We start from the raw sequence: 461,373 nt of genomic DNA, 5'->3' as shown, positions 1-461,373 counted from the left end.
GGTTCATAAACGGACGATCAAAACGTCACATTTTGCGTAACGCGTAATGCTTTCAGAGACACTACCGATGAAGAAACGCTCAACAGCGTTTAAACCAGTTGCGCCACAGATGATTAAATCGGCATCGTGATTAGGGGCAAGCTTTTTGGCGATCGTTACTTTCGGTGAGCCGTATTCAATCGCTACTTCGACTTCCTGTACACCGCGATCTTGAGCGGTCTTGACGTATTCGTCTAGCAATTCCTTCGCGTAAGATTCGGCACGCTCCGTGATGGTGCGGTCATATGCTTCTACCGTTGCGAATGTCCGTGTATCAATGACGTGTGCGATGATCAATTTTGCATCATTTCGCAATGAAACATCGATTGCCGTCTCGAAGGCACGTTCTGCCTCTTTTGAGCCATCTACTGCTACAAGTACATTATGATAGACGATTGCCATGATGAATCCATCCCTTCGTAATCGATATGATGAGTACACCCTAATTATACCATTCTCTTACTGGGAGCGGATGAAACATTCAGTGAGTTCTAAAAATTGTCCTTCCTTTCCGTTCCGTCGTAAGATGGAGTCAGTGAAAGGGGGCGATGCCAAGATGAGGCACGCGTTAATTACAGCAGGTACAAAAGGACTGGGAGAACGAGTAACGCGCCAGTTACTGGAAGAAGGTTGGAAAGTGACAGCGTTCCATCGTTCCGAACCCGAATTTACACATCCGAACCTCATGACGATTCAAGCGGATGTGACGAATCAAGAAGAATTGGAACGCGCAACCCAACAAGCAATCAACGAGCAAGGTCGGATTGATGCGTTGATACTTAATGCAGGACCTTATATATTTGAACGAAAAGCGTTAGTAGATTACACCGATCAGGAATGGAATGAAGTGATCACCGGGAATCTGACGGCTAGTTTTTGGCTGTTACGTCAAGTGTTACCCGTCATGCGTAAGCAATCTTATGGTCGAATCATTACGTATGGCTTTCCAGAGAGTGCAACAGCGCCGGGATGGGTATGCCGGGCGGCGTTCGCTGCTGCTAAAAGCGGGATGGTGAGTTTGACGAAGAGTGTAGCGCTTGAAGAAGCGGAACATGGCATCACGGTCAACATGGTCAACCCAGGAAACATCGTCGGAGACAATAAGACGAAACAGATTTCAGAAGCGGAGCATGATGAGGCGACGCCTGTCGGAAGAACGGGTGTCGGAGAAGACATCGCTCGCGCGATCTCCTTCTTGCTGGCAGAAGAATCGAGTATGATCACGGGAGCAATTCTCGATGTAACAGGTGGCGTCAATGTCGTCCATCAATCCCGTAAGTAAGCAAAAACACCTAATCCAAGCGATGGATTAGGTGTTTTTCTTGAGTTAAGATGAAGGAATGGATTGAAGGTGTTTTGGTGTGCGAGTTAACGCAACTGGACCTTCCGCAGTGAGATGAATATCATCCTCGATGCGGACGCCACCGACACCTGGAACATAAATGCCTGGTTCGAGTGTGTAGACGAAACCAGCTTCAGCCGTCAGTAGGTTGTTTGACGCGAGAGACGGGAATTCATGAACCTCGATTCCGAGTCCGTGACCGACACGGTGCGTGAAGTACTGCCCGTAACCAGCTTCTGTGATGACGTCACGAGCTGCCTTATCTAACGAACCGAGTGTCGTGCCGATCTGGCTTGCTTCTGTCGCGGCTTCAAGTGCTTGGCGAACCGTTTCATAGATTTTTTTCTGTTCTTCGTTCGCTTCGCCGTAAACGAAGGTCCGTGTAATATCGGAACAGTAGCCTTTCCAAACGACGCCGAGGTCAAATAAGACGAAGTCGCCTTCTTGGATGACACGGTCGCCGGGTACACCGTGCGGATCAGCACTGTTTGCACCAAATAAAACAAGCGTATCAAATGACATCTCGCGGACGCCTTTTTTCTTCATTTCATATTCGATTTCCGCAATGACTTCGATTTCCGTGATCCCCGGGCGAATCGCTTGTTTACCGATTTTGATTGCTTCGTCCGCAAGTTGTGCTGCTTCTTGAAGAATAGCGATTTCGTCCGGTGTTTTTTTCAAGCGCAGTCCTTGTAGCGACGCACCGATATCGAGAATCGCTGCGTTCTCAAGACGTGAACTTAACTCCTGATAGCGGCTGAACGTCATATGTTCCCCTTCGATACCAATCCGGTTATTCGAGTGTTCGAATGTCGCGAATAATTCTGCTAATCGATCAAACGGGTTTTCGTGATCCTCATACGTCACGACGTCTCCTTCCCAAGGGCTCGCTGCAACGATACTTGCTTCGAGTGCCGGACAGAATAATACATGTTTACCGGTTACATCGACGAGGACCGCCATGACACGTTCGTGTGGTTCAGCGTAGACTCCTGAGAAATAAAAGACGTTTGCCTTCGAAGTGACGACGGCTAAGTCGATTCCTTGTTCTTTCAAGAATTCACTGATTTGGTTCGTACGTTCGCGCATATATGATTCCACCTCTCTACTCATTTTCTACATAAGTATATCATCGTCCGGTTCGAAAAACATTTATCGTAAATCAGACTAGTACACGTTTTCATCTTTAGAGTAGTACAGTATAATGACAGGAGAGTAGAAAAAAGGAAAAGAAGGGATACAGTATGCCTACGAAACACGAACAGATCATTCGACACATCGAAGATCTTGATGTCGGAACAAAGATTTCCGTCCGACAAATCGCGAAGGATTTGACCGTATCCGAGGGGACGGCTTATCGCGCCATCAAGGAAGCAGAAAATTTAGGGTTCGTCTCGACGATCGAGCGAGTCGGAACGATTCGGATTAAAAAGAAACAAAAAGAAAATATCGAGAAGCTGACATTCGCGGAAGTCGTGAACATCGTCGATGGTCAAGTGCTCGGTGGTCGAAATGGATTACACAAGACGTTGACGAAATTCGTCATTGGCGCAATGAAGCTCGAAGCCATGATGCGCTACATCGATGTCGATAGTCTCGTCATCATCGGAAACCGCGAAAAAGCACATGAGCTCGTGCTTGAAGCAGGGGCTGCTGTATTGATTACCGGTGGCTTCGATACGACAGAAGATGCGAAGCGATTGGCGGATGAGATGGAGTTACCGATCATTTCGACGTCATATGATACGTTCACGGTTGCGACGATGATCAACCGTGCGATTTATGATCGATTGATCAAAAAGGAGATTTTACTCGTCTCGGATATTTTAATTCCGTTGCATGACACGTTCTATTTACAGACGACGGATCCCATTTCACGCTGGCATGAGTTAAATGAGCAGACGAAACACAATCGTTATCCTGTCATCGATGAACAAATGAAGGTCGTCGGTGTCGTGACAGCGAAGGACATCATTGACCGTCCACATGACTGGGCTGTTGAAAAAGTCATGACCCGTCACCCGATCACGGTCGGTATTCGAACGAGTGTCACGAATTCCGCGCATCAGATGGTCTGGGAAGGAATCGAGATGCTACCGGTCATCGACCAATACGGTCGATTGCTCGGGATCATTAGTCGGCAAGACGTCCTCAAGGCACTGCAACTCGCGAATCGTCAACCACAAGTCGGAGAGACGTTCGACGATCTAATCACGGGGCAAATCAAGGCGGCGGAGGACGAACGGGGACCGTACTTATCGCTTGAGGTCTCGCCGCAAATGACGAACTTCATGGGGACTGCTTCGAGTGGGGTGTTGACGACGCTTCTAGTCGAAGGAGCGACGCGAATGTTACGCCATATGAAAAAAGGTGACCTTGTCATTGAAAATGTCAGCATCTACTTCATTAAACCTGTTCAAATCGAGAGCACGGTAACGATCCGGGCGAATGTCTTTGACGTCGGTCGAAAATTCGGGAAAGTCGATGTCGAAATGTATCAAGGGACACAAATTGTTGCGAAGGCACTCGTGACATCCCAACTCATCGATCGTTAAATGAATCAAAAAGAACCGAAGTCAACTGACTTCGGTTCCTCTGAATCTAGCTCAGGATTGCTCCATCTCGCGGACGACATACGGATAAATCTTTTTGTAACGGATGAATCCGGCGATGAATGAAGCAACACCGACGATGATTAAAATGGAACAAACGATTTTCCCAACGAGTGTCGTTAATCCGTTCCCGGAAACGAACTGGTTGACGGCAAATAGGATGACGAACAAGCTCAACCAAATGCTCGCTTGCGTATTGAACAAGTATTTTCGGTTCGTGCTTTTCGTATGGAACGCGCGGCGTTTTGCTAACAAATACCCACCAAGCGAGAAAACGATGAGGGCGATGAGGATGAATTGCATGTTAAAAGGACCTCCTTTTTGTCTTCATCTAGTATCATATCAAGATTAGAGGAGCTGTGCACAGTGAAAGAGCAAATCAAACAAATGATTGAAGCGGCAGATACGATCATTATTCATCGTCATGAACGGCCAGATCCCGATGCACTCGGTAGTCAATTCGGTTTACAATTAACATTACAACATCAGTTTCCTGAAAAAACAGTTTTGTCAGCAGGTGAGATGGCGGCATCACTGTCATTCATGGGGGAGCTCGATCAAATCGATGACGTGTTGTATAAAAAGGCGTTAGTCGTGATTCTGGATACGGCGAACCAAGCGCGGATCGATGGAAAAGTTGCGATGACAGGAAAAGATGTCATTAAAATCGACCATCATCCGGATGAAGATCCATACGCGCCCGTGCAGCTCGTCGATACGACGATGAGTTCGACATCGGAACTGCTCGTTCATTTATTGAATGAATGGGGATATGAGATTCCAGCATCAGCTGCCATTCAATTCTACGCTGGGATCGTCGGTGACACGGGACGTTTCCAATTCCGTGGTACGACGAAACGAACATTTGAAGTCGCAGCGCAATTGATTGATGCAGGAATCGATACGGACTGGTTGTATCGCAATATGTACGAAACAGAACTTGCGGCGCTTCACTTACAAGGATACGTCCTACAACATATTCAATTGACGGATCAAGGTGTCGGTTATGTCGTTTTGACACAAGATACATTGAAGCAGTTTGGGGCGACGGTTGAGCAAGCATCGTTACTCGTCAATAGTTTTGCTGGTTTAAAAGGAATGAAGTGTTGGGCGTTATTCCTTGAAACGGACAAGGAAGTCCGTGTCCGGATTCGTTCGAAGGGTCCTGTCATCAATGAAGTAGCAAAAGAATTCAATGGTGGTGGACATCCGATGGCGTCCGGAGCGACGATTGGACAGTTGAGTGAAGTCGAACGTGTCATCCGTCGTCTGGACGAGGTCGCTGCTAACTTCCAGTTTTAAACGGAAAAAGGCTGCTCGGTCTCACTCCTCTCATAGAGGAAGCGAAGCGAACAGCCTTTTTACGCTTATTGCGTCTTTGTTTCGTCTTGCGGAATGAACCAAACGCCACGATCTGTGTGGTCTTCAATGACATTCAGTTGAAGTTCAGCGACAGATTTGCGAATCTTCTCAGCGATTTCTTCCGTTTCAGTAAAAGCGGTAACACCGAGCTTTAGTTGTTCGACTTTTTCACGTGCGATTTGACTGCGATTCAAAATCATGAGAAACGCTCCTTCCGTACCCGTCATGATATTTCTATACTTATTGTAGCGAATAATAAATCAGATGGCGAGTACTTGAGTCAGTTAGATATGAATGTTCTGAAAACTTTTAAAAACCTCCATCAGAAGAGAAAGGAGAATGGAAGATGCATATAAATGTTCGGACGCAGTTTAGTCCATTGCAGAGTTTAGTTCGAATCGAGCCTTATCTTGATGAACTAGTCCGTCGACACATCGGACGAGCGGTCATCTGTGAAACGACATTAACAGGAGTTCCCGCATTCATCGATGCATGTCAACGTCGAAATATGCAGCCGATCGTCGGATGGGAGCAACGAATCGAAGAAGAAGAATTTTGTATCTTATGGTTTGCTTTTTCTTCTGATGGACTGCGTCAACTGTATCGACTAGCCAGTCGACAGGGGGAGACTGAAGTTTCATCACTGATCGCGGTCCTCGTTCCACTGCGTCAAGCATCTGAAGATGCGACGCGTCTACGTCGTTCCTTCGTTCAATGGATGGGACACGTTCAAGGAGCGCGTACATATATGGGAGTAACCTCTAGTCGTTCAACGGTCGAACGAGAGAGTCGCACGCGTTACCGCGAAGTAGCAGCAGCACTTGGTGTTGAGACTGTACCAGTCGATCCTGTTCGTTATCTTCGTCGAGATGAAGCGCCAGCGTATCAAGCAATACGTGCGATTGGTGAAGCGACGACGTTCCAAGACCAAAAGACAGATCGTCTGATGCATTTAAAGACCCGGGAAGAGTTACTCGAAGACTTTACCGAGCGAGAAATTACGATGGCGGAGCAGTTTGCGACGACATCTGAACGCTTAGAATTACCTTATCAACAACGTCCACTTCCACGTATTGCGGAAGACTCGAATGCGTTGTTACGGAAACGTGCTGAGGAAGGTTTACTGGCACATGGTCATGAAAGTGAAGCGGCACGGGAACGTCTCGCTTATGAACTATCAGTCATCGATAAGACGGGATTTGCCGATTACTTCTTAATCGTTGAAGAACTCGTACGTAGCGCAAAAGCGAAAGGTATCTTCGTTGGACCTGGTCGAGGCTCAGCAGCTGGATCACTTGTCAGTTATGCGCTTGGAATTACGACGGTGGATCCATTGAAATATGGATTACTATTCGAACGATTCTTGAACCCCGAGCGGATTTCGATGCCTGATATCGATATCGATATCGAAGACGAACGACGCGAAGAAGTATTAGAGGATCTCGTGATGCGTTACGGAAAAGATCACGTTGCTCAAATCGGTACATTGTCGACGCTCGGTGCCAAAGCCGCTCTTCGAGACGTCGGACGGACGCTAGAGTTTTCGAAAGATGAGTTAGATGCTGCAGTCAAACAGCTTGGAAAATCAACGACATTACAAGGGATCGAACAAAATAAACAGACATATCGTTGGTTCTCTGGAAGCGAAAAGCGCCGGCAACTGTTGCAATTGGCACAAGCGGTCGAGAGTCTCCCGCGACAACGTTCGGTTCACGCGGCTGGTGTCGTCATTGGATCTGAACTGCTCGTCGAGACGACACCTGTTGAAACGGGACCAAATGAACGGTATGTGACGCAGTTCCTGATGCAGGCGTTGGAGCGTCAAGGATTGTTAAAAATTGACTTGTTAGGATTACGAAATCTCAGTCGTTTGCGTCGGATGGAAGAATTGATTCGTCGAGAACAGCCATCCTTTACGCTCACGCAAATTCCAGAGGAAGATCGTGCAACATTCCAAGTCTTTGCCCGCGCTGAGACGGATGATATTTTCCAATTCGAGTCGACAGGTATGAAACAGACGTTACGCGAAGTCAAACCAAATCGGTTCGAGGATTTGGTAGCAACGATGTCACTCTATCGTCCAGGACCAATGAAATTCATTGATCTGTACGCGAAACGAAAAGCCGGTCAACCTTATCAAATGTTGCATCCCGTTTTAGAAGACGTCCTTTCACCAACGTATGGCATCATCGTCTATCAAGAGCAAGTCATGGAAATCACCCGTCGAGTGGCTGGATTTACACTGGCACAAGCAGATTTATTACGGCGTGCAATTTCTAAGAAAAGTACGGATTCGCTCGAACGGGAACGGATTCGTTTTCTCGAAGGAGCAAAGTCGAATGGATTCGATGATGCAATCGCACAATCACTCTATGAACAAATCGAGCGATTTGCTGGGTATGGATTCAACCGAAGCCATGCGGTCGCCTATTCAAAAATTAGTTATGCCCTTGGATATATCAAAGCGCATTTTCCGCACATTTTCTTGCTTGTCTCGGTCGAACAACCGGAGCGTCTCGTCCGATTGATGCGTGAACGACGTCTTCCTGTCCACTCGCCGGATGTCTGGATTTCAGATTACCGTTCTTCGTTAGAGGGCAAAGGAATTCGTCTCGGTATCCATGTGATTAAAGGTATTTCTGAGCGAGAATTCGAGCGTGTAAAGGACGCGTCGAAGCATACGGCGACGATTGCTGATCTGTTAACCCACGTCGGATGGGGCAAGAAGGAGCGCGCAAAAATTGAATTGTTACTCTACAGTGGTGCGCTAGATCGAGCGACGCACGGCGATCGCGGGCTCGCCGAACAAGAGGTACTTGAGTATTTCACCGAGTCGTCGAATACATTACTTCCAGACGAATTAGCAATTCTCGGGAAACGCCGGACACAGAAGTCATCGAAACGAAGTGATTCCGACTGGGCACGATTAGAACGGGAAGCGCTTGGATTCTGGTTGACGTATTCGCCATTAACGACAGCAATGAAAGCACCGGTTGAATCTGCTTATTTCCATGATCTTGGCGTCGGCTCGGAAACACATTATTTAGTCTGTTATATTGATCAGATTCGAGAGTTCAAGACGAAACGTGGTCAAACGATGGCAGTTATTCAGGCAGTCGACGGGTATTCTAATGAAGAGGTCGTCGTCTTCCCGAATCAATATGAACGATTCCGTCGATCGCTTTATTTAGGGAACGTCTTACTGATTGAACTAAAGGTGCAAGATCGCGAAGGGGAGCGTCAGTTCATTTTGGAACGGCTCCGTCCACTTGGACAAGATGTGCTGTTCGTCAAGTTAACATCAAAAAATGAGTTGGCCGCACTCGAACAGTTGCTAGAAGCAGCACCAGGCGATATTCCAGTCGTCGTTCGCTACGCGGATTCACGCGAGACGAAATCGTTACCGCCGCTTTATGCAGTGCAGCATGATGAGGAATTACTAGCTCGGCTACGTATTCGGTTTGGCGAGGATCATGTCGTCCTGAAAAATGTCCCCCGCTCAAACTAGTACTAGGTAATAAGATTTGTTATAATAAGGGGTAATTGGTCTGACCAATGCCACCGATTAAAGCAACCGACTGAAGGGTCAGAAAGGTGGTGCCGTATCGATATGGAGAAGAAACGAAATGCGTTTGAAGCCAATATCGCGGCGATTAAATTGATGATCGAACAAGATGGATTAGTTCCAGGAGACCGTATTCCATCAGAACGGGAACTGGCAGAACGACTATCCATCAGTCGACCGTCCGTACGAGAAGCATTACGGACGCTCGCTTATTTAGGGATCGTCGAGACACGACATGGAGGCGGAAGCTTTCTATTGAATCGTGACGATCATACCTATATTCAAATCATCGCTCAATTCTTAGTGACTGGCGATTCGAAGTTCGAAGACTTGGCAGGAACGCTTCGCTTGCTTGAGCAAGCAGCGCTCGCGCAGCTGGATGACCTTTCGGTGCTTGCACCAGTCGTTTCATCCGATGTTGCGTTTCGTGAAACGTTGATTCAGACAGTCGATAACGATTTGTTTGAACGAATCTGGCGACAAGTCAATGCCTTCCATAAAAGCTTCGGTCAAGGGGAACTCTATACGCAGGCGGAACGGGAACAACTCTTGAACCGCCCATAGGATGACAAGGGGGAACTGAACGTGCAAGCATTTTTTCGAAAACCTAAAAAGTTCGTCACGCTGACTTCGAAGGAGCAGCGTGTCGATGTGCCGGTTGGCCTAATGACGAAATGTCCGAAATGTAAATTAATCCAATATACGAAACAACTGGAGGCGAACTTACGTGTCTGTTCATGTGGGTATCATCACCCGTTGACCGCGCAAGAACGTTTTACACAATTATTCGATGAAGGTTCGGTGACGTATTTTGACTTACCGGCAGTTCAAGCGGATCCTCTCGGATTTCAAGATTACCCGGAAAAATTAAAGGGCGACCAAGTCAGAACGGGTCTTGAGGAAGCGATCGTCTGTGGCGTCGGGAATGTGAATGGTCACCCACTCGTCGCTTGTGTCATGGATGCACGATTCCGGATGGGCTCGATGGGGGCAGCGGTTGGTGCTGCGATTTCCGAAGCGGTTCGTTACGCAACGAAACATCGTCTACCTGTCACGATTTTCTCCGCTTCAGGTGGAGCACGGATGCAAGAGGGAATGGTTAGTCTCATGCAGATGGCGAAATCGAGTCTCTTCTTAAAACAGCATTCAGATGCTGGATTACTTTATATTTCTTGTATGACTCATCCGACGACCGGCGGTGTATCAGCAAGTTTTGCGATGCTCGGTGATTTCAACATCGCTGAACCGGGGGCGTTGATCGGGTTTGCAGGTCGACGGATCATCGAACAGACGATACGTGAAAAACTACCGGAAGATTTCCAAACAGCAGAATTCTTATTACAAGCAGGTCAACTGGACGATGTCGTATCACGACATGATCTGAAAACGTACTATACGCGAATCTTAAAGCTACATGCGGAGGGAACGAACCATGCAACCATTTGACCAACCAGTCATCGCGTTACGCGAAAAAATTCTTGAGCTCCATGATATGGCGGAAACACAAGGATTAGACTTCAAGGAAGAACTCCAACTTCTTGAAGAACGCCTTCATCGATTAGAACTCGATATTTACGGGAATATGAAAGCGTGGAATCGTGTTCAATTGGCACGTCATCCAGAACGTCCAACGACACTCGATTACATTGAATCCATTTGTGAAGATTTCATCGAGCTGCATGGCGATCGTCATGGGTATGATGATGCGGCAATCGTTGGTGGAATTGGAACATTGAATGGTCGTCCGGTGACGATCATCGGTCATCAACGCGGAAAAGATACAAAAGAAAACATTCGTCGTAATTTTGGGATGCCACATCCGGAAGGGTACCGAAAAGCACTACGTCTCATGCAACAAGCGGAGAAATTCAACCGACCAATCATCACGTTCATCGACACGAAAGGGGCTTATCCAGGACGTGCGGCAGAAGAACGTGGTCAGAGTGAGGCCATCGCGAAAAATCTGTTTGAGATGGCTGGCATGACAGTTCCAATCATCTCAATCGTCATCGGTGAAGGTGGATCAGGTGGTGCTTTAGGAATCGGAGTGTGTGATCAACTCTTGATGCTCGAGAATTCAACGTATTCCGTTATCTCTCCTGAAGGTGCTGCAGCATTGTTATGGAAAGATGCAAGTCTTGCGGAGAAAGCGGCAGAATCGATGAAGATCACAGCACCTGATTTATTACGACTCGGGATCGCAGATGCCATCATTCCAGAAGTCGTCGGAGGCGCACATCTCGATGTGTCATTACAGGCGGATAAATTAAAAACTGTATTGGTACAGAAACTCGAATCATTGGTTCATTTGACCAAGGAAGAGCTCATCGATCAGCGGACCGAAAAATATCACCAAATTGGCACATAAGCACCATGTAATCGCTATCATGATTGATATTCCTCATTTCCGGAATCGGTGATGAAAAACCAAGTGAAAGTTTATGCAATCTGCCCTGTTGTAAAACAAGAAAACAACGTGCTATTTTAGATTCAGATTAATGGAGAGGTGATTAACGTGAGTTTAAAACGGATTGCTGTCTTAACGAGTGGCGGCGATGCACCAGGTATGAATGCCGCGGTGCGTGCTGTCACGCGTAAAGCGATTTTTCATGGCTTAGAAGTATTTGGTGTCTATAACGGCTATCAAGGATTAATCAACGGGGACATCGTCCAGTTGAACCTTGGATCAGTTGGTGACATTATTCAACGAGGCGGAACGTTCCTACGTTCAGCACGTTGCCCTGAGTTCCGCACAGAAGAAGGACGAGCAAAAGCGGTCGTCAATCTTAAGAAATTTGAAATTGATGCACTCGTCGTCGTAGGCGGAGACGGATCGTATCGTGGTGCCCAAAAATTGACAGGACTTGGCTTCCCGACAATTGGACTTCCAGGTACGATTGATAACGATATCCCTGGAACGGACTATACGATCGGCTTTGATACAGCGCTCAACACGGCGCTTGAAGCGATCGATAAAATCCGTGATACGGCATCGTCGCATGAGCGGACGTATGTCATTGAAGTCATGGGGCGCGATGCAGGTGATATCGCATTATATGCAGGACTTGCTGGTGGAGCAGAATCGATTCTTGTTCCCGAGCGTCCTGAAGATTTAAAAGAAGTCCTTGATCGCATTCAAAGTGGTGTCAATCGCGGTAAAAAACACTCGATCGTCATCGTCGCTGAAGGGGCAGGTCGTGCTCAGGACGTGGGAGACGCGATCGCAAAAGAAACAGGTCTTGATACACGCGTCACGGTTCTTGGTCACGTTCAACGTGGTGGAGCACCAACGGCAGCGGACCGTGTACTTGCAAGTCGGATGGGGGCGCATGCTATCGAAATCCTACTTCAAGGAAAGCAAGGACGTGTCGTAGGTGTACGTGGTGGTAAGATGATCGATCTCGATATCGATGAGGCACTCGACGAAAATAAACACGAGCTGGATCTTGATATTCTCGAGCTTTCAAAACAGCTTTCGATTTAACGAACGTCGATAGGATTGGAATGGACAAGAGAACTTGGCCAAACACCGTAGGAGGTTTATGGAATATGCGTAGAACTAAAATTGTATGTACGATTGGACCGGCGTCAGAAAAACGTCTTCCAGAAATGATTGAAGCAGGTATGAACGTCGCTCGTTTGAACTTCTCACACGGCGATTATGAAGAACATGGTGCACGTATCACGGATATCCGTCGTGCAGCAGAAGAAGCAAACAAAATCGTTACGATTCTTCTCGATACGAAAGGTCCGGAAATCCGTACACATTCGTTTGAAGAAGGAAAAGCGCTTCTCGAACGTGGACAAGAAGTCATCATCGTCAGTGGTGATGCAAATGAAATCGTCGGAACGAAAGATAAATTTTCTGTCACATACGAAGGACTTTACGATGATGTTGAAGTCGGTTCGATGATCATGCTTGATGACGGTCTCATCGGTCTTCGTGTCACTGAAAAACTTCCGAACCGTGAGCTTCGTTGTTCAATCGAAAACGAAGGCGTCATCAAGACGAAAAAAGGCGTTAACTTGCCAAACGTGAAGGTTAACCTTCCTGCTTTGACAGAAAAAGATATCGCTGATATCGAGTTCGGTATCAAGAGCGATATCGATTTGATCGCGGCATCTTTCGTACGCCGTGCGTCAGACGTCGTTGCGATTCGTCAATTGCTTGAGAAAAACAACGCGAGCCACATCAAGATCTTCCCAAAAATCGAGAACCAAGAAGGTGTCGATAACATCGAAGAAATCCTTGCGATTTCGGACGGTTTGATGGTAGCGCGTGGTGACCTCGGTATCGAGATCCCAACGGAAGAAGTCACGCCAACTCAAAAAGACTTGATCAAGCTTTGTAACGACTTCGGTAAACCAGTCATTACAGCAACACAAATGCTTGACTCGATGCAACGTTTCCCACGTCCAACACGTGCTGAAGCATCAGACGTCGCGAACGCAATTCTTGATGGTACAGATGCAATCATGCTTTCAGGTGAGACAGCAGCAGGGGACTACCCAATCGAATCTGTCCAAATGATGCACTCGATCGCAAAACGTACAGAAAAAATGCTCGACTACAAGCTCTTGTTGAAAGATCGTCAGACGCGTAGTGAGTACACAGTAACGGATGCAATCGCTCAAGTGGTTACGCACACTGCGATCAACTTAGATGCAAAAGCAATCTTGACTCCGACACAATCGGGTTACACGGCTGCACGTATCTCGAAATACCGTCCGGAGCCGAACATCGTTGCGGTTACACCAAGCGCGCGTGTCGCACGTCAGTTGAACATCGTATGGGGCGTGTACCCAATCGTCGTTGATCATCTTTCAGACAACACGGATGATATGTTGACACTTGCTGCAGACACAGCAAAAGACGCTGGTTTCGTCACAGATGGTGATCTTGTCGTCATCTCAGCTGGTATCCCTGCTTTGACTGCTGGTACAACGAACATGTTGAAAATCCACATCGTCGGTAAAGAGATCGCAAACGGTCGTGGGATCGGTGAGCGTGGAGTCGTTGGCGAAGTCGTCATCGCAAACAACGCTGAAGAAGCGAACGCGAAAGCAAAGCCAGGCATGATTCTCGTTACGAACTCAACTGATCGTGACATGATGCCTGCAATCGAGATGGCTGCAGCGATGATCACAGTTGATGGCGGATTGACAAGCCACGCTGGAATCGTTGGACCATCACTCGGTAAACCAGTCATCGTTGGTGTCGAAGATGCATTGACAGTCTTCAAAGACGGTCAAATGATCTCAATCGATCCATTGACAGGTAAACTATATAACGCATAATCCATTCATGACGGACGTGACTTAGGTCATGTCCGTCTTTTTTTTGTATGAGGAGGACGTATGGAAGCTTATCTTTTTTTGATTGCCCTCGTCTTCATCGGGGTCATCGCACAAAATAAATCATTGATCATCGCTGCAGCCTTCCTATTGATCATTAAGGCAATCGGGCTGGATGGTAGACTGTTTCCTTCCTTACAGGCAAAAGGAATCACGTGGGGCGTCACATTGATCACAGCAGCAATTCTTGTACCGATTGCAGCAGGGGATATAGGCTTTAAGGAGTTGCTCCAAAGCATTCGGGGACATATCGGCATCATCTCATTTCTATCAGGAATCTTTGTTGCAATCGTCGCAGCACACGGTGTTGGACTGATGAAAGAAGATCCACTCGTGACGACAGCCTTGCTAGCTGGAACGATTCTCGCCGTCGGGCTCTTCCGGGGAGTACCTGTTGGTCCACTGATTGGTGCTGGAATCGCGGCGCTCGTCATCGGAATGTGGGATGTCATCGCAAAAGCGTTCACAGGATGAGCCGAATCAGCAAAGTAACTGAATTAATTTTTTGATAATAGTATGCAAGTTCATTCACTTTTTGGGTAATTTTGTTTATACTAAGAGCAGAAACAAGATGGTCTATTCAAGAGTACAGCGCTACAAGCATGGGGAACGACTCTTGAGTGGACGTCTTTTTTTCAATACGGAAATGAAAGCGTTTTAAATTTCTGGGGAAAAAAAGGGGGATTATTGTCATGACGCAAACTAAAGGTTTAGAAGGAATCGTCGCGACTTCATCGAAAATCAGTTCGATCATCGATGGTCAATTGACGTATGGCGGTTATACGATTGATGATTTGGCGGAGCACGCCTCATTTGAGGAAGTCGTCTTCTTATTGTGGAACGACCGTCTACCAAAAGAAGAGGAATTGAAGCAACTATCGGAAGCACTCATTTCCGAAGCAACGGTTGCGACTGCCGTTCTTGAAACGATGAAGGCAGCACCGAAGTCGGCGAATGCGATGGCGACGATTCGAACAGCGCTTTCTCAACTCGCGCTTTACGATGAGACATCAGAAGATATGTCGACTGAGGCGAATTACGCTAAAGCCATCAAATTACAGGCACAAATCGCAACACTCGTCACAGCTTACGCCCGTATCAAAAAAGGAAAAGAGCCGATTGCACCTAAAGCAGGTCTATCATACGCAGGAAACTTCTTGTTCATGTTGACGGGTGAGGAGCCAACGGAAGTTGCAGAAAAAGCCTTCAACCAAGCGCTCGTTCTTCACGCTGATCACGAGTTGAACGCTTCGACGTTCACGGCACGCGTTTGTGTCGCGACACTCTCTGACGTCTACTCAGGTGTGACGGCAGCGATGGGCGCGTTAAAAGGACCACTTCACGGTGGCGCGAACGAAGCTGTCATGAAGATGTTGTTAGAAATTGATTCGGTTGAAAAGGTTGACGAGTATGTTCATAATAAACTTGAGAACAAGCAAAAAATCATGGGCTTCGGTCACCGTGTCTACAAGGACGGCGACCCACGTGCGAAGCATCTTCAAGAAATGAGCCGTCAGCTGACTGCTCAAATCGGGGAGCCGAAATGGTATGAGATGTCAGTTAAGATCGACGAAATCGTCCAATCGGAAAAAGGATTGAAACCAAATGTTGATTTCTATTCCGCTTCTACGTACCATGCACTTGGACTTGATACAGAACTATTCACTCCAATCTTTGCAGTAAGTCGGATGTCAGGTTGGTTGGCGCACATTTTAGAGCAGTATAGCGATAACCGTCTGATTCGCCCGCGTGCAGACTACACGGGTGAAACGCACCGGACATACGTGTCCATCGAAGAACGTTAAAAGGACGGGGAGGAGCAATCCTCTCCTGATTTTTGATGTAGATTACAATTACTTAAGGGGGATTTTAGACATGGCTACACTTCAAGGCGAAAACATCACAGTAACTAACGGTACACTTCAAGTTCCAAACGCTCCAATCATTCCGTTCATCATTGGTGACGGAACAGGACCGGACATCTGGAACGCAGCTGTACGTGTGTTTGATGCAGCAGTTGAAAAAGCATACAACGGTGAGAAGAAAATCGAATGGAAAGAAGTCTACGCTGGTGAAAAAGCATTCAATAAAACAGGCAACTGGTTACCAGAAGAGACACTCGATCTCATCCGTGAGCACATCATCGCAATCAAAGGACCACTTACGACACCAGTCGGCGGCGGAATCCGTTCGTTGAACGTTGCTCTACGTCAAGAGCTTGATTTGTACACATGTCTTCGTCCAGTTCGTTACTTCACAGGTGTTCCTTCACCGGTTAAACGCCCAGAAGATACAGACATGGTCATCTTCCGTGAAAATACTGAAGACATCTACGCAGGAATCGAATACGCAGAAGGCAGCGAAGGCGCTGCAAAACTACTTGAGTTCCTTCAAAACGAAATGGGTGTCAATAAAATCCGCTTCCCTGAGACATCTGGTCTTGGAATCAAACCGATTTCAAAAGAGGGAACAGAACGCCTTGTTCGTGCAGCAATCGAATACGCACTCGAAAACAAACGTGCTTCATTGACGCTCGTTCATAAAGGAAACATCATGAAGTTCACTGAGGGTGCTTTCAAAAACTGGGGCTATGAACTTGCTGAGCGTGAATACGCAGAGCACGTCTTCACTTGGAACCAGTACGATCGCATCAAGGAAGAAGAAGGAACAGATGCTGCCAACAAAGCACAAGCAGACGCAGAAGCTGCTGGTAAGTTGATCGTAAAAGATTCAATCGCTGATATCTTCTTACAACAAATCTTGACTCGTCCAAAAGAGTTTGATGTCGTTGCAACAATGAACTTGAACGGTGACTACATTTCGGATGCACTTGCTGCACAAGTCGGTGGTATCGGAATCGCACCTGGAGCAAACATCAACTACATGACAGGTCACGCAATCTTTGAAGCAACTCACGGTACAGCACCGAAATACGCTGGACTTGATAAAGTAAACCCATCATCTGTCATCTTGTCAGGCGAAATGATGTTCCGTCACCTCGGCTGGAACGAAGCGGCAGATCTCATCATCAAATCGATGGAAACATCGATTGAAACGAAAGTCGTCACATACGACTTCGCGCGTCTCATGGACGGTGCGACTGAAGTGAAGTGTTCTGAATTCGCGGACGAACTCATCAAAAACATGTAATCCGATCAGGAGGAATGAGTCGATGAACAGACGGAAGAAGATCGCAGTCATAGGAAGTGGTTTTACAGGAGCGACGACGGCACTCTATCTTGCCCAGCAAGAGCTAGGTGATGTCGTCCTCGTCGACCGACCAGAGCAAGAGAATCCGACGAAAGGAAAGGCGCTCGATATGCAAGAAGCAGCGCCGATCCTCGGGTTTGATGCTTCGGTAAAAGGGACATCGGATTATGCAGACATTAAAGGTGCAGATATCGTCGTCATCACTGCCGGTATCGCTCGGAAGCCAGGCATGAGCCGCGAAGATCTCGTAAGTACGAATGCTGCCGTCATGACAGCTGTGACGAAGGAAGTCGTCGCGCATGCGCCGGAATCGATCATCATCGTTCTGACGAACCCTGTCGATGCGATGACGTATACGGTCTATCGAGCATCTGGTTTTCCAAAAGAGCGTGTCATCGGTCAATCCGGTGTCCTCGACACGGCACGCTTCCGGACTTTCTTAGCAGAGGAACTGAACGTTTCTGTAAAGGATGTATCGGGATTCGTACTCGGAGGACACGGGGATGACATGGTGCCGCTACTGCGCTATTCTCAGGCGGGAGGAATCCCAATCGAGAAGCTCGTATCGAAAGAACGACTGGATGCGATTGTAAATCGAACCCGTAAAGGGGGCGGTGAAATCGTTCAGTTACTCGGAAACGGCTCTGCTTATTATGCGCCAGCAGCAGCAATCGCTGAGATGGTCGAAGCGATCTTGAAGGACCAGCGACGTATTCTTCCGGCAATCGCTTACCTCGAAGGTGAATACGGATATGACGATATGTATTTCGGTGTACCTGTCATTCTCGGCGGAAACGGTGTCGAGCATATCTATGAACTCGAACTGACGACTGAAGAGCAAGAGGCTTTGAATCGCTCTGCATCTACTGTCCGCTCTGTACTCGACTTATTAAAATCCTGAATTTAAAAAAGACGAACTTGTCACTTTCGACAAGTTCGTCTTTTTTGTCTCGTCATAACCGATGAGGAGAAGCATAGTGCGATAACTTAGCATACCAAGGACAGACTAGTATAAGAAGGAACGTCAGCCAAGGAACCAAATAACCAATCCGGAGGAAGTGACCTTGATGCTCCATATGTAGGTGCTGCGGATTCTGACAGTGTGGACAAGTTAATCCATGAGCAGACCAGATTAATCGATAGATTGTTCAAGCAGACCAATTTTGACGACAAACAGTACAGCGTGTCACGCGAGTGCCTCCTTTCATTCCTGTGCTAATTGCGTAGAATGTCTTATTTCATAGCATACGATACACATAGGAGAAAAGTTCCAATTTCAATAAACATGTAGAGAAAATGCTGATATTAGGGTAAGGACAAAGGTACGTCATTCTATTCCACTAAGGGGGATTTTACATGCGCGCCGTAACGTACCAAGGAACAAAAGATGTCCAAGTCAAGCAAGTAAAGGATCCATCGATTGAAAAAAACGATGACATCATCGTAAAAATCACATCGACTGCCATTTGTGGTTCGGATCTACACATCTATCAGGGGAATATGCCGGCTCACAAAGACTATGTCATTGGTCATGAACCGATGGGCATCGTTGAAGAAGTGGGACCAGGCGTGACGAAAGTCAAGCGAGGAGACCGCGTCGTGTTACCGTTTAACGTTGCTTGTGGTCACTGTTTCTTTTGTGAACATGATATGGAGAGCCAATGTGATAACTCGAACGGAAATCCCCATGTTGATACAGGTGGGTACTTCGGTTTTACAGAAGAGTTTGGTGGACATCCCGGTGGTCAGGCGGAATATTTAAAAGTTCCGTTCGGAAATTTCATGCCACTTGTGATTCCTGAATCGTGTGAACTGGAAGATGAGGCATTATTGTTCTTATCTGACGTTTTACCTACGGCGTATTGGAGCGTCTTGCATGCGGGTGTGAAAAAAGGAGATACGGTCGTCGTACTCGGATCAGGACCAGTTGGACTAATGACACAAAAATTTGCATGGTTGCAAGGTGCAAAGCGAGTTATTGCGGTGGATGATCAAGTGTATCGATTAAATTATGCCAAAGTCACGAATAAAGTCGAGACAGTGAATTTCTCAGATCACGCAGAAAGTGGTGCGTATATTAAAGAGCTGACACAGGGTGGGGCAGACGTCGTCATTGATTGTGTCGGTTTTGATGGGAAGATGTCACCTGTAGAAAAAATTGAACAAAAGATTGGTCTGCAAGGTGGAACGTTGAGTGCCATTGATATTGCAAAGGATGCTGTCCGGAAATTTGGTACTGTACAGTTGACGGGCGTCTATGCTAAGAAATATAATCAGTTCCCGCTTGGCGATTTCTTTACCCGAAATATTACGCTGAAAATGGGACAAGCACCAGTCGTCCATTTAATGCCGGAACTGTTCCAGAAAATCATCAACAAGGAATTTGATCCGACGGATATCGTAACACACCGAGTCGCACTTGATGATGCTGCGTCTGCCTATCAGACATTCAATGATCGGACAGATGGATGTATCAAGGTCGTCTTAAAACCATAAGCTATCTGATACGCAAACAGCCCATCCGATTTTTGGATGGGCTGTTGTACATCAATTAAAAGAACAAGACGGGCCATAGAAGACCGACGGCTAGCCCGAGCAGGAGACCAACGAACACTTGAAACTCGGTATGACCAACGAGCTCATTCAGGAGAGGAGTCTCATGGCGAATCCCTTTAAAATAATCATTGAGTAGTTTTGCCTGAACACCGACAGCTTGCCGGACACCTGTCGCATCATACATGATGATCGTCGCAAAGATGACGGCCAGTGCGAAAATCGATGATGAGAACCCCTCCTGAAAACCGATGACAACGGCTAGAGCGACGACAGTCGAACTATGTGAACTAGGCATACCACCAGAAGCAAACATGATTTCCAGGTCGAACTTTCGTGTCCGTACCAAACTTGTGACAAGCTTCGCTGCTTGAGCGATAAACCATGCCGTAATGGCTGCAAAAAGGGGATGATTCCATTCCATACATTCTACCTCCTACAATTAACGATATGTATTGATTCCCCGTTTTATTAGCTTTTACACGAACGATCTAGTTGGATTCGGCATCTCCTTTAAAGATTATGTAAAGAAACAGCAGAAAGATTTGTGATTTTCCTGTGAAAGTCGGTAAGATGAAGACAGACGAAGCGGATTCCACGGAATTCCTCATTCGAAAGAACGAAACTTGAGGGGGATGCAAGGTTTGAAAGATAAAATTATCGTGGTAGATGATGAATTGTCGATCGCAACACTATTGAAGTTTAATCTAGAACAGGCTGGTTTCGTCGTCGAAACGGCACATGATGGGATGTCAGGTTTAAAATTAGCGGAAAAGCAAGATGCCGCATTGATTGTACTAGATCTCATGTTGCCGGAACTCGATGGTCTGGAAGTATGTAAACGGCTACGCCAACAGAAAATCAATACGCCGATCCTGATGCTGACAGCAAAGGATGATGAGTTCGATAAAGTCCTTGGTCTTGAACTCGGTGCGGACGATTATCTGACAAAACCATTTAGCCCACGTGAAGTCGTCGCCCGTGTGAAAGCAATTTTACGACGAATGAGTCATCAGACAACCCCTTCGGAAGAAGTGACGGATGGGACGATTCTGATTGGTGATGTCAAAATCGTTCCAGATAACTATGAAGCTTTCAAAGCAGAAGAGCGTCTTGAACTAACACCTAAAGAATTCGAACTGCTCGTATACCTTGCTAAAAATAAGGGACGTGTCCTGACACGAGATCAACTGTTATCCGCAATCTGGAACTATGATTTCGTCGGCGATACACGAATCGTGGATGTGCATATTAGTCATGTCCGTGAAAAAATCGAGCCGAATACGAAAAAACCGATTTACATCAAAACAATTCGTGGTCTCGGGTATAAGATGGAGGAGCCGAAATCGGAATGAGTAAGTATCGCAAGCGATTTATCTTTAAAATGTTTTCGTTCATCAGTCTCGTGCTGATTGCACTCGGTTTCTTACTTGGACAATCCTTCAAGGAGTTCTATGTCCAAAATGAAAAAGAAAAATTGATGGATGAGACTTCTCTTGTTGAGACGATCTTACAAGGACGTGATCTTTCTGAGATGGCCCAGTACGTGAATCAATTGTACGCTGAATCGAACTTCGACATGATTTTATTCAATGGTCGGGGTGAGATCATTGCCGGTACACCGGTTGATGTGACGAAACTGAAAGTCGCGACCCTCAATTTTTCAGCGATTCCTGATGAAGGGACGTTTGAATCGAAAACAGATGATAGTGTCGTTCAATTTACGAAGCCTGTTCCGACAGCGGACGGCGGTGAGGTGTATGTCAGTTTCATTCGTTATGCAAAAGACTTGAACGTCATTTATTCACGGATTTGGACGGTCATCATCCTTTCTCTCGTTGCGTCGTTATTGGTTATCTTCTTGACGATTTACCGTTCGACGAAACGATTCCTTCGACCAATCGCGGAGGCAACCGATGTCCTGCACGAACTATCGCATGGAAATTACAAGTCCCGTGTCTATGAATTATCGGCACCCGATGAATCACGCGATTTAGGGCGCTCCATCAATCTATTAGCGCGCAATCTCGAGAACGCATCGTCTGGTGAAGCGATGCAACGGGCACGTCTCGAATCCTTGATCGAGTACATGGGAGCTGGTCTCATGCTGATTGATGAGAAGGGCTACGTCCTACTCGTCAACCGAACGTACCGAGAAATGTTCAACATTCATGAACCGTCTAGCGGGAAGCTGTACTATCGTGTACTTCCAAACGAAAAGATGAGCCAGGTGATTGAAGATGTCTATCTGACGGAAAAACCGAACCGGAAACAATCGAGTGTCCGATTTGGCATCAACAGTCGGACGTTCATGGTCAGTGCTGCTCCGATTTTTGATAAGAACGGTCGAGTGCAGGGAACGACTGTAGTCTTTAACGACATCACGGAAATCAAAAAGCTGGAACAGATGCGTAAAGATTTCGTTGCGAATGTCAGCCACGAATTAAAGACACCATTGACGTCCATTAAAGGATTTGCGGAAACGTTACTCGATGGTGCACAAGATGTTCCGGAAATCCGAGAGCAGTTCTTACGGATCATCCACGATGAATCGGAACGGATGCAAACATTGGTGGAAGACTTGCTCGAGCTTTCTCGTTTAGAACAAGATAACTATCAGCTCGAGACCGCAATCGTTGATGTGACGAGTCTCGTTCGGGAAACTGCAGCACTCCTGCACCGACGAGCAACAGAACAAGAGATGACGATTCATATCGAAACGGAAGAAGAAGTCTTCATTCGGGCAGATCTGAATCGATTAAAACAGGTCGTCGTCAACTTGGTTGCGAATGCGCTGAATTATACGCCGAACGGTGGCAACGTCTGGATTCAGCTTGAGGATGGAGAAGAGTCTGTCCAGCTCATCATCAAAGATGACGGAATTGGCATTCATCCGAAAGAAACCCAACGGATCTTCGAACGTTTCTATCGCGTCGATAAGGCACGAAGCCGTAATTCCGGGGGAACGGGTCTCGGACTAGCCATCGTCAAACATATCGTCGACCTACACCACGGTGAAATCGAAGTCGCTTCAGAAGAACAGAAAGGAACGACGTTTACGATTCGTTTACCAAAACATGGCTGAATTTCACAGTGGATTCACATTTCCTTAATAGACGTATCTTATGATGAAAGTACCTTCTTCATCATCTGTATGGCGACTGGATCAGCTCCCATGTCGTCATGCCCTTGGCGGTTGACTCTCCGTGAGTCAATCGTCTTTTTTTGGTCATTTTTAGCGAACAAATGTGTGTAGAGTGATACAATAGGAACAGAAAATCGATTAAAGGGGCGTAGATGATGGAAAATAAATTGCTATTGATTGATGGGAACTCGTTGACCTATCGGGCGTTTTTCGCCTTACCACCAATGACGGATGCGCAAGGACGAAATACGAACGCAGCTTATGGCTTTACGATGATGTTATTGAAGTTGCTCGAGGAAGAACAACCGACCCATATGCTCGTTGCCTTTGATGCTTCGAGTGAAACGTTCCGTCATGATGTCTATCAGGAGTATAAGGGAAGTCGGGAAAAGACACCGTCCGAACTACGTGAGCAATTCCCGATCGTCCGGGATATCTGTGAAGCGCTCGGTATTCAAATGATGGAACTCCATCGCTATGAGGCAGATGATTTGATTGGTACGCTCGCACGAACGATGCCGACGGATCGGACGCGGATCGTCACTGGAGATAAAGATTTACTTCAACTTGTCACGGATAAGATCGAAGTCTTGATCACGAAGCGTGGGATTACGGACGTCCAGTGCATGACTGAGGAACTGTTCGCTGAGACGTATGGTGGTCTAAAGCCGATTCAAATGATTGACCTGAAGGGGTTAATGGGGGATAAGTCGGATAATATTCCAGGGATTCCTGGAATTGGTGAAAAGACGGCGGTTAAACTGATTTCGGCATATGGTTCTGTCGAAGGACTGTATGAGCACGTCGAGGACTTAAAAGGGAAGCAAAAGGAAAAAGTCATCGCGAACGAAGAGCTAGCACGACTATCGAAAGAACTCGCGACAATTAAAGTCGATGTCCCGCTTGAGACGACGCTAGAGGATTTGCAAATTCGGGACGTTGATACCCAAGTTCCTTATTCGTTGTTCCAGTCGCTCGGCTTCAAGTCGTTGACGAATCGATTCGCCCCTGTCGTCAAAGAAGAGGATAAAGAGCAGTTGAACGTCGTGACGATTACGTCACTTCCTGAAGACGTCACCGATGCGGTATTGCTCGCTGAACAGCTTCGAGAGGATTACATGGAAGAAGACATCATCGGGTTTGCGATTGCGACGCCTGACACGATCTATGTTGCTGCTCCAACGCTCGTTGAGGATCCGGCATTCCGCCAATGGATCGAGTCAGAACATCGGAAGATTTGTCTCGATGCCAAACAAGTCGCATTCGCATTGCGTAAGCATGCCTTAACCTTAAACGGTTATGAGGATTTGTTATTAGCTGGTTACTTATTGAATTTAAGTGGCGGCACGACGCTCGCTTCAATTGCTGGTCATTATGCATTGATGGCACCGAACGAAGAAGCGGTCCTCGGCAAGGGAGCAAAACGTCTAGCCCCAGCGGATGACGTATTACACCCTTATCTTGCAGAGAAGGCACGGATGATCGAATTATTGTTCCCGAAAGTCCGGGAAGAGTTGAAGGCGAATCAGCAATATGAGCTGTATGAAACACTGGAACGTCCGCTATCAGGTGTCCTTGCTGAGATGGAGTGGACTGGGATTCGTGTCGACGTCGCGACGCTCCAATCGATGCAAGCGGATCTTGCCGGGCGTCTTACAGAACTTGAAACGTTGGTCTTTGAAGCTGCAGGTGAGTCGTTCAATATCAATTCACCGAAACAACTCGGTGTGATTCTGTTTGAAAAACTCGAACTACCAGCCTTCAAAAAAACAAAGACCGGCTATTCGACTGCCGCAGACGTTCTTGAAAAACTGCGTCCGTTGCATCCGGTCATTGATCACATCATGTTATATCGGGAGCTCCAAAAATTACAGTCGACGTATGTCGAAGGCTTACAAAAAGTCATCAAGGAAGACGGAAAGATTCATACCCGTTTTGCTCAGACGATTGCCCAGACAGGCCGTTTAAGTTCGGTCAATCCGAACCTTCAGAATATCCCGATTCGGATTGAAGAAGGACGGAAGATTCGAAAAGCCTTCGTTCCAAGTGAAGCAGGCTGGTCACTGTACGCTGCCGATTATTCACAAATCGAATTACGTGTCATGGCCGATATGTCGCAGGATCAGACGCTTGTCGATGCGTTCTTACATGATGAGGACATCCATACCCAAACGGCAAGTAGTGTCTTTGGTGTCGAACCGGAGGATGTCACAGGAAACATGCGTCGTCAGGCGAAAGCCGTCAACTTCGGCATCATTTACGGAATCAGCGATTATGGACTGTCACAAAACTTGAACATCACGCGGAAGGAAGCACAATCGTTCATCGATCGTTATTTCGAGCTGTTCCCGCAAATCAAACAGTTCATGGATACGGCGATCGAGACGGCACGAGCGAATGGATTCGTAGAAACGTTGATGAACCGCCGCCGTAATATTCCGGATATCAATTCGAAAAACTTCAACTTACGCGGTTTTGCGGAACGTACGGCGATCAATACGCCGATTCAAGGTTCGGCTGCGGATATCATTAAAAAAGCGATGCTTGATGTGCATGCTGCCTTACAAGCATCGGATCTAAAAGCACGTTTGTTACTACAAGTACACGATGAATTGATTTTTGAAGCACCGGACGAAGAACTTGAAGCCTTACAAGCGCTTGTCAAACAAGCGATGGAGCAGACCGTCGAACTATCCGTACCGTTACGCGTCGATGGGGGCGCAGGACATACGTGGTACGAAACGAAGTAAGCAAGGAGGAATAGACGTGCCTGAATTACCTGAAGTCGAGACCGTTCGCCGCAGTTTAGAACGTTCGGTCTCTGGAAAAACAGTCTCTTCCGTCAAAGTCTACCACCCGAAAATGATTCGGGGGATGGAAGTGGCACCATTTGCAGATGCCTTACATCAAGAACGGATCGAACGCGTCGAACGTCGCGGTAAGTTCCTACTCTTTGATTTTGATCGTTTTTATCTCGTCAGCCATTTGCGGATGGAAGGGAAGTACTTCCCGTATCCACAACCGGTCGAGCGGGATAAACATACCCATGTCGTCTTCCGATTCACGGATGGTTCGGAGCTGCATTACAATGATGTCCGGAAGTTCGGAACGATGGAATTGCGTGATAAGGAAACAGCGATGCAGACTGCTCCACTGGCACAGCTGGAGCGTGAACCGTTTGATCCGGAGTTCACAGCAGAAGTGTTAGCAGAGAATTTAATTCGTAAAAAAAGAAGTCCAATCAAAACGGCATTGCTGGATCAGTCCATCTTCCTTGGTCTCGGTAACATCTATGTCGATGAGACCCTTCATGCGGCACGCGTCCATCCATTGACGAAGGCTGGTGCCTTGACGCTTGATGATATCTCACGTATTCATCAAGCCGGTGTCGACGTCTTACGACAAGCGGTAGAAGCAGGGGGAAGTACGATCCGAAGTTATGTCTCACCTTCCGGAAAAGGTGAGTTTCAGCTTCAACTCGCGGTATACGGTCAAAAGGGCGAACCGTGTTCCCGTTGCGGTACTGCCATTGAAAAAATTAAAGTCGGCGGACGAGGAACGCACTTCTGTCCGACATGCCAACAGGTCGCCTTATGAGGGTTGGTCTGACGGGCAGTATCGCTACCGGTAAAAGTACGGTTTCTAGCTATCTGAAGCAAAAAGGAATAGCGGTCATCGATGCGGATCTCGTTGCGCGAGAAGTCGTTGAGCCAGGAGGGCGAGCATATGAGGCGGTCAAGTTGGCTTTCCCGGAAGCATTCGAGGAGGAACGTCTCGTCCGTCCGAAACTCGGACAAATCATTTTTCAGGATAGCGAAAAACGACAACAGCTGAATCAGTTGATGCATCCGAGTATTCGACGACAGATGCTTAATGAAGCAGATGCCTATGAACGTTCAGGACATTCGCTCGTCGTATTTGATATTCCGTTATTACTTGAAGGCGATTGGCGGACGCTGTTCGACCGTGTCGTAGTCGTTTATTGCCCAGAAGATATGCAGTTAAGACGATTGATGCAACGTAATGATCTATCGGAAGCAGAAGCATATGCACGTATTCATTCGCAACTTAGCATTGAACAGAAAAAAGAGCTCGCGGATGATGTGTTCTTCAATGATGGGAGTCTTGATTCGTTATATCAGCAAATCGATAAATGGTTAGCGTTATATGACACCGGCAATCATGAGAGTGACACATAAAAAGTGTGAAGTGAGAGAAGTTTCCATCTTCTCTCACTTTTTTTAGAGAACATAATGAAATCGCTTACATTTCATGATATAGTTCTATCTGTAAACGGAGCTACATCCGTCACATTGAAGGGGGATCCGCACATGGGAGTCAAGGTGGCAGTCAATGGTTTTGGTCGAATTGGTCGAATGGTCTTTCGACGTCTGATCGCTGAGGGGAAAAGCGAAGTCGTAGCAATCAATGCAAGTTATCCAGTTGAAACACTCGCACATTTAATTAAATACGACACGGTACATGGGAAATTCAATTATCCGGTCGACATCATCGATGGGGCGTTGATGGTTGACGGAAGACAAATTCAAATCGTCAGTGAACGCAATCCTGAGCTATTGCCGTGGGGGGAACTCGGCATCGATATCGTCGTCGAAGCGACAGGAAAGTTCAACTCAGATACGGGTGCTGCGAAGCATTTAGTGGCAGGCGCAAAAAAGGTCGTCATCACGGCACCTGCTAAAGGGGATGTCCGAACGATCGTCATGGGTGTCAATGACGACATGTATGATCATGAAACAGATGCTATCGTCTCGAACGCATCGTGTACGACGAACTGTCTCGCACCTGTCGTGCAAGTCATCGACCGGGCATTCGGAATCGAATCCGGTCTCGTGACGACGGTTCATGCGTTTACGAACGATCAAAATAATATTGACAATCCGCATAAGGATTTACGACGCGCCCGCGCATGTGGATCATCCATCATTCCAACATCGACAGGTGCAGCAAAGGCAATCGCACTCGTCTTGCCACACTTGGAAGGGAAATTGAATGGACTCGCGCTTCGTGTTCCGACACCGAACGTCTCACTCGTCGATCTCGTCGTCGAAGTTAGTCGCGATACGACGGTTGCTGAAGTGAACGAAGCGTTCACGAAAGCAGCGGACGGTGCGCTTGACGGTATTCTCGGAATGACGATGGAACCGCTCGTCTCGATCGACTTCAACGGAGAAGAGCGTTCGACGGTCGTCGATGGACTCTCGACGATGGTCATGGGTGGTCGTCAAGTGAAGGTCCTCGCTTGGTACGATAATGAGTGGGGTTACTCTTGCCGCGTCGTCGACCTCGTACACCTTGTTTCGGCGCACTTAGAGGCGATGGGAACGGTTGAAAAAGAACTTGAATTGAATTAATGACAACGGGCAGATCCCAGTAACGACGGGACCTGTCCCGTTTTTTTCTAGAAATGTATTAATTTTTGAAATTTATCCTTGTGTATCTTTTTGATACTCGCTATAATTCAAATCGTGAACTTCAATCGGTCTGGCAATCGCAGCTTAAAGGGTTAGGACCTCTCTGGACTAACTTTCCCCCGTGGGTGCGAACGACTCAGGCGCAAAGTAAGTGATCAACTACTTTGAAGACCATTGAATGTAGGGGGGATCCACAAATGGATACTATGGGAAGACACATTATTGCAGAACTTTGGGATTGTAATCCTGAAAAATTGAACGACATGGAATTCGTTGAACGACTTTTCGTTGACGCAGCACTTCAAGCAGGTGCAGAAGTACGAGAAGTAGCATTCCACAAGTTTGCACCACACGGCGTCAGTGGCGTCGTCATTATCTCTGAATCGCACTTGACGATTCACAGTTTTCCAGAGCACGGGTATGCATCGGTTGATGTCTTTACTTGTGGGGATCGGATCGATCCAGCCATCGCAGCGAACTACATTGCTGAAAAGCTCGATGCGAAAATCCGTGAAAATGTCGAAATTCCACGTGGTATGGGACCAGTTCAAGTTCCAGCGGCTACTGTCCAGCACGTCAACTGACAACACACACGAATTCGTCAAGCCCTCGTCGTTCAGACGAGGGCTTTTTAATATGTCTGACGTCTGTTATTCTTAATAGTAGAAGAAACAAAGAAAAGAGGATGACCATGGGACTGAAGGGACGCTTACAAAAACAGCTAGAGACATCCGATACACATAAAAACGAAAATCTACGCACACACTATTACGCAGCAACGGTCGAGATGTTGTTTGCTGGTTTAAAAAATATCTTAAAGCAAGAGGGTGGGACGGTGCGTCGTGTTGACGCGGAACGTGGAGAACTCGCTTTTACATTAAAAGAAGTCGACGGACTCGCGACCGTCATCATGGTGGCGGGCGGACGTACGGCCGTCGATCTATTCTTACATCGTGAGAGTCTTCTCGGACCTGATCTCGAAAAACACATCGAGCGAATCTATGCCTCACTTGATGCGGGATACCGATTAAAAATGATTGGAACAAAAGAAATCACGTGAACGGAGGTACGGCATGCGCTGTCCAGCCTGTAATTTTAACGGAACAAAAGTACTGGACTCAAGACCGGTCCAGGATTTCGGTTCGATTCGGAGGAGACGTGAATGTGAGTCTTGCGGCTATCGCTTTACGACTTTCGAAATGGTCGAACAGACCCCTTTAATCATCGTAAAGAAAGACGGAACGCGCGACGAGTTCAATCGTGATAAAATTTTGCGGGGACTAGTGCGTGCCTGTGAAAAACGACCGATTTCAATTGAACAGTTAGAAACAGTCGTCAGTCGAGTCGAAAAGGCATTACGAGCGACAGCTCAGCATGAGATTCCAAGTGAGCAGGTCGGGCGTCTCGTGTTAAATGAACTAGCTTCCGTCGATGAAGTGGCATACGTTCGCTTTGCGAGTGTCTATAAACAATTCAAGGACATCAATGTCTTCTTCCAAGAGCTTTCTGAGCTGATGGAGCGACATCAAGAAAATGACCGTGAAAATTGAACGTGATATAAGAGAGGTCGTCTGTCCGGTCAGCGTACCTCTCTTTTTCTCCCTAAGGAAAGGACGAGTCAGATGGTAGAACGTGAACTTTCCGGTACCGATCTTTGCTTAGTGATGAGCAATGGTGTCGTCGACCGTGAAGCCTATCAATCTTTATATTATTTGTACCAGCCGATCATCGGCGTCAAAGCACTTGGACTTTATCAAACGTTTTGGAGCGAGATGATTCCGGGAAAAACAAAATCCCAATACATCTCCCATGCGGAACTCGGAACACTACTCGGTTTTTCTGTCGATGAATTCAAGGAAGAGTTGTTCAAGCTAGAAGGCATCGGTTTGATCCGGACGTTCGAAGCGCGCCAAGCCGCGTATCGTTACATCTACCAAATCCGGGTGCCGCTCGCTCCAAACACTTTTTTGAATGACGGGGTGTTATCGAGTCTGCTATTCTACCGCGTCGGTGAAATTCGTTTCCGCTCCCTCCAACATCGATTCCGGACGGAGCCGCTTCCGAAGAACATCGTTGATCGGACGGTTCGATTTGACCAAGTGTTCGATGTGAAAGCTGGTCTTGCTTCCGCGCATCAGCCGAAAGCCTATGCCAAACAGGAACGAGCAGTATATGAATTTGATTATTCATTTGATCTAGAAGAGATGAAACGTCAGACCGACCGTTTTCTACCACGGACATTTTATTCAAAGGCGATTGATCATCTGCTCATAAAACTTGCCTATGTCACGCAGTCGAACGAAGCGCTGATGGCGGAATTGTTGAATGCCCGTTTCCGTCACGAAGCATACTTGCCGATGACCGATGCTGAGAAACAGGAACGTTGCAAACAAATGATGTTATCAGCGAAACAAAAACTCAGCCGCGAGAAAAAAGCGAAGGTCGCCTCACTCGACACGATTGAGGTCGGAGACGTTGAAGCGACGGAAACGATGGAAAGTACCCATCCGAAGCATTATGTCGCGAAGTTGCGAAAAGTCAAAGCATTGTCTGAACGGGATGAAGAATTGATCCAGCAATTGATCATCGATTATGAAATGTCATCCGGGATTGTCAATGCCGCCTACTACTATGCGCTTGTCGTCAAAAAAGACAATCGCTTCAGTAAGAACTTCCTCTTATCAATTGTTGATGATTGGAAACAGAAGGGATACGTGACAGCATCCGAGGCGCTGGCGAAGACACAGGAGCAGGATGACTTAATTGCGAAGAAGCAGGAGCAAAAACAAGAACGTGCGCGTCAGACTGTCGGTGGACGTCGGGGACGGACGAGCAATACGAACGGCGGTCCGAATCCGAAGTGGTTGCAAGAAGAGAAGGCGAAGCAGCAACAGTATGAAGCCTCTAAAAAAGCGAGTTTCGAAGCAGATGTTCCAGACGATGAAGAGATGGAACGAATCTTACGAGAACTGAAGGGGAACTAAAGGAGTCGGGACATGGAACATATCCAATCATCTATCGAAAAAATATTAAGTCGACCGGACGTCGCAGAATCGGTTCGAGCGATTCAACAACGGGTGTTGTCTCATCCGGGGGTCGTCATGTTCTTACGGACCCATCCGGAGATTGATCAACGGATGATCGAGCGGGGAATGCTCAAACTGAACGAATACGCGGAACAGATGGATGGGAATCGATTGATCGAAAGCAAAGCCGTCATCGAAGGCTATCAGCCGATCCTGCACGTCGAAAAAGGACAGATCGTCGTCTCGTATGAGAAGTCGCAAGCACTCAAAGACCGAGAAGATGAACGTGCACTTGAGAAAAAGTTCAAGAGTCTGTTCCTGCCGGATGAAGTGCGCGATGCGAACTTCAGCGATTTCGACTTGTCGACGACGGACCGCAAGCTCGCCTTGCGCGCGGCTTCGCAGTTCCTCAATCACTTGCGCTCAAAAGAGCATGTAAAGGGGCTGTACCTGCACGGTAGCTTTGGTGTCGGAAAAACGTATCTCTTGGCTGCGATCGGGAATGCACTGAAGAAAGAACGGATTGCAACGATTCTCGTCCATGCCCCGGGGTTCGTCGCTGAAGCAAAACGGCGGATCCGGTCGGACTCGTTCGATACGTTCCTCGAAGGATTCCAAACGATTCCAGTCTTATTAATTGATGATATCGGTGCAGAATCGATCAGTCCGTGGGTACGGGATGAGTTGTTCGGGATCATTTTGCAATATCGCATGATGCATCGTCTGCCGACATTGTTCAGCTCGAACTTATCTTATGATGAACTCGAGCTCCATTTCGGGATTACGAACGATCAAGGCGATAAGTTAAAGGCCGCACGATTGATGGAGCGGATCCGGACGACGACGCAACCGATTGAGTTCCTTGGTGAAAATCGACGTCGCTACTAATTTTCCTTGTCAAGGAAGCGATCGATTCGTTATACTAATGACACGTCAATAGACGATGCAACGATTGAGGATATGAAGTATGAAATGAACCAAACTAGCGAGAGAAGAATGGTGGAAGCTTCTCATGGAATCATTCATGTCTTTACTCCCTCATAGCACGAACGGGGCTAATCCGTTTGCGCCTCACGCCCGTTAACGCGTGTTCGAGCCGAACCTGCATTGGTCCGGGAACGAGGGTGGTACCACGAGATTAAGACTCGTCCCTTTTTAGGGATGAGTCTTTTTTATTTTGTTAAAGGGGGAAACAGTCATGTCAAACATCGCACTTACATTTCCAGATGGCGCCGTAAAGGAATTTGCAGTCGGTACGACAGCAGAAGAAGTCGCTGCTTCAATCAGCCCAGGACTTCGTAAAAAAGCATTTGCTGCAAAACTAAACGGGCACGCAATCGATTATCGTCGTCCAATCGAAGAGGATGGCACAATCGAATTGATCATGCCGGATTCAGAAGAAGGGCTCGATTTGATTCGTCACTCTTCAGCTCACTTGATGGCACAAGCCATCAAACGTCTGTATCCGGATGAAACGATTCATCTCGGAATCGGACCGACGATCGAGAATGGTTTCTACTATGACATCGATATGGAACGTCGTCTGACAGAAGAAGACTTACCAGAAATCGAGAAAATGATGAATAAAATCGCCGGTGAGAATTTGCCAATCGAACGGGAAGTCGTCTCGCGTGACGAAGCACTCGCGATTTATAAAGAACTCAATGATCCGTTGAAAGTCGAATTGATCGAATCGATTCCTGCTGATCAGGATTTGACGATTTACCGTCAAGGCGAATTCTTCGATCTCTGCCGTGGACCACACGTTCCAGCGACAGCGAAGCTACAAGTCTTCAAATTGATGAGCATTGCTGGTGCTTACTGGCGTGGCGATTCAAAAAACAAGATGTTACAACGGATTTACGGTACAGCATGGGCGACAAAAGATCAGTTGAAACAACATCTCCACTTCCTTGCTGAAGCGAAAGAGCGGGATCACCGTAAACTCGGGAAGGAACTTGGCTTGTTCTTCACTTCCCAAGAAGTCGGTCAAGGACTCCCGATGTGGCTACCAAAAGGAGCAGCGATTCGTCGAACAGTCGAGCGTTATATCGTCGATAAAGAACTCGAACTTGGATATGAGCACGTCTACACACCGGTCCTCGGTTCAGTCGATCTATACAAGACATCGGGTCACTGGGATCACTATCAAGATGACATGTTCCCGAAAATGGAGATGGACAATGAAGAACTCGTTCTTCGTCCGATGAACTGTCCACACCACATGATGGTCTACAAAAACGAACCGCGTTCGTACCGTGATTTACCGCTTCGTGTTGCGGAGCTTGGTGGTATGCACCGTTACGAGATGTCTGGTGCCTTGACTGGTCTTCAGCGCGTTCGTTACATGGTCCTTAACGATGGGCATACGTTCGTCCGCCCTGACCAAATGAAAGATGAGTTCAAAGCCATCGTTCACCTCATTCAAGAAGTCTATGCTGACTTCGGGATCACAGATTACAAATTCCGTCTTTCGTACCGTGACCCAGCGGATAAAGAGAAGTACTTCGATAACGATGCGATTTGGGAAATGGCGCAACGTGAGTTGAAAGAAACGATGGATGAGCTCGAACTCGAATACTTCGAAGCAGAAGGCGAAGCTGCATTCTACGGACCGAAGCTTGACGTTCAAGTTCGGACAGCGCTTGGTAAAGATGAGACGCTTTCGACAGTCCAACTCGACTTCCTCTTACCAGAGCGATTCGAATTGACATACAAAGGAAATGACGGACAAGATCATCGTCCGGTCGTCTTACACCGAGGTGTCGTTTCGACGATGGAACGATTCGTCGCATATCTGATTGAAGAATACAAAGGCGCGTTCCCAACATGGCTCGCACCGGTTCAGGTGAAATTGATTCCGGTTTCTAAAGTTCATGAAGACTATGCCCGTGAAATCAAAGCGATCCTACTGAAGAAGGGAATTCGTGTTGAAACAGATTTCCGTGACGAAAAACTCGGATACCGGATTCGTGAAGCACAAGTCAACAAAGTACCAGTCATGCTTGTTTTAGGTGACAAAGAAGTCGAATCACGCGAAGTCAATATTCGTCGCTACGGTTCAAAAGATTCAAGTAATGCATCACTTGAACAATTCGTCGCCGACTTAGAACAAGAAATCGCGAATCGTTCAAAATAATGATAGTCTCACGAAAGAGTTCGTCCTGCTGATGTAGGGCGGACTTTTTTTGTGATGTGATAATCAAAAGAAAGAAGCAGCATGCCGATGAAAAAGAGAGATCATTCAGCTAAATCTATCCAATATAACCGAAAAAATTTTTTCCTTTAATTGGATAAATGCTATAATAAACCTTTAGTAGATGTAATGTTTTGATATAAGGGGAAGGAAGTTACAAAAAATGAAGCAGACGACTCTTGCTGTGTTCATCGCATCTTCACTTTTGATTGGTATTCATCCGGGTGAAGTGAGTGCGGCGACGACAAAAAAGACGTACCGGATCACACCAAAAACAGAAGCAATTGACCCGACGATCCGTAAATATACGACCTATAACGCAAAGACGCGTAATCACTATACGATGCGCTCCTATTTGGAGCGTCTTGAAAAAGAGGGTGGCGGGACACTCGTCTTGACGAAAGGAACGTACCTGTCTCCACTACGTGTCGGTATTCCGTCCAATACGACGGTGATCTTGGAAGATGGCGTCATCATCAAGAAGACGACGGAAACGGGAACGACGAAGATTAGTTCGACGACTAGTGTATTTGATCTTGTTGCTCCATCCGTGTTGCGTTTGAACAAAAAGGTCGGAAAGTATGATGGCTCACAGAACGTTAAAATCATCGGGAAAGGGAATGCGCAAATCGACTTGAAGCGATATACGCGTGGTTCAGCATTCGCCATTGCCCATAATCAAAACTTGTATATCGGCGGCATCACAGTACGGAATCAAAAAGGTTCACATGCGATGGAACTTGATGCGACGAAGAAGGCAGTCATCGAAAACATGAAATTCGTCGACGCCGTCATGATCCCGAATACCGGTCCGAATGAATCGATTAATCTCGATACACCAGACCCGATCACAAAGGGCTTCAACTGGAAGTGGTCGAAACAAGACGGAACGCCGAACGCAGATATCATGATTCGCAATAACCTGTTCCGTAATATCAACGTGGCAATTGGCACACATCAATACACAGAAAATAGATTACACACGAATGTCCGGATCGAAAAAAATACGATTGACGGAACAAAGGATTACGCGATTTCGATGATGAACTGGAAGAATCCGACGGTTCGTTACAATACGATTCGAAATGTGCACCGGGCGGATGGAAAAGCGATGACGATTCTCGGTAGAGGAGTTGTCGGAGGGACGATTCGCTACAATCGATTTGAAGATGCGGATCGGGCGATTCAAATGCAACCGTTCCAAAGCAATGGTTATGCTCCCATCTATAATACGTTTACGTCAGAACAAAAACGTTACATGCAACAAAATACGGTCAAGCAGGTCGGTCTCGATCAAATCGTCTTATTCAAGAAACTCAATGAGTTCACGTACAAGACGGCAGAACGCTACGATTTCATTCCATACTAAGACATAAAAAAAGCACCCAAGACGTAAGTCAAGGGTGCTTGTGTCATATTACGAACGCATTTGTTGCAAGAACGGTTCGATATCGACTTGAAGCGCTTCTGATAGTTTCTGACCGAGTGAAGCATCAGCACGGTAGAAGTTACAGATTGCGAGCAAGACTGTGTTCTCATGACGTACTTGTTCGAGATCATTGACTAGGTTCTTCAGAAGAGCTGCTTGCTCGTCTTCTGTCAAACGACGGTATACTTCGCCGGCTTGACCGAAGTTGTTCGTCTTCTCGATTTCGAGACGACCATGTTTATCATCAAGTAACGGCTGGTTTTCTTCCGTATACTCTGGTGTTTCTTTTGGTTCTTCTTGATAACGGTTCGGTTCGTAGTTCACCGGACTCGTTTGCTGACCAACTGGCATTGCACCATCACGTTGGTAGTTATTCACTTGTGCGAACGGACAGTTAATCGGAAGTTGTTGATAGTTCGTTCCGATACGGTAGCGTTGTGTGTCCGAGTAAGAGAACAGACGACCTTGTAACAACTTATCTTCAGATGGCAACATCCCTGGAATCAAGACACCTGGGTTGAACCCGACAGATTCCGTTTCAGCGAAATAGTTGTCGACGTTTTTGTTCAGCGTCATCGTACCGACGTGTTGGAACGGGATGACATCTTCAAACCAATCTTTTGTTGCGTCGAGCGGGTCGAAATCGAACTGATCGACGTCAGCCGGATCGAGCACCTGTACGAACAGATCCCATTCCGGATAATCTCCGTCTTCAATCGCTTGGAACGTATCGTTTGAAGCATGGTTGAAATCTTTTCCTTGAATCTCTGTTGCTTCTTCAGCTGAGAGATTATGAACGCCAGCTTTTGGTACCCAGCGAAGTTTAACATAGACCGTGTTGCCGTGAGCATTCACCCATTTAAATGAGTGGACGGAAGAACCACGCATTTTACGGTAGCTTGCAGGAATACCTTCATCCGTGAAAAGGTGCATGAGCATGTTCGTCGATTCTGGACGAAGTGTCATGAAGTCCCAGTAACGATCGGGATCTTGAATATTCGTGCGTGGATCTGGTTTAAGTGAATGGACCATATCCGGGAACTTCATAGCGTCGCGAATGAAGAAGACAGGAAGGTTGTTCCCGACGAAATCCCAGTTTCCTTCTTCTGTATAGAACTTGACAGAGAATCCACGTGGATCGCGGAGTGTCTCTGGAGAATGCGTGCCGTGAATAACAGTCGAGAAACGGGCGAAGACAGGAACTTCTGTCCCTTCTTCTTGTAAAAACGCAGCTTTCGTGTACTTTTTCATCGAGTTTTTCACAGTGAAGACACCGTGAGCACCGAATCCACGAGCATGTACAACACGCTCAGGTACACGTTCCCGGTCGAAATGGGCCATCTTTTCGATTAATTGATAGTCTTCTAATAATGTAGGTCCACGACGTCCAGCCGTGCGTGAATTTTGATTGTCTCCGATTGGTACACCTTGATTGGTCGTTAATCGTTTTTCAGTCATCTGTTATTCTCCCCTTTATGTAAGATTACATTGATTATAAAACAATAATCATTCTAAATAAACAATTTTGCTTGCGAATGTTCTGAATCTTTTTGACATGTAGTGAATGTACCCGTGAAAATCAGGTTAGAAACTTCTTGCTTATCCGCTAAAGGATTGCTATTATAATCAAGTATGTGAGCAACGTTCTGTAAGAACATAGAAAGCGGCTTGACATCACGGGAAAACAAGTGCTATGATAGCAAAGTGAAATGACAACAAAGCAGAAGCATCCCGCTTCTCACCATGTATGACGACTCGTACTGGTTCATCATGAAGATACGCAATGTATAGCGATTGCTATGCTTTGACGTTCCTTATGAGTGTGGGCGGGAAGAACTGCCGACGCTTTTTTTATAGCGTTTTCTATCATTCATTTTTCGTGCATTGCACGATGGAGGTGCTAACCATTAGCAAAGATCTGTTAATCAATGAAAGCATCCGTGCCCGGGAAGTTCGTCTTATCGGAGCGGATGGTGCTCAACTAGGTGTCCAATCACGCAACGAAGCGCTACGTCTCGCAGAGGAAGCGGAACTTGACCTCGTCATGGTCGCTCCACAAGCGACGCCGCCAGTTTGTAAGATCATGGACTACGGTAAATACCGTTTCGAGATGCAAAAGAAGGACAAAGAAACTCGGAAGAATCAGAAAGTGATTCAGATGAAAGAAGTTCGTCTTAGCCCGACGATCGAGGAGAACGACTTCCAAACGAAATTCCGTAATGCGAAGAAATTCTTGGAGAATGGTAACAAAGTGAAAGCGAGTATTCGTTTCCGCGGTCGTGCCATCACTCACTCGGAAATCGGTAAACGCGTTCTCGAACGCCTCGCAACGGATTTAAGTGAGTTCGGTGTTGTGGAACAGAGACCGAAGATGGAAGGACGCAGCATGTTCCTCGTGCTTGCTCCTAAGAAAGAAGACTAATCGAATCGAAGTAGGAGGGAATCTCTCATGCCTAAAATGAAATCGCACCGCGGTGCTTCTAAACGTTTCAAACGTACTGCTTCTGGCAAATTGAAACGTGGTCGTGCTTACACAAGCCACTTGTTCGGTAACAAATCAACAAAAGCGAAACGTAAATTACGTAAAGCTAGCATGGTATCTACGGGTGACTTCAAACGCATCCGTCACATGATCGCGAAGTAATTTATCCAATCGTATACAGATTTAGGAGGGAATTTATATGCCACGCGTAAAAGGCGGATATACGACTCGTCAACGTCGTAAAAAACAACTCAAATTAGCTAAGGGCTACTACGGCTCGAAACATACACTCTTCAAGGTTGCGAAACAGCAAGTCATGAAATCTCTCATGTACGCTTACCGTGACCGTCGTCAAAAGAAACGTGACTTCCGTCGCCTCTGGATCACTCGGATCAATGCGGCAGCACGTATCAACGGTCTTTCTTACAGCCGCATGATGCATGGTCTTAAATTAGCAGGTATCGACGTTAACCGTAAGATGCTCGCTGACCTCGCAGTTACAGATGCAACTGCATTTGCTTCACTTGCTGACACAGCAAAAGCAAAATTGAACGCTTAAGTTCTACAATTCGTCGGGGAATTTAATTCTCCGACGTTTTTTTCGATTTAATGATAAAATAAGAAGGCACGTCGATGAGACGGTCATATGATTTTTTTAGATAGAAGGAGAATTAAAGATGGATTGGTTGACACTTTTTGAGATGCAAGAACAGTTGGATAAACGGATTCAGTCAGAACATCAATTGACAGGCAATCAATTCGACGAGCGTTTACTCGCCTTATTGGTCGAACTCGGTGAACTTGCGAACGAGACACGTTGCTTTAAGTTCTGGTCGAAGAAGGGACCATCCGCTCAAGTCACAATTCTTGAGGAATATGTCGATGGCGTCCATTTTCTACTCTCACTAGGTCTAGCGCTTGAGTACAAGAAAAGTCATTTTACAGAAGGTGACTTCTATTTGACAGCAACGGATGCTTTTTTAGATGTCTATAACAAAACGAACGTCTTTGCGATTTCGCGGACGGAACAAAGTTATGACGTTCTGATTGGTGCATACCTTGCATTAGGTGCTACACTAGGCTTTACACAGGATATGATTTTCAAGGCTTACATTTCTAAAAATGAAGCAAACCATGTGCGACAAGACAACGGTTACTTAAGGAGGAAATCAGATGAACGAACAATTACATATGCTAAAACGTCTCACGGACGCAACAGGTGTACCGGGAAACGAAAAAGAAGTCCGGAGCCTCATGCGTGAATATTTAGAACCTCATGCAGAAGCATTCCACCAAGATGGTCTCGGTAGTCTGTTTGCTGAACATAAAGGCGCAGGCGAAGATGCACCACGTGTATTGATTGCTGGTCACATGGATGAAGTCGGATTCATGGTCACGAAGATCGATGAAAAAGGATTCCTTCGTTTCCAACCACTCGGCGGTTGGTGGGGTCAAGTCCTCTTGGCACAGCGTATGAACATTGTAACGTCATCTGGTGAAGTCATTCCAGGTGTAATCGGTGCAAAACCACCTCATGTTTTACCACCGGAAGCGCGCAATAAGCCGGTCGACATTAAAGATATGTTCATCGATATCGGTGCTTCATCAAAAGAAGAAGTCGACGGTTGGGGAATTCGTCCGGGTGATACGGTCGTTCCACATTGCGAATTTACTGTGATGAAAAATGAGAACTTCTTGATGGCAAAAGCGTGGGACAACCGGATTGGTTGTGCCATCGCAATCGAAGCAATCAAACGCTTAAAAGCAGACGGTCATCCGAACACGATTTTCGCAGGAGCGACTGTTCAGGAAGAAGTCGGGTTACGTGGGGCTCAAACTGTCGCACACTTGCTCAAACCATCAATCGCCTTTGCTGTCGATACAGGTATCCCGGGTGACACGCCAGGGATGACCGATCGTGAAGCATTGTCGAAATTAGGTGAAGGCGTTCAAGTCATCATGTTCGATGCAACGATGATCGCACATCGCGGATTGATTGATTTCGTGACGAAAGTTGCAACAGAAGAAAATATCAAGTATCAACTGGACTTAACACCAGGTGGCGGAACGGATGCAGCGAAGTTCCACTTATCGAATACAGGTGTTCCATCACTTGCATTGACTGTACCGATCCGTTACCTGCACACGAACGTCTCAATCATGCATAAAGCCGATTTCGAAGCAGCCGTCGATTTAGTCGTTGCTGTGACAAAACGTTTAGATGCGGAGACTGTCCAAGCGATCTACGAGGGGTAATAAAACAATGAAGCACATCGCATCAGCAAAGAACGAAATCGTTAAACAATGGAAAAAACTCTTAACGAAAAAAGGACGTCTGCAGACGAATCGCTTTTTGATTGAGGGAGAACATCTGATTGAAGAAGCTGTTCGCGCCGGAATCGTCAAGGAATTGATCGTGCGTGAATCGTACCAAGTACCCGGTTCTTGGAAACGAAATGCCGATGTCTTTACGATCGATGATGCCGTCATCAAAGTATTGGCTGAGACGGAAACGTCGCAAGGCATTTTCGCTGTCTGTGAGATGAAACAAGCTTCGGCACAATTAGAGCGAGGACGCTATCTGCTCCTCGATCGTCTGCAAGATCCAGGGAACGTCGGAACGATGATTCGGACAGCTGACGCAGCTGGATTCGATGGTGTCGTCGTCGGACCGGGAACAGTTGACGTCTATAACGGAAAAGTCATCCGTGCGACGCAAGGATCGCTATTCCACCTACCTGTTATCTCCATGCCGCTCGAAGAGGCAGTCAATGCCTTGCACGAGCAAGGAATTGCGGTAATCGGAACGGCGTTAGAAGGGGCGACGTCTTATCAAGGGATCGCACCGATGGACGCACTCGGTTTAATCATCGGGAATGAAGCACAAGGCGTTGCGCCAGAGTTGCTCTCGTACTGTGATGAGCGTGCCTACATTCCGATTCGTGGTAAAGCAGAGTCGCTGAATGCAGCAGTAGCGGCTGGTATTTTGCTCTATCATTTTGCAAGCGTGGATTGAAACCGACAGGCGTTCATGCTAAAGTGAACATCAGGAATATATCATGGACGTTGATGGAACAGAGTACGTTAGGGAACGATTCAATCAGGGAGAAGCGGTCGTAGACTGAAAACTGCTTCGTGAATCTGCTAACCGAATTCACTCCGGAGTCGCACGAGAGATCGTGACGGGATGCGCCCGTTATCGCGCGATTGGAGGACTTTTCGATTGAAAAGTCAAACAAGGGTGGTACCACGGTGTTTACATCGTCCCTTCGGCATTTGCCGGAGGGACGTTTTTTTATATCTTCAACTAAAGGAGTGGGAAAGATGCGCGAGCAATTAGAAGCATTACGCGATGAAGCGTTGACATTAGTCGATCAGGCAACGACACAAAAAGAACTCAATGATGTCCGAGTCAAGTATCTCGGAAAAAAGGGGCCAATCACAGAAGTATTACGAGGAATGGGAAAGTTATCAGCGGAAGAACGACCAGTCGTCGGTGAGATCGCAAATACGGTCCGTCAAGCGATCCAAGAGCAATTGGAACAACGTCTGACAGCTGTCAAACAACAAGAAATGGATGCGAAACTGGCAGCGGAAGCAATTGACGTCACGTTACCAGGACGACCGAAAAAGGTCGGTCATGCGCACCTCTTGCAACAAGTGACGGATGAGATCGAAGACATCTTCGTCGGACTCGGTTACACGATTGCCGAAGGACCAGAAGTCGAGCAAGATCTCTTCAACTTCGAGATGTTGAATTTACCGAAGGATCACCCAGCACGCGATATGCAAGATTCATTCTACATCACGGAAGAAATTTTGATGCGAACGCATACGTCACCGGTCCAAGCACGGACGATGCTCGCTTCTAAAGGTGAACCGATCCGCATTCTCTGCCCAGGTAAAGTCTATCGTCGAGACGAAGATGATGCGACGCACTCGCACCAATTCATGCAAGTCGAAGGACTCGTCGTCGGAGAATCGATTTCGATGGCAGACTTAAAAGGAACGCTTGAAGCCTTCGCGAAGCAGATGTTCGGTGAAGCACGTGAAGTCCGCTTACGCCCAAGTTTCTTCCCATTCACAGAGCCGTCCGTCGAAGTCGACGTCTCGTGTTTCAAATGTGGCGGTAAAGGATGCAATATCTGTAAACAGACGGGTTGGATTGAAATTCTGGGTGCGGGAATGGTCCATCCTCACGTTCTTGAAATGGCTGAATATGATAGCACGAAAATGTCAGGATTCGCATTCGGAATGGGTATCGAACGGATTGCCATGTTGAAATACGGTGTCGATGATATTCGCCACTTCTATACGAATGACGTTCGCTTCAGCGAACAGTTTTAAGGGGGAACGCAGATGTTAGTCTCAAAACAATGGTTGAACGAATATGTGGATGTCAGTCACACGTCAGGACAAGATTTGGCTGATTTGATTACAAAGAGCGGGATCGAAGTCGAAGGCGTCGATGTCCGGGATGAAGCGTTGAACAATATCGTCGTCGGACGTGTGTTAACGAAAGAAAAACATCCAGAAGCAGATAAATTGAACGTCACGACGGTCGACATCGGACAAGACGAACCGGTTCAAATCGTGTGTGGTGCACCGAACGTCGAAGCTGGACAAGATGTCATCGTCGCACGTGTCGGAGCTCGCTTACCAGGTATTAAAATTAAACGTGCCAAATTGCGCGGTGTCGTCTCAGAAGGGATGATCTGTTCACTCGAAGAACTCGGATTCGAAAAGAAATATATCCGAGAAGATGAGCAGGACGGGATTCATACGTTCCGTGAACCAGTCACACCAGGACAAGACGTCTTGGAGTTACTCGGTCTACGCGATGAAATCCTCGAACTTGGGTTAACGCCGAACCGTTCGGACTGCCTCAGTATGTATGGTGTCGCACACGAAGTGGCGGCGCTTTATGATACGACACCGACTTTCCCGGTCGTTGAAGTCAAAGAAGCAGAAACTGCGACGGCAGTCGACGTGACGCTTGATTCAGAGGACTGCCCGTTCTACGCGGCACGAGAAATTCAAGGCGTGACGATTCAAGAATCACCGACTTGGTTAAAAAACCGTTTGATCGCGAACGGCATTCGTCCGATCAACAACGTCGTCGACGTTACGAACTTCGTTTTACTCGAGACAGGTCAACCGCTTCATTCATTTGATGCCGAAAAACTCGGAAAACGGATCGTCGTGCGTCAAGCGCGCGCAGGGGAGTCGTTCACGACGCTAGATGAAGTCGAACGGACGCTCGATTCTTCGATGCTCGTCATCACAGACGGGGAACGCCCGGTCGCACTTGCTGGTGTCATGGGTGGAGCGAATACCGAAGTTGACGGGAACACGACATCGATCATTTTAGAATCAGCTTACTTCGCACCGATTTCCGTTCGGAAGACGAGCCGTGTTCTTGGACTTCGTTCTGACTCAAGTGCCCGTTTCGAAAAAGGTGTTGATCCACGTCGTGTCTTGTTAGCACTCGATCGGGCAGCAGCTTTGATTGCTGAACTCTCGGGTGGAACGGTTCAAGCGGGTGTCGCTCAAGCCGGAACGCTCGAGCTTGACGATCATTTGATTGAAGCAAGTGTCTCATACATCAATCATCGTCTTGGTATGGAAATCGAAGGAACGGTCATGCAAACGTTACTCGAACGTCTTGGTCTCGGTGTTGAATTGTCGGGTGATGCCTTGACGGTCAGCGTACCGACTCGCCGCCAAGACTTGAAAATCCCAGCTGATTTAGCAGAAGAAGTGGCACGTCTCTATGGATATGATGCCCTGACTTCAAGCTTACCGTCTGAAGCGAGCCGTGGTTTTTTACCGAAACGGAACATACACCGTCGTCATTTACGCCGGACATTGCAGGGAGCGGGTCTTTCACAAGCGATCACGTATTCATTGACGAGCGAACAACGCGCGATGCAATTTAATGAACGGGAAGATTTGCATCCGGTCAAACTGGCGATGCCAATCAGTGAAGCCCGTTCGACACTGCGGACGTCACTCATTCCGGGACTCCTTGAAGTCGCGCAGCATAACGTCGCACGACAGCATGCCGACGTTGCGTTTTATGAACTCGGCAGTGTTTATCTGCAACGGGATGCGTCACTTGAAACACTCCCGATCGAACAAGAAATGATCGGTGGTGTCGCAGTCGGTGTGTCAGAACAACACCGGGCGCACGGAACACTTGTCAAAACGGATTTCTTCGTCATGAAAGGAATCGTCGAGACACTCGGATCTGCAGCCGGTGTCACGTTGACGTTCGAGGCAGCGAACATTCCATCGATGCACCCAGGACGGACGGCACGCATTCTGCTTGACGGAGAAGCGATCGGATTCGTCGGTCAAGTCCATCCTGGTCTGTCAAAAGAACAGTATGGTCTAAAAGAAGTGTACGTCTTTGAATTAGAGGCGATGGTACTGCGTTCGAAGGAAGAGCAGGTCTATTCGGAAATTTCACGTTTCCCATCGATGACACGAGACTTAGCAATCGTCGTCGAACGTTCAGTGCCAGCACAAGCAATCGTTGATGTCATGACGGAAGCAGCCGGTCCACTTCTACAGACGATCGAATTGTTCGATGTCTATACGGGTGAGAACGTCGGAGAGAATGAAAAATCATTTGCTTTCTCCCTCCGTTATCAAAACAAAGAACGGACGTTAGTCGATGAAGAAATCACGACAGCGCAACAGCGAGTCGTTGATGCAGTGAAAGAAACGTTTAATGCGGAACTTCGCGCATAATCAGGATAAACAAACAGCCGCTTTCCTTTCAAAGGAAGGCGGCTGTTTTCGTTTAATGGGATAGATTTAAGAAGCAAGTTCTTCTGTTTCAGATGACGCAGCTTTTCGTTTCGTAAAGGTGAAATACAGTAGACCACTTACGAGAACGATCAGACTACAGGATAAGAACATATTAGAATAGCCGATGCCGCTTGCGACTGTGGCGAGAATCAAGGCACCGATTCCAAAGCCTGTGTCGTAAGCAAGGAAAAAGGTCGAGATGGCTTTTCCTTTCTGTGCGGGCGGCGCGAAGTTCAAGAGGACAGTTTGAAGTCCCGGGAAGATGGAAGCAGAACCGATACCAATGATGATGGCAGCAGTCAATAAACCAGCAAACGAAGGATACATGCCGAGAATGACAAAGCCAATCATATAAAGGGCATAAGACGGCAACAGCACGAATGCAGCCCCTCGCTGATCAAACAATTTTCCGGCAATTGGTCGAATCCCGACCATTCCGAGAGCGACTAACGCATAAAAATAAGAAGCATATGCGATATGTCCAATCGAGTCCGTATACAGTGAGATGAAGGCGGATGTACTAGAAATCGCAACGCCTGCCAAAAGAGTCGCGACCAACAAAAGCGGACGTGATAAGAAGAGAGATTGGCTTAGACGAAACGCGGAAGTACTTGGAACATGTTGGCTCGTCAGCGGTAGACGCATCATGAACAACAAGGCGATGACTGCTAGGGCAGCAACTGTCACGAAGTACAGAACGAATGCTTTTTCTTGAATAAAGGCAAGACCGATGACAGGACCAAGGACGGATGCCAAGTTCATCGACAGGACGAAATACCCCATCCCTTCGCCTTGACGTGTTTTTGGAATCAGTGTCGTGACGGCGAGGCTGATCGAAGAAGATAACATCCCGAAACTAAATCCGTGGATGATACGGATGATGATTAGATAGAAAAATGATTCCAAAGGTAGGACAAGCATATAGCAGATACTCATGACTGTAAAGAGACTTGCAGAGATCATCAAGATGCGCTTTAAGTCGTAACGATCCAACCAGTGACCAATCAATGGACGAGAACAGACGGTTGCTAGAATGAAGCTCGTCACGATCCACCCGAGTGCTGAAGCGGAGACTGGAAACTGTTTAGCAGCGAGTAAAGGAAGTGACGCATTTAATAAATAAAACGTGATGAAGAGCAATAGATTAATGATCAGCGTCATGACGTAATGACGCGAGAATAACCGAGCAGTCATAAGGATTCCTCCTGTCGATGTAGAGTAAGTAAGTGCGTCATCCACTCACCGAGCTGTTGCTGATCGGTAAGGGAGAAGGAGGTAAGTAATCGTTGGTGTGTTTCTTGAACCGCAGCGTCGATTTGGTCGAACCGTTCGATGGCTAAAGGTGTCAATGAGACAAAGTGTGTTCGTCCTTCTTTTATCCGAGTGATGAAACCAAGCGTCTCAAGACGTGAGACGGTTTTTGTCACAGCTGGTTTTTCAATGATTAGATAATCTGCCAATTGGACTTGTGAAACAGGTTGTAGTAATGCAACTGCTTTTATTAGTGCCCATTGACCCGTGTGTAAAGAGTATGGAAGCAAAGTAGCATCAATCTCTCGTTTGACGAGACGTGAGACTTTTGATAATTGTCCGAGAACATCTTCTTGTGTGTAGAGCATTTTATTTCTCCTTTTAGTTAACTAGTTAACTTTAAGAGTGTATCAAAGCTGATTAAGAGGTGCAAGGGAAGAAACGCTCATTTCATGCATTGAAGTGAATTATTTTCTAGCACGATAAAAGATTAAGCAGGTATTAAAGCGGGTATGTTCCGTAAAAGAGTATTTGATTTACTTGAAACCATGGATACGACTGCTTATGTGATCGGTTGACTAAATCATCTTGACATAGAGAAGAGACAAGAAGGGAAGAGTACATCATGAATCGACTAGCGAAGCTTCTGACTGAACTATTACCAATCACTATAAATGAAGCAATCAATCCACTCATCACGAATATCGCAACAGATTCGAGACAAATCACACCTGGCGGATTATTCATCTGTATCAACGGCTACACTGTTGATGGTCACGATTATATCAATCAGGCAATCAAAAACGGAGCTGCGGCGATTTTAGCTGAACGATCGTTTCCGGATTGTCCGGTTCCCGTCATTACTGTGCCGGATACGAAACGACTTGCAGGTCAAGTCGCGAATCGCTTTTACGATCAACCGAGTCAAAAGATGCGTGTCTACGGTGTAACCGGAACGAATGGAAAAACGACGACGACGAAATTGGCGTATGATCTCTTTCGAGCAGCAGGTATAAAAGCCGGCATGATCAGCACGGTCGGTGCACGAATTGATGAGGAACTCATTGAGACGCCGAATACGACGCCTGAAGCCATCATCTTACATCGACTGTTGTATGAAATGGTTGAACAAGGCATGACGGATTGCATCATTGAAGTGTCTTCTCATGCATTAGCTGAAGGTCGAGTCGAGGGAGTCTCCTTCCACTCGGCAGCATTTACGAACCTGACACATGATCATTTGGATTACCATCATTCAATGGAGGATTACGCCAAGACGAAAGCCTTATTGTTTCAACAAGTCGCTGCGTCAAATGGTCGGACCATCGTCTTAAATCGAGAAGATGGTTGGAGTCGCGTCATGCGAGAAGCTGCGCCTTTGCAACCCGTCATCTGGTATACGACGCAACCGCACCGAACATCACAAATCGCAGTCGAATGGCTGACGGATACTGTTAACGTGCGCATCGATGAGACGACGACGCGTGTGCCGACAGCTTTACTAGGTGAATTCAATGCAGCGAATTTAGCGGCGGCGATGGGATTATTGCGGGCAGGCGATGCCAATCTCTATACGTTGATTCGTCATATTCCAGAACTGGAATTGCCGAAAGGACGACTTGAACGATTGGACTGGGCACCTTGTGAGATTTATATCGATTATGCCCATACACCGGATGGTCTAGAAAAATGTTTACAGGCACTCACTTCTTCCGGAGAGTCGCTATCGGTCGTTTTAAGCGCAGCTGGAGAGCGTGATCGAACGAAACGAGCAGAGATGGGGCGAATCGCAAGCAAATATTGTGAACACATCATCGCAACGGTCCATGATGCGAGGACAGAGAATCCGGATCAAATCATCGAAGAGCTAATCGTCGATATTCCACGTGAACATTTAGTAGGGTGCCATACATCCCGTCACGAAGCGCTCGTACAAGCAGCGCATCTGGCGCACGAAGGAAAACGCATCGTCATCGTCGGGAAAGGTCATGATGAGGTAGAACGAATCGGTACAAAAACGATTCCTTTTAATGAAAAACACATACTTCTTGCGGAATTAGAACGACTGTCTGAAGGGGAGTCCGTCGTTTAAAAAAACCGACCATTCCGTTAAGGTCATGGTCGGTTTCGTTTCGCAGCTAGTTGTTGTGCCTTTTTCGTATTCGCAAAATGGGCTTTCGTCCAGTCACGAAGTTGATCAGCTCCATAACGTAAGATCAGTGAAGCAGCGACTTGATCCACTTTAGCACCAGCACCTTTGGGAATGACGACACCTGTTGTTTCACTCAATTTGTCCATCTCCTTCAAAAAGATGGCGCGAGCGATGATCGAGGAAGCAGCGACGGCGACATGGAGTTGTTCCGCCTTGGTCGAGAAGTAGACATTTTCTCGAACAGGATTGACGACACCAGACAAATGTTTGTAGTAAACAGTCTTTTCAGCGAACTGATCAATCAATATCGCTTCTGGTTTCGTCTCCAGTTGGTCAAGAAGTCGCTCGAGTACATCATTATGCATCAGGGCAGTCATCTTTCCTTGTGTCATCGTCCGTTGCATCTGATTGTATTCTGGATTGTGTAGGATACGATATGTGTACGGAATGACCGCATGGAGATCGCGAGCAATCCGACGAATCTCGGTATCGTTCAGATGTTTGGAGTCCCGAACACCGAGTTCCTGAAGAAGTGCAATCTGCTTTCGATCAACGAAGGAAGCGACGACGACGAGTGGACCGAAGAAATCGCCTTTTCCGACTTCGTCACTTCCAGCGACGGACCATTCTGCAAAACCAGCTGGTAACGTGGATACAAGTGGTTCCTTCGATTTAGTTGGTGTAGCCGTGCCAAAGCGTGAAGCGATGGTTTCAGCTTCGGTTCCTTGAAACATCACTTTTCCAGAATTGTAAATTGTGATGACACATCCAGGTACTTTAGCGGCGAAGCGGGCATACGGTGGACTCTTCGTCTGTCCTTGCTTAAACTCTTGTATGACGAGGTCTTGCTTTTCTTTAGATAAGCGTAAAACGGTAGTTCCCACGAGATAACCTCCCTTTCCGGGATTAAGCATACCATCCTTAAGACCGATGGGGGACTTCTTTTCCTAAAACGAAAATGATGGTACTATATGAAAGAAGCAAAGTATGAGGAGGACAGAAAAATGGCTGATTCAGAAGGGTTGAACCGGACGACGATTCATATCGCAGGCAATGATTATACGATTGTCGGAACGGAGTCGCCAGAACACGTACGCGAAGTGGGTCTCCTCGTGGATACGAAAATTCGAGAAATCCGAGAACAAGCACCACAACTCGACGTTCGTCAAATCGCCGTCCTAGCGGCGCTTAATATTGGTAGTGATTACGTAAAAATAAAAAAGAATTTGGGTGAACTATAAACTATGATTTCTCTCGTTATCTTATTACTTCTCGCCTTAGGCGTCATGACGGGTGTCCGACGGGGAGTCGTATTGCAGGCCGGGCATTTGCTCAGCCTGATCATTTCCTTCATCGTCGCCTTGTCGTTCTATGAGGAACTGGCGACGAAATTCCGTTTGTGGGTTCCATATCCGTCTACACTGGATGATGCGGGAATCGACTTGACGATGTTCGCAATTCCAAGTTCAGCACGACTTGATGAGGTATTCTACAAAGCCTTTTGGTTCGTCGTCCTGTTCTTCGGTACAAAGATCATCTTAGCAATTTTGTTGTCGATGTTTGATTCGTTGACGAACATTCCGATTTTAAAACAAGTCAAAGGATTATTAGGTGGTGTCTTCGGCTTCATCGAGATGTACATCTTCATTTTCTTACTCTTGTTCCTCGCAGCATTCGTTCCGATCCAGTCGATACAGGATGCGATCGCAGACTCGAGTTTGGCAAGTTTCATCATCCAACATACACCGCTCCTTGCGAATTGGCTGATGGATCAAGTTGGATTGATAAAATAAACATGCTCCCGTTAAATGGGAGCTTTTTTTGAGGGGAGAATTGCACATGCGTACGATTCAAGATGCAATGCGTCACTTGGAACGAATCTCAGTTTACCTAGAGGTTAAAGGGGAAAATCCGTTTAAGATCAATGCTTTTCGAAAAGCAGCAAGTATCCTCGAGGCATCGGATGCTGACTTCATGGCAATCGACGATTTTACGGCGATGAAGGGGATTGGTAAAGGAACGGCTGCTGTTCTTGAAGAGTACCGGGAAACAGGAACGAGTACGGCACTGACGGAACTCGAACAAGAAGTACCGGAAGGACTGATCGCTTTACTAAAGATTCCAGGTCTTGGTGGGAAGAAACTTGCTAAATTACATGAAGTCGGCGTTATTGATGCGGATTCCTTTGCAGAGAAATTAGCGGATGGTACAGTCGAAGCGATGCCTGGATTCGGTAAGAAGACGGTCGAAAAGTACGTCAAAGCGCTCGAAACGTTTGAAACACGACCGGAACGATTACCGTATGGTGTCATGCGAAAGGTCGTTGCGGAATTAAATCAGACCCTTGCGTCGTTCGATGAAATCATTCGCTTCGAAGTTGGTGGAAGCTTCCGCCGAGCAGAAGAGACGTGCAAGGACCTTGATTTCATCCTCTCGACGAACGAACCGGAACGGATCAAGGAGCAACTCTTGGAACTGTCGCTGATCGATGAAGTCATCGCTGCCGGCAGCACGAAAGTATCACTCGTCTTAAAACGAGACGTTCATTATATCGCGGTTGATTTCCGAATCGTCGATGACGCGGCGTACGCATCCACATTACATCACTTCACGGGTTCGAAGGATCACAATGTTCGGATGCGTCAACTCGCGAAAGAACGAGGAGAGAGCATTTCTGAATATGGCGTTGAGACCGAACAAGGATTAGTCCAACCGAAGACGGAAGAAGAATTGTTTGCGCGGTACGACTTACCGTTCATCGCACCTGAATTACGAGCAGGGCGGCACGAGTTTGAACAGGATTTGTCACGCCTTTTGACGGAACAGGACATCCAAGCGGATGTACACATGCATACGACATGGTCAGATGGAACATTATCCGTTGAAGAACTAGTCGATGCGTGTGCTGCACGAGGGTATACATGGATGGCGATCACCGACCATAGTAAGTATATGAAGTTCGTCAATGGATTGACGGAAGAACGCTTACGTGCGCAACGTGTCGAAATTGAAGCAGCACGTAAGAAACATCCCGAGATGACGATTTTATGTGGCGTCGAGATGGATATCTTGCCTGATGGATCGCTCGATTATGAAGATGATTTCTTAAAAGAGATGGATTACGTCATTGCTTCGATTCACTCGAAATTCGATCAGACGGAAGAAGAGATCATGCAACGGCTTGAGAATGCGTGTCGTAATCCTTACGTTTCTCTGATTGCCCATCCGACAGGACGGATCATCGGTAGACGAGAGGGTTATGCCGTCAACGTCGATCGCTTGATCGAACTGGCAGCCGAGACAGGAACAGCGCTTGAGATGAATGCAAACCCGGCACGATTCGATTTGACGGCGAGTTCCCTAGCAAAAGCAAAGGCTGCTGGTGTGAAAATTTTGATCAATACGGATACACACCGACCAGAAATGTTAGAAGATATGAAACTTGGAGTCCTCCATGCACGTAAAGCCTATTTGGAGGCGTCTGATGTCATCAATACGTGGGGTGCCGAAGAGGCACTTGCCTTCTTCGGTCGAAAACGTTTAGGAGTGGATTAAATGAATGCCAACGCATTACGCGTCTTAGAATATGAGAAGTTAAAAGAAAACATGTTATCGTTCACGGCAAGCTCACTGGGTGCACAGTTCGTTCGAGCGATGCGTCCAGCGGAAGAGTTTGAGCAGGTCAAGGAATTATTGGCTGTCACGACGGAAGCAACGACGGTCTATCGGTTGCGTGACCGTTATCCGTTCGGTGGATTGACAGATGTCCGCAGTGAAGTCAAACGAGCAGAGATTGGTTCGGTCCTCTCGACGAGTGAACTCTTATCCGTCGCAGACGTCGTTTATTCAGGACGTCAAGTAAAGGCGTTCCAGGAACGATTGCATGAGGATCACGCGGATCTACGATTACCACGACTCGATAGTCGCATCGAACAGATCACGAAGCTTGTTGAGATCGAACAAGGGATCCGTCATGCCATCGACGATCAGGGAACTGTCCAAGATTCGGCAAGTGATAAACTACGAGCGTTACGTAGTCAGTTACGCTCGCTCGAAGGACAAGTTCGTTCAAAAATCGATAGTGTCTTACGCAGTAAAGCGAAGATGCTGTCTGACGCCATCGTGACGATGCGAAATGATCGCTATTGTGTTCCGGTCAAACAAGAATACCGTCAAGCGTTCGGCGGAATCGTCCACGATCAGTCGGCGTCCGGTGCGACGTTGTTCATCGAACCACAAGCTGTCGTCTCTGCAAACAACGAGATCCAAGAAGCGCGTTTGAAAGAACGAGCTGAAATCGAACGAATCCTTGCCCAACTGTCGGCACTTGTCGGGAGTGTCGGTGATTCGCTGCGCATCAATCTCGATGTACTAGCAGAACTCGATTTCATCATGGCGAAAGCATTATACGGTCATCAGATTGGTGCTGTCGAACCACGCTTGAATGAAAATCGCCATATCATTCTGAAGGAAGCACGACATCCCTTCATTCCAAAAGAAGAGGTCGTACCGATCACTGTCTCGCTGGGTGGCGATTTTACATCCCTCGTCATCACTGGTCCGAACACCGGTGGTAAGACGGTTACCTTAAAGACGATCGGTCTTCTGCAATTGATGGTGCAATCAGGTCTATACGTACCGGCCGCAGATGAGACGGAGCTCAGTGTCTTCGATGCGATTTATGCTGATATCGGGGATGAACAGTCGATTGAACAAAACTTATCGACGTTTAGTTCGCACATGACGAACATCGTCTCGATGATGGAAAAAATCGATTTCATGAGTTTAGTGCTGTTTGATGAATTAGGGGCAGGAACGGATCCGACAGAAGGAGCTGCCTTGGCGATCGCGATTCTTGATGAAGTAAAACGCCGCGGAGCGCGCGTTGCAGCGACGACACACTATTCGGAATTAAAAGCATATGGCTATAACCGAGAAGGGGTCGTCAATGCATCGATGGAATTCGATGTCGAATCACTCAGTCCGACGTATCGCTTACTCATCGGTGTACCCGGACGCTCGAACGCATTCGAGATTTCAAAACGTCTTGGACTCGAAGATCGGATCATCGATGCGGCACGTGGTCAAATCGGTAGCGACGCACAGTCCGTCGAAACGATGATTGAACGACTGGAAGAAGCAAAACAACGTGCTGAAACGTTAGAAGCGCAGTTGCTTGAAGAGAAGAAGCGACTTGTTGCGGAGCGTGAGCAATTCGAGCAAGAACAAGCCGAGATTCAAGAAGAGAAAAACGAGATTTTGGCAAAAGCAGAAGAAAAAGCAGCACGTGCAGTCGAACGTGCTCAAAAAGAAGCAGAAGGCGTCATTAAACGTTTGAAAGAATTACGTGATGCTGGTGCCGTCAAAGAGCACGAACTGATCGAAGCACGTAAAAAACTTGAAGATGCGAAGCCAAGTCTGCAAGAAAAGCGGATCGCTAAAGTGAAAGCAAAATACGATCAAACGCCACGTTTTGATAAAGGCGAAGAAGTCAAAGTCACAACCTTCAATCAAAAAGGCTATATCATCAACCAACAGGCGAACGGCGAGTACACCGTTCAAGTCGGCATCATGAAGGTGAACGTCAAACCGGAAGATCTTGCGAAGATCGGCAGTACTCCAAAACGTCCGCAAACAAAAGGGCGTTCTGGTGGCACGAGTGTGACGAAACAATCGGCGCCTTCAGCTGAACTGGATTTACGTGGCGTCCGTGTTGAAGAAGGATTATCGAAGCTCGAACGCTTCATGGACCAAGCTTTGTTATCGAACTACGACCATATTCGCGTCATTCATGGTCTAGGCACGGGAGCGATGCGTCAAGGTGTCCAAGAATTCTTAAAAGGTCATCGTCACGTCAAAGGTCACCGCTTAGGTGGCCAAGGTGAAGGCGGACACGGTGTGACGATCATCGAACTGAAATGAGGAAAGTAAGATGAACATTTTTGAGAACGTCTATGTCTATACGACAGCGCTCTATTCGGTCGCGGGATTACTGATCATTTTAGGACTTGCACTTTTTGAGTTGACAACCCGGTATAAAAACTGGGAACATATCAAGAGTGGCAACATCGCCGTTGCGTTAGCAACAGGTGGAAAAATCATCGGACTCGCCAATATCGTTCATTTCGCTGTTCAAGGGGAAGAACGGGTCGGGTCGATATTTCTTGAAAGTGCTTTTGGCTTCTTACTGTTAATATCGACATACTGGATCTTTGAATTCCTGACACCGAATTTGCCGGTAGACCGTGAAATCGAGAATGGCAACATTGCTGTCGGTATCATTTCATGTGCCTTATCGATCGGCATGTCCTACGTCATCGGATCAGCGTTAGTGGGGTGAATTCGTGTTAGAACGTTTAGCGAAAATCATGTTCGGGGTTTCGATCGCCTTTTTGGTCGTCGGTATCCTTTGGATTGTATTTAATTAAAAGAACCGGTCTTACCGTGTGATCATTCCGTACTGACATCGTTTCAGTACGGAATTTTTATTGAGCCACGCCTAATCAAAAAAGGAGGAACGCATATGAACGTACGAAAAACATCAACAACGACAGAAACGAGACGCCGTGCTTTTGAGGCGATGCAATTGATTTCTTGGAAGGACATCTTTTGGGTCATCATCGGGTCGGCGATTCTCGCCTTTGGAATCAACTACTTTACGATTCCGAACGATCTTTCAGAAGGCGGATTAATCGGGATCACGGTCATCTTCTACTATCTCTATGGCTGGGATACGGGACTTGTTTCCCTGATTGCGAACGCCTTGCTGTTCATCGTCGGTTATCGATTCCTCAGTCGGAAGACGATGCTTTACTCCGTCATCTCGGTCGCCGTCACATCATTTGTCCTCTCCTCGACTGCTAGTCTTGCGACATCATCTGACAGCCGTTTAATCGGTACGGTCTATGCGGGAATTCTGATTGGCGTCGGAATCGGACTTGTCATTCGTGCTGGAGGAACTACGGGCGGCGGAGTGATCATCGCTCGACTGATGAATAAGTACTTGAATCTCAGTATCGCGGTCTCGATGTTCATCATCGATGTCGCGGTCGTCGGTGCATCAGGATTTCTGTTCGGAGAAGAAACGATGCTGTACACGTTGATTGCGATCATCATCGGCTCGTATTTGATTGATCTCGTCAGCGAAGGATTGAATGTCCGCGAAGCGGTCACGATCATCAGTCATCGCCAAGAGGAAATCGCGACGATCTTGACAGAGACGCTCGGTCGTAGCGCGACGGTCATCCACAGTCACGGTCATTTCACGAAACAAAAGAATGATATGTTGTATATGATCGTCGATAAACGACAACTGGCACCGTTGAAACAGATCGTCGAAGCAGCGGATCCCCGCGCCTTCGTCGTCATTCATAAAGTGCGCGAAGTCATTGGTGAAGGATTCACGTATCCATCTCGGTAATGCCTATTAAAAAGCAGTACTTCTTCTTTTTCGGAAACGAGAAAGGGAGGTGCTGCTTTTTTGTATGATGATTCCGATTGAAAGAATCGAAAAAAACAAGCAGATTCGATTTCTTTTTTTGGATTTTACTGGCATGTCGAATTCGATTCAACGTATAATAAAAATGAATAGTAATTCATTATCAGGGAGGGAAATGTATGGAATCCGTTTGGTTATCTGATTATCCCGAGCAAGTACCCGCATCGATTGATTATCGAGAATTACCTCTTTATCAGGCACTCGATGAGGCAGCGACCGATTTTCCAGAACAACGTGCCTTGAGTTTCTTAGGAAAACGTATGACGTTTCTTGAAGTACGTGACGAAGCTCGCGCACTTGGGAGCCTATTACAAGAGCACGGACTAAAAAAAGGGGATCGCGTCGGACTGATGTTACCGAACTGTCCCCAGTATATGATCAGTTATTATGCTGTCCTCTATGCAGGTGGTATCGTCGTCCAAGTGAACCCACTCTATACAGACCGTGAACTTGAACAGATTCTCGTCGATTCAGGAGCACACATGCTCGTGACGCTCGATCTACTTTATCCAAAAGCGTCTCGTGTCAAGGCGGCGACGACACTCAAGACGGTTGTGACGACAAGTATCGCGGATTACCTTCCCTTCCCTAAAAATAAACTGTACCCGATTAAAGCACGGAAAGATAACAACATCATCATTGATACGACGGGTTCGATTCCGTTTTTATCTTTGCGAGGTTATGAGCCGATTACACCAGTCGCGATTCAACCGAAGGAGGACGTCGCGGTTCTCCAATATACGGGTGGAACGACAGGCGCTCCAAAAGGTGTCATGTTGACACACTTCAACTTGAGTGCAAACGTCGAACAGATCGACAACTGGTTCTATAAATACAATCGAGGAGATGGACGGAAGCTGTTAGCGGTCGTTCCTTATTTCCATGTCTATGGCATGACATGTAACCTCAATTTCGGCATATTTAATGCCTATGAACAAATCATCGTTCCGAAATTCGATATCGAACAGGTTCTCAAGACGATTCATAAGGAAAAACCGAATCTGTTCCCAGGTGCTCCGACGATGTATGTCGGTCTATTGAATCATCCGAAACTGAAGAAGTATGATCTCTCTTCGATTGAAGCCTGTATTTCTGGTTCTGCTCCACTACCAGTCGAAGTGCAGGAAAAATTCGAAGCGCTGACGGGTGGGCGGATTGTTGAAGGATACGGTCTGTCTGAAACGAGCCCGGTGACGCATACGAACTGTATCTGGGATCGTCGCATTCCTGGAACGGTCGGTATTCCGGTACCCGATACGCAAGCGAAAATCGTCCAAGCGGACGGAGAGACACCAGCTGCTCCGGGTGAGATTGGCGAGATTATCGTCACAGGTCCGCAAGTCATGAAAGGATACTGGAAACGACCAGAAGATACGCAAGCGGTACTTCGAAACGGTTGGTTGCATACAGGAGACCTTGGATATATCGGTGAGGATCATTACTTCCGAATCGTCGATCGGAAAAAAGATTTAATCATTGCTTCCGGATTCAACATTTATCCACGTGAAGTCGAAGAAATCCTATATGAACACCCAGCTGTCAAAGAAGCGGTCGTCATCGGTGTTCCAGATGTCTACCGAGGCGAGACCGTCAAGGCGTTCATCGTCGTCAAGGATGAGATGACGGTCACGGAAGAAGAGCTCGATCAATTCTGTCGTAAACAGTTAGCATCGTTCAAAGTGCCAAAGCAGTATGAATTCCGGCAAGAGTTACCGAAGACGTTCGTTGGTAAGATCCTCCGCCGTGTTCTCGTTGAAGAAGAACGTGCTAAACAACTCGAAGAAAGCAGTTGACAGGATAAAATGACATGATAGAATAAATATGAATGAACCATCATTCATTTTATGCGTTAGGAGATAGTGGAATGAAACGAACAATGTCAAAGAGTGACCGCATCATTGATGCCGCCGTAAAAGTCATCGCCAAGAACGGCTACCATGGAGCGAAAGTGACTGCCATCGCAAAGGAAGCCGGGGTTGCGGATGGAACAATCTATCTGTACTTCAAGAATAAAGAACATCTCTTGATTTCGCTATTCCAAGCGAAAATGGGAAGCTTCATCGAATATTCCGAAGGACAAATCGCGAGCCATACATCAGCGACGGAACAATTGGCAGCATTGATCGAGGCACACCTCGAGCAATTATCCGTCGACTATGATTTAGCGGTCGTCACGCAGATCGAGTTGCGTCAATCGAACCAAGACATGCGTCAAAACATCGCTGCTGTCTTGAAACCGTACTTGCATCTGATTGACCGGGTCGTCAAGCACGGGATGACGACAGGTGAGTTTTCAAACGAACTCGATTATCGATTGGCACGTCAGATGATTTTCGGAACGATCGATGAGGTCGTGACGAGCTGGATGGCAAGTGGATTCAAATATGAGTTGCTTGAGACACGCGACGGGATTCATCGGATGTTGATCAAAGGGCTGAGTTAAGCCCTTTTCATGACAACAATCATGTAAGCGGATACAAAGAATGATGGTGAATAGACGACAAGGGGGAGCATGAGATGGAAATCTATGTACTGTTGAAACGCACATTCGATACGGAAGAAGCAATCCAACTCGAGAATGGTCAAATCGATGAGGATGGCGCTGAGTTCATCATTAACCCATACGATGAGTATGCGGTAGAAGAAGCGATTCGTGTCCGTGATGCACAAGGGGGAACGGTGACGGTCGTGACGGTCGGACCGGAAGATGCGGATAAGGAATTACGAACAGCACTCGCAATGGGAGCGGATCAAGCCGTTCGTATCTCGATTGAAGATGACATCGAAGAGGCAGATCATTTCACGATTTCTGAAGTGCTCGCTGGTTATTTGAAGGAACAGACAGTCGATCTCGTCATCGCTGGGAACGTCGCAGTCGATGGCGGAAGTGGTCAAGTGGCACCGCGCGTCGCAGAATTACTCGATATTCCTTACGTGACGACGATCACGAAACTAGAGCTCGACGGTACGAAAGCTATCGTGACACGCGACGCTGAAGGGGATACAGAGACGATTGAAACGACGCTTCCGTTACTTGTAACTGCGCAACAAGGATTGAACGAGCCACGTTATCCAAGTCTTCCGGGGATCATGAAAGCGAAGAAGAAGCCGCTAGAAGAACTCGAACTCGATGATCTCGAACTTGATGAAGACGAACTCGCACCACGTCTAGAAACGATTGAGCGTTTCTTACCACCGAACAAAGCAGCCGGTAAGATCCTTGAAGGTGAACTAAACGAGCAAGTCGCGCAACTCGCATCATTATTACGCAACGAAGCAAAAGTGGTCTAAGGGGGAGAAACGAATGACAAAAGCATTAGTACTCGCAGAATCACGAGATGGCAGTTTACGGAATGTGTCGTTTGAGGCAATCGCAGCAGCACGACGTGTCGCTGACGAAGTTATCGCAGTCCTGATTGGGCACGATGTCGCAAAGGATGCTGATGCTTTAGCATCGCGCGGAGCGGACCAGGTGCTCGTCGTCGAGGATGAGCGTCTTCTACACTGCACGCCAGATGGTTACGGACAAGTCTTCCTCGAGTTGATGAACCGGACGTCACCAGACGTGCTCGTCTTCGGACATACGTCGCTCGGTAAAGATTTATCACCGAAGATCGCGGCAAAACTACAAGCTGGTTTGATCAGTGATGTGACGGCGATTGAAGGGGAAGGCGCGGATGCGTCATTCATTCGCCCGATCTACTCGGGGAAAGCATTTGAAAAAGTCAAAGTCTCAGAGGGCAAGACGCTCTTTACGGTCCGTCCGAACAACATCGATCCGCTTGAAGCAGGTAGTTCACAAGGAACTGTCGAGTCGGTCACGGTCGAACTGAAGGATTTACGAACGATCGTCGCAGACATCGTACGCAAAGCAACTGGCGGCGTTGATTTATCAGAGGCAAAAGTTATCGTCGCAGGTGGACGCGGTGTCAAGAGCTCGGATGGCTTCGCACCGTTACAAGAACTAGCAGATGTCCTCGGAGGAGCAGTGGGTGCTTCACGTGGTGCTTGTGATGCGGATTACTGCGACTATGCCCTTCAAATCGGTCAGACTGGGAAAGTCGTTACACCGGACCTTTATATTGCATGCGGGATCTCAGGTGCGATCCAACACTTAGCAGGGATGTCGAATGCCAAAGTGATCGTTGCAATCAACAAGGACCCGGAAGCGAACATCTTCTCTGTCGCGGACTATGGTATCGTCGGAGATTTGTTCGACGTCGTGCCACTATTGACAGCTGAATTCAAAAAAATGCTCGTTCACGGATAAGTTTGAAGACCGGTACCATTATCATGGTGCCGGTTATTTTTGCGGATTTTTCGCGTGAGCAGTTTCGTTTGTTGGAAGAGACTGCTATGATATACTCGAATCAATAAAGAGATCACCTATTTTTTACCGGGTCGATCTACTCATTAGGAGGTTATGATCAATGGCAATCGTACACGCAACTAGCCAATCATTTAAAGAAGAAACACAAGAAGGACTCGTCCTTGTTGATTTTTGGGCAACATGGTGCGGACCATGTCGTATGCTTGCACCAGTTCTTGAAGAACTTGATGCTGACATGCAAGATGTAAAAATCGTCAAAGTTGACGTAGATGCAAACCCAGAAGTAGCTGGAGCATTCCAAGTTCAAAGTATCCCGACACTCGTTCTCTTCAAAGATGGACAACCTGTCAACAAAACAATGGGCTTCATGCCAAAAGACGCACTTAAAGAATTCGTTGAAACATCTAACTAATTCTTTCCTGCATATCAAAACAGACCGTTCTGCACAGGCAGAACGGTCTGTTTTTTTAATTACATTGGCGTGCAAAGTTCAATCAGGTGACCATCGGGGTCGAGGACATAGGCGACGACTTGCCCCCATGGTTTTTGACTAGGAGCGAGGACGGTCTCATATCCTGCCTCTACTACTTTCTGAAATAGAGTCGGGACGTCATCCGTGATGAAACCAATCTCTAACGTCTGTTGTGTTTTTCCGCTTGGTATCGTGTAATCCGGAATCAACTGTTGCACGTCTTCACGCGTATTGAAGGCGAGTGTCGTCTGACCGGTCTCGAACTCGATGTAGCTCCCGTGCTCCGCCTTGACGGATAGTCCGAGAACATCTCGATAGAATGTCAGCGTCCGTGCAGTGTCTTCAACGTATAAAATCGTATAGCCGTATTGAATCATCAAAAAGCCTCCTGTCAATCCTCGAATAACGAGGCGATGTCTGAAGCAGGTGTCGGGTAAGCGAATCCAGTTTGTTGCATCGAAGTACTTGGAATCCGGTGTTGCATCGCAAACGAGAAATAGTTTGCTAGTTCCGCTGCATTGACACCGATGAAGTGTGCGCCGAGGACTTGATTATCTTCCCCAACGAGTACTTTCGCCCGAGCAAAACTGTCTTTGATCCGTGCGTTCGTTTGCCAAGAAGACGTATCAATCAAGCGACCACGGTATGAAATACCTGCTTTTTTTAAAGCGGCTTCTGTCTCGCCGACGAGGGCAAGGTTCGGGGCAGTGAATACGACGCTTGGGACAGGGAGCAGTTCCAGTTTCCGGTTGTTTCCTTCGAGCATGTTATCGGCAGCAAGTCGTCCTTCGGTTCCAGCAAACGGCGTCAACGCTGGATTCCCACTGACAGCAACATCTCCTGCGGCATAGATATGTTCGACGGAAGACTGAAGGTACGCATTGACATGAATTCCTTTTTCATTATGCGCAACCCCGATTTCTTCGAGACCAAGCTGGTCGATACTCGCGACACGTCCAGTCGCATTCAATACGACATCCGTCTTTAATACATCGCCGTTCGATAAATGCAGAGAGTCTTCTTCGTAAGCGACGACCTCTGCTTCTTTGATGATTGAGATACCAAGTGCCCGTGTGGCTTCCAACAACACATCGACCAGTTCACTCTCGAATTGTTTTAAAGGACTAGAACGTAAAACGATTGTGACGTCTGCCCCAGCAATACGAGCGAGATGAGCGAACTCGAACGAGATATAACCGCCGCCGATGCAGACGAGTCGTCGTGGAAGTTCTTTCAGTTCAAGAAACTCATTACTTGTTACGAAACGCTCACTACCGGGTACAGATAATTCGCGAGGTCTTAGACCGGTTGCGATTAAAAACTGTTTCCCTTCGATTTCTTCTTCACCAATTCGAAGGCGATGTGAAGACACGAAATGCGGTTCTCCATGGAAATAGTCGATGTCCGTTTCCGCGTACCGCTTTCGAGTTTGCTCCGGGATGGCACGTGTGTATTCATTTTTTCGCTCCATCAATTGGCGCCAATCAATCGAAATCAGCCCCTTTACACCGTATCCGAGCAATCGCTCGACAGCGTCTTTCGTCTCACTACCCGTCAGTAAGATTTTTTTTGCGTCACACCCACGTTGGGCGCATGTGCCGCCTGGAGTGAAGTTCTCCACGATGGCAACACGTAGCCCTTTTTCAGCGAATTTATAAGCCGCTTGATTTCCAGCGGAACCTGTTCCAATCACAATGCAATCATATGTACGCATTTTTCATCCTCCGTATGTCATAATCAATGTATGGTATTTACCCGAACGAATAAAACTAGAAACGGTGAAAGGAGACATTTATTTGGGACATCAAGAACATATCAAAGCGAAACTATCCCTTTTGCCTGATGAGCCAGGATGTTATCTGCACAAAAATGAATTCGGCGAAATCATCTATGTCGGAAAAGCAAAAAATCTCAAGAACCGAGTCCGCTCCTATTTCACGGGAGCACATGATATTAAAACGGAACGCCTCGTCGCGGAAGTCCGTGACTTCGAATACATCATCACAGCCAGTGAACTAGAAGCGTTGTTGCTTGAGATGACACTTATTAAGAAACATGACCCGAAGTACAATATCATGTTGAAGGACGATAAGTCATATCCGTACTTGAAAATTACGAATGAGACCTATCCCCGCCTGATCACGACGCGTAAGTTAAAAAAAGATGGTGGTCACTATTTTGGTCCTTATCCGAATGCGTATGCGGCAAACGAGACGAAACGTTTGTTAGATCGTTTATATCCGCTACGTAAATGCCAGCCAATGCCGAAAAAACTTTGTCTGTATTACCACATCGGTCAATGTCTCGGTCCATGCGAAATCCCGAATCTCGAGTCGGAACAAAAGACGCTCGTTTCAGAAATCCGACGTTTCTTGTCGGGCGATACGAAAGAGCTTGTCGAAGACTTGAAACAGAAGATGGCGGACGCGGCCGAAACGATGGAATTTGAACGTGCGGGAGAATTGCGCGATCAAGTCCGGGCGATCGAGTCGATCATGAACAAACAAAACATGATCACAGCGGATCTGACGTCACGCGACGTATTCGGAATCCATGTCGATAAAGGTTGGATGTGTGTCCAAGTCTTCTTCCTTCGTGGCGGAAAGATGATTGAACGTGATGTCTCGCTTTTCCCGATCTATGGTACGCCGGCAGAAGAGCTCGAGAGTTTCATCGTCCAGTTCTACGAAAAGAACATCAAACCGAGTGAAGTCTATGTACCGCCTCTCGTCAATCAGCTTCTGCTCAAAGAAGCGCTATCGATTAAAATTCACGTTCCGGTCCGAGGATCAAAACGGAAATTACTTGATCTAGCGACAAAGAATGCTGAAAATGCGATCTCGGAACGCTTCGAGTTGTTAGCGAAAGATGAGAAACGGACCGTTCAAGCAGTCGAAGAACTCGCCGATGCGATCGATGTTCATCCATTATCACGGATCGAGATCATCGATAATGCGAACATTCAAGGAGCAGACGCCGTTTCGGCACTCGTCGTCTTTGAAGACGGTAAACCACTGAAAAAAGAATACCGGAAGTTTAAGATTCGGACGGTTCAAGGACCGGACGACTATGAATCGATGCGGGAAATCGTGCGTCGGCGTTATCGACGGTTGTTACTCGAAGGAGCGCGCCTTCCGGACCTCGTTTTGATTGACGGAGGAGTCGGACAGTTGAATGCTGCTTTAGAAGTCATTCAAGATGAACTCGGCTTATCCCTGCCGGTCGGCTCATTAAAAAAAGATGACAAACACCGGACGAGTCAGTTGTTGTTTGGAGAAGATGCCCGCCTCGTCGAACTAAGTCCTCGTTCAAGTGCGTTTTATTTACTTCAACGGATGCAAGATGAAGTGCATCGGTTCGCGATCACGTTCCACCGCTCGCTGCGCTCGAAAGGGATGACCCGTTCCTTGCTCGACGAGATTCCAGGAGTCGGACCGAAAAGACGTCAGCAGTTGATTCGTCATTTCGGATCGATGCGTAGCTTGCGACGCGCAACGATCGAACAGTTGGCGGAAGCAGGATTACCTGTGAAGTTAGCGGAAACCGTCGCTGAATATTTAAGTCAAGCGAATGAAGAATGAAAAAATGCCGTCCTCTTGAAGAGGGCGGCATTTTAAAGTGATTAGTTGTTGATGTACTTCTCGTAGTATGAACCGAAGTCACGCTGGTTCCACTGATAGTAGTGACCTTGTAGCCACTCGAAGGATTGTTCAGACAACTCCTTGAATGTTTGCGGCACATTCATGTCACCTTGACGAAGTCCGCCGAGAATCGTGACCGAATGATTCAATGAGCTGTTTGCGAACTCGAGCATCTTTTGTCCTTCATACTGTTTTTCAGCGATAGCAAGAAGTGTTTTATAAAGATCCTTCACATGTTCGAGTTGTTTTTTATCGACGTCGATCGAATAATGTTTGCCACCGATCTCGAATTTAATCTCGACATCAAGATCGACCGTTCCCGCCGTTTCGAACATGACGTGGCGAATCGGATAGTGTGCGTACGGATAGCGATACAAGACGCGTTTTGAACTGACGGCACTTTCACCATCTAGGTGAACTAAAGCCAAGTTCGTAAAGCAATACTCATCAGATTTGGATTTGATCAAGAAGTAGATTTTCTCGCCGTCTTCATGTAAGACATAATCGTCAGCGGCTGCCTTGTCGAAATCATCAGGATGAATGACTTGTCCGATATCACTGAATCCCGTTAAATCTGCTGCTAGTTTTTTGAACATGTGAAGTTCCTCCTCGCGATTTGTGTACGAATGATTTTACGAGCACTTACTGCAAAAGGTTTCATGAATCTATTTCGATGTTGAAAATTAAGATTCCTGTCACGTTCTATGTAAATTTCACTTGAGTGGTTCAAGTGGATCTTTAGGGTCGATTTGGACCGTGATTTGAACGAGCTCTTTAGTTAACTCGGCATATCCTTCCGCGACACACCCATTAAAACGGGAGAACTGTTCAGCGAGGAAACCGGCTTCGAGTTGGAAGTAGCCTTGTGGTCGTTCATCTCTCGTTGTATCAGGAGGAGACAGCACGAATGAGATAGCAGTTCCTTTGCGTTTCTTGATTTCGAGCGTTCCCCAACCTGCTTGTTCAAAAAATGAGGCTAATTCAGATTCATCTACGACAGGGAATTGACGCGCTAGACGTTTACCTGCCCAGTAGATGACTTGCCGATAATCCGATCCAAGAAGATCGGTCAGCACATAATCTCGGATCAATTCGATACCGAAAAGTGGTGTTTGATTTGGTGTAGCATCCATCATGATTCACTCCTATCTGTGAACCATTATACCGAGATGATTCTTGTCGGTCATTGTTTTCCTAAAAAAATTTGCAGTTAAATGCAACGGCTCGGGTTGTCTTCTAAAAAGGACAGGAGTAGAATAAGTGATGAAAAGACGAATTTCCTTATGAAAGCGCTTTTCTACCAAAATGCGCCAACGGTTGATTGGCAAACAAAAGGGGGGATTTGGATGGCGAATCATCGTGATTTCGTGAGTCGTAAAATACACTCACTGCTCGGCGTCATTCCAATCGGGTTATTTTTACTTTCGCACTTAACGACGAACTACTTCATCGTACGTGGTGAGGAAGACTTCAATAAGGCCGCGGAATTCGTGGGGAACGTTCCGTATCGATTGTTCTTAGAGATCTTTGTCATCTTCATTCCGATCATCTTGCATGGCGTCTACGGTGTGTACATCGCATTCACTGGTTCTGCGAACACAGGACGTTATACATACTTCCGGAACTGGATGTATGTACTGCAACGGTTTAGCGGTGTATTCCTTGTCGTGTTCATCACGTGGCACGTTTGGGAAACACGGATTGCCGCTGCGATGGGAACTCCAGTCGATGCAAGCATGATGCAGAACATCGTCGATAACGGATTCATGCTCGCGTTCTATATCGTCGGGATCTTGGCGACGACATTCCACCTTGCGAACGGACTTTGGACGTTCTGCATCACATGGGGAATCACACAGTCACCAGCATCTCAACGGGCGATGTCTTACGTGGCAGCACTCGTATTCATCGGTTTATCGTTTGTAGGCGTACGCTCGATCTTAACGTTTGCAGGCGTGTTGTAAGGAAAGGGGAACTGACAACATGGCGAACAAGAATCTTGTCATCATCGGCGGAGGGCTTGCCGGTCTGATGGCTACGATAAAAGCAGCGGAGCAAGGCGTACCAGTTAAGTTATTCTCACTCGTACCCGTCAAACGCTCACACTCTGTTTGTGCACAAGGTGGTATCAACGGAGCGGTCAATACAAAAGGGGAAGGGGATTCACCATACCAGCATTTCGATGACACGGTATACGGTGGGGACTTCCTCGCAAATCAACCACCTGTTCAAAAAATGGCGGAAGCAGCGCCGAAGATCATTCATATGTTCGACCGGATGGGTGTTATGTTCAACCGGACACCGGAAGGCTTACTCGACTTCCGACGTTTCGGAGGAACGTTGCATCACCGGACGGCATATGCTGGGGCAACGACAGGGCAACAACTGTTGTACGCATTAGATGAACAGGTTCGTAAGTTCGAAGCGCAAGGTTTGGTAGAAAAATATGAAGGATGGGAATTCCTTCGTGCCATTATCGATGACAATGGCATCTGTCGTGGAGCGGTTTGTCAAAACCTCCGGACGATGGAAATCGAGGCATTTGCCGCGGATTCTGTCATCCTCGCGACAGGTGGTCCTGGTGTCATCTTTGGAAAATCGACGAACTCGGTCATCAACACAGGACAAGCAGCAGCAGCTGTCTATCGTCAAGGTGCGATCTATGCGAACGGTGAGTTCATCCAGATTCACCCGACAGCGATTCCTGGAGACGATAAGTTACGTCTTATGAGTGAATCAGCACGAGGTGAAGGTGGTCGCGTCTGGACGTATAAAGACGGTAAGCCTTGGTACTTCCTCGAAGAGAAGTATCCGGCATACGGAAACCTTGTTCCACGAGATATCGCAACACGTGAGATCTTCGACGTCTGTGTCAATCAAAAACTCGGCGTCAACGGGGAGAACATGGTCTATCTGGATCTATCGCATAAAGACGCAAAAGAACTCGACGTCAAACTCGGTGGGATCCTTGAAATCTACGAGAAGTTCGTCGGTGATGATCCACGAAAAGTACCGATGAAGATCTTCCCGGCCGTTCACTATTCAATGGGTGGACTATGGGTCGACTATGATCAGATGACGAACATCCCTGGATTGTTCGCAGCTGGTGAATGTGATTATTCGATGCACGGTGGTAACCGTCTCGGAGCGAACTCCCTTCTCTCTGCGGTATACGGCGGAATGGTCGCTGGACCATCAGCAATCGCGTATATGAACGAACTCGAGACATCAGTTCATGAGATGAGTGAAGACGTCGTCGAAGCGCATAAAATCGAAGAGATCAACCGCTTCAACGATATCCTATCGATGGAAGGTACGGAAAACGCGTATCAAATCCACCGTGAGCTTGGAGAAATCATGACGGACAACGTCACGGTCGTCCGTTATAACGATAAGCTCGAAGAGACACTGACGAAAATCAAGGAACTTCGCGATCGGTTCACGCGCATCTCGGCAACGGATACAGCACGTTGGAGTAACCAAGGGGCATCGTTCATCCGTCAGCTCGATCACATGCTCGATCTAGCCGAAGCAATCACGCTCGGTGCCTTAAAACGTGACGAGAGTCGCGGAGCACACTATAAACCGGACTTCCCGGAACGTAATGATGAACAGTTCTTGAAGACGACGATGGCACGTTATACGAATGGTCATCCGGAAATCTTCTATGAAGACGTCGACACGTCGTTGATTCCACCACGGAAACGCGACTACAGCAAGAAGTCGAAGAAAGAGGTGAAAGCATAATGGCGACACCACTCGAATCATCTACTACGCAAAAATCGGTTCAATTCATCGTTCAACGTCAAGATGGACCAGATGGTAAACCGTATGATGAAGCGTTTGAAATTCCGTACCGTCCGAACATGAACGTCATCTCTGCTTTAATGGAGATTCGCCGAAACCCTGTGAATGCAGCCGGTGAAAAAACGACACCAATCAACTGGGACATGGGTTGCCTAGAAGAAGTATGTGGCGCTTGTTCGATGGTCATCAACGGTACACCACGTCAGTCGTGTACAGCACTCGTTGATAAACTCGAACAGCCAATCCGCCTGCAACCGATGCAGACGTTCCCGATCGTTCGTGACCTTCAAGTTGACCGTCAACGCATGTTCGATGCGTTGAAAAAAGTCAAAGCATGGGTTCCAATCGATGGAACGTACGACTTAGGTCCAGGACCACGGATGCCAGAGAACAAACGTCAATGGGCATATGAGTTATCGAAATGTATGACGTGTGGCGTGTGTCTCGAGGCATGTCCGAACGTCAACGATCGTTCGACATTCATCGGACCAGCATCGATTTCACAAGTTCGTCTATTCAACTCGCATCCGACAGGTGCTTTCCACAAGGAAGAACGCCTTGAAGCGTTGATGGAAGATGGCGGGATCATGCAGTGCGGTAACGCTCAAAACTGTGTCGAGGTTTGTCCGAAAGGGATTCCGCTGACAACTTCGATCGCAGCGATGAACCGTCAGACGACACTTCATTCATTCAAGAAGTTCTTTGGTAGTGACGAAGGACGGACAGGTGAAGCAGTTAGTTCATGACTTATCAAAGAAGGAGCTTGCTCCTTCTTTTTTCATTCAGACAGGAGGAACTCATTGTGCGCGTACCAGCTTATATTCCAGAACTTGAAACATGGCTTGAACAGATGAAACATGGCACACGACTCGACGTCGCGGTTCGTTTTGCGGAGACGGATGCCTATGGTCATATGAATAACCGGGTACCGTTCGTCTATTTTGAGGACGTTCGGACATTGATGTTAGAGGAAACAGGATATTCGCTTGCAGAAGACGGCATTATCGTCGTTGCGGATGCCCAGTGTAATTACATTCGCCAAGTTTATCCACGTACGCGTCTTGCCGTCTATGCCTATCCCGTACATGTCGGAAGTGCGTCGTGTGACGTCCATTATGCGGCATTTGATGAGCAAGGTGAACTGATGTTCACAGGACGGACATCGATGGTACAAATTGATCGTGCCGGGAAAGCATTCCCGTGGAGTGAAGCGTATAAAAATTCCTTGCAGAATCGATTCGAATCCGTTATCATTTGATAATGAGTTCACATATTCGAAAACGACTCACTAGTACGTTATTAGTGAAGGGAGATTTCTTAATCATGGAAAAAACATTCAAAGTCATCGCGGATTCAGGCATTCACGCTCGTCCGGCTACTCAGCTCGTCAACACAGCTTCTAAATTCCAATCAGACATCAACTTGGAATACAACGGGAAGACTGTCAACTTGAAGTCAATCATGGGTGTTCTTTCACTCGGAATCGCGAAAGATTCAGATATCAAAATCGTTGCAAACGGTGACGATGCTTCTGAAGCAATCACGACTCTTTCAGATATGCTGACTAGCGAAGGTCTTGCTCAGTAATCCTGTAATCGTACATTCTCGGACGCCGGTCTTGCACCGTCGTCCTTTTTTGTTACCATAGGAAAGAGAGAAAGAGGTGGAGAAGAGTGAATCGAGCGATTGGAGTACTAGATTCCGGAGTCGGTGGGTTGACGGTCGCACGTGAATTGATGCGACAGTTGCCCCATGAGCGAATCATTTATGTCGGGGATACATTGCGGTGTCCGTACGGTCCTCGTCCAGAAGAGGAGATTCGTGAGTTTACGTGGGAGATGATTGATTATCTCGTACAACAAGATGTGAAATTGATCGTAATCGCCTGTAACACAGCAACGGCTGTTGTTTTAAAAGAAGCGCGAGAACGTTTAAATATACCTGTCATTGGTGTCATTGATCCTGGAGCCCGTGCGGCAGTCAAAGTGACGCGGACGAAACGAATCGGTGTCATCGGAACGAAGATGACGATTACAAGTAATTCCTACGAGAAGGCGTTACGACATGTCGAAGGACAAGTCGTCGTCGAATCGTTAGCCTGCCCACCGTTCGTTCCGCTCGTCGAGTCGATGCAGACGGACGGTACTTATGTCGAACGTGTCGTTGCGAATACATTACGACCTTTAATGAATTATGATATGGACACATTGATCCTCGGGTGCACCCATTACCCGCTCCTAGCAGATGTGATTGGACGGGTCATCGGACCAGGCGTCCAACTCATCTCTTCAGGGGACGAGACAGCACTTGAGGTAGCAGCACTACTTGACTACAATACGATTTCAGCAGATGTGACACAAATACCGGAACATCGTTATTATGCGACAGGCGATATTCGCTCATTTGATCAGATTGCAACGGATTGGCTCGATCAGCCAATCCACGCAGAACGCATCGTGCTTGGAACGGAGGAAGACTAAATGCGAATAGACCAACGAACAGCGGAGAATCTCCGTCCCATTCACTTATCGGTTGATATCAATAAACATGCAGAAGGTTCGGTTTTAATTGAACTGGGCGATACGAAAGTCCTCTGTACGGCGACCGTCGAGGAGAAAGTACCACCATTCCTTCGTGGTAAACGCCAGGGCTGGATCAATGCTGAATATTCGATGTTACCACGAGCGACGGCTCAGCGGACGGCACGAGAAGCTGTCCGCGGCAAGCAGACGGGACGGACGATGGAAATCCAACGTCTCATCAGTCGCTCGCTTCGGGCAGTCGTTGATTTAGAGAAGCTTGGGGAACGAACAATCTGGATCGACTGTGACGTCATTCAAGCAGACGGCGGTACACGAACAGCATCGATCACCGGTGGATTTCTAGCGCTCGTCCGTGCAATCGATCAATTGATTCAAGCGGGAAAACTGACGGATACACCAATCAAAGAGGGTATCGCAGCTATTTCGGTTGGAATCGTCGAGTCGAATGTCTTGCTCGATTTATGCTACGAAGAGGATGCTGCGGCGGAAGTCGACTTCAATCTCGTCATGACCTCATCGGGTAAAATCGTCGAGATGCAAGCAACAGGAGAAGAGTCGACATTTTCCCGTCAAGAGATGCTCGAAATGCTCGAACTTGGGGAAAAAGGAATTAAGGAACTGATTAATGCTGGCCGTGAGGCACTCGGTGTCTCTTGGTGGTATGTAGGAGAAGAAGTGGGGGAACATAGATGAAGGTCATCGTCGCAACACACAATGCAGGTAAAGTGAAGGAACTTGAAAGCATGCTGGGTCGTCTCGGTTATACGGTCGAATCGTTACTCGATCACGCCGATGCTCCGGAAACGGATGAAACAGGTGAAACATTCGAGGAAAATGCACTCTTGAAAGCAACAGAGGCAGCAGCCTACTTTGGTCACGCGGTACTTGCTGATGATTCAGGACTTGAAGTTGACGCTTTAGATGGCGCTCCCGGCGTCTACTCAGCACGTTTCGCGGGTCTTGAAAAGTCGGATGCGGCGAACAATGCTCTACTACTTGAAAAGTTAGAAGGTATTCCGGAAGAGGAGCGGACGGCGCGCTTCGTTTGTGTACTCGCGCTAGCAAAACCAACTGGCGAGACATTGACGGTTCGTGGAACGATGGAAGGGCGAATCGGTTTTGAAGCGGCGGGTTCGAACGGTTTCGGTTATGATCCATTGTTCGTCACGGCAAGTGGACAAACGGCTGCTGAGTTGACGAAAGAAGAAAAAGCGATGATTAGTCATCGTGGCAATGCATTGCGTAAGCTTGAACAGGACTTAACTACTTTCTTAGGAGTGTGATGAAGATGAGAGCGTTGATCGTTAGTGATAGCCATGGACTAGAACAAGAACTGCTTACGATATTCGAACGTCACCAAGACGTGGATTTGGCATTTCATTGTGGGGACTCCCAATTGACGCGCGACATCGAATCATTATATCCATATCGTGTTGTGCGAGGGAATTGCGATTACGGACACGATTTTCCGGAAGAAGTCATGTCGGAAATGGATGGTCATACCATCCTTTGTGTCCACGGACATCGTCAGGACGTCAAATACAGTCTAGATGTCTTGCAACATCATGCGAAGGAAAAGCAAGCGGACATCGTCTTATATGGTCATTCCCATGTTGCGAAGGCTGAATATCGGGACGGCGTATTATTCATCAATCCAGGTTCAATCCGGATGCCACGCCATCGACCAGACAAGACGTATGCGATTCTTGAAGTGGATCAAAACCGTTATTCTATCGATTTTCTCGATGTGAACGGCGATCGAGTGAATGCCCTGCATCTGGACGGAACATTTTTGTAATAAAATAAATGCAATGTTTGTAATGTGATTGACACGAAAGAATTGTTCTAGTATAGTTTATTCGTGTTGACACGTCCCAATAGCTCAGCAGGATAGAGCAACGGCCTTCTAAGCCGTCGGTCGGGGGTTCGAATCCCTCTTGGGACGCTATAATTAAAATAGAGACTGCCCTTACGAGGGTGGTCTCTTTTTTTTATTCCGATTTTCGATTATAATTAAGGTATCATGAACTCGAAAGGGATGAATGCAATGTGGAAGAAAGTTGGAGCAGTCCTCGTGCTAAGTACGTTTCTTGCTGGATGTAGTGAGATTTCAAATACAGTCGACGATGCAAAACAACAAGTCAACGATGTAAAAAATAGTGTCGATTACGCTGGAGAACTTCAAGGCATTGCGAAAGATACGGCACAAGTCACGTCAGATTTGTCGGCTTCCTTGAATGAGGCTGCTACGACAGCGCGTGAATCCGCGACCCCTGAACAAGCACTTGATCAACAAATCGAAAAGTTGAAGGAAAACGGAACGATTGATCAGTTCAATCAAGAACTGGATCAAATCGATCAACGATTAGCGGGACTTGAAAATCCGCCGCAAGAATTGCAGAATTTAAGTGCAAAACTCGAGCAGTACGTGAATCAGTCGGAAGACATCGCTCGATTACTTGAAGCTGACGTCTCATTAGATACGTTGAATCGATTAGGAATCGAGCAGGCGGGACAACTTCAAGAAGCGATCACGAACTGGACGTCTTTACTCGATCCATTTACGAAATAAGAAGTTGAACATGAAGGAGTGCCGGAATATGGGGACATCGCGCTGGATGGAACATGAACTAGAAGTAGAACGAGCACGGATTCTTCGTTTGCCCGCTTCTAAACAAGAACAATTGATTATGGAATTAGAGACTGACCAATTGACAGGAGAAGATGTATTACACCGGCTCTATGTCATTCAACCACTCTTAATGCATGACCGTGAACGATTTGAAACAGTGGCAGAACGATTTCTTGAAGTCGAGGGTGTCGAGCAAGTGCTCGCACTCTTTCTTTATGAACTCGGAGAACGGTATCCGATGAAACTCGCTTTGCGCTCAGCGTCACCGTATCTGCCTTATGGGCTCGCGCTTCGATTAGATGAAGTCAAACAACAGATGCGTGTTCGAGAACAAAAGCCGGCAGTTCAAAACAACCCTGTTGCACAGCGTGAAGTAACATCAGCAACGGAATTGATGCATGTGTTGCGACATGGCAGTTGGGTCGAACAAATGCGTCATTTGACCGGTATGGAATTTGAACGGACAACTGAGCTCATTGCATACATCACGCAGAAATATCTTCAGGCGCAAGAGACAGAACATCAAAGTCTACTCGTCATTGATCAGTTATTAGGAAATGTGCTTCATCACGTGTCATATCCGATAAGCATTCATGTGCCACACTTAGGTGTAGACTGGACGATTTCGTCACGCGAAGATTTAGAAGAAATCCTGGTGGTACATCAACAGGAGCAACAAGCGTTACTCGCATCGATGCATACGTTAGAGCGAATGGATCCGTTCCGAGCATTGCTCGTCTTGCGATCGGATCAACTGATTCATTTTGAAGAACGAGAACGAATCGGATCAGACATGGAGAAGTGGCTCACAGCATGCGAAGAACTCGCAGGTCTAACATTTGAACGTGAAGAACCGGAACGTATCCTCAGTCCGCTGGCGAAGCGGTTATATCGAGCGGCACATATCCTTTATCCAGAAGTCATCGCATTCGAGCAAATTTACTTCGATTGAGACATCTGGAAACGATTCGTTCAACAGTGGTAATCGTCAGAACGATTGTGCTATAATGTGACTTGTTGTACACACATGTACGCTAATTGACAATTTTGGAGGGACTCAGCATGACTGCAAAATGGGAAAAACAATCAGGTAGCCTCGGCGTCCTCACGTATGAAGCGCCTGCTGAAGCATTTGATAAAGCGGTAGACCAAGCGTTCAAGAAAGTCGTTAAGACTTTGAACACACCTGGTTTCCGTAAAGGAAAAATGCCACGCGCAATGTTCAACAAAATGTACGGTGAAGAAGCACTGTACCAAGATGCACTCGATATCCTTTATAAGGACACAATCGAAGGTGCAGTCGTCGAATCAGGAATCGAGCCAATCGCGCTTGAGAACATCGACGTTGAAACACTCGAAAAAGGCAAGCCAGTCGAATTCAAAATCACGTTCGTCATCGAGCCAGAAGCTACACTCGGTGAGTACAAAGGTCTTGAGTACACAGCAGTTGAAACGAACGTTACTGACGAAGACGTCGACGCTGAACTCAAAACATTGCAAGAACGCGGTGCAGAACTCGTCGTTAAAGAAGATGGCGTCATCGAGAATGGCGATACAGTCGTATTCGACTTCGCAGGTTTCGATGGGGAAAACCAATTCGACGGCGGAACTGCTGAGAACTACTCACTCGTCATCGGTTCAGGGAACTTCATTCCTGGATTCGAAGAGCAAATGGTCGGTTTAAAAACTGGCGAGCAAAAAGATCTTGAAGTGACATTCCCAGAGGAATACCACGAAGCATCACTCGCTGGAAAACCAGTTACATTCAAAGTAACAATCCATGAAGTTAAAGCACAAGAGCTCCCTGAATTGACAGATGAGTTCGCAAAAGAAATGGATGAAGAAGTTTCTTCACTCGACGAGTTGAAAACAAAAATCCGTACGCGTCTCGAAAACACACGCAAACAAGAAGCTGATGCTTCAATGCGCGATGAGTTAGTCGAAGCGGCTACGAAAAACGCGACAGTTGATCTTCCAGAAGTCATGGTCGAAAACGAAGTCGAGCGTATGGTTCAAGAGTTCACACAACGTATTCAATCACAAGGCATCGACCTCAACATGTACTTCCAGTTGACTGGAACGACAGAAGAGGCAATGCGTTCTGAAATGAAAGAGCAAGCGGAAGAGCGCGTTAAAGCACGTCTCGTCCTCAAGCAAATCGTTGCTGACGAAAAAATCGAAGTAACAGATGAGGAAACTCAAGCTGAACTTCAATCAATGTCAGAACTCTACAACATCCCTGCAGATCAACTTGAAACGATGCTTGCACCACAAGGTGGTCTTGAAACGCTTAAAGGCGATCTTCAATTCCGTAAAGCTATCGATGTTCTCGTCGACAACGCAAAAGCAAAATAAGCCATTTCATGGTTTTCGATCGACTTCAAGCTCAATTTCTGGTCTTGGAGTCGATTTTTTTGTACGATAGGTCAAACAAGGACAAACAATCCTTGGTTCAGAACATCAAACTGTAAATCGTTCGTCCAGGATTTGAAAGACTTTCCTTGTTCATGCTACAATCATAAATAGTAAAACGTGAGACGGGATGCTACAGGCATCCATACAATTTCCACGTTAAAGGGGCGGACCTTTATGTTTAAATTTAACGAAGAAAAAGGTCAGCTAAAATGTTCTTTCTGTGGAAAGACACAAGAACAAGTACGCAAACTTGTTGCTGGACCTGGCGTTTACATTTGCGACGAGTGTATCGAACTCTGCAATGAAATCGTAGAGGAAGAACTCGGTACTGAAGAAGAAGTCGAGCTGAAGAATGTTCCAAAACCGCATGAAATTCGTACGACACTTGATGATTACGTCATCGGTCAAGAGAAAGCGAAGAAATCGTTGTCTGTAGCGATGTACAATCACTACAAACGAATCAATGCTGGTGGTCGTGCAGATGATGTCGAGCTCTCAAAATCGAACATCGTCATGATTGGACCAACAGGTAGCGGTAAGACACTTCTTGCCCAAACGATGGCACGGATCTTGAACGTACCGTTTGCGATTGCCGATGCAACAAGTTTGACGGAAGCCGGTTATGTCGGTGAAGACGTCGAGAACATCCTGTTGAAACTCATCCAAGCAGCGGATTACGATGTCGAGAAGGCTGAAAAAGGCATCATCTACATTGATGAAATCGATAAGATCGCTCGTAAATCAGAAAATCCGTCGATTACACGTGACGTTTCTGGTGAAGGTGTCCAACAAGCCTTGCTTAAAATTTTGGAAGGAACTGTTGCGAGTGTACCGCCACAAGGTGGACGGAAACACCCACATCAAGAATTCATCCAAATCGATACGACGAACATCTTATTCATCGTCGGTGGCGCATTCGATGGTATCGATCAGTCGATCAAACGTCGTCTTGGTAAAAAAGTCATCGGATTCGGAAACGATTCAGAGAACCGTAACCTTACGCAAAAAGAAATTCTCGCAGCTGCATTGCCAGAAGATCTTCAAAAGTTCGGTTTGATTCCAGAGTTCATCGGTCGTTTGCCGGTCATGGCGACGCTCGAGCCACTTGATGAAGAGGCACTCGTTCAAATCTTGACGAAACCGAAAAACGCCCTCGTGAAACAATATAAGAAAATGCTTCAACTTGATGATGTCGAACTCGACTTCACGGAAGATGCACTTCTTGAGATTGCAAAACTTGCAATCGAACGTAAAACAGGTGCGCGTGGTCTTCGTTCAATCATCGAAGAAACTATGCTTGATATCATGTTCGAAATCCCATCGCGTGAAGACATCGCGAAAGTCATCATTACAGCAGAAACGTTGACTGGTAAACGCGGTCCAACGCTCGAGTTGAAAGATGGTACAATTGAACATGGGAAAGAAAAAGAAACGGCGTAACACCGTGACAAATCGGCTCGGAGGCTACTTGTACGCCTTTCCGAGTCTTTTTGTTTAGGAGGAATTCGAATGAAGAAAAAACAATATCCACTTTTACCGTTACGCGGTGTCGTCGCATATCCGTTGATCGGATTGACGATTGATGTTGGGCGTCCGGTATCCTTAAAAGCCTTACTTGCATCAAAGGAACACGAGATCGATCTCGTCGTCGTCACGCAACGTGACCCAGAAGCGGAGCCGTCTGTCGACGGGCTGCATCAGGTTGGGACACTTGTTCAAATCGCGAAGATGAGTGAACTCGGGAATGATACGGTCCGTGTCCGCGTCATCGGGAAGGAACGCGTCCGGATTGAAAACGTCGAGGAGACGGACGAGGGCTATCAAGCCGTCATCGAACCAATCGAGAAGATGGACATCAAAGGAGCGAAACAAGAAGCGCTCGTTCGTCTCATCAAAGAACAGTTTGGTCAACTCGTCTCTCGGATCAAAGGAATCGGAACGGATGAACGTCGCCGGTTCGAGACATACGAACGCCTCGATTCATTGACGGACTATATCACGTCGAAGCTACCAATCGATATCTCGAAGAAACAGGAGTTTCTCGAACAACAGGATCCGGTCGAACGAGGATTGATGTTGCTAGACGTCATGAAACACGAATATGAAGTCGTCGAACTCGAACGTGAGATGCGTGAACGGACGAAGAAGACGATTGAACAATCGCAACGCGAGTATTACTTGCGGGAACAATTGAAGACGATTCAACAAGAACTCGGTGGCGAATCAGCTTCTGTTGAAAGCGATGCGACGAAATACCGGGAGCAGCTTGCGATGCTTGATTTACCAGAAACGACGGTTGCGAACGTCGAGAAGGAAATCAGTCGTTTAGCGGTCGTACCGGCGACGAGTCCCGAACATGGGGTCATTCGCAACTATCTCGAATGGTTCTTCTCGTTGCCATGGAATGAAGCAACGGACGATTTTTTGAACGTCTCTGCTGCTTCAGAACAGCTTGAAAAGGACCATTACGGTCTAGAGAAGGTCAAAGAACGAATCCTTGAGTATCTTGCCGTTCGTCAATTGACGGACTCATTACGTGGACCGATTCTCTGTCTTTCTGGTCCTCCAGGAGTCGGGAAAACGTCGCTTGCCCGTTCGATTGCCACAGCACTTGAGCGGAAGTTCGTCCGTGTCTCACTTGGTGGCGTGCGCGACGAAGCGGAGATCCGTGGACATCGCCGGACGTATATCGGTGCGATGCCAGGACGGATCATTCGTGGTTTAAAACAAGCAGGAACGAACAACCCGGTCTTCCTGCTCGATGAGATCGATAAGATGTCAAATGACTTCCGTGGTGACCCGTCGTCCGCGATGCTCGAAGTTCTTGATCCGGAACAAAACAACAGCTTTTCTGATCACTATATCGAAGAACCATTTGATTTATCGAATGTCCTGTTCATCGCGACAGCGAACGATGTCTCGAACATTCCCGGACCGTTGCTCGATCGGATGGAACTGATTCAAATCGGTGGCTATACGGAACAAGAGAAGACGGAAATTGCTGTTCGTCATCTCTTATCGAAGCAACTGGCTGAACACGGTCTGAAAAAGAGTCAATTGACAGTCAAAGCAGACGCGCTGGAAGAAGTCGTCCGTCGTTATACACGAGAAGCCGGTGTCCGGAATCTCGAACGTGTCCTCGGCTCTCTTTGCCGGAAAGCAGCGAAACAAATTGCGATGGGTGAGAAGAAGCGCGTGACGGTGACAAAACGTAATCTGGATGATTTCTTAGGTAAACCGATCTACCGCTATGGTCAAGGCGAACTGGAAGATATGATTGGCGCGGTGACTGGTTTAGCGTATACTGCTTTTGGGGGCGATACGTTGACGATCGAAGTCAGCCTTGCTCCGGGTAAAGGGAAATTACAATTAACCGGGAAACTCGGTGACGTCATGCAAGAGTCGGCTCAGACCGCGTACAGCTTCGTCCGAGCGAACGCGACGTCCCTTGGCATCGAACCGAACTTCTGCGAAACGCAAGACATCCACATCCACGTTCCTGAAGGTGCCGTACCAAAAGACGGACCATCTGCTGGGATTACACTCGCGACAGCACTGATTTCTGCCTTGACGAAGCGTCCGGTGCGCCGGGACGTCGGGATGACGGGTGAAATTACGTTGCGTGGACGTGTCTTACCAATTGGTGGATTAAAAGAGAAGTCGCTCGCAGCGCATCGTGCGGGTTTGACGACCGTTCTTTTACCGCAAGATAATACGCGGGACATCGATGATATCCCGGAAAGCGTCCGCGCAGGAATGGAATTCATTCCAGTCGCGACGATGGAGCAAGTGCTCGAACATGCATTAAAAGGAGAGTAACATGAAAATTTATAAAGCTGATTTTATTACGAGTGGCGTCAATCCGGAACATTATCCGGAGCCATTATTGCCAGAAGTGGCACTCGCAGGGCGATCGAATGTCGGAAAGTCCTCATTCATCAACAAATTGGTCCAGCGTAAAGCACTCGCGCGGACGTCTTCAAAACCAGGTAAAACGCAAACCTTGAACTTCTTCAACATCAATGATGAAGTCATGTTCGTCGATGTACCCGGTTACGGCTATGCAAAAGTCTCGAAGACGGAACGCGAAGCGTGGGGCAAGATGATGGAAAAGTATTTCACACAACGTGAAATCCTCAAAGGTGTCGTACAGCTCGTCGACATCCGACACGATCCGTCTGCGGATGATGTGACGATGTATGATTTCTTGAAGTATTATGATCTACCAGTCATCGTCGTTGCGACAAAACTCGATAAAATCAAAAAGAGTCAACGTGATAAACATATCGCGGCAATCAAACGTAAATTGCAATTTGACGGTCAAGATACCTTGATTCCTTTCTCATCTGAGACAGGAGAAGGCGTCGATGCGGCATGGGAAGCGATTTATCGTCTTCTGTAAAAAACGAAACGTTCTGTTCTCCGACAAAAGAGAACGGAACGTTTTTTTTGTTAGGGGTAAAGTAATCTAAAATTAGCATCTTATCATTTCCTTCCATCAATTTTGATTTCCATTATATGAACATCATTTGATTCACGTTACAATGATAGGAACAAATTGTTCTAGTGGGAGGCTATGCCAATATGAGGCGTTATAAATGGACGTTCGCAATCGTCGTCTTACTCATTCTGACACCATTTGCCATTTGGTTCTTGAAACAGGAAAAGACATTAAACATTGCGCTATTTGACTACACGAACGGAACGGAGGAGCGAGAGCATGCCGGAACGACGTGGTTATTGAATCACTTAAAGATCCGAAATGCGCAAGGGCAGGATTATGCGTATTCGGACTACATCAACCGTTATGACGGAACACAAGGTGAAAAAATGTTACAACAAGCCTCTAAAGCAGATGTGCTGTTGTTTACGGATACGTATGGAAAGTCATATGACGTCAACGGAAAAAAAGAACATCGTGGTGGCTTGACGACGGAAGACGTCGAGCTTGCGACCGAAGCGATTTCGCAAGGGAAAACGGTCGTGGCGGAGTTTAATACGGCGGCAAGTCCGACGTCAGTCGAACGGTCCAATGCGTTCCGCCAATTATTCGGAACGGCTTGGACAGGATGGATTGGTCGGTTTTTCCCGGATTTAACAAAACTGCAAGGTCTTGAGAAGAACGTCGTAGCTCAATTAAAAGCGCAGGCGAAAGAAAAAGAATTCAAACTATCTGGTCCAGGTTATGTCTTTATCAATGACTCAACAGAAAAAGCATTCTTTGTTAATGATGACACGCCGCTTCTCTATAAATGGGATAAAAACAAGGGCAATGCAAAAGATGAGGTCCGTTATAACTACTGGTTTGAGATTTTAGAGCTAGACGGTGGCGAGCAACAAGCGCATTTTTCTTGGAAACCGTCAAAACAAACCCAAGCGATGCTTCGGAAATATCAGTTGCCGCTTGAATTCCCAGCGTATGTCACGCAAGGAAGTGGACACTATTTTGCTGGGGACTACACTGATGTCGCGGATATCCCGCGCTACTATCGATATAGTGGGCTCGATTGGTTCCGCAAACAGTTCATTCTCGATAGTGCAGAGAGTGAATCAGCATTCTTTTGGAAGATTTATGCCCCGACACTGACACGAATTCTAGAAGATACAAAACGTGTCTCGACGCAGGCTGCGAAAGTTAAGCCACTCTCTCAAACGAAAGTCGGTAATCAAGAACTACGAACTCGAGCACGTGAAGGACAAGACACACTTGAAATGTATCAAGATGGCGAATGGAAGCCGTATTTCGTCAAAGGCGTCAACGTCGGACTCGGTCGACCCGGTGCATTTCCCGGGGAACATGCGATCAGTCGTAATGAATACGATCGTTGGCTAAAGGAAATTGGTGAGTTGGGCGTCAATACAATTCGAATATATACGCTTCATCCACCGGCTTTCTATGATGCACTAAAAGCCTATAATGAACGTGCAAAACAACCGATTTATCTGATGCAAGGTATGTGGGTCGAGGAAAAACCATTCGAAGAGTTGAAGAACGCTTTTGAGCCAGACTTCTTGAAGATGACCGATACGGAAGCAAAACGAATGGTCGATGTCATTCATGGCAACGCCGTCGTCAAGGAAGTCGTTGGTCATGCTTCTGGAACATATACATCGGACGTTTCGCAATACGTTTCAGCATTCGTCTTTGGAATCGAATGGTTACCGGAAGCCGTCGTTGAGACGAATAAAAAGAACAAAGGCACACGATTTGAAGGGAAGTACGTGACGACGACAAAAGAGGCGTCACCGTTTGAATCGTGGCTTGCCGGTCGGATGGATACAGCGACAGCACATGAAATTAAAGAGTACGGAACGACTCGACCAATTGGTTCGACGAACTGGCCGACGACGGATCCGTTGAAACACCCGAAAGAAGTTGAAGAAGAGCAAGATCTCGTCTCGATCGACTTCAATCATTTGAAAGCAACGAAGGATTTCCCTGGTGGCTTGTTTGCGTCTTATCACATCTATCCGTATTATCCTTCGTTCATCAAGGAAGAATACAGCCAAAAAGCAGACAAGGGCTCTGAATCATATGCTCGTTATTTGAAAGAAATGAAAGACTATCATGAGATGCCGTTACTCGTATCAGAATTCGGCATTCCAAGCTCACGCGGTAAGACACACCTTGGACCGAATGGTTTTGATCAAGGACATGTCAGTGAAAAGAAACAAGGTGAACTCGTCGCGCAGCTCTATCAGGACATCAAGGACGTCAAGACGGCCGGTGGACTTGTCTTCATCTGGCAAGATGAATGGTTCAAACGGACGTGGAACACGATGGATTATGATGATGCGGATACTCGTCCACGCTGGTCGAATGTCCAGACGAGTGAACAACATTTCGGGATGCTTGGTTTCCTTCGTTCGGACATCGTCATTGACGGAAAACTGGATGACTGGAAAGGGTATGCTCCAGTTGCTGAAAATAAGGATCAAGCGATTTACATGACTTCTGACGAGGCATATCTCTACTTGCGCATCGATCGGAAGAAAGCAGAGCCGACGACACTTGCACTATCGACGAAACCGAATGATGGGAATACGAAAGTCGGTCCGTTGACGCTTGACGAAGGAGCCGAATATCGCCTGACGATTGATCAGACGGCGCGTATCGATGTCGATGCTCGCTATGACATCTTCCGTTATCATTACGGTTTGAAGATGCCGTTTGAGATGGTGAAACCGCCATCTGATCAAAAAGATAGCGGTAAGTTCGTTCCAATCTATCAAATGCTCGATTATGCAAGACGAGATCCGGTGACGAAAAAAATCGTCAAACCAGCCGTTAAATGGGACACAGGTGTTTTACACGAAGGAGAACCGGATGACATCTTGACGGATATCTCAGATGTGACGAAACCAACCGTCGAACTCCGTATTCCATGGATGGTCTTGAATATGCGTGACCCTAGTAAACACGAAATCATCGGCGACTTCTGGAAAGATGGGCTCGAAGCGAAGATGATCACAGAAGGAATCGAAGTCACAGGTCAAGTCGGTGAGACACGCATTCCAGAGAAGGATCGTGGTTTCTACAACTGGGCGGAATGGACGAATCCGCAGCAACGTGAAGAATTGAAGCCGGTCTATCATACGATGAAAAAAGCATTCACTGAGGGAGGGAACTAAATGCGGCGTGAAGAGATGTGGAAGTTAATCAATCAGTCGTTTGAGTCAACAAGTCAAGATCGTGAGGTCAGTTCAACGATTGAATGGACGGAAGAGGTTGTCCGACAATCGTCGACGAATACCTTGTTCGTGCACACGGTCGGACAAATGCCGGAGACGGTCAATGGTCTGATCGAGGAAGGATGGTGCGTGCGGACAGACATCTCGTATGCCGATGTCGTCCTCGCGAGTGAACCCGTCATCGAGGAACGAATCCCCGTCGTGTATTTTAATACGGAATCCTCTTTCTATGGGTTAGAAAATGCACGCGAAATTTTACCGGCGACGCTGTCGCGCGAGCTTGTTCTCGATCGCCTTGCACGCTATAAAAAAATCCAGCATATCGCGGAGGTCGTCGTCGTAACGGAAGATCCACATATCCGCCGGATGATGGAACGGGAACTGATGGAACGATTCGAACGGTTCGTAACGTTTGAACGAGCAGAGACGTTCCTTGATGAGTATGTGGCCTCCCGTCCGTACTTGCTCGTGTTCACGTCCGCATTACCGCGAGCAGATGGACTGGAATTGTTGTTGCGGGCAAAACAACAAAGTATCGCGCCATTCCAATCGATGATGATCTCGATGTATAATCGCGAACGAGATCACGTCCTAGCGGTTGATCGTGGTGTTGATTACATCATGACGCTCCCGCTGAAAATCGAAGAGTTCCGCGCATGGATCCGAAAAGTCGAGGACGGCCGATGATGCAGGCGATTCTAGTATTCATCGTCGTACTCGTTCTCTTACAAGGTGGGGCACTGATCTATCTCGTCGTCCAAAAACGACAACGTGCCAACCGCGAGCATGCACGGCGCGATTGGCAACTCGCCTTTCGAGATGACATCTATGACTATGCGACAGGGGAACGACAGGACATGCCGACGATTCAAAAAGGAAACGAGGATTTAGCGGAGCTTGAACTGTTCGCCCTGTCCAATTTAACGGCAACACCGGCACATCTCGAACGAGTGCAAGCATTCGTCGCTGCCAATATGCAAGCGTATTATGAACAACAATTGAAGCATCGCCGGATTGACCGCCGCTTGAACGCCTATGAAGCGGTGTCTCAATTCCGTTTGGTCGCAGTCGCACCAATGATTCATGCGCGTTGGGGAAAGGCAATTGAAAAAGAGGAGAGCGATGTCATCGTCCGCACACTCGTGTCACTATCCGAACAAGATGCAATCGCGATCGCTAAACAAGAAAATGACATTAGCTTCTTTGGTGCGATTCTTGCGGTCGGGCGTAGCCAAGACTTGGCGGAATGGGTGACTGCGTTTGAAGAATTAACGTTGTCCTTTAGGTTAGCGATTCTTCAGCTGATCTTTGACCGCGATGAAACACGTTATATCGCGCTCGTTCGTGACAAGACAACAGATGAAAATCCAGAAATTCGAAAACGTGCCCTTCGTGCACTCACGCGAATCGGACTTGAGGAAGACTGGAAATTGTATGTCCCATACTTGGAAGAAGAATCGAGTTGGGTCGAGCAAATGCTTGCCCTTCGTTTCTTAGAACATGTCGTTCCAGACGATGCGATACCAGCGATCTTGCCGTTTGTCGGTAGTCGATCGTGGTGGGTTCGGACGGCAGCCTTCGATGCGTTACTTTCTTGTGGTGGGATCGAACAGTTGGCGAAGGTATCAAGTACACACCCCGACCGCTATGCGCGTCAAAAAGCAACAGAACGGTTGGCAAAGGAGATGAAACATCATGTCGTCTGAGACAATCCAAGCCATTATTGAAGTCCTTTCCTGGACAGTATTGATTTATATGCTACTCGTCATCGTGTTCTATTCGACGCTGTACCTGATTTCAGCTCAGATGGTGCGACGACAACGTTTCCGCCGGAAAGAGAGCTCCTACTTGCCGCTGATGCGGTCACTCTATACACGACCGGTCAGTATCCTTGTTCCAGCCTATAATGAAGAATATACGATCGTGTCAAGTGTTCAAGCATTACTAGCGCTTGACTACCCGGAGCATGAAGTCATCGTCATCAACGATGGTTCAAAGGACGGAACGATGGATGAACTATTCCGTTCGTATGAGTTAGAGAAGGAAATCCGCTATCCGCGAATCCTGATCGGTTCGAAGCCAGTTAAACAAGTCTATCGTTCGCGGATTGATAGTCGCTTGATCGTCATCGATAAAGAGAATGGTGGAAAGGCAGATGCCTTGAATGCCGGTATCGATCACTCGAGTTATCCGTATTTCTGTTCGCTTGACGCGGATTCGATTTTAGAGCGTGATGCGTTATTGAAAGTCATGAAGCCGATCGTTGAGTCAGATGAAGAAGTCGTCGCGACATGTGGTTCGATCTTCCTCGTTAACGGTTGTACGATCGAAGGCGGCGAAATCGTCGAGATTCGGACACCAAAACAACGGATCGTCCTGATGCAGATGATCGAATATTTCCGAGCGTTCCTGTTTGGTCGCCTTGGTCTTAGCCGTTTCAATATCTTATTGATCGTCTCCGGTGCCTTCGGATTGTTCCAAAAGAACATCGTCGTACAGGCAGGTGGGTATAAGGAAGGGCTTGTCGGTGAGGACATGGAGCTTGTCGTTCGTTTGCACCGGTACATGAAGGAAAATAAGCTCGATAAACGCATCGAGTACGTTCCGGCACCGGTTTGTTGGACACAAGCTCCTGAGTCGATGGAAGTGTTACGTTCACAGCGAACACGTTGGCATCGTGGTCTTGCTGAGACGTTGTGGACACATAAACGGATGATTGGCAATCCCAAATATGGCTCTGTTGGTAGTGTCTCGATGTTATATTTCTTTTTGATTGAACTGCTCGGACCCATCGTCGAACTGATTGGTTATTTCATCATTCCGCTCAATCTACTCGTCGGTACACTCAACTTTGAATTTGGGATCGTCTTATTAGTCGTCGCTTTACTCTACGGTTCCTTATTATCAGCAGGTGCCGTATTATTGGAAGAGTGGACGATGCACCGATTCAAGAACGTCAAGGAATTGATTCGGTTGTATCTATGGTCTTTGACCGAGTCGTTCTGGTACCGTCCGATTCTCGTTTTCTTCAAATTAGGAGGATTGATTCAATTCTTGACGGGTCGAGGAAACTGGGGACAGATGGAACGCCAACGTCTCGAAGACGTCACCGAGGAAAAAGTCGGCTGACGAATAGGTATGAGGGGGATAAGTTAGGTGGAGTTGTTACGAAACAAATGGTTCAAAGCATTAATCTGGGTATTGATGATTTTTCTCGTCATCTGGGTTGGAACGAAGATTTCATTCTTATTCCAGCCAATTCGAGTCATGTTGGCCTTGATTTTCCCGCCATTGATCATCGCAGGGATCTTCTATTACTTTACGCTCGGTATCGTGGATGCGTTGCAGAAGCGGGTCAAGAAGCGTGGTCTTGCCGTGCTGATCGTCTTGCTTGGTTTCATTACAATCCTGACGATTGCGGTTGCATCCATCGGACCAATCTTAGTCGAGCAGGTGACGGATTTTGCGACGAGCATCCCGACGCTTGTCGTTGAATTGCGCGATCAGACGTTAAATTTACGCGATCAATTGATGAACAACCGATTCATCTCGACATGGGTTCATGAGAATACGGACTTATTTGACAAATGGACGAATGAAGCAACGTCGTATATCGGCACAGTCTTTAAGTCTGTCTCGACGTCTGTCGGAACGATTTTCGGTGTCATCTCTTCGACGGTCTTAATCATCGTCTTAGTACCGTTCATCTTAGTCTACATGTTGCTTGACGGCTATAAGTTTCCGGATTCTGTCGTGAAGCTGTTGCCGAAAAGCTATGAAACAGAAACGCGTAAAATCTTGCACGACATGCACGTGACAGTGAAGCATTACGTCAATGGACAGGTCATCGTCTCGATTTGTGTCGGTCTGATGTCATTGATTGGCTTCTTCATCGCTGATATTCAATATGCGTTACTGCTTGCTTTATTCTGTACGGTCACAAATATCATTCCGTATCTTGGTCCCTACATCGGTGCCGTACCGGCGGTAATCGTCGGGTTCATCGATGATCCGATCAAAGCCGTCTATGCGATCATCACGATCGTCGTCGCGCAGCAAATCGAGTCGAACTTGATTTCGCCTTATGTCCAAGGAAAGACACTCAAGGTTCACCCGTTGACGATTATCATCGTCTTGCTCGTTGCCGGGAAAATCGGTGGAATCATTGGTGTCATCCTAGCGGTTCCGACCTATGCGGTTACAAAAGTCGTCGTTCAAAATATCGCTCGGATCTATCGTTTACGTCAGCAACGTCTCGACGTACCGGACGTGACAGTATCACCCGAATCCTTGAAGTGAAGTGTAGCCCTCTGCTCTTTTTAGGAGCAGAGGGTTTGTGATTTTCATGAGAGAGGGATAAGGTAGAAGAAGAGAAAAAAATGAAGAAGATTTCACAACTTCGACTCATTTTAGTTTATAAATTGATTGGAATCTTTTTTATAATGGTTATAATGTAGGATAGAGAACGAAAAGATAGATCGGAACGAAATCTTTGGACGTAAGGGGTAGAGCGCATGCATATCGTAGTGGTCGGCTTGAATAACAAAACAGCGCCTGTATCAATACGCGAACAAGTCTCATTTGGGGAGCATGAGATGAAGGGAGCGGTCGTCGCATTGCGCGATGAAAAAAGTATTTTTGAAAGTGTCATCGTCTCGACATGTAACCGGACGGAACTTTACGTCGTGACGGATCAGCCACATACAGGACGGTATTATACAAAACGTTTCCTTGCAAACTGGTTCGGTTTGACGATGGAGGAACTGGAGCCGTATCTCTTCATTCATGAAGGATTCGATGCGATGAAGCATCTGTTCCGCGTGACAAGTGGACTTGATTCGATGATCGTCGGTGAAACGCAGATCCTTGGTCAAGTCAAGACAAGCTTCTTCATGGCGCAGAAGCTTGAAACGACAGGAACGGTCTTCAATAAACTCTTTAAAGAAGCGGTCACGCTCGCCAAACGGGCTCACGCAGAAACTGGAATCGGTGAAAATGCCGTTTCTGTCAGTGCTGCTGCTGTCACGCTTGCCGAACAGTTACTCGGATCGCTTGAAGATAAATCAATCGTTGTCATCGGTGCGGGAGAAACCGGCGAATTGACGACGCTTAACTTATATGAAGCAGGGGCACGCGATATCACGGTCTTTAACCGGACATTAGCTAAAGCAGAAGAGGTCGCGAATCGGTTCGAAGGATCGGCACATTCGATTAACGAGATGCAGTGCGGTTTGCTTCGGGCAGACATCGTCATCTCTTCAACCGGTGCAAAACGTGCCATCATCAAACGCGAAGACATCGCGGCAGCACAGCTGTTCCGGCACGATCGTCCATTCCTCTTGATCGATATCGCCGTACCACGCGACATCGAACCGACCGTCGGTGACTTGCCAGGTGTTCATTTGTACGATGTCGATGATCTGACATCGATCGTCCAACAAAACATGGCGGAACGGATGAAGGAAGCAGCGAAGATCGAACAACGGATTGAAGCGGCGATTGCTGAGTTCGAAGGTTGGATGACGACACTGGGTGTCGTACCAATCATCACGGAATTACGAGACCAGGCGTTACGCATTCAACAAGAAACGATGCAAAGCTTGGAACGGAAATTACCGGAGATGTCGAAACGTGAAAAAACCGTCATTGGCAAACATATGAAATCAATCATCAACCAGTTGTTACGTGAACCGTTGTCTTATATTAAAGATGCGGCAGCGAAACCAGATGCCGATGAGCGGATTGCGCAGTTCATGGATACGTTTGCATTAAACGAAGACTTGTTCGAAGGGCTCGAAGATGACGTCATGACATCAGAAGAGACGACACCTTCTGCAAAAGCTGTGAACCGGTGAACAAAGCACGATTTGTGTTACAATAGAAAATGCATGGGGCGGACTTGTGCCGCCCCTTTATCATTGTACAGGGGGATTTTAGCATGCGAAAAATCATTGTTGGATCGCGAAGCTCGAAGCTTGCGATGACACAGACGAAATGGGTCATTGACCAGTTGAAACAAGCCGGCGCGCCGTATGAGTTCGAAATCAAGAACATCATCACAAAAGGGGACCGCATTTTGGATGTGACGCTCTCGAAAGTCGGCGGTAAAGGATTATTCGTAAAAGAGATCGAGCAGCAGATGATTGACGAAGAAATCGATTTTGCCGTTCACAGCATGAAGGATCTACCTTCTGAATTACCGGACGGTCTCATCATCGGTGCAACACCAGCGCGTGTCGATGCGCGTGATGCTTTGATCACGAAAACAGGCGAAGGTCTTGCTTCCTTGCCAGAAGGCGCAGTTGTCGGCACGAGCAGTTTACGTCGTGGGTCGCAATTGCTAAAACTCCGCCCTGATTTAAAAATCGAATCGATTCGCGGAAACATCGACACACGACTCGATAAATTAAAGAACGGTTCGTTTGACGGGATTTTGCTTGCAGCAGCTGGTCTACAACGGATGGGTTGGTCTGAAGACGTCGTTTCGGAATATCTCTCGACAGACGACATGATTCCAGCCGTTGGTCAAGGAATCCTCGGCATCGAATGTCGCGCACATGACCAAGAAGTACGTGACCTCCTTCATCTGATCCATGATCAGATGACAGAAAAAGTAGCTTATGCCGAGCGCGCTTTCCTAGCAGCGATCGAAGGTAGCTGTCACGTTCCGGTCGGTGGATTTGCAACGATCAACGAAGATCTGTCAACGACACTCGTCGGATTCATTGGATCCGTCGATGGAGAGCAAATCCTACTCGAGCGCGAATCAGGTCTTGACCCGATGCAACTCGGTCAAGATGTTGCCGAACGTCTGCTTGCTTCGGGCGGTCGTGAGATTCTCGCGACACTTCCGGATGACTTGTAAGCAGGTACTCTTCACGGGCAGCCGACCACCGACGACCGAGCAGATGGCGCGACTGCGCGCCGTCGCGATCGAGTCAGTGCATTATCCTGTCATTGAAACGCGACCGGTTTCGTTTACGTTACCGAAGGGAATTGATTGGCTCATCGTGACGAGTCCGAATGGTGTCCACCGGATTGCTGATGCGTTGCCTGAATTAGCAGCAACGCGTATCGCGGTCGTCGGACGAAAGACGGCAGATGCACTTGCGAAGTACGGTCGAACAGCCGACTTCTGTCCGTCGACCTTTACAGGAGACGCACTCGTCGCAGAACTGGGACCACACTTGTCTAACGGCGATCATATCGTTTTTGCGCGAGGGAACCGATCGCGGAAAGCGCCGGTCGATCAGTTACGAAAACTGAATCGATATACGATCGAAGATATCATCACGTATGAAACTGTCACCCGTCGGCTACCTGAAGCACTTGTCAGAACTGCCACCTATATTGGACTGCAGAGTCCTTCCGCTGTCGAAGCGATTGCTCCACTATTCCCGCAGACGACGTTCATCGTCATTGGGACAATCACGGAGCAAGCAGCAAAAGCAGCCGGACTTCAACCGATCCATGTCGCCCGTGAATTCACGGTAGACGGCATGATTGATCGTATCATTGAGGAGGAATCAGCATGAACACATTAGAATACGCACGTCACCGTCGTTTGCGCCATACCGCATCACTCCGGTCACTCGTCCGCGAGAACCAGTTGCATAAATCAGATTTGATTTATCCGATTTTCGTCGCTGAAGGCGAAGATATTAAACGCGAAGTCAGCTCGATGCCTGGCGTCTTCAACTTATCACTTGATCATCTGACGGCTGAGATTGAAGAAGTCGTCGCACTCGGAATCGAATCTGTTATCTTATTCGGTGTTCCGCATGACCACTTGAAAGACGAGCAAGGATCAGGTGCGTTTCACGATCACGGGATCGTTCAAGAAGCGACACGTCTCGTCAAGAAGGTTGCCCCGCAGCTAACGGTCATCGCTGACACATGCTTATGTGAATATACGTCGACAGGTCACTGTGGGATTGTCGCCGACGGTACGGTCGATAATGATGCGTCATTACCGCTTCACGTCAAGACAGCGATCTCACAAGCTCGAGCGGGTGCCGACGTCATCGCGCCATCATCGATGATGGACGGATTCGTCGCAGCGATTCGTCAAGGATTAGACGAGAATGGCTTCAGCCATATTCCGGTCATGAGCTATGGTGTTAAATATGCGTCTGCTTATTACGGTCCATTCCGTGATGCAGCGAATTCGGCACCGGGAGAAGGCGACCGGAAAGGTTATCAAATGGATCCAGCAAACCGTCGCGAAGCGTTCCGCGAAGCAACAGCGGACGTCGATCAAGGAGCTGACTTCATGATCGTCAAACCTGCACTTGCGTTCATGGATATCATTCGTGATGTGCGCGAGCGAATCGATCTACCAATTGTCGCGTATAACGTATCAGGTGAGTATGCAATGGTCAAAGCCGCTGCCTTGAACGGCTGGATCGACGAAGAACGAATCGTCCTTGAGACGATGCTTGGCTTTAAACGAGCAGGTGCTGATTTAATCATCACCTATTTCGCAAAAGACATTTGTCGTTACCTGGAGGGGTCGAAATGAGCTTAATTAACCAGAACTCAAAATCAAAAGAAGCATTCGAGCGGGCACTCCCGCTCATGCCGGGTGGTGTCAACAGTCCGGTCCGTGCTTATAAATCGGTCGGGATGACACCGATTTTCGCAGATCATGCGAAAGGATCAAAGCTCTATGATATCGACGGAAAAGAGTATATCGATTACGTCTTGTCATGGGGACCAATGATTCTCGGTCATGCCGATCCAATCGTCACGTCAGCGATCCAAGAACAAGCAACACGTGGCTGGAGCTACGGGACACCAACGGAAATCGAATCAGCGATGGCGGAAGTCGTCATCAGTCGGGTACCGTCAGTCGAAGTCGTTCGGATGGTCAACTCAGGGACAGAAGCGACGATGGCTGCCCTTCGTCTCGCACGCGGCTATACAGGTCGGACGAAAATCCTCAAGTTCGAAGGCTGTTACCATGGTCACGGTGACTCGCTCTTGATCAAAGCGGGTTCAGGTGTCGCGACACTCGGACTACCAGATTCACCAGGAGTTCCTGCGCAAATCGCGAGCATGACGCTGACGGTTCCGTACAACGATTTGGACGCTGTCCGGATCGCGTTTGAAAAACACGGCGACGATATCGCTGGTGTCATCGTCGAACCGGCTGCTGGGAACATGGGCTTCGTACCACCAGAGCCAGGATTCCTCGAAGGCTTACGGGAGATCACGGCGGAAAACGGTGCCTTATTGATCTTTGACGAAGTCATGACCGGTTTCCGAGTTGGATTCCACTGTGCACAAGGGCACTTCGGTGTTACACCAGACATCACGTGTCTCGGTAAAGTCATCGGCGGCGGAATGCCAGTCGGTGCTTACGGCGGACGTCGGGACATCATGGAACAGATCGCACCACAAGGTCCAATCTATCAAGCAGGTACGTTATCCGGGAACCCACTCGCGATGGCAGCGGGTCTAGCAACATTGACACAATTGAAACCAGAACACTATGCAGAGTTCGACCGGAAAGCGAGCCGTTTGTCAGAAGGCTACCTGAACGCTGCATCGAAATACAACATTCCGCTGACGACGAACCGTGCAGGCGCGATGTTCGGTGTCTTCTTCACGGATGAACGTGTTACGAACTTCGAAAAAGCGAAAACGTCGAACCTTGAGATGTTCCGTTCGTATTATCAAAAGATGGCGGCGCGTGGTGTCTTCTTACCACCGTCACAATTCGAAGGTCTCTTCCTGTCGATCGCCCATACGGACGAAGACATCGAGCAGACGATCGAAGCCGTCGAATTGACATTCCAAGAACTCCAAGTTGAATTTGGTCGTTAAGCAGTTCTTGACGATTACTTGAACTCTCGGCTAAAATGAGTAAAGAAGAAAATGGCAACAGCGATGACGGGAAGAGTAGTCCTGTATTCGTACCGGTGTAGAGAACACATCCTTGGCTGAAAGATGTGACGGGCGAACAGGAGGAAGGTCACCCCACGAGCTGATATCGTGAGTCTTACGAGCGATATCCGTCCTCCACACGTTACGTGGCTCGAGGGCATCCGATTTTGGATGAACTAAGGTGGTACCGCGGAAAAAAGCAACGGCTTTCTTTCGTCCTTAGCATAGGACGAGAGAAGCCGTTTTTATTATGGACAAAAAGGGAGCGATCAGGATGCAGGAATTATCAATGCCAACGAAGTATGATCCACAGGCAACGGAAGAAAAATGGTACGACTTTTGGGTGAAAGGTGACTATTTCAAAGCCGATCAGGATCCAGAAAAAGAGCCGTACACGATCGTCATTCCACCACCGAACGTCACAGGTAAATTGCACCTTGGTCACGCGTGGGACACGACGTTACAAGACATGCTAACACGGATGAAGCGGATGCAAGGGTTTGACGTCCTTTACTTACCGGGAATGGACCATGCCGGTATCGCAACACAAGCAAAAGTCGAACAAAAACTGCGGGCAGAAGGACAATCACGTCTTGAAATGGGGCGCGAGAAATTCCTCGAGCAATCATGGGCATGGAAAGAAGAGTACGCATCAACGATTCGTGCACAATGGGCAAAACTCGGTCTTGGACTCGATTACTCACGTGAGCGTTTCACGCTTGACGAAGGATTGTCGGAAGCGGTTCAAGAAGTCTTCGTGAAACTTTACGAAAAAGGCTTGATCTACCGCGGCGAATACATCGTTAACTGGGATCCAGCGACGAAAACAGCGATCTCGGATATCGAAGTCATCTACAAGGATATCGAAGGTGCGTTCTATCACTTCAGCTATCCACTAACGGACGGTTCAGGTCACGTTGAACTAGCGACGACACGTCCGGAGACGATGCTCGGTGATACAGCGATTGCCGTGAACCCGAAGGATGAGCGTTATGCTCACCTCGTCGGAAAAACGATCACGTTACCAATCGTTGGTCGCGAGATTCCGATCGTTGCCGATGACTATGTCGATATGGAGTTCGGTACAGGTGTCGTTAAGATTACACCAGCCCACGACCCGAACGACTTTGAAGTCGGTAACCGTCACGAGTTACCACGTGTCCTCGTCATGAACGAAGATGGAACGATGAACGAGAACGCCGGTAAATACGAAGGCATGGATCGTTTCGAATGCCGGAAACAAATCGTTGAAGATTTAAAAGCAGCAGGTGTTCTGATCAAAATCGAGCCACATTTACACTCTGTCGGTCATTCGGAACGTTCAGATGCGATCGTTGAGCCGTATCTTTCACTCCAATGGTTCGTCAAGATGGAACCACTTGCGCAAAAAGCACTCGAGGAGCAACAAGGACCAGACAAGGTCAATTTCGTTCCACAACGCTTTGAAAACACGTACGTGCGCTGGATGGAAAACATCCGTGACTGGTGTGTCAGCCGTCAACTCTGGTGGGGACACCGGATTCCAGCTTGGTACCATAAAGAAACAGGAGAAGTTTATGTTGGTAAGGAAGCACCAGCCGATATCGAGAACTGGGAGCAAGACAACGATGTTCTCGATACATGGTTCTCGTCAGCGCTTTGGCCGTTCTCAACAATGGGCTGGCCGAACACGGACGCAGCGGATTATCAAAAATACTTCCCTACGTCGACACTCGTTACGGGTTATGACATCATCGCTTTCTGGGTATCACGGATGATCTTCCAATCGTACGAATTCACAGGACAACGTCCATTCCAAGACGTCTTGATCCACGGATTGATTCGTGATTCGGAAGGACGCAAGATGTCGAAATCCCTCGGGAACGGAATCGACCCGATGGATGTCATTGAGAAGTATGGTGCCGATTCACTTCGTTGGTTCCTAACGACAGGATCGACGCCAGGGAACGACCTCCGCTTCTACTGGGAAAAAATCGAAGCAACATGGAACTTCTCGAACAAACTGTGGAACGCAAGCCGTTTTGCCTTGATGAACATGGATGGTCTAACGTTTGATCAGATCGATTTGACAGGCGAGAAGTCACTCGCAGATAAGTGGATTCTGACACGCTTACAGACGACGATCGACGATGTGACACGTCTGTCGGATAAATATGAGTTTGGTGAAGCAGGACGCATTCTCTATCACTTCATCTGGGAAGACTTCTGTAACTGGTACATCGAGATGGCGAAATTACCGCTCAACGGGGAAGATGAAGCAGCGAAGCAGACGACGCGTTCGTTTCTTGCCTATACGCTCGACCGGATCATGCGTCTGATGCATCCATTCATGCCGTTCATCACGGAAGAGATCTGGCAACACTTACCGCATGAAGGCGAGACGATCACACGTGCTGCATGGCCAACACGCGAGGCATCACTCGACTTCCCGGAAGCTGTTCCAGCATTCGAAGCAGTTCAGAACGTCATCCGTTCGGTTCGTAACATCCGCGCGGAAGTGAACGCACCGATGTCGAAACAGATCCAACTGTTTATCTCGACGAATGACGCACGTGTTCAAGACGACTTGTCGTCAAACAGCTCGTACTTGCAAAAGTTCACGAACGCGTCTGAACTCCGGATCGAAGAACAGATGCCGGCGCCAGAAAAAGCGATGAGTGCGATCGTAACGGGAGCAGAATTGTTCATCCCACTCGCGGACTTGATCAACATCGAGGAAGAAATCGCGCGCTTGAATAAAGAACTCGTCAAGTATACGAAAGAAGTCGAACGGGTCGAGAAAAAACTCAACAACCCTGGCTTCGTCGGCAAAGCACCAGCACATGTCATTGATGAAGAAAAAGCGAAGGCACTTGATTATACGGAAAAACGTCAAGCTGTCGAAGCGCGCATCAACGAACTCTCACACTAATTACAGCAGTGGCTCAAGTCTCCTTGAGCCACTTTTTTTAAAGGAGCGAACAGCATGAGGACGCGAGAAGATGTATTGGATTGGTTATCGAGCTTACTAGCATTCGGCGTCAAACCAGGTCTTGAACGGATGCAGGCGATGTTACTGGAATTACAGATTGACCCGGATGCGATTCCAACGATTCATGTCGCCGGTACGAACGGAAAAGGATCGACGGTCGCGTTCTTACGTGAGATGGGGATTGCAGAAGGGTTACGAATCGGAACGTTCACGTCGCCATATATCATTCAGTTCGAGGAGCGGATCATGTTGAACGGAGTCCCGATTGCAGAAGATGATCTCGTCACAGCTGCGATTGCCGTTCAAGCGGCCATCGGGCACATCGATCCAGCACTTGGTACAGTCACTGAGTTCGAGGCATTGACGGGACTTGCCTTCTATTATTTTGATCAGATTCGTCCCGATTTCGTCATCTATGAAGTCGGACTCGGTGGGTTGTATGATTCGACGAACGTCTTCAAGAAGCCGGTCGCAGCGATCATCACGTCGATCGGGCACGATCACCAAGCGATTCTCGGAGATACGCTCCAAGAGATCGCTTTACAGAAGTTCGGCATCATCAAACAAGGGACGCCGGTCATTGCCGGGAAACTGCAGGAAGAGTTGACGGTGCCGTTAATGGCGTATTGCGGGGATCGAAATGCGACGTTGAAATGGAGTCAGGAAGCGATCATTCGTTACCGCTTAAAAGAGACGGGGACCTGGGCGACATATGATGGGATTCCGGAGACCCGCTTAGGTCTCGAAGGTCATCATCAAGTCCATAATGCGGCAAATGCCGTCATCTGTGCGCGACGACTCGGATGGTCGAAAGCGGCGATCCGAAAAGGATTACGGGAAGCAAAACATCCGGGACGGTTTGAGATCATCTCGCGCAAACCACGAATCATTCTCGATGGTGCACATAATCCGGAAGGCATCACGGCACTTGTTGAACGGTTAAAGGAAGAATCAAAACCCGTGACGTTGCTCTGTTCGATTTTGCGTGACAAAGACCGGACGGCGATGCTTACGCAGTTACGTAGCATTACACCGGATATTTATGAAACGACATTTGATTTTCCACGAGCGCGGACACTCGATGAGTTAAAGCAAGAAGGCGCCAATGTAACGACGGTCGAAGCGTTCTTCGATCAATTAGAGATAGACCGGACATACGTCGTGACGGGATCACTCTATTTCATTAGTGAAGTACGTCATTATTACGCTTCTATTTTTACAAAATAGGGAAAATTCGCATTCTCTCGTTATAATGAAATGGGGGAGTATAGTCCCATATTTCAATGATACGATGAGGAGACGATAAATGATGAAACAGTGGGTCCGTCTAGCCTTAGCCATCTTACTGATTTTTTCGAGTTTTACGTATATACATGAGCCACATTCCAAAGCGGCAACCGGTGAAAAGTTTAAGGTTTTAGAGATTCGTGATGAATGGTCGACAATAAATCGAATTAATCCGAAAACGAATATCACTTCGCTATTGACTGGACTTGATTCAGTGCGTTTTGACGTTAAAAAGATGACAGTCAAGGAACTTAACGCCTCGCGTTTCCCGTTAGATGGAGCGTTTGATGCGATTGTTTTTGATCCATCAATCAATAGTAATGATCAAGAGAAATATTCAATTAAATTATCTGAGTTTGATAAAAAAATCATAATACAAGTAAAATCGAAAATGATATTACACGACTAAAAAGTAATGAAATCCTAAATGCGTATGTCCGAAAAGGGTTACCAGTGTATTTGCATAAAGATGTTTTCACGCATGACCAAAGTAATTTCTCGAAGGTCTTGAAAAACTACGTATCGACGCAAGCAACTGTTTCTTACGAAAATATTAATGATGTCATTAACTCATTGAAGCAAAAAATTAATATCCGCCCCCGTATTTCGAGTGTGACAGTAAAACAAGATGGAAGCACATTGGCGACCATCAGCTCAATCGCTGTACCGAATCGACCAATTGAGTTTAGTTATGTACTTGATCAGTCTACGATTGATACAACAGCAACGCTTTATATCGATTTTGACAGTAACGATCAGTTTGATGAATCAGAAAAAGTCGATGAATTATCAGCAGTAGCTAATGGAAAACTTACCTATACATTTGACGTTCCGAGTTACACTGGACCAAGACAATGGATGGTTCGAGTCACCAAAAGTAATGGATTGACGGATTACAAGACAGGTAGCTTTTTAATGAAAGACCAGTTAGCTGAAGCGAAAGTACTACAAGTTCTTGGAACGAGTTTGAAAGGTTCTCTTTTGACGGATTTAACTGGAGAGAATCTAAGTAAAAGTGATTTTTATAATTTCAAATTAGATGTTATAGATTCAGCAAAATTTTCGAGCGAAGCGATTTTGAAAGATTTAAATACTTCATATGACATGTTGATCTTTGGATTTCAAGATACGTATGGCACAGCTAGTCTTACTAGTTCGGCTTTCGATAAAATTAAATCATTTACGAATACTGGCCAAGGTTTAATGTTGACACACGATACTATCTTTAGATCGAAAGTAACGAATTCTCCAACACGTTGGGAATCAGACTATGCTGCAACGTCAGGTCAAACCTACTATACGAACATGGGATTTGGCGCACCTAAAAGATCCACAAAAGCTATTCGTCAAAATGAAGGACAAATGACATCGTATCCATTTGCTTTAGACAATGAGATTTCGATTGCACAAACACATAATCAGTACTTTGCTCTTGACTTAGAGCAACCAGATCTAATCCCTTGGTATAACATTAAAGAAACAGAAACAAGTACAGATACTGGTAGAACGGTAGGAGATGCTCGAAATCACTACTACATGTACACTAAAGGAAATATAACTTATTCAGGTGCTGGACATACTTCTTCTTTTCCTGATGTAGGGGAGCGGAACTTATTTACGAATACAATGTATCGTGCCTTCACCGGTGCTAATCATAAACCTTTAATCAAAAACGTTCTACCATCTGATAAATCAAGTTATCTTGAAAATGAGCCTCTGGCAATCTCATATCAAGTAAACGACTATGATCTTCAAGATCGTGAGCTGAAAACAAGAATCTATATCGATGATGAAAAAGTCTTTGAAAACAATAAGTTGAAAAATAATTCTTTTGTCAGCCAATCTTTTGAATCGAAGCTCACAGGAAAAACGAGCGTAACGATTCGAATTGAAGCAGAAGATCAACGTGGTGCGAAGACGATTGAGACTAGGACTGTTCAAGTCGTTCGTCCAGCTGCCTCCGCCCCATTCGTCTTGTCACGCTCGATTGATCCGGCAACAATTCCGAAAGGGGAAACAGCGGACATCACGTATACGGTTAAGACTTCTCCAATGATGCAAAAAGATGCAATCGGGAATAATGGATATATCATGGGACAATTTTCAGTGACGATGGAAAACATCCTGTTCAATGAACAATTTCCTAGTAACCTTGAGATACTCTCAACGACGGGGCTGACAGGAACGAATATAACTGGTCAGACGATAAAAGGGAGACTACCGGATATCGAATACGATGAGGCGATCTCAGGTGTTCATAAGGGGGAATGGATTGCGAATCAATCGGAAGTCACGTTTACTGTCAAAGTACGTGCGAAAGATGCCGCAGGAGTCCATTTACTCGATAAAAAAGACAACACGTTGACATCAATAAAAAATATTTATCGTGATAAAAAGAATGGGAAAGATAAATCGACAACCGTCACAAATGATCCACAAGCTTTTCCGACGATTGGTTATGCACTGACACCATCCTTTGCGACCAGTGCGAAGATTCCGTCCGTTAAGATGGATATCACGACACCATCTTATAAAGTCTTGCCAGAAATTAATCCTTCAGGCAGTCAATATGGCACGTTAAAATGGTCGATTGTGGATTCGGAAATCGCATCGATTGATGAGGCTGGTGTCATCAAACCGAAAAAAGTCGGAACGACACAGATTAAACTCGTTGTTCCAGTCGGAAACGGTAAAGAGTTGACAGCGACTTCAGAACTCGTCATCAATGATGTATTTGGAGGACTAACCGTTCAAAATATACCGGAGACATTATATGTTGGAGAGACAAAATCAATGTTAGGAATTGCTTCGATGGTATCAGGACGAAACACACCGATTCAATGGATTATAACGAACGATTCTCGTGTGACGACGAATGGCTTAACTAAAAATACGTTGGAGCTGACAGGAAAGACGCCAGGAACGGTCACGGTCAAAGCGGTCGTCCCTGCGACAGCTGGAAGCTCTACTTATCTTGCACAGTCGCCAGAGTACACGATTCAAGTCAAGTTGCCAGAATTATCCGTCTCGCCAAGTAATCTTGAACTGTGGGTCGGATCGAACCAAGATGTGACAGCGATATTTAAACCGAACTATCCATTACCATTTACGACTTCGACTGTTAGTAATGCAATTGAATTGAAACAGACGGCATCGGGTTATACGATCACAGGTAAATCCGGCACACCAAACGGACCGGTCGAAGCGCTACTTACATTGACAGATTTCCCAGATACAGTAGCGAAGACGCTCGTACGGGTACGTGAGAATCCACTTAATCTGACAGCCGATGATATCGCGATGACGATGAAAGATGATAAGAAATCACCGATTCTGCGCTGGTTCCCAGTGACGACGACGGAACGCTTCTATCGGTTGGAAGTGCTTCAGGGTAAGGAATACGTCAAAATTGATCCAACAGGACAAGCGCTACAACCACTTCGTCCAGGTGTGGCACGTATCAAGGTAACGGCATTAAAAGAAAACAAAGATGTGCTCGAAGTCATGAAAGACAATCAAAAAACACCACTAACGACGACATTCAAGGTGACGATCGGTTCTGAATCAGGTACGTCAGACTTGGATGGAGATGTTTATTAAGAAGTGGGGACGCTATATATGAAACGCAGACGAATCATTGTCGTACTCTTGATTTTAATCATTATTGGAATCGGGGGAGCGGCGTACGTTATAAAAGCGAATCAACAAGCAGCATTGGAACAAGGACTGCGTTCAGAAAAACCAGGACGACTTGCGAACGCATTAAAAGACGCTTCTTTATCAACAAAGGAGAAAAATCGTTACATTCGTCAATTCCAGGAAACACTCGCTTTTGACAAAGCAAAACTCCTTCTTGATGAGCAGACCGTAAAAAATAAAGCGAACTGGTTTTATGCGGCGCAATTTGCGCCGCGGAGTACAGTCTCAGCATGGTTGGCGAAAGGTGCAAAAATTAGTCGACTGAATGCACAAGGTCAGTCAGTTCTTCATGTTGCGACGAGTGTAAATCGATCGATTGATGCGTATGCTCTTTTGATAAAAGAAGCGTCTAAAAAAGAGCTCAATCGGATGGATGACTTTGGGCATACACCACTCTTTTATGCGACACTGGATCAAAATGAGGCAGCGATTGAACTGTTGTTAGAAGCAGGAGCTGATTCGAATCGTGGGAAAGAGAAACCGGTCTATGAAACGGTCAAACAAAATCGAAAAGATTTGTACGCCATGTTAGAACAGAGCGGAGCAACGGTAGAAAGCAAAAAGGTGAAAAAGCTCGCTAAGGAATACCGAGCAACAAAATTCTAGAAAAAAGAGTCATTCGCCTGAGACGAATGACTCTTTTTTATGTGTGTTACGGTTGAACGCGCTTTGGTGTTTCGACATACAATTGAACTGCTCGATTGAGTGGAAGTAATGCGGTTGGATTTTTTAATACCGTCGCATCATACGCCATGCGTAGACGGGATGCTTCAAAGTCAGATGATTTGTTAGCGACCATCAGTTTTTCGAGTTCTCTTACGTTTGCAGGAAACGCATTTTCTGGTAAATCCAATTTTCCACGATAGGCGTTGACTTCTAGATTACCCTTCGTAAAAATGCCACCGCGTACATTCATCGTCGAACCTACAGAGTAAATCGTATTTTTTTGATTGTCATCACTATATAGAAAGGCATTTAAATCAGGTGTAGTCGTTTGAGGCGTCGAAAATTTATTGACGCGGTTAATAACGAGATTTCCTTTACTGAGTAAAATCAATGTATTTTGTTTAGCTGTTGAAGTCAGCCCTTGAATGTTTGCGTCATCCAGGCGACTCGTCCCGGTCGCATAAATCGTCGTTGCAAACCCAACATTTCCTCGAATCAGTAAGTTGCCAAGAACGATGAGAGGACGCTTGATTTCAAGCGGTTGGGTCAAAGGGTTCAAAGAAGAAATCGTTAAATTCCCGTTAATGATTAAAGGTTCGAGTGTTTCCTGAACAAGATCATCTGTCAACGTCACGGTATTACCTGTGTTTAATGCTGGACTAATCATTTGTCGCTTCGTATCAAGTTCTGTTAAAAAAGGTCCTGTTAGTATAGACTGCGGAATCGAGGAATTTTTTAATGTAGACGCGACTTGTGTAAGAGGCGTATTCACCGGTAGTTTCAGAAAATCGTTCAACGCATAATCGAAATCGAACGGAACGAGTGTTTCTTTCGTTGATACTAATTCTGTCTCACCTTTAGGATCAAAAATCGTTTTATCACACACAAGGTAATCTCCGCACTTCAGTAATGGCTGATTCTTCTCTTGAAAAACGCGTACCTGACCTGCGATATAAGGAAGTGCTTTTGTATTAGTGAAGATTCCATCCTCGTCGTTGTATTTAAATATCGGGGTCGCAGTTGCTTGCAGAGCGTTGCGGGAAAAAATATTACCTTCGATCAAGGGAGCGCCATTTAAGATGACTTGATCATCTGAACCTAACGTATAGTACAAAAAACTAGGAATCGCAGACAAATAAACACGTTGTCGATACGTTTTTTTGATTGCCGGCTGATCGCCTTTTTGTTTTGAAACTGTCGCTGTTAAATCAAGCGCTTTGACACGAACGTTCGATGCGGCTTCATTTAGCTTGACGGTCACGTTCGGAACGATTGTTTTTAAAGGTAAGACGATAGAACTGTCGAGATTCTCAAACAATGCTTGAGAAGAAGTCGTTGGTGAAGTCCCGGTCGTCTTTGAAACAATGTTTTGGAGGGAGGCGACTGCTAAATCAAGATCATTTTGTGTCGTCGTCTCGACATCGATATCCGTCTCGCGGATTTCGGTTAGGCGAGTTGACTGTAAACTGATGCCAATCGTCGCAACAGCGAGAACGGACAGGACGGTTAAAGTCACAAGAACGAAAAGTAATGTATAGCCTTGTTCGGATTTACGCATACCGTGTTCCTTTCTGAGTTAAAATCCAATCGTACTCGTGAAGGTCTGGACTTCTTCTTGATCTGTCGATTGAATCGTAGTTGTAATCGTTAAAATCCCGTGAATGACATAGCGCCCCGGATATGTTCCTGATGTAATGGTTTGATACTCGGGACTCGATAACTTAAAAGTTTGAAGTAATTCCGTTTGGTCGTCGATCGACTGTGGTGTCGATTCGTACGTTAGTTCGGTGCTGTCTAAAGTTTGTTCTGCGAACGTATAACGAACTGGTGTCACTTCCTTCTCTGAAGAAGATGCTTCTTCTGTTGCGTTAAAAGGTTCAAATCCACTGGCGCGTTCAAGTAGACCGGTGTCGGCGTTTAAGACAGGAAGTGTTCTTTTATAAAACGATAGCTGTTTTGCTTCATCGATTCGGATTGCATCAAATCCACCGATTTCATTTAATATGATACCGACGCGGCTATCAGCTTCACTACGCAGTTCACTGATGATTCCTGTTGCCCGAAAGCTTTTCGTACCAGAGATGAATACCGTCAGGATGACAGCACTGAAAATCGAGGCGATGACGATGGCGACGAGTAGTTCGACGAGCGAGAAGCCGTCATTTTGTTGTCGGAAAACTTTGATTGAGCGTCGCATTCGTAATCGATCCTTTCAATGATGTAATCGGTTCAGTTGTTCCTTCTATGTAAACGAATACATGGAGGTCCAGAAGATTCGGATTAACGACTCCTTCGAGTTTCCGAGGAGTCACACTGTATTTGACTTCAAAGGCAATATTATTGATTTCAGGATTAGTAAAGATTGATGAGCAAATAGCCGATAGTTCACAAGAAGGAGACGTAGGCTCTGGAATGACATATTTTCCATTCAGATAAGTAGCTTTGTCTGCCTGTGTAGATAGAGAACTGAAGGCGAAGGGTTCATCACTTGTCGCTTCTAAAGCTTCTCGCTTGATATAAGAGGTTGCGTTTTTTGCCAAATAATTCGCAAACGTCAACTCTGTACTGTCGCGTGAGGCAGCTAGTGACTGAGAAAAAATGCTGATCAGAGAGACCGATATGATAGATAAGATCGTAATACTGACTAATACTTCGATTAGCGAAAAACCGCCTTGCTCGCGTTGCATGGATTCACCTCTACTTCATGATAGATGAGGATGAAAGATCCTAAATGATTTTCTAGAAAATCAAAAACAGCACCTATTCACAGATCATGAAAGGATTTGTCAGGATAGGACTTATGTTTCATCATAATATTCATTATAATGGAAATACTAGGCACCTGAAATGATTAAATTCATACAGAAAGGAAACAGATGATGATTAATCCGAAGCGTTTTGTTATACATACACTTTTACTCCTTGTACTAATAGCTCTGATTTACGTACCATCGTTTGCCTTGATTTCCTTTGCCGGTAAAGCAACGGCACCGACGACGTTTTCTGAGACGGCACGGATTGGATCGGTTCCAGTCAGTGGCATGGATCGAAAGGAAGCACAATCGAAAGTTGAGAAAGCGATTACGGAGTGGACGAAGAAAGCGCCGCTGACGACTGGAACGGGAGAAGAGACGACACCGATTCCAACAGAAGTCGTGACGATCAACGCCGCTGATTCTGTCAAAAAAGCTTCTTTGAAAAAAGGCGGAGACTTGATGGTGACGGTAGATGAAGCGTCGCTTGAGAATTTTCTAGCGACGCAGCCAATCAGTTACTCGGATGAGCAACTCGTTACCTTTAAGACATGGTTAATCGATACGAGCAAAACGTTACAGGAAGGAAACTTTGATCCTGCTCAATCGGATGCTGCAGTCGATCCAACAGGTGAGGTCGTTTCAACGGTTTCGTTCTCGACGCGTTCTGCTGCTGAAGAACAGATGATCACAGCAATGATGAATGTGGAAATCAAGCCGGGACAATTGATGAATGTCAAGACGTACGGTATGGATGCAGTCGCGGGATCGTATGTCGGTAGCAAGTTATACGAATTGTTTGCAAAAACGCCATTTGAAATCGTCGAACGGATGCCGCATGCGGCATTACCAGACGGCGTCACACTGGGATACGATGTCAAAATTGACGAAAAAACAGATTTTGCCGTTCGTAATACACAAGCATCCATCTATCGTGTCATTGCGACCCAAAACGGAAGCGATGTCACGCTTGAATTGCGAGGCACACCGTTCAAAGAAACGGTCACGACCGTCCTTGAAGGCGAAAAAATGATTCCATTCCGGACGATCACACGTTATTCTGCAACGCTCACGGCAGGAACGACGAGTGATACACAAGCGGGAGAAGAAGGGAAATCGATTGAAGTCTATCGCGTGACGAAGACGGCTCAAGGGGAGAAGAAGCAGTTATTGTCTCTTGATTTCTACAGCGCCATCCCGGCAATCGTCACAAAGAGTAGTCAAGAAGAACAAGCACCTGTCGTCGTACCTGAACCGGAAGACGACACGAACTCCGATGATTCGACAGATACGAATGATTCCAATGATTCAACGGATACAAATAATGACCAAACAACGGATGAGCCGCAGACAGATGGCGTCGAGACGCCAGATACACCAACGTCTCCGACAAGTCCGACGACACCCGACACACCAGATAGTAATGAAACGGGTGATCCTGCTTCACCAGTAGAAGGTGAAACAACAGGGGAACCTGTTGGATAAGAAGGAGGAAAAAAGATGAACTGGACGACGATAGCAATTGAACTCGGTATCATTATCGGTCTAGCGACGATCATCTGTGGTCTGATGTTTGCGGTGACGATTCCTTACGTGACGACCGTGACGACGAAAGCGATTTTATCCGTTGCGGCAATTTTGATCGTAACGTTGATCTACTTCAGCATCCAGCTCGACTGGATTACGAACCCACTCGTCCTCGTCGGAATTGTCGTCCTATGTCTGTTGACGGCAGCAGTGACGAGTGTAATGGATGAAAAACATCAAAAACCGGATGTGTTAGAGGAAGAAGAAACATGGCACGCGGAAGGATGACACGTTAAATGGCAATGAAACGAAAACGTTTAGGGGAAATGTTGATCGAAGAAAGCCTCGTGACGGAGCAACAAGTCGAAGAGGCGTTGACGGTTAAACGATCGACCGAAAAACTCGGGGATGCACTCCTTCGACTTGGTCACTTGACGGAACAACAATTACTAGAGGCGCTACATCACCAATTGAAGATTCCGATCATCCAGCTGTACAACTATCCAGTTGACGTCGCTGTCACGAAACTGATTTCAAAAGACCTCGCACAGCGACATACGCTCGTCCCGGTCTACCGGGAAGGAAATCGTCTATTCATCGCCATGGCGGATCCGATGGATTTGATCGCGATCGATGATTTGCGGATGCAGACCGGTCTATCAATCGATGTCGGAATCGCGACGCGTGACGAAATCAGACGAACGATTCTGAAATACTACGACATTGATTCGTCGTTACGGGAGCCACTCGAATCCGATGACATGATGGAGTCGGATCAATCCCGTGATGTCGTGACACGCGAAGATGCACCCATCATCCGGCTCGTCAATCAAATTTTAGAGAACGCGATTGCCCAGCGTGCATCAGATATTCATATGGATCCACAGGAAACGTCGATGACGATCCGAATCCGGATTGATGGAGAATTACGAACGGAGAACAACTATCCGAAACAGATCCAAAGCATTCTGACGACCCGGATCAAGGTCATGAGTGAACTAGATATCACCGAGTCACGCTTGCCACAGGATGGACGGATTAAATATGTCTTTAACGGATTACCATATGATTTCCGTGTCTCGACCTTGCCGACCGTTTACGGTGAAAAGGTCGTTATCCGGATTCTTGACAGCTCGAACTCGAACATCTCGATTTCAAAAATCGGTTTTAGTTCGCGGAATGAAGCACAGTTCCGGGAGATGTTGAAGCGTCCGAACGGGATTATCTTGATTACTGGTCCGACCGGTTCCGGGAAATCGTCGACGTTGTATGCCGCCTTAAATGAGTTGAATGACGAGTCGCGCAACATCATCACTGTCGAAGATCCAGTCGAGTACCAGGTCGATGGGATCAACCAGGTTCAAGTCAATGCGAAGATTGGTTTGACGTTTGCGAGTGGTCTTCGCTCGATCCTTCGTCAGGATCCGAACGTCGTCATGGTCGGGGAGATTCGAGATATTGAGACGGCTGAGATTTCGATTCGTGCCTCGCTGACAGGACACTTGGTTCTTTCGACTTTGCACACGAACTCTGCCGTTAGTTCGATTACGCGATTGATCGACATGGGAGTGGAACCGTTCCTCGTAGCTGCTTCTGTCAGTGGATTGATTGCACAACGACTCGTTCGCCGTGTTTGTCGTGATTGTGGCGAAGTCCATCCGATTTCAAAACGAGAGCAAGAGTTATTTGATCAAGAGAGAATTGAAGCGACAACGGTCATGCGTGGACGTGGTTGCTCGTCTTGTAATATGACGGGGTACCGCGGACGGGTTGCGATTCAAGAGGTCATCATGGTCGACGAAGTGTTACGTCGGATGATCATGAACCAATCGACGGAAAGTGATATCACAGCGTATGTCAAGGAACAAGGTCAACGGTTCCTGCTTGCAGATGGTCTAACCAAAGTCGCAGATGGGATTACGACGACAGAAGAGATTTTACGGACGGTGATTTCAGAATGAACAGTACGATCGAACGGGCACAAATCGAAGATATTTTACGTTCGTCGAAAGAGCGAGGCGCATCCGATGTTCACTTGACGGCGGGATCACCGCCCGTCTTTCGGATCAACGGAACGTTGACACCGTTTGGAACAGAAAAGATGAAACCGATCATCATTGATGGATTTGTTCAGTCGTTGATCACGGAAGAAATGTATCAACAGCTGAAGCAGGACCGGGATATCGATTTTTCGTTCGGTGTGACCGGTGTCGCCCGGTACCGGGTCAACTGTTTTTACCAACGGGGCGCTTTGTCGATGGCGTTTCGAACGATTCCTACCGAGGTGCCAACGCTTGAGCAATTAGCGTTGCCGCCTGTCTTAAAGCGATTCTTAACGAAACCACACGGCTTGATTCTCGTGACGGGTCCGACGGGTTCCGGAAAATCGACGACGCTTGCAGCGATGATCAATGAAATTAATCAGACGATGTATAAACGGATCATTACGCTGGAGGATCCGATTGAGTACTTACATAGTCATCATAAAAGTCTTATTGATCAGCGGGAAATCGGGATTGATGCGCCGCGCTTTGCGACTGGATTACGGTCAGCGCTCCGTCAAGATCCGGATGTCATTTTGCTTGGAGAGATGCGAGACCTTGAAACGATCGCGACCGCCGTGACAGCAGCAGAAACTGGTCACCTCGTCTTTGCAACGGTCCATACGTCGACGGCTGCCTCGACAGTCAGCCGGATCATCGATGTTTTCCCGTCAGAGCAACAAGATCAGATTCGGGCTCAACTCGCAAACGTTCTTGCGGGTGTCGTCTCGCAACGCCTGATGCCGCGTTCGGATGGAACTGGACGCGTCGCAGCCCTTGAAATCATGGTCGATACACCAGCTGTCTCGAACTTGATTCGGACCGGTAAGGAATATCAGATTCAATCCGTCCTGCAGACGGGTAAACAATACGGCATGCAGACGATGCAGATGGCATTGCAGGATCTCGTCAGTCGGGGATTGATTCCGGCTTCTGCTGCATCACCGTACATATCGGGGTGAACACATGGCAGTATTCATTTATGAAGGTCGGACGATTGCCGGCAAACGAAAGAAAGGCAAGATTACAGCACTGACGAAACGAGAAGCTGCAGAACGGTTGCGGACGGATCAGATTGCTGTGACCTCGCTTGAAAAACAAGAATCGAAAGGCTTGAACACCGAGATTACGTTTCTCAGTGCCAAACCGAAAATCGAACATCTCGTCATGTATGCGCGGCAGTTCGCGACCCTCGTGCGGTCCGGTGTCTCAATCGTCAAGGCGACGGAAATTCTACGCAAGCAGACGGAGTCGAAACCACTTGAACGGGCACTCGTTGAGGTCGAGGACGATTTGCGAAGTGGGATCCAGTTTTCGCAAGCAATCGAAAAGCATCCACGTGTCTTTGATACGTTCTTCGTCAGTATGGCGATGGCGGGAGAGGCGAGTGGTAATCTCGAGGAAGCACTCGATAACATCGTCACTCAACTTGAAAAGCAGTACGAAATTAAACGGAAGGTCATCTCGGCGTTGATTTATCCTGCGGTCGTTTCACTCGTTGCCGTTGGAGTCGTCGTTTTCTTGATGATGAACGTCGTGCCGACCTTTGCATCGATCTTCGATCAGCTCGGTAGTGAACTACCATTGATCACGAAGCTCGTCGTCGCAGTATCCGACTTCTTCGTCGCTTATTGGTGGGTACTATTACTGATTGCCTTCGGATTGATTGGCTTACTGTATTTCAATTTAAAAAACGAACGGCAACGTTTATTCTTTGATCGATTCTTATTGATGGTTCCAGTCTTTGGTCCATTGATCCAAAAATCGCAAATTGCCTTGATGACGCGTGGACTATCAGTATTGTTGAACGCTTCGGTCCCGATCCTGGCATCGCTCGACATCACGGAACGGATCGTCACGAATCGGATCATCCGGAAGGGGATTGCGAGTGCCAATGAAGCGATGTCACGCGGAATTCCGATGCACGAGCCGCTTGAGAAAAACAAATATTTTCCACCGCTCGTCACGCAGATGATTGCGATTGGCGAAGAATCAGGGCGTCTTGATACGATGTTGACGGAAGTCGCAAACTTCTATGAGACAGAAGTCGAGACGACGACGGACCGATTAAAGTCGATTATTGAGCCGTTGCTGATTGTTGTCCTCGCTGCCATCGTTGGGGTCATCGTCATTGCCGTCGTCGTACCGATGTTTAAAATTTACTCGGATATCCAAGCAAGTTGACAATTGTAAAAACATTTACCTGTTGTGAAAAAAAGACATAATCTACAAAAAATATGGTGCTACTATAATAGTATTCGTCTGGATAGTATTACCTACTAGCCAAAAACAGTAAAAAAGTACTAGGGAGGCATAATGTAATGGTAGAACGTTTAAAAGAAATCTGGTTAGATGCAAAACAAATGCGTGATGAGCGCGGGTTGACGTTGATCGAGTTACTCGTCGTCGTCGTTATCTTAGGAATCATTGCAGCAATCGCTGTCGTCGCAATCGGTGGATTGATTGAGAACTCACGTAAGGATGCAGTTGTTTCGGATGCGAAGCAATTAGTAGCTGCAGCAAAACTTTATACATCTTCGAATCCTGTTCAGCCTGGTGAAACAGTAAAAGTTGGGGTTAATGACAATAACGACGCTATCGTGGCTAACGATGTTACTAAAGGTACTGCAGCAGCACCACGCACAGACTCTTTGAAAAAGTATATTGATGATATGAAGGATGCATTGAACTCTGATGCAGACTATAAAGATTCATATGTAGTTGTCACTGAGAAAAATGGTTCATACACATATGCAGTCACGTTAACTAGTAAATCAACAGATTATACTTATTTTAGTGCTTCAGCTCCTTCAGCATTAAAGCGCAGTGGAGTAAAAGAAAAGTAATAATTACCACCCCCTCCTCGGGGGTTTTTTTCTGAACTTTTTTGAAAGGGAGGTCGTGTCATGACGATCGTCTTCACGGTATATTTTTTCTTATTAGGCTTACTCATCACGTCGTTTACGAACGTCGTCGGTCTGCGCGTTCCGGTCGGGGAGTCGATCGTTCATCCGCGCTCTCATTGTCCGACGTGTGGACATGTCTTAGGACCGCTCGAACTGACGCCAGTACTCGGCTATGCACTGCTTGGCGGCAAATGCCGCTCTTGCGGACAACCGATCTCAATCAAGTATCCAGCGCTTGAATTACTCGGAGGAATCCTCTATGCCTATGCCTTCTGGCAGTTCGGCTGGTCGATGGAACTCGCATTGACGCTCGTCCTGACAAGCCTACTGTTCATCCTGACGATGTCGGACTTAGCCTACATGCTGATCCCGAATAAAATTTTGCTGATCTTTTTGCCGATTGCCTTGATTGTGCGCTACCTTTCTCCACTCGAAAACTGGTATAATCCAATTATTGGTGGAATCGTCGGGTTCGTTCTATTGTTTGTCATCTTTCTTGCTTCCCGGCGTGGTATGGGAGCAGGGGATGTCAAGCTGTTCGGACTGCTCGGAATCTTCCTTGGACCGCTTCACGTCGTCATTGCCTTGTTCGTCTCGGCATTCGTCGGTTCCGTTCTTGGTTTAACGTTACTTGGACTCGGACGCGTGAAACGGAAACAACCAATTCCCTTCGTCCCGTCGATTGCCGTCGGGACCTTACTGACATATTATTTTGCGGATGATTGGGTATCGTGGTACCTCGATTTACTGCTTTAAGAAAGGAAGAACGTACATATGGCGCAACGGCGTAAAGGTACATATATCTACTTTAATTTCACCGATGTCGCAATTTTCGGTGCAGTCGTCAAAAAAGGCGTCATCAAGCGCCAGGCAGTCGTCGCGCTGCCGCCGGGAACACTGCAAGGAGGCTGGTTGCAACCCGAAGCCTCGCTTGATTTCATCTTTGACGGGTTACTGACGAAGCTGAAAGTACCACGTGGCTCGCAAGCGGTGCTGGCACTCGATGGTTCACTCGTTCTCGCTCGGAAACTTGATATCCCGGAGACGATCGAGACGAATCAAATCCGCGGTTACTTATTCATGGAAATTGGACATAGTATCGTCTTGCCGTTTGAAGAACCGTATTTTGATTACACGGTTCTGGAAGAAGACGGCAAGCGAGAAATCATGCTCTATGCCGCGCCAAACGAGGCGCTGAAGCAATATACGCAACTGTTCAAACAAAAGCATTTACGACTGGTCGCAGCTGAACCTCAACCACTCGCGACCTATTTCGGGATCGAAGCCCATCATCCGGTCACGACAGAAGCCGATACATTATTGATCTGGAATGCGAATGCAACGAACCACCAGTTGATCATCATCGAAGATCACGTGCCGCGTCTGATTCGCTCCGTTGATACGTTTGCGGCTGACGCGTGGGATGTTAATGTCATCGATGATCAATTGCATTATCGTTACCGTTCGGATGATCCGACGGTTGAACTCGTCTTAGACGAGATGTTGCTCGAGTTCTCACGAGTGCTCGATTTCTATCGCTTTTCGCTCGCGCGCGAAGGACGGGAAATCACGAACGTCGTCCTTGCCGGCGACTTCCCGTTCCGAGATGAACTGGCGACGCGTTTCCGGTCGAACTTCGATTTAAACCTTGATGAGATTCCTGACATGATGACGATCGACGGACAGTCGATTCCACGAGCCTACTTACCGCTTGCTGGTCTTGCTTCACCGCGAAAAGACCGCATCAACTTGTTACCCGAAAACGATGAAGCACCGAAGTACCCACTCGTCGCTTCATTGATCCTCTTATTGTTCGGGGGACTCGCCGGTGGCTATCTCTACTGGCAAACCGATCAATTCGCGGATCGCGTCGAATCGACGAATGATCAAATCCAGATCGTTCGTCAGCTGCAGTCGGAATCGGATCAATCGGCGAAACAAGAAGTTGCACAACTTAAACAGACGGTCGAAGGACTTGAGACGACGCCTCGTCCTGCTGTACCAACACTTGAGCGGATTACCCGTTATCTCCCGGAACGCGGTTACATTCTTCAATTTGCGTACGGTGCAGATCATGCCGTGACGATGACGACCCAGTTCGAGACACTTGATGAACTGAACGATTTTTATCGCGAGTTACTGACGGATAAAGTCTTCTCAGGAACGAATCTTACGAGTGTGACGACACGGACGATGAATGAAAAGGCCGACGTCGTCACGACAACGACGGTTGATCCGACGACCGGACAAGAAGTCCCGACGACGGAAATTACACCGTCTGAAGATGCCAAATCAGAAGAACCCCGTTATATCGGACAATTCTCGTTAAACGTCAACCCGACGGAAGTCGTCAAAGGTGAGACGAACGAGGCTGATCCGGAAGTACCAAAAGAAGATCAGCCGTCTGAATCGGAAACGGATGGCTCGGCGGAAGCGACTCCTGAGACCGATACGACGGAGACGACTGATCCGAATGTAACGACTGAAATCGAGGAGGTGACGGACAATTGAAACGTTATAGTAGCTTCATCCTCCTCGGTCTAACGATCTTGATCGTCCTCGGTGCGGTTGGTTACTTCGGTTATACGACCTATACGACACACCAAACGTTGCAAGAAAAAGAAGCGACGCTGAAGCGGGAACAGATGGTACTCGAACAAGCGAAAGCGAACGAGCAGAAAGTCGACGTCGCTGAGTCGAGTTTTCTCCAACAAAAAGTCCCGGTGACGGCATCGAACGATGATGTCATCGATGCGATCAACGCATCGAGTCAGATTGCTGGTGTCAAAGTCCAGTCGATCACGTTTGGTCAGGCGACAGAGACAGCACCACAGTCACCGGTGACCTCAACACCTGCTGTTGACGGAGCGATGGCGACGGAGTCTGATCAGGCAGCTGCAGCTTCATCTGCAACGACGGGAACGACCACAGCGAATGCAACACCGCTTCCGGCATCACTAACAGTCGAAGCCCCGTCGTATGTTGAATTAATGGCATTCCTGAAGCAAATCGAGCGGACGGATCGAATCACGGTCTTACGCCAAATCCAGTTGTCGGGACCGGAAGAGCCGGGTCCAGGCAGTGGAACAGTCTTACTTGAGGATGAGATGCTCTCATTCACAGTCGAGATCGAGTCGTATTATCGTCCGGATTTGACGAAGTTGACGCCGGATAAACAAACGCCACTCGAGGAGAAGACACCGAAGTCGGATCCATTTGTCGATGTGACAGGAAATTAAGGTTCATTTGGCGGTTCCTACTCTGTTAGGGACCGCTTGTTTTTTGTTAGACTAAACGATGACTCGAATTATCCGATTCGAAATTAACGGGAAAGAACGTGATACTGATGATAACGCAACCACACTTGATTCTCGCGTCGGCTTCACCACGCCGGACGGAGCTCCTGCAACAAATCGGGATTCCTCATGAAGTCGTACCAGCGAATGTCGTCGAAGAAGCACCATACCCGATGTCACCGCATGAATACGTTCGCCATCTATCACAAAAGAAAGCGCGAGCGATTGTAACAGATGGTGTCATTCTGGCTGCCGATACGGTCGTCGCAATCGATGACATGATTCTTGAGAAGCCGGCGGATATTTCTGAAGCGCGGGCGATGCTTGCGCGTCTGTCAGGACGCGCTCATGAAGTCGTGACTGGCGTGACGATTCGCTTCGGAGAGAAGGAAGAGACGTTCGACGTGACGACGCACGTCCGTTTTGGTGCATTACCAGACGAGTGGATGGAAGGCTATATCGCGACGAACGAGCCCTATGATAAAGCGGGCGGCTATGGCATCCAAGCGATGGGTGGTCTGTTCGTCGAGGTAATCGAGGGTGACTATTATAATGTCGTCGGACTGCCGATCCATGAGATCACAAAACGTCTCGCGTCCTTTGAAATCAAGCCGATGTTTGCGTAATCCTGAAATAGAGAGGTCGGATGCTGTGATTGAATGGCCGAAGGATATGGTTCAGTTGAAAGGCTTGGCACAAGCGACGACAGTCGAGTTGCTGGCGTGTCTCGTCCGAAGTGGGACGCGCGACCGGACACCGCTTGAAATCGCGGAAGAATTACTGCACATCTATCCTTCATTGATCGAACTTGAGGCGGCTGGAGTCGGTGGACTCGAAAAAGCACCTGGGGTCGGGAAGGCGAAGGCACTACAAATCATGGCTGGACTGGAACTCGGTCGTCGGCTCGTCACGGAACCGAAGTGGGTACGACCGACGATCCGCTCACCGGAAGACGCGGCGGAACTGTTGTTAGAAGAGATGCGTCTCTATCAGCAGGAACACTTCATCTGCCTGTATTTGAATACGAAAAATGAGGTCGTCTCGAAAAAGACGTTATTCATTGGAGGATTGAACACGTCAATCGTCCACCCGCGAGACGTCTTCCGGGAAGCGATTCGCTGCTCGGCTGCGAACTTCATTGCCGTCCACAATCATCCGTCCGGTGACCCGACGCCAAGTCGCGAAGATATCGAGGTATCCGAGCGACTTGTTGAGGCGGGACGACTCATTGGAATCAGTTGTCTTGACCACATCATCATCGGGCATGGACAATTTATTAGTATGAAACAGCGCGGATTTATGTAAGAATAACGTCTGAAGGGAAAGGTTCGATTCTTTCCGTCAGACGTTTTTTTGTGTGTTTTCTAAGGCGAACTGTAAACAAGCTGTAACGTTTTAACGCTTTCCAATGAAGGCTTTTCCGTTATAATTAGTGAAGTGTATTCTCAGAGAGGGGTTTTTTGAATAATGTTTGGATCATTCAGCCGTGAAATCGGCATTGACTTAGGTACGGCTAACACGCTTGTGTATGTAAAGGGGCAGGGAATCGTCGTTCGTGAACCGTCCGTCGTCGCCTTCCGTACGGATACAGGGAAAATTGAAGCTGTCGGTAACGCAGCGAAAAACATGATCGGTCGTACGCCGGGTAACGTGACTGCACGACGCCCGATGAAAGACGGGGTTATCGCGGATTATGAAACAACCGCTACGATGATCAAATATTTCATGGATCAAGCTTCGAAGAAGAAAGGCTTGTTCTCTTCTAAGACGAACGTCATGATCTGTGTACCAAGTGGTATCACATCAGTTGAAAAACGTGCGGTCGAAGATGCAGCGAAACTCGCAGGTGCGCGTGAAGCGTACACGATCGAAGAACCATTCGCAGCAGCAATCGGAGCGGGTCTTCCGGTTTCAGAACCAACAGGCTCGATGGTCGTTGATATCGGTGGTGGTACGACAGAAGTTGCTGTCATCTCACTCGGTGGTATCGTTACGAGCCAATCGATCCGTGTCGGTGGTGATGAGATGGATGAGTCGATCATTCGTTACATCAAATCGAAATACAACTTGATGATCGGGGAGCGGACAGCTGAGACGTTGAAAATGACGATCGGTTACGCTCGCATCGATGAAGAGTCAGAAAACGAAACGATGGAAATCCGTGGACGTGATCTCGTCACAGGTCTTCCGAAACAGATTGAAGTCACAAGTGCTGAAATTTGTGACGCACTCTCGGATACAGTCGAAGCGATTCTTGCAGGTGTCAAACATACGCTTGAGCAGACGCCTCCTGAATTATCAGCAGACGTCATGGACCGTGGAATCGTCTTGACAGGCGGTGGGGCACTCTTGAAGAACCTCGACGCTGTCATCGAAGACGAAACACGCATTTTGACACTCGTTGCGGAAAACGCACTCGATTGTGTCGCAATCGGTACAGGAAAATCACTCGAGATGATGAATGTCCTTCGTTCGAAATCAGGCATCTCGCAAAAAAGATAAGGACGGGATGAGCGATGAAGCGATTTTTAAATAATCGAAAACTGCTCATCACACTCCTTAGTTTTCTCCTTTTGGTGATCTTAATCGGGATTTCGCTACAAGGGCGTAACCAATCCCACTGGTATCAAAGCTTCGTGCGGGATACCGTGGGCGTCGGTCAACGCCTTTTCGCGACACCGATTGGCTGGATTGATGATACGGTCACTTCGATTAAAGAAGTGCGTGACGTGTACAAAGAGAACGAACACTTGAAATCACGTTTAAGTGACTATGCCGGTAATGCCGTCAAAGTCCGTGATCTAGAACGTGAGAATAAAGAATTGAAAGATATGCTCGACCTGAACGGATCGATTCGCGACTATAAATTGTTACCAGCAGAGATGATCGGTCGGACATCGTCCGAATGGCAACGGTTCGTTACGATTAACATCGGCGAACAAAAAGGAGTCAAGCCGAACATGGCCGTCGTAACAGCAGATGGACTGATCGGTCGCGTCATCCAGGCGAGTGCGTATACATCCCTCGTGCAGTTGATGTCAGATACGAGTCGGACGAATAATGTCTCGGCAACGGCAGACGACACGAAAGGAAAAGGAGTCTTCGGTACAATCGAAGGCTTTGATGAGGAGACGAAATTACTCAAGTTCACGAAAATTCCGAATGACGCGAAGCTGAAAAAAGGGCAGACCGTCACGACGTCCGGTCTTGGTGGAAAGTATCCGAGCGGAATCGTCATCGGAAAAATCGAGGAAGTGAAATCCGATCAGTATGGGGCTTCGAAAATCGCATACGTCAAACCGGCAGCAGACTTCGAACAGTTCGGTCATGTCTTCGTGATTGAGCGCGAAGCGAAGGAACCTTTCGCTGAGACCGATAAGGGAGGGGACACTCGTGAATAACGTTAAGTTGTTTTTCGCCGTGTTCCTTCTTTTTATCTTAGAAGGAACGCTGTTCGCAGGACCACTCGGAGACGGTTCACCGTACGTCATCCATGCGACATTGATTGGTCTAATGTTCCTCGGTCGGTATGGAAAACTTGAACAGGCACTCGGATTCGGACTCGTCTTTGGATTGCTGTATGATTTCGTGTACTCGGATATCATCGGCATTTACTTATTTGCGTTATCCGCCATTCCGCTTTTTAGTAGCTTCGTGCTAAAATATGTAAAGGAGAACGTATTGACGATTCTTGTCACGTTCACGTTCAGTGCCATTTTGTATGAGCTCGATATATATTTCTTCACGGCTTCGGTCGTAGGTGTCGGAGTCTCCTTCCAGGAACTCGCGACACAGATCATTCCAAGGAGTCTGGTTGCCCAGCTGATCGGGATCATCATCCTGTATTATCCGATGACCCGACTCGTGCAGTCGACCCTTGACGAGAAAAGAGGATGAGTCATGATTGAGCGTAAACGTTATGTAACGATGAAAGGTCATCGTGGTGGCCTCGCCGTCTATGTGAATGAAAGGTGCAGTGTGGATGAATTTCTTGACGATCTAGAGTTGACGCTTGCGGACAAATCCGTCGAGAACGGACGCGCCGTACCGATTACCTTCTTCTTCGGTCGACGTTATGTCGATGAAGGAGTGTTGACGGCCGTCGAATCTATCGTCGCGCGACATGATTCCTTCTCTTTCAAAGGCTATGACAGTGAGTGCATCACGAAGGACGAGGCAAAAGCCTTGTACGGAGAGCGAACGTTTCATTACTTCGGTGGAACGGCACGCAGTGGGCACGTATTAGACGTCGAAGGTTCGATCGTCATCATCGGAGATATCAATCCAGGTGCGGTCGTCCATGCGACAGGAAGTATCTATTGTCTCGGTGCTTTACGTGGTACCGTTCATGCAGGAAAAGGTGGCAATGCGGAAGCCGTCATTGCGGCGAGTGTATTGCAGCCGAAGTGGGTCGCAGTCGCTGGCACCGTCCACGAAGAACCGGACGACGCACCGATTCCAGCTCTCGATATGGGTTGTGCATTTTTAGGCGAAGACGGGGTCGAATTCTCCCGCCTTCAAACCGTTCCGCTCGCGCGGATGGATCAGTTTGCGATTGATAGTGAAAGAGGGTGACGGATATGGAACAAGTGAAAGAACAGGTACATATGGAGGCGAAGACGAACATGGGACGCGCCATCGTCGTCACATCCGGTAAAGGTGGCGTCGGAAAGACAACGACGACTGCAAACATCGGAACAGCACTTGCATTGATGGGACATTCCGTTTGCCTCGTTGATACGGATATCGGGTTACGTAATCTGGATATCGTGCTTGGTCTCGATAACCGGAGTATCTATAACATCGTTGACGTCGTGACAGGGCAATGTAAGTTGCACCAAGCACTCGTCCGCGATAAACGTTTTGAAGAGATGTATCTGTTGCCTGCTGCTCAATCAAAGGATAAGTCCTCCGTCACACCCGAACAGGTGAAGGCAATCATCGATACACTGAAACTCGAATACGACTTCGTCTTGATCGATTGCCCTGCAGGAATCGAGCAAGGCTTCATGAATGCAATCGCTGGAGCCGATGAAGCCGTCGTCGTGACGACACCGGAAAAAGCAGCCGTTCAGGATGCGGACCGGATCATCGGGATGCTCGAACGCTCAGAACGTAACATCGTTCCGAAACTCGTCATCAACCGTGTGCGTTCACACATGATGGCATCAGGTGACATGCTCGACATCGATGAGATCATGCGTATCCTTTCGATCGATTTGCTTGGTCTGATCATCGATGATGAAGAAGTCATCGCTGCTTCACACCGCGGTGTACCTGTGACGATGAATCCGGATAACCGGGCTGGACTCGGCTACCGGAACATTGCCCGCCGGATTCTCGGAGAATCTGTACCACTGCTTGATTTAAATGAACAACCACAAAAAGGATTCTTCGTTAAATTGAAGAAGATGCTTGGGATGAAATAAGAATGGGAAATTAGACTAGGACGACATCGTCGCGCCTAGTCTAATTTTTTTGGAGGGATCAGTATGCGATGGATTAGTGAACAGACCGCTTCACTCGAACGATTGGCATTGGTCGAAGGCGGTCGATTGATTGAATACCATGAACGGATGCGCGACGAAATTCGCGTCGGTACATTCGTGTATGCGAAAGTTGACCGATTGCATCCGACGCTCGGAGCAGCCTTTTTGATCGCGACCGACGGCACGCCGCTTTACTTACCGCTGAATGAAACGGTGGAAGCACTGCGTCGCTATCCGGACGTACCGACGATCGGGCAAGCGGTCCAGGTCGGACAGACGTTACTTGTCCAAGTCGTCAAGGAAGGAGTCGCACCGAAGCAACACAAAGTGACGCAGAACATCACCTATGGTGGACGTTATCTCGTCTATTTCCCATACGGTCGACGTATCCGTTTCAGTCGAAAGCTAGATCTCGTCGTCCAGCGTCAACTGGCGGAGCAACTGACGACGACGGAAGAAGAGGGGATTCTCTACCGGACAGAGGCAGCAAAAGCATCAATTGACGAATTGAAGCAAGAGCTTCAGTCATTACGGACACGACATCAAGAACTCATGCAGGCACCGCGTCTTGAACAAGACGAGGCACTGATCGTTCAGGAAGCAAAACGACTTCCCCATGTCACCGATGCGCTCGTCATGACGCGTCAGGAAAAGGAACGCCTGGAATTGCTTGGTCTGTCCGTCGAACGGTCGCTACGAAAAGGACGCTTACCTGAGATGGAAGCGATCGATGGCGCAATCGAGAAGGCGATGCAACGAGTCGTCTGGCTTGACGGGGGAGCGTATCTCTTGATTGAAGAGGTCGAGACGATGACTGTCATCGACGTCAACAGTGGGAAGACGATCTCCGTCAAGGAACAAAAGCGGACGTTTGATCAAATCAATGAAGCGGCTGCCGTCGAAGTCATGCGCCAATTACGGTTGCGCAACATTAGCGGTATGATTGCGATCGATTTTTTACGTGGCTCTAGTAAAGGTCAGACACGGGTGACCCAACTCCTCAAAGAACGAGCGGCGCTCGAGACGAAACAAATCGAAGTCTATGGCTTTACGAAGATGGGCTTATGCGAACTGACACGACAACGTCACGGGAAATCGCTACAGGAACGCTCACAGGAATCCGGGCAGTGGACGCGATTGAGTGTCTATCGCTTGATTGAACCGAAGTTACTTGAGATTGCGACCTATGCGGAAGCGGTCGTGATTCGCGCACCACGGCATCTGTTGCAAGACGAATTCATCTCTCGTCAACCGCTCGAAGTCCATGTGCTCGAAGGCGATCCAGCGGTCCTGTTCACGGGGGCGTCACAGGACTGTCTCGATTTCATCAAGCGATCGGAATAATCCTTCAGAACAGCATTGACAAGGTGGAAGAACGTTTGGTATTCTGAATAACGTTAGTTCGTTTGGAAGCACCCAAATGACTACAACCGCACAGATCGGGTTTTAAAGCATCCGCTGCCCGTGATGGCGAGTCTGAGTTCCTAAGAGGAGGTGCACGTAATGTACGCAATTATCAAAACTGGTGGTAAACAAGTCAAAGTTGAAGCTGGCCAAGAAATCTACGTTGAGAAATTAAACGCAGACGTCGACAGCACAGTTGAATTTGGTGAAGTATTGATCCTTGGTGGTGACGATGTTAAAGTCGGCGCTCCACTCGTAGAAGGTGCGAAGGTCGTAGCAACGGTCATCAAACACGCTCGCGCGAAAAAGATCACTGTCTTCAAAATGAAAGCGAAAAAGAACTACCGTCGTAAGCAAGGTCACCGTCAACCTTACACGAAGGTCCGCATCGAGAAAATCGAAGCGTAAGCCATGATACGTGTCAAGATTCGACGAGATGAAGCGGAACTCGTCCGCTCCATCGAAGTGACAGGACATGCCGAGTTCGCAGAACCAGGTCTCGACCTTGTCTGTGCCGGCGTCTCGTCGGTGATCTTCGGGGCATACAATGCCATAGAAGCATTACTCGGGCAGGTCCTGCTCCTTGAAATGGCAGAACAACAAGAGGGTGGCTACTTTTATGTAGAACCGTACGCTGACTTAGCACCGGATGTCAGTGAGCGCACCCAATTGTTACTGGAAGCGACTTTGGTCCAACTTGGTACCATCGCTGAAAGTTACGGTGAGTTTATCCAACTTGAACAAGTATAGGAGGTGGATTCCACATGTTGAAACTTAATCTTCAGTTCTTCGCATCGAAAAAAGGGGTAGGTTCGACAAAGAACGGTCGTGACTCGCAATCGAAACGCCTTGGGGCGAAACGTGCAGACGGTCAAACTGTTTCTGCTGGTTCAATCCTCTACCGTCAACGCGGTACGAAGATTCACCCAGGTATGAACGTCGGACGTGGTGGCGATGATACACTTTTCGCAACTGCAACTGGTGTCGTTCGTTTCGAACGTCTCGGACGCGACAAGAAACAAGTCAGCGTTTACCCAGCATAAGGATCGACGAAGCAGACTCTAGCCACTTTCGAGGGTTAGGGTCTGTTTTTTTAGGAGGGAACGACCGATGGAGGAACAGCAGGTACTTGATCTTTTGAAGACTCTTCGTCACGAGTGGTTGAACCGGATACAACTCGTCCGTTCGTATGGCGCGATCGGAGACGAACAAGCAGTCGAGTCGATCTGTTCGGCGTACCGGGAGCAAGCATCTCGGGAAGGACGTTTAGCGCGAATCGGATTGCCGAAAACCGCACTGGCGTTACTGCAAGCTGAATGGTCAGGCAAAACTGTGACGTATGATGTCATCGGAGCACCCCACATGGAAGATGAGCGGCTGAAGCAACTCGTCGAAGCAGCCATCGCCATGATTGATGTAGGAGTAGGAGAAGTATCCGTGACCTTCCACGAGGGCGTGACCATCGAGATCTATCGGGATCTACTAGATATGTCGCGCCTTGAGGATCTAGTGACGCCGATGGAAATCGAGTCGCAGACGGAAAATGAGTGTGTGATTGAGATTGAAAGTCTTCCGTTTGAGGAAGAGAAGTAAGAGGAGGGATCCGACATGTTTGTCGATCAGGTAAATATTTATGTAAAAGCAGGTGACGGAGGACGTGGGCAAGTAGCGTTCCGTCGCGAGAAATACGTTCCGGACGGCGGTCCTGCCGGCGGTGACGGTGGTCACGGGGCTCACGTCGTCCTTGAAGTCGACGAAGGGCTTCGGACATTGATGGACTTCCGTTACAAACGTCACTTTAAAGCAGTTCAAGGTGAAAACGGTATGTCAAAAGGCATGCACGGTCGTAAAGCCGAGCATTTAATCGTCAAGGTCCCACCGGGTACGGTCGTCTATGATGACGATACGAATGCAGTCATCGCTGACCTCGTCCATCACGGGCAACAAGCGATCGTCGCAAAAGGTGGACGTGGCGGACGTGGGAATACACGTTTTGCAACACCTGCCAACCCAGCACCTGAGCACGCTGAAAACGGTGAGCCAGGAGAAGAGAAGTACTTGAAACTTGAGCTGAAGATGCTAGCAGACGTTGGTCTCGTTGGTTTCCCGAGTGTCGGAAAATCAACGATGTTATCAGTCGTTTCAGCAGCACGTCCGAAAATCGGCGCGTATCACTTCACGACGATCACACCGAACATCGGTGTCGTCGAAACGGAAGATAGCCGTAGCTTCGTCATGGCTGACTTGCCAGGATTGATTGAAGGCGCAAGTGAAGGTGTCGGACTCGGTCACCAGTTCCTACGCCACGTCGAGCGGACGAAAGTCATCGTCCACGTCATCGACATGAGTGGGATGGAAGGCCGCGATCCAATCGAAGACTACAACATCATCAATAAAGAACTTGCAGACTATAACCTGCGCTTAACAGAGCGTCCGCAAGTCGTCGTCGCGAACAAGATGGACATGCCGGATGCGGCAGAACATCTTGAAGCCTTCAAGGAAGCTTTCCCAGAGCTTGAAGTATTCGAGATTTCAGCAGCAACACGTCAAGGATTACGCGATCTGTTATTCCGAATCGCGGACCTCGTCGATGCAACACCAGAATTTGGTCTTGAGGAACTCGAAGAGAAAACAGCGACACCACGTGTCGTCTACGGTTACGAAGCACCTGAAGCCGGCTTTACGATTTCGAAAGATGAAGACGATTGCTTCGTCATCAAAGGACCACGGATCGAAAAACTCTTCACGATGACAAACTTCATGCGTGAAGAATCGATTAAACGTTTCGCTCGGACACTGCGTCAAATGGGTGTCGACGAAGAGTTACGTCGTCTTGGTGCGATCGACGGCGATGTCGTTCGTATCCGTGATTTCGAGTTCGAATTCGTCGAGTCATCCTTCTAAGCGGTTCATTCCATTAGGAAACGGAGTGTGAAAGCATCGTGGACCCATTGCCCATGATTTCATTCGTTTGGTTAATTCCGATTCTCGTCTTATCCGCATTCTTTTCCTCAGCCGAGACGGCACTCGCGAGTGTCAATCGGTTGCGATTGTTGCATCAGTCGGAAGCAGGGGACGCGCGTGCGTCCCGTGTATTTCGTTTACTTCAACGCTATGAAGAGACACTGACGTCGATTTTGATTGGGAATACGATCGTCAACGTCGCTTTTATCTTATTTGGTGGCTGGTGGATCATCCAGTTCGTCGAGACGATCGCGACACAAACCATTGCCTTTCTTGCGCTGTTTTTCCTGTTGCTGTTGTTCGGGGAATTGATACCGAAGTCGTATGCCCGTGAACATACGGAACGTTACGTGTTGTTGATCGGACATCCACTGCGCTTCTTCTTACTGTGCTTTCGACCACTTGTCTTCCTGTTACTCCGCTTACGCCAGTTAGCGCTAAGGTTGATTGGAGCAGATCCAAAAGGACCGCTCGTGACTGAACAGGAACTCAAAGCACTCGTTGATATCAGTCAAGAAGAGGGGATCATGGGGCTTGCAGAGGCTGAACTCGTTCATCAAGCGGTTGATTTTCAACATGCGACGGTCGAGGATGCGTTGACGCCTCGCATGGACATTCAAGCGATCGATATTGATGCGCGGCTTGAAGATATCCTTGCAGAGGTCCAGAAGGGTGGCTATTCTCGTCTACCGGTCTATAAGGATTCGATTGATCACGTCATCGGTGTATTATCGGAGCGGGACTTTCTGCGTGCGTATGTGAAGAACGGCTCTGTCGATATCCGAGAATGGATTCGACCGGTATCGTTCGTCGTACCACAGACACGATTGATGGATTTATTACCGGAACTCAAAGTCAAGCAGTCCCATATGGCAGTCGTCCTTGATGAATTCGGAGGGACGGCAGGTCTGATCACCCTTGAGGATATTTTAGAAGAAATCGTCGGGGAGATTTGGGATGAACACGATGAATCATTGGAATATACGAAACGGATTGGTCCAGAGCAATACGAATGTCTAGCAGAGTATGACATTGAAGACTTCTGTCAGCAATTTCAATTGACGATGCCAGACACCGATGCCCAGTCACTCGGGGGATGGATCATGGAGGAGAGCGGACAATTGCCGGACGTTGGAACGGCGATGCGTTATGAACGTGTCACGTTGACGGTCTTGCATATCGAAAACCGACGCGTCCGCAAAGTCTTAGCAGCGTTTGATCCGCCATCTACGATGCCGGAGACACGACTTGAACCGATTGAACGATAAAAAACCGCTTATTCCTTGGGAATAGGCGGTTTTTATTGTTCAGACATCGAGCTCCGAAACGAGAATTCCGAGACGATCGAGTTTTGCGATAGCTGCTTCTAGTGCTTCTTCATGATCCGCTTCCAGCGTATGAATATGGACTCCGTCCGTCAAGCTCGACAGCGGAGTGGCTTGGGTCTCCTTTAGCTGTTCTAGCAATACGCGGACATCTCGGCGGCTTTTTAGCATCAATTCTCCAGTGATGAAGCCGTAGACGGGATGTTCGATGATGACATCGCGGACGACGACCCCTTCGTCAACGATGGCGTCACACTCATCCTTTAACTGATCGATGCCGTGACGGCAAACGATCTTTCGGCGTAATTTTGAGCCGTCGACTTCCGGATCATTGATCAAATAGCCACGAGCTGTCGCGATGACAGGATATCCTTTTGCCTTTAACAATGATAAATCCTGCACGATCACTTGGCGACTGACACCTGCTTGTTTCGCCAGTGCCGTTCCTGTGACAGGTTGCTCACTTTCCTCAATCATACGAAGTAATGATTTCCGGCGTTCTTCTCCGGAGATGCGTTTCCCCATCCTGTCTCCTACCTTTCTCCAGTGTCATGAAATTGTGTTCAACACATCAATGCACTGTTCGATTTCTTCGTTCGTCGTGTGTCTTCCAAAACTGAGTCGAATCAACCCATGAGCCGCCGATTCGTCATAGCCGATGGCACGTAATGTCGCATTCGGACCATTTTCTCCAGCCCGACAGGCACTACCAGCAGAAACCGCGATTCCAGCACGATTCAAGGCGAGCAACGCGTATTGACCGTCCCGTTGTTTCGTATGGATGGCACAGATGGAAGCCAGTTGCGTCGGAGACTCGATGATCACGTAACGAGACGAAGACAATGTTTTTTTAGCATACCACGAAATCGACGGCTTGAATCCTGGATTCCTGGATTTTCTAGTCGCGTGGCTTCACAGGCAGCGATGAAGGCTGCAATTCCCGGAACATCGACTGTACCAGGACGGATCCCGAATTCGTGATGACCTTCGTAGTAAGGACTGAAGAGTGATCGTCGCAGATACAGGGCGCCCAACCCTTTAGGTCCATAGACCTTGTGACTACTCATCGTGTACGCATCAAAGGCGTCAATATGGATGTCGTCTTTTAAGAATCCTTGGACCCCGTCGCAATGAAATAGAATCCCGCGCGATTGACAGTAAGCTGCAATTCGTTCGACGGGAAAGCGAAAACCCGTATCCGAATTGACGTGTTGAATCGAGACGACACCAATATCGTCCGTACAAGTCGCGACGAATTGTTCCCAATCGAACGTTCCGTCCGGTAATAAAGACAGGTGCCGTGTTTCTTGTGCCCAGCGTGCAAGCGGAAGCAAGACCGAATCGTGTTCACATCGAAGTGTCAAGACAACTGATTTGTTACTCTGTCGCATCAAGTGTGTCAAAGCGATGTAATTCGCTTCTGATCCGCTCCCTGTAAAGATAACGGTTCCTTCTTGTTGAGCCAATTGTTGCATCAGATAGTGACGGGCTCGTTCGAGTAAACGTTCAGCATCCCCACCGATGTCGTGAAGAGAAGAACTGTTGCCGTAGAACGACTGAGCGGCTTGTTGATAATGATCGAGTGCTTGTGGATGCAGCGGAGTCGTCGCTGCGTAATCGAGATAGATCATGAAAAAATCCTGTCCTTTCGTCTTGTCACTCAGCTAAAAGTATGCCAAACTTATTGTCAAGTCAATAGTAAACATTTAGATATAGAGGTGTAAATCATATGTCTTTACATAAAAGGCTTGAGACGGATGTGTTGATCATTGGAACAGGGCTTGCCGCGATTTCAGTCGCCCTGCATCTTCCTTCAGGAATGAACGCATTACTTGTCTCGAAAGGTACGCGGTTTGAGACAAATTCAGTCCGAGCACAAGGTGGGATTGCTTCCGCTTATGCAGAAATCGATCATCGTGGTCACTTTGAAGATACGTGCCAAGCAGCAAAAGGGCGTATCAATCGGTCCGTCGTCGATTACGTCACCCGATCGGGAACCGAGGCGATGGAATTCTTATTACGACAAGGCGTTTTATTCGATCAGTCCGAGGGAGAGTTTTTACTCGGTCGTGAAGGAGCACATCGTTTGCCGCGGATTTATCACTGTGGCGGGGACGAGACTGGTAAACGGATCATGGAGACGTTGATGCCGCAAGTACCATTTCCGATTCTTGAGCAGACGCATATCACAGAGTTGATTCAAGTCAATGGACAGGTAGTAGGTGCAGTCGGATATAGCGAGGGAGAGCCGATCGAGATTGTGGCGCGCGCAACGATTCTCGCGACCGGTGGAGTGGGTGGATTATTCGCAGCGTCGACGAATGACCCTTTGATTCAAGGGGACGGGATTGCACTCGCCTTTGAAGCGGGGGCGACGATTCGTGATCTCGGTTATATCCAGCATCATCCGACGGTACTCGTTCATGCAGGTCGTTCGGAAGGTTTAATCACGGAAGCATTACGAGGTGCAGGAGCGACGCTTGTAACGAAAAATGGCGACCGGATCATGGCGGATCATCCGATGCAAGATTTAGCGGCGCGAGATGAAGTCGCAAAACGAATCCATGAGGTGCGAAAACGTGAACCGGTCTATCTCGATACGTCGAACGTCGTCGACCGAACGAAACGGTTTCCAACGTTTGTAGAAAAATGTGAAAAACTGAACATAAATCCGGATCTCGTTGAAATTGCACCAGGCATTCATTTCTTAATGGGTGGGATCGAGACGGACCTTTTAGGGCGGACGCAGGTCGAAGGACTATACGCGGTCGGCGAGACAGCATCGATTGGACTACACGGTCGAAATCGTCTGGCGTCGAACTCGCTCCTTGAATGTGTCGTCATGGGAAAAGCGGTAGCAGAACAGCTCAAGCTGTTACCGGAACGTTCAGTCAAACAAATAAAACGACGTCCGGGAACACTTCGTTCCGTAACAGACCGTCTATCGCAGGTCATTGGTGTCGAAATGGATGTTAGGCAGATACAAGAAAGTCTGGATGCATTAAAAGACTGGACATTAGACGAATCCGGACAGGAAGCGGAAGAAAATCGATTACGTCACGTAACGGCATGTTTGTTGCTTGAAGGAGCACGGAGTCGATTGACAGGAGAGGATGAGAGCGTTGAACAAGTGGCAGTTACGGCAACAACTGGAGGCATTTTTAATCGAGGATATCGGACAGTGGGACATCACGAGTGAAGGATGTCTGACGGGACAAGAACGCGGGACCGGTCGTTTTTTAGCAAAGGAAGACGGAGTTTTTTGCGGAGCAGACATCATTCGGGAGATGGCGCATCTGTTACAAGTCGACGTGACGATTCATGTAGCGGAAGGGGCGGTCGTCACGCGAGGCACACTCCTTGCCGAGTGGTCTGGTTCGTTACAGGATATTTTAAGTGGAGAACGGGTCGCCTTGAACTTGGTGCAACGTTTATCCGGGATTGCGACGAAGACACGTCAAGCCGTTGAAATGGCAGCAGGACGAATCCGAATCACGGATACACGAAAGACGACCCCTGGATTACGAATGCTCGAAAAACATGCCGTTCGCGTCGGGGGTGGTTATAGTCATCGCGGACGTCTCGATGACGCCGTCATGATCAAGGACAACCACATCACAGTAGCGGGATCGATTACGGAAGCGGTGACGCGAGCAAAACGTGTCGCGGGTCATACGACACCAATTGAAGTCGAAGTCGAGACGGAAGCGGAAGTGCTGGAGGCAGTGGCTGCAAGAGTCGATATCATCATGCTCGATAACCGGACACCAGCAGAAATCAAACAGCTCCGGCAATTGATTCCACCGCACATCACGGTCGAACTATCCGGTGGGATTACGCTAGACACGTTATCAGACTTTGCAGATAGCGGAGCAGACGTCATCTCACTCGGGGCACTCACCCATTCAGCAACAGCACTTGATATCAGCATGAAAATCGAAGGAGGAAAAAAAGATGTCATTTGATTTATTACGTCATGAGGGAATTCCGGCGTCGTACTTACAACAATCAGAAGCAGACTTAATCGCGATCATCGAAGGGGTCAAAGCACGGATGGGCAGTCGCTTGTTCTTACCTGCCCACCACTATCAAAAGGATGAAGTCGTCCAGTTCGCGGATGCGACGGGAGATTCGCTCCAGCTCGCGCAAGTCGCGAAGCAGATGACAGAAGCGGAATTTACAGTCTTTTGTGGTGTCCACTTCATGGCAGAGACGGCAGACATGCTGACGGATGCGTCACATACGGTCGTTTTGCCTGACATGCGTGCTGGTTGTTCGATGGCGGATATGGCGAACGATACGCAAACGGAGCGGGCCTTTACGATCTTGACGGAACGGTTCGGGGAGTCGATTTTACCGTTGACGTATGTCAATTCGACAGCAGCAATCAAAGCGTTCGTTGGTCGTCACGGGGGGCGACAGTGACGTCATCAAACGCTGTCCAGATGGTCAAGTGGGCGCTTGCTGAACGCGACATCTTATTCTTCCTGCCCGATCAACACCTCGGTCGCAATACGGCGCACGCACTCGGAATTCCGTTAGAACAGATGGCGATTTGGGATCCGATCAAGGACGAACTCGTTTTTGACGGGGAAGACCAGGACGTCCGCGTCATCTTATGGAAAGGACATTGTTCGGTCCACGAGAAATTCACGATCGGTCAGATTGAACAGTTCCGCAAGACGGATCCGGAGCGAAAGATTCTCGTCCATCCGGAATGTTCGCACGAAGTCGTAGCAGCGTCTGATCTCAACGGATCAACGGCGTACATCATTCAACAAATCGAACAGGCTGCTCCTGGAACAAAGTGGGCGATCGGAACAGAGATGAACCTCGTCAATCGACTTGCGACGACTCATCCGGAACTTGATATCGTGTCGCTCAATCCATTCATGTGTCCGTGTCTGACGATGAACCGGATCGACTTACCGCACTTGGCGTGGGCGCTCGAACAAGTCGAAGCCGGTGACCCGGTCAACATCATCACGGTAGACGCAGAGACGACGCGGCATGCCGTGTTGGCGCTCGAACGGATGCTTGAGCGTTCATAAAATAAAGGGTGAGAGCGTGGTCGTGCGAACGATCACGCTTTTTTGTATTCGCATTGAGAGAGCGAACATATGTATTGATTTTTGCTGAAGAACGCTTTGAAGCCAAACGAAGATGTATGCTACAATAACACGAGAGTTTGTTTAAGGATGGGAGCGTTCCACATTGATAGAATTCGTACGCGGCGAAGTCGCTTATGTCTGTGCGGAATTCGTGACGGTAGAAGTTGGCGGGATTGGCTACAAAATCGTAGCACCGAACCCGTTTTTTTATCGGACCGGAGACGAACAGATCATCGTATATACGTATCATTATGTCCGTGAGGACCAAGAAGTCTTATTTGGATTCCGTTCCCGTCGTGAGCGTGCCTTGTTCACGAAGTTGCTCGGTGTAACTGGGATTGGACCAAAAGGAGCGCTTGCGATCGTCGCATCAGGGAATGTCGATGCGCTCGTTGAAGCGATTGAACAAGAGAAAGAAAGTTATCTCGTCAAATTCCCAGGTGTCGGCAAGAAAACAGCGAAGCAAATGACGCTCGACCTAAAAGGAAAGTTAGCTGAGCTCGCACCGGATTACGTACCGAGCGAAGGCTTGTTCGCGCAAGGCAATACTGAGCTGAATGAAGCTTGTGAAGCCTTAACGGCGCTTGGTTACAGTGACCGAGAAGTCGAGAAAGTCAAAAAAGCGTTGCAGGCAGAAGTCCTGTCGACGGATCAATATGTCAAACGGGCACTCCAGTTGTTATTGAATGTGAGGTGAGGACATGGAAGAGCGCATTTTGTCAGAATCCGCCCATGCGGAAGATCAAGAAGAGTGGAGTCTGCGTCCTCAAACGCTCGAGCAATATATCGGGCAGGAGAAAGCAAAAGGAAATTTAAGTGTCTTCATCGAGGCGGCAAAAATTCGTCAGGAAACACTCGATCACGTTCTTCTCTACGGTCCTCCGGGGCTCGGGAAGACGACGCTTGCAACGATCATCGCGAACGAGATGGGAGTCGGCATCAAGACGACAGCCGGTCCTGCGATCGAACGACCGGGTGATTTGGCAGCAATCCTATCATCACTGGAACCGGGTGATGTCCTGTTCATCGACGAGATTCATCGATTGAGTCGATCGATCGAAGAGATCCTTTATCCGGCGATGGAGGATTATTGTCTCGATATCGTCATCGGCCAAGGTGAACTTGCCCGCAGTGTTCGGATTGACTTGCCACCGTTTACGCTCGTCGGTGCAACGACACGTGCGGGGATGTTATCAGCACCGCTACGTGATCGTTTTGGCGTGACGCTGAAGCTTGAATATTATACGATGTCAGAGTTGTCTGCCATCGTGACCCGGACGTCACGATTGTTCGGATTCGAAGCGGATCGTCTGGCAGCAGAAGCCATCGCGCTCCGTTCACGCGGAACACCACGTGTCGCGAACCGGTTATTACGGCGTGTCCGTGATTTTGCTCAAGTCGCCCATCAAACCGAGATCGATGCCACGCTTGCGACAAGTGCGCTTGATCGCTTGCATGTCGATGCGCTCGGACTCGACGATGTCGACCATCGTTTACTACGATCGCTTGCAGAACGGTTTGCCGGTGGTCCGGTCGGACTCGAGACGATCGCAGCGACGATCGGAGAAGATGCGCAGACGATCGAGGATGTGTATGAACCATATCTACTGCAACAAGGATTTTTACAACGTACCCCGCGCGGACGTGTCTTAACACCGTTCGCCCGCCAACATTTAGGACTGAAAGAAGGAAATTGAACCAATGGATGTAAACTTATTTGATTTTCATTTACCAGAAGAACAAATTGCTCAAGTGCCATTGCTCGACCGGACGAGTTCGAAATTGATGGTTCTCGATCGGGAGACAGGTGCGATTCAGCATCAGCACTTCCATGATATCGTCGACCACTTCCGGGAGGGCGATACACTCGTCATCAATGATACAAAAGTCTTACCGGCACGTCTCTTTGGTGTGAAGGAAGAGACGGGTGGGAAGATCGAACTGTTACTCTTGAAGCAAACGAGTGACGATGTTTGGGAAACACTTGCGAAACCGGCAAAACGCGTCAAACCAGGAACGATTTTGTCGTTTGGTGACGGATTACTCCGTGCTGAGTGTGTCGAAGCACTTGAAGACGGGGGACGAATCCTGAAGTTTTTCTATGACGGCATTTTTTATGAAGTGCTCGACCAACTCGGAACGATGCCACTGCCACCATACATTCATGAACAACTCGAGGATCAAGATCGTTATCAGACGGTCTACGCTCGCGAACGCGGAAGTGCTGCAGCACCAACAGCCGGGCTTCATTTCACGCCGGAATTGCTTGAAGCATTAAAAGCGAAGGGCGTCCGGATCGCACCGTTGACGCTACACGTTGGACTTGGCACGTTCCGTCCTGTCTCGGTCGACGACGTCGATAGTCATAAAATGCACAGTGAGTACTACGAACTGCCGGAAAGTTCAGCTGCCTTGCTACGCGAAACACGGAAACAAGGCGGACGGATCATCGCAGTCGGAACGACATCGACACGGACGCTTGAAACGGTCATTCGTGACCATGGCGACTTCGTCGAAGCAACGGGCTGGACGGACATCTTCATCTTCCCAGGTCAGGAAGTCAAAGGGATTGATGGATTGATTACGAACTTCCACTTACCAAAATCAACATTGATCATGCTCGTGTCCGCGTTATCGACACGAGAACACATTCTGCATGCCTACGAAGAAGCAGTTGCAAACGGCTATCGCTTCTTTAGCTTTGGTGATGCGATGTTCTTAACGAGAGAGGAACGAAACTAATGACAAAACACGCGGTAACATACGAACATATCAAAACATGTAAACAATCCGGAGCGCGGTTAGGAATCGTCCACACGCCGCACGGCAGTTTCGAGACACCGGTCTTCATGCCGGTTGGAACACAAGCAACGGTCAAGACGATGGCACCGGAACAAATCAAGGACATGAACGCGAACATCATCCTCGCGAACACGTACCACCTCTGGGTGCGTCCAGGACATGATGTCATCAAGGAAGCGGGCGGTCTGCATAAATTCATGAACTGGGATGGCGCGATTCTGACGGACTCAGGTGGTTTCCAAGTGTTCTCACTTGCTGACCTCCGGAACATTTCTGAGGAGGGTGTTCATTTCCGTAACCACTTGAACGGGGACAAATTGTTCTTGTCACCGGAAAAAGCGATGGAAATTCAAAATGCACTCGGTTCAGATATCATGATGGCGTTTGATGAGTGCCCACCGTACCCAGCTTCTCACGAGTACATGAAAGCATCTGTCGAACGAACGAGCCGCTGGGCGGAACGTTGTCTTGCTGCGCATGAACGTCCACACGATCAAGCGCTGTTCGGTATCATCCAAGGTGGAGAATACGAAGACTTACGTCGTCAAAGTGCAAAAGACCTCGTTGCCCTTGATTTCCCTGGTTATGCGGTCGGTGGTCTATCGGTCGGAGAGCCAAAAGACGTCATGTACCGTGCGCTCGAATTCACGACACCACTCATGCCGGAAGACAAGCCTCGTTATTTGATGGGCGTCGGTTCACCGGACGCATTGATCGAGGGTGCGATCCGCGGAATCGATATGTTCGACTGTGTCTTACCGACACGGATCGCGCGAAACGGCACATTGATGACATCACAAGGACGTCTCGTCGTCCGGAACGCGAAGTATGCACGTGATTTCCGTCCGCTCGATGAGAAATGTGATTGCTACGCGTGCAAGAACTACTCGCGTTCGTACATCCATCACTTGATCCGTGCGCAAGAAACGTTCGGTCTGCATCTGTGTTCGACACACAATCTTCACTTCCTCGTCAAGTTGATGGAAGGCGTTCGCCAAGCGATTCGTGAGGATCGCCTGCTCGATTTCAAGGAAGAATTCTTCGAAGAATACGGTTACAATTTACCGAACGCAAAGAATTTCTAACAAATCGTCTGACAAATCAATTCTTTCACGGTATAATGAACGTGATTTGAATGATAAAGGAGCTGAATCAGATGGAAGGCTTAATCACATTCCTCCCGATGATCTTGATCTTCGTGGTGTTCTATTTCTTGTTGATCCGTCCACAGAACAAACGCCAGAAGCAAGTGCGTCAGATGCAAAATGAACTCTCACGCGGCGACTCGATCGTTACGATCGGTGGTCTTCACGGGGTTGTCCAAAAAGTTGACGACATGACGGTGACATTGAAGTCAGGTAATGCACAATTGACATTCAACCGAAGTGCTGTCGCAGAAGTGACGAAAAAATCAACGACTGTCATGGACGACGAAACTGTCGAATAAGGCATTGAAAAGGCGCTTTCCGGATTCCGGAGCGTCTTTTCTGTTTATATATGAGAAAAACGTTTGCTAAGATTACCATTTCTTTTGTAAGCTAGGGTAGGAGAACAAAGTTGTCTGAAAATATACTGGGAACTAGAGAAAGGACAATGTAGCATGATCAAGAAAGGGAAACTTGCCACATTCTTCATCGTCGTCATCGCGTTGCTCGTACTGATCGGTACGACATCGTCATGGTTGTTGAAGGATACGAAGCTCGGCCTTGACCTTAAGGGTGGCTTCGAAGTCTTGTATGAAGTACAACCGCTGAAAGAAGGAGACGTCATCGATCAAAATGCGATGAGTGCGACGCTGACGGCAATCGAGAACCGTGTCAACGTCCTCGGTGTCTCTGAACCAGACATCCGGATCGAAGGCGATAACCGGATTCGCGTTCAGCTTGCTGGCGTCAAGGATCAGACGGAAGCGCGTCAAATCCTCTCTTCGACAGCACAATTGTCATTCCGTGACATCAACGATAAGTTGTTGCTCGATGGATCAGACTTAAAAGCCAAAGGGGCAAAAGTCGGGTATGATCCGAACACGAATGAACCACTCGTCGAGTTGACGATGAAATCAAAAGAGAAATTCTATGAAGTGACACAACAAGTCTCACAAATGCAACCACCTGCGAACCGTCTCGTCATCTGGCTCGATTACGAGAAAGGCGATTCGTATGAAAAAGAAATTCAAAAAGCGAACTCGAAAATCGTTTCGGATGCATCGGTCACACAACCGATTAATTCGGATAAAGCGATCATTTCCGGTGGCGATATCGATGCCGAGTACGGGAAACAATTGTCGTCGATCCTAAACGCCGGCGCATTACCGGTCAAACTCGAAGAAATCTACTCGACATCCGTCTCTGCTGCTTTTGGACAGGATGCGCTCGATCAGACGCTCTTCGCGTCAGCAATCGGTGTAGCTGCGGTCTTCTTGTTCATGCTCTTGTTCTACCGGATCTCTGGATTCGTTTCGATCATCACGTTGCTGTTCTACATCTATCTCGTCATGATCTTCTTTAACGGGATCAATGCCGTCCTCACGTTACCGGGGATTGCGGCACTCGTTCTTGGAGTCGGGATGGCGGTCGATGCGAACATCATCACTGCTGAGCGGATCAAGGATGAATTACGAAGTGGTAAATCCGTCTTGTCCGCATTTAAAGCCGGTAACCGTCGTTCGTTCGGTACGATTCTTGATGCCAACTTGACGACGTTGATCTCTGCTGGTGTGTTGTACTACTTTGGTACAAGTACGGTCAAAGGATTCGCCATCATGTTGATGGTTTCGATCGCCGTCACGTTCGTCACGAACGTCTTTGTCTCACGTTACCTGATGCAACTCCTTGTCAGTAGCCGATGGTTCGATAAGAAGAAATCATGGTTCGGTGTAAAGGAGAGTGAAATCCGTGAGCTTTAATCCTACGAAATTCGATTACGTCAAACATCGTAAAATCTATTTCGCAATCACGATTGCGCTTGTCATCGTGTCGGTCCTCTTGTTGTCGTTCCGTGGTCTAAACCTCGGGATCGACTTCACGCAAGGAACGCGTGTCGAGATTTCTTCTGAGAATCAAATCAAGGAAGCGGACGTCCGCTCTGTCATTGAAGATGCCGGGATTGATGCGGAAGAAATCGATGGTATTCAATTCGCTCAAGGCGGAAAGTTAGCGAACGTCACGTTCGTTGGTGAATTCAGCCAAGAACAAATTTCTGAAATCAAACAATCGGTTGAAGCAGAATACAAGAAAGAACCGAGTATCTCAACAGTTTCGGCACAAGTCGGTCGGGAAATCGCGCGTAACGCGATTTATGCAGTCTTACTTGCGTCACTCGGGATTGTCATCTACGTCTCGTTCCGATTCCAACCGCTCTACGGAATTGCGACAGTCCTCGCATTGCTACATGATGCGTTAATGATCATTGCTTTCTTCTCGCTGTTCCAGATCGAAGTCAATCTGTACTTCATCGCAGCCGTCTTGACGATCATCGGCTATTCCGTCAACGATACAATCGTTACCTTTGACAGGGTACGAGAAAATCTCGGACTTGCTGAAAAAGGTGGACGGAAAGTCTCATTCGATGAATTGGCACACATCGTCAATGAATCGATCCAACAAACGATCATCCGCTCGATCAATACGGTCGTCACGGTCATCATGACAGCAGCAGCGCTCTACATCTTCGGTAGCGAAGCGATCCGTGGATTCAGTCTTGCCTTGCTTGTCGGGTTGATCATGGGGATGTATTCTTCGATCTTCATCGCCGCGCAACTCTGGCTCGTCATGAAAGGTCGGACACTTGGTCGGACAAAACGTGCTTCTTAAAAGAGTATCCGCATCAGCTATCGCTGGTGCGGATTTTCAATTATAATGGGGAAGTTGATTGGAGGGTTTGAGATGTACCATGCTAAAAAAACATGGCTTGATAAAGTCATCGATTCAGAACAAATCGAACAATTGACGGCGGATGGCACGATCTCACCGCACGTCGCACAACTACTTGTCCAACGGGGATTCACGACACGTGAAGCTGCCCGTGATTTTTTAGAAACCGATCAAATGGCATTTCATGATCCATTTGCTTTTAAAGACATGCCAAAAGTCGTCGAACGGATTCAACGTGCCGTTGACGAGGGCGAGATGATTTTAATTTACGGTGATTATGACGTTGACGGCGTGAGTTCCGCTGCGATTCTCTGGCACGCCTTAATTGAAATCGGAGGGATGGCAGAGTGTTATATCCCGAACCGATTCACGGAAGGCTATGGACCAAACGAAGCCGCTTTTCGCTGGGCTGCGGAAGAAGGCTTTAGTCTCGTCATTACCGTTGACTGCGGCATTTCCGGCATCCATGAAGCAGATGTCCTGAAAGAACTCGGTGTCGATTTAATCATCACCGATCATCACGAAGCAAAAGAAACGTTACCCGACGCTTTTGCTTTGATTCATCCGGGTGTTGATCCAGCGTATCCGTTCTCGAAGCTTGCTGGAGCGGGTGTGGCCTTTAAGGTCGCACATGCACTGCTTGATCGGGAACCCGTCGAGTTACTCGATCTTGCCGTGCTCGGAACGATTGCCGATCTCGTCCCACTTGTCGGTGAGAACAGGTTGCTAGCGATTCGTGGCATCGAGGCGCTGAATGCGAGTGAACGTCCGGGTATCCTTGCGTTACGTGACGTTTGTAGTTTAACGGAAGAGGAACTGACCGAAGAATCGGTCGGATTTGCGTTCGGTCCGCGGATCAATGCGGCAGGTCGTCTTGATTCGGCGATGCCAGCGCTTGAGATGTTACTAGCGGAAAGTAAGGATGAGGCACTTCACCTCGCGAAGCAACTCGACCAACAAAATAAGCAGCGTCAAGATATCGTCAAGCAGATTGCGGAAGAAGCGACGGCGCTTGTCGAAGAACGGTTTAAAGATGACCGCGTACTCGTCGTCGATGCGGCAGACTGGAATCCAGGTGTCGTTGGGATTGTCGCTTCGCGACTCGTTGAAAAATATCATCGTCCCGTCATCATGCTGTGTCATGATGCTGAAAAAGGAACAGCTAAGGGTTCTGGACGTTCGATTCCAGCCTTTGATTTATTCGCGGAACTGACGAAGTGTGAAGACATCTTGCCGCACTTCGGTGGACATCCAGCTGCTGCTGGAATGACACTCTCTTCCGATGACGTCGAGACGTTACGTCAACGCTTGAATGAACAGGCTAGCACGTTGCCAGACGATGCCTTCATCGCGACGATTGATGTCGACTTACGTTTGCAAGTCAGCGACGTCTCGATCCAGTTAATTGAAGATATTCAGCGACTCGCACCATTCGGGATGGGGAATCCCGCGCCACGGATTGTCATCGAGCAAGCGAAGATCCGGGACATGAAGCGGATCGGTCGTGACTTGACGCATGTCAAAGCACTACTATCAGGCGACGGGAAGGAACTCGATGCGATCGGCTTCGGCTTCGGCGACCTTGTCGATGAAGTCTCGACCCTGTCGGAGATTCACTTGATGGGCAGTCTGAACATTAATGAATGGAATGGGTTCCGTAAACCACAATTGATGATTCAAGATGTCGCCGTCGAAGATGTTCAAGTGTTTGATTATCGTGGGGGTAAACGACCGCTGAGCGAACTATTTGCCTTACCGCACGAGACAACGACATTCGTTGCCTTTACCGATGAGGTGAAAGAAAAGTACGCGGAACGTCCGTTGAACGGTCCGATCCGTCAAAATATCGTTTTCCTTGACCTACCGGAGGAAGAAGTTGCATTCCATCCTTACGTGCAACAGGCAGAGCGGATTTATTGCGCTTTTAAGGATGAAGGATATTATTTCGAGACGATTCCATCGCGGGAGGACTTCAAACAGTACTTCCAGTATTTCGCGAAATGTCCGCGTGACGAGCTCCGAATTGGTCTTGTACGTTTGTCGAAATCGCGAAAATGGACGAAACGATCGATTAACTTTATGCATTCGGTATTCTCGGAACTTGATTTTCTTGTTACAATGGAGGACGGGCTGCCGGGTGTGAACCCAAATGCTGCAAAACGAGATCTGACGGAAGCTCCGACGTACCAGCGTCATGAAGCACGTCAAGAGCTCGAGCAACAATACATTTATTCGTCACTCGCTCAGTTGAAAGAGCGTTTTGATACTTTGGTAGAAGCGGCGAAGCAGGAGGAAAAGACATGGAGTTCAAACAGCATATAAAAGAGGTCGAAAACTGGCCGAAAGAAGGAATCAGTTTCAAAGACATCACATCACTCATGCAGAACGGACCAGTGTACAAACAATCGGTTGATGCACTCGTCGAATATGCACGCAGTAAAGGCGCTGATGTCATCGCGGGTCCGGAAGCACGTGGATTCGTCGTTGGTTGCCCAGCCGCTTACGCGATGGAGATCGGATTTGTACCTGTCCGTAAAGAAGGAAAATTACCACGTGAGACAGTCCGTGTCGAGTATGGTCTTGAGTACGGAAAAGACGTTTTGACGATGCATGAAGATGCGATTCAACCAGGACAACGCGTCGTCATCCTTGACGATTTGCTTGCAACAGGTGGTACGATCGAAGCAACGATTCAAATGATTGAAAAATTAGGCGGAACGGTTGCCGGAATCGGATTCTTGATTGAACTCGATGGTCTTGGTGGACGTGAGAAACTCGAAGGATACGACGTTCTCTCATTGATTCGCTACGAAGACTAAAGCATATATACTCTCTTGGTACGTGATGACCAAGGGGGTATTTCTTTTTATTTTGACATCTTCTCAAGATTTCACGATAATAAGAACTATATATTAGGGATTCCGTTGCAGACGATCCCGGGGACTGGGTGAGGAAAAGGGATGACAAACAAACAAATCGTAAATGTAGAAGACCTTCTCGCTCGATGTGCGGAATACATGACGCAAGCTGAAGTCAAAGACATCGAACGGGCTTACCAATTCGCGAAAGACGAACATGATGGGCAATTCCGCCGTTCAGGGGAACCATACATCATTCATCCGGTACAAGTTGCCGGTATCTTAGTCGATATTGGTTTGGATGCAACGACGATCGTCGCTGCGCTTCTTCATGATGTCGTCGAAGATACGGACATTACACTCGAAGAATTAACGGAACGATTCGGTCCTGACGTCGCGATGCTTGTTGATGGCGTCACGAAACTCGGGAAAATCAAATATAAATCAAAGTGTGAAGAGCTTGCTGAGAACCACCGGAAAATGTTCATCGCCATGGCGGAAGATATTCGCGTCATCTTGATCAAACTGGCTGACCGTCTGCACAACATGCGGACGTTGCAACATATGGTCAAGGAAAAGCAGGTGCAAAAGGCGGAAGAGACGCTTGAAATCTTTGCGCCGCTTGCCCATCGTCTCGGGATTTCGACGATCAAGTGGGAACTTGAAGACATCAGTTTGCGTTATATCAATCCACAACAGTACTACCGGATTGTCTCAATGATGAAGCAAAAACGGACGGAACGCGAAGCGCTCGTCAGTTCGGTCATCGAAGAGGTCAACGAAGTACTCGATGATGTACAGATCGCGGCGGAAGTCGATGGACGTCCGAAGCATATTTATTCCATTTATAACAAGATGCAAAATTCGAAAAAAGAGTTCAGTGAAATTTATGACTTAATGGCTGTGCGTATCATCGTCGATTCAATCAAGGATTGTTACGCCGTTCTCGGAATCATTCATACGCAATATAAACCGATGCCGGGACGTTTCAAGGATTATATCGCGATGCCGAAGCCGAACATGTATCAATCGCTGCATACGACGGTCATCGGACCGAAAGGCGAGCCGCTCGAGGTCCAAATTCGGACACGGGACATGCATTTTATTGCCGAGTACGGGATTGCCGCTCACTGGGCGTATAAAGAAGGTAAGGAACAGGAAGCGAAATCAGGCTTTGAGGATAAGATTGCTCATTTCCGTGAAATTCTTGAATTGCAGAAGGATACAGCGGATGCTGAAGAATTCATGGAATCGGTCAAAGTCGACTTCTTTAGTGACATGTTGTACGTCTTTACACCAAAGGGTGACGTCATTGAACTCCCGAAAGGGTCTGTTCCGATTGATTATGCCTACCGGATTCATACAGAGATCGGTCACCGAACGATCGGAGCGAAAGTCAACGGACGGATGGTACCGATTGATTATAAGCTGAAGACAGGTGACATCATTGAAATCGTCACATCAAAACACAGTTATGGTCCAAGTAAGGACTGGCTCAAGATTTGTGTGTCGAGTCAGGCGAAGAACAAGATCCGTCAATGGTTCAAACGTCAGCAACGGGAAGAGAACGTCTCCAAAGGACGGGAACTGATCGAAGCGGAAGTGAAGAAGCTTGGTTTTGAGCCGAAGGAAGTCATCAATGAGAAGACGCTCGAAGACGTGACGCGGAAGTTCAACTTCGCGCAAGAAGAAGATATGTATGCTGCCGTTGGCTATCATGGTCTGACCGCTGCCCAAGTCGCGCACAAATTGACGGAAAAGTTACGCAAAGACAAAGAGTCCAAAAATCTTGAACTGAACGAAGCCATCAGCGAGATGAAGACGTTCGATCGTCCGAAGAAAGAAAATCCAGAAGGTGTTCGTGTCAAAGGCATCGACAACATGCTCGTTCGCATGAGCCGCTGTTGTAATCCGGTACCAGGGGACGATATCGTCGGGTATATCACACGTGGACGGGGTGTCTCGATTCACCGGACGGATTGTTTGAACGTCATTCACGAACAAAATCCAGAGCGCTTGCTCGAAGTCGAGTGGGAACACGAAGGTAAAGCCGTTAAGAGTTACAACGTCGAAATCGAAATTTCAGGATTCGACCGGGCTGGATTACTGAACGATGTCCTGCAGTCGGTATCTGCGACGAATACGAACATCGTCGCCGTCAGCGGGAAAGGCGACGACAGTAAGCAAGCCAAAATCACGATGACGATCGCGATCAACAACGTCAATCATTTACAGAAAGTCGTCGATCGGATCAAACAAATCTCTGACGTGTATGCTGTACATCGCGTCATGATGACGTAAGGAGCGGATGAGTCATGCGAGTCGTATTACAACGAGTCAAAGAAGCAAGTGTCACAGTCGATCAGGAGGTCATCGGTCAAATCAAGCAAGGTTTTCTCTTGCTTGTCGGTGTCACGCACGAAGACACGATCGATCAGGTGAACTGGTTAGCTGATAAAATCGCAGGACTCCGTGTGTTCGAAGATGAGGAAGAACGGATGAACCGCTCGTTGCAGGATGTCGACGGTCAGATTCTGTCCGTCTCGCAGTTCACGTTGTATGGTGATGTCAAAAAAGGACGTCGTCCAGCGTTCACGGAAGCAGCGAAACCGGATCTTGCCAACGCGTTGTATGAAGCGTTCAATGAACGTCTTCGCGCGCAAGGACTGAAGGTCGAGACTGGTCAGTTTGGCGCGATGATGGATATCGCGCTCGTCAATGATGGACCGGTGACATTGATTCTTGAAAAAGAAGCAAACGCTTGACAGGAACCGAGAGACGAGGCAATATTAGACGTAACCAAATGATTCATACGACCGAAGACGAAGAGGAGTAATCAAGACCTCGTCTGCTTAGAGAGTCGCCCCTTGGCTGGAAGGGCGAACAGACGAACTCGATGAAAGACCCTTCCGAGGTATCTTCCTGAACTGATAGTAGGGAAGGTCGTACGCAGGCGTTAACTGCACCGAGTGGTCAAATGTGATTTGACAACCAGGGTGGTACCACGGGATCTTCAAGTTCTCGTCCCTTTGCGGACGAGGACTTTTTTGTATTCAAAAAAGGAGGAATTTGAGATGAAATTACCACGCGGTACGTTTGATGTCCTTCCAGGAACAGTCGAACGCTGGCAGTACATCGAGCAACAATTACGTGACATCAGTAAGCGTTACAACTATAAGGAAATCCGGACACCGATTTTTGAGGAGACAGAACTCTTCAAACGTGGCGTTGGTGAGACGACGGATATCGTTCAAAAAGAAATGTTCATGCTTGAGAAACGCGGAAAAGACCAGTTGACGTTACGCCCAGAAGGAACGGCTGCTGTCGTTCGTTCATTCGTAACGAACAAACTGTTTGGTTCACCGAACCAACCGACGAAATTGTTCTACATCGGACCGATGTTCCGTTATGAACGTCCGCAAGCAGGTCGTTTCCGTCAGCTCCACCAATACGGAGTCGAAGCACTCGGTAGCGAGCAACCGGCGATCGATGCAGAAGTCATCAGTCTCGCGATGAGCATCTACCGGTCATTCGGCTTGAAGCACCTCAAGCTCGTCATCAACACACTCGGGGATAACGAAAGCCGCGCCGCACACCGGGCAGCACTCGTCGCTCACTTCAAACCAGTCGTTCACGAGTTATGTCAGGACTGTCAGAATCGTCTCGAAACGAATCCACTTCGTGTCCTCGACTGTAAGGTCGACCGCGATCACCCGAGCATGGCGACGGCACCATCGATTCTTGATTACTTGAACCCGGCATCAAAAGCCTACTTCGACGAAGTATTGCTTCACTTAGACGCACTCGGCATCGAGTATGTCGTTGATCCGACGCTCGTCCGTGGAATCGATTATTACAATCACACGGCGTTCGAAATCATGTCAGAAGCAGAAGGCTTCGGAGCGATCACGACATTATGTGGTGGTGGACGATACAACGGTCTCGTCGAACAGATCGGTGGACCGGCAACACCGGGAATCGGATTCGGAATGGGTATTGAACGTTTATTGATGGCGCTTGAGAATGAGAATGTCTTACCGGCAGTCGATGATCAAATCGATGTCTTCATCGTCGCGCAAGGCAGTGACGAAGTCGAAAAGACAGCAACACGTCTCTTACAATTGATGCGTCTCGAAGGACTTGTCGCGGATCGGGATTATCTTGGTCGGAAGTTCAAAGGACAATTCAAAGCGGCAGATCGCTTGAAGGCACGCTACACGGTCATCCTCGGGGATGAAGAAGTCGAGCGTGGCGCAGCGGCGCTGAAGAACATGGCTACAGGGGAACAGACGGACGTCCCGTTATCAGCAGTCGCTGATACGATCGTCGCGAAATTAAAGGAGGAAGCACAATGATCGGACGCACGCATATGAACGGTCAGGTGACGGAAGAAGTCATCGGACAACACGTTCAACTTAAAGGATGGGTTCAAAAACGACGTGACTTAGGAGGATTGATCTTCCTAGATCTCCGCGACCGTAGCGGCATCGTCCAAATCGTCTTCCAACCGGAAAACGAGCAGGCACACCGTCTTGCGGAATCAATTCGTTCGGAGTATGTCCTCGATATCAAAGGGCACGTCATCGCTCGTGAGAATCCGAACCCGAACATTCCGACTGGACAAGTCGAAGTCGTCGCGGATGAAGTCGTCATCTTGAACGCAGCGAAGATGACACCATTCCCAATCAGTGAAGAAGCAGAGCAGACGTCAGAAGATTTACGTCTCAAATACCGTTATCTTGACTTGCGTCGTCCATCGCTCCAAGAGACATTCCGTCTCCGTTCGAAAGCATCGAACATCATGCGGAACTTCCTTGATGAGCAAGACTTCCTAGAAGTCGAGACACCAATCCTAACGAAATCAACACCAGAAGGCGCACGTGACTATCTCGTACCAAGTCGTGTTCACCCAGGTGAGTTCTACGCCTTGCCACAATCGCCACAATTGTTCAAACAATTGCTGATGGTATCTGGTTTTGAGCGGTACTTCCAAATTGCGCGTTGTTTCCGTGACGAAGACTTACGGGCAGACCGTCAACCTGAATTCACGCAAGTCGACATCGAGACGAGCTTCATGGACATCGAAGACTTGTATGCGATGATGGAGTCAATGATGACGCGTGTCATGAAAGAAACGCTTGGCAAAGATATCGTGACACCATTCCCACGGATGCCGTATGCAGAAGCGATGAGCCGGTATGGCTCGGATAAACCGGATACGCGCTTCGGTCTCGAATTGATTGATGTCGCAGAAGCCGTCAAAGGGGCAGGATTCAAAGTATTCGATATGGCATTAGAAGCAGGTGGCGAAGTCAAAGCCTTGAACGTCAAAGGTGCAGCTGAGCGCTTCTCGCGTAAAGACATCGATAAGTTACAAGAATTCACGGCGATCTACGGTGCAAAAGGTCTCGCTTGGGTCAAAGTGACAGCGGAAGGATTGAACGGTCCGATTGCGAAGTTCTTCGACGAAGAAGCAACCGCTCGCTTGACAGCGGCGACAGATGCAGAAGCAGGCGACTTGTTATTGTTCGTCGCAGCAAAAGCATCGATCGTAGCAGACAGCTTAGGTGCGCTCCGTCAGAAGTTAGCGAAGGAACTCGACTTGATCGATGAGTCAGTCTTCAATTTCCTTTGGGTGACAGACTTCCCACTCGTCACGTACGAAGAAGAAGATGGTCGTTTCTACGCGAACCACCACCCGTTCACGATGCCACGTCGTGAAGATCTCGAATTGCTCGAGACGGATCCTGGAAAAGTCCTCGCAGTCGCGTATGACCTCGTCTTGAACGGATACGAGCTCGGCGGTGGATCACAACGGATCTATGAACGGGATATCCAAGAGCGGATGTTCAAATTGCTTGGCTTCACAGAAGAAGAAGCAAACGAGCAATTCGGCTTCTTGATGGAAGCATTCGAATACGGAACACCACCACATGCGGGTATCGCACTCGGTCTAGACCGTCTCGTCATGTTACTTGCAGGACGTTCGAACTTGCGTGATACGATTGCCTTCCCGAAAACAGCATCAGCAAGTGATCTGTTGACGGCAGCACCAAGCCCAGTCTCGGATGCGCAATTAAATGATCTCTCGATTCGAACAGCAGTTAAACAATCTTAAGACACGACAAGCGAATCTTCCGGTAGAGGGAGGTTCGCTTGTTTCATGAAGGAGGACGAACGAATGGAACGACAGTTTTTTGAGCGCTCACCGGTTGAAGTCGGTCCAGATTTCTTAGGAACACAGATCACCGTCGATGAGGTGACGATGCGGATCGTCGAAGTCGAAGCCTATCTTGGTCCTCACGATCAAGCCGCTCATTCGTTTTCCGGGAAACCTACGAAACGGACGGCACCAATGTTCGGTCCACCGGGACATCTCTATGTTTATTTCACATATGGTATGCATCATTGCATGAACATCGTTTGTGGTCACGAAGGGGAAGGATACGGACTGTTGTTACGAGGTGCCGAAATCATCAAGGGTCATGATCGGGTCGCTGAACGTCGTTTTGGTTGTTCCTACGCAGAGTTGACAGCGGTGCAACGACGCAATCTCGTCAATGGACCAGCGAAACTGTGCCAAGGGTTCGGTCTAACGACAGCTGATTCAGGTCAAGATCTTTATCAAGCCCGTTTTCGACTCGTTGCTGACCCGGTCGATGCAATCGTCCAGACGACTCGCATCGGTATCCCGAATGCAGGAGAAGCGACAGCCTATCCATGGCGGTTCTATGTAGAGGCGAGTGAGGGTGTCAGTAAACGTTAAAAAAATGGACGCTCCGGTAAGGAGACGTCCATTTTTTATTTAGGATTGTTAATTGATTTTTTAGACTGCTGTTTTTTATAGAATTTATAGACGATTGGTCCAACCGTCGTTACAAGCGTCATTAAAGTTCTGAGTTTACCGCGTTTTGCTGCCATTGATTCATTCACTCCTCTGGTTTGTTGTACTAATCATATTCCACGAAAACAACGTCTTAAAACCTCATCGGCACATTAAGTGGTTTTCCAAATACTATAGTCGGGTCATAGTATAAAGAGAAGGGAGACGATCAATATGGGAGCAGTTGTTTGGTATCGTCATGATTTACGTGTTGATGATCATGAGGCACTTCGGAGTGCATGTGAAGAACAGGACGTCATTCGTGCCGTATACGTCAAAGATCAAAAGAAACGCGATTTTAAAAGAGGTACACATCAAGAACGGTTCGAACAAGAGACACTTGAGAACTTAGCGGGTCACCTGTCTCAAATCGGGATCACGCTAGATATAGTAGAAGGGAAGACATGTGAGGTACTCGATTCTTATCTGCAAGCGGATGATACCGTCTATTTCCATAAGATGACCGGAACAGAAGAAGCGACAAGTGAGCAGTATATCGAAGACAGATATACCGTCCACTCTTTTGAAACACAGACGTTACATCGTCGGGAAGATATCGGAAGTGATGAATTAAAGAGCGTCTTTACGGCATTTCGAAAACGGGTCGAGGCGAAAGGGACCTTCTACGATCCACTCGATCCACCAACTGATATTCAGCTGATAAAAGAGGAATCAGTTGAAGCGGACCCAGAGACCGCGTTCCCATTTCGGGGAGGAGAATCAGCGGGAAGGGCACGCCTTCAGGAATATCTCGCCAAGCCTGTATTCACCTATAAAGAAACACGGAATGGGTTCTTACGAAATGATTCATCGAAGTTATCTGCCTGGCTAGCGAACGGTTCACTCTCACCGCGCCGCGTCATGGCTGAATTACAGGAAGCCGAGCGAAAAAAAGGGAGCGAATGAATCGACGTACTGGTTGTATTTCGAATTGTTATGGCGTGACTTCTTCCATTTGACGATGCGTGAGACCGGAAGCCGTCTGTTCCGGTCGAGTGGATTACAAGAAGGTCAATACACTTGGAAGACGGACCAGCTAGCTGTCGAACGTTGGATAGAAGGAAAAACCGGTGTGCCATTCGTCGATGCCTTCATGAACGAGATTCGCGAGACAGGGTGGATGTCGAATCGCGGAAGGCAAATCGTTGCCAGTTATCTGATTCATGAATTAAAGCAGGACTGGCGTATCGGAGCGCGGTATTTCGAACAGCAGTTGGTCGACTATGATGTCGCTTCGAACTATGGAAACTGGGCGTTCATCGCGGGTGTCGGGAATGCGACACGCACACCACGATTCGATCCCGCATTCCAACAACAAAGATATGATCCGAATCAACACTTCACGAAACGTTGGACCTGAAAAAAGCATCTTTTTCTGGAGTGGGAAGTAGTTGCATTTCAGAAGGGAGGATGCTATATTAAATGCATCAGATGGGGTTCCTGAATTGTACGAGAGCCGCCTTTTATCTTTGAGCCACTCTTTTTTGATAGGGAGTTTGACGTTCCAACTAGTAGTACATGCCTCGTAACACAGCAGGAGGACGTACGAATAGGAATCGGATAAGACACCCACCTGCACAGCAGGTTCAGAAATAAGGTATCGACACGGCACTTCGGGTCCCATCGTCTTATTATTTTATTGTTTGACACGTCGCATGACGTTTTTTTTTATGATATAATTCCGAGTAAAACAGTATGAGTATTGTGAGGTTATGAGATGTTACATCAATTTTCGCGTAATGAACTAGCAATCGGTAAAACTGGACTTGACGCATTGGCATCCAAGTCTGTCGCTATTCTGGGAATCGGTGGTGTTGGATCGTTCTCAGCAGAAGCACTTGCCCGCAGTGGCGTAGGTCGTTTGATTCTCGTCGATAAGGATGATATCGACATCACAAACGTCAACCGACAAATCCATGCTTTGCTTCCGACGGTTGGTCAACCGAAGGTCGATGCGATGGCAGAGCGTCTTGCGTTAATCAATCCGGATCTTGAAATCGTTCGTTTGAAGATGTTCTACAACGAAGAGACATTCGAGTCGTTCTTCGAACAGCAACCGGATTATGTCATCGATGCATCGGACACGGTCTCGTTCAAAATTCACTTGATTCAGGAATGTAAGAAACGCAACATTCCGATCATCTCAAGCATGGGGATGGCGAACAAGATGGATCCGACACGCATCAAGATCGTTGACATCAAAGATACAAGTTATGATCCATTGGCGAAGGTCATTCGGACGAAACTCCGGAAAGCCGGTATTCATAAGGGTGTTCCTGTCGTCTTCTCCGATGAACCGCCTGTTAAGATCATCGAAGAAGTCCGTCAAGTCGTCGGAAATGATGCGGCTGCAATTCGTAAGGCAAAGATGCCGCCAAGTTCAAATGCGTTCGTTCCATCAGTTGGTGGATTGATCGCAGCGAGCTACGTCATCAACGAGATCGTCCGTGAAGCCGGCGTGACGATCGAACGCGTTCGTTAAAAAAAGCGACCTTATGGTCGCTTTTTCTGATGTGTGGCTGTTTGTTTGTTCCAAAAATCAAGTCGAGCTTGCAGTTGTTTCTCAAAACCGCGTGGGCTAGGACGATAAAAGACCGGTTTTGTCCGGGCAAGATTCTCAGGCCAGTAATTTTGTGGCACATAGGCATGTTCGAAGTCGTGCGGATATTGATAGGTGACGCCATTCCCAAGTGCTGCTGCCCCCGGATGATGAGCATCGCGCAAGTGCGGCGGAACCGGTCCACCGTCCGAACGACGAACGAGTGTCAATGCTTGATCAATCGCTGAGATGACAGCATTCGACTTCGGTGCTGTCGCGAGATATAAGACCGTTTCAGCGAGCGGAATTCGTGCTTCCGGGAAACCGACGTATTCACAAGCACGGGCACACGCATCGACCATCAATAACGCTTGCGGATCAGACAGACCGATGTCTTCTGCCGCATGGACATAGAGACGACGAACGATGAAACGTGGACTTTCGCCCGCTTCAATCATGACGGCGAGCCAGTAAAGCGCGGCGTCAGGATCGGAACCTCGAATCGATTTGATGAAGGCAGAGATGACATCGTAATGCCGATCGCCGTCCTTGTCGTACTTCAATGCTTTTTGCTGAATCGATTCCTCGGCAACAGCGAGGTCGATCGTGATCTGACCATCGATTTCCGGTGTTGTTAAGACGGCGAGTTCAAGTGCATTCAATAATGCTCGGTAATCGCCATCTGACAACTTGACGTAATGATCGATTGCATCATCTGTGATCGTAATCGGATATTTGCCAAGACCACGCTCTTCGTCCTTTAAGGTCCGGTCGAGGACGATTCGTAAATCGTCTGCTGTCGGTGGTTCAAAACGAAAGACCGTTGCCCGCGATAAGAGAGCGGCATTGACCTCAAAACTCGGATTTTCCGTCGTTGCGCCGATCAACGTGATCGTACCCGCTTCAAGCGCCGGGAGTAAGGCGTCTTGTTGCATCTTATTGAATCGATGGATCTCATCGAGAAAGAGAATTGTTTTTTGTTCCTCGAACTGAAGACGGGCTTCGGCTGCTTTTAGAATTTCCCGTAATTGTTCCAGTTTTGCCGTGACCGCGTTTAATTGCTCGAACGCTGATTTCGTATAACTAGAGATGACACGCGCGAGCGTCGTCTTTCCGGTACCCGGTGGGCCGTAAAAAATGACGGTTCCGAGACGGTCAGCTAAGATGGCACGCCGCAGGAGTGTCGTCTCTCCGATCAGATGGCGTTGTCCGACGATTTCATCCAGATTCTGAGGACGCATCCGATTCGCGAGCGGTCCGGCAGGTGACTGGGATTCAAATAAATGTGCCATACACATACACTCCTTCCACTTTTAGCTACTACTATACTAGAAAGGATGATCCTTCGCATGATGAAAATCTCGACGAAAGGGCGATATGGTCTAACGATCATGATCGCACTCGCGAAAGAAGCTGAATCTAAACCATTATCCCTAAAAAAAATTGCGCAGATGTATGACCTATCTGAGCACTACCTTGAACAGTTGATTGCACCCCTTCGTAATGGAGGTCTCGTCAAAAGTGTCCGCGGTGCTTACGGCGGGTATAAGCTCGGTCGTGAAGCGCAAAACATCACAGCAGGTGAAATTATCCGCCTGCTTGAAGGACCACTCGTCGTCGTCGAAGGCGATGCATGTGACGAGGTCACGAAACGCAAACTTTGGGATAAAATCCAGCAAGCAGTCGATCAAGTGCTCGATTCAACGACGCTACAAGATTTAGCGGAAGAAGAAGATACAGGATACATGTTCTATATTTGAGAGGTGAAAATGAATGAATTACTTTGACCATTCGGCGACGACGCCGATGCGTCCGGAAGTCCTTGAGGCAATGACGCCTTATTTGCTCGAACAGTATGGCAACCCATCGAGTGTCCACGCGGCTGGTCGGTCTGCTCGGGCAGCAATTGACAAAGCGCGCCGGCAGATTGCCCAAGAATTGAACGCAAAACCAACCGAACTGATTTTCACGAGTGGTGGGACGGAGTCGGATAACTACGCGATCTTTGGGGCAGCTGAAGCAACGCGTGAAAAAGGGCGTCATCTCATTACGACACGATTTGAGCACCATGCTGTATTGCATGCGTTTGAAGAACTCGAAAAACAAGGTTATGACGTCACGTATCTCGATGTTCCCAATACAGGCGTCGTCTCATTGGCTGCCTTGCAAGAAGCGGTCCGGGAAGATACGACACTCGTCTCGATCATGTTCGGCAACAATGAAGTCGGAACGATTCAGCCGATTGCGGCATTCGGTCAATTTTTACGAGAACGCGGTATTTTGTTTCATACGGACGCGGTGCAAGTGTTCGGAAAACAAGCAATCGATGTCGAAGCGTTACATGTCGATCTCTTATCCGCGTCTGGTCATAAAATCAATGGTCCAAAAGGAATCGGATTGTTGTACATGCGGACTGGCGTGAAGTTAGCCCCTCAAACGTTCGGTGGAGAACAGGAACGCAAGCGTCGTGCTGGTACGGAGAACGTACCGGGAATCGTCGGTTTAGCGAAAGCGCTCGAACTGATGATTGCAGAGCGTGATCAACAACAGGACCACATCAAACAGCTGCGCAGTGTTTTGCTAACACGCTTGAATGAAAGTGGCGTCACTTACGAAGTCAACGGTGTTGAAGGATTACCGAATGTCCTCAATCTTTACTTCCCGCGGATTGAAATCGAACCGTTCCTGATCATGCTTGATATGCGTCAGATGGCCGTATCGAGCGGGAGTGCATGTACGGCAGGATCCGTCGAACCTTCGCATGTCTTATCGGCGATGTATGGCGAAGATGAACGGACACGAGCATCGGTCCGAATCAGTTTTGGTCACGGAAATGAGCTCGCGCAAGTCGAACTACTCGCACAAGCCTTGCAAGATGTCGTAAAATCGTTTCAGAATTAACGAAGAGGTGAAATAAATGAATACACGAGCGAAAGCCCCGAGTGAAACGACAGTCGTCGTTGGGATGTCGGGCGGTGTCGATTCTTCTGTGACCGCTCATTTATTAAAAGAGCAAGGCTATAACGTCATCGGAATCTTCATGAAAAACTGGGATGACACGGATGAGAACGGCTTTTGTACGGCGACGGAAGATTATGAAGACGTCATCGCGGTAGCCAATCAAATCGGCATTCCGTACTATGCAGTCAATTTCGAGAAAGAGTACTGGGATAAGGTCTTCACGTACTTCCTCGATGAATATAAACTCGGTCGGACACCGAATCCGGACGTCATGTGTAACAAGGAAATCAAGTTCAAAGCCTTCCTCGATCACGCGATGCGTCTTGGTGCCGATTTCGTCGCGACAGGGCACTATGCGCGTGCCGTCTATGAGGATGGAGAACATAAATTGCTTCGAGGCGTTGATGCAAACAAGGATCAAACATATTTCTTGAATCAATTGTCGCAAGAGCAGATCGCGAAGGCGATGTTCCCGATCGGACACATGGAAAAATCAGAAGTACGCCGGATCGCAGAAGAAGCGAACCTCGCGACAGCGAAGAAAAAAGACTCGACAGGCATTTGCTTCATCGGCGAGCGGAACTTCAAACAGTTCCTCGGTCAATATCTGCCGGCGCAACCCGGTGAAATGCGGACGCTTGACGGGAACGTCATGGGACGCCACGATGGATTGATGTACTATACGATGGGACAACGTCATGGACTTGGTATCGGTGGCGACGGAGAACCTTGGTTCGTCGTTGGGAAAAACCTAAAAGAGAACATTCTCTATGTCGATCAAGGATTCCATAACGAATTGTTGTATTCGGAAGGATTGCTTGCTTCAGATGTCAGTTGGACGTCTGAGCGTCCGGTCGGTGAGACATTCCGTTGTACAGCGAAATTCCGTTACCGTCAACAAGACACAGCCGTCACGGTTCGTGTCCTCGAAGATGGACTCGATGTCTCGTTTGACGAGCGTCAACGGGCAATCACACCAGGACAAGCGGTCGTGTTCTATGATGGAGACATCTGCCTCGGTGGTGCGACGATCGATGCAGCCTATAAAGCAGGCGAACGCCTCGCTTATCTCGCGTAAGGAGCAAAAGAAGATGAATTATAATGAAGTAGGATTCCGGCATTTAGAAGCTGGAAATTATGAATTAGCAGCGCAGGCTTTCAACGACGCAATCGAAGAAAATCCAAAAGATCCGACAGCATATGTCAATCTCGGAACATTACTCCAATCGATGAACGACGCTGATCGTGCCCTTCGTTTTTATGACCGGGCGCTGATGATCGATAATACGTTCGCGAGTGCCTATTATGCAAAAGGGGCGCTGTTCTTTGCTGCCGACCAACTCGTCGAAGCAGAGGAATCATTGCGGGCAGCGTTATTATATGGACTTGACGACGCGGATCTCCATTTCATGCTTGGGATGACGTATCAAAAACTTGGTGATCCTGTACGTGGCTTACCTCGTCTACAACGTGCGTCAGAATTGAACGGTGTCGATATTGAGATCGCGTTCCAATACGGGCTTGCCTTAGCGCAAAACGAGAAGTTGGAAGAAGCCGTCGAGATGTTCGAGCACGTTTTGATGCTTGACGAAACGCACACGGATGCTCGGTACAACTATGCGATCGCGCTTGCTTTCCTCGGTCAACAGGAAGTGTGTTATGCAGAACTTGAAGCCGTTCTTGCCTACCAGCCGGAACACGCTCTTGCGCGAGATGCAAAAGCGAAGATGGATGCGTTATTAAAACAAGCAGACTGATCCAAAAAAGACGATTCCATCTGGAGTCGTCTTTTTTGTGCTATTTAATTCCCAACTTCACGGATGACACGAAGTGGTGGACCGGAAAAGTCTTCATAGGCTTCATCCATGTTTTTCGTGTACAGTTCGATGACGTTATTTTCCGTATCCTTGAAATAAGCTGAATGCTCTTTTTGATTCGAGGTCTCCTGTTCATCCCACTCTCTGAGCTTCACGGTGATCGAAGCTTCGCGCAGTTGATTCAAGGCTTGTTGGAACTCTTCCTTCTCAACGTAGAAAGCACAGTGGACATGGACACCACCTTCGTCATACAACGTGTCCCATTCGGACACTGGTAAGTGTTTGACCGTTCGTTCTTCCATCGTGAAGTCTCGCTTCAGCCATAGACCGAGTCGGGTGTTACCGCCAATGTAGAGCCACGTTGCCCAAACTCCGTCCTGTTTAGATTGTTCCTTGCTCGGTTCTGCATCCTCAGGTGCCCATTGCTCGACGATCGGAATACCAAGTGTCCCATTCCAAAAGCCAACCGCACGGTCCATATCCTCGACTTCCAGTACTAATTCACACAATCCTGCAATCGGTAAACGTGCCATCCTTGAACTCCTCCTCTTAACGAAATGTTTCAGGGTATCTTTCCCTGATTTAAAATCCGGTAAACGAATGCTATGATGAAAGCAGCGAATGAAAAAGAGAGAAAGAAGGTGGAGTGATGGAGCACCCCCATCAAGTCGTCGGGCGCGTCAAACGTGTGCTCTTTTCTTCTGAAGAAGAAGCACACTCCATTGTATTGGTCGCCGTCAAAGAAAAAAACTTTGAACTGAAAGAAACCGAGCTCGTCATCACGGGTACAGGGGTCGGAATCGAACTCGGAGGAACGTATCAAGCATTTGGTCGTCTCGTTGATCATCCTCGCTTCGGAAAACAACTGAAGGCGGAGCTGATTCGTCGATCGGTTCCGATGACAAAACAGGCAACGATCCGCTTCTTGACGAATGGTTCGTTCACCGGCATTGGTCCGAAGACAGCGAAAAATATCGTCGATGCTCTCGGAGAAGAGGCAGTGGACCTCATTTTGAAGGATGAGCGAGTACTGAATCAGGTGCCTGGGTTAAAACAAAATCAAGCGGATATCATATTGAGTCGACTCGCTACGTTATACGGTGTCGATCAGTTGATGCTATTCTTAGCGCCATTTGATGTCACACCAAAACTAGCGGCGAAAATCTATGCTGCTTACGAAGGGGACGCCATGGCGCGAATTCGAGAGAATCCGTATTCCTTGATGTATGAAGTGAACGGGATTGGTTTTAAGACAGCCGATCATATCGCCTCACATCTCGGACTTGTCGGATTACATCCGGAACGTGTCGCTGCTTCGATCATGCATATATTAGAACAAGAAGCAGGAGAGGGACATGCCTTTGCGACGGTCGACTCACTATTACAACGGGCACCCCGGTTGCTTGGTGAAGACCCAGGAGAACGGCTGGAACAAGCGATTGAACTGTTGCTCGCTGAAGATAAGGTCAAGCTTGAAGAAGGTTGTTTGTATTTACCGACGATCTTTTATGCGGAAGTTCGAGCGGCGAAAGAACTGGCTCGCGTCATGGCGAACGGTGCCGAACAGGAAGTCGATGTCGCGACGATTCTTGAAGCGATTGGGCACCTCGAAGAACAGTTTGGCATGGAATATGCCGCACAGCAGCGGGAAGCGATCGAGTTAGCGGTTAAAGCACCATTGATGGTTCTGACCGGTGGACCAGGGACCGGTAAGACGACCGTCATCAAGGGAATTTTACATGCCTTGCAAGAAATTCATGATTGGCCACTTGAGAAAAGTCGCGTCAAGACGGGAGATGTCTATCCGTATGTCCTTGTTGCACCGACCGGACGCGCCGCTAAACGTTTGTCGGAAGCAACGGACGTTCCAGCGATGACGATTCATCGTCTGTTGAAGTATGACGGAACGAACTTCCAACTGAATGAAGATCAGCCGATCACGGGAAAAGTACTGATCATCGATGAGTCATCAATGATTGATATCTACTTGTTATCGAGTCTGCTCCGTGCTGTTCCGAACGGTATGAAAATTTTGTTCGTCGGTGACCGCGATCAGTTGCCATCCGTAGGTCCTGGGCAGGTACTGGCAGACTTGATGGACACGGAAGGGATTCCCGTCGTTCGTCTGAACGTCGTCCATCGCCAAGCGGAAGATTCTTCGATTTTACGGCTTGCCCACGATTTGAAGAACCGGACGACGTCTGCTGATTTGTTGGCACCACTTGCGGATCGTCGCTTCTATACCGCGTCTCCGCAAGAGACGTTACGCGGTATTTCAGCTTTCGCAGAAAAAGCACTTGCGAAAGGCTATTCGAAATTCGATGTTCAGATTCTTGCACCGACTTACCGTGGTCAAGTCGGAATCGACGAGTTAAATGTCGCCTTGCAACGCGTCTACAACCCGGAAGAACCAAAGAAACGGGAAGTTAAACAAGGCACGCGGATTTACCGGACCGGAGATAAGATTCTCCAGCTCGTCAACAATGCAGAAGAAAACGTTTATAACGGAGATATCGGAGAAATCGTCAACATCTTCTTCGCTAAAGAGAATGTCGACAAGGTGGATAAGATCATCGCACGCTTCGACCAGACGGAAGTCGAGTATAACCGAAGTGACTGGGATCAATTCACGCATGCTTATGCGATCACGATCCATAAGGCGCAAGGATCCGAGTTTCCAATCGTCTTGATGCCGGTCTATTTCACGGGGGCGTTCAAGCATTCCCGAAATTTGATTTATACGGCGGTTACCCGTGCGAAGTCGAGTTTATTGCTGTTCGGCGACCCACGAGCATTCCATAAAGCGTCGCAAGAAGAGGAACCCCGGCGCCGTACACGATTGATTGAACGACTCGGTGGTGTGACAAAGACTTGACGGATGCTGTGCGATAGGTAATAATCACGATAGATGAATGGACGTAACACGTTGATGGAAGATAAGTAAAAGGAAAACTCGAGTCCAGAGAGAAGTGAGTCTGCTGCAATCACTTTCTCGAGTCCCTTTGAAGCTCCTTCCGGAGTCGGGTGTAAACACCTGCGGGTCATCCCCGTTATCAGATGTTCGAGGTAGGCAATGGATTGCTTACGAACGAGGGTGGTACCACGGAAGCGATGCTTTCGTCCCTTTTCAGGGATGAAGACATCGCTTTTTTGCGTCCAAATAAAACCAATGGGGGTAACTGTTCATGAAAGCTCTAAAACCATTAACGGGTGCACAAATCCGTCAGATGTATCTTGATTTCTTCCAAAGCAAAGGACATGCGATCGAACCGAGTGCTTCACTCGTACCGGTCGAAGATCCATCGCTCTTGTGGATCAACTCGGGTGTTGCAACACTCAAGAAATATTTCGATGGTCGTGTCATTCCTGATAATCCACGGATTGTCAACGCACAAAAATCAATCCGGACGAACGATATCGAAAACGTTGGGAAAACAGCGCGTCACCACACATTCTTCGAGATGCTCGGAAACTTCTCCGTCGGTGATTACTTCCGTGAAGATGCAATCAAATGGGGCTGGGAGCTCTTGACGAGTGATGACTGGTACGGTCTTGATCCGGAACGTCTTTCGGTCACGATTCACCCGGAAGATGACGCAGCGCGTCAAATCTGGCTTGAACTCGGCGTGCCGGCTGAGCGGATCATTCCACTTGAAGATAACTTCTGGGAAATCGGTGAAGGTCCATCTGGTCCGAACACGGAAATCTTCTTCGATCGTGGTCCAGCTTTCGGAGACGATCCGAACGATTCAGAACTCTACCCAGGTGGCGAAAACGAACGCTATCTCGAGATCTGGAATATCGTCTTCAGTCAATACAACCACGATGGACACGGCAACTATACGGAACTTCCGCGTAAAAACATCGATACAGGGATGGGACTTGAACGGATGGCGTGTGTCATGCAGGACGTGCCGACGAACTTCGATACGGATCTGTTCATGCCGATCATTCATAAGACAGAAGAAATCAGCGGTAAAATCTACCGTGATGATTCGAAACTTGATGTAGCATTCAAAGTCATCGCAGACCACATCCGTACCGTATCATTCGCAATCGGTGATGGTGCGCTTCCTTCGAATGAAGGACGTGGATATGTCCTTCGTCGTTTACTACGCCGTGCGGTGCGTTATGCGAAGATGCTTGGAATCGAGCGTCCGTTCATGTATGAACTCGTCGATACGGTCGGGAACGTCATGGTCGACTTCTACCCACAAGTTCCGGAAAAAGCGGACTTCATCAAACGCGTCATCAAAAACGAAGAAGAACGTTTCCATGAGACACTTCATGACGGTCTTGCAATCTTGAACACAGTCGCTCAGACGTCTAAGGCGAACGGTGAGCATGTCATCAGCGGCGAAGATGCGTTCCGTCTGTATGACACATATGGTTTCCCACTTGAGTTGACAGTCGAGTATGCAGAAGATCATCAGATGTCTGTCGATGAAGAAGGCTTCAAATTAGCGATGGATGCGCAACGTCAGCGTGCACGTGCGGCACGTGAAGAGAGTGGTTCGATGCAACAGCAATCGGAAGTCCTCTCGACGCTAAAAGATAAAAGTACGTTCGTCGGCTATACCGACCTTAAGGCGGATGCAAAAATCATCGCTTTAGTGCATGATGGAGAACGAGTCACAGAAGTCGCTGCTGGTGAAGAAGCACAAGTCATTCTCGACATCACGCCGTTCTACGCTGAAAGCGGTGGTGAAGTCGCAGATACAGGAACAATCGAAGGCAAAGACTTCGTTCTTGATGTTAAAGATGTTCAAAAAGCACCAAACGGTCAAAACTTGCATACGGTCATCGTTCGTACAGGGATCGCAACGGAAGCGGCAGATGTCGTTGCAACGGTCGAAGCAGCAGAACGTAAAGCCGTCACGAAAAACCATACGGCAACACACTTGCTTCATAAAGCATTGAAAGATACGCTCGGAACACACGTTAACCAAGCGGGATCACTCGTTTCTCCAGAACGTCTTCGCTTCGATTTCTCACACTTCGGTGCAGTGACACAAGAAGAGTTGACGAAGATTGAACAAGACGTCAACCAAGCAATCTGGGCATCGCTACCGGTCGATATCGAAGAGATGAACATCGCTGATGCAAAAGCAAAAGGCGCGATGGCATTGTTCGGTGAGAAGTACGGTGAAACGGTCCGCGTCGTCTCAGCAGGCACATACTCGATCGAGTTGTGTGGCGGAATCCACGTCGGAAACACAGCCGAAATCGGCTTGTTCAAGATTGTTTCGGAGTCTGGTATCGGTGCAGGTACACGCCGAATCGAAGCGGTAACGGGTGCAGGTGCGTATCGTGTCATGAACCAACACTTAGAAACACTCGAACAAGCAGCAGCTGTTCTGAAGACGAAGACGACAGAAGTTCCTGTCCGCATCGAAGCACTGCAACAACAGCTTCGTGAGACGGAACGAGCAAACGAATCGTTGCAAGCAAAACTTGCGAACATTGAAGCTGCTTCGCTCAAGGATGATGTGGAAGAAATCAACGGTGTGCGTGTGCTTGCGAAACGTGTCGACGTCTCAGACATGGACGCTCTTCGCGGCATGATGGATGAGCTGAAGAGCTCACTCGGATCAGCGATCATCGTTCTCGGGAGTGCGCAAGGTGAGAAAGTCAATCTCGTCGCAAGCGTCTCAAAAGATTTAATCGACCAAGGCTATCATGCTGGTAAATTGATCAAGGAAGTCGCAACACGCTGCGGTGGGGGCGGTGGCGGTCGCCCTGACATGGCTCAAGCTGGTGGAAAAGATGCGTCGAAATTAGAAGAAGCACTCGCGTACGCTTCACAATACGTGCAATCACTGGCATAATAGAAACGTAGTGTATATGAAAGAGGTGATGAACGTGAGTCAGATGGATCAAACGATGAAATTCAACTTTCCGGAAGACGATAACAAAGCAGCAACACGTGATGTGTTGTTGACGGTCTATCATGCTTTAGAAGAAAAAGGATATCATCCGATCAACCAAATCGTCGGCTATCTCCTTTCAGGAGATCCTGCTTACATTCCTCGTCATAATGACGCACGTAATTTAATTCGTAAGATTGAACGCGACGAATTGCTCGAAGAACTCGTGAAATCTTATTTGGCGGAGAGTGGAAATTCAAAATGAAACGTGCAATGGGACTAGATGTCGGTTCGAAGACGATCGGGGTAGCGGTCAGTGACTTGATGGGCTGGACGGCGCAAGGCGTTGAGACGGTCAAGTGGACGGAACCGGATTACCCAGAAGCCTTCAAACGGCTCGATGTCATCATGAAGACATACAATGTCGAAATCCTAGTCATTGGTCTTCCGAAAAACATGAACGGTTCCATCGGTCCCCGCGCAGAAGCAAGTGAAGCTTTTGCGAAGGAAATCGAACAGCATACCGGGCTTGAAGTCGTCTTCATGGATGAACGGTTGACGACGATGCAAGCAGAACGGATGCTGATCGATGCCGATGTCAGTCGTAAAAAGCGTAAACAAGTCATCGATAAGATGGCTGCCGTCATGATCCTGCAATCGTACTTGGATCGGACGAACCGATGAAGGGGGAGAAACCGATGGCTGAAGAAAAACGTCAGTATCTCTTTCCAGATGAAGAGGGCGGCGAACATCTTTTCGAAGAATGGTACCGTTACTCGAGTGAACGTACAGGAAAAACCTATCTGTTTCTTGAAATGATCGGTAACCCTGACGAAGGAGCAGATGATCTGATCATCTGTGAGATCGATGAATATGGAGAAGGCGAAGATGATTTTGACTTGAGCCTGATCGATGAAAATGATGAGCAAACTTGGGATGAACTCGAGCTTGCGTTAAAGGAGCGGATCACTGATGCAACAGAATGAACCAACACGTTACGTAATTCCGGACGGCGAAGGAAATGATTTCGAATTCGTAGAACGTCTGCGTTATGAAAGCCCACGTTCGAGCAAGACATACATCTTCCTCGAGCCAATCGGAGCAGACTATGACGAAGCAGAAGAAGTCGATATCTTCGTTTACGAACTCGACGAATACGGTGATGGAGATAACGACTTCAACCTCGTACCAATCGATGAAGACGATACAGCGACTTGGGATGAAATCGAAGAAGTCTTTAACACGCTCGAAGACCAGTTAGACTAACCCGACTCATGACAGGTGACGTCGTAAGAGACTTTCTCTTACGATGTCACCTTGTTTTAAGAGAAGAAGGAGGAACCGATGGAGAACGAATGGAAGCAAAATGCTGAAATCGAAAAAAGGCGACGCCGGACATCACGCCGGATTACGCTAATCATCCTTTCTGTATTGTTGACGATTTTTCTAGTTACCAGTGCGGTCATCTATGTCTTTTTGAAAAATGCGCTTGAACCAGTCGATGAAACAGCGACGAAATCCGTCAAAGTCGAAATTCCTTTAGGAGCAGGGACGAGTTCGATTGCTTCTTTACTAAAGGAAAAAGACTTGATTGCAAACGAGACGATTTTCCGTTACTACGTCCGTTACAAGAATGAATCGTCATTCCAAGCGGGTACGTATACACTGTCACAAGCCATGTCCCCGGATGAAATCATTAATGAATTAAAGACGGGAACGGTCATGAAGGCAGCGGATGTGAAAATCACGTTACCTGAAGGCATCACGATGGATCGTCAAATCGCTTTGATCGCGAAAGCGACGAACTTCAAGGAAGAGACGGTCCGTAAAGAATTGACGGATGCGACATTCATCGACAGCATGATTGAAAAATATCCGATGTTGACGGATGAAGTGAAGAAGAATGGTGTCTTGTATGCACTTGAAGGATATCTCTTCCCAGCAACGTATGAGTTTGATAAAGGAAAAAGCATTGATCAAATCGTCGAGACGATGCTCGATGAAACAGAAAAAGTCTACGATGAGAATGCGGATGCCATTCAAAAATCAGGCATGACCTTCCATGAAGTACTCAGTCTCGGTTCCATGGTCGAGCGTGAAGCGGCGACAGCAGATGATCGTCGTGAAATCGCTGGTGTCTTCAAAAATCGATTGGATGACGGCATGAAGTTACAGTCGGATCCAACGGTTTGGTATGGCACAGGTGAAAACACGGCTTTAACGACACTGAAGGATCTCGAGAATAATTCGAAGTACAATACGTATAAGTACGAAGGAATTCCGATTGGTCCGATTTCGACGGTCAGTAAAGATTCGGTACTTGCCGTGTTAAATCCGAATAAAACAAAATATGTCTATTTCTTTGCTCGTCCACCAAGTGATAAACATCCACGCGGACAGATTCTATACGAAGAGACATATGAAGAACATCAACGAAACGTCGTTAAGTATAAGCCGGAATGGGTGGAATACGAAGCGAGTAAAGAGCAATGAGCAACGGGTTGGGTTGAAGCGGGAAGTTCGCTTCAAGTCAACCTGTTTATGCGGAAGAGGGAGTGAATGGCGTGAATGATTTCACGACCTATGTCGAATCAATGATTCATCCTCGAGATGCTCTGTTAGAAGAAATGGAGCGTTATGCGGAAGAAAATCATATACCAATCATCGAACTGACAGGTTCCGAGGTCTTGTTATCGCTCCTGCGATTACAACAACCGAAGCGCATTCTAGAAGTCGGAACCGCAATCGGATATAGTGCGATTCGGATGGCGCGTGCGCTACCGGATGCGCGTATTACGACGATTGAACGAAATGCAAAGCGGTATGAAGAAGCAAAAACCTTCATCGCCCGGTCAGATGTGGCGGACCGGATTGACATCATTTTTGGTGATGCAGTAGAATTAGCCGAAACGCTTGAAGACCAGTTCGATGCGGTCTTCATTGATGCAGCTAAAGGACAGTATAAAAAATTCTTTGCAGGATATGGGCGACTCATTCCTGAGGGCGGCGTGCTTTATACGGATAATCTCTTCTTACACGGAGATGTCCTCGAGTCCGATCCGAAGACATTCGATCGAAGAAGACGTCGACTCGTGCGTCTCGTCAAGGAATTCACGGTCTGGATGATGGAACAAGAACAATACGATACGACGATTTTTCCGCTCGGTGACGGTGTATCCGTCAGTCGGAAAAAGTCGAAATGATGGAGGAACGAATGACATGCAAAAACCGGTAGTAATTGGCGTAGCGGGCGGAACGGGTTCAGGGAAGACGACGGTGGCACGTTCACTCGTCGATGCGTTCCCAAGTGAATCAATCGTCATGATTGAACAGGACGCGTATTATAAAGATCAAAGTGATTTATCAATGGAGGAGCGGTATCAGGCAAACTATGATCACCCGTTTGCTTTTGATAATGGTCTGTTGATTGAGCACATTCAGTCGCTCCGTGAAAACATTGCCGTTGAAAAACCGGTATATGACTATGTCGCCCACACGCGGGCACAAGAAACGATTCGTCTCGAACCACGCGATGTCATCATCGTAGAAGGAATTTTAGCGCTTGAAGACGAACGGTTACGGGAACTAATGGATATCAAGGTGTTCGTCGATACGGATGCGGACGTTCGCATTCTTCGTCGGATGCAACGTGATATCAACGAACGTGGACGCTCGATCGACTCAGTCGTTGAGCAGTATACGAACGTCGTTCGTCCGATGCATCTGCAGTTCTGTGAACCAACAAAACGATATGCGGACATCATCGTACCGGAAGGCGGCGAGAATCATGTCGCGATCGATTTACTCGTGACGAAGATTCGAGCGATTCTTGATTATCGTTCAGCACTCGATCAAAGAGGATATTGATTCCAAAAAAGATGTGAATATACTATACTAGTGGAATAAAAAGGAGCGTGACAAAAATGGCAGAAAAGCAATACTACATGACGCTTGAAGGTAAAGCGAACATTGAAAATGAATTGAATGAATTGAAGTCAGTCCGCCGGAAAGAAGTCGTCGAGAACATCAAGATCGCCCGTTCGTTCGGTGACCTTTCAGAGAACGCAGAATACGATTCAGCAAAAGAAGAACAAGCGATGGTCGAAGGCCGGATTGCTCAACTTGAAGAGATGCTTCGTAATGTTGCGATCATCTCGGAAGAAGAGAAGGATATCTCGGTCGTCGGTATCGGAACGACAGTCACTTTCTTGAGTGTCGAAGATAACGAAGAAGATACGTACACAATTGTTGGTAGTGCCGAAGCAGATCCGTTTACAGGTAAAATCTCGAACGAATCACCAATCGCGAAAAGTTTAATGGGGCACCAAGTCGGAGATCAAGTCTCTGTACCAGCACCAGGTGGCGAATACGCAGTAAAAATTACATCGATCAAATAAAGAACACAGGAGCCGGAGCAATCCGGCTTTCTGTTTGATGGAGGAATGGACCATGCCAATCGCAATCATCGGCGCAATGGAAGAGGAAGTCAATTTATTGCGTAATGAGTTATCAGAACGTAAAGATACAGTCATCGCAAACTATCATTTTTATGAAGGGCTTTTAAATAGCGTTCCTGTCGTCATCTTGAAGTCAGGAATCGGGAAAGTCAATGCTGCGATCGGGACGACATTATTGCTGGACCACTACAAACCAACTGCTGTCATCAATACGGGATCAGCAGGCGGATTCAAAGAAGGGTTAACAGTCGGGGATGTCGTCGTCTCAACAGAAGTGCGACACCACGACGTCGACGTGACGGCATTTGGATACGAATATGGACAGGTACCTGGAATGCCAGCTGCCTATCAAGCAGATCCGAAGCTTGTTGCAACAGCAGAAGCCGTCATCGAGCGGATGGATGCGATTCGCGTCGTTCATGGATTGATTGCGACAGGCGATTCGTTCATCCACGATTCAGAGCGCTCTGCTCAAATCAAGGCGCACTTCCCAGAAGTCGCAGCCGTCGAAATGGAAGCAGCACCAATCGCACAAGTCTGTCATCAGTTCGGTGTCCCGTTCGTCGTAACGCGGTCGATTTCAGATAGCGCCAATGAAGAAGCGTCACTCTCGTTTGATGAATTCCTCGAGATTGCGTCAATCAATTCCGCTAAAATGGTCATGGAAGTCGTACGGACGTTAGCAGAATGAGGTATGAGGAAGGGCACGGGAGACCATGCTCTTCCTTTTTTCTTTGACAAAAGCAAATTAACGCTTTATATTAGTACCAGATACTAATAACAAAAGGGGATGCCTTATGAAGATCGGGATTGTAGGATTAGGAACGTCTTTGCCGTCACGGCGCGTGACGAATGATGAATTAGCAACGACGCTCGATACGAGCGATGAATGGATTCGGACACGGACAGGAATCGGGGCACGACGGATTGCAGCCGATGATGTGGATGTCACTGACTTAGCGACAGAAGCTGCTCAGAAAGCGCTTGATGATGCTGGATTGACAGTAGAGGACATCGGGTTGATCGTCGTCGGAACGGCAACAGGACGCGCGTTTCCATCTACAGCCTGTATCGTCCAAGAGCGTCTTGGAGCACGCGGAGCGACTGCATTCGATATTAGTGCGGCATGTAGTGGCTTCATCTTTGCATTACAAACAGCTACTAGCATGTTGACGACAGTTGAAGGAAAACATGCGCTCGTCATCGGTGCTGAAAAAATGTCGAGTATCGTCGACTGGTCAGACCGGTCAACTGCCATCTTATTTGGAGATGGTGCAGGGGCAGTCGTCATCGGACCAACTGAGCAAGCGGGTCTTAATGCCTTCGAGCTTGGAACAGATGGACGCGGAGCACATTTATTATTTAAGGACATTGATGGACCAATCGAGATGAACGGTCGGGAAGTCTTTAAGTTTGCGGTTCGTAAATTACCGGAAATCGTTGAGAAAGTCATTCAAAAAGCGGATAGTACGCTCGAAGATATCGATATCTTGATTCCGCATCAAGCAAACCTACGCATCATTGATGCAGCGTGCGAACGACTGCATATTCCGCAAGAAAAGGTCATCGTCACGATCGATGAGCACGCGAATACATCTGCTGCATCAATCCCACTCGCACTTGAGGAAGCGCGTCAACAAGGACGCCTGACACCTGGTACGAAACTCGTACTTGCTGGATTTGGTGCCGGATTGACTTGGGGAGCAGCATACATTACTTGGACTAAAGGAGAGAACACATAAGATGATGAGAAAACGCGTTGTAGTCACAGGAATCGGAGCACTGACACCGATCGGGAACGATGCCAATACATTCTGGGAAGCACTAAAAGAAGGAACAAACGGGATTCGTCCGATGGAGCGTCTCGATATCGATGAGTATCCAACGAAGGTCACTGGCGAATTACAAAACTTCGATGTAACAGAATTCATCGAGGCGAAAGAAGCACGTAAGATGGACCGCTTCGTTCATTACTCACTTGTCGCAAGCATGGAAGCTGTCCAAGATTCTGGAATCGACATTAAAGAAATCGCAGAACGTGCTGGGGTTTGGATTGGATCAGGAATCGGTGGCGTTGAGACAATTGAGAAACAAGCGAAGATCTACTTCGAACGTGGACACCGTCGTGTCAGCCCGTTCTTCATTCCGATGATGATTCCAAACATGGCAAGCGGTCAGGTATCGATCTATACCGGAGCCAAGGGACCGAATAACTGTTCCGTCACTGCATGTGCTTCAGGAACGAATGCCATTGGAGAAGCCCTTCGTGTCATCGAACGGGGCGATGCAGATGTCATGATCGCTGGTGGAGCGGAAGCACCAATCACGAACTTATCATTTGCTGGTTTTTGTGCCAACAAAGCTATGTCAACGAATCACGATCCTGAGACAGCAAGCCGTCCGTTTGACGAAGGACGTGATGGATTCGTCATGGGAGAAGGGGCAGGCATCTTGATTCTTGAAGAGTACGAGCATGCGGTAGCGCGTGGTGCAAAAATCTATGCCGAAGTCAGTGGATATGGATTAACAGCTGACGCCTACCACATCACAGCTCCAGATCCAGATGGAGACGGTGGAGCACGTGCGATGGCAATGGCAATCCAAGATGCAGGTATCGCACCAGAAGCAGTTGGATACATCAATGCACACGGAACGAGCACACCGATGAACGACATTCTTGAAACAAAAGCAATCCATAGTGTCTTCGGTGAACAGGCAAAACAACTCGTCGTCAACTCGACGAAATCAATGATTGGTCACTTGCTTGGTGGCGCTGGTGGCGTCGAGGCGATTGCAACAATTAAATCGTTACAAGAACAAACCGTTCACCCAACGATTCATCTCAAACAGCCGAGTGAAGGTTGTGATCTTGATTACGTGACGGAAGGTGCACGGAGCGTAAAATTGAATTATGCCCTGAGCAACTCGCTCGGGTTCGGTGGACACAACGCATCACTCGTCTTTAAACGTTACGAAGCTTAAGATTAAGCGATTCCCTTAGAAAAACGAGGGGGTCGCTTTTTTGCTGATTTTCTGATTCAATAGAGAAATGCGTGTTTGACGCAGAAAGGAGTCGTTTATGACTAATATCACAAGAAAAACATCAATCATGATACTGATCATATGTTTATTGATTGGTCTCAGTGGTACGCTCATATACCGTCTATCATCATCTCAAAAGACGAAAACAGATCAGGAGACACAAGCAGTGAAGGTTGAATTAATTGAATCATCACTCCCGAAGACATCCGATATTGCGTTAGCAACGGATAGCCGTTCTCAGACACTGTTAGCACAACTGTATGAAGGATTATATGTTTTTACTTCTGGGACATCCGTCCGTAGAGGATTAGCACAGGATATGTCAGTCTCAAAGGATCGTCTGACATATACGATTCAACTCAAACAAACAAAAAATGCGAAGGGTCAGCCGATTACAGCGCAAGACTTTGTCGATAGTTTCCGACGTGTCGCAGCCAATAAAACAAATTCTCCCTATGGTTTCTTATTTGAAGTGTTTGAAAATGGACGTGCCGTCAATGACGGAAAAATGAAGCCAGAACGTCTAGGTGTAAAGGCCAAAGGACGTGACCAACTGATCATCACGCTGAATCAGCCGGTTTCGAATCTAAAAGAATTACTCGCAATGTCCGTTTTTTATCCGCAACCGGCATCTAAAAAATGGCAAGACCTCACCGGGAATGGTGCGTTTACACTAGAACAGATGTCGAAAAACGGATATACGCTTAAAAAAAACAACCAGTATCATCAACAAAATGTTGTCACGGTCGAGGAAGTTAAAAGCCGCATCATCTCTGATCATCAGACGCAATGGAGTACGTATGAGAACAGTAAAGCAGCGATTCTTCCGTTACAAGAGAGTGTTGAGACACAAGAAGATCAAGTCTCTCGACCAACCTATCAAAAAAAGCGGAGCGGTGTCTTTTATATCGCATTTAATCAAAAAAATGAAGCCTTCCGCGAAAAGACACTCCGAAAACGAATTGCTTACGCCTTGATGGAAAAAGAGTCCGTTCAACTTCCTTTAGGATATGCAGGCATTCCGACGAATCGATTCGTCGTCACAGATACGAATGTATTAATGACAGAACCGATACAAGTAAAAAAAGAAAATGGTAAACAACAGAAGAAACAACGAATCGAGATGCTTAATTTTGATGATCCACAGGCAAAACGGATCGGGAAACAACTTGAGACGTATCTTGAGAGACAGTTGCCTGATATTGATATCGTTCTTAAACCAGTTGGGATTGAAGAGAAGATCGATAAAGAACAGTCGGCTCAGTATGCGATGACGTTAACGGGATGGATGCCGGATTATCCAGGTCCACTTGCATATTTGAACCAGTTCGTCTCAGATAATCCGTTGAATTCCGTAAACTATCAATCCGACACGTACGATCAACTGATCGAAAAAGCACGGCAGGTACGAGATATGAAGAAAAAACAAGCATTGTATCATCAAGCTGAAAGGCAGTTGATCAATCAAGATGCCGTCATCGTTCCTTTGTATCAGACGACAGAGAAATTATATGTTTCTGATACGATTCAAGGAATCGAAGTACCGATTTATGGACCGGAATACCTACTTCGTGCAATGAAAATTCTAAAATAATCACTGAGCTGGGACCATTTTTTCGTGAGGTCCCAGTCTTTTTTGAAAAAATATTTAGAAAAATCGGATAAAAGGTTTGCAAAATTATCAGAACATTGTAAACTATTTGTAACGAAGGGTTTGATTCGAATATAGTAATTCTTTTTTTTCGGTCAAAAACCTGACAGTATCACTTTTTAGAAACCTAGGGGGGTCATCGTAACATGAAGAAGAAAAGTTTTGCTTTAGCTACTTCAGTAGCTCTCGTATCAAGTGCGTTCCTCGCAGCTTGTTCGACAACGGATTCAGGCGACAAATCGGGCGACACAGGTTCAGACAAAAAGTCTAGTGATCAAACACTTAACTTGATCGAAGGTTCGGATATCCCGACACTTAACCCGACGACTTCTACAGATGCAGTTTCATTCAACGTGTTGAACAACACGATGGAAGGTCTTTACCGTCTTGATGACAAACAGCAACCAACACCAGGTATCGCTGAGAGTCATGAAGTATCAGAAGACAAAAAGACGTACACGTTCAAATTACGTGATGCGAAATGGTCTGACGGTACTCCAATCACAGCTAAAGACTTTGAATATGCATGGAAAGAAGTTCTTAATCCAGAGAACGCTTCACAGTATGCATACGTCTTCTACAACATCGAAGGTGCAGAAGAGTACAACACGAAAAAAGGCGAGCGTGATGCTGTCGGCGTCAAAGCAATCGACGACAAAACGTTCGAAGTTAAGTTAAAAGCACCTGCAGACTACTTCCTCGGACTTACTGGATTCGGACCATTCATGCCGAAATCAGAAGAACTCTCGAAGAAAATCGGAAAAGACTTCGGTTCGACTGCAGACAAAGCGCTCTATAACGGACCATTCAAATTAACAGAGTGGACACGTGAGCAAGGCTGGAAAATGGTCAAAAACGATAACTACTGGGATAAAGATGCTGTTAAACTTAAAACGATCAACGTTAAGGTCGTTAAAGAAGTTGCAACTGGTGTTAACCTTTACGAAAAAGGTGACATCGATCGCACAGGTTTAACATCTGAGTTCGTTGCCCAGTTCAAAGATAATAAAGAATTCAAAACAAAAGGTGAATCAACAATCTTCTACCTCTACCTCAACACGAAGGTAAAAGCGCTTGATAACGAAAAAATCCGTCGCGCAATCGACATGGGTTACGATAAAAAAGGGATCACGGATGTTATCCTCGCAAACGGATCACTTCCAGCGAACTATCTCGTACCAAAAGATTTCGCGAAAGATGCTGACGGGAAAGATTTCCGTGATAAGTATCCAGCATTCAACGAATATAATGCAGACGAAGCGAAAAAACTCTGGGAAGAGGGACTTAAGGAAATCGGTCAAAAATCGGTTGATCTTGAACTCTTGAACTATGATAGCGACGATGCTAAGAAAATCGGTGAGTTCTTGAAAGGTGAACTTGAGAAAAACCTTCCAGGTATGAAGGTCACAATCAAACAACAACCATTCAAAAACAAACTTGATCTCGAAAACAAAGGGGACTTCCAGTTTTCATTCGCGGGCTGGGGACCTGACTACCAAGATCCGATGACGTTCCTCGATCTCTTCTTGACAGACGGACCATACAACCGTGGTAAGTGGTCAAACGAAGAGTATGATAAACTCATCAAAGATGCTCAAACACAAACAGATGCAGCAAAACGCTGGTCTGAATTGCAAGAAGCTGAGAAAATCCTTCTCGACTCTGCAGCGATCTCACCTGTTTATCAGCGTGGACGTGCATTCCTCGTCAAACCATACGTTAAAGGAGTCGTCGAGCATAACTTCGGCGCAGACTTCTCGTACAAATGGGCTTCGATCGAAGGAAAATAAGCAAAAAAAACTGCTTCCGATTTAATTCGGATGGGCTAACCTAAAATTTTGAGACAATATAAAACACCTTCGGAGTGGTACACTTTTAAAAAGTACTAACATCGGAGGTGTTTTTGCATGGGCAAAAACGTATATTCAAGTGAAGTGAAATGGGCAGTAGTCAAAGATAAGCTGAGTGGTAAGTTAACGACGAGAGAAATCATGGAGAAGTACGGAATCAAAAATGAATCTCAAATCAAAACATGGATGAGATGGTATCGCTCTAACGAACATTATCGATTTGATCAGCCAATCGGTAAACAATATACCTATGGACATGGTCCAGATTCTGCGAGTGAGGATGACAAGAGAGAACGACAAATGTCACATCTGAAGATGGAAAATGAGATCTTAAAAAAGTACATGGAAATCGAAAGAGAGTTGAGAAAGAAGTAGTCATAAAAATTGTAGAGTTTCTTCGGAGAAAGTATACAATCACCGCCATTCTTAGCGCTTTGAATGTACCAAGAGCAAGCTATTACCGTTGGATTAAGGAATCTGTGAAAGCACCTTCGGTGCTCGAAAAAACCGTCATTGAACTAAGTAAACAGACCAAGTATCGGAATGGACATCGAAAAATAAAGGCATTATTACAGCAAATCTATCAGTTAAAAGCCAATCGGAATACCGTACAGAAAATCATGCAAAAACACCATCTCCAATGTCGGATCAAGCCGAAGCGAAGATGGAAGTCTCAAGGTGAGCGCATCATAACGGCACCGGATCTCATCAAGCGCGATTTCACAGCAAGTAAACCGAATCAAAAGTGGGTGACGGATATCACCTATATCCAATACGGCAGCACGACGAAATATCTTTCCATCATCATGGATCTTTTTAATAACGAAATCGTCGCATACAAGTTATACGAGCATCAACAAACGTCTCTTGTGATTGATACGTTGAAGATAGCGCTTGAGAATCGAAACTATCCCGAAGGGGTCATCCTTCATTCGGACCAAGGAAGTGTCTATACGTCATACGCCTTTCAAGAATTCGTTAAAAGGAATCACCTAACAAGCAGTATGTCTCGTAGAGGAAACTGTTGGGACAACGCAGTTATCGAATCGTTCCACTCTAATTTAAAGTCCGAGGAATTCCAGTACGTCAAATTTAATTCACTAAGAGACCATGAGGTCTCTGAACGCGTTACTAATTACTTAAATTACTATAACGAAGAACGAATCCAAGAAAAATTAGGCTACCTGACACCGAAAAAATACGGTGTACAGGCAGCCTAATCAAGGTGTTTTATATGTGTCTCATATTGCTAGGTCAGTCTAGTCTACCGTCCGGTTTTTTCATGTCGTTTCATACTTACGAAATAGTTCTTCTAGTAATACCGCTTCGTCCGTCGTCCGTTGAATCGGTTCATGCGGCAGCGTGATTACACTGGATAACGTCTCAGAAGGATATACATCGATTGAAACTTGTTCCATTTCGATGAGATACTCAAGAATGGAATTAAGTGATGTCTCCTTATTGAATTGACGAAGCCAATTTTCATATCGACGATCCACTTTTCCTTCTTTGAGCAAAATCTTTCCACCGTCAATGATCGCCCACTTAGGTGGCGCATCGATTTGAAAGAGTTCCAACTGCTGGTACTCTTCCATCGTTCGTTTCGTCACCGGAACAACACCGTTAATCGATACTAACCGTTTTAATCTAAGATGCGCTCGCATCGTCATGAAACGAGGTCGCCCAGCGACTCGCTCGACAAGCAACGTCGGCTTGTTGATGGAGCGCATCGTCTCTTCATCAAATAACAAACTGTGATCAACATCTAACAGTAACATCAAGCCACTCCTTTTTTTCTACGGGAGACGATGAATGCATAGGAGCTACATAAAAGAATTCCGGCAAAACAATACCCACCGATGACATCTGAGAAATAGTGAACGTTTAAAATGATTCGAGAAGCTCCCATGGCGAGGAATAATCCAATCGTCACGATCGATACAAGTACTTTCCCACCTGTTTTTAGATGATGAAACGCAACAACGAGAAATCCAGCATAGACAGCAAATGCCATCGCAGAATGACCGCTCGGAAAACTGTATCCTACGCCGCCAACCAGTTCGTTTAATGAAGGTCGCTCTCGAACAAAAGCGAATTTAACGACTTGATTCAACACCCCTACCGATATTGCCATGAGCACATACCAGATGCTTGCGATACGATCTCGCCACAAGACATAACTCAGTATGCCAAGTAACGCTGTCATCGTCATCGCTCCTGGACCTGATCCGAGTTGAGTGAACCAAGAAACGTAATCCCCAGGAACATGTTGCGACATGTATGATGATAATTGGGCATCAAATAAGAAATAGCCTGTCATTCGAATCGAGACAGCGATGATCACGAACAAGACGACAGCAATAGACGCACCTGTCCATGCCGCTCTCGCACCCCGCATTAGTATGTCCCCTTACGTTCTTCTAATTCTTCTGCTGAGTAGTCTTCTTTATCCCGCAAGCGATGCGCTAGTCGTCCGGACGCGTTTGCTGCGATGGCCGCGACGATATCATCCATGAACGTATTGACTTTTCCATCCCCAAGCTTCGTATCGAGTTCTTTGATGATACCGACCTTTGCTTTATCCAAATAGCCGAACGTCGTAACCGCAATCGAACCATACGTGTTGACGGCGCCAATCGCAATCGTCTCATCTACGCCAAATAGCCCTTCATCGCTTTGGATGATGGACAGGAGGGGTTCTGATAATAACCCTTTTTCCGCCAAGATGTCTAGTTCTGCTCCGACGAGAATCGCATGTTGTAATTCACGTTTTTCAAGAACACGTTCTACTGAACTGACACATGTTTCAATTGTCAGATCTACCGTGTATGGGGCCTGCATCTGGTACACGATTTCAGCAATCGCATGAATCGTTACCCCTCGTTCATGTAACTTATCGATAGCTGCCTGTTTGACTTCTTTTGAATGTGTTTTCTTCATGACTATATCCACCTCTCCAACAAAGTACTTCATTAGTATACACGGATTCTGAACCTCCTCTCAAACTTCTTTGACATCGACGCCAGAATCCGTCATGATTATTTTGTAAAGCGTTATCATTTCAGGGGAAAGTAGGGGATTTTCGATGAACATCGGGGTTGTATTGTTTCCATCGAAACGCGTTCAAGATTTTGCAAATTCATACCGAAAGAGATATGACTCGAAGTATGCACTGATCACACCTCATATCACGCTACGGGAGCGGATGGAAGTCGATGAGACAGAATTAGACCACATCGTGACGGAGTTGAATCGAATCGCGTCCGAAACGAAGCCTGTCAATTTGCACATTCAAGGAGCTCGTTCGTTCCATCCGACGAACAATGTCTTGTTCCTTAAAGTAATGCCAACGGATGAGTTAGAACAATTACATCGCGCTTTGCATACAGGGCCACTCGAACATAAGCCGAAATACGATTTCTTGCCACATATCACGATTGGTCAAGAACTGTCGGATGTCGAACTGTTCGACGTGTTAGAACGTCTCAAGATGGAAGATATTCGTTTCCAAGAGGACGTTACGAAAATGGCTTTATTGTATGAACTGGAAAACGGTGCTTGGAGTGTCTATGAGACATTCCGCTTCTCAGGTCAATGAATGATTAAACTTCCCGGTCGAAGCTTCGACCGGGAAGTTTTAGTTCTGGTAATACACCGTATGCATTTGCTTGTTCTTCTAAAAAATCGTCAGTTTCATGTTCACGATAAGCATCGATTGGGCGAATTGGTTGAATCCGAGCGACTGGCTCAGTCTTTAGTTGTGGATCGACACGTACTTGACGGTTCACATATTGCACGACTGTAAAATCGATTGCATTCATCCATTACACTTCCTCTCTCCTTCAACATGTTCATATTTGATACTTCCCCGATCCAGCACAAAAAAACCAAGCCTCCCACTTAGGAAAGCCTGGCTTAATCGATCTTTTATTAAAGAATGTGGAATCCGCTATCAACGTGAAGGATTTCTCCTGTCACCCCACTCGACATTTGTGAAAGCAAGAACAGTCCACTTTGACCAATTTGTTCTGTCGTGACGTTACGATGAAGTGGCGCACGTTCTTCGATGCTATCAAGAATCGAATTGAAGTCGCCGACACCTTTTGCTGATACTGTCCGAATTGGACCAGCTGAGATGGCATTGACACGAACGCCTTGCTGACCATATTCAGCAGCGAGATAACGAACGCTTGCATCTAATGCGGCTTTCGCAACACCCATGACGTTGTAGTTCGGAACCATCTTCTCACCACCAAGGTACGTCAACGTGATGACGGATGCATCTTCCGTAAAGAAATCCTTCGCCGCCTTGACGACTGCTGTTAAGCTGTAGGCTGAGATATCAAGTGCTTGCGCAAACTGTTCACGCGTTACTCCAGAGAATTCACCACGAAGCGCTTCTTTGTCCGCGAATGCGATCGAGTGAGCGATTCCTGAAATCTTACCGTGATCCGCATGGATTGTTTGGAAGACCTGTTCGATTTCTTCATCACTTGTGACATCACACGTATAATAAGAAGCCGGACGTGATAATTCTTGCCCTAATTTTTCAAGTGGTGCTTTAAAACGTTCCCCGACATATGTAAATGCCAGGCTTGCTCCAGCAGCGTCGAGCGCACGTGCGATACCCCATGCAATCGAACGTTGGTTGATGACGCCCATGACGACGTACGTCTTGCCTTCGAGTGAAGGATAAATATTCATGATAGAGTCCCCCTTGAATTAGTACCTGGTAATAAAACCTATCTTCAGGTTACAAAAACGTAACGCTTCTGTCAACCATCGCTCTTGATATTGCGGATTTGATAAATTACGGTAATATAGAAAGTGATAGAAAGTAGGGATGAAATGAATCGATTCAAATCATTTACACAACGTTATGATCATACGTTGCTTTTTTTACTCGCCTGTCTGATGGTCATCAGTATCATCGCCATCTATACAGCACAACCTTCGCTTAAAGGTGCGATCAGTGCCATCAACTTCTCTGCCAAACAAATTCAATGGTATGTCATCGGCTTCATGGCGTTATCCGTCGTCATTTTCATCGATTATGAACAGTTGAAGCGATTCCACTGGTTTTTATATGGAGCAGGTATCGTGTCATTGATCGGTCTTGTCATTTTCCGTGGTACACCAATCGTCACTGAAATCAAAGGGGCATACGGTTGGTATCAATTCCCCGTTATCGGTACGGTCCAACCGGCTGAGTTCATGAAGTTCTTTTTGATCGTGACGCTCGCTGCCGTTATTACCGAGCACAATGCGCGTTATGTTCAACATGAAAGAGATCTCTTGTTACTTATCAAGTTAGTCGCGGTTACAGCCTTGCCGCTCGGTCTCATCATCATTCAGCCCGATTTAGGGATTGGTTTGATTCTCTGCGTCATCTTGGCATGTGCGATGTTATTATCAGGACTAAATTGGAAATGGCTTTTGACAATGTTCGGTCTGTTTGCAGGCGCCGTCATCATCTTCTTTTATCTGTTCTTTTTCCAGAACGATTTACTCGCCACCTTTTTCCCGGGTCACGCGATGAACCGGATCATGGCTTGGTTGCAACCATTCGAATATGCGGATGATCTGTCGTACCAGCTCGTCCAAGCAATCAACGCTACAGGTTCAGGGCAAATGTTCGGCGTTGGATACGGGAAACTGCAAGTGTTTGTTCCAGAATTGCATACAGACTTCATCTTTACGACGATTGCCTCACACTACGGTTTCATTGGAGCTGCCATCGTCTTGATCGTCTTGTTCCTGTTCGTCTATCGCTTGATTCAAATTGCACTTGAAACGGCGGATCCATTTGGCACCTATATCGTGACAGGATACGTCGCGATGTTTACGTTCCAGATTTTCCAAAACATCGGGATGACGATTGGTGTCTTACCGATCACAGGTCTTCCCTTACCGTTCATCAGTTATGGTGGATCAACGATGATCGTAAACCTCGTCGGTCTAGGATTGATCATGGCAATCGCCTCTCAATCTCGGATTTCCATGTTCGATGAGGACTAAACACAAATAAAAGGCAGTGGACCAAGTCCATTGCCTTTTATTTGTGTACTTCATCATTCCAGTCGGAGATCCTCAGGAAGTGGTGCTTCAAAACGAACCCGTTCTCCCGTCGCAGGATGAAGGAACGTTGCTGACGCACTATGGAGCGCCTGACGCGGCAGCAACGGGTTTCCTTGATACATCGTATCGCCAATCAAAGGATGCCCAAGAAAAGCAAGGTGGACACGAATTTGGTGTGTCCGACCCGTCTCTAGTCGGATATCGAGTAATGAGATTTCTTGGTCAAAGGCTCGAACTAGACGGCTATTTAAGATATGCGTAATGGCTCGTTGACCATCTGGTCGTACCATCCGTTCCATGAAAGAATGATCGGTTTGACCAATCGGTTGATCAATCGTTTGTACCGGTACGTTTCCGGGTGCATACGCTAAATAATGTCGTTCTAATTCATTGGATCGTTGCATAAGACTCATCCGGTGATGGGCAAGCCCATGTTTCGCGAACAAGACAAGACCACTCGTATCACGATCGAGCCGATTAACGATATGGATCGCATACGGAATTCCTTGTTTTCGGTAATAACCAAGGACATAGTTCGATAATGAGCGTTCTGGATGCAATCGTGACGGGATCGATGCCATGCCTGGCGGTTTATTGACGACGAGTAACCAATCGTCTTCAAACAAAATATCAAGTTCCCCTTCTGTCGCCACCATATCCGGTGCTGGTGTCTCTTCCGGGAAGAAGATATGGACATGATCACCCGCGTGTAAGACGTCGTGGACGTTAACATGCTGACCATTACGCGTGATATCCCCATGATTTTTAATCGATACTAACATTTTTCGTGAAATTCCTAAGCGGGTCGTACAAAAATGACTGACACGCCAGCCATTCTCGATGTCAGTCACCATCTGTTGTAGCTGAAATCCATTCATGTTTCCATTTCCTTTACTTTAACGTCTTTCGTCTGCCAGGAAAGATTCCCGCACCCGTTGCCAGAACGGGAAAGAACGAAAACGAGCAAATTTCACTTTTTTATCAGAGACCCGGCACCGAATCGATGTCACGTTTTGATGAATGATCGAAGCATAGTGGTCATAGGTCATCTGAAAATCAATCGGATTGACGGGACGAATTTCGACATCATGATGTTTCGGTAGCAACATCGGTGAGCCGATCGTCCGGTAGACACGATTGTTGATGGAAGCCATCTCTGTAATTTGAATTGCTTCGAGCGCCGGGTGAACGATCGCTCCGCCGAGTGCCTTATTGTAAGCTGTCGAACCAGACGGTGTCGATACACACAACCCGTCCCCTCGGAATGTCTCGAAGTAGTCGCCTCGAATCGATAAATCGCAAACGAGCGTCTGATTAAAACTTTTAATCGTACATTCATTCAAGGCAAGCAGTTGGTTGTGTGAACCATCCGCATAATCAATCGAGAGTTCAAGCAATGGGTATTGAACCGTCGCCAAATCCTGCTTCGCGATATGATCAATCAGTTCATCCATTTCTTCAGGGCGCCAATCCGCATAAAAACCAAGATGCCCCGTATGAATCCCAACAAGCGTGATCGTCTCTACTTGATCGAGATACGAATGAAACGCCTGTAACATCGTTCCGTCTCCACCGATCGAGACGACGATTTCCGGCTGGCTGACATCAAGAATACATCCTCGATCCGTCAATGCCTGCTCGAGTTGCTGTTTCAGCGCATGAGATCGCTCATCATCACGAGCCGTGATTGCAAAACGCATGGTCATCCCCCTACTCTTTTAATCGTTCAGACGCCTTAGCGTCGCGTTGAAAGACGAGTTGTGCGTCTTGGATTTCTACTTTCAGCTGGCTCATCTCCGCATCAAGCAAAAATGCTGCCTCTGCCGCACGCCGCAATCGCTCACGCGTCTCTTCCGGAATATTTCCTTGGTACTTATAGTTCAACGAGTGTTCAATCGTTGCCCAGAAGTTCATCGCAAGCGTTCGAATTTGAATTTCGACTAATGTCGGAACTTCACCTTCGATTGTCTGTACCGGATAGGCAATGATGACGTGATACGATCGATAGCCACTATCCTTTTTTTGCGTAATGTAGTTTCGTTCTTCGACGATTTTGAAATCTCCGCGCGAGCGCAAGAGCTCAAGGACATGAATGATATCATCGACGAATTGACACATGATACGTAATCCGGCGATATCCTGCATATCTTGTTCTAATGACTCGCGCGCAATTGCTTTTCGTTCCGCTTTTTGAAGAATGCTCTTTACAGGTTTGACCCGTCCTGTGACAAATTCAATCGGTGAATGTTCTCCCCGTTGCTGAAATTGTTTACGAATCGCTTTTTAGCTTAACTTTCAACTCATCGACCGCGATTTGATACGGCGCAAGAAATAAATCCCAATTTTCTTTTGTCATCTGATTTGTCACCACTTTTAATCGAATAGTATTGGTTCGGTGCCTGTTCCTACCTCATTCATGTTATCATATTTTCAGACATTCAACTAGAAAGGCGTGATTCCGATTAGACAAGAATTGGAAATCGAATTTAAGAACTTATTGTCTGAACAAGAATATCTATCACTATTTACCCATTATGCGTCAACAAAACAACCCATTTGGCAAGCAAATGATTATTTTGATACACCAGATTTTGAACTTCGTAAAAAAGGCGCTGCATTACGGATTCGTGAAAAAAACAGGGACTCGTACTGACTTTAAAACAACCTCATGAAAAGGGGTTGCTTGAGACACATGTCACGTTATCAGCAACTGAAGCAGAAGATTTATTCAAATACGGTCTAATTCATTCCGAAGAGATGAACAATCAGCTAAATTCATTTGATTTACAGGGATCTTTAGAACATTTAGGTCGATTAGAGACAGAACGAATCGAAACCGTTCTTCCAGAAGGATTGCTTGTCCTTGATAAAAGTCGCTATCTCGGACATACCGATTATGAGTTAGAGTTTGAGGTCAGTAACTTCGAACAAGGGCAAAAGGATTTCGAGCGACTTCTTTCAGAACACGACATTCCCAAGCGCAAAACAAAAAACAAAATCGTTCGCTTCATGGAACGTAAAGCGCTTTCTTGATTTTTCGTGTAAGAATGAACAAGCAAAACCTTTGCTCTTTCTTTTTTTTCGTTGCTAAAATAGGGTAACGATAACAACAGGAAGGGGTGAACGGATGGAACACGCACAATGCAACGGATCTTATTGTTCATTGGACGAACCATCGATTCAACAACCGACGAAACCTCTGGAAATCTATCATTTTCTAGATGTGACACAAACGGATGGTTTACGGTTGATACCCGTCCTCAAGAAGCTAGAGCTAGAATATGGTCATCTGTTCCGTCTTCGGACGATTGCAACGATTCCATGTGCTCCATCACGATCTGCATGCGATATGTCACCACTCGTCATTCTAAAAGCAATTGAGCTTCAAGGAAAAACGTTTGGTATGCGATTCATGCGACGCCTTCGAATGCTTCATAACGTCGAAGGAGAAAGTGCTTATAGTCGCCCATCATTGATGCGGCTAGCAGAAGCATTGACGGAGTATGGTTTGGATTTAGAAGAGTTCCATCGTGATGTGTCGTCGGATACGATTCAGCAAATGCTCGAGAAAGAAACTGAACTAGTCACCGAGTGGGATGTTCGGATTCTTCCGACACTTGCTTTCGTCGGAGACGAAGAAGCGATTAAAGCAGAAGGACCTTATGAGTATTTGGTGTATGTCTCGATCTTAAGTGAATTGCTAGATCATACGATCGAAAAACAACCGAAGCCACCACTCGAACAATTCTTGAGACGGTATGAAACAGCAACAACGGCTGAAATCGCCTTTATTTATGACGCTCCTGAATCCCAGATTGAACATGAATTAAAAAAACTAGTCTTGCAACAAAAATGTGCTTCTCTATCGTACTGTGATGGAAAAGTATGGCGTCATTTAAAAGATTCGGCACATGCATGATAAAAACATAAAAAGGACAGTGAAGCGTGCTTCACTGTCCTTTTTATGTTCAATCATAGACAAAAGAAAAAGTCCCTCATGACGAGAAGGACTTTTCTTTTGACCACTGGATGGGGGAAAAAGAGAATCGACTGGGGAATGTGACCCTCTTCACAATATAAGTATATCGTGGACCTCTCCTCTTTTCCACTCTTTGTTCACTTTGTCACAAAGATGTCACTCTGCTAACAAAGATTCAAATTCATCTAGGACACGTTCAAATTGACGAAGTGCTGCTTCCACTGGTGCTTTTGTTGTCATATCAACACCCGCAGCTTTTAACACTTCGATTGGATAATCACTTGATCCCGCTTTTAAGAAATTGTTGATGTATCGCTCTACAGCAGGTTGTCCTTCTTCTAGAATCTGATCCGTCAAGGCAGCAGCAGCAGAAATACCTGTTGCATACTGATAGACATAATAATTGTAGTAGAAGTGTGGAATCCGAGCCCATTCTAGACCAATTTCTTCATCTAATACAATTTCTTCTCCGAAGTATTTTTGATTCAACGCATAATACGTTGACGTTAGGAATTCCGGTGTCAGCGATTGTCCAAGACGAGCCGCATCATGGATTGCATGTTCGAACTCGGCGAACATCGTTTGTCGGAACAATGTTCCGCGGAATGTTTCGAGTTGATTGTTCAATAGATAGAGTTTTTCTTTACGATCCGTCACTTTTTTCAATAGATAGTCGTTCAATAATGCTTCATTCGTCGTTGAGGCGACTTCTGCGACGAAGATTGAATAGTCACCATATGGATATGGTTGAGATTTCCGCGTGTAATAACTATGGACAGAATGTCCGAATTCATGTGCGAGTGTAAAGAGGTTGTTGATGTTGTCTTGCCAGTTCATCAAAATGAACGGCTGTGTATCATAAGCACCAGAAGAGTAAGCTCCACTCCGTTTACCACGCGTCTCCCGGACATCAACCCAACGTTCAGACAATCCTTCTTCGAGGATGTGCTTGTACTCCGCTCCGAGCGGGGCGAGTCCTTCAACCATCAATTGTTTCGCTTCCTCGTAAGAGACTTTCATCTCCACCTCAGAAACGAGTGGTGTGTACATATCATACACGTGTAGTTCATCGAGTCCGAGCACCCGCTTACGCAGGGCGACGTAACGATGGAGCAGTGGTAAATGCTCATGTACCGCTTCAACTAATCCATCATAGACGGACTCAGGAATCGCATTACCGTGTAAAGCTGCTGCGCGTGCCGATGGGAACTTCCGGACATCCGCATAGAAGTTGTCTTTCTTAACTGACCCAGCAAGTGTCGAGGCGAGTGTATTGGTGTATTTCGCATATGTTCCGTACATCGCTTTAAATGCTGCTTCACGGACCGAACGATCAGATGATTCAAGGAATGTGATGAAGCGACCATGTGTCAACTCTGTCTCTTCTCCGTCTTCCCCTTTAATTTTCGGGAATGTCAGATCTGCATTGTTCAACATACCGAACGTCGTACCGGATTGACCGAGTACTTCTCCTGCCTTCGCAAGAATCGCTTCTTCTGCTTCCGTCAGGACGTGTTCACGCTCTTGATTCAATTCATCAAATGCGTGACGATACATCGCAAGATCTGGATTCTCATTAAGATACGTCTCAATCGTTGACTCAGGTACAGCTAATAGTTCTGGTGTCATGAAAGCAAGTGTTGCTCCGATTTGCGACGCGAGCGTCCGAGCACGGTCGTTCATGGCTTGATAGAAGCTGTCTGCTGTATTTTCGTCATAACGCATGTGCGCGTATGTATAAAGCTTATAAAGGCGTCTTGAGACTTCGTCTCGTAACTGTAACCCTTCATAGAGCGTTTCTGCACTCTGTCCAAGACGACCCTTATACTCGACGAGTAATGGAAGCATCGCTTTCACCGATTCGAATTCTTCTTCCCACGCTTCGTTCGTTGCGTAAATCGACTCTAGATTCCATGTTTCTGTAACGTCAACATCTTGACGTGTTAATACTTCTGCCATTTCCCTCACTCCTTTAATTCAGTTATACCTGTTTTCTTTTCGACAAACAATCGAAGTGCTCCTGCTAAAACAGCTTATTCGCCTCCTCAATCCGCTCCATCCATTCCCTGACAAGAGCATCAATCAACTCTCTTTCAATTGATAGATTCAATTGCTGAAGCAGTTGATTTATGGCATGTTCCAGACAGATCGAAGTATATCTTCCTTTTAGCTCTAAAAAGACGACGATTTGAAATTCAAAGGGATGGACGGGTAGAAATAATAAACGTGTGATGGGAAGAAAGACAAAAGAGGGAAGATTTTGTAGATGGAAACCTGCTTGATACAGTGGAACCTTTAGGAGGCGTGGAGGTAATGAAGGATAAAAAGGACGTCGACGATAGCGATGAACGATTCCTTGCCATCGAGCGATTGAAAATTTCCGAGGAAATGATGAAGACTCTATCGAGAGAAAATCAGATAACGAAAGCGATTGAACCGTACAATAGACATGATGTTTCGCAAAAGGAACCGGATGTCGAAATCTCCGGATTTGATTCTCGACGATTAGATCCAAATAATCATTTTGTAAAAATGCTTGTCGCATCCAACCTTGCAATCGCAATGTGACACCCTGTGAAGGATGAAATCCGATCCACCGAACTGTTTGTTCTTGTTTCGCATCAAGTATGGCTCGTCTCATCCATTCCTCTGCCGACATTGGAGAACGTTGAATTTCAATTCCAAGTTCCCTTTCTGGTATCCACAGGTCAAAACGTCTCTCTCCAGTCATCCATTCAAATTCGACTTGGATACCTGCGTTTATTAAAGAATCGGCAATACGCTTTTTCCAGGACATATGCAAACTACTTTCTCCTGAACAAGCTGAGATATGTGCAAAATGTGGTCGTCGTCCTTGCCTGACGCGCAATGGCTTCAGGCAATACGGACAACGTAAGGACATCGCTTTTAATTCATGGATGGGAAATCTGTGAATCATGATGCGTTTACCAGAAGCATTAATGGCTTCAAACATCTGAATCGTCCCCTTTTGCTAGAGTAACGGTGAGAATAAACGTGAAATTGATTCAATCAATCGACGGCGTAATGGACGCCGATGAAACAGATCAGCATCAACTTGTGTTGAATGGCTAAAATCTTCATAAAAATCACGTGTCAGTTCATGAACAGAGTTTGTTCCGTATAAAAAAGCATTCACTTCGAAATTCAAATGAAAACTACGTAAATCCATGTTCGCTGTCCCAATCGTTGCGATGGCGTCATCGACGACGATGACTTTCGAGTGCATGAACCCTTTGTTGTACTCGTAGATTTTCACACCAGCTTGTAGCAAATCATCAAAGTATGAACGGCTCGCATAAAACACGATTTTATGATCTGGGAAACTCGGTAGTAGAATACGGACATCAATCCCTGCCATAGCAGCTGTCTTCAGCGCTGTCATGAGATCTTCGTCCGGTATCAAATACGGGGAAGCAATATAGACCGATTCACGCGCTTCCGTGATGAGCCCGAAGTAAAGTGATTTCATTGCCTCATGTGGCTCATCAGGTCCGCTTGCAATGATTTGAACGCCTCCTGTTGCTTCTTCAACGTACTCAAGTGGCTCCATATAAAACGGGGTAAACAGCCGTTCACCGGTCATGTAATACCAGTCTTGCAAAAAAATCAATTGGAGTTCAGAGACAGCCTCTCCTCTTACAAGAAGGTGAGTATCACGCCAGAAACCAAAATGTTGATCACGACCGATATACTCGTCGCCAATGTTGATTCCGCCTGTAAAAGCAACCGTTCCATCGATGACGACGATTTTCCGATGATTCCGGTAGTTAGATTTACTCGAAATAAACGGTAAGACGACGGGGAAAAACGCACGAACCTCAATACCAGCCGCCTGCATCTTCTTGAAATAATGTTTATCCGTCGAAAAACATCCGACAGCATCATAAAGAAAGCGGACCTCGATTCCTTGCTTGGCCTTTTCAATCAACGCTTCCTGTAACTGAAGCGCAAGTTGATCATCGCGTACGATATAGTACTCCAAATGAATATGATGCTGTGCTTGACGAATCTCTTCTAAAAGAATCGGAAACTTTTCCTGACCATTCGTCAAGATCCTTGTATGTGTATTATACGAAATCGGAAGGCGACTGATTGAATCGATAAGTGTCACAACTTTTCCATAATGTCCTTCTTGGAACACTGATTGGTGTACCCCTGCCTTAAACTGGGTACGATATTTAATGTAAGACTCTTCATCAAGCATTGCCTTCAGTCGAAACATTCGTTTTCGACGGTAATTCTGACCAAATGTGAAATACACGAATACGCCAACGACAGGCAATGCCATCATGACGAGTGCCCAGACGAGCGTTCGTTCTGGGTTCCGATTTTCAAGTAAAATGATGACGAACACGCTCATGACGACCAAGATGATGACGATGGACAGCCAACCTACCATATAGACACTCCAATAGTAGGATAAAAAGGCAATCAAGCCGATGGTCAAGATGAGGGTCATGAGAAGTTGTACACGTCGTAGCATGAATCCCCCTCCTTTTTTATGTAGATCGTACAAATCGTATTTTAACTGATGACAGAAAGGAAGCGTTTAAATGGGTACGTATATCATTACTGGTGCAACAAGTGGAATTGGTGAGGCAACTTCCCTTCAACTCATTCGGGAGGGACATACCGTCCTTGCGATTGGTCGCAATGAAGAAAAGGGATCCTCGCTTGAATCAAACGGAGAAGGACGTTTATATTTCTTCCCTGTCGACTTAGCTGATTCCTCTGCAATCGATGCGTTCTTTGAAGAAACACAAGAAGATTTCCCAGAAATCGATGGTATTTTCAACAATGCAGGTACTTTCGGGAAACCCGTTGCACCTGAACGTGTCTCCGATCAACAAAAAGAAGTGTTCCAAGTGAACTATCACGCGCCCGAACGAATCATCCAGCTTGCGACGAAACGCTTCTCAAAGGGTGCTTCTATCGTCAATAATAGTGCCATCGTAGGTCACGTTAAGTTTCCAGCAATGCTACTGCCTTATGCATCGTCTAAAAGTGCTTTACTGACGCTAACAAAGACATACGCTGCCCGATTCCATGGTAAGTACCGATTTAATGCTATTTGCCCGGGACCAGTCGATACAGCGCTCAGTCATGCGTTATATGGCGGGAAAGATAAATTTGATCTCGCAATGAAACGTCACCTTCGAGGTAAACCTGCACAACCTTCTGAAATCGCTGAGGTCGTTTGTTTCTTACTATCAAACAAAGCGAGTTACATCAACGGTCAAGCGCTCATCGTAGATGGAGGCTACACCCTCACTTAATACCAGAACAAAAGGAGGTATCACGATATGTGATCCTCCTTTTCCTCGCACTTTTTCTGACCTTAGTTCGGAAAATATTTCCGAATGAACGGAAAGACATCTGAAGCAATGATCTGTTTCCCATATTCAGCGACAGGATGTATCGTTTGTTCGCTGAACTGGAGATACTCTGCGATTAAACTCATGACGTTTTCTTGCGCTTCTACGTTCACATCATCTTCGAAATGAACATGCAGTAAATAAAGTCCATCTTTTTGATAAAGCGCTGTTTCAAGTTCTGCGAATACAGGAGCGTTCGCATATTGACTGAGCGCGATGATATGTTCGAAATCGCGAGTTTCAAATAAAACATCTTGGCTTAACTCTGTATCTTTATCTTCTGTCTCAGACATCGCTGATCGTAAAAGTGAATCGAGTTCGTCTTCATCGACTTGCTCACCATCAACTGCATTTTTCGCGATCGTTACAGTGACTTCAAGACCTTTTTCAAATGCTTGCACTTGTATCCACAGTGGACCTTCGAAGGAGATGGACTCTTTTTCATTCGCTTCGTCCATCATCTGCCAGAATAACTGTTCTCCCCGTTCCCGGTTATACCAAATCTCATCTCGGGCAAAACCACGGCGTTCGATGTCGGTGTACGTGATGAAGAACTTGACCGTATTGTCATTGACGCGTTCGATTTTCAAACTGTCCACTCCTTTCTTCTCGTTCCTTATCTAGAATACGAACGAGGACATGACTTGGATTCATAGTTTTGAATCCGAAGGATATATTTCTATTCCTTTGTTATCTTTATTTTAACCTTTTTTATCGGTAACAAAAAGCACACTGCTCACGAAGCAGCGTGCTTTTCAAAATTACTCGTTTACAAGACGCTGTGCTTCCAAAAGTTGGAACGTACGCACCTTGCGCGGTAAGAATCGACGGATTTCATCCTCGTTGTATCCAACTTGAAGGCGTTTTTCATCAATCAAGATTGGACGACGCAATAATCCCGGATATTCTTGAATCAAATCGTATAGGTGCTGCAACGATAAGTTTTCAACGGAAACATCGAGTTTCGAGAAGACTTTTGAACGTGTTGAGATAATCTCGTCCGTTCCATCTTCCGTCATACGAAGAATCTGTTTGATTTCATCGAGCGATAATGGTTCTGAAAAAATATTACGTTCAACGAACGGGATTTCATGTTCTTCAAGCCACGCGCGTGCTTTCCGACAAGAAGTACAACTTGGTGAAGTATAGAGTGTTACCATTGAAAAACATCCTCCCCCTGATTTAACATCATTCGATATCTATGTGAATAAGCAAATATTGATGATGGTTCTATTACTTGACAGTTTACATCTAATAAAGCAGAAAACCTAGCTTTTTTATAAAGATGAAAGAACTTTTCGTAAAAAAGCTTGTTAAAGCCACCACGTGGCTTTAACAAGCTGGCGTGTGATCAAATGGCTGAGAAATCGTCTCTTTTGCTTTAGGAAGTTTCATTTCTTTCAGTTTTTTCTCTAAAATATCCCGCAAAAGGCGCTTCTTCAGCTTTTTCTTCTTGTCACGTTCTTTCATATTCCGACACCCCAATCGGCCCGAAACAGAACTAACAACCTACGAAAGCGAAATAATCATCTTCTACATTAGTAAGTATACCACGTATCTCAAAAATCTATTCCTACTTTAAGCAATTAAATATGTGAGATTGTCGATTGAGAAATGAAAAACAGTTGCAATTTCTTTCAATTTTCTGTAGAGTGTATAGAAATATCAACGCTCAGAAAGGAGTTTTTCATTCATGGCATTAACACTCGTCACGATTCTCGATCATCCGATCGCTCAAAAATATTTATCTCGTTCTGGCTTGAATCATGCGATTTCAGTCGCGGAGCGCGCGCTAACACTTGCTACGAAACGCGGCTTAGATGCTGACACTGCTACGAAGGCAGCACTCTTACATGATATCGGTCATTACGAATGGTATACCGATGGCACTTGGAACTATGATTTATATCGCCAAAATGATATTCATGCCATTAAAGGAGCTGAACGTGCTCACAAACTTCTAATTCGCCTTGGTGAAGAACCAGCACGCGCAAAAGAAATTGCTCTCGCCGTTCTGTTGCATACGGATTCTTATCTTCCACCAGGTGCGATCAATCGAACACCTCTTCAACAACTTGTCCATGATGCGGATACGCTGGAAGAACAGCCGGGCGGACTCCATCATTACGAAAAAATTGACTTTGAAGAAGCCATGCGTCGTCTTGATGCAATCGATGCAGTCGTCCATCGATTTGCTCATCTACCGCGTATCGCATCAGAAAATTAAAAGGCATTTCCACGATCAACGTGGAAATGCCTTTTTGCTTTAACGATTATACGAGTTGCGCTTGATACGCTTCAAGTTCTGCATCCGTCATCGAAACGAAGTGACCTGGCTCGATTTCACGAAGTGGTGGAATGCTCGAATCTTCATCCGATTTACCGACCGGTCCACTCGTCGGACGATCGAAGATGATCCGTTTACGTGTCCGCTCGTGCTCTGGATCCGGAAGCGGAATCGCAGACAAAAGTGACTTCGTATACGCATGAACTGGATTCTCATACAGACGATCCGCATCACACAATTCAACGAGGTGACCCTGATACATAACACCGATCCGGTCTGAGATATACTTGACCATCGATAAATCATGGGCGATGAACAAGTATGTCAAACTGCGATCACGTTGCAGTTTTTTCATCAAGTTGACGACTTGGGCTTGAATCGATACGTCGAGTGCTGAAATCGGCTCATCCGCAATGATGAAGTCCGGCTCTACAGCAAGTGCGCGTGCGATACCAATCCGTTGACGCTGACCACCTGAGAACTCGTGCGGGTAACGACTCGCATGTTCTTTCGTCAAACCAACCGTCTCAAGCAAATCATACACACGGTTATTGCGCTCTTCTTTTGAGTTTGCTAAACCGTGAATATCGATTCCTTCAGCGATGATATCGCCAACCGTCATCCGTGGATTTAACGATGCATACGGATCTTGGAAGATCATTTGCATTGCACGGTTGAATTTCAATTTGTCTTTACGTGACTTCTTACCATGAACGTTTTCACCTTTGAAGATGACTTCGCCGTCTGTCGCTTCGTATAAACCAATAATCGAGCGACCAGTCGTAGACTTACCACAGCCTGACTCTCCAACGAGACCAAGTACTTCGCCTTCGTAGATATCAAATGAAAGTCCATCAACCGCTTTGACGACGCGTCCACGTCCAATATTGAAATGTTGCTTCAAGTTTTTTACTTCAAGTAATTTATTACGGTTTTCCATTATTTCAGACCGCCTTTCAGAAGCGATTTTGAGAACACGCTGTCCGGACGGTATTTTAACGCCAAGTCACGGATTGCAGCGGGTGGTTCGACATATGGAGCTTGTGGATGTAGCAACCACGTCGCCGCTTCATGTGTATCTGAGATTTTGAAGAAAGGTGGTTCTTTCTCGAAATCAATCTTCATCGCGTATTTGTTACGCGGTGCAAACGCATCACCGACTGGTGGATGCATCAAGTTCGGTGGAGTTCCTGGAATCGCAGGAAGATCTTGTGAACGGTCATCCGATGGACGTGGCATTGAACCTAGTAGTCCCCAAGTATATGGATGACGCGGCTCATAGAAGATCTCATCTACTGTACCTTTTTCAATCAATTTACCAGCATACATGACGGCTACACGGTCAGCCATGTTCGCTACGACACCTAAGTCGTGCGTAATAAAGATGATTGCTGTACCCGTTTTTTGCTGAATGTCTTTCAATAACTCAAGGATCTGAGCTTGAATCGTAACATCGAGTGCAGTCGTCGGCTCATCGGCAATCAACACTTTCGGATTACATGCAAGTGCGATTGCGATGACGATCCGTTGACGCATCCCACCCGATAATTGGTGCGGATATTGTTTCAGACGCGCTTCTGGATTCGGAATTCCTACGAGTGTCAAAAGTTCGAGTGTACGCTTTTTCGCTGCGTCGCCTGTTAAGCCTTGGTGACGTTTTAATCCTTCAGCGATTTGTTTATAAATCGTCATTGTCGGGTTAAGTGATGTCATCGGGTCTTGGAAAATCATTGCGATATCACGACCGCGGACTTTTTGCATTTCTTTATCCGAAAGCTTAACGAGGTCACGACCTTCAAATAAGATTTCACCTTGTGTGATTTCACCTGGTGGGTTTGGAATCAAACGCATGATTGCTTTTGAAGTAACCGATTTACCAGAACCAGACTCACCAACGATTGCGAGTGTCTCGCCTTTTTTCAAATCAAACGATACACCGCGGACGGCTTGTACCGTCCCGGCATACGTATGGAAAGCGACATTCAGGTCGCGAACAGATAAAATAGTTTCCATTGTGAATGAGCTCCTCTCTAGTTTCCGTTAGCGTCGTAAACGTGGGTCGAACGCATCACGCAGTCCATCTGCCAACATATTGAAGCTGACCATGAGGAGTACGATGACCGTCGATGGGACAACGAGCAAGAATGGGAACGTTTTGAGTTCTTTGTACCCTTCGTTGATCAATGTACCGAGTGACGGTTGTGGTGGTGCAAGTCCTAAACCGATGAAGCTTAAGAACGCTTCGAAGAAGATCGCACTTGGAATCGTGAACATAAGTGAGATGATGATCGTTCCCAAGGTATTTGGAATCAAGTGTTTAAAGATCAATCGTGCGCTAGAAGCACCAAGTGTCCGTGCTGCAAGAACGAATTCTTGGTTCTTTAGTTTCAGGATTTGACCACGAACAAGTCGGCTCATCCCAATCCAGCCGGTAATCGTCATCGCAAGGATGATCGTCGTGATCCCTGGTTCAAGAATCAAGATGAACAAGATGATCAAGATTAAGTTTGGTACACCTGTTAAAATTTCAGCAATCCGTTGCATGATGTTATCGACACGCCCACCGTAGTAAGCAGAAATCCCGCCGTATGTGACACCAACGAGAACGTCGATGAGTGCTGCCATCAAACCGATGAATAGCGAAATCTTCGTTCCTTCCCAAACACGTGACCAAAGATCACGACCAAGGTGGTCCGTTCCGAACCAGAAGTTCTCCGTCACCTGTTTTTGTTTATAAAAATCAATCGGCGTATCACCAAGTGTCGCCATACCGTCAAAACCAGCCCACTCTAAACCAGTAACTTTAGGTGGAAGTTTAGCTTGCGTGATTGTTTGGGTATAAGGGTCGTTACCAGACAACGCAGGTCCGACCAATGACATGATCGCGATGATGATGATGACAGCAAGTGAGAGAATCGCAGCTTTGTTCTTGCGTAGACGCATCCAAGCATCTTGCCAAAAGTTTAAGCTTTTACCAGCAAGGCGTTCCCCTGCTTGTTCATTGAACTCAACGTGTTGGAACAGCGATGAATCAAACTGTTCTGCTTTTGCATTTGAATTTTGTTCAGCCATTATTTGTTACCCCCCAAACGGATCCGTGGATCAACGACACCGTACAGCAAATCGACGATCAAAATCATGAGAATGAAGACTGCTGAGAAGAACAACGTCGTACCCATGATGACTGTGTAGTCATTTTGTGTGATTGATGATACGAAGAGTTCACCAAGACCAGGTACAGAGAAAATCCGCTCAATGACGAGTGTTCCTGTAATCAATGCAGCTGTCATTGGTCCAAGAATCGTGATCGCCGGAATCAAGGCGTTCCGAACCATGTGTTTCCAAGTAATCGACTGACCATCTAGGCCTTTTGCTTTAGCTAACGTGACATAATCCTGGTTCGTAACTTCTAGCATCTCTGTCCGGACGAATCGAGCAATTGAGGCTGTGACCCCAAGTGATAACGATATGGTCGGCAAGATGGTATGCGCCGGGCTTTCCCAGAACGCGACTGGCAAAACGCCCCATTTCACGCCAACGTAGTATTGAAGGAGTGAGGCGAATACGAATGACGGTACCGAGATTCCGATAACCGATACGAACATCGCACCGTAATCGATCACTGTGTTGTGGCGAAGCGCTGCGACAACACCTAAGACGAGTCCTAATAATACTCCGAGTACTAGTGCTTGAACTCCTAATTGAGCCGATGGTCCAATTCGTTCAGAAATCAAATCCGTTACCGGACGGCTATCATATTTGAATGAAATACCGAGATCTCCTTGGAACAAGTTGACCATATACGCTGCATAGCGTTGTGGCAGTGGATCATTCAAGTTGTACTTATCCCGAAGGATATTCAACTGTTCAGGAGAAAGTTTCTCCTGGTTTTGGAACGGTGAACCTGGTAGCAGATCCATCAGGAAGAAAGTGAACGAAGCGATGAGTAAAAACGTCAGTACGCCGTAAACCAGGCGTTGAGCTAAATAACGGCCCATAAGATGGCACCCCCTATAAAGATTTTCTGTTTTTTTCGAAACATCAATAAAATCAGTATGACCCACAATTGTCGGAACATTCAAGAATTTTGTCATAAAAATTTAAAAATTCTTTTTTTATTGTGCTTTGATTTGATGTTCGCTTGGATGTTTTTCTAATTTCATCCAATAGTCAGAATTTTTCGTTTGATTCCATTATACTTTGCTAACAAAGTAATTAGAACTACTTTTTTACGAAACTTTCACATTTTCGCTAAAAATGAGTTTCCATTCATAAAAAGTAGTATAAAACAGGAGCGTACCCGAACTGATCAGGGGACGCTCCCATTCTCGATTACTTAATATCAACGTATTTGTATTGGAAATCTGCTCCGAATACTTGACGGTTGAAATCTTTGACCGTCGGACGGCTCAAGTATGCAGAACCAGCTTGATAGATTGGCGCGATTGCTTGATCTTTCTCAATCAATTGTGCTTCCGCTTGTTTGAAGAGATCGAGACGTTTGGTTAAATCAGACTCTTCATTCGCTGCGTTCAACAATTTATCATAGGCTGCAGACTTATATTTGACGTCGTTTTGGCTATTTGTTGATTCGAAGATTGACAGGTTAGACATTGGATCTTGATAATCTGGACCCCAAAGTGAGTAAGAAAGTTGGTAGTCGCCTTTTGATTCAAGGTCGAGTTTGTTCTTGAACGGTTGTTGTTTGATTGAAACAGTAACGTTCGGAAGATTTTTCTCGATTTGACCTTTCATGTACTCACTGATCTTCTTCGCATCCTCATTGTCGAATGAAAGAAGTTCAATCGTCGTCTTTTTATCGCCGTTTGCTTTTTTCCAAAGATCTGCTGCTTCTTTTCCATCACGATCGAACCAGTTGATGTCACTTGTGTAGTCTTTACCAGACGCATCTTTGATGAATTCTTTTGGAATGAAGCTTGTTGTTGGAATCGAACCGTTCGCAAGAAGCGTATCCGTAATTCCTTTTGGATCGATTGCACGAGCGATCGCTTTACGTGCATCGACATTTTTCATCGTTGCATCTTCGTTATTGAATTTCAAATAAGCGATCGAAGAACGAAGCGCTGTTTTGAATTCAGGTTTCGATTTGTACGCTTCAACTTGTTCTGAAGTCAGACCTGCGTAATCGATATCGTTTGAATCATAAAGATTTACTACTGTTGAGTTATCTTTAACGACACTGATCGTAACTTCGTCGAGTTTGACAGCATCTTTATCCCAGTAGTTATCGTTTTTCTTCAGAACACGTTTTGAATCCGTTTTCCAAGATTCCCAAACGAAAGGACCGTTATAAAGTAATTTATCTGGTTTAAGCGAGAAGTCTTTTTCATTCTTTTTGTAGAAGTCTTCACTGATCGGTGTGTACGTACCGAATGATGTCAGTGAAAGGAAATACGGAGCTGGACGCTCAAGTTTTACTTCTAACGTTTTGTCGTCAAGTGCTTTAACACCGAGCTCGTCGACAGCTTTTTTACCTTGTGTGACATCAGCGCCGTTTTTTAACGTGTCAAAGATGTACGAGTAACTAGATGCTGTTTTCGGATCAGCAGCACGTTTCCAAGCAAATTCGAAATCTTGTGCTTTGACGGGTGAACCGTCTGACCATTTCGAGTCACGAAGTGTGAACGTATACGTCAAGTTGTCACTTGAGATATCTGTTTTTTCTGCAAGTGCTGGAATCGCTTTTCCGTCTTTATCGAGACGGTAAAGACCTTCCATCGTATTTCCGATCATGTTGAAAGCGACAGAATCCGTAGCTTTCGCTGGATCGACTGTCGTGATGTCAGAAGTGTCCGTTAAACGTAGATTTTTCTTTCCGTCTGTTGAACCTGAATCACTGTCTCCGCCACCTGTCGAACATCCAGCAAGCACTGCGCTTCCTGCAAGCATGACTGATAATGCGAGACCGACTGTTTTTTTCTTCATCGGTAAGTCATCTCCTTTTCAATTTCCAAGTTGCCATAATGCCTATGACATCAATAACGTCCCGTCGAAACTGCAATGTATTCCCCAAAATGCATTGACCTAGTTTCAAAAACTTAAACGAAGTGATAAATTGATTTTATGTGAGAATAGCATTAACGTCAAGTAAATAGTCACACTATTTGCTATTTTGCATCATTCGTTTGTTACCGATTCGTAACAGGATTAAAAATTTCGTATACTAAGATTATCAATGCATTTAAGGGGGATTTTCATGCGCTCGACCTATTTCCGACCGGTCATCATTGCGGTCATTCTAGTCTTACTTTATACGATATGGGCGACTATCACCGATTCGACGCACGGTATTTTGTACCATCTATCTGGTGGATTGTTCATTGGAGGCTTTTTGCTTATGGCAATCGGATTCTTTTCCAACATGTCGGCTAACGGTTTCTTCCGTGGCATGACAGCTGGATTTAAAAAACAACGAGAAGCGAAGCTTCGAGAGATTGATGGCGATTACTACGAAGATGATGACGAAGAGGAAGAAGTCCTCCGTAAAAAGCAAAACCGGGCTTCTGCCCGAACGAAACCCTATGTTTCTAGTGGTATTATCTTCATCATCGTATCGCTGATCATCTCTTACTTTTAATCGAAATCACCGTGACGTGCCTTCTATCGTATGGTAAACTTAAGTGAATTAAACAAGAAAACACGACGACAAAGAGTAGTAACTTAGGTACATCCCTTTCAGAGAGTCCATGGTGCTGGAAATGGACAGGTGATGCCTACGTGAATGGACTTTCGAGTGGCTGATTCGAATCAAGTAGAGTCAGATGGGTGTGCCCATTACAGCAAATTGAGCGGCTATGTAAATAGCAACTTGGGTGGCAACGCGATGAATCGTCCCTTGATTTTCAAGGGGCGTTTTTTATTTTGATTTTATTATTTGGAGGGATTTCATTATGAAAACGATTTTCTCAGGTATCAAACCAACGGGAACAGTAACACTTGGAAATTACTTAGGTGCCATGAAACACTTCGTTAACTTACAGGATGGTCATGATGCATATTATTGTGTCGTCGATTTGCACTCCATCACGGTCGACATTGATCGTGTCGAATTGATGAATAATACACGTGCACTCGCAGCTCTTTATATCGCAAGTGGTCTGAATCCAGAAAAATCAACAATCTTCGTTCAATCAGAAGTTAAAGCGCATGCGCAACTCGGCTGGATGTTGACGTGTCTTTCTGGAATGGGTGAACTAGAGCGTATGACACAGTATAAAGATAAATCGCAAGGGAAAGACCGAATCGGTGCTGGATTGTTTGTCTATCCGACACTCATGGCAGCTGATATCCTACTCTATGATGCGGAACTCGTTCCGGTCGGCGATGACCAAAAACAACATATTGAGTTAACGCGCGACTTGGCTCAACGTTTTAATAGTCGTTACTATGAAACGTTCACATTACCAGAACCAATCATCGCTGAATCAGGAGCTCGAATCATGAGCCTGACGACACCAGACAAAAAGATGTCAAAATCTGATCAGAATCCGAAAGGCTTCATCTCGATGCTTGACGCACCAGATGTCATTCGTAAAAAAGTAAAATCAGCCGTCACGGACTCCGAAGGAATCGTCAAATTCGATCGGGAAAATAAACCAGGTGTGTCGAATTTGCTTGAAATCTACTCCCTACTCGCTGGCATCTCGATTCCAGATCTCGAAACCAAATACGAAGGTTCGAACTACGGAACATTTAAAGCAGATGTCGCGGAAGCAATCATTTCAGAACTCGAACCGATTCAACAACGCTACTATGAGTTGATTGATTCAGAAGAACTCGATCAGATTCTCGACGCTGGGCGTGACCGTGCTGAAGCCGTTGCTGCTAAAAAGCTCGCGAAAATCGAGAAGGCAATGGGCTTACAACGGAAGCGTGCTAAAGTAAAAAAATAAGTTCTACGCAAAAGAGATCGGAATGCTCCGGTCTTTTTTGATATTTCCAAACAAAAAAACTGCTTCCGTAGACTGACCTAGCAATATGAGACACATATAAAACACCTTGATTAGGCTGCCTGTACACCGTATTTTTTCGGTGTCAGGTAGCCTAATTTTTCTTGGATTCGTTCTTCGTTATAGTAATTTAAGTAATTAGTAACGCGTTCAGAGACCTCATGGTCTCTTAGTGAATTAAATTTGACGTACTGGAATTCCTCGGACTTTAAATTAGAGTGGAACGATTCGATAACTGCGTTGTCCCAACAGTTTCCTCTACGAGACATACTGCTTGTTAGGTGATTCCTTTTAACGAATTCTTGAAAGGCGTATGACGTATAGACACTTCCTTGGTCCGAATGAAGGATGACCCCTTCGGGATAGTTTCGATTCTCAAGCGCTATCTTCAACGTATCAATCACAAGAGACGTTTGTTGATGCTCGTATAACTTGTATGCGACGATTTCGTTATTAAAAAGATCCATAATGGTGGAAAGATATTTCGTCGTGCTGCCGTATTGGATATAGGTGATATCCGTCACCCACTTTTGATTCGGTTTACTTGCTGTGAAATCGCGCTTGATGAGATCCGGTGCCGTTATGATGCGCTCACCTTGAGATTTCCATCTTCGCTTCGGCTTGATCCGACATTGGAGATGGTGTTTTTGCATGATTTTCTGTACGGTATTCCGATTGGCTTTTAACTGATAGATTTGCTGTAATAATGCCTTTATTTTTCGATGTCCATTCCGATACTTCGTCTGTTTACTTAGTTCAATGACGGTTTTTTCGAGCACCGAAGGTGCTTTCACAGATTCCTTAATCCAACGGTAATAGCTTGCTCTTGGTACATTCAAAGCGCTAAGAATGGCGGTGATTGTATACTTTCTCCGAAGAAACTCTACAATTTTTATGACTACTTCTTTCTCAACTCTCTTTCGATTTCCATGTACTTTTTTAAGATCTCATTTTCCATCTTCAGATGTGACATTTGTCGTTCTCTCTTGTCATCCTCACTCGCAGAATCTGGACCATGTCCATAGGTATATTGTTTACCGATTGGCTGATCAAATCGATAATGTTTGTTAGAGCGATACCATCTCATCCATGTTTTGATTTGAGATTCATTTTTGATTCCGTACTTCTCCATGATTTCTCTCGTCGTTAACTTACCACTCAACTTATCTTTGACTACTGCCCATTTTACTTCACTTGAATATACGTTTTTGCCCATGCAAAAACACCTCCGATGTTAGTACTTTTTAAAAGTGTACCACTCCGAAGGTGTTTTATATTGTCTCAAAATTTTAGGTTAGCCCACGGTCTGTTTGAGACCGTCCGGTATTTATCGTTTCGTGCAAGATATCAAGTTGTCGGTAAAGGAATCTCATCGAACCAGTATACACCGACCGTCTCAGCGCCAGCATGTGCCAAGATGGAAGGACCAAATTGGGTAATGCGTACTTGAAGCTCCGGATGTTCTGTAGAAATCAAACGCCGTAATTCTTCTGCAGCGGCATGAGCGAGCGTATGACTGACATAAAGCGTCCGATCATATACACCATGAGCGCTGACTTTTGATGAAATTTCACTAACCATTTCTTTAAAAGCTTTTTTGATGGAACGAACTTTTTTAAATGGAACAAGCCGTCCTTCCTCATTAAATTGAGCGATTGGTTTAATATTGAGCATGTTTGCTAATAAAAATTGACTTCCTGAGACACGTCCGCTACGTCGCATCGTCTCCATATTTCCGATAATCAGATAAAAATGCGATTTGTGCTTGAATGTCTCAAGCGTAGACATGACTTCATCTGGACCTTTACCAGCAGCAACGAGTCGTTGTGCGATCCGGACAAGTTCTTGCTGATTCGCAGCACCTGTATACGAATCAATCGCGTATAAGGGGAAACCGACGGCTTCAGCTGCAGCGACGGAACTCGAATATGTGCCGCTCAGTCCACTCGTGATATGAATCGCATACCCATAATCATAGCCATCTTCAAGTAATTGTTCATACAAGGTTACGAAGTCACCGAATGATGGTTGAGAAGTCGTCGGTGAAACGTGGGAATCTTCTCGCATTTTTTGATCAAGTTGTTCAATCGAGATATCGACGTACTCCCGGTAAGACTCTCCGTTTAAGATGAGTAAAGTCGGTATCACATGGACTCCGATTTTTTCAGCCTCTCCTGGCTCAAAAAAAGCCATGCTGTCGGTAATCCAAGCAATCTTATCCATGTATATGACGCCTCCATTAATATAACCATTTTGTCCATCATACCATAGCGATGAAAGCGGAATCACTAGCTAGCGCGTTTTTGTGTGATAGAAGCACTGGAAACGTGTCCAAACCATGAACTGATACCAAAGGCGATGAGTGTCGGGAATAACCATTCTAAACTTTGATCCACTAAAGGTAAGGATTGATAGAACGTTTTAAGATTTCCCGGGAAAAGCGAAAGTTGATTCAACGCACTACAGAATGAGAAGAAAATCGTTACTCCAAGAGTTGATTGATAAACGACCGATTTACGACGGAACAGATGACGTATGAATGTCAATGCGATCAAGACGATGACGATTGGATAAAGGAACATCAATACCGGAACAGCGATGGATAACAATGTCTGCAATCCGACGATGGATACCGTAAGACCAAGAGCAGTCGTGAAGATACTTGCCGCTTTTAAAGATACACGGTTGGAAATCGTCATCATATATTCTGCAAATGCGGTGACGAGACCAACTGATGTCGTCAAACATGCAAGCAAGATCGCAAGACCAAGTACAGCTAAACCGATTGAGCCGAATGCAGTATTTGCATAATGTTGAAGAAGTGCTGGACCATCAACTTTTCCGATGGCGGCAAATGTGTTACGTCCGATCATTCCAAGTCCGACATAGACGAGAGTCAAAGCAGTGGCAGCGATGATTCCGGCACGAGTGACGACTTTAAATTGTGCTTTTCGTTCATGAACGCCTCGGCTTTTTAGTGTATGCAGTACGACGACCCCAAATACTAAGGCACCGAGTGCATCAAGCGTTAAGTATCCTTGAAGGAATCCTTGAATGAATGCCTGTCCAGTCGTCTCATACGCTTCGTTTGGTGAAGCGACGCTCGAGAGTGGTGAAATGATACTACTGATGCTTAATGCAGCAAGAGCGATTAATAACAAAGGTGTGATGAAACGTCCGATGATCTCAAGTAATTTTCCTGGTCGTAGTACAAGATAGAGTGTAGCAAGGAAAAAGAGACTTGATGAGATGACCAACGTCATTTGTGAAGGAGCACCGAGAAACGGAACGACTCCGAGCTCATACGTGACAACCGATGTTCGCGGAATCCCGAAAAAGGGACCAATCGCAACATAGAGTGCAAACGTCAAAGCAGCACCTACAAAACGAGGGAGTGGTGCAGCAAGTGTTTTGATGCCACCTCCGATAGAGGCAACTGCAAGTAAGCCGAGCAAAGGAAGACCGACACCCGTTACGATAAAACCAAGGATGGCAGGAAGGAACTGTGAACCTGCAAGCGCACCGAGTTCCGGTGGGAAGATGAGGTTACCCGCACCGAAAAATAAAGCAAAAATCATAAATCCTAAAGCAAATGTATCTTTTGTCTTAAACATGTGTTGTCCTCCATTCATCCTAATTTCATAAAAAAAGCCTCATCCACTCAATTTGTGGATAGGCGTCGTTTGCTCAGACGCCTTGTCGAAATGACGAAAAGGGCCTGGATCTTCATTTTCTCAAACGAGAAATGAATCTTCAGTCCCTGCTCTTAATCACAATCAGTCGTTCTTGGATGAGCGTTGCGTGTGTCATGTTTAAAACCTCCTGTTTGAATTTTTCTAAGGATAACATGAAGAATTTAATAAAACAATATTTTCTGAAAATTCACCACCGAATTTTTGAAAATAAATAACGCCTCGAGCAGAGATGACGGTCTCTACTCAAGACGTTTCACGTTACATATCAGCTCGTTGCAATCGAGCGCGTTTTTTTTGTGGCGTTTCAATTTATGGAGGAGCCAAGCGTGAACGACCTCACAGGATTGACGTGGTAACGTCAGTTCAACAAGCGATTCCTGCTGTTGCCCTTTAATGATGAAAAGTCCATTTTCTTCATCGACAGGGGCGATGGTCATTGAACTCGCTTCATTCAGCGACAATTTCACTTCACCGAGTGTCGCATCCTTTAATTTCAGGATGTTCCCATTTGTCGCAAATTTCGTGAATGAGCCAATTCCGTTCACTTTTAACTGATCCATATTGAATTCCTCCTTCTGTTGATTCCAGTACTATCCCTATAAAAAACCGGGTCTAACTTCTATCTTTAAAAGGTTATCCTCATTATAGCGAAGTCTTCACAAGATGCTAGTCTTATTTTGTGTGAAAATTCGAAAAATTTTTTAACAATATTGTCATATGGATAGGAATACCTGTTAAGAGGGAATCGTCATGTGAAATTCAAATAGAACAAAAGCATCCTTTTCTAAAAGAAAAAGATGCTAAAGGTCAATCTAACTCAAAACTCCATTTCTTCTTGCGGCAAACAAGCGTTCCTCGTCGAAGAATCGATTCTTTCTCCGCTTCAAAATCTTCATGTAGTACGCTCATGTCTTCATACCGTCCTGCTACATAGACAGGAATCGTAATATTTCTTGAGAAAACAGACCGTTTTGCACTTTCGAAATCAATCAATACTCCTTCTTTGAGGAGATGACGGATATGAATCATGATTTCAGCTGTTAAGGCGATCGAGGCGACGGATCGTGCGTGCTGACGAAATTTCCGTTGTACGAGGTCGGAGATAAGTTGTTCTAACCGTGACCAATCCTTCAAGTAAACCGAAGCATGAAGACCATCGTGTTCGCTAAAATAAACTAGTTCATTCTCAATCGATTCAAGGAAAGGGAGCGGTGTACCTCGTTTCATATGCATTAAAAATAATAACTCCGCGATTTCGACATCCGTTAATACATCGAGCGAATGGGAGGAGCGAATATCAATAGCAGTCAAAGGATGACGCTGGACATCTGTTGATTGTGAAAACTGTTCGATCTCATGCCCTTCGATGTAATGAAGCATCGTGCGAAACGATTGTTTCGTCTGTTTGAAATCACTTCCTGAAATAAGTAAAGGACGTTTCAAATCGACGGCTGCGGCGAAATCAGAGAAATGTACTCCTGACATCGTCAATCGTTGATTTTCCTCGTCCTCGTATAAGTAAAGTAACGCACTCGACATACCACTTCGCTTCCTTTCCATAACTAACTCCTTCATAATTTAATAGTAGCAAAACTTCGAATTGCCTGAAAGGATATTTACTTCTGAAAACGGGCATACTACATAGAGAAGCATAAAGAGAGGTGATGGAGCATGTGGGGCTTGCGAAAGCCATTCCCGGAATTGCGGACCGAGCGCTTCATATTACGGGAGCTCGAAAACCGTGACGCACGCGAATTGTTTAAAATCCTATCGGACGATAAAGTGATGTACTATTACGGATCAGATCCGCTCGTGACGGTCTATGAAGCTAAAAATGTCATCAGTTACTTTAAAGAACAGTTCACGCACGGTAAAGCGATTCGCTGGGCAATTGCTGATGCGCAAACGAATCAATTGATCGGTACGATCGGATTTCATAACTGGCTATCCCAATACCATCGGGCTGAGATTGGTTTTGAAGTTAGTCAAGACTATTGGCAACGTGGTGTCGCTTCGGAAGCGGCAAGAGCTGTTCTGACATATGGCTTTGAAGAATTTGCTCTCCATCGAATCAGCGCCCTCGTCGCACCTGAAAATCTCGCTTCTAATGCATTGGTTCAAAAATTAGGATTCAAAGCAGAAGGATTACTAGAAGATTATGCATACAGTCATGGCCGTTTCATGGATTTGACGATGTACCGTATGCTCGCATCTGAATGGAAGGGATGAGGTAGTCAATGGAAAAACAAACACTTGTACTCCTGCATGGATTTACAGGAGGAACAGATTATTTTAATCGGGTAGAGGCAAATTTACGACATTCCTTTGATGTATTACCACTAAGTTTACCAGGACATGAGGGACTTGATGTTGGTCCGGATACGATTGAAGGCTTTGCAGAATGGGTCATGCATGAACTTGATCGACGTGGTATCGAAAAGCCGATCATCATCGGGCATTCCTTTGGTGGATACATTACAGCTGCAATCGTAGAAGGGTATGCGGATCAAATCAGTGGATACGGTCTCGTGTACTCGACAGCTAAAGCAGATGATGAACAAGCGAAACAAAAACGAAATCAAAATATCACGCGCGTTGAAGAAGTCGGTGTCAGAGAATTCGTCAATGGTCTTGTTCCGTCCTTATTCGCTGAAGGGGCAGATGAGTTCGCTGTCGCTGAAGCACTTGAAATCGGGTACATGATGACGGTCGAAGGAGCCATCCGTGCGCTTTCTGCAATGCGAGATCGGCGAGATATGACGAAGGTCTTAACGAAAGCAAACGTAAAAGGTGTCATCATTCACGGCACGAAAGATCAACTGATTTCAGAGGAAAGCGCATTTGCACCAAAGAATGATCATCTCATACATCGGTCAACAGACAGTGGACACATGGGGATGTTTGAGACACCGGATGCCTTCGTTGCAATCATTGAAGAAGCATTCAAGTAAGTTTTTGCCCTACGGTCACGTCTGTAGGGCATTTGCTTTGCATTTCAGATTAGATATCTGAAATGATAGAAGTGGAGGGGATACACATGAAAATCGTAGCGATTGAACCAACACCAAGTCCAAATAACATGAAAGTCATCGTTGATGAGGTCTTTTCGGAAAAAGGACAGACATTCGAGCATGCCTTTGGCGCACCGGAACACATTCAGCGATTACTTGAAATACCTGGCGTTAAGTTCGTTTATCAGGTCAGTGACTTTTTATCGATCGAGCGTTATCCGAAATATGATTGGCGTTCGCTTGTCATCGATATACGACGTGCGTTCGGTGAAACGTTAAATGATGTTGAACAGCACGAGACAGATGCTGAGTATGAACCTGTCCATCTGTTCGTGCAGTTCATTTTAGGCGTACCAATGCAAATCAAAGGTGTAAAAGGATTAGAAGAAAAACGAGAAGGGCTGTCGGAACGTTTCCGAGAAGCAGCGCTATTCGTCCAACCATTCGTTCAGAATGTCATTAGCGATCGACGCTGGGTGGAACAAGCACCTCGATACGGTGATCTTGACGAAAGTTTGCGTGAAGTAGCGAATGAGATTGAGATTGCATATCCAGTCGAACGTATCGAACGTCTTAAGTCGCTCGCAGCAGGAGAAGATATTACATTTAGCGGTCAAGCGATTCAATCAACCGATTGGAAAGAACGATTCGCGGCGCTCGATGAACTACCTGTTGAGATGGAATGGGTTCCTGCTTATGCTCGCCTGCTACAGGATGAGAAGATGCAAATTCGACGTCAAGCGATCGTAAAGCTTGGGATGTTCGAAGATCACCGTGAAGAACTGTTAGAGTATTTGACGAGTGCACTGCATGATCCGTCAGGGATTGTGCGTCGGACAGCAGGCGATACGATTTCTGATTGGGCGATGCCAGAAGCTGAACCAATGATGATGGAAGCATTAGCGGATAAAAATAAATTAGTACGCTGGCGAGCTGCTCGCTTCTTGTTTGATGTCGGAACGGAACAGTCGATTCCAAGACTGCGTGAAGCAATCCGAGACCGGGAATATGAAGTAGCTCTACAAGCCGAACTCGCATTGACGCGAATCGAGAGTGGGGAAGAAGCACTAGGAACGGTTTGGCAGCAAATGAATCGAATGATAGATGAAAGTTCATGAGAACTTAAAAAATAATTGCTTGAGAGAATCATTCGACAAAATGAGTCACTAATTGTCTAGGTATATTTTCCCTGTTGTCTAAAAATGCTGGTAAAATAATCAAAATTATGTTGTCATCTTTTTGAAATCGAAATGAAATGTGTTGGAAATGCTTATTAAAACGCTTGCATCTAACAACTAAATCAAGCATTCCAAAATATCCCTGATGAAATTGAAATATTGTTTTGAAATGAAATGTCGAATGACAATTTTCTTCTTTTTTCTGCCCTTTGGTACAGTTAATCTACAATAACGAATTCGAATCATGTAGGTCATCTCTTGGCTGGGCATTATGAATGAGAAAAGGGGAGAATCGGGGATATGTTACTTTTCGCTGAAACAGATTTAGCAGTAGGATACAAGGAACGGACAAAAACAGGGGTATATGTAACGATCGAAACAATCGACAGTCGGACGATTACATTAGTCGCACCAGCAAACGCGGCAGAGGATATTTGTGACGAACTGTTTGCGACAGGATTAGAGCAATTGTTTTCATTCAAGATGAATCCATCGACTTTACCTGTGGCATAAGCGGATAAACGTGCGAGAGAGGAGAATCCTCTCTCGCTTTTTTTTGTGATAAAATTAATAAAGATAAAAGGAGGGATGAGATGAAACGTCTCGTTTTCATTCTGCTACTGCTTACTGTTTGTTTAGCAGGTTGCCAAGAAAAGAAACAACAGGCAACAACAACCACGAACGAACCGATTCAGATCGCAGTCAAAACGACCAAGCAGGACGACATGATGCAATTAGACATATCTTTAACGAATCCAAATGATCATAGTGTGAACGTGACGTATCCTTCCTCACAACGTTTTCAGGCTCAATTGATTGATGCGAAACAACACGTAACGTATGATTTTGAGAAAGAACAAGTTTTCACGCAAGCGATTGAAAAGGATACGTTCACGAAACGTGAAACGAAACAGTATACGGTTGAATTACCAATCTCCTCTTTAGGTGATAGCACGGAAGTTCGCGTATCGACAATCCGTCAATTCAAGGGAGCAAGTGCAAAACAAACGACGGATCGACAAATGATTGATTCAAAATGACGATCAACACAATGTGAAGGAGTGAAGTGATTCATGCAACAAGAAATCATCCAAGTAACAGGAGTAAAGCCTGTCATTGATCCAGCACAAGAAGTAAGCGAGCGGGTAGGCTTCTTGAAGGCGTATCTCAAGCATACTGGAGCAAAAGGATTCGTATTGGGCATTTCAGGGGGACAAGATTCTTCGCTCGCAGGTCGTCTATGCCAACTGGCAGTTGAAGAGTTGCGAAAAGAAGAGGGGAAAGATGTCGCATTTTATGCGGTCCGCTTGCCTTACGGGGAACAACAAGATGAAGCAGACGCACAGACAGCCTTGACGTTCATTCAACCGGATCATTCGCTTCGTGTGAACATTAAACCAGCAGTCGAAGCATCGATGCAGGCGTTCAAAGAAGCGACAGGTGCAGAACTCTCCGACTTTAGTAAAGGAAATACGAAAGCGCGGGAGCGAATGAAAAGCCAGTATGATTTAGCCGCTCATTATGGCTGCTTAGTCGTTGGAACGGATCATGCAGCTGAATTCGTGACAGGATTCTACACGAAACATGGTGATGGTGCATGTGATCTGACGCCATTGACGGGACTGAATAAACGGCAAGGGAAACAACTCTTACGTTACTTGAACGCACCAGAAGTCTTGATTGAAAAAGTTCCGACAGCAGATCTTGAAGAAAACCGTCCGGCACTACCAGACGAAGTGGCACTCGGAATGACATACGAAGAAATTGATGATTACTTGGAAGGTAAGACGATTTCAGAAGCAAGTCAAGAAAAGTTAGAGACGCAGTATAAACGTGTTGGGCATAAGCATCATATGCCGGTCTCACCACTCGATGAATGGTGGAGAGCATAATCAAGAATAAGGAGGCGTGATTTCATGATTGAAATCGCGTCTTTTTTCATGTTCTTCGATTCTTCTTCAATCGTTATGGGAAAAGAAAAGAAATGACGATTGAGGAGGCGGGAGTATGACGATTGGTATCATAGGTGGAGGATTATCCGGCTTGACGGCAGCGGCATTATTCGCAAAACAAGGAACACCGGTCACGCTTTGGGATGCTGGATTACTTGGAGGACGTGCCACCTCTCAAACCGTAAAAGGGTTTACGTTTAATTACGGTGCTCATGCGATTTATGGACGCGATCAATCGATTCTTCGCAAATTAACGAAACAGCTCGGTATCGAAGTGACGTGGTTAGATTTCTCAGCGAGTCGTGCGAAATATGAGTTTTCAGGTCATTTGACGGCAGTTCCTGCGAATGCCTGGGGATTACTAAAAACAGAAGTCATCGAAGGAACGAACAAAGTACGTTTCACATGGGAGATCATTAAAACGATTTTACGAGTCGAACGAGGGGATCCGCTACAATCGATCGGACAATGGTTAAAAACAGAACGAGTCGATGAACAAGTGGCACAGTTGATGCTTGATTTGGCATCAACGAACTTTTTTACGGCAGAACCGGAAAAAATCCCGTCAGACGTCTATTTCGAGTATTATCAAAAACTTTTTCGGACGCGAAAGCCTGTCTCATACATCGAAGGTGGGTGGCAAGGGTTAGTACAGGAGTTGGAACGGATCATCCTAGAGAATCGTGGAGAGATCTTGAAAAAAACAAAAATAACAGCAGTCGAATCGACTATGACAGGATTCTTAGTCCGTGATCGAAAGAAACAAGAATGGAACGTCGAACGGATTATCTTTGCCGTACCACCGCGTGAAATTTTAAAAATGGCGACCCCAACTGTCATTCAACGATTTGTTACACCGTATGCGAGTCATGAACCAGTAGAAGTATTCGTGTATGATCTTGGACTTCACCCGTATATTCAAACACCGTATTCATACATCTACGACCGTTCGCATCGAGCGTTCATCACGGATTTATCGCATTATGATACAAGTCTTGCACCGAAGGATGGTCAAGTCCTTCAAGCAATCGCCTATCTTGAACACGATCGACTTGATGATCCCGATTATATTGGACATGTCCGAACGGGAATCGAACAGATGCTTGACGTTCATTTTGCAGATTGGAGACAACGTATCGTCGCAGAACGAACGATCAAACGAGCAGTCGTACAAGAAATCAAATGGAAAATGGGGCAAACGCCACTTGCGACTCACATTCCGGATCATGCAGGTGTCGTTTTCGTCGGGGACTGGTGTGAAGGTACGGGACAACTCTCAGAGCTTGCGTTCTCAAGCGCCGTCAGCGTCTTCAATCGCTGGACGTGATGTACGATACAAATAAGGAGAAGCTCAAATAGCTTCTCCTTATTTGTATCGTGTTGTCTTACGCTTCATTGTTTGAACGTGCTGGATAGAACGCTAGTACTAAGAGTAATGTAAAGGCAATAAGACTCATCATCGGAATCGTCAAGAAGCCAAAATAGTTGACCCATTTAATGAGACAGCCACTCGTACATAACGCTTCGCCATCGGGTAAGCGCTCAAGGATGACGTGGTACAAGGCGACACCAAAGCCGGCAAGCACATACAGGCGGACGAAGAGCGGATCAATCGTTTTCGACCGGAATAGCGAGATGAGCAAATAAAAGGCTGTCGTATACATGAATAGTCGTTGCCACCAACAGAGCGGGCAGGGAATGAATCCGCGAATTTCACTGAAATAGAGACTGCCAAGCGTTGCAATCGTTGAGATGATGAACATAAAATGATAGCGTGTCATATGTATCGTCCTTTCTAACGTGTTAAACTAATGCCATCTTATATCATGAGGAGTCGAATCTCACATTGCAAGTGTCGGAAATGGAAATGTTGATCACCTTATCGGAAGAATTGAATATGAGGCGCGCTGCTGAACGATTATTCGTCTCGCAACCTGCACTTAGTCAACGTCTCGTTGCGATTGAAAGACGCTGGGGAACAAAATTATTCATTCGTTCATCGCGTGGGTTAAGCATCACACCACAAGGAGAAAAAGTAATCGGTCTCGCAAAAGAGATGAATCGGAAGGAACTCGAGTTAAAAAGTGAATTGACAGCAGAAGAAGGTGCCGTTTATGGGACGCTTCGGATTGCCGTCGCTTCCATCATGGGGCAATACTGGCTCCCGCGTGTCTTAAAACGATTCGTTGAGCGTTATCCGCATGTCCGTGTCCAGCTTGTCACGGGTTGGTCGAGTGAGATGATGCGTCATATGTTAGAGGAACATTTTCATATCGGGATCATTCGTGGAAACCCGGACTGGAAAGGTGTCAAAGAACGTCTTTTCTCGGATCCGCTCTATTTAGTCGATAGTGAGCTGACGTCGATTGAACAATTGCGCGTGACGGATCGACCGTTCATCCAGTTCAAGAGTGATTCGACATACTACCAAGAAATTTTAGAGTGGTGGCAAGATCGGTTCGCAAGCCCCCCCTCTCGGACGCTGGTCGTCGATCAAATCGAGACATGCAAGCAGATGGCTCTACATGGAATTGGATTTGCGATTTTACCCGAGTCGACGATCCAGCAATCAAATGAAGTCATGCAGCTTCCGTTAAAAACATCGTCCGGAAAGATATTAAAGCGAGATACATGGATCTTGTCTACGGAATCGATGCTTGAGCTGAAACAAGTTCAAGCATTTTGGGACATCGTAAAAGAAGAAGGAGGAAGTCAGTCAGATGGAATACGCCATTGAAATGCGGCGCGCGCTTCATAAAATACCAGAACCAGGGTTCAAGGAATTTAAGACGCAAGCTTTTATATTGGAACAAATTCGTGCTTATCCACCAGATCGTGTCACGTATGACACGTTTGAAACGGGTGTTTTCGTTCGAGTGAAAGGATTGACTGGGAATCGGACGATTGGGTACCGGGCAGACATTGATGGGTTACCGATCGAAGAAGCGACAGGTCTTCCATTTTGCTCGGAACATCCAGGCTTCATGCATGCCTGTGGTCACGATATGCACACGTCGATTGCGTTAGGATTAATGAAACGAATCATTGAATTGCCGGTCATGGATGATGTCGTCTTTTTATTCCAACCAGCGGAAGAAGGTCCGGGCGGGGCAGAACCGATGATTAAAAGTCCGTTGTTTGAAAAATATCGTCCAAGTGAGATGTATGGTCTTCATGTCGCACCGGAATATCCAGTCGGTACGATTGCGAGCCGTCCTGGCGTCTTGTTCGCGAGTGCTCGAGAAGTCCATATCACGATCTATGGTCAAAGTGGTCACGCGGCATTTCCTCATTTGACGATTGATACAGTCGTTGCGCAAGCAGCCTTGATCATGCAATTGCAAACAATCGTCAGCCGATCCATCAATCCGATGAACTGTAGCGTCATCACGATCGGAAAGGTCGATGCTGGGATTCGGGAAAACGTCATCGCCGGTAGAGCTGTTCTTGACGGAACGATGCGCGCACTCAATGGAGAAGACATGGAAAAACTGGAACGACGCGTTCGTGACATCATCCGGGGAATCGAAGCTTCGTTCGGCGTCAAGATTGATCTACAATTCGGAAATCGTTATTACGAGGTCGTCAATGACCGACACATCGTTGATAAATTCTCATCATTCGTCAAGATGAATGCGAACTACATCGAATGTGATGCAGCAATGACAGGAGAAGACTTTGGATTCATGTTGAAGGAAATTCCAGGAATGATGTTTTGGCTCGGAGTCGATAATCCGACATCTGGACTTCATCAACCAACTTTGAATCCAGATGAATCCGCAATTCCATTTGTGATTGATTTACTCGACCATTATTTCCGAGAATACGTTTAAAAAGTTTTATGAAATAATGAAGGACATACTGCTTTCCCTTTCGAAATCAAGAATGGGAAAGCTTTTTATATATGTAAGAATAGGAGTTTTCGAACATTTTGTGAAAAAAATCACGTGCACATGTGAACAATTTGTTACATCAAACATTATAAACAGACATAAAGGGTTATGTTCTCTATGATACGGTTATAGACCATATAGAGAAGTATGTTTTAGGAAGAGGGGGCTATATACATGTTCAATGATCCCGTATTGCTCAGTCGATTGTTGACAGGGCTCACATTAGCGTTTCACATTATATTCGCGACGATTGGCGTCGGGGTACCGCTCATGGTACTCGCAGCTGAATTCATCGGTCTGAAACGCAAAGATCCGGATTATATTTTATTAGCAAGACGGTGGACGCGTGGATACGTCGTTACCGTCGCAGTCGGTGTCGTGACAGGGACGGCAATTGGATTGCAATTATCACTACTTTGGCCGTCACTCATGCAAGTGGCTGGTCAAACGATCGCATTACCGCTATTCATGGAAACATTCGCATTCTTCTTTGAAGCGATTTTCCTCGGTATTTATCTGTACACGTGGGATCGGTTCAAAAACCCATGGTTACACTGGTTGATCGGGATTCCGGTCGTCATTGGTGCGACAGCATCAGCATTCTTCATTACGACGGTCAACTCTTTCATGAACTCACCAGAAGGGTTTAAGATCGTCAACGGAACGCTAACGCAAATCGAACCATTAAAAGCAATGTTCAATACAGCAACACCTACAAAAGCAACACACGTCATCGTATCGGCTTATTTAACAGTCGCATTCATCTTGGCGGCAATCGCGGCGTTCCACTTACTCCGCAAAAAAACACTCTCAGCAGCGGAGACGGCTTATCATAAAAAAGCTCTTCGTCTCACTGTCATGGCCGGTTTGATTTTTGCCTTCTCGACGGCACTTGTCGGAGATTTCTCAGGGAAATACTTGGCAAAATACCAGCCAGAAAAACTTGCAGCTGCTGAATGGCATTTTGAAACGACAAGTGAAGCCGAGTTGATCTTTGGTGGGATACTTGATCAGCAAGAAGACGGCAGTTATGAAATTAAGGGAGCCGTCAAAATCCCATATGCACTTTCAATTCTTGCAGGTGGAGCTCCAGATACAGAAGTTATTGGTCTAAATGAGTTTGCTAAAGAAGATCAAGCACCGCTGATCGTTCACTATTTCTTCGATATCATGGTCTCGATTGGTATGTATTTGGCTGCCATCTCTGCGTTGTTCATCTTGGCATTCCGTTTGAAAAAATTGAATCCGTATAATAAATGGATTTTAAGAGGTGTCTTCATCGGTGGACCTCTAGCGATGATTTCAATTGAAGCAGGTTGGATGTACGCTGAAATTGGTCGCCAACCTTGGACACTTTACGGCATCATGCGGACTGCAGATGCGGCGACGACGTCAACTGCTGTTGGTCCGATGTTGATTCTATTCAGTGCCTTGTACTTGATGCTTGGTACGATTTGTACAGTCGTATTATTACGGATGTTCAAGAAAAACCCGGTTGGTAAAGAACTTCAAGAACTTGCTGAAAACCACCACGCGCGTGGGGAAGCTATGTTCGTGGATGATAACAAGTAAGGAGGGAACGATTTGGACGTTCAAACACTAGGAATTACGGTCCTTTGGACTTTCCTGTACGGATATCTCATCGTTGCCTCAATTGACTTCGGTGCTGGATTTTATGCCTTTTATTCAAAATATACGAAGCGGGATCATTTAACGAATCGATTGATTCTTCGTTATCTCTCACCAGTGTGGGAGGTAACGAACGTCTTCTTCGTATTCTTCTTCGTCGGACTAGTCGGGTTCTTCCCGGATACCGCTTATTATTTCGGTACGGCACTGCTTGTGCCAGCCTCAATCGTTCTTGTATTGATTGCAATTCGCGGTAGCTTCTATGCATTTGCCAATTATGGATCAAACGACAGCATGTTCTATACGTTCTTATATGGAGCAACTGGTCTATTGATTCCGGCGGCGATGTCAACGACATTGACGATCAGTCAAGGTGGTTTTATTCGTAAAACGAATGAAACAGTCGAGTTTTTAGGAACAAAATTATTTACGAACTTTTACTCTTGGTCGGTCGTAGCACTCGCTATCGTATCCGTCCTCTATATCAGTGCGATGTTCCTTTTGTTCTACGCAGATAAAGCGAAGGATGAAGGGGCTACTCCGCTAATTCGTAAATGGGCACTCTTCTGGAGTGGTCCGACGATTCTTGTCTGTGCACTCGTCTTCTTTGGATTGAAAAATCAAGCGGCATGGCACTATGAGAACATCTTAAACGGGAACTGGTGGTGGTTCGCTGCTAGTTTCATCTTCTTCCTCGTTGCGGTAACACTCGTCTACATGAAGAAGAATTACGGAATTGCCTTCGTCGCGGTCATGTTACAGTATGGAGTGGCATGGTTTGGTTACGGTTATACGCACTTACCATATATCTTGTATCCATATATCGATATCAACAAAGCGGTCGTTAACGAAACAATGGCTTCCGCACTCGTCGTCGTCTTCATCTTCGGACTCTTACTCTTGATTCCGGCGTTGTACTTGATTTTACGACTCTTCTTGTTCGATAACGATTATGTGCGTGGGAAATCCTCAAAATAATGGATGAATAAACGCCTCTGCGAATCGCAGGGGCGTTTATAGTATTTTTAAAATGAATCGGGTACACTACTAAGGAAGAGCGATTGTGAAGGAGAGTTGTGAAAATGAATGGAGAGTTTGCAGTAATTGGACTAGGGCGCTTTGGTGGCTCGATCGTCCGAGAACTATCAAAAAATGGTTATGATGTTTTAGCGATTGACTCCGACGAGGAGCGCGTCAATGAATTCATGGGAATTGCGACGCATTCCGTCATCGCGGACACGACGGATGAGAATGTCTTAAAAAGTCTAGGAATCCGAAACTTCGATCATGTCATCGTTGCCATCGGGGAAAATATTCAAGCATCCATCTTGACGACATTGATTTTAAAAGAGCTCGGGGTACAATCGATCACCGTTAAAGCGACGAACGATTACCACGAAAAAGTATTACGAAAAATCGGAGCAGATTTCATCGTTCACCCAGAACGGGATATGGGCGTCCGAATTGCGAACGGTTTAATGAGTTCAAATATTCTTGACTATCTCGACTTATCTCAAGAATTTTCGATCGTTGAAATTAAAGTTAGTGATCGGATGGCGAAACAAACATTGATTGATCTCGATCTACGGAGCAAATACGGGGCGAACGTCGTCGCCATTAAACGTGGAGAAAACGTTCTGATTTCTTTACAAGCTGATGAAATGATCGAAAAAGGAGATTATCTCGTCGTCATTGGTGAAAATGAGGATCTCGACCGTCTAGAGCGCGCGATTCATAAAGTGAAGAATTAAAAAAAGCTGAGGCATGCCTCAGCTTTACATCTACTTATTAAATCAGTTGGAACTCTTTTAATCCGTGTGCGATCCCGTCTTCGAGAATCGGTTTCGTGACGTAATCAGCAGCAGCTTTCGTTTCTGGAAGTCCGTTGCCCATCGCAATACCGGTTCCAACGTAGCGGAGCATCTCTAGATCGTTTAAAGCATCACCGAATGCAAAGGTATCTTCGCGGCGAATGTTCGTCAATTTCAGGAATTGTTTGATCCCTTCTGCTTTCGAAGAACCGACATTGATGACATCCATTGCGTGTGGGTGCCAACGAATGAAATCGAATGCGTCATACCGTTTAACATAATCCGCTTCTTCTTCGGCCGTACAGTAAACGAGCGTTTGGAAAACATCATGCGATAAGAAAGCTTCTTCATCGTGAATCGGTAATGGCATGTCGAGATCGCCGAGCGAATCTACGACATGCGTGTCATTTGATTTCGTCGTGAAGCCTTTTGTTTCACCAAGATAAACGAGTGTATGCCCGTTTTCTTTCGCTTGCTGCGTTAAATGCGTTAAATCCGTCTTCGGTTGTGGACGTTTGTAGATGATTTCATTTTGATGAACGACGATTTGCCCGTTATAGCCGATAATCGTATCGATGTTGAGTAGTTCACGGATTCCAGACAACATCGCAGGTCCGCGTCCAGTTGCGAGCGCTACATAAACACCATTTTCTTGAAGCTTACGAATTGCCTGTTTTGTTGATTCCGGAACAAAATGACCATCATGCAATAAGGTTCCGTCGATATCGAAAAAGACGACTTTCTGATTTGCCATGGTTTCACCTTCTCTTTTTAATTGGTCGAAATGACCTGTTCATGTGAAAGTATAGCATAACCAAAAGCGTGTTGCCGGAAGGGAACATGCCGAATAAGGATGAAAAATAGTCCATGTATCGTGTATACTGTACTAAGGACAAAAAACAATGTACTGATAAGGAGTTGCTAGGCATGATTTTTAAAGTATTTTACCAACCGCTTCGTTCGGAAGCACCTGTTCGTGAACGGACAGAAACAATGTATGTAGAAGGGGAAAGCATTCGTGACGTGCGATCAACGATTGACCACCTCAAAGAAATCAACATCGAGTTCATCCGCGAAGTCAGTGGAGAATTTTTGACATACGAACAACAACATCCTGATTTCAAGGTTGCGACGTTCGAATGAAGTTCGTCAAAAACCATCAGGCCGCCGTTTTCGCACTCGGTGGACTCGGGGAAATCGGGAAGAACACGTATGTCGTTCAATTCCAAGATGAGATCATCGTCATTGACGCGGGTGTCATGTTCCCAGAAGATGAATTACTCGGAATCGACTATGTCATTCCAGATTACACGTACTTGATCAAGAACAAGGACAAGGTCAAAGGCGTCTTCATCACACACGGTCATGAAGATCACATTGGCGGTCTGCCTTTCTTGCTTAAACAAGTAAACTTACCGATTTACGCAGGAAAGATTGCGATGGGTCTCATCAAGGTGAAACTTGAAGAGCACGGGTTGCTTCGCAACGCGGAACTGCATGAAATCGATGAAGATTCGATCATCAAGTTCCGGAAGACAAGCATCTCGTTCTTCCGTACGACACACTCGATTCCAAACTCGTTCGGCGTCGTCGTCAAAACACCACAAGGGAACATCGTGCATACAGGGGACTTTAAGTTCGATTTCACACCAGTCGGAGAACCAGCTGATCTAGCGAAAATGGCTGAACTCGGTAAGGAAGGCGTTTTGTGTCTTCTATCGGATTCAACGAACGCAGAAGTGGAAGGGTTTACGATGAGTGAACGTGTCGTTGGGGAAACGATCTCAGACATCTTCCGTAAAGCGGAAGGACGGATCATCTTTGCGACGTTTGCGTCGAACATCTATCGTCTGCAACAAGCCGTCAATGCTTCTGTTGAAGCAGGACGGAAAATCGTCGTTTTCGGACGTAGTATGGACAAGGTCATGATGATTGGTCAAGAACTTGATTTCATCAAAGCGCCGAAGGGTACGATTATCGAACCGAACGAGATGAAACGTTATAAATCAAATGAGTTGACGATCCTTTGTACCGGTTCACAAGGAGAACCAATGGCGGCACTTAGCCGTATCGCAAACGGAACACATCGTCAAATCTCGATCATTCCGGATGATCTCGTCATCTTCTCGTCGTCACCAATCCCAGGAAACGTCGTTTCTGTCGGAAAGACGATCAATCAGCTATATAAAGCTGGCGCAGATGTCATGTACGGTAAACTGAATGATATCCATACATCAGGTCACGGTAGTCAACAAGAGCAGTTGCTCATGTTACGTCTATTAAATCCGAAATACTTCATGCCGATTCACGGTGAATATCGGATGCTGAAGAAGCATATGTCGCTTGCGATGGATGCTGGTGTACCGGAAGAAAACTGTTTCGTCATGGATAACGGTGAAGTACTCGCATTAGATGCGAATGCAGCCGCTATCACCGGGAAGATTCAAGCGAATGCGGTATATGTCGACGGAAAAGGGATCGGAGACATCGGAAACATCGTCTTACGCGATCGTCGTATCCTCTCGGAAGAGGGACTCGTCGTCGTCGTCGTCGTGACGCTCGACTCGAAGACGAATCGTCTCGTCTCAGGACCGGACATCATCTCACGTGGTTTCGTCTACATGCGTGAGTCGGGTAATTTGATTAAAGATGCTGAACGTCTACTCAAGCGCTCACTTGATCAATCGCTTGCGAACCGGAATACGAAATGGACGGATATCAAACAAGTCATCAATGATACGCTCACACCGTATTTAACAGAAAAAACACAACGTCATCCGATGGTCATGCCGATCATCATGGAAGTCTGATTCAAAAAATCCTCGTCTCCGAAAACGGAAACGAGGATTTTTGTATTACGTAGCAGGACCGTATTCCTTGAACGGTTCTTTTTTATCAATCCGATCGTAAAACATGACGCCATCTAGATGGTCGTATTCATGTTGGCAGACGATTGCTTTCATCCCTTTTAAACGTAATTTTATAGGATTTCCGTTATGATCGATGCCAGTTAGGGTAATACGCATATAGCGCGGTACATGTCCTTCGACTTCACGGTCGACGGACAAACATCCTTCACCGCCAGTTAAATACGTCTGCTCGACGGAATGACTGATGATTTTTGGATTATAGATACCAAATTCCAATAAATCGTCACCATCCGGTAAGCGGATCGCGAACATGCGCTTGTTGACACCGATCTGTGGTGCTGCAAGTCCAATACCGCTTCGTAAGTCGTATTTCTTCGCAATTTCATCATCTTGACTGTTGGCGAGGAACTCGCGCATGAGTCGCATCGTTTCCTTATCCTCATCGCTGAGAGGGAAGGTCACTTCTACTGACCGTTCGTGAAGAGCAGGAACGTCTTCGCGTACGATTTCATTCATGGTGATCATGAACAACACTCCTTTCGTCTACAAAAAGTATAGCATAGGAAAGTGGGGAATGATGACAACTAACACAGTAGGAAAATATCGAATGATACAGAAGATGGAATATTCTAGTTTTGTGATTGAATTCACAATATGAAACGTGAAAAAAATAAAACATTTCCTTTGATTTTAAGGTGTTACAGATTTATACTTGTAACGTAATGAACAAGACACTATTACGTGTCGATTCATGATAATACAGTTTACTCAACTGAATAGGTACACAGACACATGTTCAAAGGATAGTCACACGGGACTTCGTTTTTTGGACACTATTGTCATGTGAGCAAATCAGTCAGAGGAATATTTCGCTGAACGCAGTGAAAGGATGAGGTGAAAAGATGAACGTAAACATGTTTAAAAACGTGGAAGAAAACTTTGAAACGTTCCGCATTCTTGACGAGAAAGGTGAAGTCGTCAATAAAGACGCTATGCCAGACCTCTCGGATGAAGAGCTTACGGAATTAATGCGCCGTCTCGTATACACACGTATCTGGGACCAACGTGCAATCTCACTTAACCGTCAAGGACGTCTTGGGTTCTACGCACCAGTAGCTGGACAAGAAGCGTCAATGATCGGTACACAATTCGCTTTGGATAAAGATGACTGGATTCTTCCTGGATACCGTGATATTCCACAAATGGTCTTCCATGGCTTCCCACTTTACAAAGCATTCTTGTTCTCACGCGGTCACATCACAGGTGGTAAGATTCCTGAAGGTGTTAACGTCTTAATGCCACAAATCATCATCGGTGCGCAGATCGTTCAAGCGGCTGGTGTTGCTCTCGGTCTTAAGAAAAGCGGTAAAGAACAAGTCGCAATCACTTACACAGGTGATGGTGGTTCTTCACAAGGGGACTTCTATGAAGGTATGAACTTCGCTGGAGCTTTCAAAGCACCTGCAATCTTCGTCGTTCAAAACAACCGTTTCGCAATCTCGACACCTGTCGAAAAACAATCTATGGCGAAAACAATCGCTCAAAAAGCTGTCGCTGCTGGGATCAATGGTATCCAAGTCGACGGTATGGACGTTCTCGCTGTATACGCAGCTACGAAACAAGCTCGTGTTGAAGCACTTAACGGTGTTCCGACATTGATCGAAACATTGACTTACCGTTACGGACCACACACACTCGCTGGTGATGATCCAACACGTTACCGTACAAAAGACATGGATGATGAGTACCGAGCACAAGATCCACTCGTCCGTTTCCGTGCTTTCATGGAAGCAAAAGGTCTTTGGAACGAAGATAAAGAGAACGAAGTCATCGAGCAAGCAAAAGCTGACGTTAAGGAAGCACTTGCACAAGCTGACAAAGAACCAAAACAAAAAGTTACAGATTTCATCAACGTGATGGCTGAAAAGCTTCCACAAAACCTGCAAGAGCAGCTTGATGAGTATACAGCAAAGGAGTCGAAATAACCCATGGCACAAATGACGATGATCCAAGCGATCACTGACGCAATGCGCGTCGAGATGAAACGCGACGAACAAGTTCTCATGTTCGGTGAAGACGTCGGTAAAAACGGTGGGGTATTCCGTGCGACAGAAGGTCTTCAAGATGAGCTCGGTGAAGACCGCGTCTTCGATACACCACTTGCGGAATCAGGTATTGGTGGTCTTGCTGTCGGATTCAGTCTGACAGGATTCCGTCCAATCATGGAAATCCAATTCTTCGGATTCGTATTCGAAGTATTTGATTCAGTCGCAGCACAACTTGCGCGTCTCCGTTACCGTTCAGGTGGTACGTACAGTGCACCTGTAACAATCCGTTCACCATTCGGTGGCGGTGTTAAAACACCGGAACTTCACGCAGATAACCTCGAAGGACTCATGGCTCAGTCACCAGGACTTAAAGTTGTCATTCCTTCAACACCATACGATGCAAAAGGTCTCTTGATCGCGTCAATCCGCGACAATGACCCAGTCGTATTCCTCGAGCACATGAAACTCTACCGTTCATTCCGCGGTGAAGTGCCAGAGGGCGATTACACGATCGAACTCGGAAAAGCTGATGTAAAACGTGAAGGTACAGATGTAACAATCGTCACTTACGGTGCGATGGTACACGCTTCACTTAAAGCAGCTGAAGAGCTCGAAAAAGAAAACATCAGCGTCGAAATCATCGACTTGATGACGATCAGCCCGATTGATATCGATACGATTCTTGCTTCTGTCAAGAAAACAAACCGTGTCGTCGTCGTTCAAGAAGCACAAAAACAAGCGGGTATTGCTGCAATGGTTGCTACTGAAATCCAAGAACGTGCAATCCTTGACCTTGAAGCACCGATCCTTCGTGTTGCTGCACCAGATACAATCTTCCCATTCGCACAAGGTGAAGACGTCTGGATCCCAGACCACAAAGATATCGTTGAGAAAGTCAAAACTGTCTACAATTTCTAAGAGCATTTCGGAAAATAAGGAGAGGGTTCCATTCTCTCCTTGCTTCCGTTTTTACAGATAACAATCGACTAGAAGAGTGAACTAAAAGGAGGCATATTCAAATGGGTTTATTTGAATTCAAATTGCCGGATATCGGTGAGGGTATTCATGAAGGTGAAATCGTAAAGTGGTTCGTAAAAGCGGGCGACACTGTCAAGGAAGACGACGTTCTTCTTGAAGTACAAAACGATAAAGCAGTCGTTGAAATCCCATCACCAGTTGATGGTACTGTTAAAGAAGTAAAAGTTGACGAAGGTGTCGTAGCTGTCGTTGGCGACGTCCTCATCACATTCGAAGTCGAAGGCGAAGGTTCTGCTCCTTCTGAAGAAGCAGAGCAACCAAAAGCTGAAGACAACGCGAAAGACGTTCAAGATACGGATCAAAAAGTGGAAGACAAACCAAACGAGGTTCAAATCCATAAATCAGAACGCGTCATCGCGATGCCATCTGTCCGTAAATATGCACGTGAAAAAGGTGTCGACATCCGTGAAGTCCAAGGTTCTGGCGACAACGGTCGTGTTGTTAAAGAAGACATCGATGCATTCGCAAACGGTGGACAAACTTCTGAAGCACCAGCAACAGAAGAAAAAGCACCAGCTGCAGCTGCTTCTGCACCAAAAACAGAAGTTAAGCCTTACGTTGCTGCTCAACCTGAACTTGAAACACGCGAGAAAATCAAAGGAATCCGTAAAGCGATTTCGAAAGCAATGGTTAACTCGAAACATACAGCTCCACACGTAACACTCATGGACGAAGTTGATGTTACGAACCTCGTAGCACTCCGTAAAAACTTCAAAGAAGTTGCGGCTGCTCAAGGTACGAAATTGACTTACCTTCCGTTCGTCGTAAAAGCATTGACTGCTGCTGCTAAGAAATACCCAGCAATCAACGCATCAATCGACGATGTAAACGAAGAAATCGTCTACAAAAACTACTTCAACATCGGTATCGCTGCAGATACAGACAACGGTCTTGTCGTACCAGTCGTTAAAGATGCAGATCGTAAATCGATCTTCTCACTCGCTGACGACATCAATGACCTTGCTGGTAAAGCACGCGAAGGAAAACTTTCTGGCGACGAGATGAAAGGTGGATCAATCACGATCACTAACATCGGTTCTGCTGGCGGTCAGTGGTTCACACCAGTCATCAACCACCCAGAAGTTGCAATCCTCGGTATCGGTCGTATCGCTGAAAAAGCGGTCGTTAAAAACGGCGAAATCGTTGCTGCACCAGTTCTTGCACTTTCATTCAGCTTCGACCACCGTCTCATCGATGGTGCAACTGCACAAAACGCGCTTAACTTAGTTAAACGTCTATTGAACGACCCACAACTTCTCATCATGGAGGGATAAGCAATGGTAGTAGGTGAATTCGCACAAGAAACAGATTTACTCGTAATCGGGGCTGGCCCTGGTGGTTACGTTGCTGCAATCCGCGGCGCGCAACTCGGTATGAAAGTAACAATCGTTGAACGTGAAAACGTCGGCGGTGTCTGCTTAAACGTTGGATGTATCCCGTCAAAAGCCTTGATCACTGCAGGACACAACTTCCAGCATGCTAAAGGTTCAAGCGATATGGGGATCACTTCTGAGAATGCAACTGTCGATTTCTCGAAAGTTCAATCTTGGAAACAATCTGTCGTCAACAAATTGACTGGCGGCGTTAGTGGTCTTCTTAAAGGGAACAAAGTTGAGACTGTCGTTGGGGAAGCTTACTTCCAATCAGAAGATACAGTTCGTATCATCAACGAAGATTCTTCGACTCCTTACAAATTCAAGAAATGTATCATCGCGACAGGTTCGACTCCAATCGAACTTCCAGCTTTCAAATGGTCAAAACGCGTTCTTTCTTCAACAGGCGCATTGAACCTTCCTGAAATCCCGAAAAAACTCATCGTCATCGGTGGCGGATACATCGGGATGGAGCTTGGTACAGCGTATGCGAACTTCGATACAGAAGTCGTCATTCTTGAAGGAACAAAAGACATCCTTTCTGGTTTCGAGCCTGCTATGACGCAAGTCGTTAAGAAAAAGCTCAAACAAAAAGGTAACATCACAATCCACAACGAAGCACTTGCTCAAAGTGTGGAAGAGTCGGAAGATGGCGTTAAAGTAACATTCGAAGTCAACGGTGAAGCACAAACAGTTGAAGCGGACTACGTCCTCGTTACTGTTGGTCGCCGTCCGAACACTGGTGATCTTGGTCTTGAAATGGCAGAAGTTAAAGTCAGCGACCGTGGTCTTGTCGAAATCGACGATCAGTGCCGTACTTCAAACGAAAACATCTACGCAATCGGTGATATCGTTCCCGGACCACCACTTGCACACAAAGCTTCATTCGAAGCTAAAATCGCTGCTGAAGCAGCTGCAGGACACCCTGCATACCTCGACTACAGCGCGATTCCAGCGGTCGTCTTCACAGACCCAGAACTCGCTACAGTCGGTTACACGGAAGCACAAGCAAAAGAAGAAGGACTCGACTACATCGCGTCTAAATTCCCTTACGCTGCGAATGGTCGTGCACTTGCACTCAACGAGCCAGACGGCTTCTTGAAAATGATCACTCGTAAATCAGATGGTCTCTTGATCGGCGCGCAAATCGCTGGTACAGGCGCTTCTGATATGATCGCTGAAATGGGACTCGCAATCGAGTCTGGTATGACAGCTGAAGATATCGCACTCACAATCCACGCGCACCCATCACTTGGTGAAATCGCAATGGAAACTGCTGAAGTTGCAATCGGCAGCCCAATCCACATCATTAAATAATATTGAAACACCTCATTCGCGGGGAGCCGACCGTGAATGAGGTGTTTTTTGTTTGGGCTTGATTCAAAAAAGGAAAAGGAAAAGTAAAAATTGGAGAGGGTGGACGCACATGGAATCCGTGACTACCTTGGAGGAGCTGTATTACGTATCAGAGATGGATAAGGTTCGTTTTGTCGGCTGGACGACTGCACTCGCCCGCTATGATTTTGCTGTCGTCTGTACAGGACAATTCTTCGGGAAAGTACTCGTCGTCAGTTTAACCGGTGGTCAGTCAGCGTTACTCGATCAACAGGATGTGTTGAATGGAGATGTCTTAGTTCGTACATTTGCGATTGAACGAGAGGATGTCGAAGTAATTGGTGAAGCACTCGCAGCATTCATTCCTTGTTCACCAAATGATGAGTACGCAGAATGAAATGACTAAAAAAGCAGTAATCCTCATTGAATAAGGATTACTGCTTTGTCTTGTTTTTACCGAATCGCATTCGATTGTTGAATGACTTTGATTGTCTCGAGTGAATGGTCCTCAAGGCCTTGAACCGGAAGACCAGCTTCGATGTTTTCTTTAATATAGGCAAGATTGTCTGCCGTAATCATTTCGCCTGGAATGAAGATTGGGATGCCAGGTGGATATACCATCATGAATTCAGCTGAAATCCGCCCGACCGCATCAATCAACGGAATCGTCTCTGTCTCTTCATAGAATGCATCACGAGGACTGAGAGCGAGTGCTGGGATGTCTGGAAGAACAATCGAATGATCAGTCGTTTCAGCGCCATTATTTTGATAACGTGCAACCAGTAATGACATCGCATGGAGAAAGGCATCAATCGTCTCTTCCGAGTCACCAGACGTAATGATGACGAGGATGTTGTTCAAATCTGAAAGTTCAACTTCAATCCGATGTTCTTCACGTAAAAACTCTTCAACAAGGTGACCGGAAATACCAAGTCCTTTAACGGAAACGAGCACTTTCGTAGGATCAAAGGCAAACGTCGCACTCGAATGAAGATCGGATTCGCCGAAAACAGCGAGATAAGGAAGCTTCGCTAATCCAAAACGCATCCGTGTCGCAAGTTCAAGTGCCCGACGATTCATCGCTTCACCATTGATCGCAAGATGACGTCGTGCACAGTCAAGAGATGCGAGCAATAGGTAGGATGTCGATGTCGTCGTCAACATCGAGAGCACCGCTTGAACTTTATCTGGAGAAACAAGTCCGCGACGAACGTTCAGGACAGAGCTTCCAGTGAGTGACCCACCGAGCTTATGCACGCTGGTTGCGGCAAGATCAGCTCCTGCTTGCATCGCAGACAATGGCATATCTTCGTGGAATGCGATATGAACGCCGTGTGCTTCGTCGACGAGTACCGGAATACCTTTACTATGGGAAAGCTTGACGATACTCTCTAAATCGCCAGCAACGCCGAAATAGGTCGGGTTGATGACGAGAACTGCTTTTGTATCGGGATGAAGTGCAAGGGCACGTTCTACCGCGCTTGGTGTGATGCCGTGCGCGATTCCGAATGTCTCATCAAATTCAGGGTGAATGAAAATCGGATGCGCACCAGAAAGAACGATAGCTGACATCACCGATTTATGCACGTTCCGAGGAACGAGAATTTTATCATCAGGTCCGACGACACTCATGATCATTGCCATGATTGCCGTTGAAGTTCCTTGTACGGAAAAGAACGTTTCGTCGGCGTGGAAGGCTTGAGCGGCCAATTGATGAGCTTCCTTAATGATTGCCTTTGGATGATGAAGATCATCAAGGGGAGCGATATTGATTAAATCGATATCGAGCGCATTCTGACCGATGAACGATCGAAAGGCTGGATCCATTCCTTGACCATTTTTATGACCGGGAATATGAAATTGAATTGGTTGACGTTTCGCATGCGCGAGTAGCGCATCGAATAAAGGTGTATCGAGCTGTGTTAAGCTTTTTGTTTGCACCAGATTTCCCCCCTTAAAACCGAATAAAAATACAATCAAACAAGCTAACTATAACAAGTTTTCGGACGGTTGCAACTGTTTTATGCTTCTTTTCCGTGTAAAATAGAAAAGTGCAGAAAGGAAGTGGGAATGATGGCATTGAATTATCCGCTCAATTCCGATTGGTCGACTGAAGAAATCGTGAAAGTCATCGACTTCTTTAATTTAGTCGAACAAGCGTATGAATCAGGCGTTGAACGACAGCGGTTGCTCGAAGCATATCGTGAATTCAAACAGATCGTCACCTCGAAATCCGAGGAGAAGCAATGGGATCAGTTTTATGCGGAAGAGACAGGTTGCTCGAGTTATCGGACGATGCAGCAGGCGAAACGTCAAGAAGAATCAATCGTTCGTATGAAGAAATAATTAGACCATGAAGATAAGACTCCCGTGCGAACGCGTGGGAGTCTTATCTTTTAATCCGACTGGAAATGTGCGGGAAATGATCAACATTTGTTTAAAGTGGAAAGGAAGCGGCTATATACTACATACAAGACGTTGACCTTACAAATATGTGAAACTGTATTTTTTAAAATTAGATGCTTTACATCTAAGTTGAATCGTACTATTATAGATTCAATCCACTAATAAGTCGCAATTGTCTGACAAGTTAAACCTCTGTTTATCCCGCGAAGGAGTGTGGTTACTGTGAAACAAGTGATAGAAGCATACAAGAGAAAAGATGCAGAAAAACGCATTCCTGTATTGCGTCTCGAAATCGATTATGAGCTTGCTACATTACACGATGCGATGGTGGCAAGTGACGCAGAAGCTGTTGGCGCAAGTAAAGAGCGCCTCGAAAAATATCGTCAAGAGATGGTACGTCTTGAAGCTTGATTTCAACGTTCCGATCTCTACCTTATAATAAAATATCAACTCTTCAACCAGCGAACTGTTCGCTGGTTTTCTTTTTTTGTTACTATAGAAGAAGCTGGAAACAACGATGAAGGAGTGAACTCAAATGCAGATTGAGTTGGATGCGATAGATTTGATCAAACGAGCGGGAAAGTACATTCGCGAAAAAATTGATGGTTCGTATCACGTCGAACAAAAAACCGGAAAAAGTGATTTAGTGACGGAGATTGATCAAGCCGTCGAGGATTTATTGATTCAAGGTATTTTAGATCGCTATCCGAATCATCATATTTATGGGGAAGAGGGACGAATCGCTCGACCTGATACACTCGAAGGCACGATCTGGTTCGTTGATCCGATTGATGGAACGATGAACTTCATTCGTCAAAAACGAATGTTTGCCATCTCGATCGCGATCATGATAGATGGTGAGTTACGTTATGGTTTCGTTTACGACGTCATGGCTGACGAGTTGTTCCATGTCATCAAAGGGCATGGTGCTTATCAAAACGGCATACGATTACCACAAATCGAGGAGCGGAGTGTTAAAGAAGCAATCATCTGTATGAATGCGACCTGGGTGACACCAAATCGTCGGATCAATACGGATCGTCTTGCACCACTCGTGCGACATGCCGTCGGAGTGCGAGCGATCGGTGCAGCATCACTTGAACTTGCATGGACAGCTGCAGGACGTGTTGATGGGTATATCACGATGCGTAATATGCCTTGGGATTACGCAGCCGGTCAGTTATTGATTGAAGAGGTCGGTGGGCGTGTCGGAACGATCACAGGTGAATCGATGTCATTTCTCGAACAAACGAGTGTGCTAGCAGGGAGCCAGACGTTCGTTAAAGATGTTTTGACATTCGTACAAACACAAGAAGATTGAAAAAAGGTTTCTTTCGTTTTAAACGAAAGGAACCTTTTCGGTCATGCTTGTTTTCGTAAACGTGCCTTTAAGACGAACCCAGCACCCATCGCAACAATCATCAAGATGACAGAAGCAATCGTCATCGGAACGTTTTGTTCCGCGATGAAGATGCCGATGGCTGCCATGGATCCTACGGCAAGCATAGCGAGTAATAAAAATAGCAGACGCATGTTTTTTCCCCCTCTACCCGTGAGTACGTTAACAGTGTAGCGTGAATGAAGGATAATGAAAAGGCTTTCGGAGTGATGTCGAATCTTAGTCATTGCCAATTAGGACTCTACCTGTGCTATACTCTTAAAGTTGACCGAAAGTATGATAAGATTTATTTAAATGAATAGAAAGAGGTACACACCTATGACAACATTAGTACGAAATGATTTACGCAACGTTGCGATCATCGCCCACGTTGACCATGGTAAAACAACATTAGTCGATGAGCTTTTAAAACAGTCTGGTACGTTCCGTACGAACGAACAAGTCGAAGAACGCGCAATGGACTCAAATGACATCGAGCGGGAACGTGGAATCACGATTCTTGCGAAAAACACTGCAATTGACTACAAGAACACACGCATCAACATCGTTGATACGCCAGGACACGCCGATTTCGGTGGAGAAGTTGAGCGGATCATGCGTATGGTTGATGGCGTCATCCTCGTCGTCGATGCACGTGAAGGCTGTATGCCACAAACACGTTTCGTTTTGAAAAAAGCACTCGAGCAAGGACTTCAACCAATCGTCGTCGTCAACAAAATCGACAAACCGATGGTCCGTCCTCTTGAAGTCGTCGACGAAGTCGTTGATCTCTTGATCGACCTCGGAGCTGACGAAGATCAACTCGAATTCCCAGTCGTTTATGCATCGGCAGTCAACGGCTCAAGTTCATTTGAACCTGAATTAGAAAAACAAGAAGATACAATCACGAACGTTCTTGATTTGATTCTTGAGCACACACCAGCACCTGTCGATAACACAATGGAGCCGCTTCAGTTCCAAGTGACGATGCTTGACTATGATAACTACCTCGGACGGATCGGTGTCGGTCGTGTCTTCCGTGGAGAAATCAAAGTTGGCGATAGCGTTTCGCTTTCGAAACTTGACGGCTCAACGAAGAACTTCCGTGTTACGAAGTTGTTCGGTTACTTCGGTCTAAAACGTGTCGAAATCGAAACAGCAAAAGCTGGAGATTTGATCGCGATCGCTGGTATGGAAGATATCAACGTCGGTGAGACGGTTTGCCCGACTTCACACGTTGATCCACTCCCATTATTACGTATCGATGAGCCAACGCTTCAAATGACATTCATCGTCAACAACTCGCCATTCGCTGGTCGTGAAGGGGATCTCGTTACTTCACGTAAAATCGAAGAGCGTCTTGAAAAAGAACTCGAAACAGACGTTTCACTTCGCATCGAAAACACGGACTCACCGGACCGCTGGATCGTTTCTGGTCGTGGGGAACTTCACCTCGGGATCTTGATCGAAAACATGCGCCGTGAAGGATACGAAATCCAAGTATCAAAACCGCAAGTTATCATCAAAGAAGAAGAAGGCGTCAAAGTCGAGCCATTCGAACGCGTCGTCATCGATACACCAGAAGAGTACACAGGTTCTGTCATGGAATCGATCGGTCTCCGTAAAGGTGAATTGACGAACATGCAAACAATGGACAACGGTCAAACGAAAATGGAATTCATCGTTCCTTCACGTGGTTTGATTGGTTACCGTAACGAATTCCTTTCTGCTACACGCGGATACGGAATCATGAACCACACATTCGAAGAATACCGTCCGTTCATCCAAGCGGATATCGGTGGACGTCGCAGTGGAGTTATGGTCTCAATCGAAACAGGTAAAGCAACTGCTTACGCGATCTCAGCTCTTGAAGACCGCGGAACGATCTTCATCGAGCCTGGTATCGAAGTATACGAAGGTATGATCATCGGCGAATGTAACCGTGATGTCGATCTCGCTGTCAACGTCGTTAAAGCAAAACAATTAACGAACATGCGTGCATCTGCAAAAGATTCAACGAACGTTCTTAAACGTCCACGTGTCTTCTCACTTGAAGAGTCGTTGACATTCTTGAACGAAGATGAGTACTGTGAAATCACACCACAATCGGTTCGTCTCCGTAAACAAGTCTTGAACAAGAACGAACGTGAAAAGCAAGAAAAACGTCGTCGTCTAGGTAAAGATTGAGTCTTGAACGAATAGGGGGACTGGCAATGAATGCACAAGCTGCCGTTGCTTCTGATTTCTCGAAATACGATATTCCGTTCATCGCGAAACTTCTCGGTATCGGAAGTGATCCGAATAACATCGAAGCGGGATTTTATCCTTTAATGATTACCGTTGTCATTTTGACGCTTGTCGTCTTTAAGTTAGGATTTGCTAAGGAACTGGCATGGTGGAAATCACTGATCGTCTATCTCTTGCTCGCCGTCTTCTCGGCAGCATTGACGCTTGTCTTCTGGACATGGCCGATTCCTGAAGTACTTCTTGCGATGGTCTTCGTACTTGGTATTTATCGCTTCCGGATGTGGATGGTCAAGCGTGAACGTGAACGGACAGCTTCTTGACGGAAGCGTGTCATGAATCAAAAGAACGAATCTCTTCGGAGGTTCGTTCTTTTTTTTGAGCCAATTCAGATGCATGATTTAAAGCGGAGCGGGAACAATGATACTAAAAGGGGGAGAAAACAGTGAAAATAAGGTATGTCATACCCCTACTGTTAACGGGTATTCTGATGGGCTGTACGCAAACGTCAGAAGAATCGTCAACAGAGGAAACGAATCAGACGACACAAGAAAACAATCAACAGGATTCAGGTGATCAAGAAGCGACGCAATCATCTCAAGCGCAAGAAGGCGTCGTATTTAAAGAGCTAAACGCTCCGTGGAATATCGTCCGAGAAGGAGAGGTATTTTACATCACGGAACGTGAAGGAACGATTGTCAAAGGAGAACAAGATGATTATGAACGGATGCGCCTTCAGCTGAAAGAGGATATCCTCGCTGAAGGAGAAGGTGGATTGCTTGGGATGGTACTCGATCCTGATTTTAAGGACAATAAGACAGCATACGTCTACCATACGTACGCCAAACAAGGACAAGCGACGAATCGCGTCATCGCGATAAAAGAAGAGGGCGACCAGTGGACGGAAGAACGTGTCTTACTCGATGATATTCCCGGAGCTACGATTCATAACGGGGGACGGCTGGAGTGGGGACCAGAGGGCGCACTCTACGTCACAGCAGGAGACGCAGCGAATCCCGAACTGGCGCAAGACATTGATTCGTTGGCAGGAAAGATTTTACGCATCACATCTGAAGGGAAACCGTTCGAGGGGAATCAAAAAGGATACGTCTACAGTCTCGGTCACCGGAATCCACAAGGACTTGTTTTCGTCGATGATCAACTGTATGCAAGCGAACATGGACAAAGTGGGCACGATGAAATCAACCGAATCGAACAAAAGAATTATGGATGGCCGACGATTGAAGGGAAAGAACAAGCTGAAGGACTGGTGACGCCGTGGTATGAAGTAGGAGAACAATCTGTTGCACCAAGTGGAGTGGCAACAGCAGAGAATACACTGTATTTTGCAACACTTGTCGGACAGCGATTACAAACGATTGATTTAGAGACGAAGCAAGTCAAGACGGTTGTCGAAAACCAAGGTCGGATTCGAGATGTCTGGATTGACGAGACATCGATTTACTATATTACAAATAATACGGACGGAAGAGGGAATCCATCGGCAGATGATGATCGACTCGTTCGAATCAATCGATGAACAATAAAAGGTCTGTCAGGGAATTTTCCCGCAGACCTTTTGTTTACCAGTGTTTTCGTTTTGTTTCCCAAGTCGGGTATAAATGGAATTGTCCAGAAGCGTGGCGTTCAAGTGTCCGTTCTTCTACGCGTGATCGACACTCATCACAGATATGGACACGAACAGGTTTATTGCGTAATCGCTTCGCCGTGAAGGACCAATCATCAATCGTTTCACGCTTATCGCAAATCGTACATTTCACTCGCATGTCAGGTCCTCCCTTTTTTTCTTAGTATATCATATTAGAAGATTATTCAGATGTAAAAAAGGGAAACGAGAAGTATATCTCGAAATATCATCACTAAGTCGCAGAGGGGGTGATGTCATGGCAAATAAAGTTGAACAACAGCTCAACTCAGGTCAACTAGAAGCATTATCGCAATTACCACTCGTTTTTTTGATTACGCATGATCAATCCAAACATTGGCCCATCACACATGCAATCAGTTGGGTACATGCGACGGATTCGCAAACGGTTCGTTTTGCAATCGAAGCAGATTCTCATCTCGTTAAAACATTACGAGAGCATCCGGTCTTCACGTTGATCTTTTTTGCTGATCAGTCGACGTACAGCTTAACGTGTACGGACGTCAAGGCGATTACGCCACAAGAAGACCTTCCGTTACCACTCGCTTTTTATGAGGGACGCGTTGAGGAGGTACGTGACATCTTGTTTTACGGAGCAGCTGTCACACAACGACCGACTATTGAAAAAACATACGATGAACAGGCAGCCGAACGGTTAGATCAACTCGTTCATCGCATCCTAAAAGCGTAACATTCATCACAAACTCGACTCTAAAGGGGCGAACGATGGAATGAAAAAAATATACGTACTTGATACCAATGTCATGCTTCACGATCCACTTTCTCTTTTTCAATTCCAGGAGCATGATGTCGTCATACCAGCGATCGTACTAGAAGAACTGGATGGAAAAAAACGCAACATGGATGAAGTTGGACGTAATGCACGAGAAACAGCTCGCATCTTAGACCAATTACGAGAAACGGGGCAGCTTCATGCGGGAGTGCCACTCGGAAACGGCGGCATTCTTCGCGTCGATATTGGAGATTCTATTCATGAAGGTTCGCCGTTTACGCATGAATCAAACGATAATAAGATTATTGAACTGGCGTGGTCGATTCACCGTGAACAACAAACTGAAGCGACACCACGAGATGTCATTCTCGTCTCAAAAGATATCTTAGTCCGCGTCAAAGCGGATGCGTATGGATTAGTCGCTGAAGATTATATGACGGATCATATCGCTGATCTGACCGGTCTTTATACAGGATTTATCGAAGTGACTGTCGATCAGGAATATATTGATGCCTTTTATCAGGATAAACGGCTTTCGGTTGATGTCTTGCCAGAAAAAGTGCAACCGAATGAGTTCGTCATCTTAAAAAGTAACATGTCGAAAGCTTCAGCCATCGCCGTCGTTGATCAGAACCTGCCAATTATCCGGGCACTTTCGATCGATGTCGATCAAGTTTGGGGCGTCATTCCACGAAACGTCCAACAACGAATGGCATTTGAATTGTTATTACGTGACGATGTACCACTTGTAACACTCGTTGGTAAGGCAGGTACCGGGAAAACGTTACTCGCACTCGCCGCGGGTCTTTTGCAAGTAGAAGACGAGCATAAATATAAAAAATTGGTCGTTGCTCGTCCCGTCGTACCGATGGGAAACGATATCGGCTACTTGCCGGGTGAAATGGAAGAGAAGCTTCGTCCGTGGATGCAACCCATCTACGATAACCTCGAACACCTCTTCAATACAGGATCAGGAGATGAACTTGGTAACATTCTCGCTGGAATGAAGACGATTCAACTGGAAGCATTAACGTATATCCGGGGACGTAGTATGCCGGGGCAATTCATCATCATCGATGAAGCGCAGAATTTAACGAAACATGAAGTGAAGACGATTTTGACACGTGTCGGTGAAAACTCGAAAATCGTGTTAGTCGGGGATCCGCAACAGATTGATCATCCGTATCTAGATGAGTATTCCAATGGTTTATCCTACGCCGTAGAACGACTCAAAAATGAGAAGATGACGGGACACGTCAAACTCGTCAAAGGGGAGCGCTCGAACTTGGCGCGCCTCGCAGCCGATTTACTATGAAAAAACGTGGTGCGTCTAATCAGGCGCACCACGTTTTCCTTATATGACGGTAACCGTATGAACGGATTTGACGATCCGTTGTCCGTGCAACAAATGAACGGGTCCATCTGCTAACACTTTGCCGTCTTGTGAGAACTGCAAATACACTTCGTCGAGTTGCTCAAGTGGAAGTTCAACCGTTTCTTCGCCTTCAAAACGAATAGCGATCGCATCCGGTAAGAGTTCAGCATTCCGGATGAACGGCGCAAGCGCCATCGCGAATGACCCTTGAAGCGCGGCTTCTTTTTCAGCACGTGTCATCGGACGATTGTGATCCGTACGACTGCCTTCCATGATACCTTTATCCCACGCAGCCCCCATTTTCGCGTAGTAAGCTTCTTGTTCACTTGTGTCGGCTGGTTGCCCGATTTTCTCGATTGCCACCTTTCGTTCATCAAAGATCCAGACTGTCGGATCAATCGTTAACTGATGCCGTACTTTACCGTTAATCGGAAAAATCATTTGTTCTACCCCCTAAATGTGTAAGTCCAACAAATCCATTATACCGAAACGTTGAATTGTTGGCGAAAGTAAGGTAAAGTTTAGCTATAACAGGAACGCGTCATTTGATGAGGAGGGATTGGATTGTCAACTGAAATCGAGACAGTTCATCGCCAGCGCGCTCTTGAGCTACTAGAAGCGGATGCACAAAAAATCCGCCGGTTGATCGAGGTCCAGCTTGCGAATTTAACGATGCCACAATGTCCTCTTTACGAGGAAGTATTGGATACACAAATGTTCGGATTATCCCGTCAGATTGATTTTGCGGTACGTCTTGAACTGATTGATGCGGGTGAGGGGAAACAATTACTCGAATCACTTGAACAGCAATTATCTGATTTACATGATGCGGAGACGTGCTGATTTTCTACTCAAACGTGAAATGCGGCGTTTGGGTATTTTTTTTTTAGAAAATGAAAAAAGGACGTGTACATATGTTAGCGAAGTTTAAAGAAAAACGAGCATTTTTTGACTATGGTCTCTTCTTTACGATGCTCATCCTCATGGCGATCAGTACGGTCATGGTTTATAGTGCGAGCGTGTGGAACGGTGGAGATTATGCGAATACGTCCTTCTTTGAGAAGCAGTTGATGTTTGATGCGATGGCTATCGTATTGTTCCTTTTCGTTTCGCAAATAAACCATGAGGTGTTCCGTGGACCAGTGATTCGTTTACTCTTGTACGCGATTACATGGTTGATGTTGATGGCGACGCTGTTTTCGGCACCACTAAACGGGGCTCGCGCATGGTTGAACTTCGGTATCTTCTTGATTCAACCAATCGAGCTTTGTAAATTTGTGCTCGTCGTCGGACTTGCGAGTTATTTTGATCAAAAGCACAAAGGGAAAATGGATGGCGTGATTGGGATCGTCCATCACTTCATCCATCGTCAAATTCCAGCGACGTCTCCAGGAAGACGAATTTTACTTAGTTTCTCGGACTGGATCTTGATTCCGATGATTGTATTACTTGCACCTTACGCGATCATCATTCGCATGCAACCGGATGACGGTGGATTGTTCATTCTGTTACTCATCACAGCGATGATTTTATTCGCAGTTGGATTGCCGAGTGGTTACATCATGTTATGTGTCGTCACCGTACCAATTATCTTCTTGTACGCATGGAATAATTTTTCGGATAATCAGATGCAACGGATTCAAGCAAGTTTGAATCCCTTCCTTGATGCAGAAGGTAAGGGATATCAGCTTATCAACTCCGTCATATCAATTGCCCACGGGGGATTATTCGGAGTAGGTCTTGGAAATAGTTTTCAAAAGTATGGTTATCTGCCAGAGCCTGAAACCGACTACATCATGTCGATCATCTCAGAGGAGCTTGGATTCGTGGGTGTTCTCGTCGTGCTTGGTCTATTGTTCTTCTTGATGATTCAAGGGGCAATCATCGCTAATCGGTGTGTCTCACTGTACTCGAGTATGCTCGCGCTCGGTATTTCGGGTATCATCTTCATCCAGACATGTATCAATATCGCGGCGATGTCTGGCCTGTTTCCAGGTACAGGCGTTACCTTGCCATTCATCAGTTACGGTGGATCATCGTTACTTGTCATGAGTACGATGCTTGGTGTGATGGCGAACATTTCCATGCAAAACAAATATCGGATGGCGTATCATAAAGAAGTGCAGACTGCACGTTCGATGAGTGCCACGAGCTCATTAACTAAAGGGGGAGCATCAGTTGACTAAAATCCAGAAGATTCTCGTAGCAAACCGCGGGGAAATCGCGATTCGCGTTTTCCGTGCAGCGACAGAACTCGGTATTCGTACCGTTGCCATTTATTCGCGAGAGGACATGGGTTCTCTTCATCGCTATAAAGCCGATGAAGCGTACCGGATCGGAGAAGGAAAAAAACCGATCGAAGCCTATCTCGACATTGAAGATATCATTGCAACAGCGAAAAAAAGCCGAATGTGATGCGATCCATCCTGGTTATGGATTCCTCTCTGAGAATATTGAGCTAGCCAAACGTTGCCGTGAAGAAGGCATCATCTTCATCGGACCGCAAGAAGAGCACCTGTATAAATTCGGGGATAAAGTACGGGCACGGACGACGGCGATTGAAGCTGGTCTTCCTGTCATTCCAGGAACGGATGGTCCGATCTCATCCATTGATGAAGCGTATGCGTTCGCAAAAGAAGCAGGCTATCCACTCATGGTCAAGGCATCGCTTGGCGGTGGTGGACGCGGTATGCGTGTCGTCCGGACAGAAGAAGAGCTTCCAGACATGATTGAACGTGCGAAATCTGAAGCCTTGAAAGCGTTCGGTTCGGATGAGATTTACGTCGAAAAATTAATCGAACGACCAAAACATATTGAAGTTCAAATCATCGGTGATGCCCATGGGAACATCATTCATTTGTTTGAACGTGATTGTTCCGTACAGCGTCGTCACCAAAAAGTAGTCGAAGTGGCACCATGTGTCACGCTATCAGACGAAGGGCGACAAAAGATTTGTGACGCAGCCGTCACGTTGATGAAACATGTCGGATACGAAAATGCGGGTACGGTCGAATTTCTCGTGACACAAGATGAATCGTTCTATTTCATCGAGGTCAACCCACGTGTCCAAGTCGAGCACACGATTACGGAGATGATCACAGGCGTTGATATCGTCCAGACGCAAATTCGTGTTGCTGAAGGCGAATCGTTACATAGCGACCTCGTTGGTATTCCGCAACAAGAAGACATTAAGATGCTTGGGTTTGCAATCCAAAGCCGAATTACGTCAGAAGACCCAGAGAATGGCTTCTTGCCGGATACAGGAAAAATTAAAGCGTATCGTTCACCAGGTGGTTTTGGTGTACGTCTTGATGGTGGGAACGCTTATGTCGGAGCAGAAATTTCACCATATTATGACTCACTGCTCGTTAAAATCTCGACGCACGGTTTGACGTACGATCAAGCTGTCGCGAAGATGCGTCGAAACTTAAGTGAATTCCGTATCCGTGGGATCAAGACGAATATTCCATTCTTAAGCAACGTCTTGAAACACCATGCGTTCGTCAGCGGGGATTACAACACATCGTTCATTGATGATACACAAGAATTATTCATATTCCCGAAACGTCAAGACCGGGGAACGAAACTATTGACGTACATCGGAGAGGTTTCCGTCAATGGATTCCCGGGAATCGGAAAATTGGACAAGCCGCTTGCGCGTGACGTCCGGATTCCAAAAAATCTCCCGACAGACTATACACCAGGTGCCAAAGCGATTCTCGACGCGGAAGGTCCGGAAGCCGTCGCAAAATGGTTGGCAGCTCAGGAAAACGTTTTGTTGACAGATACGACATTCCGTGACGCCCATCAGTCGCTCCTTGCGACGCGGATGCGGACGAAGGATCTCGTCGCGATTGCAGAGGCGGAAGCGAAACTGCTACCTGAATTGTTCTCTGTCGAAGCATGGGGAGGCGCGACATTTGATGTCGCCTACCGATTCTTATCGGAGGATCCATGGGTTCGTCTGATGAAATTGCGTGAAAAGATGCCGAACGTCCTCATTCAAATGTTGCTTCGTGGTGCGAACGGCGTTGGTTACAAAAACTATCCGGACAACGTCATCCACACGTTCGTCAAGGAAGCGGCGCAAGCAGGAGTCGATGTCTTCCGAATCTTCGATAGCTTGAACAACCCGGAGTCGATTCAACTCGCAATCGATGCGGTCTTGCCGACAGGTAAAATCGCGGAAGCAGCAGTCTGTTATACAGGGGATTTATTCGATGCGAATCGACCAAAATACCACCTGCCGTATTACGTCAATCTGGCGAAACAACTGGAAGAAAGCGGCGCTCATATCATTGCGATCAAGGATATGGCGGGTCTCTTGAAACCGGAAGCAGCCTATGCGCTCGTATCAGCACTTAAAGATGCGGTATCGTTACCAATCCATCTCCACACACACGATGCGAGTGGGAACGGGATTTACACGTATGCGCGTGCGATCGATGCAGGTGTCGACGTCGTCGACGTTGCGGCATCAAGCATGTCAGGACTGACAAGTCAGCCAGCGGGTGGGAGCTTGATTCATGCCTTAAGTGGTCATCCACGTCAACCGCTCGTCTCAGCACAGAAGTTTGAACAGATTTCGGATTATTGGCAGGATGTGCGTCATCTGTACCAAGCATTCGAACTCGATATGATCGCACCGAATCCAACGGTCTATGATCACGAGATGCCAGGTGGACAATACTCGAACTTACAGCAACAAGCAAAAGCAGTTGGACTTGCGGATCGTTGGTCTGAAGTCAAAGAGATGTATGCGCGTGTCAATATGCTGTTTGGAGATATCGTCAAGGTCACACCATCGTCGAAAGTCGTCGGAGACATGGCACTCTTCATGGTTCAACATCATCTGACAGAAGAAGATGTCTTGCAACGCGCAAGTGGACTTGATTTCCCGGATTCAGTCGTCGAACTGATGAAAGGGGAGCTCGGAACACCACCAGATGGTTTCCCGCAAGACGTTCAACAGGCTATTCTCAAGGGAGCTGCTCCGCTGACAGAACGCCCAGGTAAGATGATGGAACCACTCAACTTCGATGCGGTCAAACATGAGTTGTTCGAAAAACTTGAACGTCCAGTCACGGAGTTTGATGCACTCGCTTACGCGCTCTATCCAAAAGTCTTCATGGATTACAGTTCGTACGTCGCGCGATATGGTGACATTTCTGTTCTTGATACGAATACATTCTTCCATGGAATGCGTTTAGGTGAGACGATCGAGGTTGAAATCGAACGAGGCAAGACACTCTACCTCAAGTTGATTCAAATCGGTCAGCCAGACGACCATGGTATGCGGACGATCTATTACGAGATGAACGGTGTGCCTCGTGAAGTCGAAGTCAAAGACATCAGTATCAAGGAAAGTTCATCAAGTCGTCCAAAAGCAGATCGAAGCAACGCGAAACAAATCGGTGCATCCATGCCGGGTAGCGTGCTGAAGGTACTCGTCGAGACAGGTACACGTGTCCGTAAAGGAGAGCAACTCCTCGTCACGGAAGCGATGAAGATGGAAACGACGATCCAAGCACCGGAAGACGGTGAAATTAAAGCCGTCCACGTCAAGGAAGGCGAAGCAATCGCGAGTCAAGACTTACTGATTGAATTCGTATAAGGGTCACAACGAAAAACAGGCGCACGCTCGGCGGGCTGCCTGTTTTTCATTCAATACGTAGTGGGAGAGGATACGATTGAACATTATTTGTTGGGTACGAAGTGATTTTCGATTACAAGATAATCACATGTTGGCACGTGCTGTTGAATTACTAAAAGAAAATCCGAAGGCGACGGTCGAATTCGTCTTTTGGCTCAATCCGGATTACATCGGAGAATATGAAGCACGCCAACAATATTTCTTCCAAGCGCTCGAAATATTTTCTGATGCCTGCAAAGAGAAAGAGATGCCAATCCGTTTCATCGAAGGGGATGAACAGGCGTTCTTAGATGCAACCGAAGATGCGGACATCTTGTTATTTAATGCGGAATATGTCGAACCATTTAAGACGCGAGATGAAAAAATCATTAAAAAGCGTAAAGATCGTCAGACGGAGCGACTACTAGACCGACATCTTCTTCACCCGCATGACATTAAAAAGCAAGATGGAAAGTTCTATAAAGTATTCACGCCATATAAGAATGCATTCATGAAAAAAGACATTCCTGCACCATATGAAGTCAAGTGGCAAACGCTACGGGATCATTATCAAAAGCGTCAGCACGATAATAGTTTCATCGACGCATATTTTAAAAAGGCAGAGTCGGAAGCCGTCTTCCATCCTGGTGAAAAGCAGGCGAAACAACGCTTGAAGAAATTCATCGAACAATCGCTTGAAGGTTACGAAGAGAACCGTGATCTTCCTGCTGTTGACGGTACAAGCTTACTCTCCCGCTACTTACGGACTGGAGAAATCGGTATTCGAACGGTCTATGCGGCTGTTCAGGAGGCAAAAGAATCAAAAGGAAAACAGACCTTCATCACGGAACTCATCTGGCGTGAATTCTATTACATGATTTTAATGCATTTCCCGGAATCAAAACGACAAGCCGTCAATACGCAATATCGGGAAATCGAATGGGAGAAAGATGAAGAGGGCTTCAAAGCGTGGTGTGAAGGCAAGACGGGCTATCCAATCGTTGATGCGGCGATGCGACAATTGAATCAAACGGGGTGGATGCATAATCGTCTACGGATGATCGTCGCTTCTTTCCTGACAAAAGACCTGTTAGTCGATTGGCAGAAAGGCGAACAGTATTTCCAGCAGAAACTCGTTGATTACGAAGCGGCATCAAACATCGGGGGTTGGCAATGGGCTGCATCAGTCGGAACGGATGCCGTTCCGTACTTCCGCGTCTTCAATCCGACGACTCAATCGAAGAAGTTCGATAAGGATGGCGAGTTCATTCGAAAGTATGTTACGGAAATCAAGGATTTATCAAAGCAGTATATTCATGAACCGACTGCTGAGCAACGCAAGGATTATGGCTATCCAGAACCAATCGTCGCACACGACGAAGCACGAAAGCGTGCGATTGCTCGATTCAAATAATGAAAAAAGGATGTCCCTCAAGCGAGGAACATCCTTTTTTACGATCTTATTGAAGACGACTGTTTGCCTTGCGCGTTCGGAATGCATGGTACGTCAAGTAAGATAAGACACCGAAGTAACATGTGATCAAGAAAGCATGGAGTAACGGGACATACGTTGCATGTCCACCAAGAACGATCCAAGCCCCAGTGGCGACTTGGCACGAGATGAAGAACGTCGCGAACGCCATACCAATCGTTGTCGTCCGGTGTTTTAAGCGAATCGCAACGACATGGACGAATAAGGTGAACAGGAACAATAGTCCTGCCATGATCCGGTGAATCATCTGCACCCAAGCTTCGAACGTCATTGACGGTTGAGAACAGACAGGCCAACCAACGCAAGCATATGTAGCGCCGACGTGGCGTACGTAAGCACCGGTATATACGACGATTAGCGTATAGATGAGTAGAGCGTATAAGAGTTTCCGTAAGAATGCTGGGACCGATTCCCTGAATTCCTGACCCGGACGCTCCATGATCAACAACGTCAAAATCAACAGCGAAGCAAAGGAAATCAAGGAGATACCGAAATGTAACGCCATGACGAGGTCCGATTGTTGCCAAACGACAGCACCAGCGCCGACGATCGATTGAATCAACATGAAGATGAAGGCGAGAAACGCGAAGATCTTCGTATCGAGTCGATCCTTGAAGGCAACGAGCGTCCAGAGACATAAGGCGATGATTAAGAGTCCAACGACTCCAGTTACAGCACGGTGGCTATATTCAATCATCGTTTCAACACTTGGGTTCGTCGGAATGAGTTCCCCATGACAGAGTGGCCAATCCGTTCCGCAACCATCGCCAGAATCCGTTTTTGTGACTGTCCCACCCATCAGCAAGACGATCATCATCGTAAACGTGACGAAGGCTGAAAACATCGAAAGCTTTCGATTCAAGATTTGGACACCACCTTTCTAAAAAAATACGAAATACATGGATTTCCATAGGACTAGTATCGCACAAAAAGTACTGAAAGGGTTGCAATCTTTTAGAACAACGCTATTCTAGTATTAGGTAAATATGGTGAACTGTGATGAAAATCACATAGATTTCACATTTTGTTCATTATGTCGAAAGTATTTTCATACGTCACGGTCCTGAATATGTGGTATCTTTTATAGAGAAAAGGGCGTTTCGTGGCATGTCTGTGTTATTTCTGTGAAGAAATTACGTGAAGCTTAGGTGCTAAACGGAAGCAGACGGTGAAAAGGAGGGAACAGCATGGCGAAAGTTACTGGAGAGGCACTGGATATGGCGATTGAGCAAGCAGATCAGCCCACATTCAAGGACTATATTACCCTAGCAAAAATGGGGATTGTCCGTGCCGATCTGATTACGGTCTTCGCAGGGTATGTCGTAGCGGCATCGTACATAACGGATGATGTCCTGTTGTATCTATGGCAAACCAAGTGGATGTTACTGTGGACGCTTCTCGGGAGTGGATTGGTCATTGCCGGAAGTTGCTACCTAAATAACTACATTGACCGGGACATCGATTACAAGATGGAACGGACGATGGGAAGACCAAGCGTTACTGGGAAGATGGATGGACAACGGATACTCGCACTAGGACTCGGTATTCTTGCGACCGGTACGGTATTGTTGTTGATCGTCAACCATGTGGCGGCAGTGTTCGGATTGATCGGATCATTCGTTTACGTCGTGATTTATACGATGTGGTTAAAGCGGACGCACACGATCAATACAGTCGTAGGTGGTATTTCAGGAGCTGTGCCACCAATCATTGGATTTGCGGCAGTCACTCCGACGCTTCACATTGATGCGTGGATTTTATTCCTCATCATGTTCGTGTGGCAACCACCACATTTCCTTGCACTCGCGATGCGACGGACAGAGGAGTATCGGGCAGCAGGTATCCCGATGTTACCTGTCGTAAACGGATTCGCGATCACGAAACGACAAATTGTATGGTGGATTGCAGTACTCATTCCATCATCACTCCTCTTAGCACACTATGGCATCATCTACATGATCGTCATGGCATTGCTCGGTGGATATTGGCTCTATATGGGACTGAAAGGTCTGAAGATCCAAGATGAACAAGCCGAAATCAAATGGGCGTCGAAGATGTTCTTCTTCTCACTCTTTTATTTCACGGCTTGGATCGTGACGGTCGTACTCGTTTCTCTCTAAAACGATTTGACATAATTCACGTACACCATTACGAAAGACAAAATTGGGGACAAAGAAAGTGGGGATGGTTGTGAAAAAATCAGTAAAAATGCTCTTCCGGCTTCTTCCAATCGGCTTGATGGCACTCATGTTATCAGGTTGTGGAATTCCGGAATTGTCTGCGCTACAGCCTCGCGGAGAAGGCGCTGAGATGCAACTTGAGATCATCAAGCTTAGCTTGTGGGTCATGTTGTTCGTCCTTGCGATCGTAGCCGTCATTTATATTTACGTACTTATGAAATTCCGTCGTAAATCAGGTGATAACACGGTTCCGAAGCAAGTCGAAGGGAACCATACGCTTGAAATCATCTGGACAGTCATTCCGATTCTTCTCTTGATCGTTCTTGCAATTCCGACGATCAAAACAACGGTTGAACTTGCAGATGCAAAAGAAGCGAAGAAAAACGAACAAATCAACGTTACAGCAAATCTCTACTGGTGGGAGTTCGAATACCCAGACAAAGGTGTTTCGACAGGACAAGAACTCGTCATCCCAGTCGGTAAACGTGTTGCTGTTAACTTGACGTCTAAAGACGTCATTCACTCATTCTGGGTACCAGCTCTTTCTGGTAAAACAGATACGAACCCAGGTCTTGAGAACGAAATGTGGTTACAAGCAAAAGAAGCAGGCACTTACTACGGTAAATGTGCTGAGTTGTGTGGTCCTTCCCACGCATTGATGGACTTTAAAGTCGTTGCGATGGAACAGGATGACTACGATCAGTGGTTGAAAGACATGAAATCTGCAAAAGAAGCAGAAACGAAACAGCTCGACAAAAAGAATGAAAAGAACTGGACGACTGGCGAGAAAGTCTATGCTCAGAACTGTCTCAGCTGTCATGGTGGCGGAAAAGTCGCACCTAGCTTGACGAACTTCGGTGACCGTCAACGTATCGCGGGTTACCTCGATCATGATAAAGAGAACCTCGAAAAATGGATTCGCGATCCTCAAAAAGAGAAACAAGGTACGAAAATGCCTGGATTCTCTGAAGATCAGATCAGCGATGAAGAATTGAGCGAATTGGCAGATTATCTATTGGACAAAAAGCTCCAATAATTTTTTAAGGGGGAATCATAGTGGGGACACATACTATGGGTATGCCGCAGAAAAAAAGCGGCATCATGGACTGGCTAACGACAGTCGACCATAAGAAAATCGGGATTCTCTACATCATGTCTGGATTGTTCTTCCTTCTGGTCGGTGGCGTAGAAGCCCTAATGATTCGTTTTCAATTGATTAAACCGATGAACGATTTCGTCAGCGGTGAACTCTTTAACCAATTGATCACGATGCACGGTACGACGATGATCTTCTTGGCAGCGATGCCGATGTTGATTGGATACATGAACGCTGCAGTACCGCTTCAAATCGGGGCACGTGACGTTGCGTTCCCATTCTTGAACGCACTTGGATTTTGGTTGTTCTTCTTCGGTGGAGTCTTACTGAACCTCTCTTGGTTCTTCGGCGCTGCACCGAACGCAGGATGGACAGCGTACGCACCACTTTCTACAGTTCCTGAATCTCTTGGTGTAGATTTCTACGCTTTAGGTCTTCAGATTTCTGGTTTCGGTACACTTATGGGGGGGATTAACTTCCTCGTTACGATTTTGAACATGCGTGCACCAGGTATGAAACTGATGCGGATGCCGCTCTTCACATGGACAGCATTCGTTGCTTCTGCCTTGATCGTTTTCGCATTCCCACCACTTACGGTTGGATTGTTCCTCTTGACGTTCGAGCGACTCTTCGGAGCGCACTTCTTTGACCCGGCAGCGGGCGGGAATATCGTCATCTGGGAACACCTCTTCTGGATCTTCGGTCACCCAGAAGTTTATATCTTGATCTTACCGGCATTCGGTATTTTCTCTGAAATCATTCCTACATTTGCTCGTAAGCGTCTCTTCGGTTACACGACGATGGTCTTTGCGACAATGTTGATCGGTTTCCTCGGATTCATGGTATGGGTCCACCACATGTTCACAGTTGGTCTCGGTCCGGTCGCAAACGCGATCTTCGCCGTAGCAACAATGGCGATTGCTGTACCGACAGGGGTCAAGATCTTCAACTGGCTCTTTACGCTGTGGGGCGGTAAGTTGACGTTCCCAGTCGCGATGCTTTATTCGGTCGCGTTCATTCCATCATTCCTTGTTGGTGGTATGACAGGGGTCATGCTTTCAGTAGCACCTGCCGATTATCAGTACCATGACAGTTACTTCGTAGTCGCTCACTTCCACTACGTTATCGTTGGTGGGGTAGTCTTCGGTCTCTTCGCAGGTCTGTACTACTGGTTCCCACTTATGTTCGGGAAACAGCTCAACGAGTTCTGGGGAAAAATTCAATTCTGGTTGTTCTTCATCGGCTTCCACTTGACGTTCTTCCCACAACACATCCTCGGTCTTACAGGTATGCCACGTCGTGTCTTCACGTACTTGCCAAACCAAGGCTGGGAAACAATGAACTTACTTTCATCAATTGGTGCAGCATTCATGGGTGTATCGACGATCGTTCTCGTCATCTCGATTGCAGCAGCATTGATGTCAAAAGAATATGTGAAACGCGACGTTTGGGGAGATGGACGTACACTTGAGTGGACACTTCCGGTTCCAACTCCAGAGTATAACTTCGCTCAAATTCCACTCGTCAAAGGTTTGGATACGTATTGGCTCGAAAAAATGGCGGGGAACAAAACAGTTTCTGTATCGGAAGAAGTCGGCGATATTCATATGCCGAATAACACGATCTTGCCATTCGTCATGTCAGTCGGTCTATTCCTTGCAGGTCTCGGATTCATTCTTCGCCTAGACTATGGAACTGTTGGTCTCGTCGTTGCCTTGATTGGTCTTGCGATGACATTGATCGCGATGTTCTTCCGTTCTTGGATTGACGATGAAGGATACTACATCCCGAAATCAGTCGTCGAAGAAGATCTACGCCTTGAAGCAGAAAAGGAGGCGAAGTAAGATGGGTCATCATTCAGTACCGAATAACCCGATCACGGGTATTCCGGATCATGTTGAAAAAGCAACACTTGAGGGTAAGAATAAATATGTAGCCTTCTGGTTCTTCCTTGGAGGAGAGACGACTTTGTTCGCCTCTCTCTTCGGAACATACATCGGACTTCATAACTCCGGTGCAAAAGAAGGATTACGCAGTTATGACATCTTTGAAATGGGTCTCGTCTTCATCATGACGATGCTTCTTCTCACAAGTTCATTAACAAGTGTTCTTGCGATGATGGCGATGAAACGTAATGATGTGAAGAAGATGAAAATGTGGTTGATTATCACACTTGTTCTTGGACTAGCATTCTTAGCGGGTGAGATCTATGAGTTCAATCACTACTACCACATCGGTCATACGTTCACGTCGAGTGCATTTGGTTCTGCCTTCTATACACTCGTCGGGTTCCACGGTGCGCACGTCTTGTTCGGTCTTCTCTGGATCTCGACATTGCTCATCCGGAACTGGAACCGTGGCATCACGGTCGTGAATGCGCCGAAGTACTATGTTTCAAGTCTTTACTGGCACTTCATTGACGTCGTCTGGGTCTTTATCTTCTCAGTCGTCTACCTCATGGGGATGGTGAAATAAGATGGAAAAACACGAACCGCAACTTACGCGCAATCAAATCGAGCTTGAGATGAAAGCAGAACGTGGTCGTGAGACACAACTGCAGCTCATCAGTTTCGCACTCATGATTTTCTTGACGCTCATCGCTTTCGGTGCTGTCATGGCTGATCTCATGCCGCACTGGGCAGCCGGTGGTTTCTTGATCATCATGGCAATCGTTCAGGTTTACCTTCAGCTTTACATGTTCATGCATATGAACAACAAAGGCAACACATGGATCAAAGTCATGATGGGTCTTGGCATTTTCGTCGCCTTGACGATCGTTGCGACACTCCGTCTGTTGATCTGGTAAGAAATGTGACCATTCTGCTAACGTTTAGCAGGATGGTCTTTTATTTTGGAATCGTTTTATGAGAAACCTTTACAATGAAATAGGGGAACGGTAATCTTAGTTTGTAAGAGAAAGGAACGGGGTGAAAAAATATGTTAGGCAATTTAAGGGGAGCACTTTCGCAATTCGACTGGACTGTCTTATGGAGTCCGTATTATGCGTTGATACTCGTTGGATTGTATATCCTATATGCTGTCGTGACAGAAAAGTTGCGTCGTCCGGATGAGCCGGAAACAACGCTTGGGCAAAAGTTTTCGATGCTCGCAGCATTGATCGTTTTTTACATCGGTTTTGGAAGTCCGTTAGACCTGCTAGCGCATATCACGTTCTCAGCACACATGCTGCAGATGGTATTCGTCTATATGGTCGCACCGCCGCTCTTGTTGATTGCGATACCAGAGTGGCTTTATAAGCGCTTGTTCGATGCACCGTATCTTGGGAGGATTCTTCGCTTCTTCATCAAGCCGCTGATTGCACTTGTCGTCTTTAATGCCTTGTTTACGTTCTATCACATGCCATTTATTTTTGATTATGTCTTAACGAACTATACCGTTCACCGTCTGTTCCATGGAACATTGATTTTCTTGAGTATGACGATGTGGTATCCGATCATTGCACCGGTCAATGAGGCGGACAGCCTTTCTGACCTAAAGAAGATGGTGTACATCGTAGCGAATGGTGTGTTGTTGACACCAGCCTGTGCCTTCATGATCTTCAGTCAAAGTTTTCAGTATCAAGCGTATCAGGATCCGGCGACGTTCGCGAAAGTACTCGCTTACTGTATGCCGAACAATGATTTGAGCGGCTTGAACCTGGAACGATTGCTCGGAACGACAGATGACTTATTAGAGGACCAACGCTTTGGTGGTGTCCTCATGAAGCTCGGTCAAGAACTCGTGTATGGTTTATTCTTCGGATTAACCTTCTTTACATGGGTGCGCCGTTCAAAAAGTACTGCCGTGGATGAAGGCATGTCCTTCACACCAAAAGCGGATTAAATTGGAGGAAGTTGGAACATGAGTTATTTGCCGTTGATTTGTGTGTCGCTGATTGTCATCAGTGCGATTTTCGTAGCGATTGGCTGGTTTTTGATCGCCCAAACGCGTCGTAACATGAAAGCTCACCAAACCGTGATGACGATTGCAGCTGCACTCGCTTTATTATTCTTCATCATGTATGCCTTGCGGACGATTCTGCTTGGTAACACAGCCTTTGGCGGTCCGGAATCCGTCAAAGCCTATTACACAGGATTCTTGATCTTCCACATCCTTCTTGCGACATCTGGTGGGGTGCTCGGTTTGATGGCACTCTATCATGCGTATAAGAAGAACTTTGCACGTCACCGTAAAATCGGACCGGTTGCCTCGATCGTTTGGTTTTTGACAGCCATTACCGGTGTGATCGTGTACTGCTTATTATATGTCGTCTACGATCCAGGTGAGACGACGAACGTATTCCGGGCGATCTGGAGTCATTAAGGGGGAGCCAACTTGAAAAAGAATAGTTACTTGACGGTCGCTGCCGTCGTCCTCATCTTAGTTGCGGCAGCCGGGGGATATTATTATTTCTTCATGAAAGAAAAGTTACCTGTCATCGCTGAACCGACGCCATTTGAATTAACGAATGCTGTAGACGGAAAATCATTCAATTCGGAAGATGGAAAAGTCAAAGTATTGACGTTCTTCTACTCGAACTGTCCTGATATCTGTCCGTTGACATTAAATGATTACCGTAAGCTTGAGAAGAAGCTTCGGAGTGAAGAATTGTATGGAAGTGACGTCGAACTCGTCGCAGTGACAGTTGATCCAAAAGTCGATACACCAACAGTCTTGAAGAAGTATGCTTCGAACTTTGAAGCAGATGCTAAGGGCTGGAAAGTATTGACGGGAGATCCAGTCGTCATCGATCGTCTGACTCGTCAGTTGAACTTCTATTACTCAAAGGCCGAGAGTGGCTTAGTGACACACGGAACACAAATGTTCATTTTGGACCGTGAGAATAAAGTACGGGCGATTTCGTCTATGGCGAAGACACCGGATGAACCGGTCGACTTAGAAGAGGTCATGTCTTCGGTCACACAATTAGCAAAGGAGTGAAGGTAGATGACATATGAAGAGTACATGCAAGGAGATGTTACCGTCTCTATTCAAGCCATCGAGGAATTACTTGCTTGTGCGGTCGAAGATTATGGAATCCATCACTCCCGGATCAAACGGATGGACCGGGAAGAGATTGCATTTAGCGTAAAGGTCAATGCACCGGCAACGTCACTTCACGCACTTTATCTTCATGTACGCGAGCAGCTTGGGATTCAGCTCGGAGACGATGTCGTATCCTACGTACAATTCGTCGCGCGTTAAAAGCGGTTTCGTGTATTTTAAGGAATAACAATCAGATGGGCAGAACAGCTAATGACTTCGTAGATGATGCGAGGTCGTTAGCTTTTTTTGTTTGGAATGAAGAACAAAAAAATAGAGGCTCCTAATTGGAACCTCTACGTGTGAGTCTTATTTTTCGAGTGTTTCGAGCAATGCTGCTAAACGACGTTCGCAGTCTTTGACGATTTCTGGAGGGAACGTCTCATCATACTCGACACCGTGTGGATAGTAGTGTTTACCGAGAAGTGGTGTCATCATACGAACGACAGCATGGCGATCTTCAATCTCGCCTTGGATCGCATAGACAGGAACACGCAGGTAGAATACTTCACCTGTTGATTGTTTTTCGTACTTCATGTCGTACATCGCGCGTTCATAATCCCACTGTCCTTCACGAACGAAGCGGTGATGTTCCATGATTGTTTCGAGAAGACCGAACTTCAGTTCCTTGCCTTCGATACCATATTGTTCAAACTTCATGTTTGAATCCCCCTATACCCCAGTTTGCTAGTAGATACTAGTCTTTCCAAACTATCATACCATAATGAACGAAACGATGACGTAAAAGATGTGAAGTCATTTTGAAGAATTCATGAACTTCCATATTTTCGTTCGACATATTCAAGAATCGTATCCGGTGCGTGGATACCAAGATGATTGAGTCCTTCTCCACCGAAGAAAACATTGAACTCAAGAACGTACCACTGTCCGTCACGGATGATGAGATCAAAACCAGCGTGATCGATATCGAGCTGTTTCGCTAGAGCGAGCACGAAGTCGATTGCTCCTTGTGGCACATCATCAAAATCAAGGACACCACCTTGAGCGACGTTATTTAAGAATTGAGCACCACCGACGCGCCAGTACGCAGCAAGGACTTGATCGCCGACGACGACGACACGTAAGTCTTTCTCATTCGGAATGTACTCCTGAATGTAGAACGTCTCGTGTGTATCCGTGTATTTCTTCCAGTCCATTTCATTTTTGATGAGATGGACACCTTGTCCCATTGAGCTACGAACTGTCTTAGCAACGAACGGAAACGAAAATTCTCGTAAGACACGTTCGACAGTGAATTCATTTTTTCCGTAGATGCCGGTCCGAGGGATGTTATCCGGAATGACGGTTTGAAAAATCCGCGTCATCTCAATCTTGTCATGACCTAAGTGGAACGTAGCAGCCGACGGGAAAATCGGTTTTTTCATTCCGTAGATGATCGAGTGGATTTGCCAGTATTCCGGGAACAGGACGACATCCGCCTGTTCGATTTTTTTTAAGGAATCAAAGTGATAATCTGACTTGGCATGTTCCGTCTTGATTCCAATCGTCCGGAACATATTAAAAGAGAGCAGTTGCATAAAGTTCATTCCTTCCTTCTGAACAAATTATACACAATTCAACAGGCTAGGAGGGAGAGAAATGTTATGATAAGATGGTAAAGTTAAGGAGGAGATTCGTTGTGATATATACCGATAAGACGATTGACCTCATCAACGCAGCGGAAGACCTCATTCGATCTCTCGCTCAAAGTGAAACGGGGCAAGCATATAGATGTGCGAAACAAGCACAGCAAGAGTCAGTAGAGGCACAGGCTGTCATTCGCGATTTTCATCAAGTCAAGGAGGACTACGAACTCGTACAGCGATTCGGACGGTACCATCCTGACTATCAGACGATCACGAAAAAGGTCCACGAAGTCAAACGGCGACTTGATTTACAAGAGGAAGTCGCGCAGTTTAAAAAGGCGGAAAAACAACTCGAAACGTTACTCGGACAAATCAGTCTGAAGCTCGCTGGGGAAGTATCACCGCAAATTAAAGTACCGACGGGAAATCCTTTCTTCGATCAAGGATGCGCTGGAGGTTGTTCGACCGGTGGCAGCTGTAGCTGTAGCGGATAACGAAGATGAAGGGGGTAGGCTGGCGTGATCAAGGAACGAGTGGGACTCATCGTCTATGTCAATGCGATGAAAGCATCCCGTCAATTACGCCGTTACGGGAACGTCTACTTTACGTCTAAACGTGAACGATACGTTCATCTATATGTCGATTTAGATCAACATGAACAGGTGATGGAAGTCATTTCGACTCTCCCGTTCGTCGAATCGATCAAACGTTCAGAACGACCGTTCATCACGGAGACGTTCGCGAACAAAAAAGGTAAAATGCCAGAAGAAGCATAATCCATGGAGCGATGAGGACATCCTCGTCGCTTCTTTGTTGAAAGGAATGAAGGAAATGCGAGTCATTTCAGGGGAACGGAAAGGTACACGATTAAAAGCAGTACCAGGGGATCAGACACGACCGACTACGGATAAGGTAAAAGAATCTTTATTCAACGTCATCGGTCCTTATTTCAATGGAGGACGGGCGCTGGATCTGTTTGCGGGGAGCGGTGGTCTTGGGATTGAATCTCTGTCAAGAGGATGCGATGAGGCAGTGTTCGTCGACCAACACCATAAAGCGGTCCAAACGATCCAAGATAACTTACGAACGACGCACTATACGGACCAAGCACGTGTTTTGAAAAAAGATGTAGCGATCGCTTTAGCGGAACTCGCATCTGAAGAGCCGTTTAAATTGATTTATTTAGACCCTCCTTATGCAAAAGAGCGATTGACGGAACATGTCACATACATAGAGCAACATGATATGCTGACGGACAACGGTGTCATCGTCTGTGAACATGACTCTGCTGTTGAATTACCGGACCGGATCGGACGGCTAGAAGTCGTGCGTCGACTTCGTTATTCTGCTGTCATCTCGATCACATTGTACGAATTCATGGAAGCGGAGGAAGACCACGAATGAAACGAATCGCCATTTGCCCAGGTAGCTTTGATCCGATCACGAACGGACATTTAGACATCATCGAGCGTGCCGTTCCGATTTTTGATGAGATCATCGTTGCCGTACTGAATAATTCTTCGAAGCAACCACTCTTTTCTGTCCAGGAACGGATGGAGTTGATTGCCGATGTGACGTCGCACCTACCTCAAATCAAGGTGGATTCCTTTAATGGTCTACTTGTCGATTATGCGGCGGAAGTCGGTGCAACCGCGATTGTCCGCGGTCTACGAGCAGTTTCGGATTTTGAATACGAAATGCAAGTCGCTTCCATCAACAAGAAGATGAACGATCAAATCGAGACACTGTTCATGATGACGAATAATCAGTATTCCTTCTTGAGTTCTTCGATCGTTAAGGAGGCTGCCAAATATGGTGCTTCCGTTGCCGATCTCGTACCGCCTTCCGTCGAAGAGGCGCTACGTCAGAAATATACGAAAGGAGAACTGTGATGAAAGCTTGGAAACCCGCCTTAGCAGCTATCGTTGCTGCCTTGATCGTATTTTTCGTACCACTTCCTTATTTCATCTCTTATCCAGGTGATGCGACGTCGACAGAAGATTTGATCGAAGTATCTGGAGGCGACAAGGAACCGGGAGATTTGATGATGCTGACGATCGCACAACGTCGGGCCACGCCTTACTTTCTCATTGAAAGCTTATTTCTACCGTTCTCCGAAACATCGAGTGTAAGTGATTATCTGTACGACGGCGAGTCGGACGCGCAGTATGAAACGCGTCAGAAGCTGTATATGGAAGAAGCGCAACATAACGCAACGATCGAAGCGTATGAATTGGCGGATCAAAAGGTCGATGTCGATTTCGAAGGGATTTACGTCTCTGGGGTCATTCCCGGTGGTCCAGCTGAGGGGAAACTGAAAGCAGGGGATCGCATTACAAGTATTGACGGAAAACCGATTACGTCATTCGAAGGTTTCATGAAGACGATTCAAGCAAAAAAAGCAAAAACAGCTGTTCCGATTCAGTTCACGCGTAAATCGGAAGACAAGAAGACGACGATTCGAGTGGATCAGTTATCCAAAGAGGTTAAGCGCGTCGGGCTCGGCATTTACGAACCGCTTCCGATCTCAAACGTGACGACGGATCCTGATATTGCGTTTCAGGTCGAAGACGTCGGAGGACCTTCTGCTGGGATGATGTTCACCCTTGAAATCTATGACCAATTGACGCCGGGAGATTTGGCGAAAGGGCATAAAATCGCCGGCACAGGAACGATTGAAGAAGGCGGCAAGGTAGGACCGATTGGTGGAGCGTGGCAAAAGGTGGTCGCTGCAGACGAGGCAGAAGCAGAAATCATGTTCGTACCAGCAGGAGAGAACTACATAGAAGCAAAACCATCCATCAAAAAACTCGGAACGAACATGAAGCTCGTTCCGATCAAGACAGTCGAAGATGCGATTGATTATTTAGAAGAACTTCCAGCAAAATAAGGGAAACGACGGTGTTCGAGCAACGCGTCGTAGCGAGCCAAGGGCAGTGCATATGCAGCTGTCACTTGGCTTTCTTTCGTTAGCCAAGGATGACTCGTAAAGGTACTGAAGACGGTAGTCCGCGTTTTGATGGTTTTGAGTGCTTGTCGTCCTCGTTCTGAAAAGGCGAGGGGACGAACAAAATCAATATGGTCGTAATCAATCCGTGCGACCTCCTCTGCTGTCGTTGAGGTCAACAGATAGATCAGGGCACGTTGCAGGCTCGTCCGCGTATAACGGCGTGTTTTGACGTAATTCAGAAAGGTATCGAACGTCGTTGCTTGTTTCGCCCCTTCGATGAGTCGTGGCGCTAACGAAGCGTTGATCCCAGCGATTCGTATCAACTCGGGTACTGGGGTTGTCAGTAGACGTTGTCGAATCCACGGATAATAGTGCGAAAAGTTGGCGAAAGAGGCGTTTGCTAAGACGTCTTCGGTTTGTTCAGGAAGTGCGAGCAGCTGACCGTGCGTTTGATGATGGGCGCGTATCGCGGTGGCGCTCATGATGTCTCCGGTTGATAAGTCGTGGTAGCCACTTCCAATCCGTTTCGTCGTGTGAAGCGATAGGGTATTTGCGGCGCGAGCGTAATAATAGCCAAGCGTATTGTTCGGTTGTGTCAAATCAAGCGTTCCTGAGACGCTCTTGAATGCTAGACTAGCGGCGTGAGCAGAAGAGAGACCAGATGCCAAACCATCGTGTAACGCTTGCTTGTAAGCAAGTGTCTCTTCGATCTGTTCCGCTGACGCATGCAGAAAAGGTTCGATGTCTCCACACTCGCTTCCGAACGAAAGCGATTGACAGCCGATCGTCTCGGCAATCGTCACACCACCGAGTGCAAAACGATCAGCACGCTGGACAGCAAAATAGAAGGGGAGTTCAAGAACGAGATCGATGGCACCGCTCGCGACCGCTGCCTGAGCACGTGTCCATTTGTCTGTAAAGGCGGGTTCACCACGCTGCATGAACGTTCCGCTCATGATGGCGACGATGACGTCGGCATCCGTTTCCCGTCGTGCTGTCGTCGCTTGATAATAGTGTCCGTTATGAAACGGATTGTACTCTGAAATGATAGCTGTCATCCTCATGAAAACTTTCTCCTTTGCAAACCGAATTAAGTGCGGTAATATGGATAAAGACGTCCAAAAGTGTTCGTTCTCTAGCGATTTCAGTGTAAAGAAAAAACATTGACAAAACAAGATGTCCTCTCTATAATTCATATTGTTGCAATTGAGGTGATTCGGATGAAATGGTCCCTGATGCAATTGAATAAATTGCGCAATCTGGGTCAACTTCAGGTTAACGAGACGATCGAGCTCAATGAGCTAGTCGCCCTCCATCCGGATATCCGGGCGGTGCAACCTGTGCACGTTCGTGCAAATGCATCGTTTACATCGAATCAATTAATATTCAATCTTCGGATCACTGGCGAAATGACGCTTCCGGATGCCCGGACGCTAAGTGACGTCGCTTATCCATTCGAGATTGAATCCATCGAGCCATTCCTGCTCGAGGTCGATGCTGTTTCGAACGAAGCAGATGACATCAACGTACCGATCGGGAATACGGTCGATCTTCGACCGCTCGTGCAAGAATTGATTTTACTTCATGTGCCAGTGCAAGTGCATGGGGATGATGAAGAGAATCAGTTGGTTGAGGGGGAAGGCTGGACGATTCTTTCTGAAGAAGATCCAGAGGAAACCGAACCAAAAATCGATCCGCGACTCGCGGGTCTCGCTCAGTTCTTTAAAAAAGATCAGGATTCCTGATTTCTGAAGTAAAGGCGAGTGTATTTTTTCAAGGAGGTGGACAACGATGGCAGTACCATTCCGCAGAACGTCGAAAACACGCAAACGTCTTCGCCGTACTCATTTCAAACTCCGTGTACCAGGTATGGTCGAGTGCCCAAACTGTGGTGAAATGAAACTTTCACACCGCGTTTGTAAAGCATGTGGCTCGTACAAAGGTAAAGAAATCGTCAGCAAATAAGCTGATTGATCGGTATAAAAGCGACCTTCGAATCGAGAAATCGGTTTTAAGGTCGCTTTTTTCATGAAAGGGGACATGAATAGATGAATGTTGGAATCATTGGCGCGGGTGCCATCGGGTTGTTGCTTGCCTCTTATTTATCGGAAGAGCATGCAGTTACGCTTTATGTGCGACAGGAACAAGATGAGGAACGACCAATCATTCGTGATGGACAGGCGAGTCGTCTCGTACGGATCCGGAAGATTGATCGGCTCGAGTCAGAAGACTTGGTGTTTGTCGCGACAAAGTCGTATGATATAAAAAGTGTGATTCCATTCCTCGAACGGCTGACGTGTCCCGTCATGTTCCTGCAAAATGGAATGGATCATTTGAAATGGAAAGAGCAATTGCCGCATGTCTTATTTGGTGTCGTCGAACATGGTGCCATGCGTACTGCACCGTTTGAAGTTCAGCATACTGGAAATGGCCGCATCCGCTACGGCAATCAAGAGGTAGCGAACTTGTCGTCAAAGCAACTGTGCTTTGAATTCGAGTCAGATATGGAAGCCGTTTTATTGACGAAGCTATTCATCAACGTCGTCATTAATCCAGTGACGGCTTATTACGGTGTTGAGAATGGATCCTTGTTAGAGATGCCTTATCGAGAAGAAGCCCATCAATTATTTGACGAAATGCGGACGATTTTCCCGCACCATGACATTACTTATTCCGAGATCGAGCGGATCATGAAGAATACGAGCAAAAATCGTTCTTCCATGTTACGAGATTTTGAGTATGGACGACGAACGGAAGTAGAACCGATACTTGGATACGCATTACGTCAGGCGACGACTGCGACGCCACGTTTATCTTTTTATTATGAACAGATCAAACAGAGGGAGGGTCCGCAGTGACAGTCTTCATCATTTTTCCTTTATTCAGCCTGATTGCGTTGTATCTCGTCTTTCTACTTCTATTTCGGAAACATGGGAAGGCCGTTCGAGTTGCACTCGACTTTGGAACGTTCATCGTTCTGTATGCGATTCATGTTGCATTGATTGCCTTGACCGGAACAAATTACTTAGGGTGGATCGTCATCGTCGTGTTGTTGGTATTTGCGTTGAATGCGCTCTGGCAACGAATTCGTCAACTTGACGTTGATTTGAGACAAATGATTCGCCACAGTTGGCGGATCATCATCTTGCTGGCATTACCCGTCCATTTCATACTGTTCGTACTTGGTATTCGTCAACTGTTCATCAGTTGACCAGTTAGGTAAGAAAGAAGGGATTTTGTTTGAAGGTACAACCATTTGAAGCCTTATACGATGATAACTCGTTGATGCATCGTGCTTCACGAGAAGAATTCTTAACATATGTCGACCATCTTGGTGAGAGTGGTTTAGCGTCAAGGAGCCGCTTGCTCGAAGGTCGTCATTATCCGCATCTTGCGGCACTGACAGACGAACTTGAACGTCAAAATCCGAACATGACGGAGCGTTTGCGGGAGCGCGTCGCGAAGCTTCGTACGGGTGAAGCTCAAGTTGTCATTACAGGGCAACAAACGGGGATCTTTGGCGGACCATTATATGCGATCTATAAATTGTTGACCTGTCTTAAGGTCGCGCAGCAGGCGGAGACGACACTTGGGCGACCTGTCGTTCCGATTTTTTGGCTCGCGACCGAAGATCACGATTTTGATGAGATTAACCATGTTTACGTTCCGACAGCGGATTATCAAACGCGTAAAATCGCTGTTGCACCTACAGAATCGATTGCCCGCTCGGTCAGTCGACTCTCTTTTGATCAAGCAACACTTCTTGAAATCATCGAAGAGACATTCCGAGCAATGCCAGAAACGGTTCATACGAAACGATTAATTGCGCGTCTGAAGCAAATCGTTGAAGCGTGTACATCCTATGGGATGTTTTTCTCGCAATTGATCGGTGAATTGATCGATTATGATGTCGTCTTCTTTGATGCGGATACACATTCTGTCCGTGAACTCGAGATTCCGTTCTTTGAACGGTTGATTCAAGACAATGCGGAATTTAGACGAGCATTGACGGATGGTATTTCACAGACGCAAGAGTTACCGGATACGTTCTTGAACGAGGAAGCGGCGCATCTTTTCGTCGATGATCATGGTCGTCAGTTGCTTTATCCGACAGCAGACGGATTCGAGACGAAACAAGGAAAGCAATATACGGAGCTTGAATTGATCGCGTTGCTGTACGCCAGTCCGGAACGTTTCTCCAACAGTGTCGTCACACGTCCATTGATGCAGGATTACCTGTTCCCGACGCTTGCCTATATCGGGGGTCCGGGGGAGTTAGCATACTGGACACGCTTACGACCGCTCTTTCATCACCTGAATTGGACGATGCCGCTATTGATTCCCCGCATGGGCGGGGTAATCGTGCGTCATAGCGATGAAAAGCGTCTTGCTAAACTCGAGGTATCGCTCGAAGAAATCGTCCGTTCAGGCGTTCCGATTCCGCTCTATTCAGAAGAGAAGATGACAGGACGTATGCAGACGGCAGCGATGCTAAAAGACAGTTTCGTCTCCGAGTTTCTCTCGCTCGAACAGCATTTACTGCGGACGTCGAGTAAGAGTGAGAAGGTCAAGAAACAGCTCGAACAAGCAATTGCTAGTTTGCTAGCAGAAGATCGACGTCAGTTTGATCGACAAACACGGCAATATAAAGAGACGGCTTACCATCTCCTTCCTGATGGAGCGCCACAAGAACGGATGCATTCTGTCCTCCCGTGGTTGAATCATCATGGTCCTGATTTTGTGCGGGACTTAAGGACAGCCTATGAAGCGAATGCGAGTGATCAACTGAAGATTTTCCTCTAAACCTGCTGAAACTAGCAGGTTTTTTCGGTTTTTTAGCGAAAATTACACAAAAGTTAAATAAATCAAGGAAACTGTCTCATTTTCGTAACGTTTTCACGAGAGAATGTGATACATTGAAAAAGAGTAACGTCCTTCAAGGACAGTGAAAGGTGAGGCAGGACATGTTTGAGCATGAAACAGTATTGAAATGGGAGTCGATCGAAGGACTCGCGATTAAACCCGACGGCATTTACGTCGATTGTACATTAGGTGGAGCAGGACACAGCGAAGAGATCGTCAAGCAACTGACGACAGGTCATCTGTATGCATTTGATCAAGATGATGTCGCCCTCGCTCATGCAGCAGAACGTCTCGCGGCGTATGAAGGTCGCTTTACTTTAATAAAGAGTAATTTTGCTTATTTAAAAGAGCAGTTGGCAGCACATGGAGTCGAGAAAGTGGACGGCATCTTATTCGATCTCGGTGTCTCTTCACCACAATTAGACGAAGGGGAACGGGGATTTAGTTACAATCACGACGCACGTCTCGACATGCGCATGGATCAATCTTCTCCACTTTCTGCCTACGAAGTCGTCAATGAGTGGCCGTACAATGATCTCGTACGTATCTTCTTTACATACGGGGAAGAGAAGTTCTCGAAACAGATTGCGCGCAAAATCGAAAAAGCGCGGGAAGAGCGACCGATCGAGACGACGTTCGAACTCGTCGAATTGATCAAGGATGCGATTCCGGCACCAGCACGACGTAAAGGTGGTCACCCTGCGAAACGGACATTCCAAGCAATCCGGATCGCCGTCAATGATGAACTGAATGTCTTTGACCGTGCAGTACACCAAGCCATTGATTTATTACGGGTCGGTGGACGTCTATGTGTCATTACGTTCCATTCACTTGAAGATCGCATGTGTAAACAAGCAATCAAAGAAAAATCATCACTACCCGAGCTTCCACCGGGGTTACCGATGATTCCCGTCGAAATGGAGCCGGAACTCCGACTCGTCACACGCAAGCCGATTACGGCTGGTGTTGAAGAGCTCGATGATAACCGTCGCGCCCGATCGGCAAAATTACGAGTTGCTGAAAAAATGAAAGAAACTTGAGAGGAGCATTCCAATGGCAGAACCACTTCGTAAATCGGTCCAAACGGTTCAACCCGTTCGTCAACAACCTGTTCAGGAACCACGAAAGACGGAAGATATCGCGCGTCGCGTCGCCGTCCGTCCGAAGTATCGCTTGTACCCCTTTGAAAAATTCTTATACAGCGCGATGATTGGTGGTCTTGTGTTATTTGGGAGTTTGACGATCAGTACGCATAACGAAGCGTATAATGTGAGCCGTGATTTAGCGAAAGAGAACCAAGTCACACAATCACTCCAAAAAGAAAACGAACGTTTACAACTAGAGGTCACGAACTTAAGCTCTCCGGAACGGATTTATAAGATTGCAAAAGAACAGGGTCTTGATATGCGTAAAGGGAACATCAAGGTGATTCCTAAATGAATCCACTGAAAAAATCCCGTTGGAGAGTAGCCTTTATCATGGTGATATTTGCTACTCTCTTTTTTGTGTTCATTGGTCGATTTTTGTATTTAGCAACGACAAAACAGTTCCACGGTGAAGATATGATTGCATACGCGGAAAAGAAACGATGGGAGTCTCAAGAAACGCTTGGAGCAGAACGTGGCGAGATTTTCGACCGTCTCGGTTCCCCGATTGCGATCAACATTCCATCCTATCATCTGATTGGCGTTTATCGACTGGGTGGTGTCAAAGATCCAGATGAGACGATCGTCGATTTTAAAAAGACGGCTGAGGGTCTTGCGCCGATTCTTGGGATGACGACAAAGGAACTGGAGACCTATCTGATTGAAAACAAAGACCGTTCTCAAATTGAGTTCGGAAAAAAAGGAAATGATTTGACGCTTGATCAAAAAGAGAAAATCGACAATCTGAAGCTTCCTGGCATCCGGATGATTGAAGAGCCGAAACGATACTATCCGAACGGTATCTTCTTGTCTGATACACTTGGGTTCGTTCAAAAGATCACCGAGGAAAATGGTCGGGTCGCTTTACAAGGTCAGATGGGAATCGAGAAGCAGTATGATAATGCTTTAAGTGAATCTTACGGAGCTCGTGTCTTTGAAAAGGATCGTAGCGGTAATCCGTTGATTCAAGGCGCGTCACGTGTCTCGAACGAACCAAAGGATGGATCGAATCTCTATTTAACGATCGATCATCGAATCCAACAGTCACTTGAAAAAGAGATGCAAAAAATGTACAACACGTACAAACCGAAAAATGCGACAGGTATCGTCATGGATGCGAAGACTGGTGAAATCCTCGCCATGGCGGATCGCCCATCGTTCAACCCGAATTTACGTGATATGAAAGATTTCACGAATTTTGCCGTCTCGTCACGATTCGAGCCAGGTTCGACGATGAAAATCTTTACGCTCGCAGCGGCGATTGATGCGGGAGTGTTCCGTCCGAATGAGATGTATAAATCGGGTAGTTATAACTACAAAGGAACGGTCATCAAGGATTATAATGATGTCGGTTGGGGAACCATCCCGATGATTGAAGGGGTCTATCACTCCTCAAACGTCATGTTCTCGAAGTTAACAGCAGAAAAACTTGGGATTGAACGGTATAAAGATTACTTTAAGAAGTTTCATTTTGACCAACGAACGGGTATAGACATCTCGGGAGAAGTAAATAGTCAATCTGACTTGTCTAAACCGTTGAATGCGCTCATCACCTCATGGGGGCAATCGACTGCGGTCACACCGATGCAATTGCTTCAAGGAGCGACAGCAATCGCTGGAGACGGCGAGATGGTCAAACCGCATATCATCCAAAAAGCGGATCATACGGATAAGGCACCATACCGAGCGAAAACAGAAGTCGTCGGTAAACCGATTTCTGCTGAAGCGGCAAAAGCAACACGCGAAGCACTGGACGGTGTCGTCAACAGTAAGCTTGGTACAGGTCAAATGTATAAGTTGAAAGACTACCGAGTCATCGGGAAGACCGGTACGGCTCAGATTTCTGAGAATGGAAAGTATATTCAAGGACAATTCATTCACTCGTTCATCGGTATGGCCCCAAAAGATGATCCGGAATTGATCATGTACATCGCGGTCGATCGTCCATCGAAAAACGAATCATCCGTCTCTGGTCCGCTCATCATGAGTCCTGTGTTCAAAAGTGTCATGAATACGGCACTACAGTATCGTAGCATCCAACCGGAAACGCAAAAGGATTCAGTGGATGTCAAAGCGAAGATCACGCCAAGTTATATCAAAAAGAGTGCTCGACAAGCGACTGACCTAGCAAAAGAACAAGAGGCAGTTGCGATCATCCTAGGCGATGGTGCTGAAGTCGTTTCGCAGATTCCATCCCGTGGACAGGAATTTGTCAGCGGAGAACGTGTCTTGCTGAAAACATCAAATACGTTTAAGATGCCGGATTTGACCGGTTGGTCGCAACGAGACGTCAAAAAGCTTGTCAGCTTATATGATTTGAAGCTCGACGTCATCGGTAAAGGTTTTGTAACCAAACAATCGGCTCGAACTGGTACACTAGTGAAGGAAAATGGAAAGTTGACGGTCGAACTAGCTGAACCTAAAGAGTAACGGTAGAGCAAGTTTCCTGATTTCTACAGGAAGACGAGGACGAACAGGAGTCATTCGTTGACTTTTGCATTCGTCCTCTTTTGCTGTCATCGAATGGAGGTATATATCATGTTAACAATTACGCAACTCGCTGAATGGTTGCATCTCGATGTCAAAGACGACCGTGTCGTCCGGCACTTTGCAACGGATTCGCGCGCGCAACTGGAAGACGGTCTCTATGTACCGATTCAGGGAGCGCGCGTTGATGGTCATCGATTCCTTGAAGGTGCAAAAAATCAAGGAGCGATCGTCACCTTATGGAAGAAAGGCATTGATCGACCAGATATCGATGTCGTTTTCTTGGAAGTTGATGAACCATTGGTTGCCCTGCAACAAATCGCAAAACGATACTTAATGCAGATTGCGCCAAAAATCGTCGCCATCACTGGATCGAATGGGAAGACGTCGACGAAGGACATGGTCGAAAGTGTACTCAAGACGACGTTCAAGACACATAAGACACAAGGAAACTTCAATTCGGATATCGGAATGCCGTTAACGATTCTCATGATGCCGGCTGATACGGAAGTCGCTGTGCTTGAGATGGGAATGAACGGATTTGGCGATATTGAATTCCTATCGAATCTAGCTGAGCCAGATATCGCACTCGTCACGAATATCGGCGAATCGCATGCGGAGCAAGTCGGTGGACGCAGTGGCATAGCCAAAGCGAAGCTTGAGATTCAATCCGGACTCAAGCCAGGTGGTCATTTATTCGTTGATGGTGACGAACCACTTCTCGCAGAAGTCGAAGCGGAGAAGATCGGCTATCAGATCGGAAATACGTACCGGATCGAAACGAAGGAAGCAACATTCTTTGGGACGGTCTTTACTTACGATGGCACCGCTTTTCATCTGCCAGTGTTAGGAAAGCACCAAGTCCGAAATGCAGCATACGCGATCGCGACAGCACGTGCACTTGGCGTGACAGACGCCCGGATTCAAGAAGGGTTCGATGCTGTTGAATTGACACCGATGCGGATGGAACGACTGCTCTTTGAGGAGACTGCAGTCATCAATGATGCGTATAACGCGAGTCCGACATCGATGAATGCGGCGATAGAGACCGTCACTGCGCTGGAAGGGTATACGACACGAGTTCTCGTCCTCGGCGATATGTATGAATTAGGGGACCAAGAACGCTTATTACATGCCTCGGTCGGAAAGCGGATTGCGTTACCCGTTTCGCATGCTATCCTAGTAGGGGAGAAAGGCGCGTGGATTGCTGAAGGAATCAGCGACCCGTCTGTTCAAATCCAATTCGCAGCAACTGTCGAGGAGGCTGCAAAACGATTGTATTCGCTGCTCGGAGAACGAACAATCGTCTTATTGAAAGCGTCACGTGGGATGGCGCTCGAACGGATATTAACCTATCTGAACGAAAACTAATTTTTGAAAAAGGGTGTCTGCTATGATCACATTATTCATCAGTCTTATTCTTGCATTTCTTGTTGTACTACTTATAATGCCAAAGGCGATTCCGTTTCTACACCAATTGAAGTTCGGTCAGGAAATTCGGGAAGAAGGACCGCAATGGCATCAGGTCAAATCAGGAACACCGACAATGGGTGGAATCGTCATTCTTGTCGCGATGATCGTCAGCGTTCTCGGTGCAGTCGTCATGGGCGATCTATCGACAACACAATTATCGTTACTGTTTTTAACACTTGCTTATGGCGTGATCGGCTTCATTGATGATTACATCAAAGTCGTCAAGAAACGTAACCTTGGTCTGAATTCGAAACAAAAATTAATTGGACAAATCGTCGTCGGATTGTTATTCGTCTGGTTGAGTGGTGGATTTACGAGTGATGCGACGTATCTATCGATTCCATTTACAGATTTTGAGCTTGATTTCGGTATCGTCTATCCGTTCGTTGCCTTGTTCTGGTTAGTCGGCTTCTCAAATGCAGTCAACTTGACGGATGGTCTAGATGGTCTCGTGTCGTTCACAGCGATTCCAACATTCTTGTTCTTCGGATTATACAGTTGGTTTATCGCGGATGAAGTAGGCGCTGCTTGTTTTGCTTTCTCAGCAGTCGGTGCATTGATCGGATTCCTGTTATTCAATGCGCACCCAGCGAAGATCTTCATGGGAGATACAGGTTCACTAGCACTTGGGGCTGCACTAGCAGGTCTATCGATTGTCTTAAAACTGGAATTACTACTCGTCTTAATCGGTATCGTTTTTGTTGTCGAGACATTATCAGTCATTCTACAAGTCATCTCCTTTAAGACGACAGGGAAACGAATTTTCAAAATGAGCCCAATTCACCACCACTTCGAAATGGTCGGTTGGAGCGAATGGCGGATCGTCGGTACATTCGCAGGAATCAGCTGTTTGATGGCATTCATCGCCTATCTATTCGTGTAATAAAAAAGAAGAGAGAAAGTGAGCGATTCAACAATGGAACAACGACAATGGAATGATCAAAAAGTGCTCGTTCTCGGAACGGCGAAAAGTGGAATCGCAGCAGCTCGGTATTTAGCGAGTGTTGGTGCAGAAGTAACGGTCAATGACGGGAAAACGCCGTCCGAGAGTGATCAAGCAACGCTTGCATCACTCGACGTTAAGACGGTCTACGGTGAGCATCCGCTCACACTACTCGACGACATCGATCTGATCGTCAAGAATCCAGGGATTCCGTATCACATCGATCTGCTACAAGAAGCGCTACGACGCGACATTCCGGTTTGGACAGAGGTAGAGCTGGCGTATCAAGCAACAGATGCGACGTGGATTGCCATCACAGGATCGAACGGGAAAACGACGACGACGACGCTTGTCCATGAGTTGTTGAAAACCGGTACTCGGCGTGTACATTTGGCAGGAAACATTGGATTCCCGGCAATTGAAATCGCATGTCAGGCGAAACAGGACGATATCATCGTCATCGAATTATCAAGTTTTCAATTGATGGGGATCGAGCAGTTCCGACCGTACACGGCAGCCTTTTTGAATTTATCACCGGCACATCTGGATTATCATGGTGATTTTCAATCGTATGGCGAAGCGAAAGCCCGGATCTTTAAGAACATGAAAGAAACAGATCGTCTTGTCTTGAATGCCGATGATGTTTCCGTCAATGCGCTCGGAAAGACTGCTGAAGTAACGCCGCTCTTGTTCTCTCGTCGTCAATCGGCGTATGCAGAAGTCATAAACGATACGTTGACAATCAATGGAACGAGTATCTTACCTGTTGATGAACTGGCTCTCGGTGGTGGGCATAATGTCGAGAACGTTCTCGCAGCCTTAACACTCGTCGAACCATTTAACTTAGCATTATCTGACGTTCAACATGTTCTACGGACGTTCGGTGGTGTAGAGCACCGGACACAGTTCGTTGGTGAAGTTGCTGGACGAAAAGTTTACAACGACTCAAAAGCGACGAATAATGTTGCGACGGAAGCGGCGTTATCCGGATTTACGGCACCCATCATCTGGTTATGTGGCGGACTCGAGCGTGGAGCGGATTTGACACCGTTACTCGATGCAATGAAGCATGTCAAACATGTCATCGGACTTGGTGAAACGGGTCATCGATTCGGAACGCTTGCGTCAGAAAATGGCTATGCGTCAACTGTCGTTGAGGCGATGGATGAAGCCGTGAAAGTAGCGTTTGAAGTATCGCAACCCGGCGACATCATTCTTCTGTCACCAGCATCTGCAAGTTGGGATCAATACAAGACATATGAAGAGCGCGGCGATCATTTCGTTCGTGCCGTACATGAAGTAGGAGGAACAACAGTATGAAAATCGTCGTCTCTGGAGGCGGTACAGGTGGTCATATCTATCCGGCACTCGCCATGATTCGGGAGCTCGAACAACGCATGCCGTGTGAGGTCCTCTATATCGGAACAGAAAATGGTCTCGAGGCGGATATCGTCCGTCGCGCGGGAATTTCATTTGAATCGATTGAGATTTCTGGTATCCGTCGTTCCTTGTCATTCGAAAACGTCAAGACCGGCATCCGATTCGTCAAGAGCGTCCGGCGTGTTCGTCGACTACTGCGCCAGTTCCAACCGGATATCGTCGTCGGTACAGGTGGGTTCGTTTGTGGACCGGTATTGTATACGGCTGCAAAAATGGGTTTCAAGACACTCGTTCATGAACAAAACAGTCTGCCTGGTATCACGAATAAATTCTTAGCTCGGTATGTGGATCGGGTTGCACTCTCTTTTAAAGGATCTGGGCATCACTTCGGTAAGAATGAAGCGAAGACGGTTTTAATCGGAAATCCGCGTGCTTCTGAAGTGGCAGAGCTCAACATCAATCCGCTTGAAGAGCGACAACGTTTCGGTTTTGAGGAAGGACGCCCTCTCATCGTCATCTATGGCGGTAGTCGTGGCGCACCGGCGATCAACGAAGCAGTCGTCGATATGATGCCAAAGGTCGAGCAAGCAGGATGGTCGCTCCTCTTCGTTACTGGTCAAATTCATTACGATACGATTGTGTCACGCGTTGGTTCCGTACCAGAACGCATTCAACTTCGCCCATTCGTATATGATTTACCAAACATCTTAAAAGCAAGTCAACTCGTCATTTCGCGTTCGGGAGCAAGCACACTGGCAGAGCTGACGACACTCGGCTTACCGAGTGTGCTCATCCCGAGTCCTTACGTGACGGAAAATCATCAAGAGGTCAATGCCTCATCGCTTGTCGAGACAGGTGCGAGTCTATTGATTCGTGAACAAGAGCTAACGGGTGATCGGTTGTTTGAGGCATGTGAAAAAGCATTAGCACAACAACAAATGATGTCTGAAGCGGCGCTTGCCCTCGGTATGCCGAATGCTTCACGGGACTTAGTTGATGAATTGTTACGATTGACGGCACAAAAAAACTAAACTATTGCAGGAAAAGACCGATAGGGAAATGAACTGTTACGTATAGAGGGGGAATGAGACGTGAGGGAACGGAGAGCGGTCGGACGACCACAAGAGGACGAGAACGTCCGTAGTCTCGAGGATAAGATACCTTATATCCGTGAACAACGTCGCAAAAAAGCCAACCGAAGACTCATTTATGTCCTGATTCTGATTGGTCTATTGGTCGGTGTCGTCTTTTATCTACAATCGAGTTATTCTCGGGTTGCTCAATTTGATATCGATGGTAATGTCAATGTGAAGTCTGCTGATATCTTGCAAGCGTCCGGGATTAAGGTGAAGGAAACACACGCCTTTAATGTATCGGAGGAAGACGTTCTTGAGCGAATCGAGAAGGTTCCGGGTATTCAAGAAGCGACGATGCAAAAACAGTTTTTGCATCAATATCGCGTGACGGTGACGGAAGAGAAAGAGATTGCTTACGCGAAGGATAAACCGGGAGACCGGATCGTGCTTGCGGACGGAACAATCATTCCTGGAAAGTCGAAGGAAGAACTATTCGATGCTCCGATCTTGACAGGATTCACGGATCAGTCATTAAATCGATTGACGAAGGAACTCGTTAAAATTGAGCCGAAAGTACGGAGCCGGATTTCCGAAATCGTCGCAAACGATAAGACGGACAAAGGCGGTCTGAAGTTATTCATGACGGATGGGAATACGGTATTACTCAGTACGTCTGCCTTTTCAAATTCCTTGAATGAGTACGTGAAGGTCATTTCTGCCTTACCGAAAGGAAAGACGGGAACAATTACAATTGATGGCGGTATCTATTTCAAACCATATAAAGGGAAAAAATAGAAGATTCGTAAAGGGCTGATGAACAAAAAAACAAACGTGTGTTTTCATTCGTCGACTGTTATTCGAATCGTCATCAAATCGTAATCTATTCGAACGCTAAGACGGGCAATAACTTCTTTTCGTAAGTATTTATATAGTGTAGACTTAAACGAGAAGAAGCCTGTCCTGTTCCTAGAATATAATTAGGAATAAAAAGGATTAGTATTATGAAAGTGGAGGTGTCACTCCCATGGAAACGAAAGGTACGATTGCCGCACTCGACATAGGGACATCGGAGGTGAAACTCATCGTCGGTGAACTACTTGGTGGAACGCTGAACGTTCTTGCTGAAGGTTCTGCACCATCCGCGGGTGTTAAACGAGGTGTCATCGTTGACATCGATCAAACGGTACATGCCATTAAACAAGCGGTCACGGAAGTGGAACGTACACTTGGTGAACCAATTGGTGAAGTATATGTTGCTATTTCTGGCGAACACATTCAAGTGAAGGATTGCCAGGGGATGACATCGATCAAAGGTGAGGACAATGAAATCACGGATGATGACGTGAAAGATGTTCTGCATTCTGCGATGGTCATGCGAATTCCAAACGAACTCAGTGTCGTCGATGTTCTGCCGAAGACGTTTACGGTCGATCAGCAAACGGAGATCACTGATCCTAGAGGAATGATTGGTTATCGTCTCGAAGTAACAGGGAAGCTCATCATCGGAGCAAAGACGATCCTACATAGCATTAAACGTTCCATTGAACGGGCTGGTTTAGAGCTTGCTGGATATGTGCTGGAGAGTTTAGCGGTATCTAGAATCGCAGCATCGATTGATGAACTCGAACTCGGTGTTGGAATCATTGACATCGGACATGAGACGACGACACTTTCCATCTATGAAAAGAATGATCTCGTCTACTCGACGACGTTGCCATACGGTGGCGATCATCTGACACGTGATTTGACGTATAAGATGAATTGTAAATATCAAGATGCGAAGCTCGCAAAAGAAGAGTACGGTGTTGCACTTGAAGCACTCGGTGATCCGGAAGAGAAAGTTTCTTACGTCACGATCAACGGGGAACATCGTTTCGAGCCACAATCAGAAATCGGTTTCGTGTTAGAAGCGCGACTTGAAGAAATCTTCGAGATGATTCAAAAACGAATGACGCAAGCCGGATACGCTCATATGAACAGCGGTTTAATCTTGTGTGGCGGAAGTTCTTCATTGCCGGGAATTGACCAGCTCGGGAAACGAATCTTCAAGCAGAGCGTCAATGTCTATCAACCTGCTAGTCTTGGTATTCGTCATCCGAAGTATGCCGTCGCAGCTGGTATGTTACGTTATGTACTTTCACGAAGCGCCGTATCGAAATCAGGTTTCGACCGCGCGGAAGAGAAGGAAGTCGTAGCACACGGACGTGAACAGGATGCACTGCTCATGAACGAACAAGCGACACCTGTTCGAGAAGAACGGTCGACACGTGAACAGCCTCCAAAAGAGAAAAAGTCATTCAGCAGTTTCTTTGAGAAATTCTTTGGTTAATGCCTACAAAAAATCCAATGAGTAAAAAATATTAGGGGGCCCTTTTTATGTTGCATTTTGATGAAATGATGGACCAAGTAGCAAAAATCAAGGTCATCGGTGTAGGTGGTGGCGGTTCGAACGCCGTCAACCGAATGATTGAACACGGTGTCCAAGGCGTAGAATTCATCGCAGTAAACACGGATGCGCAGGCATTGAACATGTCACAAGCTGACGTAAAACTGCAACTCGGTGCTAAATTGACACGCGGTCTCGGTGCGGGTGCCAATCCGGAAATCGGTAAAAAAGCGGCGGAAGAGAGCCGTGAGCAATTAACGGAAATCCTTTCTGGCGCTGACATGGTCTTCGTCACAGCGGGAATGGGTGGCGGAACGGGTACGGGAGCTGCTCCTGTCATCGCGGAGATTTCAAAAGAGATCGGCGCATTGACAGTCGGTGTCGTTACAAAACCATTCATGTTTGAAGGACGCAAACGGATGCAACATGCTGTTTCAGGTGTCCAGAACTTCAAAGAAAAAGTCGATACGTTAATCGTCATCCCGAACGACAAGTTGCTTGAAATCGTTGATCGGAACACACCAATGCTTGAAGCGTTCAAAGAAGCGGATAACGTCTTGCGTCAAGGCGTACAAGGTATTACCGACTTGATCGCCGTACCTGGTCTCATCAACCTCGACTTCGCCGATGTGAAGACGATCATGACCGAAAAAGGTTCTGCATTGATGGGTGTAGGTGTCGCAACAGGCGAACACCGTGCGACGGAAGCAGCGAAAAAAGCGATTTCGAGTCCGTTGCTTGAGACATCAATCGAAGGCGCAAAAGGTGTTCTGATGAACATCACGGGTAGTGCGAACCTTAGCTTGTACGAAGTGACGGAAGCCGCACAAATCGTTCAGAGTGCAGCCGATGAGGAAGTCAACTTGATCTTCGGTTCTGTCATCAACGATAACCTCGAAGATGAAATCATCGTTACAGTCATCGCGACAGAGTTCGAAAACGAACCACTCGATTTCGAAATTCCATCGGCACAAGAGATGATGAAGAATCTTCTAAAGAAAAAACAAGCGACTCCACCACCAACAGAGGAGTCAAAACCACAAGTCGAAGAAACACCTGTCAGCTCGAATCCTGAACCGGCTAAAGCGCCAGATGTCGAAGAAACGATGGACATCCCATCTTTCCTTCGCCGGAATAATCGTTGATCGATGTTCCAGTGACACGACTGCTAAACGATGAGGTGTCGCGAAAGCGGCGCCTCTTTTTTTTAAAATCAAAGGAGGCATGAACATGTTTGGACAATGGATCAAATGGGATACACCGACAGGTACCGTACGTGCCGCCTTTACGACGAAGTTCGCTGCCCCTCATGAAAACGGAAATTTAGGATTACATGTCAACGATGACCGCGACGGTGTCATCCAGAACCGACAAGTCATCGCACGTCAGCTTGATCTATCCCTCGAGAACTCGATTTGGGCACAGCAAGTTCACGGAAATCACGTCGAACAGGTGACGACACTTGACTCTGGGCGCGGTGCTTTGGATTACGAAACAGCGATTCCGGGTACAGATGGATTGGTGACAACTGATTCGAATGTTTTATTGATGATGCTCTTCGCTGACTGTGTTCCGCTTGTCTTCTGTGATCCGACGACAGGAATCATCGCGAATACGCACGCCGGTTGGCGCGGATCTGTCGGCAATATCGTCGAGGAAACAGTCAAGCAAATGGAACGTGCGGGTGCGAGTCGTTCATCGATTCAAATGGTCATTGGTCCATCAATCCGTGATTGTTGTTACGAAGTCGATCAACCCGTCATCGATGCAATCGATGCGCTTGAACTCGATGAGACTCCTTACATACGCAAGGAAGATGGAAAAGCGATGTTATCGCTACAAAAAACGAACGCTGCGCTAGCTGAGCGTTGTGGAGTCGGTGATGTCCTGGACTCAGGTCTATGTACACACTGTCAGGCGGAAGATTACTTCTCTTATCGCCACGGCGACCATGGTGGTCGCTTTGCAAGTTTGATCGTAAAGGAGTCATTGGATGTCAATTCTTGATAATGTACAAGAGGTTACGAAACGAATGGAACAAGCAAGCGAAAAGAGTTCTTCTGAAAAGCAGGTACAGTTGATTGGCGTGACGAAATCAGTCTCAAGTCAAGTTGCTTCTGAATTATTAGCAGCAGGTGTGACACATCTCGGTGAAAATCGCCCGGATAGACTACTCGAAAAACAGGCAGAGCTCGGACGAACGGCATGTACGTGGCACTTCATCGGTACGTTACAGACACGTAAAGTTCGTCAAATCATTGATGCCATTGACGTGCTGCATTCCCTCGACCGTCTTCATTTGGCGGAAGAGATCAATAAACGAACGGACCGAATCATTGATTGTTTCATTCAAGTCAATGTTTCCGGAGAAGAATCGAAGCAAGGCATTGCACCTGAGGATGTACCTTCGTTCTTACATGAAATCGGTCAGTATCCAGCGATTCGTGTCATCGGACTGATGACGATGGCACCGTTAACGGAAGATACGACGCGTATCCGTGAGGTATTTCGTTCATTAAAAACATTGCAAGAAGAGGTCAAGGCGAAAAAATTGTCGTATGCTCCATGTATGGAGTTATCTATGGGAATGTCGTCTGATTTTGAGATCGCCATCGAAGAAGGGGCGACGTTCGTCCGAATCGGGACGACGCTCGTTCACACCTAAACGAGAAGAAGGGAGAATGGATATGGGTTTTAAATCAAAAATGCAAAATCTATTTCTCGGCAACAGCGACGATTTAGATGAACTTGAATATGAAAATGATGCTACAATAAATAAAGGTAGAGGTGCTTCACAACAAGAGTATGAAGAGTATTACGAGGAATCTACCCCAAGTGTTACTCAAAAGGAGGACAGCGTGAGACAATCGAATATCGCGCCGCTTCATGCGACGAAAAAAACGAAATCGCAAGTCATTTTGAGTGAACCACGTGTCTTCAACGAAGCCCAGGAAATCGGGGAACATCTTCGTCAGAACCGTGCTGTCATCGTCAATATGCAGCGTATGTCAAAAGATCAATCACGACAGATGATCAATTTCTTATCTGGTGTCGTCTTCGCTCTCGATGGAACGATTACGACGATCAGTCAGAATACCCTCCTCTGTGTTCCGAACAACGTCGAGTTGGCTGGTAGCATCTCGAATCTTCTTGGAGAAGATGATATTAATCATAAGGGGTGGTAAGTATGGATTCTCAAGTGATGTACGCAATTGGTCGTACATTGAGTACGTTATTACAGTATTACAGTTACGTCATGATCGTTTATATCCTGCTATCGTGGTTCCCGAATGCCCGTGATTCGAAATTCGGACAAGTGCTCGCGATGTTAGTCGAGCCATTCCTAGCGCCCTTCCGTCGTATCATCCCGCCTATCGGGGGCATGCTGGATATCTCGCCGATTGTAGCCTTCCTCGTCTTGAACTTGGCTCAATCGGGCATTCGAGCAATCTTTTTAGTATGAGCGTATACGATCATTATCGTGGAAGCGAGCGGGAATTCGTCGATTCAGTCTTGAACTGGATCGATCATGTGGAAGCGACCTATACGTTCAAATTAACGGATTTCTTAGATCCACGTGAACAACAAATCACACAAGAACTCGTCGGTTCGAAATGCGCCCTCTTTTTTGAGGGCGGTTTCGAAGGCGCTGAACGTAAACGGGCAATCCTCGCACCAGATTATTATGAATACAACGCGGATGACTTTGACATTTCCATCTATCGCATTCATTATCCTACTAAATTCGTTGAACTTTCTCATCGTCAAGTCACCGGTACATTATTGAACGTCGGATTGAAACGAGCCAAATTCGGCGACGTCATCATCCAGGATCAAGTACAATTTGCCGTCGCGGACGAAGTCGCGACCTATATCGAAGCAAACGTCGAACGAGCAGGGAAGACGAAGATTCGTCTTTCGCGTGTTGAGGCGGAAGACCGTTTGAAAGTGAAGGATCAAGAGTGGGAAGAGACACTTGGGTTCGTCAGTTCACTTCGGTTCGATACGGTCGTGAGTGAAATTCTAGGCTTCTCACGTCAAAAAGCACAGACGCTCATTAAACAAGGTGAAAGTAAGGTCAATTATAAAGTAGTGGATGATTCAAGCTTCATGCTAGAAGAAGGTGACTTGCTTTCCTTGCGTGGAACGGGACGTGTCAAGTTGATTGCAATCCTCGGATCAACAAAACGTGACCGGATCAAGCTACAATACGGTATTTTAAAAGGATAAGATAAATGCGGAGGAGGAATTCATCATGCCATTAACGCCACTCGATATTCATAATAAGGAGTTCACACGAAAGTTTCGCGGCTATGACGAAGATGAAGTGAACGAATTCCTAGATCAAGTCATCAAGGACTTTGAATTGTTGTTACGTGAGAATCGTCAACAACAGGAAGTCATCCAAAATATGCAAGCACGCGTCGACTACTTCAGTTCGATGGAAGAAACATTGAACAAATCGATCATTGTCGCACAGGAAGCGGCTGAAGAAGTCAAAGCCAATGCTTCAAAAGAAGCGAGCTTGATCCTAAAGCAAGCAGAACGTGAAGCAGAGCAGTTGCAAGATGCGGCGCAACGCCGGGCACAACGGACAGACTTCGAAGTGGAGCAGATGCGCAAGAAAATCGAGCTTTACCGCAACCGGTTTAAAGTGTTGATCGATGCACAGATGGAATTGTTGACGAGCCACGACTGGGATGCGTTTGATTTCTCTTCTCGTGGAGCGCTTGACGATGTTCCGGCAGTTGCGTATAATGACGACGATGTCGTATAAATAAAATCAATGATAAGGACACGTCGCATCTTGGACGGTTGACAGCGAATCGGGGAACGGTGGGAGCCCGAGCAACGAAAAAGATGGGGTATCCCCTTAGAGTGCATGACTGAACGTTCGCTGAACAGTAAGCCATGCCGGTTCACTCCCGTTATCGAGTACTTAAGCGGTCCTGTGTCATCGAACTGATGAACAGGATTAGTAGGGTGGTACCGCGAGTTCAGCCAAGCTCGTCCCTATCTCAGGGATGAGCTTGGCTTTTTTTGTACTTTTAAAGCGAAAGGTGAGAGATGGTCAGATGGATTACAAAGAAACCTTATTGATGATGAAAACTGAGTTTTTAATGCGAGGCAATTTACCTAAACGTGAACCAGATATGCAAGCACGTTGGGAAGAAATGAACCTCTATGCTGCCGTACAGGAAAAGAACGCTGGGAAACCAACGTTCATCCTCCACGACGGTCCTCCGTATGCGAATGGTGATATCCATATGGGTCACGGATTAAACAAAGTCCTAAAAGACATCATCGTTCGTTATAAATCGATGAATGGATTCCAGTCTCCGTACGTACCAGGTTGGGACACACATGGATTACCAATCGAAACAGCACTTCAAAAAGCCGGCGTTGATCGTAAATCGATGACGGTCGCGGAATTCCGTGAATTATGTGCGAAATATGCGCTCGAACAAGTCGATCACCAACGCGAGCAATTCAAACGCCTCGGCGTACTCGGTGACTATGACAACCCATATATCACCCTGCAACCAGAATTTGAAGCAGCGCAAATTCGTTTATTCGGAGATATGGCGAACAAAGGCTATATCTATAAAGGGAAGAAGCCAGTCTATTGGTCACCGTCTTCTGAATCGGCACTAGCTGAAGCAGAAATCGAATATCAAGATAAACGATCAGCTGCCATCTATGTCGCGTTCCAAGTCATGGACGGAAAAAACATCTTAGAGCCGACGGATAATTTCGTCATCTGGACGACGACACCATGGACGATTCCAGCGAACCTTGGAATCTCTGTCAGTGCGGAATTGACGTATGCGCGGATCGAATATCAAGGAAAAGGCTATATCGTAGCGGAAACGCTCGTTCCTGAAGTCATCGAAGCACTCGGATGGGAAGATGCAACAGTCGGACGTGTCTTCAATGGTGCGGACTTCGAGTACATCAAGGCAAAACATCCGCTTTACGATCGTGAATCACTCGTCATGCTTGGCGATCACGTTACAGCAGAAGCGACAGGTGTCGTTCATACAGCTCCAGGTCACGGGGAAGATGACTTCCGCATCGGTCAAGCGTACGGTCTTGACGTCCTTTGCCCAGTTGACGATAAAGGAGTCATGACAGCAGAAGCTCCTGGATTTGAAGGCATGTTCTATGAGGATGCGAACAAAGAAATCGGTCTCGCCCTCGAAGAAGCAGGCGCTCTCTTAAAACTATCGTTCATCAAACACTCGTATCCACACGACTGGCGGACGAAAAAACCGGTCATATTCCGGGCAACGCCACAGTGGTTCGCTTCAATCAAAGACTTCCGTGCGGAAATCCTTGATGAGATCAAAGGCGTCCAGTGGGTACCAGAGTGGGGCGAAACACGTCTTCACAACATGTTTAAAGACCGCGGCGACTGGGTCATCTCACGTCAACGCGCTTGGGGTGTACCACTTCCAATCTTCTACGCTGAAGACGGTACGGAAATCGTCACACCAGAAACGATTGATCATATCGCGAACTTGTTCGCAGCTCACGGATCAAACGTCTGGTATGAGCGCGAAGCGGTCGACTTGCTTCCTGAAGGATTCACACATCCAGCCAGTCCGAACGGTATCTTCAAAAAAGAAACGGACATCATGGATGTCTGGTTCGATTCTGGTTCATCACATGCCGGTGTCCTTGCGACACGTCCTGAATTGACGCGTCCGGCGGATCTCTATCTTGAAGGATCTGACCAATACCGCGGTTGGTTTAACTCTTCGTTATCGACAGCTGTCGCAACGACAGGGAAAGCACCATATAAAGCGGTCGTCAGTCACGGATTCGTCTTGGATGGTCAAGGTCGTAAGATGTCTAAATCGATCGGTAACACGATCGCACCGATCCAAGTCATGCAACAATTCGGAGCAGAGATTCTTCGCTTATGGGTCGCATCTGTTGATTATCAAGCCGATGTCCGGGCATCGATGGATAACTTCAAACAAGTCTCAGAGTCATACCGGAAAATCCGCAACACGGTTCGTTTCCTTCTCGGAAACTTGGATCAATTCGATCCTGCGGCGCATCGTGTCGCATTTGAAGACTTACCAGAGTCAGACCGTTTCATGCGGACGAAATTGGACCAACTTGTTGGAAAAGTAAAAGCGGCATATGATGCGTACGACTTCATGTCGGTCTATCAATTGCTCCACAACTTCTGCGTCCTTGATTTGTCGTCGTTCTACCTCGATTACACGAAAGATATCCTGTATATCGAAAAAGCAGACGCGACGTCGCGTCGTGCGGTTCAGACGGTCATGTATGATACAGTCGTCGCCTTGTTGCAATTGATGGCACCTGTCCTGCCACACACAGCAGACGAAGCATGGGAGTTCGTACCAGCTGTTGAGACGAAGAGTATCTTCTTGACGGACCTTCCGGAAACGGTCGAAGTCTCAGAAGAAGGACTTGCCCTCATCGAGAAATGGAACGCGTTCCTGACGTTCCGCGATGATGTCTTAAAAGCACTCGAGGAAGCACGCGTTGAGAAACTCGTCGGTAAGACACTCGAAGCGAAACTCTTACTTGCGCCGAAAGAAGAAACAAAAGCCTTGCTCGGTACGATTGATCATCTTGAGCAGTTACTCCAAGTCTCACAACTCGAATTCGTGGAAACGGCAGATAAGATGTATGAGACGACCGGCATCACGGTTCAAAAAGCTGACGGTGAAAAATGTGAACGTTGTTGGACATATTCGACGGAACTCGGACAAGATCCGGCTCATCCGACGCTTTGCCCACGTTGTACTGAAGTCGTCAATTCTTTATAATGATACAAAGGGAGGGGCGACTGCGACTTCGCAGGACGTCCCTCATTATTTTTGGATGCGGAGGACAATAGGATGTGGCTTTACTTAGGGATTGCTGCTTTACTCGTTGGAATCGACCAGTTGACGAAATGGATCGTCGTTCAAAACATGACGATCGGTCAAGCGATCACGGTCATTCCGGATTTCTTTTATCTCAACTCGTATCGGAATCGAGGCGCTGCGTGGGGAATGCTCGAAGGTAAATTCGGCTTTTTCTTCATCGTTACAGTCGTCGTCGTCATTGGATTGATTTACTTCCTCTACAAGGAAGGCACGAAAAATAAGGTATTTGCTTGGAGCATCGCGTTATTGCTCAGTGGTGCGATCGGAAATTTCATTGATCGAATGGCACGAGGAGAAGTCGTTGATTTCTTCCACTTCTTCCCGTTCGGCTATAATTTTCCGATCTTTAATGTCGCAGACGTCTGTTTGACGTTTGGTGTCATCGCGATGCTGATCAGCGTCATGTTCGAAGAACGGTTGACTAAGAAAGGAACGATGGATAAATGAATGAAGTAGAAACATGGTCCGTGCAAGCGGATGGAGCGACAGGGCGCATTGATAAATGGCTCGCAGAACAAAACGATTGGTCGCGTTCGCAAGTACAGGAATGGTTGAAAGCGGGACGTGTCGAAGTCGATGGTCGTGTTGTCAAACCGAACTATAAATTATCGGGAACGGAATCGATTGTCGTTCATATCCCGGAAGCGGTGGAGCTCGAGATCTTACCGGAAGACATCCCACTTGATGTCGTCTATGAGGACTCGGACGTCATCGTCGTCAACAAACCAAAAGGGATGGTCGTTCACCCGGCGGCAGGTCATGTCTCAGGAACGCTCGTCAACGCCTTATTACACCACTGTCAAGATCTCTCAGGCATCAATGGCGTCAAACGTCCAGGAATCGTTCACCAGATCGATAAGGATACGTCAGGTCTCTTGATGGTCGCTAAGAACGACTTAGCGCATGAATCGCTCGCGCATCAATTAAAAGAGAAGACGACAGAACGTCTTTACATCGCGCTCGTACACGGTGAAATCCCGCACGAACTCGGAACAATCGAAGCACCAATCGGACGCGATAAGAACGACCGTCAACGGATGACGGTAACGGATAAGAATTCAAAGTCTGCCGTAACCCATTTCCGTGTGCTTGATCGGTACGAAGGCTTTACGGTCGTTGAATGTAAACTTGAAACAGGACGGACACACCAAATCCGTGTCCATATGCGTTATATCGGTTTCCCGCTTGCAGGTGACCCGAAATATGGTCCACGCAAGACGATGAAAATGAACGGTCAAGCCTTGCATGCTGCGGTTCTCGGTTTCGAACATCCACGCACAGGCGAGTGGATGCGGTTTGAAGCACCACTCTCAGAAGAGATGACATTTGAAATCGGTCAATTGAAAAAACTTGAATTAGAGTCTTGACGTTTTTCTAATAAAACGGTAGAGTATCACCTAGAGAGCGATGCGAGACATCCTCTACTGACACTTCGGTCGTCCGAGCGACGATCCTACCAAACTAATATCACCTTTAATCGAGTCCGGAGAGGCTGCGAAAGGGAGAACCTACCACGATTGTGTGTAGGCATGCATACAATACGTATGCCATGATTCTGTCTTCGATGACCTTCTGCGGATTCCCGCAGAAGGTCTTTTGTATGAAAGGAGAAACTATGAAACCAGCCGTCATCTTAGATGAAGCCGCGATTGGACGTGCACTGACACGGATCGCCCATGAAATCATCGAACGAAACAAAGGGATTCATGATTTGATGATCGTCGGAATCAAGACGCGTGGCGAGACACTCGCTCGTCGCCTTGCGAAGCGAATCGAACAAATCGAAGGAAAACCGGTCTTACTCGGTGTCGTCGACATCTCGATGTACCGGGATGACTTGTCGAAACGAAGTTTAGAACCAGAAATCAAAGGTTCTGATTTACCGGAAGACATCACCGGGAAAATCGTCGTCCTCGTTGACGATGTCCTCTACACAGGACGCACCGTTCGCGCCGCGATGGACGCGCTCGTCGACCACGGAAGACCAAGTATGATTCAACTCGCTGTCCTCGTCGACCGCGGACATCGGGAGTTACCGATTCGACCAGATTTCATCGGTAAGAACGTCCCGACATCCCGTGAGGAACAAGTCGTCGTCGCGCTTTCTGAAGTCGATGAAGCCGATCAAGTATTCATTAAACGCTAAAATTCAAAACCTTTAAGGTGGTCCAGAGAGACCAGAAAGGGAGTCATCCATATGGCAAAACATGCCGCAGTACTTGATGTACAAGAAGTACCTACTCACCCTCTAAACTGGCTGATGCTCAGCCTGCAACACGTCTTCGCGATGTTTGGTGCGACCGTGCTCGTCCCGCTCTTAACGGGACTCAACACATCGGTCGCGCTCGTCGCAAGCGGAGTCGGCACACTGATTTTCCTCGCCGTTACCCGCTTCAAAGTACCCACATATCTTGGTTCGAGTTTTGCCTACATTGCCCCGATCATTGCCGTCAGTGAACGGTGGGGTGTCGAGGATGCCTTAATCGGCGGAATGGTCGCTGGACTCGTTTACGGACTTGTCTCACTCCTCATCCGCTACACGGGAGCTGCTTGGTTGCTTCGCTTACTCCCGCCGGTTGTCATCGGACCGGTCATCATGGTCATCGGTTTATCGCTCGCCCCGACCGCTGTCAACATGGCGATGAACGGAGCGGACGGTAAGTACAACGGACTGTACTTCCTCGTCGCGATGGTCACACTCGGTGTCACACTCCTTGCGATGACGTACTTAAAAGGAATGTGGAGCACGATTCCGATCCTGTTCGGGATCACGGTTGGTTATCTCGTTGCGGCATCGGTCGGAATCATTGACTTCACACCACTGCAACAAGCCACGTTCTTCCACGTGCCGGACTTCACGATTCCGTTCCTGAGTTACACACCATCGTGGAATACAGCAGCCTTGCTACTGATCGTTCCCGTGACGCTCGTCACACTGACGGAACACATCGGCGAACAAAAAGTGACATCACGCATCATCGGGCGCGAGACGCTCCTTGATCCAGGGATGCACCGGACCGTACTTGGCGACGGGATTGCGAAGACAGTCGCTTCGATGCTCGGTGGACCACCAGTTACGACCTACGGTGAAAACAACGGTGTCATGTCAATCACTCGCGTCTATAGTGTCTTTGTCCTAGGTGGTGCGGCGGTTCTTGCGATCAGTTTCGGTTTCCTCGGATATGTCGAAGGGTTCATCAAGACGATTCCGACACCAGTCATGGGCGGGATCAGTATCCTCTTATTCGGAGTCATCGCGTCAAACGGTCTCCGGACGCTGACGGAAAGTAAGATTGATCTTGCCGATAAACGAAACTTGACGATTACAGCCGTCATTCTCGTCACGGGTATCGGAGGCGCAGCGCTCAAAATCGGCAACTTCTCTCTCGAAGGGATGGCACTGGCGACGATTCTTGGGATCATCCTGAATCTAGTCCTTCCGAAAACGACAGAGCAGGTCGAAGAAACAACGGAAACCTCTACAACTCAATCGGTAGCTAACAACTTTTAAGACGTTCCGAGAGAACGATAAAGTGAGGGCCATGAAAAGATGCAGGGAATCACTCTGCCTTCTTTCGGCGCACCTTCACTTAGAAGGTGCGCCTTTTTCATGACCTGAAAAGGAGTGAATGATATGAAGACGATCCTAAAAAACCGGCATTTCGTCAATTTAGAAAGCTTATCCACGACAGAGATCAATTCTTTGATTGAGCGCAGTCTCGCTTTTAAACGGGGCGAGCCAGCACCAGATTTTTCCGATAAGACACTCGTCAATCTGTTCTTTGAAAACTCGACCCGGACACGCTCTTCCTTTGAGATGGCAGAGCATCGCCTGAACATGTATCTACTACCGTTCGAAACCGCGACTTCCTCCGTACAAAAAGGGGAGACGTTACTCGATACGTGCAAGACGCTTGAAGCAATCGGCGCAGATGGGTTGGTCATTCGTCACGGGGCGACCGGCTATTACGAAGAACTACTAGCAACGCTCGATATTCCGATCATCAATGCGGGAGACGGGAGCGGTCAACATCCGTCCCAGTCCTTACTCGATCTGATGACGATGGTCGAGACGTACGGAACGGTCGAAGGAAAAGTCGTCGTCATCTGTGGGGACTTACAACATAGTCGCGTCGCCCGGTCGAATGCGGATATCTTAAAGCGACTCGGTGCCATCGTCTATGGATCAGGACCAGTTGAGTGGTACGATCCGGCGATGGGGATTCCACATCTTTCGATGGATGAAGCCGTCGAACAGTGCGACATCTTGATGTTACTGCGTGTCCAGCACGAACGGCATGACGGGACGACTCGATTTGATCCAGCAGACTATCACGCGACGTATGGATTAACGCATGAGCGGATGAACCGTCTGAAGAATTCCGCAATCGTGCTTCATCCGGCACCGGTCAATCGAGGAGTCGAGATTGCCGACGAACTGGTTGAACATCCGCGATCACGGATCTTTGAACAGATGAAAAACGGTGTCTTTGCCCGCATGGCGATTCTAGAATGGTGCTTTTCAACGAAATCAATCAAAGGAGACGATGAAGATGATAACACGAATTGAGAATGCAAGATGGTTCGAGGCGGGACAAGTTCGGACGGGGGATATTCGAATCGATGACGGGAAAATTACGGATTTAGCAGCAACACCACAAGCTGGAGAAACGGTCATTGATGCATCCGGCTTATTCGTTGCACCAGGATTCGTCGACATCCATGTCCATCTACGGGAACCGGGCGGCGAACATAAGGAAACGATTGCGACCGGCACAGCAGCGGCGGCAGCGGGAGGATTCACGACGATTTGTCCGATGCCGAACACGCGTCCTGTACCGGACGATCGCCAAACACTCGATGCCTTGTTCCGAAAGATTGAAGAAACGGCGTCCGTCCGGGTTTTGCCTTACGCGGCGATTTCAAAAAATCAACTCGGACAAGAACTCGTCGCGTTCGACCAACTAACAGATGCTGTTGCGTTCACGGATGACGGTGTCGGTGTCCAGACGGCAGCAGTCATGCGGACAGCGATGCAACAAGCGGCACGGCTCGGGAAAACGATCGTTGCCCACTGCGAAGATGATTCATTAAAAGCAGGGTGTGTGCACGAGGGGAACTATAGTCGACGGGAAGGACTACAAGGTATTCCATCGCTTGCTGAGAGTATCCACATCGCCCGGGATGTCCTGATCGCCGAAGAGACTGGCTGCCATTACCATGTTTGTCACGTTTCGACGAAAGAATCGGTCCGTGTCATCCGTGATGCGAAACGAGCCGGGATCCGGGTGACGGCAGAAGTCACACCACACCATCTCGTGTTGATCGATGAAGACATACCGAATCAGGATCCGAACTTTAAAATGAATCCTCCCCTGCGGAGTGAAGCGGATCGCCAAGCATTGCTCGAGGGGCTAGCGGACGGAACGATTGATTGCATCGCGACCGATCATGCTCCTCATGCGGCAGAAGAGAAGGCACTCGGTATCGAACGCGCCCCGTTCGGCATCACAGGGTTTGAGACGGCCTTCCCATTGCTCTATACGAAACTCGTCGCTGAAGGTGAGATGACACTTGAAACACTGATTCGGAATTTGACAGACAAGGCAGCAGCGATCTTTGAACTTCCTTACGGCAAACTCGAAGTGGGGGCGGAAGCAGATTTGGTTCTGCTTGATTTAGAAACAGAGCGGACCATATCACCGGAACGATTCCGCTCAAAAGGTAAGAACACACCGTTCGCAGGAGAACGGTTAAAAGGATTCCCGGTCATGACGCTCGTCAAGGGAGAAATCGTATTCAAGGAGGACACAGCACATGCATAAACGGACACTGATACTAGAGGATGGGATGACGTTTGAAGGAACAGCATTTGGCTCGGATACGACAACAACAGGAGAAGTCGTCTTTCAGACCGGAATGACAGGGTATCAAGAAATGTTATCGGATCCATCTTACTGCGATCAGATGATCGTGTTGACGAATCCGTTGATCGGAAACTACGGGATTAACCGAGAAGATTATGAAACGACGCGTCCACTCGCTAAAGCATTGATCGTACGTGAACATTGTCAGACACCGTCGAACTTCCGGAGTGAGATGTCCCTCGATGCAGCACTCCAAGATCTCGACATCCCAGGGTTAAGTGGAATCGATACGCGTCAACTGACACGACATATCCGTTCGAAAGGCGTCATGCGCGGACGACTCGTTGATGGTGAGTTCGATTTAGCAGCAGAACTGGTTCATCTTCAAAACGCCCCTATCGAGACGGATCAAGTCAAGCGGGCCTCGACGGAACGAGCGTACATCATTCCGGGCGCTGGACCGCGGATTGTCCTCGTCGACTTCGGTGCGAAGCTCGGGATCGTCCGTGAACTCGTCAAACGCGGCTGTGAAGTCGTCGTCGTGCCCTACGACGTCAGTGCAACGGAAGTCTTACGCTATCGTCCAGACGGTGTGATGCTGTCGAACGGACCAGGGAATCCAAAGGATGTCCCGACAGCGATTCCGATGATTCAAGAATTGACGGGAAAAGTTGTCATCTTCGGCATCTGTCTCGGTCATCAGTTGATCGCACTAGCGCACGGGGCGGATACGTTCAAGCTCCCATTCGGTCACCGAGGGGCGAATCATCCAGTCCAAGATATCCGGACAGGTCGCGTCGATATCACGTCGCAAAACCACGGGTATGCCGTCGACGAACAGTCATTACGCGATACCGTGCTTGAAGTGACGCATCTTGCGATCAATGACGGAACGGTCGAAGGAATCCGTCATACGACAGCAGCGGTCTTCTCCGTCCAGTACCATCCGGAAGCATCACCTGGTCCGATGGATGCGAACGGTCTATTCCAACAGTTTTTAGAAGAAATCACGAAACAACAGGAGGTCTCTCATGCCTAAACGTCAAGATATCCAGAAAATTCTCGTTATCGGGTCCGGTCCTATCGTGATCGGACAAGCAGCTGAATTCGACTACGCTGGAACACAAGCGTGTCAAGCCTTGAAGGAAGAAGGATATGAAGTCATCCTCGTCAACTCGAACCCAGCAACGATCATGACGGATCCAACGGTCGCTGATCGTGTCTACATCGAGCCCCTCCAAGCAGAGTTCGTCTCGCGGATCATCCGCAAGGAGCGACCAGACGCCTTACTTGCGACACTCGGGGGTCAAACGGGTCTGAACTTGGCTGTCGAGCTGGATCGTCTCGGTGTCCTTGCTGAGTATGGTGTCGAGTTACTTGGTACGAAATTGTCAGCAATCGAAGAGGCAGAAGATCGTGATTTGTTCCGTCAACTGATGTTTAAACGCGGGCATGGTGTGCCGGACAGTGAAATCGTGCATACGCTTGAAGAGGCACAACAATTCCGGCAACAGATCGGTTTACCGATCATCATCCGTCCGGCGTATACGCTTGGAGGAACGGGCGGTGGAATCGCCAACACACCAGAAGAGTTCACGCGAATCGTCGAAGGGGGACTCAAGGCAAGTCCGGCAACACAAGTACTTCTAGAAAAATCAATTGCCGGGATGAAGGAAGTCGAGTTCGAAGTCATGCGCGATGCGACGAATCAGGCGATCATCGTCTGTGCGATGGAAAACTTCGATCCCGTCGGTGTTCATACTGGAGACTCGATCGTCTTCGCTCCGACACAAACGCTATCGGATCGCGATTATCAATTGCTACGAAACGTCTCGCTCGATATCATTCGTGCACTCGGGATTGAGGGTGGATGTAACATCCAGTTCGCACTGGATCCGACGAGCTTCGACTACTATGTCATCGAAGTCAATCCACGTGTCTCACGCTCGTCTGCACTCGCGTCAAAAGCAACGGGTTACCCAATCGCAAAACTGGCTGCGAAAATTGCCGTCGGGTATGCCTTATCCGAATTAAAGAACCCGATCACCGAGACAAGTTTTGCTTCCTTCGAACCGGCACTCGATTATGTCGTCGCCAAGATTCCGCGCTGGCCGTTCGATAAATTCGAAACGGCAGACCGAACACTCGGAACACAGATGAAAGCAACTGGTGAGGTCATGGCAATGGGACGGACGATGGAAGAGGCCTTACTAAAAGCCGTTCGTTCGCTCGAGATCGGTACAGCGGATCTGTATATGCCACGCTTCATCGAAATGGCAGACGATGCCTTACAACAAGCGATTCGCCAAGCGACGGACGATCGACTCTTCGCCTTGTACGCGGGCTTCGTCCGCGGTTACAGCGTCGAACAGATTCATGACTGGACGGCGATTGATCGCCTGTTCCTAGAGAAGTTGCACCATATTTGGCAGCTCGAGCAATCGGTCGCAGCTGGTTTGACACCTGAACTACTCCTGCATGTGAAGCGGTATGGATTCAGTGACCCGATGCTCGCCCGGATCACCGGACAAACGGAAACGGAGATTCGCCAGATGCGTGAAGCACAAGCGATTCACCCGGTCTATAAGATGGTCGATACGTGTGCGGCAGAGTTCGCGTCCGACACGCCGTACTACTACGGGACATACGAACGCGAAAATGAAGCGATCGCGACGAACCGTTCTTCGATTCTCGTCCTAGGATCGGGACCGATCCGGATTGGTCAAGGCGTTGAGTTCGATTATGCGACAGTCCATTCGATTCAGGCGATTCGTCAAGCTGGCTACGAAGCAATTATCGTCAACAACAATCCAGAAACGGTGTCGACCGACTTCTCGATCTCCGATCGGCTTTACTTTGAACCACTGACAACGGAGGATGTACTGGAAGTCATCCGAAATGAACGTCCGCTCGGTGTCATCGTCCAGTTCGGTGGACAGACAGCGATCAACTTAGCCGAGTCATTAGCAGCAGAAGGTGTAAAAATCCTCGGGACATCGCTTGAGGATCTCGACCGGGCTGAGGACCGGAAACAGTTCGAAGCAGCATTGACGGCGCTCGACATTCCACAGCCACCAGGTAAAACGGCCGTGACAGTCGAAGAAGCGGTCACGGCAGCAGCGTCACTCGGTTACCCGGTTCTCGTTCGTCCATCGTACGTCCTCGGCGGTCGGGCAATGGAAATCGTCTATGCTCAAGAAGAACTGGAACATTACATGAAACACGCGGTCATCGCCTCACCGGAACGACCGGTCCTCGTTGACCGCTACCTGACAGGAATCGAACTCGAGGTCGACGCGATCTGCGACGGAACGGATGTCGTCATTCCAGGCATCATGGAGCACATCGAACGTGCCGGTGTTCACTCGGGTGACTCGATTGGTGTCTATCCGCCACAACGTGTCTCCCAAGACATCAAGGACCGGATCGTCGACTACACGACACGGATTGCGAAAGCATTCGGCATCAAAGGCTTACTCAACATCCAGTTCGTCTACGCGGACGGCGCTCTCTATGTCCTTGAAGTCAATCCGCGTGCTAGCCGGACGGTGCCATTCATCTCGAAAGTGACGGGACTTCCGGTCGCGCGTCTCGCAACGGACATCATTCTCGGTGAGACACTCGCTTCTTATGGATTAACAAGTGGTGTCCTACCGGAAGAACCACTCGTCTCGGTCAAAGTACCGGTCTTCTCATTTGCGAAGCTTAAAGAAGTTGATCCGACACTCGGACCGGAGATGAAATCAACCGGTGAAGTCATCGGAACGGACCGGACGCTTGAAAAAGCGCTCTATAAAGGGTTGCTCGCATCAGGGATGGCAATTCCAGAGCACGGTCGTGTCCTCTTGACGGTCGCAGATCCAGATAAAGCAGAAATGACGGATCTTGCACGACGCTTTGCCTCACTGGGATTCACGCTACTTGCAACGGAAGGAACGGCAGCCTACTTGACGGAACAAGGATTACCGGTCCAGACGGTCGGCAAAATCGACTCGTCTTCCGAATCGATGCTCGACGTGATTGAAAAAGGAGAAATCGAATATGTCATCAATACGATGAGTCGGGACTCACAAGTCACAAAAGACGGCTTCATCATTCGCCGGGCAGCAGCCGAGAATCAAGTCGTCTGTCTGACATCACTCGATACAGCGGAAGCAATTCTACGTGTCATCGAAAGTCGCTCGTTTGAAGCCAGTGCAATCCAAGCCTTCACACATGAAAAGAAAGTGGTGATCCAATGAAGCAACTCTTGACGGTCGTCTCTCGACGAAAGGTAGCTCAAGGTGCGACAGAACTCGTCTGTCGCCTCGAGCAACCTCAGGACATCGCGCCAGGGCGATTCATGCATCTGCGCGTCGGTCCACTCTTACGCCGACCGATCTCGATTGCCCGGGTCGATCGTGACTTGATCACGTTTCTCTTTAAAGAAATCGGACAAGGAACAGCAGAACTGGCTTCTTTGCGTCCGGATGATACGATCGATGCCCTCGGACCGCTTGGAAACGGGTTTCCGATTGCTGCTATCCATCCCGCTCAACGCGTCGTCCTCGTTGGTGGTGGGATCGGTGTCCCGCCGCTGTATGAGACGATGCGCCAACTTGTCGCCCGGGGCGTGACATGTGAAGCGATTCTAGGATTTGATACGGCAACAAGTGTTTTTTACGAAGCGGAATTCCAAGCACTCGGTAAGACGACGGTTACGACCGTCGATGGAACGCATGGCACGACAGGATTCGTCACGGCAGCCTTACGTCCAGAAAGCTACGACGTCCTACTCGCCTGCGGACCGGAACCGATGTTGCGAACGTTACAGCAACAACCAATCGAACATAAGTATCTGTCGATCGAAAACCGAATGGGATGCGGCATTGGAGCATGCTTTGCCTGTGTCTGTAAAACACCGACGGGCGGGTACGTTAAGACGTGTTCCGATGGTCCAGTCTTTCGGGCAGAGGAGGTCGTATTATGACGGAACGATTGCGTGTCGAGTTACCGGGACTCTCTTTAAAAAATCCGATCATGCCAGCATCCGGATGTTTTGGATTCGGTGAGGAATATGCGAAGTTGTATGATTTATCAGAGCTTGGGGCGATCATGATTAAAGCAGCGACGGGGGAAGAACGCTACGGAAACCCGACGCCACGTGTCGCAGAGAGTGGCATGGGGATGCTGAATGCAATTGGTCTCCAAAACCCGGGTGTCGATGGCATCCTAACGAATAAATTGCCTTTCCTCGAGACGTTCGATACGGCAATCATCGCCAATGTCGCGGGTTCGACACCGGAAGAATATGAGCTCGTCGCGGAGAAAATGAGTCGGCATCCTGGCATTCATGCACTGGAATTAAATATTTCCTGTCCGAACGTCAAATCGGGTGGGATTCAATTTGGGACGGATCCGTTGCTTGCTGCTGAGTTGACACGACGTGTGAAACGGGTCTCGACTAAACCGGTTTACGTCAAACTATCACCGAACGTCACCTCGATCGTCGAGATGGCTCGTGCCGTCGAGAACGCTGGTGCAGATGGTCTGACGATGATCAATACACTCGTTGGGATGCGAATCGATGTCCGGACGGGGCAGCCAATCCTTGCCAATCGGATTGGTGGATTATCTGGTCCGTCAATCAAACCAGTCGCGATTCGGATGATTCATGATGTTGCACAAGTCGTCTCGATCCCGATCATCGGCATGGGTGGCGTGATGGAGGTCGATGACGTCTTGGAAATGATTTACGCTGGGGCTTCGGCTGTTGCCGTCGGTACTGCAAACTTCGTCAATCCATACATCTGTCAAGAATTGATTCAGCAGTTACCGGAACGCATGGACGAACTGGGTATCGATCATATTTTAGACATTAGGGGGAAAGCATATGAATCAACTTTACATCGCGCTTGATTTTCCGACCGAAGCAGAAGTCTTTTCGTTTCTCGAACGGTTCGAAACGACACGACCGGCCGTAAAAGTCGGGATGGAATTGTTTTATGCAGCAGGCGGAACGTTCGTCCGTAAACTCGTCGAGCGTGGACATGCGGTATTCCTCGATGTCAAAGTCCACGACATTCCAGAAACGGCGCGCCGGACGATGCGTATCATCGGACAGCTAGGCGTCGATCTGACGAACGTCCATGTTGCCGGTGGGAGAGAGATGATGATCGCGGCGCGAGAAGGACTGCGTGAGACGAACGCCGAGACACAACTGATTGGCGTGACTCAGTTGACATCGACGGATGAAGCGATGTTACGCGATTTAAAGATTGAAGGAGCGATGCCGACTGTCGTTCGTGAGTATGCGCAACTCGCAGAAGCAGCGGGACTAGATGGTATCGTTTGTTCAGCACTCGATCTTCCGGAATTAGTTCCAGCCTGTCGAGCAGATTTTCGGTTCGTCACACCCGGCATTCGTCCGACGAACAGTCAAGCGGATGATCAAAAGCGTGTCGCGACCGTTCTTGACGCTCGTCAAAATGGAGCGTCGGATTTAGTGATCGGTCGTCCGATTACACGTGCTGAACATCCCGAACAGGTCTATCAGATGTTACTTGAACAATGGAAGGGGCAATTCTCATGGTAAATCCAATCGCTAGTGCGTTACTCCGTATTGAAGCCGTCACCTTATCGCCAAACGATCCATACACATGGGCGAGTGGACTTCGTTCACCAATCTATTGTGATAATCGTTTGACGCTCTCGTACCCGGAAGTTCGTTCGTTGATTGCGGATGCACTCGCAGAGAAAGTGAAGCGACTTGCAGTCGATGTGATTGCGGGAACCGCGACGGCAGGTATTCCACACGCAGCACTCGTCGCGGAACGATTAGGATTACCGATGGTCTACGTACGTAGTGGCAACAAGAAACACGGTAAAGGGAATCAAATCGAAGGTGTCATTCAGCCTGGACAACGTGTCGTCGTCATCGAAGATTTATTATCGACCGGGATGTCTGCGATCGAGGCAGCGGAAGCCTTGCAAGCGAAAGGGGCAGATGTCGTTCGCATTCAAGCGATCTTCTCATACGGGATGGAGCGCTTGTCAAACAATCTCCGCGACGCAAAAATTGAATCGGATGCATTACTGACGTTTGAAGCGTTACTCGAAACGGCGCAACAACAAGGCGATATTACTATAGAAGAGCAAAAACAGTTGGCGGATTGGTCGAAAGATCCAGTTGCTTGGAGTGAACGTTTTACAGCGAACGTTTAAAATCGATAGATTCCGTCGGACGACCTACGATTTCTCGTGTGAGATTTGGTACACTAGAAAAATAAAGGAGGTCGTCGACTATGGTGACGCATTATCGTGATTATGAACAGTTCAAAAAGGTCGTCCTCCCGTTTTTGCTTGAACGTCCGGATACCCATCAGTTGATTCTTGGCATATTAGAACGTGGGGATGAACCGCTCTTGATGGCAACGGCACAAGAAGGCGATCATCGTCTCGTCATATTGCAAACGATACCCGAGCAAGCCATCGTCGCTGGGGATGTGTTCTCGCAAGAAGGGATCCGAAAGCTTGCGCGAATTCTGGACAGTCCAGGATTCGTCGGAGAACAGGTCATCTTAGCACCGCTTTTTACTTCCACATTCCATGTATGAGGTACATATGGAACAGGGGATGTATGCACTGACGAAGGTCAAGATGCCAGATGTTCCGGAAAACGTCGTCTTCCGACCGATTTCGGACGATGAAAGACAACAAGCCTTAGCGTTTGCGTCCGGATTTTTATATGAAGTCGAACCGCGTCCTTCCGAGCGACAGCTTGCACAACTCCATCAGTCGATGACGCGCCACATCCATCAAGGAAGCTTGTTCGGACTGTTTAGTGGAGATATGCTTGTCGCAATGGCGGCAGCGACGCGTCCGACACAAACTGGGATTACGATTTCTTACGTCTATACGCCGAAAGAACTGCGTGGAAATGGGTATGCCTCTTATCTCGTCGCCAAACTATCTGAACATCTACTACAGCCTTATCCGGTCGTGACGCTCTATACCGATTGGTCGAACCAGACAGCGAATAAGATCTATCAGCATGTCGGTTTCGAGTTGGTCGGACGATCCTTACATATCAAGAAACAAGAGCGCTATCGGTGAATATCGAGCCGCCTGTATCTTGGACATGGCTAGACATTGATATGTACAAAAACAGCCGATCATCCTTTTATAAAATAGGATGATCGGCTGTTTCATGTCAAAATGAAATTAATTGAATGTAGCAATGATTTTACCACGGACGTGGCGTTCAGATAGACGTTGCAATCCTTTGACGATGTCTGCTGCTGGAATCTCTTCCGTGACGAGTGGATCGAGTTCTTTTGTTGCGACGAGTTTTAATAACTCGCTTGCCATATGACCGAGGTTTCGGATGGCGCGGTCATTTTCGCTGGCATAAGCAGCCGCGAGTGCCACTTCATGGATTGATGGAGAGAGCGTGAACGGTTTGACGACTGACTGATCAGGACCACCGGCGATGAAGGCAAGTTGTCCTGAGAAAGCAAGACGTCCGAGATCTGCTGTTGCTTCGTCACGACCGACTGTATTGAAAATCAAGTCAGCGCCGCGACCGTTCGTCCAGTCTCGAATGACATCCGTGACATTTTCTTTTTTATAGTCAATGGCAAGATCGACACCGAGTCGCTTGACCCACTCGTGGTTTTCCGTCGAAGCAGTCGTTGCGACCGAAAGACCAAGGCGTTTCGCGAGTTGAATGCCGATGCCACCAACACCACCTGCACCAGCATGAATGAGGATCGTCTCTTTTCCTGTCGTGTTCATCTTTTGGACGATAGCTTCATAAGCTGTCATACCTGCGCAAAGAATCGCAGCGGCTTCAGCGAATGAGACGTCTTCCGGAATCAGGGCGAGGGCACGTGTATCGACGAGCGCATATTCAGCAAAAGCACCATCGCGTTGCAGGTTCGTATGAATCGCTACACGATCCCCGACTTTTACTTCTGCGCCTGGTCCGATTTGTTCGACGACACCGGCTAGGTCAACGCCCGGAATATGCGGGAACGTCCAAGCTGGATTGTTGGTCGCTTTATAATCGACGGGATTCAACGCGACGGTCTTGACGCGAATCAAAGCTTGTCCTTCTCCTGGCGTTGGCGTTTCGACCTCTTCGAATGTCCATTGATCAATGGCTGTACCTGAGTGATTTAACCATGCTTTCATGTTTAATACGCTCCTTCCGAATACGTGAGTTCATACGAGTGAGAGTAGATTTCGACGAGGTTACCGAATGGATCCTCACAGTAGACCATCCGATACGGCTTGTCTCCAGGGTAGTATTCGCGGATCGGCATCCGTTGTTTGCCGCCGTGGGCGACGATTTTTTCGACGAGTCCTTCGACGTCTGGGTCTTGGATCGCATAATGGAAGATCCCTGTTTTCCAGAATTCGAAATTGTTCTCGGGTTGTTCATTGTTCGGGAACTCGAACAACTCGATTCCGATACGGTCACCTGTCGCCATGTGAGCAATCCGGAATTTGTTCCATCCTGCACCAAAGACATCCGTACACATGACACCGATGGCAGAATCATCTTCGAGGACATCAGATGGTTCCATGATGATATACCAGCCCATCACCTCTTGATAAAAACGGACGGCTTCGTCGAGATTCGGTACAGAAAGACCGATGTGCGAAAAATTACGTGGATACGTCATGCTTAACACTCCTTTTGCAAAATGATTTACGCATACTCTAACTTACGCTACACTCGATTGCATAGTACGCACTTTGAAGTAACTACTCTGGAGGAGAGAACAACATGTCGACAGAACAATTTCCGGTCAATCGGGCGCTCGCCATCATCGGCGGAAAATGGCGTCCACAATTATATTGCACGTTAGAGAACGGTCCGAAACGTTTTTTAGAGTTACAACGTGCCATTCCCGGGATTTCTCGGAAAGTCTTGACTGATCAGTTAAAAGAACTCGAACGTCTCGGAATGATTGAGCGGATTGAGTATGATGAAGCCGTCTTACACGTCGAATACAAATTGACAGAAGCGGCATTTACACTGCAACCAGCCATGAAAGGTTTATGCGCATGGGGGGAAGGGAATCAATTATCCGAATCCTAATCGAGAGGCAGTGAACTAGATGAAGCTAACTTATCATGGACAGTCAACAGTAACGATTGAAACGAATGGTCACCATCTCGTCATCGATCCATTCTTTAGCGGTAATGAAAAAGCGACGACGAATCCAGATGACGTCAAGGCAGATTTTATTTTGCTAACCCATGCCCATGCCGATCATATGCTTGATGCAGAGCGAATCGCGAAAGCCACGGGAGCAACAATCATTGCTACTCATGAACTGGCGACGTATCTAAGTTTCAAAGGGCTCAACGTTCATCCGATGAATCTCGGCGGACAGTTTGAATTTTCGTTTGGTAAGGTGAAGATGACACAGGCATTCCACTCGTCGAGCATCATCGATGAGGAAAAACAGACGATTACGTATATGGGGATGCCGGCTGGATTCTTGCTGACGATCGAAGGGAAAGAAATCTATCATGCAGGCGATACGGCACTGTTCGGGGATTTAGCCCTTTATGGCGCCCATCACGAAATCGATTTAGCCTTCTTACCGATCGGTGATAACTTCACGATGGGTCCGGATGATGCGTTGATCGCTGCAGATATGTTGCAAGCGAAAGCAGTCGTACCGATCCACTACGATACATTTGATTTAATCAAACAAGATGCCAACGCATTCTGTGAAAAGATTGAAGCGCAAGGTCAAACGGGTCATCCACTCGCAATCGGCGAGTCACTCGAATTATAATCCGTTCTTAAGCAAAGGAGAGGAAACGTCAATGTTCCTCTCCTTTTTGTCGATTATTCTTCTGGAATGTCAGTGGTTCATCCGATGACGCTTCCTTCTTCCGCCCGATGGCGAAACGGTGAACTTCTTCTATGATAAGAAGGGGGCTGTTGACAGCCGATTCAGATATTCGGAATAATGGTAGACATGAGATGGAGGGGCTGACATGGAAGAGCATAATAGTAGGAGTGTGCGGAAACGAAAACAATCGTCGTTCACACGCTTGAAAAATAAACAAAAACAAAAGATGGATGCACGGTTGAATCGGATTGGAGAAAAAGGGCCAGTGAAGCGACCGCTTTATTTATACGGTGGTGTCATTCTCGGACTTGTCCTCATCTATTCGATCACATTGCTCGTCTCAACGGAATTGTTATCGCGCGGCGAAACATTCAAAACGACGAATCGCTATAAATCTCTCGCCATCGAGGCGCCGCACGCAACGGTACAATTCGTTCGAAGCACAGACGGAAACGTCCAAATCAAACTCGTCGATAGTGCGTCGAGTGGAAAACGACTGAAAATCAGTACATCGACGAATACGGTGACGGTGACAGGACGAGATGGTTGGCTGTCTCGACTTGGCAATCGTCCGAGCGAAAAAACAGCAGACTACACGATTCAAGTGGGATTACCAAGTTATATGAACCGTGTCGATGTCGATGCCGGTACACTGAAAGGAATGGGCATCTACGCAAAAACGATCGAGATGGACGGAGAAGCGATGAGTCTCGATAAAGTAAAAGGTGATGAGATTACACTGAATGCAACACGTGCGATTACCGTCAAGGAAATGGATGCCGTCCATGCGCAGGTGACAGGCGAGAGTGTCTCTCTATCAGACTACATGGCGAAGTTGAGTCTCGACGTCACAACGATTGACGGCGCGACAAAGCTAAAACCAAACAAAGCAGCCGGTACGATTACGATTGACACGGGAGGCGATGTTAAAGCCTCTGACCGATATACAAAACAAAAGAATAAGGATGAGACGATTTATGAACTGTCGAAACAAGAAAAACCGGAAGTGACAGTCAATAGTGAAGTCGGGCAGGTGACGCTCGAGTGAAATTAAAGTTTCGGATTGGACTTCGGACGATCAAGACCGGCATCGCGGTAGCTCTTGCCCTCAGCATCTCTTGGTATGTCTTCGGTATTTATTCAGGCATGGGAGCCGTCGCGGCAATCGTTGCGATGCAACCGACGATTCATCGGTCGTTCAAAATCGTCTTCAATCGGATCTTCGGAACGGTACTTGGACTGATGTGTGGACTCGCCATCGTTGCGACACTTGGCGCCAATCCACTGACGATCGGACTCGCCGTCGTTGTCTCGCTCGTCCTCAATTCGATGATTGGACGAACGGATATGTCGACGTTCGCCGCTTTTGCAATTGTGTTGATGTTCGAGAGCCCGACCGCCGACTACGTCCACTACGCCTTATCACGGTCGTTGCTGACTGTCGTTGGGGTATTATCTGCTGTCCTCGTCAATTACATCGTCTTCCCACCACATTATGAAGACCGCTTACTGTTACTCGTCAAAAAAACGACGCAACAGTTGATGGAAGATTGGCGCAGCCTTGTGCAAGATGATGGACGCTTGCTTACTGTCCGTAAACAAATTCTCAAGCATGAGGAAATGATGTTGATGCTCCAAGAAGATCAAAAATATCCACTAGTGGCGAGCGGTCAAAGTGAAGCGTTCATTCGACTGAAGGAGCTTGTCGATCTTGAAGACAAGTTGCTCGTCTTGCTTGAAAGCATTGCCAGTCATCGGGATATCCCGATGACAGAAGAACAGGAAAAGACGCTCGGTCAGGAAATTGATTTCTTACTCAGCCATCATTACGATGTCATCTTCTCCCACGAACGAAAACAAGCGATGTTCTCATTCGATCAAGAATTAAGCGAGGCGAAGGATATCATCCATGGGCATTTGCTCGATTACCGGGAACAGTTAGAAAAAATGAAGTAACGATGAAAAAGCGCTGTTTCTCCTAAGTAATATTTAGGAAAAACAGCGCTTTTTTGTGTAGCGTCATTGACGTAAGGATTGGACGACATCTGGATCAGGTGTGACGTAAAGAGTCGTTTGATCCGTATAGATGACGAATCCGGGTTTTGCACCACTCGGTTTTTTGACATAACGTAGTTCCGTGAAGTCGACCGGGACTTGGCTCGACTCACGTGCTTTCGAGAAATAAGCCGCGACAATCGCTGCTTCCTTCAACGTCGTCTCGTCAGGTGTATCACTTTGAATGATGACGTGCGATCCCGGGATATCCTTCGTGTGTAGCCACGTATCGGACCGTCGACCGAACTTGAACGTCGCGTAATCATTTTGTTTATTGTTCTTTCCGACGAAGAATGGAAGACCAGTCGAAGAACGGTATGCTTCGAGTTGTGGGAGCTGTGGTTTCTTTTTCTTCTTTTGTCGTTCGCGCAGATAACCTTCTTCGACGAGTTCCTCGCGCATTTCCCGAATGTCTTCCGGGGACGCGACGTCGAGCTGTGCAAGCAAACCTTCAAAATATGCAATCTCAGCTTGGTTCTTCTCGAGCTGACGCGCGACTTCGACTTTGGCGGTTTTTAATTTGTTATACCGTTTGTAGTAACGTTGCGCGTTCTCATTCGGTGAAAAGCGAGGGTCGAGCGAAATCGTGATCTCAGCGCCGTCTGGGTCATAGTAATCGACGACTGTCGCTTCCTTCATCCCACGTTCGAGCTGATACAGATAGGTCGTCAGTAATTCCCCTTTATGTTTCCACTCATCCATCCGTAGCGTCGCTTCTAAATCTTTTTCGAGTTTCGAGCGTTTTAGAATATTTTTATCATATTCACTCTTGATGAACCGTTCGAGATCAGCTGCTTGTTGTTTGACGCGATCGCGGTTCGCTTTTTGATGGAAGAAGGCATCGAGGACTTGACCACTCGTCTCGAACATCTTTTCATCGATGATGGATCCTTCCGTTAAGCGGACGGGGGCGAAGCGTTCCTTACCACCCTCCATCCGTTGTAAGACATAAGGACCATCGAGTTCCTTCAGGACATCTTGAAAAGCAGATGCAAGATTTGTCCGGTTGGCAAGACCTGCCCGTGTCACGATCTCTTTTGCGATTTGCGGGGATAGACCACTGAACAGACCAAGTAACTGGCGATCGAGTTTCCCGGCGTTCCAGTCGATCCGGTGAAGCGCCTTTTCGATATCTCCTGTAAGCGGATCAACTTTATCCTGTGCTGGTGGAAGTTGATAAGTCATGCCCGGCATGATCGTCCGGAAGGTATTTTGACTGAGGGGCAAGTGTTTGATCGCATCGAGGATCTTATCTTGTCCATCGGTCAAAATGATGTTCGAGTGACGTCCCATCAACTCGACATAGATTTTTTTCGCTTCCTCATCACCGAGTTCGTTCCGTGACCGGACGCGTAAGACGATGATCCGGTCGCGTTCGAGTTGTTCGATTGATTCGATGAATCCGCCTTCGACATGTTTGCGGAGCATCATGCAGAAGAGTGGGGGTTCACTCGGGTTGCTGACTGCTTCCGACGTAATGTGCATCCGTGCATACATGGCATTCGCAGAGGCGAGCAATAGTACGTTTTTTCGCTCGGCCCGGACCTGGAATACTAAATCCAATGTGTAAGGTTGGTATACCTTGTTGATCCGTCCTCCGACGAGCGGTTGGAGTTCTTCGACGACACGTGTCGTCATCAATCCGTCAAAAGCCATACGATTACCTTCTTTCTTGATTTCGTTCTCACTTTCTAAAGGTAACAGAAATGGCATCGTTATGGTATGATAAAGCAGTCGAGCTAAAAAAGATGACTTGCGAACTTCCCGTCTCTACTGCTAATATGAAACAATGTGAAGTTTGTGAGATGGAGGGGTTTTGAAGTGATTTTCAAAGAGCGTGGCTTATTACTCGTATTATCTGGTCCAAGTGGTGTCGGAAAGGGAACGGTCTGTCGTGCCTTGCGCGAAGATCAGGATAATGATCTGCATTACTCGGTATCCTGTACGACGCGCCAACCGCGCGAAGGAGAAGTAGATGGTGTTCACTATTTCTTTAAATCGCGTGAAGAATTCGAAGAGATGATTGCGAACAATCAACTCTTGGAATATGCTGAATTCGTAGGGAATTATTATGGAACACCTGTCGAGTGGGTGAACCAGATCCTAGATGAAGGAAAAGATGTCATTCTCGAAATCGAAGTTCAAGGGGCCATGCAGGTCAAAGAACATTTTCCGGAAGCTGTCTTCTTATTCCTTGCACCTCCAAGCCTCCAAGAATTGCGGAACCGCCTCGTAGGGCGTGGAACGGAATCGGAGGAAGTCATCAAGCAACGTCTTCTCGTCGCTAAGGAAGAGATCGAGATGATGGATGCGTATGACTATGTCGTGACGAACGACGAAATTCATAAAGCCTGTGATCGAATTCAAGCGATCGTCACAGCGGAACATTGCAGTCGGGAACGTGTCGCGTCCCTATATAAAAAAGCCATGGAGGTTAAGTGATATGTTATATCCATCAGTTGATAAGCTTCAAAAGAAAGTACCGTCGAAATATACGATCGTTACAGTTGCCGCTAAGCGTGCACGTCAAATCCAAGACGGGAAACGCGTGAAAGTCACGAACCCAAAATCGCATAAACCGGTCGGGAAAGCTTTAGAAGAGCTTTATTTCGAAGAAGTATCCGTCACGAACCAACCGCAAGACTAATTTTGAAGCAGCCACTTGTCATCGTGGCTGTTTTTTTCAATAAGGAGGACACCTACATGTTAACCAACCGAAACATTCTACTGTGTGTCGGCGGTGGAATCGCTTCCTATAAATCAGCAGCACTCGCTTCAAAACTCGTTCAAGCAGGGGCACACGTCCAAGTTGCAATGACGCGTAATGCACAACAATTCGTCGGTAAGACGACGTTTGAAGCACTGACGCGAAAAGCGGTCTATGATGATGTCTTCATCGAGCATGATCCGTCAAAGATCGCCCATATCGATTTAGCGGACGAAGCGGACTTAATCGTCGTCGCACCAGCGACAGCGAACTTGATCGCAAAACTCGCACACGGGATCGCAGATGACTTCATTACGACAACGATCCTCGCCGCGACGTGTCCCGTCATCGTCGCACCGGCGATGAATGTCAACATGCTCGAACATCCGGCGACAGTCCGCAATATCGAACAACTCAAGCAGGATGGTGTCCAGGTGATTGCACCGGGAGTCGGAAATCTCGCATGTGGTTGGGTCGGGAAAGGTCGTTTACCTGAACCGGAAGACTTAGTCGCAACACTCTCAACGTTCTTTGAAGATAAGTATTTAGCCGGGCGAAAAGTCTTGATCAGTGCAGGTCCGACAGTTGAACGGATTGATCCGGTCCGTTACTTGACGAATGACTCTTCAGGAAAGACGGGAATTGCACTTGCGGAAGCAGCGAGAGACGCAGGAGCAGATGTCACGCTCGTCCATGGACCCCTTCGGATCGGATTACCGACCGGCATATCGACGATTGCCGTTGAGTCGGGAGAAGAGATGCTCGAAGCCATGTTACGTGATTATGAGACGCAAGACATCGTCATCATGTCCGCTGCCGTAGCTGACTATCGACCGTCTGTCCAGTACGATCAGAAGCAAAAGAAAATTCACGGACCATTGCGGATTGAACTCGAGGAGACGACGGATATTCTGAAGACGCTCGGTGAGCAGAAACAACACCAACTATTAGTCGGATTTGCAGCGGAGACGACGGATGTCGAGACGTTCGCGAAACAGAAACTCATCCGAAAGAAGGCGGATTTCATCGTCGCGAATGATGTCTCTCGTTCTGACATCGGATTTGTCAGCGACGAAAACGAGGTTGTCGTCTTCGGGAAGAATGATTCCGTCACGCGATACGATCAACAATTGAAATCGACGCTCGCTAAATCGCTCATGCGCCAATTTGCGGAGGCATTGGCATGATAGCCGAAGTCATCGTCGATGTCGCAGCGGCCACCGTTGATCGTCCGTTTGATTACGCCGTGCCGAAACTCTGGCAAGAGTTGATCGTTCCCGGGATGCGCGTCGAGGTACCATTCGGTCCACGGGCGTTGCTTGGAATCGTCGTTGGAACAAAAGCTACGTCTGATCTGACGAACGTCAAATCAATCGTTCGTGTTCTCGATGAGACCCCGACCTATACGGAAGAATTACTCGAGTTGTCGGCGTATTTATCAGAAACGACCTTGTGTTTTCAGGCGACGGCGTTGCTTGCGATGCTGCCGGCTGCCTTAAAGGTGAGTTATGATAAACTGGTCATAGTCGAGTCGGGCCCACTTCGGGCATATCATGGTAAGAAAATGAGTCAATTACCAACGGAAGTCCAACAAGTCATTTTAACAGCGGCGAAACAAGCTGATGTGACGCTTCAACCGGTCATTCGCGAGAAAAAGACGTCTAAAACCGATAAACGGATTCGTCTCCTCGAGGAGCAAGCAACCTTTACAAAACAAGCGAGCCAACAAGCGGCACTTTATGCGTATATCCAAGAATTTCCGAATGCGTTGTGGAGTGAAATCAAGCAGGCGACGGGCGCAACGAGCGCGACGTTGAACGCCCTCGATAAAAAGGGCATCGTTCAAGTCGAGACGATCGATGTGCGGCGAAATCCTTACGAGCATCTCGTCCAAGATATCTTTGTGCCGTCTTCTTTGACGGAAAAGCAACAGGAAGCCGTCTCGGCGATCACGGCTGAAGCGGAGACCGGAACGTTCTTGTTACATGGCGTAACAGGAAGTGGTAAGACGGAAGTCTATCTTGAATCGATTCATGCACAACTCGAACGCGGTAGACAAGCGATCTTGCTCGTTCCTGAAATCAGTCTGACGCCGATGATGGTCAAACGCTTCAAACGTCGTTTCGGAGAACGGGTCGCTGTCTTGCATAGCGGTCTATCGCTTGGAGAAAAGTATGATGAGTGGCGCAAAATCGCCCAAGGCGAGGTTGATGTCGTTGTCGGTGCACGGTCCGCCGTGTTTGCGCCGCTGACGAATATCGGAATCATTATTCTCGATGAAGAACATGAAACAACCTATAAACAAGAAGAGAATCCGCGTTATCATACGCGCGATGTCGCGAAGTGGCGGGCGGCTTATCATCGTTGTCCCGTCGTGCTCGGAAGTGCAACACCGTTACTCGAAACGTATGCGCGGGCACAAAAAGGGGTTTATCATTACTTACCGCTTCGTGAACGATTTGGTGGGGAATTACCGCCTGTCGACATCGTTGATATGCGTAAAGAGCTTGAAAGAGGCAATCGTACTCCGTTCAGTCTTGCACTCATCGAAGGCATCAAAGAACGAATCGAGCGCGGCGAACAGACGGTCTTGCTTTTGAACCGTCGTGGGTACACGACATTCGTCTTATGTCGGGATTGCGGTGAGACGTTGCAATGTCCACATTGTGCCGTTAATTTAACGTATCATCAGCACGAAGATCGCTTGAAGTGCCACTATTGTGGATTCGAGGCAGCGATGCCGAAAACTTGTCCGTCCTGTGAATCTACGAAGATTCGTCAGTTCGGAACGGGGACGCAAAAGATCGAGGAAGAGTTGGCGCATTTGATTCCGGAAGCGCGCATTATCCGGATGGATCAGGATACGACGTCTCGTAAAGGTGCACATGAGAAGTTACTCGATGCCTTCGAGCGTAAGGAAGGGAACATTCTTCTCGGGACACAGATGATCGCCAAAGGTCTCGACTTTCCAAATGTCACGCTCGTAGGGGTGCTCGCTGCCGATGCGACGCTCGGTATTCCGGATTTTCGGGCAAGTGAGCGAACGTTCCAGTTGATCACGCAAGTGTCGGGTCGTGCCGGGCGGGGGCAACTCGCCGGACAGTCGATCATCCAGACCTATAATCCGGAGCACTACGTCATTCAGACGGCAAAACAGCATGATTTCGAAACGTTCTATAAGCGCGAGATGCAGTTGCGCAAACTCGGGGGACACCCTCCATTCTGGTTCCTTGGTTTAATCACGGTCTCAGCGACACATCCACTCGAAGCACAAGCAGAAGCGCAACAGATTGCTTCCGAGCTGCGGGCTTTCGAGTCAGAGGACTTAGTCGTCAATGGACCGTTCGATGCGCCACTTGCTCGACTGAAGAATATGTACCGACAACAGGTCTTAATTAAACATAAAGGGCAGGAAGATGTCCGGACACATCTCCGTGATATCTTAGCCCGTCGTCAAAAGTCAAAAACACAAGTCGCGATCGACTTGAATCCATTTGTATTCATGTGAGGTGTCTGTATGTATAAAGTAGTAGAAGTACCTAATGACGTATTACGACAGGTGTGTGAACCTGTCACGAAGTTCGATAAAAAACTTGGTAAGATGATCGACCGGATGTTCGATACGATGTATGAATATGATGGTGTCGGCTTAGCGGCACCGCAAATCAATCAACCGATCCGTGTAGCGGTCGTCCATACGGATGATGAGACAGGACCGATTGAGCTGATCAATCCGGAAATCATCGAAGCCGATGGTTCACAGATTGATGACGAAGGATGTCTCAGCATGCCAGGTGTTTTCGGACCGGTCGAACGGTTCGACCGCATCGTCGTCAAGTCGCAAGATCGTCTTGGACGGACGGTCAAAATCAAAGCAAACGGCTTTTTTGCACGTGCGATCCAGCACGAGATGGATCATTTAGACGGTGTCCTGTTCACGGATAAACTCGTCGAGCAAGAAAAGCCGCGCGTCGTCTTCATGGGGACGCCTGAATTTGCGGCAGGAACGCTACGTGAAGTCATCGATGCCGGGTATGACGTCGTCGGTGTCGTCTCACAACCAGATAAGCCGGTCGGACGAAAACGAGAAGTCAAACCGACACCAGTGAAACTCGTCGCGATGGAACACGATATTCCCGTGTTGCAACCGAAACGGATTCGTGAAGACTATCAGGACGTCCTTGATTTAAAACCAGATCTTATTATCACGGCAGCTTACGGTCAGATTGTACCGACAGCTATTTTGGAAGCACCACGTTTTGGGGCAATCAATGTCCATGCGTCACTCTTACCGAAATATCGTGGCGGTGCCCCGATTCATCAAGCAATCATTGATGGCGAAAAAGAGACGGGCGTGACGATCATGTATATGGTCGATCGACTTGACGCCGGTGATATGTTGTCAAAAATCATCGTTCCGATCGAAGAGAACGATACAGTCGGAACGATGTTCGAAAAATTAGCGGACGCAGGAGCGCGGCTGTTGCTTGAAACGTTGCCGCGTCTGTTAGCAGGTGAATTGACACCGGAAGCGCAAGTCGAGGCAGAAGCGACGTTTGCGCCGAATATCTCACGGGAACGGGAACGGCTTGATTTTACGTTACCGGGTGAGACACTCTATGATCAAATCCGAGGAATGAATCCTTTCCCGAGTACGTATACGATGCTTGGAAATGATCGTTTAAAAGTCTTTTTCGCAACGAAAGTCAAAGGAACGGGACGACCGGGTGAAATCATCGCTTTAGAAGCAGATGGTCCCGTCATCGCAACGGGTTCTGAAACAGCGTTGAAGCTGATCGACTTACAACCGTCCGGTAAAAAACGAATGGATGGTGCCACGTTCATGCGCGGGATCGGTCAATCGCTTGAACTCGGACAACAAGTAGGTGAGAACGCATGAATGTACGCGACGCAGCAGTAACGACACTGATGAAAATCGGTCAAGGTGGTGCCTTCTCGACAATCACCGTTCACCAGATGCTTGAAAAGCGTGCTATCTCAGCGTCAGATGTCGGTTTGTTCACGGAACTCGTCTACGGGACACTTAGTCGTGAGTTGACGCTTGATTACATTTTGGAGCCATATTTAGCAAAACAGAAAAAACTTGATCCGTTCATGCGTCCGTTGTTACGGATGAGTGTGTATCAGTTGTTTTATCTTGATCGTGTACCGGATCATGCCGTCATCCATGAAGCTGTTGAGATTGCTAAAAAACGTGGAAAAGTCCATGTCTCGAAAGTCGTCAACGGAGTGCTCCGGAATGTATTACGGGCGGGAATGCCTCATTTCGCTGAGATTGAGCCTGTTGCAAAACGGATCAGTATCGAAACGAGTCACCCGCAGTGGCTCGTCGAACGCTGGCTTGAACTGTTTGGTCCGGAAGAAACGCTTCAGATCTGTCAATTGAATAACACGCCTGCACCGGTCACGGTTCGTATCAATCGGACGAAGACGACGCGAGAGGAAGCGATCGAGCTTCTACTCGACCAAGGTGTGACGGCAAAACCATCTACGGTAGCGCCAGACGGTCTCGAAATCGAACGAGGAAGCGTTCAAAAAACCGATTTGATCAATCGCGGATACCTATCTTTGCAGGATGAGAGCTCGATGCTTGTCGCTCGTGCACTTGGTGCAGAAGCATCTGATCATGTACTCGACAGCTGTGCTGCACCTGGTGGGAAAGCGATGCACATTGCTGAAGGTTTGACGACGGGTACACTACAGGCACTTGATCTTCATCCACATAAGATTAAACTGATTGAACAGCAAGCGACACGATTAGGTCTTACGACTGTTCAAGCAGAAGCGTTAGATGCACGTAAAGCAGGGGAACGCTTTGAAGTAGAATCTTTTGATCGAATTCTTGTTGACGCACCTTGTTCAGGACTCGGTGTCATTCGGAGAAAACCAGATATCAAATGGACGAAACGTCCGGAACAGCTCGAGCAACTGCCGAAAATCCAACGAGATATTCTGACAGCTGTCTTACCACTCGTTAAAAAGGGTGGAACCTTCGTCTATTCGACTTGTACGATTGATCCGACAGAAAACGAGGAGCAGACAGCGTTCATTCTCGATCAAGGGTTCGATTTTGACACATCCTTCGCGGCACGCATGCCAGAATCCGTGCGACATCTGATCGGGGATCGAGCAGAACTCAAGTTGTTACCGACGACAGTTGGAACGGACGGCTTCTATATTGCCGCGTTTAAAAAACGAGAAGATTGACACGAACGGAGGACTGTCATGGAGTTAGCTCACCTTTCGACTACTGGGAAAGTCAGGACTAAAAATGAGGATACGGTATTACTCGTCGGGAACGCCGAACGTGGTCTTGCCGTCGTTGCGGATGGTATGGGAGGTCATGCTGCTGGCGATATCGCAAGTGCGATCGTTCGCGAGGTATTTGAAGCATCCTTTTCACTCATGCCAAATCGTCCGATGGAATTGTCTGAATGGATAGAACAACGTGTAGCCGAGGCGAATGCCCGGATTCTTCAGTTTTCAAAAGAAGAGCAACTTGCGATCGTCGGAACGACCATTGCCTGTGTCTGCTGGGTCGAGGATTTGCTCGTCATCGGTCATGTTGGAGATAGTAGAGTCTATGCCCTTGAAGGTACGGCGTTAAAACAATTGACGGACGATCATTCTTACGTCAACATGTTACGACAAATGGGGGAGCTTTCGGATGAGGAAGTCGAAAATCATCCACGTAAGAATGTCATCACACGGTCGGTCGGCTCGAACGAAACGGTCGAAGTCGACATTCAAGTCAGAGATGCTCCAGACTATGACCTCGTCCTCGTTTGTAGTGACGGATTGACCGATGAAGTACCAGATGATGTCATCGAACAGATCATCTTACAGGATGAGCCGCTTGATGAGATTGTCGGACGATTGGTGAAAGAAGCGAACGCTCGAGGAGGCGCGGATAATATTACGATTGCCGCCATCCGGTTCAAAGAAAGAAAGAGGGTCTGAATATGCGATACGGAGATCGATTAAATGACCGCTACCGCATAGAACGGCTAGTTGGAAGTGGCGGGATGGCGAATGTCTATCAAGCCTATGATGAGATTTTAAAGCGTCATGTTGCCATTAAGATTTTACGAACTGAATTTTCGCATGACGAACAATTCATTCGTCGATTCGAACGTGAAGCACATGCTGCTACCAGCTTGAATCATCCAAACATCGTTGCCGTCTATGATGTAGGCGAAGAAGATGCCATCTATTACATCGTCATGGAGTATATCGATGGTATGACATTAAAAACATTTTGTGAAAATCAAGCATTACCTGTGCCGCAGGCAGTTGATATCATCGCTCAAATTTGTGATGCAATCGATCACGCCCATGCACACCGGATTATCCATCGCGATATTAAACCGCAAAACATGTTGATTCGAGAAGATGGTACCGTCAAAGTAACGGATTTCGGAATTGCTGTGGCGATGTCGAATGCGACGCTGACGCATACGATGTCCGTTCTTGGGTCCGTGCATTACTTTTCACCGGAACAAGCAAAAGGTAAATTTGCGGATGAGAAGTCGGATATCTATTCACTTGGTGCTGTCTTATACGAACTTGTTACAGGACAAGTGCCGTTCGAAGGGGATTCACCGGTCGCGATTGCGCTGAAGCATCTGCAAGATACACCGCGTCGCCCATCCGTCTTGAATCCGAAAGTGCCACAAGCGCTTGAGAACTGTATCATGCAGGCGCTCGCGAAAGCACCGCATGACCGCCAACAGTCCGTCGCAGCCTTTAAGGCAGATATGGTGACGGCGTTGTCTGACGAACGGGCAAGTGAAGGCATTCGAGGTGCAGAAGAGGATGAGATGGAAAAGACGATGGTCTTGTCACCCGTCCAAGTGCCAGAAGAATCAAAAGCGGAACCAGAATCACCCGCCGTCACGACTGTTCAACCGAAAACACCGGAAAAGAAAAAGAAAAAACGCTGGTGGATCGTTCTCTTATTGCTCGTTTTACTCGGTGGAGCGGCTACGACGTTTGCGATGTGGCCGGATCCAACGGTCACCGTACCATCTGTCGTCAAGACAGATGGAGACGATGCGGAAACGAAGCTTGAGAAACTTGGATTCGTCGTCGAGACGACAGAACGAAATAGCGATACAGTCGATGAAGGCGATGTCATTAGTCAGACACCGCGTGAAAATGCACAAGTCAAAAAGGGTTCGACGGTCAACTTGGTCGTCTCTACAGGTAGTGCTCCGGTCGAAGTACCAGATGTGACAGATGACGCTGAAAAAGAGGCGATTGCAACATTAAAAGAGGCTGGATTCGCAAAAGTCGAGGTCGAACGTGAAAAGTCGGATGAAATTGCGCGAGGTAATGTTATCCGGCAATCGATCTCTGCTGGAACGGAAGTGATTGCAAAAGAACAGACGATTACGATCACTGTCTCGGAAGGAACGTCATCCTTTGAATTGAAAGACTTGACGAACTTATCGAGTGATGAAGCGAAAGCGTATCTCGATGAAATGGGTCTCGACGGTACGTTTGAACAAGAATTCTCGAGTGATGTCAAGCTCGATCAAGTCATCCGTCAATTCCCACAAGCAGGGGCACAAGTCGAACCAAACGACTCTGTGACCGTCTTCATCTCAAAAGGTGAGGAAGAAAAAACGGTGACGGCAACGTTCCCTGAAAAGGTCGTCTATGATGCGGTCAGCGAGAACGAGGACGAGGAACCACCGAAACAAGTCATACGGATTGAGACGGAAGACGCGAAAGGGAAGCGGACCGTCATCGAGGAATCGATTGATCAAGATGAGACATTCGACGTGCCGGTGACGATTGATCCAGGAGAAGAAGGAAAAATTACGATCTATAAAGACGATACGGTGTATCGTTCAAAAACCATCACGTACAATCAAGCAAAAGACGCACAATGAATGTGATGAAAAAGGAGTGCATAGGATGACGGAACAACGCATCGAAGAGAATCGAGAAGGAACGATCATACGTCTGCAGGGTGGCTTTTATGATGTCATGACACCAGAAGGAGAGGTCCGTTCACGGGCAAGAGGGAATTTCCGAAAACGCGGCATCAGTCCAGTCGTCGGAGACGAGGTCGTTCTTCATATCGAAAGTGAGACAGGATATATTCTCGAAGTGAAGGAGCGGGACAACTTTTTAGTACGCCCTCCAGTCGCGAATATCGACCAGGCATTGCTCGTCGTCTCGGCGGCAGAACCTGATTTTTCAGCGCACTTGCTCGACCGATTTCTCGTTTTGATCGAAGCGAAGGAAATTCAACCCGTCATCCTATTGACGAAGATGGATTTGCTGGACGATGTCAAAGGACCGGCTGTCCGAGAGGCGATTGCCGCTTACCGGAAGATTGGGTATACGGTCATCGAGACATCAAGTGAGACGTTGGCAGGTATTGAGCAAGTCCGTCCGTTACTTGCTGGAAAAACAAGCGTTCTCGCCGGACAATCCGGTGTCGGGAAAAGTTCATTGCTCAATGCACTGGAGCCCTCTCTTGATTTAGAAACAAGTGCCATCTCGAAATCACTCGGACGCGGACGTCATACGACTCGCCACGTCACATTGATGCCGCTTGCCGAAGGATTGATTGCCGATACGCCAGGTTTCTCGAACCTCGATTTTCCGTATGATATGGAAATCGAGGATGTACGGTGGAGTTTCCCTGAATTCGTGGCTGTACAAGATGATTGCAAATACCGAGGTTGCTTGCATTTGAATGAACCCGGTTGTGCCGTCAAGGAAGCCGTCGAAGCCCAAGAAATCATGTCCTCTCGTTATGAGAACTATGGTATGTTTATAGACGAAATCAAGAATCGAGCCCGGAGGTATTAAAGATGATTAAAATTGCACCATCTATTTTATCAGCAGATTTTGCGAATCTCGAACGCGATGTTAAAGCAGTCGAAGCAGCAGGCGCGGACTATATCCATTTTGATGTCATGGACGGTCAGTTCGTACCGAACATCTCATTTGGATTACCTGTGCTTAGCAGCTTACGTCAAAAGACGGATATGATTCTCGATGTCCATTTGATGATCGACCAGCCAGAACGTTTCGTCGAGGATTTCGTCAAAGCAGGGGCGGACATCGTGACGTTCCACGTCGAAGCGACGAATCATGTCCATCGTGTCTTGCAACAAATCAAAGCAGCGGGCGCAAAGGCAGGGGTCGTCTTGAATCCCCATACGCCATTATCAACGATTGAACACGTCCTTGAGGATGTCGATATGGTTTTATTGATGACGGTCAATCCGGGCTTCGGTGGACAAGCCTTTATCGAGCGTGTCATGCCGAAACTCGCAGCACTCGCGCAAATGAAAGCAGATCGTGGTCTGACATTTGAAATCGAGATTGACGGTGGCGTCAATCCGGAAACGGCAAAGCTTTGCATCGATAACGGTGCGAACGTTCTCGTCGCAGGATCAGCAATCTACAATGCACCAGATTATGCGGAAGCGATCACTAGCATTCGTCAAGGGGCTGCCGTATAATAAGAACGAGAAAACGAAATATGATGACCGCAAGGGGTGTCGCTTGAAAAGCGGCTGAGAGGAGTCTTTTAGACTTTAACCCTTCGAACCTGTTCCGTTCAAACGGACGTAGGGATGTGGCGCACGCAGGCAGTACGGCGTTCGTCGTACTGCCTTTTTGCGTCCTCTCGTACAATGAAGGAGGAAAAACAGCATGAAACGGTTACAAATGATGATGGAAATTGCCATCTTCGCCAGTCTCGGAGTCGTCTTTGATTTACTGATTCCATTCAAAATGCCACAAGGAGGCTCAATCAGCTTAGCGATGCTACCGATCTTCGTCATGGCATTTCGCCACGGTGTCGTCGGAGGGGTCGTCACGGGAGCGCTTGTCGGTACGATTCAATTGATGTTCGCTCCACAAGTTTTGACGATCGTTCAACCGATGCTTGACTATACGATTGCGTATGGTGTCGTCGGATTAAGTGGTCTGTTCGCGCGTCAAGTCAGACTAGCCGCGCGCAATGGACAAAAGAAAAGCTTGATGGCGTTCGTTCTCCTTGCGACGTTATTAGGCGCAGGACTCCGTTATATCTGTCATGTCATCAGTGGAATCGTCTTTTTTGCCGAGTATGCAAAAGGTCCAGTCGTGGAGTACTCTTTTGTCTATAACGCAACGTATATGGTTCCTTCGTACATCTTATGTGGAATCGTAGCAGGAATTCTATTTACGACTGCGCCACGCTTACTCCGTTATTCGGCACGAGGCGTCTGAGATGCGGGCGATTCTCGTCTGTGCCGGTCCGCGAGAAGAAGCGCCGGATTTACGGACGTTTTGTCAGCCAGGTGACTTTATCGTCGGTGTCGACGGTGGTGTTCAGACGATTGAATCGTTTGGGCTGACATGCGACCTGACGATTGGTGATTTTGATTCGCTTGGTTATGTACCAGAAGGGGCAATCGTTCATCCGGCCGAGAAAGATGAAACGGATCTCGAACTGGCACTTCGTACAGTCTCAGAGAAGAAACAGTTTGAGGATACCTTCATTATCGGGGCGACAGGTGGGCGGCTCGACATGACCGTCCAAAATGTCTATTTGTTGAAGCGATACCCAGAGGCACGACTCGTGACGAAACGAGAAGAGGTACGATACTTGGCTGAGGGAACGTATGCAGTCGAAGCAGGGAGCTATCATTATCTTTCGTTCATTCCACTCGTACCGTCGACTTTAAGCTTATCCGGAGTCAAATATCCACTTGATGCACATCCAGTACCGGTCGGAGGTTCCTTGACCGTCAGTAATGAATGGTGTGCGTCAGAAGCGAAGGTAGAGCTCCATCAAGGAGAACTATTGATGATGCGGACGCTTAAGGAATAGCACAATCATAGGAAAGAGGCCGTGGATGACTCCGCGGCCTCTTTTTAGATGAAATTATTCTTCGAGTTGAGAAGGGGCGACACGGATGTCGCTTTGAGCGGATAGATGTTTTCCTTTGACGAAGAGATGATAACTTCCCCACATGACAAGGAAGAAAGGAACACCGATGTATAGAGCGATTCGTTGATCCGCTTGAAACGCAAGACTGACGAGGACGACGACGTTAAGTGTCAACGAAATCAGTGGTAACACCGGATAGAGTGGTGTCTTGAATTTCAGTTCGGATACATCGTGTCCGTTTCGGACGAACTGACGACGAAATGCAAGCTGAGAAGCAGAGATTGAAATCCAGCCGACTTGAGCCCCGAGTCCGGCTAAGGACAAGAGCCAAATGAAGACGGTATCTTCTGCGAAAAATGCGGTCAGAAGCGATAACATCGCGAACATCATCGTAAAGAGCAACGCCCGCATCGGCACACCATGTGCATTGACGTAAGATAATTTCTTTGAAATCATCCCTTCTTGCGCCATTGCCCATAACATCCGAGTCGCCGCATATAATCCGGAGTTTCCGACGGACAATAGTGCCGTCAAGACGACGATGTTCATCAAATCAGCAGCGTACGGAATACCGATCGCATCAAAGACCATGATGAACGGACTGCTGACTCCGCCAGCTGTTTCATACGGAATTAATGCACCAACGATCGTAATCGATAAGACGAAGAAGATGAACGTCCGCCAGACTGTATTGCGGATGGCTTTTGGAATCGATTTTTCTGGCGTGTCGGACTCCCCAGCCGCAACACCGATCAATTCCGTTCCTTGGAAGGCGAAGTTGACAGCAATCATCGTCGTCAAGACGCCAAGAATCCCGTTTGGAAACCAACCGCTTGCCGTAAAGTTCGCGAATAACGAGGTTGGACGATCTGCTTCCATCGGTAACCAGCCGAACCAAGCAGCGCCACCTAGAATGATGAAGAAAAGGATCGCGAGGACCTTCAAACTCGAGAACCAGAATTCGGCTTCACCGAATGCTTTGGCTGAGACGGCATTCAGACCGAACAGTAAGACCGTAAAGACGGTACACCAGACGACGACGGGTACATTCGGAAACCAGCGGTCCATCAAACTGCCAGCTGCCGTGATTTCGAGTGCGACCGTCACGGCCCAGCCGAGCCAATAAATCCAACCGACGGCAAAGCCAATTCCTGGTCCAATGAAGCGGGTCGTATAGGTCTGGAAGGACCCCGAGACCGGCATATAGACCGCTAATTCCCCTAGACATAACATCGTCAGATACATGATGGTCCCACCCACGATGTAACTGAGGACCGCCCCGAGAGGTCCTGCTTGTGAAATCGTTAATCCTGACCCTAAAAATAAGCCTGTCCCGATGATTCCCCCGAGTGAGATCATGAACAGGTGTCGACTCGTCATCTCTCGTTTGAGTTGCATGATGACTTCCCCCAATTCTGACAAAATAAAGTACGTTCCTATTGTAAGCGTTTTCAATAAAAGCGACAATTAGTTTATGAGAAAAATAAATGAGGGTATAAAAAAACCGGAAGGGAAGATTCCCATCCGGTGGTTGCGCCTTATACGCGTTCGACTTTACCTGATTTAAGAGCTCGAGCTGAAACCCAAACCTTTTTCGGCTTACCGTCGACGAGGATACGTACTTTTTGTACGTTGACTCCCCAAGTACGTTTTGTTTTGTTCAATGCGTGTGAACGGTTGTTACCCGACTTTGGCGATTTCCCAGTAACGTAGCATTTACGTGCCATGCGTTCCGCCTCCTTTTATGTTGTTTTGCGTTCGTCCTAATAGACACTTTGCTATCTTAGCATGGTGTCAGGGCGGTTGCAACATAAAAAAAGTAGCTGACAAGAAAAAAACTTGACAGACAACCTCGAAATTTAAAATAATGGATGAGGATGATGGTAAAAGTTCATTTGACCGCTACTATTTTTCACTTATTCATTGTATAGTCAGTACGGCGACTTTTCAATAGTAGGTCCTTATAGTAGAATTATGAGAAGAATACAATATTCAAAGGGGGCTACTCAGGTGGCGATCGAGATGAAAACGACCTATGGAAAGATTGATGTAGATAATGATGTCGTTGCGCAACTTGCGGGCGGCGCAGCAATGGAATGTTTTGGTGTCGTTGGTATGGCATCCCAGTCTCAAATCAAGGATGGTCTTGCAGAACTCTTAAAACGCGAGAACTTTGCACGCGGTGTCATCGTTCGACAGGCTTCAGAGCAGGTCCATATCGATATGCATATCATCGTAAGTTATGGAACGAAAATCTCAGAGGTGGCGAATAACGTACAGAGTCGCGTGAAATACACGCTCAGTCAGGCACTAGGTCTTGACGTGACATCTGTGAACATCTTTGTCCAAGGAGTCCGCTTGACGAATGTCTAAGGCGGGAATAGAGGAGGAAACTTTAGTGAGTGTAGATCGTTTAACAGGAGCGCAGTTAGTCAAGATGATTCAAAATGGCGCGGCGAATCTCTATCAAAACGCAGATTTCGTCGATTCATTGAACGTCTTCCCTGTGCCAGATGGTGATACGGGAACGAACATGAATTTGACGATGACTTCAGGTGCAAAAGAAGCAGGTAAATCAACTTCGGATTCTGTATCGGAAGTCGCGAACGTCTTCGCACGTGGATTATTGATGGGAGCACGCGGAAACTCTGGCGTCATCTTAAGCCAATTGTTCCGTGGATTCTCGAAATCAATCGAAGGTAAGACAACGATTGATACGAAGGAATTCGCAGATGCGTTGCAAAAAGGTGTCGATACAGCATACAAAGCAGTCATGAAACCGGTCGAAGGAACAATCTTGACGGTTGCCCGTGAAACAGCTGTCGCTGCTATCGCACAATCTGAGACGACGACGGATTTCTTAGAGTTGATGCGTCAACTCGTCGAAGCGTCGAAAGTATCGCTCGACGGTACACCAGAACTTCTTCCGGTATTAAAAGAAGTAGGCGTCGTTGACTCTGGTGGTCAAGGTCTCGTCTGTATCTATGAAGGATTTCTCGCAACGCTCGAAGGAAAAGAACTCGACAAGCCGCATGCGCCTGTCATGGAAGCACTCGTCGAAGCAGAGCATCACAAAACGGCTCAAAGCTTCATGTCGACGGAGGAAATCCATTACGGTTACTGCACGGAAATCATGGTTCGTTTCCAGGATGACAAACTTGCGAATGCACCGTTCAGCGAAGAAGACTTCCGTAACGAATTAGCGGAATTCGGTGATTCGTTGCTTGTCGTCGCGGATGAAGAACTCCTTAAAGTTCACGTCCACGTCGAAACACCAGGAGAAGTCATCACAAAAGGACAACGTTTCGGTGAACTCGTCGCTGTTAAGATTGAAAACATGCGTCAACAACACTCAACAATCCTTGAAGAAGAAGGCGCGAACCAAGTCACTCCAGTTGCTGCACCGAAGGCAAAAGCGAAAGCAGCCCTCGTGACAGTCGCAATGGGTGAAGGAATCAGTGAACTCTTCAAATCACTCGGTGTCAGTGTCGTCATCGAAGGCGGACAAACGATGAACCCATCAACGGAAGATATCGTTAAGGCGATCGAGGATGCACACGCGGAACACGTTTATGTCTACCCGAACAACTCGAACATCATCATGGCGGCTGAACAAGCAGCATCTGTCGCGAATTGTGGTGTGACGGTCGTGAAATCAAAAACAGTCCCACAAGGTTTAGCAGCAACAATCGTTTATAATCCGGAAGCGACTGTCGAAGAGAACGAAGCGCATATGGCGGATGCGATTGCAGCTGTTAAGTCGGGTCAAGTCACATATGCTGTACGTGATACGAACATCGATGGTGTTGAAATCAAGAAGGACGACCATATGGCGATTGCTGAAAAACAAATCGTCGCTACAGACGGATCAAGTCTTGGTGCTGTCAAGAAACTCGTCGATACACTCGTCACGGAAGATGATGAGATCATCACGGTTCTTTACGGTGAAGGCGTCTCAACAGAAGAAGTTGACGCACTCGTCGCGTACATCGAATCGGTTAATCCGGATGCTGAAGTGGAAGTCCACGACGGTAAACAACCACTTTATTCGTACATTTTAAGCGTCGAATAAAACCATCATACTGAAAAGGGCGACTAGCCTTTTCACGAATCCCACCATCTGCGATAATAGAGGTGGGATTTCGTTTGTTTCATAGAGAGGGGAAAAGAGATGAAATATCGTAGCGTCTTTGACATCATCGGACCAGTCATGGTTGGTCCATCAAGCTCGCATACAGCGGGAGCTGCACGGATTGGATTGATGGCGGGTAAATTATTCGGGGAAACACCTACTGTCATCCACATCACGTTTTATGGGTCATTTGCTGATACGTATCGCGGACATGGAACGGATGTGGCGATCATTGGCGGGGTTCTCGGATACGACACGTTCGACGACCGGATTCCACAATCGATCGATATCGCGAAGTCGAAAGGGTTTGAGATTCATTTCGAGACGAGTGAGGCGTTGACGGATCATCCGAATACGGCACGTGTCCACTTGTCGAATGGATTAGAAGAGTTTGAATTGGTTGGTATTTCAATCGGTGGGGGAACGATTGAGATCACGGAACTAAATGGTGTACCGCTTCGCTTGTCCGGTGGGGGACCGGCACTCGTCGTCTTACACCATGACCGCTTTGGTGCGATTGCAGCCGTGACGAGCATTTTGGCTGATTACGAAATCAACATTGGGCATATGGAAGTGTCACGGCATGAAAAAGGAAAACAAGCACTCATGGCAATTGAGATTGATGACCGGATAACGGCAGAAGTGTTGGAAGAAATCGATCGGTTACCTCAAGTCGAGCGTGCCGTCATGATGGGAGAGTGAAAACATGTTTAAATCCGTAAAAGAACTCGTCGCCATCGCGACGGAACGAAACATTCCGATTTCGGAAGTCATGATCGAGCAAGAGATGACGGTTCGTCACTTAGAGCGGGATGAAGTTTACGCGATGATGGAGCGAAACCTACAAGTCATGGAAGAAGCAGTCGCTCGTTCACTTGATGGTGATGGTGTCCAGTCGGTGACAGGACTAACCGGTGGGGATGCTGTCTTGCTTCAACGGTACCGTGCTTCAGGTAAAGGATTATCCGGTGATTTATTACTGGACGCCGTTAGTAAGGCAATCGGAACGAATGAAGTCAATGCTGCGATGGGAAAAATTTGTGCGACACCAACGGCAGGGAGTGCCGGCGTCGTGCCAGGTACGTTATTTGCGGTCAAAGATCGCTTAAACCCAACGCGTGAGCAGATGTTACGCTTCTTGTTCACATCCGGTGCGTTCGGCTTCGTCGTCGCGAATAATGCGTCGATTTCCGGAGCAGCTGGTGGCTGTCAGGCAGAAGTTGGTTCAGCAACAGCGATGGCAGCAGCTGCGATCGTTGAGATGGCAGGTGGGACGCCGGATCAGTCAGCGCATGCTTTTGCGATCGCGCTGAAGAACATGCTCGGACTCGTCTGTGATCCTGTTGCAGGACTCGTCGAAGTACCGTGCGTCAAACGAAATGCAATGGGTGGAGCGAATGCCGTTGTCGCTGCCGATATGGCACTCGCTGGAATCACGTCACGGATTCCGTGTGATGAAGTCATCTCAGCCATGCATGAGATTGGTCAGATGATGCCATCTGCGCTTCGCGAGACAGCAAAAGGCGGACTCGCGAATACGCCGACGGGTCGCTGGCTCGAAGCGAAAATCTTCGGAGAGTTATCGAATGAATCCATCACGTGACGTCAACACATTAAAAGGTGTCGGACGGGATTTGGCGAAAAAACTAGAAGAGATGAATATTCTCACCGTTGCGGACGTGCTCGAGCACGTCCCGTTTCGTTATGATGACTTCGTGACGGGAAGTCTAACGGAAGCAATCCATGAGGATAAAGTCAAGTTCACGGGTCAAGTCCAGTCTGAACCACTTGTGCGCTATTATGGCAAAGGAAAGAATCGTTTAACGTTCCGTCTGCTCGTTGAAGAACGGTATAGTGTGACCGTAACGATGTTCAACCGGGCATTCTACAAAGACCAACTGCAGCTCGGGGCAGAAGTGACGGTCAGTGGCAAATGGGACTTACATCGGATGACAATCTCTGCGACGGAATTACAATTTGGAGCAATCGAAGGTGAATTGACACCGGTCTATTCGTTACGTGGCGACATGCGGATGAAGACGTTTCGGCGCGTCGTCGACTTGGCGTTCAAGGAGACTGAGGCATTGGCTGAACGGATACCGGATAGCATCCGGAAGACATACCGGTTACAAGATCGGATGACGATGCTAAAGGCACTTCATTTCCCGACGAATCGACAAGAGTTAACGGCTGCTCGTCGGAGTTATGTCTACGAGGAGTGCCTCTATTTCCAACTGAAATTACAGGCGTTACGTCTTGGGCGACGGAAAGGTCAAGGGGTCGCTCTTCCCCTTCATGAAATGGATATCGCTAATTTCATCAAGAGCCTGCCGTTTCCGCTGACAGGTGCCCAGCAACGTGTGACAAAAGAAATCCTTGACGATATCGGTCTCGGCGAACGAATGAATCGGTTGTTGCAAGGGGATGTCGGAAGCGGGAAGACCGTCATTGCAGCCATCGCCTTATTCGCGACGGTTCGTGCCGGAAGACAAGGCGCCTTAATGGTGCCGACCGAAATTTTAGCGGAACAGCATGCAGCGTCGCTCGCCCCATTGCTTGAACCACTTGGCATTCGGGTCGGTCTACTGACGAGTTCAGTTAAAGGAAAAGCGCGCGCGCACTTGCTCGAAGCCCTCGTGACAGGAGAAATCGACGTCTTGGTCGGAACACATGCGCTGATTCAAGACACCGTCCAGTTCAAGGCATTACACCTCGTCATCACCGATGAACAACATCGCTTCGGTGTCGAACAACGGAAACGATTGCGCGCGAAAGCCGAACAGGCAGATGTATTATATATGACAGCGACACCGATTCCGCGTACGCTTGCGATATCGGTCTTTGGAGATATGGATGTTTCGATCATCGATGAGATGCCGGCGGGACGAAAGGAAATCGAGACCTACTGGGCGAAACCACAACAGATGGAACGCGTTTTCGGGTTCGTCGAGAAAGAGTTGTCGCAAGGAAGACAAGCCTACGTCATCACGCCATTGATCGAGGAATCCGAATCACTTGAAGTTCAAAATGCGATTGAATTACATGCGATATTGACCGAGAGGTTCAAGCCCTATCATGTCGGTTTGATGCATGGGCGCTTGACTTCTTCCGAAAAAGACGAAGTCATGCAGGCGTTCAAGGAGAATACCGTTCAAATCCTTGTTTCAACGACTGTCGTCGAGGTCGGCGTGAACGTTCCGAACGCGTCGATCATCGTCATTCATGATGCAGAACGCTTCGGTCTTGCGCAATTACACCAATTAAGAGGACGCGTCGGTCGAGGTGATGCCCAGTCTTATTGTATTCTAATCGCCGATCCCTCTTCCGATACGGGAAAAGAACGGATCAAGACGATGACGGAGACGAACGATGGCTTCAAGCTAGCGGAAAAGGATTTGAAACTGCGCGGAGCCGGAAATTTCTTTGGTACCGAACAAAGTGGTTTACCGCGATTCGTCTTGACTGATCCTGCGCTCGATATACAAGTCATGGAAACCGCGCGACAAGATGCAGTCCGTTTACTGCGATCGGACGCCTTTTGGCAAGCGCCGGAATATGATGTCTTACGTGACTATATCGAACGACAAGGGCTACTTGAAGGAGAAAGAATCGAATAATACTTGAAAGTGAACAACAAGGGATATATACTACTGTTAGTACCAGGTAATAATAGTGGTCATCCTTCTTGTGGGAGGAACATACATGCGGGTACCTAAAAAAGAGAGACAACAAGAATTATTACAGACGATCGAGCAAAATCCGTTCATCACGGATGAAGCGCTGGCGACACGATTCCGTGTCAGTATCCAGATGATTCGTCTCGACCGGATGGAATTAAAGATTCCGGAATTACGGGAGCGAATTAAACACGTCGCGACCGAACGGCTGGATGATGTGCGTACGTTGACTGAAAATGAAGTCATTGGTGATATGATTGACCTGAAACTCGATACATCTGCCATCTCGATCCTTGAGATTTTGCCGGAACATGCATTTAGTCGGAATGCAATCGCCCGCGGACATATTTTGTTCGCGCAGGCAAACTCGCTTGCGATTGCACTCATCGATGATGAACTCGCGTTGACGACACGTGCGAACGTCCAGTTCACACGCTCCGTTCACGTCGGAGAACGCGTCGTTGCGAAGGCGTTCGTCAGTTCCCATCGTCAAGATGGGCGTTCTGACATCACGGTGGAGAGTTATGTCGGTGAAGAATGTGTCTTCATCGGTGAGTTCACGGTGTATCGAAGTAGTAAGGAGGAATCGAAATGATTTTAGCAGTTGACGCTATGGGGGGCGACCACGCACCCCGTGCCATCGTAGAAGGGGTCGTTGCCTATTTGGCAGAACGTCCAAACGAAGACATCGATATCCGACTAGTCGGAGATGAGTTAAAATTACGCTCATACACAATCGAGGATCCGCGCGTGACGATCGTCCACGCGGCATCCGTCATCACCGGAGAAGATGAACCGGTACGTGCGATTCGCCGCAAGAAAGATAGCTCACTCGTTGTGGCTGCAAACCTGGTGAAATCAGGAGAAGCAGATGCCTTGATTTCAGCAGGAAACACGGGAGCGCTCATGACTGCCGGATTGTTCGTCATCGGTCGAATCGAAGGAGTTGACCGTCCTGCACTGGCCCCGACTTTCCCGACACGTAATGGGAAAGGTGTCGTCATCTTAGATGTTGGCGCCAACCCGGATGCGAAGGCAGAGCATTTGCTCGATTATGCCATCATGGGGTCTGTCTACGCAGAACAAGTTCGCGGCATCACACGTCCGAAAGTCGGACTCCTGAATATCGGATCAGAAGCCGGTAAAGGGAATGCACTGACGAAGGAAACGTATCCGCTACTTGAGACAGCACCGATTCATTTCGTTGGGAACGTCGAGGCGAGAGAAGCGATGAGCGGTGACGTCGATGTCATCGTCACGGAAGGTTTTGCCGGCAATACGTTACTTAAGAGTACAGAAGGGGCTGCCAGTATGATCATGGGTGTCATGAAGGAACAGTTCATGAGCTCGTGGACATCAAAGCTCGCCGCTCTCGTACTGAAACCGAAGTTAAAAAAAATGAAGCAGTTGCTCGCTTATGAAGAATATGGCGGTGCTGGACTATTCGGCATTGCGGCTCCGGTCATCAAGGCGCATGGTTCAAGTAATGCCTACGCATTTAGCCGAGCGCTCGTTCAAGCGGAAAAGATGGTCGAACAAGAAGTCGTTGCCAAAATCGTTCAAGCGAAGGCAACAGAAGCACGTTAAGAAGGAGTGAGACGAGATGGGGAAAACAGTTTGGATGTTTCCAGGACAAGGGTCACAGACGCCTGGAATGGGACAGACGCTTATCACGCAAGACGAGACACGCCAAGCACTCGCTGACCTCGGAACGCGAATTGGTCTGGATCTGACGACGCTGATGACGACAGGGACGAAGGATGAATTGAAAGCGACGGACATCGCTCAACCAGCCATCGTCGCACATAGTGCATTACTCGCACAGCAGTACGCAGCACAAGGACACACACCTGATTTCGTACTCGGACACAGTGTTGGAGAATATAGCGCGCTCGTCGCAGCTTCTGTCATCACACCGTCTGAAGCCGTCTATCTCGTCCGCGAACGCGGAAAACTCATGAATCAAGTCACGGGTGGAACGATGGCGGCAGTCATCGGCATGAATGATGTCGAGGCAGCCCATCACGCGGTCGAATCGATTGCGGCAACGGGAGAGATTGTCCAGATAGCGAACTACAACTGTCCTGGGCAATTCGTCATCTCCGGACAAATTGCAGCGGTCGAATCCGCTACAGCGAAGTTAAAAGAGCTCGGAGCAAAACATGTCTTACCGCTTGATGTATCAGGTGCGTTCCATTCGTCACTCATGACACCATTCGCACCACGATTCGAAGACATTCTCGTCTCGTCACCGTTTGAAGCAGCGAAGACGAAATTCATCTCGAACGTCGACAGTGCGTTCCACGATCAACCAGACGAATTGATTCGTTTGCTCGTTCAACAGCTCTATTCACCGGTTCGATTCGAATCATGCGTCGAGCGTCTGATTGAAGAGGGTGCGGATACATTCATCGAGTTTGGTCCATCATCTCCATTGAGCGGTCTCGTGAAACGAATCAAAAAAGATGCGAAGATCATCAGCATCACGACACTTGAGCAACTGGAAGCGGAGGGAATTCGTTGAGTAAAGTAGCACTCGTCACTGGCGCGTCACGCGGCATCGGAGCTGCCATCGCGAAGCGATTGGCAACAGATGGTTTCCGTGTCGTCGTCAACTATGCAGGAAGCACGGATAAGGCGGAAGCCGTTGTCCGTGAAATCAGGGAAGCAGGCGGAGAGGCACTCGCGATTCAAGCGAATGTCGCTGAAGCAGATGCTGTCAAACAGATGATCAAACAGACAATCGACACGTTCGGTCAACTGGATTGTGTCGTCAATAATGCCGGCATCACGCGCGATGGTTTGCTAATGCGCATGAAGGAAGCGGATTTCGATGCTGTCATCGATACGAACCTCAAGGGAGCGTTTCTTGTCACGCAAGCTGCGACACGTCCATTGTTAAAAACAAGCGGTCGTATCATCAACATCGCATCAGTCGTCGGTATTTCCGGAAATCCAGGGCAAGCGAACTATGTCGCTGCGAAAGCGGGTCTGATCGGGCTGACGAAATCCGTCGCACGTGAACTCGCTAGTAAAGGCGTCACAGTCAATGCTATCTGTCCAGGCTTTATCGAGACTGACATGACGGATGAATTGACGGAAGAACAGCGGAACCTGTCACTCGGGCAAATTCCGTTGAAACGCTTCGGTCAAACGGACGATATCGCTTCACTCGTCAGTTTCATCGCTTCAGATGAAGCGCGATATATCACAGGACAAACTCTTGCCGTCGATGGCGGCATGACGATGTAACACAACTAACGGTAGTACTTTGCCAAATCGGCAATCATCTTATATACTCAACTCATGGAGGGATTTTAAAATGACAAAAGAACAAATCTTAGTAGACGTACAAGAAGCAATCGCAGAAAAATTAGGTAAAGAACAAAGTGAAATCACACTTGATAAATCGTTCAAAGACGACCTCGGTGCTGACTCTCTCGAAGTCATGGAACTCGTCATGGACTTAGAAGACAAGTTCGAAATCACGATCGAAGATGAGCAAGCAGAAAACTTGAAGACTGTCGGCGATGTCGTCAACTACATCGAAACACAAGTCTGATCATTGAAGCTGACCCACCGCATTTTGCGGTGGGCTTTAGCTGTTTAGGAGGAACTATGACGAATCAAAAAGGACGTCGTGTCCGAAAAGGACCCTATGTAAAACGACGCAAGGATGCTCGGACGCTCGCTCAAATCGAGCAGAAATTCGAAGCGTTACAAGAGCGTCTGAATATCACGTTTTCTAATGTCGAGCTATTAAAACAAGCCTTCACGCACTCTTCGTTCGTCAATGAACAACGTGAGTCAGAAGGGGATAATGAACGCCTAGAATTTTTAGGGGACGCTGTCTTAGAGTTGACCGTATCACGCTATCTATTCGAACACTACCCGGAACGTTCCGAGGGGGAATTAACGAAATTGCGAGCGGCGATCGTCTGTGAACCGTCACTCGTCCAATTTGCGAATCACTATCAGTTTTCCGATATGATTCTGTTAGGTAAGGGGGAAGAACTGACCGGTGGTCGGAATCGTCCAGCCTTACTTGCGGATGTCTTCGAATCCTTCATTGGCGCCTTGTATCTTGACCAAGGCATCGAAGCAGCCGAACGATTCCTCGCCGAAGCGGTTTTTCCGAAAGTGGCGACAGGCTTTTTTGAAGAACAGACAGATTTCAAGAGTCAATTACAGGAAGCGATTCAACGTGTCGGTTTAGGTGTCATCGAGTGTGAAATCATCGAGGAGCGCGGTCCGGCGCATAGTCGGGAATTTATCTCGCGTGTCCAAGTCGCGGATGAGCTTGAAGGGATCGGGACAGGCCGATCGAAAAAAGAGGCAGAACAACAGGTGGCAAAACAAGCCTTACTTGAATTAAAGAAACAGTTTTAAGCAACAAAAGGCCGACCATCTCTCGAATGCGTGAGAGATGATCGGCCTTTATCGTGTGAAGTTCGCTTGATTAGACAGTCTTGAGGGATTTCAGTTCGTCGACGATCGCATCGACCTCTGCAAGTGATAACGAGTCGCGCATCATGACGAACTCATAAATCTCTTTTAAGTCCTCATTTTTTGAGCCGTCGAACTGGTCTGCTTTAATGACCCCTTTGTTGATGATGTTCAATTTATCTAAGATTGCTTCAATCATTTGTTCAATCGTCATCGTGTTATTCGCTCCTCTTCTTCTTGTTTCGCATGATACTACCTTAAAACCTATCATGTTGCTAGCGTTTCGGCTATGGTAAACTGAAAGAAATTCAAAAGAAATTTAAACATACGGGTGATCAAGATGTACTTAAAACGAATTGAAATCAATGGCTTCAAATCATTTGCCAGTCGAACTGAACTAGAATTCCTTCCGGGTGTCACGGCAGTCGTCGGACCGAACGGAAGTGGGAAATCAAATATATCGGACGCTGTCCGTTGGGTGCTCGGAGAACAATCTGCGAAGTCCCTGCGCGGGGCGAAGATGGAAGACGTCATTTTTGCCGGCAGTCTGTCTGAACACCGAAAACAATTTGCTGAAGTGACGCTCGTCTTAGACAACGAGTCGGGAACGGTGGCGTTACCGTATCAGGAAATCAGCGTCACGCGTCGTGTCAGCCGCAATGGAGACAGCGATTATTTTTTAAATAAAAAACCATGTCGTCTGAAGGATGTCCTTGATCTGTTCATGGACACAGGCTTGTCACGTGACGCCTTTGCGATCATCGGACAAGGGCGAGTTGAACAAGTCATCTCCGGTAAACCGGAAGAACGTCGTGCTGTCATTGAGGAAGCAGCAGGCGTTTTGAAGTATCGTCATCGCAAGAAGCAAGCAGAGCGGAAATTAAGTGATACGGAAGCGAATCTATCGCGTGTCGATGATATTTTATATGAACTGGGCGGACGAATCGAGCCGTTACGTGAACAAGCGGCGCTCGCGAAAGAGTATCTCGTCGCTCGAGAACGGCATGATGTACTGGAACGTGGCATCTTGGCGCATGAAATCACGACGTATCAGACGGAGCTCGAAACATTGGCGCGTGACATCGCACAATGTGAAGAACGCCTTGCGTCTCAAAAGACGACTTATGAAGAGACCGTCGTGTCACGAGAGAAACAAGAATCGATGCTTGAAGAAGAACGACAACAAGAAAACACTTTGCAGGAGCAACTTCGACATGTCTCGACGCGACTTGTTGAGATCCAAGGTGCCCTTAACCTAGCGAAAGAGCGTGAAAAGCACGGAACCGAGACGAAAGAGCGACTCGAACAAGAGGTTGCCGTCGTCGAAGAACGCGTCAAGGAACTAGAACGCGAATTGACGGCTTTACAAGAACGCCAAGCAGAAGTCGATCAGGAAGCAAAACGGATCACGGCTGAACGAGAACGAGCCGATCAAGCGCTGACACAAACCGATCGTGATTTTGATAAGGAAGCTGAAACATTACGTTCGGAAGCTTTTGATGTGGCGAGTCGATTAGCTGCGACGAATAATGCCTATAACCGGGCGAAGCAAGATCTCATGCAGGCAGAAGAACAACAACGTTCTTTTACGGCGGATAGCGGTACGAAACAATCGACACGTCGTCAACTCGAGGAAGATGTCGCTCGACTAGAAGCGGATGTTGCTTCGATCCGGACGAAGTTGGACCAAGCAACAGAAGAAGAAACAACGGCACTTGTTGCACGAAATGAACAACAACATGCGTTACGCCAAGTCGAACAGTCCGTTGCGGATTTAGAACGACGTCGTCATAAGACGGAAGACCGGATTGAATTCCTTGAATCTGTCAAAGCCGACTATAGCGGTTATTTCGGTGCCGTTAAGACGATTTTAAAACAACGAGATCATCACCCAGGTATTCACGGGGCGGTCGCAGAGTTGATTTCGGTTCCGGCGCGGTTTGAAGCGGCAATCGAGACAGCGCTCGGTGGGGCGATGCAAAACATCGTTGTTGATACCGATGCGACTGGACGTCGTCTGATTCAGGAACTCCGACAATTAAATGCCGGTCGAGCGACGTTCATGCCGCTCGCCTCACTCCAAGCACGTGAAGTTAACCGTTCAGTGCGAGAACAAGTCGGAGGGATGTCTGGATTCGTCGGGATCGCAAGTGATCTCGTGACGACGGATGAGTCGTTGACGAAATTAAAGATGAACCTGCTCGGTACGACACTCGTCGTCGAGTCACTTGAACAGGCGAACCAAATTGCCCGTTCGACAGGACATCGCTATCGTCTCGTCACGCTCGAAGGAGACGTCGTCAACGTTGGCGGTACGATGACTGGCGGAAGTCGGAAGAAGGGTACCCCATTGTTCAGTCAATCGCGTGAGCTCGACGAGTTAAAAGAGGGACTGACACGCGGGCAAGCGGTCATTCGGGAGCAGATGCGCCGCTTGGAAGATCTGAGAGCGGCGATTCAGACGCTTGATGCTACTGCTCGGACGCGGACAGAAACGATTCAAACATTACAAGGACAACTCGAACAATCGCGCGATACGTTAGCAGATGCGAACCGTCATCTTGCTGTCATGACGTCTGAATTATCGGTTGAAGATCGACAGATGGCACGTGTACTCGAACAAGAACAAGAAGCACGTCGGATCATCGAGACGTCGGAAGTCGAGATCGCAAAATGGACGGAGCGTCAAACAGAGCTCAGACAAGCCTTAGATCGTCTCAAGGATGCTCAAGCCCGTGGCGCCGTTACGATGGACGAACTGAAGAAGGAACAAGCAGAAGCAGTTCTCGAAGAGCGGACGATTCAAATGAAACAAGCGCAACTCACGCAAGATATCGAACGCCTGACGGAACAGGTCAGTCACGCGAAGCTTGAGCGTAGTCATAAACGCCGTGACTTGCGTCATGTCCTTGAAGGATTCGATGAAGCGAAAATCGATGCCTTGCATGCGGAACAGCGTGAACAGGAACAGGAACAACAACGGGTCGAGACCGAACTCGTCGCGATCGGACAACGGATTCAAGTACAAGCAGAATCCTTGCGCTTGATCCGGATCCGCGAAGCGAAGACAAAGGACGATCAACAAACGACGAAACAGACACTCGAGCAACTTCGACTTTCTCAAGGGAAAACAAGTACACGTCTTGAGACAAGACAAGAAATGCTTGAAGAGATGGGATTACTGCTCGAACTGATTGCACCACTCGATCTATCGTATGATGAGGCGAAAGAGGAAATTCATCTGCTCAAACGCCAACTCGAAGAAATCGGCATCGTCAATATCGGTGCGATTGAGGAATTCGCGGAGGTCGATGAACGGTTTACGTTCCTGTCAGCGCAACGGGATGATCTCGTCGCTGCTAAAACGGATCTCTATGGCGTCATCGAAGAGATGGACCGAGAAGTCATTCGGTTGTTCCGTCAAACGTATGATGCTGTCCGTGAACACTTCCGGGAAACATTCCGAGAGCTATTCGGGGGCGGTGAAGCCGATCTAGTCCTCGTTGACCCGAGTGATCTGTTGACGAGTGGAATTGATATTGTCGCGAAACCGCCTGGTAAGAAGCTGCAAAATTTGTCGCTCTTGTCTGGTGGAGAGCGTGCTTTGACGGCAATCGCTTTATTATTTGCGATTCTTAAGACACGTCCCGTTCCATTCTGTGTCCTCGATGAGGTCGAGGCAGCGCTTGATGAAGCGAACGTCGCGCGATTCGGCGAGTTCGTCCATCAGCTAGCACGCGAGACACAGTTCGTCATCATCACTCATCGTAAAGGGACGATGGAGGCAGCAGACGTCTTATATGGTGTCACGATGCAGCAAAACGGGATATCTGAAGTGTTATCCGTTAAACTAGAAGAGGCACGGCGTACATTAAGTGAAGAACCAAAGGAGATTAAACAATGAGTTTCTTTAAAAAACTGAAAGACCGCTTGACGACTTCGACACAAGAAGTCACGACTAAATTCACGGAAGGCTTGACGAAGACACGTGACGGATTAGCGAGTGCCGTCAATGATCTCGTCTACCGCTTCCGAGAAGTTGATGAAGACTTCTTCGAAGAGTTAGAAGAAGTGTTGATCCAAGCCGACGTCGGTGTGACGACGACGATGGATTTGGTCGAGGAATTAAAGACAGAAGTTAAACGACGTAACGTCAAGGATCCAAAACAAGTCCGAGACGTCCTCGTTGAAGTCGTTGCGAAGATGTTAGTCGAAGAAGAAGAGACAGCTCTCGATCTCGATCATGAGCTGAATGTCATCCTCTTCGTTGGTGTCAATGGCGTTGGGAAGACGACGACAATCGGGAAACTTGCGAACCGATTAAAACAAGAAGGCAAGAGCGTGATGTTAGCAGCGGGGGATACGTTCCGGGCGGGTGCGATCGATCAATTGCAAGTCTGGGGTGAACGCTCCGGTGTACCGGTCATCCGCCAAGGCGAAGGGTCCGACCCGGCTGCTGTCGTCTATGACGCCGTCCAAGCAGCAAAAGCACGTAAGGTTGATGTCCTGATTTGTGATACGGCAGGACGTCTTCAAAACAAGGTCAACCTGATGAACGAACTTGAAAAGGTCAAGCGTGTCATCGAACGTGAAATTCCAGGTGCACCCCATGAAGTGTTACTAGCACTTGACGCAACAACAGGGCAAAACGCGATGGTGCAGGCAAAAGCCTTCAAACAAGCGACGAACGTCAGCGGGATCGTCTTGACGAAGCTTGATGGAACGGCAAAAGGCGGGATTGTTCTTGCGATTAAGAACGAGCTGAATCTGCCGGTTAAGTTCGTTGGTCTCGGTGAAAAAATCGATGATTTACAACCGTTTGACGCAGAACAATTCGTATATGGCCTGTTTGGCGATGTCTTTGAAGAAAAAGAAAACGTCGACACGGAAGAAAGCGCTGAATAAGCGACGTTTCATGTAAAGAAAAAAACTTGACAACACACTGTGAGGGCTGTACTATACTATCTGTAAAGGAATTTCACTTAACATTGCGGAGGTGCTCGGATGACACTTGATAAAACGAACCGGATGAATTATCTGATTGACTTTTATCAGGAGCTTTTGACGCCAAAACAACGGAATTACATGTCACTCTATTACTTAGATGACTTTTCCTTAGGTGAGATCGCCGATGAGTTTGAAGTCAGCCGACAAGCAGTCTACGACAACATAAAACGCACGGAAGCCATGCTCGAGCAGTATGAAGAACGACTATCCCTGTTCAAGAAACACGAACGGCGAAAGCAGTTACTCGATCAGCTGAAGCAATGCGACCTTCCGGGTGAAGCCCTAGTGATCATTGAGACATTGGAGCAATTAGAGTAGGAGGCATTCTTAATGGCATTCGAAGGATTATCGGAACGGCTTCAAGCCAGTCTCGCTAAAATGCGAGGTAAAGGTAAGATTTCTGAAGCAGACGTCAAAGAGATGATGCGCGAAGTTCGCTTAGCGCTACTCGAAGCCGACGTCAACTTCAAAGTCGTCAAACAATTCGTAAATGATGTAAAGGAACGCGCCGTCGGACAGGATGTCATGACGTCTTTGACGCCAGGGCAACAAGTCGTCAAAATCGTCCGTGATGAATTGACGAATCTGATGGGTGCAGAAGTGTCACCATTGACGCTTGCGAACCGTCCTCCGACCGTCATCATGATGACGGGTCTGCAAGGGGCAGGTAAAACAACGACAACTGGTAAACTTGCCAATCATTTACGTAAAAAACATAATCGTAGTCCTTTGCTTGTTGCAGCGGATATTTATCGTCCGGCAGCAATCAAACAATTAGAGACACTCGGAAAACAATTGGAGTTACCGGTCTTCTCGATGGGAGATCAGGTCAGTCCGCAAGAAATCGTTACCGGTGCACTCGATTATGCAAAAGAGCATCATCACGATATCGTGTTGATCGATACGGCAGGTCGCTTACACGTCGATGAGGAACTGATGCAGGAACTCGTTGATGTGAAGGAGATCGCCAAACCGCATGAAATCTTCCTTGTCGTCGATTCGATGACGGGTCAGGATGCTGTCAACGTCGCAGAGAGCTTCAACGAGAAGCTTGGCGTAACGGGAGTCGTTCTGACGAAGCTCGACGGAGATACGCGAGGTGGTGCAGCACTCTCCATCAAGGCAGTCACCGGAGCACCGATTAAGTTCGTCGGTCTTGGAGAGAAGCTCGATGCCATCGAACCATTCTATCCCGAGCGGATGGCGTCTCGGATTCTAGGCATGGGAGACATGCTGACACTGATTGAAAAAGCAGAGTCACAAATGGACGCTACGCGTGCCAAAGAGTTAGAAAGCAAAATGCGCGATGCATCGTTTACATTCGATGATTTCATCGAGCAGTTGCAGCAAGTGAAACAGATGGGTCCACTCGACGAACTGTTGGGAATGATCCCTGGGGCAGGTAAAGGGAAGATGAAGGGGTTGAAAAACGCCCAAATCGATGAGAAGCAACTCGTGTATGTCGAAGCGATCATCCAATCGATGACGAAACGAGAGCGGACTGAACCTGAAATCTTGAATGCGAGTCGCCGGAAGCGGATTGCCCGCGGTAGCGGACGCAGTATCCAAGAAGTCAACCGTCTCATTAAACAGTTTGAAGACATGCGGAAAATGATGAAACAATTTTCCGGACAGATGGGCAAAGGGAAAAAGAAAGGCTTTGGCCTTCCATTCTTTTAAAAGTCTTTTCTCTTTCGCTGTAACGTTGTATACTAATGAAGTTGTCAATTTGACTAAACGAAAAAATTATTTATTATTTGGAGGGACTTACGAATGGCAGTTAAAATTCGTCTTAAGCGCATGGGCGCAAAAAAATCACCTTTCTACCGTGTGGTAGTAGCAGACTCACGTGCACCACGTGATGGTCGTTTCATCGAGCAAATCGGATACTACAATCCAGTTGCTAAACCAGAAGCAGAAGTTAAAATCAACGAAGAGCTAGCTCTTAAATGGCTCTCTGAAGGTGCTAAACCTTCGGACACAGTTCGTAACCTCTTCTCACAAGCTGGTATCATGGAGAAATTCCACAACGCGAAACTCGCGAAGTAAGACGTTAGGAGGTGAGCGAAAGCTTACCTCCTTTTTTTAATTCAAGAAAGGAAGTGAAACGAATGGAATGGTTGGAAATTGCGAAAATCGCTAATACGCACGGTCTAAAAGGGGAATTGAAGTTACTCGCGAGCACGGATTTCCCGGAGGAACGCTTTAAAGTCGGGAAGGAAGTCTTTCTCGGCTCTGAAGGCACGTATACACCGGTAACAATCAGTGGCTACCGAAAACATAAACAATTCATCATGGTGACGTTCAAAGGGATGCATCATATCAATGATGTCGAGAAGTATAAAGGATTGAAACTCTATGTCCACGCAGAAGACTTGCAGGACTTAGACGAACATGAATTTTACTATCATGAAATCATCGGTTGTACGGTCTACGACGGTGAGACGAAAATTGGTGTCGTCTCCGATATTCTCGAGACAGGAGCGAACGATGTCTGGACGATCAAACGCGATGGGAAAAAGGATGTCTTGATTCCGTATATTGAACAAGTCGTTGCTTCCGTTGATGTCGAACAGAAACGCATCCAAATCACGCCGCTTCCGGGACTGATCGAAGAATGAACATCCGTGTGTTGACGCTGTTTCCAGAAATGTTTTCAGCGCTCGATCATTCGATCGTCAAGCGAGCGCAAGACGATGAACGCGTCATGCTCGAAACAATCAATTTTCGGGACTTTTCAACGAATCGGCATGGTAAGGTCGATGATTATCCATATGGTGGAGGAGCTGGCATGCTGTTGACACCTCAACCCGTCTTCGATGCGATGGCGAGCCTGCCGGAACGAAAACGACGAATCATCGTCATGACACCGACCGGTAAACGTTTTTCGCAACGGATGGCAGAAGAGTGGGCAAACGAAGAAGAACTAGTCTTCTTATGTGGTCACTATGAGGGGTTTGATCAGCGAATTCATGATCAGTTGGTGACGGATGAGGTCTCGCTCGGAGACTTTGTCTTGACGGGAGGAGAACTTGCTGCGATGACGATGATCGATGCTGTCGTCCGACTTTTACCGGACGTCCTCGGTGCATCTGCGAGTCACGAAGATGATTCCTTCTCGACGGGGCTACTTGAATATCCGCATTATACACGTCCGGCAGAATATAAAGGGCACCGCGTACCCGATGTCTTGTTATCAGGCAACCATGCCCGGATTGAAAAATGGCGACGGGAACAGTCGCTAAAACGGACATATGAGCGTCGTCCCGATCTCCTCGTTGATGCACCGTTAACAGAAGAAGATCAGCATTATTTAGACTCGATTTCAGGATTGTCAAACGACTGAATCTATGATAAGTTAAAACATGTGGCAAAAGCCACCCATTAACGATGTTCCGCTGTCGGATGCTTGAAGCAAATGAAGATAAGAACATTGGTGAAAAAAGGAGAAATCATTCATGAACACACAACAATTGTTCCGTGAACTTACACAAGAACAAATCAAGTCAGACGTCCCTGCGTTCCGTCCTGGGGATACAGTCCGTGTACACGTTAAAGTCGTCGAGGGTACGCGTGAGCGTATTCAGCTCTTCGAAGGCGTAGTCATCAAACGTCACGGTGGCGGCATCAGTGAAACATTCACAGTCCGTAAAATTTCTTACGGAGTTGGCGTTGAGCGTGCATTCCCGCTCCACTCACCACGTGTTGCACAAATCGAAGTCGTTCGCTACGGTAAAGTCCGTCGTGCGAAACTTTACTACCTCCGTAACCTTCGTGGTAAAGCGGCGCGTATTAAAGAAATTCGTCGTTAATCATGTGAAAAAGTGGCTTGTCTCCGGACAAGCTTCTTTTTTTGCCGTTTATGCGTATACTAGTCCTTAGGAAGAAATTGCGTTAATCAAGGGAGTGGAATTCGTGAAGGAGTTATTCAGTTGGGTAAAGGCGCTCGTCGTAGCGCTCGTCATCGCGTTCATCATTCGAACGTTCCTGTTCGTACCCGTCATCGTTGATGGGGAATCGATGATGCCAACCTTACACAATGCGGATCGAATGATCGTTAATAAGGTCCCGTACTATTTTAATGAACCAGAAAGAGGCGATATCGTCGTCTTCCATGCAACGGAAACTCGAGATTACATCAAACGGGTCATCGCTGTTCCAGGAGATACGATGTATTACAAAGACGATACGTTGTATGTCAACGATAAGAAAGTAGCTGAACCGTATTTGAAAGAATACAAAGCCCAGATGAGTGGTGTGCCATTGACGGAAGACTTCACGCTTGAAGAGCGAACAGGTGAAACGACTGTTCCGAAAGGGAAAGTATTCGTCATGGGAGACAACCGTCAAAATTCAAAAGATAGTCGTGATATCGGTTTCGTGGATGAAGAACAAATCGTCGGAACGACGAACTTCGTCTTCTATCCATTCAATGATGTACGCTCTGTCGATTAAAACGAAAGAAGATGAGACGCTTGCCGTTAAAAGTAAGCAGCTCATCTTCTTTTCTCGTCTTAAGTTGCGTATACTAGGGAGTGGATGTTTTTTTCATGTATCGTATGATCAGCAAGAAGTCCAGGAATATATGAACGAGGTGAAGGATATGACGATTCAATGGTTCCCCGGTCACATGGCCAAAGCACGTCGGGAAGTCACAGAAAAATTAAAGTTGATCGATGTGGTGATCGAACTCGTCGACGCACGTCTTCCGATGTCGAGCCGTAATCCGATGGTCGAACAGATCACGGCAGGTAAGCCGCGATTGATTGTCCTCAACAAAGCGGATATGGCAGACAAACGAGTGACGGAACAATGGATGCAGGCATTACGAGCAGATGGTGTCGATGTCGTCGCGGTTGATGCGAAGCACAATAAAGGATTGAATCAAATCCATGAGGGCGCTTTACGACTAATGAAAGAAAAACATGCACGGATGCGGGAGAAAGGTCGGAATCCGAGTGCGATTCGTGCCTTGATCATTGGTATTCCAAACGTCGGGAAATCGACGCTCATCAATCGACTTGCCGGCCGAAATATCGCCATCACCGGTGACCGTCCAGGTGTGACGAAACGCCAGCAGTGGATCAAGATGAAAACAGGTGAGATGGAATTACTCGATACACCAGGTATTCTCTGGCCGAAGTTCGACGATCAAGTCGTCGGCTATCGTCTAGCAGCAACAGGAGCGATCAAAGATGATATCTTAAACATCGACGATATCGCGCTATTTGCCCTTCGTGAGCTAAAGACACGGTATCCGGAGCAGTTACGTGAGCGTTATCGACTCGACGAAGTATCGGGAGAAGCGGTTGATGTACTCGAAGCAATCGGTAAAAAGCGTGGTTTCGTCTCAGGGGGTTATGTCGATTTCGAGCGGACGAGCGAAATGCTCCTGCATGAATTGCGAACGGAAAAGCTCGGTCGGGTGACGCTTGAAACAGTCGAAGAGTGGGAAACGAATGCATAACGGACTTGGACATCCTTTGATGTCCAAGTTTTTTTCAAAGGAGCAGGGTGTATGAAAATAGCCGAATTAAAAGAACGATTGCAAAAAGCAACACTAGAAGAATTTATTCAACTGAAGCAGGAACTGGCGACAGATGCGCGAAAAGGGGTGCATACACTGTTTCGTCAGACAGAGCGACGATTTGCGCTCGAAGAGCAGCAACGGATCGATTTCAAGGAACGACTCGCATTTGAAGACGAATATCGTCAACAAGGGTACGTTCGAATTGCAGGAGTGGACGAAGTCGGACGAGGTCCACTAGCTGGTCCTGTCGTCGCAGCAGCTGTCATCTTACCAGACGGTTTCTATCATCCGGGACTAACGGATTCAAAACAGATGAGTAAAGTACAGCGACAAGCGGCACTTAAGCATTTGCAAGAAGTTGCTGAGATTGCGATCGGCATCATCGAACCGGCTGAAATCGACGAAATCAATATCTATCAAGCATCGAAACAGGCGATGCAAAATGCTCTACGTCAATTGCAACCGGATGCCTTACTCGTCGATGCGATGACACTCGACGACGATATACCACAACTCTCTCTCATCAAAGGAGATGCGCGAAGTGTCTCAATTGCTGCTGCAAGTGTCGTTGCGAAAGAGACACGAGATGCGATGATGGAACAATACGCGATCGAGTATCCGGGATACGGATTTGAAACACACGCAGGTTACGGAACACCGATACATTTACAAGCGCTCGATACACTGGGCGTCACACCGATTCACCGGAAAACATTCCGTCCTGTCAAAGAACGTCTCTAGGAGGGATCGAGCATGCAAATCGAACATCGTGCCTTACTTCCATTTAAAATCATCGATCATGCGAACCTGCCGTTACGGGAAGGAGCAAACATCGTCGGTAAAGTATTGAAACTGTTGCCGGACGGATTGATGGAACTCCAAGTCGGTCAACGCGTCTTGACGGCTGGGACAACGGCTGAACTAAAAGAAGGGAACATGTATCGCTTTCAAGTCGTTTCAGCAGAGGGACAACCGGTCTTAAAAATCATCTCGACCGAGTCTGTTCCGCAAAAGTCGGCTCTACCACAGTTACTCGATTCCTTTTTACAGCGTCAGACGGTACCGACTGCGGAAACACGTGAACTCCTAAAGCAAATCGGTCAACCGGTAACAGAAGGAGAAGCAAAGCAGCTAAAGCACGCTCTTACCGAACTCGTTCAACTGGCAAAGGGTGACGAGACAGGTCGAACGCTTGATCGAAAGACGAGTGATCAGATTTTAGCGCAACAACTCGTTCAAGCAACAAACGAAGCAGGGAAAGGAGTCTATTTATTTCAATTACCTCAATTTGGACCTTTCGAAGATGTCGATCTCATGATGGAAGCACCGTTCGAACGGACGTTTGATCCAAATCATGCCCGCGTCGTGTTGTATCTTCAATTACCGGCGCTCGGTGAGGTCGCTGTTGACGTCTTGATCGCAGACCGGAATGTTTCGATTTCCGTTTTTCATCCGAATGCGCACGTCGATACGTTCATGCAAGCCTACACACCGCAAATCCAGACTCGTTTAGAGGAACAAGGCTATGTATTGACGCGATTCGATTGGGTCGAACAGACGAAAGAGCGCGTACCGCATGATATCTCAACGCGTAATGGAAGGGTGGATCTTCATATATGAAAAAAGCAATAGCTCTATCATACGAAGAACAGATGCATGCCCCAAAAGTCGTCGCTAAGGGATCGGAACATATCGCGGAACGGATTTTAGAAGAGGCATTGAAACATGATATTCCCATCCGACAGGACGAAACGTTGATGACGTTACTAGACGCTGTCCAAGTATCGGAACAGATTCCAGAAGAATTGTACGGTGTCATCGCTGAGTTATTCGCCTTTTTATATCGTCTCGATCAAGATGAAATTCTGAAAAAATAAAGCTTTCGGTCGATAACGATAGACAGCGCTTCCAATTTTAACTACAATGAAAGAGCCGAAACTAAAGGGGTTAAGGGGGATTTTTTCATGAATGTACATGAGTATCAGGCAAAAGAATTACTTCGTTCGTACGGTGTACCCGTACCAAACGGAATCGCAGCCTTCACCGTCGAAGAGGCGGTCGATGCATCAGAACAATTGTCAGGCCCGATTAAAGTCGTCAAAGCTCAAATTCACGCGGGGGGACGCGGTAAAGCAGGTGGCGTCAAGCTTGCGAAATCGCAAGAAGAAGTGAAGGAATATGCGACGGAGTTACTCGGCAAAACGCTCGTCACGCACCAAACAGGTCCAGAAGGAAAAGTCGTTCAACGTCTTCTCGTCGAAGAAGGTTGTGCGATTGACAAAGAATACTATCTTGGAATCGTACTTGATCGTGTGACAGGACGTGTTGTCATCATGGGATCAAGCGAAGGTGGTATGGACATCGAAGAGGTGGCGGAAGCGACACCAGAAAAAATCATCAAAGAAGTCGTTGATCCTGCGGTTGGTCTTCAAGGATTCCAAGCGCGTAAACTTGCGTTCGCAATGGGTGTTCCAGTGAAGCTCGTCAACAAGTTCGTCGGTATGGTCACAAAACTCTACAACTTCTTCGTCGACAAGGATTGTTCGATCGCAGAAATCAACCCACTCGTTACGACGAAGGATGGCGAAGTCCTTGCATTAGATGCAAAGTTGAACTTCGATTCAAACGCGTTGTATCGTCATGCGGATATCGTAGCGTTACGTGATGAAACAGAAGAAGATCCACGTGAAGTCGAAGCGTCGAAAAGTGATTTGAACTACATCGCGCTCGATGGAAACATCGGTTGCCTCGTCAATGGTGCGGGTCTTGCCATGGCAACGATGGATATCATCAAACACTTCAGTGGTGATCCTGCAAACTTCCTCGATGTCGGTGGTGGTGCGACAAAAGAGAAAGTTACAGAAGCATTCAAACTGATCTTATCAGATGAGAACGTCAAAGGGATTTTCGTCAACATCTTCGGTGGAATCATGAAATGTGACGTCATCGCAGAAGGTATCGTTGCGGCGACAAAAGAAGTCGGTCTCGAATTGCCACTCGTCGTTCGTCTTGAAGGGACGAACGTTGATGCAGGGAAACAAATTCTCAAAGATTCAGGTCTAGCGATTACAGCAGCTACATCAATGGCAGACGGCGCAGAAAAAATCGCTGCGCTCGTGAAGTAAGGGGGAGCTAAAGATGAGTATTTGGGTGAACGAATCGACGAAAGTCATTATTCAAGGGATTACTGGTAACCAAGGGATGTTCCACGGTGAACAGATGATCGACTACGGCACAAACCTCGTAGGCGGTGTCACACCAGGAAAAGGCGGTACGGAAGTACTCGGTGGTGTTCCTGTTTTTGATACGGTCGCACAAGCGGTCGAAAAAACGGGTGCGAACGCATCGATCATCTACGTTCCACCAGCATTCGCAGCGGATGCAATCATGGAAGCAGCAGATGCGAGCATCGCGTTGATCATCTGTATCACGGAAGGTATTCCAGTTCTTGATATGGTCAAAGTAAAACGTTACCTCGAAGGCAAACCAGTTCGTCTTATTGGACCGAACTGCCCTGGCGTCATCACTCCAGGTGTCGCGAAGCTTGGTATCATGCCAGGATATATCCATACACCAGGTCATGTCGGTATCGTCTCACGTTCTGGGACTTTGACATATGAAGCTGTCCATCAATTGACGACAGCAGGCATCGGTCAATCGACAGCTGTTGGTATCGGGGGCGACCCGGTCAATGGAACGGACTTCATCGATACGCTCAAAGCGTTCAATGAAGATCCAGAAACAAAAGCTGTCATCATGTTAGGGGAAATCGGTGGAACAGCTGAAGAAGAAGCGGCTGAGTGGGTCAAAGCGAACATGACGAAACCAGTCATTGGTTTCATCGGTGGTCAAACAGCTCCTGCCGGCAAACGGATGGGTCACGCAGGTGCGATCATCTCTGGCGGTAAAGGAACAGCTGCTGAAAAAATCAAGACACTCCGTGCAAACGGAATCGAAGTAGCAGAAACACCAGCTGTCATTGGTGAGACGTTAATCCGTGTCATCAAAGAAGCAGGGATCTATGACGAGTGCGTGACGAACAGCACAGTCAAATAAATCAAAAAAAGAAGCTGTCCTGATCAAATCAGGACGGCTTTCTTCTATATAAATAAGAAGCTTAAATAAGGAGCGCTGATCTCATGAAACGTGAACTGTATGTCCGCTTCGCCATGTGTCAGGTACCCTACACGATCGTCCGATTGATTGAGCAATTCGGAATCGTTCCAAGTCATGAATTACCCGTTTCGACGCGTCTTCGAAAACGGTATGAACAAGCACTACAGCTTGATTGGATCGAAGAGTCGATTCTAGTCAAAGGAGATCGGCTGTTTCCGACTGTGTTACTGACGATCCCTCAACCTGTCTATGCCCTCTTTTACCGCGGTGACCCGTCCCGCCTAACTCTTCCACGCGTCAGTATCATCGGTAGTCGAACCCCTTCACCGCAACACCTTTCCCGCATGCGTTTCCTGCAACCCTTCTTTCACCCCGATCTCGCCACCGTTTCCGGAGGTGCCTATGGCATCGATGCCCTCGTTCATCGTCTATCCTTAAAACATCAGCAAACAACGATTGCGGTTCTTGCTGGCGGACTTGATCGTCTATATCCCACTTCCCATGCTACTCTTTTTGAACGGATCCTCTCAAACGGTCTTCTTCTCTCCGAATATCCATCCGGAACTCCTATTCAAAAATTTCAATTTCTAGAACGGAATCGCATCATCGCCGGATTGTCCTCCTCGTTGATCATCGTCGAAGCGGCGAAACGAAGCGGTACGATGAATACTGCAAGTCACGCACTTGATCAAGGAAAAGATGTCTATTGTTTGCCGGGTTGTCCAACTGAATCGTTCTTTACCGGAACGAATCAATTGATCGCAGAAGGAGCGATTCCACTCCTTAATCCGGAAGAAGTTTCAAAAAGTATTCGGCTGAACGTTGACAAATGGGAATCGAGACTACTATGATAAGTGAGATTAAAATACGAGTACGCCTCTAATAGGGAGCGATTGCAATGGCAAAATATCTAGTAATCGTCGAGTCACCCGCTAAGGCAAAAACCATCAAACGTTATCTCGGATCCAACTATACCGTGAAAGCGTCGATGGGGCACGTCATTGACTTGCCGAAAAGCCAAATGGGAGTCGACGTCGAACATGACTATGAACCGAAATATATCACGATCCGTGGTAAAGGTCCGGTCTTAAAAGAACTCAAGACAGCTGCGAAAAAAGCACAAAAAATCTATCTCGCAGCCGACCCCGACCGTGAAGGGGAAGCGATCGCATGGCATTTAGCCAAAGCATTAGGCGTTGATGAATCAACGGAGTGCCGCGTCGTCTTCAATGAAATCACGAAAGATGCCATCAAGGATTCGTTCAAGCGACCACGCAAGCTCAACTATGATCTTGTCGATGCACAGCAAGCCCGTCGTATCTTGGACCGCCTTGTTGGTTACAGCATGAGTCCGTTATTATGGAAGAAGATTAAAAAAGGGTTATCTGCGGGACGCGTTCAATCCGTTGCCGTCAAGATGATCATTGATCGGGAACAAGAAATCAACGCGTTCATGCCTGAAGAATACTGGACGATCAAACTCGAACTCGATGCAAACGGTGAAAAGCTCGAAGCGAACTTCTATGGAGTCGATGGCAAGAAGCGTGAACTTCATTCGCAAGAAGAAGTCGATCAAATCTTGAATCAACTCTCGGAAGACTTCACAGTTGATTCCGTCACGAAAAAAGAGCGGAAACGGAATCCGGCGTTACCGTTTACGACGAGTTCCCTGCAACAGGAAGCAGCACGTAAGCTGAACTTCCGAGCAAAGAAGACGATGATGATCGCACAACAGCTATACGAAGGAATCGAGATTGGAAAAGAAGGTACAGTCGGTTTGATCACGTATATGCGTACCGATTCGACACGGACGTCAGATTCGGCGAACCTTGAAGCACACGGGTTCATTGAGCAGGCGTACGGAAAAGAATACATCGCAAGCGAGAAACGCAAAGAAAAAAAATCAGCGAACTCACAAGATGCGCACGAAGCAGTTCGTCCGACTTCGACGATGCGCGAGCCACAACTCGTCAAATCGTATTTATCGCGTGATCAGTTCCGCTTATATAAACTAATTTGGGAACGGTTCGTCGCAAGTCAGATGGCGCCAGCGATTCTCGATACCGTCAAGATCGATCTCGTCTCGAACGACGTCACTTTCCGTGCCAACGGGTCGACCGTTAAATTCCCAGGCTTCATGAAGGTCTACATCGAAGATACGGACGATGAGGCGGTTTCAGACGTCAAGGAAGGATTACTTCCTCCACTCGATGAAGGGGAAGAGTTAAAACAATCAGCAATCGAACCGAAACAACACTTCACCCAACCACCGCCACGTTATACGGAAGCACGTCTTGTCCGGGCGATGGAAGAACTCGGCATCGGTCGTCCGTCGACGTATGCGCCGACGCTCGATACGATTCAAAAACGGGGTTACGTGACGCTTGAAGAGAAGAAATTCTTACCAACGGAACTTGGTGAACTCGTCATCGATATGATCAGCGACTATTTCCAAGAGTTCATCACTGTCCAGTTCACTGCAGACATGGAAGCTTTACTCGATGCGATCGAAAAAGGTGACATGCAGTGGACGGAAGTCGTCGATCCAATCTACAAGTCCTTTGCAAAGCGTCTGACACGAGCAGAAGCAGAAATCGAGAAGATTGAAATCAAAGATGAACCGGCTGGAGAAGATTGTGAAGTCTGTGGTCATCCGATGGTCATCAAGATGGGACGTTATGGCAAGTTCATGGCGTGCTCGAACTTCCCAGAGTGTCGTAACACAAAACCGATCCAAGTCGAGATCGGTGTGAAGTGTCCGACATGTGGAACGGGCGACATCGTCGAACGTCGTAGTAAAAAAGGACGTTTGTTCTACGGTTGTTCGAACTATCCGGAATGTGAGTTCGTCTCATGGGATAAACCGGTCGAAGAACCATGTCCGGTATGTAGCAGTATGATGGTACAAAAGAAAATCAAGAACGGTGTGAAAGTAGAATGTACATCTTGTGGACATCATGAAACACGCATCGATCAGGAGCAAGAGGAGGAATGACCGTTGAAACGTGTAACGGTAATCGGCGCGGGACTTGCAGGTTCTGAAGCAGCATGGCAACTTGCAAAACGCGGCGTACAAGTAGACTTATATGAAATGCGGCCTGTCAAGCAGACACCCGCGCACCATACAGACCAATTCGCTGAACTCGTCTGTTCGAACTCACTTCGAGCGAACCAGTTAACGAACGCAGTCGGTGTTTTAAAGGAAGAGATGCGTCAGCTCGATTCCTTGATCATGAAAGCAGCAGACTTAGCGAGCGTTCCAGCAGGTGGAGCACTTGCTGTCGATCGGCACGACTTCGCAGGATATGTGACGGAAACGTTGAAAAACCATCCGAACGTTACAGTCCATCATGAAGAAATCGAAGCGATTCCAGATGGTCCGACGATCGTCGCGACGGGTCCGTTGACGAGTGCGGCATTATCGGAATCACTTAAACAATTCACAGGTGAAGATTATCTATACTTCTTCGATGCAGCGGCACCGATTCTCGATGGAGACACAATCGATCGTGAGAAGGTTTATCTGAAATCACGATATGATAAAGGCGAAGCTGCCTACTTGAATTGTCCAATGACGGAAGAAGAATTCCAGCTCTTCTATGATGAGCTGATCAATGCGGAAGTTGTTCCACTGAAGGAATTTGAAAAAGAGATTTACTTCGAGGGCTGTATGCCATTTGAAGTTCTCGCTTCTCGCGGACCGAAAACACTCTTGTTCGGACCAATGAAGCCAGTCGGACTTGAAGATCCGAAGACAGGCAAACGGCCATATGCTGTCGTTCAATTGCGTCAAGATAACTCAGCTGGAACATTGTTCAACCTTGTCGGCTTCCAGACACATTTGAAATGGGGCGAACAAAAGCGGATCATTCGCTTGATTCCTGGTCTTGAGAATGCAGAAATCGTCCGTTATGGTGTCATGCACCGTAACACGTTCGTCAACTCACCGAATTTGTTAAAGCCAACGTATCAGACACGTACACGTGACGACTTGTTCTTTGCTGGTCAAATGACAGGTGTCGAAGGGTACGTCGAGTCAGCAGCGTCCGGCTTAACGGCAGGAATTAACGCGGCACGTCTCGTCAATGAGGCGGAACCGGTTACGTTCCCGCAGGAAACGATGATGGGTGCGATGTCGCACTATATCACGACGGCGGAAGGGAAGAACTTCCAGCCAATGAATGCCAACTTCGGATTGGTACCAGCACTCGTTGGTCATCCGGTTCGGATGAAAAAACCTGAGAAGTATGCGCTCTACGCAGAGCGAGCACTTGAAGCAATCAAAGATTTCACGGATATGTGATTTTTGATGGGGAGAAAGGCGTGATTCAGCGCTCTTTCTCCCCATTTCTTAATTTGTCATAAAAGCGCGATAATTTCGTTAATTTTTCGGTTTTTGGTCTATTGTCAGACTACTTGGTCTGTGCTATGCTAAGGGCGATTCGAGAATGAAATGGTCAGAAGGGGGCGCATTCATGGGGATAGACACTGCTTTTGAGCGACTGCTAGAAGATTTTATGCGGTATGTTCATATTGAACGTCAATTATCTCCGAATACAGGTCGCTCTTATGATCAAACACTTCGACAATACGCCGCTTTTTGCCGCGATCATCAGTTACGATCGATTGAATTGGCAAGTGCACGGCGTTATTTGTATGCTCTTTACGATCAGGAGCTGGCGCGGGCGACGATTGCACAAAAAGTTTCCTGCCTCAAACAATTTGGTCGTTTTTTGACACGTGACACCGATGAGCCTAATCCATTCGATGGATTAAAAGCACCAAAACGACAACAAGGACTTCCGACATTCCTCGTTCCAACGGAATATGAACGTTTCCTCGATGCCTTTCGATCGAGTGATACGCTTGGCAACCGGAATGTGGCGTTAGTAGAACTTTTATATGCGACGGGTATGCGGGTCAGCGAGGTCGTTCAACTTGATCTTCGTGATCTCGCGACTGATCACTCCTACGTCCATGTGTATGGAAAAGGTGGGAAAGAACGCATCGCACCAATTGGAACCTTTGCTAAAGATGCATTAGAACTGTACTTACCATCACGAGATCCAGTCGCAGGTCATGAGCAAGCGTTATTCTTGTCTCATTCAGGGCGTCGATTGACGACGGATGCGATTCGGAAAATCATGAAAAAAGGGGAACAACTTGTTGGGAAACATGTGACACCACATGCGCTTCGTCATAGTTTCGCGACAGATTTACTGGAAAGAGGCGCCGATTTGCGAGCAGTCCAAGAGTTACTTGGACACGCATCGCTGTCGACGACCGGTCAGTACACACACGTAACGACGGAACGATTACGACATGTTTATCAACAAGCACATCCTCGTGCCTAAGGGAGGAAACATTGATGTTTCATGCAACGACGATTTTTGCGATTCAACATAACGGACAATCCGCGATGAGCGGAGACGGACAGGTGACTTTCGGAAACCAAGTCATCATGAAGAAAAGTGCGAAAAAAGTACGGCGCCTCTATGGTGGAAAAGTCATTGCCGGATTTGCTGGAAGTGTCGCGGACGCGTTTACACTCTTTGAAAAATTCGAAGCGAAGCTTGAAATGTATAACGGGAACTTACAACGGGCAGCAGTTGAGCTAGCGAAGGAATGGCGAGGCGATAAGATGCTGCGTCAACTAGAAGCACTCTTACTCGTCATGGATGGAACACATCTCTTACTTGTATCCGGAAACGGGGAAGTCATTGAACCGGATGATGGCATTCTCGCAATCGGTTCAGGTGGTAATTATGCGCTTGCAGCAGGTCGCGCGTTAGCTCGACACGCAAGTCATCTCACGGCAGAGGAAATCGCCCGCGCAGCTCTTGAGACGGCTGGTGAACTCTGTGTCTTTACGAACGATCAAATCATCCTAGAAACGATCGGAGGCAATGACCATGCATGAATTGACGCCAAGACAAATCGTCGAGAAGTTGAATGAACATGTCATCGGACAAGCAGATGCTAAACGTGCGGTGGCGATTGCTTTACGAAATCGTTATCGTCGACAGTTACTCGATGCATCGATGCGGGACGAAGTCACACCGAAGAACATTCTGATGATCGGACCTACCGGTGTCGGAAAGACGGAAATTGCGCGACGCCTCGCGAAACTCGTTCGGGCGCCATTCGTCAAGATTGAAGCAACGAAGTTCACGGAAGTAGGGTACGTCGGTCGTGATGTGGAGTCAATGGTGCGGGATCTCGTGGAAGCGTCTCTTCGTCTTGTCAAAGATGAGAAAAAAGAAGCGCTCAAGGATCGAGCGGAAGCAGTGGCGAACGAACGAATCGTTGATGCGTTGTCTGGGAAAAAAGCGTCATCTAGTCTCGGTGGTGGAACGAATCCGTTTGAGATGTTGTTCGGTGGGAACCAAAAGCAACAAGAGCCGGATACATCGGAAGCGACAGCCGACCGTTCGTTACTTCGTCAGCAATTACTGACGGGGCAACTCGAGGATCGAATGATCGAAGTCGATGTCGAAGAACGTCAAGTGGATTTATTCTCTGGGCAACAAGGTATGGAGGGGCTTGCGAATCTTCAGGATATGCTCGGACAAGTCATGCCGAAGAAAACGAAGAAGCGTCAACTCACAGTCAAAGAAGCGCGACCGATCTTGACAGCGGAAGAAGCGGAACGGTTGCTTGACTTGAACGAAGTCCATGACGAAGCGGTCCGTCGCGCAGAACAAATGGGGATCATCTTCGTCGATGAGATCGATAAGATTGCGACAAAAGGACATGATTCAGCAGGTGTTTCACGAGAGGGTGTTCAGCGGGACATCTTACCGATCGTTGAAGGATCGACGATCGTTACGAAATATGGTCCAGTCAAGACGGATCATATCTTGTTCATCGCTGCAGGTGCGTTCCATATGGCGAAACCATCTGATCTGATTCCTGAACTCCAAGGTCGTTTTCCGATCCGTGTCGAACTCGATAGTTTGACAGAAGATGACTTTGTCAAAATTTTGACTGAACCGAATCAAGCATTACTCAAACAATATAAAGCATTATTAGGGGCAGAGCATGTTCATGTCACCTTTACAGAAGAAGCCATTCGTGAAATCGCACGGATTGCTGCACAAGTGAACGATGAGACGGATAATATCGGAGCGCGGCGCTTGTATACGATCATGGAGCGCGTGCTCGAGGAATTATCTTTCGAAGCAGCAGATATGCCGGAAACGGATGTGACGATCACGCCACAATACGTGACGGATCGAGTTGGAAAAGTAGCAGATGATCGTGACTTAAGTCAGTTCATCTTATAAAGTGGAGGAAGAAAAAATGAATTTATTGGCGAAAACGCGGAAGCTGAATACGATGTTACAACAGGAAGCGAGCACACATGTTGATTTCAAGGTCATGGCTGACCGTCTCAGTGAAGTCATGGAATCAAACACATTCATCGTAAGTCGGCGCGGTAAGTTACTGGGTATCGCAATCAAGCAACAAATCGAAAATGACCGGGTCCGTGGTTTCTTAGAAGAACGTCAATTCCCGGAAGATTACACGAAAAAATTATTTAACGTCACGGAAACGACGGCAAACATTGCCATCGATAGCGAACATACGGCATTCCCAGTCGATAACCGTGACACGTTCGAAACGTCGAAAACGACGATCGTACCAATCATCGGTGGTGGAGAACGCCTTGGTACGCTTGTCCTCGGTCGTATGGTTGAAGACTTTAACGAAGAAGACCTCGTGCTGGCAGAGTATGGTGCGACAGTCGTCGGGATGGAGATCCTTCGTGAAAAGGCTCATGAGGCGGAAGATAAAGCACGGAAGAAAGCTGTCGTTCAGATGGCGATCAATTCACTGTCTTATTCGGAACTCGAAGCGATTGAGCATATCTTCGAAGAGCTTGAAGGAAATGAAGGGTTACTCGTCGCTTCAAAGATTGCGGATCGTGTCGGTATTACTCGTTCCGTCATCGTCAATGCGCTTCGTAAGCTCGAAAGTGCAGGAGTCATCGAGTCACGTTCGCTCGGGATGAAGGGAACATACATCAAAATCTTAAACGATAATTTCCTATATGAATTAGAACGAATTAAATCGAACTAAAAAGGGAATTGCTGCTTATAGAGAGAAGACCTAGTTAAGCACTAGGTCTTTTTTGTTTGACTAGGTATTATTTATCATTTTTATAAGAAAAGGGAATAAAAAACACATTATTAACATCTCATTACCTTATTTTTCAAAAAACTTCTTTTCAAACATTGACCTATTTGTTTCAATTATTTCAGATATGTTACTAACGACTTACTTTTTGTCGTGAATTTGAATATAGTTTCCATGAGTGGAGGAAAGAAGATGAATTGGTTAGGGTCTGACTATAACGTAATGACACAAGCTGTCAATCGAACGGTTATGGCACAGGAAGTTATCGCTAAGAACATCTCGAATGTCGATACGCCTGGGTATAAGGCAAAGCGTGTCACTTTTGGAGATGTGCTCGATTCAGAGATGAAAATGAGTTTAAAGCGACACGCAACAATCGGAACTTCTGGTAGCATCGTCGATCGACCAAATACGATGCGTAACGATGGAAATGGTGTCGATATCGATCTTGAGATGTCTGAATTATCACGCAATCAAATTGAGTACGAGGCGTTGGTCGAACAGTTGAATCGCAAATTCTCTGGCATTCAGTCTGTTATCCGAGGAGGAAAGTAATCGATGAGTATGTTCAACGGATTTCATACGTCTGCATCCGGGTTAACTGCCCAGCGTTTGCGGCTCGATACAGTCTCGGCAAACATCGCGAATGCTCAAACGACAAGAGGTGAGCTCGTCAATGGACAGTGGCAACCGTATGCGAGAAAACTCGCTGTGTTGAAAGAGACCGCCAATGGTGTCACGGTCAGTGAATTGAAGAAGGATCCTGAACCATTCAAATTAGAATATAATCCGACGCATCCAGATGCGGATGAACTCGGGTACGTCAAGATGCCTAATGTCGATATCTTAAAAGAAATGGTCGACATGATGGGCGCGACACGCTCTTACGAAGCGAACGTAACGGCTTTGAACGCGACAAAAGCGATGCTCGTCAAAGCGATGGAGATTGGTAAATAAGTAGAGGAGATGAAGAGATGGCAATTCAACCAATTCAAAACATGCAGATGGTACTACCCACGCAGACAGTCGCTAAGACGACACCAAGTGATTTTAGTGAGGTGCTCAGCGAGGCGATGAACGGACTGAATGCAACGCAACACGCCTCATCTCAAGCTCGTGTCGATCTCGCGACAGGAAAGACGACGGATCTACATAACATCATGATTAAAACAGAAGAGGCATCGCTTTCTATGCAACTCGCCCTTGAAGTCCGTAACAAAGGCATCGAAGCATACCAAGAAATGATGCGTATGCAACTGTGACTGTTAAGGAAAGCGTGGGAGATGTTGAATGAACGAACGTTTAAAAGCTCGATTAGGAGCTATGAATACGACATGGAAAGAATGGTCACTTGCGAAAAAGGCGACGATTTTAGGAATCATCGTCGTCGTTTTAGCGGCGTTGATTGTTGCGATCATCTGGTTATCTAAACCAACGATGACGCCTCTTTATTCGAAGCTATCCCCTCAAGAGGCGGGGCAAGTGACGGAAAAGCTAAATGAAGATGGAATCGCATCGGAAGTCGTCACTGAAGCAAATGGCGTGACGATACTTGTTCCAGAAGCAAACGTTGAAAACTTAAAAGTCGAATTAGCGACGGCTGGTATACCAAAATCCGGTCAAATCGACTATTCCTTCTTCAGTGAAAACGCTGGATTCGGAACAACGGATAAAGAGATGAACATTCTCGAACGCGATACGATGCAGACGGAACTTGAAAACTTGATCACACAAGTTAATGGGATCGAGTCAGCAAAAGTCATGATCACTCTCCCGGAGAAGAGTGTTTTTCTATCTGATGAAAAGGAATCTTCAACGGTTTCTGTCGTCTTGACTTCTAGCGCGGGTAGTAATCTTAACAATCAGACGGTTCAAGGGTTGTATCATTTGATTGCAAAGAGTATTCCGAACCTTAAAGAAGAAAACATTACGATCATGGATCAGTATTTTACGTATTACGAGCCAGGATCTGCTACGCAAACAGCGGGTGGAACCGATCCGATGGCGCTGAAGAAAACGACGGAAAACGATTTACGCAAGCAGATTCAGCAGATGCTATCTGTCGTTCTCGGTCCACAAAAAGCACTCGTTTCAGTCACGGCAGATGTCGATGTCACGAAACGTCAGGAAGAACAAAAGCTTGTTGAGCCAGTAGATCCCGATAAAATCGAAGGGATCGTCACGTCTGCTGAAAAAGTAGCAGAAGCGTACACAGGCTCTGCAAATGCTGGTACAGCAGGTACGGGGCAAAATGAGACGACGAATTTCCCAGCGGGTACTGGAACGACGGGTGATACGAGTGAGAAAACACACGATATCATCAACTATGAAGTCAATCGAATCACAAAACAAATCACAGGAGCTCCTTACGAGATTCGTGATTTAGGAATTCAAATCATCGTCGAGCCACCAAAAGGTCAGAATCAGATCGATCCACAACTACAAACTGACTTACAGACGATGATGTACTCGATCATCCGGACATCATTAACGAAGACAGATGCGAAAGCAACGCTGACGGATGCAGAACTTGCCAATAAGGTCGTTGTCATGTCTCGACCATTCGCGGAAACGACGGCAGCGACGAAAACGACGACGGCAACACCGATGTGGGTTTGGTTCGCCCTTGGTGGAGCGGCAATCCTCGTCATTGGAGCAGTCATCCTCCTCATGCGTCGACGGAGAGCGAATGAAATCGAAGAACTTGAGGAATGGACACCGATTGAGACGGAAATTCCGGAATTATCAACAGAAGATACGAGCGACGGTGCAGTCAAACGCAAACAGCTTGAAAAACTCGCTGAATCCAATCCGGATGAGTTTGCGAAATTATTACGTACTTGGTTAGCGGAGGATTGATGAGATGAAGAAGCTAGAAATGAACAGTCGGGAAAAGGCTGCGATTCTCATGATTTCGTTAGGTCCTGAAGTCGCTGCCAGTGTATATAAACATTTATCGGAAGAAGAGATGGAATGGTTGACCCTTCAAATCTCAAGTATGAAACGAGTCGATCCAGAAGATAAGTTAGTCGTTCTCGAAGAGTTTCATGAACTAGCGATGGCGCAAAACTACATCACTCAAGGTGGAATTGGGTTTGCTAAATCGGTTCTAGAGAAGGCGCTTGGTGAAGAAAAGGCGATGGAACTCATCTATCGCCTGACATCGACGTTACAAGTCCGACCGTTTGAGTTTGCACGAAAGGCAGACCCAAAACAGCTATTGAACTTCATTCAAAATGAACATCCGCAAACAATCGCGCTTGTTCTTGCCCATCTTGATCCTGCTAAATCAGGACAAATTCTCTCGGAGCTACCGGCAGAAGCACAATCCGATGTAGCACGACGGATTGCGACGATGGACAGAATGAACCCGGAGATCATTAGCGAAGTAGAGCAAATTCTCGAACGGAATCTGTCACAAGCAGGCATGCAAGATTTTGCGCAGTCTGGCGGTATCGAGGCGGTCGTTCAAGTATTGAACGGGGTCGACCGGACGACGGAACGAACGATTCTCGATACGCTCGAGATTCAGGATCCGGAACTCGCAGAAGAGATCAAAAAACGGATGTTCGTCTTCGAAGATATCGTCACGCTCGATGCACGGGCGATTCAGCGCATCATTCGCGAAGTATCGAACGAAGATCTACTGTTGGCACTCAAAGTATCGTCAGACGACGTCAAGGATATGGTCTACCGCAACATGTCACAACGGATGGTCGAATCGTTCAAAGAGGATATGGAATTCATGGGTCCTGTTCGTCTCCGAGACGTCGAAGAAGCACAAAGTCGAATCGTCGGAATCATCCGCCGCTTAGAAGACATGGGTGAGATCGTCGTGGCTCGTGGTGGAGGAGATGATATTGTTGTCTAACGTCATCAAAAGACAAGCTGTGATTGAACGACAGGAACGAACACTCGTTCAAGTCCGAAATGCTCAGGAAGAATCGGCAATCGTTCCAGATACGTTCTATGAAGAGCGGATGGCAGAAGGTCAAGTTGAACTAGAACGTCTTCGCCAGACGATGGTTCTAGAGTTTGAACAGCGTCAGCGTGAGTTTGAACAAGAACGTCTTCAGGCATTAGAGGAAGCACGTCAACGAGGATATGAAGAAGGACACCAGGCTGGATTTGAAACAGGACGTGCGGAAGGACAAGCAACGTTCGAAGAGCAAATCGCAACGACAAATACGTTTACTGCACGAATCGAAGAGCAAAATCAAGAGCGATTGATGCGATTGGAACATGAATTGTGTGTTCTTGGACTCCAGGTGACGCATCAGTTTCTAGAGCAGTTACATGATGAAGAAGAAGAGGCATTATACCAATTATTACATCAGTTGATCATTCAGTTCCGAGATCGTGAAAAGATCATTATCTACGCTTCACCAGCGGATTTTGAACGGGTCGTTCTGCTTGAAGAGCAGCTCCAAGGTGTTCTAGGTGCTAATGCGACGATTCAATTACGATTTGATCCAGCGCTTAAAGCACGCGATTATCGGATCGACTCGGAGAATGGAGCAATCACAGGTGGTTTGACAAGTGGCTTTGAAGCCCTACAAACTAAAATCAAAGAGGTTTTACATCATGTTTAACGTAAATGCGATTCAAGCCGCAGTTCGAGAAATTCGTCCGGAAGAACTCGTTCAGCATTCCGGAAAGGTCGTACAAGTGATTGGATTGATGATTGAATCACGTGGACCAACGGCTGTCGCAATCGGCGAGCGTTGTTTGATCCAAATTCAACAACGGCAGACGATTGAAGCGGAAGTCGTCGGTTTTAGAGAAGGTCACGTCCTACTCATGCCGTATGGTGAAACGACATCGATTGCTCCAGGCTCGATTGTTCTTGCGACAGGAAAACCACTCCACGTCCCTGTAGGGGATGAACTGATCGGTAAGGTGCTCGATGGTCTAGGGAGACCACTGGATGGGGAGTCATTAGAAAATTTACGTACGACATCAATCGTTCGTAAACCACCTAGTCCGTTGGAGCGACCTCGTATCAGTGATGTTCTCTCGACGGGCATCCGTGCCATCGATGGGCTACTAACAGTCGGTCAAGGGCAACGCGTTGGTTTATTTGCAGGATCAGGAGTTGGGAAGTCGACACTACTCGGTATGATTGCAAAACGATCGACAGCAGACATCAACGTCATTGCCTTGATTGGTGAACGAGGACGCGAAGTCAAGGAATTCGTGGAGGCAGAACTCGGTGAAGAAGGAATGAAACGCTCCATCTTGGTCGTAGCGACAAGTGATCAACCGCCACTTGTTCGTCTAAAAGGCGCCTATACGGCAACAGCCATCGCTGAACATTTTCGGGATCAAGGTAAGAATGTGGTCTTGATGATGGACTCTGTCACACGTTTTGCGATGGCACAACGAGAAATTGGTCTTGCGACAGGTGAACCGCCTGCGTCAAAAGGGTATACACCAAGCGTTTTTGCTCTTCTTCCTCAGTTACTCGAACGTAGCGGGAAAACGCAAGATGGCTCGATTACGGCTTTTTATACTGTGCTCGTCGATGGAGACGACATGAATGAACCGATTGCTGACGCTGTACGAGGGATCTTAGATGGTCATTTCGTTCTTGATCGTAATCTTGCGAACAAAGGACAGTTTCCGGCGATTCATGTCTTACGATCCATCAGTCGTGTCATGAATCAAATCACGACTGCTGAACAAAAGACAGCTGCCGTCGCATTTCGCCAGCTGTTATCGACGTATCTTGATTCGGAAGACTTAATCAATATCGGCGCCTACAAAAAAGGGACGAACCCAGAAATTGATCGTGCCGTTGATAAATATCCGGAGCTGATCCGTTTTTTAAAACAACAAATCCATGAAGACAGTGACTTCGAAAAAGCTTGTCAGCAACTCATGGCAACGATTCAGTAAGGAGGACGGAAGATGAAGACGATTTATGAACGAATCATTCCTTTGGCTGAAGCAGAGAAAGATCGCGTCGCAAAAGAATTGAGCCTTCATAAAAAACAATATGAGATTGAAGTCGAAAAACTATACCATCTGCTCGTCCGTTATGAATCCTTTCTGAAAGCGCAAGATGAGATTGGCATCGTCGAATTAACGTCTTCGCAATATCGGGAGCGGGCTCGAGATGTCGTGAAGCAAGAAATCGAACGGCAACAACTGTACGTGACACAATCGAAAAATCGCTATGAACGCGCACAGGAAGCACTCGAACGAGCATTGATCGAGGAGAAGAAGTTTAGTCGTCTGCAAGAGAATCATACGGTTGAAACGAAACGAATCGAGGCATTGACGGAACAAAATCAATTAGATGAACTGGCATTGTTACAGTTTGGAAGAGGACGGATGATATGAGTGAAAATAAAACGTCAAAAGGATGGGTCTTACCTTTATTGATCATCCCTTTGATTTTAATCTTGCTGACAGCTTATTTCGTATTAAATTATGCGAATGGACGTCCACTGCTATCCTTACCGTTCGCAACGGAAAAAACGACGACGAATCAAGCAAATCCGTCAGCAGAACTCGAACGTCGTCTGAAAGTAGCGAATCAAGAAATCAAGAAACTACGCAATCAAAGCAAGGAACAATCGGATACTTTAAAAGCTAAAGAACAGGAAGTCGAACGTTTGATTGCAGAACGGGATCGTTTAAAACAAACACCGACGCCCGCGACGACGGATCAAACGAAGACGACGAAGAAAAAAGCAGCATCTGTGACAGATGTCTATGCTGAAATGGCACCAAAGGATGCTGCGCTCATATTAAACGAACTCAGTCCAACAGAAGTCGTACCGATCATCGAGGACATCGATGCGGAACAACAGGCGGCGATCATTGCCAAGATGGATGCTAAAAAAGCGGCGGCCTTAACACAGCTACTCGCGACGAAGTAAGGAGGGAAGCCAGATGAACATGACGGAAGTAATACAATCATCCTCCCCGAACTTGAATACTGGAACAGGGAAAAAAGGAGAGATGACCACGGTTGGTGGTCAATTTGCTTCGTTACTGGATTATCTGACGAAGTTACCAACAACGTCATCGTCACCGGTCTCAGCTGATTTGACAGCACTCGAGACGAAAGTGGAGACACCACTATTGCCGGATTGGATACAAGAACTCGTAGATCAACCGGACGAGCTTCTCTCTTTACTGAAACAACCGGAAGTAGAGGCGTTAAAACAAGAACCGAAGAAAATGGAACAACTACTAGCGTTCGTCAAACAATTGCTTGAGGGAAATGTCGAGCAGGCGAAAAATCAGTTTGATCAATTGCCACCATTGCTTCAGCAAGTCGTCTTGCAGACAGTAACGAACGATACGATCAAAATGAAAGATCATCATACGAACAACTTAAAACAACCATTACTTACTACGATTGAAGGAGACATTTCCGCGTTGCCTGTGAAACAGACGCTCCCGCAAACTGGTCCTATTGTCGAAACGCTCAAGTCGGACACTGTAGCTGTAGCTGAGCAGGCAAAAGGAAAGACACCGCTCCCGTTGGCATTCGCTTCACTCATGCGAAAAGCGACCATGCCCGTTGATCCAGAAGGAAAAGCCGCGCTGACTCAAATGAGCATGCCGATTTACAAAGGTACCCCGTTGCAAACGATTCGTCCAGTGCCGCTACCCGTACCAGAACAGATTCAACAACGGATTGAAGCTGCACTTCAACAGGCACCGTTCTTAAAAGGTGCTGACGGGTCAACTCGATTGTCGATTCGTCTTTATCCAGAGCAGCTTGGAGAGGTCGTCGTTCAACTCGATCGTAAGGAGGGGGCATTGACCATCAAACTGTTTGCGAGTACTGAACAAGCGAAACAATCGATCGAGCAACAACTCGGAAAATTGCAGACAGCTTTACACCAGCAGACGCCGGTCGTGAAGATCGAGACGGGGATGATCGCATCTAGTGCACGGGAGTTTCAACAGTCCTTCACACGTGATCAGCAGGAGCATGAGTCCCCTTATCAAGAAACACCCGCTCCAGTAGAGGAAGAAGAGGAGGAAGACGATGACTGATGCAATCAAAACAGATGGTACTTCATACCAGCTTCCTGAAAAGTCACAAGTACCGACGAATAAAGCAATGGATAAAGATATGTTCATGAAAATTCTGATTGCCCAGCTGTCGAATCAGGACCCGACGGCACCAATGGAAGATAAGGATTTCATTGCTCAGATGGCGCAGTTTTCTTCACTTGAACAGATGCAAGCAATCGGGAAGACGATGGACACGATGGTCTTGAACCAACATGCGACGGCGTTATTATCCTACAGCAATCTGATTGGTAAGAACGTCAGTTATGAAGCAGAGTCAAAGACGACCGATGCTTCTGGAGCAGAACAGACGACGACCGTCGAAGAGACAGCCAGTGTCGTTAGTGTAAAACGGGATGGGCTGGATATCATGGCCGAATTATCGAACGGAAAACAGATTAGTGTATACGAGTTGACGCAGATTCAATCAAAGGAGGAAAAATAATGTTACGTTCAATGTATTCAGGAATCAGTGGGCTTAAGAACTTCCAGACGAAACTGGATGTCGTCGGGAATAACATCGCGAACGTCAACACGTTCGGTTATAAAAAAGGACGGGTGACGTTTAAGGATCTCGTCAGCCAATCGGTTGGTTCATCATCCGGTGCAGGCGGCAATGTCGGTGGGACGAACCCGAAACAGGTCGGTCTTGGAGCATCGATGTCAACAGTCGATAATGTGTATAACCAAGGTGCGCTTCAAAATACGGGTCGCGTCCTCGATGTCGGGATTTCTGGGGAAGGATTCTTCCAAGTCGTCACGGCGGAAGGGATTCGTTATACACGTTCGGGTAACTTCTATACCGATCTTGAAGGAAACTTGGTTACCGGTGACGGAAACTATTTGATTGGTAGTGATTCTCAAGCAATTGCAGATGGCGAGACACCACCGGTACCCCTTCCGGAAGCAGGGGGCGCAGGGTTCCAAAAACTAAAAGTACCAACGGATGCACGTAACTTATCAATCGGTAAAGACGGTCTCGTCACTTACGTCGATACGACAGGAGCATTACAAAATGTCGGTTATATCACGATTGCGAACTTTGCTAACCCAGGTGGTCTAGAAAAATCAGGTGTCAACGTGTTCGCAGCGTCACAAAACTCTGGTGAGCCAGTACTTGGAACACCGAGCTTGAACGGAATGGGGCAATTGACATCTGGAACGCTTGAAATGTCAAACGTCGACTTATCAGAAGAGTTCACGGAGATGATCATTGCTCAACGTGGTTTCCAAGCGAATACGCGAATCATCACGACTTCTGACCAAGTTCTTGAGGAATTGGTCAACCTGAAACGATGATTACGCTAACGACATTACGTAATGCACCACTCGTACTAAACGCCATACTGATCGAATCTGTCCGTTCTACTCCGGATACGACGATTCAACTCGTTGGCGGACAGATTTATGTCGTGAAGGAATCAATAGAAGAGGTCAAGGCAATCGCAATCGCTTTTTATCAACAAATCGGATTAGCGGGCTTGAACAGTGTAAGGAGGCTCGAAGATGGCCGAGGAAAAGAAGAAGAGTAAACTAAAAATCCCTTTAATCATGATCATTGTCGCAGCACTGATGGTTGGAGCAGGTTATATGATCATGAATTACTTTTTAGCTAATGATACGACAGAAGCAAAAGTCGAACAGCCGACAGGTGAAGAACTTGATGCACGAAGTCTTCAGACAGACGACTTGACGACGAATATCGCTGATGAACGTTTTTTGAATGTCCAATTTACGATCGTTACAGACGATCAAGCAACACGTGATGATTTAGAATTACGAAAGTTTCAAATTAATAACATCATCTTAGGTGATTTATCTGCGATGAAAAAGTCGGACTTAGACTCAAAAGCGGATATGGAGAAGCTCGAAGAACGATTACGGATGCAGTTCAAGAAGCTCATTCAAGAAGGTGATGTCCAGCGTGTCTATACGACGAAAAAAATCATCCAGTGAGGTGGCAGCATGAGCGAAGTATTATCCCAACATGAAATCGATGCCTTGCTATCAGCCATTTCAAGCGGAGATATGGAAGTCGAGGAAATCCGAAGCCAAGAGGAGCAGCGCCGTGTCAAAGTCTATGACTTTAAACGAGCGCTTCGCTTCTCAAAAGATCAATTACGGAATTTGACGCGTATCCATGAACAGTTCGCCCGAGTGTTGACGACGCATTTTTCTGCACAACTTCGGACGTACGTCCAGTTCACGGTCAATACAGTCGAGCAACTCCCGTACGATGAATTCATTCATTCCATTCCGAATATGACATTGATCAATCTAGTGAACCTTCATCCGCTTGATGGAAAAGTCTTGTTCGAAGTCAATCCGAACATTGCTTATGCGATGCTCGATCGATTACTTGGAGGACCGGGTGAAGGGATGAACAAGATTGAAAATTTGACGGAAATCGAGACGCGTATTCTGACACAATTGTTCAAACGTGCCTTCGTCCAATATGGCGCCGCTTGGGAGTCGGTGACGGAAGTCGAGGCGGAGTACGACGATTTAGAAATCAATCCGCAGTTTCTACAGCTCGTTTCTCCGAATGAGACGGTCATACTCGTATCGATTTACGTAACGGTTGGAGAAGTGAGCGGTACGTTGAATGTCTGTTTGCCGTTCGTGACCCTTGAATCCGTTCTTCCGAAATTATCAAGTCATTATTGGATGCAACAAGAAAAGCGAACGACAGCAGATAATCAAGAGTCTGAACACATGCAAACGCAGTTGATGAGTTCCGTCGTCGATTTAAAAGCAGTGCTCGGCCAAACAGAGCTATCGTTTGGTGAATTGTTACACCTCGAAGTAGGCGATTGTTTATCCCTGAAGACGCGAGCCTCAGATGCCGTCGATGTATTCGTCGATGACCGGAAGATGTTCAAAGCCCGACCGGGACTAAACGGGAAACACCTCGCTTTGCAAGTCTTACAACGAATTGAGGAGGAATAACATGAGCGATATGCTTTCGCAAGATGAAATCGATGCGTTGTTACGCGGAACGCCATCAAACGATGAACCGCAAGATTCGGACGCAGAGGAAATATTAGATGATATGGAAATCGATGCGCTAGGGGAAGTCGGAAACATCTCACTTGGGAATTCAGCAACGGCCTTATCGGCATTGTTGAATCAAAAAGTAGAAATCACGACACCACATGTTCGGATGATTTCGATGGAAGAATTACGAAGTCGTTATCCGATTCCGCACGTCGCGTTGCGTGTCGGCTATACAGAAGGATTTAAAGGAGAAAATGTCCTGATTCTGACACAGCGAGATGCTTCTGTCATCGCGAACCTGATGATGGGAGGCGATGGTGTCATTGATGAATCGCTGGAGATGGAGCCGATTGCTCTATCTGCTGTACAGGAAGCGATGAATCAGATGATGGGAGCTGCTGCGACATCGATGTCGACCGTGTTCTCCATGCGAATCGATATCTCACCACCTGCTGTTGAAATTTTTGATTTTTCACAAGATAAGAGTATCGTCGATAGCTTTTCTCTTTGGGAGAGCATGGTCATCATCGAGTTTGATCTGAAGATTGGCACGATGATCGATTCAAAAATCGTTCAATTAGCACCACTGGACTTCTCGAAACAATTGATTCAAAAACTCTTTAGCGCGAGTACGACCCAACAAGCAGAACCTGCACCACAAGCAACGGCACAAGCGCAACCAGAACAACCACAACCACAAGCGCAACCGACACCGGCACCAGCGATGGAACAACGAACGGTCGTCCCACCACCTGAACCGAAAGCAACGCCAGTCGGTGTCAGTCCAGTTCAATTTAGTCAGTTAGGTGAGATGGAAGTAGAGGGCACGCCAGGAAATATCGGAATGTTATATGATGTTCCGTTGAACGTCACGGTTGAGTTAGGACGGACACGCCGCTCCGTTCGTGACATATTGGAATTAACACAAGGTTCTGTCATCGAGCTGGATAAACTGGCAGGGGAACCAGTTGACGTTCTTGTCAACAATACATTGATCGCAACGGGTGAAGTGGTCGTCATCGAAGAGAATTTCGGTGTACGCATTACGGAAATCGTAAATACAAAAGAACGTCTTCGGATGTTCTAAGGAGGAACTAATATGAGTGCAAAAGTATTAATCGTAGACGACGCCGCTTTCATGCGGATGATGATCAAGGAAATTCTATCGAAGAACGGCTATGATGTCGTCGGTGAAGCAGAAAACGGACGCGAAGCGGTCACGAAGTATAAGGAATTGACACCAGACCTCGTCACGCTAGACATTACGATGCCTGAGATGGACGGAATCTCTGCGCTTAAAGAAATCAAAGCATTCAATCCTGCCGCTAAAGTCATCATGTGTTCAGCGATGGGGCAACAGTCGATGGTCATCGACGCGATTCAAGCAGGTGCAAAAGATTTCATCGTCAAACCGTTCCAAGCGGATCGTGTGCTTGAAGCGGTCTCGAAAACTGTCTCGTCATGAAAAAAGTGACTTTGCTGATTTGTCTTCTGTTTCTGCTGACACTTCCTGTACAGGCTGAAACGGTCGAAGAAAAATTAAATCCAACCAAGAACGATGCACCGACGACTCAGCAAGTCGATGAGAGTCCTTCCATGGCATTGACCATCTTTAAAGGAGTCGTCGTTCTCGTCGTCTTGATCGGCGGATTCATCCTCGTGACACGTTTTATTCACGAGCGGACGCGAGGCGTCAGACATTCCGGACGTTTGACCCATCTAGGTGGTGTACCACTTGGTAAGGATCGATCGGTTCAGTTAGTGAAAGTGCAGGATAAGATTTATGTCGTCGGAGTTGGTGAGAACGTACAACTCTTAGACACGCTGGACGATTTAGAGGGATACGAACCGACGGATCTTGAAGAGTCATCTTCGAAATCAGTACCTTCACCATTTCTTGAGACGTTCAAACAACAACTCGAGCAACTGCAGAAGAATCGAGGGCGCTCATGAATACGATTGAAAACCTGATCTCACTCGATACTCCGTCAGGAACAGCAACATCGATTAAACTGCTCGTATTACTGACGTTGTTATCACTGGCGCCCTCACTACTAATCTTAATGACTTGTTTCACGCGTGTCGTCGTCGTGTTGTCGTTCGTCCGTTCGGCTCTCGGAACACAACAGACGCCGCCGAACCAGCTACTCGTCGGACTGGCCTTGTTCATTACGCTTTTCGTCATGTCGCCCGTCATATCGGAATTAAACACGACGGCTTTAAAACCATACATGGCTGATAAAATCAGTCAAGATGAAGCGTTTGATAAAGCAGGAGATACGATGAAACGCTTCATGTCGAAGCACACGCGAACGAATGATTTAGAACTATTCTTAAAATACGGTAATTATGAAAAACCGGAAAAGATTGAAGATATTCCACTCGTCGCACTCGTTCCAGCATATGCGATTAGTGAATTGAAGACAGCCTTCCAAATCGGCTTCATGATCTTCATTCCTTTCCTTGTCATCGACATGGTCGTCTCGAGTGTTTTGATGTCGATGGGAATGATGATGTTACCGCCAGTCATGATTGCGTTACCGTTTAAATTGCTGTTATTTATTTTAGTCGATGGCTGGCACCTGATTGTTGAATCACTGCTCGTCAGTATGCGTTAGGGGGAGAAAAGATGACTCAAGAAATGATTATTCAGTTGGCGAGTTCTGCTGTCTGGACATTACTCAAAGTATCGGCCCCCTTGTTACTCGTCTCGCTCGTCGTCGGTCTGCTCGTCAGTATTTTGCAGGCGACGACGCAGATTCAGGAACAGACGTTATCGTTTGTTCCAAAGATCGTTGCCGTGTTTTTAGCACTCGTCTTCTTTGGACCTTGGATTATGCAGGAGTTACAGACCTTTACGATTGATCTATTCAAACAAATCGCTGAGGTTTCCCGAAAATGACATTACTTTCTTTCCTGAGTGTTTTTCTGCTCGTCTTTGGACGGATCGTCGGTTTTCTCGTTGCGGCGCCTTTGTTTTCATCAAGACAATTACCAGCGCAACATAAATTAGCACTTGCGGCGGGTCTTGCTTACTTTGCGAGTTACGCCGTGAAGACGGACGTTCGTGTAGAAGACTTCGATTTTTTCTTTCGGATGGGAACGGAAGTCTTAGTGGGTCTAGCTCTTGGCTTACTTGCCAGTTTTTTATTATACGCCCCACAAATTGCGGGTTCGATCATTGATTTACAGATGGGTCTTGCGATGGCTTCCGCTTATGATCCGATGTTTGGCGGACAGTCACCAATCGTCGGACGATTTTATTACATGCTGACGTTACTCGTCCTGCTCGCTTCTGATATGCATCTCATTTTACTGGACGGCATCTACACGAGTTTTCAAATCTTTCCGCCGGGCAGTCTGATTGCGGTATCAGGCGACGCAGGAATGAGTCTTGTCATCCGTGTCGTCGGACTTGCGATGTTGACTGCCTTACAAATGGCGATGCCACTTGTCGTTTCACTCTTTTTAGTGGATCTCGCACTCGGTTTCTTAGCGAAAACGGCACCCCAGTTCAACATTTTTGCGATTGGTTTTTCCGTCAAACTGTTAATGGGATACGCGATTCTGTTTTTATTAGCAGGAGCGACGATCACAGGAATCGGTCGATTCGTTCCATTGTTGCAAGATGTACTTGCAGACGCTATTCGATTACTAGGAGGTTAAGGACATGCATTCATATCGATTACGCCTTGATCTTCAGTACTTCGCTGGTGAGAAGACGGAAAAAGCGACACCTCGAAAGCGGGATGACTCGCGTAAAAAGGGACAGGTCGCAAAATCAGCAGATTTAACGAGCAGTTTTATGTTATTCGCGATGTTTCTCGTCCTCTATTTTTTCGGTCCATTTCTAGGACGGCGATTCGTACTCGTCCTGCAAGATGGTCTCAGTGCAAGTCAAGTTCTGCAAGCCGTCGAAGAGGGACGAATTGAACAGATTTTAGTCGAGATGCTGATACAAATGGGGATTTTAGTCGCCCCCTTCTTTTTAACAGCGGTCGTCATCGGGATCCTTGGAAACTTCGTTCAGATTGGTGTGCTCTTAAGTGGTGAGGCGATTCAGCCGAAGCTAGACCGGATCAATCCGCTTCAAGGCGTCAAACGGATCGTTAGCGTTAAAGCACTCGTCGAGTTTTTGAAATCCGTTTTTAAACTGTTAGTCATCGGTGTCACGAGTGGCACTGTTCTGTGGAATAACAAGGTCGAGATTTCGAGGCTGACTTCGGAACCGATCGGCGATGCGTTAGCTATCATTGGTCATTTAACATTTTTGCTCGGTTTGTCGGTCAGTATCGCCTTGATCGCGTTAGCCATTCTGGACTTCGCTTATCAAAAATTTGATTTTGAAAAGTCGATTCGAATGAGTAAACAGGATTTAAAGGATGAGCATAAGAACACGGAAGGTGACCCTCAAATCAAAGGAAAGATTAAACAACAACAACGGGAGATGGCGATGCGGCGGATGATGCAAGAAATACCGAATGCCGACGTCGTCATCACGAACCCGACCCATTATGCGGTAGCGATTCAATACGATGACGGAAAACATATGGCACCGATCGTCGTTGCAAAAGGCGTAGATGCTGTCGCGTTCCGGATTCGGGAGAAGGCGACAGCAGCTGATGTCCCGATTGTTGAAAATCGTCCGCTGGCGCGGGCGTTGTTCGCTCAAACAGAGATTGGTATGGCAGTGGATGAAACGTTCTATCAGGCGCTCGCTGAAACACTCGCCTTTGTCTATCAACTGAAACAAGCAAAATGAAAGGATGAAGCATCATGAGTATATCAACACGAGATTTAACGGTTCTGCTAGGCGTCATCATGATCGTCTTCATGCTCGTCATTCCACTGCCCGCTATCATGCTCGATTTTTTAATCATCATCAATATCTTAATTGCTTTGATGGTATTACTCGTTGCGATGAATGCCAAAGAGGCACTTGAGTTTTCTGTATTTCCGACGTTGTTATTGATCGTGACTCTATTTCGTCTGGCACTTAACGTCTCGACGACACGGGCGATCCTATCAAACGGAAATGGTGGCGAAGTTATCGAGGCTTTCGGTAGCTTTGTCGTCGGCGGTAAGCCGCTCGTCGGTTTCGTCGTCTTCTTGATTCTCGTCTTGATCCAGTTTCTCGTCATCACAAAGGGTTCAGAACGAGTCTCGGAAGTGTCGGCACGTTTTACGCTTGATGCGATGCCCGGAAAACAGATGGCAATCGACGCCGACCTGAACTCCGGTATGATTGACGAATTACAAGCCCGGACTCGTCGTCAAAAAATCCAATCGGAAGCAGACTTTTATGGGGCGATGGACGGGGCCTCGAAGTTCGTTAAAGGAGATGCGATCGCTGGTATCATCATCGTCATCATTAACTTGATCTTCGGAATGATCATCGGTGTCGTCCAGCAAGGCTTACCGATAGCGGAGTCAGTCGAACTATATACGTTACTGACAGTCGGGGACGGTCTCGTCAGTCAGATTCCAGCACTGTTGATTTCGGTTGCGACCGGGATCATCGTCACGCGCTCGACATCCGACGGAAACCTTGGTGAGGATGTCATCGGTCAATTGACACGCACACCATTACTTGTCGGAATCGCGGCTGGAGCAATCTTCTTACTCGGACTATTCACAGCGATTCCCGATTACGTCACGATGCCGATTGCAGCGTTATTTGGCTTCTTCGCTTGGCGAATAAAGCAGACGACGAAGACGATGCAAGAAGAGGTCGCTGTCGAGGAAGCGCCGAGCGAAAACTTGCGTTCGAGTGAATCGGTCATTTCTTTACTGAACGTCGATACGATTGAATTTGAATTCGGTTACGGTTTGATTCCACTCGCTGATGAAGCGCAAGGTGGCGATTTACTCGATCGTGTCGTTATGATTCGTCGGCAGCTAGCACTCGAACTTGGATTCGTTCTACCGACTGTTCGGATTCGTGATCACCTGCAGTTATCACCGAACCAGTATCGAATCAAGATTCGCGGAAGTGAGATGGCAAGTGGTGAGCTATTGCTTGATCATTATTTAGCGATGAGCCCAGGGGTCGATGATCCAGAAATTCGAGGCATCGAGACGGTTGAACCAGCATTCGGTATGCCGGCACTCTGGATTGATGAACAGACACGGAGCCGAGCAGAGATGTCAGGCTATACGGTCGTTGATCCACCATCCGTCGTTGCGACACATTTAACGGAGCTCTTGAAGAAACATGCAGCTGAGTTACTCGGTCGAGAAGAGACGAAACAGTTGGTTGATCATTTGAAGGAATCCCATCCGATTTTGGTCGAGGAAGTAACACCACAACTGTTATCAATCGGGGAACTTCAAAAAGTATTCGTTCAATTATTAAAAGAAAAAGTCTCGATTCGAAATCTACCATTGATTTTTGAAACGCTCGCGGACTATGCAGCTGTGACGAAAGACAGCGAACTGCTTGCTGAATATGTCCGTCAATCCTTATCGCGTCAAATTACGGAACAAGTCATGCAAGGAGATGTCTTACATGTCGTGACGGTCTCAAGTGAGATGGAACTGGATATCCAGTCGGCCATCCAAAAGACGGAGTTCGGAAATTATTTAGCGCTTGATCCCGAAAAGGCGACACGTTTCATCGAGACGTTACAGGAGCGAGCAACGGAATTCGAACGGTACGGGGCGCATCCGATCATCCTGACTTCTCCAAGTATCCGGATGTTCGTCCGTCAATTGACAGAACGGTATTTTCCAGATATTCCGATATTGTCTTATAACGAATTAATGCCGACGATTGAAGTTAAGAGTATTGGGGTGATTTAAGCGATGATAGTCAAAAAAGTCACGGCGGATTCCGTTAGCGAAGCCATGGAACGCATCAAACGCGAACTCGGTAACGATGCCATCATATTAAATACTCGCCATATTAAAGTGGGCGGATTCTTTGGCTTATTTGCGAAGAAAAAAGTGGAACTGGTTGCATCGGTGGATGAACATGTGTCGAACGAACCGATCGTCTCGAAGCAAACAACGAGTCGGAAGGACATTGTGGAAACCATCCAACCGATCCCAGTGCGTCCGACGATCGTTACGGTCGGCGAACGACCATTGCCAAAAGAATTGCGACATTATGCGCCGCTGTTGGCAGAACCAGCGTTACAACAAGTGTCTGAACGATTGCATGAGCGATTACTAACTGCGTACTATCAAACGCAGCAAACGGAATTAACCGATCTCTTGACGGAAGAAGTGAAGTCGGCATTGCGCGTGACGCCGTCGACTGCACGTTATGTCATGTTAACAGGACCAACTGGCGTCGGAAAGACGACAACCATCGCTAAACTCGCTGCGCATCATACGCTCATTAAAAATCAACGAGTCGGTCTCATCACAACCGATACATACCGGATCTCAGCGATTGAACAACTGAAGACATATGCCGACATATTAGGTATTCCGATTCATGTTGCATACGACCTGGAAGATTTCGAACGAGCGAAGCAGGCGCTAACGTCATGCGACATCGTACTTGTCGATACAGCGGGACGGAATTTCCTTGACGAAGCATATGTAGAGCAATTACGAAGTCGTCATGACTTTGAGGATACGGATGTATTTTTAGTTCTTAGTTTGACATCGAAATATCGAGATTTATTACAGATCCACGATCGTTTCAGTAAGATTCCCTTATCAGGGATCGTATTTTCGAAAGCAGATGAAACAAGTGAACTGTGGTCGATGTTTGGGCTTATGACAGAGACGGAGTTACCAATCTATTGCGTGACAACGGGTCAAGAAGTGCCAGAAGACATCACGTTCGCTACGGCGGATGAGTTATCCCGAATGATCGTCGAGAGAGGGATGAGATGATGCGAGAAGATCAAGCACGTGTCTTACGATCAAAAGTGACCGTCAAGGAAACGAAGACGATTGCCATCGTGAGTGGAAAAGGTGGCGTCGGAAAAACGAATGTCGCGGTGAATCTTGGCGTGGCATTATCGTTACAAGAAAAACGAGTACTCTTGATTGATCTTGATATCGGGATGGCGAACATTGGTATTCTATTCGGTAAATCATCGAAGTCATCCTTGATGGAATGCGTCAAACGACGAGAATCACTCCAGCACGCAATCGTTGAACAGTCTCCATCCCTTCATTTCATTCATGGCGGGAGTGGATTTGCGGAACTGACGAATCTGACGAAGGAGGATGTCGTGTTCCTACTGCGGGAATTCCAATTTTTCTATGAGTATGATTTTGTGTTGCTCGATTTAGGAGCCGGCGCCAACCATCAGACGTTTGATTTTATCAGTAGTGCAGACGAAGCCTGGTTGATCGTCACGCCAGAGCCGACTTCAATCATGGACGGTTATGCGTTCGTCAAACTGGCACACCATCATGCGACGGATCTTCCGATTTCCGTCGTCGTCAATCGGGCGACGAATGGTGGAGAAGCACTTGAAACGTTTGATCGACTGGCGCTCGTCAGCCAACAATTTTTACAAAAACCACTGCGCTTTACCGGTTTTTTGCCGGAAGATCCGGCAGTCGTCAAAGCAGTCAAGGCACAGATGCCATTTTACTTGATGGATCGAACGAGTGACGTCAGTTGGCGACTCGATCATATCACGACGTCTCTAACAGGTGTACAAGTCAAAGAACGGAAGTTTTTAGATCGATTGTTACATCGTCTGAAAAAACGAAAAGATCATGTCCGTTAAGATTAAAGGAGGGTATCAGTCATGGACTTAAATGAATATGTGGGGTTGTTCCTCGATGAGTCGATGGAGCATTTACAAGCTATTAACACAAGCTTATTGGTTTTTGAAGAACGATTAGACGATGAAGCGGTCATCGATCAAATTTTCCGTTCTGCCCATACGCTAAAAGGAATGGCAGGAACGATGGGATATGATGCGATCGCTGATTTGACGCATGAGATGGAGAGTGCCCTTGATTTAGTCAGATCAAAGAAACAACCCGCTACAGCTGAGTTGATCGATGTCCTATTCGTTGCTGCTGAGCAACTGGAAACGATGGTAGAAGACATCAGTCGCGGTGGAAAAGGGAAACTTGACGTTACGGAAACAGTGAGACGATTACAGCAGTTCATTCGTCCCGAACAAGAAGAGATCATTTCGGTTACGCCATCAACTGCACCATCAACATTCGAATGTGATGTCTATTCGGAAGCGGTCGTCAAACAATCGATTGCGTCCGGTTATCAAGCCTATATCGTCCAAGTCGAACTTTCAGCAGACGTCATCTTAAAAGCGGCACGTGTTTACATGGTCTTTGATCGTTTACAACAGCTCGGAGATGTCATTTTGTCGAATCCGACATCTGATGAACTGGAGCAAGAACATTTTGAGACGTCATTCTCTGTTTTATTCGTGACGCAACAAGAGCAATCGGTCATTCAAGAGGCGGTTGCCTCGGTTTCTGAAGTCGCAATAGTAACGATGGACGTGTTCGAAGCAACGCCAGAAGCAGAGGTGGCGACATCCACCCTTCCACAGGAAGTGCCGGTTGCGACATCAGTACCTGCACCAACAGCTTCACCGGAATCACCAGAACAGACAGATCTATCTGTGCCTGTCGCTTCGAAAACGATTCGTGTCAATCTCGAGCGGATTGATCGTTTGATGAATCTGTTCGAAGAGTTCATCATCGACCGCGGACGTTTGGAGCGTATTGCAGCAGAAGTCAGCTCGCCGGAATTGACAGATACGGTCGAACGGATCAAACGGGGCACGAACGAATTGCAATCACTCGTTTTAACGTTACGAATGATGCCGATCGAACAAGTATTCAATCGATTCCCACGAATGGTGCGTTCCGTTTCGAAGGATGTCGGAAAACATATCAAACTACACATTACGGGTGCTGAGACGGAACTTGATCGCACAGTCATCGATGAGATTGGTGATCCACTTGTCCACTTGATCCGTAATGCGATCGATCATGGAATTGAAAACAAAGCGGAACGGATTTTAGCGAATAAGCCGGTCGAAGGAAATCTTTCGCTTCGTGCCTACCATTCAGGAAACCGAGTCTTCATTGAGATTGAAGATGATGGAGCAGGTATCAATCACGAACGTGTCACACGGATTGCGATTGAAAAAGGATTGATCACAGAAGAAGAAGCGATGCAATTAACGATCGAAGAGGCTTCGATGCTGTTATTCGCACCTGGTTTCTCGACGGCAGAAGAAGTCACGGACTTGTCTGGTCGTGGTGTTGGTCTCGACGTCGTCAAATCGAAGATCGAATCATTGGGTGGAGAAGTGTTCGTTGAGACACGCCGCGGAGAAGGAGCGATTTTCCGTATCAGTTTACCATTGACGCTCTCGATCATCTCAGCCATGCTCGTTGAGCTCGGACAAGAAACGTATGCAATTCCACTGACTGCCATCATCGAGACGACATCTTTACGTAAATCGGCGATCCTGCAAGTGCACCGGGAAAAAGTATTTGATTTCCGTGGACAATTGGTTCCACTTATTTCGCTGAATGAAGTTTACGGATTGCCACAACATGAGGCAGAAGCCTATTCGGTCGTCGTCGTCCGGAGTGGCGAAAAATTAGCAGGATTGATCGTATCCGAATTGATCGGTCAACAGGAAATCGTCATGAAGCCACTCGGTAGTTATCTAGAAGGCATCCGTGCCATTTCTGGCGCGACGATTCTTGGAGACGGACAAGTCGCATTGATCATTGACAGCAATGCACTATTACGGAAGTGAGGGGAACGAAGATGGAACAAAAATGGGTTGTTTTTCAATTAGAAGATAATGCATACGGTATTGATGTACAGTCTGTTCGTTCAATCGAACGGCTCATCCCGATCACACGGATTCCGAACGCTGCATCCTATGTCAAAGGAGTCATCAATTTGCGAGGTGTCGTCACCCCCGTGATTGACCTGCGTGCCCGTCTTGGATTCGAATTAATGGAAGAAACGGAAGAAACACGCATCATCATCGCCACTTTGGAGCATGGGGACGCTGGATTCATCGTCGACCGGGCAAACGAAGTCGTCGAATCAACGGATGTTCGGATTGAACCGCTCAGTGAACAAAAGCAGGAGGATGCCTCGTATTTGACTGCAGTCGCAAAAGGCGATCAGCAATTGTTTTCGTTGATTGAACCGAATCGCTTATTTGAGGACATCGTTCATGCTTAATCCGAACGAACGGGACATTTTACGGGAAGTCGGCAACATTGGAGCTGGTCACGCAGCGACAGCACTTTCGACCTTACTTGGACAACCGATTGAGATCGAAGTACCTTCCGCTGAACTTGAGGATTTCACGACGATCATCGAGCGAAGTGGAGGGGCGGAAACGTATACCGCTGGTGCATTGTTACGTTTTTCTGGCGATATTCAAGCAACGTTACTTTTTTTGATGCCACTTCGTGATGCAGAGAAGCTCGTGAGCCAATTGATGCAGACGGAATTCCACTTTTTTTCCGATTCCCACGAAATGGGGGTTTCTGCTTGGGAAGAAATTGGGAATATTTTAATAGGAGCATATGCTCGGGCTATCTCCGATTGGCTTGATTTATCGTTACATGTCAGTGTTCCTGCATCAGCGTTTGATATGGTTGGTGCGTTACTTGAAGTAGCCTTACTTGAATCAACGACCCCAGGCAATATGGCTGTCTATATCGACACGCATTTGTCTAGTGCAGGAAACGATTTGACTGGACATTTACTTTTGTTGCCTGAAGCTAACGCCTTTCAGACGGTCTTCGAACGATTGGGTGTGGACTTGAATGGATGAAATCGTACGGATTGGGATTGCGGAGTACGCCATCAGTAAACGCCCCGTCATTTTACGGACGGCGGGTCTTGGATCGTGTGTAGGCGTCGTCATCTATGACCAGGAACGAGGGTTATCGAGTATGGCGCATGTCATGTTGCCTGATTCAGCGATCAGTCGGAATCGGGAGCTTGAAGTCGGAAAGTTCGCGGATACTGCAATTCTAGAGGTAGCCCGCGAATTACGAGCAAGTGGAGCCATCCGATTACGTGCGAAGATTGCGGGTGGGGCTCAGATGTTTCAATTTAAGTATGAACATGAATCCATGCGGATTGGTGAGCGAAACATCGCTGCGGTCAAAGCAATGCTTCAACAAGTCAAAATTCCACTCGTTGCCGAAGATGTTGGCGGCACGAATGGACGAACGATCGAGTTCCACTCACAATCAGGGCGTCTCGTCATCCGGACGGTGAATGTCGGGACGCTGGAAATCTAGAGGAGGAATGGTCATGCGTGAGGAATTACAACAACTTTGGGATCGATGGCTGACCACACGCGATATTGCGGTGGCAGACCTGTTACTTCACAATTATGAACCACTTGTTCAATACCATGTTCAGCGTTTAAGTGCGACGTTGCCTAAAAGTGTCGATCGAGACGAGTTGAAAAGTTTAGGGATGATGGGATTGTACGATGCGCTTCAAAAATTCGATCAAAATCATAATAATAAATTCGACACGTATGCCGCCTTTCGGATTCGAGGAGCTATTTTAGATGGGCTTCGTAAAATCGATTGGTTACCACGTTCCTTACGGGAAAAAGCAAAACGGGTCGAGGCAGCCGTCGAGATCCTTGAACAATCTTTGCAACGGACGCCGACGTTAGACGAGGTCTCTTCCATCGTCGACATGACACCGGACGAGGTCAAGGGTGCTTTAGCAGAAAGCTATTTTGCGAATGATGTATTATCGATCGATGAAGCAGTCACGTTACAGGATGAGGGGAAGGCGATGACCGTTTCCTATTTAGATCCAGATACTGCTACACCGGAAGATATGTTATTAATGCGTGAGTTGATTGCTAAACTGGCAGAGGAAGTAGAGGGGTTATCCGAAAAAGAACAACTTGTCGTCTCGTTGTTCTATTATGAAGAATTGACGCTTACTGAAATTGGTGAAGTCCTCGGGCTCTCGACTTCCCGTATTTCACAAATCCATTCAAAAGCGCTTCGGAAGTTGAAGAATGCGCTCGGAAGTGCCTACTTAGCAGATCGTGTCGCCATGTGAAAGGAAGAATTATGACTGTCGTTTATATTTTATTAGCTGCTTTAGTTTGTTATGCGCTGCTGGTGTTATTTCGCCAGCAGGCAGCGCTTAAAGACCGGATTATCCGGTTGGAACGTGAAAAGAATGAGACGGAACAAGTGTTGCTTCATTTCATGGAGAACGTCAACGCTATGACGGAGACATCCGTAAATGAAGCGAACGAACAGGTTGATCAAGTACCGGACGTGTCTCCACAGATGGTGGAGGCGGCTACATACGAGAAATCGGAAGCCGTCGAAATCGAGCGATCCATTTCAAAAGAACCACCGTTAACAGATGTCAAGCAGGCGCTACGAGAAGGAGCGGATCTTGAGACGCTTGCGCGGTCTTTAAATCGCGGGACGGGCGAGGTTGCTTTGATTGCTAAACTTTCTCATCAAACGAAGGTTGCCCCTCGGTAATCTTTATGCTATATTAGTCTACGGTGTTAATTACGCACGCATGTATCGCCAGCTGCGGTGCCTTTAATAGGTTAGCTGGACAGACGATCATCGCGGAGGACATCCAAAACCCAAAAGGAGGAATTCATCATGGCAGTAATCTCGATGAAACAATTGTTAGAAGCTGGTGTACACTTCGGTCACCAAACACGCCGTTGGAACCCAAAAATGGCAAAATACATCTTCACAGAACGGAACGGAATCTACATCATCGACCTTCAAAAAACGGTCAAAAAAGTAGACGAAGCATACAACTTCATCCGTGAAGTAGCGTCTGAAGGCGGAAACGTTCTTTTCGTTGGTACGAAAAAACAAGCTCAAGACACTGTGAAAGAAGAAGCGATCCGTGCAGGTCAATACTTCATCAACGAACGTTGGTTGGGTGGAACCCTCACGAACTTCTCTACAATCAAAAAACGTATCAACCGTTTGAAACAACTCGAAAAAATGGAAGAGAACGGTACATTCGAAGTTCTTCCTAAAAAAGAAGTCATCATTCTTAAAAAAGAAATGACTCGTCTTGAGAAATTCCTCGGCGGTATCAAAGATATGCCAGGCGTTCCGGATGCACTCTTCATCGTTGACCCACGCAAAGAGCGTATCGCGATTGCAGAAGCACACAAACTCAACATCCCAATCGTTGCGATTGTTGATACTAACTGTGATCCAGACGAAATCGACTACGTCATCCCAGGGAACGACGATGCGATCCGTGCAGTCAAATTGCTCACTGGTAAAATGGCTGACGCAATCCTCGAAGTTAAACAAGGCGAAGATAACGTAGCACCTGAAACTACTGAAGAAGTAGTAGCAGACGCTGAGTAATTCGTGATGCCAGGTGATAAAGGGAATCGACCTTTTATCACCTTTTTTTGAAACTAAGGATGTTATAAGGAGGAATATCGAATGGCTATTACAGCAGCAATGGTTAAAGAACTTCGTGAAAAAACAGGTGCAGGTATGCTCGACTGCAAAAAAGCACTCGTTGAAACTGACGGTGACATGAACGCAGCAGTAGATTTCTTGCGTGAAAAAGGGATCGCTAAAGCAGCAGCAAAAGGCGATCGTATTGCAGCTGAAGGATTGACTGCAGTTGCAGTTGACGGCAACAAAGCGGCACTCGTCGAAATCAACTCAGAAACAGACTTCGTTGCGAAAAACGAACGTTTCCAAACACTCGTTCAAAACATCGCAGACGCTGTTCTCCGTAACGGTTCTGAGACAGCAGAAGCTGCTCTTGCTTCTGAATACGAAGCAGGTAAAACAATCGACACATACATCTCAGAAGAAGCTTCAACAATCGGAGAGAAAATCTCACTCCGTCGCGTAGCGCTCTTCACAAAAGCAGATGACGCAGCATTCGGTTCTTACCTCCACATGGGTGGACGCATCGGTTCAGTCGTCGTTATCGAAGGTACGACAGATGAAACAGTTGCAAAAGACGTTGCAATGCACATCGCAGCAGCACGTCCACTTTACGTTGACCGTACTTCTGTCACAGAAGAAGAAAAAGCACGTGAAGAAAAAGTCCTCACTGAGCAAGCATTGAACGAAGGAAAACCAGCTAACATCGTTGAAAAAATGATCGTTGGTCGTATGAACAAATTCTTCGAGGAAATCTGCCTCGTCGATCAAACGTTCGTTAAGGATCCAGACTTCAAAGTTGGTAAATATGTAGAATCTAAAGGCGGTAAAGTCGTGTCATTCGTACGCTTCGAAGTTGGGGAAGGTATGGAAAAACGCGAAGAGAACTTCGCTGAAGAAGTTATGAACCAACTTAAAAAATAAGAATCGGGATCATCCTGATGACAAGAGAAGGAACACGTATGCTTCAATCCACTTTCGTGTGGAAGTGGTTCGTGTTCCTTTTTTACGGAATTTAGCAAGGGGGACATAGTCATGCAACCGAAATATAACCGGATTGTGTTAAAATTGAGCGGAGAAGCGCTCGCAGGAGATCAAGGGTTTGGGATCAATCCTGTCATCGTCAAATCTATCTCGGAACAGATTCGCGAATTAGTTGAATTGAACGTTGAAGTAGCGGTCGTCGTCGGAGCTGGAAACATTTGGCGTGGCAAAACAGGTGCAGAACTTGGGATGGACCGGGCCAACGCCGATTATATGGGGATGTTAGCGACAGTCATGAACTCGCTTGCGCTTCAAGACAGCTTAGAAGATGTAGGTGTCGAAACTCGCGTTCAAACATCAATCGAGATGCGCCAAGTAGCAGAACCGTACATTCGCCGCCGTGCGATGCGTCATCTTGAAAAAGGACGCGTCGTCATCTTTGCAGCAGGTACAGGGAACCCGTACTTCTCGACAGATACGACAGCTGCTCTTCGTGCAGCTGAAATTGAAGCAGAGGTCATCTTAATGGCGAAAAACAACGTCGATGGTGTGTACTCAGCTGACCCGAATGTTGATCCAGAAGCGAAGAAATTCGAAACGCTCTCTTACTTGGATGTCTTAAAGGATGGACTTCAAGTCATGGATTCTACAGCAACATCACTTTGTATGGACAATGACATCCCGCTCATCGTCTTCTCGTTGATGGAAGAAGGTAACATCAAACGTGTCGTCATCGGTGACGAAATCGGGACAATCGTAAGGGGGAAATAATATGTCAAAAGAAATCTTAAAACAAGCCGAAGAACGGATGGAAAAAGCACATCTTTCACTTAAGAAAGAACTTGCGACACTCCGTGCAGGTCGTGCGAACGTTGCGATTTTAGATCCCGTTCAAGTCGAATACTACGGGTCACCGACACCGCTCAATCAAGTAGCGAACGTCAACACACCAGAAGCACGTCTGATCTTGATCACTCCATGGGATAAATCAATGGTCAGCGAGATTGAAAAAGCGATTCAACGTGCTGATCTTGGTCTTGCGCCATCATCTGATGGTACGGTCATCCGTCTTGCGATTCCACCACTAACGGAAGAGCGCCGGAAGGAACTCGTCAAACTCGTCAAGAAGTATACGGAAGAAGGTAAGGTTGCCCTCCGTAACATTCGTCGTGATACGAACGAGCAGTTAAAGAAACAAGAAAAAGATGGTGCATTGACAGAAGATGATTTGCGTGGATACACAGAAGATGTTCAGACGTTGACAGACAAGTTCGTTAAACAACTTGATCAGACAGCAACGGAAAAAGAACAAGAAATCATGGAAGTATGACGCGACGGATCGTCATGGGGGGGACTCTTTGTCACACGAAGAGTCCCTTTCTTCATAATTGAGAGAGGAGGAAGTGCGGATGTTTCAATGGTTGAATCAGACGAAAGAAACCGAAACCTATGATCGGGTGCCTGAACACGTCGCTATCATCATGGACGGAAACGGTAGATGGGCACAAAAACGCGGGCTTCCACGTATCATGGGACATCGCGAAGGCATGAAATCGATTCGTGAAGTTGTTCGGGTTGCAAATGAACTCGGCGTTAAGAGTCTGACATTATATGCCTTCTCGACGGAGAATTGGACGCGCCCGGAAGAAGAAGTGAGCTTTCTCATGAAGCTGCCGGCACAATTTTTAGAGTCGGATTTAAAAGAGTTAGACGCGCAAAATGTCAAAGTCGAGGTAGCAGGAGAAGTGTCACGCCTCCCTCATTTCACACGTGAGGCAGTGGAACAAGCGAAACTGGATACGCAACACAATACAGGACTTCGTCTGATTTTCGCTCTGAATTATGGAGGACGCGATGAACTCGTACAAGTCATGCAAAAACTGGGCGCACAGGTTCAGGCAGGAACATTGTCACCGGATGCGATTACACCGGAGACGATCGAGCGCGAGCTAATGACAGGATCCGTAACCGATGTCGATTTCGTGATTCGAACGAGTGGCGAACAACGGTTATCGAATTTCTTACTTTGGCAAGCGGCGTACGCAGAGTTTTACTTTACAGACGTCTTGTGGCCAGAGTTTCGTCGGGATGCTTTCTTGGCAGCAATTGAAGATTACAATCAACGGACACGCCGATTTGGCGGCGTCTGATTAAATGAGGAACTAGCTTATGAAAACTCGGATTATCACAGGGATATGGGCAGGCGCCATCTTTTTGGCGCTTTTGTACATCGGTGGACTTCCCTTTTTAGCGTTTATGGCAATACTAACGATTCTCGGTTATACCGAGCTCGTCCGGATGCGACAATGGAGCGGCTCGCGCATTCCACGGATTTTATTCGGGATCGGCACGTTATTACCATTCGTCGGTATCTATGAAGAGGCAGTCGATCGGACACTCCCAATCGGACTTTCACCAATCGCTTGGGCAATGATCATTTTATTGATCGGTCTCTTTTGGAACGTGTTTTCGAAAAATGTCTTTACGTTCGATGATGTCGCCTTTTTACTGCTGACTGCGGTTTATGTCGGTGTCGGTTTTGCATCGTTCGCCTACATCCGCTTACTCGAACACGGATTAACGTGGTCGCTGTTGATCATTCTCTTGATCTGGTTTACGGATTCAGGGGCGTACTTCGTCGGGAAACGATTTGGTAAGAATAAACTGTGGCCATCAATCAGTCCGAATAAGACGATTGAAGGGGCAGTCGGTGGCGTGTTACTTGCCATCTTACTCGGTGTCGTGTTTGAAAGTATCGAACCGACAGTCGGTTTTGGAAAAGTCATTGTCCTTGCCATCATCGTTGCCGTCGTTGGCCAACTTGGTGACTTGGTCCAGTCCGCTTACAAACGCCATTATGGTGTGAAGGATTCTGGAACGTTACTACCGGGTCATGGTGGTATTCTAGATCGGTTCGACAGCATGATGATCGTCTTTACGGTCCTCGTCGTACTCGATATCTTTGCTTGAGGAGGCGCTTCATTATGAAGAAAATCAGTATCATCGGTGGAACAGGATCGATTGGTACGCAGACGCTCGATGTCATTGCGGCTAATCCAGACCTTTTTGAATTGACGAGTTTTGCATTTGGACGCAACACGACGGTCGCCGTACCGTGGTTGAATCGTTTGCAACCGATGCTTGTCGGAGTCCAAGATGAGACAACACGTCAAGAACTCGAGCAACAGTTGACTTATCAGCCAACAATCGTCATCGGTGAAGAAGGATTGCTTGATATCGTGACGCATCCTGAAGTCGATACGGTCATTACAGCGGTCGTAGGAGCTGTTGGCTTACGTCCAACGCTTGCCGCGATTGAGGCAGGTAAGACGATTGGTCTTGCGAATAAGGAGACACTCGTCACGGCAGGGCACCTTGTCATGAAGCTCGCGCGTGAAAAAAACGTGACGATTTTACCCGTCGATAGTGAGCATGCGGCGATTTTCCAATGCTTGAACGGTGAGCGGCGAGAAGATGTGCGTCAAATCATCTTGACGGCGTCAGGCGGAAGCTTCCGTGATCAATCACGTGAAGAACTAGCAGACGTGACGGTCGAACAAGCACTCGCGCATCCGAACTGGTCGATGGGAGCAAAAATCACGATTGATTCCGCAACGATGATGAACAAAGGATTCGAAGTCATTGAAGCGCACTGGTTATTTGATGTCGACTATGCGGACATCGATGTCGTCATTCATCGTGAATCCATCATCCACTCGATGGTCGAATTCAACGATGGAGCTGTCATGGCTCAGCTTGGTATGCCTGACATGCGAGAACCGATTCAGTACGCTCTTACATATCCGTCCCGTCTTGAAATCCAAGGGGGAGAACGGTTAAACTTAAAGGAAATCGGACGCTTACACTTTGCTGATGCATCATTTGAGCGTTATCCGTTGTTACGACTTGCTTTTGAAGCGGGTCAAGCCGGCGGATCGATGCCATCAGTACTCAATGCTGCGAACGAACAAGCGGTGGACCGTTTCTTAAAAGGGGACATTCGCTTTTTAGAAATCGAAGCGAGCGTCGAGGCGGCGCTTCAAGCTCATGAGCTTATCGAGGAGCCTTCTTTGGATCAAATCCTTGAAGCTGATCGATGGGCGCGTGAGTTCGTATCGTCTCTTACATTCGCTAACTAAGGATGGGATAAGTAATGACGACCTTTATTTCAATCGTGCTGATGTTCGGTGTACTCGTCGCCGTCCATGAATGGGGTCATCTCGTAATGGCGAAGCGGGCAGGTATTCTCTGTCGGGAATTCGCGATTGGATTTGGACCGAAGATCTTTTCAGTGTTTAAGAATGAGACGTTGTATACGGTACGCCTGTTGCCGATTGGCGGTTACGTCAAGATGGCGGGTGAAGAACCTGAACTCGTAGAGATCAAATCAGGTCAAACCGTTGGATTACAGTTAAAGGACGGCGTCATCGAGACGATTTATTTCGATGCGGATCAGCCACAAGTCGATCAAGTCGTTACTGTCGAGCGGATTGACTTGTTGCGTCAACTCGAACTCGTTGGGTTACAAGACGAGACATCGGTTCGCTATCCTGTCTCACCGACAGCATTTCTTGTCGAAGGTCAGACACGGACACAAATTGCGCCATATGACCGCACATTTGGTTCGAAATCCGTATGGAAACGCGTCCTTGCGATTGCTGCAGGACCGTTCATGAACTTTGTCCTTGCGTTCGTCATTTTATTCGGTCTTGCCTTATATAATGGTTCTCCGACAGGGGAAAGCGTCATCGGAACAGTACAAAAAGGTTCACCTGCCGATCAAGCAGGACTTGTTGAAGGTGACCGGATTATCTCGGTCAACGGACAGGATACAGCAAAATGGACAGATTTACGTGCTGGATTCCAAGATCGTGCTGGGAAAGCGACAGAAGTAAAATATGAGCGTGATGGAAAAGAGACGACAACTGAGATCACGCCAAAAGTGCAACAGCAAGGGGAACAGAAGGTTGGCATCATCGGTGTCACGAATGAGACAGAAAAATCATTCGGAACAGCACTACAAACGGGCGTTTCAGAAACATGGCGGATGTCGACGCTTATCGTCGGAGCTGTTGGAGATCTCGTAACGGGTGTCGTTGGCGTCGATCAATTATCAGGACCAGTCGGGATCGTCAAAATGACCGATCAGGTCGCAGATAGTGGGTTCTCGATGCTATTGACATGGACAGCATTGTTGTCAGTCAACTTAGCAGTCTTCAACTTATTGCCACTTCCAGCACTTGACGGAGGACGATTGTTGTTCCTCTTCCTTGAAGCCTTACGCGGTAAACCAGTTGATCCTCAAAAAGAAGGATTGGTTCACTTCGTCGGTTTTGCGCTTTTGATGCTACTCATGCTCGTCGTCACTTGGAACGACATTCAAAAATTCTTTTAATTAATCACTCAGTCAAAGGAGTTCGTGACTCATTATGAAACAATCAAAACTATTCATGCCAACGTTGCGTGAAGTACCATCTGATGCAGAAGCCATCAGTCACCAACTCTTGCTTCGTGCAGGATTCATGCGTCAAAATGCCGCTGGGATCTATTCGTATCTACCACTCGCAAAACGAGTACTCGCAAACATCGAGACGATCATCCGTGAGGAATTAGAAGCGGCGGGTGCGCAAGAATTACTGATGCCAGCGATTCAACCAGCTGAACTATGGGAAGAAACTGGACGCTGGGATATCTATGGACCTGAATTAATGCGCTTGACGGATCGTCATGATCGCCGGTTCGCGCTCGGAGCGACGCACGAGGAACTGATCACTTCAATCGTTCGTGATGAATTGAACTCGTACAAAAAGTTACCGGTCAATCTCTTCCAGATTCAAATGAAGTACCGTGACGAACGTCGTCCACGTTTCGGTTTATTACGTGGTCGCGAGTTCATCATGAAGGACGCTTATTCGTTCCATTCTTCACAAGAGAGCTTAGACGAAGAGTATCAAAACATGTTTGATACGTATTCGCGGATTTTCACACGTGTTGGTCTTGAGTTCCGTCCAGTCGTCGCTGACTCAGGTGCGATTGGTGGTAGTGGAACACATGAGTTCCATGCGTTAGCAGCAATCGGTGAAGATACGATCGTCTACTCGGACCAATCGGATTATGCAGCGAACTTAGAGATGGCAGAGTCCATCGATGCCTATCCGAAGCAAGACAAAGCACCAGAAGCACTTGAAGAAGTGCATACGGCAGATGCGAAGACGATCGAAGCGGTCAGCGCACATCTGAATTTACCAGCAAACGAATCAATCAAGACCGTCATCTTCAAGACGGAGCAAGGACTTGTCATGGCACTTGTCCGTGGCGATCACGAAGTCAACGACATCAAGTTGAAAAACTATCTGGGTGCTCTCGACATCACGATGGCGAGCGACGAAGAGATTGAAGCAGCGCTTCACTCAACGCCTGGAACACTCGGACCGATCGGAGCAGACATGAAGATCGTCGCCGATTACGCGATCCGTGCCTTGACGAACGCTGTCTGTGGTGCGAACAAAGCGGAAACGCATTATATCCATGTCGACCCAAGCCGTGATTTCGAAGCCGACTATACGGATTTACGTTTCGTTGAAGAAGGTGACGCGTCACCAGACGGCAACGGCAACGTCAAATTCGCACGTGGTATCGAAGTCGGTCAAGTCTTCAAACTCGGCACACGTTACTCTGAAGGAATGGGAGCGACGTTCCTCGATGAAGGCGGTAAAGCACAACCACTCATCATGGGTTGTTACGGCATCGGTGTCTCGCGGACATTGTCGGCAGTCGTCGAACAACATTATGATGAGCGCGGGATCTTTTGGCCAAAAGCGATCGCACCATACGATGTCCATTTGATCGTCGTCAATGGTAAAAATGCGGAACAGCTTGAACTCGGAGAGACGCTATATCGTGAGTTGACAGCTGCAGGTTTTAGCGTCTTACTTGACGACCGGAAAGAACGAGCAGGCGTCAAGTTCGCCGATGCTGATTTGATCGGTCTACCGGTTCGTTTGAACGTCGGGAAAAAAGCGGCAGAAGGAATCGTCGAATTAAAAGCCCGTCGTGGTGGCGATGCAGAAGAAATTGGACAAGAACAAGTTGTTGAGGCTGTTCGTTCACTCTATGAAGGTTTAGAATAAAGTATGGAGACGGTCACTTTTCATAAAGTGACTGTTTTCTTGTCTCACACCCATTCGCCCCTTGGGCAATCCGCAAGAGGAGGAGGAGTTGCTGTCACGGTGTGAAGCGATCAGACAGCACAATTGCGAGTGGATACACAACAACGCATGTCACTGTTACTCAGTGACTTGGAATTACCGAACGGTATCATTGAAGAATACTTTAACGAAGCAGTCCTTGAGAAGCTTCGCGTTAATAAAGCAAAAGCAACCTGGACATTTGAGATCCGCTTGCCACATGTTTTACCCCAAAACGTTTATCAACTCTTTACGAGTCGCTTAGTCAGTCGGTATCAGCAATTCGCCGAAGTCAAAATCATCCTACATGCGGATAGTCGACCAGACGAACGCCTGTATCATGATTACTGGCCATACGTCGTGCAGGATCTCGCAGATGTCTCATCGGCGATGCGGACACAACTTGGACGGGTCTTACCGGAGTTCAAAGAACAGAAATTATTCATTCCGGTCCGGAGTGAACCGGAAGCAGGATTCTTAAAAAGTAGCTTATGTGGTGAGTTGCAGTTACTTTACAGTGCTTACGGATTTCCGAAATTCAACTGTGAACCGATTGTTCAAATCAACGAATCGAAACAAGAAGCGTTGCGCAATCAGGTGAAACAGGAAGACATGGAAGAAGCAAAACGGATGCTCGAGTTGCAATTCAAGCGGGAACAATCGCGGGATGACGATGAAGGACCGGTTGAGATCCGGATCGGGAAACCAATTCAAGATGAGATTGTCCCGATTAAGACGATCCAAGATGAGGAACGACGGATTGCGATCCGTGGTCTCGTCTTCTCGGCAGAGAGTCGTGAACTACGAAGTGGAAAGACGATCTTTACGTTCAAGATGACGGACTATACGGACTCCCTCGTCGTCAAGATGTTTGCGCGTGACGAAACAGACGTCAAGATCCTCTCAGCCATCAAAAAAGGGATGTGGATCCAGGCGGCAGGTCGCGTTGAGTTCGATACATTCCTACGCGATCTCTGTATGATGATTGCCCAACTGTCAGAAGTGAAGATGGAAGCACCGGCTGACCCTTGGGCAGGTGAGAAGCGTGTCGAGTTACATGCGCACTCGCAAATGAGTCAGATGGACGCTGTCATGAACGTGACGAAATACGTCGAACGCGCAGCAAAATGGGGTCATCCTGCTGTTGCGATCACGGATCACGCTGGCGCCCAAAGTTTCCCGGATGCCTACTATGCCGGAAAGAAAAACGATATCAAGGTACTATACGGAATCGAAGCGAATGTCGTCGATGACGGGGTGCAAGTCGCCTATCATCCGGTAGAACGTAACTTAGATGACGCGACATTCGTCGTCTTTGACGTCGAGACGACTGGTTTATCGGCGATGTACAACAAAATCATTGAACTCGCAGCCGTCAAGATCCACGACGGTGATATCATCGATAAGTTCGAAGCATTCGCGGATCCGAAACACCTGTTGTCGGCGACGACGATTGATTTGACAGGGATCACCGATGATATGGTCCGCGGAAAACCAGACCCGGAACAAGTCGTCAAGGAGTTCATGGACTGGGTCGGCGACTCGATTCTCGTTGCCCATAATGCTTCGTTTGATATCGGGTTCTTGAATGCGACACTCCGGTCTGGTGGACACGATGAATCGGTCTTGCCGGTCATTGATACGCTTGAGCTAGCCCGTGTCTTGATGCCGACGCTAAAAAATCACCGATTGAACACACTCGCGAAACGATTTGATATCGAATTGACGCAACATCACCGCGCCATCTATGACGCGGAAGCGACGGGATATTTGATGGTCAAGTTGCTTCAAATGGCAGATGAGATGTTCGACATGAAGACACACGCCTCACTCAACCGGGAGATGGGGAAAGATATCTCGCGGGCACGACCATACCACGCGACGGTCTATGCGAAGAACCGGACGGGCTTGAAGAATTTGTACCAATTGATTTCGATTGCTCATACGAAACACGTGCACCGTGTCGTCCGCACACCGCGCTCGCAACTCGTCGCGCACCGGGATGGTTTGATCATCGGATCAGCTTGCGATAATGGCGAAGTGTTTGATGCCGCTTTGAACAAGTCAGACGAAGATTTAGCGAAAGTGATGCAGTTCTATGATTTCATCGAGATTCAGCCACCCGCGATGTATGGTCATTTGATCGAGCGGGAAATCGTTCAGAATGAACTCGAACTGCGCGAACTGATCAAAAAAATCATCCGTGTCGCGGAAGAACATGATATCTTACCAGTTGCGACAGGGAACGTGCATTACCTCGATCAACATGACGCCACGTACCGGGAGATTTTGATCCGGACGCAAGGTGGAGCGAACATGCTGAACATGCGAAAACAACTGCCACCGGCACACTTCCGGACGACGAAGGAAATGATGGATGACTTCAAGTTCCTCGGGCCAGATGTATCGGAACGTCTCGTCATCACGAACAGTCAAGCCGTCGCGGAACAGTTCGAGAACATCGACATCATTCCAAAAGATCTCTATACACCAAAGATCGAAGGGGCGGATGAAGAAGTTCGGAACTTGTCGTACGATATGGCGCACCGGATTTACGGAGAGACGTTACCGGAAATCGTCGAAGCACGACTCGAAAAAGAGTTGAAGTCAATCATCGGTCACGGATTCGCCGTCATCTATTTGATTTCTCATAAACTCGTTAAAAAATCACTCGACGACGGCTATTTGGTCGGTTCACGGGGGTCGGTCGGATCAAGTCTCGTTGCGACGATGACCGAGATCACCGAAGTCAATCCCTTGCCGCCACACTATGTCTGTCCGAATTGTAAGGAATCGGAGTTCTTCGATGACGGTTCTGTCGGTTCGGGATTCGATTTACCGGATAAATCCTGTTCGAAATGTGATATCCCGTTATTTAAAGACGGTCATGATATTCCGTTTGAAACGTTCCTTGGATTTAAAGGGGATAAAGTACCGGATATCGATTTGAACTTCAGTGGAGAATATCAGCCGCAAGCACACGCCTATACGAAAGTCTTGTTCGGTGACGATTACGTCTACCGTGCCGGAACAATCGGAACGATTGCCGAGAAGACGGCGTATGGCTATGTCAAAGGGTATCAGTCGGAGAATGAGCTGACGTATCGGAATGCGGAAGTCGATCGTCTCGTCAGTGGTGTCACCGGCGTCAAACGAACGACTGGGCAACACCCAGGTGGGATCATCGTCGTACCGGACTATATGGATATTTATGATATTAGTCCGATTCAATATCCGGCAGATGATATGGGTTCTGAATGGAAGACGACACACTTTGACTTCCACTCGATTCACGATAACTTACTCAAACTCGATATCCTCGGTCACGATGACCCGACCATGATTCGGATGCTACAGGATTTATCAGGACGAGATCCGAAGACGATTCCGGTCGATGACCCGGAAGTCATGAAAATTTTCAGTTCGACGGAATCGATCGGCGTGACGCCGGAGCAAATCGATTCAAAAACGGGAACGCTCGGTATTCCCGAGTTTGGAACAAAGTTCGTCCGCCAAATGTTAGAAGAGACGAAACCGACGACGTTCTCGGAGTTCGTCCAGATTTCAGGACTCTCGCACGGAACGGATGTCTGGCTCGGAAACGCCAGCGAATTGATCTACAACGGAACATGTGAATTAAAAGACGTCATCGGTTGTCGAGATGACATCATGGTCTACTTGATCTATGCCGGTCTTGAACCGTCACTTGCTTTTAAAATCATGGAGTCGGTCCGAAAAGGGAAAGGACTCTCGATTGACATGGAAGAGGCGATGATCGAGAACGATGTGCCGCTCTGGTATATCGATTCTTGTAAGAAAATCAAGTACATGTTCCCGAAAGCCCATGCTGCTGCCTATGTCTTAATGGCTGTTCGGATCGCCTACTATAAAGTCCATCATCCAATGTATTACTACGCTTCGTACTTTACGGTACGTGCGGGTGACTTTGATATCGGTGCGATGAATAAAGGCTCTGCAGCCGTCCGGAAAGTCTTGCAAGACATCAAGGATAAAGGATTCGAGGCAACGGCGAAGGACAAGGGATTGTACACGGTTCTTGAAATCGCGCTTGAGATGATCGAACGGGGCTTTACGTTCCAAAAGGTCGATCTCTACCGCTCAAGTGCAACGGAATTCCTCATTGACGGGGATACGTTGTTACCACCGTTTAATGCCGTGACAGGTCTCGGGACGAATGCAGCGAAGCAGATCGTCGAAGCACGTAAAGGTGGCGAATTCCTCTCGAAGGAAGACCTCCAAAAACGTGCCAAGTTATCGAAAACGATCATCGAGACACTCGATAACCTAGGCTGTCTCGAAGGGTTACCGGACGAGAATCAGCTCTCCTTGTTCGACTTGTAAGCCCTTAGGAACACTTGCTTTGAGCGCTTTCCTATGCTATATTGAGTGAGGAAATGTTTTTTATACTACGACTTGGAAGGAGTAGGGGGACCTGCTCCTTTCTTGTTTGTTTTTTGAAGGAGGATGAAGATGACGAACGTAACGGAAAAGGTCGAAGCGCTCGCAAAACCAATCGTCGAACGAGAGGGGATGGAGCTAGTCGACGTTGAATTCGTCAAAGAAGGGGCGGATTGGTTCCTACGTGTCTCCATCGACAAAGAGGGTGGCGTGGATCTTGAAGACTGCGTCAAAATCAATGAACAGTTATCGGAAGCATTGAATGACAATGATCCGATCGACGAGCCGTATTACCTCGACGTCGCTAGTCCAGGAGCGGAACGTCCACTGAAGAAAGACGAGGACTTCGAAAAGGCGATTGGGAAACATGTGTATATCAAAACGCACGATCCAGTAAAGAATGCGGTTGAATTCGAAGGAACGTTGCTCGCGTACACACCTGAGATGCTTGAAATCGAAGTGCGTGTCAAAACAAGAAAATTGAAAATTGAGATACCGGTCGACAAGATTTCACTTGCGCGACTTGCGGTAATGTTCTGACGGAAAGGAAGAGAACGATGGGACCACAGTTACTCGAGGCGATCAATCAAATCGCGAAAGAGAAGGAAATTGACAAGAACATCATCATCGATGCGCTCGAACAGGCATTGATTTCAGCGTACCGACGCAACTTCGGAAAAGAATCGGAGGCTGTAAAGGTCGAATTCGACCAGCAGACAGGAGACATCCGTGTCTTCGCACTCAAGGAAGTCGTCGAACGATTGACACAACCAGAAGAGCAACTTTCGCTTGAAGAAGCGCACGAGATCGATCCGACATATGAACTCGGCGATTTCCATAAAGTCGAAGTGACGCCAGGCGACTTCGGTCGTGTTGCGGCACAAACGGCGAAGCAGATCGTCACACAAAAAATGCGTGAAGCAGAACGTGAACGCATCTACAATCACTTTGCGGATCGTGAAGATGAGATCATGACAGGTATCGTTGAGCGTCAAGATGCACGCAACTTGTACGTCAACCTAGAAGGTATCGAAGCTGTCTTGACGACACACGAGCAAATGCCGAACGAGCGTTTCGGGATTCGTGATCGCATCAAGGTGTACGTCACGAAGGTTGATCCGATGGTTAAAGGATCAGGGGCATCGATTCTCGTATCACGGACACATCCAGGTCTCTTAAAACGTCTCTTCGAAATCGAAGTACCAGAGATTTCAAGTGGCGAAGTCGAAGTTAAGTCTGTGGCGCGTGAAGCGGGCGACCGTTCGAAAATCGCAGTCGCAGCGGACGACATCGATCCAGTCGGTGCATGTGTCGGGCAAAAAGGGGCACGTGTTCAACGCATCGTCAATGATTTGAACGGGGAAAAAATCGATATCGTCCGTTACTCGGATGATCCGAAAGAATATGTTGCGAATGCACTCAGCCCAGCTCAAGTCGTTGCGGTCTACGTCAACGAACCGGCGAAAGCGACGATTGTCGTCGTTCCGGATTTCCAATTGTCACTTGCAATCGGGAAACGTGGTCAAAACGCGCGTCTCGCAGCGAAGTTGACAGGATGGAAAATCGACATTAAGAGCGAGTCTGAAGCGGAAGCGATGGATCTCGAAGATGTCTTCGCGACGGAAGAGCCGGCAGTAGAAGCGGTCCAAGTCGAAGGCGAGGAATAATTCGTGCAAAAAAAGGTACCATTACGCAAGTGTGTCATCACACAAGAAATGAAGCCGAAAAAAGAATTAATTCGTGTCGTCCGAACACCTGAACAAGAGGTCGTCATCGATTTAAATGGTAAGATGAATGGGCGAGGTGCCTATTTATCGAAAGATGCGGCAGTCATTGCGACGGCGAAGAAAAAACGGACGCTTGATCATCATTTGAAGGTCAAGACGACAGATGCCTTATACGATGAATTGCTTGAAATCGCGGGAGGTACAAATGAGTAAATGGGAATCCCTTCTCGGTCTCGCGAATCGAGCTAGAAAAGTGACGACGGGAGAAGAACTCGTACTGAAAGAAGTACGAGGAGGACAAGCGAAGCTTGTTCTCTTAGCAGCAGATGCGGGGGCTGCCACGCGTAAGAAAGTCACAGATAAATGTACGAGTTATCAGGTTCCTTACCTAGAAGTCGCCGACCGGACGATTCTCGGTCAAGCATTAGGAAAGGATGCGCGTGTTGTCGTGTCAGTCAATGAAGCCGGATTTGCGAAAAAGCTAACTGAACTCCTCTCGAACGACTAATTGGAGGTGGATCCTTTGGGTAAACGTGTATACGAATTCGCCAAGGAACAAAACGTAACAAGTAAGCAGGTCATCACCCAGCTCGAAAAGCTGGAGAAACCAGTCAAGAATCATATGGCAGTATTAGATGAACAGACAGTACAGCAACTCGATCAAGTATTTAATCCCGAAAAATATCGGGCTCAAAAGACGGAGGCTCCAAAACAAGTGAAATCAGATAATAAACCGAACCGACCAGGAAGTACAAACAAACCAGCAGGTAACCAATCACGTAACAGCAAAGGCGGACGCCCAGAATTCGGCAACCGTAACAACCGTGGCGGCAAACGTCGTCCGAACCAAAAGAAAGCAGAACCGCGTAAACTCGAAGTAGCGGATCCGAACTCGAAGTCGAGTCAACGGAAAGCAGCTCGCCGGGCGCAAGAAGAGGCGATGGCAAACGTCGTTCAATACTCTGATAACTTGACAGTCGGTGAACTCGCTGAAAAAATGGCGAAAAAACCAAATGAATTGATCATGAAATTGATGGGTCTCGGTGTCATGGCGACAATCAACCAAGATCTTGATGACGAGACAGTCGAACTGCTCGCGACAGAGTTTGGTTTTGAAGTCGAAAAGACAGTCCAAGTCGATGAGACGGACTTTGATCAATATGAATTGAACCTTGACAAGTACGAATTGTCTGAGCGTCCACCGGTCGTTACGATCATGGGACACGTCGACCACGGTAAAACGACATTGCTCGACTCGATCCGTAACACGAAGGTCACTGCAGGCGAAGCCGGCGGGATCACGCAGCACATCGGTGCTTACCAAGTTGAGATCGACGGCAAGAAGATCACGTTCCTCGATACACCAGGTCACGCGGCGTTCACGACGATGCGTGCATGTGGAGCAGATGTCACGGATATCGCGATCATCGTCGTTGCAGCCGATGACGGTGTCATGCCGCAGACGGAAGAAGCGATCAGCCACGCGAAAGCAGCTGGCGTTCCAATCATCGTTGCGGTCAACAAGATGGATAAAGAGGGTGCGAACCCTGACCGTGTCAAACAAGAATTGACAGAGTTCGAACTCGTTGCAGAAGACTGGGGCGGCGATACGATCTTCGTACCGGTTTCAGCTCTTAAAGGAGACGGCATCGACGAATTGCTCGAGATGATCCTTCTCGTTTCAGAAGTTCAAGAATACAAATCAACACCAGACATGAACGGTCGCGGAACAGTCATCGAGGCGAAACTCGATAAAGGACGCGGTCCAGTCGCTACACTTCTCGTTCAACACGGAACACTTCGTGTTGGTGACCCGATCGTCGTCGGTCACACGTTCGGTCGTATCCGGGCAATGGTCAACGATATCGGTCGTCGTGTCAAAGAAGTCGGACCATCGACGCCAATCGAAATCACAGGTTTAAACGATGTTCCGAAAGCGGGCGATCAATTCTTCGCATTCGAAGATGAGAAAAAAGCACGTCAAATCGGTGAAGCACGTTACCAACGTGAAATCGAAGCACAACGTCGCGATTCAGCGAAAGTTAGCTTAGAAGATCTCTTCGACCGCATCAAAGAAGGCGAAGTTAAGGACCTCAACATCATCATCAAAGGTGACGTTCAAGGTTCAGTTGAAGCCTTAGCCGGTTCATTGAAGAAAATTGATGTCGAAGGTGTTAAAATTAACATCGTACACTCAGGTGTTGGTGCGATCACAGAAGGTGACGTTATCCTCGCCTCAGCAGCAAATGCGATCATCATCGGATTCAACGTTCGTCCGGATGGTAACGCGAAATCAATGGCAGATCAGGAGAAAGTCGAAATTCGTCTTCACCGGATCATCTACAATGCGATTGAAGAAATCGAGCAAGCGATGAAAGGTCTCCTTGATCCTGAGTTCGTCGAGAAAATCATCGGTCAAGCTGAAGTCCGCGATGTCATCAAAGTATCGAAAGTCGGTACGATCGCAGGTGGATATGTCACGGAAGGTAAGTTAACGCGTGATGCAGGTGTCCGTGTCGTTCGTGATAGTATCGTCATCTACGAAGGAAAACTCGATACACTTCGCCGCTTCAAAGATGATGTCAAAGAAGTCGCTGCTGGTTACGAGTGTGGTATTAAGATCGAACGTTATGATGATGTGAAAGTTGATGATGTCATCGAAGCGTTCATTATGGAAGAAGTCAAACGGAAGTAACAGAACGGAATCCATTCTTCCGAACTGGAGGGAACAAACATGAGTTTACGCTCGAATCGTGTCGCCGAACAGGTGCGTAAGGAAATTACGCAACTGCTCATCAAAGATGTCAAGGATCCACGCGTCAAGCCGATTACCGTCACAGGTGTCGAAGTGACAGGAGACTTGCAACAAGCGACGATCTTCTATTCGGTCCTCGGTGACGAAAAAGCACGTGAGGATGCGCGCATCGGTCTTGAAAAATCAAAAGGCTTCATGCGTAAGGAAATCGGATCGCGGATTCGTCTACGGAAAACACCTGAACTGTTGTTCGAGGTCGATTCTTCTGTCGAATACGGATCACGCATTGATGAGTTGCTTCGGAATTTGAACAAAGATTAACACCTAAGGCAACCACGCGTGTGGTTGCCTTTTTTTCAAGGAGGACATCACGTGGAACCCATCGGAGTATTACCACTAGATAAACCAGCCGGAATGACCAGTCATGACTGTGTCTTTCGTCTACGTCGCTTGTTTCAGACGAAAAAAGTCGGACATACAGGGACACTTGACCCGGAAGTAACAGGTGTCTTACCGATCTGTCTCGGTCGAGCGACGAAGCTTGCCCGGTTCATCACGGATGAAGGAAAACGTTACGCGGCGGAAGTGACGATCGGCTTCGCAACGACGACGGAAGATGCACACGGGGAGACGGTTCGTGAAACACCGGTCGAGCCCGGAAGTATTACTGAAGAGGTAATCGCTGATATTCTGAGCGCATTGACAGGGGAGATCGAGCAGACGCCACCGTATTATTCAGCAGTCAAAGTGAACGGGAGGAAACTATACGAATATGCACGAAAAGGCATTGAAGTCGAGCGACCGACACGGATCGTCCGTATCGATCGATTGGAACGGACATCGGACCTTGTGTTCGAAGATGGTCTTTGTCGCTTCCGCCTCGATATCGCCTGTGGAAAAGGGACGTATATCCGGACGCTAGCAGTCGAAATCGGAGAACGCCTCGGTTATGCCGCACACATGAGCGACTTACGTCGGACAGGTTCTGGTGCGATTGCTGAGACGGACACCGTCACACTCGAGACGCTCGAATCATACGAGACAGTCGAAGAACGGATGCAACACGTCCTACCGATCGAACACGTCATCCAAAAATGGCCACGATTGACGGTCGATGCAGCAACAGCGCAGCGTGTCTTGAACGGAGCAAAGCTGACAAGCATTCCAGTCGAATTCGAGCTGTTTACTGTCTATAATGAAGAGGACGTACCTTTAGCACTATATCGACGTCTTCCAGAAGAACAGGTAGCACGCGTCGAGGTCATGCTACAAATCGATTAAGATCGGAGAGAGCATCATGGACATCATACATTTGACATATCCGGAACAGCCTCAAAAAGCCCCTGCTGTCATCGCACTTGGCTTTTTTGACGGTGTACATCTCGGACATCAGCAAGTCATCGCAGCAGCACGGAAAGAAGCGGAGGCTCGTCGCCTGCCTTTGGCTGTCATGACCTTTGATCCACATCCGAAACAAGTACTTGGTAAAGGGGATGAACCGGTCCGCTACATCACGCCGCTTGAACGTAAATTAGAGAAAATCGAACGCCTTGGTGTCGATCGTGTTTATGTAATTGAGTTCACGATTCCTTTCTCGGAATTGTCACCGCAAGCTTTCGTCGATGAATATCTGATTGCGTCTGGAGCAGAGCATGTCGTCGCTGGATTTGATTATTCCTACGGTCGCTTCGGAGCTGGCAAAATGACGACGCTTGATTTTCATAGTCGGGGCACGTTCACACACACCGTTGTAGCAGAGTTCCAAGAAGAAGCAGAAAAAATCAGCTCAACCCGGATTCGTCGTTTACTTGCTGCAGGAGAAGTCGAACCGGCTGCACGTTTGCTTGGTGAACCCTACCAAATCAAAGGTACAATCATTCATGGTGACGCACGCGGTCGACAAATTGGCTTCCCGACAGCCAACATGCGCCCAGAATTCGCCTACGTCATACCGAAACTTGGTGTGTATGCGACATTCGTTCGCTTAGCGGACGGTCGTCGATTCAAAGCGATGACGAACGTCGGCAGACGCCCGACGTTTTATGAGACGGGAGACGTCAGTATTGAGACACATCTTCTTGACTTTGATGAGGATCTTTATGGTCAAGAATTGACGCTTGAATGGATCGCTTACTTACGCGATGAAAAAGCCTTCAATGGTATCGATCAATTGAAAGAACAATTGGCACGGGACCGTGAAGAGGCAAATACACGATTAAGCGTTTGACAGTACGGACAGGGTTCGTTATGATAGGTCAGTACGATCACGTACAGCCGATTCACTTGGCATCTGGTCTCACCATCCGATGCTCGGGAATACGGTCATTTATAAGATGGAGGTGGAGTGACAATGGCACTCACAAAAGAACGTAAAAACGAAATCATCGAAGCATATGCTACGAAACAAGGCGATACTGGTTCGCCGGAAGTACAAGTTGCTGTTTTAACTGAACAGATCACAACTTTGAACGATCACTTACGTACACACAAAAAGGATCACCACTCACGTCGTGGTCTCTTGAAAATGGTCGGTCGTCGCCGTAACTTGCTCACATACCTTCGTAACAAGGATGTTGCACGTTACCGTTCGTTGATCGAGCGTCTTGGTCTCCGTCGCTAATCCCGACGAGAACGAGGTAGGGAAGCAGGAGCATCGTCTCCTGTTTCTTTTTTTGCCGATTCATGGACTTTTTGCGCAAGAACCTACATAATTAGATTTGAATGAAAAAACGGATAGCAGTGAGAGGAGATTTGTGCATGTCACAAACAAAACAGACGTTTTCGACCGAACTCGGTGGACGTCCATTAACGATTGAAATCGGTCAATTAGCAAAACAAGCGAACGGAGCAGCATTGATTCGTTACGGCGATACAGCCGTTCTTGCTACGGTCGTTGCATCAAAACAACCGAAGGACTTAGATTTCTTCCCATTAACAGTGAACTATGAAGAAAAATTATATGCGGCAGGGAAAATCCCAGGTGGATTCCTCAAACGTGAAGGACGCCCTGGAGAGAGCGCGATCTTGACTTCGCGTCTGATCGACCGTCCGATCCGTCCACTATTCCCGGACGGTTTCCGTCACGACGTTCAAGTCGCGACGACGGTTCTTTCGTCAGATGCTGACAATTCACCAGAAGTCGCTGCGATGATCGGAGCTTCGATTGCGCTTTCGATCTCGGATATTCCCTTCGACGGTCCAATCGCAGGCGTGACAATCGGTCGCGTCGACGGAGAGTTCGTCGTGAACCCGACTTCAGCGCAAATGGAAGTTAGCGACATCGACCTTCAAGTTGCCGGAACGAAACATGCCGTCAACATGGTTGAAGCAGGTGCGAAGGAAGTATCGGAACAAGCAATGCTTGAAGCGATCTTGCTCGGACACGATGTCATCAAGGAAATGATCGCGTTCCAAGAAGAAATCGTCGCACAAGTCGGTAAAGAGAAGTTCGACTACACGGTATCAAGCTTCGATGAGACAATCGTCAATCGCCTGAAAACAGAAGCATTGGCAGAAGTCACACAAGCAGTTCAAGTCGAAGAAAAACAAGCACGTGACGTTGCCATCAACGAAGTCATCGCAAAATACATCGAGTTGTATGCAGCTGACGAGTCAGTCACAGCAGAGCAACTGGCAGAAGTATCAGGCGTTCTCAACAAGTTCGTCAAAGACGAAGTCCGTCGTCTCATCACGGAAGACAAAGTCCGTCCAGATGGTCGTGGTCTTGCTGAGATCCGTCCACTCGATTCAGAAGTCGGTCTCTTACCACGTGCACACGGTTCAGGTTTGTTCACTCGCGGTCAGACGCAAGTCTTGTCTGTTGCGACACTCGGTGTTGCGGGTGACGCTCAAATCATCGATGGTCTTGGTCTGAAGGAAGAGAAACGTTTCATGCACCACTATAACTTCCCGCCATTCTCAGTCGGAGAAGCACGTCCGATGCGTGCACCAGGTCGTCGTGAAATCGGTCACGGGGCACTTGGAGAACGCGCACTCTTGCCAGTTCTTCCGAATGAAGTCGATTTCCCGTACACGATTCGTCTCGTGTCGGAAGTCCTTGAGTCGAACGGTTCTTCATCACAGGCTTCAATCTGTGGTTCGATCCTTGCCATGATGGATGCTGGTGTTCCACTCAAAGCACCTGTCGCTGGTATTGCGATGGGCTTGATCATGGAAGGCGACAATTACTCGATCTTGACAGATATCCAAGGGATGGAAGATCATCTCGGAGATATGGACTTCAAAGTCGCTGGAACTCACGAAGGTGTCACAGCTCTGCAAATGGATATGAAAATTGGCGGGATCACGCGTCAAATCCTCGAAGAAGCACTCGAACAAGCACGTCTTGGTCGTCTGCACATTCTTGAGCATATGCAAACGGTCATCGCTGAACCACGTGTCGAATTGTCACAATACGCGCCAAAAATCGTCACACTCAAAATCAATCCAGATAAAATCCGTGATGTTATCGGACCTGGTGGTAAAGTCATCAACGGTATCATCGATGAGACAGGCGTCAAGATCGATATCGATCAAGACGGAACCGTCTTCATCGCATCGACGGATCAAGCTGGCATCGATCGTGCCCGTCAATTGGTCGAAGATATCGTCCGTGAAGTCGTCGTCGGAGAAGAGTTCGATGGAACAGTTCGTCGTGTTGAGAAATTCGGTGCATTCGTCGAATTGTTCAAAGGAAAAGACGCACTCGTCCACATTTCGGAACTCGCACTTAACCGTGTTGGTCAAACGGAAGATGTCGTCAAACTTGGAGATAAGCTAAAAGTCCGTGTCACAGAAATCGATGACAAGGGACGCGTCAACGCTTCGCACAAAGTCCTGCTCGTCGAAGGCTTAAGCGAAGAAGATCGTGCAGCGTATGAAGAAAAGAAAAAGACAGAGCGTGAGAACCGCCCGCCACGCCGGGATCAGGGTTCACGCCCACCACGTGACGGACAACGTCCACCACGTCGTAACTAATGAATCCAAGGTGGCTCGACGATGCAGAGAATGCAACGAGAGCCACCTTGTTTCCTATATTTGGAGGAATTACTATGATCGAACGGATACAATTAGAAAACGGAGTTCGACTGATCGTTGAACGAATGCCGGAAGCACGCAGCGTCGCGACCGGAATCTTCATTCAAGCAGGAAGCCGGACGGAACAGATCGAGGAGCATGGGATCAGTCATCTCATCGAGCATATGATGTTTAAAGGAACAAAACGCCATACGGCAAAAGAGATTGCGGTTTACTTTGACCGACTTGGTGGAAATATTAATGCGTTCACGAGTAAGGATCAAACGTGTTATTACGTCAAGACACTAGATGAACATGCAGGAGAAGCCTTTCACGTATTGGCGGACATGTTCCTCGAATCGACGTTTGACGCGGATGAACTGGAAAAAGAGAAAAAGGTCGTCATTGAAGAAATCAAGATGTACGATGACACACCGGATGATCTCGTCCATGAGTTATTAGCTGTTGCGGCTTACGGAGAGGATGTCATGGCTCGACCGATTCTTGGAACGGAAGAGAGTGTGCTTCGGATTGATCGAACGATGATCGGACGATATCTCGAAGAAGCGTATGCTCCGGATCAAATCGTCATTTCCGTTGCCGGAAACGTCTCAGACGAGTTGATTGCGCAGATTCAAGAGCGGATGTCAATCCTCGAATCACGATCGAAGACACGCGAGACGACAGAGCCAAGGTTACAAAATGGTGTGATTCGTAAGGAAAAGGATACGGAGCAGGCTCATATTTGTTATAATTTCCGTGCGATTCCTTCTGCTGATCCACGTTTGCCTGCCCTCGCCTTACTCAATAATGCATTCGGTGCGACGATGTCGAGTCGCTTGTTCCAATCCATCCGAGAGGAACGCGGTCTTGCCTATTCAGTCTTTTCCTATTACACGACGTTTGACGATCATGGAACGTTCACGATCTATGTCGGCACGTCTCCGGAATCAGTCGAAGAGGTCGAACAGGTCCTCGCTGCTGAAATCGATCGCTTGAAGCGGGATGGATTATCGACGAAGGAACTCGAAGATGGGATTGAACAGCTGAAAGGTTCTCTGATTCTAGGGAACGAAGGCACATCGAGTCACATGAATCGAAACGCCCGAAATGAGTTGTATCTGCATCGTCACCCATCACTTGAAGAAGTGTTAGCGGATGTCGAACGGATTCGTCCATCGGACATCGAAGGGCTGATTGAGCATATCTTTTCGGAGGAACCGGCAAAGGCCTATATTCTTCCGGCAGACGAAGAAGAGGAAGCATGATAGCAGAACGGAATAGATGAAACATATGAAATGACGATGTCGAGAAAGAAGGAATACCGTTGAATTTAGCTGAATTGATTCAAGTCATACAGACGCAAAAAATCGAACGAATGGTAGAGGTGGACGTTACGTCCATCACGACCGATTCACGGGATGTTAAACCGGGAACATTGTTCGTCGCCATCAAAGGATATACTGTTGATGGACACGACTATGCTAAACAGGCGGAAGCACAAGGAGCGGTCGCAATCGTCGCGGAACAACCGGTCGACGTGTCGATTCCTGTCATTCTTGTTCGTAGTACATCACGTGCCATTGCCGAGTTGGCTGGCAAATTCTATGATTATCCTTCTGAAAAGATGCGGATGATTGGTATTACGGGAACGAATGGGAAAACGACGACGACGACGATCGTCCGTGATATATTAGCGCACCTTGGTCGGAAGACGGGTATCATCGGTACGGTTGAAGTCAAGATTGGTGACCGCGTCGTGCCAAGTCGCAATACGACACCACAAAGCTCCGAGTTACAAGCATTTCTGCATCAGATGCATGAAGAAGATGTCCAAGATGTCATCATGGAAGTTTCTTCACATGGATTAGAGCTTGGTCGGGTAACGGGTGTCGATTACGACGTTGCGGGATTCACAAATCTGACGCATGATCACCTTGATTTCCACAAAACATTTGAAAACTATGCGCGTGCCAAAGGATTGTTGTTCGCACAACTCGGTCAACGGCTGTCGACAGAGAAAGTTGCAATCTTGAATGCGGATGATCCGACGAGTGAGCTGTATGAGATGATGACAGGTGCTCGTGTCATGACATACGGCATCGACAACGCAGCTGACCTCCGAGCAACGGCGATTGAACAGTCGCTTCAACAAACGACGTTCACGATGCTGTACAAGGAAAAACAAGTCGATGTCACGGCGAATTTCATCGGTCGCTTCAACGTCTACAATCTGTTGCTTGCGACAGGGATCCTCTTATCTTGCGGATATGAGCTAGCGACGATCGCAGGCGCGATTTCAGCAATCCGTCCGGCAAAAGGTCGGATGCAACGCTTGCCGATTGAAGGATATAACGTCTATGTCGACTATGCGCATACGCCTGACGGTATCGAACAGTGTCTGAAAGCACTCGTTGACGTACCGAAGGAAAAGATCGTCTTCCTAATCGGGACAGGTGGAAACCGCGATGTTACGAAACGACCGAAGATGGGTGAACTCGCTTCGACGTACGCAGGAACCGTCGTCATCACGACGGATGATCCACGATATGAAGCGTATGATTCAATCACATCCGGCATCGCCAAAGGGATGACACACGATCAGTTCGTTGAAATCGGTGATCGGGAAGAGGCCGTACGTTACGCAGCACGTCTCGCACGACCAGATAATATCGTCATCTTAGCCGGTAAGGGCCATGAAAAATATCAAATCATTGGGGATGAGAAATTCCCGCTCGATGAGGAGATCATCGTCAAAGAGATGATACGGCAAATGGAGGAACAGAAGTGACTTATCAACCAATCGTTGTAACCATAGATCAATTTGAAACATTCGTAAAAACACATCCCAAAGGCGACTTACTCCAGCTTCCAGCATGGGGAGAAGTCAAAAGCGCGACAGGATGGACACATGAACGTATCGCGGTCGGAACGGCTTCCGGTGAGATTGCCGGAGTTGGTCTTCTTTTGTTCAAGAAAGTACCGAAGCTACCGTTCACGCTTTGTTATGCACCGCGCGGTTTCGTCGTCGATTATACAGATACGGACGCACTTCGCGCCCTTCGTGACGAAGCGATTCGTGTCGCAAAACAACAGAAGGCAATTGCGATTAAATTTGATCCAAACGTCGAGCGGGAAGAATATCCTGGTCTGTTGCAGGAGATGCAAGGACTTGGCTTCAAACATAATGGCTTCGGTGGCGGTTTTGACTACGCGCAGCCACGCTTTACGATGGAGACGAGTCTTGTAGGGACAGAAAAAGAGATCTTCGACGGTTTCCATTCGAAGTTCCGCTACAACGTCCGCCTTGCTGAACGCAAAGGGATCGTATGCGAACAAGCAGATCGTGAAGGGCTAAAGACATTCGCGAAGCTGATGGTCGAGACGGGCGAACGGGATGGTTTTTCAATCCGCGGTCTGGATTATTTCGAAAATCTGTACGATCATCTTCACCCAAAAGGTGATGCAGTCTTGTTTTTGACGAAACTCGATGTCGTTCGTGCGCTTGAGAATACAGAAGCCTTATTACTTCAAGCTGACAAGGAACTCTCGAAAATTCATCGTCAACTCGAGAAAGAGACGGCCGAGAAGAAGCTAAAAAGCTTAAACAATCGCTTGGAGCAGACGACAGCACAAATCGAAAAAGCAGAGAAGTCGAAGACAGAACTGATGACGATTGCTGCTAAACATCCAAACGGTGTCATCCTGTCTGGTGGTCTTTTGACGCTTGCTGGTCGTCGCTCGTATTACTTATACGGCGCTTCATCGAACGAGTACCGGGAGTTCATGCCGAACCACTTGATGCAATGGACGATGATGCAATATGCAAAAGAACATGGTGCGCTCTCCTATGACTTCGGTGGAGTCAGTGGTTCGACAGACCCGGATGATCATTACGCGGGACTCTACGCCTTTAAATCTGGTTGGGGCAGCCGGATGATTGAAAAAATCGGTGAGTTCGATTATGTACTCAATCGTCCGCTCTATCTGTTGCTTGAGACTGGGTTACCGATTCTACAAAAACTTCGGAAGAAGCTTCGCCGCTGATGAAACGGGGAACAATCTTCGGTTGGATCGTATTTTTATTGACGATGTTTGCGATTGGATTGTTTCTTGCGGCATCCATGAATCGGATGCCGACGATTTTAATGGATCAACCGGAGCTCGGGATTGATAGTTGTCCACGAGACGTAGCAGGAGAAGATCGCTTAATCAATGCAAGTGAGCCAAACCTGAAGCGTCTCCACCCAGCTGTCGAAGCGGGGGCAAAGGATCTGATCCGTGTGGCGCATTCTTGCTACAATATCGATATCAAGATTACGCAAGGATACCGCTCGATTCAGCAACAGAATGCGCTTTATGAACAAGGACGTTCTAAGGCAGGTGAAGTCGTCACGAATGCACGTGGTGGTGAATCGATGCATAATTATGGACTCGCTGTCGATTTTGTTCAGCTCGTGAATGGCCAGATTTCGTATGACCTTGAGTATGACGGGAATCGGTCAGGGAAAAGTGATTGGCGCGAAGTCGCGGATATCGGAAAAGCGCTCGGTTTCGAATGGGGAGGCGATTGGAAACGATTCGTCGACTATCCTCATTTTGAGATGACGTTCGGGTATTCGCTCGACGAACTGAAGGCTGGTGAACGTCCAAGCCGTTCGGAAAAAGCGAAACGAACGGAAGAAGTCGAAGATTTGTTGAATACGTAATCAACGTCATTCCTGGAGTAATGTGGCAGGAATGACGTTTTTTTTAGATTTCCTAGTCCGATTGTTGGCAGATTGTGAAAATTCGGCTAGAATAGTGATAGTGATAAGTGGACGGCTCACGAAAAGTGAATATGAATTATAGGAGGTCATGTTGTGTCAAAGAAGAAGACGGAAAAAGTAAGCGTCTTTGCTCTTGGTGGCGCCGGTGAGATCGGGAAGAACATGTACGTCGTCGAACTCGACGAGGACATCTTCGTCATCGATGCCGGATTAATGTTCCCAGGAGACGAGATGCTTGGAATCGATAAAGTCATTCCAGACATCAGTTATTTAAAAGAAAACAAAGAGCGGATTCAGGGGATTTTCATTACCCATGGTCACGAGGATCATATCGGGGCACTCAGTTACGTCTTGCGTGACTTAAAAGTACCGGTTTACGGAACACGTTTGACGCTCGGTTTGATTGAACACAAATTAAAAGAAGCCGGTTTATTGAAAAAGGCAGATCTTCGTCCAATTGATGCCAAGACGAAATTAACCGTTGCAGGTCATTTTATTACGTTCTTCCGGGTCAACCACTCGATTCCGGATGCAGTCGGGGTATGTATTCAAACATCTCAAGGTGCGATCGTCCATACAGGGGATTTCAAATTCGATTACACACCAGTTGATGGAAAACAGGCGGATTTCGGGAAGATTGCAGCAATTGGTCAACGGGGAGTGCTTTGCTTACTGTCTGACTCAACGAATGCAGAGCGACCAGGGATGTCTGGATCAGAATCGATCGTCGGTTCTGAACTGAACGACGTCATCTATGAGGCACCAGGTCGTGTCATCGTAGCTTCATTCGCTTCGAACATTCATCGTCTACAACAAGTGTTTGCGGCAGCAGAAGCGAACAATCGAAAAGTAGCGGTCGTCGGTCGTAGCATGGTCAATAACGTCGAAGTGGCACAGCGTTTGAATTACTTACGCTTCAAACAGAAAACATTGATTGATCTATCTGACATCAACCGCCTCGACGATAACCAAGTCGTCATCTTGACGACAGGATCGCAAGGTGAGCCGATGGCAGCCTTGACACGAATGGCGCGTAATGCACATAAGCAAGTCAATATTCGCTTGAACGATACGGTCGTCGTTGCGGCTTCGCCGATTCCAGGTAACGAAAAGTCGGTTTCGAAAACGATCGATCTCTTATTCCGTGCTGGTGCGAATGTCATTTACAACCAACGGAAAGTACACGTGTCCGGTCACGGTCATGCGGAAGATCTGAAGCTAATGCTCAACTTGATAAAACCGAAATTCTTCCTACCGATTCACGGAGAATTCCGGATGCAAAAGGCACACAGTCGTCTCGCACAGACGGTTGGCGTCAATGCGAACAACATCTTCATTATCGAGAATGGGGATGTCGTTGAGTTCGAGAAGCGCAAAGCACGGATGTCGCGCAAAGTGAACGCTGGAAACGTCTTGATCGACGGAATCGGTGTGGGTGATGTCGGAAACATCGTCCTTCGTGATCGTCGCTTGTTATCGCAAGACGGTGTCGTCCTTTGTGTCATTACGATCAGCCGGAAAAACAAAACGATCGTCTCGGGACCAGAAATCATCTCTCGCGGATTCGTCTACATGCGTGAATCAGAGGATATGATCAACGAAGCGAACCGAATCGTTGCGAAACAACTACAAGGTAAATTAAACGGAGAATTGGATTGGACGGAGATGAAGTCGTTGATTCGAGATAAACTGAGTGCTTATCTCTATGAACAGACGAAACGCCGCCCGATGATTCTTCCGATCATCATGGAGATTTAACAAACGAGCGGCTCAGATTGACCAATACCTGGTCCACTGAGCCGTTTTTTTATCAGGAGGGATGACGTATGGCGACGACGAAACGAAAACCTGTACGAAAAAAAACGCCGCCACGGAAACGACCGGCAGCGAAGAAACAACGTCAGCCGATTGCGTATCGTACATATGCGACCATCATCGCAATCGTCTCATTACTAGCTTTCGTTCTCGCTTTCGGGGAGTTCGGAAAAGTCGGACTGACGCTAGCGGATGGAGGAGAGCGGTTAATTGGTCAGTTCGGTTCCTTATTATATGGTGGAATCGGTGCTGTGCTACTTTTACTCCTCTCGAATGCGTCGCGTGCTCAGAAATGGGCATGGTCGATGTTACTGATGGGTTCAGTCGTCTGGATTGATCTATTGCTCGGAGCACCGCGTGGCATTCTCAATGGATGGCTCTATCAAAACGCAGCTTATTATATTTCGAGCGCGGGTGCCTTCTTGATTGGTCTGTTCTTCATCGGAACGGCCGTTCATATCCTACGCCCATCGTTTTATGGAGAGCTGTGGCTTGGGCTCCGGGAACGTGCAGAAGAGTTTCGCAATCGTGAACGGACACCACGTCCTCGTGTCGAAAAAGAGTTGAAAGCGAAACCGGTTCGTGAGAAAAAACCGAAGACGTTGCGACCAGCAACTGTCGAGGAACCGATCGAAACGGAACAAGAAGCAGAAGATCCTTCCGTCAACATTCAAGACGTTCCGATCATCGGTTTCACGGATCACGTTGAACCGCAAGCAGCGGAGACACAAGGACCGTTGACGATGACAGAGACACCCGACGGTTATCAATTGCCGTCGCTTGATTTGTTAGCAGAACCAACATCAAAAGACTTGTCCGGTGAGAACAAACGATTGAAGGACAATGCGACGAAATTGATTGCGACCTTAAAGTCGTTCGGGATCGGAGCAAAAGTTTTAAAGATTCATCTCGGACCTAGTGTCACGAAGTACGAGATTGAACCAAAACAAGGAATCAAGCTTAGTCGAATCACGGGACTCGCCGATGACTTAGCGCTAGCGTTAGCCGCAAAAGATATCCGGATCGAAGCACCGATTCCGGGTAAAGCGGCTGTTGGAATCGAGGTGCCGAACCGTGAAGTCGCCATGGTATCCCTTCGAGAAGTACTAGGAGCGGAGAGCGTCCAATCTGACAGCGATCGTTTGCTCGTCGCACTCGGACGAAGCATTTCTGGTGAGACGGTGACAGCGAAGTTGAATAAGATGCCACACGTCTTAGTTGCCGGTTCGACGGGTTCCGGTAAATCGGTCTGTATTAATGGGATGATTGTCTCGATATTGATGCGGGCACGACCGGATGAAGTCCGCTTGATGATGATTGACCCGAAAATGGTCGAATTGAATGTCTACAACGGCATTCCGCACCTCTTAGCGCCCGTCGTCACCGATCCTAAAAAAGCGGCACAGGCATTAAAACAGGTCGTCTCGGAAATGGAACGCCGTTATGAGATCTTCAGTCAAAACGGAGCGCGCAACATCGAAGGCTACAATGCACTGATTGATAAGATGAACGCAGAGGAGAAAGTGCATCAACGATTACCGTACATCGTTGTCATCGTCGATGAGTTAGCTGACTTGATGATGGTCGCGTCAAACGAAGTCGAAGATGCGATCATGCGACTTGCACAAATGGCGCGAGCAGCAGGAATTCATATGGTCATTGCGACGCAGCGTCCGAGTGTTGACATCATCACCGGTGTCATCAAGGCGAATATCCCGTCGCGGATCGCATTCAGTGTATCGAGTGCGACTGACTCGCGGACGATTCTTGATACGGGAGGCGCTGATAAATTGCTCGGACGAGGAGATATGTTGTTACTTGGTAACGGCATGAACAAACCGGTCCGCGTACAAGGAGCCTTTTTATCGGACGAAGAAGTCGAGAAGGTCGTCAATCATGTCATCAGTCAGCAAAAGGCACAGTATGTTGAAGCGATGATTCCAAAAGATGTACCAGAGGGCGAAACAGAGGTCGACGATCCACTTTACGATGAGGTCGTCCAGTTCATTCTGACACAAGAGACAGCATCAACGTCGATGATTCAACGAAAGTACCGCATCGGTTACAACCGAGCTGCCCGTCTTATTGATGCGTTAGAAGAAAACGGTCTAATTGGTCCATCTGAAGGATCTAAACCACGTCGCGTCATGGGACGTTAATCGAGTAGAAAGGAAGTCGTGGAATATTCCGGGGCTTCCTTTTCTTTTCTAGAAAAATGTATAGAGAAGACCCGGTATCTCAAAAAAAGAAAAGACATATGAAAAAAAGACATGATGATTTTGTATAAATAGAAATGACTGGAAAAATTCATAAATGCATCAAAAATAAAATCGCTTTCATGAAAATAGTTGTCAGACGTCTGTTGATTTTCAGTAGTGTTTTTGGCATACTCAGTCATATGAGTGACCGACCTTCAACACGAGGGCTGGGAGCGGCTTTTTCACAAATAGATAATGAAAGCGCTCTCATAATTGCAGAGGAGATGGATGAAATGAAGAAGAAACAGGTAATCGTATCGATGATGTCAGTAGCGACGGTTGGTCTTGTTGCTTGTGGTGGTTCAGGTGAGAAAGCCGATCAAAAAGATCAATTCTCTGTTGCGATGGTAGCCGATAAGGGTGGTATCGATGATAAATCGTTCAACCAATCCGCTTGGGAAGGTCTGCAAGCGTACGGTAAAGACAACAAACTTCAAAAGAATGAAGGGTTCTCTTATCTACAATCTAAATCGCAACAAGATTATCAACCGAATCTATCGCGTCTTGCTCGTGGGGGAGAAGATTTAGTTTTCGGAATCGGGAACACGTTCAATGAGGATATCAAAACAGTTGCTGATCAATTCAAAGACACACAATTCGCAATCATCGATAACGTCGTTGAAGGAAAGAACGTCACGTCGATCACATTCAAGGAAAATGAAGGAGCATATCTTGCAGGGATCGTTGCTGCAATGGAGACGAAAAAAGATCATATCGGTTTCGTTGGTGGGATGAAGATGGACGTCATCGAGCGTTTCCGTGCCGGTTTCGAAGCAGGTGCTAAGTCCGTCAATCCGAAGATTAAAATCGATGTCCAATATGCGGAAGACTTCGCAGCTCCAGAAAAAGGTCAAGCGATCGCAGCTGGAATGTATGGTAAAGGCGCAGATATCATCTTCCCAGCAGCAGGTGGTACAGGAAACGGTGTCTTCACAGAGGCGAAAAACCGCAAGAAAAACGGTGAAAACGTCTCAGTCATCGGTGTCGACCGAGACCAAAAAGAAGAGGGTATGCCGGAAGACGTTACATTAACTTCTGTCATCAAACGTGTCGACAGTGCAGTCGAAGATACAGCAAACGCAGCGAAGGATGGTAAACTCGAGGGCGGCAAAACGATTCGTTATGGTCTGAAAGAAGATGGAGTTGATATCGTACCATCTGAAAAGATTTCGAAGAAGACGTTGACTGCGCTTGAGAAAGCAAAATCAGATGTCGTTTCTGGAAAAATCGAAGTACCTGAGCAATAAGCGTTGAAAAAAGAAGGGGCATTCTTAGGTAGAATGCCCTATTTTCTTCCATTATTGATTGCGTTATGAAAAGGGTTACAAAAGCGCCAGAAGTCAGACTTCTAACCTGTTACAAAATGATTGCAGGATTGTGTTGGGCGTCATATACTTATCTTGGCTGGAGTTCTCATACGTCAGAAGTCTGAGCACTGGTTACAACTAGATAGAGGATGGAGATGCGTCATGTCGATTAAATTAGATCATCGTTTGCTTTATTTACGTGTGATTGAAAAGATCAAGTCTGACATCGATGACGGCGTTTACAAGGAAGGCGAGAAGCTCCCTTCAGAGTTTGAACTTTCAAAGCAACTTGGCGTCAGTCGAGCTACTCTTCGAGAGGCATTACGAATTCTTGAAGATGAGAACATCGTCATCCGTAAACACGGTGTCGGTACGTTTATCAATGCAAGACCACCGTTTACTTCTGGAATCGAAGAATTGTACAGCGTAACAGAAATGATTGCGCGCGCAGGTATGGTTCCGACATCAGAAGTGTTATCATCCGAGATGGTCCAACCGACTGAGCGCGACCGAGAACGTTTTCAACTTGGTCCGGATGAATTGGTTTATCGAATCGAACGAATCCGACTCGCAGGGGATGTTCCTGTCGTCTATTGTATCGATAAGATTCCAAGCCATTATATTAAAAATGAAGAGCAGTTCACCTCTTCGACATCATTATTTGATGCTTTAGAAAAAAGAACTTGGACGACGTGTCACGCATGCCGTGACGCACATCGAGCCACGTATTGATCCGAAAATCGCTGAACAATTACATACGGACCAACCTTTGCTCGCGTTGCGTCAAACGCATTATGATGAGCTCGACCGTTCCGTTCTTTTTTCAGCGAACTATTTCCGAGCAGATAAGTTTGATTTCCACGTCATCCGTAAACGTGTGTGAGCCATTGTTTTAGGATGAATACTGAAAGCGCTTTCCGTCATAACCTACGTAACGCTCCTCATCGCCAGCCTCGGGTGCTAGACGTAGTCTTGAACTTTGTATGACCATATTCGAAAGGGGATTTTCCAGATGAAAAAGAAGTCACTTCTCGCATTAGCAGCAACAGGTTTAGCAATGAGTTCGGTCCTTGCAGCATGTGGTGGCAACGACGATTCAAAAGATTCAGGTAGCGGCAGCAAATCAGACGGCTTTAAAGTAGGTATGGTTACAGATACAGGCGGTGTTGATGATAAATCATTCAACCAATCTGCTTGGGAAGGTATCCAAAAGTTCGGAAAAGACAACGACTTAAAAGAAGGTACTGGCTACAAATATCTTCAATCTGCAAAACAATCGGATTATCAACCAAACCTTCAACAATTAGCTCGTGCTAAATACGACTTGATCCTCGGTATCGGGTTCTTGATGGGAGAAGATATCGGTAAAGTAGCGGATCAGTTCAAAAAGAGCAACTTTGCACTCGTCGATATGGTCGTTGACAAGCCAAACGTCGCGTCAATCGTCTTCAAAGAAAACGAAGGCTCGTTCCTCGTTGGTGTTGTTGCTGGTTTGACGACGAAATCAGATAAAGTCGGATTCGTCGGTGGCGTTAACTCTGACTTGATCAAGAAGTTCGAAAGTGGATTCAAAGCAGGTGTTAAAGCAGTCAACCCTGATGCAGACATCGAAGTACAATATGCAGAAGACTTCAATGCTGCTGAAAAAGGACAAGCAATCGCTTCAGGTATGTACGGTAAAAAAGTCGACGTCATCTATCACGCAGCTGGTGGTACAGGACAAGGGGTATTCACAGAAGCGAAAAACCGTAAGAAGAATGGTGAAGATGTTTGGGTTATCGGTGTAGACCGTGACCAAGTCGAAGAAGGAATGCCAGAGAACGTCACATTGACGTCAATGGTCAAACGTGTCGATACAGCTGTTGAGCAAGTCTCAAAAGATACGAAAGACGGCAACTTCCCAGCAGGTAAAGTTGTTGAGTTCGGTCTAAAAGATGGCGGTGTTGATATCGCACCTTCGAAAGACAACGTTTCGAAAGAAGCGCTCGACAAAGTCGAAGAGTATAAAAAACAAATCATCGATGGCGACGTTAAAGTCCCAGCGACAGACGACGAGTACAAAGAATACGAAGCGTCACTGAAATAATAATGAAAGCGGGGGTCGCTAGCATTGCGGCTCCCCCTTTTAAACTAAACATGGGAGTGGATTTTCTTGGAATACGTCATTGAGATGCTGAACATTAGAAAAGAGTTTGGCAGTTTCGTCGCAAATGATAATATCACGCTCCAGCTTCGGAAAGGTGAGATTCACGCTTTACTTGGTGAAAACGGTGCCGGAAAATCGACGCTGATGAACGTCTTATTTGGTTTGTATCAGCCTGAGGCTGGAGAAATTCGTGTACGTGGTGAAAAAGCCAATATTACGAGTCCGAACGTCGCGAACGATCTTGGAATCGGTATGGTGCACCAACACTTCATGCTCGTTCAAAATTTCACTGTTACTGAAAACATCATTTTAGGTGCAGAGCCACGTGCCGGAATTAAGATCGACCGTGCAACTGCACGTGAGAAGGTACGCCAGATTTCTGAACAGTATGGTCTTGCTGTTGATCCTGATGCAAAAATCGAGGATATCTCAGTCGGAATGCAACAGCGTGTTGAAATTTTAAAGACGTTGTACCGTGGTGCAGACATCTTGATCTTCGATGAACCATCTGCTGTCTTGACACCACAAGAGATCAAAGAATTGATTCAGATCATGAATCGCTTGATCGCAGAAGGAAAGTCGATCATCCTCATCACGCACAAACTGAAGGAAATCATGGAAGTAGCTGATCGCTGTACGACGATTCGCCGTGGTAAGTATATCGGAACGGTCGATATCGATGAGACGATGACACAGTCGCGTCTTGCTGAAATGATGGTAGGTCGTGAAGTCAACTTTAATGCGGAGTATTCCAAGGCAACTCCACAAGAACTCGTTCTCGACATCAAGGATCTAGTCGTCAAGGACAGTCGCGGCATCAAAGCCGTCGATGGATTAAATCTCGACATTCGTGCCGGAGAGATCGTCGGAATTGCCGGAATCGACGGGAACGGGCAAACGGAATTGATTGAAGCCATCACTGGTCTCCGTAAAGCGGATAGTGGAGAAATCTTCCTCAACAATAAATCGATCAAAAACTTGAAGCCACGTAAAGTGACGGAATCAGGTGTCGGTCACATTCCGCAAGACCGTCATAAACATGGACTTGTCCTCGATTATTCAATCGGACATAACATGGTCTTACAAACGTATTACAAACAACCGTATTCAAAAGCAGGCATCATGAACTATAAACAAGTCATGGAAAAAGCAAAAACGCTCATCGAGAAGTTCGACGTCCGAACTCCAAGTCCAGAGACGTTTGCTCGTGCCTTGTCAGGTGGTAACCAGCAAAAAGCGATCATTGCGCGTGAAGTCGATCGTTCACCAGACCTATTGATTGCAGCACAGCCGACACGTGGTCTTGATGTCGGAGCAATCGAGTTCATTCATGAACAGTTGGTTCTTGAACGCGAAAAAGGTCGCGCTGTCTTGTTGATTTCATTCGAACTCGAAGAAATTCTTCAAGTATCAGATCGGATTGCCGTTCTTTATGAAGGAAAAACAGTTGCCTTCTTGGATCCAAAAGAAACGAATGAGATCGAGCTTGGCTTCTTGATGGCCGGCGGTAAGAAAGAGGAGGTAGGTCATTCATGAAGTTAGAGCGTTTTTACGGCATCCTCATTCCGATTCTTTCCATCATCCTTGGAATGGTCGTCGGGGCGATCGTCATGGTCATCGGCGGGTACGATCCGATTGCCGGTTTTGATCAGTTATTCTATGGTATTTTTGGCGAACCATACAGCATCGGTGAAACATTGCGAGCAGCAGCTCCGTTGATCTTTGCCGGTCTTGCTGTCGCGTTTGCTTTCCGAACTGGACTCTTTAACATCGGGGTTGAAGGTCAGGTTCTCGTCGGGTGGATGGTCGCAGTTTGGATCGGGATTGAGTTTGATCTACCGATGGCGATTCATTTACCGCTTGCTCTAATTGGAGCAGGTTTAGCAGGTGCACTTTGGGCATCGATTCCTGGTATCTTAAAAGCGAAGTTTCATGTGCATGAAGTCATCACGTCAATCATGATGAACTATATCGCATTATATGTGACGAATGATATTTTACGTCATGTCATCGGTATTACGAACGAGCGGACGGAGTCAGTCAAGGAATCAGCATCCCTTGCTTCACCGTTCTTACAAGAGATGACGGATTTTTCACGATTGCATAACGGGATTTTCATCGCAGTCATCGCTGCCCTCGTCTTCTGGTTCATTTTGTGGAAAACAACGCTTGGTTATGAACTCCGAGCAGTTGGATTCAATAAAAATGCTGCAGAGTATGCAGGGATGGGCGTTAACCGAAACATCATCTTATCGTTCGTCATCTCAGGTGTGTTCGCAGGTCTCGCTGGAGCGATGGAAGGTCTTGGGACGTTCCAAAACATGACATTGAACGCGTCCTTCACAGGTGTTGGATTCGACGGAATCGCGGTTGCCTTGTTAGGTGCGAATAACCCGATCGGTGTCGTTCTCGCGGCGTTACTGTTTGCAGGACTCAATATCGGTGGTCTGTCGATGCAACAGATTGGTATTCCACCGGAACTGATCAAAATCATCATCGCATTCATCATCATCTTCGTGGCTTCGGGTTACGCGATTCGTCTCGTCATCGAGAAGTTCACGGTTAAGAAAGAATCTAAAAAAGCGAAAGGAGCCGGTCAATAATGGGCTTTCTTGAAGTACTTTATATCATCGTGCCAATCGCACTCGCCTATTCGGCTCCGTTAATCATTGCAGCACTTGGCGGCATTTTCAGTGAGCGTTCTGGCGTCGTCAACATCGCGTTAGAAGGATTAATGGTCATGGGTGCCTTCACAGGTGTCGTCACGGCATTGACTTTATCGAAAATGGGCTTAGGTGCTGCGAGTCCTTGGCTTGCGATGCTCATCGCGATCGTCGTCGGAGCGGTCTTCTCACTGTTCCTTGCGATTCCAGCAATCCTATTCCGAGCAGACCAAACGGTTCTTGGAGTAGCGATCAACTTGCTTGCGGTTGGTCTTGCGATCTTCCTTGTCCGTGCACTTTACAGTAAAGGACAGACAGATTCGATTCCAAACCGGATTTCGAAAGAAAATGTACCATTCTTGTCTGATATTCCAGTCTTGAAGATGTTCTTCGCGAACGTCTACTACACATCGTATATTGCGATCGTTCTCGCGTTCGTCGCATGGTACATCATCTTCAAGACACCATTTGGTCTTCGTTTACGTTCTGTCGGGGAACACCCGATGGCAGCGGACACAATGGGAATCAACGTCACGAAGATGCGTTTCATCGGCGTTATGATCTCTGGTGGTTTCGGCGGTCTTGCTGGTGCTGTCTACGCGACGTCGATTTCATTGAACTTCAGTGTGACGACGATTCTCGGTCAAGGCTTCCTCGCGATTGCGGCGATGATCTTCGGAAAATGGAACCCACTCGGTGCCATGGGGGCAGCCCTCTTCTTCGGGTTCGCTCAAGCGATTTCGATCATCGGTCAGCAATTGCCGTTACTCGATCAAATTCCACAAGTGTATTTGTTGATTGCGCCGTATTTATTGACGATCTTAGCACTTGCTGGTGTGTCGTTGGTCGTGCGGATGCACCAAAAGCTGTCGGTGTACCGTATATCAAAGGTAAACGCTAAATTTTTACTAATCATAGACCGGATGTTGCCAATTGGTGACATCCGTTTTTTTTAGATGATCGATAGATTGAATGAGAAAAAGTCCAATAAAAAAGATGCTTCGCGAGGAAACATCTTTTTTTATTCACTTATTCGAATTTTAACGCATCGCCTTCGAACGATTCATCTGCTACTTTGATTGAATCCGTCGGGCAACCTTCGAATGCATCAATCATATCGTCGAATAATGCTTCTGGAATTTCGGCAGTACCATTGTTATCATCAAGAATGACATACGCCAAACCCTCATCATCATAATCATAGATATCTGGTGCCGCTGCTCCACAAGCACCACAAGCGATGCAAGTATCTTTGTCGACAATCGTAAATTTAGCCATTGAACGGTCTCCTCTCTATACGAAAACATTATTGAAACACGCTGTTCTCATCTATATGTCATTGTATCGGACTCATCGTTGCATTTCAATGACGAAGCACAAGTGACAGCAGAAAATGTATATATCATCACATGCCCGCAAACGGCCTCTCTAAAACGTAACGATGAAACAGGAATAGCATATCATCTTTGATTTGGAAACGACATACAACAGGAGGGAGCGTGACATATGGAAGTTTCTTTACTCGAGCGTATTTTTCTGGAATCGATCCAGCGCCTTCGAAATGAACGATCTGACCGCAGTCTTTATCATGTTTTTCAAGGAAAGAAATCAGCGACTTCTCTGCAAGATGCTCATTTTTATGATTTAGAGTCGGTATTCGGTACTGTATTAGTCAGTAAACAGCGATTCGAAACAATCTTGGCTGAACTTGCGCAGAAGAATTGGATTGAGCGGCAAGAGACACTGCGACTGACGTACGAAGGCGCGCGACTAGTAGAGCAAACGGATCGTGCGATCATTGATCAACTAGGTGGTGAACTTCGTGGTTATGCTGAGATGATGTGGAAACGACTCAGCCTTTTGGTTCAAACGATGGTTTGTTTGGAAGCGAAACAGCCGTTTATTCCTGTGCAACAGGAAACCATCATCCGTGAATGGGTAAAAAGTGTTCTTCCGACCATCTCGAATCGAGCAGAATGGTTACATGATATGCACCAAGAGTTGATATTTCTCCTTGAGCACTTGTCAGAACGCGATGCGACATTGATTAGTTATCGCTTGTCTGGCGTGCAAGCAGGATGGTCTTATCCGCAATTAGCCCAAATGATGAAAACGGATGTGGAGACTGTCCAATACGAATTTACGATCGCTTGGCGAAAGTGCATCGATGACTTGGAAAACTCACCACTCCTCAAGCAAATAGGAATGGATCTACACACATCAAAAATGACGCAGTCTGCTCAAACGACATGGGAGTTGTTGCAACAGGGATTAACCGTTGAAGAGGTTGCGATTCGAAGGCGGCTAAAAAATAGTACGATGGAAGATCATCTTGTTGAGATCGCGATGTATGCTCCTTCTTTTCCGCTGAATCATTTTGTCACGCCATCTCAGCAAGAAGAGGTACAACAGATTGCACAGCGACTCGGAACTTACGCGCTGAAGCGAATCAAGAACGAGATGCAATCCGATATATCTTATTTTCAAATTCGATTGGTATTAGCACGTAGTAAATGGGAGGGAATTTAATGGAAGCGTTATTGCATCGTCATTTTGGATACGAAGCATTTCGACCTGGACAACGCCAAATCATCGATTCCATCCTAGACGGAACAGATACATTAGCGATTTTGCCGACAGGCGGAGGAAAATCTGTCTGTTATCAATTTCCGTCTTATGTACAAAATGAAGGACTGACGTTGATTTTGTCTCCGTTACTCTCGTTGATTGAAGATCAGGTCATGCAAATCAAGCGCAGAGGAGAGCGATCTGTCGCTAAATTAACATCAGTCGAGACACGAGAAGAGAAGGAGCAGATCTTATCTGTACTCGAACATCTACGATATCTTTACTTATCGCCGGAACAACTCGCGCTACCACAGATTCGGGCTCGGCTAAAACAGGTCAATATTGCTCTCTTCGTCGTTGATGAGGCGCATTGTATCTCCCAATGGGGACACGAATTTCGACCGGAGTACGCAAGACTTGGTCACATTCGACAAGAACTAGGCCTTCCACCATGTCTCGCCTTAACGGCAACAGCGACGCGTGCTGTTGAGCAAGATATTCGAACACAACTGCGTATGCGCGAACCACAAATCATCCGTCGTTCTGTCAACCGACCAGAAATCCAATATGTTGTCGATCGCGTTGATCGAGAAGAAAAAGATGCGGCAGTTGATCGGTGGATGGAACGCATCGTTCGCCCATGCGTCATCTATACGACAACCCGTAAAGAAGCGGAACGAATTGCTGGAATCATTGACGGCGCGACCTATTATCATGCTGGGTTGACGATAGAAGATCGCCAGCTTGTCCAACAACAGTTTCTTCATGATGAGATTGATTGTCTCGTGTGTACGAGTGCGTTCGGAATGGGTGTCGATAAAGGCAACGTGCGTACGGTCATTCATTATACGATGCCTGCGACGATCGAAGCCTATATGCAGGAAGTCGGACGTGCCGGACGTGACGGTAAAGAGGCGACCGCAATCTTACTCTACGCTGCTCAAGATGAACAATTACAGACGTACTTGATCGACACGCAATATGCACCCGTCTTGTGGATCGATCAATTGCAACAAGGGATGAATCAAGGCGAATCCTATGCCAAGATGGAAAGTCGTTTTCGTTTTAACCCGGAAGACCCGGCATACCGGTTACTCAAATCACAACTCGAAAATGGGTGGTCGAAGGAACGCATCATCCAGTGGCAAACGGAACGTAAACAATTAAAACGACAAGAGATCAACCAGATGATGGACTACGTTCACCGGAACGAATGTCGCCGTTCGATGTTGTTGCATCATTTTGATGAGCAGGTAATCGTACAACCACGTTGTTGTGATATATGTGGAACGATTGAGTGGGAAAATCCAGTGCAGAGAAGGACGCATCAACCGGTAGATTGGAAATTGCGTTTAGAACAAGTCTTTTTTTCATCACCAGATTCGGTGTAAACTAGACAATATCCTTATATTTTTCAAGAAAAGGTGATGAACATTGAGTAAACAAGATCAGCGACGGTTGGATCAGAACGAAGAGGGGCAGTCACTGCCACCGCGTTCTTCGCGTATCGAACACGTTCGAAACGAGCGATTAAAACAACCATTTCGAAAAAATCCGTTAGCCATCACGCTGACGGTGCTCATGATCACGATCATCATCGCCTTCGTCTCCATTGGTTTCATGATGTAAGGGCACATTGTGAACGGAGATTTTTTTCCTTTCAGCGTATACTAGAAAGGAAGGGGAAGGAGGCACGATGCATGGATCGTGGGAAATATAATATCAAAGCAGTCGCTGCGTTAGTGGGACTCAACCCGACGACCATTCGTGCTTGGGAGCGGAGATATCAGGTGCTCGATCCGGATCGAAGTGAATCCGGACATCGCATTTATAGTGATAACGACGTCGCGAAATTACGCTGGATCGTCGATAAACAAAAAGAGGGATTGTCTGTCTCTAAAGCAATCCAGTTGTATGAAATGCCGGTCAATCGGGCTGAAGTACCGCACGATTACGGAGTCGAACTGCGAGATCAATTATTCCGGGCATTGACGAACTTCGAAGAACGTCACGCGCATGATATTATGAATAAAGCATTTTCGATGTTTAGCTTCGATAAAGTCATTCAGGACATCGTCGGTCCACTTTTGCATGAGATTGGAGTGAAGTGGGAGTCGGGTGAGATTACGATTGCGCATGAGCATTTTGCGACGGCATTTCTGAGAGCTCGTCTTTCGACATTGTCGTTACAGATGCCGATCAATCCGTTCTTACCACGAATCGTCTGTGTTTGTGCGCCGGAAGAAGAACACGAACTCGGACTACTTTTCTTTACACTTTATTTACGACAATCTGGATTTGATGTCATTTTCCTCGGTTCCGGTATACCGGTTCAGGACTTGGTGACGGTTACGCATCAGCTGCAACCGAAAGCCGTTATTCTTTCCTGCACGTTATCGGATCATTTACCGTTACTTGATGAAGCGTTAGCACGTTTGATGTCTGATTTTCCGGATCTTGAGATTGGTCTTGGTGGTTATGCGGTCGATCAGCTCCCGGAACGATATGGTCCACATTTACTTGGTGCAGACGATCAATCTTGGAAAAGTTGGTTAAGTCGACTCACTCCGACAACTGGTGTATAGTATGGTTCATAACGAACGGAGACATCTGTGTTTCCGGTTTTGACTGGAGGAGTCTATTATGAGGTTTGAACAAATGAAACAAGGACACCTTCGTGTCTTCATCACAAAGCAAGAGTTATCGCTTCACGACGTCCGACCAGAAACGTTGGCTGTCGGGAAGGGACAAGCTTTATTGCGCAACTTATTAGAAGAAGCCGAATCGAATTATGGTTTTCAGGCAGCAGGAACACTCGAATTTTTCGTCACATTCTTCCCGAATGACGGGATGCTCGTTGATGTACGTCGTGAAGGAGATTTGCCAGAAGAGATGAACGAGGAGTTCGATCAAGTCGAAATCCGCATGACAGTCGATATCGTCCATCACGTCTTATATGCTCTACACTCGCTAGAAGACGTCATTCAAGCGAGTCATGGATTATTGCGGCATATGCCTCGTACAGAGACAGGGGGTAGCCTCTACTTCTTCGAGGGAAGCTATTATCTCTATTTCCAAGAACGAATGAACGAGGCGCTCGAGCGAACGGTGACGACGATTTTATCTGAATACGGTGAACCGAGCCCGAAAAGTCCACTCGTCATGGCGGAGTATGGGAAAACGATTCAGGCGGAACATGCCGTCGCAACGATAGCTGAACAGTTTAATATGTAAAACATCAGGTGCGCCATTCCCTCATAGGGGGGGATGCCGCACCTTTTTGTCTTCTGCTGGAAGTGGCACCATTTTGTATTTTTTCATCGTCAGAAGGATGGTATGATAATCATTGAACGTAAGAAGAAGGAGTGAAGTAGGATGAAAGTGGCAGTATTATACGGTGGGACTTCAGGAGAACGGGAGGTTTCATTAAACAGTGGAAAGTCGATCATGGAAGCATTAAACAGTAAAGGGCATGAGGTCACGGCTGTTGATTTCCACCCTGATCAAGCGCATGAACTCTTCCAGCTGGATGTAGATGTGGCTGTCATCGCTCTTCACGGGAAAATTGGTGAAGATGGACGCGTACAAGCATTGCTTGAACTGGCAGACATTCCATATACAGGTTCAGGTGTGTTAGCGTCAGCGCTAGCGATGGATAAGGCACGTTCGAAAGTTCACTTTGATAAAGCAGGCATTACGATCGCTCGTGATGTGCTGTTAGAGCGTGGAGATGATATCGAAGCAAAAATCGCAGAGTGGAATGGTCAATTTCCTTGTGTCGTCAAACCAGCACAAGAAGGCTCATCAAACGGATTGACGATTGCTCAAGACGAGACGATGTTACGTGAAGGAATCGCGAAAGCCTTTGAAGCAGACGATGCAGTTCTTGTCGAACAGTTTATTAAAGGGCGTGAAGTGACAGTTCCAGTCGTCGGACATAAAGGTGCAGAAAAAGCACTGCCGGTCATCGAGATCATTCCGAAGAACGCTTTTTATGACTATGAATCCAAATATGCCATCGGAGGTTCGGAGCATATTTGTCCTGCTGAACTGGATGAAGCAACGACAGAAAAACTTCAAGAATGGGCTGTTAAAGCGCATCAAGTACTTGGCTGTGCAGGATACTCGCGATCTGATTTCCTTGTGCCGGAATCCGGAAATCCAGTCATCTTGGAGACGAATACACTTCCTGGTATGACTTCGACCAGTTTATTCCCGGACGGTGCACGAGCAGTGGGAATTGAATATCCGGAATTGGTCGAATATTTCATGGAACTGGCGATCGAACGACATCGTCAAACAAAACAACCAAATCAATGATATCCTAGGAAAAGAAGTGAGAAAGCGCTTACAAATATAGGCGTAACCCCTTTCATTACGTTCGAGAAAAGAGTATACTTTATCCGAACAAGGAAACGGCATAGGGGATGCCACTTATGGGGAGGAACGTTGGAATGATCACTGACCAACAACATGCGAATCACCGCAAGAACGTACTGGAAGCAACACAAGAAATCGTCAAGGAGGCACTAGGGAAACTTGGTTATCCAGACGAGATGTACGAATTACTTAAAGAACCACTCCGGATGTTGACAGTCCGGATTCCGGTACGGATGGATGATGGTTCGACGAAAATCTTCACAGGATATCGTGCGCAACATAACGATGCCGTTGGACCGACGAAAGGTGGAATTCGTTTCCACCCAAACGTGACGGAAGTCGAAGTCAAAGCATTATCCGTCTGGATGAGTCTGAAAGCTGGTATCGTTGACTTACCATACGGCGGCGGTAAAGGCGGAATCATCTGTGATCCACGTGAGATGAGCTTCCGTGAAATCGAACGTCTCAGCCGTGGATATGTCCGTGCTATCAGTCAAATCGTTGGACCGACGAAGGATATTCCAGCACCTGACGTCTTCACGAACTCGCAAATCATGGCATGGATGATGGACGAATACAGTCGAATCGATGAATTCAACTCACCTGGTTTCATTACAGGGAAACCGCTCGTCCTCGGTGGTTCACACGGTCGTGAGACAGCGACGGCGAAAGGTGTCGCAATCATGATTCGGGAAGCGGCTGCTAAAAAGGGTATCTCGCTCGAAGGCGCACGTGTCGTCGTTCAAGGATTCGGCAACGCCGGAAGTTTCTTATCGAAATTCATGTATGATTTAGGTGCAAAAGTCATCGCGATCAGCGATGCGTACGGGGCACTCCATGATCCAAACGGTCTCGATATTCCATACCTACTCGACCGTCGTGACTCGTTCGGTACCGTGACGACATTGTTCAAAAATACGATCTCGAATAAAGAATTGCTTGAACTTGAATGTGATATTCTTGTTCCGGCAGCAATCGAGAATCAAATCACAGAAGACAATGCGCACGATATCAAAGCAGCGATCGTCGTTGAAGCGGCTAACGGTCCGACGACGAACGAGGCGACGAAAATTCTCGCTGAACGTGACATCCTGATCGTTCCGGATGTTCTTGCTTCGAGTGGTGGCGTAACGGTTTCTTACTTCGAATGGGTCCAAAACAACCAAGGGTATTACTGGACGGAAGAGGAAGTACACGAGAAACTTGAAAAAGTACTCGTGAACTCGTTCAACCAAGTCTATCAGACAGCGCAGACGCGTAATGTCGACATGCGACTTGCCGCTTATATGGTAGGTGTCCGGAAGATGGCGGAAGCATCTCGTTTCCGTGGTTGGGTCTAATATGATAATGAACGTCCGCTTCTTCTTTGCGAAGAGCGGGCGTTTTGCATTGCAATTTCTTTCGTCTATGGTAGAGATTTGCTAAGATATAAAAAAAGCAACCGGAAGAGGAGATATTCGAATGTTAGATTGTATCGTAATCGGTGCAGGCCCATGTGGGTTATCGGCAGCGATCGAAATGCAAGATCGGGGACTAGACGTCGAAGTGCTCGAAAAGGGAAATATCGTCGAAGCGATTTATCGTTATCCGACGCATCAAACGTTCTTTTCAAGTAGTGAGAAGTTAGAAATTGGTGGTATACCGTTCATCAATAAAGAATTAAAGCCACGACGTCTCGACGCGCTCGTCTATTATCGAGAAGTCGTCAAACGAAAACAATTGACGATTCGTCCGTTTGAGACGGTCGAGCGGATTGAACGTCAAGCGGATCATTTTATCATCCACTCGGAGCGTTCCGGGGAAAAAAGAAGCCGAGAAGCTCGTTCCGTCGTGCTTGCGACAGGTTATTATGGTTTACCGAACCGAATGGATGTTCCTGGAGAGGAATTACCTCATGTCTCGCACTACTTTACGGAAGGACATCCGTATTTTGATCAAGATGTCGTCGTCATCGGTGGGAAAAATTCGAGCGTTGATGCAGCGATTGAACTTGAAAAAGCGGGAGCACGTGTGACCGTCCTTTACCGTGGACCGGAGTATAGTCCATCCATCAAACCATGGGTGTTGCCGAACTTCGAATCTCTCGTTCGTTCGGAAAAGGTCAAGATGATTTTTGAGGCGACGATCGAAGAAATCACGGAACAAGAGGTCGTTTATCAAATAGATGGAGACAAACGAACCGTCCGTGCTGATTTTGTATTTGCGATGACCGGATACACGCCAGACGTCGGTTTGTTCGCTGACACAGGCATCACGATTGATCGCGAGACCGGTATTCCGAGTCATGACGAAGAGACGATGGAATCGAATGTCCCGGGCATCTATATCGCAGGTGTCGTGGCAGCAGGATATGACGCCAATAAAATATTCATTGAAAATGGACGTTTTCACGGTGCGAACATTGCAAACCATCTCGTTGAACGGTTACGTGGTGCATCGATACAAGCCTAAACAAAACCTCTTGATTTGGAAAATAAATTTCCGAATCAAGAGGTTTTTTTCATTTATTCAACGCGAAATGATTCTTCGAGTTCTAGTTGTGAGGCATTGATTTCGAGTTCGACCATCAGTTTAAGCCGCGCTTTTTGTGAATTCAGTCCATTCGAGAAAATGACGCCGAGTTCTTTTAATTGTTGTCCTCCACCCGTATATCCGTAGACGTCTTGAACGATTCCGTTGAAACAGCGACTGACGATGACGATCGGCATGACGGTAATCAATTCAGCGATGGCATCCACGATACTCGGTGGTACGTTTCCTTGACCAAGGACTTCAAGGACGAGTCCATCATAACCGAGCTGTTTCACAGCAAGTAATAAGTCGGGTTCCATACCGGCAGAGACTTTGAGAACGGCGACCCGTTTTGAGAGCGAAGTCACCATATGTGTTTGTTTTAAAAGCGGTGTATTGAATAAGTAGACATGATCCTTCGTTACCATCCCAAGATTTCCGAAATGAACGGATTTGAACGTATCGACGGATGACGTATGCGTTTTTGTGACGTTGAATGCCGAATGAATTTCCCCATTGAAGACGACGAGGACACCTTTTCCGCGCGCAGCTTCACTGACAGCGACACGAAGTGCCGTAATCAGATTAAACTCACCATCGGATCCGACCTCATTAGAAGAACGCATGGCTCCTGTCAAAACAATTGGAACGGGTGCACCAAGCGTCAAATGCAAAAAATAAGCCGTCTCTTCCAGTGTGTCCGTTCCGTGGGTGATGACGACGCCATCGTAATGTTCCTTTGTTAGCTCACTCTCGATGAAATGGGCTAGACGCAACATGATGTCAGGTGTCATATGAGGAGAAGGCAAATTGGCAAAGTGACGCGTCGTGATGTTGGCGATATCTGTTGCTCGCGGGAGTGAAGCGTCGAGTGGATTGATATCATTTGGTAAGACATGACCAGAATGATCCTGTGCCATGGCAATCGTTCCACCCGTATGAATGAGTAATAATGATTTCATGCTAAAGGGTCCTTGTCTACAGACAGAAGACCTTCACCTACTTTCTATAGCGGATTCAATTCGTTCTCACATATTGTAACCTTTTTCCCTCCTGAAACAACGAGGACGTTTTCTTTTTTCCAAGAAACCTTTATTCTTATAAATGAGGAAGAAAGGGGGAGAGGAAGCGTGGTTCAAATCGTTTTCTCCGGAGTTGCCCCAGGCATCGCACTCCTAACTTATTTTTATCTACGTCACGAACATGAATCGGAGCCAGTCGGCTATATTCTTCGAAGTTTCATTTTCGGTATTTTACTTGTCTTTCCCTTGATGTTCATCGACTATATCGTCCAGACAGAGTTTGGTGGGCGTGAAGAGGTACAGTTGATTCGAACAGCTATCACGGAAGAATTCGCCAAATGGTTTGTCGTCTTTTATACGGTCTATATCCATCAACGGTTTAATGATTATTACGACGGGATCATCTACGCGGTAGCCTGTTCACTTGGGTTCGCAACGCTTGAGAATATTTTATATCTGATGGTGAATGGAACAGTCGAACATATGCTGTTCCGTGCACTCTTACCAGTATCTGGTCATGCTTTGTTTGCGGTCATCATGGGATTCTTCATGGGCATGGCGAAATTCTCGCCTCATCCTTATCGCTGGTTGTCCCTCTCGATTGCGCTTCCGGTATTTGCGCATATCTTATTTAATTTGTTAATATTGGAAAATGGTGGTATATCTTTTTTGCCAATCGTCTTCATGGTCATCCTATGGACGATTGGATTATTTCAAGTACGAGGTGCCAATCGTTTAAATCGGCGATTCAAACGAAAAAAACAACATTCAGATGGCATCGAATAGAGAGTAGGAGCGAAGTAGTATGATGGAAATTGGGGATTTGGTAATGCTTTCGAATAGTGAGGATCGACAAGGTCGCTCAAAGGTGACGGCCGTGACGAATCGATTGATTTGGATTGAAGCACCGAGTGAGGTCGCGACACTGAAGACATTCATCTTGTCAGAGCAAGAAGAAGTGTCCTTTTATTTCTTTAAGGAGAAGGGCAAATTATTTGGATTTGATACGGTCGTCGTTGAACGACAAAATGATCCACTTCGCGGTCAACGATATGCTTTGAAACGACCGAAGGATGATCAAATCGAACGCATCCAACGACGTCAGTTCGTCCGAGTACCGCAAATACTCGATGTCGCTGTACACCCTCATAAAACACATTTCGAGCCGTTTACGACTGTGACGCTCGATCTATCGGCTGGAGGGATGATGATCTTGTCGGATCAATTACCGGTTCAAAAAGAGGAAGAGGTGGAAATGACATTCATTTTGCCTACTGGTGAGGGTGTATCAAGTACACTAGACGTCGTCGCTGAACTCGTCCGAATTGATCGGCGCGAAGAACGATACGAATTAGCTTTCCAATTTACGATGATTCCCGACCGAAGTCGTGAGCTTGTATTGCGTCACTGTTATCAAATGCAAATGAAAAGTTCAAGAAGGGGCATGAATCCATTCACCTGACCGCATTTTTTTGCTATGATAACGTTCGGAAGAATGAATCCCTATTAATCATAGGGAAGATGGAAGGACAGGATGGATGATGAAAAAGATTCAAATTGCTTTAGATGGACCAGCGGGTGCTGGGAAAAGTACGATCGCAAAACAATTGGCAGCGCGCCTTGACTATGTATACATCGATACAGGAGCCATGTACCGAGCTGTGACGCTGGCAGCACTTGAACAATCGCTTGACCTCAACGATGGTGAAGTGCTCGGAGAATTAATGAAATCGCTTGATATTCGTTTAACACCAGGTGAAAACGGGCAACGTGTCTTTATTGGTGATCGCGAAGTGACGGATGCGATTCGTTCCATCGAAATCACGAATAATGTCTCGTTCGTCGCTCGTCAAAAAGAAGTCCGGGCTGCACTCGTCACAGCACAGCGGAAATTAGCTGAACGCGGTGGGATCGTCATGGATGGGCGTGATATCGGCACAGTCGTATTGCCGGATGCAGAATTAAAAGTCTTTTTGACGGCAACTGTGGAAGAACGTGCTGCTCGAAGACACCGCGAAAACATCGCGCGTGGGATGGACAGTGACATCACGGTTCTTCAAGAAGAGATCGCACTACGCGATAAGCGCGACAGTGAGCGTGAAGTCTCGCCATTGCGTCAAGCTGACGATGCGCTATATCTCGATACGACAGAGATGACGATCGATGAAGTCGTTGTCCGCTTGATGGAACTAGCAGAGGGTGTCCTAAAATGAAACGTCAAGATACCGTTTACCGGATTGCGCGGTTTGTCGTCTGGGTCATTGCGAAAACTGTCTTCCGATTGAAAGTGACAGGGCAAGAAAATATTCCGAAAGACGGTTCCTTACTCGTCTGTGCCAATCACAGCTCGAACTGGGACCCGGTTTTCCTCGTCAGCGCGATTCCGCCAAAACGTGCGGTTCGTTACATGGCAAAAGAAGAACTGTTCAAAGTTCCTGCCTTGAAACAATTAATGATTGCAGCAGGAACATATCCTGTCGGTCGCGGTCAAGGAGATCGTCAAGCTTTAAAACGGACGATTGAACTATTGAATTCAGATGAGACGGTCGGTATTTTCCCAGAAGGAACACGTTCCGAACCAGGTGAATTTACAGCAGCACAACCAGGAGTTGGGTTCTTTGCGTTACGATCGAATGCTCAGATTTTACCGATTGCCATCATCGGATCTTATCGTCCGTTCAAACGGATGCACGTCGCGGTCGGAAAACCGGTTGATATTTCGGATTTACGTGACCAGCGGGGGGCAGCGAAAGCGATTTCTGACCGAATCATGGACGAAATCAAATCCGTCTACTTCAATCACGCTTAATACCTTGACAAATAGTCAGAATTGTAAGAAGTTAGAAGCAGGATAAACGCATTGACATGTGTCAGGCGTTTCTTGTACTCATCGTGAGGAGGTTGTTTTGGAATGGTCGAAGAAATGAAAGATATGCCTGATTTTGAAATTCATCGGGACCAGGTAGTTACCGGAATGGTCGTGAAAATTGAAGACAAGCAAGCACTCATTGATATCGGATATAAAACAGAAGCCATCTTACCGATCAGCGAAGTATCGAGTCTTCATCTCGATGATATTCGTGGCGTGCTGAACGTCGGAGATGAACTACAAGTGAAGGTCAAGAAAATCACGGATGAAGAGGTCGTCGTCTCGAAACGAGAAATCGACGCGCTCAAAGCGTGGGAGCAAGTAGAAGAAAAGTATAAATCAGGTGAGATCTTTGAAGTTGTCGTCAAGGACATCGTCAAAGGTGGACTCGTCGTTGATATCGGTGTCCGCGGATTCATTCCGGCGTCACTCGTCGAACGGCATTATGTCGAAGATTTCTCGGATTATATCGGTCGTTCGATCGAAGTCAAGGTCGTTGAACTCGATCAAGAGAAGAACCGTGTCATTCTCTCGCACAAAGCTGTCGTTGAAGGCGAATTGAACGCGAAGAAAAAAGAGACACTCGAAAATTTAGAAGTAGGTCAAATCCTCGAAGGTACAGTCCAACGTTTAACGGACTTTGGTGCTTTCGTTGATATCGGTGGCGTCGACGGTCTCGTTCATATCTCGGAGATGGCACACCACCGTGTCGAACGTCCTTCGGATATCGTCACGGAAGGTCAAAAAGTCGAAGTCAAAGTACTTGGTGTCGACCGTGATACGGAAAAAGTCAAGTTATCGATCAAGGAAACACAACCTGGTCCATGGCAACAGATGGAAGGGAAGATCGAAGCTGGCGATATCGTCAAAGGGCGTGTGCGTCGTCTCGTCCAGTTCGGGGCCTTCATCGAACTTGCGCCGCAAGTAGAAGGACTTTTGCACATTTCGCAAATCGCGAACCGTCATATCGGTTCACCTTCGGAAGTACTCGAAGAAGGACAGGAAATCGAGGCGAAAGTACTAGAAGTGCGTCTTGACGAGCATAAGATTTCGCTATCAACACGTGTTCTTGAAGAGGAAGAATCATCCGCTGACGATTACTCGGATTATACGAATCAATCAGAAGGATTCTCGGTCGCTGACTTGACTGAGGACGATTCTGATCAGAAAGAATAAGCAATGACACAAAGCGGACACAAGCGTGTCCGCTTTTTATATGCGGTTTGTTATGGTATATGACAGTTTGATTTGATACAATAGAACGGCTATGAAGCGAGAGAAGAGAAAGAAGGTGTTGGGATGGCAATTCCAGTCGTGGCGATCGTAGGTCGCCCAAATATCGGAAAGTCGACGATTTTTAACCGGGTGATTGGAGATCGGGTTTCAATCGTAGAAGACAAGCCAGGCGTTACCCGCGACCGTATTTACGGAACTGGAGAATGGCTGAATCGTCATTTTCATTTGATTGATACAGGTGGAATCGAAGTCGGGGATGAGCCCCTACTTCAAATGATGCGTCATCAGGCGGAGCTCGCCATTGATGAAGCGGATGTCATCATTTTCATGGTGAACGGACGCGAAGGAATCACAGCAGCGGATGAGGAAGTCGCGAACATGTTGTTCCGTTCGAACAAACCAGTCGTCGTAGCTGTCAACAAAGTCGATAACTTTGAAATGCGTGATTTAATGTATGAATTTTACTCCCTTGGATTCGGAGACTTGTTCCCGATTTCTGGTACGCATGGTCTTGGTCTAGGTGACTTACTCGACCGTGTCCTTGAACTGGCACCAGATAAAGAAGAATTAGAATATGACGAAAGCACGATCAAGTTTGCCTTGATTGGTCGTCCGAACGTCGGGAAATCAAGTATGACGAACTCGATTCTCGGTGAAGAACGCGTCATCGTCTCAAACATCGCCGGTACGACACGCGATGCAATCGATACACCGTTTACGCGAGATGAGCAAGAATACGTCATCATCGATACGGCAGGGATGCGAAAACGCGGGAAAGTCTATGAATCAACAGAACGTTTCAGCGTCATGCGTGCTCAAAAAGCAATCGAACGGGCAGACGTCGTCTGTGTCGTGCTTGATGGCGAAGAAGGCATCATCGAGCAAGATAAAAAAGTGGCGGGATATGCGCACGAAGCAGGTCGCGCGGTCATCATTGTCGTCAATAAATGGGATGCTGTCGAAAAAGATGATAAGACGATGAAAAAGATGCAAGAAGAGATTCGGGAAGAATTCCGTTTCCTTGACTACGCACCAATCGTCTTCGTCTCAGCGAAAACTAAACGTCGTTTGCAGACGTTGTTACCAGTCATTCAACAAGCAGCGCACAGTCATGCGCAACGGATTCAGACAAGCGTCTTGAACGATGTCATCGTTGACGCTGTTGCGATGAACCCGGCGCCGACGGATAAAGGGGTTCGTCTTCGGATCAACTATGCGACTCAAGTCGCGTCACGTCCGCCAACGTTCGTCTTGTTCGTCAATGATCCAGAATTGCTGCACTTCTCTTATAAACGATATCTTGAGAATCGGATTCGGGAAGCATTTGATTTTACAGGTACACCAATCCGGATTTTAGCTCGTCAAAAACAATAATGAGGTGAGTCAGTATGACCAAAATCGCTGTCATCGGAGCGGGAAGCTGGGGAACAGCGCTCTCGCTCGTTCTAGCCGATAATGATCAGGAAGTCATGCTTTACGGTCGTGAACAAACAAACGTCGACCGCATCAATGAACATCATGAAAATGCGCAATTTTTGCCGGGGGTTATGTTACCACAATCATTGAAGGCGACGACGGATCTTAAAGTGGCGGTTGAAGGTGCAACACATATCTTGATTGTCACACCGTCCTCTGCGATTCGTTCGGTTTCCCGACAATTGAATGACTTGTTGACGGAACCAGTCGTTCTGATTCATGCATCAAAAGGAATTGAGCCAAAGACCCATCTTCGGTTGTCAGAATTAATCGAAGAAGAGGTCGATCCTGCGAAACGCAAGGCGGTTTGTGTCTTGACGGGTCCTTCGCATGCCGAAGAGGTCGCGTTACGTAAACCAACGACAGTGACCATTGCATCGGATGATTTAGAAGAGGCTGGTCGTGTACAGGAGCTGTTTACGAATGAAAACTTCCGCGTCTATCTAAATGCGGATATCATTGGAGCCGAACTTGGTGGGGCGCTCAAAAATATCATTGCGCTTGCCGCAGGTATGACGGATGGTCTCGGTTACGGGGACAATGCCAAAGCAGCATTGATTACGCGTGGAATGGTTGAAATCGCCCGTCTCGGTACGATGCTTGGAGCTAACCCAATGACGTTCACTGGATTGACGGGAATGGGTGACTTGATTGTTACTTGTACATCGGTTCATAGTCGAAATTGGCGTGCGGGGAATGCCATCGGTCGCGGTGAAAAGTTAGAGACGGTGCTAGAAAACATGGGAATGGTCGTCGAAGGTGTTCGTGCAACCCAAGCGGCATATGATTTGGCGGAGACGAAACAGTGTGAACTCCCAATCACTTCTGCCCTCTACCATGTTCTCTTTGACGGTCATACACCGGAAGAAGAAGTCAAAAAGTTGATGCAACGACCACAGAAAAATGAGATCGAGCATCTCTTCACGACGAAAGATTAACGGAGTGGGGTGGAAACCTTGAGTCCAGGATTAATAAAAATGTGGATCTCGTTCGCTGGCATTGGACTCTTTGCGATCAGTGTCTTGCTGGTCACAGTCAGTCGGACGAAGTTGAAAGGGATATGGCAGGTTCTCGTATCGACTTTGGCATTCGTATGTTTCATCGTTGCGTCGATCATCATGGTGTTCATCGTCATGGCGGGGCCAAGCGCATGAAGAAGTGGTTCGTCATCCTCATGCTCATTCCGGTGACGTTGTTATCGGGTTGTCTGTTTCCAGACAGTCAGAAACCGTCGAACCGCGTACCGTATCCGCAACAGTTACGTACCGTACAGGATGCTGTCGATGCGTATCAAAAAGACACGGGTGTTTTGCCAATCAAGACGATGGAAGCAGATACTCCGCTCATGGAGCGTTATCAAATCGAATTAGGGCGGCTCATTCCGCGTTATATGAGTGATCCACCATCAAACAGTTTTGAAGGTGGCGGAACATTCATCTACTTGTTAGTTGATGTCGATACGAAACCGACTGTTAAGTTGATGGACTTACTTGTTGCAGAAGAGTTACAGAAGCTCCAAGTCCGGATTGATGCGTATCGGAAGAAGAACGAAAAGTATCCGTTTAAAGGATCGTTCGGAAAAAACCAGTTTACGCTTGACTATAAAAAACTATTCATCAAAAAAGAACCGACCGTCCCAAGTCCGTATTCAGATGAAAAGTTGTCGATCTATGTCGATGGTCAAGGACGCCTCTTCATCAACTATTTACCTGAGTTGAAGAAAGCTGTTCAAACTGCGAAGAAAAAGCCGAAAGTCGGTCAGGATATTCGGTATTTGCTCTATGAAGATCAACCTTTTGTTCCTGCCTATTCTCAAAGCTACACGATAAACGAAAAAGGCGAACCTGTGTTTTCAGAGGAATCGAGCGAAGAATCTGAAAATTGAACGTTATTTACACGAAAATGTTGTAATAGCAACGTTTATGGGGTATGATTACCCTCGAAGAAGTGATTGGGAGGGGGTGAAAGTAATGAACAAAACTGAACTCATTCAAGCAGTTGTCGAAAAATCAGGTCTTACAAAAAAAGACGTGACGAAAGTTGTTGAATCAACATTCGAATCGATCACTGAGACACTTCAGTCTGGAGAGAAAGTCCAATTGATTGGATTTGGTAACTTCGAAGTCCGTGAGCGTGCAGCCCGTAAAGGTCGCAACCCACGTACAAAAGAAGATATCGAGATTCCAGCAAGCAAAGTACCTGCCTTCAAACCAGGTAAAGCATTGAAAGATGCTGTGAAGTAATCCGGCTACATAGTCGCCCGAGATTTTCTCGGGCGGCTTTTTTGTGGACATTCAGAAGCGTGAAAGCCCGCCGATTATGGTATATTAAAAAAGAAGAACGTCCATCAACGAGATGGCACTGGAGATCGGGGGGTAAAAGCATGGAACAACATGAGCTGCGCGTGGATGAAATCATCACTGCACTCACCACTAAACAAACGACACGATTGGCTCGACATGTGGATTTCCCTTCCATCGATCGTGAACAGATCAGTTGGTTGATTGATGTCGCTCAACATGACACGCTGGATACGGAAGCACTCGTCAAAGCGATACATTTCGCACAAGTAGCGCTACGTCTGCATGAGCGTGTCAATGAAACGCTACGCGGTTCGAAGGAGCGACAGTTGCTTGTATTAGCGGGGGATTTATTCTCGAGCTACTTTTTCGAACAGCTAGCTGGGTTACCAAAAGAGGTTCTCGTTTCACTCGGACGGACAATTCAACGGGTCAACGAGGCAAAGTGTGCCCTTCACGAAATGAATTATGCATCGACGGAAGAACGGGTTCTCTTATGGTTGACAGCAGAGTTCGGATTAATGCAAGGACTCGCGGCAATCACGAAACGAGAATGGCTGACACGACAGGGGCGACAGATCATTCAACAACAGGCAGAACAATTGGATCTGGTCGCACAGAAATTACTGTTATCGCATCTCGAGCAGATGGCGGTAGCATAAGATCTTGGAAAGGGTGAGCGGTGTGCAGGCAAAAGATAAAGAAAAAAAAGTATATGAAGTGTTTCAATCGATATCAACGAACTATGATCAAATGAATTCAGTCATCAGCTTCCGACTGCATAAACTATGGAGACGCGAGACGATGCGCCGGATGCAAGTCTTCCCAGGCGCTAAATGTCTCGATCTTTGCTGTGGGACAGCGGACTGGACGATTCAACTGGCGAAAGCAGCCGGTCCGACAGGGGTCATCAAAGGACTTGATTTTTCAGAAAACATGCTGAGAGTCGGCGTCGAGAAGGTAGAAGCGCTCGATATGAAAAACATCGAATTGATTCACGGAAATGCGATGGATCTACCGTTCGGTGATAACTCGTTCGATTATGTGACGATTGGTTTTGGTCTACGCAACGTACCGGATTATCTACAAGTCATCAAAGAGATGCATCGTGTCTTAAAACCAGGTGGAACGGTCGTCTGTCTCGAGACGAGTCAACCGACTGCGCCACTTTTCCGCGAAGCATATTCATTGTACTTCGGGAAAATCATGCCTCAGGTCGGGCGATTGCTTGCGAAATCATACGATCAATACAACTGGCTACAAGAATCGACGGAAGTGTTCCTCGACCGCGTCGAACTGAAACAACTCTTCGAACAGGCAGGCTTCATGCAAGTGGAAGTCAAAGCATTCGCGGGTGGGGCTGCTGCGATGCACCTTGGGAAGAAGTGGTGAGATGTCACTGCATTCCATATACCGTGATGTCACGAAGGAAGTTAATTTAGTCGATCGTTTTCTGATCAGTCATATCGCTTCTGAGGAACCAACGATCGATGCGGCTGGAAAGCAACTGTTGAAGGCTGGTGGAAAACGGATTCGACCGGCATTCGTATTGTTAGCGTCTAAATTCGGTGAGGCAGATCGGGATGAGCTGATTCGTGTGGCGGCAAGTCTTGAACTTGTCCATATGGCGTCACTTGTTCATGACGATGTCATTGATGATGCGGAACTACGACGAGGAAAACCGACCGTCATGCAATATTTCGATGAAGAAGTAGCATTGTATTCCGGGAATTATTTGTTTGGAGAGGCGATTCGGTTGATCGGTGAAGTCGGAAAGCCGGAACTTGTCCAAGTGATGGTCCATACGATGCGTGAAATTTGTGAAGGTGAGATTGAACAAATCTACGACCAATATGATTGGGAACAGTCGATTAAGCGCTACATCAAACGGATTGAACGAAAAACCGCCATTCTCATCGAAGCGAGTTGCCACCTGGGTGCAATTGTTGCGAACTGTTCTGCAGCCGATACGAAAGCGTTACGGTTGTTTGGACGAGATATCGGACTCGCTTTTCAAATTGCTGACGATTTACTTGATTTCACCGCGAATCGCACAGAACTTGGTAAGCCAGTAGCAGAGGATTTGCGTCATGGACACAAAACGTTACCTGTCTTTTATGGTGCAGAAGATGCTGTCTTTTATGAACGTCTTTCAAAAATTGAGAGTATGCCAACACATGAAGAAGTCGCACCCTTATTATCGTTTCTTCAAACTTCAGGAGCTCTTGAACGAACGCAACAAACAGTCGATCATTATATCCACCGTGCCATCAAACGTCTTGAACCCTTACCTAAATCCTCAGCTAAGCGTTCACTTGAAGAAGTCGCACGCTACGTTGGAAAACGAAAAGGATGAAGATTGTCAAAAATTTCTTGCTGTTCTTCTCAAAAGCCAGTAAACTGACTATGTAAGCGCTTTTCTAAAAGCATTTCATAGGGGGAACTAGAGATGGAACAGACATTTTTGATGGTCAAACCGGATGGCGTAGAACGTGGATTGATTGGGGAAATCATTGGACGGATCGAACGCAAAGGATTCATCATTCGTGAAATGAAAATGATGAACGTCACAGAAGAGCTCGCAAAAGCACATTACGAAGAGCATGCGGAAAAACCGTTCTTTGGAGAGTTGGTCACTTTCCTCACATCGGGTCCTGTCGTTGCACTTCGTGTCGAGGGTGCAGACGTCGTCGCTGTTTCTCGTTTGATGATCGGGAAAACAAAACCACTTGAAGCAGCACCTGGAACGATTCGTGGTGATTTCGCGAACACGATGAGTGAAAACGTCATCCATGGTTCAGATAGTGTCGAGAGTGCGGAGCGTGAGCTTTCCCTCTGGTTTCAAGGACAGCCAGTCAACGCGTAATAAATGAATGGAAAGACAACGGGGAGGGGATTCGATTTGATCGAATCCCTTTTGTCGTGTTCTTGTAAAACGGAATGACCCAATTGTCTAATTGCTTTTTGGAATGCCTATAGCTTTATGCTACTATAGAAAATAAGTTGAACCGGTCATGGAGATGACCATTCGATATCGAGAGTGAGTGAGGTGTGCCAATTGCAAGATTATGAACTTTTTATTCAACGATTCAAGACCAAATCAGGGATTGATCTCGGTCAGTATAAAGAAGCACAGATGAAACGGCGATTGACGGCGTTACGTGATAAAAAAGGATACAGTACATTTGCTTCTTATATGCAGGCAATGGATAAGGACACATCGTTATACGACGAATTTTTAGATCGGATGACGATCAATGTCAGTGAATTTTTCCGTAATCCGATTCGTTGGCAACAATTGGAACAAGATATCTTACCGATCCTAGAGTCGCGAGCACATGGACGAATCCGGACGTGGAGCGCAGCTTGTTCGACCGGAGAAGAACCGTACTCCCTCGCGATGATTTTAAGTGAACGGCTCGATCCGTCCGCCTTTACGATTCAAGCAACAGATTTGGATGAACTCGTCCTTGAAAAAGCCAAGCTTGGTCGATACGGAGCTTCTGCATTGAATGAAGTCGTCGAAGCGCGTAAAAAGCAATACTTCATCGAGCAAGAGCAAACGTTCGAAGTCGTTCCGGAAATCAAACGACTCGTTCGTTTCAGTAAACATAATCTGTTAGGAGACCGGTACGATACGGGGTTTGATTTAATCATCTGCCGCAACGTACTAATTTATTTTACAGAAGAAGCAAAAGCACACGTCTATCGTTCGTTCGTCGAGGCCTTAAAGCCAGGCGGAATCCTATTCGTTGGTGGAACGGAACAAATTTTCCAACCCGAACGGTTTGGATTAAAGATGAAACAGAGCTTCTTTTACGAAAAAATCGGTTGAACAGGAAGGGATGAAGCGAATGCGTTACATGACAGCAGGAGAATCACACGGAAAAGGGTTGACCGTCATCATCGATGGGATGCCGGCAGGACTCACGATTGATTTTGAAGCCATCCAGCGTGAAATGACACGTCGCCAAGGGGGATACGGACGCGGACGACGGATGCAAATCGAACAAGATCAAATCGATGCACGTGGCGGGATTCGTCACGGGTACACGACGGGATCACCGATCAGTTTGTTCATCGAGAATAAGGATCATACGCACTGGACACAAGTCATGCAAGCAGAACCGCTCGAAGAACAGTTGGAGCGCCCGCGAACGTTGACGCGTCCACGTCCCGGACATGCGGATCTCGTTGGTGGATTGAAGTACGGTCATCGCGACTTACGCGATGTGCTAGAACGTTCTTCCGCTCGTGAGACAGCAGCACGTGTAGCGGTCGGTGCCTTCGCTAAACAATTACTGAATGAACTCGGAATTGAAGTGTTCTCGCACGTACGGTCGATTGGTGGAATCGATGCACCGTGGAAGGATCCCGTCGAACATCAGGAAACGATTGATGCTTCACCCGTTCGTTGTGCAGATGAGATGGCTGGACAACGGATGATGGAGGAAATCGATGCGGCTAAAAAAGAAGGGGATACACTCGGCGGTGAAATCGAAGTCGTCGTGACGGGCATGATGCCTGGCGTCGGGTCCTTCACCCAAAACGATCTAAAGCTCGACAGCCGGATTGCACAAGCTGTCATCAGTGTCAACGCGATGAAATCAGTCGGTTTTGGTGACGGGTATGAACTTGGTCGTCGCAAGGGAAGTACCGTCCAAGATGAAATCGTTCATGATGCATCCGGATATCATCGGCGGACGAATCATCTAGGTGGAATCGAAGGTGGGATGTCGACAGGCATGCCGATTCGCGTCCAAATCGCGATGAAGCCGATTCCGACACTCTATCGTCCACTGCAATCAGTCGATATCGAGACGAAGGAAGCATTCACGGCTCAAATCGAGCGAAGTGATGCCTGTGCCGTTCCAGCCGCATCGGTTGTCCTAGAAGCCGTCGTCGCGTTTGAGATTGCGGTTGCTATCCTTGAAATGTTCGGGACATCGACACTCGATCGTCTTCAGGCTGCCGTCGCTGCTTATAAAGAGGAGGTTCGGACGTTTTGATCGAATTTGATATCCGGTTGAAAACGTCATATCCCGTATTTGTCGGAAATGGGGCATTAGCCCGGTTATCGCATCTTTCAGCGCTAAACAAGGCGGACCGCATCTGGGTCATCACGGATGAAACGGTACATCATTTGCAAATGAATCGATTGCAGGCTGCGTTAGCGGATGTATCACCATCGATCGATGTTCACATCAGCACCGTTGCGCCTGGGGAGAACAGTAAGTCGCTTGCCGTATACGGCGCTCTACTTGAAGAAGGAATTCGGTATGGGATGACACGCCGTAGCCTTATCCTTGCGTTCGGTGGTGGTATGATTGGGGATTTAGCGGGATTCGTCGCGGCAACCTTTTTGCGCGGCATCCCGTTCATTCAAATTCCGACGACACTGTTAGCGCATGATTCAAGTGTTGGTGGAAAGGTTGGTCTCAACCTCTCCCTTGGTAAAAACTTAGTCGGTGCATTTTATCAGCCGAGTGGTGTCGTGTATGATTTAACGCTCCTTCAGACATTACCAGACCGGGAATGGAGAAGTGGCTTCTTTGAGTTAGTCAAGCATGGGTTCCTTTCGCGACCATCATTTGCGGATTCGTTACTCAATGTTTCGCTGGATACTGTTAAAGGACTCGATTTAGAAGACTGGCTCGCACGAGGGATTAATGTGAAACGGGATATCGTCGAACAAGATGAGACGGAGCAAGGGATGCGTGCCTTCTTGAATTATGGACATACATTCGGTCATGCCGTTGAATATGCGAGTCTGGGTCTGTCGCATGGCGAGGCCGTAGGGATCGGACTCGTCTTCGTCAAGTTCTTGGAAGGAAATGACGGACAGGCGAAGCAGCTCGGGCAATTGCTCCACCGTCTCGGAACGGAATTGCCAGATCGACAATCGTTTGAGACCTATCTCGAACTGATGCGTCGCGACAAGAAGAACCACCAAGCAACGATTCGATTCGTCCTTGAAAAAGAAGGACGCTTCATTTTAGAAGCGATGAGCGAAGAACGATTGCGCCAAGCATTCAATCAAACAGTGAGGTGTTTAGAATGGGCTTAAGAGGAACTGTACAAGTACCAGGCGATAAATCAATGACGCACCGTGCTTTCCTGTTCGGTGGAATTGCCGAGGGAACAACACGTGTCGGAAATGCGCTTGAAGGAGCTGATTGTCTCGCTTCACTAGAAGCGATGCAGGCGCTTGGTGCGCAGATCGATCGAACACCAGAGGAAATTCGGATCACCGGAACGGATACGTTCCAAGAAGCGACGATCGATTGCGGAAACTCGGGGACGACGATTCGTCTCTTGAGCGGTATCCTAGCAGGCGGTCAAGCGGCTTATGCGCTCGATGGCGATGCTTCCTTGCGAAGACGTCCGATGAAACGGATCACGGAACCGCTTGCCTTATTTGGAGCGAACATCACAGGTGAGACGGCACCACTTCATATCACAGGAACGCCGCTTGTCGGAACGACGTATACATTGCCAGTTGCAAGTGCGCAAGTGAAAAGTGCCATGTTGCTCGCAGGTCTGCATGCGACGGGTGAGACGACTGTCATTGAGCCGGTCCTGTCACGCGATCATACAGAACGGATGCTGCCACAGTTCGGCGTTGACGTAACAATCGATGAACGCGAGGATGGTCGGCACATTCGTGTACAGGGTCCTGTACGCTTACACGCGACGTCACTGGACATTCCAGGGGATCCATCGTCAGCAGCGTTTTGGTGGACGGCAGCAGCAATCGGTCAGGATAGTCGCATCACGACGACCCACGTCTTGATGAATCCGACACGGATCGGTTTTTTACAGACGTTACGACAGATGGGTGCAAGTGTCGAAATCAATCATCGCTCAGAAGACGGTGGAGAGGAGACGGCAGATGTGACCGTCGAGACGACATCGTTACAAGCAATCACCGTCGAAGGGGATCAGATTCCATCCTTGATTGATGAGATCCCGTTACTCGCTTTACTTGCGACGCAAGCGGAAGGACGAACGATCATTCGCGATGCGGAAGAGCTTCGTGTCAAGGAAACGGACCGGATCGAGACGGTCGTGACGGCATTACAGCGTCTTGGGGCGAACATCGAGGCGACGGATGACGGCATGATCATCGAAGGACCGACATCTTTGCAAGCAGCGGAAGTCGACAGTGCAGGTGATCACCGGCTCGCGATGATGTTAACGATCGCAGCGACGATCAATCCGGAAATTATGGTTCATGGACGCGAAGTAGTTGAAGTCAGCTATCCAACGTTCTATGATGATTTAAAGAAACTTCAATCCGACCAATCTGAGTAAGCAATAGGCGGATGACAGAAAGTGGGGCGTTTGCCTTGAATGAACAACTATTGAATGGCATCATCGAAGAATTAGAACATGGTCACACCTCAGAAGCGTTAGCAGCATTAGAAAAACTCGAAAAGACAGGGACGGATGAGGACCGCCTCGCCGTTGCCGATCTCTATATCGAACTCGGATTGTCTGACCGGGCGGTCGATCTCTTGGCACCACTTTACGTTGAATATGCGGGTAACGCGGGAGTTGCCTTGTTACTTGCAGAATGTTATATCGATTTGGATCGCGAAGAAGAAGCGATCTCGGTCCTCGAGCAGGTTGATACGTCGGACATGGAATATGGTCCCCGGTCTCTTGTTTTACTTGCGGACCTTTATCAGTCGCAAGGTCTTGACGAAGTAGCGTTAGCGAAGCTGAAGGAAGCACGTAATCTTGCGCCGGACGAACCGTTACTTGCATACGGTTTGGCTGAGCTCTACATGACGCTCGGCGCGTTTGATCAGGCGGTACCGTTATTCGCTGAAATTGCGGAGCGTCCAGAGTTACGTGCTGAATTGCCTCTCGATGCCCTTTATGCGGAATCGCTCGCGATGACAGGACAATTTGAAGATGCGATTCCACTGTACGAACGTGCTGTCGCAGAACGCTCCGACCTGCATACGCTGTTTGGTCTTGCGATGACGGCTCACCGTGTTGGTCAACATCAAAAAGCGGTCGAGACATTCCAGCAATTGATTGCACAGGATCCAGACTATACGTCGGCGTACGTACCATATGCGGAAAGCCAAGCCGAACTTGGTTTGACGAAAGAAGCGCTGAACGTCATCAAACAAGGAATGGAGCGCGACGATTATAATGATGAGTTGCGGACGATGGAAGCCTTGTTCCTTCTAAAACTCGGTGATCGCGCAGGAAGCGTCCAAGCGTTGCGTGAAGCACTTGCCTTGAATCCGGAATCAATCGTCGCAGCGGAACGTTTGCTTTCGTTACTAGCTGAAGACGAGGACCACGAAGCGATGATCGAGACGATCTCTGCCATCGAAGAACACGTCACGGCTCCGATTCTGACATGGTACCGGGCACGCGCTTTGTATGCCTTAGAGGAATACACACAAGCGATGGAGAATTATGCGATAGTCGAAGGTGCATTCACGGAAGATGCGCTCTTCTTGAAAGAGTATGGATTTGCACTCGTCGAGGAAGGACGGCGTGAAGAGGGGCAACGTCTCCTCCGTCGCGCTGCCCAGTTGACACCAGAAGATAACGAACTCGTCGACTATGTTGAACGAATGGATGGATGACTTCACGGGAGAAGGGAGTAGGATTGAGATGATAGAGAGAAAGCAGCGATTCTTACGCCGCATCTTGACCTATTACACGTTAAAGCGACGGGAAGCGAAATGGATCATCGATTATTGGCTGCGTAATGAGGCAAAACTCGAGCAAGTACACTTCGTCCAAAATGCGACCTTCGCACCGAAGGCAATCATCATGACGACATACGGATTCGATGCAGAACCGTTTCTCTTCAAAAAAGGGGATGTCACGACGTTAGATCCAGAAAAAGCGTATCATGACATCCGCCTGACCTCGGAAGATATCTATATCGAGTTGAACTTCCAAGGTATGATGATGGATGACGAGTATTTGTCTTTACTAGAAGAAAATCCGTTTCGCCCAGAAGTTGCTGTTGAACCGCGTTTAGCGGATGAAGCGACACATTTCATCGCGGTCACGGTCAATCGGCAGGAAGAAGAACGGTTAGTCCGCTTGATTGATGAAGCGCTAGATGCACGCGATCAACATCGGTTCCACTCCCTTTCCGAACAGTTACGGCTCGTTCGAAGTCAACTTCCTTAACAGAAGGACTCTATTGCCCAGTGCAGGCGATAGGGTCCTTTCGTATGTGAAGATTTGTGCAAAATATGAAGAAAAATAGAGTGGAATTTCATAAAACGTTCACATTAAGAGAGTAGGAGGAAATGCGGATATGATACATTAAATGTGACGAATTGTAAGTACGAAGAAAGGGGGAAATGACTTGCGTTTCAAACCATCCGACGTACAGCGGACACGAAGCGAGCAAGCGTACATCGATACGCTGATCGTGCCTTTGCTTCCGGTCGGTTTCGATGAGGCGATGCATGCTTACGCGGAATGCGCAGACATGACATTGACGGTGGCGTCCGAAGTTGAACGCCAGCTATCCGGACGGGCGTTGCTCGTTCCTGCTCTGACCTACATCGATGCACCGTCGATCGAACAGTTGGAAGGATGGCGTCAAGCGGCTGCTTCCGGGCAATTCCGTTTCATCACCTTCATCACCGCTGATTTAAGGTGGAAGGAGACTGCTGCTGAAGAGATTATCTACGTGCCACGTCTAGCTCTTGAGACGATGAGTCGTGACCAACAAGGTCAGATGGTCGGGAATTTTGTTGGACAAGTTCTCGAACAGTTAGGAAACCGTTGGACCGCGCTATGAAGCGGTTGACGCAATGATTTTATTAAGATACTATTACCATGTGAGAAATTTGTGTGAAGTACTGTCGTCTTGGGGCACAGCGTACATCACAAGGGGGGATCGAGATGGCTCAAAACGGGTCTAACGTAACACGTCGTCAGTTCTTGACGTATACATTGACAGGCGTCGGCGGTTTCATGGCGGCGACGATGGTCATGCCGATGGTCAACTTCGCAGTTGATCCAGTCCTGAAGAAATCAGGAGCAGGCGATAAAGTAAAAGTAATGAAGTTGTCGGATATCACGACAGAACCAAAACGGGTCGACTTCAAGAAACAAACGCAAGATGCATGGTATGAGTTCGAAGAAACGTTGTCAGCTTGGGTGTTCAAAGATGATAAGGGAGAAATTCTAGCCCTCTCACCAATTTGTAAACACTTAGGTTGCCAAGTCAGCTTCGGTTCAGATCCGACGCACCCGGAGCAATTCTATTGCCCATGTCACTTCGGTCGGTACACGAAGGATGGCGTCAACGTTCCAGGAACGCCTCCGACGAAACCACTCGATGGTTATGAAATGCAGCAGAAAGATGGTTTCCTCTACCTTGGTAAACCAGTCGAAAGAGGTGCGTAAGCGATGATGCAAAAAATCTATGATTGGATCGATGAGCGCGTTGACATTACGCCGCTCTGGCGAGATATCGCCGACCATGAAGTACCGGAGCACGTCAACCCGGCACATAACTTTTCAGCTTTCGTTTATTGTTTTGGCGGATTGACGTTCTTTACGATCGTCATCCAGATTCTTTCGGGGATGTTCTTGACGATGTATTATGTACCGGACATCATCAACGCACACGCGTCCGTCTACTATCTTCAAAATGAAGTCGCACACGGACAAATCGTTCGTGGTATGCACCACTGGGGTGCGTCGGTCGTTATCGTAATGTTGTTCCTACATACATTACGTGTCTTCTTCACTGGTTCATACAAAAAACCACGTGAATTGAACTGGGTCGTCGGAGTTCTCTTGTTCTTCGTCGTCTTAGCTCTCGGTCTGACAGGATACCTATTGCCTTGGGACATGAAAGCGTTGTTCGCGACAAAAGTTACGATTCAGATTGCTGAAAGTATTCCGGTCATCGGTGGTATCGCGAAGACCCTCCTTGCGGGTGGAGAAATCGTCGGCGCAAGTACAATCGCTCGATTCTTTGCGATTCACGTCTTCTTCCTTCCTGCAGCATTGTTCGTCTTGCTCGGGGCCCACTTCATGATGATCCGTAAACAAGGGATCTCTGGACCACTTTAAACCGACTATCATCTAGACAACAAAAAAGGGGGAGAACACGATGCATCGTGGTAAAGGAATGAAATTCGTCACCGATTCACGGGTGTCGATCAACAACCGGATGCCGAACAAGTCGAAAGACTACTCGGAATATCCAGGTCGAACGGAAGCGTTCTGGCCAAACTTCTTACTTCGCGAATGGATGGTTGGAGCGGTCTTCTTGATCGGCTTCATGACACTGACAATCGTAGAAGCAGCACCACTTCAAAACATTGCCGATCCGACGAATACGTCGTACATTCCACTTCCGGACTGGTACTTCCTATTCCTCTATCAGCTCTTGAAATATCAATTCGCTGCAGGTCCATACATCTTGATGGGTACGGTCATCCTTCCAGGTCTTGCGTTCACAGCACTTCTCGTCGCGCCATGGCTCGACCAAGGTCTTGAACGTCGTCCTGCGAAACGTCCGATCGCAGTCAGCATGATGCTCCTCGCAGTCGTCTCGATCGTCTTCTTGACATGGGAATCTGTTCAAACGACTCACTGGGATACAATCCATAAACAAGGTGAGTTGACGATGAACGAAGGACCAAAAATTGATACATCGGCAAAAGGATACGAAATTTATTCGAACCAGTCATGTGTCAACTGTCACGGTAAAAACCTCGAGGGTGGAGCAGCAGCTCCGGCACTCGTTGGTACGAAGAAGACAGAAGAAGAGATTTATGAAATCGCAGATAAAGGTATCGGTTCGATGCCTGCTGGTCAGTACAAAGGATCAGATGCGGATCGTAAAGAACTCGCGAAATTCATCGCTTCATACGGTGAAGGCGGCGAAAACAATAAATAAGCCAAAAGCCGGGGGAGCAATCCTCCGGCTTTTGTCGATGATGAGGTGAAACGATTGCAAGGTATTTTGACATTACTCCGCCATAAAGCAGTACTCTGGATCGTCGGATTGATCAACTTAGCAGGAACGATCTACGGCTACATCTGGTATGAACCGCAACTTGCGACATCGAAGTGGTATTACTATCCGTTCATTCCGGATAGCCCGACCGCCTCTCTCTTCTTTACGATCATCGTCATTCTCTGGATCTTTGGACGACGTTCCCGACTGTTTGAAGCGCTCGCGTTCGTGACATTGATTAAATATGGCGTCTGGGCAGTCGTCATGAATGCGTTGATGTTGAATCAACTCGGAATGGAGAATGCGACCTTAACGGCGATGGCACTGATGTTGATGGTGTCGCACGGAGCGATGGCGTTCCAGGCATTGTTATACAGTCCGCTGATGACGTTTCGCGTCAAGGAGCTCGTCCTCGTCGCCATCTGGGTCATCCACAACGATGTCGTCGATTACGTCCTCGGACAATGGCCGCGCTATCCGGCGCTTGCGGAGCACATTCAGTGGATCGGATACGGCTCCTTCTGGTTGACCGGATTATGTCTTTTGATGGGATATCTGCTTGTCGCACGCGATTCAATTGACAATAAGATCACTTGAACATAAAATAGACCTATAATCAAAAAAAGAAAGGAACGATGTCTCGTGGCAAACTATTTGATCTATCTCGCGATCATCATCATCGTCCCGATTTGGGCTCAGATGCGGGTGCGGAGCACCTATAAAAAATATCAAGATGTTCCGATTCAGAGTGGGGTGACGGGAGCGCAGGTCGCCGACTTCATCATGAAGCAGAACGGGATCACGAACGTCCGTCTCGAGCCGATTGGTGGAACGATGTCCGACCATTATGACCCGACGAACAAAGTCGTTCGTTTGTCGGAAGACGTCTATTACGGTTCGACGGTCTCAGCCGTTTCGATTGCAGCACACGAAATCGGTCACGTCATTCAAGATGCGACGGATTACAATATGATGCGTGTCCGTCACCGGATCGCACCTGTCGCGTCGATTACGTCGAACTTATCGTTCCCACTGTTGTTGATTGGTCTATTTGCCGGTTTCAGTGGTCTTGCGATGCTGGGTGTCGTCTTGATGCTTGGTGCCGTCATCTTCCAACTCGTCACGTTACCAGTTGAGTTTGATGCCTCGAATCGAGCGATGGCGCAGTTGACGGAGCATGGTATCATTGATGCCGAAGAAGAACGTGGTTCACGTCGTGTCTTGAACGCAGCGGCTTGGACGTACGTCGCAGCAACACTCGTTGCCGTCGCCGAGTTTCTTCGTCTTGCACTGCTCGTCTTCAACCCATCAAGTGATGATTAAACAGAAAAACACGGATTGCTCAAGTGAGCGATCCGTGTTTTTTTACGTTTCTTTGATTGGGACCCGGTTTTCGTCGAACGTGAAGCCTTCTCCCGTTACTTCATAAACGTCATGTAAGGTAATGAAAGCATGTTGATCGACACTTTTTACAAGTGTCTTCAAGCGATTGATTTCATTACGAGCGACGACGACGTACAATACTTCGAGATCTCGTCCGGAGTAACCGCCTTTTGCGATCAGACGGGTCGTGCCACGATTCATTGTCGCATGAATGCCGTCTGCAATCTCCGTCCGGTGATCACTGATGATCATCGCTGCTTTACCAGCATAAGTGCCCTCTTGCATCCAATCGATGACACGGGCGCCGACGTAGACGGCAAGTAACGTATACATCGCTTGTTTGTAATCGAGATACGTCAAGGATGCGACGATGACGAAGAAATCAAAGATTAAGAATGTTCGACCGATCGACCAACCGAAGTAGCGTTTCGTCAAACGCGCGATGATATCGACGCCACCTGTCGTACCGCCGTTGTTGAAAATGATACCAAGACCCACGCCGATGAATACACCTGCAAAGAGCGCGGCAAGCACCATATCGTCGCGCAGGTCGATGACAAGAGGTGAATATTTGGCAATCAATCCATACCAGAAGGAAAAACTGAATGTACCGATCAACGTGTAGACGAAGGTCGTTCGACCAAGAATCTTATAACTGACGAAAAAAAGTGGGACATTCAACACTAAGTTCGTGATCGATGGAGACCATCCGAACAGTCCTTTTAAGATTAAGGTAATCCCAGTAAAACCGCCTTCTGCTAACTCGTTTTGAACGTTAAAATGATAAATACCAAAAGCAAAGATGAATGACCCGACCAAAATCCAGAAAATGTTCTGGATCCGAATCGGAAATTGGAATGGAGGTGCCATTTCCGTATGCTCCTTTCAAATCAAGACTCTTTCTCTAGGGTAACGGCACGGTCGGAAAAAGACTAGCTTTTCCTATGAAAATCAGTCGAAAAGTGATCAGTATGGTCATTCCGATCGATATTGCTTAGAATAGAGACGAATAGAAGTCATAAAGAGAGTGTGGTCTTATCATGAAAAAAGCAATTGGGATTCTTTGTTATCCTTCCGTCGGCGGGAGTGGGGTCGTCGCAACGGAACTTGGTATGAAACTAGCAGATCGTGGACATGACGTTCACTTCATTACATCCAGCATGCCGTTTCGGCTGACAGAATATCGTCCAAACATCACGGTACACTTGGTTGAAGTCAACCAGTACTCCGTCTTTAAATATCCACCATACGACATTACGTTGGCGTCAAAAGTCGCAGAAATCATTGATTTATTTGATCTTGATGTCATCCATGCCCATTACGCCGTTCCGCACGCGGTCTGTGCAGATCTCGGACGAAACATGGCAAAGAAAAAAGGTGTCGCCGTCGTGACGACGTTACACGGAACGGACATCACCGTCATCGGGCAAGACTTAGAGATGCAACCGGCAATTCGTTACGGTATCGAACGATCAGACGCGGTCACGGCCGTCTCAGAGAGTCTAGCGCTTGAGACGAATGCGACGCTCAACGCACACTACGACATCGATGTCATTGCGAACTCGATTGATGAGAGTGTCTATTATCCGATGCGGGATGAACGCTTGAAGCGGCATTACGGCATCGAAGCGGACGAAGTCGTCGTCATTCATATCTCGAACTTCCGACCGGTCAAACGAATTGATGATACGCTTGCAGCGTTCGCCATTGCAGCGAAAGATCGGAAGATGCGTCTCTTACTTGTCGGGGATGGTCCAGAGATGGGACAAACGAGACGTCGCGCAAAGGAACTCGGCATTTACGACAAAGTGATCTTTGCTGGTAAACAGGAACACGTCGCGCAGTTGCTCGCCATCAGTGATATTCATGTTCTGTTGTCGGAAAAAGAAGCATTCGGACTCGTCGTCCTTGAGGCGATGGCAATTGGAGTCCCGAGTGTTGTCTCGACAGCAGGTGGCTTACCGGAAGTCATACAAGACGGCGTAACCGGGTATATCGTTCCAACCTACGACGTCAAAGTAGCTGCGGCACGAATCGGTGAACTCGCAGATGATTCGATGTTACGGGAGCGAATGGCAGAAGAGGGCATTCGCGATACGCGTCGTCGTTTTGATTCGAACGAGATCGTCCGCCGTTATGAACAAGTCTATGAACGGGTGTGTGCGCGTCATGAACTTGCTTGAAGGTGCACATCACATCATTAAAACAATCGAGCAAGCGGGCGGTGAAGCCTATATCGTCGGTGGTGCCGTTCGTGATATGTTGCTCGACCGGACACCTGGAGACTATGATTTAGCGAGCTCGATGTTACCGGAACAAATCATCGACTTATTCCCTGTCGTCATTCCGACAGGACTTGAGCATGGAACCGTAACGGTCTTACTCAACCACGTGCCGTACGAGATCACGACGTTCCGCTCGGAAGCAACGTATAGCGATCGCCGGCGACCGGATGCGGTGACGCTTGGTGTCAGTTTGGAAGAGGATTTGACCCGGCGCGACTTTACAATCAACGCGATGGCACTCAGACCAACGGGTCGCGTCGATCTATTCGGAGGAGCGCGTGACATCGAAGAGCGGATCATCCGGACGGTCGGCAAACCGACCGAACGTTTTAATGAAGATGCGCTTCGGATGATGCGGGCGTTCCGCTTCATGAGTCAACTGGACTTCTCGCTTGACGAGGCGACGGAACAAGCAATTACGGAACTTGCCCCACATTTAGCGGCCGTTGCGATTGAGCGGATCGCGATCGAGTTCGAGAAGCTCTTACTTGGTCCGGGAAAACAGCGGGCGTTACAGGCGATGCTACGCACTGGCATCGAACGCTATTTACCCGGCATGACTTCAGAAATCGTCAAAGGACTTGCGCAGCAGTCGCTTCGGGGTGTTTCAAAAGATGCCGTCTGGACACTCGTGCTCGATGCGGGTCTTGCGCGAGACCAATTGACGCGCTGGAAACGATCGAAACATCAAGTCCAGCTCGCTACGCGTTTGGCACCCCTGTTGCATCGACCGTTACAGGACTGGGATCGTTATCAATTGTCGGACTCAGAACTGACGACTCTTCGGGAAATGACGGGAAAGCATTATCCGGATCGTTCGGATTTACCGATTCGTGGTCGCAAAGAGCTCGCTGTCGACGGAAAAGATATGATCCGCCTCGGTCTTCAAAAGCAACAGATCAAGGAAGCGCTCTTGCACTTGGAGAATAGCGTCGTCATGCGATCTTGTCCAAACGACCGAACGGCATTAATGGAGGAGGTAGAGCGATGGCGCACTCAGTCCGAGAACAAATCTTGATCGCACTTCGTAAGCGGACGTGGTATTCCGGACAAGAATTAGCAGAGACGTTAAATATTTCACGTACCGCCATTTGGAAGCATATGCAAATTTTAAAAGAAGAAGGATACCAGATCATCTCAAATAAAAAACAAGGTTATCAATTAGTCGATGAAGGCGATTTGCTAACGCCGATTGCCATTGAACAATGGTTAACGACAGCGTGTCTTGGTCGCCACCTCCTTCATTTCGAAGAACTGGATACAACGCAACGGATTGCACATGAACAAGCGCAACAGCATGCGCCAGAAGGAACACTCGTCGTATGCGATCACCAAACGAATGGACGCGGACAGCTAGGGAGAACGTGGCATGAGGCGAAAAATGAAGGCATCGCGATGAGTCTACTCGTCCGACCAGATGTACCGATGCATCAAGCAGGTCAATTAACACTTGTAGCAGGTATTGCACTTGCACAGTCTCTCCGGACATTCGATGTTCCGGTTACGATTAAATGGCCGAACGACATCTTGATTAACGGTCGTAAGGTAGCAGGCATCTTGACGGAAATGCAGACCGAGGCGGACCGGATTAGTTCGGTCATCATCGGCATCGGCATCAATGTCCATCACGAACAGTTTCCCGAAGGCATCAAAGATCGTGCTACCTCGCTTGTCCGAGAATCAGGAAGAACTTTCCGACGTGCGGAAGTCGTCGCGACGTTTTTGAATCGATTTGAACGACTATACACGCAGTGGCTCGAGCTAGGGTTCGGATCTTTCGTCTCCGAGTGGGAAACACTCGCTGACCGCTTACATGAACAAGTGACACTACGGACACGTCAGGCGACCGCTTCCGGAACATTGCTCGGTATTGACGAGACGGGTACGATTCGGATTAAGACGGAAACAGGTGAGACCCGTTTCCATTCAGCAGAGCTGATTTACTGGTAAAAAGAATAAGGGTTTGAATCAGACGGTTTGCAGAGAGCTTTTCCCGTCATGTATAATAAAGCCACGGATGGTATCCGCTCATCGGAACCATACCGAATTGACAGGTGCCAGTTTTAGCTGTTTCAACTGCCTTGATCTTAACGGACAGGGACAGAAGGACGATATTCAATTATTCCGCCTTCTTTTCCGCATGCATTTATTTTGGAGAAGAAGGCGTTTTCCTTTTGTCCTCCCTACACACGTAAGGAGAGAACACAATGCACACAATGGGTCCATTATTGAAAAAACAACAAGCTGGAGAGAAGCTTGTCATGTTGACGGCGTATGATTATCCTTCAGCAAAACTATCGGAGGCAGCAGGGGTTGATATGTTGCTCGTCGGCGATTCCCTCGGGAACGTCATCCTCGGCTATGATTCAACGATTGCCGTCACGGTCGACGACATGGTTCATCATGCGCGTGCCGTTCGCCGCGGCGCACCACAGACGTTCATGATCGTCGATATGCCGTTCGCAAGCTATCATGGTTCATTTGATCGCACGCTTGAATCAGCAGCCCGCATCTTCCAAGAATCACAGGCAGATGCCTTGAAACTAGAAGGGGCAGGGGAAATCTTAAAGACGATTCGTCGTTTGACGGATGCTGGGATGCCTTGCGTCGCGCATCTCGGATTAACACCACAATCCGTTGGCGTTCTTGAAGGATTCAAGGTCCAGGGGAAATCACTAGAAGCAGCCGAACAACTGATTGCAGACAGTTTGGAAGCAGAGCGTGCCGGAGCGAAGATGCTCGTGCTCGAGTGTGTGCCGCATCCGCTCGCGAAACGGATTCAAGAGCTCCTCTCGATTCCCGTCATCGGAATCGGTGCCGGCGCAGAAGTCGCCGGTCAAGTACTTGTCTATCATGACATCTTGACGTATGGCGTCGGTCGTTTACCGAAGTTTGTTAAAGCGTACACGGACTGGAATACTTCAGGAACGGAAGCAATCGCAGCTTACGTCAAAGACGTCAAAGCCGGTGCCTTCCCTGAACTAGCACATTCGTTCCAGATGGACGAAGAACTGATTGGTGCGCTTTATGGAGGGAACAAGGAATGAAGATTATCGAGGACGTCCAGACGTTACGCGAACATTTAGCGGGAGCCGGTTCAATCGGTTTTGTACCGACGATGGGATTCTTGCATGAAGGGCATGCTTCCTTGCTCAAACAAGCACGACAAGAAAATGATGTCGTCGTCTTGAGTATTTTCGTCAACCCGACACAATTCGGACCAAACGAAGATTTGGATCGTTATCCACGAGACGCAGAACGGGATCAGAAAATCGCGGAGGCAGAAGGAGTCGATTATCTGTTCTATCCGACGAACGAGACAATGTATCCGCTGGATATGGCCCGTGTTACGGTCCGCTCCGGTGATGATGTCTTATGCGGAGCATCACGACCAGGGCATTTTGACGGTGTCTTGACGGTCGTCAGTAAACTGTTGAACGTCGTCCGTCCAACCCGTGCGTATTTCGGTCTGAAGGATGCACAACAGCTCGCATTGATCGAAGCGTATGTCGCTGATTACTTTGTTCCGGTTGAGATTGTCCGTTGCCCAATCATTCGCGAAGCAGATGGTCTAGCGAAATCGTCGCGTAATGTCTATCTATCGGAAACAGAACGTGCGCAAGCACCGGGAATCCAGCAGGCGTTACAACAAGCGAAACAAGCACTCGATCAAGGGGTGCCGGTTGAAACGGTTCTCGAGCAGACTCGCGAAGCACTTCAATTCGAGGGGACCACGATCGATTACGTCGAAGCTGTCGACTATCCATCACTACGACCTGTCACTGAACAAACGACTACGATTCTCTTAGCTGTCGCCGTGCAGTTCGCATCGGCACGCTTGATCGATAATTTACTATATACGAGAGGAGCATGACGATGTTACGCACATTCATGCACGCTAAACTACACAAGGCCCGGGTCACCGAGGCAAACTTACACTATGTTGGTTCGATTACGATTGATGAAGATTTACTCGATGCTGTCGGAATTCTTGAAAATGAAAAAGTCCAAGTGACGAACAACCAGAACGGTGCGCGGATTGAAACGTATGCGATCAAAGGTGCGCGCGGTTCAGGTGTCATCTGTTTAAACGGTGCGGCAGCACGTCATTTCCAAGTCGGGGATGAGGTCATCATCATGGCGTATGCGCAATTGTCGACGGAAGAAATCGCGACACATGTCCCAAAAGTGGCTGTTCTAAATGAGCAGAACGACATCAAACAAATGTTATCTCAAGAAATCGCCCACACGATCTTATGAAATTTTAGAGACCCGATCATGTCAGCGGGTCTCTTTTTTTGTTAAGATGAAGAATGAGATGCCGTCCGATCATGGAGAGGATGGATAAAAGGTGGAGGATCAGTGTTGAAGAAAAAGTACGTCGTAGTCGACCTGGAAACGACAGGTCATTCCATAAAGGCTGGCGATGAGATGATTGAGATCGGCATGGCGGTCATTGAAGACGGGCAGTTGACAGAACAATTTTCTGCCTTCGTGCGTCCGACCCAACCGATTCCTCCGTTCATTTCCCAGTTGACGGGCATCACAGATGAGGATGTCAAAGAGGCCGAGACATTCGATGTCATCGCACCGCGTGTCTTATCATTGCTCGATGGTGGTGTCTTCGTCGCACATAATGTGCAGTTCGATTTAAACTTCTTAAACGATGCGTTAGAAGAGGAAGGATACTTGCCGTACACAGGTCCTGTCATTGATACGGTCGAACTCGCACGAATCTTACTTCCGACAGCAGAAAGCCACGCGCTGTCGCATCTGTCAGAGTCATTACACCTTGCCCATCAAGAGGCGCACCGGGCAGGGAGTGACGCTTCGGCGACGGCTGAATTGTTGCTTGAACTACTCAAACGACTACATACGTTGCCGCTTGAGACATTGAAGCACTTAAGACGTTTATCACCGCGCCTGTTCAGTGCCATCGAAGAGGAAATCGACCATGCGATTCGTTTAGTCGGTATCGAAGAGGATGAGCGATTCGATCGTTTTCGAAAAATCGCTTTGAAAAACGCCAGACGATAGAGCGGTTGGCACATCCACCCGTCCTTGAACCGTTTGGACCATTCGTTGATGAATTGAATGCCGTCACGTTCCCTCGTCTATTCGAAGGATATGAAGAGCGACGTGGGCAGCTCGAGATGATGCGTCATGTCTATCAATCGCTCGATCAAGAAACACCGTTGCTCGTCGAAGCAGGGACGGGAACAGGAAAATCGCTCGGTTATCTTGTGCCTGCAGCGCATTACGCACTCGAACATGAAGTACCGATCGTTGTCAGTACGCACACGATTCAATTGCAGGAGCAATTGTTCGCGCGTGATTTACCGCTCTTGCGTCAGCTGTTCGAGGCACCGGTCCAGATTGCATTACTTAAGGGACGAAGTAACTACATTGATTTACGGAAATTCGAATTTTTCTTGAATGATCAAGAGGATGCCTATAACTTCACGCTCGCAAAAGCGATTCTGCTCGTCTGGTTGACGGAAACAGAAACGGGAGATTTAGAAGAAGTCAGCTTACCAGGCGGTGCTGCGCAAGGCAATATCGGCATCAAACAGTTGATCCAGTCTGATAGCCAATCGCAGCTTGGACGGTTTGACCCATGGTACAGCCGGGACTTCTTCCAACACGCGATTCGCCAGGCAAAGGATGCGACGATTATCGTTACGAACCACGCCTTGTTGTTTAGTGACCTTCAATTCGAGGCAGGGGTCTTACCGAAAGGAAGTCCGTTGATTCTTGATGAGGCGCACCAGATCGAAGAAGTCGCGAGTCATCACTTTGGTCTCGTCTTTGATGGACATACGTTTGATCGTCTGTTCCGACAACTCGGATATTCGTCCGACAAAAAATTGTTACACCGCTTGCTCGATCTGTCGGAAGAATGGGACATCGCCGAGATGGTCGAAGCCCATAGTGAGACAGTCGATGAGGCGTTGACGACATTGCTCGAAGAGGCGGACGGGCTGTTGATGATCATTCAAGCGTACGGGCTCGAACTGGCTTCCCGCAAAGCACGTCGGGAAGGGATGGTCAGCATTCGCTTCAAGCGACTCGACCGTTCGATGCGTGCTGTTCAAGAGAGTGCCAAGCGGGTTGAATTAGTGTTGCGTCGTTTGCGTCAAGCAATCCGTGCGATTCATAAACTATTCCACGAACACCGTGAGCAGATGAGTTATCGGGAGCGTTCACTCGTCGCGGATTTAAAAGCGATCACGTCTCAAATCGAAGAAGCGGAGCTCGCCATCTTCGAGACAATGCTTGCTCCGCACGACGATACGGTATCTTGGATCGAAACGTCCGTTAAGAATCGAAAACTGACACGCGTGTATACACAACCAATCGATATTTCAGAGCGACTACGTCGCGATGTCTTTTCGAAACGGACGTGTATCCTGACGTCTGCGACGTTGACCGTCTCGAACAAGTTCCAATTCATTGAGAACCGATTAGGACTTGATGCGTTTGAGACACGTCGATTCGTCGTTCCGTCACCATTCGGATATGCCGATAACGTGCGATTGATGATTCCGACGGATCTTCCGCTCCTACAGGATGTGCCATTGCCGGAATTCGCAGAGACGATTGCAGAAGCCATCTTACAAATCGCAGAGGTGACGGAAGGGCGGATGCTCGTCTTATTTACGTCAAACGATTTACTTCGACTGACGCATGAAGCGACGAAGCCGTTACTACCTGACCGGTTTACGTTACTCTCGCAAGGGGTCACGCAAGGTTCACGGCAACGACTGATGAAACAATTCAAACAACTCGACGCCTGTATCTTGTTCGGAACAGCTAGTTTTTGGGAAGGGGTCGATATCCCAGGAGATGACCTCAGTTGTCTCGTCATCGTCCGGCTTCCGTTTGCACCACCGGACCAACCGATTGTCCAGGCACGTTCGGAACGGATCGAAAAACTCGGGAAATCATCATTCTTCGAATACAGTTTACCGCAAGCCATCATTCGCTTTAAGCAAGGATTTGGTCGCTTGATCCGGACGACGAACGACCGAGGTGTCGTCTTCGTACTCGATCGACGGATCGAGACGACACGTTATGGAAAACGGTTCGTTACGAGTCTGCCGAAAGTGCCTGTTTTATCAAAACCACTTGATGAACTAACGGCAGAACTAGAATTGTTCTTGAATGATGGCGATTGAGTCTATTCAGATAAACCCTATCGCATTATAATAGATAGAGAAAAATGAGGGAGGACATACAGATGGATTCAAAAATTGAAACACTTGCGACCGTCAAAGTGAACCGCCATGAGGATACGTATAAAATCGTAGACTTGTTGAATCGGACACTGAAAACGGAAGATTTAATGTTCGGTCTTGCTCTCGATGAAAAAGACAAGGAGCAGATGGTCTTCACCATCTACCGCACATGAAGTGGAAAATCACGCTCGGTCTGCTGAGTGCACTCATCCTTTTGACTGTGCTTGGCACCGCCGTTTATCAGGTGACGATTGCTGAGGCAAAAGACCGGGAACAGAGCGTCGCCGAGCAAGCAGAGGCACGTCTGAAAAAAGAACTCAAACCGACGGACGTCCGGTTCGAGTCTGTCTTTAACGGGAAACGTCAATATGTCGTTTTTACGATGAAGCAGAACGGACAGGCGGTACGGGCGTTCGTTCCGAAAAAAGGAACGATTGAGGCACGACCGGTTGCTGATGGTATTGCCATCAAAACGGTCATCGCGGATCATCCGGAACTCGGAGACATCGTGTCTGCTAAGTACGGCTTTGAGGATCGTGCCGTCATCGAGATCGTTTCAAAGACGACGACAGGCTATGATTATTCGTATTACACGTATCAAGAAGGTTCTTTCATCAAACGATTACGAATCAAGTAAAGGGAGTGGGCGACATGTTATCGAAACGCGTACGACAATTGACACCATCTACAACGCTAGCCATCACAGCGAAAGCCAAGGCACTACGTGAAGAAGGTCAAGACATCATCGGTTTAGGTGCGGGAGAGCCCGACTTCAATACACCGGAATTCATCATCCAAGCAGCATTCGAGGCAGCAGAAGCGGGCGATACGAAGTATACGCCGTCTGGCGGAACGGTTGCCTTGAAGGATGCGATCATCGAAAAAACACGCCGGGACTTATGGATGTCATACGAACGTTCGGAAGTCATGGTCGCTTCAGGAGCAAAACATGCACTTTCGACGTTGTTCCAAGCGATTCTTGATCCAGGCGATGAAGTCATCGTCCCAGCACCATACTGGGTCAGTTACCCGGAGCAAATTAAACTCAGTGACGGTGTACCGGTCATTTTAGAAACGGACGAATCGTCTCGCTTCAAAGTGACACGGGAATTGCTCGAGCAACACATTACTCCAAAAACGAAAGCACTCGTCTTGAATTCACCATCGAATCCGACAGGAATGGTCTATTCGAAAGAAGAGCTCGAGATGGTAGCAGATGTTGCGATCAAGCATGATCTACTCGTCATCAGTGATGAGATTTATGAAAAGTTGCTCTATAACGGTGCGACACATATCTCGATCGCGTCCTTGCCAGAGATGCGCGAACGGACGGTCATCATCAATGGTGTCTCGAAGTCCCATGCGATGACTGGCTGGCGGATTGGGTATGCAATCGGACCGAAGGAAATCATCTCAGCGATGACAAACTTAGCGAGCCATTCGACGTCGAACCCGACATCGATTGCGCAAGCCGCATCGGTTGCTGCGTATGCAGAAGGCGATGCACCGGTCGAAGCGATGCGTGTCATCTTTGAGGAACGACTTGAGAAAATCTATGCACGACTCAATGAAATCAAAGGATTGACGTGCTTGAAGCCGGAAGGGGCATTCTATTTGTTCCCACATGCAAAGCAAGCTGCTGAGATGTGTGGATTCGATAATGTCGACGACTGGTGTACAGCTGTTTTATCTGAAGCGAAGGTCGCCTTGATTCCAGGTTCAGGATTTGGTGCACCGGACTATGTCCGCCTATCTTACGCGACGGACCCGGCACGTGTCTTAGAAGCACTCGACCGGATTGAAGGATTCATCACGGCACATACAGCCGTTTAATAGAGAGAGGATGTTGACTGTTGAAAGCAATGATTCGAGATGTAAACAAATATGTAGGAGAAGAAGTGACGATCGGGTGTTGGTTAGCAAACAAACGCTCAAGCGGTAAGATCGCCTTCCTCCAGCTTCGGGATGGCTCTGGATTCATGCAGGGTGTCGTCGTCAAAGAAACAGTCGGCGAAGACTTATTCAAACAAGCAAAAGGCTTAACGCAGGAATCGTCACTTTGGGTGACAGGTGTCATCAAATCAGACGGCGGTCGGACAGCGATCGGTCATGAAATGGAAATCTCTAAGATTGAGCTCATCCATGAAGCAGTCGATTATCCGATCACTCCAAAAGCACACGGAACGGATTTCTTGATGGACAACCGTCACCTCTGGTTGCGTTCAAAGCGTCAACATGCGGTCATGGTCGTTCGGAACGAATTGATTCGAGCGACGTACGAATTCTTCAACCAAGAAGGATTCATTAAAGTGGATCCACCAATCTTGACAGGTAGCGCGCCAGAAGGAACGACAGAATTGTTCCACACGAAATATTTCGATGAAGATGCGTACCTTTCACAATCTGGTCAGCTCTACATGGAAGCGGCAGCAATGGCACTTGGAAAGGTCTTCTCGTTCGGTCCAACGTTCCGTGCTGAAAAATCAAAAACACGTCGTCACTTGATCGAATTCTGGATGATGGAGCCTGAGATGGCATTCCACGACCACGAGATGAACCTCGAAGTCCAAGAAAACTACGTTTCGCACCTCGTGCAATCGGCACTCAAAAACTGTCGTGCGGAACTCGAATTGCTTGGTCGTGACTTGACGGTCCTTGAGAATATCAACGCACCGTTCCCACGCGTCAAGTATACGGAAGCAATTGACATGCTCAAGGAGCAAGGATTCGACGATATCGAATTCGGCGATGATTTTGGTGCGCCACACGAGACAGCGATCGCGAACAGCTTCGCACGTCCTGTCTTCATCACGCACTGGCCAAAAGCGATCAAACCGTTCTACATGAAAGAAGATCCGGAAAACCCAGACTTCGTTTTATGTGATGATTTGATTGCCCCTGAAGGATACGGGGAAATCGTCGGTGGTTCACAACGTGAAGAAGATCATGAGAAACTTCTCGCGGAGATGAAGAAACACGGACTTGACGAGACGGGTGCTTATAAATGGTATCTTGAAACACGTCAATACGGTTCTGTGCCACACAGTGGTTTCGGTCTTGGTTTAGAGCGGACAGTCGCTTGGATCACAGGCGTCGAGCACGTTCGGGAAACGATTCCGTTCCCACGTCTGCTGAACCGTCTCTATCCTTAAGCAGTAAAGAAAAACATCGACCCATCGTCTCGACGGGTCGATTTCTTGTTTAGACTAGAGAATCGAGGAAATACGATGAATCATAATTTAGTGCAATTATTTGAAGAAGGGACCGTCGTCTTACCGAAACGATTGTTCACCGAGGCAAAACGATTAGGCATCAGTTTTGTCGAGTTCACGTTGATTGGTCAACTGTTTGCTTGTCGGGCGGAAGGCATGGAGATGCCGTCACCGGAAGAGTTAAGCAATCGACTCGGACTATCAGAGACGGAAACGATCGAGACGACTCTCGGTTTATTGCAAAAAGGATTATTGGCTATGGAAAACGTCAACGGATCAGAACGTTATTCGCTTGTTCCGCTGTACGAAAAGCTGATGGCACCACCGGAACAGGAAACACCGAACTTTGATACGATCAATCCGTCCGTCTTCCAACAATTTGAACGGGAACTCGGGATGATGTCACCGTTTCAGATGGAGCAGATCATTCAGTGGTTGACGATTGAGAACATTTCGGAAGAACTGGTGCTTGCCGCACTTCGAGAAGCGGTCTATCATAATGTCCGTAAAATGACTTATATCAATCAAATTTTACGGACGTGGGAACGTGAAGGGATCAAGACGCTCGAGGATCTCGCAGGGCGGGGAGGTTGAGTAGATGTTACGAAAAGCAGAAATCGATCGGATTGAAGCAACGCTAGAAGAGATGTTTCCAGATGCATTTTGTGAGTTGATTCACCGTAATCCGTTTGAACTTGTCGTCGCGGTCGCACTCAGTGCACAAGCGACCGATGTGCTCGTCAATCAGGTGACGCCTGGATTATTCGCGGCGTATCCGGATCCTACTTCGCTTGCTACGGCACCGGTCGAGGAAATCGAGGACAAAATCAAACGACTTGGATTATACCGGAATAAAGCAAAAAACATCAAGGCGCTTGCGGCACAACTCCTTACGCAACACGATGGAGAAGTCCCGACGGAACGCGCCGGGCTCGAAGCATTACCTGGCGTTGGACGTAAGACGGCGAACGTCGTCTTGTCTGTCGCCTTTGATGTACCGGCATTTGCGGTCGATACACATGTCGAACGTGTCTCAAAACGCCTCGGGATCTGTCGCTGGAAGGATAATGTCACGCAGGTCGAAGCGACACTCATGCGTCGTTTCAAACGGGAGCGGTGGTCAAAGCTCCATCACCAATTCATTTTCTTTGGACGGTATCACTGCAAGGCACAACGTCCGAACTGTGAAGCGTGCCCGTTACTTGATATGTGTCGAGAGGGAAAAAAGCGGACAAAAGGACTAGCTACACTATAAAAAAAAGTGGATCCGAGACCGGATCCACTTTTTTTGCATATCATCCATTCCAAGGAGTATCGGACCATTCACGACGCTTTTTCGTGATCGGTACTTTTTTGAATCCCCAGTTTCGGAAATCTTGGTCCGGACTATCGCGTCGAATGTAAATCTTATCTTTGATGGCTTTAAAAATCCGGTTTTCGTCCCCATAATGGACAAACCGTGGTTTTACCTCGATGACACCACGACGGACGCGAGATAAAGGTAAGCAGACCAAGTCGGCAATCTCAAGACCAGATTGGTAGAGGTCGCTGTCTTTTTCAGCAAAGATGAAGCCTTTGATTTTTTGACGGCTTTTTTCGACGTCGAGATGGACCGTTCCCGAATTGAAGATATCGAAGAACGCCTTTTGAATGAGCAAGTTTTGATAATCATCACGGCTTTCAAGGACGACACGCGCACTCGTTGCTTCTGTCTCATCGAGGAAGGAATAAAACGACTTCATCAGATGGGCGAAGGCGACGACGTACGGATCCTTCGGTGTCGAGAAGAAGTCTTGTAGCTTCTGTTTATCGACTTCGACACTGACGATCGTACAATCGATATCAACTAAAAATTCCGGCAAGGCGATCCAGAAATGTCGTAGCATATCGATCGTGATGCCATCTTCTTTACCGTACGGATGCTCAGCTTTTAAAATCTCTTTCAAATGAAGGGGAATATGTGGATCTTCAAAAACTTTTGCCTTAAAATCCATCAAACGTTGACGAAGCGGACTTGGTTCACCGGTCTCATCCGAATCGATGGCATATTTATATTCCATCAAGACACCCGTTAAGTTGAATTGTGTATTCCCTTTCGGTGTCCCAGTTTCGTCGACGAACATGATGTATTTCTTCGGGGCAGGGGTTGAATTCTTAGGAAATCCTTTGACGTCAACGCCTTTGACGTTCGATTGTACCCGTTTGTTCAAATGAATCTCCTCCAGTTGCACAATAATTACACAGTCTTTTCGAAAGAAATGCTCTTGATGCCACTTTACACGCTAGGCGATTGAAAAGCTATAGCCTGATAAGTGAAACCGTAGAAACATTCCCTCGTATGATTAGGTGTTCGACTTAAGGAAGATAATTCCTGTTTTTTAATCGTTATTCTTCACCATTCATCAAGCGATCGATATATCGAACGGATTTAATTGTTTCATTGAAGCGCTTCAGACTCGTTTTCGGCTGAAATGCTTGGACGGAAATTTGCTTCAGTTGATCAACGGCGCTTTCGACCATGCTAGGTCGTAAGTAAGGACTATCTTGGGCATTCGTTTGCCACTGTGCAATCAGTTGATCCGCTCGTTCAACGAACGGTACGACGTCTCGATTGAAGTCATATTCGGTTCCGGCACGTCCTTCTTGATAAATACGTTCAATCTCTTGTAATAACGGTTCAATTGTCATTGGTTTTTAACTACTCCTCTCGGCCGATACGGTACAATCACATATCATGGTACAATAAACGCGATAGGAGGGGAATCGTTTTGAATTACCCGAATGGGAAAAAATTTCAAAAGCCACTCGAGTCGCATGGAATTCGAATCAAGAAGGCGCGATCAACCGATTCAACCTTTTCAAATCGAGGGATGACGCTCGAAAAATTATTGAATGAAAGTAATACGTTTTACTTGACCCATAATCGGGCAATCATTCACAAGAAACCCACTCCGTTACAAATCGTCCAAGTCGATTATCCAAAACGGTCGGCAGCGGTCGTCAAGGAAGCCTATTTCAAGCAACCGTCGACGACGGACTATAACGGTGTTTATCGCGGAAAATATATTGATTTCGAAGCGAAGGAGACGACGAACAAAACGTCCTTCCCGATAAAAAATTTTCACCCCCATCAAATCGCACACATGCGCCAATGTGTCGAACATGGAGGAATTTGTTTTGTCATCATTCGTTTCAGTCTGTATAATGTGCAATATGTGCTTTCAGTCGAGCACGTGTTCCCCTGGTGGGATCAGCTAGAAAGCGGACGAAAATCAATTCCGCTGACGGTCATTGAACGAGACGGTATCAAAGTCGAGACTGGCGCGTACCCTGCCATCGATTATTTAAAGGCAGTGGACGAACTATATTTCAATTCAGACACTTTTTGATTGAAGGAGAAGGATAGCATATGGAAAGAAGTCGTGTCGCACGTCGTGAAGAGACGAAGTCATCTGAGAAAAAGATGAAACGGACGAAACGTCCCCAAAAGAAAAAGTCAGGTGGAGGTTCCGGTGGAAAAGGACCACTTTGGAAAAAGTTATTGCTGATTGCTACTGGACTATTCATCGTCATGATGTTGGTCGGAGGCGGATTTGCCGCTTACGCGATTGCTACGGCACCTGAGCTCGATGAGACAGAACTTCGAGATGCTTTGCCATTGAAAATCTATGCGAGCAACAAGGAAGAGATTACGAAAGGCGGAACGAGTCGAGAATACGTATCAATCGATGAAGTACCGGAAGTCGTTAAAGACGCATTCATATCGATTGAGGACCGTCGTTTCTATCAGCACAACGGAATCGATTTCCGTCGTCTGGGCGGAGCCATCATCGCGAACGTGACAGATGGATTCGGATCAGAAGGGGCTTCGACGATCACGCAACAGGTCGTCAAACAGTCGTTCCTCAGCTTTGATAAGACGATTACGCGGAAAGTGCAGGAGCAATGGCTCGCGATTCGTTTAGAGCAGGACTATACAAAAGATCAAATTTTAGAGATGTACTTGAACAAAAACTATTATGGTCAAAACTCGTTTGGAATCCAGACGGCTTCAAAGGCTTACTTCAACAAGTCTGTTGATAAGTTGAATTATGCGGAAGCCGCGATGCTTGCAGGACTCCCGCAACGTCCGACAGCTTACGATCCAATCAAAGGAGATCCAAAGCTAACGAAATGGCGTCAGACGCAAGTTCTCAATGCGATGCAAACGACAGGCGTCATTACAGAAGCACAACGGGATAAAGCGGTCAAACAACCGATTTCGAAATTAATCAATCCGGCACCGAAGTCAACGAAGGATGAGTCCTACGATAGTGTCATCTTCGACATGGTGTCTAAAGAGTTAGAAGATGATTTTGGTCTTGAAGGTAAAGATATCTATGGTCAAGGGTTAAAGATCTATACATCGATTGATAAACCGATGCACGACTATATGAATGAAGCCATTAAGAAAGACCAAATCGTCCAATTACCGGAATACGCTGAAACGGCTGCGACAGCAGTCAATACGCAATCAGGAGAAATCCTTGCGGTCGTGGATGGTAAAAATCCAGGTAAAGGAACGGCGCGACGAAACTTTGCGAATGAACCGCATCAACCGGGATCGTCTGCAAAACCATTCTTCGCTTACGGACCAGCAATCGAAAATGATAAGTGGTCGACTGCGAAACAATTAACGGATAAACCAACAGAAGTCAACGGAAAAGAGATTGGAAACTATTATGATGGATACCGTGGCACGAACACAATTCGCCACTGGTTGAAAATCTCAGCAAACACACCGGCCATCCAAACGTATCAAGAAATTGGTGGTGATTCAGTTGAGGCGTTCGCTGAAAAATCTGGCTTGAAAATGAAAGACGATGAGTCGATTTCGCCTGCGTATGCGATTGGTGGGATGAAACACGGTTTCAATACGACTCAGATGGCAGGAGCTTATGCCACACTTGGTAATGGTGGCGATTATATCAAACCACACGTCATCAAATCGATTGAGTACAGTGATGGATCGAAAATCAAATCACCAATCAAATCGAAAAAAGCGATGGAAGACTATACAGCTTATATGTTGACGGACATGCTTCGTGATGTCTTAAAACCAGGCGGTACGTTCCCAAGTGCTGGATTGTCATTTGATGCAGCCGGTAAGACCGGAACGACGAATGCCTATAAAGATGTTTGGTTTGCAGGATATACGTCTGATGTCTCAATCAGTGTTTGGACAGGAACGACGAAATCTGGAAATAACAACGGATCTGGACTCAGTGGTCCGTATAACAGTACGATGGCACAGCAAATCTGGAAAGATTTCATTACAAAAACGCGCGATCGTACACCCGCACCATTCGAACAACCAAGTTCTGTCCTTAGTATCGGAAATGAATTGTACGTGAAAGGGACGAAGGAACCTGTCGTTGAAAAAAAGACAGTACCCGCTCCGACTGGATTACAAGCATCTTACGATGAAGACACAAAGAGCGGTGAACTGACTTGGAACTATAATGATGCTGCGCTTCGTGCCAATGGCTATGATGATGTATCGTTCGAAGTGACGATGACAGATGCTGACGGCGAAACATCAACGATTGGTACGAGTACGACGAATCGAATCGCCATCAATGGATTGAAGCCAGGACGATCGACGTTCCAAGTCGTAGCAAAAGCTTCTGGAGAAGAATCAGGTCCGGTCTCGACAACGGTCACGGTCACGGATCCTGAAGCAGAAGAACCGACAACGGACGAACCAGCGACGGATGAACCAGCGACGGATGAGCCAACGACGGACGAACCAGCGACGGATGAGCCAACGACGGACGAACCGACGACGGACGAACCAACGACGGATGAGCCGACAACGGACGAACCGGCAACGGACGAACCGACAACGGACGAACCGACGACGGATGAGCCGGTAACAGACGAACCGACGACGGACGAACCAGCAACAGATGAACCGAATTCAAATGATGGCGCAAACGCGCAAAACAATTCGAATGGTTCGACGGAACGAAATAACAACAATAATTCGAATGATAGTGGAGATGACTCTGAAGAGTAATGAAAGATCATCACCTGTAAAGCAGACAAGACCAAAGACGAGTAGATCGTTCTTTGGTCTTGCCTCTTTTTTTGTATAATGAGAAGTGGAAGGAAGTGAAGGTATGCAAGCGAAACAAACGCTCGTTGCATTTCTCGAAGAACTGAAACAGGACCGCTCGTTCATGGAGCGGATTACGTATATGAAAACGATGGAAGCGACAGCTGGACGCTACGTCGATTTTCCAGAACAACTACCGGAACGTTTGCGGCAAGCGCTACGTACACGTGGAATAAACCAGTTATACCGTCATCAAGGGCTAGCGTATGAACGTGTACAAGCGGGAGAGTCGACGGTCATCGTCACGCCGACCGCTTCAGGAAAGACCTATTGTTTTAATTTACCGGTCTTATCACATTTGCTAGAGCATCCGAACGCGCGAGCGTTGTATCTTTACCCGACAAAAGCTCTCGCACAAGATCAAAATAGTGAGTTACTGGAACTGATTGATCAATTAGAAGCGCCAATCCGTTGTTTTACTTATGATGGCGACACATCTCCCACGATTCGGACAAAAGTGCGAAAAGCAGGAAACATCGTCATTACGAATCCAGACATGTTGCATTCCGGGATTTTGCCACACCACACCAAATGGATCGAACTATTTGAGAACTTGAAATACATTGTCATCGATGAGCTTCACACGTACCGGGGTGTCTTCGGCAGTCATGTCGCGAATGTCATTCGGCGCTTACGACGGATTTGTCGGTATTATGGCAGTGATCCCGTCTTCATCATGACGAGTGCGACAATTGCCAATCCAAAGGAACTGGCAGAACGACTGACGGAAAAGACAGTTGGTTTGATTGATGAGAACGGTGCGCCGACTGGTCGCAAACATTTTCTCGTCTATCAACCACCGATTGTCAACGCACAACTCGGCATTCGGCGTTCAGCGACGCTTGAGACAAAACAACTGGCGATGCGCTTCATCAAGAAAAAGTTCCAAACGATCGTCTTTGCGCGCTCCCGCGTCCGCGTTGAAGTCTTACTGACGTATCTACGTAGCATTTATCCGCATGAGCTTGGTCCTCGATCGATCGAAGGATACCGGGGCGGTTATTTGCCAAGTGAACGTCGCGATATCGAACGACGGTTACGTCAAGGAGAGATCACCGGTATCGTCTCGACGAACGCTCTCGAACTGGGTGTCGACATCGGTCAACTGCAAGTCTGTATCATGAATGGTTATCCGGGAACGATTGCTTCGCTATGGCAACAAGCAGGGCGCGCAGGGCGCCGTCAAGATGATGCGTTAATCATTCTCGTCGCTTCTTCCGGTATGCTCGATCAATATGTCGCAGAACGACCTGAGTTGTTCTTGAATCAATCCCCAGAAGCGGCCCGACTGGATCCGGATAATCTGATCATTGCCGTCGATCACGTCAAATGTGCAGCGTTTGAACTGCCTTTTACGAAAGGAGAATCATTTGGAACACTCGAGACGGAAGATATCCTCGAATACTTAGTCGAAGAGCGTGTCCTGCACGAACGCGGCGATCGGTTTTATTGGATGAACGATGCGTTTCCGGCTCATGGAATATCGCTTCGGTCGAGTGATCAAGAGAACGTCATCATCGTCGATCAGACCGAGGTACCGAATCGAGTCATCGGTGAAATGGATACGTTTAGTGCGATGACGTTGTTACATGACGAGGCCATTTATCTTCACGGAGCCGATCAATACCAAGTTGAGCATTTGGATTTTGAAGAGAAAAAAGCGTTCGTCCGTGCCGTGGACGTCGATTATTATACGGATGCTAATTTTTCAGTCGACCTTTCTGTGCTCGAAGAAGATGAACAGTATGCAGAGGGAGCGTACAGTGTTGCGCGCGGCGATGTCAGTGTCCGGGGGATGGCGACGATGTTCAAGAAGATTAAATTCGGTACGCATGAGAACATCGGGTCGGGTCCGATTCACTTACCGGAACGAGAAATTCACACAACAGGTGTCTGGTTCACTTTACCTGATCATGCACGTTCTTCGACGGAGCTCGAACAAGTGTTAGAAGGGGTCGCGAATAGTCTACGGCGTGTTGCACCACTTTATTTGATGTGTGATGCCAGTGATGTCTTCGTCGTGCCGCAAGTCAAGGCGACTCACACACAACAGCCGACCGTCTATCTGTATGACCGTTACCCGGGTGGTGTTGGACTCGCCCAGTCGATTTATAAGCAACGCGGTGTCATGTTGCGTGCCGCCCGTGATTCAATCGTCACATGCCCTTGTCAGGACGGTTGTCCTGCTTGTATCGGTATGGTCGGCGTATCAGACGAGAAAGAACGAACGATTCAGTTGTTAGCAGAAATGGAGAAGGAACTATCATGAAAAATCGTCTTAGACGAATGCTGAAATCTACATCAGACGCCGCACCGGAGGATCAAGTGTCTTCCGCACATGGAGTGGAGACGCCGAAGACACCAAGCGGATGGACTGACGAACAGCAAGCCTGGATTGATCGTGGAGCCGATATCTTGACGTTCGAAGAAGAGTGGATCGTCAGGATCGACAAGCGATATGCATTAACAGATCGGCATGGAGATCGAAGTTTTGCTGAAGTGTATGAGTCCTTACAGCTTCCTCATCCGCCACTTGCGCTGGATGTTCCACTTGAGCAAGTCATTTTCTTTGATACGGAAACGACAGGATTACGAGGAACCGGAACGACGATCTTTTTACTCGGGTTCGCGCGCTTTGAGCAGGGTGGATTGCTGATGCGGCAATATTTCTTACCGCATCCGCACTTTGAAGCTGCCTTTTACCATCACTTCCTGCATGATATCGGAGATGATGTCCGATTTGTGACCTATAACGGGAAAAGCTTTGATTGGCCGCAAATCAAGACACGTCATGTCTTCGTTCGGGAACGTGTTCCTCGTTTGCCGAAAGTCGGTCATCTTGATTTACTTCATGTTGCGCGACGGATCTTTAAAGGAATGTATGATTCCTATCGGTTGACAGCGATGGAAGAGCGGATCGGATTCGAACGGGAAGGG

452 protein-coding genes, 1 tRNA gene, 1 other RNA gene, 8 pseudogenes, 1 riboswitch and 6 other annotated features (1 of these 469 only partly in view) are annotated in these 461,373 nt (G+C 47.3%); of the genes and pseudogenes, 395 read left to right on the top strand and 67 right to left on the bottom strand.

Going from position 1 to position 461,373, the window contains the following annotated elements:
- Nucleotides 1–3: 3 nt before the first annotated feature.
- Nucleotides 4–441: a universal stress protein gene (locus P401_RS0110090; protein WP_029342342.1), complete on the bottom strand. Its 438-nt coding sequence runs from the start codon at nt 439–441 to the stop codon at nt 4–6.
- A 154-nt stretch (nt 442–595) separates the two neighbouring features.
- Between P401_RS0110090 and P401_RS0110085 the strand changes: the two genes are divergently transcribed.
- Complete coding sequence (locus P401_RS0110085; RefSeq protein WP_029342341.1) at nt 596–1,321, top strand: SDR family oxidoreductase; 726 nt, start codon at nt 596–598, stop codon at nt 1,319–1,321.
- Between the two features lie 45 nt (nt 1,322–1,366).
- On the opposite strand, the gene P401_RS0110080 is transcribed toward P401_RS0110085, so the two are convergent.
- Nucleotides 1,367–2,470 (bottom strand): M24 family metallopeptidase, encoded by a 1,104-nt coding sequence (locus P401_RS0110080; RefSeq protein ID WP_029342340.1) that lies wholly within the window; start codon nt 2,468–2,470, stop codon nt 1,367–1,369.
- Between the two features lie 155 nt (nt 2,471–2,625).
- Here P401_RS0110080 and P401_RS0110075 point away from each other — a divergent pair, with 155 nt between their 5' ends.
- The gene (locus P401_RS0110075) at nt 2,626–3,936 is read left to right on the top strand and encodes a DRTGG domain-containing protein (protein WP_023469046.1); all 1,311 of its coding nucleotides are present in this window, start codon (nt 2,626–2,628) and stop codon (nt 3,934–3,936) included.
- A gap of 51 nt (nt 3,937–3,987) precedes the next feature.
- Here the strand turns inward: P401_RS0110075 and P401_RS0110070 are convergent, their stop codons facing one another.
- Nucleotides 3,988–4,296: a YtpI family protein gene (locus tag P401_RS0110070; protein WP_023469045.1), complete on the bottom strand. Its 309-nt coding sequence runs from the start codon at nt 4,294–4,296 to the stop codon at nt 3,988–3,990.
- Nucleotides 4,297–4,359: 63 nt separating this feature from the next.
- Here P401_RS0110070 and P401_RS0110065 point away from each other — a divergent pair, with 63 nt between their 5' ends.
- Nucleotides 4,360–5,295, top strand: a complete 936-nt coding sequence (locus P401_RS0110065) for a DHH family phosphoesterase (RefSeq protein ID WP_029342339.1) — start codon at nt 4,360–4,362, stop codon at nt 5,293–5,295.
- Between the two features lie 65 nt (nt 5,296–5,360).
- On the opposite strand, the gene P401_RS0110060 is transcribed toward P401_RS0110065, so the two are convergent.
- Nucleotides 5,361–5,555: a hypothetical protein gene (locus tag P401_RS0110060; RefSeq protein WP_023469043.1), complete on the bottom strand. Its 195-nt coding sequence runs from the start codon at nt 5,553–5,555 to the stop codon at nt 5,361–5,363.
- A gap of 146 nt (nt 5,556–5,701) precedes the next feature.
- Between P401_RS0110060 and dnaE the strand changes: the two genes are divergently transcribed.
- From dnaE to P401_RS0110005, 11 genes are all read left to right on the top strand, one after another.
- Nucleotides 5,702–8,863, top strand: coding sequence for a DNA polymerase III subunit alpha (gene dnaE / locus P401_RS0110055; protein WP_029342338.1), 3,162 nt, complete (start codon nt 5,702–5,704; stop codon nt 8,861–8,863).
- Between the two features lie 102 nt (nt 8,864–8,965).
- The gene (locus P401_RS0110050; protein ID WP_029342337.1) at nt 8,966–9,484 is read left to right on the top strand and encodes a FadR/GntR family transcriptional regulator; all 519 of its coding nucleotides are present in this window, start codon (nt 8,966–8,968) and stop codon (nt 9,482–9,484) included.
- Between the two features lie 21 nt (nt 9,485–9,505).
- Nucleotides 9,506–10,366: an acetyl-CoA carboxylase, carboxyltransferase subunit beta gene (gene accD / locus P401_RS0110045; protein WP_023469040.1), complete on the top strand. Its 861-nt coding sequence runs from the start codon at nt 9,506–9,508 to the stop codon at nt 10,364–10,366.
- Nucleotides 10,353–11,288: an acetyl-CoA carboxylase carboxyl transferase subunit alpha gene (accA, locus tag P401_RS0110040; protein ID WP_023469039.1), complete on the top strand. Its 936-nt coding sequence runs from the start codon at nt 10,353–10,355 to the stop codon at nt 11,286–11,288. The genes accD and accA overlap by 14 nt, the downstream gene beginning before the upstream one ends.
- Before the next feature lie 147 nt (nt 11,289–11,435).
- Nucleotides 11,436–12,404, top strand: a complete 969-nt coding sequence (gene pfkA, locus P401_RS0110035) for a 6-phosphofructokinase (protein WP_029342336.1) — start codon at nt 11,436–11,438, stop codon at nt 12,402–12,404.
- 65 nt (nt 12,405–12,469) lie between these two features.
- On the top strand, nt 12,470–14,218 hold the full coding sequence (gene pyk / locus P401_RS0110030; RefSeq protein ID WP_029342335.1) for a pyruvate kinase: 1,749 nt from the start codon (nt 12,470–12,472) through the stop codon (nt 14,216–14,218).
- Nucleotides 14,219–14,278: 60 nt separating this feature from the next.
- Nucleotides 14,279–14,749 (top strand): DUF441 domain-containing protein, encoded by a 471-nt coding sequence (locus P401_RS0110025; RefSeq protein ID WP_023469036.1) that lies wholly within the window; start codon nt 14,279–14,281, stop codon nt 14,747–14,749.
- Nucleotides 14,750–14,967: 218 nt separating this feature from the next.
- On the top strand, nt 14,968–16,080 hold the full coding sequence (gene citZ, locus P401_RS0110020; RefSeq protein WP_029342334.1) for a citrate synthase: 1,113 nt from the start codon (nt 14,968–14,970) through the stop codon (nt 16,078–16,080).
- Between the two features lie 70 nt (nt 16,081–16,150).
- Nucleotides 16,151–17,425 carry an NADP-dependent isocitrate dehydrogenase gene (gene icd, locus P401_RS0110015; RefSeq protein ID WP_029342333.1) on the top strand — a complete coding sequence of 425 codons (1,275 nt, stop codon included), beginning with the start codon at nt 16,151–16,153 and terminating at the stop codon, nt 17,423–17,425.
- Nucleotides 17,426–17,447: 22 nt separating this feature from the next.
- Nucleotides 17,448–18,386, top strand: a complete 939-nt coding sequence (mdh, locus tag P401_RS0110010) for a malate dehydrogenase (protein ID WP_029342332.1) — start codon at nt 17,448–17,450, stop codon at nt 18,384–18,386.
- A 455-nt stretch (nt 18,387–18,841) separates the two neighbouring features.
- Nucleotides 18,842–19,981: a zinc-dependent alcohol dehydrogenase gene (locus P401_RS0110005; RefSeq protein ID WP_029342331.1), complete on the top strand. Its 1,140-nt coding sequence runs from the start codon at nt 18,842–18,844 to the stop codon at nt 19,979–19,981.
- A 55-nt stretch (nt 19,982–20,036) separates the two neighbouring features.
- On the opposite strand, the gene P401_RS0110000 is transcribed toward P401_RS0110005, so the two are convergent.
- Complete coding sequence (locus P401_RS0110000) at nt 20,037–20,462, bottom strand: divergent PAP2 family protein (protein WP_029342330.1); 426 nt, start codon at nt 20,460–20,462, stop codon at nt 20,037–20,039.
- Nucleotides 20,463–20,673: 211 nt separating this feature from the next.
- On the opposite strand from P401_RS0110000, the gene P401_RS0109995 reads away from it, so the two are divergent.
- The 13 genes from P401_RS0109995 to P401_RS0109935 all read left to right on the top strand — a co-directional run bounded on the left by P401_RS0109995 (nt 20,674) and on the right by P401_RS0109935 (nt 36,209).
- Nucleotides 20,674–21,393 (top strand): response regulator transcription factor, encoded by a 720-nt coding sequence (locus tag P401_RS0109995; RefSeq protein ID WP_029342329.1) that lies wholly within the window; start codon nt 20,674–20,676, stop codon nt 21,391–21,393.
- Nucleotides 21,390–23,123, top strand: a complete 1,734-nt coding sequence (pnpS, locus tag P401_RS0109990) for a two-component system histidine kinase PnpS (protein WP_029342328.1) — start codon at nt 21,390–21,392, stop codon at nt 23,121–23,123. The genes P401_RS0109995 and pnpS overlap by 4 nt, the downstream gene beginning before the upstream one ends.
- A gap of 212 nt (nt 23,124–23,335) precedes the next feature.
- Entirely contained in the window at nt 23,336–25,933 is a 2,598-nt protein-coding gene (gene polA, locus P401_RS0109985) for a DNA polymerase I (protein WP_029342327.1), read from the top strand.
- 16 nt (nt 25,934–25,949) lie between these two features.
- Nucleotides 25,950–26,780, top strand: a complete 831-nt coding sequence (gene mutM, locus P401_RS0109980; protein WP_029342326.1) for a DNA-formamidopyrimidine glycosylase — start codon at nt 25,950–25,952, stop codon at nt 26,778–26,780.
- Nucleotides 26,759–27,382, top strand: coding sequence for a dephospho-CoA kinase (gene coaE / locus P401_RS0109975; protein ID WP_231925646.1), 624 nt, complete (start codon nt 26,759–26,761; stop codon nt 27,380–27,382). Before mutM ends, coaE begins: the two co-directional genes overlap by 22 nt.
- Nucleotides 27,383–27,514: 132 nt before the next feature.
- Nucleotides 27,515–28,558, top strand: a complete 1,044-nt coding sequence (locus tag P401_RS0109970; protein ID WP_029342324.1) for a glyceraldehyde-3-phosphate dehydrogenase — start codon at nt 27,515–27,517, stop codon at nt 28,556–28,558.
- 257 nt (nt 28,559–28,815) lie between these two features.
- Complete coding sequence (gene speD, locus P401_RS0109965; RefSeq protein WP_023469024.1) at nt 28,816–29,202, top strand: adenosylmethionine decarboxylase; 387 nt, start codon at nt 28,816–28,818, stop codon at nt 29,200–29,202.
- A gap of 107 nt (nt 29,203–29,309) precedes the next feature.
- Nucleotides 29,310–29,678: a hypothetical protein gene (locus tag P401_RS0109960; RefSeq protein ID WP_029342323.1), complete on the top strand. Its 369-nt coding sequence runs from the start codon at nt 29,310–29,312 to the stop codon at nt 29,676–29,678.
- 13 nt (nt 29,679–29,691) lie between these two features.
- Nucleotides 29,692–30,168 (top strand): transcriptional regulator NrdR, encoded by a 477-nt coding sequence (nrdR, locus tag P401_RS0109955; RefSeq protein WP_023469022.1) that lies wholly within the window; start codon nt 29,692–29,694, stop codon nt 30,166–30,168.
- A gap of 72 nt (nt 30,169–30,240) precedes the next feature.
- Nucleotides 30,241–31,602 carry a replication initiation and membrane attachment family protein gene (locus tag P401_RS0109950; protein WP_029342322.1) on the top strand — a complete coding sequence of 454 codons (1,362 nt, stop codon included), beginning with the start codon at nt 30,241–30,243 and terminating at the stop codon, nt 31,600–31,602.
- A gap of 12 nt (nt 31,603–31,614) precedes the next feature.
- Nucleotides 31,615–32,532 (top strand): primosomal protein DnaI, encoded by a 918-nt coding sequence (gene dnaI / locus P401_RS0109945; protein ID WP_023469020.1) that lies wholly within the window; start codon nt 31,615–31,617, stop codon nt 32,530–32,532.
- A gap of 310 nt (nt 32,533–32,842) precedes the next feature.
- On the top strand, nt 32,843–34,783 hold the full coding sequence (gene thrS, locus P401_RS0109940) for a threonine--tRNA ligase (RefSeq protein ID WP_029342321.1): 1,941 nt from the start codon (nt 32,843–32,845) through the stop codon (nt 34,781–34,783).
- A gap of 220 nt (nt 34,784–35,003) precedes the next feature.
- Entirely contained in the window at nt 35,004–36,209 is a 1,206-nt protein-coding gene (locus P401_RS0109935; RefSeq protein WP_236627107.1) for a glycoside hydrolase family protein, read from the top strand.
- Nucleotides 36,210–36,257: 48 nt separating this feature from the next.
- On the opposite strand, the gene P401_RS0109930 is transcribed toward P401_RS0109935, so the two are convergent.
- Nucleotides 36,258–37,727 carry a catalase gene (locus P401_RS0109930; protein WP_029342319.1) on the bottom strand — a complete coding sequence of 490 codons (1,470 nt, stop codon included), beginning with the start codon at nt 37,725–37,727 and terminating at the stop codon, nt 36,258–36,260.
- Nucleotides 37,728–38,160: 433 nt separating this feature from the next.
- Here P401_RS0109930 and infC point away from each other — a divergent pair, with 433 nt between their 5' ends.
- The 8 genes and pseudogenes from infC to pheT all read left to right on the top strand — a co-directional run bounded on the left by infC (nt 38,161) and on the right by pheT (nt 45,507).
- A complete protein-coding gene (gene infC / locus P401_RS0109925; RefSeq protein WP_029342318.1) occupies nt 38,161–38,691 on the top strand; it encodes a translation initiation factor IF-3 in 531 nt (176 codons plus the stop codon).
- 27 nt (nt 38,692–38,718) lie between these two features.
- Complete coding sequence (gene rpmI, locus P401_RS0109920) at nt 38,719–38,913, top strand: 50S ribosomal protein L35 (protein ID WP_023469015.1); 195 nt, start codon at nt 38,719–38,721, stop codon at nt 38,911–38,913.
- A 37-nt stretch (nt 38,914–38,950) separates the two neighbouring features.
- The gene (gene rplT, locus P401_RS0109915) at nt 38,951–39,310 is read left to right on the top strand and encodes a 50S ribosomal protein L20 (RefSeq protein ID WP_012371057.1); all 360 of its coding nucleotides are present in this window, start codon (nt 38,951–38,953) and stop codon (nt 39,308–39,310) included.
- Between the two features lie 118 nt (nt 39,311–39,428).
- Nucleotides 39,429–39,908 (top strand): annotated as a pseudogene (locus tag P401_RS0109910) (dUTP diphosphatase); the annotation flags it as partial.
- Between the two features lie 16 nt (nt 39,909–39,924).
- Nucleotides 39,925–41,007 carry a M42 family metallopeptidase gene (locus P401_RS0109905; protein ID WP_029342316.1) on the top strand — a complete coding sequence of 361 codons (1,083 nt, stop codon included), beginning with the start codon at nt 39,925–39,927 and terminating at the stop codon, nt 41,005–41,007.
- Entirely contained in the window at nt 40,982–41,767 is a 786-nt protein-coding gene (locus P401_RS0109900) for a TrmH family RNA methyltransferase (protein ID WP_412767686.1), read from the top strand. The genes P401_RS0109905 and P401_RS0109900 overlap by 26 nt, the downstream gene beginning before the upstream one ends.
- A 308-nt stretch (nt 41,768–42,075) precedes the next feature.
- On the top strand, nt 42,076–43,098 hold the full coding sequence (gene pheS / locus P401_RS0109895; protein WP_029342314.1) for a phenylalanine--tRNA ligase subunit alpha: 1,023 nt from the start codon (nt 42,076–42,078) through the stop codon (nt 43,096–43,098).
- 12 nt (nt 43,099–43,110) lie between these two features.
- Nucleotides 43,111–45,507, top strand: coding sequence for a phenylalanine--tRNA ligase subunit beta (pheT, locus tag P401_RS0109890; RefSeq protein WP_029342313.1), 2,397 nt, complete (start codon nt 43,111–43,113; stop codon nt 45,505–45,507).
- A gap of 66 nt (nt 45,508–45,573) precedes the next feature.
- Here the strand turns inward: pheT and P401_RS0109885 are convergent, their stop codons facing one another.
- Entirely contained in the window at nt 45,574–46,761 is a 1,188-nt protein-coding gene (locus P401_RS0109885; protein WP_029342312.1) for an MFS transporter, read from the bottom strand.
- Nucleotides 46,758–47,186 carry a MarR family winged helix-turn-helix transcriptional regulator gene (locus P401_RS0109880; RefSeq protein ID WP_029342311.1) on the bottom strand — a complete coding sequence of 143 codons (429 nt, stop codon included), beginning with the start codon at nt 47,184–47,186 and terminating at the stop codon, nt 46,758–46,760. Before P401_RS0109880 ends, P401_RS0109885 begins: the two co-directional genes overlap by 4 nt.
- A gap of 257 nt (nt 47,187–47,443) precedes the next feature.
- Here P401_RS0109880 and P401_RS0109875 point away from each other — a divergent pair, with 257 nt between their 5' ends.
- On the top strand, nt 47,444–48,910 hold the full coding sequence (locus P401_RS0109875; RefSeq protein ID WP_029342310.1) for a UDP-N-acetylmuramoyl-L-alanyl-D-glutamate--2,6-diaminopimelate ligase: 1,467 nt from the start codon (nt 47,444–47,446) through the stop codon (nt 48,908–48,910).
- A 23-nt stretch (nt 48,911–48,933) separates the two neighbouring features.
- Here the strand turns inward: P401_RS0109875 and rnhC are convergent, their stop codons facing one another.
- Entirely contained in the window at nt 48,934–49,854 is a 921-nt protein-coding gene (gene rnhC / locus P401_RS0109870) for a ribonuclease HIII (RefSeq protein ID WP_029342309.1), read from the bottom strand.
- A 120-nt stretch (nt 49,855–49,974) separates the two neighbouring features.
- On the opposite strand from rnhC, the gene zapA reads away from it, so the two are divergent.
- The 11 genes from zapA to trxA all read left to right on the top strand — a co-directional run bounded on the left by zapA (nt 49,975) and on the right by trxA (nt 61,210).
- The gene (gene zapA, locus P401_RS0109865; RefSeq protein ID WP_029342308.1) at nt 49,975–50,211 is read left to right on the top strand and encodes a cell division protein ZapA; all 237 of its coding nucleotides are present in this window, start codon (nt 49,975–49,977) and stop codon (nt 50,209–50,211) included.
- Nucleotides 50,212–50,214: 3 nt separating this feature from the next.
- Entirely contained in the window at nt 50,215–50,763 is a 549-nt protein-coding gene (locus tag P401_RS0109860; protein ID WP_029342307.1) for a CvpA family protein, read from the top strand.
- Between the two features lie 46 nt (nt 50,764–50,809).
- Nucleotides 50,810–52,525: a DNA polymerase/3'-5' exonuclease PolX gene (gene polX, locus P401_RS0109855; protein WP_029342306.1), complete on the top strand. Its 1,716-nt coding sequence runs from the start codon at nt 50,810–50,812 to the stop codon at nt 52,523–52,525.
- Nucleotides 52,526–54,892, top strand: a complete 2,367-nt coding sequence (locus P401_RS0109850; RefSeq protein WP_029342305.1) for an endonuclease MutS2 — start codon at nt 52,526–52,528, stop codon at nt 54,890–54,892.
- A 10-nt stretch (nt 54,893–54,902) separates the two neighbouring features.
- Nucleotides 54,903–55,310 carry a DUF350 domain-containing protein gene (locus P401_RS0109845; RefSeq protein WP_023469001.1) on the top strand — a complete coding sequence of 136 codons (408 nt, stop codon included), beginning with the start codon at nt 54,903–54,905 and terminating at the stop codon, nt 55,308–55,310.
- 183 nt (nt 55,311–55,493) lie between these two features.
- Nucleotides 55,494–56,390, top strand: a complete 897-nt coding sequence (locus tag P401_RS0109840; RefSeq protein WP_034786074.1) for a YitT family protein — start codon at nt 55,494–55,496, stop codon at nt 56,388–56,390.
- A gap of 197 nt (nt 56,391–56,587) precedes the next feature.
- Nucleotides 56,588–58,261: an AMP-binding protein gene (locus tag P401_RS0109835; RefSeq protein WP_029342303.1), complete on the top strand. Its 1,674-nt coding sequence runs from the start codon at nt 56,588–56,590 to the stop codon at nt 58,259–58,261.
- Nucleotides 58,262–58,332: 71 nt separating this feature from the next.
- Nucleotides 58,333–58,911: a TetR/AcrR family transcriptional regulator gene (locus tag P401_RS0109830; RefSeq protein WP_023468997.1), complete on the top strand. Its 579-nt coding sequence runs from the start codon at nt 58,333–58,335 to the stop codon at nt 58,909–58,911.
- Between the two features lie 74 nt (nt 58,912–58,985).
- Nucleotides 58,986–59,759 carry an electron transfer flavoprotein subunit beta/FixA family protein gene (locus tag P401_RS0109825; RefSeq protein ID WP_029342301.1) on the top strand — a complete coding sequence of 258 codons (774 nt, stop codon included), beginning with the start codon at nt 58,986–58,988 and terminating at the stop codon, nt 59,757–59,759.
- Between the two features lie 13 nt (nt 59,760–59,772).
- Complete coding sequence (locus tag P401_RS0109820; protein WP_029342300.1) at nt 59,773–60,738, top strand: electron transfer flavoprotein subunit alpha/FixB family protein; 966 nt, start codon at nt 59,773–59,775, stop codon at nt 60,736–60,738.
- 160 nt (nt 60,739–60,898) lie between these two features.
- Nucleotides 60,899–61,210, top strand: a complete 312-nt coding sequence (gene trxA / locus P401_RS0109815) for a thioredoxin (protein WP_023468994.1) — start codon at nt 60,899–60,901, stop codon at nt 61,208–61,210.
- A 59-nt stretch (nt 61,211–61,269) separates the two neighbouring features.
- Here trxA and P401_RS0109810 read toward each other — a convergent pair whose 3' ends face one another.
- Together P401_RS0109810 and P401_RS0109805 are read right to left on the bottom strand one after the other, a co-directional pair.
- A complete protein-coding gene (locus tag P401_RS0109810) occupies nt 61,270–61,650 on the bottom strand; it encodes a VOC family protein (protein ID WP_034786072.1) in 381 nt (126 codons plus the stop codon).
- 11 nt (nt 61,651–61,661) lie between these two features.
- Nucleotides 61,662–62,984 (bottom strand): dihydrolipoyl dehydrogenase family protein, encoded by a 1,323-nt coding sequence (locus tag P401_RS0109805; RefSeq protein WP_029342298.1) that lies wholly within the window; start codon nt 62,982–62,984, stop codon nt 61,662–61,664.
- Nucleotides 62,985–63,066: 82 nt separating this feature from the next.
- Here P401_RS0109805 and uvrC point away from each other — a divergent pair, with 82 nt between their 5' ends.
- Nucleotides 63,067–64,851 (top strand): excinuclease ABC subunit UvrC, encoded by a 1,785-nt coding sequence (gene uvrC / locus P401_RS0109800; RefSeq protein WP_029342297.1) that lies wholly within the window; start codon nt 63,067–63,069, stop codon nt 64,849–64,851.
- Between the two features lie 41 nt (nt 64,852–64,892).
- On the opposite strand, the gene P401_RS0109795 is transcribed toward uvrC, so the two are convergent.
- Nucleotides 64,893–65,507, bottom strand: a complete 615-nt coding sequence (locus P401_RS0109795; protein WP_029342296.1) for a PH domain-containing protein — start codon at nt 65,505–65,507, stop codon at nt 64,893–64,895.
- Nucleotides 65,508–65,624: 117 nt separating this feature from the next.
- A complete protein-coding gene (locus P401_RS0109790) occupies nt 65,625–66,044 on the bottom strand; it encodes a YslB family protein (RefSeq protein ID WP_029342295.1) in 420 nt (139 codons plus the stop codon).
- A 213-nt stretch (nt 66,045–66,257) separates the two neighbouring features.
- On the opposite strand from P401_RS0109790, the gene P401_RS0109785 reads away from it, so the two are divergent.
- The 31 genes from P401_RS0109785 (at nt 66,258) to P401_RS0109640 (ending at nt 102,451) form a co-directional block, all read left to right on the top strand.
- Nucleotides 66,258–66,875, top strand: a complete 618-nt coding sequence (locus tag P401_RS0109785; protein WP_029342294.1) for a succinate dehydrogenase cytochrome b558 subunit — start codon at nt 66,258–66,260, stop codon at nt 66,873–66,875.
- Nucleotides 66,876–66,894: 19 nt separating this feature from the next.
- Nucleotides 66,895–68,658: a succinate dehydrogenase flavoprotein subunit gene (gene sdhA, locus P401_RS0109780; RefSeq protein ID WP_023468987.1), complete on the top strand. Its 1,764-nt coding sequence runs from the start codon at nt 66,895–66,897 to the stop codon at nt 68,656–68,658.
- Nucleotides 68,658–69,464, top strand: a complete 807-nt coding sequence (gene sdhB / locus P401_RS0109775; RefSeq protein WP_023468986.1) for a succinate dehydrogenase iron-sulfur subunit — start codon at nt 68,658–68,660, stop codon at nt 69,462–69,464. Before sdhA ends, sdhB begins: the two co-directional genes overlap by 1 nt.
- Before the next feature lie 56 nt (nt 69,465–69,520).
- A complete protein-coding gene (locus tag P401_RS0109770; protein WP_029342293.1) occupies nt 69,521–69,976 on the top strand; it encodes an acyl-CoA thioesterase in 456 nt (151 codons plus the stop codon).
- A gap of 65 nt (nt 69,977–70,041) precedes the next feature.
- A complete protein-coding gene (locus P401_RS0109765) occupies nt 70,042–70,305 on the top strand; it encodes a phosphocarrier protein HPr (protein WP_012371023.1) in 264 nt (87 codons plus the stop codon).
- Nucleotides 70,306–70,391: 86 nt separating this feature from the next.
- Complete coding sequence (gene racE / locus P401_RS0109760; protein WP_029342292.1) at nt 70,392–71,198, top strand: glutamate racemase; 807 nt, start codon at nt 70,392–70,394, stop codon at nt 71,196–71,198.
- Nucleotides 71,199–71,954 (top strand): ribonuclease PH, encoded by a 756-nt coding sequence (gene rph, locus P401_RS0109755; RefSeq protein ID WP_029342291.1) that lies wholly within the window; start codon nt 71,199–71,201, stop codon nt 71,952–71,954.
- Entirely contained in the window at nt 71,951–72,544 is a 594-nt protein-coding gene (locus P401_RS0109750) for an XTP/dITP diphosphatase (protein WP_029342290.1), read from the top strand. Before rph ends, P401_RS0109750 begins: the two co-directional genes overlap by 4 nt.
- Before the next feature lie 5 nt (nt 72,545–72,549).
- On the top strand, nt 72,550–73,059 hold the full coding sequence (locus tag P401_RS0109745) for a metallophosphoesterase family protein (RefSeq protein WP_029342289.1): 510 nt from the start codon (nt 72,550–72,552) through the stop codon (nt 73,057–73,059).
- 73 nt (nt 73,060–73,132) lie between these two features.
- Nucleotides 73,133–73,206, top strand: a tRNA-Arg gene (locus P401_RS0109740).
- 102 nt (nt 73,207–73,308) lie between these two features.
- Nucleotides 73,309–73,833: a hypothetical protein gene (locus tag P401_RS0109735; protein ID WP_231925643.1), complete on the top strand. Its 525-nt coding sequence runs from the start codon at nt 73,309–73,311 to the stop codon at nt 73,831–73,833.
- Between the two features lie 28 nt (nt 73,834–73,861).
- On the top strand, nt 73,862–74,845 hold the full coding sequence (locus P401_RS0109730; protein ID WP_029342287.1) for a hypothetical protein: 984 nt from the start codon (nt 73,862–73,864) through the stop codon (nt 74,843–74,845).
- Between the two features lie 110 nt (nt 74,846–74,955).
- Nucleotides 74,956–76,248 carry a trigger factor gene (gene tig / locus P401_RS0109725; protein ID WP_029342286.1) on the top strand — a complete coding sequence of 431 codons (1,293 nt, stop codon included), beginning with the start codon at nt 74,956–74,958 and terminating at the stop codon, nt 76,246–76,248.
- A gap of 234 nt (nt 76,249–76,482) precedes the next feature.
- The gene (gene clpX, locus P401_RS0109720) at nt 76,483–77,748 is read left to right on the top strand and encodes an ATP-dependent protease ATP-binding subunit ClpX (protein ID WP_023468977.1); all 1,266 of its coding nucleotides are present in this window, start codon (nt 76,483–76,485) and stop codon (nt 77,746–77,748) included.
- A gap of 69 nt (nt 77,749–77,817) precedes the next feature.
- Nucleotides 77,818–80,127, top strand: a complete 2,310-nt coding sequence (gene lon / locus P401_RS0109715; protein ID WP_029342285.1) for an endopeptidase La — start codon at nt 77,818–77,820, stop codon at nt 80,125–80,127.
- A 1-nt stretch (nt 80,128) separates the two neighbouring features.
- Complete coding sequence (yihA, locus tag P401_RS0109710; protein WP_023468975.1) at nt 80,129–80,710, top strand: ribosome biogenesis GTP-binding protein YihA/YsxC; 582 nt, start codon at nt 80,129–80,131, stop codon at nt 80,708–80,710.
- 182 nt (nt 80,711–80,892) lie between these two features.
- A complete protein-coding gene (locus tag P401_RS0109705) occupies nt 80,893–83,940 on the top strand; it encodes a hypothetical protein (RefSeq protein ID WP_029342284.1) in 3,048 nt (1,015 codons plus the stop codon).
- Entirely contained in the window at nt 83,941–84,687 is a 747-nt protein-coding gene (locus P401_RS0109700; RefSeq protein ID WP_029342283.1) for a response regulator, read from the top strand.
- Nucleotides 84,687–85,706 (top strand): HEAT repeat domain-containing protein, encoded by a 1,020-nt coding sequence (locus P401_RS0109695; RefSeq protein ID WP_029342282.1) that lies wholly within the window; start codon nt 84,687–84,689, stop codon nt 85,704–85,706. The genes P401_RS0109700 and P401_RS0109695 overlap by 1 nt, the downstream gene beginning before the upstream one ends.
- The gene (locus tag P401_RS0109690) at nt 85,696–87,129 is read left to right on the top strand and encodes a glycosyltransferase family 2 protein (RefSeq protein ID WP_029342281.1); all 1,434 of its coding nucleotides are present in this window, start codon (nt 85,696–85,698) and stop codon (nt 87,127–87,129) included. The genes P401_RS0109695 and P401_RS0109690 overlap by 11 nt, the downstream gene beginning before the upstream one ends.
- A gap of 27 nt (nt 87,130–87,156) precedes the next feature.
- Entirely contained in the window at nt 87,157–88,299 is a 1,143-nt protein-coding gene (locus tag P401_RS0109685) for an AI-2E family transporter (protein ID WP_081834730.1), read from the top strand.
- Nucleotides 88,300–88,514: 215 nt separating this feature from the next.
- Nucleotides 88,515–89,855 (top strand): glutamyl-tRNA reductase, encoded by a 1,341-nt coding sequence (hemA, locus tag P401_RS0109680; protein WP_029342279.1) that lies wholly within the window; start codon nt 88,515–88,517, stop codon nt 89,853–89,855.
- A gap of 83 nt (nt 89,856–89,938) precedes the next feature.
- A complete protein-coding gene (gene hemC, locus P401_RS0109675; protein WP_029342278.1) occupies nt 89,939–90,865 on the top strand; it encodes a hydroxymethylbilane synthase in 927 nt (308 codons plus the stop codon).
- On the top strand, nt 90,855–91,535 hold the full coding sequence (locus P401_RS0109670; protein ID WP_029342277.1) for a uroporphyrinogen-III synthase: 681 nt from the start codon (nt 90,855–90,857) through the stop codon (nt 91,533–91,535). Before hemC ends, P401_RS0109670 begins: the two co-directional genes overlap by 11 nt.
- On the top strand, nt 91,532–92,521 hold the full coding sequence (hemB, locus tag P401_RS0109665) for a porphobilinogen synthase (RefSeq protein WP_023468970.1): 990 nt from the start codon (nt 91,532–91,534) through the stop codon (nt 92,519–92,521). Before P401_RS0109670 ends, hemB begins: the two co-directional genes overlap by 4 nt.
- Nucleotides 92,518–93,828: a glutamate-1-semialdehyde 2,1-aminomutase gene (hemL, locus tag P401_RS0109660; RefSeq protein WP_029342276.1), complete on the top strand. Its 1,311-nt coding sequence runs from the start codon at nt 92,518–92,520 to the stop codon at nt 93,826–93,828. The genes hemB and hemL overlap by 4 nt, the downstream gene beginning before the upstream one ends.
- A gap of 54 nt (nt 93,829–93,882) precedes the next feature.
- Nucleotides 93,883–94,112: a binding site (T-box leader), on the top strand.
- 50 nt (nt 94,113–94,162) lie between these two features.
- Nucleotides 94,163–96,799, top strand: a complete 2,637-nt coding sequence (locus P401_RS0109655; protein ID WP_029342275.1) for a valine--tRNA ligase — start codon at nt 94,163–94,165, stop codon at nt 96,797–96,799.
- 54 nt (nt 96,800–96,853) lie between these two features.
- Nucleotides 96,854–98,086 (top strand): bifunctional folylpolyglutamate synthase/dihydrofolate synthase, encoded by a 1,233-nt coding sequence (locus tag P401_RS0109650; RefSeq protein WP_029342274.1) that lies wholly within the window; start codon nt 96,854–96,856, stop codon nt 98,084–98,086.
- Nucleotides 98,087–98,165: 79 nt separating this feature from the next.
- Nucleotides 98,166–98,555 (top strand): hypothetical protein, encoded by a 390-nt coding sequence (locus P401_RS18885; RefSeq protein ID WP_236627106.1) that lies wholly within the window; start codon nt 98,166–98,168, stop codon nt 98,553–98,555.
- 203 nt (nt 98,556–98,758) lie between these two features.
- Nucleotides 98,759–101,746 carry a DUF5057 domain-containing protein gene (locus P401_RS17730; RefSeq protein WP_236627105.1) on the top strand — a complete coding sequence of 996 codons (2,988 nt, stop codon included), beginning with the start codon at nt 98,759–98,761 and terminating at the stop codon, nt 101,744–101,746.
- 18 nt (nt 101,747–101,764) lie between these two features.
- Nucleotides 101,765–102,451: an ankyrin repeat domain-containing protein gene (locus P401_RS0109640; protein ID WP_029342273.1), complete on the top strand. Its 687-nt coding sequence runs from the start codon at nt 101,765–101,767 to the stop codon at nt 102,449–102,451.
- A 46-nt stretch (nt 102,452–102,497) separates the two neighbouring features.
- Here the strand turns inward: P401_RS0109640 and P401_RS0109635 are convergent, their stop codons facing one another.
- Genes P401_RS0109635 through P401_RS0109625 form a run of 3 tightly spaced genes read right to left on the bottom strand, consistent with a single transcriptional unit; the run spans nt 102,498 to nt 105,198 of the window.
- Nucleotides 102,498–104,069: a type IV pilus modification PilV family protein gene (locus P401_RS0109635; protein WP_029342272.1), complete on the bottom strand. Its 1,572-nt coding sequence runs from the start codon at nt 104,067–104,069 to the stop codon at nt 102,498–102,500.
- An 18-nt stretch (nt 104,070–104,087) separates the two neighbouring features.
- Nucleotides 104,088–104,708 carry a prepilin-type N-terminal cleavage/methylation domain-containing protein gene (locus tag P401_RS0109630; protein WP_029342271.1) on the bottom strand — a complete coding sequence of 207 codons (621 nt, stop codon included), beginning with the start codon at nt 104,706–104,708 and terminating at the stop codon, nt 104,088–104,090.
- Nucleotides 104,671–105,198, bottom strand: coding sequence for a prepilin-type N-terminal cleavage/methylation domain-containing protein (locus P401_RS0109625; protein ID WP_029342270.1), 528 nt, complete (start codon nt 105,196–105,198; stop codon nt 104,671–104,673). Before P401_RS0109625 ends, P401_RS0109630 begins: the two co-directional genes overlap by 38 nt.
- A 354-nt stretch (nt 105,199–105,552) precedes the next feature.
- Here P401_RS0109625 and P401_RS0109620 point away from each other — a divergent pair, with 354 nt between their 5' ends.
- The 23 genes from P401_RS0109620 to P401_RS0109510 all read left to right on the top strand — a co-directional run bounded on the left by P401_RS0109620 (nt 105,553) and on the right by P401_RS0109510 (nt 126,160).
- Nucleotides 105,553–106,749, top strand: coding sequence for a G5 domain-containing protein (locus tag P401_RS0109620; protein WP_231925640.1), 1,197 nt, complete (start codon nt 105,553–105,555; stop codon nt 106,747–106,749).
- 15 nt (nt 106,750–106,764) lie between these two features.
- Complete coding sequence (locus tag P401_RS0109615) at nt 106,765–107,079, top strand: hypothetical protein (RefSeq protein WP_029342268.1); 315 nt, start codon at nt 106,765–106,767, stop codon at nt 107,077–107,079.
- 8 nt (nt 107,080–107,087) lie between these two features.
- Nucleotides 107,088–108,752 (top strand): GspE/PulE family protein, encoded by a 1,665-nt coding sequence (locus P401_RS0109610; protein WP_029342267.1) that lies wholly within the window; start codon nt 107,088–107,090, stop codon nt 108,750–108,752.
- A complete protein-coding gene (locus P401_RS0109605; protein WP_029342266.1) occupies nt 108,749–109,795 on the top strand; it encodes a type IV pilus twitching motility protein PilT in 1,047 nt (348 codons plus the stop codon). Before P401_RS0109610 ends, P401_RS0109605 begins: the two co-directional genes overlap by 4 nt.
- 4 nt (nt 109,796–109,799) lie before the next feature.
- Nucleotides 109,800–111,017 (top strand): type II secretion system F family protein, encoded by a 1,218-nt coding sequence (locus P401_RS0109600; RefSeq protein ID WP_029342265.1) that lies wholly within the window; start codon nt 109,800–109,802, stop codon nt 111,015–111,017.
- Nucleotides 111,018–111,154: 137 nt separating this feature from the next.
- Entirely contained in the window at nt 111,155–111,679 is a 525-nt protein-coding gene (locus P401_RS0109595; RefSeq protein ID WP_029342264.1) for a type II secretion system protein, read from the top strand.
- Between the two features lie 60 nt (nt 111,680–111,739).
- Nucleotides 111,740–112,495: a prepilin peptidase gene (locus tag P401_RS0109590; RefSeq protein ID WP_029342263.1), complete on the top strand. Its 756-nt coding sequence runs from the start codon at nt 111,740–111,742 to the stop codon at nt 112,493–112,495.
- Between the two features lie 18 nt (nt 112,496–112,513).
- Entirely contained in the window at nt 112,514–114,250 is a 1,737-nt protein-coding gene (locus tag P401_RS0109585) for a type IV pilus biogenesis protein PilM (RefSeq protein WP_029342262.1), read from the top strand.
- A complete protein-coding gene (locus tag P401_RS0109580) occupies nt 114,247–114,978 on the top strand; it encodes a YfgM family protein (RefSeq protein ID WP_029342261.1) in 732 nt (243 codons plus the stop codon). The genes P401_RS0109585 and P401_RS0109580 overlap by 4 nt, the downstream gene beginning before the upstream one ends.
- A 107-nt stretch (nt 114,979–115,085) precedes the next feature.
- A complete protein-coding gene (locus P401_RS0109575; RefSeq protein ID WP_029342260.1) occupies nt 115,086–115,661 on the top strand; it encodes a Maf family protein in 576 nt (191 codons plus the stop codon).
- A 46-nt stretch (nt 115,662–115,707) separates the two neighbouring features.
- Nucleotides 115,708–116,340: a RadC family protein gene (gene radC, locus P401_RS0109570; RefSeq protein WP_050677672.1), complete on the top strand. Its 633-nt coding sequence runs from the start codon at nt 115,708–115,710 to the stop codon at nt 116,338–116,340.
- Nucleotides 116,341–116,502: 162 nt separating this feature from the next.
- Nucleotides 116,503–117,537, top strand: a complete 1,035-nt coding sequence (locus P401_RS0109565) for a rod shape-determining protein (protein WP_029342258.1) — start codon at nt 116,503–116,505, stop codon at nt 117,535–117,537.
- 14 nt (nt 117,538–117,551) lie between these two features.
- Nucleotides 117,552–118,436, top strand: coding sequence for a rod shape-determining protein MreC (gene mreC, locus P401_RS0109560; protein WP_029342257.1), 885 nt, complete (start codon nt 117,552–117,554; stop codon nt 118,434–118,436).
- Nucleotides 118,429–118,932, top strand: coding sequence for a rod shape-determining protein MreD (gene mreD, locus P401_RS0109555; RefSeq protein WP_023468949.1), 504 nt, complete (start codon nt 118,429–118,431; stop codon nt 118,930–118,932). The genes mreC and mreD overlap by 8 nt, the downstream gene beginning before the upstream one ends.
- A 3-nt stretch (nt 118,933–118,935) precedes the next feature.
- Nucleotides 118,936–119,610 (top strand): septum site-determining protein MinC, encoded by a 675-nt coding sequence (locus tag P401_RS0109550; RefSeq protein ID WP_029342256.1) that lies wholly within the window; start codon nt 118,936–118,938, stop codon nt 119,608–119,610.
- Nucleotides 119,611–119,660: 50 nt separating this feature from the next.
- Nucleotides 119,661–120,464 carry a septum site-determining protein MinD gene (gene minD, locus P401_RS0109545; protein ID WP_029342255.1) on the top strand — a complete coding sequence of 268 codons (804 nt, stop codon included), beginning with the start codon at nt 119,661–119,663 and terminating at the stop codon, nt 120,462–120,464.
- 63 nt (nt 120,465–120,527) lie between these two features.
- A complete protein-coding gene (locus P401_RS0109540) occupies nt 120,528–121,868 on the top strand; it encodes a ribonuclease E/G (RefSeq protein ID WP_029342254.1) in 1,341 nt (446 codons plus the stop codon).
- Between the two features lie 74 nt (nt 121,869–121,942).
- Nucleotides 121,943–122,012, top strand: a sequence feature (ribosomal protein L21 leader region).
- A 15-nt stretch (nt 122,013–122,027) separates the two neighbouring features.
- Nucleotides 122,028–122,336, top strand: a complete 309-nt coding sequence (rplU, locus tag P401_RS0109535) for a 50S ribosomal protein L21 (protein ID WP_012370978.1) — start codon at nt 122,028–122,030, stop codon at nt 122,334–122,336.
- Between the two features lie 3 nt (nt 122,337–122,339).
- On the top strand, nt 122,340–122,678 hold the full coding sequence (locus P401_RS0109530) for a ribosomal-processing cysteine protease Prp (RefSeq protein ID WP_023468945.1): 339 nt from the start codon (nt 122,340–122,342) through the stop codon (nt 122,676–122,678).
- 14 nt (nt 122,679–122,692) lie between these two features.
- Nucleotides 122,693–122,971, top strand: coding sequence for a 50S ribosomal protein L27 (gene rpmA, locus P401_RS0109525; protein ID WP_012370976.1), 279 nt, complete (start codon nt 122,693–122,695; stop codon nt 122,969–122,971).
- Nucleotides 122,972–123,038: 67 nt separating this feature from the next.
- Complete coding sequence (locus P401_RS0109520) at nt 123,039–123,521, top strand: Spo0B domain-containing protein (protein ID WP_023468944.1); 483 nt, start codon at nt 123,039–123,041, stop codon at nt 123,519–123,521.
- 15 nt (nt 123,522–123,536) lie between these two features.
- Nucleotides 123,537–124,832: a GTPase ObgE gene (gene obgE, locus P401_RS0109515; RefSeq protein ID WP_023468943.1), complete on the top strand. Its 1,296-nt coding sequence runs from the start codon at nt 123,537–123,539 to the stop codon at nt 124,830–124,832.
- A 53-nt stretch (nt 124,833–124,885) separates the two neighbouring features.
- Nucleotides 124,886–126,160 (top strand): hemolysin family protein, encoded by a 1,275-nt coding sequence (locus P401_RS0109510; protein WP_236627104.1) that lies wholly within the window; start codon nt 124,886–124,888, stop codon nt 126,158–126,160.
- Nucleotides 126,161–126,199: 39 nt separating this feature from the next.
- Here P401_RS0109510 and P401_RS0109505 read toward each other — a convergent pair whose 3' ends face one another.
- Genes P401_RS0109505 through P401_RS0109495 form a run of 3 tightly spaced genes read right to left on the bottom strand, consistent with a single transcriptional unit; the run spans nt 126,200 to nt 127,848 of the window.
- Complete coding sequence (locus P401_RS0109505) at nt 126,200–126,742, bottom strand: transcription repressor NadR (RefSeq protein ID WP_029342252.1); 543 nt, start codon at nt 126,740–126,742, stop codon at nt 126,200–126,202.
- A 24-nt stretch (nt 126,743–126,766) separates the two neighbouring features.
- Complete coding sequence (locus tag P401_RS18880; protein WP_236627103.1) at nt 126,767–127,042, bottom strand: aminotransferase class V-fold PLP-dependent enzyme; 276 nt, start codon at nt 127,040–127,042, stop codon at nt 126,767–126,769.
- Entirely contained in the window at nt 127,039–127,848 is an 810-nt protein-coding gene (locus P401_RS0109495; RefSeq protein WP_236627102.1) for a cysteine desulfurase family protein, read from the bottom strand. Before P401_RS0109495 ends, P401_RS18880 begins: the two co-directional genes overlap by 4 nt.
- A 98-nt stretch (nt 127,849–127,946) precedes the next feature.
- Here P401_RS0109495 and P401_RS17725 point away from each other — a divergent pair, with 98 nt between their 5' ends.
- The 20 genes and pseudogenes from P401_RS17725 (at nt 127,947) to P401_RS0109400 (ending at nt 150,225) form a co-directional block, all read left to right on the top strand.
- The gene (locus tag P401_RS17725) at nt 127,947–129,416 is read left to right on the top strand and encodes an L-aspartate oxidase (protein ID WP_051656291.1); all 1,470 of its coding nucleotides are present in this window, start codon (nt 127,947–127,949) and stop codon (nt 129,414–129,416) included.
- Complete coding sequence (gene nadC, locus P401_RS0109485) at nt 129,340–130,182, top strand: carboxylating nicotinate-nucleotide diphosphorylase (protein WP_029342248.1); 843 nt, start codon at nt 129,340–129,342, stop codon at nt 130,180–130,182. Before P401_RS17725 ends, nadC begins: the two co-directional genes overlap by 77 nt.
- A pseudogene (nadA, locus tag P401_RS17720) lies at nt 130,172–131,268 on the top strand (quinolinate synthase NadA). Before nadC ends, nadA begins: the two are co-directional and overlap by 11 nt.
- Before the next feature lie 163 nt (nt 131,269–131,431).
- Nucleotides 131,432–132,025 carry a Holliday junction branch migration protein RuvA gene (ruvA, locus tag P401_RS0109475; RefSeq protein WP_029342247.1) on the top strand — a complete coding sequence of 198 codons (594 nt, stop codon included), beginning with the start codon at nt 131,432–131,434 and terminating at the stop codon, nt 132,023–132,025.
- 4 nt (nt 132,026–132,029) lie between these two features.
- Complete coding sequence (gene ruvB / locus P401_RS0109470) at nt 132,030–133,025, top strand: Holliday junction branch migration DNA helicase RuvB (RefSeq protein WP_029342246.1); 996 nt, start codon at nt 132,030–132,032, stop codon at nt 133,023–133,025.
- Nucleotides 133,026–133,029: 4 nt separating this feature from the next.
- Nucleotides 133,030–134,070, top strand: a complete 1,041-nt coding sequence (queA, locus tag P401_RS0109465) for a tRNA preQ1(34) S-adenosylmethionine ribosyltransferase-isomerase QueA (protein ID WP_023468934.1) — start codon at nt 133,030–133,032, stop codon at nt 134,068–134,070.
- The gene (gene tgt / locus P401_RS0109460) at nt 134,070–135,215 is read left to right on the top strand and encodes a tRNA guanosine(34) transglycosylase Tgt (protein WP_029342245.1); all 1,146 of its coding nucleotides are present in this window, start codon (nt 134,070–134,072) and stop codon (nt 135,213–135,215) included. The genes queA and tgt overlap by 1 nt, the downstream gene beginning before the upstream one ends.
- Before the next feature lie 71 nt (nt 135,216–135,286).
- Complete coding sequence (yajC, locus tag P401_RS0109455; protein WP_029342244.1) at nt 135,287–135,577, top strand: preprotein translocase subunit YajC; 291 nt, start codon at nt 135,287–135,289, stop codon at nt 135,575–135,577.
- Nucleotides 135,578–135,730: 153 nt separating this feature from the next.
- Nucleotides 135,731–137,942, top strand: a pseudogene (gene secD, locus P401_RS19110) (protein translocase subunit SecD).
- A gap of 72 nt (nt 137,943–138,014) precedes the next feature.
- Nucleotides 138,015–140,324 carry a single-stranded-DNA-specific exonuclease RecJ gene (recJ, locus tag P401_RS0109445; RefSeq protein WP_029342243.1) on the top strand — a complete coding sequence of 770 codons (2,310 nt, stop codon included), beginning with the start codon at nt 138,015–138,017 and terminating at the stop codon, nt 140,322–140,324.
- Nucleotides 140,303–140,821 (top strand): adenine phosphoribosyltransferase, encoded by a 519-nt coding sequence (locus P401_RS0109440; RefSeq protein ID WP_023468928.1) that lies wholly within the window; start codon nt 140,303–140,305, stop codon nt 140,819–140,821. The genes recJ and P401_RS0109440 overlap by 22 nt, the downstream gene beginning before the upstream one ends.
- A 141-nt stretch (nt 140,822–140,962) precedes the next feature.
- Nucleotides 140,963–143,161 carry a RelA/SpoT family protein gene (locus tag P401_RS0109435; RefSeq protein WP_029342242.1) on the top strand — a complete coding sequence of 733 codons (2,199 nt, stop codon included), beginning with the start codon at nt 140,963–140,965 and terminating at the stop codon, nt 143,159–143,161.
- A gap of 14 nt (nt 143,162–143,175) precedes the next feature.
- On the top strand, nt 143,176–143,625 hold the full coding sequence (gene dtd, locus P401_RS0109430) for a D-aminoacyl-tRNA deacylase (protein WP_029342241.1): 450 nt from the start codon (nt 143,176–143,178) through the stop codon (nt 143,623–143,625).
- 45 nt (nt 143,626–143,670) lie between these two features.
- Nucleotides 143,671–143,892, top strand: a binding site (T-box leader).
- A 42-nt stretch (nt 143,893–143,934) separates the two neighbouring features.
- A complete protein-coding gene (hisS, locus tag P401_RS0109425) occupies nt 143,935–145,215 on the top strand; it encodes a histidine--tRNA ligase (protein ID WP_029342240.1) in 1,281 nt (426 codons plus the stop codon).
- Nucleotides 145,212–146,978, top strand: a complete 1,767-nt coding sequence (gene aspS, locus P401_RS0109420) for an aspartate--tRNA ligase (protein WP_029342239.1) — start codon at nt 145,212–145,214, stop codon at nt 146,976–146,978. Before hisS ends, aspS begins: the two co-directional genes overlap by 4 nt.
- Nucleotides 146,979–147,041: 63 nt before the next feature.
- Nucleotides 147,042–147,626 carry a DNA-3-methyladenine glycosylase gene (locus P401_RS0109415; RefSeq protein WP_029342238.1) on the top strand — a complete coding sequence of 195 codons (585 nt, stop codon included), beginning with the start codon at nt 147,042–147,044 and terminating at the stop codon, nt 147,624–147,626.
- A gap of 291 nt (nt 147,627–147,917) precedes the next feature.
- Nucleotides 147,918–148,649 (top strand): deoxyribodipyrimidine photo-lyase, encoded by a 732-nt coding sequence (locus tag P401_RS18875; protein WP_051656290.1) that lies wholly within the window; start codon nt 147,918–147,920, stop codon nt 148,647–148,649.
- 13 nt (nt 148,650–148,662) lie between these two features.
- A complete protein-coding gene (locus P401_RS18870) occupies nt 148,663–149,103 on the top strand; it encodes an FAD-binding domain-containing protein (RefSeq protein WP_051656289.1) in 441 nt (146 codons plus the stop codon).
- Nucleotides 149,104–149,177: 74 nt separating this feature from the next.
- Nucleotides 149,178–149,367, top strand: a non-coding RNA gene (gene ssrS, locus P401_RS18320) — 6S RNA.
- Between the two features lie 93 nt (nt 149,368–149,460).
- Nucleotides 149,461–150,225, top strand: a complete 765-nt coding sequence (locus tag P401_RS0109400; protein WP_023468920.1) for a tRNA threonylcarbamoyladenosine dehydratase — start codon at nt 149,461–149,463, stop codon at nt 150,223–150,225.
- A gap of 11 nt (nt 150,226–150,236) precedes the next feature.
- Here P401_RS0109400 and P401_RS0109395 read toward each other — a convergent pair whose 3' ends face one another.
- A complete protein-coding gene (locus P401_RS0109395; RefSeq protein ID WP_029342237.1) occupies nt 150,237–151,574 on the bottom strand; it encodes a replication-associated recombination protein A in 1,338 nt (445 codons plus the stop codon).
- Between the two features lie 60 nt (nt 151,575–151,634).
- On the opposite strand from P401_RS0109395, the gene cymR reads away from it, so the two are divergent.
- From cymR to P401_RS0109375, 4 genes are read left to right on the top strand one after another with little or no spacing between them, the layout of a single operon-like run.
- Nucleotides 151,635–152,042: a cysteine metabolism transcriptional regulator CymR gene (gene cymR / locus P401_RS0109390; protein WP_029342236.1), complete on the top strand. Its 408-nt coding sequence runs from the start codon at nt 151,635–151,637 to the stop codon at nt 152,040–152,042.
- A 13-nt stretch (nt 152,043–152,055) separates the two neighbouring features.
- Nucleotides 152,056–153,183, top strand: a complete 1,128-nt coding sequence (locus P401_RS0109385; RefSeq protein WP_029342235.1) for a cysteine desulfurase family protein — start codon at nt 152,056–152,058, stop codon at nt 153,181–153,183.
- 16 nt (nt 153,184–153,199) lie between these two features.
- Nucleotides 153,200–154,321, top strand: coding sequence for a tRNA 2-thiouridine(34) synthase MnmA (gene mnmA, locus P401_RS0109380; protein ID WP_029342234.1), 1,122 nt, complete (start codon nt 153,200–153,202; stop codon nt 154,319–154,321).
- Between the two features lie 13 nt (nt 154,322–154,334).
- Nucleotides 154,335–155,000, top strand: coding sequence for a tetratricopeptide repeat protein (locus P401_RS0109375; protein ID WP_029342233.1), 666 nt, complete (start codon nt 154,335–154,337; stop codon nt 154,998–155,000).
- Nucleotides 155,001–155,044: 44 nt separating this feature from the next.
- Here the strand turns inward: P401_RS0109375 and P401_RS0109370 are convergent, their stop codons facing one another.
- Nucleotides 155,045–155,593 (bottom strand): VOC family protein, encoded by a 549-nt coding sequence (locus P401_RS0109370; RefSeq protein WP_029342232.1) that lies wholly within the window; start codon nt 155,591–155,593, stop codon nt 155,045–155,047.
- A gap of 116 nt (nt 155,594–155,709) precedes the next feature.
- On the opposite strand from P401_RS0109370, the gene recD2 reads away from it, so the two are divergent.
- From recD2 to P401_RS0109285, 16 genes are all read left to right on the top strand, one after another.
- Nucleotides 155,710–157,935 carry an SF1B family DNA helicase RecD2 gene (gene recD2 / locus P401_RS0109365; RefSeq protein ID WP_029342231.1) on the top strand — a complete coding sequence of 742 codons (2,226 nt, stop codon included), beginning with the start codon at nt 155,710–155,712 and terminating at the stop codon, nt 157,933–157,935.
- A 42-nt stretch (nt 157,936–157,977) separates the two neighbouring features.
- Nucleotides 157,978–158,188: a binding site (T-box leader), on the top strand.
- Nucleotides 158,189–158,245: 57 nt separating this feature from the next.
- Complete coding sequence (alaS, locus tag P401_RS0109360) at nt 158,246–160,888, top strand: alanine--tRNA ligase (RefSeq protein ID WP_029342230.1); 2,643 nt, start codon at nt 158,246–158,248, stop codon at nt 160,886–160,888.
- 34 nt (nt 160,889–160,922) lie between these two features.
- A complete protein-coding gene (locus P401_RS0109355; protein ID WP_029342229.1) occupies nt 160,923–161,192 on the top strand; it encodes an IreB family regulatory phosphoprotein in 270 nt (89 codons plus the stop codon).
- The gene (ruvX, locus tag P401_RS0109350) at nt 161,189–161,611 is read left to right on the top strand and encodes a Holliday junction resolvase RuvX (protein ID WP_023468910.1); all 423 of its coding nucleotides are present in this window, start codon (nt 161,189–161,191) and stop codon (nt 161,609–161,611) included. The genes P401_RS0109355 and ruvX overlap by 4 nt, the downstream gene beginning before the upstream one ends.
- Before the next feature lie 14 nt (nt 161,612–161,625).
- The gene (locus P401_RS0109345) at nt 161,626–161,913 is read left to right on the top strand and encodes a DUF1292 domain-containing protein (protein WP_029342228.1); all 288 of its coding nucleotides are present in this window, start codon (nt 161,626–161,628) and stop codon (nt 161,911–161,913) included.
- A complete protein-coding gene (locus tag P401_RS0109340) occupies nt 161,900–162,193 on the top strand; it encodes a DUF1292 domain-containing protein (RefSeq protein ID WP_023468908.1) in 294 nt (97 codons plus the stop codon). The genes P401_RS0109345 and P401_RS0109340 overlap by 14 nt, the downstream gene beginning before the upstream one ends.
- 78 nt (nt 162,194–162,271) lie before the next feature.
- Entirely contained in the window at nt 162,272–163,420 is a 1,149-nt protein-coding gene (gene mltG, locus P401_RS0109335) for an endolytic transglycosylase MltG (RefSeq protein WP_029342227.1), read from the top strand.
- A gap of 71 nt (nt 163,421–163,491) precedes the next feature.
- Entirely contained in the window at nt 163,492–164,130 is a 639-nt protein-coding gene (locus P401_RS0109330; RefSeq protein WP_081834729.1) for an O-methyltransferase, read from the top strand.
- A 16-nt stretch (nt 164,131–164,146) separates the two neighbouring features.
- A complete protein-coding gene (gene udk / locus P401_RS0109325) occupies nt 164,147–164,794 on the top strand; it encodes a uridine kinase (protein WP_029342225.1) in 648 nt (215 codons plus the stop codon).
- 56 nt (nt 164,795–164,850) lie between these two features.
- Nucleotides 164,851–165,324 carry a transcription elongation factor GreA gene (gene greA / locus P401_RS0109320; protein ID WP_029342224.1) on the top strand — a complete coding sequence of 158 codons (474 nt, stop codon included), beginning with the start codon at nt 164,851–164,853 and terminating at the stop codon, nt 165,322–165,324.
- Between the two features lie 52 nt (nt 165,325–165,376).
- Nucleotides 165,377–166,075 (top strand): 5'-methylthioadenosine/S-adenosylhomocysteine nucleosidase, encoded by a 699-nt coding sequence (mtnN, locus tag P401_RS0109315; protein WP_029342223.1) that lies wholly within the window; start codon nt 165,377–165,379, stop codon nt 166,073–166,075.
- A 106-nt stretch (nt 166,076–166,181) separates the two neighbouring features.
- The gene (locus P401_RS0109310; protein WP_029342222.1) at nt 166,182–167,126 is read left to right on the top strand and encodes a beta-ketoacyl-ACP synthase III; all 945 of its coding nucleotides are present in this window, start codon (nt 166,182–166,184) and stop codon (nt 167,124–167,126) included.
- Between the two features lies 1 nt (nt 167,127).
- Entirely contained in the window at nt 167,128–168,366 is a 1,239-nt protein-coding gene (fabF, locus tag P401_RS0109305; protein WP_029342221.1) for a beta-ketoacyl-ACP synthase II, read from the top strand.
- 127 nt (nt 168,367–168,493) lie between these two features.
- Nucleotides 168,494–170,020, top strand: coding sequence for a peptide ABC transporter substrate-binding protein (locus tag P401_RS0109300; protein WP_160171462.1), 1,527 nt, complete (start codon nt 168,494–168,496; stop codon nt 170,018–170,020).
- A 203-nt stretch (nt 170,021–170,223) separates the two neighbouring features.
- Entirely contained in the window at nt 170,224–171,867 is a 1,644-nt protein-coding gene (locus tag P401_RS0109295) for a peptide ABC transporter substrate-binding protein (RefSeq protein WP_029342219.1), read from the top strand.
- A 117-nt stretch (nt 171,868–171,984) separates the two neighbouring features.
- Nucleotides 171,985–173,147 (top strand): IS3 family transposase gene (locus P401_RS0109285; protein ID WP_152548189.1). Its coding sequence is split into 2 segments (ribosomal slippage): nt 171,985–172,261 and nt 172,261–173,147, totalling 1,164 coding nucleotides; the frame shifts between segments, so codons are not numbered across the junction.
- 60 nt (nt 173,148–173,207) lie between these two features.
- On the opposite strand, the gene P401_RS0109280 is transcribed toward P401_RS0109285, so the two are convergent.
- The 3 genes from P401_RS0109280 to P401_RS0109270 are packed head-to-tail and all read right to left on the bottom strand — an operon-like array spanning nt 173,208 to nt 174,867.
- The gene (locus P401_RS0109280) at nt 173,208–173,705 is read right to left on the bottom strand and encodes a hypothetical protein (RefSeq protein WP_029342217.1); all 498 of its coding nucleotides are present in this window, start codon (nt 173,703–173,705) and stop codon (nt 173,208–173,210) included.
- Nucleotides 173,705–174,325, bottom strand: coding sequence for a phosphatase PAP2 family protein (locus P401_RS0109275; RefSeq protein ID WP_051656288.1), 621 nt, complete (start codon nt 174,323–174,325; stop codon nt 173,705–173,707). The genes P401_RS0109280 and P401_RS0109275 overlap by 1 nt, the downstream gene beginning before the upstream one ends.
- Nucleotides 174,325–174,867 (bottom strand): phosphatidylglycerophosphatase A family protein, encoded by a 543-nt coding sequence (locus tag P401_RS0109270; RefSeq protein WP_034786059.1) that lies wholly within the window; start codon nt 174,865–174,867, stop codon nt 174,325–174,327. The genes P401_RS0109275 and P401_RS0109270 overlap by 1 nt, the downstream gene beginning before the upstream one ends.
- Nucleotides 174,868–175,012: 145 nt before the next feature.
- Here P401_RS0109270 and P401_RS0109265 point away from each other — a divergent pair, with 145 nt between their 5' ends.
- Nucleotides 175,013–175,525, top strand: coding sequence for a YjcG family protein (locus tag P401_RS0109265; protein WP_029342214.1), 513 nt, complete (start codon nt 175,013–175,015; stop codon nt 175,523–175,525).
- Nucleotides 175,526–175,529: 4 nt separating this feature from the next.
- On the opposite strand, the gene P401_RS0109260 is transcribed toward P401_RS0109265, so the two are convergent.
- Nucleotides 175,530–175,748 carry a hypothetical protein gene (locus tag P401_RS0109260; RefSeq protein ID WP_029342213.1) on the bottom strand — a complete coding sequence of 73 codons (219 nt, stop codon included), beginning with the start codon at nt 175,746–175,748 and terminating at the stop codon, nt 175,530–175,532.
- 109 nt (nt 175,749–175,857) lie between these two features.
- A complete protein-coding gene (gene fabI, locus P401_RS0109255; RefSeq protein ID WP_029342212.1) occupies nt 175,858–176,631 on the bottom strand; it encodes an enoyl-ACP reductase FabI in 774 nt (257 codons plus the stop codon).
- Nucleotides 176,632–176,775: 144 nt separating this feature from the next.
- Here fabI and P401_RS0109250 point away from each other — a divergent pair, with 144 nt between their 5' ends.
- Nucleotides 176,776–177,945, top strand: a complete 1,170-nt coding sequence (locus P401_RS0109250) for an FtsW/RodA/SpoVE family cell cycle protein (protein WP_029342211.1) — start codon at nt 176,776–176,778, stop codon at nt 177,943–177,945.
- Nucleotides 177,946–177,998: 53 nt separating this feature from the next.
- Here P401_RS0109250 and P401_RS0109245 read toward each other — a convergent pair whose 3' ends face one another.
- The 3 genes and pseudogenes from P401_RS0109245 to P401_RS17705 all read right to left on the bottom strand — a co-directional run bounded on the left by P401_RS0109245 (nt 177,999) and on the right by P401_RS17705 (nt 180,361).
- The gene (locus tag P401_RS0109245) at nt 177,999–178,883 is read right to left on the bottom strand and encodes an RluA family pseudouridine synthase (RefSeq protein WP_029342210.1); all 885 of its coding nucleotides are present in this window, start codon (nt 178,881–178,883) and stop codon (nt 177,999–178,001) included.
- 18 nt (nt 178,884–178,901) lie between these two features.
- On the bottom strand, nt 178,902–179,705 hold the full coding sequence (locus tag P401_RS0109240) for an NAD kinase (protein ID WP_023468882.1): 804 nt from the start codon (nt 179,703–179,705) through the stop codon (nt 178,902–178,904).
- Between the two features lie 10 nt (nt 179,706–179,715).
- Nucleotides 179,716–180,361, bottom strand: a pseudogene (locus P401_RS17705) (GTP pyrophosphokinase).
- A 96-nt stretch (nt 180,362–180,457) separates the two neighbouring features.
- Here P401_RS17705 and P401_RS17700 point away from each other — a divergent pair.
- Nucleotides 180,458–181,038: pseudogene (locus P401_RS17700) on the top strand (CYTH domain-containing protein).
- A gap of 94 nt (nt 181,039–181,132) precedes the next feature.
- Nucleotides 181,133–181,924 carry a DsbA family protein gene (locus P401_RS0109225; RefSeq protein ID WP_029342209.1) on the top strand — a complete coding sequence of 264 codons (792 nt, stop codon included), beginning with the start codon at nt 181,133–181,135 and terminating at the stop codon, nt 181,922–181,924.
- A gap of 216 nt (nt 181,925–182,140) precedes the next feature.
- Here the strand turns inward: P401_RS0109225 and pepF are convergent, their stop codons facing one another.
- The 3 genes from pepF to cls form a co-directional block, all read right to left on the bottom strand.
- On the bottom strand, nt 182,141–183,943 hold the full coding sequence (gene pepF / locus P401_RS0109220) for an oligoendopeptidase F (protein WP_029342208.1): 1,803 nt from the start codon (nt 183,941–183,943) through the stop codon (nt 182,141–182,143).
- 64 nt (nt 183,944–184,007) lie between these two features.
- Nucleotides 184,008–184,958 (bottom strand): competence protein CoiA family protein, encoded by a 951-nt coding sequence (locus P401_RS18315; protein ID WP_071908824.1) that lies wholly within the window; start codon nt 184,956–184,958, stop codon nt 184,008–184,010.
- An 18-nt stretch (nt 184,959–184,976) separates the two neighbouring features.
- The gene (gene cls, locus P401_RS0109210; RefSeq protein WP_034786055.1) at nt 184,977–186,488 is read right to left on the bottom strand and encodes a cardiolipin synthase; all 1,512 of its coding nucleotides are present in this window, start codon (nt 186,486–186,488) and stop codon (nt 184,977–184,979) included.
- A 70-nt stretch (nt 186,489–186,558) separates the two neighbouring features.
- Between cls and P401_RS0109205 the strand changes: the two genes are divergently transcribed.
- A complete protein-coding gene (locus P401_RS0109205) occupies nt 186,559–187,281 on the top strand; it encodes an SDR family NAD(P)-dependent oxidoreductase (RefSeq protein WP_029342205.1) in 723 nt (240 codons plus the stop codon).
- Between the two features lie 62 nt (nt 187,282–187,343).
- Here the strand turns inward: P401_RS0109205 and mecA are convergent, their stop codons facing one another.
- From mecA to P401_RS18675, 3 genes are all read right to left on the bottom strand, one after another.
- Complete coding sequence (gene mecA / locus P401_RS0109200) at nt 187,344–187,970, bottom strand: adaptor protein MecA (RefSeq protein ID WP_029342204.1); 627 nt, start codon at nt 187,968–187,970, stop codon at nt 187,344–187,346.
- Nucleotides 187,971–188,141: 171 nt separating this feature from the next.
- Nucleotides 188,142–188,540 carry a transcriptional regulator SpxA gene (spxA, locus tag P401_RS0109195; protein WP_012370920.1) on the bottom strand — a complete coding sequence of 133 codons (399 nt, stop codon included), beginning with the start codon at nt 188,538–188,540 and terminating at the stop codon, nt 188,142–188,144.
- A gap of 172 nt (nt 188,541–188,712) precedes the next feature.
- Entirely contained in the window at nt 188,713–188,850 is a 138-nt protein-coding gene (locus P401_RS18675; RefSeq protein WP_023468890.1) for a hypothetical protein, read from the bottom strand.
- 223 nt (nt 188,851–189,073) lie between these two features.
- On the opposite strand from P401_RS18675, the gene P401_RS0109185 reads away from it, so the two are divergent.
- Nucleotides 189,074–189,607 (top strand): HD domain-containing protein, encoded by a 534-nt coding sequence (locus P401_RS0109185; protein ID WP_029342203.1) that lies wholly within the window; start codon nt 189,074–189,076, stop codon nt 189,605–189,607.
- A gap of 46 nt (nt 189,608–189,653) precedes the next feature.
- Here P401_RS0109185 and P401_RS0109180 read toward each other — a convergent pair whose 3' ends face one another.
- The 5 genes from P401_RS0109180 to P401_RS0109160 all read right to left on the bottom strand — a co-directional run bounded on the left by P401_RS0109180 (nt 189,654) and on the right by P401_RS0109160 (nt 195,613).
- Nucleotides 189,654–190,607: an ABC transporter ATP-binding protein gene (locus P401_RS0109180; protein WP_029342202.1), complete on the bottom strand. Its 954-nt coding sequence runs from the start codon at nt 190,605–190,607 to the stop codon at nt 189,654–189,656.
- Entirely contained in the window at nt 190,607–191,680 is a 1,074-nt protein-coding gene (locus tag P401_RS0109175) for an ABC transporter ATP-binding protein (RefSeq protein WP_029342201.1), read from the bottom strand. The genes P401_RS0109180 and P401_RS0109175 overlap by 1 nt, the downstream gene beginning before the upstream one ends.
- A 27-nt stretch (nt 191,681–191,707) precedes the next feature.
- Entirely contained in the window at nt 191,708–192,739 is a 1,032-nt protein-coding gene (gene opp3C, locus P401_RS0109170; protein WP_029342200.1) for an oligopeptide ABC transporter permease, read from the bottom strand.
- A complete protein-coding gene (opp3b, locus tag P401_RS0109165; protein WP_029342199.1) occupies nt 192,739–193,665 on the bottom strand; it encodes an oligopeptide ABC transporter permease in 927 nt (308 codons plus the stop codon). Before opp3b ends, opp3C begins: the two co-directional genes overlap by 1 nt.
- A gap of 334 nt (nt 193,666–193,999) precedes the next feature.
- A complete protein-coding gene (locus P401_RS0109160; protein WP_029342198.1) occupies nt 194,000–195,613 on the bottom strand; it encodes a peptide ABC transporter substrate-binding protein in 1,614 nt (537 codons plus the stop codon).
- Nucleotides 195,614–195,884: 271 nt separating this feature from the next.
- Here P401_RS0109160 and P401_RS0109155 point away from each other — a divergent pair, with 271 nt between their 5' ends.
- Complete coding sequence (locus P401_RS0109155; protein WP_029342197.1) at nt 195,885–196,265, top strand: DUF3899 domain-containing protein; 381 nt, start codon at nt 195,885–195,887, stop codon at nt 196,263–196,265.
- A 56-nt stretch (nt 196,266–196,321) separates the two neighbouring features.
- Nucleotides 196,322–196,527, top strand: a binding site (T-box leader).
- Nucleotides 196,528–196,578: 51 nt separating this feature from the next.
- Complete coding sequence (gene trpS, locus P401_RS0109150) at nt 196,579–197,580, top strand: tryptophan--tRNA ligase (protein WP_029342196.1); 1,002 nt, start codon at nt 196,579–196,581, stop codon at nt 197,578–197,580.
- A 110-nt stretch (nt 197,581–197,690) separates the two neighbouring features.
- Here the strand turns inward: trpS and P401_RS0109145 are convergent.
- From P401_RS0109145 to P401_RS0109120, 5 genes are all read right to left on the bottom strand, one after another.
- A protein-coding gene (locus tag P401_RS0109145) for an IS3 family transposase (RefSeq protein ID WP_152548188.1) occupies nt 197,691–198,853 on the bottom strand; the annotation gives its coding sequence in 2 pieces (ribosomal slippage) (nt 197,691–198,577 and nt 198,577–198,853; 1,164 coding nt in all).
- Between the two features lie 131 nt (nt 198,854–198,984).
- The gene (locus tag P401_RS0109135) at nt 198,985–199,860 is read right to left on the bottom strand and encodes a DegV family protein (RefSeq protein WP_023468873.1); all 876 of its coding nucleotides are present in this window, start codon (nt 199,858–199,860) and stop codon (nt 198,985–198,987) included.
- Between the two features lie 65 nt (nt 199,861–199,925).
- Nucleotides 199,926–201,251, bottom strand: coding sequence for a branched-chain amino acid transport system II carrier protein (brnQ, locus tag P401_RS0109130; RefSeq protein WP_029342194.1), 1,326 nt, complete (start codon nt 201,249–201,251; stop codon nt 199,926–199,928).
- Between the two features lie 320 nt (nt 201,252–201,571).
- On the bottom strand, nt 201,572–201,892 hold the full coding sequence (locus P401_RS0109125) for a hypothetical protein (protein WP_051656287.1): 321 nt from the start codon (nt 201,890–201,892) through the stop codon (nt 201,572–201,574).
- 247 nt (nt 201,893–202,139) lie between these two features.
- Nucleotides 202,140–202,892: a hypothetical protein gene (locus tag P401_RS0109120; RefSeq protein WP_236627101.1), complete on the bottom strand. Its 753-nt coding sequence runs from the start codon at nt 202,890–202,892 to the stop codon at nt 202,140–202,142.
- 111 nt (nt 202,893–203,003) lie between these two features.
- Between P401_RS0109120 and P401_RS0109115 the strand changes: the two genes are divergently transcribed.
- The 7 genes from P401_RS0109115 (at nt 203,004) to P401_RS0109085 (ending at nt 208,800) form a co-directional block, all read left to right on the top strand.
- Nucleotides 203,004–203,561 carry a GNAT family N-acetyltransferase gene (locus P401_RS0109115; RefSeq protein WP_029342191.1) on the top strand — a complete coding sequence of 186 codons (558 nt, stop codon included), beginning with the start codon at nt 203,004–203,006 and terminating at the stop codon, nt 203,559–203,561.
- Between the two features lie 8 nt (nt 203,562–203,569).
- Nucleotides 203,570–204,283, top strand: coding sequence for an alpha/beta fold hydrolase (locus P401_RS0109110; RefSeq protein WP_029342190.1), 714 nt, complete (start codon nt 203,570–203,572; stop codon nt 204,281–204,283).
- 86 nt (nt 204,284–204,369) lie between these two features.
- Nucleotides 204,370–205,461, top strand: a complete 1,092-nt coding sequence (locus tag P401_RS0109105) for a conserved virulence factor C family protein (protein WP_029342189.1) — start codon at nt 204,370–204,372, stop codon at nt 205,459–205,461.
- A 360-nt stretch (nt 205,462–205,821) separates the two neighbouring features.
- Nucleotides 205,822–206,034 carry a hypothetical protein gene (locus P401_RS0109100; RefSeq protein WP_023468866.1) on the top strand — a complete coding sequence of 71 codons (213 nt, stop codon included), beginning with the start codon at nt 205,822–205,824 and terminating at the stop codon, nt 206,032–206,034.
- Between the two features lie 80 nt (nt 206,035–206,114).
- Nucleotides 206,115–206,561 carry a BsuPI-related putative proteinase inhibitor gene (locus P401_RS0109095; RefSeq protein ID WP_029342188.1) on the top strand — a complete coding sequence of 149 codons (447 nt, stop codon included), beginning with the start codon at nt 206,115–206,117 and terminating at the stop codon, nt 206,559–206,561.
- Between the two features lie 33 nt (nt 206,562–206,594).
- Nucleotides 206,595–207,413 carry an ammonia-dependent NAD(+) synthetase gene (nadE, locus tag P401_RS0109090; RefSeq protein ID WP_029342187.1) on the top strand — a complete coding sequence of 273 codons (819 nt, stop codon included), beginning with the start codon at nt 206,595–206,597 and terminating at the stop codon, nt 207,411–207,413.
- A 115-nt stretch (nt 207,414–207,528) separates the two neighbouring features.
- Nucleotides 207,529–208,800: an FAD-dependent oxidoreductase gene (locus tag P401_RS0109085; RefSeq protein WP_029342186.1), complete on the top strand. Its 1,272-nt coding sequence runs from the start codon at nt 207,529–207,531 to the stop codon at nt 208,798–208,800.
- A 58-nt stretch (nt 208,801–208,858) separates the two neighbouring features.
- Here P401_RS0109085 and P401_RS0109080 read toward each other — a convergent pair whose 3' ends face one another.
- On the bottom strand, nt 208,859–209,254 hold the full coding sequence (locus P401_RS0109080) for a disulfide bond formation protein B (protein WP_029342185.1): 396 nt from the start codon (nt 209,252–209,254) through the stop codon (nt 208,859–208,861).
- A 65-nt stretch (nt 209,255–209,319) separates the two neighbouring features.
- Between P401_RS0109080 and P401_RS0109075 the strand changes: the two genes are divergently transcribed.
- From P401_RS0109075 to P401_RS0109055, 5 genes are all read left to right on the top strand, one after another.
- On the top strand, nt 209,320–210,210 hold the full coding sequence (locus P401_RS0109075) for a LysR family transcriptional regulator (protein WP_029342184.1): 891 nt from the start codon (nt 209,320–209,322) through the stop codon (nt 210,208–210,210).
- Nucleotides 210,194–211,306, top strand: coding sequence for an N-acetyldiaminopimelate deacetylase (locus P401_RS0109070; protein WP_023468860.1), 1,113 nt, complete (start codon nt 210,194–210,196; stop codon nt 211,304–211,306). Before P401_RS0109075 ends, P401_RS0109070 begins: the two co-directional genes overlap by 17 nt.
- A 234-nt stretch (nt 211,307–211,540) precedes the next feature.
- Nucleotides 211,541–212,938: a cytochrome ubiquinol oxidase subunit I gene (locus tag P401_RS0109065; protein ID WP_023468859.1), complete on the top strand. Its 1,398-nt coding sequence runs from the start codon at nt 211,541–211,543 to the stop codon at nt 212,936–212,938.
- Between the two features lie 12 nt (nt 212,939–212,950).
- Nucleotides 212,951–213,973: a cytochrome d ubiquinol oxidase subunit II gene (locus tag P401_RS0109060; protein WP_023468858.1), complete on the top strand. Its 1,023-nt coding sequence runs from the start codon at nt 212,951–212,953 to the stop codon at nt 213,971–213,973.
- A gap of 104 nt (nt 213,974–214,077) precedes the next feature.
- A complete protein-coding gene (locus tag P401_RS0109055; RefSeq protein ID WP_023468857.1) occupies nt 214,078–214,746 on the top strand; it encodes a potassium channel family protein in 669 nt (222 codons plus the stop codon).
- A gap of 37 nt (nt 214,747–214,783) precedes the next feature.
- Here P401_RS0109055 and P401_RS0109050 read toward each other — a convergent pair whose 3' ends face one another.
- Entirely contained in the window at nt 214,784–215,560 is a 777-nt protein-coding gene (locus tag P401_RS0109050) for a Cof-type HAD-IIB family hydrolase (protein WP_029342183.1), read from the bottom strand.
- 173 nt (nt 215,561–215,733) lie between these two features.
- On the opposite strand from P401_RS0109050, the gene P401_RS0109045 reads away from it, so the two are divergent.
- On the top strand, nt 215,734–215,949 hold the full coding sequence (locus tag P401_RS0109045; protein ID WP_029342182.1) for a DNA-dependent RNA polymerase subunit epsilon: 216 nt from the start codon (nt 215,734–215,736) through the stop codon (nt 215,947–215,949).
- The gene (gene rnjA / locus P401_RS0109040; protein WP_029342181.1) at nt 215,946–217,616 is read left to right on the top strand and encodes a ribonuclease J1; all 1,671 of its coding nucleotides are present in this window, start codon (nt 215,946–215,948) and stop codon (nt 217,614–217,616) included. Before P401_RS0109045 ends, rnjA begins: the two co-directional genes overlap by 4 nt.
- Before the next feature lie 45 nt (nt 217,617–217,661).
- Here rnjA and def read toward each other — a convergent pair whose 3' ends face one another.
- Complete coding sequence (def, locus tag P401_RS0109035; protein WP_029342180.1) at nt 217,662–218,201, bottom strand: peptide deformylase; 540 nt, start codon at nt 218,199–218,201, stop codon at nt 217,662–217,664.
- A gap of 377 nt (nt 218,202–218,578) precedes the next feature.
- On the opposite strand from def, the gene pdhA reads away from it, so the two are divergent.
- From pdhA to P401_RS0109010, 5 genes are all read left to right on the top strand, one after another.
- Nucleotides 218,579–219,661: a pyruvate dehydrogenase (acetyl-transferring) E1 component subunit alpha gene (gene pdhA / locus P401_RS0109030; RefSeq protein ID WP_029342179.1), complete on the top strand. Its 1,083-nt coding sequence runs from the start codon at nt 218,579–218,581 to the stop codon at nt 219,659–219,661.
- Between the two features lie 3 nt (nt 219,662–219,664).
- A complete protein-coding gene (locus P401_RS0109025) occupies nt 219,665–220,642 on the top strand; it encodes an alpha-ketoacid dehydrogenase subunit beta (RefSeq protein ID WP_029342178.1) in 978 nt (325 codons plus the stop codon).
- A gap of 101 nt (nt 220,643–220,743) precedes the next feature.
- Nucleotides 220,744–222,036 carry a dihydrolipoamide acetyltransferase family protein gene (locus P401_RS0109020; RefSeq protein ID WP_029342177.1) on the top strand — a complete coding sequence of 431 codons (1,293 nt, stop codon included), beginning with the start codon at nt 220,744–220,746 and terminating at the stop codon, nt 222,034–222,036.
- 3 nt (nt 222,037–222,039) lie between these two features.
- Nucleotides 222,040–223,452 (top strand): dihydrolipoyl dehydrogenase, encoded by a 1,413-nt coding sequence (gene lpdA / locus P401_RS0109015; protein WP_029342176.1) that lies wholly within the window; start codon nt 222,040–222,042, stop codon nt 223,450–223,452.
- 109 nt (nt 223,453–223,561) lie between these two features.
- Nucleotides 223,562–223,867 (top strand): SAV0927 family protein, encoded by a 306-nt coding sequence (locus P401_RS0109010; protein ID WP_029342175.1) that lies wholly within the window; start codon nt 223,562–223,564, stop codon nt 223,865–223,867.
- A 56-nt stretch (nt 223,868–223,923) separates the two neighbouring features.
- On the opposite strand, the gene P401_RS0109005 is transcribed toward P401_RS0109010, so the two are convergent.
- Nucleotides 223,924–225,411 (bottom strand): aminotransferase class I/II-fold pyridoxal phosphate-dependent enzyme, encoded by a 1,488-nt coding sequence (locus P401_RS0109005; RefSeq protein WP_023468847.1) that lies wholly within the window; start codon nt 225,409–225,411, stop codon nt 223,924–223,926.
- A 132-nt stretch (nt 225,412–225,543) separates the two neighbouring features.
- On the opposite strand from P401_RS0109005, the gene P401_RS0109000 reads away from it, so the two are divergent.
- The 3 genes from P401_RS0109000 (at nt 225,544) to P401_RS0108990 (ending at nt 227,197) form a co-directional block, all read left to right on the top strand.
- Nucleotides 225,544–225,816 (top strand): UPF0223 family protein, encoded by a 273-nt coding sequence (locus tag P401_RS0109000; protein WP_029342174.1) that lies wholly within the window; start codon nt 225,544–225,546, stop codon nt 225,814–225,816.
- Nucleotides 225,817–226,098: 282 nt separating this feature from the next.
- A complete protein-coding gene (locus P401_RS0108995) occupies nt 226,099–226,287 on the top strand; it encodes a hypothetical protein (RefSeq protein ID WP_023468845.1) in 189 nt (62 codons plus the stop codon).
- Between the two features lie 124 nt (nt 226,288–226,411).
- Nucleotides 226,412–227,197 carry an inositol monophosphatase family protein gene (locus tag P401_RS0108990; protein ID WP_029342173.1) on the top strand — a complete coding sequence of 262 codons (786 nt, stop codon included), beginning with the start codon at nt 226,412–226,414 and terminating at the stop codon, nt 227,195–227,197.
- Between the two features lie 41 nt (nt 227,198–227,238).
- Here the strand turns inward: P401_RS0108990 and P401_RS18585 are convergent, their stop codons facing one another.
- Entirely contained in the window at nt 227,239–227,409 is a 171-nt protein-coding gene (locus P401_RS18585; protein WP_023468843.1) for a DUF5325 family protein, read from the bottom strand.
- 184 nt (nt 227,410–227,593) lie between these two features.
- Here P401_RS18585 and typA point away from each other — a divergent pair, with 184 nt between their 5' ends.
- The 3 genes from typA (at nt 227,594) to P401_RS0108965 (ending at nt 231,038) form a co-directional block, all read left to right on the top strand.
- Nucleotides 227,594–229,441, top strand: a complete 1,848-nt coding sequence (gene typA, locus P401_RS0108980; RefSeq protein ID WP_023468842.1) for a translational GTPase TypA — start codon at nt 227,594–227,596, stop codon at nt 229,439–229,441.
- 26 nt (nt 229,442–229,467) lie between these two features.
- Nucleotides 229,468–229,821 carry a YlaH-like family protein gene (locus P401_RS0108975; protein ID WP_023468841.1) on the top strand — a complete coding sequence of 118 codons (354 nt, stop codon included), beginning with the start codon at nt 229,468–229,470 and terminating at the stop codon, nt 229,819–229,821.
- A 122-nt stretch (nt 229,822–229,943) separates the two neighbouring features.
- Nucleotides 229,944–231,038: a PQQ-dependent sugar dehydrogenase gene (locus P401_RS0108965; RefSeq protein ID WP_034786048.1), complete on the top strand. Its 1,095-nt coding sequence runs from the start codon at nt 229,944–229,946 to the stop codon at nt 231,036–231,038.
- A gap of 43 nt (nt 231,039–231,081) precedes the next feature.
- On the opposite strand, the gene P401_RS0108960 is transcribed toward P401_RS0108965, so the two are convergent.
- Nucleotides 231,082–231,285: a YlaI family protein gene (locus P401_RS0108960; protein WP_029342171.1), complete on the bottom strand. Its 204-nt coding sequence runs from the start codon at nt 231,283–231,285 to the stop codon at nt 231,082–231,084.
- 117 nt (nt 231,286–231,402) lie between these two features.
- Between P401_RS0108960 and P401_RS0108955 the strand changes: the two genes are divergently transcribed.
- Both P401_RS0108955 and P401_RS0108950 read left to right on the top strand, forming a co-directional pair.
- A complete protein-coding gene (locus P401_RS0108955; RefSeq protein WP_029342170.1) occupies nt 231,403–231,855 on the top strand; it encodes a PNPOx family protein in 453 nt (150 codons plus the stop codon).
- A 40-nt stretch (nt 231,856–231,895) separates the two neighbouring features.
- On the top strand, nt 231,896–233,212 hold the full coding sequence (locus P401_RS0108950) for a PhoH family protein (RefSeq protein ID WP_029342169.1): 1,317 nt from the start codon (nt 231,896–231,898) through the stop codon (nt 233,210–233,212).
- A 39-nt stretch (nt 233,213–233,251) separates the two neighbouring features.
- Here the strand turns inward: P401_RS0108950 and P401_RS0108945 are convergent, their stop codons facing one another.
- Entirely contained in the window at nt 233,252–233,713 is a 462-nt protein-coding gene (locus tag P401_RS0108945; RefSeq protein ID WP_029342168.1) for a hypothetical protein, read from the bottom strand.
- 123 nt (nt 233,714–233,836) lie between these two features.
- On the opposite strand from P401_RS0108945, the gene P401_RS0108940 reads away from it, so the two are divergent.
- From P401_RS0108940 to P401_RS0108925, 4 genes and pseudogenes are all read left to right on the top strand, one after another.
- Nucleotides 233,837–234,115, top strand: coding sequence for an Fpa/YlaN family protein (locus tag P401_RS0108940; RefSeq protein ID WP_023468835.1), 279 nt, complete (start codon nt 233,837–233,839; stop codon nt 234,113–234,115).
- A 71-nt stretch (nt 234,116–234,186) separates the two neighbouring features.
- Nucleotides 234,187–235,458: an FtsW/RodA/SpoVE family cell cycle protein gene (locus P401_RS0108935; protein WP_029342167.1), complete on the top strand. Its 1,272-nt coding sequence runs from the start codon at nt 234,187–234,189 to the stop codon at nt 235,456–235,458.
- Nucleotides 235,451–238,886 (top strand): annotated as a pseudogene (locus P401_RS17695) (pyruvate carboxylase). The gene P401_RS0108935 and the pseudogene P401_RS17695 overlap by 8 nt, the downstream one beginning before the upstream one ends.
- A gap of 76 nt (nt 238,887–238,962) precedes the next feature.
- Complete coding sequence (locus P401_RS0108925) at nt 238,963–240,318, top strand: cryptochrome/photolyase family protein (protein WP_029342166.1); 1,356 nt, start codon at nt 238,963–238,965, stop codon at nt 240,316–240,318.
- Between the two features lie 46 nt (nt 240,319–240,364).
- On the opposite strand, the gene P401_RS0108920 is transcribed toward P401_RS0108925, so the two are convergent.
- On the bottom strand, nt 240,365–241,240 hold the full coding sequence (locus P401_RS0108920) for a COX15/CtaA family protein (protein WP_034786293.1): 876 nt from the start codon (nt 241,238–241,240) through the stop codon (nt 240,365–240,367).
- Nucleotides 241,241–241,583: 343 nt separating this feature from the next.
- On the opposite strand from P401_RS0108920, the gene cyoE reads away from it, so the two are divergent.
- The 9 genes from cyoE (at nt 241,584) to P401_RS0108875 (ending at nt 248,877) form a co-directional block, all read left to right on the top strand.
- The gene (gene cyoE / locus P401_RS0108915; protein ID WP_029342164.1) at nt 241,584–242,516 is read left to right on the top strand and encodes a heme o synthase; all 933 of its coding nucleotides are present in this window, start codon (nt 241,584–241,586) and stop codon (nt 242,514–242,516) included.
- A gap of 64 nt (nt 242,517–242,580) precedes the next feature.
- A complete protein-coding gene (gene coxB / locus P401_RS0108910; protein WP_081834728.1) occupies nt 242,581–243,612 on the top strand; it encodes a cytochrome c oxidase subunit II in 1,032 nt (343 codons plus the stop codon).
- Nucleotides 243,613–243,647: 35 nt separating this feature from the next.
- The gene (gene ctaD, locus P401_RS0108905; protein WP_029342162.1) at nt 243,648–245,516 is read left to right on the top strand and encodes a cytochrome c oxidase subunit I; all 1,869 of its coding nucleotides are present in this window, start codon (nt 243,648–243,650) and stop codon (nt 245,514–245,516) included.
- Nucleotide 245,517: 1 nt separating this feature from the next.
- Nucleotides 245,518–246,147, top strand: coding sequence for a cytochrome (ubi)quinol oxidase subunit III (locus P401_RS0108900; RefSeq protein WP_029342161.1), 630 nt, complete (start codon nt 245,518–245,520; stop codon nt 246,145–246,147).
- Between the two features lies 1 nt (nt 246,148).
- The gene (locus P401_RS0108895) at nt 246,149–246,478 is read left to right on the top strand and encodes a cytochrome C oxidase subunit IV family protein (protein WP_029342160.1); all 330 of its coding nucleotides are present in this window, start codon (nt 246,149–246,151) and stop codon (nt 246,476–246,478) included.
- Nucleotides 246,479–246,609: 131 nt separating this feature from the next.
- Nucleotides 246,610–247,515, top strand: a complete 906-nt coding sequence (ctaG, locus tag P401_RS0108890) for a cytochrome c oxidase assembly factor CtaG (protein WP_029342159.1) — start codon at nt 246,610–246,612, stop codon at nt 247,513–247,515.
- Nucleotides 247,516–247,533: 18 nt separating this feature from the next.
- On the top strand, nt 247,534–247,995 hold the full coding sequence (locus P401_RS0108885) for a DUF420 domain-containing protein (protein ID WP_023468824.1): 462 nt from the start codon (nt 247,534–247,536) through the stop codon (nt 247,993–247,995).
- A 12-nt stretch (nt 247,996–248,007) separates the two neighbouring features.
- Nucleotides 248,008–248,613, top strand: coding sequence for an SCO family protein (locus P401_RS0108880; RefSeq protein WP_029342158.1), 606 nt, complete (start codon nt 248,008–248,010; stop codon nt 248,611–248,613).
- Nucleotides 248,614–248,619: 6 nt separating this feature from the next.
- Nucleotides 248,620–248,877, top strand: a complete 258-nt coding sequence (locus P401_RS0108875; RefSeq protein WP_029342157.1) for a hypothetical protein — start codon at nt 248,620–248,622, stop codon at nt 248,875–248,877.
- 147 nt (nt 248,878–249,024) lie between these two features.
- Here the strand turns inward: P401_RS0108875 and P401_RS0108870 are convergent, their stop codons facing one another.
- Entirely contained in the window at nt 249,025–249,375 is a 351-nt protein-coding gene (locus P401_RS0108870; RefSeq protein WP_023468821.1) for a YugN family protein, read from the bottom strand.
- 110 nt (nt 249,376–249,485) lie between these two features.
- The gene (locus tag P401_RS0108865; protein ID WP_236627100.1) at nt 249,486–250,253 is read right to left on the bottom strand and encodes an ATP-grasp domain-containing protein; all 768 of its coding nucleotides are present in this window, start codon (nt 250,251–250,253) and stop codon (nt 249,486–249,488) included.
- 101 nt (nt 250,254–250,354) lie between these two features.
- Here P401_RS0108865 and P401_RS0108860 point away from each other — a divergent pair, with 101 nt between their 5' ends.
- The 5 genes from P401_RS0108860 to P401_RS0108840 are packed head-to-tail and all read left to right on the top strand — an operon-like array spanning nt 250,355 to nt 253,191.
- Nucleotides 250,355–250,795 carry a YlbF/YmcA family competence regulator gene (locus P401_RS0108860; RefSeq protein ID WP_029342155.1) on the top strand — a complete coding sequence of 147 codons (441 nt, stop codon included), beginning with the start codon at nt 250,355–250,357 and terminating at the stop codon, nt 250,793–250,795.
- A 24-nt stretch (nt 250,796–250,819) separates the two neighbouring features.
- A complete protein-coding gene (locus P401_RS0108855) occupies nt 250,820–251,077 on the top strand; it encodes a YlbG family protein (RefSeq protein WP_023468818.1) in 258 nt (85 codons plus the stop codon).
- 46 nt (nt 251,078–251,123) lie between these two features.
- A complete protein-coding gene (gene rsmD, locus P401_RS0108850) occupies nt 251,124–251,705 on the top strand; it encodes a 16S rRNA (guanine(966)-N(2))-methyltransferase RsmD (RefSeq protein WP_071908823.1) in 582 nt (193 codons plus the stop codon).
- Nucleotides 251,702–252,193, top strand: a complete 492-nt coding sequence (coaD, locus tag P401_RS0108845; protein ID WP_029342153.1) for a pantetheine-phosphate adenylyltransferase — start codon at nt 251,702–251,704, stop codon at nt 252,191–252,193. The genes rsmD and coaD overlap by 4 nt, the downstream gene beginning before the upstream one ends.
- Nucleotides 252,193–253,191 carry a SepM family pheromone-processing serine protease gene (locus tag P401_RS0108840; protein WP_029342152.1) on the top strand — a complete coding sequence of 333 codons (999 nt, stop codon included), beginning with the start codon at nt 252,193–252,195 and terminating at the stop codon, nt 253,189–253,191. Before coaD ends, P401_RS0108840 begins: the two co-directional genes overlap by 1 nt.
- Here the strand turns inward: P401_RS0108840 and P401_RS0108835 are convergent.
- The gene (locus P401_RS0108835; RefSeq protein WP_029342151.1) at nt 253,164–254,315 is read right to left on the bottom strand and encodes a tRNA(Met) cytidine acetate ligase; all 1,152 of its coding nucleotides are present in this window, start codon (nt 254,313–254,315) and stop codon (nt 253,164–253,166) included. The genes P401_RS0108840 and P401_RS0108835 overlap by 28 nt on opposite strands.
- Nucleotides 254,316–254,471: 156 nt before the next feature.
- Between P401_RS0108835 and P401_RS0108830 the strand changes: the two genes are divergently transcribed.
- The 36 genes from P401_RS0108830 (at nt 254,472) to P401_RS18860 (ending at nt 290,878) form a co-directional block, all read left to right on the top strand.
- Complete coding sequence (locus tag P401_RS0108830) at nt 254,472–254,996, top strand: YceD family protein (RefSeq protein ID WP_029342150.1); 525 nt, start codon at nt 254,472–254,474, stop codon at nt 254,994–254,996.
- Nucleotides 254,997–255,042: 46 nt separating this feature from the next.
- Nucleotides 255,043–255,216: a 50S ribosomal protein L32 gene (gene rpmF, locus P401_RS0108825; RefSeq protein ID WP_012370841.1), complete on the top strand. Its 174-nt coding sequence runs from the start codon at nt 255,043–255,045 to the stop codon at nt 255,214–255,216.
- Between the two features lie 83 nt (nt 255,217–255,299).
- Entirely contained in the window at nt 255,300–256,109 is an 810-nt protein-coding gene (locus P401_RS0108820) for a ketopantoate reductase family protein (protein WP_029342149.1), read from the top strand.
- A complete protein-coding gene (locus P401_RS0108815) occupies nt 256,106–256,462 on the top strand; it encodes a DUF3397 domain-containing protein (RefSeq protein ID WP_029342148.1) in 357 nt (118 codons plus the stop codon). The genes P401_RS0108820 and P401_RS0108815 overlap by 4 nt, the downstream gene beginning before the upstream one ends.
- A 29-nt stretch (nt 256,463–256,491) precedes the next feature.
- A complete protein-coding gene (bshC, locus tag P401_RS0108810; RefSeq protein WP_029342147.1) occupies nt 256,492–258,054 on the top strand; it encodes a bacillithiol biosynthesis cysteine-adding enzyme BshC in 1,563 nt (520 codons plus the stop codon).
- 161 nt (nt 258,055–258,215) lie between these two features.
- On the top strand, nt 258,216–259,154 hold the full coding sequence (gene rsmH, locus P401_RS0108805; RefSeq protein ID WP_029342146.1) for a 16S rRNA (cytosine(1402)-N(4))-methyltransferase RsmH: 939 nt from the start codon (nt 258,216–258,218) through the stop codon (nt 259,152–259,154).
- A 13-nt stretch (nt 259,155–259,167) separates the two neighbouring features.
- The gene (gene ftsL, locus P401_RS0108800; RefSeq protein ID WP_029342145.1) at nt 259,168–259,554 is read left to right on the top strand and encodes a cell division protein FtsL; all 387 of its coding nucleotides are present in this window, start codon (nt 259,168–259,170) and stop codon (nt 259,552–259,554) included.
- A gap of 65 nt (nt 259,555–259,619) precedes the next feature.
- Nucleotides 259,620–261,689 (top strand): penicillin-binding protein, encoded by a 2,070-nt coding sequence (locus P401_RS0108795; RefSeq protein ID WP_236627099.1) that lies wholly within the window; start codon nt 259,620–259,622, stop codon nt 261,687–261,689.
- A gap of 108 nt (nt 261,690–261,797) precedes the next feature.
- Entirely contained in the window at nt 261,798–263,117 is a 1,320-nt protein-coding gene (locus tag P401_RS0108790) for a UDP-N-acetylmuramoyl-tripeptide--D-alanyl-D-alanine ligase (protein WP_029342143.1), read from the top strand.
- A 22-nt stretch (nt 263,118–263,139) separates the two neighbouring features.
- Nucleotides 263,140–264,102: a phospho-N-acetylmuramoyl-pentapeptide-transferase gene (gene mraY, locus P401_RS0108785; RefSeq protein ID WP_029342142.1), complete on the top strand. Its 963-nt coding sequence runs from the start codon at nt 263,140–263,142 to the stop codon at nt 264,100–264,102.
- Between the two features lie 33 nt (nt 264,103–264,135).
- Nucleotides 264,136–265,482 carry a UDP-N-acetylmuramoyl-L-alanine--D-glutamate ligase gene (gene murD, locus P401_RS0108780; protein WP_029342141.1) on the top strand — a complete coding sequence of 449 codons (1,347 nt, stop codon included), beginning with the start codon at nt 264,136–264,138 and terminating at the stop codon, nt 265,480–265,482.
- Entirely contained in the window at nt 265,479–266,573 is a 1,095-nt protein-coding gene (gene murG, locus P401_RS0108775) for an undecaprenyldiphospho-muramoylpentapeptide beta-N-acetylglucosaminyltransferase (RefSeq protein WP_029342140.1), read from the top strand. Before murD ends, murG begins: the two co-directional genes overlap by 4 nt.
- A 60-nt stretch (nt 266,574–266,633) precedes the next feature.
- Nucleotides 266,634–267,413 (top strand): cell division protein FtsQ/DivIB, encoded by a 780-nt coding sequence (locus tag P401_RS0108770; protein ID WP_029342139.1) that lies wholly within the window; start codon nt 266,634–266,636, stop codon nt 267,411–267,413.
- A 229-nt stretch (nt 267,414–267,642) separates the two neighbouring features.
- Nucleotides 267,643–268,947: a cell division protein FtsA gene (ftsA, locus tag P401_RS0108765; RefSeq protein ID WP_029342138.1), complete on the top strand. Its 1,305-nt coding sequence runs from the start codon at nt 267,643–267,645 to the stop codon at nt 268,945–268,947.
- Between the two features lie 47 nt (nt 268,948–268,994).
- Complete coding sequence (gene ftsZ / locus P401_RS0108760) at nt 268,995–270,149, top strand: cell division protein FtsZ (RefSeq protein ID WP_029342137.1); 1,155 nt, start codon at nt 268,995–268,997, stop codon at nt 270,147–270,149.
- 85 nt (nt 270,150–270,234) lie between these two features.
- Nucleotides 270,235–271,011, top strand: coding sequence for a peptidoglycan editing factor PgeF (gene pgeF / locus P401_RS0108755; RefSeq protein WP_029342136.1), 777 nt, complete (start codon nt 270,235–270,237; stop codon nt 271,009–271,011).
- Nucleotides 270,998–271,669 carry a YggS family pyridoxal phosphate-dependent enzyme gene (locus P401_RS0108750; RefSeq protein WP_029342135.1) on the top strand — a complete coding sequence of 224 codons (672 nt, stop codon included), beginning with the start codon at nt 270,998–271,000 and terminating at the stop codon, nt 271,667–271,669. Before pgeF ends, P401_RS0108750 begins: the two co-directional genes overlap by 14 nt.
- Nucleotides 271,670–271,862: 193 nt before the next feature.
- Nucleotides 271,863–272,189: a cell division protein SepF gene (locus tag P401_RS0108745; protein WP_236627098.1), complete on the top strand. Its 327-nt coding sequence runs from the start codon at nt 271,863–271,865 to the stop codon at nt 272,187–272,189.
- A gap of 2 nt (nt 272,190–272,191) precedes the next feature.
- Nucleotides 272,192–272,467, top strand: coding sequence for a YggT family protein (locus P401_RS0108740; RefSeq protein ID WP_023468796.1), 276 nt, complete (start codon nt 272,192–272,194; stop codon nt 272,465–272,467).
- The gene (locus tag P401_RS0108735) at nt 272,464–273,234 is read left to right on the top strand and encodes a YlmH family RNA-binding protein (RefSeq protein ID WP_029342133.1); all 771 of its coding nucleotides are present in this window, start codon (nt 272,464–272,466) and stop codon (nt 273,232–273,234) included. The genes P401_RS0108740 and P401_RS0108735 overlap by 4 nt, the downstream gene beginning before the upstream one ends.
- Nucleotides 273,235–273,259: 25 nt before the next feature.
- Nucleotides 273,260–273,781: a DivIVA domain-containing protein gene (locus tag P401_RS0108730; protein WP_023468794.1), complete on the top strand. Its 522-nt coding sequence runs from the start codon at nt 273,260–273,262 to the stop codon at nt 273,779–273,781.
- Nucleotides 273,782–274,022, top strand: a binding site (T-box leader). It abuts the gene before it with no gap.
- A 57-nt stretch (nt 274,023–274,079) separates the two neighbouring features.
- Nucleotides 274,080–276,815 (top strand): isoleucine--tRNA ligase, encoded by a 2,736-nt coding sequence (ileS, locus tag P401_RS0108725; RefSeq protein ID WP_029342132.1) that lies wholly within the window; start codon nt 274,080–274,082, stop codon nt 276,813–276,815.
- Nucleotides 276,816–276,887: 72 nt separating this feature from the next.
- Nucleotides 276,888–277,364, top strand: coding sequence for a signal peptidase II (gene lspA / locus P401_RS0108720; RefSeq protein ID WP_029342131.1), 477 nt, complete (start codon nt 276,888–276,890; stop codon nt 277,362–277,364).
- Complete coding sequence (locus P401_RS0108715) at nt 277,361–278,284, top strand: RluA family pseudouridine synthase (protein WP_029342130.1); 924 nt, start codon at nt 277,361–277,363, stop codon at nt 278,282–278,284. Before lspA ends, P401_RS0108715 begins: the two co-directional genes overlap by 4 nt.
- 248 nt (nt 278,285–278,532) lie before the next feature.
- A complete protein-coding gene (gene pyrR / locus P401_RS0108710; RefSeq protein ID WP_029342129.1) occupies nt 278,533–279,063 on the top strand; it encodes a bifunctional pyr operon transcriptional regulator/uracil phosphoribosyltransferase PyrR in 531 nt (176 codons plus the stop codon).
- A gap of 51 nt (nt 279,064–279,114) precedes the next feature.
- Nucleotides 279,115–280,428, top strand: coding sequence for a uracil-xanthine permease family protein (locus P401_RS0108705; RefSeq protein ID WP_029342128.1), 1,314 nt, complete (start codon nt 279,115–279,117; stop codon nt 280,426–280,428).
- Nucleotides 280,429–280,551: 123 nt separating this feature from the next.
- Nucleotides 280,552–281,487: an aspartate carbamoyltransferase catalytic subunit gene (locus P401_RS0108700; protein WP_029342127.1), complete on the top strand. Its 936-nt coding sequence runs from the start codon at nt 280,552–280,554 to the stop codon at nt 281,485–281,487.
- Nucleotides 281,471–282,742: a dihydroorotase gene (locus tag P401_RS0108695; protein ID WP_029342126.1), complete on the top strand. Its 1,272-nt coding sequence runs from the start codon at nt 281,471–281,473 to the stop codon at nt 282,740–282,742. The genes P401_RS0108700 and P401_RS0108695 overlap by 17 nt, the downstream gene beginning before the upstream one ends.
- The gene (locus P401_RS0108690) at nt 282,735–283,823 is read left to right on the top strand and encodes a carbamoyl phosphate synthase small subunit (RefSeq protein ID WP_029342125.1); all 1,089 of its coding nucleotides are present in this window, start codon (nt 282,735–282,737) and stop codon (nt 283,821–283,823) included. The genes P401_RS0108695 and P401_RS0108690 overlap by 8 nt, the downstream gene beginning before the upstream one ends.
- The gene (gene carB, locus P401_RS0108685; RefSeq protein WP_029342124.1) at nt 283,816–287,025 is read left to right on the top strand and encodes a carbamoyl-phosphate synthase large subunit; all 3,210 of its coding nucleotides are present in this window, start codon (nt 283,816–283,818) and stop codon (nt 287,023–287,025) included. The genes P401_RS0108690 and carB overlap by 8 nt, the downstream gene beginning before the upstream one ends.
- The gene (locus P401_RS0108680) at nt 287,022–287,753 is read left to right on the top strand and encodes an iron-sulfur cluster-binding protein (protein WP_029342123.1); all 732 of its coding nucleotides are present in this window, start codon (nt 287,022–287,024) and stop codon (nt 287,751–287,753) included. The genes carB and P401_RS0108680 overlap by 4 nt, the downstream gene beginning before the upstream one ends.
- Nucleotides 287,750–288,682 (top strand): dihydroorotate dehydrogenase, encoded by a 933-nt coding sequence (locus P401_RS0108675; RefSeq protein WP_029342122.1) that lies wholly within the window; start codon nt 287,750–287,752, stop codon nt 288,680–288,682. The genes P401_RS0108680 and P401_RS0108675 overlap by 4 nt, the downstream gene beginning before the upstream one ends.
- A complete protein-coding gene (gene pyrF / locus P401_RS0108670; protein WP_029342121.1) occupies nt 288,657–289,358 on the top strand; it encodes an orotidine-5'-phosphate decarboxylase in 702 nt (233 codons plus the stop codon). Before P401_RS0108675 ends, pyrF begins: the two co-directional genes overlap by 26 nt.
- On the top strand, nt 289,346–289,987 hold the full coding sequence (gene pyrE, locus P401_RS0108665; protein ID WP_412767685.1) for an orotate phosphoribosyltransferase: 642 nt from the start codon (nt 289,346–289,348) through the stop codon (nt 289,985–289,987). Before pyrF ends, pyrE begins: the two co-directional genes overlap by 13 nt.
- Before the next feature lie 80 nt (nt 289,988–290,067).
- Nucleotides 290,068–290,379, top strand: a complete 312-nt coding sequence (locus tag P401_RS18865; protein WP_236627097.1) for a hypothetical protein — start codon at nt 290,068–290,070, stop codon at nt 290,377–290,379.
- A gap of 7 nt (nt 290,380–290,386) precedes the next feature.
- The gene (locus P401_RS18860) at nt 290,387–290,878 is read left to right on the top strand and encodes a GNAT family N-acetyltransferase (RefSeq protein ID WP_236627096.1); all 492 of its coding nucleotides are present in this window, start codon (nt 290,387–290,389) and stop codon (nt 290,876–290,878) included.
- Nucleotides 290,879–290,986: 108 nt separating this feature from the next.
- Here the strand turns inward: P401_RS18860 and P401_RS0108655 are convergent, their stop codons facing one another.
- Complete coding sequence (locus P401_RS0108655) at nt 290,987–291,958, bottom strand: zinc-binding dehydrogenase (RefSeq protein WP_029342119.1); 972 nt, start codon at nt 291,956–291,958, stop codon at nt 290,987–290,989.
- 2 nt (nt 291,959–291,960) lie between these two features.
- Entirely contained in the window at nt 291,961–292,452 is a 492-nt protein-coding gene (locus tag P401_RS0108650) for a lactoylglutathione lyase family protein (protein WP_023468778.1), read from the bottom strand.
- Between the two features lie 104 nt (nt 292,453–292,556).
- Here P401_RS0108650 and P401_RS0108645 point away from each other — a divergent pair, with 104 nt between their 5' ends.
- The 4 genes from P401_RS0108645 to P401_RS0108630 all read left to right on the top strand — a co-directional run bounded on the left by P401_RS0108645 (nt 292,557) and on the right by P401_RS0108630 (nt 295,596).
- Nucleotides 292,557–292,871 (top strand): winged helix-turn-helix transcriptional regulator, encoded by a 315-nt coding sequence (locus P401_RS0108645; protein ID WP_023468777.1) that lies wholly within the window; start codon nt 292,557–292,559, stop codon nt 292,869–292,871.
- A 19-nt stretch (nt 292,872–292,890) separates the two neighbouring features.
- Entirely contained in the window at nt 292,891–293,580 is a 690-nt protein-coding gene (locus P401_RS0108640; protein WP_029342118.1) for a metal-dependent hydrolase, read from the top strand.
- Between the two features lie 205 nt (nt 293,581–293,785).
- The gene (locus P401_RS0108635) at nt 293,786–294,688 is read left to right on the top strand and encodes a DUF4097 family beta strand repeat-containing protein (RefSeq protein WP_029342117.1); all 903 of its coding nucleotides are present in this window, start codon (nt 293,786–293,788) and stop codon (nt 294,686–294,688) included.
- Nucleotides 294,685–295,596 (top strand): FUSC family protein, encoded by a 912-nt coding sequence (locus P401_RS0108630; RefSeq protein WP_029342116.1) that lies wholly within the window; start codon nt 294,685–294,687, stop codon nt 295,594–295,596. The genes P401_RS0108635 and P401_RS0108630 overlap by 4 nt, the downstream gene beginning before the upstream one ends.
- A gap of 63 nt (nt 295,597–295,659) precedes the next feature.
- On the opposite strand, the gene P401_RS0108625 is transcribed toward P401_RS0108630, so the two are convergent.
- Nucleotides 295,660–297,351, bottom strand: a complete 1,692-nt coding sequence (locus tag P401_RS0108625) for an Rqc2 family fibronectin-binding protein (RefSeq protein ID WP_029342115.1) — start codon at nt 297,349–297,351, stop codon at nt 295,660–295,662.
- Between the two features lie 168 nt (nt 297,352–297,519).
- On the opposite strand from P401_RS0108625, the gene gmk reads away from it, so the two are divergent.
- The 12 genes from gmk (at nt 297,520) to P401_RS0108565 (ending at nt 310,268) form a co-directional block, all read left to right on the top strand.
- Nucleotides 297,520–298,137 (top strand): guanylate kinase, encoded by a 618-nt coding sequence (gene gmk, locus P401_RS0108620; protein ID WP_174316772.1) that lies wholly within the window; start codon nt 297,520–297,522, stop codon nt 298,135–298,137.
- Nucleotide 298,138: 1 nt separating this feature from the next.
- Complete coding sequence (rpoZ, locus tag P401_RS0108615) at nt 298,139–298,342, top strand: DNA-directed RNA polymerase subunit omega (RefSeq protein WP_029342114.1); 204 nt, start codon at nt 298,139–298,141, stop codon at nt 298,340–298,342.
- A gap of 56 nt (nt 298,343–298,398) precedes the next feature.
- On the top strand, nt 298,399–299,589 hold the full coding sequence (gene coaBC, locus P401_RS0108610; RefSeq protein ID WP_029342113.1) for a bifunctional phosphopantothenoylcysteine decarboxylase/phosphopantothenate--cysteine ligase CoaBC: 1,191 nt from the start codon (nt 298,399–298,401) through the stop codon (nt 299,587–299,589).
- Complete coding sequence (gene priA / locus P401_RS0108605; protein WP_029342112.1) at nt 299,586–301,910, top strand: primosomal protein N'; 2,325 nt, start codon at nt 299,586–299,588, stop codon at nt 301,908–301,910. Before coaBC ends, priA begins: the two co-directional genes overlap by 4 nt.
- Nucleotides 301,911–301,919: 9 nt before the next feature.
- Nucleotides 301,920–303,302: a methionyl-tRNA formyltransferase gene (gene fmt, locus P401_RS17680; RefSeq protein ID WP_029342111.1), complete on the top strand. Its 1,383-nt coding sequence runs from the start codon at nt 301,920–301,922 to the stop codon at nt 303,300–303,302.
- A complete protein-coding gene (gene rsmB, locus P401_RS0108595; protein ID WP_029342110.1) occupies nt 303,299–304,630 on the top strand; it encodes a 16S rRNA (cytosine(967)-C(5))-methyltransferase RsmB in 1,332 nt (443 codons plus the stop codon). Before fmt ends, rsmB begins: the two co-directional genes overlap by 4 nt.
- A gap of 18 nt (nt 304,631–304,648) precedes the next feature.
- Nucleotides 304,649–305,383, top strand: coding sequence for a Stp1/IreP family PP2C-type Ser/Thr phosphatase (locus P401_RS0108590; RefSeq protein WP_029342109.1), 735 nt, complete (start codon nt 304,649–304,651; stop codon nt 305,381–305,383).
- A 2-nt stretch (nt 305,384–305,385) separates the two neighbouring features.
- A complete protein-coding gene (gene pknB / locus P401_RS0108585) occupies nt 305,386–307,320 on the top strand; it encodes a Stk1 family PASTA domain-containing Ser/Thr kinase (RefSeq protein WP_029342108.1) in 1,935 nt (644 codons plus the stop codon).
- A gap of 25 nt (nt 307,321–307,345) precedes the next feature.
- Nucleotides 307,346–308,251, top strand: coding sequence for a ribosome small subunit-dependent GTPase A (gene rsgA / locus P401_RS0108580; protein WP_029342107.1), 906 nt, complete (start codon nt 307,346–307,348; stop codon nt 308,249–308,251).
- A gap of 2 nt (nt 308,252–308,253) precedes the next feature.
- Complete coding sequence (rpe, locus tag P401_RS0108575; RefSeq protein ID WP_029342106.1) at nt 308,254–308,910, top strand: ribulose-phosphate 3-epimerase; 657 nt, start codon at nt 308,254–308,256, stop codon at nt 308,908–308,910.
- Between the two features lie 22 nt (nt 308,911–308,932).
- Nucleotides 308,933–309,042: riboswitch (TPP riboswitch) on the top strand.
- A gap of 61 nt (nt 309,043–309,103) precedes the next feature.
- Nucleotides 309,104–309,664 carry an energy-coupled thiamine transporter ThiT gene (gene thiT / locus P401_RS0108570; protein WP_029342105.1) on the top strand — a complete coding sequence of 187 codons (561 nt, stop codon included), beginning with the start codon at nt 309,104–309,106 and terminating at the stop codon, nt 309,662–309,664.
- A gap of 1 nt (nt 309,665) precedes the next feature.
- On the top strand, nt 309,666–310,268 hold the full coding sequence (locus tag P401_RS0108565; RefSeq protein ID WP_029342104.1) for a thiamine diphosphokinase: 603 nt from the start codon (nt 309,666–309,668) through the stop codon (nt 310,266–310,268).
- A 54-nt stretch (nt 310,269–310,322) separates the two neighbouring features.
- Here the strand turns inward: P401_RS0108565 and P401_RS0108560 are convergent, their stop codons facing one another.
- Together P401_RS0108560 and rpmB are read right to left on the bottom strand one after the other, a co-directional pair.
- Nucleotides 310,323–311,726 carry an amino acid permease gene (locus P401_RS0108560; protein ID WP_029342103.1) on the bottom strand — a complete coding sequence of 468 codons (1,404 nt, stop codon included), beginning with the start codon at nt 311,724–311,726 and terminating at the stop codon, nt 310,323–310,325.
- A 140-nt stretch (nt 311,727–311,866) separates the two neighbouring features.
- Nucleotides 311,867–312,055 (bottom strand): 50S ribosomal protein L28, encoded by a 189-nt coding sequence (gene rpmB / locus P401_RS0108555; protein WP_023468758.1) that lies wholly within the window; start codon nt 312,053–312,055, stop codon nt 311,867–311,869.
- A 283-nt stretch (nt 312,056–312,338) separates the two neighbouring features.
- On the opposite strand from rpmB, the gene P401_RS0108550 reads away from it, so the two are divergent.
- From P401_RS0108550 to rnc, 11 genes are all read left to right on the top strand, one after another.
- Nucleotides 312,339–312,701 carry an Asp23/Gls24 family envelope stress response protein gene (locus P401_RS0108550; protein ID WP_023468757.1) on the top strand — a complete coding sequence of 121 codons (363 nt, stop codon included), beginning with the start codon at nt 312,339–312,341 and terminating at the stop codon, nt 312,699–312,701.
- Between the two features lie 25 nt (nt 312,702–312,726).
- Nucleotides 312,727–314,400 carry a DAK2 domain-containing protein gene (locus P401_RS0108545; RefSeq protein ID WP_029342102.1) on the top strand — a complete coding sequence of 558 codons (1,674 nt, stop codon included), beginning with the start codon at nt 312,727–312,729 and terminating at the stop codon, nt 314,398–314,400.
- Nucleotides 314,401–314,499: 99 nt separating this feature from the next.
- Nucleotides 314,500–315,162 (top strand): L-serine ammonia-lyase, iron-sulfur-dependent subunit beta, encoded by a 663-nt coding sequence (sdaAB, locus tag P401_RS0108540; RefSeq protein ID WP_029342101.1) that lies wholly within the window; start codon nt 314,500–314,502, stop codon nt 315,160–315,162.
- A gap of 4 nt (nt 315,163–315,166) precedes the next feature.
- Nucleotides 315,167–316,063 (top strand): L-serine ammonia-lyase, iron-sulfur-dependent, subunit alpha, encoded by an 897-nt coding sequence (gene sdaAA / locus P401_RS0108535; RefSeq protein ID WP_023468754.1) that lies wholly within the window; start codon nt 315,167–315,169, stop codon nt 316,061–316,063.
- On the top strand, nt 316,047–318,077 hold the full coding sequence (recG, locus tag P401_RS0108530; RefSeq protein ID WP_029342100.1) for an ATP-dependent DNA helicase RecG: 2,031 nt from the start codon (nt 316,047–316,049) through the stop codon (nt 318,075–318,077). Before sdaAA ends, recG begins: the two co-directional genes overlap by 17 nt.
- 85 nt (nt 318,078–318,162) lie before the next feature.
- Nucleotides 318,163–318,732: a transcription factor FapR gene (gene fapR / locus P401_RS0108525; RefSeq protein ID WP_029342099.1), complete on the top strand. Its 570-nt coding sequence runs from the start codon at nt 318,163–318,165 to the stop codon at nt 318,730–318,732.
- Nucleotides 318,729–319,724, top strand: coding sequence for a phosphate acyltransferase PlsX (plsX, locus tag P401_RS0108520; protein ID WP_029342098.1), 996 nt, complete (start codon nt 318,729–318,731; stop codon nt 319,722–319,724). The genes fapR and plsX overlap by 4 nt, the downstream gene beginning before the upstream one ends.
- Nucleotides 319,725–319,740: 16 nt before the next feature.
- Nucleotides 319,741–320,661, top strand: coding sequence for an ACP S-malonyltransferase (gene fabD, locus P401_RS0108515; RefSeq protein ID WP_029342097.1), 921 nt, complete (start codon nt 319,741–319,743; stop codon nt 320,659–320,661).
- Nucleotides 320,658–321,389 carry a 3-oxoacyl-[acyl-carrier-protein] reductase gene (gene fabG / locus P401_RS0108510; protein WP_029342096.1) on the top strand — a complete coding sequence of 244 codons (732 nt, stop codon included), beginning with the start codon at nt 320,658–320,660 and terminating at the stop codon, nt 321,387–321,389. The genes fabD and fabG overlap by 4 nt, the downstream gene beginning before the upstream one ends.
- 70 nt (nt 321,390–321,459) lie before the next feature.
- Entirely contained in the window at nt 321,460–321,699 is a 240-nt protein-coding gene (gene acpP, locus P401_RS0108505; RefSeq protein WP_029342095.1) for an acyl carrier protein, read from the top strand.
- 56 nt (nt 321,700–321,755) lie between these two features.
- Nucleotides 321,756–322,526, top strand: a complete 771-nt coding sequence (gene rnc / locus P401_RS0108500) for a ribonuclease III (RefSeq protein WP_029342094.1) — start codon at nt 321,756–321,758, stop codon at nt 322,524–322,526.
- Nucleotides 322,527–322,596: 70 nt separating this feature from the next.
- On the opposite strand, the gene P401_RS0108495 is transcribed toward rnc, so the two are convergent.
- Nucleotides 322,597–322,797 carry a DUF1128 family protein gene (locus P401_RS0108495; protein ID WP_029342093.1) on the bottom strand — a complete coding sequence of 67 codons (201 nt, stop codon included), beginning with the start codon at nt 322,795–322,797 and terminating at the stop codon, nt 322,597–322,599.
- Between the two features lie 126 nt (nt 322,798–322,923).
- On the opposite strand from P401_RS0108495, the gene smc reads away from it, so the two are divergent.
- The 85 genes and pseudogenes from smc to P401_RS17665 all read left to right on the top strand — a co-directional run bounded on the left by smc (nt 322,924) and on the right by P401_RS17665 (nt 408,729).
- On the top strand, nt 322,924–326,487 hold the full coding sequence (smc, locus tag P401_RS0108490; protein WP_029342092.1) for a chromosome segregation protein SMC: 3,564 nt from the start codon (nt 322,924–322,926) through the stop codon (nt 326,485–326,487).
- Nucleotides 326,484–327,488 (top strand): signal recognition particle-docking protein FtsY, encoded by a 1,005-nt coding sequence (gene ftsY / locus P401_RS0108485; RefSeq protein WP_029342091.1) that lies wholly within the window; start codon nt 326,484–326,486, stop codon nt 327,486–327,488. The genes smc and ftsY overlap by 4 nt, the downstream gene beginning before the upstream one ends.
- A 99-nt stretch (nt 327,489–327,587) precedes the next feature.
- Nucleotides 327,588–327,908: a putative DNA-binding protein gene (locus P401_RS0108480; protein ID WP_023468743.1), complete on the top strand. Its 321-nt coding sequence runs from the start codon at nt 327,588–327,590 to the stop codon at nt 327,906–327,908.
- A 12-nt stretch (nt 327,909–327,920) separates the two neighbouring features.
- Nucleotides 327,921–329,270 (top strand): signal recognition particle protein, encoded by a 1,350-nt coding sequence (gene ffh / locus P401_RS0108475; RefSeq protein ID WP_029342090.1) that lies wholly within the window; start codon nt 327,921–327,923, stop codon nt 329,268–329,270.
- Between the two features lie 93 nt (nt 329,271–329,363).
- Complete coding sequence (gene rpsP / locus P401_RS0108470; protein WP_023468741.1) at nt 329,364–329,639, top strand: 30S ribosomal protein S16; 276 nt, start codon at nt 329,364–329,366, stop codon at nt 329,637–329,639.
- A gap of 62 nt (nt 329,640–329,701) precedes the next feature.
- On the top strand, nt 329,702–330,211 hold the full coding sequence (rimM, locus tag P401_RS0108465; RefSeq protein ID WP_023468740.1) for a ribosome maturation factor RimM: 510 nt from the start codon (nt 329,702–329,704) through the stop codon (nt 330,209–330,211).
- Nucleotides 330,208–330,936 (top strand): tRNA (guanosine(37)-N1)-methyltransferase TrmD, encoded by a 729-nt coding sequence (trmD, locus tag P401_RS0108460; protein ID WP_029342089.1) that lies wholly within the window; start codon nt 330,208–330,210, stop codon nt 330,934–330,936. The genes rimM and trmD overlap by 4 nt, the downstream gene beginning before the upstream one ends.
- A 112-nt stretch (nt 330,937–331,048) precedes the next feature.
- Nucleotides 331,049–331,402, top strand: a complete 354-nt coding sequence (gene rplS / locus P401_RS0108455; protein WP_023468738.1) for a 50S ribosomal protein L19 — start codon at nt 331,049–331,051, stop codon at nt 331,400–331,402.
- Nucleotides 331,403–331,505: 103 nt separating this feature from the next.
- Nucleotides 331,506–332,045, top strand: coding sequence for a signal peptidase I (gene lepB / locus P401_RS0108450; RefSeq protein ID WP_034786034.1), 540 nt, complete (start codon nt 331,506–331,508; stop codon nt 332,043–332,045).
- A 148-nt stretch (nt 332,046–332,193) separates the two neighbouring features.
- Nucleotides 332,194–333,057 carry a ribosome biogenesis GTPase YlqF gene (ylqF, locus tag P401_RS0108445; protein WP_029342087.1) on the top strand — a complete coding sequence of 288 codons (864 nt, stop codon included), beginning with the start codon at nt 332,194–332,196 and terminating at the stop codon, nt 333,055–333,057.
- A 51-nt stretch (nt 333,058–333,108) separates the two neighbouring features.
- Complete coding sequence (locus P401_RS0108440; protein WP_029342086.1) at nt 333,109–333,861, top strand: ribonuclease HII; 753 nt, start codon at nt 333,109–333,111, stop codon at nt 333,859–333,861.
- 12 nt (nt 333,862–333,873) lie between these two features.
- Entirely contained in the window at nt 333,874–334,740 is an 867-nt protein-coding gene (locus P401_RS0108435) for a flagellar hook-length control protein FliK (RefSeq protein ID WP_029342085.1), read from the top strand.
- Nucleotides 334,737–334,997 (top strand): EscU/YscU/HrcU family type III secretion system export apparatus switch protein, encoded by a 261-nt coding sequence (locus P401_RS0108430; RefSeq protein ID WP_023468733.1) that lies wholly within the window; start codon nt 334,737–334,739, stop codon nt 334,995–334,997. The genes P401_RS0108435 and P401_RS0108430 overlap by 4 nt, the downstream gene beginning before the upstream one ends.
- An 87-nt stretch (nt 334,998–335,084) precedes the next feature.
- Nucleotides 335,085–336,245, top strand: coding sequence for an ADP-forming succinate--CoA ligase subunit beta (gene sucC, locus P401_RS0108425; protein ID WP_023468732.1), 1,161 nt, complete (start codon nt 335,085–335,087; stop codon nt 336,243–336,245).
- Nucleotides 336,246–336,258: 13 nt separating this feature from the next.
- A complete protein-coding gene (gene sucD / locus P401_RS0108420) occupies nt 336,259–337,176 on the top strand; it encodes a succinate--CoA ligase subunit alpha (RefSeq protein ID WP_029342084.1) in 918 nt (305 codons plus the stop codon).
- A gap of 83 nt (nt 337,177–337,259) precedes the next feature.
- Nucleotides 337,260–338,087 (top strand): DNA-processing protein DprA, encoded by an 828-nt coding sequence (gene dprA / locus P401_RS0108415; protein ID WP_029342083.1) that lies wholly within the window; start codon nt 337,260–337,262, stop codon nt 338,085–338,087.
- 47 nt (nt 338,088–338,134) lie between these two features.
- Entirely contained in the window at nt 338,135–340,231 is a 2,097-nt protein-coding gene (topA, locus tag P401_RS0108410) for a type I DNA topoisomerase (protein WP_029342082.1), read from the top strand.
- A 3-nt stretch (nt 340,232–340,234) separates the two neighbouring features.
- Complete coding sequence (gene trmFO / locus P401_RS0108405; RefSeq protein ID WP_029342081.1) at nt 340,235–341,539, top strand: FADH(2)-oxidizing methylenetetrahydrofolate--tRNA-(uracil(54)-C(5))-methyltransferase TrmFO; 1,305 nt, start codon at nt 340,235–340,237, stop codon at nt 341,537–341,539.
- Between the two features lie 172 nt (nt 341,540–341,711).
- The gene (locus P401_RS0108400; RefSeq protein ID WP_023468728.1) at nt 341,712–342,590 is read left to right on the top strand and encodes a tyrosine recombinase XerC; all 879 of its coding nucleotides are present in this window, start codon (nt 341,712–341,714) and stop codon (nt 342,588–342,590) included.
- A 14-nt stretch (nt 342,591–342,604) separates the two neighbouring features.
- On the top strand, nt 342,605–343,156 hold the full coding sequence (hslV, locus tag P401_RS0108395; protein ID WP_023468727.1) for an ATP-dependent protease subunit HslV: 552 nt from the start codon (nt 342,605–342,607) through the stop codon (nt 343,154–343,156).
- On the top strand, nt 343,143–344,522 hold the full coding sequence (hslU, locus tag P401_RS0108390) for an ATP-dependent protease ATPase subunit HslU (RefSeq protein ID WP_029342080.1): 1,380 nt from the start codon (nt 343,143–343,145) through the stop codon (nt 344,520–344,522). Before hslV ends, hslU begins: the two co-directional genes overlap by 14 nt.
- A gap of 16 nt (nt 344,523–344,538) precedes the next feature.
- Nucleotides 344,539–345,318 carry a GTP-sensing pleiotropic transcriptional regulator CodY gene (codY, locus tag P401_RS0108385; RefSeq protein ID WP_023468725.1) on the top strand — a complete coding sequence of 260 codons (780 nt, stop codon included), beginning with the start codon at nt 344,539–344,541 and terminating at the stop codon, nt 345,316–345,318.
- A 249-nt stretch (nt 345,319–345,567) separates the two neighbouring features.
- Nucleotides 345,568–345,930, top strand: coding sequence for a flagellar basal body rod protein FlgB (flgB, locus tag P401_RS0108380; protein WP_029342079.1), 363 nt, complete (start codon nt 345,568–345,570; stop codon nt 345,928–345,930).
- A gap of 3 nt (nt 345,931–345,933) precedes the next feature.
- Entirely contained in the window at nt 345,934–346,332 is a 399-nt protein-coding gene (flgC, locus tag P401_RS0108375) for a flagellar basal body rod protein FlgC (protein WP_029342078.1), read from the top strand.
- 17 nt (nt 346,333–346,349) lie between these two features.
- Nucleotides 346,350–346,637, top strand: a complete 288-nt coding sequence (gene fliE / locus P401_RS0108370) for a flagellar hook-basal body complex protein FliE (protein ID WP_029342077.1) — start codon at nt 346,350–346,352, stop codon at nt 346,635–346,637.
- 28 nt (nt 346,638–346,665) lie between these two features.
- On the top strand, nt 346,666–348,234 hold the full coding sequence (fliF, locus tag P401_RS0108365; RefSeq protein WP_029342076.1) for a flagellar basal-body MS-ring/collar protein FliF: 1,569 nt from the start codon (nt 346,666–346,668) through the stop codon (nt 348,232–348,234).
- Between the two features lie 4 nt (nt 348,235–348,238).
- Nucleotides 348,239–349,246 (top strand): flagellar motor switch protein FliG, encoded by a 1,008-nt coding sequence (gene fliG, locus P401_RS0108360; protein WP_029342075.1) that lies wholly within the window; start codon nt 348,239–348,241, stop codon nt 349,244–349,246.
- Entirely contained in the window at nt 349,230–349,967 is a 738-nt protein-coding gene (locus tag P401_RS0108355; protein WP_029342074.1) for a FliH/SctL family protein, read from the top strand. The genes fliG and P401_RS0108355 overlap by 17 nt, the downstream gene beginning before the upstream one ends.
- Nucleotides 349,960–351,273, top strand: coding sequence for a flagellar protein export ATPase FliI (fliI, locus tag P401_RS0108350; RefSeq protein ID WP_029342073.1), 1,314 nt, complete (start codon nt 349,960–349,962; stop codon nt 351,271–351,273). Before P401_RS0108355 ends, fliI begins: the two co-directional genes overlap by 8 nt.
- A 12-nt stretch (nt 351,274–351,285) precedes the next feature.
- Nucleotides 351,286–351,720 carry a flagellar export protein FliJ gene (locus tag P401_RS0108345; RefSeq protein ID WP_029342072.1) on the top strand — a complete coding sequence of 145 codons (435 nt, stop codon included), beginning with the start codon at nt 351,286–351,288 and terminating at the stop codon, nt 351,718–351,720.
- Nucleotides 351,717–352,262: a MotE family protein gene (locus P401_RS0108340; RefSeq protein WP_029342071.1), complete on the top strand. Its 546-nt coding sequence runs from the start codon at nt 351,717–351,719 to the stop codon at nt 352,260–352,262. Before P401_RS0108345 ends, P401_RS0108340 begins: the two co-directional genes overlap by 4 nt.
- 13 nt (nt 352,263–352,275) lie before the next feature.
- On the top strand, nt 352,276–353,394 hold the full coding sequence (locus P401_RS0108335; protein WP_051656285.1) for a flagellar hook-length control protein FliK: 1,119 nt from the start codon (nt 352,276–352,278) through the stop codon (nt 353,392–353,394).
- On the top strand, nt 353,387–353,857 hold the full coding sequence (locus P401_RS0108330; protein ID WP_029342069.1) for a flagellar hook capping FlgD N-terminal domain-containing protein: 471 nt from the start codon (nt 353,387–353,389) through the stop codon (nt 353,855–353,857). The genes P401_RS0108335 and P401_RS0108330 overlap by 8 nt, the downstream gene beginning before the upstream one ends.
- Nucleotides 353,857–354,711 (top strand): flagellar basal body rod protein FlgG, encoded by an 855-nt coding sequence (flgG, locus tag P401_RS0108325; RefSeq protein ID WP_029342068.1) that lies wholly within the window; start codon nt 353,857–353,859, stop codon nt 354,709–354,711. Before P401_RS0108330 ends, flgG begins: the two co-directional genes overlap by 1 nt.
- Nucleotides 354,708–354,944 carry a flagellar FlbD family protein gene (locus P401_RS0108320; RefSeq protein ID WP_029342067.1) on the top strand — a complete coding sequence of 79 codons (237 nt, stop codon included), beginning with the start codon at nt 354,708–354,710 and terminating at the stop codon, nt 354,942–354,944. Before flgG ends, P401_RS0108320 begins: the two co-directional genes overlap by 4 nt.
- Nucleotides 354,919–355,368 (top strand): flagellar basal body-associated FliL family protein, encoded by a 450-nt coding sequence (locus P401_RS0108315; protein WP_029342066.1) that lies wholly within the window; start codon nt 354,919–354,921, stop codon nt 355,366–355,368. The genes P401_RS0108320 and P401_RS0108315 overlap by 26 nt, the downstream gene beginning before the upstream one ends.
- Before the next feature lie 9 nt (nt 355,369–355,377).
- Complete coding sequence (gene fliM / locus P401_RS0108310) at nt 355,378–356,361, top strand: flagellar motor switch protein FliM (protein WP_029342065.1); 984 nt, start codon at nt 355,378–355,380, stop codon at nt 356,359–356,361.
- Nucleotide 356,362: 1 nt separating this feature from the next.
- Nucleotides 356,363–357,496, top strand: a complete 1,134-nt coding sequence (fliY, locus tag P401_RS0108305) for a flagellar motor switch phosphatase FliY (protein WP_029342064.1) — start codon at nt 356,363–356,365, stop codon at nt 357,494–357,496.
- Nucleotides 357,497–357,508: 12 nt separating this feature from the next.
- Complete coding sequence (locus P401_RS0108300) at nt 357,509–357,874, top strand: response regulator (protein ID WP_029342063.1); 366 nt, start codon at nt 357,509–357,511, stop codon at nt 357,872–357,874.
- Entirely contained in the window at nt 357,871–358,362 is a 492-nt protein-coding gene (locus P401_RS0108295) for a flagellar biosynthetic protein FliO (protein WP_029342062.1), read from the top strand. The genes P401_RS0108300 and P401_RS0108295 overlap by 4 nt, the downstream gene beginning before the upstream one ends.
- Nucleotides 358,359–359,027, top strand: a complete 669-nt coding sequence (gene fliP, locus P401_RS0108290) for a flagellar type III secretion system pore protein FliP (protein ID WP_029342061.1) — start codon at nt 358,359–358,361, stop codon at nt 359,025–359,027. Before P401_RS0108295 ends, fliP begins: the two co-directional genes overlap by 4 nt.
- Before the next feature lie 11 nt (nt 359,028–359,038).
- Complete coding sequence (fliQ, locus tag P401_RS0108285; protein WP_023468705.1) at nt 359,039–359,311, top strand: flagellar biosynthesis protein FliQ; 273 nt, start codon at nt 359,039–359,041, stop codon at nt 359,309–359,311.
- Nucleotides 359,308–360,075 (top strand): flagellar biosynthetic protein FliR, encoded by a 768-nt coding sequence (gene fliR, locus P401_RS0108280; protein ID WP_029342060.1) that lies wholly within the window; start codon nt 359,308–359,310, stop codon nt 360,073–360,075. Before fliQ ends, fliR begins: the two co-directional genes overlap by 4 nt.
- Nucleotides 360,076–360,079: 4 nt before the next feature.
- Nucleotides 360,080–361,171, top strand: a complete 1,092-nt coding sequence (gene flhB / locus P401_RS0108275; RefSeq protein WP_029342059.1) for a flagellar biosynthesis protein FlhB — start codon at nt 360,080–360,082, stop codon at nt 361,169–361,171.
- A 14-nt stretch (nt 361,172–361,185) separates the two neighbouring features.
- On the top strand, nt 361,186–363,210 hold the full coding sequence (flhA, locus tag P401_RS0108270) for a flagellar biosynthesis protein FlhA (protein ID WP_029342058.1): 2,025 nt from the start codon (nt 361,186–361,188) through the stop codon (nt 363,208–363,210).
- A gap of 3 nt (nt 363,211–363,213) precedes the next feature.
- Nucleotides 363,214–364,257, top strand: coding sequence for a flagellar biosynthesis protein FlhF (locus P401_RS0108265; protein ID WP_029342057.1), 1,044 nt, complete (start codon nt 363,214–363,216; stop codon nt 364,255–364,257).
- Nucleotides 364,254–365,108 carry a MinD/ParA family protein gene (locus P401_RS0108260; RefSeq protein WP_029342056.1) on the top strand — a complete coding sequence of 285 codons (855 nt, stop codon included), beginning with the start codon at nt 364,254–364,256 and terminating at the stop codon, nt 365,106–365,108. Before P401_RS0108265 ends, P401_RS0108260 begins: the two co-directional genes overlap by 4 nt.
- 21 nt (nt 365,109–365,129) lie before the next feature.
- The gene (locus P401_RS0108255; RefSeq protein ID WP_029342055.1) at nt 365,130–367,133 is read left to right on the top strand and encodes a chemotaxis protein CheA; all 2,004 of its coding nucleotides are present in this window, start codon (nt 365,130–365,132) and stop codon (nt 367,131–367,133) included.
- Nucleotides 367,134–367,144: 11 nt separating this feature from the next.
- A complete protein-coding gene (locus tag P401_RS0108250; protein WP_029342054.1) occupies nt 367,145–367,573 on the top strand; it encodes a chemotaxis protein CheW in 429 nt (142 codons plus the stop codon).
- On the top strand, nt 367,566–368,174 hold the full coding sequence (locus P401_RS0108245; RefSeq protein ID WP_029342053.1) for a chemotaxis protein CheC: 609 nt from the start codon (nt 367,566–367,568) through the stop codon (nt 368,172–368,174). The genes P401_RS0108250 and P401_RS0108245 overlap by 8 nt, the downstream gene beginning before the upstream one ends.
- Nucleotides 368,167–368,649, top strand: a complete 483-nt coding sequence (locus P401_RS0108240) for a chemotaxis protein CheD (RefSeq protein WP_029342052.1) — start codon at nt 368,167–368,169, stop codon at nt 368,647–368,649. The genes P401_RS0108245 and P401_RS0108240 overlap by 8 nt, the downstream gene beginning before the upstream one ends.
- A gap of 13 nt (nt 368,650–368,662) precedes the next feature.
- Nucleotides 368,663–369,439 (top strand): FliA/WhiG family RNA polymerase sigma factor, encoded by a 777-nt coding sequence (locus P401_RS0108235; RefSeq protein ID WP_029342051.1) that lies wholly within the window; start codon nt 368,663–368,665, stop codon nt 369,437–369,439.
- Nucleotides 369,440–369,450: 11 nt separating this feature from the next.
- Complete coding sequence (locus P401_RS0108230) at nt 369,451–369,879, top strand: hypothetical protein (RefSeq protein WP_029342050.1); 429 nt, start codon at nt 369,451–369,453, stop codon at nt 369,877–369,879.
- Nucleotides 369,880–370,008: 129 nt separating this feature from the next.
- The gene (rpsB, locus tag P401_RS0108225) at nt 370,009–370,743 is read left to right on the top strand and encodes a 30S ribosomal protein S2 (RefSeq protein WP_029342049.1); all 735 of its coding nucleotides are present in this window, start codon (nt 370,009–370,011) and stop codon (nt 370,741–370,743) included.
- An 81-nt stretch (nt 370,744–370,824) separates the two neighbouring features.
- Nucleotides 370,825–371,706 carry a translation elongation factor Ts gene (gene tsf, locus P401_RS0108220; protein ID WP_029342048.1) on the top strand — a complete coding sequence of 294 codons (882 nt, stop codon included), beginning with the start codon at nt 370,825–370,827 and terminating at the stop codon, nt 371,704–371,706.
- Between the two features lie 111 nt (nt 371,707–371,817).
- A complete protein-coding gene (pyrH, locus tag P401_RS0108215; protein ID WP_029342047.1) occupies nt 371,818–372,537 on the top strand; it encodes a UMP kinase in 720 nt (239 codons plus the stop codon).
- A gap of 1 nt (nt 372,538) precedes the next feature.
- Nucleotides 372,539–373,096 carry a ribosome recycling factor gene (frr, locus tag P401_RS0108210; RefSeq protein WP_023468691.1) on the top strand — a complete coding sequence of 186 codons (558 nt, stop codon included), beginning with the start codon at nt 372,539–372,541 and terminating at the stop codon, nt 373,094–373,096.
- A 79-nt stretch (nt 373,097–373,175) separates the two neighbouring features.
- The gene (locus P401_RS0108205; protein WP_029342046.1) at nt 373,176–373,916 is read left to right on the top strand and encodes an isoprenyl transferase; all 741 of its coding nucleotides are present in this window, start codon (nt 373,176–373,178) and stop codon (nt 373,914–373,916) included.
- Nucleotides 373,917–373,935: 19 nt separating this feature from the next.
- The gene (locus P401_RS0108200; RefSeq protein ID WP_029342045.1) at nt 373,936–374,736 is read left to right on the top strand and encodes a phosphatidate cytidylyltransferase; all 801 of its coding nucleotides are present in this window, start codon (nt 373,936–373,938) and stop codon (nt 374,734–374,736) included.
- A gap of 14 nt (nt 374,737–374,750) precedes the next feature.
- Nucleotides 374,751–375,905 carry a 1-deoxy-D-xylulose-5-phosphate reductoisomerase gene (locus tag P401_RS0108195; protein WP_029342044.1) on the top strand — a complete coding sequence of 385 codons (1,155 nt, stop codon included), beginning with the start codon at nt 374,751–374,753 and terminating at the stop codon, nt 375,903–375,905.
- A gap of 14 nt (nt 375,906–375,919) precedes the next feature.
- Nucleotides 375,920–377,161, top strand: coding sequence for an RIP metalloprotease RseP (rseP, locus tag P401_RS0108190; protein WP_023468687.1), 1,242 nt, complete (start codon nt 375,920–375,922; stop codon nt 377,159–377,161).
- 34 nt (nt 377,162–377,195) lie between these two features.
- Complete coding sequence (locus P401_RS0108185) at nt 377,196–378,896, top strand: proline--tRNA ligase (protein ID WP_029342043.1); 1,701 nt, start codon at nt 377,196–377,198, stop codon at nt 378,894–378,896.
- 147 nt (nt 378,897–379,043) lie between these two features.
- Entirely contained in the window at nt 379,044–383,315 is a 4,272-nt protein-coding gene (locus P401_RS0108180; RefSeq protein ID WP_201770442.1) for a PolC-type DNA polymerase III, read from the top strand.
- A 129-nt stretch (nt 383,316–383,444) separates the two neighbouring features.
- A complete protein-coding gene (rimP, locus tag P401_RS0108175; RefSeq protein WP_023468684.1) occupies nt 383,445–383,912 on the top strand; it encodes a ribosome maturation factor RimP in 468 nt (155 codons plus the stop codon).
- A gap of 17 nt (nt 383,913–383,929) precedes the next feature.
- The gene (gene nusA, locus P401_RS0108170) at nt 383,930–385,039 is read left to right on the top strand and encodes a transcription termination factor NusA (RefSeq protein ID WP_023468683.1); all 1,110 of its coding nucleotides are present in this window, start codon (nt 383,930–383,932) and stop codon (nt 385,037–385,039) included.
- Nucleotides 385,040–385,042: 3 nt separating this feature from the next.
- Entirely contained in the window at nt 385,043–385,312 is a 270-nt protein-coding gene (gene rnpM, locus P401_RS0108165; protein ID WP_023468682.1) for an RNase P modulator RnpM, read from the top strand.
- Nucleotides 385,305–385,607: a YlxQ family RNA-binding protein gene (locus P401_RS0108160; protein WP_023468681.1), complete on the top strand. Its 303-nt coding sequence runs from the start codon at nt 385,305–385,307 to the stop codon at nt 385,605–385,607. Before rnpM ends, P401_RS0108160 begins: the two co-directional genes overlap by 8 nt.
- 15 nt (nt 385,608–385,622) lie before the next feature.
- Nucleotides 385,623–387,794, top strand: coding sequence for a translation initiation factor IF-2 (gene infB / locus P401_RS0108155; RefSeq protein WP_029342041.1), 2,172 nt, complete (start codon nt 385,623–385,625; stop codon nt 387,792–387,794).
- Nucleotides 387,795–387,833: 39 nt separating this feature from the next.
- Nucleotides 387,834–388,175, top strand: coding sequence for a 30S ribosome-binding factor RbfA (gene rbfA, locus P401_RS0108150; RefSeq protein WP_023468679.1), 342 nt, complete (start codon nt 387,834–387,836; stop codon nt 388,173–388,175).
- A 51-nt stretch (nt 388,176–388,226) separates the two neighbouring features.
- The gene (truB, locus tag P401_RS0108145) at nt 388,227–389,135 is read left to right on the top strand and encodes a tRNA pseudouridine(55) synthase TruB (RefSeq protein ID WP_029342040.1); all 909 of its coding nucleotides are present in this window, start codon (nt 388,227–388,229) and stop codon (nt 389,133–389,135) included.
- A 16-nt stretch (nt 389,136–389,151) separates the two neighbouring features.
- Entirely contained in the window at nt 389,152–390,081 is a 930-nt protein-coding gene (locus P401_RS0108140; RefSeq protein ID WP_029342039.1) for a bifunctional riboflavin kinase/FAD synthetase, read from the top strand.
- A 123-nt stretch (nt 390,082–390,204) separates the two neighbouring features.
- Nucleotides 390,205–390,474, top strand: a complete 270-nt coding sequence (gene rpsO / locus P401_RS0108135) for a 30S ribosomal protein S15 (protein WP_023468676.1) — start codon at nt 390,205–390,207, stop codon at nt 390,472–390,474.
- 137 nt (nt 390,475–390,611) lie between these two features.
- A complete protein-coding gene (pnp, locus tag P401_RS0108130; RefSeq protein ID WP_029342038.1) occupies nt 390,612–392,831 on the top strand; it encodes a polyribonucleotide nucleotidyltransferase in 2,220 nt (739 codons plus the stop codon).
- 74 nt (nt 392,832–392,905) lie between these two features.
- Nucleotides 392,906–394,138 (top strand): M16 family metallopeptidase, encoded by a 1,233-nt coding sequence (locus P401_RS0108125; protein ID WP_029342037.1) that lies wholly within the window; start codon nt 392,906–392,908, stop codon nt 394,136–394,138.
- A 59-nt stretch (nt 394,139–394,197) separates the two neighbouring features.
- Nucleotides 394,198–395,661 (top strand): UDP-N-acetylmuramoyl-L-alanyl-D-glutamate--2,6-diaminopimelate ligase, encoded by a 1,464-nt coding sequence (locus P401_RS0108120; RefSeq protein ID WP_029342036.1) that lies wholly within the window; start codon nt 394,198–394,200, stop codon nt 395,659–395,661.
- Nucleotides 395,658–396,917 carry a lipid II:glycine glycyltransferase FemX gene (locus P401_RS0108115; protein WP_029342035.1) on the top strand — a complete coding sequence of 420 codons (1,260 nt, stop codon included), beginning with the start codon at nt 395,658–395,660 and terminating at the stop codon, nt 396,915–396,917. The genes P401_RS0108120 and P401_RS0108115 overlap by 4 nt, the downstream gene beginning before the upstream one ends.
- On the top strand, nt 396,917–397,579 hold the full coding sequence (locus tag P401_RS0108110; protein WP_029342034.1) for a M15 family metallopeptidase: 663 nt from the start codon (nt 396,917–396,919) through the stop codon (nt 397,577–397,579). The genes P401_RS0108115 and P401_RS0108110 overlap by 1 nt, the downstream gene beginning before the upstream one ends.
- A gap of 153 nt (nt 397,580–397,732) precedes the next feature.
- Nucleotides 397,733–399,397 (top strand): ribonuclease J, encoded by a 1,665-nt coding sequence (locus tag P401_RS0108105; protein ID WP_023468670.1) that lies wholly within the window; start codon nt 397,733–397,735, stop codon nt 399,395–399,397.
- Nucleotides 399,398–399,465: 68 nt separating this feature from the next.
- Complete coding sequence (locus tag P401_RS17675) at nt 399,466–401,613, top strand: DNA translocase FtsK (RefSeq protein WP_034786026.1); 2,148 nt, start codon at nt 399,466–399,468, stop codon at nt 401,611–401,613.
- Nucleotides 401,614–401,945: 332 nt separating this feature from the next.
- The gene (locus tag P401_RS0108090) at nt 401,946–402,959 is read left to right on the top strand and encodes a BMP family lipoprotein (protein WP_029342031.1); all 1,014 of its coding nucleotides are present in this window, start codon (nt 401,946–401,948) and stop codon (nt 402,957–402,959) included.
- Between the two features lie 222 nt (nt 402,960–403,181).
- Nucleotides 403,182–403,902: pseudogene (locus P401_RS17670) on the top strand (GntR family transcriptional regulator).
- A 129-nt stretch (nt 403,903–404,031) separates the two neighbouring features.
- Complete coding sequence (locus P401_RS0108080) at nt 404,032–405,105, top strand: BMP family lipoprotein (protein ID WP_029342030.1); 1,074 nt, start codon at nt 404,032–404,034, stop codon at nt 405,103–405,105.
- A 66-nt stretch (nt 405,106–405,171) separates the two neighbouring features.
- Complete coding sequence (locus tag P401_RS0108075) at nt 405,172–406,701, top strand: ABC transporter ATP-binding protein (protein ID WP_029342029.1); 1,530 nt, start codon at nt 405,172–405,174, stop codon at nt 406,699–406,701.
- Nucleotides 406,698–407,768 carry an ABC transporter permease gene (locus tag P401_RS0108070; RefSeq protein WP_029342028.1) on the top strand — a complete coding sequence of 357 codons (1,071 nt, stop codon included), beginning with the start codon at nt 406,698–406,700 and terminating at the stop codon, nt 407,766–407,768. Before P401_RS0108075 ends, P401_RS0108070 begins: the two co-directional genes overlap by 4 nt.
- Nucleotides 407,768–408,729: pseudogene (locus P401_RS17665) on the top strand (ABC transporter permease). The gene P401_RS0108070 and the pseudogene P401_RS17665 overlap by 1 nt, the downstream one beginning before the upstream one ends.
- A gap of 128 nt (nt 408,730–408,857) precedes the next feature.
- On the opposite strand, the gene P401_RS0108060 reads toward P401_RS17665, so the two are convergent.
- Nucleotides 408,858–409,106: a ferredoxin gene (locus tag P401_RS0108060; protein ID WP_029342027.1), complete on the bottom strand. Its 249-nt coding sequence runs from the start codon at nt 409,104–409,106 to the stop codon at nt 408,858–408,860.
- A gap of 228 nt (nt 409,107–409,334) precedes the next feature.
- Here P401_RS0108060 and P401_RS0108055 point away from each other — a divergent pair, with 228 nt between their 5' ends.
- The 8 genes from P401_RS0108055 (at nt 409,335) to P401_RS0108020 (ending at nt 417,227) form a co-directional block, all read left to right on the top strand.
- Nucleotides 409,335–410,357 carry a YpbB family protein gene (locus tag P401_RS0108055; protein ID WP_029342026.1) on the top strand — a complete coding sequence of 341 codons (1,023 nt, stop codon included), beginning with the start codon at nt 409,335–409,337 and terminating at the stop codon, nt 410,355–410,357.
- A complete protein-coding gene (locus tag P401_RS0108050; RefSeq protein ID WP_029342025.1) occupies nt 410,357–411,787 on the top strand; it encodes a RecQ family ATP-dependent DNA helicase in 1,431 nt (476 codons plus the stop codon). Before P401_RS0108055 ends, P401_RS0108050 begins: the two co-directional genes overlap by 1 nt.
- Before the next feature lie 43 nt (nt 411,788–411,830).
- Entirely contained in the window at nt 411,831–412,025 is a 195-nt protein-coding gene (locus P401_RS0108045; protein WP_029342024.1) for a hypothetical protein, read from the top strand.
- Between the two features lie 71 nt (nt 412,026–412,096).
- Nucleotides 412,097–412,981, top strand: coding sequence for a MerR family transcriptional regulator (locus P401_RS0108040; protein WP_029342023.1), 885 nt, complete (start codon nt 412,097–412,099; stop codon nt 412,979–412,981).
- Between the two features lie 58 nt (nt 412,982–413,039).
- The gene (locus P401_RS0108035) at nt 413,040–413,630 is read left to right on the top strand and encodes an adaptor protein MecA (protein ID WP_029342022.1); all 591 of its coding nucleotides are present in this window, start codon (nt 413,040–413,042) and stop codon (nt 413,628–413,630) included.
- Between the two features lie 141 nt (nt 413,631–413,771).
- Nucleotides 413,772–414,716 carry a D-alanine--D-alanine ligase gene (locus tag P401_RS0108030; protein ID WP_029342021.1) on the top strand — a complete coding sequence of 315 codons (945 nt, stop codon included), beginning with the start codon at nt 413,772–413,774 and terminating at the stop codon, nt 414,714–414,716.
- A 134-nt stretch (nt 414,717–414,850) separates the two neighbouring features.
- Entirely contained in the window at nt 414,851–416,116 is a 1,266-nt protein-coding gene (locus P401_RS0108025; protein ID WP_023468654.1) for a Glu/Leu/Phe/Val family dehydrogenase, read from the top strand.
- A 121-nt stretch (nt 416,117–416,237) separates the two neighbouring features.
- On the top strand, nt 416,238–417,227 hold the full coding sequence (locus tag P401_RS0108020) for a YpdA family putative bacillithiol disulfide reductase (protein WP_029342020.1): 990 nt from the start codon (nt 416,238–416,240) through the stop codon (nt 417,225–417,227).
- 53 nt (nt 417,228–417,280) lie between these two features.
- Here the strand turns inward: P401_RS0108020 and P401_RS0108015 are convergent, their stop codons facing one another.
- Nucleotides 417,281–418,249 carry an asparaginase gene (locus P401_RS0108015; protein WP_029342019.1) on the bottom strand — a complete coding sequence of 323 codons (969 nt, stop codon included), beginning with the start codon at nt 418,247–418,249 and terminating at the stop codon, nt 417,281–417,283.
- Nucleotides 418,250–418,417: 168 nt separating this feature from the next.
- Between P401_RS0108015 and prsW the strand changes: the two genes are divergently transcribed.
- The 26 genes from prsW (at nt 418,418) to P401_RS0107885 (ending at nt 439,484) form a co-directional block, all read left to right on the top strand.
- Nucleotides 418,418–419,095, top strand: coding sequence for a glutamic-type intramembrane protease PrsW (gene prsW / locus P401_RS0108010; RefSeq protein WP_029342018.1), 678 nt, complete (start codon nt 418,418–418,420; stop codon nt 419,093–419,095).
- Between the two features lie 19 nt (nt 419,096–419,114).
- Nucleotides 419,115–419,771 carry a flagellar brake protein gene (locus P401_RS0108005; RefSeq protein WP_029342017.1) on the top strand — a complete coding sequence of 219 codons (657 nt, stop codon included), beginning with the start codon at nt 419,115–419,117 and terminating at the stop codon, nt 419,769–419,771.
- Nucleotides 419,772–419,847: 76 nt separating this feature from the next.
- The gene (gene cmk / locus P401_RS0108000; RefSeq protein ID WP_029342016.1) at nt 419,848–420,522 is read left to right on the top strand and encodes a (d)CMP kinase; all 675 of its coding nucleotides are present in this window, start codon (nt 419,848–419,850) and stop codon (nt 420,520–420,522) included.
- Entirely contained in the window at nt 420,519–421,118 is a 600-nt protein-coding gene (locus P401_RS0107995) for a lysophospholipid acyltransferase family protein (protein WP_029342015.1), read from the top strand. The genes cmk and P401_RS0107995 overlap by 4 nt, the downstream gene beginning before the upstream one ends.
- A gap of 102 nt (nt 421,119–421,220) precedes the next feature.
- Nucleotides 421,221–422,354: a 30S ribosomal protein S1 gene (gene rpsA, locus P401_RS0107990; protein ID WP_023468647.1), complete on the top strand. Its 1,134-nt coding sequence runs from the start codon at nt 421,221–421,223 to the stop codon at nt 422,352–422,354.
- A gap of 123 nt (nt 422,355–422,477) precedes the next feature.
- On the top strand, nt 422,478–423,788 hold the full coding sequence (gene der, locus P401_RS0107985) for a ribosome biogenesis GTPase Der (protein WP_029342014.1): 1,311 nt from the start codon (nt 422,478–422,480) through the stop codon (nt 423,786–423,788).
- Nucleotides 423,789–423,802: 14 nt separating this feature from the next.
- Complete coding sequence (locus tag P401_RS0107980; protein WP_029342013.1) at nt 423,803–424,828, top strand: NAD(P)H-dependent glycerol-3-phosphate dehydrogenase; 1,026 nt, start codon at nt 423,803–423,805, stop codon at nt 424,826–424,828.
- A 39-nt stretch (nt 424,829–424,867) separates the two neighbouring features.
- Complete coding sequence (locus P401_RS18310) at nt 424,868–425,044, top strand: DUF2768 domain-containing protein (RefSeq protein ID WP_034786022.1); 177 nt, start codon at nt 424,868–424,870, stop codon at nt 425,042–425,044.
- Complete coding sequence (locus tag P401_RS0107970; protein WP_029342012.1) at nt 425,041–425,775, top strand: hypothetical protein; 735 nt, start codon at nt 425,041–425,043, stop codon at nt 425,773–425,775. The genes P401_RS18310 and P401_RS0107970 overlap by 4 nt, the downstream gene beginning before the upstream one ends.
- A gap of 85 nt (nt 425,776–425,860) precedes the next feature.
- A complete protein-coding gene (locus tag P401_RS0107965) occupies nt 425,861–426,133 on the top strand; it encodes an HU family DNA-binding protein (RefSeq protein WP_012370671.1) in 273 nt (90 codons plus the stop codon).
- A gap of 140 nt (nt 426,134–426,273) precedes the next feature.
- A complete protein-coding gene (locus P401_RS0107960) occupies nt 426,274–426,852 on the top strand; it encodes a heptaprenyl diphosphate synthase component 1 (RefSeq protein ID WP_029342011.1) in 579 nt (192 codons plus the stop codon).
- Nucleotides 426,853–426,874: 22 nt separating this feature from the next.
- On the top strand, nt 426,875–427,582 hold the full coding sequence (locus P401_RS0107955; protein ID WP_029342010.1) for a demethylmenaquinone methyltransferase: 708 nt from the start codon (nt 426,875–426,877) through the stop codon (nt 427,580–427,582).
- A 1-nt stretch (nt 427,583) separates the two neighbouring features.
- Nucleotides 427,584–428,546: a polyprenyl synthetase family protein gene (locus tag P401_RS0107950; RefSeq protein WP_023468640.1), complete on the top strand. Its 963-nt coding sequence runs from the start codon at nt 427,584–427,586 to the stop codon at nt 428,544–428,546.
- A gap of 93 nt (nt 428,547–428,639) precedes the next feature.
- A complete protein-coding gene (gene ndk / locus P401_RS0107945; RefSeq protein WP_029342009.1) occupies nt 428,640–429,056 on the top strand; it encodes a nucleoside-diphosphate kinase in 417 nt (138 codons plus the stop codon).
- A gap of 192 nt (nt 429,057–429,248) precedes the next feature.
- A complete protein-coding gene (locus P401_RS0107940) occupies nt 429,249–430,025 on the top strand; it encodes a CheR family methyltransferase (protein ID WP_029342008.1) in 777 nt (258 codons plus the stop codon).
- A gap of 19 nt (nt 430,026–430,044) precedes the next feature.
- Nucleotides 430,045–431,199 carry a chorismate synthase gene (aroC, locus tag P401_RS0107935; RefSeq protein WP_029342007.1) on the top strand — a complete coding sequence of 385 codons (1,155 nt, stop codon included), beginning with the start codon at nt 430,045–430,047 and terminating at the stop codon, nt 431,197–431,199.
- Complete coding sequence (gene aroB, locus P401_RS0107930) at nt 431,196–432,257, top strand: 3-dehydroquinate synthase (protein ID WP_029342006.1); 1,062 nt, start codon at nt 431,196–431,198, stop codon at nt 432,255–432,257. Before aroC ends, aroB begins: the two co-directional genes overlap by 4 nt.
- Nucleotides 432,248–433,504 (top strand): 3-phosphoshikimate 1-carboxyvinyltransferase, encoded by a 1,257-nt coding sequence (aroA, locus tag P401_RS0107925; protein ID WP_029342005.1) that lies wholly within the window; start codon nt 432,248–432,250, stop codon nt 433,502–433,504. The genes aroB and aroA overlap by 10 nt, the downstream gene beginning before the upstream one ends.
- An 11-nt stretch (nt 433,505–433,515) precedes the next feature.
- The gene (locus tag P401_RS0107920; RefSeq protein ID WP_231925633.1) at nt 433,516–434,802 is read left to right on the top strand and encodes a tetratricopeptide repeat protein; all 1,287 of its coding nucleotides are present in this window, start codon (nt 433,516–433,518) and stop codon (nt 434,800–434,802) included.
- A 28-nt stretch (nt 434,803–434,830) separates the two neighbouring features.
- Nucleotides 434,831–435,361, top strand: a complete 531-nt coding sequence (locus P401_RS0107915; protein ID WP_029342003.1) for a ReoY family proteolytic degradation factor — start codon at nt 434,831–434,833, stop codon at nt 435,359–435,361.
- A 181-nt stretch (nt 435,362–435,542) separates the two neighbouring features.
- Nucleotides 435,543–435,983 carry a DUF2487 family protein gene (locus P401_RS0107910; protein ID WP_023468632.1) on the top strand — a complete coding sequence of 147 codons (441 nt, stop codon included), beginning with the start codon at nt 435,543–435,545 and terminating at the stop codon, nt 435,981–435,983.
- 104 nt (nt 435,984–436,087) lie between these two features.
- Complete coding sequence (locus P401_RS0107905; RefSeq protein ID WP_023468631.1) at nt 436,088–436,594, top strand: ubiquinol-cytochrome c reductase iron-sulfur subunit; 507 nt, start codon at nt 436,088–436,090, stop codon at nt 436,592–436,594.
- Nucleotides 436,595–436,597: 3 nt separating this feature from the next.
- The gene (gene qcrB / locus P401_RS0107900; RefSeq protein WP_012370658.1) at nt 436,598–437,269 is read left to right on the top strand and encodes a menaquinol-cytochrome c reductase cytochrome b subunit; all 672 of its coding nucleotides are present in this window, start codon (nt 436,598–436,600) and stop codon (nt 437,267–437,269) included.
- A gap of 40 nt (nt 437,270–437,309) precedes the next feature.
- Nucleotides 437,310–438,101 carry a menaquinol-cytochrome c reductase cytochrome b/c subunit gene (locus P401_RS0107895; protein WP_029342002.1) on the top strand — a complete coding sequence of 264 codons (792 nt, stop codon included), beginning with the start codon at nt 437,310–437,312 and terminating at the stop codon, nt 438,099–438,101.
- A 54-nt stretch (nt 438,102–438,155) separates the two neighbouring features.
- Nucleotides 438,156–438,758 (top strand): DUF1405 domain-containing protein, encoded by a 603-nt coding sequence (locus P401_RS0107890; protein WP_029342001.1) that lies wholly within the window; start codon nt 438,156–438,158, stop codon nt 438,756–438,758.
- Between the two features lie 45 nt (nt 438,759–438,803).
- Complete coding sequence (locus tag P401_RS0107885; protein ID WP_023468628.1) at nt 438,804–439,484, top strand: zinc metallopeptidase; 681 nt, start codon at nt 438,804–438,806, stop codon at nt 439,482–439,484.
- Between the two features lie 42 nt (nt 439,485–439,526).
- Here P401_RS0107885 and P401_RS0107880 read toward each other — a convergent pair whose 3' ends face one another.
- Entirely contained in the window at nt 439,527–440,414 is an 888-nt protein-coding gene (locus tag P401_RS0107880) for a YitT family protein (protein WP_029342000.1), read from the bottom strand.
- A gap of 170 nt (nt 440,415–440,584) precedes the next feature.
- On the opposite strand from P401_RS0107880, the gene bshA reads away from it, so the two are divergent.
- From bshA to nth, 14 genes are all read left to right on the top strand, one after another.
- Nucleotides 440,585–441,727 (top strand): N-acetyl-alpha-D-glucosaminyl L-malate synthase BshA, encoded by a 1,143-nt coding sequence (gene bshA, locus P401_RS0107875; RefSeq protein ID WP_029341999.1) that lies wholly within the window; start codon nt 440,585–440,587, stop codon nt 441,725–441,727.
- On the top strand, nt 441,693–442,847 hold the full coding sequence (locus P401_RS0107870) for a CCA tRNA nucleotidyltransferase (RefSeq protein WP_236627095.1): 1,155 nt from the start codon (nt 441,693–441,695) through the stop codon (nt 442,845–442,847). Before bshA ends, P401_RS0107870 begins: the two co-directional genes overlap by 35 nt.
- A complete protein-coding gene (locus P401_RS0107865; RefSeq protein ID WP_029341997.1) occupies nt 442,817–443,779 on the top strand; it encodes a biotin--[acetyl-CoA-carboxylase] ligase in 963 nt (320 codons plus the stop codon). The genes P401_RS0107870 and P401_RS0107865 overlap by 31 nt, the downstream gene beginning before the upstream one ends.
- Nucleotides 443,780–444,036: 257 nt before the next feature.
- Nucleotides 444,037–444,876, top strand: a complete 840-nt coding sequence (gene panB, locus P401_RS0107860) for a 3-methyl-2-oxobutanoate hydroxymethyltransferase (RefSeq protein ID WP_029341996.1) — start codon at nt 444,037–444,039, stop codon at nt 444,874–444,876.
- Nucleotides 444,873–445,703, top strand: a complete 831-nt coding sequence (gene panC, locus P401_RS0107855; RefSeq protein ID WP_029341995.1) for a pantoate--beta-alanine ligase — start codon at nt 444,873–444,875, stop codon at nt 445,701–445,703. Before panB ends, panC begins: the two co-directional genes overlap by 4 nt.
- A gap of 2 nt (nt 445,704–445,705) precedes the next feature.
- Entirely contained in the window at nt 445,706–446,089 is a 384-nt protein-coding gene (panD, locus tag P401_RS0107850; protein ID WP_029341994.1) for an aspartate 1-decarboxylase, read from the top strand.
- A gap of 105 nt (nt 446,090–446,194) precedes the next feature.
- The gene (locus P401_RS18855) at nt 446,195–446,866 is read left to right on the top strand and encodes an exonuclease domain-containing protein (protein ID WP_236627094.1); all 672 of its coding nucleotides are present in this window, start codon (nt 446,195–446,197) and stop codon (nt 446,864–446,866) included.
- A gap of 5 nt (nt 446,867–446,871) precedes the next feature.
- On the top strand, nt 446,872–449,007 hold the full coding sequence (gene dinG, locus P401_RS17655) for an ATP-dependent DNA helicase DinG (RefSeq protein WP_236627093.1): 2,136 nt from the start codon (nt 446,872–446,874) through the stop codon (nt 449,005–449,007).
- A 62-nt stretch (nt 449,008–449,069) separates the two neighbouring features.
- Nucleotides 449,070–449,240 (top strand): YpmA family protein, encoded by a 171-nt coding sequence (locus tag P401_RS18305; protein ID WP_069940825.1) that lies wholly within the window; start codon nt 449,070–449,072, stop codon nt 449,238–449,240.
- The gene (locus P401_RS0107835; protein WP_029341993.1) at nt 449,237–449,704 is read left to right on the top strand and encodes a hypothetical protein; all 468 of its coding nucleotides are present in this window, start codon (nt 449,237–449,239) and stop codon (nt 449,702–449,704) included. The genes P401_RS18305 and P401_RS0107835 overlap by 4 nt, the downstream gene beginning before the upstream one ends.
- A 14-nt stretch (nt 449,705–449,718) precedes the next feature.
- Complete coding sequence (locus tag P401_RS0107830; protein ID WP_029341992.1) at nt 449,719–450,900, top strand: pyridoxal phosphate-dependent aminotransferase; 1,182 nt, start codon at nt 449,719–449,721, stop codon at nt 450,898–450,900.
- Between the two features lie 29 nt (nt 450,901–450,929).
- Nucleotides 450,930–452,219, top strand: coding sequence for an asparagine--tRNA ligase (gene asnS, locus P401_RS0107825; protein ID WP_197499327.1), 1,290 nt, complete (start codon nt 450,930–450,932; stop codon nt 452,217–452,219).
- A gap of 75 nt (nt 452,220–452,294) precedes the next feature.
- Nucleotides 452,295–452,873 carry a DnaD domain-containing protein gene (locus P401_RS0107820; RefSeq protein ID WP_029341990.1) on the top strand — a complete coding sequence of 193 codons (579 nt, stop codon included), beginning with the start codon at nt 452,295–452,297 and terminating at the stop codon, nt 452,871–452,873.
- Between the two features lie 4 nt (nt 452,874–452,877).
- Nucleotides 452,878–453,534, top strand: coding sequence for an endonuclease III (gene nth, locus P401_RS0107815; protein ID WP_029341989.1), 657 nt, complete (start codon nt 452,878–452,880; stop codon nt 453,532–453,534).
- A gap of 40 nt (nt 453,535–453,574) precedes the next feature.
- Here nth and P401_RS0107810 read toward each other — a convergent pair whose 3' ends face one another.
- Nucleotides 453,575–454,489: a DUF3800 domain-containing protein gene (locus P401_RS0107810; protein WP_023468614.1), complete on the bottom strand. Its 915-nt coding sequence runs from the start codon at nt 454,487–454,489 to the stop codon at nt 453,575–453,577.
- A gap of 175 nt (nt 454,490–454,664) precedes the next feature.
- Complete coding sequence (locus tag P401_RS0107805; protein ID WP_023468613.1) at nt 454,665–454,967, bottom strand: DUF1798 family protein; 303 nt, start codon at nt 454,965–454,967, stop codon at nt 454,665–454,667.
- Nucleotides 454,968–455,041: 74 nt separating this feature from the next.
- Here P401_RS0107805 and recU point away from each other — a divergent pair, with 74 nt between their 5' ends.
- The 4 genes from recU to P401_RS0107785 form a co-directional block, all read left to right on the top strand.
- On the top strand, nt 455,042–455,668 hold the full coding sequence (recU, locus tag P401_RS0107800; protein ID WP_029341988.1) for a Holliday junction resolvase RecU: 627 nt from the start codon (nt 455,042–455,044) through the stop codon (nt 455,666–455,668).
- 20 nt (nt 455,669–455,688) lie between these two features.
- Nucleotides 455,689–458,337, top strand: a complete 2,649-nt coding sequence (locus P401_RS0107795) for a PBP1A family penicillin-binding protein (RefSeq protein WP_029341987.1) — start codon at nt 455,689–455,691, stop codon at nt 458,335–458,337.
- Between the two features lie 103 nt (nt 458,338–458,440).
- Nucleotides 458,441–460,705, top strand: a complete 2,265-nt coding sequence (locus P401_RS0107790; RefSeq protein ID WP_029341986.1) for a DEAD/DEAH box helicase — start codon at nt 458,441–458,443, stop codon at nt 460,703–460,705.
- Nucleotides 460,702–461,373, top strand: the 5' portion of a protein-coding gene (locus P401_RS0107785) for a ribonuclease H-like domain-containing protein (RefSeq protein ID WP_029341985.1). The gene runs 534 nt beyond the window's last position; 672 of the gene's 1,206 nt are visible here — the first part of the coding sequence; its start codon is at nt 460,702–460,704; the stop codon falls past the right edge of the window. Before P401_RS0107790 ends, P401_RS0107785 begins: the two co-directional genes overlap by 4 nt.

Origin of the sequence: Exiguobacterium acetylicum DSM 20416 (assembly GCF_000702605.1) — a bacterium.
Lineage (GTDB): Bacteria > Bacillota > Bacilli > Exiguobacteriales > Exiguobacteriaceae > Exiguobacterium_A > Exiguobacterium_A acetylicum.
This window is presented reverse-complemented; position numbering and strand designations above follow the sequence as displayed.

Bases quoted from the DNA above. Each gene is read 5' to 3' on its own strand.
- P401_RS0110090 (WP_029342342.1), bottom strand. From the start codon at position 441: ATGGCAATCGTCTATCATAATGTACTTGTAGCAGTAGATGGCTCAAAA.
- P401_RS0110085 (WP_029342341.1), top strand. From the start codon at position 596: ATGAGGCACGCGTTAATTACAGCAGGTACAAAAGGACTGGGAGAACGA.
- P401_RS0110080 (WP_029342340.1), bottom strand. From the start codon at position 2,470: ATGCGCGAACGTACGAACCAAATCAGTGAATTCTTGAAAGAACAAGGA.
- P401_RS0110075 (WP_023469046.1), top strand. From the start codon at position 2,626: ATGCCTACGAAACACGAACAGATCATTCGACACATCGAAGATCTTGAT.
- P401_RS0110070 (WP_023469045.1), bottom strand. From the start codon at position 4,296: ATGCAATTCATCCTCATCGCCCTCATCGTTTTCTCGCTTGGTGGGTAT.
- P401_RS0110060 (WP_023469043.1), bottom strand. From the start codon at position 5,555: ATGATTTTGAATCGCAGTCAAATCGCACGTGAAAAAGTCGAACAACTA.
- dnaE (WP_029342338.1), top strand. From the start codon at position 5,702: ATGCATATAAATGTTCGGACGCAGTTTAGTCCATTGCAGAGTTTAGTT.
- P401_RS0110050 (WP_029342337.1), top strand. From the start codon at position 8,966: ATGGAGAAGAAACGAAATGCGTTTGAAGCCAATATCGCGGCGATTAAA.
- accA (WP_023469039.1), top strand. From the start codon at position 10,353: ATGCAACCATTTGACCAACCAGTCATCGCGTTACGCGAAAAAATTCTT.
- pyk (WP_029342335.1), top strand. From the start codon at position 12,470: ATGCGTAGAACTAAAATTGTATGTACGATTGGACCGGCGTCAGAAAAA.
- P401_RS0110025 (WP_023469036.1), top strand. From the start codon at position 14,279: ATGGAAGCTTATCTTTTTTTGATTGCCCTCGTCTTCATCGGGGTCATC.
- citZ (WP_029342334.1), top strand. From the start codon at position 14,968: ATGACGCAAACTAAAGGTTTAGAAGGAATCGTCGCGACTTCATCGAAA.
- icd (WP_029342333.1), top strand. From the start codon at position 16,151: ATGGCTACACTTCAAGGCGAAAACATCACAGTAACTAACGGTACACTT.
- mdh (WP_029342332.1), top strand. From the start codon at position 17,448: ATGAACAGACGGAAGAAGATCGCAGTCATAGGAAGTGGTTTTACAGGA.
- P401_RS0110005 (WP_029342331.1), top strand. From the start codon at position 18,842: ATGCGCGCCGTAACGTACCAAGGAACAAAAGATGTCCAAGTCAAGCAA.
- P401_RS0110000 (WP_029342330.1), bottom strand. From the start codon at position 20,462: ATGGAATGGAATCATCCCCTTTTTGCAGCCATTACGGCATGGTTTATC.
- P401_RS0109995 (WP_029342329.1), top strand. From the start codon at position 20,674: ATGCAAGGTTTGAAAGATAAAATTATCGTGGTAGATGATGAATTGTCG.
- pnpS (WP_029342328.1), top strand. From the start codon at position 21,390: ATGAGTAAGTATCGCAAGCGATTTATCTTTAAAATGTTTTCGTTCATC.
- polA (WP_029342327.1), top strand. From the start codon at position 23,336: ATGATGGAAAATAAATTGCTATTGATTGATGGGAACTCGTTGACCTAT.
- coaE (WP_231925646.1), top strand. From the start codon at position 26,759: ATGCCAACAGGTCGCCTTATGAGGGTTGGTCTGACGGGCAGTATCGCT.
- P401_RS0109970 (WP_029342324.1), top strand. From the start codon at position 27,515: ATGGGAGTCAAGGTGGCAGTCAATGGTTTTGGTCGAATTGGTCGAATG.
- speD (WP_023469024.1), top strand. From the start codon at position 28,816: ATGGATACTATGGGAAGACACATTATTGCAGAACTTTGGGATTGTAAT.
- P401_RS0109960 (WP_029342323.1), top strand. From the start codon at position 29,310: ATGGGACTGAAGGGACGCTTACAAAAACAGCTAGAGACATCCGATACA.
- nrdR (WP_023469022.1), top strand. From the start codon at position 29,692: ATGCGCTGTCCAGCCTGTAATTTTAACGGAACAAAAGTACTGGACTCA.
- P401_RS0109950 (WP_029342322.1), top strand. From the start codon at position 30,241: ATGGTAGAACGTGAACTTTCCGGTACCGATCTTTGCTTAGTGATGAGC.
- dnaI (WP_023469020.1), top strand. From the start codon at position 31,615: ATGGAACATATCCAATCATCTATCGAAAAAATATTAAGTCGACCGGAC.
- thrS (WP_029342321.1), top strand. From the start codon at position 32,843: ATGTCAAACATCGCACTTACATTTCCAGATGGCGCCGTAAAGGAATTT.
- P401_RS0109935 (WP_236627107.1), top strand. From the start codon at position 35,004: ATGAAGCAGACGACTCTTGCTGTGTTCATCGCATCTTCACTTTTGATT.
- P401_RS0109930 (WP_029342319.1), bottom strand. From the start codon at position 37,727: ATGACTGAAAAACGATTAACGACCAATCAAGGTGTACCAATCGGAGAC.
- infC (WP_029342318.1), top strand. From the start codon at position 38,161: ATGGAGGTGCTAACCATTAGCAAAGATCTGTTAATCAATGAAAGCATC.
- rpmI (WP_023469015.1), top strand. From the start codon at position 38,719: ATGCCTAAAATGAAATCGCACCGCGGTGCTTCTAAACGTTTCAAACGT.
- rplT (WP_012371057.1), top strand. From the start codon at position 38,951: ATGCCACGCGTAAAAGGCGGATATACGACTCGTCAACGTCGTAAAAAA.
- P401_RS0109905 (WP_029342316.1), top strand. From the start codon at position 39,925: ATGAACGAACAATTACATATGCTAAAACGTCTCACGGACGCAACAGGT.
- pheS (WP_029342314.1), top strand. From the start codon at position 42,076: ATGCGCGAGCAATTAGAAGCATTACGCGATGAAGCGTTGACATTAGTC.
- pheT (WP_029342313.1), top strand. From the start codon at position 43,111: ATGTTAGTCTCAAAACAATGGTTGAACGAATATGTGGATGTCAGTCAC.
- P401_RS0109885 (WP_029342312.1), bottom strand. From the start codon at position 46,761: ATGACTGCTCGGTTATTCTCGCGTCATTACGTCATGACGCTGATCATT.
- P401_RS0109880 (WP_029342311.1), bottom strand. From the start codon at position 47,186: ATGCTCTACACACAAGAAGATGTTCTCGGACAATTATCAAAAGTCTCA.
- P401_RS0109875 (WP_029342310.1), top strand. From the start codon at position 47,444: ATGAATCGACTAGCGAAGCTTCTGACTGAACTATTACCAATCACTATA.
- zapA (WP_029342308.1), top strand. From the start codon at position 49,975: ATGGCTGATTCAGAAGGGTTGAACCGGACGACGATTCATATCGCAGGC.
- P401_RS0109860 (WP_029342307.1), top strand. From the start codon at position 50,215: ATGATTTCTCTCGTTATCTTATTACTTCTCGCCTTAGGCGTCATGACG.
- polX (WP_029342306.1), top strand. From the start codon at position 50,810: ATGCGTACGATTCAAGATGCAATGCGTCACTTGGAACGAATCTCAGTT.
- P401_RS0109850 (WP_029342305.1), top strand. From the start codon at position 52,526: ATGAATGCCAACGCATTACGCGTCTTAGAATATGAGAAGTTAAAAGAA.
- P401_RS0109845 (WP_023469001.1), top strand. From the start codon at position 54,903: ATGAACATTTTTGAGAACGTCTATGTCTATACGACAGCGCTCTATTCG.
- P401_RS0109840 (WP_034786074.1), top strand. From the start codon at position 55,494: ATGAACGTACGAAAAACATCAACAACGACAGAAACGAGACGCCGTGCT.
- P401_RS0109835 (WP_029342303.1), top strand. From the start codon at position 56,588: ATGGAATCCGTTTGGTTATCTGATTATCCCGAGCAAGTACCCGCATCG.
- P401_RS0109830 (WP_023468997.1), top strand. From the start codon at position 58,333: ATGAAACGAACAATGTCAAAGAGTGACCGCATCATTGATGCCGCCGTA.
- P401_RS0109825 (WP_029342301.1), top strand. From the start codon at position 58,986: ATGGAAATCTATGTACTGTTGAAACGCACATTCGATACGGAAGAAGCA.
- P401_RS0109820 (WP_029342300.1), top strand. From the start codon at position 59,773: ATGACAAAAGCATTAGTACTCGCAGAATCACGAGATGGCAGTTTACGG.
- trxA (WP_023468994.1), top strand. From the start codon at position 60,899: ATGGCAATCGTACACGCAACTAGCCAATCATTTAAAGAAGAAACACAA.
- P401_RS0109805 (WP_029342298.1), bottom strand. From the start codon at position 62,984: ATGCGTACATATGATTGCATTGTGATTGGAACAGGTTCCGCTGGAAAT.
- P401_RS0109795 (WP_029342296.1), bottom strand. From the start codon at position 65,507: ATGTTCAAAAAACTAGCAGCAGATTTAACGGGATTCAGTGATATCGGA.
- P401_RS0109790 (WP_029342295.1), bottom strand. From the start codon at position 66,044: ATGGATGCTACACCAAATCAAACACCACTTTTCGGTATCGAATTGATC.
- P401_RS0109785 (WP_029342294.1), top strand. From the start codon at position 66,258: ATGGCGAATCATCGTGATTTCGTGAGTCGTAAAATACACTCACTGCTC.
- sdhA (WP_023468987.1), top strand. From the start codon at position 66,895: ATGGCGAACAAGAATCTTGTCATCATCGGCGGAGGGCTTGCCGGTCTG.
- sdhB (WP_023468986.1), top strand. From the start codon at position 68,658: ATGGCGACACCACTCGAATCATCTACTACGCAAAAATCGGTTCAATTC.
- P401_RS0109765 (WP_012371023.1), top strand. From the start codon at position 70,042: ATGGAAAAAACATTCAAAGTCATCGCGGATTCAGGCATTCACGCTCGT.
- rph (WP_029342291.1), top strand. From the start codon at position 71,199: ATGCGAATAGACCAACGAACAGCGGAGAATCTCCGTCCCATTCACTTA.
- P401_RS0109750 (WP_029342290.1), top strand. From the start codon at position 71,951: ATGAAGGTCATCGTCGCAACACACAATGCAGGTAAAGTGAAGGAACTT.
- P401_RS0109745 (WP_029342289.1), top strand. From the start codon at position 72,550: ATGAGAGCGTTGATCGTTAGTGATAGCCATGGACTAGAACAAGAACTG.
- P401_RS0109735 (WP_231925643.1), top strand. From the start codon at position 73,309: ATGTGGAAGAAAGTTGGAGCAGTCCTCGTGCTAAGTACGTTTCTTGCT.
- P401_RS0109730 (WP_029342287.1), top strand. From the start codon at position 73,862: ATGGGGACATCGCGCTGGATGGAACATGAACTAGAAGTAGAACGAGCA.
- tig (WP_029342286.1), top strand. From the start codon at position 74,956: ATGACTGCAAAATGGGAAAAACAATCAGGTAGCCTCGGCGTCCTCACG.
- clpX (WP_023468977.1), top strand. From the start codon at position 76,483: ATGTTTAAATTTAACGAAGAAAAAGGTCAGCTAAAATGTTCTTTCTGT.
- lon (WP_029342285.1), top strand. From the start codon at position 77,818: ATGAAGAAAAAACAATATCCACTTTTACCGTTACGCGGTGTCGTCGCA.
- yihA (WP_023468975.1), top strand. From the start codon at position 80,129: ATGAAAATTTATAAAGCTGATTTTATTACGAGTGGCGTCAATCCGGAA.
- P401_RS0109705 (WP_029342284.1), top strand. From the start codon at position 80,893: ATGAGGCGTTATAAATGGACGTTCGCAATCGTCGTCTTACTCATTCTG.
- P401_RS0109700 (WP_029342283.1), top strand. From the start codon at position 83,941: ATGCGGCGTGAAGAGATGTGGAAGTTAATCAATCAGTCGTTTGAGTCA.
- P401_RS0109695 (WP_029342282.1), top strand. From the start codon at position 84,687: ATGCAGGCGATTCTAGTATTCATCGTCGTACTCGTTCTCTTACAAGGT.
- P401_RS0109690 (WP_029342281.1), top strand. From the start codon at position 85,696: ATGTCGTCTGAGACAATCCAAGCCATTATTGAAGTCCTTTCCTGGACA.
- hemA (WP_029342279.1), top strand. From the start codon at position 88,515: ATGCATATCGTAGTGGTCGGCTTGAATAACAAAACAGCGCCTGTATCA.
- hemC (WP_029342278.1), top strand. From the start codon at position 89,939: ATGCGAAAAATCATTGTTGGATCGCGAAGCTCGAAGCTTGCGATGACA.
- P401_RS0109670 (WP_029342277.1), top strand. From the start codon at position 90,855: ATGACTTGTAAGCAGGTACTCTTCACGGGCAGCCGACCACCGACGACC.
- hemB (WP_023468970.1), top strand. From the start codon at position 91,532: ATGAACACATTAGAATACGCACGTCACCGTCGTTTGCGCCATACCGCA.
- hemL (WP_029342276.1), top strand. From the start codon at position 92,518: ATGAGCTTAATTAACCAGAACTCAAAATCAAAAGAAGCATTCGAGCGG.
- P401_RS0109655 (WP_029342275.1), top strand. From the start codon at position 94,163: ATGCAGGAATTATCAATGCCAACGAAGTATGATCCACAGGCAACGGAA.
- P401_RS0109650 (WP_029342274.1), top strand. From the start codon at position 96,854: ATGAGGACGCGAGAAGATGTATTGGATTGGTTATCGAGCTTACTAGCA.
- P401_RS18885 (WP_236627106.1), top strand. From the start codon at position 98,166: ATGATGAAACAGTGGGTCCGTCTAGCCTTAGCCATCTTACTGATTTTT.
- P401_RS0109640 (WP_029342273.1), top strand. From the start codon at position 101,765: ATGAAACGCAGACGAATCATTGTCGTACTCTTGATTTTAATCATTATT.
- P401_RS0109635 (WP_029342272.1), bottom strand. From the start codon at position 104,069: ATGCGTAAATCCGAACAAGGCTATACATTACTTTTCGTTCTTGTGACT.
- P401_RS0109630 (WP_029342271.1), bottom strand. From the start codon at position 104,708: ATGCGACGCTCAATCAAAGTTTTCCGACAACAAAATGACGGCTTCTCG.
- P401_RS0109625 (WP_029342270.1), bottom strand. From the start codon at position 105,198: ATGCAACGCGAGCAAGGCGGTTTTTCGCTAATCGAAGTATTAGTCAGT.
- P401_RS0109620 (WP_231925640.1), top strand. From the start codon at position 105,553: ATGGATCGAAAGGAAGCACAATCGAAAGTTGAGAAAGCGATTACGGAG.
- P401_RS0109615 (WP_029342268.1), top strand. From the start codon at position 106,765: ATGAACTGGACGACGATAGCAATTGAACTCGGTATCATTATCGGTCTA.
- P401_RS0109610 (WP_029342267.1), top strand. From the start codon at position 107,088: ATGGCAATGAAACGAAAACGTTTAGGGGAAATGTTGATCGAAGAAAGC.
- P401_RS0109605 (WP_029342266.1), top strand. From the start codon at position 108,749: ATGAACAGTACGATCGAACGGGCACAAATCGAAGATATTTTACGTTCG.
- P401_RS0109600 (WP_029342265.1), top strand. From the start codon at position 109,800: ATGGCAGTATTCATTTATGAAGGTCGGACGATTGCCGGCAAACGAAAG.
- P401_RS0109595 (WP_029342264.1), top strand. From the start codon at position 111,155: ATGGTAGAACGTTTAAAAGAAATCTGGTTAGATGCAAAACAAATGCGT.
- P401_RS0109590 (WP_029342263.1), top strand. From the start codon at position 111,740: ATGACGATCGTCTTCACGGTATATTTTTTCTTATTAGGCTTACTCATC.
- P401_RS0109585 (WP_029342262.1), top strand. From the start codon at position 112,514: ATGGCGCAACGGCGTAAAGGTACATATATCTACTTTAATTTCACCGAT.
- P401_RS0109575 (WP_029342260.1), top strand. From the start codon at position 115,086: ATGATAACGCAACCACACTTGATTCTCGCGTCGGCTTCACCACGCCGG.
- radC (WP_050677672.1), top strand. From the start codon at position 115,708: ATGGTTCAGTTGAAAGGCTTGGCACAAGCGACGACAGTCGAGTTGCTG.
- P401_RS0109565 (WP_029342258.1), top strand. From the start codon at position 116,503: ATGTTTGGATCATTCAGCCGTGAAATCGGCATTGACTTAGGTACGGCT.
- mreC (WP_029342257.1), top strand. From the start codon at position 117,552: ATGAAGCGATTTTTAAATAATCGAAAACTGCTCATCACACTCCTTAGT.
- P401_RS0109550 (WP_029342256.1), top strand. From the start codon at position 118,936: ATGATTGAGCGTAAACGTTATGTAACGATGAAAGGTCATCGTGGTGGC.
- minD (WP_029342255.1), top strand. From the start codon at position 119,661: ATGGGACGCGCCATCGTCGTCACATCCGGTAAAGGTGGCGTCGGAAAG.
- P401_RS0109540 (WP_029342254.1), top strand. From the start codon at position 120,528: ATGCGATGGATTAGTGAACAGACCGCTTCACTCGAACGATTGGCATTG.
- rplU (WP_012370978.1), top strand. From the start codon at position 122,028: ATGTACGCAATTATCAAAACTGGTGGTAAACAAGTCAAAGTTGAAGCT.
- P401_RS0109530 (WP_023468945.1), top strand. From the start codon at position 122,340: ATGATACGTGTCAAGATTCGACGAGATGAAGCGGAACTCGTCCGCTCC.
- rpmA (WP_012370976.1), top strand. From the start codon at position 122,693: ATGTTGAAACTTAATCTTCAGTTCTTCGCATCGAAAAAAGGGGTAGGT.
- P401_RS0109520 (WP_023468944.1), top strand. From the start codon at position 123,039: ATGGAGGAACAGCAGGTACTTGATCTTTTGAAGACTCTTCGTCACGAG.
- obgE (WP_023468943.1), top strand. From the start codon at position 123,537: ATGTTTGTCGATCAGGTAAATATTTATGTAAAAGCAGGTGACGGAGGA.
- P401_RS0109510 (WP_236627104.1), top strand. From the start codon at position 124,886: ATGATTTCATTCGTTTGGTTAATTCCGATTCTCGTCTTATCCGCATTC.
- P401_RS0109505 (WP_029342252.1), bottom strand. From the start codon at position 126,742: ATGGGGAAACGCATCTCCGGAGAAGAACGCCGGAAATCATTACTTCGT.
- P401_RS0109495 (WP_236627102.1), bottom strand. From the start codon at position 127,848: ATGATCTATCTCGATTACGCAGCGACGACTCCGCTGCATCCACAAGCA.
- P401_RS17725 (WP_051656291.1), top strand. From the start codon at position 127,947: ATGTCTTTACATAAAAGGCTTGAGACGGATGTGTTGATCATTGGAACA.
- ruvB (WP_029342246.1), top strand. From the start codon at position 132,030: ATGGAAGAGCGCATTTTGTCAGAATCCGCCCATGCGGAAGATCAAGAA.
- queA (WP_023468934.1), top strand. From the start codon at position 133,030: ATGGATGTAAACTTATTTGATTTTCATTTACCAGAAGAACAAATTGCT.
- tgt (WP_029342245.1), top strand. From the start codon at position 134,070: ATGACAAAACACGCGGTAACATACGAACATATCAAAACATGTAAACAA.
- yajC (WP_029342244.1), top strand. From the start codon at position 135,287: ATGGAAGGCTTAATCACATTCCTCCCGATGATCTTGATCTTCGTGGTG.
- recJ (WP_029342243.1), top strand. From the start codon at position 138,015: ATGTACCATGCTAAAAAAACATGGCTTGATAAAGTCATCGATTCAGAA.
- P401_RS0109440 (WP_023468928.1), top strand. From the start codon at position 140,303: ATGGAGTTCAAACAGCATATAAAAGAGGTCGAAAACTGGCCGAAAGAA.
- P401_RS0109435 (WP_029342242.1), top strand. From the start codon at position 140,963: ATGACAAACAAACAAATCGTAAATGTAGAAGACCTTCTCGCTCGATGT.
- dtd (WP_029342241.1), top strand. From the start codon at position 143,176: ATGCGAGTCGTATTACAACGAGTCAAAGAAGCAAGTGTCACAGTCGAT.
- hisS (WP_029342240.1), top strand. From the start codon at position 143,935: ATGAAATTACCACGCGGTACGTTTGATGTCCTTCCAGGAACAGTCGAA.
- aspS (WP_029342239.1), top strand. From the start codon at position 145,212: ATGATCGGACGCACGCATATGAACGGTCAGGTGACGGAAGAAGTCATC.
- P401_RS0109415 (WP_029342238.1), top strand. From the start codon at position 147,042: ATGGAACGACAGTTTTTTGAGCGCTCACCGGTTGAAGTCGGTCCAGAT.
- P401_RS18875 (WP_051656290.1), top strand. From the start codon at position 147,918: ATGGGAGCAGTTGTTTGGTATCGTCATGATTTACGTGTTGATGATCAT.
- P401_RS0109400 (WP_023468920.1), top strand. From the start codon at position 149,461: ATGTTACATCAATTTTCGCGTAATGAACTAGCAATCGGTAAAACTGGA.
- P401_RS0109395 (WP_029342237.1), bottom strand. From the start codon at position 151,574: ATGGCACATTTATTTGAATCCCAGTCACCTGCCGGACCGCTCGCGAAT.
- cymR (WP_029342236.1), top strand. From the start codon at position 151,635: ATGAAAATCTCGACGAAAGGGCGATATGGTCTAACGATCATGATCGCA.
- P401_RS0109385 (WP_029342235.1), top strand. From the start codon at position 152,056: ATGAATTACTTTGACCATTCGGCGACGACGCCGATGCGTCCGGAAGTC.
- mnmA (WP_029342234.1), top strand. From the start codon at position 153,200: ATGAATACACGAGCGAAAGCCCCGAGTGAAACGACAGTCGTCGTTGGG.
- P401_RS0109375 (WP_029342233.1), top strand. From the start codon at position 154,335: ATGAATTATAATGAAGTAGGATTCCGGCATTTAGAAGCTGGAAATTAT.
- P401_RS0109370 (WP_029342232.1), bottom strand. From the start codon at position 155,593: ATGGCACGTTTACCGATTGCAGGATTGTGTGAATTAGTACTGGAAGTC.
- recD2 (WP_029342231.1), top strand. From the start codon at position 155,710: ATGGAGCACCCCCATCAAGTCGTCGGGCGCGTCAAACGTGTGCTCTTT.
- alaS (WP_029342230.1), top strand. From the start codon at position 158,246: ATGAAAGCTCTAAAACCATTAACGGGTGCACAAATCCGTCAGATGTAT.
- ruvX (WP_023468910.1), top strand. From the start codon at position 161,189: ATGAAACGTGCAATGGGACTAGATGTCGGTTCGAAGACGATCGGGGTA.
- P401_RS0109345 (WP_029342228.1), top strand. From the start codon at position 161,626: ATGGCTGAAGAAAAACGTCAGTATCTCTTTCCAGATGAAGAGGGCGGC.
- P401_RS0109340 (WP_023468908.1), top strand. From the start codon at position 161,900: ATGCAACAGAATGAACCAACACGTTACGTAATTCCGGACGGCGAAGGA.
- mltG (WP_029342227.1), top strand. From the start codon at position 162,272: ATGGAGAACGAATGGAAGCAAAATGCTGAAATCGAAAAAAGGCGACGC.
- udk (WP_029342225.1), top strand. From the start codon at position 164,147: ATGCAAAAACCGGTAGTAATTGGCGTAGCGGGCGGAACGGGTTCAGGG.
- greA (WP_029342224.1), top strand. From the start codon at position 164,851: ATGGCAGAAAAGCAATACTACATGACGCTTGAAGGTAAAGCGAACATT.
- mtnN (WP_029342223.1), top strand. From the start codon at position 165,377: ATGCCAATCGCAATCATCGGCGCAATGGAAGAGGAAGTCAATTTATTG.
- P401_RS0109310 (WP_029342222.1), top strand. From the start codon at position 166,182: ATGAAGATCGGGATTGTAGGATTAGGAACGTCTTTGCCGTCACGGCGC.
- fabF (WP_029342221.1), top strand. From the start codon at position 167,128: ATGATGAGAAAACGCGTTGTAGTCACAGGAATCGGAGCACTGACACCG.
- P401_RS0109300 (WP_160171462.1), top strand. From the start codon at position 168,494: ATGATACTGATCATATGTTTATTGATTGGTCTCAGTGGTACGCTCATA.
- P401_RS0109295 (WP_029342219.1), top strand. From the start codon at position 170,224: ATGAAGAAGAAAAGTTTTGCTTTAGCTACTTCAGTAGCTCTCGTATCA.
- P401_RS0109280 (WP_029342217.1), bottom strand. From the start codon at position 173,705: ATGTTACTGTTAGATGTTGATCACAGTTTGTTATTTGATGAAGAGACG.
- P401_RS0109275 (WP_051656288.1), bottom strand. From the start codon at position 174,325: ATGCGGGGTGCGAGAGCGGCATGGACAGGTGCGTCTATTGCTGTCGTC.
- P401_RS0109270 (WP_034786059.1), bottom strand. From the start codon at position 174,867: ATGAAGAAAACACATTCAAAAGAAGTCAAACAGGCAGCTATCGATAAG.
- P401_RS0109265 (WP_029342214.1), top strand. From the start codon at position 175,013: ATGAACATCGGGGTTGTATTGTTTCCATCGAAACGCGTTCAAGATTTT.
- P401_RS0109260 (WP_029342213.1), bottom strand. From the start codon at position 175,748: ATGAATGCAATCGATTTTACAGTCGTGCAATATGTGAACCGTCAAGTA.
- fabI (WP_029342212.1), bottom strand. From the start codon at position 176,631: ATGAATATTTATCCTTCACTCGAAGGCAAGACGTACGTCGTCATGGGC.
- P401_RS0109250 (WP_029342211.1), top strand. From the start codon at position 176,776: ATGAATCGATTCAAATCATTTACACAACGTTATGATCATACGTTGCTT.
- P401_RS0109245 (WP_029342210.1), bottom strand. From the start codon at position 178,883: ATGAATGGATTTCAGCTACAACAGATGGTGACTGACATCGAGAATGGC.
- P401_RS0109240 (WP_023468882.1), bottom strand. From the start codon at position 179,705: ATGCGTTTTGCAATCACGGCTCGTGATGATGAGCGATCTCATGCGCTG.
- P401_RS0109225 (WP_029342209.1), top strand. From the start codon at position 181,133: ATGGAACACGCACAATGCAACGGATCTTATTGTTCATTGGACGAACCA.
- pepF (WP_029342208.1), bottom strand. From the start codon at position 183,943: ATGGCAGAAGTATTAACACGTCAAGATGTTGACGTTACAGAAACATGG.
- P401_RS18315 (WP_071908824.1), bottom strand. From the start codon at position 184,958: ATGTTTGAAGCCATTAATGCTTCTGGTAAACGCATCATGATTCACAGA.
- cls (WP_034786055.1), bottom strand. From the start codon at position 186,488: ATGCTACGACGTGTACAACTTCTCATGACCCTCATCTTGACCATCGGC.
- P401_RS0109205 (WP_029342205.1), top strand. From the start codon at position 186,559: ATGGGTACGTATATCATTACTGGTGCAACAAGTGGAATTGGTGAGGCA.
- spxA (WP_012370920.1), bottom strand. From the start codon at position 188,540: ATGGTAACACTCTATACTTCACCAAGTTGTACTTCTTGTCGGAAAGCA.
- P401_RS18675 (WP_023468890.1), bottom strand. From the start codon at position 188,850: ATGAAAGAACGTGACAAGAAGAAAAAGCTGAAGAAGCGCCTTTTGCGG.
- P401_RS0109185 (WP_029342203.1), top strand. From the start codon at position 189,074: ATGGCATTAACACTCGTCACGATTCTCGATCATCCGATCGCTCAAAAA.
- P401_RS0109180 (WP_029342202.1), bottom strand. From the start codon at position 190,607: ATGGAAAACCGTAATAAATTACTTGAAGTAAAAAACTTGAAGCAACAT.
- P401_RS0109175 (WP_029342201.1), bottom strand. From the start codon at position 191,680: ATGGAAACTATTTTATCTGTTCGCGACCTGAATGTCGCTTTCCATACG.
- opp3C (WP_029342200.1), bottom strand. From the start codon at position 192,739: ATGGCTGAACAAAATTCAAATGCAAAAGCAGAACAGTTTGATTCATCG.
- opp3b (WP_029342199.1), bottom strand. From the start codon at position 193,665: ATGGGCCGTTATTTAGCTCAACGCCTGGTTTACGGCGTACTGACGTTT.
- P401_RS0109160 (WP_029342198.1), bottom strand. From the start codon at position 195,613: ATGAAGAAAAAAACAGTCGGTCTCGCATTATCAGTCATGCTTGCAGGA.
- P401_RS0109155 (WP_029342197.1), top strand. From the start codon at position 195,885: ATGCGCTCGACCTATTTCCGACCGGTCATCATTGCGGTCATTCTAGTC.
- trpS (WP_029342196.1), top strand. From the start codon at position 196,579: ATGAAAACGATTTTCTCAGGTATCAAACCAACGGGAACAGTAACACTT.
- P401_RS0109135 (WP_023468873.1), bottom strand. From the start codon at position 199,860: ATGGATAAGATTGCTTGGATTACCGACAGCATGGCTTTTTTTGAGCCA.
- brnQ (WP_029342194.1), bottom strand. From the start codon at position 201,251: ATGTTTAAGACAAAAGATACATTTGCTTTAGGATTTATGATTTTTGCT.
- P401_RS0109125 (WP_051656287.1), bottom strand. From the start codon at position 201,892: ATGGATCAGTTAAAAGTGAACGGAATTGGCTCATTCACGAAATTTGCG.
- P401_RS0109120 (WP_236627101.1), bottom strand. From the start codon at position 202,892: ATGGAAAGGAAGCGAAGTGGTATGTCGAGTGCGTTACTTTACTTATAC.
- P401_RS0109115 (WP_029342191.1), top strand. From the start codon at position 203,004: ATGTGGGGCTTGCGAAAGCCATTCCCGGAATTGCGGACCGAGCGCTTC.
- P401_RS0109110 (WP_029342190.1), top strand. From the start codon at position 203,570: ATGGAAAAACAAACACTTGTACTCCTGCATGGATTTACAGGAGGAACA.
- P401_RS0109105 (WP_029342189.1), top strand. From the start codon at position 204,370: ATGAAAATCGTAGCGATTGAACCAACACCAAGTCCAAATAACATGAAA.
- P401_RS0109100 (WP_023468866.1), top strand. From the start codon at position 205,822: ATGTTACTTTTCGCTGAAACAGATTTAGCAGTAGGATACAAGGAACGG.
- P401_RS0109095 (WP_029342188.1), top strand. From the start codon at position 206,115: ATGAAACGTCTCGTTTTCATTCTGCTACTGCTTACTGTTTGTTTAGCA.
- nadE (WP_029342187.1), top strand. From the start codon at position 206,595: ATGCAACAAGAAATCATCCAAGTAACAGGAGTAAAGCCTGTCATTGAT.
- P401_RS0109085 (WP_029342186.1), top strand. From the start codon at position 207,529: ATGACGATTGGTATCATAGGTGGAGGATTATCCGGCTTGACGGCAGCG.
- P401_RS0109080 (WP_029342185.1), bottom strand. From the start codon at position 209,254: ATGACACGCTATCATTTTATGTTCATCATCTCAACGATTGCAACGCTT.
- P401_RS0109070 (WP_023468860.1), top strand. From the start codon at position 210,194: ATGGAATACGCCATTGAAATGCGGCGCGCGCTTCATAAAATACCAGAA.
- P401_RS0109065 (WP_023468859.1), top strand. From the start codon at position 211,541: ATGTTCAATGATCCCGTATTGCTCAGTCGATTGTTGACAGGGCTCACA.
- P401_RS0109055 (WP_023468857.1), top strand. From the start codon at position 214,078: ATGAATGGAGAGTTTGCAGTAATTGGACTAGGGCGCTTTGGTGGCTCG.
- P401_RS0109050 (WP_029342183.1), bottom strand. From the start codon at position 215,560: ATGGCAAATCAGAAAGTCGTCTTTTTCGATATCGACGGAACCTTATTG.
- P401_RS0109045 (WP_029342182.1), top strand. From the start codon at position 215,734: ATGATTTTTAAAGTATTTTACCAACCGCTTCGTTCGGAAGCACCTGTT.
- rnjA (WP_029342181.1), top strand. From the start codon at position 215,946: ATGAAGTTCGTCAAAAACCATCAGGCCGCCGTTTTCGCACTCGGTGGA.
- def (WP_029342180.1), bottom strand. From the start codon at position 218,201: ATGATCACCATGAATGAAATCGTACGCGAAGACGTTCCTGCTCTTCAC.
- pdhA (WP_029342179.1), top strand. From the start codon at position 218,579: ATGAACGTAAACATGTTTAAAAACGTGGAAGAAAACTTTGAAACGTTC.
- P401_RS0109025 (WP_029342178.1), top strand. From the start codon at position 219,665: ATGGCACAAATGACGATGATCCAAGCGATCACTGACGCAATGCGCGTC.
- P401_RS0109020 (WP_029342177.1), top strand. From the start codon at position 220,744: ATGGGTTTATTTGAATTCAAATTGCCGGATATCGGTGAGGGTATTCAT.
- lpdA (WP_029342176.1), top strand. From the start codon at position 222,040: ATGGTAGTAGGTGAATTCGCACAAGAAACAGATTTACTCGTAATCGGG.
- P401_RS0109010 (WP_029342175.1), top strand. From the start codon at position 223,562: ATGGAATCCGTGACTACCTTGGAGGAGCTGTATTACGTATCAGAGATG.
- P401_RS0109000 (WP_029342174.1), top strand. From the start codon at position 225,544: ATGGCATTGAATTATCCGCTCAATTCCGATTGGTCGACTGAAGAAATC.
- P401_RS0108990 (WP_029342173.1), top strand. From the start codon at position 226,412: ATGCAGATTGAGTTGGATGCGATAGATTTGATCAAACGAGCGGGAAAG.
- P401_RS18585 (WP_023468843.1), bottom strand. From the start codon at position 227,409: ATGCGTCTGCTATTTTTATTACTCGCTATGCTTGCCGTAGGATCCATG.
- typA (WP_023468842.1), top strand. From the start codon at position 227,594: ATGACAACATTAGTACGAAATGATTTACGCAACGTTGCGATCATCGCC.
- P401_RS0108975 (WP_023468841.1), top strand. From the start codon at position 229,468: ATGAATGCACAAGCTGCCGTTGCTTCTGATTTCTCGAAATACGATATT.
- P401_RS0108960 (WP_029342171.1), bottom strand. From the start codon at position 231,285: ATGCGAGTGAAATGTACGATTTGCGATAAGCGTGAAACGATTGATGAT.
- P401_RS0108955 (WP_029342170.1), top strand. From the start codon at position 231,403: ATGGCAAATAAAGTTGAACAACAGCTCAACTCAGGTCAACTAGAAGCA.
- P401_RS0108950 (WP_029342169.1), top strand. From the start codon at position 231,896: ATGAAAAAAATATACGTACTTGATACCAATGTCATGCTTCACGATCCA.
- P401_RS0108945 (WP_029342168.1), bottom strand. From the start codon at position 233,713: ATGATTTTTCCGATTAACGGTAAAGTACGGCATCAGTTAACGATTGAT.
- P401_RS0108935 (WP_029342167.1), top strand. From the start codon at position 234,187: ATGTTAGCGAAGTTTAAAGAAAAACGAGCATTTTTTGACTATGGTCTC.
- P401_RS0108920 (WP_034786293.1), bottom strand. From the start codon at position 241,240: ATGTTTTCAGCCTTCGTCACGTTTACGATGATGATCGTCTTGCTGATG.
- cyoE (WP_029342164.1), top strand. From the start codon at position 241,584: ATGGCGAAAGTTACTGGAGAGGCACTGGATATGGCGATTGAGCAAGCA.
- coxB (WP_081834728.1), top strand. From the start codon at position 242,581: ATGGTTGTGAAAAAATCAGTAAAAATGCTCTTCCGGCTTCTTCCAATC.
- ctaD (WP_029342162.1), top strand. From the start codon at position 243,648: ATGGGTATGCCGCAGAAAAAAAGCGGCATCATGGACTGGCTAACGACA.
- P401_RS0108900 (WP_029342161.1), top strand. From the start codon at position 245,518: ATGGGTCATCATTCAGTACCGAATAACCCGATCACGGGTATTCCGGAT.
- P401_RS0108895 (WP_029342160.1), top strand. From the start codon at position 246,149: ATGGAAAAACACGAACCGCAACTTACGCGCAATCAAATCGAGCTTGAG.
- ctaG (WP_029342159.1), top strand. From the start codon at position 246,610: ATGTTAGGCAATTTAAGGGGAGCACTTTCGCAATTCGACTGGACTGTC.
- P401_RS0108885 (WP_023468824.1), top strand. From the start codon at position 247,534: ATGAGTTATTTGCCGTTGATTTGTGTGTCGCTGATTGTCATCAGTGCG.
- P401_RS0108875 (WP_029342157.1), top strand. From the start codon at position 248,620: ATGACATATGAAGAGTACATGCAAGGAGATGTTACCGTCTCTATTCAA.
- P401_RS0108870 (WP_023468821.1), bottom strand. From the start codon at position 249,375: ATGAAGTTTGAACAATATGGTATCGAAGGCAAGGAACTGAAGTTCGGT.
- P401_RS0108865 (WP_236627100.1), bottom strand. From the start codon at position 250,253: ATGCAACTGCTCTCTTTTAATATGTTCCGGACGATTGGAATCAAGACG.
- rsmD (WP_071908823.1), top strand. From the start codon at position 251,124: ATGAAGGAAATGCGAGTCATTTCAGGGGAACGGAAAGGTACACGATTA.
- coaD (WP_029342153.1), top strand. From the start codon at position 251,702: ATGAAACGAATCGCCATTTGCCCAGGTAGCTTTGATCCGATCACGAAC.
- P401_RS0108840 (WP_029342152.1), top strand. From the start codon at position 252,193: ATGAAAGCTTGGAAACCCGCCTTAGCAGCTATCGTTGCTGCCTTGATC.
- P401_RS0108835 (WP_029342151.1), bottom strand. From the start codon at position 254,315: ATGAGGATGACAGCTATCATTTCAGAGTACAATCCGTTTCATAACGGA.
- P401_RS0108830 (WP_029342150.1), top strand. From the start codon at position 254,472: ATGAAATGGTCCCTGATGCAATTGAATAAATTGCGCAATCTGGGTCAA.
- rpmF (WP_012370841.1), top strand. From the start codon at position 255,043: ATGGCAGTACCATTCCGCAGAACGTCGAAAACACGCAAACGTCTTCGC.
- P401_RS0108820 (WP_029342149.1), top strand. From the start codon at position 255,300: ATGAATGTTGGAATCATTGGCGCGGGTGCCATCGGGTTGTTGCTTGCC.
- rsmH (WP_029342146.1), top strand. From the start codon at position 258,216: ATGTTTGAGCATGAAACAGTATTGAAATGGGAGTCGATCGAAGGACTC.
- ftsL (WP_029342145.1), top strand. From the start codon at position 259,168: ATGGCAGAACCACTTCGTAAATCGGTCCAAACGGTTCAACCCGTTCGT.
- P401_RS0108790 (WP_029342143.1), top strand. From the start codon at position 261,798: ATGTTAACAATTACGCAACTCGCTGAATGGTTGCATCTCGATGTCAAA.
- mraY (WP_029342142.1), top strand. From the start codon at position 263,140: ATGATCACATTATTCATCAGTCTTATTCTTGCATTTCTTGTTGTACTA.
- murD (WP_029342141.1), top strand. From the start codon at position 264,136: ATGGAACAACGACAATGGAATGATCAAAAAGTGCTCGTTCTCGGAACG.
- murG (WP_029342140.1), top strand. From the start codon at position 265,479: ATGAAAATCGTCGTCTCTGGAGGCGGTACAGGTGGTCATATCTATCCG.
- ftsA (WP_029342138.1), top strand. From the start codon at position 267,643: ATGGAAACGAAAGGTACGATTGCCGCACTCGACATAGGGACATCGGAG.
- ftsZ (WP_029342137.1), top strand. From the start codon at position 268,995: ATGTTGCATTTTGATGAAATGATGGACCAAGTAGCAAAAATCAAGGTC.
- pgeF (WP_029342136.1), top strand. From the start codon at position 270,235: ATGTTTGGACAATGGATCAAATGGGATACACCGACAGGTACCGTACGT.
- P401_RS0108750 (WP_029342135.1), top strand. From the start codon at position 270,998: ATGTCAATTCTTGATAATGTACAAGAGGTTACGAAACGAATGGAACAA.
- P401_RS0108740 (WP_023468796.1), top strand. From the start codon at position 272,192: ATGGATTCTCAAGTGATGTACGCAATTGGTCGTACATTGAGTACGTTA.
- P401_RS0108735 (WP_029342133.1), top strand. From the start codon at position 272,464: ATGAGCGTATACGATCATTATCGTGGAAGCGAGCGGGAATTCGTCGAT.
- P401_RS0108730 (WP_023468794.1), top strand. From the start codon at position 273,260: ATGCCATTAACGCCACTCGATATTCATAATAAGGAGTTCACACGAAAG.
- ileS (WP_029342132.1), top strand. From the start codon at position 274,080: ATGGATTACAAAGAAACCTTATTGATGATGAAAACTGAGTTTTTAATG.
- lspA (WP_029342131.1), top strand. From the start codon at position 276,888: ATGTGGCTTTACTTAGGGATTGCTGCTTTACTCGTTGGAATCGACCAG.
- P401_RS0108715 (WP_029342130.1), top strand. From the start codon at position 277,361: ATGAATGAAGTAGAAACATGGTCCGTGCAAGCGGATGGAGCGACAGGG.
- pyrR (WP_029342129.1), top strand. From the start codon at position 278,533: ATGAAACCAGCCGTCATCTTAGATGAAGCCGCGATTGGACGTGCACTG.
- P401_RS0108705 (WP_029342128.1), top strand. From the start codon at position 279,115: ATGGCAAAACATGCCGCAGTACTTGATGTACAAGAAGTACCTACTCAC.
- P401_RS0108700 (WP_029342127.1), top strand. From the start codon at position 280,552: ATGAAGACGATCCTAAAAAACCGGCATTTCGTCAATTTAGAAAGCTTA.
- P401_RS0108695 (WP_029342126.1), top strand. From the start codon at position 281,471: ATGATAACACGAATTGAGAATGCAAGATGGTTCGAGGCGGGACAAGTT.
- P401_RS0108690 (WP_029342125.1), top strand. From the start codon at position 282,735: ATGCATAAACGGACACTGATACTAGAGGATGGGATGACGTTTGAAGGA.
- carB (WP_029342124.1), top strand. From the start codon at position 283,816: ATGCCTAAACGTCAAGATATCCAGAAAATTCTCGTTATCGGGTCCGGT.
- P401_RS0108680 (WP_029342123.1), top strand. From the start codon at position 287,022: ATGAAGCAACTCTTGACGGTCGTCTCTCGACGAAAGGTAGCTCAAGGT.
- P401_RS0108675 (WP_029342122.1), top strand. From the start codon at position 287,750: ATGACGGAACGATTGCGTGTCGAGTTACCGGGACTCTCTTTAAAAAAT.
- pyrF (WP_029342121.1), top strand. From the start codon at position 288,657: ATGAATCAACTTTACATCGCGCTTGATTTTCCGACCGAAGCAGAAGTC.
- P401_RS18865 (WP_236627097.1), top strand. From the start codon at position 290,068: ATGGTGACGCATTATCGTGATTATGAACAGTTCAAAAAGGTCGTCCTC.
- P401_RS18860 (WP_236627096.1), top strand. From the start codon at position 290,387: ATGGAACAGGGGATGTATGCACTGACGAAGGTCAAGATGCCAGATGTT.
- P401_RS0108655 (WP_029342119.1), bottom strand. From the start codon at position 291,958: ATGAAAGCATGGTTAAATCACTCAGGTACAGCCATTGATCAATGGACA.
- P401_RS0108650 (WP_023468778.1), bottom strand. From the start codon at position 292,452: ATGACGTATCCACGTAATTTTTCGCACATCGGTCTTTCTGTACCGAAT.
- P401_RS0108645 (WP_023468777.1), top strand. From the start codon at position 292,557: ATGTCGACAGAACAATTTCCGGTCAATCGGGCGCTCGCCATCATCGGC.
- P401_RS0108640 (WP_029342118.1), top strand. From the start codon at position 292,891: ATGAAGCTAACTTATCATGGACAGTCAACAGTAACGATTGAAACGAAT.
- P401_RS0108635 (WP_029342117.1), top strand. From the start codon at position 293,786: ATGGAAGAGCATAATAGTAGGAGTGTGCGGAAACGAAAACAATCGTCG.
- P401_RS0108625 (WP_029342115.1), bottom strand. From the start codon at position 297,351: ATGGCTTTTGACGGATTGATGACGACACGTGTCGTCGAAGAACTCCAA.
- rpoZ (WP_029342114.1), top strand. From the start codon at position 298,139: ATGTTATATCCATCAGTTGATAAGCTTCAAAAGAAAGTACCGTCGAAA.
- coaBC (WP_029342113.1), top strand. From the start codon at position 298,399: ATGTTAACCAACCGAAACATTCTACTGTGTGTCGGCGGTGGAATCGCT.
- priA (WP_029342112.1), top strand. From the start codon at position 299,586: ATGATAGCCGAAGTCATCGTCGATGTCGCAGCGGCCACCGTTGATCGT.
- fmt (WP_029342111.1), top strand. From the start codon at position 301,920: ATGTATAAAGTAGTAGAAGTACCTAATGACGTATTACGACAGGTGTGT.
- rsmB (WP_029342110.1), top strand. From the start codon at position 303,299: ATGAATGTACGCGACGCAGCAGTAACGACACTGATGAAAATCGGTCAA.
- P401_RS0108590 (WP_029342109.1), top strand. From the start codon at position 304,649: ATGGAGTTAGCTCACCTTTCGACTACTGGGAAAGTCAGGACTAAAAAT.
- pknB (WP_029342108.1), top strand. From the start codon at position 305,386: ATGCGATACGGAGATCGATTAAATGACCGCTACCGCATAGAACGGCTA.
- rsgA (WP_029342107.1), top strand. From the start codon at position 307,346: ATGACGGAACAACGCATCGAAGAGAATCGAGAAGGAACGATCATACGT.
- rpe (WP_029342106.1), top strand. From the start codon at position 308,254: ATGATTAAAATTGCACCATCTATTTTATCAGCAGATTTTGCGAATCTC.
- thiT (WP_029342105.1), top strand. From the start codon at position 309,104: ATGAAACGGTTACAAATGATGATGGAAATTGCCATCTTCGCCAGTCTC.
- P401_RS0108565 (WP_029342104.1), top strand. From the start codon at position 309,666: ATGCGGGCGATTCTCGTCTGTGCCGGTCCGCGAGAAGAAGCGCCGGAT.
- P401_RS0108560 (WP_029342103.1), bottom strand. From the start codon at position 311,726: ATGCAACTCAAACGAGAGATGACGAGTCGACACCTGTTCATGATCTCA.
- rpmB (WP_023468758.1), bottom strand. From the start codon at position 312,055: ATGGCACGTAAATGCTACGTTACTGGGAAATCGCCAAAGTCGGGTAAC.
- sdaAB (WP_029342101.1), top strand. From the start codon at position 314,500: ATGAAATATCGTAGCGTCTTTGACATCATCGGACCAGTCATGGTTGGT.
- sdaAA (WP_023468754.1), top strand. From the start codon at position 315,167: ATGTTTAAATCCGTAAAAGAACTCGTCGCCATCGCGACGGAACGAAAC.
- recG (WP_029342100.1), top strand. From the start codon at position 316,047: ATGAATCCATCACGTGACGTCAACACATTAAAAGGTGTCGGACGGGAT.
- fapR (WP_029342099.1), top strand. From the start codon at position 318,163: ATGCGGGTACCTAAAAAAGAGAGACAACAAGAATTATTACAGACGATC.
- plsX (WP_029342098.1), top strand. From the start codon at position 318,729: ATGATTTTAGCAGTTGACGCTATGGGGGGCGACCACGCACCCCGTGCC.
- fabD (WP_029342097.1), top strand. From the start codon at position 319,741: ATGGGGAAAACAGTTTGGATGTTTCCAGGACAAGGGTCACAGACGCCT.
- acpP (WP_029342095.1), top strand. From the start codon at position 321,460: ATGACAAAAGAACAAATCTTAGTAGACGTACAAGAAGCAATCGCAGAA.
- rnc (WP_029342094.1), top strand. From the start codon at position 321,756: ATGACGAATCAAAAAGGACGTCGTGTCCGAAAAGGACCCTATGTAAAA.
- P401_RS0108495 (WP_029342093.1), bottom strand. From the start codon at position 322,797: ATGACGATTGAACAAATGATTGAAGCAATCTTAGATAAATTGAACATC.
- smc (WP_029342092.1), top strand. From the start codon at position 322,924: ATGTACTTAAAACGAATTGAAATCAATGGCTTCAAATCATTTGCCAGT.
- ftsY (WP_029342091.1), top strand. From the start codon at position 326,484: ATGAGTTTCTTTAAAAAACTGAAAGACCGCTTGACGACTTCGACACAA.
- P401_RS0108480 (WP_023468743.1), top strand. From the start codon at position 327,588: ATGACACTTGATAAAACGAACCGGATGAATTATCTGATTGACTTTTAT.
- ffh (WP_029342090.1), top strand. From the start codon at position 327,921: ATGGCATTCGAAGGATTATCGGAACGGCTTCAAGCCAGTCTCGCTAAA.
- rpsP (WP_023468741.1), top strand. From the start codon at position 329,364: ATGGCAGTTAAAATTCGTCTTAAGCGCATGGGCGCAAAAAAATCACCT.
- rimM (WP_023468740.1), top strand. From the start codon at position 329,702: ATGGAATGGTTGGAAATTGCGAAAATCGCTAATACGCACGGTCTAAAA.
- trmD (WP_029342089.1), top strand. From the start codon at position 330,208: ATGAACATCCGTGTGTTGACGCTGTTTCCAGAAATGTTTTCAGCGCTC.
- rplS (WP_023468738.1), top strand. From the start codon at position 331,049: ATGAACACACAACAATTGTTCCGTGAACTTACACAAGAACAAATCAAG.
- ylqF (WP_029342087.1), top strand. From the start codon at position 332,194: ATGACGATTCAATGGTTCCCCGGTCACATGGCCAAAGCACGTCGGGAA.
- P401_RS0108440 (WP_029342086.1), top strand. From the start codon at position 333,109: ATGAAAATAGCCGAATTAAAAGAACGATTGCAAAAAGCAACACTAGAA.
- P401_RS0108435 (WP_029342085.1), top strand. From the start codon at position 333,874: ATGCAAATCGAACATCGTGCCTTACTTCCATTTAAAATCATCGATCAT.
- P401_RS0108430 (WP_023468733.1), top strand. From the start codon at position 334,737: ATGAAAAAAGCAATAGCTCTATCATACGAAGAACAGATGCATGCCCCA.
- sucC (WP_023468732.1), top strand. From the start codon at position 335,085: ATGAATGTACATGAGTATCAGGCAAAAGAATTACTTCGTTCGTACGGT.
- sucD (WP_029342084.1), top strand. From the start codon at position 336,259: ATGAGTATTTGGGTGAACGAATCGACGAAAGTCATTATTCAAGGGATT.
- dprA (WP_029342083.1), top strand. From the start codon at position 337,260: ATGAAACGTGAACTGTATGTCCGCTTCGCCATGTGTCAGGTACCCTAC.
- topA (WP_029342082.1), top strand. From the start codon at position 338,135: ATGGCAAAATATCTAGTAATCGTCGAGTCACCCGCTAAGGCAAAAACC.
- P401_RS0108400 (WP_023468728.1), top strand. From the start codon at position 341,712: ATGGGGATAGACACTGCTTTTGAGCGACTGCTAGAAGATTTTATGCGG.
- hslV (WP_023468727.1), top strand. From the start codon at position 342,605: ATGTTTCATGCAACGACGATTTTTGCGATTCAACATAACGGACAATCC.
- hslU (WP_029342080.1), top strand. From the start codon at position 343,143: ATGACCATGCATGAATTGACGCCAAGACAAATCGTCGAGAAGTTGAAT.
- codY (WP_023468725.1), top strand. From the start codon at position 344,539: ATGAATTTATTGGCGAAAACGCGGAAGCTGAATACGATGTTACAACAG.
- flgB (WP_029342079.1), top strand. From the start codon at position 345,568: ATGAATTGGTTAGGGTCTGACTATAACGTAATGACACAAGCTGTCAAT.
- flgC (WP_029342078.1), top strand. From the start codon at position 345,934: ATGAGTATGTTCAACGGATTTCATACGTCTGCATCCGGGTTAACTGCC.
- fliE (WP_029342077.1), top strand. From the start codon at position 346,350: ATGGCAATTCAACCAATTCAAAACATGCAGATGGTACTACCCACGCAG.
- fliF (WP_029342076.1), top strand. From the start codon at position 346,666: ATGAACGAACGTTTAAAAGCTCGATTAGGAGCTATGAATACGACATGG.
- fliG (WP_029342075.1), top strand. From the start codon at position 348,239: ATGAAGAAGCTAGAAATGAACAGTCGGGAAAAGGCTGCGATTCTCATG.
- P401_RS0108355 (WP_029342074.1), top strand. From the start codon at position 349,230: ATGATATTGTTGTCTAACGTCATCAAAAGACAAGCTGTGATTGAACGA.
- fliI (WP_029342073.1), top strand. From the start codon at position 349,960: ATGTTTAACGTAAATGCGATTCAAGCCGCAGTTCGAGAAATTCGTCCG.
- P401_RS0108345 (WP_029342072.1), top strand. From the start codon at position 351,286: ATGAAGACGATTTATGAACGAATCATTCCTTTGGCTGAAGCAGAGAAA.
- P401_RS0108340 (WP_029342071.1), top strand. From the start codon at position 351,717: ATGAGTGAAAATAAAACGTCAAAAGGATGGGTCTTACCTTTATTGATC.
- P401_RS0108335 (WP_051656285.1), top strand. From the start codon at position 352,276: ATGAACATGACGGAAGTAATACAATCATCCTCCCCGAACTTGAATACT.
- P401_RS0108330 (WP_029342069.1), top strand. From the start codon at position 353,387: ATGACTGATGCAATCAAAACAGATGGTACTTCATACCAGCTTCCTGAA.
- flgG (WP_029342068.1), top strand. From the start codon at position 353,857: ATGTTACGTTCAATGTATTCAGGAATCAGTGGGCTTAAGAACTTCCAG.
- P401_RS0108320 (WP_029342067.1), top strand. From the start codon at position 354,708: ATGATTACGCTAACGACATTACGTAATGCACCACTCGTACTAAACGCC.
- P401_RS0108315 (WP_029342066.1), top strand. From the start codon at position 354,919: ATGGCCGAGGAAAAGAAGAAGAGTAAACTAAAAATCCCTTTAATCATG.
- fliM (WP_029342065.1), top strand. From the start codon at position 355,378: ATGAGCGAAGTATTATCCCAACATGAAATCGATGCCTTGCTATCAGCC.
- fliY (WP_029342064.1), top strand. From the start codon at position 356,363: ATGAGCGATATGCTTTCGCAAGATGAAATCGATGCGTTGTTACGCGGA.
- P401_RS0108300 (WP_029342063.1), top strand. From the start codon at position 357,509: ATGAGTGCAAAAGTATTAATCGTAGACGACGCCGCTTTCATGCGGATG.
- P401_RS0108295 (WP_029342062.1), top strand. From the start codon at position 357,871: ATGAAAAAAGTGACTTTGCTGATTTGTCTTCTGTTTCTGCTGACACTT.
- fliP (WP_029342061.1), top strand. From the start codon at position 358,359: ATGAATACGATTGAAAACCTGATCTCACTCGATACTCCGTCAGGAACA.
- fliQ (WP_023468705.1), top strand. From the start codon at position 359,039: ATGACTCAAGAAATGATTATTCAGTTGGCGAGTTCTGCTGTCTGGACA.
- fliR (WP_029342060.1), top strand. From the start codon at position 359,308: ATGACATTACTTTCTTTCCTGAGTGTTTTTCTGCTCGTCTTTGGACGG.
- flhB (WP_029342059.1), top strand. From the start codon at position 360,080: ATGCATTCATATCGATTACGCCTTGATCTTCAGTACTTCGCTGGTGAG.
- flhA (WP_029342058.1), top strand. From the start codon at position 361,186: ATGAGTATATCAACACGAGATTTAACGGTTCTGCTAGGCGTCATCATG.
- P401_RS0108265 (WP_029342057.1), top strand. From the start codon at position 363,214: ATGATAGTCAAAAAAGTCACGGCGGATTCCGTTAGCGAAGCCATGGAA.
- P401_RS0108260 (WP_029342056.1), top strand. From the start codon at position 364,254: ATGATGCGAGAAGATCAAGCACGTGTCTTACGATCAAAAGTGACCGTC.
- P401_RS0108255 (WP_029342055.1), top strand. From the start codon at position 365,130: ATGGACTTAAATGAATATGTGGGGTTGTTCCTCGATGAGTCGATGGAG.
- P401_RS0108250 (WP_029342054.1), top strand. From the start codon at position 367,145: ATGGAACAAAAATGGGTTGTTTTTCAATTAGAAGATAATGCATACGGT.
- P401_RS0108245 (WP_029342053.1), top strand. From the start codon at position 367,566: ATGCTTAATCCGAACGAACGGGACATTTTACGGGAAGTCGGCAACATT.
- P401_RS0108240 (WP_029342052.1), top strand. From the start codon at position 368,167: ATGGATGAAATCGTACGGATTGGGATTGCGGAGTACGCCATCAGTAAA.
- P401_RS0108235 (WP_029342051.1), top strand. From the start codon at position 368,663: ATGCGTGAGGAATTACAACAACTTTGGGATCGATGGCTGACCACACGC.
- P401_RS0108230 (WP_029342050.1), top strand. From the start codon at position 369,451: ATGACTGTCGTTTATATTTTATTAGCTGCTTTAGTTTGTTATGCGCTG.
- rpsB (WP_029342049.1), top strand. From the start codon at position 370,009: ATGGCAGTAATCTCGATGAAACAATTGTTAGAAGCTGGTGTACACTTC.
- tsf (WP_029342048.1), top strand. From the start codon at position 370,825: ATGGCTATTACAGCAGCAATGGTTAAAGAACTTCGTGAAAAAACAGGT.
- pyrH (WP_029342047.1), top strand. From the start codon at position 371,818: ATGCAACCGAAATATAACCGGATTGTGTTAAAATTGAGCGGAGAAGCG.
- frr (WP_023468691.1), top strand. From the start codon at position 372,539: ATGTCAAAAGAAATCTTAAAACAAGCCGAAGAACGGATGGAAAAAGCA.
- P401_RS0108205 (WP_029342046.1), top strand. From the start codon at position 373,176: ATGTTTCAATGGTTGAATCAGACGAAAGAAACCGAAACCTATGATCGG.
- P401_RS0108200 (WP_029342045.1), top strand. From the start codon at position 373,936: ATGAAAACTCGGATTATCACAGGGATATGGGCAGGCGCCATCTTTTTG.
- P401_RS0108195 (WP_029342044.1), top strand. From the start codon at position 374,751: ATGAAGAAAATCAGTATCATCGGTGGAACAGGATCGATTGGTACGCAG.
- rseP (WP_023468687.1), top strand. From the start codon at position 375,920: ATGACGACCTTTATTTCAATCGTGCTGATGTTCGGTGTACTCGTCGCC.
- P401_RS0108185 (WP_029342043.1), top strand. From the start codon at position 377,196: ATGAAACAATCAAAACTATTCATGCCAACGTTGCGTGAAGTACCATCT.
- P401_RS0108180 (WP_201770442.1), top strand. From the start codon at position 379,044: ATGTCACTGTTACTCAGTGACTTGGAATTACCGAACGGTATCATTGAA.
- rimP (WP_023468684.1), top strand. From the start codon at position 383,445: ATGACGAACGTAACGGAAAAGGTCGAAGCGCTCGCAAAACCAATCGTC.
- nusA (WP_023468683.1), top strand. From the start codon at position 383,930: ATGGGACCACAGTTACTCGAGGCGATCAATCAAATCGCGAAAGAGAAG.
- P401_RS0108160 (WP_023468681.1), top strand. From the start codon at position 385,305: ATGAGTAAATGGGAATCCCTTCTCGGTCTCGCGAATCGAGCTAGAAAA.
- rbfA (WP_023468679.1), top strand. From the start codon at position 387,834: ATGAGTTTACGCTCGAATCGTGTCGCCGAACAGGTGCGTAAGGAAATT.
- P401_RS0108140 (WP_029342039.1), top strand. From the start codon at position 389,152: ATGGACATCATACATTTGACATATCCGGAACAGCCTCAAAAAGCCCCT.
- rpsO (WP_023468676.1), top strand. From the start codon at position 390,205: ATGGCACTCACAAAAGAACGTAAAAACGAAATCATCGAAGCATATGCT.
- pnp (WP_029342038.1), top strand. From the start codon at position 390,612: ATGTCACAAACAAAACAGACGTTTTCGACCGAACTCGGTGGACGTCCA.
- P401_RS0108125 (WP_029342037.1), top strand. From the start codon at position 392,906: ATGATCGAACGGATACAATTAGAAAACGGAGTTCGACTGATCGTTGAA.
- P401_RS0108110 (WP_029342034.1), top strand. From the start codon at position 396,917: ATGAAACGGGGAACAATCTTCGGTTGGATCGTATTTTTATTGACGATG.
- P401_RS17675 (WP_034786026.1), top strand. From the start codon at position 399,466: ATGGCGACGACGAAACGAAAACCTGTACGAAAAAAAACGCCGCCACGG.
- P401_RS0108090 (WP_029342031.1), top strand. From the start codon at position 401,946: ATGAAGAAGAAACAGGTAATCGTATCGATGATGTCAGTAGCGACGGTT.
- P401_RS0108080 (WP_029342030.1), top strand. From the start codon at position 404,032: ATGAAAAAGAAGTCACTTCTCGCATTAGCAGCAACAGGTTTAGCAATG.
- P401_RS0108070 (WP_029342028.1), top strand. From the start codon at position 406,698: ATGAAGTTAGAGCGTTTTTACGGCATCCTCATTCCGATTCTTTCCATC.
- P401_RS0108060 (WP_029342027.1), bottom strand. From the start codon at position 409,106: ATGGCTAAATTTACGATTGTCGACAAAGATACTTGCATCGCTTGTGGT.
- P401_RS0108055 (WP_029342026.1), top strand. From the start codon at position 409,335: ATGGAAGTTTCTTTACTCGAGCGTATTTTTCTGGAATCGATCCAGCGC.
- P401_RS0108050 (WP_029342025.1), top strand. From the start codon at position 410,357: ATGGAAGCGTTATTGCATCGTCATTTTGGATACGAAGCATTTCGACCT.
- P401_RS0108040 (WP_029342023.1), top strand. From the start codon at position 412,097: ATGGATCGTGGGAAATATAATATCAAAGCAGTCGCTGCGTTAGTGGGA.
- P401_RS0108035 (WP_029342022.1), top strand. From the start codon at position 413,040: ATGAGGTTTGAACAAATGAAACAAGGACACCTTCGTGTCTTCATCACA.
- P401_RS0108030 (WP_029342021.1), top strand. From the start codon at position 413,772: ATGAAAGTGGCAGTATTATACGGTGGGACTTCAGGAGAACGGGAGGTT.
- P401_RS0108025 (WP_023468654.1), top strand. From the start codon at position 414,851: ATGATCACTGACCAACAACATGCGAATCACCGCAAGAACGTACTGGAA.
- P401_RS0108020 (WP_029342020.1), top strand. From the start codon at position 416,238: ATGTTAGATTGTATCGTAATCGGTGCAGGCCCATGTGGGTTATCGGCA.
- P401_RS0108015 (WP_029342019.1), bottom strand. From the start codon at position 418,249: ATGAAATCATTATTACTCATTCATACGGGTGGAACGATTGCCATGGCA.
- P401_RS0108005 (WP_029342017.1), top strand. From the start codon at position 419,115: ATGATGGAAATTGGGGATTTGGTAATGCTTTCGAATAGTGAGGATCGA.
- cmk (WP_029342016.1), top strand. From the start codon at position 419,848: ATGATGAAAAAGATTCAAATTGCTTTAGATGGACCAGCGGGTGCTGGG.
- P401_RS0107995 (WP_029342015.1), top strand. From the start codon at position 420,519: ATGAAACGTCAAGATACCGTTTACCGGATTGCGCGGTTTGTCGTCTGG.
- rpsA (WP_023468647.1), top strand. From the start codon at position 421,221: ATGGTCGAAGAAATGAAAGATATGCCTGATTTTGAAATTCATCGGGAC.
- der (WP_029342014.1), top strand. From the start codon at position 422,478: ATGGCAATTCCAGTCGTGGCGATCGTAGGTCGCCCAAATATCGGAAAG.
- P401_RS0107980 (WP_029342013.1), top strand. From the start codon at position 423,803: ATGACCAAAATCGCTGTCATCGGAGCGGGAAGCTGGGGAACAGCGCTC.
- P401_RS18310 (WP_034786022.1), top strand. From the start codon at position 424,868: ATGTGGATCTCGTTCGCTGGCATTGGACTCTTTGCGATCAGTGTCTTG.
- P401_RS0107970 (WP_029342012.1), top strand. From the start codon at position 425,041: ATGAAGAAGTGGTTCGTCATCCTCATGCTCATTCCGGTGACGTTGTTA.
- P401_RS0107965 (WP_012370671.1), top strand. From the start codon at position 425,861: ATGAACAAAACTGAACTCATTCAAGCAGTTGTCGAAAAATCAGGTCTT.
- P401_RS0107960 (WP_029342011.1), top strand. From the start codon at position 426,274: ATGGAACAACATGAGCTGCGCGTGGATGAAATCATCACTGCACTCACC.
- P401_RS0107950 (WP_023468640.1), top strand. From the start codon at position 427,584: ATGTCACTGCATTCCATATACCGTGATGTCACGAAGGAAGTTAATTTA.
- ndk (WP_029342009.1), top strand. From the start codon at position 428,640: ATGGAACAGACATTTTTGATGGTCAAACCGGATGGCGTAGAACGTGGA.
- aroC (WP_029342007.1), top strand. From the start codon at position 430,045: ATGCGTTACATGACAGCAGGAGAATCACACGGAAAAGGGTTGACCGTC.
- aroA (WP_029342005.1), top strand. From the start codon at position 432,248: ATGGGCTTAAGAGGAACTGTACAAGTACCAGGCGATAAATCAATGACG.
- P401_RS0107920 (WP_231925633.1), top strand. From the start codon at position 433,516: ATGACAGAAAGTGGGGCGTTTGCCTTGAATGAACAACTATTGAATGGC.
- P401_RS0107915 (WP_029342003.1), top strand. From the start codon at position 434,831: ATGATAGAGAGAAAGCAGCGATTCTTACGCCGCATCTTGACCTATTAC.
- P401_RS0107905 (WP_023468631.1), top strand. From the start codon at position 436,088: ATGGCTCAAAACGGGTCTAACGTAACACGTCGTCAGTTCTTGACGTAT.
- qcrB (WP_012370658.1), top strand. From the start codon at position 436,598: ATGATGCAAAAAATCTATGATTGGATCGATGAGCGCGTTGACATTACG.
- P401_RS0107895 (WP_029342002.1), top strand. From the start codon at position 437,310: ATGCATCGTGGTAAAGGAATGAAATTCGTCACCGATTCACGGGTGTCG.
- P401_RS0107880 (WP_029342000.1), bottom strand. From the start codon at position 440,414: ATGGCACCTCCATTCCAATTTCCGATTCGGATCCAGAACATTTTCTGG.
- bshA (WP_029341999.1), top strand. From the start codon at position 440,585: ATGAAAAAAGCAATTGGGATTCTTTGTTATCCTTCCGTCGGCGGGAGT.
- P401_RS0107870 (WP_236627095.1), top strand. From the start codon at position 441,693: ATGAACGGGTGTGTGCGCGTCATGAACTTGCTTGAAGGTGCACATCAC.
- P401_RS0107865 (WP_029341997.1), top strand. From the start codon at position 442,817: ATGGCGCACTCAGTCCGAGAACAAATCTTGATCGCACTTCGTAAGCGG.
- panB (WP_029341996.1), top strand. From the start codon at position 444,037: ATGCACACAATGGGTCCATTATTGAAAAAACAACAAGCTGGAGAGAAG.
- panC (WP_029341995.1), top strand. From the start codon at position 444,873: ATGAAGATTATCGAGGACGTCCAGACGTTACGCGAACATTTAGCGGGA.
- panD (WP_029341994.1), top strand. From the start codon at position 445,706: ATGTTACGCACATTCATGCACGCTAAACTACACAAGGCCCGGGTCACC.
- P401_RS18305 (WP_069940825.1), top strand. From the start codon at position 449,070: ATGGATTCAAAAATTGAAACACTTGCGACCGTCAAAGTGAACCGCCAT.
- P401_RS0107835 (WP_029341993.1), top strand. From the start codon at position 449,237: ATGAAGTGGAAAATCACGCTCGGTCTGCTGAGTGCACTCATCCTTTTG.
- P401_RS0107830 (WP_029341992.1), top strand. From the start codon at position 449,719: ATGTTATCGAAACGCGTACGACAATTGACACCATCTACAACGCTAGCC.
- asnS (WP_197499327.1), top strand. From the start codon at position 450,930: ATGATTCGAGATGTAAACAAATATGTAGGAGAAGAAGTGACGATCGGG.
- P401_RS0107820 (WP_029341990.1), top strand. From the start codon at position 452,295: ATGAATCATAATTTAGTGCAATTATTTGAAGAAGGGACCGTCGTCTTA.
- nth (WP_029341989.1), top strand. From the start codon at position 452,878: ATGTTACGAAAAGCAGAAATCGATCGGATTGAAGCAACGCTAGAAGAG.
- P401_RS0107805 (WP_023468613.1), bottom strand. From the start codon at position 454,967: ATGACAATTGAACCGTTATTACAAGAGATTGAACGTATTTATCAAGAA.
- P401_RS0107795 (WP_029341987.1), top strand. From the start codon at position 455,689: ATGGAAAGAAGTCGTGTCGCACGTCGTGAAGAGACGAAGTCATCTGAG.
- P401_RS0107790 (WP_029341986.1), top strand. From the start codon at position 458,441: ATGCAAGCGAAACAAACGCTCGTTGCATTTCTCGAAGAACTGAAACAG.